The sequence below is a fragment of the Sinorhizobium sp. B11 genome, from assembly GCA_039725955.1.
Lineage (GTDB): Bacteria > Pseudomonadota > Alphaproteobacteria > Rhizobiales > Rhizobiaceae > Rhizobium.
In genome coordinates this window covers 1,073,163-1,526,777 of the sequence record CP091034.1, presented here as the reverse complement: position 1 = coordinate 1,526,777, position 453,615 = coordinate 1,073,163, and the positions used below count along the sequence as shown (strand labels likewise).

General features: G+C 60.4%; 445 protein-coding genes, 8 tRNA genes, 9 pseudogenes and 1 riboswitch (2 of these 463 running past the window's edge). Of the genes and pseudogenes, 215 read left to right on the top strand and 247 right to left on the bottom strand.

Annotated elements, in window-relative coordinates:
• The 6 genes from LVY75_17395 to LVY75_17370 all read left to right on the top strand — a co-directional run.
• Window positions 1-432: the final stretch of a 2-dehydropantoate 2-reductase gene (locus LVY75_17395; GenBank protein XAZ24954.1), read on the top strand. The gene continues 573 nt to the left of window position 1, outside the view; 432 of the gene's 1,005 nt are visible here — the last part of the coding sequence; the start codon falls outside the window, past its left edge; the stop codon is at window positions 430-432.
• 114 nt (window positions 433-546) lie between these two features.
• The gene (locus LVY75_17390; GenBank protein XAZ24953.1) at window positions 547-693 is read left to right on the top strand and encodes a hypothetical protein; all 147 of its coding nucleotides are present in this window, start codon (window positions 547-549) and stop codon (window positions 691-693) included.
• 9 nt (window positions 694-702) lie between these two features.
• On the top strand, window positions 703-1,623 hold the full coding sequence (gene dapA, locus LVY75_17385; GenBank protein XAZ24952.1) for a 4-hydroxy-tetrahydrodipicolinate synthase: 921 nt from the start codon (window positions 703-705) through the stop codon (window positions 1,621-1,623).
• A gap of 122 nt (window positions 1,624-1,745) precedes the next feature.
• Window positions 1,746-1,931 (top strand): hypothetical protein, encoded by a 186-nt coding sequence (locus LVY75_17380; protein ID XAZ24951.1) that lies wholly within the window; start codon window positions 1,746-1,748, stop codon window positions 1,929-1,931.
• 23 nt (window positions 1,932-1,954) lie between these two features.
• On the top strand, window positions 1,955-2,218 hold the full coding sequence (locus LVY75_17375; GenBank protein ID XAZ24950.1) for a hypothetical protein: 264 nt from the start codon (window positions 1,955-1,957) through the stop codon (window positions 2,216-2,218).
• Between the two features lie 124 nt (window positions 2,219-2,342).
• Complete coding sequence (locus tag LVY75_17370) at window positions 2,343-2,645, top strand: DUF1883 domain-containing protein (GenBank protein ID XAZ24949.1); 303 nt, start codon at window positions 2,343-2,345, stop codon at window positions 2,643-2,645.
• Between the two features lie 34 nt (window positions 2,646-2,679).
• Here the strand turns inward: LVY75_17370 and LVY75_17365 are convergent, their stop codons facing one another.
• Complete coding sequence (locus LVY75_17365; GenBank protein XAZ24948.1) at window positions 2,680-3,996, bottom strand: replication-associated recombination protein A; 1,317 nt, start codon at window positions 3,994-3,996, stop codon at window positions 2,680-2,682.
• Window positions 3,993-5,393: a DegQ family serine endoprotease gene (locus LVY75_17360; protein ID XAZ24947.1), complete on the bottom strand. Its 1,401-nt coding sequence runs from the start codon at window positions 5,391-5,393 to the stop codon at window positions 3,993-3,995. Before LVY75_17360 ends, LVY75_17365 begins: the two co-directional genes overlap by 4 nt.
• A gap of 279 nt (window positions 5,394-5,672) precedes the next feature.
• Between LVY75_17360 and LVY75_17355 the strand changes: the two genes are divergently transcribed.
• Window positions 5,673-6,023, top strand: a complete 351-nt coding sequence (locus LVY75_17355) for a hypothetical protein (GenBank protein XAZ24946.1) — start codon at window positions 5,673-5,675, stop codon at window positions 6,021-6,023.
• A gap of 6 nt (window positions 6,024-6,029) precedes the next feature.
• Here the strand turns inward: LVY75_17355 and LVY75_17350 are convergent, their stop codons facing one another.
• Window positions 6,030-6,488, bottom strand: a complete 459-nt coding sequence (locus LVY75_17350) for a MarR family transcriptional regulator (protein XAZ24945.1) — start codon at window positions 6,486-6,488, stop codon at window positions 6,030-6,032.
• A 75-nt stretch (window positions 6,489-6,563) separates the two neighbouring features.
• On the opposite strand from LVY75_17350, the gene LVY75_17345 reads away from it, so the two are divergent.
• Entirely contained in the window at window positions 6,564-6,968 is a 405-nt protein-coding gene (locus LVY75_17345) for a GFA family protein (GenBank protein XAZ24944.1), read from the top strand.
• A 58-nt stretch (window positions 6,969-7,026) separates the two neighbouring features.
• On the opposite strand, the gene ilvD is transcribed toward LVY75_17345, so the two are convergent.
• Window positions 7,027-8,865, bottom strand: a complete 1,839-nt coding sequence (gene ilvD / locus LVY75_17340) for a dihydroxy-acid dehydratase (GenBank protein ID XAZ24943.1) — start codon at window positions 8,863-8,865, stop codon at window positions 7,027-7,029.
• Between the two features lie 318 nt (window positions 8,866-9,183).
• On the opposite strand from ilvD, the gene msrP reads away from it, so the two are divergent.
• Window positions 9,184-10,131 carry a protein-methionine-sulfoxide reductase catalytic subunit MsrP gene (gene msrP / locus LVY75_17335; GenBank protein XAZ24942.1) on the top strand — a complete coding sequence of 316 codons (948 nt, stop codon included), beginning with the start codon at window positions 9,184-9,186 and terminating at the stop codon, window positions 10,129-10,131.
• A complete protein-coding gene (gene msrQ / locus LVY75_17330; GenBank protein XAZ24941.1) occupies window positions 10,131-10,790 on the top strand; it encodes a protein-methionine-sulfoxide reductase heme-binding subunit MsrQ in 660 nt (219 codons plus the stop codon). Before msrP ends, msrQ begins: the two co-directional genes overlap by 1 nt.
• On the opposite strand, the pseudogene LVY75_17325 reads toward msrQ, so the two are convergent.
• Window positions 10,787-11,214 (bottom strand): annotated as a pseudogene (locus tag LVY75_17325) (DUF2809 domain-containing protein). The gene msrQ and the pseudogene LVY75_17325 overlap by 4 nt on opposite strands.
• A gap of 149 nt (window positions 11,215-11,363) precedes the next feature.
• On the opposite strand from LVY75_17325, the gene LVY75_17320 reads away from it, so the two are divergent.
• Window positions 11,364-12,233, top strand: coding sequence for a DUF817 domain-containing protein (locus LVY75_17320; GenBank protein XAZ24940.1), 870 nt, complete (start codon window positions 11,364-11,366; stop codon window positions 12,231-12,233).
• Window positions 12,234-12,261: 28 nt separating this feature from the next.
• Window positions 12,262-12,645 carry a VOC family protein gene (locus LVY75_17315; protein XAZ24939.1) on the top strand — a complete coding sequence of 128 codons (384 nt, stop codon included), beginning with the start codon at window positions 12,262-12,264 and terminating at the stop codon, window positions 12,643-12,645.
• A 76-nt stretch (window positions 12,646-12,721) separates the two neighbouring features.
• On the opposite strand, the gene rplQ is transcribed toward LVY75_17315, so the two are convergent.
• From rplQ to rpsL, 31 genes are all read right to left on the bottom strand, one after another.
• Window positions 12,722-13,144: a 50S ribosomal protein L17 gene (rplQ, locus tag LVY75_17310; GenBank protein XAZ24938.1), complete on the bottom strand. Its 423-nt coding sequence runs from the start codon at window positions 13,142-13,144 to the stop codon at window positions 12,722-12,724.
• A gap of 179 nt (window positions 13,145-13,323) precedes the next feature.
• Window positions 13,324-14,334 (bottom strand): DNA-directed RNA polymerase subunit alpha, encoded by a 1,011-nt coding sequence (locus LVY75_17305; protein XAZ24937.1) that lies wholly within the window; start codon window positions 14,332-14,334, stop codon window positions 13,324-13,326.
• A 97-nt stretch (window positions 14,335-14,431) separates the two neighbouring features.
• Entirely contained in the window at window positions 14,432-14,821 is a 390-nt protein-coding gene (rpsK, locus tag LVY75_17300; GenBank protein XAZ24936.1) for a 30S ribosomal protein S11, read from the bottom strand.
• A gap of 133 nt (window positions 14,822-14,954) precedes the next feature.
• Complete coding sequence (gene rpsM, locus LVY75_17295; GenBank protein ID XAZ24935.1) at window positions 14,955-15,323, bottom strand: 30S ribosomal protein S13; 369 nt, start codon at window positions 15,321-15,323, stop codon at window positions 14,955-14,957.
• 219 nt (window positions 15,324-15,542) lie between these two features.
• Window positions 15,543-16,193: an adenylate kinase gene (locus LVY75_17290; GenBank protein XAZ24934.1), complete on the bottom strand. Its 651-nt coding sequence runs from the start codon at window positions 16,191-16,193 to the stop codon at window positions 15,543-15,545.
• A complete protein-coding gene (secY, locus tag LVY75_17285) occupies window positions 16,190-17,530 on the bottom strand; it encodes a preprotein translocase subunit SecY (GenBank protein ID XAZ24933.1) in 1,341 nt (446 codons plus the stop codon). The genes LVY75_17290 and secY overlap by 4 nt, the downstream gene beginning before the upstream one ends.
• A 235-nt stretch (window positions 17,531-17,765) precedes the next feature.
• Window positions 17,766-18,239 (bottom strand): 50S ribosomal protein L15, encoded by a 474-nt coding sequence (gene rplO, locus LVY75_17280; GenBank protein ID XAZ24932.1) that lies wholly within the window; start codon window positions 18,237-18,239, stop codon window positions 17,766-17,768.
• A gap of 16 nt (window positions 18,240-18,255) precedes the next feature.
• Window positions 18,256-18,465: a 50S ribosomal protein L30 gene (gene rpmD / locus LVY75_17275; protein XAZ24931.1), complete on the bottom strand. Its 210-nt coding sequence runs from the start codon at window positions 18,463-18,465 to the stop codon at window positions 18,256-18,258.
• Between the two features lie 13 nt (window positions 18,466-18,478).
• Window positions 18,479-19,048 (bottom strand): 30S ribosomal protein S5, encoded by a 570-nt coding sequence (rpsE, locus tag LVY75_17270; GenBank protein ID XAZ24930.1) that lies wholly within the window; start codon window positions 19,046-19,048, stop codon window positions 18,479-18,481.
• Window positions 19,049-19,178: 130 nt separating this feature from the next.
• Complete coding sequence (rplR, locus tag LVY75_17265) at window positions 19,179-19,541, bottom strand: 50S ribosomal protein L18 (protein ID XAZ24929.1); 363 nt, start codon at window positions 19,539-19,541, stop codon at window positions 19,179-19,181.
• Window positions 19,542-19,553: 12 nt separating this feature from the next.
• Window positions 19,554-20,087 (bottom strand): 50S ribosomal protein L6, encoded by a 534-nt coding sequence (gene rplF, locus LVY75_17260; protein ID XAZ24928.1) that lies wholly within the window; start codon window positions 20,085-20,087, stop codon window positions 19,554-19,556.
• A gap of 41 nt (window positions 20,088-20,128) precedes the next feature.
• Window positions 20,129-20,527: a 30S ribosomal protein S8 gene (gene rpsH / locus LVY75_17255; GenBank protein XAZ24927.1), complete on the bottom strand. Its 399-nt coding sequence runs from the start codon at window positions 20,525-20,527 to the stop codon at window positions 20,129-20,131.
• Window positions 20,528-20,539: 12 nt separating this feature from the next.
• Window positions 20,540-20,845, bottom strand: coding sequence for a 30S ribosomal protein S14 (gene rpsN, locus LVY75_17250; protein XAZ24926.1), 306 nt, complete (start codon window positions 20,843-20,845; stop codon window positions 20,540-20,542).
• A gap of 32 nt (window positions 20,846-20,877) precedes the next feature.
• Complete coding sequence (gene rplE, locus LVY75_17245; protein XAZ24925.1) at window positions 20,878-21,435, bottom strand: 50S ribosomal protein L5; 558 nt, start codon at window positions 21,433-21,435, stop codon at window positions 20,878-20,880.
• A complete protein-coding gene (gene rplX, locus LVY75_17240) occupies window positions 21,428-21,736 on the bottom strand; it encodes a 50S ribosomal protein L24 (protein ID XAZ24924.1) in 309 nt (102 codons plus the stop codon). Before rplX ends, rplE begins: the two co-directional genes overlap by 8 nt.
• Before the next feature lie 12 nt (window positions 21,737-21,748).
• The gene (rplN, locus tag LVY75_17235; protein ID XAZ24923.1) at window positions 21,749-22,117 is read right to left on the bottom strand and encodes a 50S ribosomal protein L14; all 369 of its coding nucleotides are present in this window, start codon (window positions 22,115-22,117) and stop codon (window positions 21,749-21,751) included.
• Window positions 22,118-22,378: 261 nt separating this feature from the next.
• On the bottom strand, window positions 22,379-22,618 hold the full coding sequence (gene rpsQ, locus LVY75_17230) for a 30S ribosomal protein S17 (GenBank protein ID XAZ24922.1): 240 nt from the start codon (window positions 22,616-22,618) through the stop codon (window positions 22,379-22,381).
• A gap of 12 nt (window positions 22,619-22,630) precedes the next feature.
• On the bottom strand, window positions 22,631-22,831 hold the full coding sequence (rpmC, locus tag LVY75_17225) for a 50S ribosomal protein L29 (GenBank protein XAZ24921.1): 201 nt from the start codon (window positions 22,829-22,831) through the stop codon (window positions 22,631-22,633).
• A gap of 12 nt (window positions 22,832-22,843) precedes the next feature.
• Window positions 22,844-23,257, bottom strand: a complete 414-nt coding sequence (gene rplP, locus LVY75_17220) for a 50S ribosomal protein L16 (GenBank protein ID XAZ24920.1) — start codon at window positions 23,255-23,257, stop codon at window positions 22,844-22,846.
• A gap of 38 nt (window positions 23,258-23,295) precedes the next feature.
• Window positions 23,296-24,030 carry a 30S ribosomal protein S3 gene (rpsC, locus tag LVY75_17215; GenBank protein ID XAZ24919.1) on the bottom strand — a complete coding sequence of 245 codons (735 nt, stop codon included), beginning with the start codon at window positions 24,028-24,030 and terminating at the stop codon, window positions 23,296-23,298.
• A complete protein-coding gene (rplV, locus tag LVY75_17210; protein XAZ24918.1) occupies window positions 24,030-24,419 on the bottom strand; it encodes a 50S ribosomal protein L22 in 390 nt (129 codons plus the stop codon). Before rplV ends, rpsC begins: the two co-directional genes overlap by 1 nt.
• 2 nt (window positions 24,420-24,421) lie before the next feature.
• Window positions 24,422-24,700, bottom strand: coding sequence for a 30S ribosomal protein S19 (gene rpsS, locus LVY75_17205; protein ID XAZ24917.1), 279 nt, complete (start codon window positions 24,698-24,700; stop codon window positions 24,422-24,424).
• Window positions 24,701-24,715: 15 nt separating this feature from the next.
• Entirely contained in the window at window positions 24,716-25,552 is an 837-nt protein-coding gene (gene rplB, locus LVY75_17200; GenBank protein XAZ24916.1) for a 50S ribosomal protein L2, read from the bottom strand.
• An 11-nt stretch (window positions 25,553-25,563) separates the two neighbouring features.
• On the bottom strand, window positions 25,564-25,857 hold the full coding sequence (locus LVY75_17195) for a 50S ribosomal protein L23 (GenBank protein XAZ24915.1): 294 nt from the start codon (window positions 25,855-25,857) through the stop codon (window positions 25,564-25,566).
• Window positions 25,854-26,474, bottom strand: coding sequence for a 50S ribosomal protein L4 (gene rplD / locus LVY75_17190; protein XAZ24914.1), 621 nt, complete (start codon window positions 26,472-26,474; stop codon window positions 25,854-25,856). Before rplD ends, LVY75_17195 begins: the two co-directional genes overlap by 4 nt.
• 13 nt (window positions 26,475-26,487) lie before the next feature.
• Window positions 26,488-27,129: a 50S ribosomal protein L3 gene (rplC, locus tag LVY75_17185; protein ID XAZ24913.1), complete on the bottom strand. Its 642-nt coding sequence runs from the start codon at window positions 27,127-27,129 to the stop codon at window positions 26,488-26,490.
• Window positions 27,130-27,162: 33 nt separating this feature from the next.
• Window positions 27,163-27,471, bottom strand: coding sequence for a 30S ribosomal protein S10 (rpsJ, locus tag LVY75_17180; GenBank protein XAZ24912.1), 309 nt, complete (start codon window positions 27,469-27,471; stop codon window positions 27,163-27,165).
• A gap of 306 nt (window positions 27,472-27,777) precedes the next feature.
• Entirely contained in the window at window positions 27,778-28,953 is a 1,176-nt protein-coding gene (gene tuf, locus LVY75_17175; protein XAZ24911.1) for an elongation factor Tu, read from the bottom strand.
• A 66-nt stretch (window positions 28,954-29,019) separates the two neighbouring features.
• On the bottom strand, window positions 29,020-31,119 hold the full coding sequence (fusA, locus tag LVY75_17170; protein XAZ24910.1) for an elongation factor G: 2,100 nt from the start codon (window positions 31,117-31,119) through the stop codon (window positions 29,020-29,022).
• A gap of 29 nt (window positions 31,120-31,148) precedes the next feature.
• The gene (gene rpsG / locus LVY75_17165) at window positions 31,149-31,619 is read right to left on the bottom strand and encodes a 30S ribosomal protein S7 (GenBank protein ID XAZ24909.1); all 471 of its coding nucleotides are present in this window, start codon (window positions 31,617-31,619) and stop codon (window positions 31,149-31,151) included.
• Window positions 31,620-31,726: 107 nt separating this feature from the next.
• Complete coding sequence (gene rpsL / locus LVY75_17160) at window positions 31,727-32,098, bottom strand: 30S ribosomal protein S12 (protein ID XAZ24908.1); 372 nt, start codon at window positions 32,096-32,098, stop codon at window positions 31,727-31,729.
• 495 nt (window positions 32,099-32,593) lie between these two features.
• On the opposite strand from rpsL, the gene LVY75_17155 reads away from it, so the two are divergent.
• Window positions 32,594-32,887, top strand: a complete 294-nt coding sequence (locus tag LVY75_17155; protein XAZ24907.1) for a transcriptional regulator — start codon at window positions 32,594-32,596, stop codon at window positions 32,885-32,887.
• Between the two features lie 349 nt (window positions 32,888-33,236).
• Window positions 33,237-33,947 (top strand): phosphatase PAP2 family protein, encoded by a 711-nt coding sequence (locus LVY75_17150; GenBank protein XAZ24906.1) that lies wholly within the window; start codon window positions 33,237-33,239, stop codon window positions 33,945-33,947.
• Window positions 33,948-34,123: 176 nt separating this feature from the next.
• Here the strand turns inward: LVY75_17150 and rpoC are convergent, their stop codons facing one another.
• The 11 genes from rpoC to tuf (LVY75_17095) all read right to left on the bottom strand — a co-directional run bounded on the left by rpoC (window position 34,124) and on the right by tuf (LVY75_17095) (window position 49,337).
• Window positions 34,124-38,335, bottom strand: coding sequence for a DNA-directed RNA polymerase subunit beta' (rpoC, locus tag LVY75_17145; GenBank protein ID XAZ24905.1), 4,212 nt, complete (start codon window positions 38,333-38,335; stop codon window positions 34,124-34,126).
• A gap of 188 nt (window positions 38,336-38,523) precedes the next feature.
• Window positions 38,524-42,666 (bottom strand): DNA-directed RNA polymerase subunit beta, encoded by a 4,143-nt coding sequence (gene rpoB / locus LVY75_17140; protein ID XAZ24904.1) that lies wholly within the window; start codon window positions 42,664-42,666, stop codon window positions 38,524-38,526.
• Window positions 42,667-42,925: 259 nt separating this feature from the next.
• Window positions 42,926-43,306 (bottom strand): 50S ribosomal protein L7/L12, encoded by a 381-nt coding sequence (gene rplL, locus LVY75_17135; GenBank protein ID XAZ24903.1) that lies wholly within the window; start codon window positions 43,304-43,306, stop codon window positions 42,926-42,928.
• A 57-nt stretch (window positions 43,307-43,363) separates the two neighbouring features.
• Entirely contained in the window at window positions 43,364-43,882 is a 519-nt protein-coding gene (gene rplJ, locus LVY75_17130; protein XAZ24902.1) for a 50S ribosomal protein L10, read from the bottom strand.
• A 329-nt stretch (window positions 43,883-44,211) separates the two neighbouring features.
• The gene (gene rplA, locus LVY75_17125) at window positions 44,212-44,916 is read right to left on the bottom strand and encodes a 50S ribosomal protein L1 (protein ID XAZ24901.1); all 705 of its coding nucleotides are present in this window, start codon (window positions 44,914-44,916) and stop codon (window positions 44,212-44,214) included.
• 4 nt (window positions 44,917-44,920) lie between these two features.
• Window positions 44,921-45,352: a 50S ribosomal protein L11 gene (gene rplK, locus LVY75_17120; protein XAZ24900.1), complete on the bottom strand. Its 432-nt coding sequence runs from the start codon at window positions 45,350-45,352 to the stop codon at window positions 44,921-44,923.
• A gap of 176 nt (window positions 45,353-45,528) precedes the next feature.
• Window positions 45,529-46,059 (bottom strand): transcription termination/antitermination protein NusG, encoded by a 531-nt coding sequence (nusG, locus tag LVY75_17115; GenBank protein ID XAZ24899.1) that lies wholly within the window; start codon window positions 46,057-46,059, stop codon window positions 45,529-45,531.
• Window positions 46,060-46,076: 17 nt separating this feature from the next.
• The gene (gene secE / locus LVY75_17110) at window positions 46,077-46,277 is read right to left on the bottom strand and encodes a preprotein translocase subunit SecE (GenBank protein XAZ24898.1); all 201 of its coding nucleotides are present in this window, start codon (window positions 46,275-46,277) and stop codon (window positions 46,077-46,079) included.
• A 191-nt stretch (window positions 46,278-46,468) separates the two neighbouring features.
• Window positions 46,469-46,544 (bottom strand) — tRNA-Trp (locus LVY75_17105).
• A 214-nt stretch (window positions 46,545-46,758) separates the two neighbouring features.
• Window positions 46,759-47,652: an NAD(P)-dependent oxidoreductase gene (locus LVY75_17100; protein ID XAZ24897.1), complete on the bottom strand. Its 894-nt coding sequence runs from the start codon at window positions 47,650-47,652 to the stop codon at window positions 46,759-46,761.
• A 509-nt stretch (window positions 47,653-48,161) separates the two neighbouring features.
• Complete coding sequence (gene tuf / locus LVY75_17095; protein XAZ24896.1) at window positions 48,162-49,337, bottom strand: elongation factor Tu; 1,176 nt, start codon at window positions 49,335-49,337, stop codon at window positions 48,162-48,164.
• Between the two features lie 387 nt (window positions 49,338-49,724).
• Between tuf (LVY75_17095) and LVY75_17090 the strand changes: the two genes are divergently transcribed.
• Window positions 49,725-49,934, top strand: coding sequence for a hypothetical protein (locus LVY75_17090; protein ID XAZ24895.1), 210 nt, complete (start codon window positions 49,725-49,727; stop codon window positions 49,932-49,934).
• Window positions 49,935-49,969: 35 nt separating this feature from the next.
• Here the strand turns inward: LVY75_17090 and LVY75_17085 are convergent.
• Window positions 49,970-50,043 (bottom strand) — tRNA-Gly (locus LVY75_17085).
• A gap of 25 nt (window positions 50,044-50,068) precedes the next feature.
• A tRNA-Tyr gene (locus tag LVY75_17080) sits at window positions 50,069-50,153 on the bottom strand.
• A gap of 204 nt (window positions 50,154-50,357) precedes the next feature.
• Here LVY75_17080 and rlmB point away from each other — a divergent pair.
• The 3 genes from rlmB to LVY75_17065 all read left to right on the top strand — a co-directional run bounded on the left by rlmB (window position 50,358) and on the right by LVY75_17065 (window position 51,794).
• Window positions 50,358-51,248: a 23S rRNA (guanosine(2251)-2'-O)-methyltransferase RlmB gene (gene rlmB / locus LVY75_17075; protein ID XAZ24894.1), complete on the top strand. Its 891-nt coding sequence runs from the start codon at window positions 50,358-50,360 to the stop codon at window positions 51,246-51,248.
• 185 nt (window positions 51,249-51,433) lie between these two features.
• Window positions 51,434-51,592, top strand: a complete 159-nt coding sequence (locus LVY75_17070) for a hypothetical protein (GenBank protein ID XAZ24893.1) — start codon at window positions 51,434-51,436, stop codon at window positions 51,590-51,592.
• A gap of 58 nt (window positions 51,593-51,650) precedes the next feature.
• On the top strand, window positions 51,651-51,794 hold the full coding sequence (locus tag LVY75_17065) for a hypothetical protein (protein XAZ25889.1): 144 nt from the start codon (window positions 51,651-51,653) through the stop codon (window positions 51,792-51,794).
• A gap of 121 nt (window positions 51,795-51,915) precedes the next feature.
• On the opposite strand, the gene LVY75_17060 is transcribed toward LVY75_17065, so the two are convergent.
• Window positions 51,916-52,263 carry a hypothetical protein gene (locus LVY75_17060; protein XAZ24892.1) on the bottom strand — a complete coding sequence of 116 codons (348 nt, stop codon included), beginning with the start codon at window positions 52,261-52,263 and terminating at the stop codon, window positions 51,916-51,918.
• A 653-nt stretch (window positions 52,264-52,916) separates the two neighbouring features.
• Window positions 52,917-52,992: transfer RNA gene (locus tag LVY75_17055), tRNA-Thr, on the bottom strand.
• A 263-nt stretch (window positions 52,993-53,255) separates the two neighbouring features.
• On the opposite strand from LVY75_17055, the gene LVY75_17050 reads away from it, so the two are divergent.
• Both LVY75_17050 and LVY75_17045 read left to right on the top strand, forming a co-directional pair.
• Window positions 53,256-54,029 carry an NAD kinase gene (locus LVY75_17050; protein XAZ24891.1) on the top strand — a complete coding sequence of 258 codons (774 nt, stop codon included), beginning with the start codon at window positions 53,256-53,258 and terminating at the stop codon, window positions 54,027-54,029.
• Between the two features lie 4 nt (window positions 54,030-54,033).
• Window positions 54,034-54,564 carry a hypothetical protein gene (locus LVY75_17045; protein XAZ25745.1) on the top strand — a complete coding sequence of 177 codons (531 nt, stop codon included), beginning with the start codon at window positions 54,034-54,036 and terminating at the stop codon, window positions 54,562-54,564.
• Window positions 54,565-54,744: 180 nt separating this feature from the next.
• Here the strand turns inward: LVY75_17045 and prfB are convergent.
• From prfB to LVY75_17030, 3 genes and pseudogenes are all read right to left on the bottom strand, one after another.
• Window positions 54,745-55,877 (bottom strand): annotated as a pseudogene (gene prfB / locus LVY75_17040) (peptide chain release factor 2).
• 120 nt (window positions 55,878-55,997) lie between these two features.
• Complete coding sequence (locus LVY75_17035; GenBank protein XAZ24890.1) at window positions 55,998-58,457, bottom strand: penicillin-binding protein 1A; 2,460 nt, start codon at window positions 58,455-58,457, stop codon at window positions 55,998-56,000.
• A gap of 258 nt (window positions 58,458-58,715) precedes the next feature.
• A complete protein-coding gene (locus LVY75_17030; GenBank protein XAZ24889.1) occupies window positions 58,716-59,966 on the bottom strand; it encodes an N-acetylmuramoyl-L-alanine amidase in 1,251 nt (416 codons plus the stop codon).
• A 631-nt stretch (window positions 59,967-60,597) separates the two neighbouring features.
• On the opposite strand from LVY75_17030, the gene LVY75_17025 reads away from it, so the two are divergent.
• Window positions 60,598-63,450: a ribonuclease E/G gene (locus LVY75_17025; GenBank protein ID XAZ24888.1), complete on the top strand. Its 2,853-nt coding sequence runs from the start codon at window positions 60,598-60,600 to the stop codon at window positions 63,448-63,450.
• A gap of 106 nt (window positions 63,451-63,556) precedes the next feature.
• On the opposite strand, the gene LVY75_17020 is transcribed toward LVY75_17025, so the two are convergent.
• The gene (locus LVY75_17020) at window positions 63,557-64,174 is read right to left on the bottom strand and encodes a GNAT family N-acetyltransferase (GenBank protein ID XAZ25744.1); all 618 of its coding nucleotides are present in this window, start codon (window positions 64,172-64,174) and stop codon (window positions 63,557-63,559) included.
• Entirely contained in the window at window positions 64,174-65,832 is a 1,659-nt protein-coding gene (locus LVY75_17015; protein XAZ24887.1) for an acyl-CoA dehydrogenase family protein, read from the bottom strand. The genes LVY75_17020 and LVY75_17015 overlap by 1 nt, the downstream gene beginning before the upstream one ends.
• Before the next feature lie 283 nt (window positions 65,833-66,115).
• Here LVY75_17015 and LVY75_17010 point away from each other — a divergent pair, with 283 nt between their 5' ends.
• Genes LVY75_17010 through dprA form a run of 4 tightly spaced genes read left to right on the top strand, consistent with a single transcriptional unit; the run spans window position 66,116 to window position 70,175 of the window.
• On the top strand, window positions 66,116-67,072 hold the full coding sequence (locus tag LVY75_17010) for an aspartate carbamoyltransferase catalytic subunit (GenBank protein ID XAZ24886.1): 957 nt from the start codon (window positions 66,116-66,118) through the stop codon (window positions 67,070-67,072).
• The gene (locus tag LVY75_17005; GenBank protein XAZ24885.1) at window positions 67,069-68,361 is read left to right on the top strand and encodes a dihydroorotase; all 1,293 of its coding nucleotides are present in this window, start codon (window positions 67,069-67,071) and stop codon (window positions 68,359-68,361) included. Before LVY75_17010 ends, LVY75_17005 begins: the two co-directional genes overlap by 4 nt.
• 45 nt (window positions 68,362-68,406) lie before the next feature.
• Complete coding sequence (plsY, locus tag LVY75_17000; protein XAZ24884.1) at window positions 68,407-69,027, top strand: glycerol-3-phosphate 1-O-acyltransferase PlsY; 621 nt, start codon at window positions 68,407-68,409, stop codon at window positions 69,025-69,027.
• Window positions 69,027-70,175: a DNA-processing protein DprA gene (gene dprA / locus LVY75_16995; GenBank protein ID XAZ24883.1), complete on the top strand. Its 1,149-nt coding sequence runs from the start codon at window positions 69,027-69,029 to the stop codon at window positions 70,173-70,175. The genes plsY and dprA overlap by 1 nt, the downstream gene beginning before the upstream one ends.
• On the opposite strand, the gene LVY75_16990 is transcribed toward dprA, so the two are convergent.
• Window positions 70,155-70,361, bottom strand: coding sequence for a hypothetical protein (locus LVY75_16990; protein XAZ24882.1), 207 nt, complete (start codon window positions 70,359-70,361; stop codon window positions 70,155-70,157). The two genes, dprA and LVY75_16990, sit on opposite strands and share 21 nt — an antisense overlap.
• Before the next feature lie 257 nt (window positions 70,362-70,618).
• On the opposite strand from LVY75_16990, the gene topA reads away from it, so the two are divergent.
• The 5 genes from topA (at window position 70,619) to rpmG (ending at window position 77,834) form a co-directional block, all read left to right on the top strand.
• Window positions 70,619-73,294, top strand: coding sequence for a type I DNA topoisomerase (gene topA / locus LVY75_16985; protein XAZ24881.1), 2,676 nt, complete (start codon window positions 70,619-70,621; stop codon window positions 73,292-73,294).
• Window positions 73,295-73,296: 2 nt separating this feature from the next.
• Complete coding sequence (gene rnr, locus LVY75_16980; GenBank protein ID XAZ24880.1) at window positions 73,297-75,666, top strand: ribonuclease R; 2,370 nt, start codon at window positions 73,297-73,299, stop codon at window positions 75,664-75,666.
• Between the two features lie 18 nt (window positions 75,667-75,684).
• On the top strand, window positions 75,685-76,137 hold the full coding sequence (locus LVY75_16975; GenBank protein ID XAZ24879.1) for a DUF983 domain-containing protein: 453 nt from the start codon (window positions 75,685-75,687) through the stop codon (window positions 76,135-76,137).
• A 251-nt stretch (window positions 76,138-76,388) separates the two neighbouring features.
• Window positions 76,389-77,573, top strand: a complete 1,185-nt coding sequence (locus tag LVY75_16970) for an MFS transporter (protein XAZ24878.1) — start codon at window positions 76,389-76,391, stop codon at window positions 77,571-77,573.
• Between the two features lie 93 nt (window positions 77,574-77,666).
• Window positions 77,667-77,834, top strand: coding sequence for a 50S ribosomal protein L33 (gene rpmG / locus LVY75_16965; protein XAZ24877.1), 168 nt, complete (start codon window positions 77,667-77,669; stop codon window positions 77,832-77,834).
• 761 nt (window positions 77,835-78,595) lie between these two features.
• On the opposite strand, the gene LVY75_16960 is transcribed toward rpmG, so the two are convergent.
• Both LVY75_16960 and LVY75_16955 read right to left on the bottom strand, forming a co-directional pair.
• On the bottom strand, window positions 78,596-79,969 hold the full coding sequence (locus LVY75_16960) for a PleD family two-component system response regulator (protein ID XAZ24876.1): 1,374 nt from the start codon (window positions 79,967-79,969) through the stop codon (window positions 78,596-78,598).
• 17 nt (window positions 79,970-79,986) lie between these two features.
• Window positions 79,987-80,358: a response regulator gene (locus LVY75_16955; GenBank protein ID XAZ24875.1), complete on the bottom strand. Its 372-nt coding sequence runs from the start codon at window positions 80,356-80,358 to the stop codon at window positions 79,987-79,989.
• 132 nt (window positions 80,359-80,490) lie between these two features.
• Here LVY75_16955 and LVY75_16950 point away from each other — a divergent pair, with 132 nt between their 5' ends.
• Together LVY75_16950 and LVY75_16945 are read left to right on the top strand one after the other, a co-directional pair.
• Window positions 80,491-80,805, top strand: coding sequence for a DUF3572 domain-containing protein (locus tag LVY75_16950; protein ID XAZ24874.1), 315 nt, complete (start codon window positions 80,491-80,493; stop codon window positions 80,803-80,805).
• Complete coding sequence (locus tag LVY75_16945) at window positions 80,805-81,479, top strand: hypothetical protein (protein XAZ25743.1); 675 nt, start codon at window positions 80,805-80,807, stop codon at window positions 81,477-81,479. Before LVY75_16950 ends, LVY75_16945 begins: the two co-directional genes overlap by 1 nt.
• Here LVY75_16945 and LVY75_16940 read toward each other — a convergent pair.
• Entirely contained in the window at window positions 81,454-82,041 is a 588-nt protein-coding gene (locus LVY75_16940; protein XAZ24873.1) for a GNAT family N-acetyltransferase, read from the bottom strand. The genes LVY75_16945 and LVY75_16940 overlap by 26 nt on opposite strands.
• A gap of 76 nt (window positions 82,042-82,117) precedes the next feature.
• On the opposite strand from LVY75_16940, the gene LVY75_16935 reads away from it, so the two are divergent.
• A complete protein-coding gene (locus LVY75_16935; GenBank protein ID XAZ24872.1) occupies window positions 82,118-83,407 on the top strand; it encodes a DNA polymerase IV in 1,290 nt (429 codons plus the stop codon).
• Between the two features lie 57 nt (window positions 83,408-83,464).
• On the opposite strand, the gene LVY75_16930 is transcribed toward LVY75_16935, so the two are convergent.
• Window positions 83,465-85,195 (bottom strand): GNAT family N-acetyltransferase, encoded by a 1,731-nt coding sequence (locus LVY75_16930; protein XAZ24871.1) that lies wholly within the window; start codon window positions 85,193-85,195, stop codon window positions 83,465-83,467.
• A 153-nt stretch (window positions 85,196-85,348) separates the two neighbouring features.
• Here LVY75_16930 and LVY75_16925 point away from each other — a divergent pair, with 153 nt between their 5' ends.
• Window positions 85,349-86,599 (top strand): L,D-transpeptidase family protein, encoded by a 1,251-nt coding sequence (locus LVY75_16925; protein XAZ24870.1) that lies wholly within the window; start codon window positions 85,349-85,351, stop codon window positions 86,597-86,599.
• 3 nt (window positions 86,600-86,602) lie between these two features.
• On the opposite strand, the gene LVY75_16920 is transcribed toward LVY75_16925, so the two are convergent.
• Window positions 86,603-87,034 carry a helix-turn-helix transcriptional regulator gene (locus tag LVY75_16920; protein XAZ24869.1) on the bottom strand — a complete coding sequence of 144 codons (432 nt, stop codon included), beginning with the start codon at window positions 87,032-87,034 and terminating at the stop codon, window positions 86,603-86,605.
• A gap of 143 nt (window positions 87,035-87,177) precedes the next feature.
• Here LVY75_16920 and LVY75_16915 point away from each other — a divergent pair, with 143 nt between their 5' ends.
• Window positions 87,178-88,575 (top strand): MFS transporter, encoded by a 1,398-nt coding sequence (locus LVY75_16915; protein ID XAZ24868.1) that lies wholly within the window; start codon window positions 87,178-87,180, stop codon window positions 88,573-88,575.
• Window positions 88,576-88,614: 39 nt separating this feature from the next.
• On the opposite strand, the gene dnaE is transcribed toward LVY75_16915, so the two are convergent.
• On the bottom strand, window positions 88,615-92,100 hold the full coding sequence (gene dnaE, locus LVY75_16910; protein XAZ24867.1) for a DNA polymerase III subunit alpha: 3,486 nt from the start codon (window positions 92,098-92,100) through the stop codon (window positions 88,615-88,617).
• Window positions 92,101-92,412: 312 nt separating this feature from the next.
• Between dnaE and LVY75_16905 the strand changes: the two genes are divergently transcribed.
• Entirely contained in the window at window positions 92,413-92,874 is a 462-nt protein-coding gene (locus LVY75_16905; GenBank protein ID XAZ24866.1) for a DUF5680 domain-containing protein, read from the top strand.
• A gap of 3 nt (window positions 92,875-92,877) precedes the next feature.
• Here LVY75_16905 and LVY75_16900 read toward each other — a convergent pair whose 3' ends face one another.
• Genes LVY75_16900 through LVY75_16890 form a run of 3 tightly spaced genes read right to left on the bottom strand, consistent with a single transcriptional unit; the run spans window position 92,878 to window position 96,260 of the window.
• On the bottom strand, window positions 92,878-93,561 hold the full coding sequence (locus LVY75_16900) for an ABC transporter ATP-binding protein (protein ID XAZ24865.1): 684 nt from the start codon (window positions 93,559-93,561) through the stop codon (window positions 92,878-92,880).
• A 55-nt stretch (window positions 93,562-93,616) separates the two neighbouring features.
• Window positions 93,617-94,921, bottom strand: a complete 1,305-nt coding sequence (locus LVY75_16895; GenBank protein XAZ24864.1) for a lipoprotein-releasing ABC transporter permease subunit — start codon at window positions 94,919-94,921, stop codon at window positions 93,617-93,619.
• Window positions 94,922-94,937: 16 nt separating this feature from the next.
• Window positions 94,938-96,260, bottom strand: coding sequence for a proline--tRNA ligase (locus LVY75_16890; protein ID XAZ24863.1), 1,323 nt, complete (start codon window positions 96,258-96,260; stop codon window positions 94,938-94,940).
• Here LVY75_16890 and LVY75_16885 point away from each other — a divergent pair.
• Window positions 96,259-96,537, top strand: a complete 279-nt coding sequence (locus LVY75_16885) for a hypothetical protein (GenBank protein XAZ24862.1) — start codon at window positions 96,259-96,261, stop codon at window positions 96,535-96,537. The genes LVY75_16890 and LVY75_16885 overlap by 2 nt on opposite strands.
• A gap of 316 nt (window positions 96,538-96,853) precedes the next feature.
• Here LVY75_16885 and LVY75_16880 read toward each other — a convergent pair whose 3' ends face one another.
• The 23 genes and pseudogenes from LVY75_16880 to LVY75_16770 all read right to left on the bottom strand — a co-directional run bounded on the left by LVY75_16880 (window position 96,854) and on the right by LVY75_16770 (window position 117,530).
• The gene (locus LVY75_16880; protein XAZ24861.1) at window positions 96,854-97,129 is read right to left on the bottom strand and encodes a DUF1467 family protein; all 276 of its coding nucleotides are present in this window, start codon (window positions 97,127-97,129) and stop codon (window positions 96,854-96,856) included.
• Between the two features lie 110 nt (window positions 97,130-97,239).
• Window positions 97,240-97,644 carry a methylmalonyl-CoA epimerase gene (gene mce / locus LVY75_16875; protein XAZ24860.1) on the bottom strand — a complete coding sequence of 135 codons (405 nt, stop codon included), beginning with the start codon at window positions 97,642-97,644 and terminating at the stop codon, window positions 97,240-97,242.
• Between the two features lie 3 nt (window positions 97,645-97,647).
• Window positions 97,648-99,318 carry a ribonuclease J gene (locus tag LVY75_16870; protein XAZ24859.1) on the bottom strand — a complete coding sequence of 557 codons (1,671 nt, stop codon included), beginning with the start codon at window positions 99,316-99,318 and terminating at the stop codon, window positions 97,648-97,650.
• A gap of 18 nt (window positions 99,319-99,336) precedes the next feature.
• The gene (locus LVY75_16865; GenBank protein ID XAZ24858.1) at window positions 99,337-100,101 is read right to left on the bottom strand and encodes a biotin--[acetyl-CoA-carboxylase] ligase; all 765 of its coding nucleotides are present in this window, start codon (window positions 100,099-100,101) and stop codon (window positions 99,337-99,339) included.
• A complete protein-coding gene (gene nuoN, locus LVY75_16860) occupies window positions 100,101-101,546 on the bottom strand; it encodes an NADH-quinone oxidoreductase subunit NuoN (protein XAZ24857.1) in 1,446 nt (481 codons plus the stop codon). The genes LVY75_16865 and nuoN overlap by 1 nt, the downstream gene beginning before the upstream one ends.
• A gap of 14 nt (window positions 101,547-101,560) precedes the next feature.
• Window positions 101,561-103,072: an NADH-quinone oxidoreductase subunit M gene (locus LVY75_16855; GenBank protein ID XAZ24856.1), complete on the bottom strand. Its 1,512-nt coding sequence runs from the start codon at window positions 103,070-103,072 to the stop codon at window positions 101,561-101,563.
• On the bottom strand, window positions 103,072-105,069 hold the full coding sequence (nuoL, locus tag LVY75_16850; GenBank protein ID XAZ24855.1) for an NADH-quinone oxidoreductase subunit L: 1,998 nt from the start codon (window positions 105,067-105,069) through the stop codon (window positions 103,072-103,074). The genes LVY75_16855 and nuoL overlap by 1 nt, the downstream gene beginning before the upstream one ends.
• A 7-nt stretch (window positions 105,070-105,076) precedes the next feature.
• Window positions 105,077-105,385 (bottom strand): NADH-quinone oxidoreductase subunit NuoK, encoded by a 309-nt coding sequence (nuoK, locus tag LVY75_16845; GenBank protein ID XAZ24854.1) that lies wholly within the window; start codon window positions 105,383-105,385, stop codon window positions 105,077-105,079.
• Window positions 105,386-105,410: 25 nt separating this feature from the next.
• Complete coding sequence (locus LVY75_16840) at window positions 105,411-106,028, bottom strand: NADH-quinone oxidoreductase subunit J (protein XAZ25742.1); 618 nt, start codon at window positions 106,026-106,028, stop codon at window positions 105,411-105,413.
• 143 nt (window positions 106,029-106,171) lie between these two features.
• Window positions 106,172-106,663 (bottom strand): NADH-quinone oxidoreductase subunit NuoI, encoded by a 492-nt coding sequence (gene nuoI, locus LVY75_16835; GenBank protein XAZ24853.1) that lies wholly within the window; start codon window positions 106,661-106,663, stop codon window positions 106,172-106,174.
• Window positions 106,664-106,699: 36 nt separating this feature from the next.
• Window positions 106,700-107,746 (bottom strand): NADH-quinone oxidoreductase subunit NuoH, encoded by a 1,047-nt coding sequence (gene nuoH / locus LVY75_16830; GenBank protein XAZ24852.1) that lies wholly within the window; start codon window positions 107,744-107,746, stop codon window positions 106,700-106,702.
• A gap of 12 nt (window positions 107,747-107,758) precedes the next feature.
• Window positions 107,759-109,840 carry an NADH-quinone oxidoreductase subunit NuoG gene (gene nuoG / locus LVY75_16825; GenBank protein ID XAZ24851.1) on the bottom strand — a complete coding sequence of 694 codons (2,082 nt, stop codon included), beginning with the start codon at window positions 109,838-109,840 and terminating at the stop codon, window positions 107,759-107,761.
• A 225-nt stretch (window positions 109,841-110,065) separates the two neighbouring features.
• On the bottom strand, window positions 110,066-110,722 hold the full coding sequence (locus LVY75_16820; GenBank protein XAZ24850.1) for a 5' DNA nuclease: 657 nt from the start codon (window positions 110,720-110,722) through the stop codon (window positions 110,066-110,068).
• A gap of 4 nt (window positions 110,723-110,726) precedes the next feature.
• Window positions 110,727-112,031, bottom strand: coding sequence for an NADH-quinone oxidoreductase subunit NuoF (gene nuoF / locus LVY75_16815; GenBank protein ID XAZ24849.1), 1,305 nt, complete (start codon window positions 112,029-112,031; stop codon window positions 110,727-110,729).
• Between the two features lie 12 nt (window positions 112,032-112,043).
• The gene (locus tag LVY75_16810; GenBank protein XAZ24848.1) at window positions 112,044-113,189 is read right to left on the bottom strand and encodes an NADH-quinone oxidoreductase subunit E; all 1,146 of its coding nucleotides are present in this window, start codon (window positions 113,187-113,189) and stop codon (window positions 112,044-112,046) included.
• A 16-nt stretch (window positions 113,190-113,205) separates the two neighbouring features.
• Window positions 113,206-113,478: a hypothetical protein gene (locus tag LVY75_16805; protein XAZ24847.1), complete on the bottom strand. Its 273-nt coding sequence runs from the start codon at window positions 113,476-113,478 to the stop codon at window positions 113,206-113,208.
• Entirely contained in the window at window positions 113,478-114,668 is a 1,191-nt protein-coding gene (locus tag LVY75_16800; protein ID XAZ24846.1) for an NADH-quinone oxidoreductase subunit D, read from the bottom strand. Before LVY75_16800 ends, LVY75_16805 begins: the two co-directional genes overlap by 1 nt.
• 66 nt (window positions 114,669-114,734) lie before the next feature.
• Window positions 114,735-115,337 carry an NADH-quinone oxidoreductase subunit C gene (locus tag LVY75_16795; GenBank protein ID XAZ24845.1) on the bottom strand — a complete coding sequence of 201 codons (603 nt, stop codon included), beginning with the start codon at window positions 115,335-115,337 and terminating at the stop codon, window positions 114,735-114,737.
• Window positions 115,338-115,355: 18 nt separating this feature from the next.
• Window positions 115,356-115,940: an NADH-quinone oxidoreductase subunit B gene (locus LVY75_16790; protein XAZ24844.1), complete on the bottom strand. Its 585-nt coding sequence runs from the start codon at window positions 115,938-115,940 to the stop codon at window positions 115,356-115,358.
• Window positions 115,931-116,296 carry an NADH-quinone oxidoreductase subunit A gene (locus tag LVY75_16785; protein XAZ25741.1) on the bottom strand — a complete coding sequence of 122 codons (366 nt, stop codon included), beginning with the start codon at window positions 116,294-116,296 and terminating at the stop codon, window positions 115,931-115,933. Before LVY75_16785 ends, LVY75_16790 begins: the two co-directional genes overlap by 10 nt.
• Window positions 116,297-116,544: 248 nt before the next feature.
• Window positions 116,545-116,621, bottom strand: a tRNA-Asp gene (locus tag LVY75_16780).
• A 71-nt stretch (window positions 116,622-116,692) separates the two neighbouring features.
• Window positions 116,693-116,769 (bottom strand) — tRNA-Asp (locus tag LVY75_16775).
• Window positions 116,770-117,127: 358 nt separating this feature from the next.
• Window positions 117,128-117,530, bottom strand: a pseudogene (locus tag LVY75_16770) (cupin domain-containing protein).
• 149 nt (window positions 117,531-117,679) lie between these two features.
• Between LVY75_16770 and LVY75_16765 the strand changes: the two are divergent.
• Entirely contained in the window at window positions 117,680-118,666 is a 987-nt protein-coding gene (locus tag LVY75_16765) for an aldo/keto reductase (protein ID XAZ24843.1), read from the top strand.
• A 72-nt stretch (window positions 118,667-118,738) separates the two neighbouring features.
• Here the strand turns inward: LVY75_16765 and LVY75_16760 are convergent, their stop codons facing one another.
• Window positions 118,739-119,728 (bottom strand): zinc-dependent alcohol dehydrogenase family protein, encoded by a 990-nt coding sequence (locus LVY75_16760; GenBank protein XAZ24842.1) that lies wholly within the window; start codon window positions 119,726-119,728, stop codon window positions 118,739-118,741.
• Window positions 119,729-119,832: 104 nt separating this feature from the next.
• On the opposite strand from LVY75_16760, the gene LVY75_16755 reads away from it, so the two are divergent.
• Window positions 119,833-120,732, top strand: coding sequence for a LysR family transcriptional regulator (locus LVY75_16755; GenBank protein XAZ24841.1), 900 nt, complete (start codon window positions 119,833-119,835; stop codon window positions 120,730-120,732).
• Window positions 120,733-120,812: 80 nt separating this feature from the next.
• On the opposite strand, the gene LVY75_16750 is transcribed toward LVY75_16755, so the two are convergent.
• The 4 genes from LVY75_16750 to lon all read right to left on the bottom strand — a co-directional run bounded on the left by LVY75_16750 (window position 120,813) and on the right by lon (window position 127,274).
• Complete coding sequence (locus LVY75_16750) at window positions 120,813-123,014, bottom strand: esterase-like activity of phytase family protein (GenBank protein XAZ24840.1); 2,202 nt, start codon at window positions 123,012-123,014, stop codon at window positions 120,813-120,815.
• 96 nt (window positions 123,015-123,110) lie between these two features.
• Complete coding sequence (locus tag LVY75_16745) at window positions 123,111-124,019, bottom strand: DMT family transporter (protein ID XAZ24839.1); 909 nt, start codon at window positions 124,017-124,019, stop codon at window positions 123,111-123,113.
• 81 nt (window positions 124,020-124,100) lie between these two features.
• Window positions 124,101-124,253, bottom strand: a riboswitch (FMN riboswitch).
• Between the two features lie 120 nt (window positions 124,254-124,373).
• Window positions 124,374-124,649, bottom strand: a complete 276-nt coding sequence (locus LVY75_16740) for an HU family DNA-binding protein (protein ID XAZ24838.1) — start codon at window positions 124,647-124,649, stop codon at window positions 124,374-124,376.
• Between the two features lie 207 nt (window positions 124,650-124,856).
• Complete coding sequence (lon, locus tag LVY75_16735; protein ID XAZ24837.1) at window positions 124,857-127,274, bottom strand: endopeptidase La; 2,418 nt, start codon at window positions 127,272-127,274, stop codon at window positions 124,857-124,859.
• On the opposite strand from lon, the gene LVY75_16730 reads away from it, so the two are divergent.
• Complete coding sequence (locus tag LVY75_16730) at window positions 127,243-127,611, top strand: hypothetical protein (GenBank protein XAZ24836.1); 369 nt, start codon at window positions 127,243-127,245, stop codon at window positions 127,609-127,611. The two genes, lon and LVY75_16730, sit on opposite strands and share 32 nt — an antisense overlap.
• A 65-nt stretch (window positions 127,612-127,676) precedes the next feature.
• Here LVY75_16730 and clpX read toward each other — a convergent pair whose 3' ends face one another.
• Both clpX and clpP read right to left on the bottom strand, forming a co-directional pair.
• Window positions 127,677-128,954, bottom strand: a complete 1,278-nt coding sequence (clpX, locus tag LVY75_16725) for an ATP-dependent Clp protease ATP-binding subunit ClpX (protein XAZ24835.1) — start codon at window positions 128,952-128,954, stop codon at window positions 127,677-127,679.
• A gap of 305 nt (window positions 128,955-129,259) precedes the next feature.
• Window positions 129,260-129,889: an ATP-dependent Clp endopeptidase proteolytic subunit ClpP gene (gene clpP, locus LVY75_16720; protein ID XAZ24834.1), complete on the bottom strand. Its 630-nt coding sequence runs from the start codon at window positions 129,887-129,889 to the stop codon at window positions 129,260-129,262.
• A gap of 382 nt (window positions 129,890-130,271) precedes the next feature.
• On the opposite strand from clpP, the gene LVY75_16715 reads away from it, so the two are divergent.
• Both LVY75_16715 and LVY75_16710 read left to right on the top strand, forming a co-directional pair.
• On the top strand, window positions 130,272-131,525 hold the full coding sequence (locus LVY75_16715; GenBank protein XAZ24833.1) for a GGDEF domain-containing protein: 1,254 nt from the start codon (window positions 130,272-130,274) through the stop codon (window positions 131,523-131,525).
• Window positions 131,526-131,634: 109 nt separating this feature from the next.
• On the top strand, window positions 131,635-132,879 hold the full coding sequence (locus LVY75_16710) for a cytochrome P450 (protein XAZ24832.1): 1,245 nt from the start codon (window positions 131,635-131,637) through the stop codon (window positions 132,877-132,879).
• An 84-nt stretch (window positions 132,880-132,963) separates the two neighbouring features.
• Here LVY75_16710 and pstB read toward each other — a convergent pair whose 3' ends face one another.
• The 8 genes from pstB to LVY75_16670 all read right to left on the bottom strand — a co-directional run bounded on the left by pstB (window position 132,964) and on the right by LVY75_16670 (window position 142,152).
• Window positions 132,964-133,722 (bottom strand): phosphate ABC transporter ATP-binding protein PstB, encoded by a 759-nt coding sequence (gene pstB / locus LVY75_16705; protein XAZ25740.1) that lies wholly within the window; start codon window positions 133,720-133,722, stop codon window positions 132,964-132,966.
• A 50-nt stretch (window positions 133,723-133,772) separates the two neighbouring features.
• A complete protein-coding gene (gene pstA, locus LVY75_16700) occupies window positions 133,773-134,630 on the bottom strand; it encodes a phosphate ABC transporter permease PstA (GenBank protein XAZ24831.1) in 858 nt (285 codons plus the stop codon).
• 2 nt (window positions 134,631-134,632) lie between these two features.
• The gene (gene pstC / locus LVY75_16695) at window positions 134,633-135,610 is read right to left on the bottom strand and encodes a phosphate ABC transporter permease subunit PstC (GenBank protein XAZ24830.1); all 978 of its coding nucleotides are present in this window, start codon (window positions 135,608-135,610) and stop codon (window positions 134,633-134,635) included.
• Between the two features lie 88 nt (window positions 135,611-135,698).
• Window positions 135,699-136,721, bottom strand: coding sequence for a phosphate ABC transporter substrate-binding protein PstS (gene pstS, locus LVY75_16690; protein XAZ24829.1), 1,023 nt, complete (start codon window positions 136,719-136,721; stop codon window positions 135,699-135,701).
• A gap of 356 nt (window positions 136,722-137,077) precedes the next feature.
• On the bottom strand, window positions 137,078-139,204 hold the full coding sequence (locus LVY75_16685) for an EAL domain-containing protein (protein ID XAZ24828.1): 2,127 nt from the start codon (window positions 139,202-139,204) through the stop codon (window positions 137,078-137,080).
• A gap of 149 nt (window positions 139,205-139,353) precedes the next feature.
• Window positions 139,354-139,698 carry a cupin domain-containing protein gene (locus LVY75_16680; GenBank protein ID XAZ24827.1) on the bottom strand — a complete coding sequence of 115 codons (345 nt, stop codon included), beginning with the start codon at window positions 139,696-139,698 and terminating at the stop codon, window positions 139,354-139,356.
• Between the two features lie 624 nt (window positions 139,699-140,322).
• Entirely contained in the window at window positions 140,323-141,606 is a 1,284-nt protein-coding gene (locus LVY75_16675) for an O-acetylhomoserine aminocarboxypropyltransferase (protein XAZ24826.1), read from the bottom strand.
• Window positions 141,607-141,723: 117 nt separating this feature from the next.
• Entirely contained in the window at window positions 141,724-142,152 is a 429-nt protein-coding gene (locus LVY75_16670) for a CoA-binding protein (protein ID XAZ24825.1), read from the bottom strand.
• A 103-nt stretch (window positions 142,153-142,255) separates the two neighbouring features.
• Here LVY75_16670 and LVY75_16665 point away from each other — a divergent pair, with 103 nt between their 5' ends.
• Window positions 142,256-142,579 carry a hypothetical protein gene (locus LVY75_16665; GenBank protein ID XAZ24824.1) on the top strand — a complete coding sequence of 108 codons (324 nt, stop codon included), beginning with the start codon at window positions 142,256-142,258 and terminating at the stop codon, window positions 142,577-142,579.
• A 481-nt stretch (window positions 142,580-143,060) separates the two neighbouring features.
• Window positions 143,061-143,897, top strand: a complete 837-nt coding sequence (locus tag LVY75_16660; GenBank protein XAZ24823.1) for a DMT family transporter — start codon at window positions 143,061-143,063, stop codon at window positions 143,895-143,897.
• On the opposite strand, the gene LVY75_16655 is transcribed toward LVY75_16660, so the two are convergent.
• Complete coding sequence (locus tag LVY75_16655; GenBank protein ID XAZ24822.1) at window positions 143,898-144,731, bottom strand: enoyl-CoA hydratase; 834 nt, start codon at window positions 144,729-144,731, stop codon at window positions 143,898-143,900.
• A gap of 349 nt (window positions 144,732-145,080) precedes the next feature.
• Here LVY75_16655 and rplM point away from each other — a divergent pair, with 349 nt between their 5' ends.
• Both rplM and rpsI read left to right on the top strand, forming a co-directional pair.
• Window positions 145,081-145,545 carry a 50S ribosomal protein L13 gene (gene rplM / locus LVY75_16650; GenBank protein XAZ24821.1) on the top strand — a complete coding sequence of 155 codons (465 nt, stop codon included), beginning with the start codon at window positions 145,081-145,083 and terminating at the stop codon, window positions 145,543-145,545.
• A 3-nt stretch (window positions 145,546-145,548) separates the two neighbouring features.
• Window positions 145,549-146,022, top strand: coding sequence for a 30S ribosomal protein S9 (gene rpsI / locus LVY75_16645; protein XAZ24820.1), 474 nt, complete (start codon window positions 145,549-145,551; stop codon window positions 146,020-146,022).
• A 53-nt stretch (window positions 146,023-146,075) separates the two neighbouring features.
• Here the strand turns inward: rpsI and LVY75_16640 are convergent, their stop codons facing one another.
• On the bottom strand, window positions 146,076-146,453 hold the full coding sequence (locus LVY75_16640; protein XAZ24819.1) for a VOC family protein: 378 nt from the start codon (window positions 146,451-146,453) through the stop codon (window positions 146,076-146,078).
• A gap of 272 nt (window positions 146,454-146,725) precedes the next feature.
• Here LVY75_16640 and cml point away from each other — a divergent pair, with 272 nt between their 5' ends.
• The 9 genes from cml (at window position 146,726) to ubiA (ending at window position 155,584) form a co-directional block, all read left to right on the top strand.
• Complete coding sequence (gene cml, locus LVY75_16635; protein ID XAZ25739.1) at window positions 146,726-147,919, top strand: CmlA/FloR family chloramphenicol efflux MFS transporter; 1,194 nt, start codon at window positions 146,726-146,728, stop codon at window positions 147,917-147,919.
• A gap of 105 nt (window positions 147,920-148,024) precedes the next feature.
• The gene (locus tag LVY75_16630) at window positions 148,025-148,393 is read left to right on the top strand and encodes an antibiotic biosynthesis monooxygenase (GenBank protein XAZ24818.1); all 369 of its coding nucleotides are present in this window, start codon (window positions 148,025-148,027) and stop codon (window positions 148,391-148,393) included.
• Window positions 148,383-149,336 carry an agmatinase gene (speB, locus tag LVY75_16625; protein ID XAZ24817.1) on the top strand — a complete coding sequence of 318 codons (954 nt, stop codon included), beginning with the start codon at window positions 148,383-148,385 and terminating at the stop codon, window positions 149,334-149,336. The genes LVY75_16630 and speB overlap by 11 nt, the downstream gene beginning before the upstream one ends.
• Before the next feature lie 80 nt (window positions 149,337-149,416).
• On the top strand, window positions 149,417-150,340 hold the full coding sequence (gene argC / locus LVY75_16620; protein ID XAZ24816.1) for an N-acetyl-gamma-glutamyl-phosphate reductase: 924 nt from the start codon (window positions 149,417-149,419) through the stop codon (window positions 150,338-150,340).
• Between the two features lie 86 nt (window positions 150,341-150,426).
• On the top strand, window positions 150,427-151,218 hold the full coding sequence (locus LVY75_16615) for a sulfite exporter TauE/SafE family protein (protein ID XAZ24815.1): 792 nt from the start codon (window positions 150,427-150,429) through the stop codon (window positions 151,216-151,218).
• Window positions 151,219-151,280: 62 nt separating this feature from the next.
• Window positions 151,281-152,045 (top strand): DUF4239 domain-containing protein, encoded by a 765-nt coding sequence (locus LVY75_16610; protein ID XAZ24814.1) that lies wholly within the window; start codon window positions 151,281-151,283, stop codon window positions 152,043-152,045.
• Between the two features lie 223 nt (window positions 152,046-152,268).
• Window positions 152,269-154,089: an ABC transporter ATP-binding protein/permease gene (locus LVY75_16605; GenBank protein ID XAZ24813.1), complete on the top strand. Its 1,821-nt coding sequence runs from the start codon at window positions 152,269-152,271 to the stop codon at window positions 154,087-154,089.
• A gap of 101 nt (window positions 154,090-154,190) precedes the next feature.
• A complete protein-coding gene (locus LVY75_16600; GenBank protein ID XAZ24812.1) occupies window positions 154,191-154,544 on the top strand; it encodes a VOC family protein in 354 nt (117 codons plus the stop codon).
• Window positions 154,545-154,669: 125 nt separating this feature from the next.
• Window positions 154,670-155,584 carry a 4-hydroxybenzoate octaprenyltransferase gene (ubiA, locus tag LVY75_16595; protein ID XAZ24811.1) on the top strand — a complete coding sequence of 305 codons (915 nt, stop codon included), beginning with the start codon at window positions 154,670-154,672 and terminating at the stop codon, window positions 155,582-155,584.
• Window positions 155,585-155,594: 10 nt separating this feature from the next.
• On the opposite strand, the gene LVY75_16590 is transcribed toward ubiA, so the two are convergent.
• Window positions 155,595-155,762: a hypothetical protein gene (locus tag LVY75_16590; GenBank protein XAZ24810.1), complete on the bottom strand. Its 168-nt coding sequence runs from the start codon at window positions 155,760-155,762 to the stop codon at window positions 155,595-155,597.
• Window positions 155,763-155,987: 225 nt separating this feature from the next.
• On the opposite strand from LVY75_16590, the gene LVY75_16585 reads away from it, so the two are divergent.
• Complete coding sequence (locus LVY75_16585; GenBank protein ID XAZ24809.1) at window positions 155,988-157,052, top strand: linear amide C-N hydrolase; 1,065 nt, start codon at window positions 155,988-155,990, stop codon at window positions 157,050-157,052.
• Window positions 157,053-157,328: 276 nt separating this feature from the next.
• Window positions 157,329-157,907 carry a hypothetical protein gene (locus tag LVY75_16580; GenBank protein ID XAZ24808.1) on the top strand — a complete coding sequence of 193 codons (579 nt, stop codon included), beginning with the start codon at window positions 157,329-157,331 and terminating at the stop codon, window positions 157,905-157,907.
• A 15-nt stretch (window positions 157,908-157,922) separates the two neighbouring features.
• Here LVY75_16580 and LVY75_16575 read toward each other — a convergent pair whose 3' ends face one another.
• The gene (locus LVY75_16575; GenBank protein ID XAZ24807.1) at window positions 157,923-159,026 is read right to left on the bottom strand and encodes a COX15/CtaA family protein; all 1,104 of its coding nucleotides are present in this window, start codon (window positions 159,024-159,026) and stop codon (window positions 157,923-157,925) included.
• A gap of 115 nt (window positions 159,027-159,141) precedes the next feature.
• On the opposite strand from LVY75_16575, the gene LVY75_16570 reads away from it, so the two are divergent.
• Both LVY75_16570 and LVY75_16565 read left to right on the top strand, forming a co-directional pair.
• On the top strand, window positions 159,142-159,351 hold the full coding sequence (locus tag LVY75_16570; protein ID XAZ24806.1) for a DUF2842 domain-containing protein: 210 nt from the start codon (window positions 159,142-159,144) through the stop codon (window positions 159,349-159,351).
• 121 nt (window positions 159,352-159,472) lie between these two features.
• Window positions 159,473-160,708: a GNAT family N-acetyltransferase gene (locus LVY75_16565; GenBank protein ID XAZ24805.1), complete on the top strand. Its 1,236-nt coding sequence runs from the start codon at window positions 159,473-159,475 to the stop codon at window positions 160,706-160,708.
• 3 nt (window positions 160,709-160,711) lie between these two features.
• Here the strand turns inward: LVY75_16565 and LVY75_16560 are convergent, their stop codons facing one another.
• A complete protein-coding gene (locus LVY75_16560; protein XAZ24804.1) occupies window positions 160,712-162,892 on the bottom strand; it encodes a Wzz/FepE/Etk N-terminal domain-containing protein in 2,181 nt (726 codons plus the stop codon).
• 187 nt (window positions 162,893-163,079) lie between these two features.
• Between LVY75_16560 and LVY75_16555 the strand changes: the two genes are divergently transcribed.
• From LVY75_16555 to LVY75_16530, 6 genes are all read left to right on the top strand, one after another.
• On the top strand, window positions 163,080-163,655 hold the full coding sequence (locus tag LVY75_16555; protein ID XAZ24803.1) for a polysaccharide export protein: 576 nt from the start codon (window positions 163,080-163,082) through the stop codon (window positions 163,653-163,655).
• 3 nt (window positions 163,656-163,658) lie between these two features.
• A complete protein-coding gene (locus LVY75_16550) occupies window positions 163,659-164,828 on the top strand; it encodes a glycosyltransferase (GenBank protein ID XAZ24802.1) in 1,170 nt (389 codons plus the stop codon).
• A gap of 55 nt (window positions 164,829-164,883) precedes the next feature.
• Window positions 164,884-166,446, top strand: coding sequence for an undecaprenyl-phosphate glucose phosphotransferase (locus tag LVY75_16545; protein ID XAZ24801.1), 1,563 nt, complete (start codon window positions 164,884-164,886; stop codon window positions 166,444-166,446).
• Window positions 166,443-167,717 (top strand): O-antigen ligase family protein, encoded by a 1,275-nt coding sequence (locus LVY75_16540; protein ID XAZ24800.1) that lies wholly within the window; start codon window positions 166,443-166,445, stop codon window positions 167,715-167,717. The genes LVY75_16545 and LVY75_16540 overlap by 4 nt, the downstream gene beginning before the upstream one ends.
• Window positions 167,714-168,007: a helix-turn-helix domain-containing protein gene (locus tag LVY75_16535; protein XAZ24799.1), complete on the top strand. Its 294-nt coding sequence runs from the start codon at window positions 167,714-167,716 to the stop codon at window positions 168,005-168,007. The genes LVY75_16540 and LVY75_16535 overlap by 4 nt, the downstream gene beginning before the upstream one ends.
• Before the next feature lie 62 nt (window positions 168,008-168,069).
• Window positions 168,070-168,219: a hypothetical protein gene (locus LVY75_16530; GenBank protein XAZ24798.1), complete on the top strand. Its 150-nt coding sequence runs from the start codon at window positions 168,070-168,072 to the stop codon at window positions 168,217-168,219.
• A gap of 46 nt (window positions 168,220-168,265) precedes the next feature.
• Here LVY75_16530 and LVY75_16525 read toward each other — a convergent pair whose 3' ends face one another.
• A complete protein-coding gene (locus LVY75_16525; protein XAZ24797.1) occupies window positions 168,266-168,478 on the bottom strand; it encodes a hypothetical protein in 213 nt (70 codons plus the stop codon).
• Between the two features lie 186 nt (window positions 168,479-168,664).
• On the opposite strand from LVY75_16525, the gene LVY75_16520 reads away from it, so the two are divergent.
• Window positions 168,665-168,898, top strand: coding sequence for a DUF982 domain-containing protein (locus LVY75_16520; GenBank protein XAZ25738.1), 234 nt, complete (start codon window positions 168,665-168,667; stop codon window positions 168,896-168,898).
• 23 nt (window positions 168,899-168,921) lie between these two features.
• Here LVY75_16520 and LVY75_16515 read toward each other — a convergent pair whose 3' ends face one another.
• Window positions 168,922-169,149 carry a hypothetical protein gene (locus tag LVY75_16515; protein ID XAZ25737.1) on the bottom strand — a complete coding sequence of 76 codons (228 nt, stop codon included), beginning with the start codon at window positions 169,147-169,149 and terminating at the stop codon, window positions 168,922-168,924.
• Window positions 169,150-169,672: 523 nt separating this feature from the next.
• Here LVY75_16515 and LVY75_16510 point away from each other — a divergent pair.
• Window positions 169,673-169,749: transfer RNA gene (locus LVY75_16510), tRNA-Pro, on the top strand.
• A 197-nt stretch (window positions 169,750-169,946) separates the two neighbouring features.
• Here LVY75_16510 and LVY75_16505 read toward each other — a convergent pair.
• Window positions 169,947-170,264 carry a hypothetical protein gene (locus tag LVY75_16505; protein XAZ24796.1) on the bottom strand — a complete coding sequence of 106 codons (318 nt, stop codon included), beginning with the start codon at window positions 170,262-170,264 and terminating at the stop codon, window positions 169,947-169,949.
• 106 nt (window positions 170,265-170,370) lie between these two features.
• On the bottom strand, window positions 170,371-170,613 hold the full coding sequence (locus tag LVY75_16500; protein XAZ24795.1) for a hypothetical protein: 243 nt from the start codon (window positions 170,611-170,613) through the stop codon (window positions 170,371-170,373).
• Between the two features lie 45 nt (window positions 170,614-170,658).
• On the opposite strand from LVY75_16500, the gene LVY75_16495 reads away from it, so the two are divergent.
• Window positions 170,659-170,970 (top strand): hypothetical protein, encoded by a 312-nt coding sequence (locus tag LVY75_16495; GenBank protein ID XAZ24794.1) that lies wholly within the window; start codon window positions 170,659-170,661, stop codon window positions 170,968-170,970.
• 187 nt (window positions 170,971-171,157) lie between these two features.
• Complete coding sequence (locus tag LVY75_16490; GenBank protein ID XAZ24793.1) at window positions 171,158-171,787, top strand: porin family protein; 630 nt, start codon at window positions 171,158-171,160, stop codon at window positions 171,785-171,787.
• Window positions 171,788-171,819: 32 nt separating this feature from the next.
• Here the strand turns inward: LVY75_16490 and LVY75_16485 are convergent, their stop codons facing one another.
• The 6 genes and pseudogenes from LVY75_16485 to bcsN form a co-directional block, all read right to left on the bottom strand.
• A complete protein-coding gene (locus LVY75_16485) occupies window positions 171,820-172,488 on the bottom strand; it encodes an HAD family hydrolase (protein XAZ24792.1) in 669 nt (222 codons plus the stop codon).
• 156 nt (window positions 172,489-172,644) lie between these two features.
• A pseudogene (locus tag LVY75_16480) lies at window positions 172,645-175,130 on the bottom strand (cellulose synthase).
• Window positions 175,127-176,173 carry a glycosyl hydrolase family 8 gene (locus tag LVY75_16475; GenBank protein ID XAZ24791.1) on the bottom strand — a complete coding sequence of 349 codons (1,047 nt, stop codon included), beginning with the start codon at window positions 176,171-176,173 and terminating at the stop codon, window positions 175,127-175,129. Before LVY75_16475 ends, LVY75_16480 begins: the two are co-directional and overlap by 4 nt.
• Window positions 176,170-178,716 (bottom strand): cellulose biosynthesis cyclic di-GMP-binding regulatory protein BcsB, encoded by a 2,547-nt coding sequence (locus LVY75_16470; GenBank protein ID XAZ24790.1) that lies wholly within the window; start codon window positions 178,714-178,716, stop codon window positions 176,170-176,172. Before LVY75_16470 ends, LVY75_16475 begins: the two co-directional genes overlap by 4 nt.
• Window positions 178,713-180,911: a UDP-forming cellulose synthase catalytic subunit gene (gene bcsA / locus LVY75_16465; GenBank protein XAZ24789.1), complete on the bottom strand. Its 2,199-nt coding sequence runs from the start codon at window positions 180,909-180,911 to the stop codon at window positions 178,713-178,715. The genes LVY75_16470 and bcsA overlap by 4 nt, the downstream gene beginning before the upstream one ends.
• Before the next feature lie 54 nt (window positions 180,912-180,965).
• Entirely contained in the window at window positions 180,966-181,949 is a 984-nt protein-coding gene (bcsN, locus tag LVY75_16460) for a cellulose biosynthesis protein BcsN (protein XAZ24788.1), read from the bottom strand.
• Window positions 181,950-182,253: 304 nt separating this feature from the next.
• Between bcsN and LVY75_16455 the strand changes: the two genes are divergently transcribed.
• Window positions 182,254-182,574 carry a DUF1236 domain-containing protein gene (locus LVY75_16455; GenBank protein XAZ24787.1) on the top strand — a complete coding sequence of 107 codons (321 nt, stop codon included), beginning with the start codon at window positions 182,254-182,256 and terminating at the stop codon, window positions 182,572-182,574.
• Window positions 182,575-182,606: 32 nt separating this feature from the next.
• Here LVY75_16455 and LVY75_16450 read toward each other — a convergent pair whose 3' ends face one another.
• The gene (locus LVY75_16450) at window positions 182,607-184,244 is read right to left on the bottom strand and encodes a response regulator (GenBank protein XAZ24786.1); all 1,638 of its coding nucleotides are present in this window, start codon (window positions 184,242-184,244) and stop codon (window positions 182,607-182,609) included.
• 185 nt (window positions 184,245-184,429) lie between these two features.
• Between LVY75_16450 and LVY75_16445 the strand changes: the two genes are divergently transcribed.
• Window positions 184,430-184,771 (top strand): response regulator, encoded by a 342-nt coding sequence (locus LVY75_16445; protein XAZ24785.1) that lies wholly within the window; start codon window positions 184,430-184,432, stop codon window positions 184,769-184,771.
• Between the two features lie 5 nt (window positions 184,772-184,776).
• Here the strand turns inward: LVY75_16445 and LVY75_16440 are convergent, their stop codons facing one another.
• The 6 genes from LVY75_16440 to LVY75_16415 all read right to left on the bottom strand — a co-directional run bounded on the left by LVY75_16440 (window position 184,777) and on the right by LVY75_16415 (window position 189,153).
• Complete coding sequence (locus tag LVY75_16440; protein XAZ24784.1) at window positions 184,777-185,319, bottom strand: MerR family transcriptional regulator; 543 nt, start codon at window positions 185,317-185,319, stop codon at window positions 184,777-184,779.
• Between the two features lie 149 nt (window positions 185,320-185,468).
• The gene (locus LVY75_16435; GenBank protein XAZ24783.1) at window positions 185,469-185,807 is read right to left on the bottom strand and encodes an integration host factor subunit alpha; all 339 of its coding nucleotides are present in this window, start codon (window positions 185,805-185,807) and stop codon (window positions 185,469-185,471) included.
• A 106-nt stretch (window positions 185,808-185,913) separates the two neighbouring features.
• Window positions 185,914-186,885, bottom strand: a complete 972-nt coding sequence (locus tag LVY75_16430) for a ketoacyl-ACP synthase III (GenBank protein XAZ24782.1) — start codon at window positions 186,883-186,885, stop codon at window positions 185,914-185,916.
• A gap of 19 nt (window positions 186,886-186,904) precedes the next feature.
• Window positions 186,905-187,951 (bottom strand): phosphate acyltransferase PlsX, encoded by a 1,047-nt coding sequence (gene plsX, locus LVY75_16425; protein XAZ24781.1) that lies wholly within the window; start codon window positions 187,949-187,951, stop codon window positions 186,905-186,907.
• 102 nt (window positions 187,952-188,053) lie between these two features.
• A complete protein-coding gene (locus tag LVY75_16420; protein ID XAZ24780.1) occupies window positions 188,054-188,608 on the bottom strand; it encodes a DUF177 domain-containing protein in 555 nt (184 codons plus the stop codon).
• Window positions 188,609-188,619: 11 nt separating this feature from the next.
• Entirely contained in the window at window positions 188,620-189,153 is a 534-nt protein-coding gene (locus tag LVY75_16415) for a ubiquinol-cytochrome C chaperone (protein ID XAZ24779.1), read from the bottom strand.
• 248 nt (window positions 189,154-189,401) lie between these two features.
• Here LVY75_16415 and LVY75_16410 point away from each other — a divergent pair, with 248 nt between their 5' ends.
• On the top strand, window positions 189,402-189,935 hold the full coding sequence (locus LVY75_16410) for an outer membrane protein assembly factor BamE (GenBank protein XAZ24778.1): 534 nt from the start codon (window positions 189,402-189,404) through the stop codon (window positions 189,933-189,935).
• A gap of 73 nt (window positions 189,936-190,008) precedes the next feature.
• Here the strand turns inward: LVY75_16410 and LVY75_16405 are convergent, their stop codons facing one another.
• From LVY75_16405 to LVY75_16395, 3 genes are all read right to left on the bottom strand, one after another.
• Entirely contained in the window at window positions 190,009-192,147 is a 2,139-nt protein-coding gene (locus LVY75_16405) for a sodium-translocating pyrophosphatase (protein XAZ24777.1), read from the bottom strand.
• Between the two features lie 195 nt (window positions 192,148-192,342).
• Entirely contained in the window at window positions 192,343-192,825 is a 483-nt protein-coding gene (nusB, locus tag LVY75_16400; GenBank protein XAZ24776.1) for a transcription antitermination factor NusB, read from the bottom strand.
• 3 nt (window positions 192,826-192,828) lie between these two features.
• Entirely contained in the window at window positions 192,829-193,284 is a 456-nt protein-coding gene (locus tag LVY75_16395) for a 6,7-dimethyl-8-ribityllumazine synthase (GenBank protein XAZ24775.1), read from the bottom strand.
• A gap of 342 nt (window positions 193,285-193,626) precedes the next feature.
• On the opposite strand from LVY75_16395, the gene LVY75_16390 reads away from it, so the two are divergent.
• The 3 genes from LVY75_16390 to LVY75_16380 all read left to right on the top strand — a co-directional run bounded on the left by LVY75_16390 (window position 193,627) and on the right by LVY75_16380 (window position 195,162).
• Complete coding sequence (locus tag LVY75_16390; GenBank protein XAZ24774.1) at window positions 193,627-193,986, top strand: hypothetical protein; 360 nt, start codon at window positions 193,627-193,629, stop codon at window positions 193,984-193,986.
• Between the two features lie 122 nt (window positions 193,987-194,108).
• Entirely contained in the window at window positions 194,109-194,603 is a 495-nt protein-coding gene (locus tag LVY75_16385; protein XAZ24773.1) for a cupin domain-containing protein, read from the top strand.
• A gap of 43 nt (window positions 194,604-194,646) precedes the next feature.
• Window positions 194,647-195,162, top strand: coding sequence for a GNAT family N-acetyltransferase (locus LVY75_16380; protein ID XAZ24772.1), 516 nt, complete (start codon window positions 194,647-194,649; stop codon window positions 195,160-195,162).
• On the opposite strand, the gene LVY75_16375 is transcribed toward LVY75_16380, so the two are convergent.
• From LVY75_16375 to LVY75_16345, 7 genes are all read right to left on the bottom strand, one after another.
• Window positions 195,143-195,763: a riboflavin synthase gene (locus LVY75_16375; GenBank protein ID XAZ24771.1), complete on the bottom strand. Its 621-nt coding sequence runs from the start codon at window positions 195,761-195,763 to the stop codon at window positions 195,143-195,145. The genes LVY75_16380 and LVY75_16375 overlap by 20 nt on opposite strands.
• Window positions 195,763-196,959 carry a bifunctional diaminohydroxyphosphoribosylaminopyrimidine deaminase/5-amino-6-(5-phosphoribosylamino)uracil reductase RibD gene (gene ribD, locus LVY75_16370; protein XAZ24770.1) on the bottom strand — a complete coding sequence of 399 codons (1,197 nt, stop codon included), beginning with the start codon at window positions 196,957-196,959 and terminating at the stop codon, window positions 195,763-195,765. The genes LVY75_16375 and ribD overlap by 1 nt, the downstream gene beginning before the upstream one ends.
• Window positions 196,960-196,961: 2 nt before the next feature.
• Window positions 196,962-197,438 carry a transcriptional regulator NrdR gene (gene nrdR, locus LVY75_16365; protein XAZ24769.1) on the bottom strand — a complete coding sequence of 159 codons (477 nt, stop codon included), beginning with the start codon at window positions 197,436-197,438 and terminating at the stop codon, window positions 196,962-196,964.
• Window positions 197,439-197,549: 111 nt separating this feature from the next.
• Window positions 197,550-198,848, bottom strand: coding sequence for a serine hydroxymethyltransferase (locus LVY75_16360; protein ID XAZ24768.1), 1,299 nt, complete (start codon window positions 198,846-198,848; stop codon window positions 197,550-197,552).
• A gap of 179 nt (window positions 198,849-199,027) precedes the next feature.
• Window positions 199,028-200,329: a L,D-transpeptidase family protein gene (locus tag LVY75_16355; protein ID XAZ24767.1), complete on the bottom strand. Its 1,302-nt coding sequence runs from the start codon at window positions 200,327-200,329 to the stop codon at window positions 199,028-199,030.
• Window positions 200,330-200,969: 640 nt separating this feature from the next.
• The gene (locus tag LVY75_16350) at window positions 200,970-201,482 is read right to left on the bottom strand and encodes a MarR family winged helix-turn-helix transcriptional regulator (protein ID XAZ24766.1); all 513 of its coding nucleotides are present in this window, start codon (window positions 201,480-201,482) and stop codon (window positions 200,970-200,972) included.
• 128 nt (window positions 201,483-201,610) lie between these two features.
• Window positions 201,611-202,048, bottom strand: a complete 438-nt coding sequence (locus LVY75_16345; protein XAZ24765.1) for a DUF6163 family protein — start codon at window positions 202,046-202,048, stop codon at window positions 201,611-201,613.
• A 135-nt stretch (window positions 202,049-202,183) separates the two neighbouring features.
• On the opposite strand from LVY75_16345, the gene hemB reads away from it, so the two are divergent.
• The 6 genes from hemB to LVY75_16315 all read left to right on the top strand — a co-directional run bounded on the left by hemB (window position 202,184) and on the right by LVY75_16315 (window position 206,234).
• Window positions 202,184-203,197: a porphobilinogen synthase gene (gene hemB / locus LVY75_16340; GenBank protein XAZ24764.1), complete on the top strand. Its 1,014-nt coding sequence runs from the start codon at window positions 202,184-202,186 to the stop codon at window positions 203,195-203,197.
• Window positions 203,198-203,270: 73 nt separating this feature from the next.
• Window positions 203,271-203,729 (top strand): RDD family protein, encoded by a 459-nt coding sequence (locus tag LVY75_16335; protein XAZ24763.1) that lies wholly within the window; start codon window positions 203,271-203,273, stop codon window positions 203,727-203,729.
• Window positions 203,730-203,911: 182 nt separating this feature from the next.
• Window positions 203,912-204,688 (top strand): arginyltransferase, encoded by a 777-nt coding sequence (locus tag LVY75_16330; protein ID XAZ24762.1) that lies wholly within the window; start codon window positions 203,912-203,914, stop codon window positions 204,686-204,688.
• Window positions 204,688-205,566 carry a DMT family transporter gene (locus tag LVY75_16325; protein ID XAZ24761.1) on the top strand — a complete coding sequence of 293 codons (879 nt, stop codon included), beginning with the start codon at window positions 204,688-204,690 and terminating at the stop codon, window positions 205,564-205,566. The genes LVY75_16330 and LVY75_16325 overlap by 1 nt, the downstream gene beginning before the upstream one ends.
• Window positions 205,567-205,623: 57 nt before the next feature.
• Window positions 205,624-205,845 (top strand): AbrB/MazE/SpoVT family DNA-binding domain-containing protein, encoded by a 222-nt coding sequence (locus tag LVY75_16320; protein XAZ24760.1) that lies wholly within the window; start codon window positions 205,624-205,626, stop codon window positions 205,843-205,845.
• Window positions 205,842-206,234 (top strand): type II toxin-antitoxin system death-on-curing family toxin, encoded by a 393-nt coding sequence (locus LVY75_16315; protein ID XAZ24759.1) that lies wholly within the window; start codon window positions 205,842-205,844, stop codon window positions 206,232-206,234. Before LVY75_16320 ends, LVY75_16315 begins: the two co-directional genes overlap by 4 nt.
• On the opposite strand, the gene LVY75_16310 is transcribed toward LVY75_16315, so the two are convergent.
• Window positions 206,224-206,727, bottom strand: a complete 504-nt coding sequence (locus LVY75_16310) for an SRPBCC domain-containing protein (protein XAZ24758.1) — start codon at window positions 206,725-206,727, stop codon at window positions 206,224-206,226. The two genes, LVY75_16315 and LVY75_16310, sit on opposite strands and share 11 nt — an antisense overlap.
• 161 nt (window positions 206,728-206,888) lie before the next feature.
• Window positions 206,889-209,144 (bottom strand): DNA topoisomerase IV subunit A, encoded by a 2,256-nt coding sequence (gene parC / locus LVY75_16305; GenBank protein XAZ24757.1) that lies wholly within the window; start codon window positions 209,142-209,144, stop codon window positions 206,889-206,891.
• A gap of 229 nt (window positions 209,145-209,373) precedes the next feature.
• Here parC and LVY75_16300 point away from each other — a divergent pair, with 229 nt between their 5' ends.
• Window positions 209,374-210,561, top strand: a complete 1,188-nt coding sequence (locus tag LVY75_16300) for a hypothetical protein (GenBank protein XAZ24756.1) — start codon at window positions 209,374-209,376, stop codon at window positions 210,559-210,561.
• Between the two features lie 71 nt (window positions 210,562-210,632).
• Here LVY75_16300 and aspS read toward each other — a convergent pair whose 3' ends face one another.
• Window positions 210,633-212,423 carry an aspartate--tRNA ligase gene (gene aspS / locus LVY75_16295; GenBank protein ID XAZ24755.1) on the bottom strand — a complete coding sequence of 597 codons (1,791 nt, stop codon included), beginning with the start codon at window positions 212,421-212,423 and terminating at the stop codon, window positions 210,633-210,635.
• A 252-nt stretch (window positions 212,424-212,675) separates the two neighbouring features.
• Here aspS and LVY75_16290 point away from each other — a divergent pair, with 252 nt between their 5' ends.
• The 4 genes from LVY75_16290 (at window position 212,676) to LVY75_16275 (ending at window position 218,086) form a co-directional block, all read left to right on the top strand.
• The gene (locus LVY75_16290; GenBank protein XAZ24754.1) at window positions 212,676-214,067 is read left to right on the top strand and encodes a multicopper oxidase family protein; all 1,392 of its coding nucleotides are present in this window, start codon (window positions 212,676-212,678) and stop codon (window positions 214,065-214,067) included.
• Window positions 214,068-214,232: 165 nt separating this feature from the next.
• Window positions 214,233-215,384 (top strand): ribonuclease D, encoded by a 1,152-nt coding sequence (rnd, locus tag LVY75_16285; protein ID XAZ24753.1) that lies wholly within the window; start codon window positions 214,233-214,235, stop codon window positions 215,382-215,384.
• Between the two features lie 175 nt (window positions 215,385-215,559).
• The gene (locus tag LVY75_16280; protein ID XAZ24752.1) at window positions 215,560-216,621 is read left to right on the top strand and encodes an adenylate/guanylate cyclase domain-containing protein; all 1,062 of its coding nucleotides are present in this window, start codon (window positions 215,560-215,562) and stop codon (window positions 216,619-216,621) included.
• Between the two features lie 109 nt (window positions 216,622-216,730).
• Entirely contained in the window at window positions 216,731-218,086 is a 1,356-nt protein-coding gene (locus LVY75_16275; protein XAZ24751.1) for an esterase-like activity of phytase family protein, read from the top strand.
• Window positions 218,087-218,218: 132 nt separating this feature from the next.
• Here the strand turns inward: LVY75_16275 and ppx are convergent, their stop codons facing one another.
• The 4 genes from ppx to LVY75_16255 form a co-directional block, all read right to left on the bottom strand.
• Window positions 218,219-219,739, bottom strand: a complete 1,521-nt coding sequence (gene ppx, locus LVY75_16270; GenBank protein XAZ24750.1) for an exopolyphosphatase — start codon at window positions 219,737-219,739, stop codon at window positions 218,219-218,221.
• Window positions 219,740-219,749: 10 nt separating this feature from the next.
• Window positions 219,750-221,954, bottom strand: coding sequence for an RNA degradosome polyphosphate kinase (locus tag LVY75_16265; protein XAZ24749.1), 2,205 nt, complete (start codon window positions 221,952-221,954; stop codon window positions 219,750-219,752).
• A 65-nt stretch (window positions 221,955-222,019) separates the two neighbouring features.
• Complete coding sequence (gene hdaA, locus LVY75_16260) at window positions 222,020-222,733, bottom strand: DnaA regulatory inactivator HdaA (GenBank protein XAZ24748.1); 714 nt, start codon at window positions 222,731-222,733, stop codon at window positions 222,020-222,022.
• The gene (locus LVY75_16255; GenBank protein ID XAZ24747.1) at window positions 222,726-223,850 is read right to left on the bottom strand and encodes an AI-2E family transporter; all 1,125 of its coding nucleotides are present in this window, start codon (window positions 223,848-223,850) and stop codon (window positions 222,726-222,728) included. The genes hdaA and LVY75_16255 overlap by 8 nt, the downstream gene beginning before the upstream one ends.
• A gap of 244 nt (window positions 223,851-224,094) precedes the next feature.
• Between LVY75_16255 and purM the strand changes: the two are divergent.
• From purM to LVY75_16235, 4 genes and pseudogenes are all read left to right on the top strand, one after another.
• Window positions 224,095-225,167, top strand: a pseudogene (purM, locus tag LVY75_16250) (phosphoribosylformylglycinamidine cyclo-ligase).
• On the top strand, window positions 225,164-225,829 hold the full coding sequence (gene purN / locus LVY75_16245; protein ID XAZ24746.1) for a phosphoribosylglycinamide formyltransferase: 666 nt from the start codon (window positions 225,164-225,166) through the stop codon (window positions 225,827-225,829). Before purM ends, purN begins: the two are co-directional and overlap by 4 nt.
• A gap of 391 nt (window positions 225,830-226,220) precedes the next feature.
• Complete coding sequence (locus tag LVY75_16240) at window positions 226,221-226,841, top strand: PadR family transcriptional regulator (GenBank protein ID XAZ25736.1); 621 nt, start codon at window positions 226,221-226,223, stop codon at window positions 226,839-226,841.
• Window positions 226,842-226,845: 4 nt separating this feature from the next.
• Window positions 226,846-228,144, top strand: a complete 1,299-nt coding sequence (locus LVY75_16235; protein XAZ24745.1) for an FAD-dependent monooxygenase — start codon at window positions 226,846-226,848, stop codon at window positions 228,142-228,144.
• Window positions 228,145-228,199: 55 nt separating this feature from the next.
• Here LVY75_16235 and LVY75_16230 read toward each other — a convergent pair whose 3' ends face one another.
• Window positions 228,200-228,802 carry an NUDIX domain-containing protein gene (locus LVY75_16230; protein ID XAZ24744.1) on the bottom strand — a complete coding sequence of 201 codons (603 nt, stop codon included), beginning with the start codon at window positions 228,800-228,802 and terminating at the stop codon, window positions 228,200-228,202.
• The gene (locus LVY75_16225; protein ID XAZ24743.1) at window positions 228,799-230,988 is read right to left on the bottom strand and encodes a molybdopterin oxidoreductase family protein; all 2,190 of its coding nucleotides are present in this window, start codon (window positions 230,986-230,988) and stop codon (window positions 228,799-228,801) included. Before LVY75_16225 ends, LVY75_16230 begins: the two co-directional genes overlap by 4 nt.
• A gap of 17 nt (window positions 230,989-231,005) precedes the next feature.
• Here LVY75_16225 and LVY75_16220 point away from each other — a divergent pair, with 17 nt between their 5' ends.
• Entirely contained in the window at window positions 231,006-231,875 is an 870-nt protein-coding gene (locus tag LVY75_16220) for a 23S rRNA (adenine(2030)-N(6))-methyltransferase RlmJ (protein ID XAZ24742.1), read from the top strand.
• 57 nt (window positions 231,876-231,932) lie between these two features.
• Complete coding sequence (locus LVY75_16215; GenBank protein XAZ24741.1) at window positions 231,933-232,529, top strand: glutathione S-transferase; 597 nt, start codon at window positions 231,933-231,935, stop codon at window positions 232,527-232,529.
• A 106-nt stretch (window positions 232,530-232,635) separates the two neighbouring features.
• On the opposite strand, the gene LVY75_16210 is transcribed toward LVY75_16215, so the two are convergent.
• A complete protein-coding gene (locus LVY75_16210) occupies window positions 232,636-233,268 on the bottom strand; it encodes a porin family protein (protein ID XAZ24740.1) in 633 nt (210 codons plus the stop codon).
• Window positions 233,269-233,631: 363 nt separating this feature from the next.
• On the opposite strand from LVY75_16210, the gene LVY75_16205 reads away from it, so the two are divergent.
• The 5 genes from LVY75_16205 (at window position 233,632) to LVY75_16185 (ending at window position 237,885) form a co-directional block, all read left to right on the top strand.
• The gene (locus LVY75_16205) at window positions 233,632-234,399 is read left to right on the top strand and encodes an SDR family oxidoreductase (GenBank protein XAZ24739.1); all 768 of its coding nucleotides are present in this window, start codon (window positions 233,632-233,634) and stop codon (window positions 234,397-234,399) included.
• Window positions 234,396-236,438 (top strand): excinuclease ABC subunit UvrC, encoded by a 2,043-nt coding sequence (gene uvrC, locus LVY75_16200; GenBank protein ID XAZ24738.1) that lies wholly within the window; start codon window positions 234,396-234,398, stop codon window positions 236,436-236,438. Before LVY75_16205 ends, uvrC begins: the two co-directional genes overlap by 4 nt.
• A gap of 110 nt (window positions 236,439-236,548) precedes the next feature.
• The gene (gene pgsA / locus LVY75_16195) at window positions 236,549-237,139 is read left to right on the top strand and encodes a CDP-diacylglycerol--glycerol-3-phosphate 3-phosphatidyltransferase (GenBank protein ID XAZ24737.1); all 591 of its coding nucleotides are present in this window, start codon (window positions 236,549-236,551) and stop codon (window positions 237,137-237,139) included.
• Window positions 237,136-237,390: a molybdopterin converting factor subunit 1 gene (gene moaD, locus LVY75_16190; GenBank protein XAZ24736.1), complete on the top strand. Its 255-nt coding sequence runs from the start codon at window positions 237,136-237,138 to the stop codon at window positions 237,388-237,390. The genes pgsA and moaD overlap by 4 nt, the downstream gene beginning before the upstream one ends.
• A 33-nt stretch (window positions 237,391-237,423) precedes the next feature.
• Window positions 237,424-237,885, top strand: coding sequence for a molybdenum cofactor biosynthesis protein MoaE (locus LVY75_16185; protein XAZ24735.1), 462 nt, complete (start codon window positions 237,424-237,426; stop codon window positions 237,883-237,885).
• Here LVY75_16185 and LVY75_16180 read toward each other — a convergent pair whose 3' ends face one another.
• Window positions 237,886-238,782: a branched-chain amino acid ABC transporter permease gene (locus LVY75_16180; protein ID XAZ24734.1), complete on the bottom strand. Its 897-nt coding sequence runs from the start codon at window positions 238,780-238,782 to the stop codon at window positions 237,886-237,888.
• A 67-nt stretch (window positions 238,783-238,849) separates the two neighbouring features.
• Between LVY75_16180 and LVY75_16175 the strand changes: the two genes are divergently transcribed.
• On the top strand, window positions 238,850-239,398 hold the full coding sequence (locus LVY75_16175) for a CGNR zinc finger domain-containing protein (GenBank protein XAZ24733.1): 549 nt from the start codon (window positions 238,850-238,852) through the stop codon (window positions 239,396-239,398).
• Window positions 239,395-239,901 carry a hypothetical protein gene (locus LVY75_16170; protein XAZ24732.1) on the top strand — a complete coding sequence of 169 codons (507 nt, stop codon included), beginning with the start codon at window positions 239,395-239,397 and terminating at the stop codon, window positions 239,899-239,901. The genes LVY75_16175 and LVY75_16170 overlap by 4 nt, the downstream gene beginning before the upstream one ends.
• Before the next feature lie 72 nt (window positions 239,902-239,973).
• Here the strand turns inward: LVY75_16170 and ndk are convergent, their stop codons facing one another.
• Together ndk and LVY75_16160 are read right to left on the bottom strand one after the other, a co-directional pair.
• Window positions 239,974-240,396, bottom strand: a complete 423-nt coding sequence (ndk, locus tag LVY75_16165) for a nucleoside-diphosphate kinase (GenBank protein XAZ24731.1) — start codon at window positions 240,394-240,396, stop codon at window positions 239,974-239,976.
• Window positions 240,397-240,478: 82 nt separating this feature from the next.
• On the bottom strand, window positions 240,479-241,168 hold the full coding sequence (locus tag LVY75_16160) for a glutathione S-transferase family protein (protein XAZ24730.1): 690 nt from the start codon (window positions 241,166-241,168) through the stop codon (window positions 240,479-240,481).
• A gap of 264 nt (window positions 241,169-241,432) precedes the next feature.
• Between LVY75_16160 and LVY75_16155 the strand changes: the two genes are divergently transcribed.
• The 4 genes from LVY75_16155 (at window position 241,433) to LVY75_16140 (ending at window position 246,341) form a co-directional block, all read left to right on the top strand.
• Window positions 241,433-242,482: a GGDEF domain-containing protein gene (locus tag LVY75_16155; GenBank protein ID XAZ24729.1), complete on the top strand. Its 1,050-nt coding sequence runs from the start codon at window positions 241,433-241,435 to the stop codon at window positions 242,480-242,482.
• A gap of 93 nt (window positions 242,483-242,575) precedes the next feature.
• Window positions 242,576-244,462: an ATP-binding cassette domain-containing protein gene (locus tag LVY75_16150; GenBank protein ID XAZ24728.1), complete on the top strand. Its 1,887-nt coding sequence runs from the start codon at window positions 242,576-242,578 to the stop codon at window positions 244,460-244,462.
• A gap of 324 nt (window positions 244,463-244,786) precedes the next feature.
• A complete protein-coding gene (locus LVY75_16145) occupies window positions 244,787-245,713 on the top strand; it encodes a Gfo/Idh/MocA family oxidoreductase (protein XAZ24727.1) in 927 nt (308 codons plus the stop codon).
• A 76-nt stretch (window positions 245,714-245,789) separates the two neighbouring features.
• Window positions 245,790-246,341: a GrpB family protein gene (locus tag LVY75_16140; protein XAZ24726.1), complete on the top strand. Its 552-nt coding sequence runs from the start codon at window positions 245,790-245,792 to the stop codon at window positions 246,339-246,341.
• A gap of 9 nt (window positions 246,342-246,350) precedes the next feature.
• On the opposite strand, the gene LVY75_16135 is transcribed toward LVY75_16140, so the two are convergent.
• The gene (locus tag LVY75_16135) at window positions 246,351-246,800 is read right to left on the bottom strand and encodes a DNA polymerase III subunit chi (GenBank protein ID XAZ24725.1); all 450 of its coding nucleotides are present in this window, start codon (window positions 246,798-246,800) and stop codon (window positions 246,351-246,353) included.
• Window positions 246,797-248,290 (bottom strand): leucyl aminopeptidase, encoded by a 1,494-nt coding sequence (locus tag LVY75_16130; GenBank protein XAZ24724.1) that lies wholly within the window; start codon window positions 248,288-248,290, stop codon window positions 246,797-246,799. The genes LVY75_16135 and LVY75_16130 overlap by 4 nt, the downstream gene beginning before the upstream one ends.
• 140 nt (window positions 248,291-248,430) lie before the next feature.
• Between LVY75_16130 and LVY75_16125 the strand changes: the two genes are divergently transcribed.
• The 7 genes from LVY75_16125 to rsmA all read left to right on the top strand — a co-directional run bounded on the left by LVY75_16125 (window position 248,431) and on the right by rsmA (window position 256,917).
• Window positions 248,431-249,204, top strand: a complete 774-nt coding sequence (locus LVY75_16125) for a phosphatase PAP2 family protein (protein XAZ24723.1) — start codon at window positions 248,431-248,433, stop codon at window positions 249,202-249,204.
• 99 nt (window positions 249,205-249,303) lie between these two features.
• Window positions 249,304-250,485, top strand: a complete 1,182-nt coding sequence (locus tag LVY75_16120; protein XAZ24722.1) for an LptF/LptG family permease — start codon at window positions 249,304-249,306, stop codon at window positions 250,483-250,485.
• A complete protein-coding gene (gene lptG, locus LVY75_16115; protein XAZ24721.1) occupies window positions 250,482-251,570 on the top strand; it encodes an LPS export ABC transporter permease LptG in 1,089 nt (362 codons plus the stop codon). The genes LVY75_16120 and lptG overlap by 4 nt, the downstream gene beginning before the upstream one ends.
• The gene (locus tag LVY75_16110) at window positions 251,570-253,924 is read left to right on the top strand and encodes an LPS-assembly protein LptD (protein ID XAZ24720.1); all 2,355 of its coding nucleotides are present in this window, start codon (window positions 251,570-251,572) and stop codon (window positions 253,922-253,924) included. Before lptG ends, LVY75_16110 begins: the two co-directional genes overlap by 1 nt.
• 189 nt (window positions 253,925-254,113) lie before the next feature.
• A complete protein-coding gene (locus LVY75_16105; GenBank protein XAZ24719.1) occupies window positions 254,114-255,055 on the top strand; it encodes a peptidylprolyl isomerase in 942 nt (313 codons plus the stop codon).
• 6 nt (window positions 255,056-255,061) lie between these two features.
• On the top strand, window positions 255,062-256,090 hold the full coding sequence (gene pdxA / locus LVY75_16100; protein ID XAZ24718.1) for a 4-hydroxythreonine-4-phosphate dehydrogenase PdxA: 1,029 nt from the start codon (window positions 255,062-255,064) through the stop codon (window positions 256,088-256,090).
• Window positions 256,090-256,917: a 16S rRNA (adenine(1518)-N(6)/adenine(1519)-N(6))-dimethyltransferase RsmA gene (gene rsmA / locus LVY75_16095; GenBank protein XAZ24717.1), complete on the top strand. Its 828-nt coding sequence runs from the start codon at window positions 256,090-256,092 to the stop codon at window positions 256,915-256,917. Before pdxA ends, rsmA begins: the two co-directional genes overlap by 1 nt.
• Window positions 256,918-257,015: 98 nt before the next feature.
• Here rsmA and gmk read toward each other — a convergent pair whose 3' ends face one another.
• The 7 genes from gmk to fabD form a co-directional block, all read right to left on the bottom strand.
• Window positions 257,016-257,678 carry a guanylate kinase gene (gene gmk / locus LVY75_16090; GenBank protein ID XAZ24716.1) on the bottom strand — a complete coding sequence of 221 codons (663 nt, stop codon included), beginning with the start codon at window positions 257,676-257,678 and terminating at the stop codon, window positions 257,016-257,018.
• A 3-nt stretch (window positions 257,679-257,681) separates the two neighbouring features.
• Window positions 257,682-258,569 carry a YicC family protein gene (locus tag LVY75_16085; protein ID XAZ24715.1) on the bottom strand — a complete coding sequence of 296 codons (888 nt, stop codon included), beginning with the start codon at window positions 258,567-258,569 and terminating at the stop codon, window positions 257,682-257,684.
• A 16-nt stretch (window positions 258,570-258,585) separates the two neighbouring features.
• Window positions 258,586-259,806, bottom strand: coding sequence for an endolytic transglycosylase MltG (mltG, locus tag LVY75_16080; GenBank protein ID XAZ24714.1), 1,221 nt, complete (start codon window positions 259,804-259,806; stop codon window positions 258,586-258,588).
• Window positions 259,807-259,922: 116 nt separating this feature from the next.
• Window positions 259,923-261,185, bottom strand: coding sequence for a beta-ketoacyl-ACP synthase II (gene fabF / locus LVY75_16075; GenBank protein XAZ24713.1), 1,263 nt, complete (start codon window positions 261,183-261,185; stop codon window positions 259,923-259,925).
• 93 nt (window positions 261,186-261,278) lie between these two features.
• A complete protein-coding gene (locus LVY75_16070; GenBank protein XAZ24712.1) occupies window positions 261,279-261,515 on the bottom strand; it encodes an acyl carrier protein in 237 nt (78 codons plus the stop codon).
• Between the two features lie 285 nt (window positions 261,516-261,800).
• Window positions 261,801-262,538 (bottom strand): 3-oxoacyl-[acyl-carrier-protein] reductase, encoded by a 738-nt coding sequence (gene fabG / locus LVY75_16065; protein XAZ24711.1) that lies wholly within the window; start codon window positions 262,536-262,538, stop codon window positions 261,801-261,803.
• Window positions 262,539-262,567: 29 nt separating this feature from the next.
• Window positions 262,568-263,512 (bottom strand): ACP S-malonyltransferase, encoded by a 945-nt coding sequence (gene fabD / locus LVY75_16060; protein ID XAZ24710.1) that lies wholly within the window; start codon window positions 263,510-263,512, stop codon window positions 262,568-262,570.
• A gap of 208 nt (window positions 263,513-263,720) precedes the next feature.
• Here fabD and LVY75_16055 point away from each other — a divergent pair, with 208 nt between their 5' ends.
• The 6 genes from LVY75_16055 to LVY75_16030 all read left to right on the top strand — a co-directional run bounded on the left by LVY75_16055 (window position 263,721) and on the right by LVY75_16030 (window position 269,393).
• Entirely contained in the window at window positions 263,721-264,764 is a 1,044-nt protein-coding gene (locus tag LVY75_16055; GenBank protein ID XAZ24709.1) for an aldo/keto reductase, read from the top strand.
• Between the two features lie 351 nt (window positions 264,765-265,115).
• Window positions 265,116-265,574, top strand: a complete 459-nt coding sequence (gene rpsF / locus LVY75_16050) for a 30S ribosomal protein S6 (protein ID XAZ24708.1) — start codon at window positions 265,116-265,118, stop codon at window positions 265,572-265,574.
• 12 nt (window positions 265,575-265,586) lie between these two features.
• Window positions 265,587-265,835 (top strand): 30S ribosomal protein S18, encoded by a 249-nt coding sequence (gene rpsR, locus LVY75_16045; GenBank protein ID XAZ24707.1) that lies wholly within the window; start codon window positions 265,587-265,589, stop codon window positions 265,833-265,835.
• Window positions 265,836-265,981: 146 nt separating this feature from the next.
• Window positions 265,982-266,962 (top strand): YybS family protein, encoded by a 981-nt coding sequence (locus LVY75_16040; GenBank protein ID XAZ24706.1) that lies wholly within the window; start codon window positions 265,982-265,984, stop codon window positions 266,960-266,962.
• 20 nt (window positions 266,963-266,982) lie between these two features.
• Window positions 266,983-267,561 (top strand): 50S ribosomal protein L9, encoded by a 579-nt coding sequence (gene rplI, locus LVY75_16035; protein ID XAZ24705.1) that lies wholly within the window; start codon window positions 266,983-266,985, stop codon window positions 267,559-267,561.
• Window positions 267,562-267,896: 335 nt separating this feature from the next.
• The gene (locus tag LVY75_16030; GenBank protein ID XAZ25735.1) at window positions 267,897-269,393 is read left to right on the top strand and encodes a replicative DNA helicase; all 1,497 of its coding nucleotides are present in this window, start codon (window positions 267,897-267,899) and stop codon (window positions 269,391-269,393) included.
• 62 nt (window positions 269,394-269,455) lie between these two features.
• On the opposite strand, the gene LVY75_16025 is transcribed toward LVY75_16030, so the two are convergent.
• The 3 genes from LVY75_16025 to LVY75_16015 all read right to left on the bottom strand — a co-directional run bounded on the left by LVY75_16025 (window position 269,456) and on the right by LVY75_16015 (window position 271,365).
• Window positions 269,456-269,758, bottom strand: a complete 303-nt coding sequence (locus LVY75_16025; protein XAZ24704.1) for an AzlD domain-containing protein — start codon at window positions 269,756-269,758, stop codon at window positions 269,456-269,458.
• On the bottom strand, window positions 269,755-270,474 hold the full coding sequence (locus LVY75_16020) for an AzlC family ABC transporter permease (protein ID XAZ24703.1): 720 nt from the start codon (window positions 270,472-270,474) through the stop codon (window positions 269,755-269,757). The genes LVY75_16025 and LVY75_16020 overlap by 4 nt, the downstream gene beginning before the upstream one ends.
• Before the next feature lie 69 nt (window positions 270,475-270,543).
• Window positions 270,544-271,365, bottom strand: coding sequence for an AraC family transcriptional regulator (locus tag LVY75_16015; protein ID XAZ24702.1), 822 nt, complete (start codon window positions 271,363-271,365; stop codon window positions 270,544-270,546).
• A gap of 188 nt (window positions 271,366-271,553) precedes the next feature.
• Between LVY75_16015 and alr the strand changes: the two genes are divergently transcribed.
• Window positions 271,554-272,720 carry an alanine racemase gene (gene alr, locus LVY75_16010; protein XAZ24701.1) on the top strand — a complete coding sequence of 389 codons (1,167 nt, stop codon included), beginning with the start codon at window positions 271,554-271,556 and terminating at the stop codon, window positions 272,718-272,720.
• Between the two features lie 3 nt (window positions 272,721-272,723).
• Here alr and LVY75_16005 read toward each other — a convergent pair whose 3' ends face one another.
• The gene (locus LVY75_16005) at window positions 272,724-273,359 is read right to left on the bottom strand and encodes a LysE family translocator (protein ID XAZ24700.1); all 636 of its coding nucleotides are present in this window, start codon (window positions 273,357-273,359) and stop codon (window positions 272,724-272,726) included.
• A gap of 141 nt (window positions 273,360-273,500) precedes the next feature.
• Between LVY75_16005 and radA the strand changes: the two genes are divergently transcribed.
• The 4 genes from radA (at window position 273,501) to LVY75_15985 (ending at window position 278,152) form a co-directional block, all read left to right on the top strand.
• A complete protein-coding gene (radA, locus tag LVY75_16000) occupies window positions 273,501-274,901 on the top strand; it encodes a DNA repair protein RadA (protein XAZ24699.1) in 1,401 nt (466 codons plus the stop codon).
• An 89-nt stretch (window positions 274,902-274,990) separates the two neighbouring features.
• Complete coding sequence (locus LVY75_15995; protein XAZ24698.1) at window positions 274,991-275,611, top strand: CvpA family protein; 621 nt, start codon at window positions 274,991-274,993, stop codon at window positions 275,609-275,611.
• Window positions 275,612-275,841: 230 nt separating this feature from the next.
• Window positions 275,842-277,332, top strand: a complete 1,491-nt coding sequence (purF, locus tag LVY75_15990) for an amidophosphoribosyltransferase (GenBank protein ID XAZ24697.1) — start codon at window positions 275,842-275,844, stop codon at window positions 277,330-277,332.
• A gap of 79 nt (window positions 277,333-277,411) precedes the next feature.
• Complete coding sequence (locus LVY75_15985; GenBank protein ID XAZ24696.1) at window positions 277,412-278,152, top strand: SDR family NAD(P)-dependent oxidoreductase; 741 nt, start codon at window positions 277,412-277,414, stop codon at window positions 278,150-278,152.
• Window positions 278,153-278,175: 23 nt separating this feature from the next.
• Here the strand turns inward: LVY75_15985 and LVY75_15980 are convergent, their stop codons facing one another.
• Entirely contained in the window at window positions 278,176-278,757 is a 582-nt protein-coding gene (locus LVY75_15980) for a hypothetical protein (protein XAZ24695.1), read from the bottom strand.
• A gap of 306 nt (window positions 278,758-279,063) precedes the next feature.
• On the opposite strand from LVY75_15980, the gene cysS reads away from it, so the two are divergent.
• Genes cysS through cimA form a run of 6 tightly spaced genes read left to right on the top strand, consistent with a single transcriptional unit; the run spans window position 279,064 to window position 284,473 of the window.
• On the top strand, window positions 279,064-280,440 hold the full coding sequence (cysS, locus tag LVY75_15975) for a cysteine--tRNA ligase (GenBank protein ID XAZ24694.1): 1,377 nt from the start codon (window positions 279,064-279,066) through the stop codon (window positions 280,438-280,440).
• Entirely contained in the window at window positions 280,437-280,913 is a 477-nt protein-coding gene (locus LVY75_15970; GenBank protein ID XAZ24693.1) for a GFA family protein, read from the top strand. The genes cysS and LVY75_15970 overlap by 4 nt, the downstream gene beginning before the upstream one ends.
• The gene (locus tag LVY75_15965; protein XAZ24692.1) at window positions 280,910-281,398 is read left to right on the top strand and encodes a GFA family protein; all 489 of its coding nucleotides are present in this window, start codon (window positions 280,910-280,912) and stop codon (window positions 281,396-281,398) included. Before LVY75_15970 ends, LVY75_15965 begins: the two co-directional genes overlap by 4 nt.
• The gene (locus LVY75_15960; protein ID XAZ24691.1) at window positions 281,395-281,871 is read left to right on the top strand and encodes a GFA family protein; all 477 of its coding nucleotides are present in this window, start codon (window positions 281,395-281,397) and stop codon (window positions 281,869-281,871) included. The genes LVY75_15965 and LVY75_15960 overlap by 4 nt, the downstream gene beginning before the upstream one ends.
• Window positions 281,868-282,827 (top strand): prolyl aminopeptidase, encoded by a 960-nt coding sequence (gene pip / locus LVY75_15955; protein ID XAZ24690.1) that lies wholly within the window; start codon window positions 281,868-281,870, stop codon window positions 282,825-282,827. The genes LVY75_15960 and pip overlap by 4 nt, the downstream gene beginning before the upstream one ends.
• A gap of 29 nt (window positions 282,828-282,856) precedes the next feature.
• On the top strand, window positions 282,857-284,473 hold the full coding sequence (gene cimA / locus LVY75_15950; GenBank protein XAZ24689.1) for a citramalate synthase: 1,617 nt from the start codon (window positions 282,857-282,859) through the stop codon (window positions 284,471-284,473).
• A 99-nt stretch (window positions 284,474-284,572) separates the two neighbouring features.
• On the opposite strand, the gene LVY75_15945 is transcribed toward cimA, so the two are convergent.
• Window positions 284,573-285,433: a methyltransferase domain-containing protein gene (locus LVY75_15945; GenBank protein XAZ24688.1), complete on the bottom strand. Its 861-nt coding sequence runs from the start codon at window positions 285,431-285,433 to the stop codon at window positions 284,573-284,575.
• Between the two features lie 114 nt (window positions 285,434-285,547).
• Between LVY75_15945 and rarD the strand changes: the two genes are divergently transcribed.
• Window positions 285,548-286,462 (top strand): EamA family transporter RarD, encoded by a 915-nt coding sequence (rarD, locus tag LVY75_15940; GenBank protein XAZ24687.1) that lies wholly within the window; start codon window positions 285,548-285,550, stop codon window positions 286,460-286,462.
• Between the two features lie 72 nt (window positions 286,463-286,534).
• Here rarD and LVY75_15935 read toward each other — a convergent pair whose 3' ends face one another.
• On the bottom strand, window positions 286,535-287,158 hold the full coding sequence (locus LVY75_15935) for a TIGR00730 family Rossman fold protein (GenBank protein XAZ24686.1): 624 nt from the start codon (window positions 287,156-287,158) through the stop codon (window positions 286,535-286,537).
• 156 nt (window positions 287,159-287,314) lie between these two features.
• On the opposite strand from LVY75_15935, the gene LVY75_15930 reads away from it, so the two are divergent.
• From LVY75_15930 to pssA, 4 genes are all read left to right on the top strand, one after another.
• Complete coding sequence (locus LVY75_15930; GenBank protein XAZ24685.1) at window positions 287,315-289,387, top strand: LysM peptidoglycan-binding domain-containing protein; 2,073 nt, start codon at window positions 287,315-287,317, stop codon at window positions 289,385-289,387.
• A gap of 163 nt (window positions 289,388-289,550) precedes the next feature.
• Window positions 289,551-291,428, top strand: a complete 1,878-nt coding sequence (locus LVY75_15925) for an ABC transporter ATP-binding protein/permease (protein XAZ24684.1) — start codon at window positions 289,551-289,553, stop codon at window positions 291,426-291,428.
• 134 nt (window positions 291,429-291,562) lie between these two features.
• Entirely contained in the window at window positions 291,563-292,261 is a 699-nt protein-coding gene (locus tag LVY75_15920; GenBank protein ID XAZ24683.1) for a phosphatidylserine decarboxylase, read from the top strand.
• An 18-nt stretch (window positions 292,262-292,279) separates the two neighbouring features.
• Entirely contained in the window at window positions 292,280-293,125 is an 846-nt protein-coding gene (gene pssA / locus LVY75_15915; GenBank protein XAZ24682.1) for a CDP-diacylglycerol--serine O-phosphatidyltransferase, read from the top strand.
• Window positions 293,126-293,609: 484 nt separating this feature from the next.
• Here pssA and LVY75_15910 read toward each other — a convergent pair whose 3' ends face one another.
• A complete protein-coding gene (locus LVY75_15910; protein ID XAZ24681.1) occupies window positions 293,610-294,374 on the bottom strand; it encodes an SOS response-associated peptidase in 765 nt (254 codons plus the stop codon).
• Window positions 294,375-294,469: 95 nt separating this feature from the next.
• Complete coding sequence (locus LVY75_15905; GenBank protein ID XAZ24680.1) at window positions 294,470-294,790, bottom strand: YnfA family protein; 321 nt, start codon at window positions 294,788-294,790, stop codon at window positions 294,470-294,472.
• A 106-nt stretch (window positions 294,791-294,896) separates the two neighbouring features.
• Here LVY75_15905 and LVY75_15900 point away from each other — a divergent pair, with 106 nt between their 5' ends.
• From LVY75_15900 to LVY75_15865, 8 genes are all read left to right on the top strand, one after another.
• Entirely contained in the window at window positions 294,897-295,313 is a 417-nt protein-coding gene (locus tag LVY75_15900) for an NUDIX domain-containing protein (protein XAZ24679.1), read from the top strand.
• Between the two features lie 77 nt (window positions 295,314-295,390).
• Complete coding sequence (locus LVY75_15895) at window positions 295,391-295,849, top strand: TIGR02301 family protein (protein XAZ25734.1); 459 nt, start codon at window positions 295,391-295,393, stop codon at window positions 295,847-295,849.
• Window positions 295,850-295,952: 103 nt separating this feature from the next.
• Window positions 295,953-296,210, top strand: coding sequence for a hypothetical protein (locus tag LVY75_15890; GenBank protein XAZ24678.1), 258 nt, complete (start codon window positions 295,953-295,955; stop codon window positions 296,208-296,210).
• 19 nt (window positions 296,211-296,229) lie between these two features.
• Window positions 296,230-296,982: a hypothetical protein gene (locus LVY75_15885; protein XAZ24677.1), complete on the top strand. Its 753-nt coding sequence runs from the start codon at window positions 296,230-296,232 to the stop codon at window positions 296,980-296,982.
• 161 nt (window positions 296,983-297,143) lie between these two features.
• Window positions 297,144-297,983 (top strand): folate-binding protein YgfZ, encoded by an 840-nt coding sequence (locus LVY75_15880; GenBank protein XAZ24676.1) that lies wholly within the window; start codon window positions 297,144-297,146, stop codon window positions 297,981-297,983.
• Window positions 297,980-298,588: an HD family hydrolase gene (locus LVY75_15875; protein XAZ24675.1), complete on the top strand. Its 609-nt coding sequence runs from the start codon at window positions 297,980-297,982 to the stop codon at window positions 298,586-298,588. Before LVY75_15880 ends, LVY75_15875 begins: the two co-directional genes overlap by 4 nt.
• A complete protein-coding gene (locus LVY75_15870) occupies window positions 298,585-299,115 on the top strand; it encodes a tyrosine phosphatase family protein (protein ID XAZ24674.1) in 531 nt (176 codons plus the stop codon). Before LVY75_15875 ends, LVY75_15870 begins: the two co-directional genes overlap by 4 nt.
• Window positions 299,116-299,169: 54 nt before the next feature.
• The gene (locus tag LVY75_15865; protein XAZ24673.1) at window positions 299,170-300,090 is read left to right on the top strand and encodes a mechanosensitive ion channel; all 921 of its coding nucleotides are present in this window, start codon (window positions 299,170-299,172) and stop codon (window positions 300,088-300,090) included.
• Between the two features lies 1 nt (window position 300,091).
• On the opposite strand, the gene LVY75_15860 is transcribed toward LVY75_15865, so the two are convergent.
• Both LVY75_15860 and LVY75_15855 read right to left on the bottom strand, forming a co-directional pair.
• Window positions 300,092-300,607: a superoxide dismutase family protein gene (locus tag LVY75_15860; GenBank protein XAZ24672.1), complete on the bottom strand. Its 516-nt coding sequence runs from the start codon at window positions 300,605-300,607 to the stop codon at window positions 300,092-300,094.
• A gap of 125 nt (window positions 300,608-300,732) precedes the next feature.
• Entirely contained in the window at window positions 300,733-301,062 is a 330-nt protein-coding gene (locus tag LVY75_15855; protein XAZ24671.1) for a hypothetical protein, read from the bottom strand.
• 469 nt (window positions 301,063-301,531) lie between these two features.
• Between LVY75_15855 and LVY75_15850 the strand changes: the two genes are divergently transcribed.
• The 3 genes from LVY75_15850 to LVY75_15840 all read left to right on the top strand — a co-directional run bounded on the left by LVY75_15850 (window position 301,532) and on the right by LVY75_15840 (window position 305,021).
• Entirely contained in the window at window positions 301,532-303,436 is a 1,905-nt protein-coding gene (locus tag LVY75_15850) for an EAL domain-containing protein (GenBank protein ID XAZ24670.1), read from the top strand.
• Between the two features lie 73 nt (window positions 303,437-303,509).
• Window positions 303,510-304,154: an HD domain-containing protein gene (locus tag LVY75_15845; GenBank protein XAZ24669.1), complete on the top strand. Its 645-nt coding sequence runs from the start codon at window positions 303,510-303,512 to the stop codon at window positions 304,152-304,154.
• Window positions 304,155-304,163: 9 nt separating this feature from the next.
• Window positions 304,164-305,021 (top strand): MOSC domain-containing protein, encoded by an 858-nt coding sequence (locus LVY75_15840; protein XAZ25733.1) that lies wholly within the window; start codon window positions 304,164-304,166, stop codon window positions 305,019-305,021.
• 108 nt (window positions 305,022-305,129) lie between these two features.
• Here LVY75_15840 and LVY75_15835 read toward each other — a convergent pair whose 3' ends face one another.
• The 12 genes from LVY75_15835 to rpoZ form a co-directional block, all read right to left on the bottom strand.
• On the bottom strand, window positions 305,130-306,125 hold the full coding sequence (locus LVY75_15835) for an aldo/keto reductase (protein XAZ24668.1): 996 nt from the start codon (window positions 306,123-306,125) through the stop codon (window positions 305,130-305,132).
• A 112-nt stretch (window positions 306,126-306,237) separates the two neighbouring features.
• Entirely contained in the window at window positions 306,238-307,008 is a 771-nt protein-coding gene (recO, locus tag LVY75_15830; GenBank protein ID XAZ24667.1) for a DNA repair protein RecO, read from the bottom strand.
• A gap of 54 nt (window positions 307,009-307,062) precedes the next feature.
• Window positions 307,063-307,431, bottom strand: a complete 369-nt coding sequence (locus tag LVY75_15825) for a chemotaxis protein CheY (GenBank protein ID XAZ24666.1) — start codon at window positions 307,429-307,431, stop codon at window positions 307,063-307,065.
• Window positions 307,432-307,774: 343 nt separating this feature from the next.
• Entirely contained in the window at window positions 307,775-308,527 is a 753-nt protein-coding gene (locus tag LVY75_15820) for a Crp/Fnr family transcriptional regulator (protein XAZ24665.1), read from the bottom strand.
• A 271-nt stretch (window positions 308,528-308,798) separates the two neighbouring features.
• Window positions 308,799-309,737: a GTPase Era gene (gene era / locus LVY75_15815; GenBank protein XAZ24664.1), complete on the bottom strand. Its 939-nt coding sequence runs from the start codon at window positions 309,735-309,737 to the stop codon at window positions 308,799-308,801.
• A gap of 8 nt (window positions 309,738-309,745) precedes the next feature.
• Entirely contained in the window at window positions 309,746-310,462 is a 717-nt protein-coding gene (gene rnc, locus LVY75_15810; GenBank protein ID XAZ24663.1) for a ribonuclease III, read from the bottom strand.
• Window positions 310,459-311,202, bottom strand: a complete 744-nt coding sequence (lepB, locus tag LVY75_15805; protein ID XAZ24662.1) for a signal peptidase I — start codon at window positions 311,200-311,202, stop codon at window positions 310,459-310,461. Before lepB ends, rnc begins: the two co-directional genes overlap by 4 nt.
• Window positions 311,203-311,316: 114 nt before the next feature.
• Window positions 311,317-311,721, bottom strand: a complete 405-nt coding sequence (gene acpS, locus LVY75_15800; GenBank protein XAZ24661.1) for a holo-ACP synthase — start codon at window positions 311,719-311,721, stop codon at window positions 311,317-311,319.
• A 34-nt stretch (window positions 311,722-311,755) separates the two neighbouring features.
• Window positions 311,756-312,346 carry a DUF2062 domain-containing protein gene (locus LVY75_15795; protein ID XAZ24660.1) on the bottom strand — a complete coding sequence of 197 codons (591 nt, stop codon included), beginning with the start codon at window positions 312,344-312,346 and terminating at the stop codon, window positions 311,756-311,758.
• A 144-nt stretch (window positions 312,347-312,490) separates the two neighbouring features.
• Window positions 312,491-312,640 carry a DUF3563 domain-containing protein gene (locus LVY75_15790; protein ID XAZ24659.1) on the bottom strand — a complete coding sequence of 50 codons (150 nt, stop codon included), beginning with the start codon at window positions 312,638-312,640 and terminating at the stop codon, window positions 312,491-312,493.
• Window positions 312,641-312,835: 195 nt separating this feature from the next.
• A complete protein-coding gene (locus LVY75_15785; GenBank protein ID XAZ24658.1) occupies window positions 312,836-315,070 on the bottom strand; it encodes a bifunctional (p)ppGpp synthetase/guanosine-3',5'-bis(diphosphate) 3'-pyrophosphohydrolase in 2,235 nt (744 codons plus the stop codon).
• A 159-nt stretch (window positions 315,071-315,229) separates the two neighbouring features.
• Window positions 315,230-315,634 carry a DNA-directed RNA polymerase subunit omega gene (gene rpoZ / locus LVY75_15780; protein ID XAZ24657.1) on the bottom strand — a complete coding sequence of 135 codons (405 nt, stop codon included), beginning with the start codon at window positions 315,632-315,634 and terminating at the stop codon, window positions 315,230-315,232.
• Window positions 315,635-315,931: 297 nt separating this feature from the next.
• Between rpoZ and LVY75_15775 the strand changes: the two genes are divergently transcribed.
• The gene (locus tag LVY75_15775; GenBank protein XAZ24656.1) at window positions 315,932-316,513 is read left to right on the top strand and encodes an NYN domain-containing protein; all 582 of its coding nucleotides are present in this window, start codon (window positions 315,932-315,934) and stop codon (window positions 316,511-316,513) included.
• A gap of 138 nt (window positions 316,514-316,651) precedes the next feature.
• On the opposite strand, the gene smpB is transcribed toward LVY75_15775, so the two are convergent.
• Window positions 316,652-317,131, bottom strand: a complete 480-nt coding sequence (gene smpB / locus LVY75_15770) for an SsrA-binding protein SmpB (GenBank protein ID XAZ24655.1) — start codon at window positions 317,129-317,131, stop codon at window positions 316,652-316,654.
• Between the two features lie 100 nt (window positions 317,132-317,231).
• A complete protein-coding gene (gene dapA, locus LVY75_15765) occupies window positions 317,232-318,116 on the bottom strand; it encodes a 4-hydroxy-tetrahydrodipicolinate synthase (protein XAZ24654.1) in 885 nt (294 codons plus the stop codon).
• 216 nt (window positions 318,117-318,332) lie between these two features.
• Here dapA (LVY75_15765) and LVY75_15760 point away from each other — a divergent pair, with 216 nt between their 5' ends.
• Window positions 318,333-320,411, top strand: coding sequence for a lytic transglycosylase domain-containing protein (locus LVY75_15760; GenBank protein XAZ24653.1), 2,079 nt, complete (start codon window positions 318,333-318,335; stop codon window positions 320,409-320,411).
• Window positions 320,412-320,474: 63 nt separating this feature from the next.
• On the top strand, window positions 320,475-321,368 hold the full coding sequence (locus LVY75_15755; GenBank protein ID XAZ24652.1) for an alpha/beta hydrolase: 894 nt from the start codon (window positions 320,475-320,477) through the stop codon (window positions 321,366-321,368).
• A gap of 129 nt (window positions 321,369-321,497) precedes the next feature.
• On the opposite strand, the gene LVY75_15750 is transcribed toward LVY75_15755, so the two are convergent.
• The gene (locus LVY75_15750; GenBank protein XAZ24651.1) at window positions 321,498-322,541 is read right to left on the bottom strand and encodes a porin; all 1,044 of its coding nucleotides are present in this window, start codon (window positions 322,539-322,541) and stop codon (window positions 321,498-321,500) included.
• A 718-nt stretch (window positions 322,542-323,259) separates the two neighbouring features.
• On the opposite strand from LVY75_15750, the gene LVY75_15745 reads away from it, so the two are divergent.
• Window positions 323,260-323,595 (top strand): hypothetical protein, encoded by a 336-nt coding sequence (locus LVY75_15745; protein ID XAZ24650.1) that lies wholly within the window; start codon window positions 323,260-323,262, stop codon window positions 323,593-323,595.
• Between the two features lie 149 nt (window positions 323,596-323,744).
• On the opposite strand, the gene LVY75_15740 is transcribed toward LVY75_15745, so the two are convergent.
• The 3 genes from LVY75_15740 to LVY75_15730 form a co-directional block, all read right to left on the bottom strand.
• Window positions 323,745-323,834, bottom strand: a tRNA-Ser gene (locus tag LVY75_15740).
• Window positions 323,835-323,975: 141 nt separating this feature from the next.
• The gene (locus LVY75_15735; GenBank protein XAZ24649.1) at window positions 323,976-325,193 is read right to left on the bottom strand and encodes an FAD-dependent oxidoreductase; all 1,218 of its coding nucleotides are present in this window, start codon (window positions 325,191-325,193) and stop codon (window positions 323,976-323,978) included.
• Between the two features lie 85 nt (window positions 325,194-325,278).
• Window positions 325,279-326,394 (bottom strand): Gfo/Idh/MocA family oxidoreductase, encoded by a 1,116-nt coding sequence (locus LVY75_15730; GenBank protein ID XAZ24648.1) that lies wholly within the window; start codon window positions 326,392-326,394, stop codon window positions 325,279-325,281.
• Between the two features lie 208 nt (window positions 326,395-326,602).
• On the opposite strand from LVY75_15730, the gene LVY75_15725 reads away from it, so the two are divergent.
• The 8 genes from LVY75_15725 to LVY75_15690 all read left to right on the top strand — a co-directional run bounded on the left by LVY75_15725 (window position 326,603) and on the right by LVY75_15690 (window position 334,797).
• Window positions 326,603-327,475, top strand: a complete 873-nt coding sequence (locus LVY75_15725) for a MurR/RpiR family transcriptional regulator (protein ID XAZ24647.1) — start codon at window positions 326,603-326,605, stop codon at window positions 327,473-327,475.
• A 93-nt stretch (window positions 327,476-327,568) separates the two neighbouring features.
• Window positions 327,569-329,500: a 5-dehydro-2-deoxygluconokinase gene (gene iolC / locus LVY75_15720; GenBank protein XAZ24646.1), complete on the top strand. Its 1,932-nt coding sequence runs from the start codon at window positions 327,569-327,571 to the stop codon at window positions 329,498-329,500.
• Between the two features lie 25 nt (window positions 329,501-329,525).
• Window positions 329,526-331,376, top strand: coding sequence for a 3D-(3,5/4)-trihydroxycyclohexane-1,2-dione acylhydrolase (decyclizing) (iolD, locus tag LVY75_15715; GenBank protein ID XAZ24645.1), 1,851 nt, complete (start codon window positions 329,526-329,528; stop codon window positions 331,374-331,376).
• A gap of 66 nt (window positions 331,377-331,442) precedes the next feature.
• Window positions 331,443-332,360 (top strand): myo-inosose-2 dehydratase, encoded by a 918-nt coding sequence (gene iolE / locus LVY75_15710; GenBank protein ID XAZ24644.1) that lies wholly within the window; start codon window positions 331,443-331,445, stop codon window positions 332,358-332,360.
• A 168-nt stretch (window positions 332,361-332,528) separates the two neighbouring features.
• A complete protein-coding gene (iolB, locus tag LVY75_15705) occupies window positions 332,529-333,326 on the top strand; it encodes a 5-deoxy-glucuronate isomerase (protein ID XAZ24643.1) in 798 nt (265 codons plus the stop codon).
• 91 nt (window positions 333,327-333,417) lie between these two features.
• Window positions 333,418-333,663 (top strand): DUF1127 domain-containing protein, encoded by a 246-nt coding sequence (locus LVY75_15700; GenBank protein ID XAZ24642.1) that lies wholly within the window; start codon window positions 333,418-333,420, stop codon window positions 333,661-333,663.
• 50 nt (window positions 333,664-333,713) lie between these two features.
• Window positions 333,714-334,547 (top strand): AraC family transcriptional regulator, encoded by an 834-nt coding sequence (locus tag LVY75_15695; GenBank protein XAZ24641.1) that lies wholly within the window; start codon window positions 333,714-333,716, stop codon window positions 334,545-334,547.
• An 85-nt stretch (window positions 334,548-334,632) separates the two neighbouring features.
• Entirely contained in the window at window positions 334,633-334,797 is a 165-nt protein-coding gene (locus tag LVY75_15690) for a hypothetical protein (protein ID XAZ24640.1), read from the top strand.
• Window positions 334,798-334,851: 54 nt separating this feature from the next.
• On the opposite strand, the gene LVY75_15685 is transcribed toward LVY75_15690, so the two are convergent.
• Together LVY75_15685 and LVY75_15680 are read right to left on the bottom strand one after the other, a co-directional pair.
• Complete coding sequence (locus tag LVY75_15685) at window positions 334,852-336,219, bottom strand: MATE family efflux transporter (GenBank protein ID XAZ24639.1); 1,368 nt, start codon at window positions 336,217-336,219, stop codon at window positions 334,852-334,854.
• A gap of 37 nt (window positions 336,220-336,256) precedes the next feature.
• Window positions 336,257-336,697: a hypothetical protein gene (locus LVY75_15680; protein ID XAZ25732.1), complete on the bottom strand. Its 441-nt coding sequence runs from the start codon at window positions 336,695-336,697 to the stop codon at window positions 336,257-336,259.
• A 369-nt stretch (window positions 336,698-337,066) separates the two neighbouring features.
• Between LVY75_15680 and LVY75_15675 the strand changes: the two genes are divergently transcribed.
• Entirely contained in the window at window positions 337,067-337,405 is a 339-nt protein-coding gene (locus LVY75_15675) for a hypothetical protein (protein ID XAZ25731.1), read from the top strand.
• 69 nt (window positions 337,406-337,474) lie between these two features.
• Here the strand turns inward: LVY75_15675 and LVY75_15670 are convergent, their stop codons facing one another.
• Window positions 337,475-337,921 (bottom strand): host attachment family protein, encoded by a 447-nt coding sequence (locus tag LVY75_15670; protein XAZ24638.1) that lies wholly within the window; start codon window positions 337,919-337,921, stop codon window positions 337,475-337,477.
• Between the two features lie 155 nt (window positions 337,922-338,076).
• On the opposite strand from LVY75_15670, the gene LVY75_15665 reads away from it, so the two are divergent.
• The 3 genes from LVY75_15665 to LVY75_15655 all read left to right on the top strand — a co-directional run bounded on the left by LVY75_15665 (window position 338,077) and on the right by LVY75_15655 (window position 340,265).
• Entirely contained in the window at window positions 338,077-338,478 is a 402-nt protein-coding gene (locus LVY75_15665; protein ID XAZ24637.1) for a DUF2177 family protein, read from the top strand.
• Window positions 338,479-338,659: 181 nt separating this feature from the next.
• Window positions 338,660-339,058, top strand: coding sequence for a PilZ domain-containing protein (locus LVY75_15660; GenBank protein XAZ24636.1), 399 nt, complete (start codon window positions 338,660-338,662; stop codon window positions 339,056-339,058).
• Window positions 339,059-339,152: 94 nt separating this feature from the next.
• The gene (locus LVY75_15655; GenBank protein XAZ24635.1) at window positions 339,153-340,265 is read left to right on the top strand and encodes a pyridoxal phosphate-dependent aminotransferase; all 1,113 of its coding nucleotides are present in this window, start codon (window positions 339,153-339,155) and stop codon (window positions 340,263-340,265) included.
• Window positions 340,266-340,445: 180 nt separating this feature from the next.
• On the opposite strand, the gene LVY75_15650 is transcribed toward LVY75_15655, so the two are convergent.
• Window positions 340,446-340,715, bottom strand: coding sequence for a sel1 repeat family protein (locus LVY75_15650; protein ID XAZ24634.1), 270 nt, complete (start codon window positions 340,713-340,715; stop codon window positions 340,446-340,448).
• A gap of 431 nt (window positions 340,716-341,146) precedes the next feature.
• Here LVY75_15650 and LVY75_15645 point away from each other — a divergent pair, with 431 nt between their 5' ends.
• The 3 genes from LVY75_15645 (at window position 341,147) to amn (ending at window position 343,370) form a co-directional block, all read left to right on the top strand.
• Complete coding sequence (locus LVY75_15645; GenBank protein ID XAZ24633.1) at window positions 341,147-341,485, top strand: DUF2147 domain-containing protein; 339 nt, start codon at window positions 341,147-341,149, stop codon at window positions 341,483-341,485.
• A gap of 127 nt (window positions 341,486-341,612) precedes the next feature.
• A complete protein-coding gene (locus LVY75_15640) occupies window positions 341,613-341,795 on the top strand; it encodes a hypothetical protein (protein ID XAZ24632.1) in 183 nt (60 codons plus the stop codon).
• Between the two features lie 72 nt (window positions 341,796-341,867).
• Window positions 341,868-343,370: an AMP nucleosidase gene (gene amn, locus LVY75_15635; protein ID XAZ24631.1), complete on the top strand. Its 1,503-nt coding sequence runs from the start codon at window positions 341,868-341,870 to the stop codon at window positions 343,368-343,370.
• 44 nt (window positions 343,371-343,414) lie between these two features.
• Here the strand turns inward: amn and LVY75_15630 are convergent, their stop codons facing one another.
• Window positions 343,415-343,582, bottom strand: coding sequence for a hypothetical protein (locus LVY75_15630; protein XAZ24630.1), 168 nt, complete (start codon window positions 343,580-343,582; stop codon window positions 343,415-343,417).
• 259 nt (window positions 343,583-343,841) lie between these two features.
• Here LVY75_15630 and LVY75_15625 point away from each other — a divergent pair, with 259 nt between their 5' ends.
• The 4 genes from LVY75_15625 to LVY75_15610 are packed head-to-tail and all read left to right on the top strand — an operon-like array spanning window position 343,842 to window position 346,181.
• Window positions 343,842-344,192 (top strand): YciI family protein, encoded by a 351-nt coding sequence (locus LVY75_15625; GenBank protein XAZ24629.1) that lies wholly within the window; start codon window positions 343,842-343,844, stop codon window positions 344,190-344,192.
• 12 nt (window positions 344,193-344,204) lie between these two features.
• Window positions 344,205-344,564 carry a YciI family protein gene (locus LVY75_15620; GenBank protein XAZ24628.1) on the top strand — a complete coding sequence of 120 codons (360 nt, stop codon included), beginning with the start codon at window positions 344,205-344,207 and terminating at the stop codon, window positions 344,562-344,564.
• A gap of 2 nt (window positions 344,565-344,566) precedes the next feature.
• On the top strand, window positions 344,567-344,926 hold the full coding sequence (locus LVY75_15615) for a YciI family protein (protein ID XAZ24627.1): 360 nt from the start codon (window positions 344,567-344,569) through the stop codon (window positions 344,924-344,926).
• Window positions 344,927-344,945: 19 nt separating this feature from the next.
• Complete coding sequence (locus tag LVY75_15610; protein XAZ25730.1) at window positions 344,946-346,181, top strand: RNA polymerase sigma factor; 1,236 nt, start codon at window positions 344,946-344,948, stop codon at window positions 346,179-346,181.
• Here the strand turns inward: LVY75_15610 and LVY75_15605 are convergent.
• Window positions 346,171-347,136 (bottom strand): flippase-like domain-containing protein, encoded by a 966-nt coding sequence (locus LVY75_15605; GenBank protein XAZ24626.1) that lies wholly within the window; start codon window positions 347,134-347,136, stop codon window positions 346,171-346,173. The genes LVY75_15610 and LVY75_15605 overlap by 11 nt on opposite strands.
• An 81-nt stretch (window positions 347,137-347,217) precedes the next feature.
• Here LVY75_15605 and LVY75_15600 point away from each other — a divergent pair, with 81 nt between their 5' ends.
• Together LVY75_15600 and LVY75_15595 are read left to right on the top strand one after the other, a co-directional pair.
• Window positions 347,218-348,228: a glycosyltransferase family 2 protein gene (locus LVY75_15600; protein XAZ24625.1), complete on the top strand. Its 1,011-nt coding sequence runs from the start codon at window positions 347,218-347,220 to the stop codon at window positions 348,226-348,228.
• Between the two features lies 1 nt (window position 348,229).
• The gene (locus LVY75_15595) at window positions 348,230-349,720 is read left to right on the top strand and encodes a glycosyltransferase family 39 protein (protein ID XAZ24624.1); all 1,491 of its coding nucleotides are present in this window, start codon (window positions 348,230-348,232) and stop codon (window positions 349,718-349,720) included.
• Window positions 349,721-349,775: 55 nt separating this feature from the next.
• Here the strand turns inward: LVY75_15595 and LVY75_15590 are convergent, their stop codons facing one another.
• Complete coding sequence (locus LVY75_15590) at window positions 349,776-351,143, bottom strand: aspartate aminotransferase family protein (GenBank protein XAZ24623.1); 1,368 nt, start codon at window positions 351,141-351,143, stop codon at window positions 349,776-349,778.
• Between the two features lie 75 nt (window positions 351,144-351,218).
• On the opposite strand from LVY75_15590, the gene LVY75_15585 reads away from it, so the two are divergent.
• Window positions 351,219-352,565, top strand: a complete 1,347-nt coding sequence (locus LVY75_15585) for a glutamine synthetase family protein (protein ID XAZ24622.1) — start codon at window positions 351,219-351,221, stop codon at window positions 352,563-352,565.
• 163 nt (window positions 352,566-352,728) lie between these two features.
• Window positions 352,729-354,507 (top strand): diguanylate cyclase, encoded by a 1,779-nt coding sequence (locus LVY75_15580; protein ID XAZ24621.1) that lies wholly within the window; start codon window positions 352,729-352,731, stop codon window positions 354,505-354,507.
• Window positions 354,508-354,510: 3 nt separating this feature from the next.
• Here the strand turns inward: LVY75_15580 and LVY75_15575 are convergent.
• Window positions 354,511-355,456, bottom strand: a pseudogene (locus tag LVY75_15575) (diacylglycerol kinase family lipid kinase).
• A gap of 295 nt (window positions 355,457-355,751) precedes the next feature.
• Here LVY75_15575 and LVY75_15570 point away from each other — a divergent pair.
• A complete protein-coding gene (locus tag LVY75_15570) occupies window positions 355,752-356,999 on the top strand; it encodes an MFS transporter (GenBank protein XAZ24620.1) in 1,248 nt (415 codons plus the stop codon).
• Here LVY75_15570 and LVY75_15565 read toward each other — a convergent pair.
• Window positions 356,967-357,368: a helix-turn-helix transcriptional regulator gene (locus LVY75_15565; protein XAZ24619.1), complete on the bottom strand. Its 402-nt coding sequence runs from the start codon at window positions 357,366-357,368 to the stop codon at window positions 356,967-356,969. The two genes, LVY75_15570 and LVY75_15565, sit on opposite strands and share 33 nt — an antisense overlap.
• Before the next feature lie 105 nt (window positions 357,369-357,473).
• Between LVY75_15565 and LVY75_15560 the strand changes: the two genes are divergently transcribed.
• Together LVY75_15560 and mgtE are read left to right on the top strand one after the other, a co-directional pair.
• Window positions 357,474-358,487, top strand: a complete 1,014-nt coding sequence (locus LVY75_15560; protein XAZ24618.1) for a zinc-binding alcohol dehydrogenase family protein — start codon at window positions 357,474-357,476, stop codon at window positions 358,485-358,487.
• A 316-nt stretch (window positions 358,488-358,803) separates the two neighbouring features.
• The gene (gene mgtE, locus LVY75_15555; GenBank protein XAZ24617.1) at window positions 358,804-360,177 is read left to right on the top strand and encodes a magnesium transporter; all 1,374 of its coding nucleotides are present in this window, start codon (window positions 358,804-358,806) and stop codon (window positions 360,175-360,177) included.
• On the opposite strand, the gene LVY75_15550 is transcribed toward mgtE, so the two are convergent.
• The 5 genes from LVY75_15550 to LVY75_15530 form a co-directional block, all read right to left on the bottom strand.
• Window positions 360,174-360,986, bottom strand: coding sequence for an ABC transporter ATP-binding protein (locus tag LVY75_15550; protein XAZ24616.1), 813 nt, complete (start codon window positions 360,984-360,986; stop codon window positions 360,174-360,176). The two genes, mgtE and LVY75_15550, sit on opposite strands and share 4 nt — an antisense overlap.
• Complete coding sequence (locus LVY75_15545; protein XAZ24615.1) at window positions 360,979-361,986, bottom strand: iron ABC transporter permease; 1,008 nt, start codon at window positions 361,984-361,986, stop codon at window positions 360,979-360,981. The genes LVY75_15550 and LVY75_15545 overlap by 8 nt, the downstream gene beginning before the upstream one ends.
• Complete coding sequence (locus tag LVY75_15540; protein XAZ24614.1) at window positions 361,983-362,840, bottom strand: iron ABC transporter permease; 858 nt, start codon at window positions 362,838-362,840, stop codon at window positions 361,983-361,985. Before LVY75_15540 ends, LVY75_15545 begins: the two co-directional genes overlap by 4 nt.
• Window positions 362,841-362,962: 122 nt before the next feature.
• On the bottom strand, window positions 362,963-363,937 hold the full coding sequence (locus tag LVY75_15535) for an ABC transporter substrate-binding protein (protein XAZ24613.1): 975 nt from the start codon (window positions 363,935-363,937) through the stop codon (window positions 362,963-362,965).
• 124 nt (window positions 363,938-364,061) lie between these two features.
• Window positions 364,062-364,535: an Lrp/AsnC family transcriptional regulator gene (locus tag LVY75_15530; GenBank protein ID XAZ24612.1), complete on the bottom strand. Its 474-nt coding sequence runs from the start codon at window positions 364,533-364,535 to the stop codon at window positions 364,062-364,064.
• 143 nt (window positions 364,536-364,678) lie between these two features.
• On the opposite strand from LVY75_15530, the gene LVY75_15525 reads away from it, so the two are divergent.
• Window positions 364,679-365,584 carry a DMT family transporter gene (locus LVY75_15525; GenBank protein ID XAZ24611.1) on the top strand — a complete coding sequence of 302 codons (906 nt, stop codon included), beginning with the start codon at window positions 364,679-364,681 and terminating at the stop codon, window positions 365,582-365,584.
• Window positions 365,585-366,039: 455 nt separating this feature from the next.
• Here LVY75_15525 and LVY75_15520 read toward each other — a convergent pair whose 3' ends face one another.
• Both LVY75_15520 and LVY75_15515 read right to left on the bottom strand, forming a co-directional pair.
• Entirely contained in the window at window positions 366,040-366,660 is a 621-nt protein-coding gene (locus LVY75_15520; protein XAZ24610.1) for a L,D-transpeptidase, read from the bottom strand.
• Between the two features lie 226 nt (window positions 366,661-366,886).
• Entirely contained in the window at window positions 366,887-368,551 is a 1,665-nt protein-coding gene (locus LVY75_15515; protein XAZ24609.1) for an electron transfer flavoprotein-ubiquinone oxidoreductase, read from the bottom strand.
• 254 nt (window positions 368,552-368,805) lie between these two features.
• On the opposite strand from LVY75_15515, the gene LVY75_15510 reads away from it, so the two are divergent.
• On the top strand, window positions 368,806-369,594 hold the full coding sequence (locus LVY75_15510; GenBank protein XAZ24608.1) for an SDR family oxidoreductase: 789 nt from the start codon (window positions 368,806-368,808) through the stop codon (window positions 369,592-369,594).
• A 10-nt stretch (window positions 369,595-369,604) separates the two neighbouring features.
• On the opposite strand, the gene LVY75_15505 is transcribed toward LVY75_15510, so the two are convergent.
• Window positions 369,605-370,483 carry an aminoglycoside phosphotransferase family protein gene (locus LVY75_15505; GenBank protein ID XAZ24607.1) on the bottom strand — a complete coding sequence of 293 codons (879 nt, stop codon included), beginning with the start codon at window positions 370,481-370,483 and terminating at the stop codon, window positions 369,605-369,607.
• Window positions 370,484-370,779: 296 nt separating this feature from the next.
• Here LVY75_15505 and LVY75_15500 point away from each other — a divergent pair, with 296 nt between their 5' ends.
• Window positions 370,780-372,093: an efflux RND transporter periplasmic adaptor subunit gene (locus LVY75_15500; protein ID XAZ24606.1), complete on the top strand. Its 1,314-nt coding sequence runs from the start codon at window positions 370,780-370,782 to the stop codon at window positions 372,091-372,093.
• Window positions 372,090-375,206, top strand: a complete 3,117-nt coding sequence (locus LVY75_15495; GenBank protein ID XAZ24605.1) for an efflux RND transporter permease subunit — start codon at window positions 372,090-372,092, stop codon at window positions 375,204-375,206. Before LVY75_15500 ends, LVY75_15495 begins: the two co-directional genes overlap by 4 nt.
• Before the next feature lie 38 nt (window positions 375,207-375,244).
• Here LVY75_15495 and blaOXA read toward each other — a convergent pair whose 3' ends face one another.
• Entirely contained in the window at window positions 375,245-376,069 is an 825-nt protein-coding gene (gene blaOXA / locus LVY75_15490) for a class D beta-lactamase (protein XAZ24604.1), read from the bottom strand.
• Between the two features lie 104 nt (window positions 376,070-376,173).
• Between blaOXA and LVY75_15485 the strand changes: the two genes are divergently transcribed.
• From LVY75_15485 to LVY75_15465, 5 genes are all read left to right on the top strand, one after another.
• A complete protein-coding gene (locus tag LVY75_15485; GenBank protein XAZ24603.1) occupies window positions 376,174-377,064 on the top strand; it encodes a LysR family transcriptional regulator in 891 nt (296 codons plus the stop codon).
• Between the two features lie 145 nt (window positions 377,065-377,209).
• On the top strand, window positions 377,210-378,505 hold the full coding sequence (locus tag LVY75_15480) for an Hsp70 family protein (GenBank protein XAZ24602.1): 1,296 nt from the start codon (window positions 377,210-377,212) through the stop codon (window positions 378,503-378,505).
• A gap of 68 nt (window positions 378,506-378,573) precedes the next feature.
• The gene (locus LVY75_15475; GenBank protein ID XAZ24601.1) at window positions 378,574-379,464 is read left to right on the top strand and encodes a uracil-DNA glycosylase; all 891 of its coding nucleotides are present in this window, start codon (window positions 378,574-378,576) and stop codon (window positions 379,462-379,464) included.
• 134 nt (window positions 379,465-379,598) lie between these two features.
• Window positions 379,599-379,790 (top strand): hypothetical protein, encoded by a 192-nt coding sequence (locus tag LVY75_15470; protein ID XAZ24600.1) that lies wholly within the window; start codon window positions 379,599-379,601, stop codon window positions 379,788-379,790.
• Between the two features lie 66 nt (window positions 379,791-379,856).
• Window positions 379,857-380,003: a hypothetical protein gene (locus LVY75_15465; GenBank protein ID XAZ24599.1), complete on the top strand. Its 147-nt coding sequence runs from the start codon at window positions 379,857-379,859 to the stop codon at window positions 380,001-380,003.
• Window positions 380,004-380,026: 23 nt separating this feature from the next.
• Here the strand turns inward: LVY75_15465 and LVY75_15460 are convergent, their stop codons facing one another.
• Window positions 380,027-380,899, bottom strand: a complete 873-nt coding sequence (locus LVY75_15460; protein ID XAZ24598.1) for a hypothetical protein — start codon at window positions 380,897-380,899, stop codon at window positions 380,027-380,029.
• A 247-nt stretch (window positions 380,900-381,146) separates the two neighbouring features.
• The gene (locus tag LVY75_15455) at window positions 381,147-382,085 is read right to left on the bottom strand and encodes a DMT family transporter (GenBank protein ID XAZ24597.1); all 939 of its coding nucleotides are present in this window, start codon (window positions 382,083-382,085) and stop codon (window positions 381,147-381,149) included.
• 576 nt (window positions 382,086-382,661) lie between these two features.
• Here LVY75_15455 and LVY75_15450 point away from each other — a divergent pair.
• From LVY75_15450 to LVY75_15440, 3 genes and pseudogenes are all read left to right on the top strand, one after another.
• Window positions 382,662-382,757 (top strand): annotated as a pseudogene (locus LVY75_15450) (methyl-accepting chemotaxis protein).
• Window positions 382,758-383,814: 1,057 nt separating this feature from the next.
• The gene (gene pepN, locus LVY75_15445; protein ID XAZ24596.1) at window positions 383,815-386,463 is read left to right on the top strand and encodes an aminopeptidase N; all 2,649 of its coding nucleotides are present in this window, start codon (window positions 383,815-383,817) and stop codon (window positions 386,461-386,463) included.
• A 204-nt stretch (window positions 386,464-386,667) separates the two neighbouring features.
• Window positions 386,668-388,984 (top strand): annotated as a pseudogene (locus LVY75_15440) (ATP-binding protein).
• A 12-nt stretch (window positions 388,985-388,996) separates the two neighbouring features.
• Here the strand turns inward: LVY75_15440 and LVY75_15435 are convergent.
• The 4 genes and pseudogenes from LVY75_15435 to LVY75_15420 all read right to left on the bottom strand — a co-directional run bounded on the left by LVY75_15435 (window position 388,997) and on the right by LVY75_15420 (window position 395,890).
• On the bottom strand, window positions 388,997-391,954 hold the full coding sequence (locus tag LVY75_15435) for a bifunctional [glutamine synthetase] adenylyltransferase/[glutamine synthetase]-adenylyl-L-tyrosine phosphorylase (protein XAZ24595.1): 2,958 nt from the start codon (window positions 391,952-391,954) through the stop codon (window positions 388,997-388,999).
• Between the two features lie 92 nt (window positions 391,955-392,046).
• On the bottom strand, window positions 392,047-393,453 hold the full coding sequence (locus LVY75_15430) for a HAMP domain-containing histidine kinase (protein XAZ24594.1): 1,407 nt from the start codon (window positions 393,451-393,453) through the stop codon (window positions 392,047-392,049).
• Window positions 393,450-394,127 carry a response regulator transcription factor gene (locus LVY75_15425; protein XAZ25729.1) on the bottom strand — a complete coding sequence of 226 codons (678 nt, stop codon included), beginning with the start codon at window positions 394,125-394,127 and terminating at the stop codon, window positions 393,450-393,452. Before LVY75_15425 ends, LVY75_15430 begins: the two co-directional genes overlap by 4 nt.
• Window positions 394,128-394,329: 202 nt before the next feature.
• Window positions 394,330-395,890 (bottom strand): annotated as a pseudogene (locus tag LVY75_15420) (Do family serine endopeptidase).
• Window positions 395,891-396,128: 238 nt separating this feature from the next.
• Here LVY75_15420 and LVY75_15415 point away from each other — a divergent pair.
• From LVY75_15415 to LVY75_15400, 4 genes are read left to right on the top strand one after another with little or no spacing between them, the layout of a single operon-like run.
• Complete coding sequence (locus tag LVY75_15415; protein ID XAZ24593.1) at window positions 396,129-396,476, top strand: metalloregulator ArsR/SmtB family transcription factor; 348 nt, start codon at window positions 396,129-396,131, stop codon at window positions 396,474-396,476.
• Window positions 396,477-396,515: 39 nt separating this feature from the next.
• Entirely contained in the window at window positions 396,516-396,992 is a 477-nt protein-coding gene (locus tag LVY75_15410; GenBank protein ID XAZ24592.1) for an SRPBCC domain-containing protein, read from the top strand.
• A gap of 5 nt (window positions 396,993-396,997) precedes the next feature.
• On the top strand, window positions 396,998-397,414 hold the full coding sequence (locus LVY75_15405; GenBank protein XAZ24591.1) for a VOC family protein: 417 nt from the start codon (window positions 396,998-397,000) through the stop codon (window positions 397,412-397,414).
• Complete coding sequence (locus LVY75_15400) at window positions 397,411-397,800, top strand: DoxX family protein (GenBank protein ID XAZ24590.1); 390 nt, start codon at window positions 397,411-397,413, stop codon at window positions 397,798-397,800. The genes LVY75_15405 and LVY75_15400 overlap by 4 nt, the downstream gene beginning before the upstream one ends.
• A gap of 38 nt (window positions 397,801-397,838) precedes the next feature.
• Here the strand turns inward: LVY75_15400 and LVY75_15395 are convergent, their stop codons facing one another.
• The 8 genes from LVY75_15395 to LVY75_15360 form a co-directional block, all read right to left on the bottom strand.
• Complete coding sequence (locus tag LVY75_15395) at window positions 397,839-398,294, bottom strand: cytochrome c-type biogenesis protein CcmH (GenBank protein XAZ24589.1); 456 nt, start codon at window positions 398,292-398,294, stop codon at window positions 397,839-397,841.
• Window positions 398,291-400,288 carry a heme lyase CcmF/NrfE family subunit gene (locus LVY75_15390; protein ID XAZ24588.1) on the bottom strand — a complete coding sequence of 666 codons (1,998 nt, stop codon included), beginning with the start codon at window positions 400,286-400,288 and terminating at the stop codon, window positions 398,291-398,293. The genes LVY75_15395 and LVY75_15390 overlap by 4 nt, the downstream gene beginning before the upstream one ends.
• Window positions 400,285-400,797, bottom strand: coding sequence for a cytochrome c maturation protein CcmE (gene ccmE / locus LVY75_15385; protein XAZ24587.1), 513 nt, complete (start codon window positions 400,795-400,797; stop codon window positions 400,285-400,287). Before ccmE ends, LVY75_15390 begins: the two co-directional genes overlap by 4 nt.
• Window positions 400,794-401,936 (bottom strand): c-type cytochrome biogenesis protein CcmI, encoded by a 1,143-nt coding sequence (ccmI, locus tag LVY75_15380; GenBank protein ID XAZ24586.1) that lies wholly within the window; start codon window positions 401,934-401,936, stop codon window positions 400,794-400,796. The genes ccmE and ccmI overlap by 4 nt, the downstream gene beginning before the upstream one ends.
• A gap of 99 nt (window positions 401,937-402,035) precedes the next feature.
• On the bottom strand, window positions 402,036-402,461 hold the full coding sequence (locus LVY75_15375) for a hypothetical protein (protein ID XAZ24585.1): 426 nt from the start codon (window positions 402,459-402,461) through the stop codon (window positions 402,036-402,038).
• 120 nt (window positions 402,462-402,581) lie between these two features.
• Complete coding sequence (locus LVY75_15370) at window positions 402,582-403,985, bottom strand: HAMP domain-containing histidine kinase (protein XAZ24584.1); 1,404 nt, start codon at window positions 403,983-403,985, stop codon at window positions 402,582-402,584.
• On the bottom strand, window positions 403,975-404,646 hold the full coding sequence (locus LVY75_15365) for a response regulator transcription factor (protein XAZ24583.1): 672 nt from the start codon (window positions 404,644-404,646) through the stop codon (window positions 403,975-403,977). Before LVY75_15365 ends, LVY75_15370 begins: the two co-directional genes overlap by 11 nt.
• Before the next feature lie 53 nt (window positions 404,647-404,699).
• Window positions 404,700-404,948, bottom strand: a complete 249-nt coding sequence (locus LVY75_15360; protein XAZ24582.1) for a hypothetical protein — start codon at window positions 404,946-404,948, stop codon at window positions 404,700-404,702.
• A 285-nt stretch (window positions 404,949-405,233) separates the two neighbouring features.
• Here LVY75_15360 and LVY75_15355 point away from each other — a divergent pair, with 285 nt between their 5' ends.
• Entirely contained in the window at window positions 405,234-406,448 is a 1,215-nt protein-coding gene (locus LVY75_15355) for an MFS transporter (protein ID XAZ24581.1), read from the top strand.
• A gap of 160 nt (window positions 406,449-406,608) precedes the next feature.
• Here LVY75_15355 and LVY75_15350 read toward each other — a convergent pair whose 3' ends face one another.
• The 4 genes from LVY75_15350 to LVY75_15335 all read right to left on the bottom strand — a co-directional run bounded on the left by LVY75_15350 (window position 406,609) and on the right by LVY75_15335 (window position 409,072).
• A complete protein-coding gene (locus tag LVY75_15350) occupies window positions 406,609-406,797 on the bottom strand; it encodes a hypothetical protein (protein XAZ24580.1) in 189 nt (62 codons plus the stop codon).
• A gap of 209 nt (window positions 406,798-407,006) precedes the next feature.
• Complete coding sequence (locus LVY75_15345) at window positions 407,007-407,318, bottom strand: Dabb family protein (protein ID XAZ24579.1); 312 nt, start codon at window positions 407,316-407,318, stop codon at window positions 407,007-407,009.
• Window positions 407,319-407,462: 144 nt separating this feature from the next.
• Window positions 407,463-408,407 (bottom strand): YeeE/YedE family protein, encoded by a 945-nt coding sequence (locus LVY75_15340; protein XAZ24578.1) that lies wholly within the window; start codon window positions 408,405-408,407, stop codon window positions 407,463-407,465.
• A 137-nt stretch (window positions 408,408-408,544) separates the two neighbouring features.
• Window positions 408,545-409,072, bottom strand: a complete 528-nt coding sequence (locus LVY75_15335; protein XAZ24577.1) for a YkgB family protein — start codon at window positions 409,070-409,072, stop codon at window positions 408,545-408,547.
• Window positions 409,073-409,424: 352 nt separating this feature from the next.
• Here LVY75_15335 and LVY75_15330 point away from each other — a divergent pair, with 352 nt between their 5' ends.
• Window positions 409,425-409,907, top strand: a complete 483-nt coding sequence (locus LVY75_15330) for a TetR/AcrR family transcriptional regulator (GenBank protein XAZ24576.1) — start codon at window positions 409,425-409,427, stop codon at window positions 409,905-409,907.
• A gap of 51 nt (window positions 409,908-409,958) precedes the next feature.
• Here LVY75_15330 and LVY75_15325 read toward each other — a convergent pair whose 3' ends face one another.
• From LVY75_15325 to LVY75_15295, 7 genes are all read right to left on the bottom strand, one after another.
• Window positions 409,959-411,185, bottom strand: a complete 1,227-nt coding sequence (locus LVY75_15325; GenBank protein XAZ25728.1) for an NADH:flavin oxidoreductase/NADH oxidase family protein — start codon at window positions 411,183-411,185, stop codon at window positions 409,959-409,961.
• A gap of 146 nt (window positions 411,186-411,331) precedes the next feature.
• Entirely contained in the window at window positions 411,332-411,970 is a 639-nt protein-coding gene (locus tag LVY75_15320; protein XAZ24575.1) for a hypothetical protein, read from the bottom strand.
• 383 nt (window positions 411,971-412,353) lie between these two features.
• Window positions 412,354-412,920, bottom strand: coding sequence for a TetR/AcrR family transcriptional regulator (locus tag LVY75_15315; GenBank protein ID XAZ24574.1), 567 nt, complete (start codon window positions 412,918-412,920; stop codon window positions 412,354-412,356).
• 16 nt (window positions 412,921-412,936) lie between these two features.
• Window positions 412,937-413,398: a nuclear transport factor 2 family protein gene (locus LVY75_15310; GenBank protein ID XAZ24573.1), complete on the bottom strand. Its 462-nt coding sequence runs from the start codon at window positions 413,396-413,398 to the stop codon at window positions 412,937-412,939.
• 215 nt (window positions 413,399-413,613) lie between these two features.
• Entirely contained in the window at window positions 413,614-413,982 is a 369-nt protein-coding gene (locus tag LVY75_15305; GenBank protein ID XAZ24572.1) for a DUF983 domain-containing protein, read from the bottom strand.
• A gap of 383 nt (window positions 413,983-414,365) precedes the next feature.
• Window positions 414,366-415,769, bottom strand: a complete 1,404-nt coding sequence (locus LVY75_15300; GenBank protein XAZ24571.1) for a PLP-dependent aminotransferase family protein — start codon at window positions 415,767-415,769, stop codon at window positions 414,366-414,368.
• Window positions 415,770-415,875: 106 nt separating this feature from the next.
• Entirely contained in the window at window positions 415,876-417,306 is a 1,431-nt protein-coding gene (locus tag LVY75_15295; protein XAZ24570.1) for a PLP-dependent aminotransferase family protein, read from the bottom strand.
• An 87-nt stretch (window positions 417,307-417,393) separates the two neighbouring features.
• Between LVY75_15295 and LVY75_15290 the strand changes: the two genes are divergently transcribed.
• The 5 genes from LVY75_15290 (at window position 417,394) to LVY75_15270 (ending at window position 420,588) form a co-directional block, all read left to right on the top strand.
• Window positions 417,394-418,257 (top strand): DMT family transporter, encoded by an 864-nt coding sequence (locus LVY75_15290; protein ID XAZ24569.1) that lies wholly within the window; start codon window positions 417,394-417,396, stop codon window positions 418,255-418,257.
• A 45-nt stretch (window positions 418,258-418,302) separates the two neighbouring features.
• Window positions 418,303-419,016, top strand: a complete 714-nt coding sequence (locus LVY75_15285) for a class I SAM-dependent methyltransferase (protein XAZ24568.1) — start codon at window positions 418,303-418,305, stop codon at window positions 419,014-419,016.
• 83 nt (window positions 419,017-419,099) lie between these two features.
• Window positions 419,100-419,783: a glutathione S-transferase family protein gene (locus LVY75_15280; protein ID XAZ24567.1), complete on the top strand. Its 684-nt coding sequence runs from the start codon at window positions 419,100-419,102 to the stop codon at window positions 419,781-419,783.
• Entirely contained in the window at window positions 419,783-420,127 is a 345-nt protein-coding gene (locus LVY75_15275) for a metalloregulator ArsR/SmtB family transcription factor (GenBank protein ID XAZ24566.1), read from the top strand. The genes LVY75_15280 and LVY75_15275 overlap by 1 nt, the downstream gene beginning before the upstream one ends.
• Window positions 420,127-420,588 carry an SRPBCC domain-containing protein gene (locus LVY75_15270; protein XAZ24565.1) on the top strand — a complete coding sequence of 154 codons (462 nt, stop codon included), beginning with the start codon at window positions 420,127-420,129 and terminating at the stop codon, window positions 420,586-420,588. Before LVY75_15275 ends, LVY75_15270 begins: the two co-directional genes overlap by 1 nt.
• Here LVY75_15270 and LVY75_15265 read toward each other — a convergent pair.
• Window positions 420,575-421,195, bottom strand: a complete 621-nt coding sequence (locus tag LVY75_15265) for a CGNR zinc finger domain-containing protein (protein ID XAZ24564.1) — start codon at window positions 421,193-421,195, stop codon at window positions 420,575-420,577. The genes LVY75_15270 and LVY75_15265 overlap by 14 nt on opposite strands.
• Before the next feature lie 159 nt (window positions 421,196-421,354).
• Here LVY75_15265 and LVY75_15260 point away from each other — a divergent pair, with 159 nt between their 5' ends.
• The 4 genes from LVY75_15260 to LVY75_15245 are packed head-to-tail and all read left to right on the top strand — an operon-like array spanning window position 421,355 to window position 423,756.
• Window positions 421,355-421,618, top strand: a complete 264-nt coding sequence (locus LVY75_15260) for an alpha/beta hydrolase (protein XAZ24563.1) — start codon at window positions 421,355-421,357, stop codon at window positions 421,616-421,618.
• A complete protein-coding gene (locus LVY75_15255; GenBank protein XAZ24562.1) occupies window positions 421,600-422,064 on the top strand; it encodes a hypothetical protein in 465 nt (154 codons plus the stop codon). Before LVY75_15260 ends, LVY75_15255 begins: the two co-directional genes overlap by 19 nt.
• Window positions 422,065-422,120: 56 nt before the next feature.
• Window positions 422,121-422,960 carry an alpha/beta hydrolase gene (locus LVY75_15250; GenBank protein XAZ24561.1) on the top strand — a complete coding sequence of 280 codons (840 nt, stop codon included), beginning with the start codon at window positions 422,121-422,123 and terminating at the stop codon, window positions 422,958-422,960.
• A gap of 25 nt (window positions 422,961-422,985) precedes the next feature.
• Window positions 422,986-423,756 carry an SDR family oxidoreductase gene (locus LVY75_15245; GenBank protein XAZ24560.1) on the top strand — a complete coding sequence of 257 codons (771 nt, stop codon included), beginning with the start codon at window positions 422,986-422,988 and terminating at the stop codon, window positions 423,754-423,756.
• 6 nt (window positions 423,757-423,762) lie between these two features.
• On the opposite strand, the gene LVY75_15240 is transcribed toward LVY75_15245, so the two are convergent.
• The 4 genes from LVY75_15240 to LVY75_15225 form a co-directional block, all read right to left on the bottom strand.
• Complete coding sequence (locus tag LVY75_15240; GenBank protein ID XAZ24559.1) at window positions 423,763-424,137, bottom strand: VOC family protein; 375 nt, start codon at window positions 424,135-424,137, stop codon at window positions 423,763-423,765.
• Between the two features lie 7 nt (window positions 424,138-424,144).
• Window positions 424,145-424,321: a hypothetical protein gene (locus tag LVY75_15235; protein XAZ24558.1), complete on the bottom strand. Its 177-nt coding sequence runs from the start codon at window positions 424,319-424,321 to the stop codon at window positions 424,145-424,147.
• Between the two features lie 112 nt (window positions 424,322-424,433).
• The gene (locus tag LVY75_15230) at window positions 424,434-424,868 is read right to left on the bottom strand and encodes a DUF1801 domain-containing protein (protein XAZ24557.1); all 435 of its coding nucleotides are present in this window, start codon (window positions 424,866-424,868) and stop codon (window positions 424,434-424,436) included.
• An 11-nt stretch (window positions 424,869-424,879) separates the two neighbouring features.
• On the bottom strand, window positions 424,880-425,320 hold the full coding sequence (locus tag LVY75_15225; protein XAZ24556.1) for a DUF1801 domain-containing protein: 441 nt from the start codon (window positions 425,318-425,320) through the stop codon (window positions 424,880-424,882).
• A gap of 165 nt (window positions 425,321-425,485) precedes the next feature.
• Between LVY75_15225 and LVY75_15220 the strand changes: the two genes are divergently transcribed.
• Window positions 425,486-427,108, top strand: coding sequence for an ATP-binding cassette domain-containing protein (locus LVY75_15220; protein XAZ24555.1), 1,623 nt, complete (start codon window positions 425,486-425,488; stop codon window positions 427,106-427,108).
• Here LVY75_15220 and LVY75_15215 read toward each other — a convergent pair.
• On the bottom strand, window positions 427,105-428,058 hold the full coding sequence (locus LVY75_15215; protein XAZ24554.1) for an SDR family NAD(P)-dependent oxidoreductase: 954 nt from the start codon (window positions 428,056-428,058) through the stop codon (window positions 427,105-427,107). The two genes, LVY75_15220 and LVY75_15215, sit on opposite strands and share 4 nt — an antisense overlap.
• Window positions 428,059-428,175: 117 nt before the next feature.
• Here LVY75_15215 and LVY75_15210 point away from each other — a divergent pair, with 117 nt between their 5' ends.
• Window positions 428,176-429,087 carry an AraC family transcriptional regulator gene (locus LVY75_15210; protein XAZ25727.1) on the top strand — a complete coding sequence of 304 codons (912 nt, stop codon included), beginning with the start codon at window positions 428,176-428,178 and terminating at the stop codon, window positions 429,085-429,087.
• 131 nt (window positions 429,088-429,218) lie between these two features.
• The gene (locus tag LVY75_15205) at window positions 429,219-430,124 is read left to right on the top strand and encodes a S1C family serine protease (protein XAZ24553.1); all 906 of its coding nucleotides are present in this window, start codon (window positions 429,219-429,221) and stop codon (window positions 430,122-430,124) included.
• Window positions 430,125-430,155: 31 nt separating this feature from the next.
• On the opposite strand, the gene LVY75_15200 is transcribed toward LVY75_15205, so the two are convergent.
• Window positions 430,156-430,884, bottom strand: coding sequence for an esterase (locus LVY75_15200; GenBank protein ID XAZ24552.1), 729 nt, complete (start codon window positions 430,882-430,884; stop codon window positions 430,156-430,158).
• Complete coding sequence (locus LVY75_15195; GenBank protein ID XAZ24551.1) at window positions 430,881-431,846, bottom strand: acetylxylan esterase; 966 nt, start codon at window positions 431,844-431,846, stop codon at window positions 430,881-430,883. Before LVY75_15195 ends, LVY75_15200 begins: the two co-directional genes overlap by 4 nt.
• A 312-nt stretch (window positions 431,847-432,158) precedes the next feature.
• On the opposite strand from LVY75_15195, the gene LVY75_15190 reads away from it, so the two are divergent.
• Together LVY75_15190 and LVY75_15185 are read left to right on the top strand one after the other, a co-directional pair.
• Entirely contained in the window at window positions 432,159-433,421 is a 1,263-nt protein-coding gene (locus LVY75_15190; GenBank protein XAZ24550.1) for a four-carbon acid sugar kinase family protein, read from the top strand.
• A complete protein-coding gene (locus tag LVY75_15185; GenBank protein XAZ24549.1) occupies window positions 433,414-434,049 on the top strand; it encodes an aldolase in 636 nt (211 codons plus the stop codon). The genes LVY75_15190 and LVY75_15185 overlap by 8 nt, the downstream gene beginning before the upstream one ends.
• Window positions 434,050-434,097: 48 nt before the next feature.
• Here the strand turns inward: LVY75_15185 and LVY75_15180 are convergent, their stop codons facing one another.
• Window positions 434,098-434,901, bottom strand: a complete 804-nt coding sequence (locus LVY75_15180) for an endonuclease/exonuclease/phosphatase family protein (protein ID XAZ24548.1) — start codon at window positions 434,899-434,901, stop codon at window positions 434,098-434,100.
• 78 nt (window positions 434,902-434,979) lie between these two features.
• A complete protein-coding gene (locus LVY75_15175) occupies window positions 434,980-435,894 on the bottom strand; it encodes an SDR family oxidoreductase (GenBank protein XAZ24547.1) in 915 nt (304 codons plus the stop codon).
• A gap of 102 nt (window positions 435,895-435,996) precedes the next feature.
• Here LVY75_15175 and LVY75_15170 point away from each other — a divergent pair, with 102 nt between their 5' ends.
• The 3 genes from LVY75_15170 to LVY75_15160 all read left to right on the top strand — a co-directional run bounded on the left by LVY75_15170 (window position 435,997) and on the right by LVY75_15160 (window position 439,463).
• The gene (locus LVY75_15170) at window positions 435,997-436,566 is read left to right on the top strand and encodes a TetR family transcriptional regulator (GenBank protein ID XAZ24546.1); all 570 of its coding nucleotides are present in this window, start codon (window positions 435,997-435,999) and stop codon (window positions 436,564-436,566) included.
• A gap of 98 nt (window positions 436,567-436,664) precedes the next feature.
• Complete coding sequence (locus LVY75_15165; protein XAZ24545.1) at window positions 436,665-437,822, top strand: beta-lactamase; 1,158 nt, start codon at window positions 436,665-436,667, stop codon at window positions 437,820-437,822.
• 132 nt (window positions 437,823-437,954) lie between these two features.
• Window positions 437,955-439,463, top strand: coding sequence for a mechanosensitive ion channel family protein (locus LVY75_15160; GenBank protein ID XAZ24544.1), 1,509 nt, complete (start codon window positions 437,955-437,957; stop codon window positions 439,461-439,463).
• A 3-nt stretch (window positions 439,464-439,466) separates the two neighbouring features.
• Here the strand turns inward: LVY75_15160 and LVY75_15155 are convergent, their stop codons facing one another.
• Window positions 439,467-439,952 carry a YcgN family cysteine cluster protein gene (locus LVY75_15155; GenBank protein XAZ24543.1) on the bottom strand — a complete coding sequence of 162 codons (486 nt, stop codon included), beginning with the start codon at window positions 439,950-439,952 and terminating at the stop codon, window positions 439,467-439,469.
• Between the two features lie 187 nt (window positions 439,953-440,139).
• On the opposite strand from LVY75_15155, the gene LVY75_15150 reads away from it, so the two are divergent.
• The 3 genes from LVY75_15150 to LVY75_15140 all read left to right on the top strand — a co-directional run bounded on the left by LVY75_15150 (window position 440,140) and on the right by LVY75_15140 (window position 443,594).
• Window positions 440,140-442,323, top strand: coding sequence for a penicillin-binding protein (locus LVY75_15150; protein ID XAZ24542.1), 2,184 nt, complete (start codon window positions 440,140-440,142; stop codon window positions 442,321-442,323).
• Window positions 442,324-442,465: 142 nt separating this feature from the next.
• Window positions 442,466-443,053: a DUF1214 domain-containing protein gene (locus LVY75_15145; protein ID XAZ24541.1), complete on the top strand. Its 588-nt coding sequence runs from the start codon at window positions 442,466-442,468 to the stop codon at window positions 443,051-443,053.
• Complete coding sequence (locus LVY75_15140) at window positions 443,046-443,594, top strand: DUF1254 domain-containing protein (protein XAZ24540.1); 549 nt, start codon at window positions 443,046-443,048, stop codon at window positions 443,592-443,594. The genes LVY75_15145 and LVY75_15140 overlap by 8 nt, the downstream gene beginning before the upstream one ends.
• Before the next feature lie 15 nt (window positions 443,595-443,609).
• Here the strand turns inward: LVY75_15140 and LVY75_15135 are convergent, their stop codons facing one another.
• The gene (locus LVY75_15135) at window positions 443,610-443,780 is read right to left on the bottom strand and encodes a hypothetical protein (GenBank protein XAZ24539.1); all 171 of its coding nucleotides are present in this window, start codon (window positions 443,778-443,780) and stop codon (window positions 443,610-443,612) included.
• 541 nt (window positions 443,781-444,321) lie between these two features.
• On the opposite strand from LVY75_15135, the gene LVY75_15130 reads away from it, so the two are divergent.
• Window positions 444,322-444,528, top strand: coding sequence for a hypothetical protein (locus tag LVY75_15130; protein ID XAZ24538.1), 207 nt, complete (start codon window positions 444,322-444,324; stop codon window positions 444,526-444,528).
• A 257-nt stretch (window positions 444,529-444,785) separates the two neighbouring features.
• Window positions 444,786-445,835 (top strand): DUF2336 domain-containing protein, encoded by a 1,050-nt coding sequence (locus LVY75_15125; protein XAZ24537.1) that lies wholly within the window; start codon window positions 444,786-444,788, stop codon window positions 445,833-445,835.
• Window positions 445,836-445,885: 50 nt separating this feature from the next.
• Here LVY75_15125 and LVY75_15120 read toward each other — a convergent pair whose 3' ends face one another.
• Window positions 445,886-446,854: an AraC family transcriptional regulator gene (locus tag LVY75_15120; GenBank protein XAZ24536.1), complete on the bottom strand. Its 969-nt coding sequence runs from the start codon at window positions 446,852-446,854 to the stop codon at window positions 445,886-445,888.
• Between the two features lie 117 nt (window positions 446,855-446,971).
• On the opposite strand from LVY75_15120, the gene LVY75_15115 reads away from it, so the two are divergent.
• Window positions 446,972-447,943 carry an oxidoreductase gene (locus LVY75_15115; protein XAZ24535.1) on the top strand — a complete coding sequence of 324 codons (972 nt, stop codon included), beginning with the start codon at window positions 446,972-446,974 and terminating at the stop codon, window positions 447,941-447,943.
• Here LVY75_15115 and LVY75_15110 read toward each other — a convergent pair.
• The 4 genes from LVY75_15110 to LVY75_15095 form a co-directional block, all read right to left on the bottom strand.
• On the bottom strand, window positions 447,932-449,530 hold the full coding sequence (locus LVY75_15110) for an ATP-binding cassette domain-containing protein (protein XAZ24534.1): 1,599 nt from the start codon (window positions 449,528-449,530) through the stop codon (window positions 447,932-447,934). The genes LVY75_15115 and LVY75_15110 overlap by 12 nt on opposite strands.
• 125 nt (window positions 449,531-449,655) lie before the next feature.
• A complete protein-coding gene (locus LVY75_15105; GenBank protein XAZ24533.1) occupies window positions 449,656-449,994 on the bottom strand; it encodes a DUF1491 family protein in 339 nt (112 codons plus the stop codon).
• A gap of 37 nt (window positions 449,995-450,031) precedes the next feature.
• Entirely contained in the window at window positions 450,032-451,480 is a 1,449-nt protein-coding gene (locus LVY75_15100) for a methyl-accepting chemotaxis protein (GenBank protein ID XAZ24532.1), read from the bottom strand.
• 110 nt (window positions 451,481-451,590) lie between these two features.
• On the bottom strand, window positions 451,591-452,565 hold the full coding sequence (locus tag LVY75_15095; protein XAZ24531.1) for an oxidoreductase: 975 nt from the start codon (window positions 452,563-452,565) through the stop codon (window positions 451,591-451,593).
• A 152-nt stretch (window positions 452,566-452,717) separates the two neighbouring features.
• On the opposite strand from LVY75_15095, the gene LVY75_15090 reads away from it, so the two are divergent.
• On the top strand, window positions 452,718-453,615 hold the 5' portion of the coding sequence (locus LVY75_15090; protein ID XAZ24530.1) for an AraC family transcriptional regulator. The gene runs 170 nt beyond the window's last position; only the first 898 of its 1,068 coding nucleotides appear in the window; it begins with the start codon at window positions 452,718-452,720; its stop codon lies beyond the right edge, outside the window.

Genomic DNA, 453,615 nt, shown 5'->3' with positions numbered 1-453,615 from the left:
CTCCTTGCCGGGGCCGACCTCAATGTCTCGACCACACAGCGCATTCGCGACGAGATCTGGAACAAGCTGACGGGCAATGCGGCGTTCAACCCGATCAGCGCACTGACGCGAGCTTTGATGACCGACATCATGGCCGATCCCGCGCTGTTCGAGATGGTCGGCAAGATCATGAACGAAGTGCGCGCGGTCGGCAGCGCGCTTGGCGCAAAATTCAGCATCAGCATCGAGGAAAGGCTCCAGCAATCGCGTCACATCGGCCCGGTGCGCACCTCGATGCTGCAGGATCTTCTCGCCGGCAAGGCGCTGGAAATCGTGCCGCTCGTCGGTATGGTCGTGGCACTCGGGCGTACAGCCAACGTGCCGACCCCCGTCTCGGAGGTCGTATTGGCGCTGGTGACGCAGCTCGACAAGGAAAACCAGCGCGGCGGCTGACGTCGCATCTTTATGTGATTCCTATATCTTCGATTTCCACTCCGAATGGATTTCCTATCGGAGGCGGCAGTAGCCTTTGCCACAACAGCAAAGGTTACCGCCATGCGAGACGTCATGTCCCCTCAATATCTGCCGCTTCGCCCGCATCGCATCACACGCGGCAATCGGCAAATGCGTGAGAAGCGCACGGCGCAGGCGCTGATGATCTTCGGCATCGTGCTCGCCTGCGTGGAACTCTACGTCATCCTCGGCTCGCTCTGAGGCCTTATCATGAACAATACCGGAAGACTGCGCCCGGGCGGCGCGATCACCGCGCTCGTTACGCCGTTCCACAACGGCGAGGTCGACGGGGCGGCACTGGAAGCTCTCGTTGAATGGCAGGTGCTGAGCGGCGTCGATGGACTCGCTCTTTGCACGGCGGCGGGTGAAGGGCTCAGCCTCTCACCGCAGGAACGCCGCATGGTGCTCGACATCTGCGTCCGGGCCGCGGCGGACCGTATTCCGGTGATCGCCGCGGCCGGTACCAATTGCACCGAAGGCACGATCGCCCTGATACGCGATGCGGAAGAATGCGGCGCGCGCGCCGTGCTTGTCACCGTGCCCTATTATTCCAAGCCGGGGCAAAAGGGCATTCTCCATCATTTCCAGCAAATCGCCGCTGCAAGCAATCTGCCAATTCTGGTCGAGAATGCACCATCACGCACTGCGAGTGATCTGACGGTGGAAACGCTGGGGCGATTGGCCGAGCTCGATGCGATTGTCGCCATCGTCGATGCGACCGGGGATATCGCCCGCTTCGCCAACCTGCCACCGGCACTGCGACATCGGTTCCGCTTCCTGTCCGGTCATGACGGCACGGCGCTTTCATTTCATCTTGCTGGTGGTGACGGCATCGTATCGGCGGCTGCCAATATCCTCCCGCGCCTCGTCACCTCGCTGCAGCAGGCGGCTTATGGGAGCTATATCTCCGCTGCACTTGCGCTCAGCGACAGGCTGCATCCTCTGCTGACGGCGCTTGGGTCGGAGAGTGATCCTGCCCTGCTGAAATACGCGCTGCAGGTGCTGCGCGGCGCGGAGGCCGATCTTCGCCTGCCACTCGTACCGGCCGACGCGGAAAGCCGCTTTGCGATCGTATCGGCGCTTTCTCCCTTTGTCGGTGGCGGCACCCCGCGCATCGCGCTATCCCTATGAGATTTTAATGTTTTTGCTTGCGGCGCCAAATGGAAACCCTATCCGCCCGCATCTATCTTGATGATCGTGACACCGCCGCAGCCATCTTACGGCGGTTGAGTTAGACTTCGAAAGGACAAACGATGTCACGCCTGACCGATACGCCTGCCAAGACTGACCCGCTGCAACGTGGCGAAAGCGCCTGTGCAGTTTCGGCTGATCCCTCTCATCCGCTGTTTGCCGGCCTGGTCGCCGTTGCACCGCGGCTCGGCGCCGTCATGGCTTTCGCCGGGCTCGTGCAGATGAGCTTCCAACTGATTTCCCAGTAAGCGCCGGACAGAGGATCACGACCATGGCAAATGCACAGCAACGCCGGCAGATTCCGGCTCCCGTCACAATCCGCCCCGCCCGCTTCACCGTCGGTCGCGACAAGGGCGGCCGCTGGATCGTCCAGGATCGCGAGGGACTGGTAGGCGGTCTCTTCATCAATGAAGCTGCAGCCCTCCATTTCGCGGCGGAAGAATGCAACCACAATCCGGATGAGATCTGCCGTGCGGCAACGGGCATCGTGCTCGATTTTGCACCTGTTGCGCGCAGCACCGGCAACATCCACTGAATACTGTGCCGTTCCTGCCATTTTGAAACAGCAGGAACGGCAACAGGCCGAGGATTTCCAACTTTTCCTTAACCGCCAGCCTGATAGAGTCCCGCTTGCAGAGACTACATATGCCGCGAGACCGATGCCGAAACCGAACTTCCGCTTCACCCATTACGATATCAAGGAACAGCGCGCCGGAACGATTGTCGAGGTGTCACTGAGCGCCGTGAACAATGTGCGGCTGATGACGGCTCCTAATTTTCAGCGGTTCACCGAAGTGCTCGATTTCAAATATATCGGCGGCGTCGCGCGCAAGTCACCGGTCAGGCTCGCCATCCCCGAAAACGGCCACTGGCATATCGTTGTCGACATGGAAGGCCATCATGGGCTGGCGGATTCTTCCGTCAAGCTGATCGCTGCTCCAGCAGCACAGAAGCGCGCCTGATTTTAGCGCAGCCCAATTTCAGCGCGGCCCGTTTTCAGCGCGGATTGCGCTCCTTGCGAAGTTTTGCCCACCAATCCAGCCGTTTGCGAATCTCGCGTTCGAAACCGCGTTCCGGCGGATCGTAAAAAGTCTGGCGACCCATCTTTTCGGGAAAATAATCCTGACCTGAAAAGGCATCCGGCTCATCGTGATCGTAGCGGTAGCCTTCGCCATATCCCTCACCCTTCATCAGCTTCGTCGGCGCGTTGAGGATATGCTTCGGCGGCAGCAGCGAGCCGTTCTGCTTGGCGGCGATCGTCGCTGCCTTGAAGGCGGTATAGACGGCATTGGATTTCGGGGCGGTCGCAAGATAAACGCAGGCTTGCGCAAACGCCAGCTCGCCTTCCGGCGAACCGAGATAGTCATAGGCATCCTTGGCGGCGTTGCAAATGACCAGGGCCTGCGGATCGGCAAGCCCGATATCCTCCACAGCCATGCGCACCAGCCGCCGTCCGAGATAGAGCGGATCCTCGCCGGCATCGAACATGCGGGCGAGATAATAGAGCGCGGCGTCAGGGTCGGAGCCGCGGACCGACTTGTGAAGCGCCGAGATCAGATTGTAATGACCGTCCTGCGCCTTGTCATAGACCGGGGCTCGGCGCTGGACGATGCGCGTCAACCCCTCGGTATCGAAAATCTCGCCCTCGCGGGCGGCGCGCCAGACTTCCTCAGCCAGCGTCAGAACCGCCCGGCCGTCGCCATCGGCCATGCGGATCAGGCTGGCGCGCGCATCCTCGGTCAGCGGCAACGGCCTGCTCTCGACCGTCTCGGCGCGTTTCAGCAGTTCCTCGAGGCTGTCTTCATCATGCGACTTGAAGGTTAGTACGCGGGCGCGCGACAAGAGAGCGGCGTTGAGTTCGAAGGACGGGTTTTCCGTCGTGGCGCCAACGAGAATGACCGTGCCATCCTCCATGACCGGCAGGAAACTATCCTGCTGGGCGCGGTTGAAGCGATGGATCTCGTCGACGAAAAGCAGCGTCTGGCGGCCGTCCATGCGGCGCATACGGGCTGCTTCAAAAACCTTCTTCAGATCGGCGACACCGGAGAAAATTGCCGATATCTGTTCGAAGGCCAGGCCCGCCTCGCCTGACAGCAGCCTCGCGACTGTCGTCTTGCCCGTACCGGGTGGCCCCCAGAAGATCATGGAGCCGAGAGAGCCGCTCTCGATCATGCGGCGCAGAACGCCATCCTCACCGGTCAGATGTTCCTGACCGGTGACTTCGCCAAGCGTCTTCGGCCGCAGACGATCGGCAAGCGGCCGCCGGCTGGCGACCTCTTCCGGAACACGCGGCGCGAAGAGGTCATCACTCATCGGAAGAACTGCCTGATGCGCTGACCATCGCGTTCGATCTCGACCCGCCAGAGGCTGGGATCGGAATCGGCGATCTCCTGCAGGTCACGGCTGGTTTTGACTTCGGCCCCATTGATGGACACGACGATATCCTTCGGCTCGAAGCCGAGCCGGGAAGCGGGAGAACCGCCCTCGACGTCGGAGATGACCACACCCGTCGAATCGAGCGGCATCCTCAGTTCATCGGCCACGCGCGGCGAAAGGTTTTCCACGACTGCGCCGGTAAAGGGCGTATGTCCGCCGATCGTGCGCTGATCGCGGGGCTGGGTTTCCGGCGCACGGGCAAGTGCAAGCACTATCTGCTGCTCACGCCCGTTTTCCATGACCGTCAGGTTGACCGACTTGCCGAGGCCAGCTGTCGTCAATCGATAAAGAAGTGCATCCGGATGCTCCACCGAGACGCCATCGACTGCAGTGATGACCTCGCCCGCCTTGAGGCCGGACTTGGCTGCCGGGCTATCCGCAGTGACCTTGGCGATCAGCGCGCCGCGTGCCTTGTCGAGGCCGAGCGCGTCTGCGACCTCAGAGGTCACCGGATCGAAGGTAGCGCCGATATAGGGCCGCTCGAAGGACTTGACGCCTGAATCGGCAGAGGTGAGAAAAACCTTGACCAGATTGGCGGGGATGGCAAAGCCGATACCGTTCGATCCGCCGCCGCGGGAAAAGATCGCGGTGTTAATGCCGATCAGTTCGCCTTTCATGTTCATCAGCGCGCCGCCGGAATTGCCGGGATTGATCGACGCATCTGTCTGGATGAAGAAACCGAACTCGTTCTTGACCACCTGGTTGCGGGCAAGTGCCGAAACGATACCGCTGGTGACGGTCTGGCCGACGCCGAAAGGATTGCCGATCGCCAGCACGAGATCGCCGACTTCCACTGCATCGGAATTGCCGATCGGCAGTGTCGGGAAATCCGCCTTGCTATCGATCTTCAAGACCGCGAGATCGAGGCGGTCGTCACGCAGAACGACCTTGCAGGGGAATTCGCGACCGTCCGACAGCGCCACCTTGATGTCGTCGGCACCCTCGACGACATGATTGTTCGTCACGACGGTCCCGTTCGCCTCGACGATGACGCCGGAGCCGAGCGAAGACTGCTTTTCGGAGCGGTTCGGCATCTGCTGACCGAAGAACTGCTCGAAAAAGGGATCGCCGGCAAAGGGCGACTGCCGCTGAACAGTCTTTTCAGCATAGACATTCACGACAGCGCCCGAGGTCTGCTTGACCAGCGGCGCGAAAGAAAGCTGCATCTGCATCTGGCTTTCCGGCACTGTCTTGGTCTGCGCCTGTGCGTAGGCGGGCAGCAGGAGCGTTAGTGCCAGAAGCGAAACGGAGGCGTGCTTGGACAGGCCTTGCATGGGAATCCTTTTGAAATGCTCTTACGAAAAATGTTGTAGCGCCCGACGCTAGAAAGGAAAGGGGGCGGAAGCATGGAAGGTAGAGGCATCGCGGATTTGGGAATTTGAATCAGCAAAATCAAGCAGGTTACTGATATCTAAGCTCAAATGCAGGACGCAGTCACCGATCAGGGACATCAGCTTGGAAGCAGGCCGATGGGTTCGATCCTTGCCGTAAGACGGAGTTGCATCATCTTTGCCGTTAGGCCGAAACAGAGTGCCCTTACAATTGGAGTGACTATGAAGACCACCATCCTATCCGCTGCCATCTGCGCCACCCTCTTCGCCCTGGCACCGAATGGCGCACGGGCGGCAAGCTTCAACTGCGATGCGAAGGAGTTGCTGCCGGATGAGAAGGTGATCTGTGAGGACCGGTCGCTCAACGATGCCGATGTGAAGATGGTGACGACTTTCGAGCTGCTGTCGGGTCTGCTGGCCATGGGTGCGCGCGGTACGCTGCAGGATGAGCAGACCGCATGGCTCAAGAAGCGGCAGGCCTGTGGCGCGGATGCCGCCTGCATTGGCGCGGCCTATCAGGATCGGTTGAAGCAGCTCGGCGAGACCTACAAGAACATCAATCGCCCGCTCTGAGGATGTTCAGCCCTGATCTCTTCCGCTCTGGAACTCGGCGATCATTTCGTTGATGAGACCGGCTGCCTGGTGAAGCCGGTCCTCGCCGTAGTTGAACCCATGTTCGTTCGCCCAGACCGTCTGTCGCGCTGCGATATCAGCAAGAGCGCTCTTGCCCGCCTCCGTCAGTTCCATGAGTTTGGCGCGCTGGTGCACGGGATTGACGCGATAGGCAATCAGCCCCTCGCCTTCCAGGAGATCGGCGATACGCTGCACACCCTGACGTGCGAGGCCAAGCGCACGCGCAGCATCTGCAACCGACATGGGCGCATGGTCGGCCGCGGCGAGCACCTGCCAGCGCGCGCTGGTCTGCCCCGCGGGCCTGGCAAGCGCATCGCCTTCCGTCTGCAAGTGGGCCGAGAGCCGGATCACGGCGATGGAAAGAGCGGCAAAAGCATCGCCTTCAGGCGTTCGTTTCTTGATCATGTTGACAACATATTGTCATTCGTTGATAATGACAATATGTTGTCATATCGCATGGCTATGCGCAAGGAGGAGCACATGAAGAAGACCTATCACGGAAGCTGCCATTGCGGCCGGATCCGCTACGAGGCCGATATCGACATTCAGGCCGGGACGGGAAAGTGCAATTGCTCGATCTGCTGGAAGCTCCGCTACTGGGGCACGAACATCAAGCCAGAGGATTTCCGCCTCTTGTGCGAGGAGACAGGCATCAGCGATTACCAGTTCGGAACCTTCTCGGGCCATCATCGCTTCTGCGCCAATTGCGGGGTGCCTGCATATGGCGACGGTTACATCGAGGCAATGGGCGGCGCCTATGTCTCGATCAATCTTGCCTGCCTTGACGATCTCGATCCCGCCGAGCTTGTGGAGGCGCCGGTGCAATATTTCGACGGCAGGAACAACAGCTGGTGGACCGTTCCGGCCGAGACGAGACATCTCTGAAAAAGAAAGAGCAGCTGACTCTTAATCAGCTGCTCCAACTAATCTGCGAAAAGCCGGATTATCGCGCGTTCAGATCGCGAACGGCGCCGCGGTCGGCGCTGGTTGCGAAGGCCGCATAGGCCTTGAGCGCGGTCGAGACGTTGCGCTTGCGCGGCTCGGCCGGGTGCCAGCCCTTCTGATCCTGCTCGGCGCGGCGGGCGGCAAGTTCCGCCTCGTCGACACGCAGGCTGATCGTACGGTTCGGGATATCGATATCGATCATGTCGCCTTCGCGCACCAGGCCGATCGTGCCGCCGTTTGCCGCTTCCGGCGAAGCATGGCCGATCGAAAGACCTGAGGTGCCGCCGGAGAACCGGCCGTCGGTGATCAGCGCACAAGCCTTGCCGAGGCCCTTCGACTTCAGATAGCTCGTCGGATAGAGCATTTCCTGCATGCCGGGGCCGCCCTTGGGGCCCTCGTAGCGGATCACGACGACATCGCCGGCCTTGACCTCATTGGCGAGGATCGCCTTGACGGAAGCATCCTGGCTTTCGAAAACGCGGGCCGGGCCAGAGAATTTCAGGATCGATTCATCGACACCTGCGGTCTTCACGATGCAGCCGTCCACCGCCAGATTGCCCTTGAGGACAGCAAGGCCGCCATCTTTGGAGAAGGGATGTTCCACGGAACGAATGACTCCGCCTACGCGGTCGGTATCGAGTTCGTCCCAGCGGGCTTCCTGGCTGAAGGCAACCTGTGTCGGTATGCCGCCGGGAGCGGCACGGTAGAAGTTGCGGACGGTATCGCTGTTGGTGCGGGTAATATCCCAACGATCGATCGCATCGCCGAGCGTCTCGGCATGAACCGTCGGGCAGTCGCGATTGAGGAGGCCACCCTTCTCGAGCTCACCGAGGATCGACATGATGCCGCCGGCGCGGTGAACATCTTCCATGTGAACATCAGACTTGGCGGGCGCGACCTTGGAAAGGCAGGGAACGCGGCGCGACAGCGCGTCGATGTCGGCCATGGTAAAATCCACCTCGCCTTCATGCGCGGCTGCGAGGATGTGCAGAACCGTATTGGTGGAGCCGCCCATGGCGATATCGAGCGCCATGGCATTCTCGAAAGCCTGTTTGGAGGCAATCACGCGCGGCAGGGCCTTCTCGTCTTCCTGCTCGTAATAACGACGAGCGAGATCGACGATCAGGTGGCCGGCTTCAACGAAGAGGCGCTTGCGGTCGGCATGCGTTGCAAGCGTCGAGCCGTTGCCGGGCAGCGAAAGGCCGAGCGCTTCCGTCAGGCAGTTCATGGAGTTTGCGGTGAACATGCCGGAGCATGAACCGCAGGTCGGACAGGCCGAACGCTCGATGACCTTGACGTCTTCATCGGAAATCTTGTCATCGGCAGCCGCGACCATGGCGTCAACGAGGTCGAGCGCATGGGTCTTGCCATGCAGGACGACCTTGCCGGCTTCCATCGGGCCGCCGGAGACGAAGACCGTGGGTATGTTGAGGCGCAGCGAAGCCATCAGCATGCCGGGTGTGATCTTATCGCAGTTGGAGATGCAGACCATGGCGTCGGCACAGTGCGCATTGACCATGTATTCGACGCTATCGGCGATCAACTCGCGCGAGGGCAGCGAATAGAGCATCCCGTCATGGCCCATGGCGATGCCGTCATCGACGGCAATTGTGTTAAACTCCTTGGCCACACCGCCGGCCGCTTCGATTTCGCGGGCGACCAGCTGGCCGAGATCCTTGAGGTGCACGTGGCCGGGCACGAACTGCGTGAAGGAGTTGACCACAGCGATAATCGGCTTGCCGAAATCAGAATCCTTCATGCCCGTGGCGCGCCAAAGGCCGCGCGCGCCCGCCATGTTGCGGCCGTGGGTGGTGGTTCTGGAACGATAAGCTGGCATCGGTGTCTTCCTCAATATCCAGGAATTGTCTGGCGATGCTGGGCGGCAAGGGATTTGCGAAGGCCAGGCAGTCGCTGCTTTTTGGAATTGTCCTAATCCAATCGGCCCAAGCTGTCACTACCGCGAATGCCCAAAGCGGTACGGGCTGCACCATCAGGCACATACGGATGCCAAGGCACTTTTGTTACCGTCTATTCCATCACGGACGAACACAAAAAATTGGCTTTTCGTCCCTAAGATTCAAGGCATACACACTGATCCAAAGCGCGCTATCTGCGTCTAAAGATTCACGGGTCGCCCCGCCCAGGAGGAATTCGAATGCCAGCCTATCGTCCGCCCAAAATCCGCTCCTCGGAGATCACACCGCGCGAGGCCTACCTGAAGCGCCGGGAATTTCTCGGCGCTGCGACGTTTGGCGCGATGGCGCTCTACGGCGCCGGCAAGGCGAGTGCGGCAGCGCTTACGACCGTCAAGAGCAAGTACACGGTCGACGACAAGCTGACGCCGATCAAAGACGTGACCACCTACAACAACTTTTACGAATTCGGCCTCGACAAGGGCGATCCTGCGGCACTCTCCGGCAAATTCAAGCCGCTGCCCTGGACGATCAAGGTCGGCGGCATGGTCAACAAGCCCGGCACCTTCGATATCGAGGCGCTGATGAAGGAGTTCCCGATCGAGGAGCGCGTCTATCGCATGCGCTGCGTGGAGGCCTGGTCGATGGTCATTCCGTGGGACGGCTTTCCGCTCGCGTCGCTTCTCGACAAGGTAGAGCCGCAGGGCAGCGCCAAATATGTCGCCTTCGAGACGGTCGTGCGCCCGGAGGAGATGCCCGGCCAGGCCGGCCTCTTCCAGTCGCTGAACTGGCCCTATGTCGAGGGCCTGCGCATGGATGAGGCGCGCCACCCGCTGACGCTGCTCGCCGTCGGGCTCTATGGCGAAACGCTGCCGAACCAGAATGGCGCGCCGGTGCGCCTCGTCGTGCCGTGGAAATACGGCTTCAAGGGCATCAAATCGATCGTGCGCATCACGCTGACCGACCAGCAGCCGAAGAATACCTGGCAGGTCACCAATCCGCAGGAGTACGGCTTCTATGCCAACGTCAATCCTGCTGTCGACCATCCGCGCTGGAGCCAGGCGACCGAGCGGCGCATCGGCGAAAGCGGCTTTTTCGGCGCCAGTCGGCACCCCACCCTGCCCTTCAACGGCTATGCCGACGAAGTTGCCAGCCTCTACGACGGCATGGATCTGAGGGTGAATTTCTGATGACGGCGTTTTCGCTCGCCATTCCGAAGCGCTGGCAGCCTGCCTCCGTCTGGCTGCTCTATGTCGTCGGGCTCGTGCCCGCCGCCTGGTATTTCTACCTCGGCGCGACGGATCAGCTCGGCGCCGATCCGGTGAAGACATTCGAGCTCTTTCTCGGCATCTGGACGATTCGTTTCCTGATCCTGACGCTTGCCGTCACCCCTGCCCGCGACCTTCTCGGCTGGAATTACCTGCGCTATCGCCGCGCGCTCGGTCTTCTGACCTTCTACTACGCGCTGATGCATTTCACCGTCTACATGGTACTCGATCAGGCGCTGGATATCGCTGCTGTCATCGACGACGTTGTGAAGCGTCCCTTCATCATGTTCGGCATGGGTGCATTGGCGATGCTCGTCCCGCTTGCCATCACATCCAACAATTTCTCGATCCGCAGGCTTGGCAAGAACTGGATCTGGCTCCATCGTCTCGTCTACATCATCGGTGCCTCAGCCGCGCTGCACTTTGCGCTATCGACGAAGATCCTCGACCTCGAGCAGTATACTTATATCGGACTGATCATCGCTCTCATTCTCTACCGCTCCTACAAGCCGATCGGGCGGAACCGCAAGAAGGGACAAGTGCGGCCACGCGAGCGTACCGCAGCATCGACAGCGTCTTAAAGGTCTGCGTCGACCTGCAAAGACGATGATGACCTGCGCGCGGGGTCAAGCCCGTAAGCGACTGCGATCCCGATAGTGTATGCGACGATATTCCAGAGCGAGAATACCCGCCCCAACAGCAAGGCACCCGCGGTCGTCAGTCGAAAGGCATCCAGCCAGGGCGCATGATATAGACGGAACAGCTCGACGCAGATGGCGGCAACAAGCGCGTCGCGGTAATTGCCGCGGGTCGAATTCCGCTATGGAGACCCGCAATCACAACGGCCAGCAGGAAATAGACCATCGCCCCCCAGAGCAGTGATCCACCATATTTGACGAAGACGAAGGGCAAATCGACGGAATAGCCGAAGCGCCTGAGCATCAGGCCCGAAATGATGATCAGGAATAGCGCTGCGAGGCGCTGCAACTGCCTGCCTTGAATCATACCGCTCAATTGCAATCGACCACCATGATCTCAACTGATTTGAACGCCTATTTGCGAAGCAGCAAATTATCAAGCTGGTGCTGTCCTGGCTTAACCGAGCCTGATAGCTTCCTACTGCTTCGAAACGAATCCGGATCAGTCGCAAGAAAATGCCTAGAGTTGCCGCGCTTCAAGGATTGCTTCCTCTACTGGACAAGCATCTGATCGACCAACCGGCCGATCTTGCGCGCAGCGGCATTGAACGTTTCGTCGTCGAATTCTTCTATTTCGGCGTCAAGGAAGCCCGGGCCTGCCTCTTCGCGGGTCTGTTTTTTCTGTCGGTTTTTCTGGTGCCGCGTGCAGGCATCATCGGCATCCCGCGCTACGATCTGCTGCTGATCATCGCTCTTGCCATCCAGACATGGATGGTCTGGGCAAAACTCGAAACCATCGACGAATTGAAGGTGATCTCGGTCTTCCATCTGGTCGGTTTTGCGCTGGAGGTCTTCAAGACCTCCGGCAACGCGCCATCATGGAGCTATCCCGATTTCGCCTACACCAAGCTGTTTGGCGTGCCGCTCTTTTCAGGCTTCATGTATGCGGCTGTCGGCAGCTATGTCATTCAGGCCTGGCGCCTTTTTGATCTGCGCGTGAGACATCACCCACCTTACTGGATGGCCGGGCTGATGGCCTTGGCAATCTATGCCAACTTCTTCACACATCACTATATCGGGGACTATCGCTGGTACATTGCCGCCTGCACGCTCGGCCTCTATGCGCGAACGACCGTGGTCTTCAGACCCTATGATCGGGACCGCAATATGCCCCTGCTTCTCGCCTTCGGCCTGATCGGCTTCTTCATCTGGCTTGCAGAGAACATCAGCACCTTCTTCGGCGTGTGGCGCTATCCGAACCAGATCGGCGCCTGGTCGACCGTGCACATCGGCAAATGGAGTTCGTGGTGCCTGCTGGTAATCATGACGTTCACGATCGTCGCCAATCTGAAGCACATCAAACACAAGATCCACGTGCCCGATTGAACCTCTCAGTCCATGAGGAGGACGAGACTTGATTGACCATATCACCGTCGCCGTCAGCGATCTCACGAAGAGCAGGCTCTTTTATGAGAAAGCCTTCGCGCCTTTGGGGTATACGCTGTCTTTTGGAAAAGAGGAGGTATTCTGGGCTTTCGACATCGGCAATGGCTGCCTGTTCGAAATCCAGCAAGCCGACAGCACTGCACCTCTGACACGCATCCACGTGGCCTTCCGCGCCCATAGCAGAGCGGAAGTCGATGCTTTCTATCAAAGCGCGCTGGCAGCCGGCGCGCAGGACAATGGTGCACCTGGCCCGCGCCCGGACTATACGCCTCACTATTACGCCTGCTTCATTCTCGATCCCGACGGCTACAATATCGAAGCCATGATCAATCAGCCGCCTGAGAAAGCTTGAGCGGGAGCGATCTCATATCGCACAACGAAAAAAGCCGGGCAGAGCCCGGCTTTCCTGTTTCCGTAACCGGAAATTCTTATGCAGCGACAGACTGCTCTTCAGCAGCGACGCGAGCCTTGTCGGCTGCGCCCTTTGCGTAGGTGTCGCGGTCAACGAATTCGATGACGGCGAGAGCGGCGTTATCGCCCTGGCGGAAGCCGGCCTTCATGATACGCAGGTAGCCGCCGTTGCGGGTAGCGTAACGCGAAGCGATCGTGTCGAACAGCTTGTTGACGACAACAGCGTCCTTGATCTGCGAGATCGCCTGACGACGAGCGTGCAGGTCGCCGCGCTTGCCGAGGGTGACGAGCTTCTCGACGATCGGACGGATTTCCTTGGCCTTCGGCAGGGTCGTAACGATCTGCTCGTGGGTGATGAGCGAAGCCGCCATGTTGGCGAACATCGCCTTGCGGTGGCTTGCAGTTCTATTCAGCTTGCGGCCGGCTTTACCATGGCGCATTGCTATTCTCCTTTAATGCAGTGCCCTTACTTCGTTACCGGGCCTGCCGTTTCCTGGCACATGCAGGCGATATGCCTGCTGTTTGACTGGAAAAGGCAGCCGTTAAGAACCTGCCTTTTTGTTATGTTCTGCGATCGGCGTGCGGGCGGAAAACCGCTTCACACTTTTCCTCACGCCGCTCAGTACTGGTCTTCGTAGCGCTTGGCGAGATCTTCGATGTTCTCGGGCGGCCATGCCGGCACTTCCATGCCGAGGTGCAGGCCCATGGAAGCGAGAACTTCCTTGATTTCGTTCAGCGACTTGCGACCAAAGTTCGGGGTGCGGAGCATTTCTGCTTCGGTCTTCTGAATGAGGTCGCCGATGTAGACGATGTTGTCGTTCTTCAGGCAGTTTGCCGAACGAACGGACAGTTCGAGCTCGTCCACCTTCTTCAGGAGCGCCGGGTTGAAGGCCAGTTCGGTGACTGCTTCTTCTTCGGCTTCCTTCTGCGGTTCGTCGAAGTTGACGAAGACGCCAAGCTGGTCCTGGAGGATGCGAGCCGCGAAAGCGACGGCATCTTCGCCGGAGACAGAGCCATCGGTTTCGATGGTCATGGTCAGCTTGTCGTAGTCGAGAACCTGTCCTTCGCGGGTATTTTCAACCTTGTAGGACACCTTCTTGACCGGCGAATAGAGGCTGTCGACCGGGATGAGACCGATCGGAGCATCTTCCGCACGATTGCGCTCGGCCGGGACGTAGCCCTTGCCGTTGTTGACGGTGAACTCCATGCGGATTTCGGCACCCTCGTCGAGCGTGCAGATGACATGCTCGGGGTTGAGGATTTCGATATCGCCGACCGTCTGAATGTCGCCAGCCGTTACAACACCCGGACCCTGCTTGCGCACGACCATGCGCTTGGCATCGTCGCCATCCATCTTGATGGCGATTTCCTTGATGTTGAGCACGATGTCCGTAACGTCTTCACGGACGCCCGGGATCGACGAGAATTCATGCAGCACGCCGTCGATCTGCACGGCCGTAACAGCGGCACCGCGCAGAGAGGAGAGCAGAACGCGGCGCAGCGCGTTGCCGAGGGTGAGGCCGAAACCGCGCTCGAGCGGCTCTGCAACGAGAGTCGCCTTGGTGCGCGAGCTCGAAGAGAACTCCACCTTGTTCGGCTTGATCAATTCCTGCCAGTTTTTCTGAATCATGTTTTAGCCTTCCGTTCGTTGCCACCATCCAATCGTGGCAACCGAGCTTGAAAACCACCGGGAGCGCAGAGGCGCTCACCGGTGACGATAGCGATGATCAGACGCGGCGCTTCTTGCGCGGACGGCAGCCATTGTGCGGGATCGGGGTCACGTCGCGGATGGACGTGATCATGAAACCGGCAGCCTGGAGCGCGCGCAGAGCCGATTCACGGCCGGAACCCGGGCCGCAGACTTCGACTTCAAGCGACTTCATGCCATGTTCCTGAGCCTTCTTGGCGCAGTCTTCGGCAGCGATCTGGGCAGCGAACGGGGTCGACTTGCGCGAGCCCTTGAAGCCCTTGGCGCCAGCAGACGACCAGGCAATCGCATTGCCCTGCGCGTCGGTGATGGTGATCATCGTGTTGTTGAAGGTCGAGTTGACGTGAGCGACACCCGACGAGATGTTCTTACGTTCGCGACGGCGAACGCGGACGGCTTCCTTAGCCATGGTATTCCTTTCTTGGATCTCTTCACCGCCGTAATCCCAGCGGCTACACCGGAACAGCGCCTATATGGCCCCGCTCCAAACTCAAAAGAGGCCGGCGCAGACCGCCAGCCTCCCCATCCCGGTTTCCCGGAAATTACTTCTTCTTACCAGCGATCGCCTTTGCCGGGCCCTTGCGGGTACGGGCATTGGTGTGCGTGCGCTGACCGCGGACCGGAAGGCCGCGACGGTGACGCAGGCCGCGGTAGCAGCCAAGGTCCATCAGACGCTTGATGTTCATCGACGTTTCGCGACGAAGATCGCCTTCGACCTGGTAGTCGCGGTCAATGGTTTCGCGGATCTGAAGAACTTCAGCGTCCGTGAGCTGATGAACGCGGCGATCAGCCGGAATACCGACCTTTTCGATGATCTCCTGCGCGAATTTCTGTCCGATCCCGTGAATGTAGGTCAGCGCGATGACGACGCGCTTTGCAGTCGGGATGTTGACGCCAGCGATACGTGCCACGCCTATTCTCCTTGCATTCCAGTTGCCATCCGGCAATAGGGCTTCGTTATGCAGCCAAAGGCCGCTCGTTCAAATTCGGGTTCGTAACATCGCAAAACGACCGAACCCGGATTTCCTTCGGGAAATCCGCGCCGATCGCAGGGAATGTCGCGAGTTGGCGCGGTTTAGCGGAATCAGTGCAAAAAAGCAACCGTTCCCGCCAAGTTTATTTTCAAAGCTTTAAAGCTTGGAAAGAATGCCTTCGATCTCGGCGGTAACCTGATCGATTTCGGCCATGCCATCCACGGACTTCAGTGTGCCCTTGGCGTAGTAATAGCCGATCAGCGGCGAGGTTTCCTTGTAGTAGACCTCGAGACGCTTGGTCATTGTCTCGGCATTGTCGTCAGGACGACGCTTGAAGTGGGTCGAGCCGCACTTGTCGCAGACGCCTTCCTTGACCGGGACCTTGTCGGAGTCGTGATAGACAGTACCGCACTGGGCACAGGAATAACGGCCTGCCACCCGGCGGACCAGCTCCTTGTCGTCGACACGGAATTCGATAACGACAGAGAGATCGAGACCCTTGGCCTTCAGCATCGCCTCTGTGGCATCTGCCTGCACAAGCGTGCGCGGGAAGCCGTCGAGGATGAAGCCGTTAGCGCAATCGGGCTGATCGATTCGCTCGGATACGATGGCGTTGACAATCTCGTCCGAGACCAAGTTTCCGGCGTCCATGACAGCCTTGGCGCGCTTGCCGACTTCAGTACCTGCCTGAACGGCGGCGCGCAGCATGTCACCCGTGGAAAGCTGTGGAATGCCATGCTTTTCCACGATCCGCTGGGCCTGGGTCCCCTTACCCGCGCCCGGCGGCCCCAAAAGTATAAGTCTCATCGCCCCCTCTTTCCTCCACGCAACTTCGATTTCTTGATCAGGCCTTCGTACTGCTGCGCGATCAGATGGCCCTGGATCTGCGCCACCGTATCAAGAGTTACGCTAACCACGATCAAAAGCGAAGTCCCACCAAGGGATAATGGAATGCCGGTTTGCGACACCAGAATCTCAGGAAGGATGCAGACGAAGACGAGATAGATTGCGCCGATCACCGTGATACGGGTCAGCACGTAGTCGATATATTCGGCCGTACGATCACCCGGGCGAATACCGGGGATAAAGCCGCCATGCTTCTTCAGGTTATCGGCCGTGTCCTTCGGATTGAAGACGATGGCCGTGTAGAAGAAGGCGAAGAAAGCAATGAGGCCGGCATAGAGAACCATGTAGAGCGGCTGACCGTGGCCAAGTGCTGCAACGATCGAAGTGGCCCAGGCCGGCATTGCCGTCGAGCTCGCAAAGCCTGCAAGGGTCGCCGGCAGAAGAAGCAGCGAGGATGCAAAGATTGCCGGGATGACGCCCGAGGTGTTGAGCTTCAGCGGCAGATGCGAAGTGTCGCCCTGGAACATGCGGTTGCCGACCTGACGCTTCGGATACTGGATCAGCAGGCGGCGCTGCGCACGTTCGACGAAGACGATGACGGCAATGACCGCGATCGCGACGACGATGACGAGCAGAATGAGGCTTGTCGACAGCGCGCCGGTACGGCCGAGTTCCAGCGTGCCGGCAAGGGCGGTCGGAAGACCGGCTGCGATGCCCGCGAAGATGATCAGCGAAATGCCGTTGCCGATGCCGCGCGAGGTGATCTGCTCACCGAGCCACATCAGGAACATGGTGCCGCCGAGCAGCGTCAGAACGGTCGAAATCTTGAAGAACCAGCCCGGATCGACAACGAGGCCATTACCGCTCTCGAGACCAACGGCAATGCCGTAGGCCTGGAGCGCACCGAGGATGACCGTGCCGTAGCGGGTATACTGGTTGATGATCTTGCGGCCCTGCTCGCCTTCCTTCTTCAGGTTTTCGAGCGCCGGCACGACCGAGGTCATGAGCTGCACGATGATCGAAGCGGAAATGTAGGGCATGATGCCGAGGGCGAAGATCGCCATGCGCTGCACAGCGCCGCCCGAGAACATGTTGAAGAGGCCGAGAATACCGCCTGCCTGGCCCTGGAAAGCCTGAGCATATGCCTGCGGATTGAGGCCTGGAAGCGGAATATGGGTGCCCAGCCGGTACACAAGGAGAGCTGCCAGTGTGAACCACAGGCGCTTCTTAAGATCCTCAGCTTTGGCGAAGGTCGAAAAATTGAGGTTTGAAGCCAGTTGTTCCGCTGCAGAAGCCATGCGTTTCTCCGCGCTACCAATTCCGGGCGCTCTCGAGTCGGCCGGCACCGGAATCAGTATGAATTTCTTTTAAAAGCCGGGCTTCGGACGGATTGCTGGCGCAACCCTATGCCTCACCCTCGTTTCCAGTCTTACCGTCTCGACGCGGACGCGTCCAAGCAGGTTTTTGTGAGGCTCACATATGGGAGCAAAATCGCCCGGTGTGAAGCACCCCGGGCGATATATCATCAGTTTATTATTCTGCCGCTGCGGCAGAAAGAAGCGTTACCTTGCCGCCAGCCTTTTCGATCTTCTCGACGGCAGGCTTGGAAGCGCCTGCAACTTCGAGCGTGATCTTGGCCTTGAGCTCGCCGTCGGCGAGAACGCGAACGCCGTCCTTGGCACGGCGGATGACGCCGGCAGCCTTCAGAGCAGCTGCATCAACGGTTGCCTTCGCGTCGAGCTTGCCGGCATCGACGGCAGCCTGGATGCGTCCCAGCGATACGACGACGTAGTCGGCTGCGAAGATGTTGTTGAAGCCGCGCTTCGGCAGGCGACGGTAGATGGGCATCTGACCGCCTTCGAAGCCGTTGATGGCAACGCCCGAACGGGACTTCTGACCCTTTACACCACGACCACCGGTCTTGCCGGAGCCCGAGCCGATACCGCGGCCGAGGCGCTTGCGGCTGTGGGTAGAGCCTTCGTTGTCTTTAATTTCATTGAGTTTCATGAGCGTTACTCCGGGCTCACTTCTCGTCGACGACGCGAACGAGATGCTGGACTGCACGGATCATGCCACGAACGGCCGGAGTATCTTCCAGCGTGCGGCGACGGTGCATCTTGTTCAGTCCGAGACCGATCAGCGTACGCTGCTGGACGTCCGGACGGCGAATCGGGCTGCCGATCTGTTCGATCGTGACAGTCTTCGCTTCAGCCTTCTTGGTAGCCTTGGCCATTGGTCAGCTCCTCTTATTCTTCAGAGGCGTTGCCAGAAGCGGCACGGCGAGCCTGAAGCGTAGCATACTTGATGCCGCGCTGTGCTGCGATGTCCTTCGGGTGAACCTGGTGCTTCAGAGCGTCGAAGGTGGCGCGAACCATGTTGTAGGGGTTCGACGAACCGGTCGACTTGGCGACGACGTCGTGGACGCCGAGCGTTTCGAAAACGGCGCGCATCGGACCACCGGCGATGATACCGGTACCGACCTTGGCCGAGCGCAGCAGAACCTTGCCGGCGCCATGACGACCATGAACGTCGTGATGCAGCGTACGGCCGTCACGCAGCGGTACGAAGATCAGTTCGCGCTTGGCGGCTTCGGTAGCCTTGCGGATGGCTTCCGGCACTTCGCGTGCCTTGCCATGGCCGAAGCCTACGCGGCCCTTCTGGTCGCCAACGACGACGAGTGCTGCGAAACCAAAACGACGGCCGCCCTTGACGACCTTGGCGACGCGGTTGATCGCGACAAGCTTGTCGACGAATTCGCTATCGCGCTCTTCGCGGCTCTGGCGGTCTTCCCGCTGCGGCCTTCTTTCCTGTGCCATTGTCCTCTTCCTTTTTCTTTTCCGGGTGCAATCGGCAAACAAAACGAGGACCGCATCGGCTTCCGCGAGGGAACGATTTGCGGTCCGGTGAAATCCGGCCGAAGACTATGAACGCTTCGGCCGGAAACTATTAGAAGGTCAGACCGCCTTCGCGGGCTGCATCCGCCAGGGCCTTGATGCGGCCGTGATAGATGAAGGCGCCACGGTCGAATACGACCTCGGTCACGCCTGCCTTCGAAGCGCGGTCTGCAACGAGCTTGCCAACGAGGGCAGCTGCTGCGGTGTCGGCACCGGTCTTCAGAGAACCGCGCAGATCCTTATCGAGCGTCGATGCAGCGGCAAGGGTCTTGCCAGCAACATCGTCGATAACCTGAGCGTAAATGTTCTTCGACGAGCGATGAACCGACAGGCGCGGACGGCCGTTGGCCACCGACTTGAGATGACGGCGCACGCGGTTGGCACGACGTGCAAGTGCTTCTTTCCTGCTAGCCATTTCGCGTGATCCTTACTTCTTCTTGCCTTCTTTGCGGACAATCCGCTCTTCGGCATACTTGACGCCCTTGCCCTTGTAGGGCTCCGGACCGCGGTATTCGCGGATCTCGGCGGCGACCTGACCGACCTGCTGCTTGTTGATGCCGGTGACGACGATTTCCGTCGGCTTCGGCACAGCGATCGTGATGCCCTGCGGCGGTTCATAGACCACGTCGTGGCTGAAACCGAGAGCCAGCTGCAGGTTCTTGCCCTGCAGCGAAGCGCGGTAACCAACGCCGTTGATTTCAAGCTTGCGCTCGAAGCCGTCCTTGACGCCCTTGAAGATGTTTTCGATCATCGTGCGGGACATGCCCCACTTCGAACGAGCTTCCTTCGTCTGGCTGATCGGCGCTACGACGACCGCATTGTTTTCGAGCTTTACGCTGATTTCGTCGTTTGCGACGAAAAACAGCTCGCCCTTCGGGCCCTTAGCGGTAACCTTCTGGCCATCGACCGTAGCCGTGATCCCAGCAGGCACCTGAACGGGCTTCTTACCGATACGAGACATGTTTCAATCCTGTCTGTTCGCTATGGAGACCCTGCGCAGTCTTAGAAGACCGAGCAGAGAACCTCGCCACCAACGTTCTGTTCGCGAGCCTGGTGATCGGCCATCACGCCCTTCGGGGTCGAAAGGATGGTGATGCCGAGGCCGTTCGCGACCTGCGGAATGGACTTGACCGAGACATAAACCCGGCGGCCCGGCTTGGACACACGGCCGATCTCACGGATCACCGATGCGCCTTCATAGTACTTGAGTTCGATGTTCAGTTCGGACTTGCCGTTGCCGAAATCGACGACGGAATAGCCACGGATGTAGCCTTCGGACTGGAGAACATCGAGAACACGTGCACGGAGCTTGGAAGCAGGCGTCGAAACCGACGACTTGCGACGCGAAGCACCGTTGCGGATACGGGTGAGCATATCGCCCAACGGATCAGTCATTGTCATCTAACCTGCTCCTTACCAGCTCGACTTGACGATGCCCGGCACCTTGCCGAGATTGCCCAGTTCGCGCAGCGCGATACGCGACATACGCAGTTTACGGTAGTAAGCGCGCGGACGACCGGACACTTCGCAACGGTTGCGAATGCGGGTCTTCGATCCGTCACGCGGCAGGGATGCCAGCTTGATCGAGGCCTTGAACCGCTCTTCGATAGGAAGAGCCTGGTTCATGATGATCGCCTTCAGGGCAGCGCGCTTGGCGGCCTGGTTTGCGACCGTATTACGGCGGCGCTTGTTCTTTTCAACTGCGCTTGTCTTCGCCATGTCAGGTTCCTTTTCTACGCTCGTCGTTACGGTTACTGACGGAACGGGAAGCTGAACTCCGTGAGGAGCGTGCGAGCTTCGTCGTCGGTCGTGGCCGTCGTGCAAACGATGATGTCCATGCCCCACATCTGATCAACCTTGTCGTAGTTGATTTCTGGGAACACAATGTGCTCCTTGATGCCCATGGCGAAGTTGCCACGGCCGTCAAAGCTCTTCGGGTTCAGGCCGCGGAAGTCGCGAACGCGCGGAAGCGCGATGTTGACCAGGCGATCCAGGAACTCGTACATGCGGGCGCCGCGCAGGGTGACCTTTGCGCCGATCGGCATGTTTTCGCGGACCTTGAAGCCAGCGATAGAGTTGCGTGCACGGGTGATGACCGGCTTCTGACCAGCAATGGCGGCCAGATCGGCGGCAGCAACGGTCGGCTTCTTCGAGTCAGCCGTGGCTTCGCCCACACCCATGTTGATAACGATCTTGTCGAGCTTCGGGATCATCATCTCGTTGGCGTAGGAGTACTTCTCCTGAAGCGCCTTGCGGATCCGCTCGACATATTCCTTCTTGAGCCGCGGCTCGTACTTTGCCTCAGCCATCGATCACTTCTCCCGAACGCTTGGCCACGCGGACCTTCTTGCCGTCAACAACCTTGAAGCCGACACGGGTCGGCTTGCCGTCCTTGTCGATGATCGAGACGTTGGACAGGTGGACCGAAGCTTCCTTGGAAATAATCCCGGCTTCCTGGGTCTGTGTCTGGCGCTGGTGGCGCTTTACGAGGTTTACGCCGCGAATGACGGCGCGATCTTCCTTCGGCAGGACCTGGAGGACTTCGCCGGTACGGCCCTTGTCCTTGCCTGCGAGCATGACGACCTTGTCGCCCTTACGAATCTTCTGCATCGTTCCCGCTCCTTACAGTACTTCGGGAGCCAGCGAGATGATCTTCATGTGGTTCTTCGCACGCAATTCGCGCGGAACCGGTCCGAAGATACGGGTGCCGATCGGCTCTTTCTTGTTGTCGATGAGGACTGCTGCATTGGTGTCGAAGCGGATGACAGAGCCATCCGGACGACGGATGTCCTTGGCGGTGCGAACGACAACCGCCTTCATCACGTCACCCTTCTTCACACGGCCGCGCGGAATAGCTTCCTTGATCGAAACGACGATAACGTCGCCGATCGAGGCATACTTGCGCTTCGAGCCGCCCAGCACCTTGATGCACATGACACGACGGGCGCCGGAATTATCCGCGACGTCGAGGTTTGTTTGCATCTGAATCATATCAGGTCGCCTTCTTGTTCTTACCGGAATGGTTGGGCAAAGCCCCCTCTTCCGGCTTATGAAAATTGTCTACCGGCCGCTCGTCACGAGGACAGCGAAAACGCGGCAATAGCTTGAATAGCGCGGGATAGATCGTTGCCAGGGTGGTTTCCCAAACGGGACCTTCCGTGCGCTTAAAGCAAAAGAACGCCCGGCATTCGAGCGTTCCGACGCTGCTTCATATAGAAATTTCCGCGAGACGCAAGGCCTCGCGCAAAATTCTTACTTGGCCTGGGCGGCAACGACCGTCCAGCGCTTGTCCTTGGAGATCGGCGCGCACTCCTCGATGGAGACGATATCGCCGATCTTGTACTGATTGTTTTCGTCGTGGGCCTTGTACTTCTTGGAGCGACGAACGGTCTTCTGGAGCAGCGGATGAGCGAAACGACGCTCAACGCGAACTACGACAGTCTTCTCGTTCTTGTCACCAACCACGACGCCCTGCAGAATACGCTTCGGCATGTTCTTTTTTCCTTAAGCCTTTGCTTCTGCCGCCTTCTGGCGGGCAATGGTTTTCACGCGGGCGATGTCCTTGCGGACTTCGTTGATGCGCGAGGTCTTCTCAAGCTGGTTCGTCGCCTTCTGGAAGCGCAGGTTGAACTGCTCCTTCTTCAGGTCGGCGAGCTTGTCCTTGAGCTGGTCGGCCGTGAGGCCGCGTACTTCTTCGGCTTTCATCGTGCCTTCTCCTTACTCTGCGATGCGCTGTACAAAGCGCGTCTTGACCGAGAGCTTGGCCGAGCCGAGGCGAAGCGCTTCACGCGCGATTTCCTCGGAGACACCGTCGATCTCGAACATCATACGACCAGGCTTGACCTTGCATGCCCAGTATTCCACGGAACCCTTACCTTTACCCATGCGGACTTCGGTAGGCTTTGCGGTTACCGGAACGTCCGGGAACACGCGGATCCAAACACGACCGGCACGCTTCATGTAACGCGTGATCGCGCGGCGGGCCGCTTCGATCTCACGAGCGTTAACGCGGTTCGGCTCCTGAGCCTTCAGGCCGAATTCGCCGAAGGCAAGGTCGGAACCGCCCTTGGCTACGCCCTTGATGCGGCCCTTGAACTGCTTGCGGTACTTAGTACGCTTTGGCTGCAACATTTTCTTACTTCTCCGAGCTTATCTTTCGCCAGCGCTAATTACGCGTTGTCGCGTTCGCGGCGACGATCGCCACGGTCGCGTTCGCGGCTTGCCGGGCCCTGTGCGTCGCCTTCCAGCGCGCGGCGTTCGGAAGCCATCGGATCGTGCTCAAGGATTTCGCCCTTGAAGATCCAGACCTTGATGCCGCAGATACCGAATGCGGTTTCGGCTTCAGCCGTACCGTAGTCGATGTCAGCGCGCAGGGTGTGCAGCGGAACGCGGCCTTCGCGGTACCATTCCGTACGAGCGATTTCTGCACCGCCGAGACGGCCTGCGCAGGTGATCTTGATGCCTTCGGCGCCAAGACGCATCGCGGACTGAACGGCGCGCTTCATAGCGCGGCGGAAAGCCACGCGGCGCTCGAGCTGCTGGGCGATCGACTGAGCAACGAGCGTTGCGTCGACTTCCGGCTTGCGCACTTCAACGATGTTGAGATGCGTTTCGGAGTTCGTCATGTCCGACAGCTTCTTGCGGAGCTTGTCGATGTCGGCGCCCTTGCGGCCGATGATCAGGCCCGGACGGGCCGAGTGGATCGTGACGCGGCACTTCTTGTGCGGACGCTCGATAACCACCTTGGAGATACCAGCCTGCTTCAGTTCGCTCATCACGAACTTACGCATCTTCAGGTCTTCGTGCAGGAGCTGGCCGTACTCGGCATTGTCCGCAAACCAGCGGCTATCCCAGGTACGGTTGATGCCAAGACGGAAACCAATCGGATTGATTTTCTGACCCATTATGCGGCCTCCTCTTGTGCCTGCACTTCACGAACGACGATCGTCAGGTGAGCGAACGGACGTTCGATGCGCGACGCGCGGCCGCGGCCGCGGGCGTGGAAGCGCTTCATGACGATCGACTTGCCGACATAAGCCTCGGCGACGACGAGAGCGTCGACGTCGAGGTCATGGTTGTTCTCGGCGTTGGCGATCGCAGATTCGAGCGTCTTCTTGACGGCACCTGCGATACGCTTGCGGGAGAATTCCAGCTCAGCGAGTGCACGCTCTACCTTCTTGCCGCGGATGGCCGCAGCAACCAGGTTGAGCTTCTGGGGGCTGACGCGGAGCGTGCGGGCGACTGCCTGCGCTTCGTTGTCCTTGAGCCGGCGTTCTGTTTTTGCCTTGCCCATCGTTACTTCCTCTTTGCCTTCTTGTCCGCGCCGTGACCGTAGTAGGTCCGGGTCGGAGAGAATTCACCGAACTTGTGACCGACCATGTCTTCATTGACGCTGACCGGAACATGCTTGCTGCCGTTGTAGACGCCGAAGGTGAGACCGACGAACTGCGGCAGGATCGTGGAGCGACGGCTCCAGATCTTGATCACTTCTGCACGTCCGCCTTCACGAACCTTCTCAGCCTTCTTGAGAAGATAGCCGTCAACGAACGGACCTTTCCATACTGAACGAGCCATTGGAGACTTCCTCTCTTACTTCTTACGCTGATGACGCGAGCGCATGATCATCTTATCGGTCGACTTGTTCGACCGAGTGCGCTTGCCCTTGGTCGGCTTGCCCCACGGAGAAACCGGGTGACGACCACCAGAGGTGCGGCCTTCACCACCGCCGTGCGGATGGTCGACCGGGTTCATGACGACACCGCGGTTATGCGGACGCTTACCGCGCCAAACGGTACGACCGGCCTTGCCGTCGTTGATGTTGGCGTGGTCCGGGTTGGACACGGCACCAATCGAAGCAAGGCAGACGCCGTGCACGAGGCGCTGTTCGCCAGAGTTCAGGCGAAGGATCGCCATGCCCTGGTCGCGGCCGACGAGCTGCGCGTAGGAACCGGCGGAGCGAGCGATCTGACCGCCCTTGCCCGGCTTCATTTCCACATTGTGAATGATGGAGCCGACCGGGATGTACTGCAGCGGCATCGTGTTGCCGGGCTTGACGTCGACAGCCTTTTCCGAAGCGATGACCTTGTCGCCGGCAGCAAGGCGCTGCGGAGCGATGATGTAGGCCTGTTCGCCGTCGGTGTAGGTTACGAGCGCGATGAACGCCGTACGGTTCGGATCGTATTCGATACGTTCGACGGTGCCTTCAACGTCGAACTTGCGACGCTTGAAGTCCACCAGACGGTAGCTGCGCTTGTGACCGCCGCCGATGAAGCGGGCTGTGATGCGGCCGAGGTTGTTACGACCGCCGCTCTTGGTCAGACCTTCCGTCAGCGCCTTGACCGGCTTGCCCTTGTAGAGGCCAGAACGGTCGACGATGACCAGCTGGCGCTGGCTCGGGGTCGTCGGATTGAATGTTTTCAATGCCATTTTATTAATCCTCAGAGACCGGTGGAGACGTCGATCGTCTGGCCTTCAGCCAACGTCACGACAGCCTTCTTCACGTCCTGCTGCTTGCCGACAAAACCGCGGAAACGGCGGGTCTTGCCCTTGCGCAGCAGAGTGTTGACGGCGGTAACCTTGACGCCGAAGAGCGCCTCGACTGCAGCCTTGATTTCCGGCTTCGTCGCCTTCTTGGCGACATTGAAAACAACCTGGTTGTTTTCCGATACCAGCGTGGACTTTTCGGTGATCGCAGGAGAAACGATCACATCGTAGTGGCGGAGATCGGTCACTTGAATCGCTCCTCTAGCGCTTCAACGGCAGCCTTGGAAAGCACGAGCTTGCCGCGGCGGACGATGTCGTAAACGTTGATGCCCTGGATCGGCAGAACATCGATGTTCGGAATGTTCTGTGCAGCGAGCTTGAAGTTACCGTCGAGCTCGGCGCCGCCGATGAAGAGGGCGTTGGTGAGGCCCAGCGTTGCGAATACGCCGGCCAGAGCCTTCGTCTTTGCTTCGTTGGCGACCAGATCATCGATGATGATCAGTTCATCTGCCTTGATCTTGGCGGACAGCGCATGACGCAGGCCGAGCGCACGAACCTTCTTGGGAAGGTCGTGTTCGTGGCTGCGAGCAACCGGGCCATGAGCCTTACCACCGCCGCGGAACTGCGGAGCACGAGCCGAATGGTGACGAGCGCGGCCCGTACCCTTCTGCTTGTACATCTTGGCGCCGGTGCGCCAGACGTCTGCGCGGCCTTTTGCCTGGTGCGTGCCCTGCTGCTTCTTGGCAAGCTGCCAGCGGATAACGCGGGCGAGAATATCTTCGCGGGGCTCAAGGCCGAAAATCGCTTCCGAAAGGGAAACCTTCCCAGCGTCTTTTCCCTCGAGGGTCTTGACGTTCAATTCCATTGGTCTGGCTCCCTTACTTCGCTGCCGACTTGACGGCGTCGCGCACGATGATCCAGGCACCCTTGGAACCGGGTACTGCACCCTTGATCAGGATCAGACCGCGATCTTCGTCGGTCGAAACGACTTCAAGGTTCTGCGTCGTCACGCGCGTCTGGCCCATGTGACCAGCCATCTTCTTGTTCTTGAAAACCTTGCCCGGATCCTGGCGCGAACCCGTCGAGCCGTGCGAACGGTGCGAAACGGACACACCGTGCGTAGCGCGAAGACCGCCGAAGCCGTGGCGCTTCATGGCGCCGGCAAAGCCCTTACCAATCGTCGTGCCAGTGACATCGACGAGCTGACCAGCAGCAAAGTGACCGGCCTTGAGCTCGGTGCCAATGTCGAGCAGGTTGTCTTCCGAAACACGGAATTCCTGCAGCTTGGCCTTGGGCTCGACATTAGCGACGGCGAAGTTGCCGCGCATAGCCTTGGACGTGTTCTTTACCTTGGCCTGGCCAGCACCGAGCTGAAGCGCGGTATAGCCATTCTTTTCTACGGTCCGCTGGGCCACAACCTGGCAGCCATCCATACGCAGTACCGTTACAGGGACATGCTCGCCGGCGTCGTTGTAGACGCGGGTCATTCCCACCTTCTGTGCAATCACACCTGAACGCATCGGTTCAATCCTTCCAACTCAGCTCGAGCAAGCTCAGAGCTTGATCTCAACATCGACACCGGCGGCGAGATCGAGCTTCATCAGCGCGTCTACCGTCTGCGGGGTCGGGTCTACGATGTCGAGCAGGCGCTTATGCGTGCGCATCTCGAACTGTTCGCGGCTCTTCTTGTCGATGTGCGGGGACCGGTTGACCGTAAACTTCTCGATGCGGGTCGGAAGCGGAACGGGGCCCCGGACGCTAGCACCGGTGCGCTTCGCCGTCGACACGATCTCGCGCGTGGAAGCATCGAGAATCCGGTGATCGAACGCCTTCAGGCGAATGCGGATATTTTGGCCGTTCATTCGACGTTATCCTTGTGTTTGTTTTCCGCATGTCTTTGGACAAGACACGGGTTTTTCTTTCTTCCTAAGGCGGACCACCGGTTTCAAAGATCGAGAGAGACGCCTGTTACGGCACCCCTATCCACTCTTCAGGGCCTTTTGACCCACCTTATTGTTTGTTTAGTCGCCGCTTCGTCATCCAAAGCGTTACGCAAATCGCGCTCGCGCGCCATTTGCAACATTTCTGTGTAATAAGCAAGCGGCTTGCGCCGCCTGCATCATAATAATGTCATCGAATCGGCTGCCCCACCGGAGCAGCCGAATGAATTACTCGATGATGGAAGCCACGATGCCTGCACCGACGGTGCGGCCGCCTTCGCGGATAGCGAAGCGAAGCTTTTCTTCCATCGCGATCGGAACGATCAGCTCGACGTCCACCGTGACGTTGTCGCCAGGCATAACCATTTCCGTGCCTTCCGGAAGCGTCACGATGCCCGTCACGTCCGTCGTGCGGAAGTAGAACTGCGGACGGTAGTTCGTGAAGAACGGCGTATGACGGCCGCCTTCTTCCTTCGTCAGGATGTAGGCTTCTGCCTTGAACTTCTTGTGCGGCTTGACAGAGCCCGGCTTGCACAGGATCTGACCACGCTCGACGCCGTCACGGTTCACACCGCGAACCAGAGCGCCGATGTTGTCGCCAGCCTGGCCCTGGTCGAGCAGCTTGCGGAACATTTCAACGCCGGTAACCGTCGTCTTCGAGGTCGGACGAATGCCGACGATCTCGACTTCTTCACCAACCTTGACGATACCACGCTCGACGCGGCCGGTCACAACCGTACCACGGCCAGAGATCGAGAACACGTCTTCGATCGGCATCAGGAACGGCTGGTCGATCGGACGCTCAGGCGTCGGGATGTAGGCGTCAACCGCAGCCATCAGCTCGCGGATCGCGTCTTCACCGATCTTCTTGTCAGAATCTTCAAGAGCAGCAAGAGCCGAACCCTTGACGACCGGGATGTCGTCGCCCGGGAAGTCGTAGGACGACAGGAGTTCGCGAACTTCAAGCTCGACGAGCTCGAGAAGCTCGGCGTCGTCAACCTGGTCGACCTTGTTCAGGAACACCACGATCGCCGGAACGCCAACCTGGCGGGCGAGCAGGATGTGCTCGCGCGTCTGCGGCATCGGGCCGTCAGCTGCAGAGCAGACCAGGATCGCGCCGTCCATCTGCGCAGCACCCGTGATCATGTTCTTGACATAGTCGGCGTGGCCGGGGCAGTCGACGTGCGCATAGTGACGGTTCGGCGTCTCATACTCGACGTGAGCCGTCGAAATGGTGATGCCGCGGGCCTTTTCTTCCGGCGCAGCGTCGATCTGGTCATACGCCTTGAACTCACCGAAGTACTTCGTGATCGCTGCCGTCAGAGACGTCTTGCCGTGGTCAACGTGGCCGATCGTGCCAATGTTGACGTGCGGCTTGTTGCGCTCAAACTTACTCTTTGCCATTTTCGGCTCTCCATTCTTTGGCCCCGAGGGGCGCTAATTCTTGTTATCGGTCAATTGGTATTCCGGTCACTTCTGACCGGAATACTTTGCCTGGATTTCGGTTGCGACGTTCGACGGGACCGGTGAGTAGTGATCGAAGGTCATCGTGTACTGAGCACGGCCCTGCGACATGGAGCGCAGGTTATCGACGTACTTGAACATGTTGGCCAGCGGGACGTTGGCGTTGATGACAACGGCCACACCGCGGCTTTCCTGACCCTGGATCTGACCACGACGGGAGTTGAGGTCACCGATAACGTCGCCGACGTAATCTTCCGGGGTAACAACTTCGACCTTCATCATCGGCTCGAGGAGCTGAGCGCCGGCCTTCTTTGCTGCTTCACGGAAGCAAGCGCGGGAAGCGATTTCGAACGCCAGGACCGAGGAGTCAACGTCGTGGAAGGCGCCATCGATGAGGGTCGCCTTGACGCCCAGCATCGGGAAGCCAGCCAGCGGGCCGGAAGACAGAACGCTTTCGATACCCTTCTGAACGCCCGGGATGTATTCCTTCGGAACAGCACCGCCGACGATCTTGGATTCGAATTTGAAGTCTTCGCCGTCCGGGTTCGGTTCGAAGACGATCTTGACGCGCGCGAACTGGCCGGTACCACCGGACTGCTTCTTGTGCGTGTAATCTTCTTCGTGCTGGCGCGTGATGGTTTCGCGGTAAGCAACCTGCGGCGCACCGACGTTTGCTTCAACCTTGAACTCACGGCGCATGCGGTCGACGATGATGTCGAGATGCAGTTCGCCCATGCCGGCAATGATCGTCTGACCGGATTCCTGGTCCGTCTTCACGCGGAAGGACGGATCTTCTGCAGCCAGACGGTTGAGCGCGAGGCCCATCTTTTCCTGGTCGCCCTTGGACTTCGGCTCGATAGCGATCTGGATGACAGGCTCCGGGAACTCCATGCGCTCGAGGATAACCGGCTTCAGCGGGTCGCAGAGCGTATCGCCAGTCGTGGTTTCCTTGAGACCTGCGAGAGCAACGATGTCGCCGGCAAAGGCTTCTTCGATGTCTTCACGCGAGTTGGAGTGCATCTGCAGCATGCGCCCGACGCGCTCGCGCTTGTCCTTGACCGTGTTCATGACCGACGAACCCTTTTCGAGCTTGCCGGAATAGATGCGGGCGAAGGTGAGCGAACCGACGAAGGGGTCGTTCATGATCTTGAACGCGAGCATGGAAAGCGGCTCGGCATCGTCTGCATGACGCTCGATTTCGGCTTCCGTCTTGAAGTCGATACCCTTGATCGCCGGAATGTCGAGCGGCGACGGCAGGTAGTCGACAACGGCGTCGAGCAGCGGCTGAACGCCCTTGTTCTTGAAGGCAGTGCCGCAGAACATCGGGTGGAACTTGACGTCGATCGTGCCGCGACGAACGAGTTCGCGGATCTTGTCGTTGTCGGGCATGTTGCCTTCGAGATAGGCTTCCATCGCGGCTTCGTCGATCTCGACAACGGTCTCGATCAGCTTTTCGCGATATTCTTCAGCCTTGGCCTTCATGTCTTCCGGGATCTCAACGACGTCCCACTGGGCGCCGAGCGATTCGTCGCGCCAGATGAGAGCGTTCATCTCGACCAGGTCGATAACGCCCTTGAAGTCGCTTTCAGCGCCGATCGGCAGCTGCATGACGACAGCGATCGCACCCAGACGAGTCTTGATCATCTCGACCGAGCGGTAGAAGTCCGCGCCGGTCTTGTCCATCTTGTTGCAGAAGATCATGCGCGGAACGTTGTACTTCTCGGCCTGACGCCAGACGGTTTCCGTCTGCGGTTCAACACCGGCGTTGGCGTCGAGCAGCGCAATGGCGCCGTCGAGAACGCGCAGCGAACGCTCGACTTCGATGGTGAAGTCGACGTGGCCGGGGGTGTCGATGATGTTGAAGCGGCGCATCTTGCCGTCACGACCCTTCCAGAAGGTCGTGGTCGCGGCGGAGGTGATCGTGATGCCGCGTTCCTGCTCCTGCTCCATCCAGTCCATCGTGGCTGCGCCATCGTGGACTTCACCGATCTTGTGCGACTTGCCGGTGTAATAAAGGATACGCTCGGTGGTCGTGGTCTTGCCGGCGTCGATGTGCGCCATGATACCGAAATTGCGGTAGTCTTCGATCTTATATTCGCGAGCCATTATGGACTGCCTTTCGATATCGTTCGGGATTACCAGCGATAATGCGAGAACGCGCGGTTGGCATCAGCCATCTTGTGCGTGTCTTCGCGCTTCTTGACCGCGGAACCGCGGTTGTTGGATGCGTCGAGAAGTTCGCCCGAAAGACGATCGATCATGGTGGTCTCGTTGCGCTTGCGAGCAGCAGCGATCAGCCAGCGGATAGCAAGAGCCTGGCGGCGCTCCGGACGAACATCGACCGGAACCTGGTAGGTCGCACCACCGACGCGGCGCGAACGGACTTCAACGTGCGGAGCAATGTTGTCAAGCGCGGAATGGAAAACCGTCAGCGGCTCCTGCTTCGACTTGCCCTGTACGGAGTCAAACGCGCCATAGACGATGCTTTCGGCGACGGACTTCTTGCCGTCCAGCATGATGGCATTCATGAACTTCGTAACAACGAGATCACCGAACTTCGGGTCCGGATTGATCTCGCGCTTTTCTGCTTTATGGCGTCTGGACATACTTCTCGTCTCTTTAACTGTTAAGGCGCTCTACCACGCGGAGGACTTCGCGCAGCGCCGGGGATTTCACTTTCAAGCCTTTCCGGGCGGTATCGCCCGGGGCGAAATTACTTCGGACGCTTCGCACCGTACTTGGAACGGCGCTGCTTGCGGTTCTTGACACCCTGGGTATCGAGAACGCCGCGGATGATGTGATAACGGACACCCGGAAGGTCCTTTACGCGGCCGCCACGGATCATGACGACAGAGTGTTCCTGAAGGTTATGACCTTCACCGGGGATGTAACCAATGACTTCGAAGCCGTTGGTGAGGCGGATCTTTGCAACCTTACGCAGAGCCGAGTTCGGCTTCTTCGGCGTCGTGGTGTAGACGCGGGTGCAAACGCCGCGCTTCTGCGGGTTCTCCTGAAGAGCGGGAACCTTGTTACGCTTTACGTTCGCCTGGCGAGGCTTGCGGATCAGCTGGTTTACGGTAGGCATTCAACCATCCCTTACGTTTGTCTCAGTACCCTTGCGGGCTCGAACTTCGCCGTTTCCGGCATTGCCACACATATTTCCCTCAATGCGCAAAATATGGCCCGATCCGCTTCCGCAGATGGACCACATAGAGCAGAGGACGCAAAAAAGATGCGTCATGCGTGCAGCATCATGACTTCAACGTGCGTTTAGAACCTTGTTTGAGGCGATCTTCAGAGCGCGTCGCCCCGAACAGCCAAACCTCACATTGGATCTGATGGCGGGCGTACTACTGGTTTCCACCCAGTTCGTCAAGGCCGGTTAAGAAATAATCTCCGGCTCAATGGCTTGAAAAGCCCGGTAAACGCCCTGTTTCGAGGGTCTTCAGGTCGATTAAGGATGTCACCCAAGATAAACTTGGGCATTGCCGCAAAAACAGATAGGAATCAATATTTGCAGACATCAAGCCCTTATATGGGACCTGCATATTGCGATTCTTAGAGAGCCGAAGGACAAAAGATGATCGGTACACCGGACAACGACAACAATTTCGACGGACCGATGATCTTCATCATCATCGGCAAGGGCTACGAATCCGACACGAGCGAGGGCGTAGACCTGCACGTCATGCTGAAGGCCGCCGATGACGATAGCGCCGTGCGCGAGGCTCTGAACGCGCTCGCCGAGGAAGGCTTCATCGAGGCCGATCTCGACCAGATCGGCATGCTGACCGAAGTCCCCTCCGAAGAGCCGCATGCTTCTGCCTATCAGGGTGCCCTGGACGGCGAAGTTTCGATCATCCGCTTCAGCTAAGCCCATATATAAAGAATAGAGCCTGCGCGCCGGCGCGGGCCTAATCCTCCCGCCCTCGCCTTTCCGCTGGCCGATATCAATGAGCGTGGCGGGCTCCCGCGATACCCTCGCCACCGGCCCAACAAGTTCAACATCCATCCTTCTGCGCACCTCAAAATATACACCGCCGCAGCGCTCTGTCCGCGTTCGGGCATTTTCCGGCAACCGTAGATATCGACTTCCATTTGAGGTGGTCGCTGACAATCCATCTCTCGGCCAGCCGACATCGCAGAGGCCATGCGAAGTGTCACGCGAACAAAACAATCATTGGCTAGAGCCTGATTGTAATCATTGCCCCAAAGGAGTTACCATGCGGAATATCTCGAAATTCGTCGCGCTCGGCCTTGCGTTTGCTGTCACGATCGCATCGCCGGTTTTTGCCGAAGACAAGGCAAAGCCTTTCACCGATGCCAAGGAAGTCAATCTCATTGACCTCCTACCGCCCCCGCCGGCCAATGACTCGCCCAAGACCAAGGAAGAGGTCGGCGAGATCCTGACCATTCAGGTCACACGCACGCCGGCGATGGTCGATCGCGCCGTTGCCGACGCCGAAGAAAATGTCTGGCGCTATTCCGACGTGATCAACAATCCGAAGTTCACCAAGGAAAACCTGCCGAAGTTCTCCGCTTTCTTCGACCGCGTCGTCGAAACTGAAGCCGCTGTCGTCGATCCGGCCAAGGATGTGTGGAAGCGCACGCGTCCGCACCTGCTCTATCCTGAACTCGTCAAGCCGGTCGTTCCGCTTTCCAAGTCCGGCTCCTATCCGTCCGGCCACACCACAGTCGGCACGCTGATGGGTGTCGTGCTCTCCGACATGGTTCCGGAAAAGAAGGATGCGATCATGGCCCGTGCCTGGGAGTATGGCTGGAACCGCGTCGTCGGCGGCATCCATTACCCGACCGATATCGAAGCCGGCCGGATTTCCGGCATCGTGATCGCCCAGACGATCATGCAGCACGACGACTACAAGGCCGAATATGAAGCGGCCAAGACCGAGCTGCGCAGCGCGCTCGGCCTCTAAGCTTTAGCGATAATTTCGGAGAAGCCGCCGGGTCGTTTCCGGCGTCTTTGTCATTTGCTGCCGTGAACCTCCCGGCGTGGAACCGTTCCCGATAACTCATGGACCGAACTCCCGACAAAGAAAAGCCGCCCGGATTTCTCCGGGCGGCTTTTATTCTGGATGTCTCGAACTGACGATTACTCGGCAGCAGGAGCGCTTTCGTTCGCGAGGTCCTGCAGCATCGGCGTTGCCACCCCTGCCCCGGTGCCCTTGCGGCGCTCTTCCAGGATCAGGTCGTCGCGAGCCGTCGCGATGCGGCGGATCTGGGTCATGGTGCCACCGGTACCGGCCGGGATCAGGCGGCCGACGATGACGTTTTCCTTCAGACCCTGGAGGCCGTCGGTCTTGCCGGCGATCGCAGCTTCCGTCAGCACCTTGGTCGTTTCCTGGAAGGACGCGGCCGAGATGAAGGACGGGGTCTGCAGCGATGCCTTGGTGATGCCGAGCAGAACCGGATCGCCGCTGGCAGGCTTCTTGCCTTCCTCGATGAGCTGGTCGTTGACGTCCTCGAGCTCGATACGGTCGACGTTGTCGCCGACGATATAGGTCGAGTCGCCTGCATCGGTGATTTCCACCTTCTGCAGCATCTGACGGACAATCACTTCGATATGCTTGTCGTTGATGACAACGCCCTGCAGACGATAGACTTCCTGGATCTCGTTGACGAGGTAGGAAGCCAAGGCTTCCACGCCCTTGATCGCCAGGATGTCGTGCGGAGCCGGGTTACCGTCGAGGATGTAGTCACCCTTTTCGATATAGTCGCCTTCCTGAAGGTGGAAGGGCTTGCCCTTCGGGATCAGGTACTCGACAGGCTCGACACCGTCTTCTGCCGGCTCGATGATGACGCGACGCTTGTTCTTGTAGTCGCGGCCGAGGCGGATCGTACCATCGATCTCAGCGATGATGGCGTGATCCTTCGGACGACGGGCTTCGAACAGTTCTGCGACACGCGGCAGACCACCGGTGATGTCCTTGGTCTTGGCGCTTTCCAGCGGCGAACGAGCAAGAACGTCACCCTGGGAGACCTTCGTGCCCGGCTCGACCGACAGGATCGCGTCGACCGAAAGCAGGAAGCGGGCTTCGCCACCACGGGAGAGCTTTGCGACATTGCCGCTGGCATCCTTGATGACAATGGCCGGCTTCAGGTCCGAACCACGCGGGGTCGAACGCCAGTCGATAACCTGACGCTTGGTGATACCGGTGGATTCGTCGGTCGCTTCGAGAACAGAGAGACCATCGACGACGTCTTCGAACTGAACGGTACCGGCCACTTCCGTCATCATCGGACGGGTGTAGGGGTCCCACTCTGCCAGACGCTGACCGCGCTTGACCTTGTCGCCTTCGTCGACATGCAGCTTCGAACCGTAGGCAACACGCTGCGAGGAGCGTTCCACGCCACGCTCGTCCAGGATCTGAACGGTCATGTTGCGGCCCATGGCAACCAGATTGCCATCGGAGTTGCGCAGGATGTTGCGGTTCTTGATCTGCACCGTACCTTCGTACGAAGCTTCCAGGAACGACTGGTCGACCACGGTTGCCGTGCCACCAAGGTGGAACGTACGCATGGTGAGCTGCGTGCCCGGTTCACCGATCGACTGAGCGGCGATGACGCCGACGGCTTCGCCCATGTTAACAGGCGTACCGCGAGCAAGGTCGCGGCCGTAGCAAACAGAGCAGACGCCCGTCTGGATTTCGCAGGTCAGGGCCGAACGGATGCGGATCGACTGGATACCAGCCTTCTCGATCTCGACGACATCAGGCTCGAGGATCATCTTGCCGGCATCGACGATGCGCTCGCCGGTGATCGGATGGTCGATGTGATCGAGAGCCGTACGGCCGAGGATGCGGGCGCCGAGCGAAGCAACGACCTGACCGGCATCGACGATGGCGGTCATGGTGAGGCCAGTTTCGGTACCGCAATCGACGTGCGTGACGATGCAATCCTGCGCGACGTCGACGAGACGACGGGTCAGGTAACCGGAGTTTGCAGTCTTCAAGGCGGTGTCTGCCAGACCCTTACGGGCGCCGTGCGTCGAGTTGAAGTACTCGTTGACGGTCAGGCCTTCCTTGAAGTTCGAGATGATCGGCGTCTCGATGATTTCACCCGACGGCTTGGCCATGAGGCCGCGCATGCCGCCCAGCTGACGCATCTGGTTCGGAGAACCGCGGGCGCCCGAGTGTGACATCATGTAGATCGAGTTCATCGGCTTCTGACGACCGGTCGCCGGATCGAACTCGACAGCCTTAATGCGGGCCATCATCTCTTCGGCGACCTTTTCGGTGGCCTTACCCCAGGCGTCGACAACCTTGTTGTACTTTTCGCCCTGGGTAATGAGACCGTCGTTGTACTGCTGCTCGTATTCCTTCACCAGGTTTTCGGTGTCGTTAACAATCTTGGCCTTGGTGTCCGGGATGACCATGTCGTCCTTGCCGAACGAAATGCCGGCGCGGCAGGCGTGGCTGAAGCCGAGCTGCATGATGCGGTCACAGAAAATGACCGTGTCCTTCTGGCCGCAATGACGGTAGACCGCGTCGATCATCCTGGAGATGTTCTTCTTGGTCATTTCCTGGTTGCAGATATCAAAGGTCACCTTGCCGTTCTTCGGCAGGAGTTCACCGATGAGCAGGCGGCCCGGCGTCGTTTCATAGATCTTCGAGTACGGCTTGCCGTCCTCGCCGATCGACTTGAAGCGGCCGCGGATCTTGGTGTGCAGCGTCACGACCTTGGTTTCGAGGGCGTGGTGCAGCTCGCCGAGATCGGAGAAGGCCATGCCTTCGCCCGGCTCGTTCTGGTTCATGATCGACAGGTAGTAGAGGCCGAGAACCATGTCCTGCGACGGAACGATGATCGGTGCACCGTTTGCCGGGTGCAGGATGTTGTTCGTCGACATCATCAGAACGCGGGCTTCGAGCTGGGCTTCGAGCGACAGCGGCACGTGAACGGCCATCTGGTCACCGTCGAAGTCGGCGTTGAAGGCCGTGCAGACGAGCGGGTGCAGCTGGATGGCCTTGCCTTCGACCAGGGTAGGTTCGAAGGCCTGGATACCCAGGCGGTGCAGCGTCGGTGCGCGGTTCAGCAGAACCGGATGCTCGCGGATGACCTCGTCGAGGATATCCCAGACTTCCGGCTTTTCCTTTTCGACCAGCTTCTTGGCCTGCTTGACGGTCGAGGAATAACCCTTGGCGTCGAGGCGGGCGTAGATGAACGGCTTGAAGAGCTCGAGCGCCATCTTCTTCGGAAGACCGCACTGGTGCAGCTTCAGTTCCGGACCGGTCACGATGACCGAACGGCCGGAATAGTCGACGCGCTTGCCGAGCAGGTTCTGACGGAAGCGGCCCTGCTTGCCCTTGAGCATGTCGGACAGCGACTTCAGCGGACGCTTGTTGGCGCCGGTGATGACGCGGCCGCGGCGGCCGTTATCGAAGAGCGCATCGACAGATTCCTGCAGCATGCGCTTTTCGTTGCGGATGATGATGCCCGGAGCGCGCAGTTCGATCAGGCGCTTCAGACGGTTGTTACGGTTGATGACGCGGCGGTACAGATCGTTCAGATCCGACGTCGCGAAACGGCCGCCATCGAGCGGAACCAGCGGGCGCAGGTCCGGCGGGATGACCGGGACGACCTTCATGATCATCCATTCCGGACGGTTGCCGGATTCCATGAAGTTCTCGACGATCTTCAGGCGCTTCATCAGCTTCTTCTGCTTGAGATCCGACGTGGTGTCGGCAAGCTCGGAGCGCAGATCGCCAGCGATCTTTTCGAGGTTCATCGATGCCAGCATCTCATAGATGGCTTCAGCACCGATCATGGCCGTGAACTGGTCTTCACCGTATTCGTCAACCGCGAGCATGTATTCTTCTTCCGAAAGGAGCTGATGCTCCTTCAGGGCAGTAAGACCCGGCTCGGTGACGATGTAGTTTTCGAAGTAGAGAACGCGCTCGACATCCTTCAGCGTCATGTCGAGCAGCGTGGAGATGCGGCTCGGCAGCGACTTCAGGAACCAGATGTGGGCAACAGGAGCGGCGAGCTCGATATGGCCCATGCGCTCACGGCGAACGCGCGACAGCGTGACTTCGACGCCGCACTTTTCGCAGATGATGCCCTTGTACTTCATGCGCTTGTACTTACCGCACAGGCATTCGTAGTCCTTGATCGGCCCGAAGATGCGCGCGCAGAAGAGCCCGTCGCGTTCCGGCTTGAACGTGCGGTAGTTGATGGTTTCCGGCTTCTTGATCTCACCGTAGGACCAGGAAAGAATCTTCTCCGGAGAGGCGATCGAAATCCGGATGGAATCGAAATTCTGTGCAGGCACCTGCGGATTGAAAAGATTCATGACCTCTTGGTTCATGCCTGTCTCCTTCATGGGCGAAAGCGCCCTTAGCTTGCGAGGTTGGCGGCGAATTCCCGGGAGCCGCGCCATCGCTTAAACGACAATAACCGCAAAATGCGGCGAAAGCGTCCCTGCCCGGCCAACACGTTACGGGGCCACGGCGGGAACGGTGTGCGCCCTATTAAGGCGCACACCCTATCAAGTGGTTACTCGGCAGCATCCGGCAGCTGGCTTGCGCCCTGCAGGTCCTCGACCTTGGAATTTTCGAGCTCGACCGAGAGACCCAGCGAGCGCATTTCCTTGACGAGAACGTTGAAGCTTTCCGGAATGCCTGCCTCGAAGGTGTCGTCACCACGGACGATCGCTTCGTAAACCTTGGTGCGGCCGGCAACGTCGTCCGACTTCACCGTCAGCATTTCCTGCAGCGTATAGGCTGCGCCGTAAGCTTCGAGCGCCCAGACTTCCATTTCGCCGAAGCGCTGGCCACCGAACTGCGCCTTACCGCCCAGCGGCTGCTGGGTGACGAGCGAGTACGGACCAATCGAACGAGCATGGATCTTGTCGTCGACCAGGTGGTTGAGCTTCAGCATGTAGATGTAGCCAACCGTAACCTGGCGGTCGAACTGCTCGCCGGTACGACCGTCGTACAGCGTCGACTGACCAGTATCCTTGAGACCTGCCAGACGCAGCATCTCATTGACGTTCTCTTCGTTCGCGCCGTCGAAGACCGGGGTCGCGATGGACACGCCACGCTTCCATTGGTCGGCAAGACGCAGGACCGATTCATCGTCGAAATCCTTGACCTGTTCGGCCTTCGGACCGTCACCGACAACATCGCCGATCGTCTTGCGAAGCGGCTCGATGTTGCCGCCGGCCTTGTAGGCCTCCAGCATCTCGCCGATCTGACGACCCATGCCGGCGCAAGCCCAGCCAAGGTGCGTCTCGAGAATCTGGCCGACGTTCATGCGCGAGGGCACGCCAAGCGGGTTCAGAACGACGTCAACATGCGTGCCGTCTTCGAGGAACGGCATGTCTTCGACAGGCACGATGCGCGAAACGACACCCTTGTTGCCGTGACGGCCGGCCATCTTGTCGCCCGGCTGGATCTTGCGCTTCACAGCGACGAAGACCTTGACCATCTTCATGACACCAGGAGGCATTTCATCGCCGCGCTGGACCTTTTCGACCTTGTCCATGAAGCGCTGTTCAAGGCGCGACTTGGATTCGTCGTACTGGCCGCGGAGTGCTTCGAGTTCGCTCTGGACCTTTTCGTCCTCGACGGCGAACATCCACCACTGCGAGCGGGGATATTCGGAGACGACGGCGTTCGACAGCTCGGTGCCCTTCTTGAAGCCCTTCGGACCTGCAATGGAGGACTGGCCGCGCAGCATGTCGATCAGACGGCCGTAGACGTTACGGTCGAGGATCGCCTGCTCGTCGTCGCGGTCCTTTGCCAGACGCTCGATCTCTTCGCGCTCGATTGCCATCGCGCGCTCGTCCTTCTCAACGCCGTGGCGATTGAAGACGCGCACTTCGACGATCGTGCCGTAGGTGCCGGGCGGCATGCGCATGGACGTGTCGCGCACGTCGGATGCCTTTTCGCCGAAGATGGCGCGCAGGAGCTTCTCTTCCGGCGTCATCGGGCTTTCGCCCTTCGGCGTGATCTTGCCGACGAGGATATCGCCCGGCTGAACTTCGGCACCGATGTAGACGATACCGGCTTCGTCGAGGTTCTTCAGCGCTTCTTCCGAAACGTTCGGGATATCGCGCGTGATTTCTTCCGGACCAAGCTTGGTGTCACGCGCCATCACTTCGAATTCTTCGATGTGGATGGAGGTGAACACGTCGTCGGCAACGATACGCTCGGAGAGCAGGATCGAGTCTTCGTAGTTGTAGCCGTTCCAGGGCATGAACGCGACGAGCGCGTTGCGGCCGAGAGCCAGATCGCCCAGATCCGTCGACGGACCGTCGGCGAGAATGTCGCCGCGGTTGACCTCGTCACCGACGGTGACCAGCGGACGCTGGTTGACGCAGGTGTTCTGGTTCGAACGCTGGAACTTCTGCAGGCGGTAGATATCGACGCCGGACTTGCCGGCCTCGAGGTCTTCGGTGGCGCGGATAACGATACGCGTCGCGTCGACCTGGTCGACCACACCGCCGCGGCGTGCGCCGATGGCAGCACCGGAGTCGCGGGCGACGACCGGTTCCATGCCGGTACCGACGAACGGCGCTTCAGCGCGCAGAAGCGGAACGGCCTGACGCTGCATGTTCGAGCCCATGAGAGCGCGGTTGGCGTCGTCGTTTTCCAGGAACGGAATGAGAGCGGCTGCGACCGAAACGACCTGCTTCGGCGAAACGTCCATCAGGTTCATGCTGTCGCGCGGGGCAAGCATAACTTCGCCAGCGTGACGGCAGACGACGAATTCGTCGACGAATGAGCCGTCCGACGTCAGTTCGGCGTTGGCCTGGGCAACGTAGTACTTCGCCTCTTCCATGGCGGAGAGGTAAAGTACGTCAGTCGTGACCTTGCCATCGACGATACGACGGTACGGGCTTTCGATGAAACCGTACTTGTTGACGCGCGCAAAGGTCGCCAGCGAGTTGATGAGACCGATGTTCGGGCCTTCCGGCGTTTCGATCGGGCAAATGCGGCCGTAGTGCGTCGGATGAACGTCGCGGACTTCGAAGCCGGCGCGTTCGCGGGTCAGACCGCCCGGGCCAAGAGCCGAGAGACGGCGCTTGTGGGTGATTTCCGAAAGCGGGTTGACCTGGTCCATGAACTGCGAGAGCTGCGAGGAACCGAAGAATTCGCGGACGGCTGCAGCAGCCGGCTTGGCGTTGATCAGATCCTGCGGCATGACCGTGTCGATTTCGATCGAGGACATACGTTCCTTGATCGCGCGCTCCATGCGAAGCAGGCCGAGACGGTACTGGTTCTCCATCAGCTCGCCGACCGAGCGGACGCGGCGGTTGCCGAGGTTGTCGATGTCGTCGATCTCGCCCTTGCCGTCGCGCAGTTCGACAAGCATCTTGACCACGGCCAGGATGTCGTCCTTGCGCAGGATGCGAACGGTGTCTTCGACGCTAAGGTCAAGACGCATGTTCATCTTCACGCGGCCGACGGCGGAGAGATCATAACGCTCCGCATCGAAGAACAGCGAGTTGAACATGGCTTCGGCCGAATCCATGGTCGGCGGTTCACCCGGACGCATGACGCGGTAGATGTCGAACAGAGCGTCCTGACGGTTCTCGTTCTTGTCTGCGGTCAGCGTGTTGCGGATGTAGGCGCCGACATTGATGTGGTCGATGCCGAGAACCGGGATCTCGTCGAAGTGGTTGGCGAGGATGATGCCAAGCGTCTTCTCGTCGATTTCGTCGCCGGCTTCGAGATAGATCTCACCCGTCGAGTAGTTGACGATGTCTTCGGCAAGGTAGTTGCCATAGAGGTCGTCGTCAGTCGCCTTCAGAGCCTTCAGGCCCTTGTCGGAGAGCTGGCGGAGCAGACGCGGGGTCAGCTTCTTGCCGGCTTCGACAACGACTTCGCCGGTATCGGCGTCGACCATCTCGGTGATCGCCTTTGCACCCTTCAGCGTTTCCGGCTTGAAGGGAATGCGCCAGCCTTCGCCGTCGCGCTTGTAGAGCGACTTCGTGTAGAAGGTGTCGAGGATTTCCTCGCCGTCCATGCCGAGGGCCATCAGCAGCGACGTCACCGGAATCTTGCGGCGGCGGTCGATACGGGCATAGACGATGTCCTTGGCGTCGAATTCGATATCGAGCCAGGAACCGCGGTACGGAATGACGCGGGCAGCAAAGAGCAGCTTGCCGGAAGAATGGCTCTTGCCCTTGTCGTGGTCGAAGAAGACGCCCGGCGAGCGGTGCATCTGGGACACGATCACGCGTTCGGTGCCGTTCACGATGAACGTACCGTTGTTCGTCATGAGCGGCATGTCGCCCATGTAAACGGACTGTTCCTTGATGTCCTTGATCGACTTCGCGCCCGTATCCTCGTCGATATCGAACACGATGAGACGGAGAGTAACCTTCAGCGGCGCAGCATAGGTCAGGTCGCGCTGGCGGCATTCATCAACGTCGAACTTCGGCGGCTCGAATTCATAGGACACGAACTCCAGCATGGAAGCGCCGGAGAAATCGGTGATCGGGAAAACAGACTTGAAGACAGCCTGGAGGCCTTCGTCGGGACGACCGCCCTTGGGCTCTTCAACCATCAGAAACTGGTCGTAGGACGCCTTCTGAACCTCGATGAGGTTCGGCATTTCTGCGACTTCGGGGATTTTACCAAAAAACTTGCGTACGCGCCTGCGACCATTGAACGAAAGGGTCTGAGCCATCGTCGCTCCTTCAAAAATTGCATCCGGGCCTGCAACGGACGGGAACCGATGGCCAGTCGATCCCGTCAACCAATGAGTAGTTCAACCTCGTCCCACCTCCCGAAACAGCCAGGCCGGATTGCCTTGGTGCCTCGGTTCGAGACCATGCTCTTGAAGAACCCATTACCCAAAAGCCGTTTTCACGCGGCTTTTGGGTAATTCGTTCAAAAAAACAGCAAATGGGAGACGGCAAACACCGCCTCCCAAAAGCAGTTCAAGATTACTTGACGTCAGCCTTTGCGCCAGCGTCTTCAAGCTTCTTCTTAATGTCAGCAGCTTCAGCCTTGGAAACGCCTTCCTTGACAGCCTTCGGAGCGCCTTCGACGAGGTCCTTGGCTTCCTTGAGGCCGAGACCGGTGATGGCGCGGACTTCCTTGATGACGTTGATCTTGTTGGCGCCGGCATCCGTGAGGATGACGTCGAACTCGGTCTTTTCTTCTTCGACCGGAGCAGCAGCACCTGCACCACCAGCAGCGGCAGCAACAGCTACCGGAGCAGCGGCGGAAACGCCCCACTTTTCTTCGAGCAGCTTGGAAAGCTCAGCGGCTTCCAGGACGGTCAGCGAGGAGAGGTCATCAACGATCTTTGCGAGATCAGCCATTTTTCTAGTTCCTTTTGTTCGGTTCGAACTGTTGAGTTTGTACAGCGAAAAACCGCCTTAAGCGGCTTCGTCCTTCTTGGCGTAGGCCGCGAACACGCGGGCAAGCTGGCTTGCCGGTGCTGCAACAACCCCAGCGATGCGGGTAGCCGGTGTCTGGATCATGCCCAGCAGCTTCGCACGCAGCTCATCGAGCGAAGGCAGGGTCGCAAGCGACTTGACAGCTTCAGCATTGAGCGTGGTTGTTCCCATGGCGCCACCGAGAACAACGATCTTGTCGTTGGTCTTGGCGAAATCCATGACGACCTTCGGAGCGGTGATCGGATCATTGCTGTAAGCAATGAGGGTCTGACCTTTGAAGAGATCGGAGATCCCTTCCGCTTCCGTACCCTGAAGGGCAATTTTGGCCAGGCGGTTCTTCGCGACTTTGACGGTGCCGCCAGCAGCGCGCATCTTCGAACGAAAATCGTTCATCTGTGCGACTGTAGCACCAGCATAGTGGGCCACGACAACCGAGCCCGATGCCTTGAAGACATCGTTCAGTTCCGTGACGAATTCGCGCTTTTCCGCTCTTTCCACTGCCTATCTCCAGTTGGCGGGACCGTTGAACGGACCCACCGGGTTGCCTTTGCCTCCTGGGATCAGAATAGATCCCAAGCGACGCTTGAGGATCCTGTCCCCTCGCGCTCCGCGCCACTAAAGGCAAAGGAGGCACAAGGCATCCAAGGCTCGAACCGATTTCCTAGAAGCATAACTTCATGCAATTCGGGTCTTACCCGTCTCATGCAGGCAACAGTGATTAAGGGAAAACCACCTGCAATCTCGGACAGGATTCCGGATTTCTCCGGAATATTCCGGCCCCTTCACGAGGCCGGAATTCTTGTTATCGGGCCGAAGCCCGATGAAACTTAAGCAGCGGTAACCGCTGCGGTGACCGAGCCAACTTCGATCTTGACGCCCGGACCCATGGTCGAGGAGAGCGCTACGCGCTTGACGTAGTTGCCCTTGGCGCCAGCCGGCTTTGCCTTGATGACGGCGTCAGCGAAGGCACGGATGTTTTCTTCCAGAGCCTTGGCATCGAAAGACGCCTTGCCGATGCCGGCGTGAACGATACCAGCCTTCTCGACGCGGAACTCGACAGCGCCGCCCTTGGAAGCCTTGACGGCACCAGCGACATCCATCGTAACCGTGCCAACCTTCGGGTTCGGCATCATGCCACGCGGGCCGAGAACCTTACCGAGGCGGCCGACGAGCGGCATCATGTCCGGGGTTGCGATGCAACGATCGAAATCGATCTTGCCGCCCTGGACGATTTCAACGAGCTCTTCTGCGCCAACGACGTCTGCGCCGGCAGCCTTGGCTTCATCAGCCTTGACGCCACGAGCAAAAACAGCAACGCGAACCGTACGGCCGGTGCCGTTCGGCAGGTTGACGACGCCGCGGACCATCTGGTCTGCGTGACGCGGGTCAACGCCGAGGTTCATCGAAACTTCGATGGTTTCATCGAACTTTGCGACAGCACGTTCCTTGACCATGCCGATGGCGGTCGTCAGAGCGTAGAGCTTGGTCGGATCAACACCTTCATTGATCTTCTGAGTGCGCTTGCCTGCCATGGTCTTAACCCACCACTTCCAGGCCCATGGCGCGGGCAGAGCCCTCGATCATCGCCATTGCACCTTCGATATCTGCTGCGTTCAGGTCCTTCATCTTGGCTTCGGCGATCGTCTTGATCTGAGCCTTGGTGAGGGTACCAGCCTTTGCGCCCTTGCCCGGGGTCTTGGAACCGGACTGGATCTTCGCTTCCTTCTTCAGCCAGTAGCTGACCGGCGGCTGCTTCATGACGAAGGTGAACGACTTGTCCTGGTAATAGGTGATGACGACCGGGATCGGCATACCCTTTTCCATTTCCTGCGTAGCCGCGTTGAACGACTTGCAGAATTCCATGATGTTAATGCCTCGCTGACCAAGTGCCGGGCCGATTGGCGGGGACGGGTTTGCCGATCCTGCCTTGACCTGCAGCTTGAGCTGGCCTGCAACTTTCTTAGCCATATCTCTCTGCCTTTCACTGATGGCCGGTCACCCGGCCCTGATGCCGGATCGCTCCGGCGGCTGCGGTTGCGTGGTTCGGATCCTTGAGGCCCGGCTAAGACCCCTCACCTTCCACGCGATGCGGCATTTGCCGCACGAGGATCAGCCGCAAGCGACTGAGCCTCGATCTCAAAAAATCAGACCTTCTCGACCTGAGCGTATTCCAGTTCGACCGGGGTCGCGCGACCGAAGATCGACACTTCCACCTTCAGGCGCGAACGCTCTTCGTCCACATCCTGAACCGTCCCGTTGAACGAGGCGAACGGACCGTCAGATACACGAACCTGCTCGCCGATCTCGAAGGTAACGGAAGCCTTCGGCCGTTCGACACCTTCCTGAACCTGACCGAGGATGCGATCGGCCTCAGAATCCGGAATCGGAACCGGCTTGTTGTCAGAGCCAAGAAAGCCCGTGACCTTCGGCGTATTCTTGATCAGGTGATAGGCCTCATCCGTCAGGTTGGCGCGAACCATGACATAGCCCGGGAAGAACTTGCGCTCGGAATCGACCTTGCGGCCGCGACGCACTTCCACCACCTTTTCGGTCGGCACGAGAATCTTCTCGAACAGGTGCTCAAGCCCCTTCTGGCGAGCCTTGTTCTCGATGTCCTCAGCCACCTTCTTTTCAAAATTGGAATATGCGTGGACGATGTACCAACGTGCCGCCATTTTCATCTCCACCCGTATCAGTTGCCGGTATTGAGCACGAAGCTCAGCGCCCAGCCAATCAGCTGGTCCGCGGCAAAGAAAAACAGCGCAGCAAAAACAACCATAAACAGCACCATAACCGTCGAGATCATCGTCTCGCGGCGCGACGGCCATGTAACTTTAGACGTCTCCGTGCGAACCTGCTGCAGAAACGCGAATGGATTGGATTTGGATGCCATCGACTGCCCACGCAATTACGGCGCGTAAAGCTGAAACTATCAGCCCCACGCACCGCGTGTCTGTTGAACCCTAAATAAACATCGATTTCCCGATACACAAGAGGGAAACTGATGTTTAACGAAATTTGTCGCCATATGCTCAATCCTCGCCGGAACGCTGCGAGACGTCCGCGCTGTCCGTTCAAGGAAAATGGCAGGGGCAGAGGGGCTCGAACCCCCGACCTGCGGTTTTGGAGACCGCCGCTCTACCAACTGAGCTATACCCCTTTACGCTTTGCATTCAGCCTGTTGACCTTGCGATCATGAGCCGGTGAAAAGCATGGCGCTCCCTTTAAGGCGGCGGCTCGGGATATGCAAGAGCGATTTTCGATTTTCGGAATCATTCTCCGTAGGCAATCGAAAGAAGTCCCCTGCAGCAGCACATTTGACGACCGGACGCGAAATCGAACGCGTCCGGCCGCGGGTCTTTCTGCAGTGAAACTCACACTTTCACGTATTTCCGCCAGTCGTGCTCTTCCTTGAAGCCGAGCACTTCGCGAATCTTCCGGTTGGAAAGCAGGCCCTCATATTCGCCGATCTCACGGGTGAACGGCACATTCGGGTAGAATCGCTTGGCGAGCTCTCGAGATGGCGTATTGGCCGAGACCGTGTCGTTGGCGGCATTGAAGACCTGGAAGCCCAATCCGTCCTTCTCAATGCAGCGGTGGACGATCTGTCCGAGATCGCGCGCATCGATATAGCTCCAGGCGATGCGCTTGCGCATTTCCGGATTGGCGAAATAGGTCGGAAACCTCTCGTATTCATGCGGCTCGATGACGTTGCCGATGCGCAACGCGTAAATATCGAAGCCGGACCGCTCGGCAAAAGCACGCGCGGTCTTCTCATTCAGGACCTTGGAAAGGCCGTAGGAATCCATCGGATTGACATCATAGTCCTCATCCAACGGGAACTGGTGGAAATCGCGATGACCTTCGGCGAAGCAGACGCCGTAGGTCGTCTCACTCGATGCGACGATGATCTTCCGGATACCGAGCTTCACGGCCGCCTCGATGACATTATACGTGCCCATCGTGTTAATGCGGAAGGTCTCGTTATCAGGCTTGATAAGGATGCGCGGCACTGCCGCGAAATGCACAACGGCGTCGAAAGGCTGAACACCCTTGCCCGCGTCCAGATCCGGAAAATCCCGGTGCATGGAAAGCACGTTGAACATCTGGCCACTGTCGGTGATGTCGGCAGTGAGATTGGTGACACCCGGGCTTTCGAGCGGCACGAGATCGACGTTATGAACCTCATATCCGGCATTGACGAGCCACGGCACGGCATGACGTCCCGCCTTGCCCGAACCGCCGGTGAAGAGAATGCGCTTTTTCATGGAATATCCTCCGCGTCATGAAATCGGAGGCATAGATAAACTCTTCCGCGCGAAGAGCAAGCGAGCGTCTCGTCAGCAGGTTCAAACCTACTCTGGCCAGGGGCTTCCAACTGGAAGCGCCTGCCCTGCCATTTCAATCACCGCCGGACGCTCCGGCGGCTCGCTACGCAACTATTTAACGACGCTTATTTCGTCTATCTGCACGCCAGCTGCCTGAACAACTTCCTGCGGAATTGCAGCGATGAAAAACATCGTGAAAACATACATCGCGAAAATCGTCGCAACGAATGTAGCCTTGTGAATCATCCTACTCTCCTCTCTACAATGAGGAGTCTGGACTAAAAATGCCGGAACGCAAAACGCTTTCTGAACGCTAGATGAACAAAATACTGTTATGGGACATCTTAACGATATTTTTACAACATCTCATGAGCGTTTCCGCATGCCGGAAAACGAAAAAACCCCGCCGTTTCCAGCGGGGTTTTTCCTAAAATCGGGGATAATTCCGATTACTCGATGATGGAAGCCACGATGCCTGCACCGACGGTGCGGCCGCCTTCGCGGATAGCGAAGCGAAGCTTTTCTTCCATCGCGATCGGAACGATCAGCTCGACGTCCACCGTGACGTTGTCGCCAGGCATAACCATTTCCGTGCCTTCCGGAAGCGTCACGATGCCCGTCACGTCCGTCGTGCGGAAGTAGAACTGCGGACGGTAGTTCGTGAAGAACGGCGTATGACGGCCGCCTTCTTCCTTCGTCAGGATGTAGGCTTCTGCCTTGAACTTCTTGTGCGGCTTGACAGAGCCCGGCTTGCACAGGATCTGACCACGCTCGACGCCGTCACGGTTCACACCGCGAACCAGAGCGCCGATGTTGTCGCCAGCCTGGCCCTGGTCGAGCAGCTTGCGGAACATTTCAACGCCGGTAACCGTCGTCTTCGAGGTCGGACGAATGCCGACGATCTCGACTTCTTCACCAACCTTGACGATACCACGCTCGACGCGGCCGGTCACAACCGTACCACGGCCAGAGATCGAGAACACGTCTTCGATCGGCATCAGGAACGGCTGGTCGATCGGACGCTCAGGCGTCGGGATGTAGGCGTCAACCGCAGCCATCAGCTCGCGGATCGCGTCTTCACCGATCTTCTTGTCAGAATCTTCAAGAGCAGCAAGAGCCGAACCCTTGACGACCGGGATGTCGTCGCCCGGGAAGTCGTAGGACGACAGGAGTTCGCGAACTTCAAGCTCGACGAGCTCGAGAAGCTCGGCGTCGTCAACCTGGTCGACCTTGTTCAGGAACACCACGATCGCCGGAACGCCAACCTGGCGGGCGAGCAGGATGTGCTCGCGCGTCTGCGGCATCGGGCCGTCAGCTGCAGAGCAGACCAGGATCGCGCCGTCCATCTGCGCAGCACCCGTGATCATGTTCTTGACATAGTCGGCGTGGCCGGGGCAGTCGACGTGCGCATAGTGACGGTTCGGCGTCTCATACTCGACGTGAGCCGTCGAAATGGTGATGCCGCGGGCCTTTTCTTCCGGCGCAGCGTCGATCTGGTCATACGCCTTGAACTCACCGAAGTACTTCGTGATCGCTGCCGTCAGAGACGTCTTGCCGTGGTCAACGTGGCCGATCGTGCCAATGTTGACGTGCGGCTTGTTGCGCTCAAACTTACTCTTTGCCATTTGAATGCTTCCTGTGGACGTAAAATGGGTGACCCCGGCGAACCGGTTTAGTGCCGCCGTTTAAGGCTTTCGGCGAAATTGCGCAAGACTTAATTGCAGACGCCATTCTTGGCGTGCCAGCGCATATGGGAGATAATTCGCAACCCGCAAGGCGATTCGCCCGCACTCTCCCGAAAACGCCTGAAATCCAAGGCAAAATCGAGAGGTATTGCCGCTTCCGGCTTTATTGAGGCAGGTGCCGACCGGTGCTTCCGCGAGCGATGCCCGGATGCCTTTCAATACCGGCGGCGCAATGCCTGCCAACAAGATTAGCTTACATTTTACCAATTGATTTCACGGAACGGGAAAACTTTCATGATATCCCTCTAATATACGGAGGGACACTCAATGCAATCGGAGAGCTATAGCAACCACTATTCGGCATTCACGGAAGACCATCGTGCGTTCGGCTATCCGCGTGACGACGACGATACGGATACGAACACGAGCATCAAAAGGAACACGGGCCAGTCGTCGGTCTTCATCGCCGGCATTGCCATAGGGGTGCTCGGCTACTGGATGATCGGCAATTTCATGAACCTCGTTTTCGAGTTCTGAAAGCCGGCGCGATCCTGCGATGATATCGGAGAAGATGGAGCGGGTAGCGGGAATCGAACCCGCGTATTCAGCTTGGAAGGCTGCTGCTCTACCATTGAGCTATACCCGCGGGGTTGGTCCGATCCAATGACGAATGGTGGAGAGAGTTGGATTTGAACCAACGTAGGCTGAGCCAACGGATTTACAGTCCGTCCCCTTTAACCACTCGGGCATCTCTCCAGTTTTTCGTCCGGATCTTGAAGACCAAGTTTGTCAGACGTTGAAGCGTTGCCGCCCCGTCGTCTGCGCCGCGTATATGACCGGACGATTTCAGTCTGTCAACACGATGACAATGGAAAAGACAGGAAAAATTTCATCGCCTGTTGAAAGCCGGCACATGAAAGAAAGCCTATGCGGCAACAGGCGCCATCGTTATAAAGCCGCATGAGCAAAGATAACAAATCCGGCGACAAGCCCGCCACCGACAAGTCCGCAAAGGACACGCATTACGCAACCTTGCGACGCGCGCATCGCGACGGCAAGCGCGAACGCGGTGAAATCCCGACACCCGCGCCACAGAAACGCAAGCGTGGTGGAGACGACTGGAAACCGCCCGCATTGGCTCCCGACCAGGTCTTCCTCTACGGCCTTCATACCGTTCGCGCCGCGCTCGAAAACCCTGAACGCAAGAACATCAAGCTGTCGGTAACACAGAATGCTCTGGCGCGGCTGGAGATCGATCCGGAGACGATCGGCATTCCGCTCGAAATGGTTTCTCCTCAAGATATCGACAAGGTGCTCGGCCCGGAGGCGATCCATCAGGGAGTAATGCTCGAAACGCGCCCCCTGCCCGTCCGACGGTTGGAAGCACTGAAAAACAGCCCATTGCTTCTCGTGCTCGATCAGGTGACCGATCCGCACAATGTCGGCGCCATCATGCGTTCGGCCGTCGCCTTCAATGCAGGTGCCGTTATCACCACCCAGAGACACAGCCCCACCGAATCGGGCGTGCTCGCCAAATCGGCTTCCGGCGCGCTGGAGCTCATACCTTATATACAGATCACCAATCTCTCGGATGCGCTCGGCGAGTTGCACAAGCTCGGCTTCTTCACGATCGGGCTCGATTCGGAAGGACCGGCAGCGCTAGAAGGCACTTTTTCGGGCGACAGAATCGCGCTGGTTCTCGGCTCGGAAGGTAAGGGCCTGCGGCAGAAGACGCGGGAGACGGTCAACGCGCTCGCACGGCTCGATATGCCCGGCGCCATCAAATCGCTGAACGTATCGAATGCCGCGGCGATTGCCCTTTATGCGGCAAGGCTGCACCTGAAAGCGTAGGCGGCAGCCGACAGGTTTCCGTTGTATCACGCGCAGTCAATTGAGAGCGGAGGCCTGCTTGGCGGGCCATCGCGGTTGAACACCTGCCCTCATGGTCCATATTGGGCCTTGGAAAGAGCGCGCCGGTCGCTAAGATCGGCGACGCATTTTACCCTCGGGGCGTCGGTAAAAAGGAAATCCGCATTATGGCATTTCGACCGCTGATCTTCGGCGTTCTCTTCATCGCGGTCTTCGTCATGGTCATTTTGAGCATCATCTGGGTGGACAAGTCGCACCCTATCCGCCAACCCGATCCCCTGGCACCATCGACGACGCCATCCAATCCTCCTCCATCCGTGCAATAGCAGATCCGGAACCGGTAAAGCGGTCAGACGTTAATCCCCGCAGACAAACAGGGATTCAATGTCCATGCGCCTGATGATTGCCGTCGTTGTCGTCATGATTGCCTCCGTTCTCAGCATCGCAATGATGTCACCGTCCGGTGCGGGGCAGACCGGCAATGGTACGAAGATCGAATCAAGCGTGAACGAACCCGCGCAAAAGTGACTGCGCATCGTCTCATCGGACAAGGCGCAGACAATGCGTCTGAACCGATCAAATAAAAATCCCGCGGCAAGAAATTGCGGCGGGATTTTTCTGGAGCTGGAATTACTTTCTCGGTTAGCGATCAGCTCCGGTAGAGCCAATAGGGTCCACCATGGTGGCGCCGCCACTCGTGACGCTCGCGCCAACGCTCTTCCCGCCATGGGTTCCAGCGGCGTTCATAGCCCCAGGCCGGGCGCCAGTAGCGACGCTCACGCCAGTCACGGCGCTCTCGCCAGTCACGGCGATCGCCCCAATCGCGATCACCCCGATCGCGGTCACCCCAATCCCGATCGCCGCCGCGGACCTGGATAATATCGCCCTGTTGAGCGACTGCCGAACGCTCGAGAGGGATGGCCGCAGCCGGAGCTACAGCGGAAAACAAAGTACCGGCCGAAAGGGCGGCTGCTAGGAGAAGACTGGAGATCCTCATGGCTCACTTCCTCGTTTCTGATGAAGCGAGAATGGCCTGATGTCCCTGAATTGCTGCTGAAGCGAGCCTTCAGTCTCCGTTCATGTAGTGGAATGGCCTTTTAAAGCTGGTGCCCCCGCGCTTGTTTATTGATAGGCCGCCGTTAGAAGCTGTTGAAGCGAAATGGAGCGGTCATTTTGCGCCACGCCCCTTGCCTATGTCCGGTATAGCGACATTTTCCATTCCGGTGCGTTGTCAGGGAAGGTAATCATGAAGAGTAGATTCCGGACACTCATAGTTAGCGCCGCACTGATCGGCGTGAGCATACTCGCTTCGTCCTGCACGACACACCCGGCTACAAATCGCCCCGATTTCCAATATCAGCCCAGGACTTCCGTCAATCCCGCCTGCGCCCACGGGTTCAGGCCCACCAACGCGCTGTCTTGCAGCTACTGAAGTGTTCCGGTCGCATCGCGAAACTTGACGCCAGTACCGTTTCCGTTCGAATCGATAAAGCAGGGCCACCTGCGACGACATCCCTCGTTCCTGAGGAATCACAGCTGCATCGGCGAAAGCCCGGAAAACACGGTAGTTCTCGAAATAATTTGCGCACAAAAAAATCGCCTCAGACGGGCGGGTTTCTGATTAAGCGTTTGATATCGCTTGCGATTGTATGGTGCCCCCGGCAGGGTTCGAACCCGCGACCCCCTGATTACAAATCAGGTGCTCTACCAACTGAGCTACAAGGGCAATGCGTGCGAAGTAGCAGATTCTGATCTTTTGTAAAGAAAATTTGCCCTTTCCGGCTGTCCTTTGACGCTATCCACAGCGGCTGCCGATCAATGCACTGGTTGGGAAAAGCCTGCGAGGCCTGGATATGGACCTGTTGGTCCTTCGAATCGTCCGGCGATTTACGGGAGCCCAAGATCATCCGAACTTCGCCCGCAACGCAAAACGTCTTGTCGTACAAGCCCTTTATCCTTTAGCTAGAGCAGCATAACAAAGGGCATTGCATGGGCCGTTCATTTCAGACGCTTTCTTTTATCGCCTCGCCGACCACGGAAGCACTCGCCGCGCGAGACGAATTGATTCGCCTTTATGGCGACGTGCCTGCGAACGAGGCCGATGTCATCGTTGCGCTCGGCGGCGACGGCTTCATGCTTCAGACGCTGCACAGCACGATGAACAGCGGCAAACTCGTCTACGGCATGAATTGCGGCTCGGTCGGCTTTCTTATGAACGACTACAAGACTTCCGACCTGCATGACCGCATCTGTGCCGCTGTCGAGAATGCCTTTCATCCGCTGAAGATGACGACATCCAATGCCGACGGCAGCAAGTCCTCGGCGCTTGCAATCAACGAGGTCTATCTTTTCCGGCAATCCTATCAGGCAGCGAAGCTCAGGGTGGAAATCGACGGACACGTGCGATTGGAGGAATTGATCTGCGATGGGTTGATGGTGGCAACGCCCGCGGGCTCGACGGCCTACAATCTTTCGGCCCACGGCCCGATCCTGCCGCTTGACGCGCCTCTTCTCGCCATGACGCCCGTGAGCGCCTTCCGGCCGCGGCGCTGGCGCGGAGCGCTGCTTCCCAACCGGGTGACCGTCGACATCCATATTTTGGAAGCCGAGAAGCGGCCGGTGAACGCGGTCGCCGACAATACGGAGATCAAATCCATACTCCAGGTGCGCATCGCCCAGTCCGAAGATATGACGGCACGCATCCTTTCCGATCCTGACCGCTCCTGGTCCGACCGGATTCTGGCAGAACAGTTCGAGGATTGAAATGATGGCGATGCGGCAAGCAGTGATAATGGCGCTCCTCGTTTCGGGATGGTCGGTCGCCGCCGAGGCGCAGACCGTTCATGACGACATTCTCCCGGCCTCGATCATCTTCGCGACCAGTACCGGCTATTGGGAGGATGACGGCAATTCGCTGCCGGTCGAACGTGCCCCGACAACCACGCAAAGCGTCAGCGCACAAAATGTGAGCGGCGAGGCTGCCAAGCCGGAGCAGCGGCACGGCTATTACAAGCTTTTTGCCGTGCGTCAGGCGGACAAGACCTCAAGGGTCTTTCTGCAGCAGATCGCGCAGATAGACGACGGACCTGCCATTCTTTCGACGGTCGAACTGCAGGAAATCAGCGATCTCAAGCCCTATATCACTGACATCCGGCCCGAAAATTCGAGCGGCTTCATCAAGGAACCCGGCCTTTTCGCCACCGTCTATCTGAAGACCGATCCGGCTGCCGAGCCCGACGGCTGGACAGTGCTGATCGACGAGTTTGGGGACATTACCGTGGAGAAGGCGACCAACTGAGGTCGCGGACTATTCATCGGGGCTAAGCCGTTAAACCTGGCTTTCGAGAAGACCCACTCCACGACGAGACGCGACTGGGCTATCGGGAGACGTTCGTTCACGGAATGGACATTTCAGCGGGTATCTGAAAATAGAAAAGCCCCGTTTCCGGGGCTTCCTAGCTCAATATGATTTTGCAGTTTAGTCGACGTCGTCGACGACCGCATCGGCTGCCCCGCTGATGCGGTGAGCGAGTGCTGCTTCCATGAACTCGTTCAGATCGCCATCGAGCACGTCGTCGGGAGCGGTGCTCGCAACGCCGGTGCGCAAGTCCTTGACGAGCTGGTAGGGCTGCAGAACGTAGGAGCGGATCTGGTGGCCCCAGCCGATATCCGTCTTGGAAGCGGCTTCGGCGTTGGCGGCGTCCTCGCGTTTCTTCAGCTCCGCTTCGTACATGCGGGCGCGCAGCATGTCCCAGGCCTTGGCGCGATTTCTTGTGCTGCGAACGCTCCTGCTGACACTGCACGACGATGCCTGTCGGTATATGCGTGATGCGCACGGCCGAGTCTGTCGTGTTGACGTGCTGGCCGCCAGCGCCCGACGAACGGTAGGTGTCGATACGGCAATCACTTTCGTTGATCTCGATCTGGATCGAGTCATCAACGACGGGATAAACCCAAATCGACGAGAAGGACGTGTGGCGGCGTGCATTGCTGTCGTAAGGCGAGATGCGCACCAGACGGTGCACGCCCGATTCGGTCTTCAGCCAGCCATAGGCGTTGTGGCCCTTTACGAGCAGCGTTGCGGACTTGATGCCGGCCTCTTCGCCGTCATGCACTTCCAATAGCTCGACCTTGAAGCGCTGGCGCTCGGCCCAGCGAGTGTACATGCGCAGAAGCATGTTCGCCCAGTCCTGGCTTTCCGTGCCGCCTGCGCCGGAATGGACTTCCAGATAGGTGTCGTTGCCATCGGCCTCGCCTGACAGCATGGCTTCGACCTGTCGGCGGGCCGCCTCGGCCTGCAAGCTTTTCAGCGCGGCCTCAGCTTCCTTGACGATGCTTTCGTCGCCTTCTTCTTCCCCGAGATCGATGAGCTCGACATTGTCGGAAAGCTGCTGTTCCAGCGCCTTGACGCCATTGATGCCGTCATCGAGCTGTTGACGCTCGCGCATCAGCTTCTGGGCTTCCTGCGCATCGTTCCAGAGGTTGGGGTCCTCTGCCTTGTTATTCAACCAGTCCAGTCGTCTTACCGCTTGGTCCCAGTCAAAGATGCCTCCTCAGCAGGGTGATAGCCTGCTTGGTTTCATCGACTACGTTCTGGATTTCCGCTCGCATTTTCCTGCTTCTTTGCTTCGGTATTCTGTGAGTGCCGGGGTATTCTGCAAGGCTGGTGACATAGAGACGCCCGCCGCGGATGTAAAGAGCCGTGGCGGGCGCAAAGGCAATCGGTCTCGATCAGAACAGGCCGGGCGTGTTGGTCTGCACCGCCTGGTTTGCCTGGGGCGACGTACGCAGGATTTCTTCCGGCGCCATCGTGCCGTCCATGCCGATGACAGAGAAGCTGTCAGCCGGGCCGGTGCCCGGCTTGAAGGCTTCGATGATGGTGCCTGGCTCGCCATCGGCAGCAGCCATGCCGGTCTTGCGGTTGATCGCGATCATGTTCATGCCGGCCGGGACCACAAATTTGGATTGCGGCATGTCCTTGACGGCCGCCTGCATGAATTCATTGAAGATCGGTGCCGAGAGAACGCCACCCGTACCGCCGCGTCCGAGCGGTGCCGGCGTATCGAAGCCGAGATAGAGGCCCGCCACCAGATCCGGCGTGAAGCCGACGAACCAGGCGTCCTTTTCATCGTTGGTCGTACCGGTCTTGCCGGCGACGTCACGGTCGGAGAGATCGATCTTGCCAGCAGCCGTACCGCGCTGGATGACGCCCTGCATCATCGAGGTGATCTGGTAGGAGGTCATCGGATCGAGAACTTGCTCGCGGTTGTCGACGATGTTGGGTTCTTCCTGGTTCTGCCAGTCGCCGGCATTGCAGCCTTCGCAGAGACGCTCTTCATGCTTGAAGATCGTCTTGCCATAGCGGTCCTGGATGCGGTCGATCAGGGTCGGCTTGATCTGCTTGCCGCCATTGGCAATGACCGAATAAGCCGAGACCATGCGCAGCACCGTCGTTTCGCCCGAGCCGAGCGACATGGCGAGCAGCGGCGGCATCTTGTCGTAGACGCCGAAACGTTCGGCATATTCGGCAACGATGTTCATGCCGAGGTCATTGGCGAGGCGCACCGTCATCAGGTTGCGCGAATTCTCGATACCGGAGCGCAGCGTCGAGGGGCCGCCGACTTCGCCGCCGTAGTTTTCCGGCTTCCAGACCTGACCGCCCGAAACGATCTCGATCGGCGCGTCCATGATGACCGAGGCCGGCGTGTAGCCGTTGTCCATGGCAGCGGCATAAACGAAGGGCTTGAAGGAGGACCCCGGCTGGCGCATCGCCTGCGTGGCGCGGTTGAATTCCGACTGGGCATAGGAAAAGCCGCCGACCATGGCAAGAACGCGGCCGGTCTTCGGATCCATGGCGACAAGACCACCCTGCACCTTCGGCGGCTGGCGCAGACGATAGGAGGTCGAATTGTCGCCGCCGAGGCGCTCGACGTAGACGACATCTCCGGCCGAGACGACGCCGACCGGCGACTTCGTCGTCTTGCGGTCGCCGGCGGCGGAGCGGAATGCCCACTGCATATCCTTGGCTGCAATCGAACCACGCTCGCGTTGGGCTGCGACCTTGCCGCCGCCATCCTTGGGCGGCTGGAGGCCGATATCGACGCTGTCACTGGAAACAGCGAGCACGACTGCCAGGCGCCATTCCGGCACGTCCGAAAGAGCGGGCACTTCGGCGAGCGCCGGACCCCAATCACCCGACATGCTGATCTGTTTGACCGGTCCATGGAAACCGCGACGCTCGTCGTAATTGGTCAGGCCGTCCTGCAGCGCCTTGCGCGCAAAGAGCTGCATCTGCGGATCGAGCGACGTGCGCACCGAGAGGCCACCCTCGTAGAGCGACTTCTCGCCATACTGGTCGATGAGCTGGCGACGGACAGCCTCGGCGAAATAATCGGAAGCAAAAAGAGACGGTCCGCTGTTGCGGGCGGTGACGCCGAGCGGCTGCTTCTTGGCATCCTCGCCGTCGCTCTGGCTCACATAACCGTTCTCGACCATGCGGTCGATGACCCAGTTGCGGCGCTCAAGTGCTGCATCCGGATGGCGGAAGGGATGATAGTTGGCCGGCCCCTTCGGCAGCGATGCGAGATAGGCAGATTCGGCGATCGTCAGTTCGGTGACCGACTTGTTGAAATAGGTGAGCGAGGCACTGCCGATACCGTAGGAGTTCAGACCGAAAAAGATCTCGTTGAGGTAAAGCTCGAGGATCTTGTCCTTGCTGTAGGCCTGTTCGATGCGGAAGGACAGGATCGCTTCCTTGATCTTGCGGTCGATCGTCTGGTCGGAGGTCAGAAGGAAGTTCTTTGCCACCTGCTGGGTAATCGTCGATGCACCGACCGGGCGGCGGCCGGAGCCGAAATTCTGAAGGTTGACGAGGATGGCACGGCCAAGACCGGTCAGATCGACGCCGGGATGGTTGTAGAAGTTCTTGTCTTCGGCCGAGAGGAAAGCAGCCTTGACGCGGTCCGGGATAGCCTGGATCGGCAGGAAGAGGCGCTTTTCCTTGGCGTATTCGGCCATGAGCGCACCGTTACCCGCGTGGACGCGGGTGGTGACCGGCGGGGCATAGCTGTTGAGCACAGCATAGTCAGGAAGATCCTTCGCGACATTCGCAATGTAGACGGCAACAACCGCCGCAGCGCCCAGGAACAGGACGCATGCTATCCCGAAGAAATATCCAAGAAGTCTAACCATATTTTTCAGCTACCGGTATTTCTAATCATTAGATCGGCGCAGCCGCACAATCGCACAGATCATGTCTCTTTGCACGTTGCGCGGCTTACTCCATGCGCGCTGGCGCTACAAGCCGATTTCGTCTCACTTGCGCGAAACATATAGATCGGAGTAACGGCGCGAATGTGAGCAAAATAGGGCCCGTCCTGCCACTTTCCGCTCCCCTTTCCGCAAGGGCTCCGGTTTAGGCGCGAGTGTCACTTCCGGGCAACGCCCGGTTTACCCGCCATTCGCCATCAGGCCCGTGCGGTAGCGCTTCACCGCATCGGCCAGGAGATCGGCCATCTTCAACCGCCAGGCATCATCGAGCAGGCGTTTTTCGTCTTCGACATTGGAGAGGAAGCCGAGCTCGAGCAGGATCGATGGAACGTCCGGCGCCTGCAGCACCCGGAAGCCCGCGTGACGGTGTGGATTGTTGATCGTGCCAACCTGATCCTTGAAAGAGGCAAGCACGCTTTCGGCGAGCGAAATCGAAAAGGCCTGCGTCTCGCGCCGCGTCAGGTCCAGCAGAATATCGGCGACCTCAGGCGGTTCGGCGGTCGTTTCCTTGCCGGCGATCTGGTCCGACAGGTTTTCGCGTTCGGCAAGATCGGCGGCGAGCTTGTCCGAAGCCTTGTCTGAAATCGTGTAGACCGTCGCGCCGCGAATATCCTTCTGCTTCAGCGTATCTGCGTGCAGCGAAATGAAAAGGCCCGCATGGTTCTGCCGGGCAATCAGCACGCGCTGCGAGAGCGACAGGAATTCGTCGTCGTCGCGCGTCAGGAAAGCCTTGATGCCCGGCTCCTTGTTCAGGCGATCAGCCAGCGCCTTGGCGAAGGCAAGCGTCACCTGCTTTTCCTCTGTCTTCGTATCGACGCCGATGGCGCCGGTGTCGATGCCGCCGTGCCCGGCATCGACGGCGATGACGAAATCACCGGGTGCAGCCATTTCCGGCTGGGGAATGGCACTCGTCGTCTCCGCCGCATCCGCCTTGTCGCTCCAGGACTGGGTCTTAACAAGCTCGGCGAATTTCTGCTTGTCGATCATTTCGGCATCGAGAACGAGCCTGTGACCATTGCCGCTCTCATCCGTCTGCACCTTGGCAAGGGCGAGTTGGACCGGACGTGCCGCCGTCAACACGATGCGGGCGCTGCCTTCATCCATCGCGCCATAACGGATGTCCTTGAAGAGGCCGCGCGCCTCGAGATCTTTGGCCGGAAAGCCGAAAGCGGTTGCCGGCAGGTCGACGACGATGCGCTCAGGATTGGCGATATAATGCACGGAAAAACGGGGCTCGCGGTCGAAATCGATGACGATGCGGGTTCTGGCATCGTCGCCGACGATACGCGCTCCGTAGGCCAGCAAGGGATTCTTCGCGTCGGCGGCACTTCCAGGAACCGCGCAAAGCACTGCGAAGCCGAAAAGCCCCGCTGCAAAACCCAATTTTCGCCCTGCGGACACCTTCGCCGCGATCCGAAACCTCTTAAACAATAGCCCGCCACACCCTATTTATTCTGCGATGGACCCTACACCGTCCCCGCTGACGCCCGCTAGAGGCGAGCGCATACGCACCGACCCACGAATCGGGATCGTTTATCCCCGACAAGTTTATGCGATACGAAATCCATCAATATTATGGCACATTTGGCTTTTCCCTTGCTATTGTGACAGAGAAAACATACAACGGATTTTAGGGTAGAAGTGTTGACGGGATAGAGTCGCCGCAAGGCAGCCAGCCGGCCCCCGGACCTGGCGCCACAACCGGTAATCGTCCGCCGTCGAACGCATTTCCACTCGAGAACTGGATCCTGATTTTCCGGCTTCGTGCTGGGATTTCATCGGTGGATCAGCCACCACGCTCTCAGGGAGCAAACTCATCGGACCCGAAACGGGTCTTTGTCATTGTCGATCACGCTTGGTTGTTGATGGTTTCGCAGCAGGTTTTATCTGAAGTGTACAGGCCCCGGAACGAAATCGTTTCGGCTGCGGTCTGGCTGCTGCCTTCTCCCTCGCACCAATCGCGACTTTCATTATCCGGCGCGGCCACGGCGGACCGCATTCTTCCTGTGTCAACAGCAGTCGGGAATGCGCTCTCGCGGCCTCGCCGAGGAGCTCAGCTTACATGGCAGACAAAATGCTTATCGATGCGTCTCACGAGGAAGAGACGCGCGTCGTTGTCGTTCGCGGGAACCGCATAGAAGAATTTGACTTCGAGTCGCAGCACAAGAAGCAAATCCGCGGCAACATCTATCTTGCAAAGGTAACGAGGGTCGAACCCTCGCTGCAGGCAGCCTTCGTCGATTACGGCGGCAACAGGCACGGCTTCCTGGCCTTCGCCGAAATCCACCCTGATTATTATCAGATACCGCTGGCCGATCGCCAGGCCCTGCTTCGCGCCGAAGCGGAGGAGCATCGCCGCGACGAGGATGTCGAGCATGTCGAGACTGCCCCGCTCGTCGATCTCTCGACGCAGGATCAGCCCGATATCGGCATCGTTCCGGTCGAGCAGCCCGAGGCAGTTGCTGCAGAAGAAGTAGCTGCGCCCGTCGAAGAGGCTGCACCCGTCGCCGAAGAAGCGCCGGCCAAGAAGCCCCGCGCCCGCCGCAGCCGCAAGAAGGCAGCCGAGCCGGTTGCAGAAGAAGCAGCGGCGCCGGAAGCATCGGTCGCCGACAACGATGACGAAGGTTCGACCGGCGGCGAGATGGCCGCGATGGTTGAAACGGACACCATCTCTGAGGATGTCGACGTTTCCAAGCGTCGTCATGACGACGACGATGATGACGACGACCATGGCGAAGAGGAAGTCATCGAATCCGTCGGCGCCGAAGACGCGATGGAAGAGGTTCCGGATCGTGTTCAGCGCAAGCCGCGCAAGCAATACCGCATCCAGGAAGTCATCAAGCGCCGCCAGATCCTGCTGGTGCAGGTCGCCAAGGAAGAGCGCGGCAACAAGGGTGCTGCCCTCACCACCTATCTCTCGCTCGCAGGCCGCTATTCGGTCCTGATGCCGAACACGGCGCGCGGCGGCGGCATTTCCCGAAAGATCACCAACCCGCAGGACCGCAAGCGGCTGAAGGAAATCGCCCGCATGCTGGAAGTGCCGCAGGGCATGGGTGTGATCCTGCGAACGGCCGGTGCCAACCGTACCAAGGTCGAGGTCAAGCGCGACTTCGAATATCTGATGCGCCTGTGGGAGAACGTCCGCACGCTGACGCTCGCCTCCACGGCTCCCTGCCTCGTCTACGAGGAAGGCTCGCTCATCAAGCGCTCGATCCGTGACCTCTACAACAAGGATATCGGTGAAATCATCGTCTCCGGCGAAGAAGGCTATCGCGAAGCGAAAGACTTCATGAAGATGCTGATGCCGAGCCACGCCAAGGTGGTTCAGCCCTATCGCGATCTCCACCCGATCTTCTCGCGCTCCGGCATCGAGGCGCAGCTCGACCGTATGCTGCAGCCGCAGGTGACGCTGAAGTCCGGCGGCTACCTGATCATGAACCAGACGGAAGCGCTGGTTTCGATCGACGTCAACTCCGGCCGTTCGACCCGCGAACACTCGATCGAGGACACCGCCCTCCAGACGAACCTCGAAGCAGCGGACGAAGTCGCCCGCCAGCTTCGTCTGCGCGACCTGGCCGGTCTCATCGTCATCGACTTCATCGACATGGAAGAGAAGCGCAACAACCGCGCTGTCGAGAAGAAGCTGAAGGAATGCCTGAAGAACGACCGCGCCCGCATCCAGGTCGGCCGTATCTCGCATTTCGGGCTTCTGGAAATGTCGCGCCAGCGCATCCGCGCTTCCGTTCTTGAATCCACGACGCAGGTCTGCTCGCATTGCGGCGGCACCGGCCACGTTCGTTCGCAGTCTTCCGTTGCGCTGCATGTGCTGCGCGGCGTCGAGGAATATCTGCTCAAGAACACGACGCACAATATCACCGTTCGCACGACGCCCGATATCGCGCTCTACCTGCTCAACCACAAGCGCCAGACGATCGTCGATTATGAAGCCCGCTTCGGTGTGGCAATCATCATCGATGCGGATGGCTCGGTCGGCGCGCAGCATTTCGCGATCGATCGCGGCGAGCCGGTCGAAAACCCGGTCAAGATCGAAAGCCTCTTCAACTTCGCAGCCATCCCCGATGACGATGATGACGATGTCGTTATCGAGCATGACGAGGAGGAAGACGAAGAGTTGGAAGAAAAGCCTGCCGCCGCCGAACGTCCTGCTGCCCGTGCAGAGGCCGAAGGCGAAGGTGGACGCAAGCGCAAGCGCCGCCGCCGTCGTCGCGGCCGCAACGGCAATGCCGAGCAGCAGGTTGCTGCAGATGCAGTTTCCGGCGAAGCTGACGATGGCGATGAGGGCGAGGACGAAGGCAGCGAGGGCGACAGTGATGCCGCCGAAGGTGCTGCGGAGGACCGCGCCGAAGGTGACGACTCCCAGCGCCGCAAGCGCCGCCGTCGCGGCAAGCGTGGCGGTCGTCGCAACCGCGGCGAGGAAGGCGCGGAGACGAGCGCTGCTTCCGAGGGCGGCGATGCCGACGAAGGCGATGACACCGCAGCCGAGGAAAGCGCGGAGACCGAAGCCGAAGTAATCGAAGTCGCTACGATCGACGTTGTCGATGCTCAGCCGGCCATGGCGGCTATCGAAGGCAGCGAGAGCGTTGCCGAAGAGGTCAAGCCGGCACGCGGACGGGGCCGCGGCCGCCGCAAGGCTGATGCTGCGCCTTCGCCGGTCGAGGAGCCTGTGATCGAAGCGGCGGCTGTGGAAGCAGAAGCCGAGCCGGAAGTGACGGAAGCATCTGCAGATCTTGCCGAACCTGTTCAGGAAGAGGCCAAGCCGGCTCGCGCTAACCGCGGATCCAATATCTCGTCTTCTGAGCCGACGGTCACCTCGAACCGCACCGATAACGGTGAAGCCGAAGGTGAAGGCAAGCCGAAGAAGGCAGGCTGGTGGCAGCGCCGCGGCTTCTTCTGAACGCTGATTTTCGGCGATAAGTGACATGATCCGGCTGCGGCGACGCAGCCGGATTTTTTTGTGCCACAGATGACGAATGCTCAGCCTGTGGTCAAAAGGGAAAGACTTAGAGCGTGCGGCCGAACCAGACAGAGGCTTCCGATGCCGGAACGAGCGGCGGGAGCAGACGCTCGAAGCCGCGGGAGGACCAGAAGCGCAGGCCGCCCTGGTTGTCGGCATTGACGCCGAGGTGAATGCCGCGCACACCTGCCTGACGCGCTTCAGATATCCAATGCTCCAGAAGACGGCTTCCGACACCCTGCCCCTGCAGGCGTGGCATCAGGTTCATGTGAATATGGGCCGGGTAGGCCGTGACGACCTCAGCCCACATGGTGCGTGGATGATGGATCGCAAAGCTGCGGCGCTCGTCCGCCGTCCATCCGGAGGGATCGCCGACCGGATCGGCATGTTGATCGCGCAGCGCCGGCCACCAGTCGCGTTCAAGGCGCGTTTCGAAGGCGGCTGTATCGTAGGTGCCGACGATGTAGCCGGCGATTCCGATCTCATCCTCCGCAACGAGGGTCGCTTGCGGGTTGAGCACGACATAGGGCGCAGAATAGATATGGCCGATCAGGCGGCCGTCGCGGTAGAGGTGGCTCGCATCCTGACCGCCATTGCCGGTCGCAAGCGAAATGCCGTAGATCTGATCGAGATCGTCCCGCCGTGCGTTCCGAAACACCTGTATCAAGCCGCTGGCGGGTAAAGCAGATCGACGATGTAGCTGGCGTCGAAACGGGAATCGAGCATGCCGTAGGTCGAGCGCCAGCCGCCCGCCAGACGGGTCTCGATGAACGCGTCGGCAATGCGCCCTGCTCCGAGCCGATAGAGCTCGGCGGCGCCGGCAACGAGCGCCAGCTGCTCGACGAGCAGGCGGGCAGCGCCCTCATCCTGTTCGCAAAGCGCGATCGCGGCGCGCAGCACATCGATCGTCTTCTTTCCGGCCGGTCCAAGATCGCGCGCAAAACCTGCAAACACCGTCTCGAACAGATCCTTGCCGCGGTTCAGCACACGCAGCACATCGAGCGCCATGACGTTGCCCGAACCTTCCCAGATCGCATTGACCGGCGCTTCGCGGTAGTGGCGGGCGATCGGGCGTTCTTCGATGTAACCGCTGCCGCCGATGCATTCCATCGCCTCGTAGATCAACGACGGGGCAATCTTGCAGCACCAGTATTTGGCGACCGGTGTCATGACGCGGGCATAGGCGGCATCTTCGGCATTGCCGCGCGCCTTGTCGAAGGCATCGGCCAGGCGGAAGGAAAGAGCCGTTGCGGCGGCAACATCGAGCGCCATGTCGGCGAGCACCCGCGTCATGATCGGCTGATTGACCAGCATCTTGCCAAAAACGCTGCGGCCGCGGGTGTGATGCACGGCTTCGGCCAGCGATGCGCGCATGATGCCCGAGGAGGCAAGCGCGCAATCGAGCCGCGTCAGCGTCACCATATCGAGGATGGTACGGATGCCGGCATCAGGACCGCCGAGCAGGAAACCGAACGTATCGGTGAACTCCACTTCGGACGAAGCATTCGAGCGGTTGCCGACCTTGTCCTTCAGGCGCTGGAATTGCAGGCCGTTGGCGGAACCATCTTCCAGCAGCCGCGGCACCAGGAAGCAGCCCATGCCCTCCTTGGTCTGCGCCAGCATGATGAAGGCGTCGCTCATCGGCGCGGACATGAACCATTTATGGCCGGAGAGCCGGTAAATGCCTTCGCTCACTTTTTCCGCGGCGGTCTTGTTGGCGCGAACATCCGTACCGCCCTGTTTCTCCGTCATGCCCATGCCGATCGTCACGGCGGACTTCTGCATGGCCGGACGGTTCGACGAGTCATATTTGCGCGACAGGATCTTGGGCGCCCAGTCCTTCTGCACCGCAGGCGAGGCCGAGAGAGCGGCAACGGATGCGCTCGTCATCGTCAACGGGCAAAGATGGCCGGATTCAAGCTGCGCCGTCAGGTAGAAACGGGCTGCGCGAATATGGTGGGCCTGATCCTTGGCCTCCGTATCGGCCTGCGGATCCCAGACGGAAGAATGCAGGCCGGATGCCATGGAACGGCGCATCAGCGCATGCCAGGCGGGGTGGAATTCGACGATATCAAGACGTTCGCCGCGCGGGCCATGGGTGCGCAGCTGCGGCGTGCCCTGGTTTGCCATGCGCGCCAGCTCCTGCGCTTCCGGCGAGGTCACGAAACGACCCATGTTTTCAAGGTCTTCACGGATGGTGCGCGGCAGCGTGGCAGTCAGATCGACGATCAGCGGATCGGATCTATAGGCATTGATTCCCGACCAGAGGCTTGGCTGGTTGAGTTCGGCGAGTTTGTCTTCAGTCCGGTTTGCGGAGGTCATTGTTCGCTTCTATTTCATGGACCCGGAAAAAGGAAACCGGAAGTTCGTGATTCGCAGATTTCTGCTCTACAGCGCCGCGCCTCTTTTCAGACGCGCAAAGGACGCTGTAGCACCTTAAATTGCTGCATAATTTTATCCATAAATCGATTCCGATTTAAGGAATCATGCAGTAGCGGGATTCGACGGAAAATGCATGGGGAACATGGGATTTGCGCACAGCACGCGCTTGCCCCTTCCCCCCGCACTCTTTATAGACCCCGCGAAGACAAGAAGAGGCAGGGTCATGGTCTTTTTCCCCCACCGCCACCTCATTGGCATCAAGGGCCTCACCGAGCAGGATATTACCTATCTTCTCGACAAGGCTGACGAAGCCGTCAAGATCAGCCGACAGAGAGAGAAAAAGACGTCGACCCTTCGGGGACTGACGCAGATCAACCTCTTCTTCGAGGCATCGACACGAACGCAAGCCTCCTTTGAACTCGCAGGCAAGCGCCTCGGCGCCGACGTGATGAACATGTCGGTCGGCAATTCCTCTGTGAAGAAGGGCGAGACGCTGATCGACACGGCGATGACGCTGAACGCGATGCGGCCGGACGTCCTGATCATCCGCCACTCCAGCGCCGGTGCCGCAGCGCTTCTCGCTCAGAAGGTTTCCTGCTCCGTCGTCAATGCCGGCGATGGCCAGCACGAGCACCCGACACAGGCGCTGCTCGACGCGCTGACGATCCGCCGCGCAAAAGGCCGGCTGTCGCGTATCATCGTGGCAATCTGCGGCGACGTCCTGCATTCACGCGTGGCGCGCTCCAACATCCTGCTTCTGAACGCCATGGGCGCCAGGGTGCGTGTTGTCGCTCCTGCCACCCTTCTGCCGGCCGGCATTGCGGAAATGGGCGTCGAAGTCTTTCATTCGATGAAGGAAGGGCTGAAGGACGCGGATGTGGTGATGATGCTGCGGCTGCAGCGCGAGCGCATGTCCGGCGCCTTCGTGCCGTCGGTGCGCGAATATTATCACTTCTACGGCCTCGACGCGGAAACGCTGAAGGCGGCGAAGGAAGATGCGCTCGTCATGCATCCAGGACCGATGAACCGCGGCGTGGAAATCGCCTCCGAAGTCGCGGACGGCCCGCAGAGCGTGATTGCCGAACAGGTGGAAATGGGGGTCGCGGTACGCATGGCCGTCATGGAGACGCTGCTGGTTTCCCAGAACCAGGGACCCCGCACCGATGGAGTGGGCGCATGAGCAATCTCGTCCTCAAGAATGTCCGCATCGTTGATCCCTCCCGAAATCTCGATGAAGTCGGCACCATCATCGTCAAGGACGGCCTGATCGTCGCAGCCGGCAAGGAGGCGCAGAACCAGGGTGCCCCCGAAGGTGCTACCGTTCGCGATTGCACCGGCCTCGTCGCCACGCCTGGCCTCGTCGACGCACGCGTCCATATCGGCGAACCGGGCGGCGAACACCGCGAGACGATCGCTTCGGCAAGCCGCGCTGCGGCAGCGGGCGGCGTGACATCCATCATCATGATGCCGGATACCCATCCCGTCATCGACGACATCGCGCTCGTCGAGTTCGTCAAGAAGACGGCGCGGGATACGGCCATAATCAACGTCTATCCGGCAGCGGCCATCACCAAGGGTCTTTCCGGCGAGGAGATGACGGAATTCGGTCTGCTGATGCAGGCGGGCGCCGTCGCCTTCACCGATGCGCATTCCAGCATCTCCGATACGCAGGTGCTACGCCGCGTGATGACCTATGCCCGCGAATTCGGCGCCGTCATTTCCTGCGCCACGCGTGACAAGTATCTTGGCGCCAACGGTGTCATGCATGAAGGCCTGCTTGCAAGCTGGCTCGGCCTCTCCGGCATTCCGAAGGAAGCGGAGGTGATCCCGCTCGAACGCGATCTGCGCATCGCCCAGCTGACGCGCGGCAATTACCATGCAGCCATGATCTCCGTCCCGGAGTCGGTCGAGGCGATCGAGCTTGCCCGCTCGCGCGGCGTCAAGGTCACCTGCGGCGTCTCGATCAACAATCTGGCGCTGAACGAGAACGACATCGGCGAGTACCGCACCTTCTTCAAGCTCTATCCGCCGTTGCGCTCCGAGGACGACCGGGTTGCCATGGCAGACGCGCTGGCGAGGGGAGCGATCGATATCATCGTGTCCTCGCACGATCCACAGGATGTCGACACCAAGCGTCTGCCCTTCGGCGAAGCGGAAGATGGCGCTGTCGGGCTCGAAACCATGCTCGCGGCGGCCTTGCGCCTGTATCACAGCGAGCAGGTCAGCCTGATGCGCCTGATCGATGCGATGTCGACGCGCCCGGCGCAGATCTTCGGTCTTGATGCCGGCACCCTGAAACCAGGCGCCAAGGCCGATATCGCTCTCATCGACATCGAGGAGCCTTGGCTTGTCGCCAAGGACATGCTTCTTTCCCGCTCGAAGAACACGCCTTTCGAGGATGCGCGATTCAGCGGGCGGGCGATTGCGACTTACGTCGCGGGCAAGCTGGTTTACGGATTGCAGAACTGAGGGCCGCCTTAAGGGCAGATTCTCGTCAGAAGATTGGGAAACAAAATGATATCTGATCTTGTCACCTGGCAGATTACGCTACCTCTGGCACTTGCCGCCGTCGTGGTCGGCTACCTGCTCGGCTCCATCCCGTTCGGTCTCATCCTCACACGCGCTGCCGGCCTTGGCGACGTGCGCAGCATCGGTTCCGGCAACATCGGCGCCACGAATGTTCTGCGTACCGGCAACAAAAAGCTCGCGGCGGCGACCTTGCTGCTCGACGCGCTGAAGGCTGCCGCTGCGGCCTGGATCATGGCCTATTTCGCGGGAGAGGAAGCGGGCATCATCGCCGGTTTCTTTGCCTTCATCGGCCACCTCTTCCCGGTCTGGATCGGCTTCAAGGGCGGCAAGGGCGTCGCCACCTATATCGGCACATTGCTTGGCGTAGCACCGCTCATGGTTCTTCTCTTTGCCGCCGTCTGGCTGGGGACCGCCTTTATCAGCCGCTATTCCTCACTTTCTGCTCTGCTTGCGATGCTTGTGATTCCGGTTGCATTGTGGATATTGGGCGACGAAAAGGTTGCGGCGATCATGGCGATCATGAGCGTCATCTCCTACTGGAAGCACAAGGCCAATATCTCCCGTCTGATGAGCGGGACGGAAAGCAAGATCGGGGCTAAGGGGTAATGGACGCGCTCAGCGCAAAGCCAAAAGGAATTGCGCTGACGGATAGACAGAGGATCGCCTGGCTGCGGCTGATCCGTTCCGACAATGTCGGACCTGCAACCTTTCGCGATCTCATCAATCATTTCGGTTCGGCGGAAGCAGCACTTTCCATGTTGCCGGAACTGTCGGCACGCGGCGGCGCGACGCGCTCGATCCGTATTGCCACTGAGGCTGAAGCATATCGCGAGCTTGAGGCGGTGCAACGCTTCGGCGCCCGCTTCGTCGGTATCGGCGAACCTGATTATCCGCAGGCATTGCGCCAGATTGACGGCGCACCGCCACTACTTGCGGTCAAGGGTGATCTTTCCGTATTGAACCGGCCTGCGGTCGGCATCGTCGGTTCGCGCAATGCCTCCATCAGCGGCGCAAAGTTCGCGGCGATGATTGCCAGAGACTGCGGCCGGGCCGGCTACACGGTCGTCTCCGGCCTTGCGCGTGGCATCGATACAGCCGCCCACCGGGCGAGCCTCAATACCGGCACCATCGCCGCAATGGCAGGAGGGCTGGACCAGCCCTACCCGCCTGAAAATGTTGGGCTGCTGGACGAGATATGGAATGGCTATGGGCTTGCCGTCAGCGAAATGCCTTTCGGCTGGGAGCCGCGTGCGCGTGATTTCCCCCGCCGCAACCGGCTGATTGCGGGCATTTCGCTCGGCGTCGCGGTCGTGGAGGCAGCAGTTCGTTCAGGTTCGCTTATCACGGCGCGGATGGCCGGCGAATTCGGGCGGCTGGTCTTTGCCGTACCGGGTTCGCCGCTCGATCCGCGATGTCACGGCACGAATGGCCTTCTGAAGGACGGCGCGATGATCGTCACTTCGCCTGACGATGTCGTGGAAGCGCTGGCGCCGCTCGCTCAGCCCGATCTCTTTTCGCTGCCGTCTGCCGAGGAACCGAAACGCGAAAGTGGCAGGATAGTGCTTCCGCCAGACGAAACGGACCGCACGCTCGTCATCGATGCGCTCGGTCCGACGCCGGTGGAGGTCGACGATATCATTCGTCACACCGGTCTTTCGGCTTCCGCCGTCTATCTTGTTCTTCTGGAGCTGGATATGGCCGGTCGGCTGCATCGCCATGCGGGCGGACAGGTTTCAATTTCCATGACCGACTGAGTTGTCATCGATGCGTGAGTGCAGGTCTCCGGCTTCCACATAGGCCATTTCGATGAGATAGCAGAGCATCTCCGCATTTTCGTGTTCGGCCACCTTCTGCAATTCTCGGAGCATCTGGCGGATGAATGCGATGTTTTCGAGCGATTTGGAGCGAGCGGTGTCTTTTCCTGCAACCTTGGGCGCCATAATTGTCTCTCTGAAAACGGAGAGGGCTGCCTTACCAAAGAGCCCGAACCACACTTCAAAAACGATAGCTCAATCATCCTGAATTGCAATAGTCTATAAATCTCGCAATGGTTGCGATGCCCGGCAAAGAGGTAAAATTGAAGCAAACCTCTTGACCGGAGCGAATTCCCTGTCCATGTCGGAGGGCCGGTATTCATGTTGCAGTGCGTGTTGCGCCTGCTTCTTCGCCGGATCGACATCTTTTTTAGAGAATCATCATGAATGTTGTAGTGGTGGAATCGCCTGCCAAGGCCAAGACGATCAATAAGTATCTGGGTCCAGGATACAAAGTGCTCGCCTCTTTCGGCCATGTGCGCGATCTGCCTGCCAAGGATGGCTCCGTTCTTCCGGATCAGGATTTCGAAATGCTGTGGGAGGTGGATGGCGCCTCTTCCAAGCGCATGAAGGATATTGCCGATGCGGTGAAATCCTCCGATGCCCTGTTTCTTGCAACCGACCCTGACCGCGAAGGGGAGGCTATCTCCTGGCATGTGCTGGACCTTCTGAACAAGAAGCGGGTCATCAACGGCAAGCCGGTCAAGCGCGTCGTCTTCAACGCCATTACCAAGAAGGCCGTGCTCGACGCGATGGCCGATCCGCGCGATATCGATGTTCCGCTGGTCGATGCCTATCTGGCACGCCGCGCACTCGACTATCTTGTCGGCTTCAACCTCTCGCCGGTTCTGTGGCGCAAGCTGCCCGGCGCACGTTCGGCTGGCCGCGTGCAGTCGGTCGCGCTGCGCCTCGTCTGCGACCGTGAATCCGAGATCGAACGTTTCATCTCGGAGGAATACTGGAACCTTTCGGCGCTCCTGAAGACGCCGCGCGGAGACGAGTTCGAAGCAAGGCTCGTTGCCGCCAATGGCAAGCGGCTGCAGCCGCGCTCGATCGGCAACGGCGAGGAAGCCGGCAAGCTGAAGACGCTGCTGGAAGGCGCCAGCTATGTCGTCGAAAGCGTCGAGGCAAAGCCCGTCAAGCGTAATCCGGCACCGCCGTTTACGACTTCGACGCTGCAGCAGGCCGCCTCTTCCAAGCTCGGCTTCTCGGCTTCGCGCACCATGCAGATTGCGCAGAAGCTTTACGAGGGCGTGGACATTGGCGGCGAGACCGTCGGTCTGATCACCTATATGCGTACAGACGGCGTGCAGATGGCGCCGGAAGCGATCGATGCGGCGCGAAGCGCCATCGGCGAGCAGTTCGGTGAACGTTACCTGCCGGAAAAGGCACGCTTCTACTCCACCAAGGCGAAAAACGCCCAGGAAGCGCACGAAGCGATCCGCCCGACCGACTTCAACCGTTCGCCGGATCGCGTCCGGAAATTCCTGGATGCCGACCAGATCCGTCTCTACGATCTGATCTGGAAGCGCGGCATTGCCAGCCAGATGGCATCGGCCGAAATCGAGCGTACGACAGCTGAAATCATTGCCGACAACAACGGCCAGAAGGCCGGCCTGCGCGCCGTCGGGTCCGTCATCCGCTTCGATGGCTTCATCGCCGCCTATACCGACCAGAAGGAAGATGGCGAGCAGAGCGACGACGCAGATGACGAGGATGGCCGGCTGCCGGAGATCAATGCACGCGAAAATCTCGCCAAGCAGAAGATCAACTCGACGCAGCACTTTACCGAGCCGCCGCCGCGTTACTCCGAAGCCTCACTCATCAAGAAGATGGAAGAGCTCGGCATCGGTCGCCCATCCACCTATGCCGCAACGCTCGCGACCTTGCGCGACCGCGACTATGTGACGATCGACAAGCGCAAGCTGATCCCGCAGGCGAAGGGACGTCTCGTTACCGCCTTCCTCGAAAGCTTCTTCACCAAGTATGTCGAATATGACTTCACGGCAGATCTTGAGGAGAAGCTCGACCGGATCTCCGCCGGGGAACTGAACTGGAAGCAGGTTCTTCGCGATTTCTGGAAGGATTTCTTCTCGCAGATCGAAGACACCAAGGAACTGCGCGTCACCAATGTTCTGGATTCGCTCAACGAAGCCCTGGCGCCGCTGGTCTTCCCGAAGCGCGAAGACGGCAGTGATCCGCGTATCTGCCAGGTTTGCGGCACCGGCAACCTGTCGCTGAAACTCGGCAAGTACGGCGCGTTCGTCGGCTGCTCAAACTATCCGGAATGCAATTACACCCGCCAGCTTTCCTCCGAAAATGGCGGCGAGGCCGAAGGTGCGGCGCTGAATGAGCCGAAGAACCTCGGCACCGACCCGACCACCGGCGAGGAACTGACGCTGCGTTCGGGCCGTTTCGGCCCCTATATCCAGCGCGGCGATGGCAAGGATGCCAAGCGCTCGTCGCTCCCCAAGGGCTGGAAGCCGGAAGATATCGACTACGAGAAGGCGATGGCGCTGATCTCGCTGCCGCGTGATATCGGTAAACATCCGGAAACCGGCAAGATGATCTCTTCCGGGCTCGGCCGCTACGGACCGTTCCTGCTGCATGACGGCACCTACGCCAATCTGGAAAGCATCGAGGATGTTTTCTCGGTCGGCCTCAACCGCGCCGTGACGCTGATTGCCGAAAAGCAGGCCAAGGCGCCGGGCGGAGGCCGCGGCACGCCGGCGGCGCTGAAGGAACTGGGCGACCATCCTGACGGTGGTGCGATCACCGTTCGCGACGGACGCTACGGCCCCTATGTCAACTGGGGCAAGGTCAATGCGACGCTGCCGAAGGGCAAGGATCCGCAGGCCATTACCGTCGAGGAAGCGCTGGCCCTGATTGCGGAAAAGGCCGGCAAGGCTCCCGCAGGCAAGACCAAGGCCAAAACAGCTGCGAAGGCTAAGCCAGCCGCGAAGCCGAAGGCCGCGGCGGCCGAAGCAAAGACGACAAAGACTGCCGCAAAGCCGAAAGCAACCAAGGCAAAGGCAGCGGCGAAAACGAAAAAGAGCTGAGAGTGGCGAGAGAACCGCGCGAGACTACGAGAGCCATGGGCAAGCGCCCGGGAAAATTCGGACGCGCGAGCAAGGAACCTGCGCCTGAGCCGCTGAACATCGTGCACGGCATCCTGCCGCCGCGAGACGTCATCCTGCGTTTCATCGCCGAGCATCCGCAGAAAGCCTCCAAGCGCGAGCTCGCGAAGGCCTTCGGGCTGAAGGGCGAAAGCCGCGTCGAACTCAAGCGCCTGCTGCAGGAGCTGGAGCAGGAAGGCATGCTGCAGAAGACCCGCAAGTCGCTGATCCGGCCGGGTGCGCTGCCACCCGTCACCGTGCTCGACATCACCACGCGCGACAAGGATGGCGAGCTGATCGGCCGCCCGGCCGAGTGGCCGGAAGACCAGGGCGTGGCGCCAGCCGTTGCCATTCGCCAGCAATCGCCGGCGGGCCGTCAGGGCAAGAGCAAGGCACCGGTTGCCGGCATGGGTGACCGCATCCTTGCCAAGATATTCCCGGCAGTCGATCGTGGCGGCCCGGCCTATACCGCACGCATCATCAAGGTGATCGACAAGCGTCGGGGCGCCAGCATGGGTGTCTTCAAGGACGCGCCGGGTGGTGCCGGACGCCTTCTGCCGATCGACCGGCGCGGCGAGGAAATGGTTATCGACCCCGACTATAAGGGCGATGCCAAGGACGGGGATCTGGTCGAGGTGGAAGTTGCGCGTCTCGGCCGTTTCGGCCTGGCTCGTGCCAAGGTGCTTTCTGTCATCGGCTCCGTCGGTTCGGAAAAGGCGATCTCGATGATCGCAATCCACGCGCACGGCATTCCGCATGTCTTCCCGCCGGCCGCCGTCGCAGAGGCGGATGACGCCAAGCCTGCCACGATGTCGCATCGGGAAGACTGGCGTGACCTGCCGCTGATCACCATCGACCCGGCCGATGCCAAGGACCATGACGACGCCGTCTATGCCGAGAATGATCCATCGGAAGACAATGCGGGCGGCGTCATCGTCACGGTCGCGATTGCCGATGTCTCCTGGTATGTGCGGCCGAATTCGCCGCTCGACAGGGAAGCGTTGAAGCGGGGCAACTCCGTCTATTTTCCGGATCGGGTCGTGCCGATGCTGCCGGAACGAATTTCCAACGATCTCTGCTCGCTGAAGGAAGGCGTGGACCGCCCTGCCCTTGCCGTGCGCATGGTCTTCTCGAAGGACGGTCGCAAGATCGGCCATACCTTCCACCGCATCATGATGAAGAGTGCGGCGAAGCTCTCCTACCAGCAGGCACAGGCGGCAATCGACGGCAAGCCCGACGACAAGACCGGGCCGATGCTTGAGCCGATCCTCAAGCCACTCTGGCACGCCTACGAGACGATGAAGCGCGGCCGCGAACGTCGACAGCCGCTCGAGCTCGACATGCCCGAGCGCAAGATCCTGCTGAAGCCCGATGGTACCGTCGACCGGGTCCACGTGCCGCCTCGTCTCGACGCACACAAGCTGATCGAAGAGATGATGATCCAGGCGAACGTCTCGGCTGCAGAGACGCTGGAGAAAAAGCGCCAGCCGCTGATCTACCGCATCCACGATGGGCCGACGCTTGCCAAGCAGGAAGTGCTGCGCGAATTCCTCGCCACGCTCGGCATATCACTTGCCAAGGGCGGCAACATGCGCGCCAACAACTTCAACGGCATCCTCGCCAAGGCAGATGGCACGCCGCACCAGACCATGGTCAACGAAATGGTGCTGCGCTCGCAGAGCCAGGCCATCTACAGTCCCGAGAATATCGGCCACTTCGGCCTAAACCTGATGAAATACGCGCACTTCACCTCGCCGATCCGGCGCTATGCCGACCTTATCGTGCATCGCGCGCTGGTTGGCTCGCTCGGCTTCGGCGAAGGCGGCATCACGCCGGAAGAGGAAGCGACGCTCGACGACATCGCCGCCGAAATCTCCACTTTCGAGCGCCGCGCCATGGCTGCCGAACGCGAGACCGTCGATCGCCTCATCGCTCATCACCTTGCCGGACGTGTCGGCCAGGAATTTGAGGGGCGCGTTTCAGGCGTTACCAAGTCAGGCCTGTTTATCATGCTGCCGGACTATGGTGCGGACGGCTTCATCCCTATATCTACGCTCGGCACCGACTACTTCATCTATGACGAGGCACATCAGGCGTTATCAGGTGAAAAGACAGGTCTCGGCTATCGTCTCGGCGACGATGTGACCGTGCGCCTGGCCGAGGCGATCCCGCTTGCGGGCGCCCTGCGCTTCGAGATGCTGAGCGAAGGACGCAAGATGCCGACGGCTGTGCGCTCCTTCCACAAGGCAGGGAAACGCGATGCAAATCGCGCCCGCAAGAAGATCGGAACGCGTCCGCCGCGCGGGCGGCGCTAGTTCCGGAAAGGAAAGATCGTGAGCACACCGACAAACGAGGTCGTCCGCTATGGGGATACGCCCGATGTCGAGCGCCCGCTCGGACGCTCCATCATGCGCGGCCTGCTGAACCGCTGTCCGGCCTGCGGCAGCGGCAAACTGTTCCGCGCATTCCTCAAGCCGGTCGACCATTGCGCCGCTTGCGGCGAGGCAATGTATCACCAGCGCGCCGACGACCTGCCGCCCTATCTCGTCATCCTGGTGCTCGGCCACGTCGTCATTGGCGGCTTCATGCTGACTGACATGGTCTTCGTGCTGCCGGTCTGGGTGCATCTTGCCATCTGGGCACCGATCACCGTCATCACGGCGCTTGTCTCGATCCAGCCTATCAAAGGCGGAGTCATAGGCTTGCAGTGGGCGTTGAAGATGCATGGTTTCGGCGGCCATGATGATGAACCCGATGATTACGACACACCCGGCCGCCAAGCTTGAACACCTTCACCTTCCAGACATATTTCGCGTGTAGTGGCAGCGGCCAGAGCGTCAGGGCTTGTAGCCGACTATCTGCAGAGGAAAGATACGCTCATCATTTCTTGTATGGGGAAAGCTTACACTCAAGAAATCGCCGGCGGATGCCAGAACTATTGTGAAACCCTGCCCGTCACTTGGATTTGGCATGCCTATGTCTTTCTATGTGGCACCAGACGGACGATTCGTCCGCATACTTCTCTAAGGATGGATAAATGTCTCAGCCGAGGAACGGCACACCGGGCGATGTCGAGGAAATCCATTGGCCTTCTCTGGTGGCAGCCGTCTCGTCCATCTCCGCCGTGGGCATCGCGATCGGCCTGGGACTTCCTCTGCTCAGCATCATCCTCGAAAAGCGCGGCATTTCCTCCACCCTTATCGGCCTCAACACCGCGATGGCCGGTATCGCGGCGATGGTAGCGGCGCCGATCACCACCAAGCTTGCCCATAAATACGGTGTAGCGCCGACAATGATGTGGGCGGTGCTGATCTCGGCGCTCAGCGCACTCGGCTTTTACTATGCGCAGGACTTCTGGATGTGGTTCCCGCTGCGCTTCGCCTTCCACGGTGCGACGACCACGCTCTTCATCCTCTCGGAATTCTGGATCAACGCCGCTTCACCGCCGTCCAAGCGCGGATTCGTGCTCGGCATCTATGCAACGGTCTTGTCCATCGGTTTTGCGGCAGGGCCGCTGATCTTCTCGTTGCTCGGCAGTGACGGCATCCTTCCCTTCCTGGTCGGTGCCTGCGCGATCCTGCTTGCCGCCATCCCGATCTTCATTGCCCGCTACGAAAGCCCCGTTCTGGACGAAAAGCCGGAACTGCACTTCATGCGCTACGTCTTCCTGGTGCCAACCGCAACGGCAGCCGTCTTCATCTTCGGCGCGGTCGAGGCCGGCGGTCTCTCGCTCTTTCCGATCTTTGCGGTGCGCGCGCATTTCACCGAATCGCAAGCCGCCCTGCTCCTCACCATGATGGGTGTCGGCAATGTCATCTTCCAGATCCCGCTTGGCCTGCTTTCTGACCGCATCAAGGACAAGCGTCCCCTGCTGGCACTGATGGCCCTGACCGGTTTCGTCGGCACGATGATGCTGCCGATCCTCGTCAACAACTGGCTTCTCATGGCCGGCATCCTGCTTTTCTGGGGCGGTTGCGTCTCCGGCCTCTACACTGTCGGACTCAGCCATCTCGGCTCGCGGTTGACAGGTTCGGACCTTGCGGCGGCTAATGCGGCCTTCGTTTTCTGTTATGCAGTCGGTACCGTTGCAGGCCCACAGGTGATCGGCGCTGCCATCGACGTTGCCGGAAACAACGGTTTTGCCTATGCAATTGCCGGTTTCTTCGGGCTTTACGCCCTGCTCGCAGGCATAAGACTGCTTTTCCTCGGAAAGCGGGCTTGACTTTTCGGGCTAGATTCGTAGTTTCGCGCCAGAATTTGCCGTGGAGCCTATCCGGCTTTCCACGGCTTTCATTTTCTTAAAGGCAGGACGACCATGGCCAAGGCTACCACTATCAAGATCAAGCTTCTGTCGACGGCCGACACCGGTTTCTTCTACGTCACGACGAAGAACAGCCGTACGATGACGGACAAGATGACGAAGACCAAGTACGACCCGATCGCTAAGAAGCACGTCGAGTTCAAGGAAACCAAGATCAAGTAATCACTGATCTTACGGGTTTTAGAAAAGCGCGCGCCTTCGGGTGCGCGCTTTTTGTTTGTACCGGGTTCGCCTGACATCGATGTTAGCGCAAACACGAAAAACGCCGCCCTTCCATCTTCGGGAAGTGACGGCGTTTTTTTTCGAAAAGGGGGTCGGCCAGCATGCAAAACGGCACGAGGAACCGTTTAAGATTGCGTACCAGCCGACCGACCCCACGACCCAGGAGATGCGGCGGACCTGAGCATCATGGGGTATCGACAACTCCTCCACGGGAGCGTTTTTTGTTCTGAGCCGATGATTTGCTCAAAAACGAAAGAAAATCAACAAATTCTTAATGGTAAAATTTCCGAGTATGATTCTATGGTTAAAAGTCCAGTTTTGGAACGTGTAAAGAGGCATCCAATTCCGCTTTACCAACAGGACAATATTTTAGCCTATCAAGAATATTAGAAATATATCTCAATAATACCACCACCCCTCCCCTTACGTAAGGCGCCAGCGTTACGTTTTCTGAAATACGATTTACGGGAAGGGGTCATTCTGGAGGCAATTATAGTCCGCTCTTCTTGCCTCGTTCACGGCCTCTAGCTTTTTGGATCAGCCGGCACGTGTTATCGAAAGAAACACGCTTTAAAGTCCATTTTTGGGCTAGCGGGTTGAAAAACCAACCTCTTCATTGCAGCCATCAACATTAAATATCCGTAAGGTCCAGCCACCGCCAGTGGATAACCCAATGCGACGCACCTCGAAAAGCTGTGCCTTCAGGCGGCCGAGGCCACGACGCGGTTACGCCCGGTATTTTTCGCCTGATAGAGAGCAAGGTCCGCCTGCTTCATCAGCTGGTCGGGCGTTATGACCGAGGATATGCGCGAGGATATGCCGAAAGAGGCCGTAATATTCAGCGTTTCGCCTGAGGACTTCAACAGGAACGGGGTGCTTTCGATGGCCGCGCGCAGGCGCTCGGCAACGGCCGCGGCAACTTCCGGCGAGGTGTCGGGCATGACGACGACAAATTCCTCCCCGCCGTAACGGCAGGCGAGATCAGCGCCGCGGACGGTCGAGCGCACCCGGGTTGCGAATTCCTTCAGCACCTGATCGCCACCGTCATGGCCATAGGTATCGTTGACCTGTTTGAAGCGGTCGATATCGGTGATCAGCACCGAGAGGGGCCGGCCGCGCGCCATCGATCGATTGAAGAGCACATTGAGATGGTTGTCGAGATAACGGCGGTTGTTCAGACCGGTCAACGGATCGGTGACGGCAAGTTCGATCGTCTGCTTGACACTGGCGCGCAGGCGATCGTTGTAGCGCTTGCGGCGGAGCTGCGTCAGGCTGCGGGCGACCAGTTCGTTCGGATCGACAGGGCGCACAATATAGTCGTTGACGCCGAGATCGAGCGCCCGGATGACCATGTCGTCGGCGCCCTGTTCCGTGATGATCAGGATCGGCAGAAAACGGGTCCGCTCAAGCGACCGGAACTGCGAGCAGAGCCGCAGCGGGTCGTAATCGTCGAAATTGGCGTTGACGATGACGAGTTCGAAGGCGTTCTCGGCGGCTTCGAAAAGAGCGGCCTGCGGATCGGAAAGGGCAACCACATCGGCAACAGGCTTCAGCGTCTTGATGATACGCTCCTGCGAGTTAGCACGGCCATCGACCAGCAACACCTGTCCCACCTCCTCGGTGCGTCCGTCGCCGATGCGCATCAACTCATCCATGCCCATCGTATGGGCGGTCTCGGCGCGCACGCGCAGTTCGTCGCTCAGCGTCTTCAGGCGCAGCAGGCTTTTTACGCGCGAAATCAGCTGCAGATCGTTGACGGGCTTTGTCAGGAAGTCATCGGCGCCGGCTTTGAGGCCGCGCACCCGGTCTGCCGGCTGGTCGAGCGCGGTGACCATGACGACGGGAATATGGGTGGTCTTCGGATTGGCTTTCAGCCGCTCGCAGACTTCGAACCCGTCAATGCCAGGCATCATGATGTCGAGCAGGATGAGATCGACCTGGTTGCGGTCGCAGATCGCCAGCGCCTCGTAACCGTCGGCAGCTGTCAGCACGTCGAAATATTCGGCGAGCAACCGCGCTTCGAGCAGCTTCACATTTGCCGGAATATCATCAACAACCAGTATTCGCGCAGTCATGAATCTTTTCCGATGCCTCAGGCGTCGCCCAAATAAGTCTTGATCGTCTCAATAAATTTCGGAACGGAGATCGGCTTGGAGACATAGGCTTCGCAACCGCCCTGTCTGATCCGCTCCTCGTCGCCCTTCATGGCAAAGGCAGTGACGGCGATGACCGGGATCACATGCAGGTCGTCGTCTTCCTTCAGCCACTTGGTGACTTCGAGGCCGGAGACTTCCGGAAGCTGAATGTCCATCAGAATAAGATCGGGCCGATGTTTGCGCGCAAGATCAAGCGCTTCCATGCCGTTGCGGGTCTGGATCGTGGTATAGCCCGAGGCCTCGATAAGGTCTCGAAAGAGCTTCATGTTGAGCTCGTTATCTTCTACAATCATCACCTGTTTGGGCATGATCAGTTGTCCCTACGTCCGCTCTTGAAGCCAAATGTCCATGATAAAGACATTAGCTGACAAATGGCTCCATGAAACCGATAGTGCAAGCTACCGGTATTTGGTTGAAGAAAAGGTAACTCGACCACCGCAATGCAAAGCAATTTCAAGACTTCGAAACAACTTGCGGCGACAGCCGATCCGCAAGAAACGGCCATCGCCATCCTTGGCTGGCTTGCGAACGACCCGGATCTCTTCGGTCGCTTCCTGGCATTGACAGGTGTCGAGCCGCAGCAAGTGCGCAACGCGATCAACGATCCCGGCTTCCTTGCCGGCATGCTCGATTTCCTCATGAACCATGAGCCGACGGCGGTCGCCTTCTGCGAGGCGACGAACACGACGCCGGAAGCGTTGACCGCGGCATGGCGCCACTTCTCGCCGCCCGGCCTCGACTCCGGAGAATACTGATCGTGAGCGCCGAACTCGACATTTCGCACATCCGCCTTGGCGACAGGCCGCTCATCGTCTGCGATGTCGATGATGTGGTGCTGCAATTCATCGATCCTTTTCAGCTCTACCTCAAAAGTCTCGGCCACGAATTCCTGCCACGCTCCTTCCGCCTTCACGGCAACATCGTGTCGCTGGCGGATGGGCTCGCGCTTGACGATCAGCATGTCAGCCGGCTGATCCTTGATTTCTTCGAGGCCCAGGAAAGCTGGCAGACGCCTGTCGACCCGGTCGTTTCGACGCTCGAACGCCTGTCTGACGATGCCGACGTCCTGTTCCTCACCGCGATGCCGCCGCAGTTTTCCGCCCATCGCCGCCGCCTCCTCGACAGGACCGGCCTTACCTTCCCGCTGCTTGCCAGCGAACAGCCGAAGGGACCGATCGTGCAGGCGCTGCATGGCGGCCGCGACCTTCCCGTCGTGTTCATCGACGATATGGCGCGCAACCTGCATTCCGTGAAGGAGCACGTGGCAGATTGCCTGCTCATCCATCTCATGCCTGACACACCCGTTCACCGCTTCGCGCCGGCGGCCGCCGCCGATATCGCGCGAGCAAGAGACTGGACGCATGCCACCGAACTCATCAGCCAACATCTTACAGCGCACACGATCAGGCGTGCAAATCCAGCCGCATGAGCGGCCGGCCGTCCTTGCGCCGTGCAATCGTCTCGAAACCGGCTGTGTCGAAAATCGCCGTCGAGCCGATACAGAGCGTGACCGATTTCGACTGTTTCACCTGGTCGATCGGACAGGCTTCCAGCAATCGCGCACCCTGGCTTCGGGCGTAGTCGACGGCGCCGGCGAGAAGTCTGTGGCTCAAGCCTTTGCCGCGCAGTTTCGGCAACAGGAAAAAGCAACTGACCGCCCAGATCGAGGGATCATGTGCATCACCCTCCTCCAACGGCCGCGAGACCGTTCGTGGTGAATTGAACTGCGGCACGTCGTTGCGCGGCCCCACCTGCACCCAGGCTACCGGCTCACCCTCCGCATAACAGAGAATACCCGGCGGCGGTCCGGCCGAAATGCGCTCCTGCATGTGGGCCTTGCGCTCCGAAGGTTCCATCTTCGTGCGGACAGCATGTGGAAGGCGCAGCGCCACACACCAGCAATTGTAGAAGGCGCCCTGCGGGCCGAACAGCGTTTCGAAATCTCCCCAGCGGCCGACCGTGACAGGTTCGAAACGAAGATCGATATCCACGGCCAAGCTTTCCTCCCACTCTTGAGACTCAAGAGCTTAGGGCGTAGTGTTGCAATGTTCAACCTTTGTTCCAGCCATGACGCCTGCATCTGACAAGACACCCGGCTTCTGTCGCGACTGCCTTGCCGAGCAGAAGGCAGACCTGCGCCGCTGCCATGTTTGCGGCAGCCCTCGCCTCGCGCGCCACAAAGAGCTTTATGACCTGACGCTCGCGCATATCGACTGTGACGCCTTTTACGCCGCCGTGGAAAAACGCGACAATCCGGAGCTTGCCGACAAGCCCGTGATCATCGGCGGCGGCAAACGTGGCGTCGTCTCCACCGCCTGTTACATTGCCCGCATCCACGGCGTCCGCTCCGCCATGCCGATGTTCAAGGCGCTGGAAGCCTGCCCGCAGGCGGTCGTCATCCGCCCCGACATGGAAAAATATGTAAAGGTCGGGCGGCAGGTCCGCGCGCTGATGCAGGAACTGACGCCGCTTGTGCAGCCACTCTCCATCGATGAGGCCTTCCTGGAACTCGGCGGCACCGAACGGCTGCACCACGATCCTCCGGCCCGCACGCTGGCGAAGTTCGCCCGCCGCATCGAGAAGGAGATCGGTATCACCGTCTCGGTCGGGCTGTCCTATTGCAAATTCCTCGCCAAAGTCGCGTCCGACCTGCAGAAGCCGCGCGGCTTTTCCGTCATCGGGCGCGAAGAGGCCGTGGAGTTTCTGGCGCCTCGTCCCGTGACGACCATCTGGGGCGTCGGCAAGGCTTTTGCTGCAACACTCGAAGCCGACGGCATCCGAACGATCGGCCAGCTGCAGCAGATGGAAGAGAACGATCTGATGCGCCGCTACGGCAGCATCGGCCAGCGGCTTTCCCGCCTGTCGCGCGGCGTCGACGACCGCCAAGTGCATATCAACGATGCCGCCAAGAGTGTCTCGGCCGAAACCACTTTTTTCGACGATATCTCGCGTTACGACGATCTGGTGCCGATCCTGCGCAATCTCTCGGAAAAGGTCTCGTGGCGGCTGAAGAAGAACGACATTGCGGGCCAGACCGTGGTGTTGAAAATGAAGACCGCCGATTTCAAGTCACGCACCCGCAACCGTCGCCTCGAAGACCCGACTCAGCTGGCCGACAAGATCTTCCGCACCGGACTCGACCTTCTGGAAAAGGAAACGGACGGCACGAAATTCCGTCTGATCGGCATCGGCGTCACCGACCTCGGTGATGCCGGCCGCGCTGACCCGCCCGATCTCATCGACCGGCAATCCGGCCGGCGCGCGGCGGCGGAGGCGGCCATGGACAAATTGCGCGACAAATTCGGCAAGGGCACTGTTGAAACCGGCTATACTTTCGGCGGCAAGGGGAACCGATAGGCCTTGTTTGACGCATGTCGTCATCGCAAATCGCCGCATGCATTGGCGCAACAGGCGTTAAGCCGGTACCGTCTCCATCTCTCGCAGCGCCGCATCGCGGTTCTTCACTGCCTGGGCATAGCCGGGATCGGTCGCGACGGCCTGCTCGTAGCTTTCCAATGCCTCAGCGTGGCGCCCCAGGCGTCGCAGAACGTTGCCGCGATTGTTGAGGGCGATGGCATGGTGTGTATCAAGCGCAATCGCCCGGTCATAGCTTCTGAGAGCCTCTTCGAAATTCGAAAGCTGCACGAGAATATTACCGCGATTGCAATAGGCCGAGGCGGAAGCCGGTCTCACGTCGATCGCCCTGTCGACGCAGACCTTGGCGTCGTTGAAAGCGCCTTTCTGCAACAGCAATAGCGCCAGATGCTGAAGGGCATCGAAGTGATCCGGCACGACGGCAATCACTTCGCGGTAGCCAGCCTCCGCCGTGGCAAGATTACCGGCACGGTGCCGTTCGGCAGCGGCGGCGAAATGGGCGGCAGGGTCGGCGATTGGCTTTGGCGGGTGCGTCGCCTCGATCTTCGCCAGCAAAGCGGTTGCCGGCCCATAGGCGTTGTCGGCGGCAAGAATCTGCCGACAGCAGAGTTCGGCAGCATTCGGGTTGTCGTTTCTGAAGAAATACACTGCCTGATGCATTGCTATATCGAGCGAGTGCGGATCGAGCCGATCGCCGATATTTTGGCCCGAAAGCGTAGAGACCTGCAGCTTCTCGACGATGTGGTGCTCGGAACCGAAGAGATCCTTGTAGCCATAGTTGCCGGTACCGAGATCGTATATCCGGTATCCGTTCTCGATGCCCCAGCGCATATTGTAGCAATGGAGCATGAAGCCGGGGCTGATTGAGTGGCGAAAGCTCAGGTCACGGCTCCCGAGGAAGCACATCATCGACTTGCGATAGGGATCCAGGAACATGATGAAGGTAGCCACCGGCTTGTCCCGGTGCCAGAGGATCGGCATGAAAACCGAACCGTCCTTGATACAGGCCGGCAACATATGCCGGCTGTTGTCGAGGATGAATTTGCCGTAGCGCGGCTGGCGTTCACCCCATTGGACGTTCCACATGTCGTAGAAGATGTCGAGGTCGCGCTCCATCGTTTCCGGGGTGACATGGGTAATGCGCAGCTCGTTTTCCGGTACGACCAGATCGCGCAGCGCCTTTCGCGCGTTGCGCCGCGTCTTGGGGCCGATGCGCTCGTCCAGGAAGGCTACGAAACTCTCGCCAAGCGGCACGTAGACATAGACATCATGATCGATGTTCTCACCGTCAGCCGTGATATGCGGCCTGCGTGGAACCTTCCGCTTTGAGAATTCCGAGGCGGGAAAAGCCGCCAGAAAAGTCTTCAGCCTGTCGCCGGACACATAGACATCGTCGAGATCGAGATGTTTCCAATTGAAGGTCATCAGGCAATCAGCGAAGGCCGCGAGTGCTGCCTCTGCATCGTCGGAAAATGTCAGAAGACCGTTATAGCCGGCATAGGGGGTGCCCCCCAGCCGCACGACATTGCCGAGGCCCTGCCCTTCCTCGAAATCGACATGAAGTTGAATGGGCAGGAAAGCGACATAGCGGTCGTCCTCCTTCTGTCGCTTGGCGGCAAGAACGAACCATCGCGAGCGCTGCTCCAGCCACCGGACAATCCAGTGCCAGGACAGGAAATAATGCCCTTCCGGATCGGCGGCATAGACCTCGTTCCAATTATCCTTCAGGGCATGCAGATCATCGAACGCAGAAACAATATCGACATGCATTTCCAAGTCTCCCCCAAGACTTCCAGTATTTTAGATCTGCATAAAATTGAATATCCCACAATCTTGTGATCAAAGCGCGGCCGCGTATTCAAGCCTTCGTTAAACTTCGCATGCTTAACTCCGGTCGTTTTTGTGCATGTGGTGTATTGCGTCATGTCTGTGCGTGTAGGTGTTCTTATCGGGTTGCTGTCGGCGACCGCTCTCGTCGATCCGGCTTTTGCTGCCGATGCGCGCACGCTGCAGATATTCGTGTCCAAGGATAAGCAGTCGCTGGCGGTCTATGACGGTGCGGAGGTCGTGGCGACTTCAAAGATCTCGAGCGGCAAGGACGGGCACACGACGCCGAGCGGCATCTTCTCCGTCATCGAGAAGCAGAAGTACCACGAATCCAATATCTATTCGAATGCGCCGATGCCCTTCATGCAGCGGCTGACATGGTCCGGCATTGCGCTGCACGAGTCCAACTCCGTGCCGCGCTACCCGGCCTCGCATGGCTGCGTGCGCATGCCCGGCGCCTTTGCGAAATCGCTCTACAAGATGACCGAGATGGGCGTGCCGGTCGTTATCACCGACAGCGAGCTGACACCGGAGCCTATCGACCATCCGACCCTGTTCCGCCCCGACCGGCCCGAACCGGCGCCCCTGCTTACGGACGTGGAACTGCGGCCTGCAATCGGTGATGCGAAGACGCAGGTGCAGGTCGCCATGAACGAGACGACGGCTGCCCTGCCGATACCGCAGTTTCAGCTGCAGGCACCGGCTGGCGAGACCTCGCCGATCAGCATCCTGATGACGCGCCGGACGCTGCGTGAAAATGTCGTCGATATCCAGACCCTGCTGAACCAGCTCGGCTTTGCCGCCGGCGAGCCTGACGGGCTGACCGGTCCCGCGACCGTTCAGGCCATCAATGCTTTCAAAGCGCTGCGGCCAAAGGAATTTGCCCGTGACAAGGGCCTGATCACGGATACTCTCCTTAGGGAAGTTTACGCCGCGGCAGGCCGGGGCGAACCACCGAATGGCGTCGTCATGGTGCGGAAGGATTTCAAGCCGCTCTTCGAGGCACCCATTACCATCGCCGATCCGGCCCTTGCTCTCGGCACGCATTTCTTCTCGCTACATTCAGTCGATGAGGCAGCTGGCACGGCGGATTGGCTGGGCGTGACGCTGGAAAACAATCTTTCCCGCGAAACGGTGAAGCGGCTCGGCATCGCCAACCAGGAAAGCTCCATCATCAGCGGCCGTCCAATCGCCAGAGCACTCAGCCGCATCTCAATGTCTGAAGAGACCCGCCACCGGATCGATGCGCTGATCTCGCCCGGCTCGACGCTGACAATATCAGATACAGGGGTCGGTCCCGAAACCGGTAACGGCACGGAATTCATCACCATCACGCGCGAGAGCTGAGACCTACCAAGGCTTCTCGCTGGCACGCTCGTCGTAGCTTCGGCGGGCCGCGATGATCTTTGTCTGGTTGGTCTCGGTCCAGACGACAAGCGCCTTGATCGTGTCATGCAACGTGCAACCGAGGTCCGTCAGGGCATATTCGACCCTTGGAGGCACCACGGGATAGACCGTTCGCTCGATCAGACCGTCTCGCTCGAGCTGACGCAGTGTCGTCGTCAACATGCGCTGGCTGATGCCGTCGATGCTCCTGCGCAATTCGGTAAAGCGCAAGGTGCGCTTTTCCAGCAGGGCGATAACCAGAAGCGACCACTTGTCGGCGATGCGATCCAGAATCTGGCGCACCTCGCACTCCTGTCGCGCATCCCATTGATGGATGTCGTAATCGCGGTCGGTGCTGCAGCAGTCACTCGGTGAGTTTGAAGTGCCTACTTCCATGGGTTCGAACAATGTCCTACATTTTCCTTGGTTACAATAGGGAACCGAGGATCAATATGTAACCATCTTCGCTCTTCCCTGCCTCTACCGACAAGGAATCCATGATGTCTACAAGTCCTCCCCTGACAGCGGAGCGTGGAAAAATGAGCGCCGGTGCCGCCGGCATGCTCGCGGTACTCTGCGGAGCGATCTTCCTCGAAGGCGTCGATGCGGCCATGCTCAATGTCGCGCTGCCCTCGATCCGGGCCGATCTCGGTCTTTCGACCACGACGCTCAGCGCCGTGGTTTCTGCCTATGTGCTTGCCTATGCCGGGCTGATGCTGCTCGGCGGGCGCGTCGCGGATATGTACGGGAAGCGCAAGGTCTTCCTGACGGCGCTGACCGTCTTCCTGCTCTTCTCCGGCCTCGGAGGCTTTGCGAGCGAAGGATGGATGCTGCTGACGGCCCGCTTCGTGACGGGTGCAGCCGCCGCCTTCATGACACCTGCCGGCCTTGCACTCATCAATGGCAGTTTTCCCGAGGGACCGCAGCGCAACCGGGCGGTGCTGATCTATGCCGGCACGGCATCGGCCGGCTTCTCCCTCGGCCTCGTCATCGGCGGGCTTCTATCCGCAATCGGCTGGCGATGGGTGTTCTTCGCACCGGTGATCTTCTCCGCCATTCTGCTCGCTGCCGGTATGAAGCTGATCGCGGAGGACAAGGAGGTTACAGCCCCGCGCCAGAGGTTCGATGTTGCCGGCGCGGTCACCCTGACCGGCGCCATGCTGCTCGCCGCCTACGCGCTGACCCGGCTCGAGCATGCGACGAGCGACCTCACCTGGACACTTGCGGCAGCAGGGGCGAGCGCTGTGCTCTGGCTCGCCTTCATCCTCATCGAACGCAATTCACGGGCGCCGCTGGTCCGCCTCGGGATCTTCCGGTCATCGGCATTGCTGCAATCCAACCTAGGAGCGATGCTCTTCACCGGCGCCTTCTTCGGCTTCCAGTTCATCGTCTCGCTCTACCTGCAGGAATTGCTCGGCTGGTCCGCCTTCGAAACCAGCCTCGCCCTCATCGTCATCGGCATGGATGCCATCCTGGCACCGTTGCTGACGCCCTTGCTCGTGGAGCGCTTCGGCAATGGACGTGTCGTGCTCGGCGGCTTCGCCCTTGCCGTCGCAGGCTACGCGCTCTTCCTCGACATGGGGCTCGACTGGACCTATGCAGCGATGCTGCCTTCGACAATCCTGCTCGGCCTCGCCTTCTCGCTCGGCTATGGGCCGCTGACGATCATCGCAACCGACGGCATTGCCGAAAACGAACAGGGACTGGCGAGCGGGCTAGTGAATACGTCCTTCCAGTTCGGCGCGGCACTCGGCCTTTCCGCCGTCAGCGCTGTCGGCACTCTGGCGCTCGGCGACGGCGAAAGCCCATCCGAACGGCTGGACGCGCTGCGCACCGCACTTCTGGTGCCGGTCGGAGGCACGCTGATCGGTACGGCAATCATGGGCTTCGGCAGGTGGCGCTGCTCCGGTCTATCCGGCCGGCCGCAAACCGGCTGACAAACAAGGGCGGCCGGCGCATGCCGGTCGCCCTTTTCATTAGACGAGTTCGACGTCGACGATGCCGGGAGCGGCCCGCAATGCAGCGGCGATCTCCGGCGTGATGCGGTATTTGTCCTGCAGTACGACTTCGACCTCGCGCTTGCCCTCCTCCTTGATCACGATGAAGGAGACCAGGCCATCGCCCCTGGCGTTCAGATGCGCAGCAACGGCGCGCAGCGGGCCGGAATCGCGCACATAGACGCGCAGCGCTTTCTGCATCTGCAGCGATTTTTCCTCCAGCGACTGGATGGTCTGCAGACGCAGGCTGACGCCTTCCGGCCGCTCTTCGCCTATAGCGGTAATGACGAAGGATTTTCCGGGCTCAAGCACGTCACGATACTGGTTCAGCATTTCGGAGAAGAGGACGGCTTCGTACTGACCCGAGGAATCCGAAAAGACGATGATGCCCATCTTGTTGCCGGTCCGCGTCTTGCGCTCCTGCTTGGAAATCACCGTCCCTGCCAAGCGCCCGTTCGCAGCACCCTGCTTCACCGCCGTGGAGAAATCCGCGAAAGTCTGTACGCGCATCTTCTGCAGGATGTTGTTGTAGCTGTCGAGCGGATGGGCGGTCAGATAGAAGCCCAGCACCTGGAATTCCTTGAGCAGCCGCTCGGAAGCGAGCCAGGGCGAGAATGGCGGCAAGGCGATCTTCTCCGGGCCTGAGGACAGCGCTCCACCGAAGATATCGGATTGACCGCTCAGCTTGTTTTCCTGGGCGCGCTGCGCATAGCCGAGCACACGGTCGAGGCCTGCCGAAAGCTGGGCGCGATCCAGATTGAAGCAGTCGAAGGCGCCGGCATAGATCAGGCTTTCCAGCACGCGGCGGTTCACCTGGCGCGGATCGATGCGCAGGCAGAAATCCTCGATGCTGGCGAAAGGCTTGTCGCCACGCATTTCAACGATGTGATCCACCGCAGATTCGCCGACGCCCTTGAGGGCCGCAAGCGCGTAATAGATGCGGTTATCGCCGGTCTCGAACTGGCGGAAGGAGGTCTGGACGGAGGGCGCAATGACCTCGATGCCGAGGCGCTTGGCATCCTGGCGGAAGTCGTTGACCTTTTCGGTGTTCGACATATCGAGCGTCATCGACGCGGCCAGGAACTCGACCGGATAATGCGCCTTCATAAAGGCCGTCTGGTAGGAGACGATGGCGTAGGCGGCGGCGTGCGATTTGTTGAAGCCGTAGTTTGCGAACTTCGCCAAGAGTTCAAAGATATTGTCGGCCTGCGGCTTCGACACGCCGTTCTTGACCGCGCCGACGACGAAGCGCTCGCGCTGCTGGTCCATTTCGGCCTTGATCTTCTTACCCATGGCGCGGCGCAGAAGATCGGCTTCGCCGAGCGAATAGCCCGATAGGACCTGGGCGATCTGCATCACCTGTTCCTGGTAGACGATAACGCCCTGCGTTTCCTTGAGCAGATGGTCGATCGTCGGATGGATCGATTCCAGCTCTTCGTCGCCATGCTTGCGGGCATTGTAGGTCGGGATGTTTTCCATCGGACCCGGACGATAGAGCGCGACCAGCGCGATGATATCCTCGATGCAGTCCGGCTTCATGCCGATCAGCGCCTTGCGCATGCCGGCGCTTTCCACCTGGAACACGCCGACGGTCTCGCCGCGCGACAGCATCTCGTAGGTCTTCTTGTCGTCGAGCGGGATCTTGGCGAGATCGACCTCGATGCCTCGCTTCCTGCAGAAATCGACGGCGACCTTGAGCACGGTCAGCGTCTTCAGGCCGAGGAAGTCGAACTTCACGAGGCCGGCCTGCTCCACCCACTTCATATTGAACTGCGTGACCGGCATATCGGAACGCGGATCGCGATACATCGGCACGAGTTTCGACAGCGGGCGATCACCGATCACGATACCGGCGGCGTGGGTCGAGGCGTGGCGGTAGAGGCCTTCGATCTTCTGGGCGATATCGAGCAGGCGGGCGACGACAGGCTCCTTGGCGGCCTCTTCCTGCAGCTTCGGCTCTTCCTCGATCGCCTTGGAAAGCGGCGTGGGGTTTGCCGGATTGTTCGGCACGAGCTTGCAGATCTTGTCGACCTGGCCGTAGGGCATTTCCAAGACGCGGCCGACGTCGCGAAGGGCGGCGCGTGCCTGCAGCGAACCGAAGGTGATGATCTGCGCCACCTGCTCGCGACCATACTTCTGCTGCACGTAGCGGATCACCTCTTCACGGCGATCCTGGCAGAAGTCGATATCGAAGTCCGGCATCGAAACGCGTTCCGGATTGAGGAAGCGTTCGAAGAGTAGTGAGAAGCGTAGCGGATCGACGTCGGTGATCGTCAGCGCATAGGCGACCAGCGAGCCTGCACCCGAGCCGCGGCCCGGGCCGACCGGAATGTCATGCTGCTTGGCCCATTTGATGAAGTCGGCAACGATCAGGAAGTAGCCGGGGAACTTCATGCGCTCGATGACGCTGAGTTCGAATTCCAGCCGCTCGCGGTAATCCTTCTCTTCGTAACCTGCCGACATGCCAAGCTCCGCGAGGCGCATGTCGAGCCCCTCTTCCGCCTGCCGGCGAAGCTCCAGCGCCTCGGCGCGTTCGGCCTCTTCAGGATCGGCGGTGGCGCCGGTGAATCGCGGCAGGATCGGCTTGCGGGTCTTCAGAATGAAGGAGCAGCGTCGGGCGATCTCGACCGTATTCTCCAGCGCTTCCGGCAGATCGGCGAAGAGCTTTTCCATCTCCGCGCGGCTCTTCAGGTAGTGATCCGGGGAGAGACGGAAGCGGCTGTCGTCGGAAACAATGGCATTGTGGGCGACCGCCATCAGCGCGTCGTGGGCGTCATAATCGTCGCGGGTCGGGAAGAAGGCTTCATTGGTCGCGACCAGCGGAAGATCATGCTTGTAGGCAAGGCCGATGATCCTCTGTTCGTGCCGCTTGTCGTAAGTGCCATGGCGCTGCAGCTCGACATAGAGCCGGTCGCCGAAGATGCGCTTCAGCGTCAGCAGCCGCGTCTCCGCCGCGGCGGCGTGGCCGTCTTTGAGCGGCATGTCGATCGGCCCGGTCGAGGCACCCGTCAGCGCTATCAGGCCTTCCGTCCCGATCTCATCCAGCCATGAGGCGCGGATATGTATTGTCGAATTGCCTTCGCCGCCGAGATAGGCACGGCTGACGAGATCGACCAGCCGTTCATAGCCCGCATCCGTCGCAGACAGAAGCACGATGGAAGGCAGCTTGACCAGCGCCTGCTGGCCTCCCCGCTTTTCGGTTTCGAGGCCGTCTTCCATGTCGATCGACACCTGACAGCCGATGATCGGCTGCAACCCGTCATCCATCGCCTTCTGGGAAAACTCCAGGGCGACGAAGAGATTGTTGGTATCTGTGATGGCAATCGCCGGCTGATTGTCGCCGGCCGCCTTGTACAGAATTTTCTTGAGAGGCAATGCGCCTTCGAGAAGCGAATAGGCGGAATGCACCCTCAGATGGACGAAGCCCGGCGTTCCGCCGATCGCACCCTGTTCCGCATCCGCCATGACATGCCCTTCCAACTGCATCAATGAAGAATGCGCATTGTCGGCATTGAAGGCGATTCTGTCCAGAAAAAGTCCCGCTTCAGGACCGCATGGCAGCCATGCGGTCCCCTGAAATCTTACATTGCCATGACAATCAGCGAGAAGCTGGCAACGAACATTGCGATGGAGGTGAATGCTGCGATATCACGGATCATGTCAGTCATTTGGCTCTCCTTTGCTCTTATGTTTTTAATTTGTTCCATGTATGTTCTGTTGTCAACAGGTTTACCCCCCGCTTCTGCGGGACATGGTTAACATCGGAGCAGAGGGACTATGGACGTTCTGGAACTCAATAGCTTCATTGTCGAAGCCAAATCGCAGACATATGTCGCCGGCGCCAAGTCGCAGCCGTCCTATCGGATCGGTGCCCACGATATCGGCTACAAGCGCGGCATCTGGCGTTATCTCGACAGCTATTTTGGCGGTACGGACTTTGCCGGCCAGGAAGTGGTGTGGCTGGAGGAAAAGCCGGTGTGGGCGATGAACTATTTCGGGCGCATCATCGAACCGGGAATCATCGACTCGACCATTGCCGGCACCGTCATCTGCGCCGCGCTGTCACAGCTCTACAGGCAAGGCCGCTTTCTCGGCGGAATGGTTCTCGATCACGCGCTGGGACACTATGTCGATAGTAGCGAAGGCGATTGCACACATTTCCGCGGCCACGAATTTATTCTCGTGGACGGCCTGAAGGCCTATGAGCTCGATTATCGCGGCGGGCTGATTATCCCCTGAGAATCAGAAATCCACGACCTTGCCGTCGGCGATCGTCACGCGTCGGTCCATACGCCGGGCGAGCTCGTGGTTGTGGGTGGCGATCAGCGCGGCAAGGCCGGACTGTCGCACCAGCGCCTCAAGAGCGTCGAAGACATAGCTGGCGGTTTCCGGGTCGAGATTGCCGGTCGGCTCGTCGGCCAGAAGCAGGCTCGGCGCATTGGCAACGGCGCGCGCGATTGCCACGCGCTGCTGTTCACCGCCGGAAAGCTCGCCCGGGCGATGCACGCCGCGATGGCCGATGCGCATGTAATCAAGAAGCATCTTTGCCCGTTCGCTCGCTTCCTTCCATGAGAGGCCGGCGATGAGCTGCGGCATCATGATGTTCTCCTGTGCAGAGAATTCCGGCAGCAGGTGATGGAACTGGTAAACAAAGCCGATCTCGCCGCGGCGGATGGCGGTGCGCTTGTCATCGGAAAGGCCATCACAGGGGCGGCCGTTGACCACTACCTCGCCGCCGTCTGGATGCTCCAGCAGCCCTGCGACATGCAAAAGCGTCGACTTGCCGGTGCCTGACGGCGCCACCAGCGCCACCATCTCACCGCTCGACAGGGTGAAATCCGCACCCTTGAGGATGGTCAGCAGCGTTTCGCCCTGTCCGTAATGGCGCTCAACGCCCGAAAGCTTGAGAACGACGTTGCGTTTCATGAATGCGGCATTCCTTGGATTGGGCCTTGGATCGTGCATGATCTTGACTCGGGCCTTATTCGTAGCGGAGGGCCTGGACGGGGTCGAGGCGGGAGGCGCGCCAGGCCGGGAAGATCGTCGCGATGAAAGAGAGCGTCAGCGCCATGACGACGACGGAGATCGTCTCACTCACATCCATTTCCGCCGGCAGCTGGCTGAGGAAATAGAGCTGCGGATCGAAGAGCACCGTGCCCGAAACCCAGGAGAAAAACTGACGGATGGATTCGATGTTGATGCAGACGAACACGCCGAGCAGCACGCCGGCGATCGTGCCGACAATGCCGATCGCAGCCCCCGTCATGAAGAAGATCCGCATGATGGCGCCTGAACTTGCGCCCATGGTGCGCAGGATCGCGATATCGCTGCCCTTGTCCTTCACCAGCATGATGAGACCGGAGATGATGTTGAGCGCGGCGACGAGCACGATCAGCGTCAGGATCATGAACATCACGTTCCGCTCCACCTGCAAGGCGGAGAAAAAGGTCTGGTTGCGCTGGCGCCAGTCGGTGATGGCGATCTGCCGGCCGGCTGCCTCCTCGACTTTCGGCCTCAGATTGTCGATATCGTCGGGATTGTTGACGAAGAGCTCGATCGACTGCACCAGCCCGTCGGCATTGAAATAAAGCTGCGATTCCTCGAGCGGCATGTAGATGATCGAGGCGTCATATTCCGACATGCCGATCTCGAAGATCCCGGAAATCTTGTAGGATTTGATGCGCGGATTGACGCCCATCGGCGTCACGTCACCTTCCGGTGACGTGAGCGTAATCAGGTCTCCGACACGCAGCCCGAGCTGATCGGCCATACGGCTTCCGACGAGAACGCCATCGCCAGCGGCAAATCCCACCATGTCGCCGGACTTGATGTTGTCGGAAACCGTCTTCAGCTTGGTCAGATCTTCAGCCCGCGTGCCACGCACCAGAGCGCCTGTGCTGCCGCCGGTCTGCGAGGAAGCCAGCACCTGGCCTTCCACCAATGGCAGCGCCATCTTTACGCCGGGTACGGCTTCGAATTTCTTCACGAGATCGGCGTAGTCGGTGAAGGGACCGTCGACCGGCTGGATGATCATGTGGCCGTTGATGCCGAGAATACGGGAGACCAGTTCCGTGCGGAACCCGTTCATGACGGCCATGACGATGATCAGCGTCGCAACGCCCAGCATGATGCCGACGAAGGAGAAGCCGGCAATGACTGAGATGAACGCCTCCTTGCGGCGGGCGCGCAGATAGCGCCACGCCACAAGGCGTTCGAAGGTGGAGAATGGCTTGCCAGCCGGACCCAAGCCGGATTTGGAACTCCGGTCCACTGCTGCCTCTGCCATTTCGCCTCCGTCTTTCCTAGGCCACGAACCTGTTGATCGCCGCTTCGATGGTCATCGTTTCGCGAGCGCCGGTCTTGCGGTCCTTCACTTCCACCTCGCCGTTCGCGACCGCACGCGGACCGGCAATGATCTGGTACGGCACGCCGATTAGGTCGGCGGTCGCGAATTTGGTGCCGGCACGGTCATCCGTGTCGTCATAGAGCACGTCCTTGCCCGCCTTGGTCAGCGCCGCGTAGATCAGCTCGCAGGTGCCGTCGCAGGCCTCGTCACCGGCCTTCATGTTGATGACCACGACATCGAAGGGTGCGACCGACTCCGGCCAGATGATTCCGTTCTCATCATGCGATGCTTCGATGATGGCGGGAACAAGGCGTGTCGGGCCAATACCGTAGGAACCCATGTGGACGAAGTGTTCCTTACCGTCAGGACCCTGCACCTTTGCACCCATCGGCTCGGAATACTTGGTACCGAAGTAGAAAATATGGCCGACCTCGATACCGCGTGCAGAAAGACGCTCGCCTTCAGGAATGGCGTTGAAGGCCGCCTCGTCGTGCATTTCCGAGGTCGCGGCATAAAGCGACGTCCACTTGTCGAAAACTCCCTTCAGGCCTTCGACGCTGTCGAAATCGGTGCTTTCGGCGGGAATGTCGAAATTGACGAAATCCTTGTGGCAGAAAACTTCGGACTCGCCCGTATCAGCCAGAATGATGAATTCATGGCTGAGATTGCCGCCGATCGGGCCGGTATCGGCGCGCATCGGAATGGCACGCAGGCCGAGACGATCAAAGGTGCGCAGATAGGCGGCAAACATCTTGTTGTAGGAATGTTCCGCACCTTCGCGTGTCAGGTCGAAGGAATAGGCATCCTTCATCATGAATTCGCGCGAGCGCATCGTGCCGAAGCGCGGACGGATCTCGTCACGGAACTTCAGCTGGATGTGATAGAGATTGAGGGGCAAGTCCTTGTAGGACTTGACCGAAGACCGGAAAATATCCGTGACCATTTCTTCGTTCGTCGGGCCGTAGAGCATCGGACGGTCCTGGCGGTCCTTGATGCGCAGCATCTCCTTGCCATAGGCGTCGTAACGGCCACTCTCCTGCCAGAGCTCGGCCGACTGCAACGTCGGCATGGAAAGCTCTATGGCGCCCGCGCGGTTCTGCTCTTCGCGGATGATGTTGTTGACCTTGTCCAGCACCTTCTTGCCCAGCGGCAGCCAAGAGTAGATGCCCTGCGATTGCTGGCGGATCATGCCGGCGCGCAGCATCAGCCGATGGGAGACGATTTCCGCCTCCTTGGGATTTTCCTTGAGGATGGGTACGAAGAAGCGGGACAGACGCATGGCGGATTCCGGTACAGTTGAGACGCCGCTTACCCAAGCGGAATCGACGGTCTTTGTTAAAGATGGGAGCGTTCATAGCCGCTTCGCGGCGGGAAAGAAACCCGCGACCGACGTGAGCCGCCTCCCGCTGACGCATGTTAGCGCCTACAAATTCAGTAGACGTGAAAAAGCGCGTATTTATAAGGGCTTGAAGGTAAATCTTGTCAACAGAAAAATTTTGCGTGACTGTAGCAAAAATGCAAAAAAACCTAATGACAAAGCACAATCTTTGAGCTAGTTTTAGCTCACAAAACAGGCAGGAAGGTTAAATTCTTGCCGAACTCGCGGTCAAGTCTTGGGAGGATCAGATCTTAGGCGCGCTTGTCGCTGCCCCGGTAACGGTTAAGGATCACGCGATAATTAAAACAAGGCTTTTAGCCTTGTTTTTTTTTTGCTTTTTCGGCTTCCCACAACTCACAAAACAAGGCCTGACTTTCGTCAGGTAAGCCCGCCTTCCGTTACGCAAGCTCTTTGCCTCACTTGCATGACGTGCGTATGACAGATTTTTCCGCGGTTGCATTTACATCTGCTCAAAGATTGAGCAAAAGCCATTCCTAATAGAAGCTAGGCCCTATTTGTGGAAGCGCATCGAAGCCGAAGCCGAAATAGGTCGAACAGATATACCAGAACCCGTAAATTGCGCCGGAAACGAGCGTCGTCAGCGAAAAGACGAAGGCCGGGCGGAAACGGGTCGGTGCGCTTGGCACGGTGCCCAGCACAACATCATTGTCTTCCGCCTGGGTGCGCAGACCGATCGGCAGCACGGCGAAAAGCGTGATCCACCAGATGATGAAATAAACTGCGAACCCCTGGAGGAAGGCCTGAAACATTTTGGTTCCCGTCGATATGGTGCCTTGGCGGCAGGTTTTGGCTGCTTATAAGCCGGAATGGCGGCCAGTTCAAAGGGAGCAGACTGCTTAGGTCACTCTGACGCAGAGCTTCAGACCTGTTCCAGCTCGATTAACGTACCGAAGAAGTCCTTCGGATGGAGGAAAAGCACCGGCTTGCCGTGAGCACCGATCTTCGGCTCACCGTTGCCAAGCACCCGGGTGCCGGATGCTGTGAGCCGGTCGCGGGCGGCAAGGATATCGTCTACCTCGTAGCAAATATGGTGCATGCCGCCGGAGGGGTTCTTTTCCAGGAAGGCTGCGATCGGCGAGGTCTCGCCCAGTGGTTCCAGCAGTTCCACCTTGGTGTTCGGCAGTTCGACGAAAACCACCGTGACACCATGCTCCGGCAAGGATTGCGGCTCGGAGATCACCGCACCCAGCGTGTCGCGATAGCTTGCAGCCGCGGTAGCCAGGTCGGGCACGGCGATGGCGATATGGTTCACCCGGCCGAGCATCACTCAGACCCTGGTGATGAAGACGGTGACGACAGGCTTCTTGCCCCAGGCATTGTTGGCAGCGGCGCGCACGGCACGGCGCGCGGCCTCCTGCACCATGTCGATATCCTTGCGGCGGGCGCGCGGAATACTCTCGATCGCACTGATTGCCGCATCGAAAAGGGTATCTTCCATATCCTCCCCCTCGTCGTCATAGGCAGGCAGGCCAATCGCCACGAGATCGGGCTCGCCGATAATGTCGTAGCGATTGTCGAGCACGATGCTGACGGCGACATGGCCGACATAGGCGAGCTTCTTGCGCTCGCCGATGCCCATTTCGTCGAAGTCACCGATCAGTGACCCATCCTTGTAGATGCGGCCATGCGGCGCTTCATCGATCACCTCGACCGGTCCTGGCGCAAGCCGCAGCACATCGCCGTTGCGCACGCGCGGCACAGTCGGAATGCCGGACTGTTCTGCCAGTTCCTTGTGTGCCGTCAGATGTGTTGCCTCGCCATGCACGGGCACGACGACCTTCGGACGCGTCCACTCGTACATCTTCTGCAACTCGTTGCGGCGCGGATGGCCTGACACATGCACCAGCGCCTCCGTGTCGGTAATGATATGGACGCCCTGCTCCACGAGACCATTCTTGATGTCCTGGATCGCCTTCTCATTGCCGGGGATGGCGCGCGAGGAGAAGACGACGATATCGCCGGCGGCAAAGGCCACATTGCGCATCTCGTCGCGGGAAAGTTTGGCGAGGGCAGCGCGGGGCTCGCCCTGGCTGCCGGTGAGAATGACCACGACCTTGTCACGCGGGATGAAGCCGTAATCCTCCTCCGAGATGAAGGGTTTTACGCCTTCCAGCAGACCGATATCCTGGGCAACATCGCACACGCGCTTCAGCGAGCTTCCGAGCAGCAGCACTTCACGGCCAGCGGCTTCGGCGGCTTCGGCGACGGTGCGGATACGGCCGACATTCGACGAGAAGGTGGTGATCGCCACGCGTCCCTCGGCATTCTCGATGATCTTGCGCAGGCTTTCGGAGACATCCTTCTCCGAAGGCGAGACGCCGTCGCGCAGTGCATTGGTGGAGTCGCAGAGCAGCGCCAGCACGCCTTCATCACCCAATTGGCGGAAGCGCGTCTCGTCGGTCAGCGGCCCGAGCGAAGGTTCGTGGTCGATCTTCCAGTCGCCCGTGTGGATGACATTGCCGAGTGGCGTGCGGATCATCAGCGACATCGGCTCGGGGATCGAATGATTGACGGCCACACCCTCGATGCTGAAGGGGCCGGCATTGATCTTGTCGCCGGCCTTGAAAATGGTCACCGGCACCTCGCCGATCGCGTCCTTCTCGAAATTGCGCTTGGCTTCCAGCAGGCCCGCCGTGAAGGGCGAGGCATAGACCGGAACATTGAGGCCCGGCCAGAGATCGGCGAGCGCTCCGTAGTGATCCTCATGGGCGTGGGTGATGATGATCGCCTTGAGGTTCTTTCGCTCATTGGCGAGGAAGCGGATATCCGGCAGGACGAGATCGACACCCGGCAGATCCGGGCCCGGAAAGGTGACGCCGCAATCCACCATGATCCACTGGCGATGATCCGCCGGGCCGTAGCCGTACAGCGCGAGATTCATGCCAATCTCTCCGACGCCGCCCAGGGGCAGAAATACCAGTTCGTCCTGTTTCGCCATAATGTTTGTTTTTTTCCACTATCCAAAGAATACATCGCCGGCCGCAATCGGCATCATCCTGCCCGTGCCGGTATCGAGCATCAACAGGCCATTATCATCTATTCCGGCGAAATATCCGGAAATCGACCTGTCCGGCAGATTAACGGTTATCTTTTCGCCAATACCGCAGGCGACAGCGCGCCATCGGGCCGTGACCTCGGCAATGCCTTGCCCTCCATCCCAGATATCCAGCGTCTCGGCCATGGATGCAAACAGATGGGCGAAGAGCTCCTCGGGCGAAGCCGCACTTCCCTGATCGCGCAGGCAGGTGACGGGATAGATGGGATTGTCGGGCATGACCGATACATTGATGCCGATGCCGATCACGACAGCATGGCGGCCGTCCGCCAGCCGTTCGCCTTCCACGAGGATGCCGCAGGTCTTCTTGCGTCCGATCAGGATATCATTCGGCCACTTCACCTCCAGCGGCTCCGCACCTGGCGGCAAGACGCTGCGGATCGCCTGATGCACGGCAACCGCGATTGCCAGCGGCAGGGAGGCAAGGCGCTCCATCGGCGCCGGATCGATAAGGAGAAGCGAGGCATAGAGATTGCCGCGCTCTGAAACCCAGGGACGGCCCCGGCGGCCCCGGCCGCCGGTCTGTCGTTCAGCGGTCACCCAGAGCAGACCGCTGTCCCCTGCCCGAGCCCGGGCAAGGCATTCCGTGTTGGTCGACGCAGTATCCGACAAGGCCTCGTGCCTGATATCGCCGAGCGATATCCGGCGCCGCTTGTCGGAAGCCATCAAAAGAGCGTCGCCGCAGCAAGCTCGGCCGCGCCGCCGATCGGACCACCGATGAGAACATAGGCTGCAACGAAGAGGCCGGAAAGACCGAAGACGAGACGCAGCGATCCGGAGACGCGAGCGAATTCACCGGTCGCCTCATCGAACCACATCAGCTTAATGACGCGCAGGTAGTAGTAAGCGCCGACGACAGACGCAAGAACACCGATGACGGCGAGCGCATAGAGCTTGGCCTCGATGGCGGCAACGAAGACGAAGTACTTCGCGAAGAAGCCGGCAAGCGGCGGGATACCGGCAAGCGAGAACATCAGCGCGGTCAGCACCACCGCCATGAAGGGGTTCGTTGCGGACAAGCCGGCGAGATCGCTGACGTTCTCGACGACGGTGCCATCCTTGCGGCGCATCGACATGATGATCGCGAAGGAGCCGAGGGTCATGACCATGTAGATCGCCATATAGAGCATGACGCCGGTGACGCCCGTCTGGTTTCCGGCTGCAAGGCCGACCAGCGCGTACCCCATGTGACCGATCGAGGAATAGGCCATCAGTCGCTTGATGTTCTTCTGGCCGATGGCAGCAAACGAACCGAGCAGCATGGAGGCAATCGATATGAAGACGACGACCTGCTGCCAGTCGGTCAGCACCGGCTCGAAGGCAGTGATGACAATGCGGGTCATCATCGCCATCGCAGCGACCTTCGGTGCACTCGCCAGGAAGGCGGTGACCGGGGTCGGCGCGCCTTCATAGACGTCCGGCGTCCACATATGGAAGGGAACGGCCGAGATCTTGAAGGCGATGCCGGCGAGGATGAAGACGAGGCCGAAGACGAGGCCGAGCGACCGCGCGCCTTCCACCGTCAGCGCTTGGGCGACGTCAGCAAAATGCGTATGGCCAGTGAAACCGTAAACCAGCGACATGCCGTAGAGCAGCATGCCCGAGGAGAGCGCACCCAGAACGAAGTACTTCAAACCGGCTTCGGTCGACTTCAGGCTATCGCGGTTGATCGCAGCGATGACGTAGATCGCGAGCGACTGCAGTTCGAGGCCGAGGTAGAGCGCGATCAGATCGTTGGCCGAGATCATCAGCATGATGCCGAGCGTGCAGAGCACCAAGAGAACCGGGAACTCGAACTTGTCGAGCTGGTTTTCCCGCGCATGACCCATCGACATGAACAGCGCCACGAGGGAGCCGATCAGTGCCAGAACCTTCATGAAGCGGGCGAAGCCGTCGGCGACATAGACCCCGCCATAGGCAAGGCCGTCACCAGGGATGAAGATCAGCCAAAGGCCAGAGATGGCAATCACGATCATTGCCAGCGTGCTGACAAGCGGACCGGACCGCTCACCCGCAAAGACGCCGATCATGAGCAGGACGAGAGCACCGATCGCGAGGATGATTTCCGGCGCGGACAGGTACAGGCTCAGGGAGATTGTTTCAGCAGTCATGTCCTAAAGTCCCGTCATTTCATGGACAGCGCAACATTCTGCGCTGCCTGCACTGCGGCCGAATAGCTGTTGATCAGATGGTCTACGGAAGCTGCGGTCGCATCGAAGACCGGAGCCGGATAGACACCGAAGAAGATGGTGAGCGCAATCATCGGGTAAAGGATGATCTGTTCACGCGGTGAAAGGTCGAGCAGAGCCTTCAGCTTTTCCTTCTCCAGCGCGCCAAAGATCACCCGGCGATAGAGCCAGAGCGCATAGGCGGCCGAAAGGATGACGCCGGTGGCGGCAAAGAGCGCAACCCAGGTATTGGCGCGGAAGACGCCGATCAGCGTCAGGAATTCGCCGATGAAGCCCGACGTGCCCGGAAGGCCGACGTTTGCCATGGTGAAGACCATGAGGGCGACGGCATATTTCGGCATGTTGTTGACCAGGCCGCCGTAGGCCGCGATCTCACGGGTGTGGGTGCGGTCATAGACGACGCCGACGCAGAGGAAGAGTGCACCGGAGACGATGCCGTGCGACAGCATCTGGAAGATCGAACCCTGCAGGCCCTGCGCGTTGGCAGCGAAGATGCCCATCGTCACGTAGCCCATGTGAGCAACCGAGGAATAGGCGATCAGCTTCTTGATGTCGTCCTGCATCATCGCGACCAGCGAAGTGTAGATGATGGCGATGACGGAGAGCGCGAAGACCAGCGGCGCGAAATGATCTGATGCGACCGGGAACATGCCAATCGAGAACCGGATCAGGCCGTAGCCACCGAGCTTCAGGAGCACGCCTGCCAGGATGACGGAGCCGGCCGTCGGCGCCTGGACGTGTGCGTCGGGGAGCCAGGTGTGGACCGGCCACATCGGCATCTTCACCGCGAAGGAGGCGAAGAAGGCAAGCCACAGCCAGGTCTGCATCGCCGGCGGGAACTTGTAGTCCAGAAGCTGGGCGATATCGGTCGTGCCGGCCTGCCAGTACATGGCCATGATGGCGAGCAGCATCAGCACCGAGCCGAGCAGCGTGTAGAGGAAGAACTTGTAGCTCGCGTAGACGCGGTTCGCACCACCCCAGACGCCGATGATCAGGAACATCGGGATGAGGCCGCCTTCGAAGAAGACGTAGAAGAGAACGATATCAAGCGAGACGAAGACACCGACCATCATCACTTCGAGGATGAGGAAGGCGATCATGTATTCCTTCAATCGCTTCTCGATCGAGAGCCAGCTTGCGAGCACGCAGAAGGGCATCAGGAAGGTCGAGAGGATGATGAACAGCATGGAGATGCCGTCGACGCCGACATGGTAGCCGATGCCGGTGCCGAGCCAGCTATGCTGCTCGATCATCTGGAAGCCCGGATTGGCGTTATCGAAGCCGATCCAGATGAAGAGCGAGACGATGAAGGTGAAGACCGTGGTGATCAAGGAGATCCACAGCACGTTCTTGCGACCGTTCTCGGTTTCGCCGTTCATCAGCAACAGGAGCACCACGCCGACGAGCGGCAGGAAGGTGACCGTTGAAAGAATAGGCCAATCGGTCATCAGAAGGAACTCCCGAGCATCATCCAGGTAACGAGCGCCGCAATGCCGATCAGCATCGCGAAGGCATAGTGATAGAGGTAACCGGTCTGCAGGCGCACGACGCGATCAGTGACGTTGACCACGCGAGCAGCGACGCCGTTCGGACCGTAGGTATCGATGACACCGACGTCACCCTTCTTCCACAGGAAGTTGCCAAGCGCCTTGGCAGTGCGGACGAAGAGGAAGTCGTAGAGCTCGTCGAAGTACCATTTGTTGAGCAGGAACTGGTAAAGCACACGATGCTGCTCGGCGAGCTTGCGCGGCGTCGAGGGCGACTTGATGTACATGTACCAGGCGATCACGAAGCCGAGCAGCATGGCAATGAAGGGGCTGAGACCGACCCAGGCCGGGACGTGATGGAACTCTTCCACCAGTTCGTTCTCGGCGCCTGTGAAAAGCGCACCCTTCCAGAACTCGGCATACTCCTCGCCGTAGAAGCGGCCTTCGAAGAGGAAGCCGGCAACAACCGCGCCGATGGCGAGGATGTAGAGCGGCACCAGCATGACCTGCGGCGATTCGTGGACGTGATGCATGACTTCGTGGGAAGCACGCGGCTTGCCGAAGAAGGTCATGAAGATCAGACGCCAGGAATAGAAGCTCGTGAAGAGAGCAGCGATGACCAGCAGTGTGAAGGCAAAGCCAGCGACCGGCGAGTGCGACGCATAGGCGGCCTCGATGATGACGTCCTTCGAGAAGAAGCCGGCAAAGCCGATCGGGGTGAAGGGAATGCCGACACCGGTAATCGCCAGCGTGCCGATCATCATCATCCAGAACGTCACCTTGATGTGCGGACGCAGGCCACCCATGTAGCGCATGTCCTGCTCACCGTCGACGGCGTGGATAACCGAACCGGCGCAGAGGAAGAGCAGAGCCTTGAAGAAGGCATGCGTGAAGAGGTGGAAGATTGCCGCGCCATAGGCACCGACGCCGAGAGCGACGAACATGTAACCGAGCTGCGAGCAGGTCGAGTAAGCGATGACGCGCTTGATGTCGTTCTGCACGAGGCCGACGGTCGCCGCGAAGAATGCGGTGATCGCGCCGATGATCGTCACGACGACGAGCGCATCATGCGAGAGTTCGAAGATCGGCGACATGCGGGCGACGAGGAAGACGCCGGCGGTCACCATGGTTGCGGCATGGATGAGTGCGGAAACCGGCGTCGGGCCTTCCATGGCGTCCGGCAGCCAGGTGTGCAGCAGGAACTGCGCCGACTTACCCATCGCGCCCATGAAGAGCAGCAGGCAGGCGCCGGTCAGCGCATGAGCCTTGTCGAGATGCATGCCGAAGAGGTTCAGGATCACCTCGCCGGCTTCACCGCCGCCTTCAGCCGGAGCGAAGGTCGAAGCATTGGCGAAGATCGTGTCGAGGTTGATCGAGCCGAACAGCACAAAGACGGTGGCAATACCGAGCACGAAACCGAAGTCGCCGACGCGGTTGACGATGAAGGCCTTCATTGCAGCAGCCGATGCCGAAGGCTTCTTATACCAGAAGCCGATCAGCAGATACGAGGCCAGACCAACGCCTTCCCAGCCGAAGAACATCTGGGCGAGGTTGTCGGACGTCACCAGCATGAGCATGGCGAAGGTGAAGAGCGAGAGATAGGCGAAGAAACGCGGACGGTGCGGATCGGTATGCATGTAACCGATCGAGTAGATGTGCACGAGCGTCGAGACCGTGTTGACGACGATCAGCATGACCGAGGTCAGCGTGTCGACGCGGAGCGACCAGGAGACGTCGATGCCGCCGGATTGGATCCAGCGCAGAACCTCGACCTTGATCACGCCCTCGGGATGGCCGAGCGCAACCGTGAAGAAGACGACCCAGGACAGGATGGCGGCGATGATCATCAGGCCGCTGGTGACATATTCCGACGCCTTGGCGCCGATCGCACGGCCGAAGAGGCCAGCGATGATCGCGCCGATCAGGGGAAGGAAGACGATAGCCTTATAGAGGAACATGAGCCGCTCAGCCCTTCATCATATTGACGTCTTCGACCGCGATCGAACCGCGGTTACGGTAGAAGACAACGAGAATTGCAAGACCGATCGCCGCTTCAGCAGCAGCAACGGTCAGAATGAACAGTGCGAACACCTGGCCGACGATGTCGTTGAGGAACGACGAGAAGGCGACCATGTTGATGTTGACCGCCAGCAGGATCAATTCGACCGACATCAGGATGACGATGATGTTCTTCCGGTTCAGGAAGATGCCGAAGATGCCGATCGTGAAGAGGATGGCGCTGACCGTGAGATAATGGGAAAGTCCGATGACCATGTTCTTTGTTCCTTGACCTCTCGGCTCAGCTTACGCCCTGGCCCGGCTTGACCTTGATCACCTCGACGGCGGTGGCAGGCGTGCGGGCAACCTGGCGGGCGATATTCTGCCGCTTGATATTGGTGCGATGCTTCAGCGTCAGCACGATCGCGCCGATCATGGCGACCAGCAGGACCAGACCGGCGATCTCGAAGAAGTAGACGTAGTTCGTATAGAGCACGTTGCCGAGTGCCGCCGTATTGGTGCGTTCGGTCAGCGCCGGGATCGGCATGGCGACGGTCTTGGCAATCTCGGGCGAGATCGCGCTGCCGCCGACGACGACGATGAGTTCGGCTGCGAGGATGAGACCGATCAGCGCGCCGATCGGCGCATATTCGAGAACACCGGCGCGAAGCTCGGTGAAGTCGATGTCAAGCATCATCACCACGAAGAGGAAGAGAACCGCGACCGCGCCCACATAGACGACGAGCAGGATCATCGCCAGGAATTCTGCACCCAGCAGCAGGAAGAGACCGGCTGCATTGAAGAACACCAGGATCAGGAACAGAACCGAGTGAACCGGGTTCTTCGCCCAGATGACCATGAACGCCGACGCTATCGCGACAAAGGCGAAAAGATAGAAAAATAGAGCCTGCAGACCCATGTTGGTGCCTTTTTCATCTTCCCCCGGGCAGCCGGGAGTTTCCCTGCCCGATAGGACTTCGCACAGCATTCGCCGGCAAAGCCCCGGTGCACGTTGACCGCGGCGGGCGTTGAGCACCCTTCCCGCGGCATTTCAAATTTCAATCAACGATAGGGCGCGTCGATCGCCATATTGCGGGCGATTTCACGCTCCCACCGGTCGCCGTTTTCGAGAAGCCTCTGCTTGTCGAAGTAGAGCTCTTCGCGGGTCTCGGTGGCGAATTCGAAATTCGGGCCTTCGACGATCGCATCGACGGGGCAAGCCTCCTGGCAGAAGCCGCAATAGATGCACTTCACCATGTCGATGTCGTAGCGCACCGTACGGCGTGTGCCGTCATTGCGGCGCGGGCCGGCTTCGATGGTGATCGCCTGAGCGGGACAGATCGCTTCGCACAGCTTGCAGGCGATGCAGCGCTCTTCACCGTTCGGGTAACGGCGCAGAGCATGCTCGCCGCGGAAGCGCGGGCTGACCGGACCCTTTTCGAAGGGATAGTTGATCGTCGCCTTCTGCTTGAAGAAGTAGCGCATCGACAGGAAGAATGCGCCGACGAATTCCTTCAGGAAGAGCGAGTTGATGGAGGCGGACAGGCTTCCCATCTTATTCTCCAATTTTGCCGGAAACGAGGTTGGACATCAGCCTGCCCATCCCGTCAGTTTCAGCACGAATGCAACGATGATGACCATGGCGAGCGACAGCGGCAGGAAGACCTTCCAGCCGAGACGCATGAGCTGGTCGTAGCGGTAACGGGGCACGAAAGCCTTGACCATGGCGAACATGAAGAACACCAGGCACGCCTTCGCCATGAACCAGACGATGCCCGGCACCCAGTTGATGAGCCAGAAATCGACCGGCGGCAGCCAGCCCCCAAGGAAGAGGATGGTCGTCAGCGAGCACATCAGGACGACGGCCGCATATTCGCCGAGCATGAACATCATGTACGGAGCCGAGCCGTATTCGACCATGAAGCCGGCGACGAGTTCGGATTCTGCTTCCGGAAGGTCGAAGGGCGGGCGGTTCGTCTCGGCAAGTGCGGAGATGAAGAAGACGACGAACATCGGGAACAGCGCCAGCCAGTGCCAGTCGAGGAACGAGTTCGGCAGGCCGATCATGGTGCCGAGACCGGTGCGCTGGGCATTGACGATGTCCGTCAGGTTCAGCGAACCGACGCAGAGAAGCACCGTGACGATGACGAAGCCGATCGAGACTTCGTAGGACACCATCTGCGCTGCGGAGCGCAGCGCACCGAGGAACGGGTACTTCGAGTTCGAAGCCCAGCCACCCATGATGATGCCGTACACTTCGAGCGAAGAGATCGCAAAGATATAGAGGATCCCGACATTGATGTTGGCAATGACCCAGCCATCTGCGAGCGGCACGACCGCCCAGGTCGACAGCGCCAGAAGCACGGTCACGAGCGGGGCAAGAAGGAAGACCGCCTTGTTGGCGCCGGCCGGAATAACCGGTTCCTTGAAGACGAACTTCAAGAGGTCGGCGAAGGACTGGAACAGACCGAAAGGACCGACGACGTTCGGGCCGCGGCGCAGCTGGACCGCGGCCCAGATCTTGCGGTCGGCAAGAAGGACGTAAGCGATGAAGACCAGCAGGCAGACGAGCAGCAGCAGTGACTGACCGATCATGATGATCGCCGGCCAGACATAGGTCGAGAAGAAAGAATCCATGAGTTCCTGCCCTTACTCTGCCGCGACTTTGAAATTGTTGCGGGCCAACGCCGAGCACTCGGCCATGACAGCCGAGGCGCGCGCTATCGGGTTCGTCAAATAGAAGTCTTTGACCGGCGACGCAAACCCGGATTTGTTCATCTTACCGGCTTTTTTCGCCAGTGCGGCAATTTGGGCGCTATCGCCTTCAGCGATCTCGTCGATGGCCGCGAAATGCGGGAATGCCGCATAGAGCTTGCTGCGCAATTCGCCGAGAGAATCAAAGGGAAGCTTCTTGCCGAGCACGTCAGAAAGGGCTCGGATGATCGCCCAGTCTTCGCGCGCGTCGCCCGGTGCGAAACCGGCGCGGTTGCCCATCTGGGCGCGGCCTTCGGTGTTGACCCAGGTGCCGGACTTTTCCGTGTAGGCGGCGGCCGGCAGGATGACGTCGGCGCCATGCGCACCGTTGTCGCCATGCGAGCCGATATAGACGGTGAACTTCGCAGCCTTCGCCGAGACATCAAATTCGTCGGCGCCGAGCAGGAAGAGCACGTCCATGGTCTTCAGCATCTCGGCGGCGTTGACGCCCTTGGCACCCGGCACGAAGCCGAGGTCGAGGCCGCCGACGCGCGATGCTGCGGTGTGCAGCACGGCAAAGCCGTTCCAGCCTTCGACGATTGCGCCGACATTGACAGCGAGCTTGGCGGCGGTTGCGAGAACGCCAGCACCATCCGTGCGGGTCAGCGCACCCTGGCCGATGATGATCATCGGCTTGGAAGCCTTGGAGAGGACTTCGGCGAAGGCGTGGCCGCCGTCGAGAATGTCCTTCAGCGTGTCGGGGCCTGCGCCGAGATAATCATACTTGTAACGCATCTCGCCGCCCTCACCGATCACGCCGATCGGGAAACCGCCGCGACGGTAACGCTTGCGGATGCGGGCGTTGAGGATAGCCGCTTCGAAGCGCGGATTGGCGCCGATGATAAGCAGCGCGTCAGCCTGTTCAATGCCCGCGATGGTCGGGTTGAAAAGGTAGCTTGCGCGGCCGAGCGACGGATCAAGTGCCGCCCCATCCTGGCGACAGTCGAGGTTCTCGGAACCCAGCGACTTTACCAGTTCGGAGAGCGCATACATTTCTTCGACCGAGGCGAGATCGCCGGCAATCGCGCCGATCTTATCGCCGGAGGTTGTCGAAACGGCCGACTTGATGGCGCCGAAGGCTTCGCCCCAGCTCGCCGGCTGCAGGCGACCGTCCCTGCGGACGTAGGGCCGGTCGAGGCGCTGCGTCTTCAGGCCGTCCCATACATGACGGGTCTTGTCGGAGATCCACTCTTCATTCACCGCCTCATTGATTCGCGGCAGGATGCGCATGACTTCGCGGCCGCGAGTATCAACGCGGATCGCCGAGCCGACGGCGTCCATGACGTCGATCGATTCAGTCTTGTTCAGTTCCCACGGACGGGCCGTGAAGGCGAAGGGCTTGGAGGTCAGAGCGCCGACCGGGCAAAGATCAACGACGTTGCCCTGCAGCTCGGAGGTCATGGCCTGCTCGAGATAGGTGGTGATCTCGGCGTCCTCGCCGCGGCCGATGAGGCCAAGCTCGGAAATGCCGGCCACTTCCGTCGTGAAGCGGACGCAACGCGTGCAGTGAATGCAGCGGTTCATGACCGTCTTGACGAGCGGGCCAATGTACTTGTCTTCGACGGCGCGCTTGTCTTCCTGATAGCGCGAGGTGTCGATACCGAAGGCCATGGCCTGGTCCTGCAGGTCGCATTCGCCGCCCTGGTCACAGATCGGGCAATCCAGTGGATGATTGATCAGCAGGAATTCCATAACGCCTTCACGGGCCTTCTTGACCATCGGCGTGTTGGTGAAGACTTCAGGCAGTTCGCCGTTCGGGCCGCCGCGGATATCGCGCACGCCCATGGCGCAGGAAGCCTGCGGCTTCGGCGGACCGCCCTTGACCTCGACGAGGCACATGCGGCAATTGCCGGCAACCGACAGACGCTCATGGAAGCAGAAGCGCGGAACTTCAGCGCCGGCTTCTTCGCACGCCTGAATCAGCGTGTAATGATCCGGAACTTCGATCTCGTTGCCGTCAATCTTCAGTTTTGCCATCGTCACTCAGTCCTGTTTCCCATTCGCCGGATACCGGCAAACAAACCTATTTTTGCAACATCCATATTGCCAAGGCAGACATTTCGTCCGTCCTGGCGCTGGTATTGCCCAAATTCTCTTTTCGCCGGTTCCGAGACCCGAAACCCGCCATCGGCATTGCGACCCGAGGCCACTGCCCCGCCGATCGATATGCCATTCCGCCGGCCGTTGCCCAGGGCCGGAAACCTACTTCTTCCTGCGGCCCCGTGTCGCCAGCACCTTGGCCTGGCCGACCCAGTCGTCACGCAGGATTCGGCCGTCGACGCCGAGTTCGGCGTCCAGGCTCGCAACGTCCTGATCGTTCCATGCCGCGACATCGGCAAAGGTGCGGATGCCTCTCTTGTTCAGCACCTGCTCCAGTTTCGGGCCGATCCCGGCGATCAGTTTCAGATCGTCAGCCTTCCTGGACCTTGCGGCGGGCTTCGCCTTGGCAACCGTCGGCTTCGCCGATTCCGTTGCCGGGGCCTTGCTGGAAACCACCGTCAGCTTCGGCTTTGCAGCCTTGCGAACCGGTGCAGCCGTTTCTGCCGGGCGAATATTTTCCGGACGGATATCCATCTCGGGTGTTTCTTCGTCCGGCGGCGTTTCATCGAGCGCTGTGGCCGCCAGGTTCGCCGTTTCAAGCGCGCCCTTCAGCGCACCGAAGAAAACGCCGGCCATCTGCGTGGAAATGCCGAAGCCGATCGCCGTGGCAGCGGCAAATGCGGCAGCCGGATGCGCCATCAACGGATGAACGGGGAAAGCACGCGCATTCTCCAGCATGCCGGCAGCAAGACGGCCGAAGTCAGCCGCAAAATCGGCTGCCCCTTCATTCATCTTGCCGTCGGATGCCTCTGATGTCATGCGCTTACTCAGCCGCCTCCAGAACCGCACCGTGATCGAGAGCATTGGCCGTATACTGGTCGATGCGGGCTTCGATTTCCGGACGGAAGTTACGGATCAGACCCTGCACCGGCCATGCGGCGGCGTCGCCGAGCGCGCAGATGGTGTGGCCTTCGATCTGCTTGGTGACCTGGAACAGCATGTCGATCTCGCGCTTCTGGGCGTTGCCACGCGCCATGCGCTCCATCACGCGCCACATCCAGCCGGTGCCTTCGCGGCACGGCGTGCACTGGCCGCAGCTCTCATGCTTGAAGAAGGCCGAGATACGGGCGATCGCCTTGATGACGTCGGTGGACTTGTCCATGACGATCGAGGCGGCCGTACCGAAGGAGGAACCGACGGCGCGCAGGCCGTCGAAGTCCATCGGGCAGTCGATAATGTCCTTGGCCGGAACGATCGGGCACGATGCGCCGCCCGGGATGACGGCAAGCAGGTTGTCCCAGCCGCCGCGGATGCCGCCGGCATGCTTGTCGACCAGTTCGCGGAAGGTGATGCCCATGCTCTCTTCGACGGTGCACGGCTTGTTGACGTGACCGGAGAGCATGAAGAGCTTGGTGCCGACATTGTTGGGACGGCCGATCGCCGAGAACCAGCCGGCACCACGGCGCAGGATGGTCGGGGCGACGGCGATCGATTCGACGTTGTTGACCGTCGTCGGGCAGCCGTAGAGACCCATGTTTGCCGGGAATGGTGGCTTGAGACGCGGCTGGCCCTTCTTGCCTTCAAGGCTTTCGAGCAGCGCGGTTTCCTCACCGCAGATATAAGCACCAGCGCCATGATGGACGTAGATGTCCATGTCCCAGCCGAGCTTGTTGTTCTTGCCGAGAAGGCCGGCATCGTAGCATTCGTCTATTGCCGCCTGCAGGGCTTCGCGCTCGCGGATATATTCGCCGCGAACATAGATATAGGCGGCATTGGCGCCCATGGCGAAGCTCGCGACCACACAGCCTTCGATCAGCGTATGCGGATCGTTACGCATGATATCGCGGTCCTTGCAGGTGCCGGGCTCCGATTCGTCGGCATTGACGACGAGGTAGTGCGGACGGCCATCGCTCTGCTTCGGCATGAAGGACCACTTGAGGCCGGTCGGGAAGCCTGCGCCACCGCGGCCGCGAAGGCCGGAAGCCTTCATCTCGTCGATGATCCAGTCGCGGCCCTTTTCGAGGATCTGCTTTGTACCATCCCAGTGGCCGCGGCTCATCGCGCCTTTCAGGGATTTGTCCTTGAGGCCGTAGATGTTGGTAAAGATGCGGTCTTTATCTTCTAACATGTCTCACACCTCTTACCGCGGCTTCTTGCCGAAGACCTTGATATATTCCGCTTCACCGCCCTTGGCGAGCGCCTTGGCCTGCTTGACCCAGTCGTCACGCTCGATGCGGCCGCGGAAATTCAGGAAACCATCGACCCATTCACGTTCGGCTTTCTTCCAGCCCGCGATCTGCGCGAAGGTGAAGATGCCGATTTCATGCAATGTCGCCTCGATCTTCGGACCGACGCCCGAGATCATCTTGAGATCGTCCGGCGCTGCCGGCTTTTCTATGCCCGCCGGACGATTCTTGTCGGTCAGCGAAGGCTTTACAACAGCTTCAGCAGCAGGTTTCGGCGCCGGCTCGGAAGCGGCTGTGCCGGAAAGCGGCTGAACTTCGGCAGCCTTGGCATTCTTGGCGGATGCCTTCGGTGCGGTTGCCGGCGTCTTCAGCGCCGCATTGGTCTCGGCATCGGTGCTCTTCGGACGCGCAGCCTCGGAGGGCGGAACGGTGGCGCCGTCTGCCGGTGCGGTCGTTGCGGCCTTGTCAACCCAGGTGCGAGTGACGGTAACATCACCCAGCAGGGTCGTCGGGCCACCTTCGGGCGAGGAGAGGTGGCGGTCGATCTGCGGGCCAACCTTGACGCTCGCGCCATTGCCGGCGGCGAACGTATCAATGATCTCTTCGAGGCGCTCGGGCGTCAGATCCTCATAGGTATCCTTGCCGATCATCACCATCGGTGCGTTGACGCAGGCCCCGAGACATTCGACCTCTTCCCACGAGAGCGTGCCTTCAGCATTGCGCTCGAACGGGTGCTGGTGGATCTTGCTGCGGCAGACGCCCATCAGCTTTTCCGAGCCGCGCAGCATGCAGGGCGTCGTGCCGCAGACCTGCACGTGAGCGCGCGTGCCGACCGGATGAAGCTGGAACTGGGTGTAGAAGGTCGCGACTTCGAGAACACGGATATAGGCCATGTCCAGCATGTCGGCGATCTTTTCGATCGCCGGGCGGGTGACCCAACCATCCTGTTCCTGCGCCCGCATCAACAGCGGAATGACCGCGGACTGCTGACGGCCTGCGGGATATTTCTGAATCGTCTTTTCCGCCCAGACCGCATTTTCATCGCTGAAAGCGAATGCGGACGGCTGGAATTGATCTTCGGCTAATCGACGAACGGACATTCTTCCTCACGCCTTGTCAGTTTAGCGTTCCACACCGCGAAGCAGTCAAAGACTGCATTTCACAGGCGTAGGCCGACTGGTCTTTTTGCATAAATACCACGAACTTGCCGCCGTTCGGCACGGCGGCCTTGATTTGATAGCCCTTGGACAAAAGCTCGCCCATGGACGACTGCTCTGCCGGCGACTGCGCCTCCTCGTGGCCCAGCGGTGTGCCGAGCTTTCCGGCATCCTGCGCAAAGGCAGCGGAGGCCGAAAGAAGAAATGCTGCTGCGAGCGGCAGAGCCTGCATTAGCGGTCTACCTCACCGAACACGATGTCGAGCGAGCCGAGAACAGCCGCTACGTCGGCAAGCTGGTGGCCACGGCACATGAAGTCCATCGCCTGCAGATGCGCATAACCCGGGGCGCGGATCTTGCAGCGATAGGGCTTGTTGGTGCCGTCGGAGACGAGATAGACGCCGAATTCGCCCTTCGGCGCTTCGACGGCAGCGTAAACCTCGCCGGCCGGCACGTGATAGCCTTCGGTATAGAGCTTGAAGTGGTGGATGAGCGCTTCCATCGAACGCTTCATCTCGCCGCGCTTCGGCGGAACGACCTTGCCGTCGATCGAGGAGAAGGGTCCCGCCTTGGCATCACCGAGCAGGCGATTGACGCACTGCTTCATGATCTTCACCGATTCGCGCATCTCGATCATGCGGATCAGGTAACGATCGTAGTTGTCGCCGTTCTTGCCGACCGGGATATCGAATTCGAGATCCGAATAGCATTCGTAGGGCTGCGCACGACGCAGATCCCAGGCAGCGCCCGAACCGCGCACCATGACGCCCGAGAAGCCCCAGGCCCAGCAATCTTCCAGCGAGACGACGCCGATATCGACGTTACGCTGCTTGAAGATGCGGTTGCCGGTGAGAAGATCGTCGATATCGTAGAGCTTGCCCGGGAACTCGTCGCACCACTTGCCGATATCCTGCACGAGCTGTTCCGGCAGGTCCTGGTGAACGCCGCCCGGACGGAAATAAGCGGCATGCATGCGGGAGCCGCTGGCGCGCTCATAGAACACCATCAGCTTTTCGCGCTCTTCGAAACCCCAGAGCGGCGGCGTCAGCGCACCGACGTCCATGGCCTGAGTCGTAACGTTCAGGAGATGCGACAAGATACGGCCGATTTCCGAGTAGAGGACGCGGATGAGCTGGCCGCGAATCGGGATCTCGATGCCGAGCAGCCTTTCGACCGCCAGTGCATAGGCATGTTCCTGGTTCATCGGCGCCACGTAATCGAGGCGATCGAAGTAGGGAACGGCCTGCAGGTAGGTCTTGGTTTCGATCAGCTTTTCGGTGCCGCGATGGAGAAGACCGATATGCGGGTCGACGCGCTCCACAATTTCGCCGTCAAGCTCCAGGACAAGACGAAGCACGCCGTGCGCCGCCGGATGCTGCGGTCCGAAATTGATGTTGAAGTTGCGGACATTATGTTCTGTCATGGCGATCAGGCTCGCGTTCTCAGATAGTTGGTGAATGGCGGGAACAGGCCCACCAGCCGCCTTGAATTATTGCTTCGCTTTTTCATCGCCGGGCAGCACGTATTCGGTGCCTTCCCAGGGCGACAGAAAGTCAAAGTTTCGGAACTCCTGCTTCAGTTCCACCGGCTCGTAAACGACGCGCTTTGCCGCATCGTCGTAGCGAACTTCGACGAAACCTGTCGTCGGGAAGTCCTTGCGCAGCGGATGGCCTTCGAAACCGTAATCGGTCAGGATACGACGCAGGTCCGGATGGCCGGTGAAGAGCACGCCGTACATGTCCCAGGTCTCGCGCTCGAACCAGTCGGCGCCCGGATAGACGGCGCAGGCGGACGGAACCGGCGTATCTTCGTCTGTTGCCACCTTCACGCGGATGCGCAGGTTCTTCTTCGGCGACAGAATATGATAGACGACATCGAAGCGCAGTTCGCGCTGCGGCCAGTCCACACCGCAGATGTCCGTCAGGTTGACGAAGCCGCACTTGCCATCGTCGCGCAGGAAGGTCAGCAGCGGAATCAGATTGTCGCCGGTCGTCGTCAGCGTCAGCTCACCATACTTGAGCTGCGAGGCGGCAATCAGGTTGCCGCGCGCTTCCGAAAGGTACGACGAAAGCTCAGTGAGGGCTTCGCTCATAATGTCCTGTCCTTGCCCTTAGCGTTCGATCGTGCCGGTGCGGCGGATCTTCTTCTGCAGCAGAAGCACGCCGTAAAGCAGCGCTTCGGCTGTGGGGGGACAGCCCGGCACATAGATGTCGATCGGCACGACGCGGTCGCAACCACGAACAACCGAATAGGAATAGTGATAGTAGCCGCCGCCGTTGGCGCAGGAGCCCATCGAGATGACGTAACGCGGCTCAGGCATCTGGTCATAGACCTTGCGAAGCGCAGGCGCCATCTTGTTGGTCAGCGTGCCGGCAACGATCATGACGTCCGACTGGCGCGGCGAAGCACGCGGTGCAAAGCCGAAGCGCTCGACGTCGTAACGCGGCATGGAGAGCTGCATCATCTCGACCGCGCAGCAGGCGAGACCGAAGGTCATCCACATCAGCGAGCCGGTACGAGCCCAGTTGATCAGCTCGTCGGTCGACGTGACGAGGAAACCCTTGTCGGCGAGCTCATTGTTGATCTCGCCAAAAAACGCGTCGTTGCTGCCGATCGGCTTGCCGGTCGAGGGATCGATGATCCCCTTCGGCTGCGGCGCTACGAGCGTCTGATTGCCAGCGGGGGCTACTCCCATTCCAGGGCTCCCTTCTTCCATTCATAGATAAAGCCAATGGTCAGCACGAAGAGGAAGACCATCATGGACCAGAAGCCGAACCAGCCGATGGCACCGAAGGAAACGGCCCACGGGAAGAGGAAGGCGACTTCGAGATCGAAGATGATGAAGAGAATCGACACGAGGTAGAAGCGGATGTCGAACTTCATGCGAGCGTCATCGAATGCGTTGAAGCCGCATTCGTAGGCCGAAAGCTTTTCCGAATCGGGCGCCTTGAATGCAACGGCAAACGGCGCAATGAGCAGCGCCAGGCCGATAACGAGCGCGATACCGATGAAAATAGCGATCGGAATATAGGAACTGAGCAGTTCAGTCATCATGTTCATCCCTGCTTGCGGGCGGCGCCGGGCGGCGCAACTGGGCAAATGCCCGGCAAGCGAACGTGCGTTGCAACAAGCCGTGGTTAGCGCAGCCGGAGCCCCGGCGCAAGACTTTTACAGAAGCTATTCGAACAGCGTGAGACGGACATTATCAAGCAGATGCAACGATGTCGCGACAAATCCGCAAATGTCGCGGAAGGCCGCATGGCTGACCCTCGGAAACTGCATGGCTTTTTGAAGATAAATGGCGCGAGTGACGGGGCTCGAACCCGCGACCTCCGGCGTGACAGGCCGGCACTCTAACCGACTGAGCTACACCCGCGCATTGGACCTTTCGGACCGTGAGGATATCACGAACCGGACAGACAGCGTCAATTTGACGCCTGCTTGAAATGGCGCGAGTGACGGGGCTCGAACCCGCGACCTCCGGCGTGACAGGCCGGCACTCTAACCGACTGAGCTACACCCGCATTCTTTCAAGCAATCCGGTGCCTGAGCACCCTCTCCGAACGGGCTGGCCGTTGGGATGAGCGGCTAACTAAGGGGTTCGCCTTTTAGTGTCAAGCAGGTTTGGAGACAAAACCATGACAGTGCTGAAATTGTTTCGGAACCGCTTCGCCAATCTCCCGCAGAACCGGCAAATTCGCGTTCGTGACGCGGGCGCTCCCTGCCCCGCCTGCAGGCCATTGCATCGCCTTCGCGACCACTTACGCCTGTCGAGGAACTTTTCCACAGGCTGAGAAGCCTAGGCGTGTCGTGAGCTGTTGCCGGTCACAGGCGACGGCACCCGCCCAGTCTCCGAATCATGCTGCACGGCCACCACTACCCTCAGGCCTTGCCAGCATACTGCTCGTCACTGACCTGCTCCAGCCAGTCTGCCACGCTGCCGTTCAACGCTTCCTGGATGGCAATATGGCTCATGCCAGTCTCCGCACTGGCCCCCATGCCAGTGCTTCTCGCCCGGCGCGAACCAGACCACATCGCCGGCACGGATTTCCCTGATGTCTCCACCCCAGGTCTGCGCAAGCCCCCTGCCTGACGTAACGATCAGCGTCTGCCCTAAGGGATGCGTGTGCCAGGTCGTGCGCGCGCCGGGTTCGAAGGTCACGTGCGTTGCCTGCACGCGGGCGGGATCCGGCGCACCGACAAGCGGATCCAGCCGTACGGAACCGGTAAAATAGTCGGCCCGGCCTTTGGTGGAGGGGCGTGCGCCCGCGGTCTTGATATCCATGTTCTTTCCGTTCTTCCGTCGTGCGCAGTTGAAGCCGTCTTGGGCAAGGGTATTTCATCGCAGCAGGCGATCCAAGCGGTATCGGCGATTGCCGCTCTATCCGGCAGCTGCTACTGCGAGGGCCTTTCATCACGAACGGAGGATTTTTCATGAAACATCATGCTTTCGGCCGCCTGCCCTTCACCGTTACCGATGTCGGCTTCGGCGCCTGGCAGATCGGCGGTTCCTGGGGTGATGTCAGCGAAGCGGACGGCCGCGCTGCGCTGAATGCCGCACTCGATGCCGGCATGACATTCATCGATACCGCTGACGTCTACGGTGATGGCCGCTCCGAGAAGATCATCGCCGACGTGCTGAAGGCGCGTGGCGGCGAGCGCCCGATGGTTGCGACCAAGGCCGGCCGCCGTCTCAACCCGCATGTCGCTGAGGGCTACACCAAGGCCAATCTTGAAGGCTTCATCGACCGCAGCCTGAAGAATCTGCAGGTGGACAGCCTCGACCTCGTGCAGCTCCACTGCCCTCCGACGGAAGTGCTCTATCGCTCCGAGGTTTTCGCGGCCCTCGACGACCTGCAGAAGGCAGGCAAGATCAAGGGCTATGGCGTCAGCGTCGAAAAGGTCGAGGAAGCCTTGAAGGCGATCGAATATCCTGGCGTCGTCAGCATCCAGATCATCTACAATATCTTCCGCCAGCGTCCCGACCACCTGTTCTTCGGTGAGGCCCGCCGCAAGAACGTGGCGATCATCGCCCGTGTGCCGCTCGCAAGCGGCCTGCTCTCCGGCAAGATCACCCGCGACACCAAATTCGCCAGCGACGATCACCGCAACTTCAACCGCAACGGCGAGGCCTTCGATGTCGGCGAAACCTTTGCGGGCGTGCCCTTCGAGGTCGGCCTGCAGGCGGTCGATGAAGTGCGCAAGCTCGTTCCAGCAGGCGCCAGCATGGCAGCCTTTGCGCTGCGCTGGATCCTGATGGCAGAAGCTGTCACCGTCGTCATTCCCGGCGCGCGCAATGCCGAGCAGGCCAAGGCGAACGCTGCCGCCGCCGATCTGGCGCCGCTGTCGGCTGATGTCATGACGGCGACCCGGGAGATTTACGGGCGGCTGATCGCTCCGCATGTGCATCAGCGCTGGTAGGCCCTTCAGACCATCAATCCCGGCCAGCAACTTGCAGGCCGGGATTGAGACATGATCCCCAGCAGGACCGCATCAGACGGTCACGACGATCTTGCCGAACTGCTCATTCGTTTCCAGGAACCGATGCGCTTCGGCGATCTGCTCGAAGGGGAACGTCTTTGCTATGAGAGGCTTCAGCGCGCCGGACGCGAGCCCATCGAAAATAAAGGTCTTTGCGGCCTGAAGTCGTATCGGATCGCGAATGATCTCATGGACGAGATAGCCGCGCAGCAGCAGGCATTTGCCGAGCACGGCAGGCAACGGAAACGGTGTTGGCTGCGGGCTTAATCCACCATATTCGATAAGAATGCCGCCCGAGGACATCGCCGCCGTCAACGGCTCGAAGATAGGTCCGGCCACGGCGTCGAGGACGACCCGAACACCTCCTTCTCCGGCGATCTCCCTTAGCCGCGCTTGCAAGTCCTCCTCCTGCGAGGCGATCACATGCGCGGCACCGGCCTCCTGCAATGCCCGACGCTTTGAAGAGGTTCTCGTAATCGCAATCGGCGTGGCGCCGATCACGTTGGCGATCTGGATTGCGGCAAGACCTACGCTGCTCGATGCAGCGGTAATAGCGACGAACTCCCCCCTTGATAGTCGGGCGATATCGATCAGGGCGCCGTAAGCAGTCAGATACGGCATCCAGAGAGCAGCAGCCTCCTCCCAGGAAAGTGTCGGCGGGTGCCTGACAACAGATGCGGCGGGAAATGTGACCAGTTCTCCATAAGCCGGCGAGCGGACCATCGAGATCGGCGGGATGACGCTGACAGCGTCGCCGGGCGCAAAGCCATCCACGCCCTCCCCTACCGCCTCGATGATGCCTGCCGCCTCGAGGCCAAGGCCCGACGGCAGCGGCGCGGTTTCGATATAGGTACCGGATCTCAGCAGAGCCTCAGCCCGATTGATCCCAAGAGCCTTGACGCGGATCTGAACCTGTCCCGGTCCAGGGGCTGGAATATCCATATCCTCAATGCGGAGAACATCAGGACCGCCAAATTCATGAAAGCGGATTATGCGTGCCATTTCCCATCAACTCCAAAACAATCGGACTGAATGATCTATGCCAATTGGATTGGTGGAGATAAATTGGGCTCCAAGAAAGACAGAAGAAACTGTGAGTTTGCAATATGGATCGCCTTACCAGCATGGCCGTCTTCGTAAAGGCCGTTGATCTGGGCTCGTTTGCGGCAGCGGCAGCAGCACTCGGCCTCTCCGGTCCGATGGTCGGCAAGCATATCCGCTTTCTTGAGGAGCGATTGGGAGTCAGCCTTATCACCCGGACAACGCGCCGCCAGAGCCTTACGGATTTTGGACGCGCCTATTACGAGCGCTGCCGCGTGATCCTCGCCGAGACCGAAGCCGCGGACGCGCTCGCGTTCGACCATCTTTCCGAACCGTGCGGAAAGCTGCGCGTCACCATGCCCGCGCATTTCGGCCGGCACTGCGTGCTTCCGGTTCTGCTCGATCTTGCAAGGCGGTATCCGAGCCTCGAACTCGATCTATCGCTCAGCGACCCCATTACCGATCTCGCCGATGACGGCTACGATCTCGCGATCCGTACCGGGGAACTCGCTGACAGGTCAGGGATTATCGCGCGGCGGGTCGCGCGCCAGCGCATGGTGGTCTGCGCCTCGGCAAGCTATCTCGACGCTCATGGCAGACCGGAGACTGTCGAAGATATCGGCAAGCACGATGCAATCATCTACGCGCGCTCCGCGCGCTTCAGCCCATGGCTCTTCCCGGATGGAGACCAGGCTCCAATAGAAGTTCGGCCGAGCGGCCGATTGCGGCTCGATGATCTCGATGCAATTGCAGATGCGGCGACAGCCGGCATGGGGCTTGCCTGGCTACCCTACTGGCTCATCCGCGAGCGCGTGCAGGCCGGGACGCTCGAAGTGCTGCTGCCAGGTCAGCCGGAATTTCTCTACGACTGCCATGCGCTGTGGCTGCAGACGCCGCACCTGCCGCTCAGGATCCGTCTTGCGGTCGACGCATTGGCCGCCGCACTGCCCAAATTCATGGCCTAACCCAGTCACGCCGTCAGCATTGTCGGGCCAAGGAAAAAGGCCGGGCAAAGCCCGGCCTCTCCATTTCGCGGAATGTGAACTCAGTTCGTTGCGGACAGGTTGACCGGGAAGAACAGGGTTTCGCCCGAAGAATCGCTGACACCGTCATTGTCGGTCACTGCAAAGGCCTTGCCCGACGCGTCGAAGGCGAAACCTTCCAGCTTGTCGAGAACGTAGCCGTTGGTGGCCGACTTCAGGTCGCCGATGAAGTCATGGGCTTCCGTCTTCTTGACGACAGGCAGTTCGCCGCCGAGCTTGCCCGGCTTCAGGTCGGAGATTGCGACCTTGTAGAGCTTCTTCAGCTTGGCCGCGTCACCGACGAGATTGTCACGCTCGATAATGTAGACGCTGTCTCCCTGAGCCGTGATTTCGGAAAGACCGACCCAGCCACTCTCGCTCTTGTCGAGCGGGTAGCGTACGCCGCCCCATTCCTTCTTCTTCGGGTTATAGGAAACGAGCTTCACAAAACCCTTCTCGTCATCGTTCCATTCGCGCTGAACGGCCATCCACAGCGTTGCGTCATCGCCGGTGCCGATGATCGTGACACCTTCGAAGCCATAGCGGATTTCGTTGGCGAGCAGTTCCTTCGGAAGGGCGATCTCGGCTTTGATGTCGCCCTTGGCGGTGACGTTATAGAGCGCGTGCGGCACCAGGCGCTCGGTATAACCTTCCGAAGCGAGCCAGAAAGAACCATCGGCGCCAACGGCGATGCCTTCGATGTCGAGTTTCTGGGCCGGAGCGCCGTCACGCTTGACGATGAGGGCATCGGTGATGACGGCCGGCTTCTTGGTGGCGTCGATCGTGTAAATCGTCGGCTGCGAACCGAGGACGCTGTCGCTGACGGCGTAGAGCATGCCCGGCTTGCCCGGAACGGCGGCGAGGCCCGAAAGCGCTGCAAAACCGATCGGATTGCCGTCCTTCTCTGCGGAGACGATATGCGGATAGGCCTTCTCGCCTTCGCCGCGCTCGTAGATCATGACGTGCGAACGCGCACCGCCGTCCTTGCCGAGGTCAAGCTCGTTGGCAGTGGCGAACAGGTTACGCTGGGGAATGGCGATTGCGCCTTCCGGAGAAATGCCCGACGGCAGGATCTGCAGCAGTTCCGGATCGGCACCCGTGTCCTTGTAGACACCGACGACGGAAGCGCGTTCGGCAAGAAGGAAGAACAGGTTGTCATCACCGAACTTGGCCGCTTCGAGACCTTCCGGCTCGACGCCCTTCGACGAAGAGCGGCTTTCCGGATAGTGGCCGAGAGCGGCAACGGCGCGTTCGAAAGAGGCGCCGGATTCGAAGAGAACCTTGCCGGTCTTGTCGAAGATGGTGAAGCCGCGCGAGCCGCCTTCGTAGTCGCCTTCATTGGCAACGACGATGCGGTTGTCGTCCAGCCACTTGACCGCGTCGGGCTCACGCGGGACGCCCTTCTTCTCGCCGGTGAACTTCAGGGCGCCGTCGCGCTTGGTGTCGATGCCGGTGAGGTCGACGCTGCCGGCGGTGAAATGCGTCTTCACCGTGCCGGTCGTGCCGTCGAGAATAATGATCTCGTTATTTTCCTGCAGCGTAAGCGCAATTTCGTTCTGGCTGTTGAAGGAAACGAATTCTGGTTCCGGATCTTCAGGAGCGACACCAGCGAGGCCGGTGAGCGCAACGTGCTTGATCGTGCCGCAATCAACGGTGCCGTCGGTCTTGACCTGGAAGACAACGAGGTCGCCTGCCGGCATCTGCGGGATCTTGCCGTCGTTGACCTCTTCATCGCGTTCGTTTTCGATCGCGATTGTCCCGAGCGTCCTGTCCTTGTTGAGAGCGATCGAATCGGGCTGGCCGCCGAGGTCACAGGTCGCGTCGATCTTCTTCGAAGCGATATCGACAATTGCCAGACGGCCCGACGGCTTCTGCTTGCTTTCGCCGGTGTTGACGGCGACGAGCGCCTTGCCGGCTGCTGTCGTAACCGAGGTCGGCTCACCGTCCATCATCAGCGCGCCACCGGCCTTGGGTGCCTTGGCATCGGTGATGTCGATGAAGCCGATCGCGCCGAGCGGGCTGTCGCTGTAGATCAGCGTGTTGCCATCCTGCGAAGCGGTGATGATTTCGGCCGAGGTGGCCGAAAGCTTGTCCTTGTCGGCCGGCAGATTTGTTGCGACCGGGAAAGAGGCGATGCGGTTGAAAACCGGTTCCGCTGCTGCCGGGACCGCAACGGATGCAAGAAGCACGGCAACGAGCGCTGCCTTGCGCGAAGACGATGTCATTGAAAATCCCCCAATGCCGAAAAAATCGAACAGAGGGTTTTTGCGGGACTGCCATGACAGAGACATGACAGGCTGCGACATTTTGTACAGTTTGCGTCAGGCTGCCTGCCGCTCGCGACGCATCTCGCTGCGCATGATGAAGAGCGAGGCGGCGAGAATGAGCGCGGCGCCCAGCCACAGATAACCAGCCGGCGCATAGCCGAAGAAAAGCCAGCCGGCGAGTACGTTCAGCGGCAGTTTCAGGTCATCGAAGGGCTGCACATAGGCGGCATCTGCGCTGGCGTAGGCGAGCGTCAGCAGATATTGCGCCACGACTGTCAGAAGGCCGGCCAGGAGGAAGAGCGCAAGCATTGCGCCTGTCGGCACGGCGAGGCCCGACGCAAGTGCCAGGCTGCCATTGATCGGCGTGAGCAACACCAGCAGCCAGACGGTGATCGTCTCCGGTTTCTCGATGCCCGTAAGGCTCTTTGTGATGAGCGACGAAGCACCCCATAGAAGCGCCGAGAGGACAGGCAGGAGGGCGGCCCAGGTGAAGCTGTCCGACCATGGCTGGAGGATGATCATCGCGCCGACAAAGCCGACACCCGTTGCCATCCAGCGAGCAGGCCCGACGCGCTCACCGAGGAACAGGCGCGCGCCGAGAATGATGAAGAAGGGCGAGGTCATCACAAGCGCGATCGCCTGCCAGATCGGCACCGAGGCGAGACCGGAGACCCAGGCTTCGACGCCAAGCGCGGCAAAGGCAACGCGCACGATATGCCGCCAGGGATAGTTGGTGCGCATCGCCGATAGGCCGGCCTTGCGCAGGAAGGGCAAGGAAAAGAGAAAGGCGAAGCCATATTGCCAGAAGGCTGCAGAAGCCGCCGGAAAGGCAAGCGTCATGGTCAGCCATTGAGTGACGACATTGAGAAGCGAGAAGGCAACGCCTCCGGCCACCATGAAAGCAGCGCCGGCGAAGGCGCGGGAATGCGAGACGGCTAGGGAATTCTGATTCATGTCTTCCATCCAGTACAGGGACCAAACATAAATCAGGACGCATGAGGCGACGGCACGCAGACGCGGCAGTCTCCTGCCCCGCACGGCCACGCTCATTCTCTTTCATCCGGACTTTAACCGTCGGCTCCGGAATCACACCGGATCTGCTGACCCTTCCTTGACCGAAGCTTCGAAAGGCGCTCGCGGGCTCGGGCCGAAACCCTTACCGCCGGTGGGGACTTTCACCCCGCCCTGAGAACACAGGTGTCGTAAGACAAAGCGCGGCGTGCGGCAAGCGCCGAAAACAAAAAGGGGTCCGGCAATGCCGAACCCCTCAAAATCCTGCGCGGCCGTTCTCGTTTACGGCCGGCGGACTATCTCGTATCAGCCGTTGACGGCGTCCTTCAGGCCCTTGCCGGGCGTGAACTTCGGCACGTTGCGTGCCGGGATGTCGACTTCGGCGCCGGTCGAAGGGTTACGGCCCTTCGTGGCAGCGCGATGGGAAACGGTGAAGCTGCCGAAGCCAGCGAGGCGAACGTCGCCCTTGCTCTTCAGTTCAGCCTGTACAACGTCGAAAACTGCGTCGACGGCAGATGCTGCATCAGACTTCGTCAGTCCAGCCTTTTCGGCTACTGCGGACACGAGTTCATTCTTGTTCATGTTTCCACCCCTTTCTAAATGGTTTGAAACAACTCAATCTGTAAGCTAGGCGCAGAAATCGCTTTCATCAGGCCCGCCGAGAACCCAAAAACCCTGCAAATCAAGGAAAAGCAAGCGTCTACATGACGTTTTCACAAAAAAGGCCGACGTTTCCGCCGGCCTTTTTCACGATTTGCAACAATTGGGCTTTAATGTGGCCGCCAAAGCTCAATGAGCGATGGCTGCACCTGCATCATCGAGCCCTTCGACAGTCGCGATGACGGGCGTTTCAACCGTGCCATCCCATTCGATCGGCTCGGGACGACGGACCAGCGCGTGCTTGATCACCTCGCCCATACGGGAGACCGGAATGATCTCCATGCTGTTCTTCACGTTGTCAGGAATTTCGGCCAAGTCCTTGGCGTTCTCTTCCGGAATCAGCACTTTCTTGATGCCGCCGCGCAGAGCCGCAAGCAGCTTTTCCTTCAGGCCACCGATCGGCAGGACGCGGCCGCGCAGGGTGATCTCACCCGTCATTGCCACATCCTTGTTGACCGGAATGCCGGTCATGATCGAGACGATAGCGGTTGCCATCGCGACGCCGGCAGACGGACCATCCTTCGGTGTTGCACCTTCCGGCACGTGCACGTGGATGTCGCTCTTGTCGAAGCGCGGTGGTTCGATGCCGAAATCGACGGCGCGCGAGCGGACATAAGAAGCCGCTGCCGAAATCGATTCCTTCATGACTTCCTTCAGGTTGCCGGTGACGGTCATGCGGCCCTTACCGGGCATCATGACGCCTTCGATCGTCAGCAACTCACCGCCGACTTCCGTCCAGGCAAGCCCCGTGACGACACCGACCTGATCTTCGCGTTCAGCTTCGCCGTGGCGGAAGCGCGGAACGCCGAGATAATCGTCGATGTTCGCTGCCGTGACGTGAACCGACTTCGTCTTGCCCTTGATGATCTCGGTGACCGCCTTGCGGGCGAGCTTCATCAATTCGCGTTCGAAGTTACGCACGCCGGCTTCGCGGGTGTACTGCTGGCTGATCGCCATCAGGGCATCGTCGCTGACCGAGAATTCGTTCGGCTGCAGCGCATGTTCCTTGATGGCCTTCGGCAGCAGGTGCCGCTTGGCGATCTCGCGCTTTTCGTCTTCGGTATAGCCGGCGATACGGATGATCTCCATGCGGTCCATCAGCGGAGCCGGGATGTTCAGCGTATTCGCCGTCGTGATGAACATCACGTCCGACAGGTCGTATTCGACTTCCAGGTAGTGATCCATGAAGGTCGAGTTCTGCGCCGGGTCGAGCACTTCCAGCAGAGCCGAAGACGGATCACCGCGATAGTCCTGGCCGAGCTTGTCGATTTCGTCGAGCAGGAACAGCGGGTTGGACTTCTTCGCCTTCTTCATCGACTGGATGACCTTGCCGGGCATCGAGCCGATATAGGTGCGGCGGTGACCGCGGATTTCAGCTTCGTCACGAACGCCGCCAAGAGCCATACGGACATATTCACGGCCGGTTGCCTTGGCGATCGACTGGGCGAGCGAGGTCTTGCCGACGCCCGGAGGGCCGACGAGGCACAGGATCGGACCCTTGATCTTGGTGGCGCGGGCCTGAACAGCCAGATACTCGACGATGCGCTCCTTGACCTTCTCAAGACCGAAATGATCGGCTTCGAGGATCTTCTCGGCATTGTTGAGATCGGCCTTGATCTTCGACTTCTTGCCCCAGGGGATACCGAGCAGCCAGTCCAGATAATTGCGCACGACGGTGGCTTCAGCCGACATCGGGCTCATCTGGCGCAGCTTCTTCAGTTCCGCATCGGCCTTTTCACGGGCTTCCTTGGACAGCTTCGTCTTGGCGATGCGCTCTTCCAGTTCGCTCATCTCGTCGCGGCCTTCCTCGCCGTCGCCGAGTTCCTTCTGGATCGCCTTCATCTGCTCATTCAGGTAGTATTCGCGCTGGGTCTTCTCCATCTGGCGCTTGACGCGCGAACGGATGCGCTTTTCGACCTGCAGGACCGAGATCTCGCCTTCCATGAAGCCGAGAGCCTTTTCGAGGCGGGCCTTGACGCTGGTGGTCTCCAGCATCTCCTGCTTCTCGGTGATCTTGATCGAGAGGTGCGAGGCGACCGTATCGGCGAGCTTTGAATAGTCGTCGATCTGGCTTGCCGCACCGACAACCTCGGGCGAAATCTTCTTGTTGAGCTTCACGTAGCTCTCGAATTCCGACACGACCGAACGCGACAGGGCTTCCAGCTCTACCGGATCGTCATGCGGCTCTTCGAGCACATGGCCGAGGGCTTCGTAGAAATCTTCGCGGCTCGTATAGGTATCGATCTCGGCGCGTGCGCGGCCTTCGACCAGAACCTTCACGGTGCCGTCAGGAAGCTTCAGGAGCTGCAGCACGTTGGCTACCGTACCGACGCGGTGGATCGCAGACGGATCCGGATCGTCATCGCTGGCGTTGATCTGGGTGACCAGCATGATCTGCTTGTCGGAACCCATGACCTCTTCGAGCGCGCGGATCGACTTTTCCCGCCCGACGAACAGCGGCACGATCATATGGGGGAAAACCACGATGTCGCGCAGGGGGAGAACAGGATAAGCGGTGCTGCTCGCTACAGACGTTTTCTTCGTCATTTTTATTCCTTTCCATCGTCCCGTTACCGGGCTCTTTGGCGCGGCCGCTTGGGACCGGCCGGCACTCTCACTTGCTGTTACAAGTGGAGGTTCTGACTACGCTTTTCAAGCCACGTTAACGCCCGCGTTCCACGGTTGTGACAGCTTTATTACATGGAACGCCAACACAATGAAGCGCCTATCTGGAGCGACGCTGACCATTTCCGAACGGCCTAAAATAACAACACCAGCAACACGCTACGGAATCACAGCATCATTGCCAAGGGTCATCCTTTGCGCAATATCGGCCAAGGCTGTTTTCAACCTTGCCCGCAACTATTATCAGCGCCTGGCATAGGTTTTCAAATAGAAAGGGGCCTGCACAAGGCAAGCCCCTTAAAATAGCGGTTTTTAACCCAAGCTTCAGGCCGAGACGTTTGCCTTCTCGTCCTGGCGGTCGGCGTAGATATACAGCGGACGGGCCGAGCCGCGGGCGACCTCTTCCGAGATGACGACCTCGCGCACGCCTTCCAGCGCCGGCAGTTCGAACATCGTATCGAGCAGGATCTTTTCCATGATCGAACGCAGGCCGCGGGCGCCGGTCTTGCGGATGATCGCCTTGCGGGCGATTTCACGCAATGCGTCCTCGTGGAAGGTGAGTTCGACGTCTTCCATCTCGAACAGGCGCTGGTACTGCTTGATCAGCGCGTTCTTCGGCTCGGACAGGATCTGGATCAGCGCGTCCTCATCGAGGTCCTCAAGCGTTGCCAGAACCGGCAGACGACCGATGAATTCCGGGATGAGGCCGAACTTGACCAGATCTTCCGGCTCCAGTTCGCGCAGCACTTCGCCGACGCGGCGGTCGTCCGGTGCCTTGACAGTTGCACCAAAGCCGATCGAAGTCTTCTCGCCACGGGCAGAGATGATCTTGTCGAGACCGGCGAAAGCACCGCCGCAGATGAACAGGATGTTCGTCGTGTCGACCTGCAGGAATTCCTGCTGAGGATGCTTGCGGCCGCCCTGCGGCGGTACCGAGGCAACCGTGCCTTCCATGATCTTCAGAAGCGCCTGCTGCACGCCCTCGCCCGATACGTCACGGGTGATGGACGGGTTGTCGGACTTGCGGGAGATCTTGTCGACTTCGTCGATGTAGACGATGCCGCGCTGAGCGCGCTCGACATTATAGTCCGCAGCCTGCAGAAGCTTCAGGATGATGTTTTCGACGTCTTCACCGACATAGCCGGCTTCCGTCAGCGTGGTCGCGTCGGCCATCGTGAAGGGAACGTCAATGATGCGGGCGAGCGTCTGGGCAAGATAGGTCTTGCCGCAGCCGGTCGGGCCGACCAGCATGATGTTCGACTTCGCCAGCTCGACATCGCCATTCTTCGAGGCGTGTGCGAGACGCTTGTAGTGGTTGTGAACGGCGACCGACAGGATTTTCTTCGCCTGACGCTGGCCGATGACATATTCATCGAGGACCTTGATGATGTCCTGGGGCGTGGGAACGCCGTCACGGGACTTGACCATCGAGGACTTGTTCTCCTCGCGGATGATGTCCATGCACAATTCGACGCATTCATCGCAGATAAACACGGTCGGTCCGGCAATAAGCTTCCGGACTTCATGCTGGCTCTTTCCGCAGAAAGAACAATAGAGGGTGTTCTTACTGTCGCCGCCGTTGCTGCCGCTGACCTTGCTCATATCACTTTCCTTCCAGCACGCCGCATTTCGAACGCGAAATCGCGGTCCACTCAATCAGCTCCCTGACGGCGCTCCCTACCCGGAGTTTCTGCCGACAAAGGCTTCAGGGGGTACGAACCGGGCCCAATCAATCATGTCCGGGTACCGGCGGCAACGAATTCCCCTTCGAATGCCGAATGCTATGTCACAAAAATTCAACATAGCATTAATAGTTACTATTAGCGTCTCCGCCGCCAGATGAAACCCCTTGTTCAATCACAAATGGGATAGAACTGTGGCGGCGAAAATACCATCCCTATTAATTACTAGGCCTGATCGCCTTCCATTTCGATGCGCGAGGTCAGAACCTTGTCGATGACGCCCCAGGTCTGGGCCTCGTCAGCATCCATGAAATGGTCGCGATCGAGGGTCTTTTCGACCTCCTCGTACGTACGGCCGGTGTGCTTCACATAGACCTCGTTGAGGCGGCGCTTCATCTTGATGATGTCGCGGGCATGACGCTCGATATCCGATGCCTGACCCTGGAAACCACCCGAGGGCTGGTGAACCATGATGCGGGAATTCGGCGTGGCGAAACGCATGTCCTTGTGACCGGCGGCCAGAAGCAGCGAGCCCATGGAAGCGGCCTGGCCGACGCAGAGCGTCGATACGGCCGGCTTGATGAACTGCATCGTGTCATAGATCGCCATACCGGCAGTGACGACACCACCCGGCGAATTGATGTAGAGCGCGATTTCCTTCTTCGGATTTTCGGCCTCGAGGAAGAGAAGCTGGGCGCAGACGAGTGTCGCCATATGGTCCTCGACAGGGCCCGTCAGGAAGATGATGCGTTCCTTGAGCAGGCGGGAATAGATGTCGTAGGAGCGTTCACCGCGATTGGTCTGTTCCACAACCATCGGCACGAGTGCCATAGCGGTATCGACTGGGTTTCTCATGTGCGTCCTTTTAACGTCTTTCCGGCGAAGGCCGGGAATCAAAGAAAAATGCCTTATCCCTACATAGAGTGTCCCCGCCCCCCTCTTCAAGACACGCATAAGGATAACGTTAAGAAGGGCGCGCGAGATATGGCTTTGACATTTCCCTATCCGGTTTCTCCCAAACGCCTGTTAACGGCGAGGCCAGACCTTTCGCTCTCACAGTTTTTCTCCATGACAGGATGAAGGAAGGCTTACCGCGCTCGAGGAAAGTCGCGGCCATTTACCGGGCGGAAAGCTTACCGGCAGATATCGGCCAGATTGCCGACTCTAGCCTCCCGTCATTAATCAAACAGCGAGCTTCTTCGGCAAGGATGCGGCCACTATTCAAGGGGTTGCTGCCGTGTTCAATGTCACTACAGGTCTGTCCATCTGGTGTTCCGAAGCCCTTACGCTGGCTCTGGTTCTGTTCGTGGCCTGGCGCCACAACCGGAAAAGCGCCGCCTACCTTTTTTGGGGGCTCGGCTTCCTGTTCAGCGGCATCGGTTTTGCACTCGTTGCAGCCCGCGGCGAAATCCCCAACCTGCTTTCCATCGAAATCGGCAATGCCATCGCCTTGCTCGGACAGAGCGCCTGGGTTGCCGGCTTCCTGGCCCTCGACCGCAAGAAAATGGAATGGTGGGCGCTGTTGCCGCCGGCGATCTGGCTCGCGGGCGTCTTCCTGCCCTGGATCAACGAAGATTATTCCAACCGGGTCATTCTTTACAATCTCGCTTCGGCGACCGGCGCCACTGCGCTCGGCATGGCCGTTGCCGCCGGCGATATCCGCCGTGAACGCACGCGCGTGTTCCTGATGGCCGTCTTCGTGCTGCAGGCCTTCCTCTGCTTCGGCGTGGCCATCGCAATGGCGCTGATCCTGCCTTCGGATGCTCAAGCAACGAATTTCAGCGGCGCGGCCGCCATGGCGAGCGCCTTCCTGCTCACCATCGCCTTCGCGCTTACCTGCCGCCTCATCATGGAACGGTCGGAACGCCATCTGCGCGTGCTGACGCTGACGGACGCGCTGACCGGCGTGCTGAACCGCCGCGGTCTGCTCGGCTATTTCGACAAGATCCAGGAAAAGGCACATGACGAGCAGCATCAGGTCGGTGTCATCCTTTTCGACCTCGACCATTTCAAGCGCGTCAACGACCGCTTCGGCCATCAATCCGGCGATGCCGTCCTGACCGCCTTTGCCCGCCTTGCCCGCCAGTATATCCCGAACAATATCTTCGGCCGCATGGGCGGCGAAGAATTCGCAGCCTTCGTAACCGTGCGCGACCAAACCGAGGCGGAAGCGCTGGCGGAATCGATCCGCGCCGAATTCTGCCGCTTACCCGTCAGCACAGGCGAGGCGCTGATCCCCGCCACCGTCAGCGTCGGCATCGCGCTTTCCTCGGCGATCGAGGCCAATATCGACCGGCTGGTCTCGGCTGCCGACCGGGCGCTCTATTCTGCAAAGGCCGCCGGCCGCAACTGCACGGTCGTCTTTGGCGAGGAAGAAACGGCAGCGCCCGCGCCAGGCGAGCCCAACTCCCACGCCGGCGAACTCGTGCCGGCCGTCGACGATCAGGTGGAAGCGCTTCGCCGCATGGGCGTGCTCTCCCGCGCAGGCTAGAGCATTTGTTTTTGCGCAATTCCGGGCGCAAAACCACTGCACTACATTACTGGAATAGCTCCAAGCGCCCATCTTTCCGAGGCACGGCAAATCCGCTAAGCCTCTGCCCATGATGATACCGCCCTTTCTCAAGATCGATCCCGCAACCCGCCATGTCTCGCTCGACGGCAGCGACCCGGCCTTCTACGGCAACCCGAACGCGGTCTATGCCGCGCTCCATGCCCATTGTCCCACCTTCTACTGGGAACAGCAGAAGCAGTGGTTCGTCACCGGCTATGATCATGTAAACGGGCTGCTGCGCGACCGCCGTTTCGGCCGGCAGATCCTGCATATTGCCAGCCGCGAGGAGCTCGGCCTTCCCGAGCCCGAACCGCATATCGCCGCCTTCGATCTCGCGGAGCGCTATTCTCTGCTGGAGCTGGAGCCGCCGGAACACACGCGGCTGCGTACGCTCGTCAACCGCGCCTTCGTCTCGCGCCATGTCGAGAAGATGAAACCGGAGCTGGAAGAACTCGCCAACCGGCTGATCGACGGCTTTGCCGACAAGGGCGAGGTGGAGCTTCTTTCGACCTTTGCCGATATCATCCCGGTGACGATGATCGCCCGCATGATCGGCATTCCCGAAGACATGGGGCCGCAGCTCCTCAAATGGTCGCATGCCTATGTGCGCATGTACATGTTCGGGCGCACCCGCGCGGATGAAGATGCCGCCGAGCAGGCGGCACGGGAATTTTCCGACTATGTGAAGACGGTCATTGCCGAACGCCGGGCCGAACCGCGCGACGACCTGCTGACCCATATGATCCATACCGAGCACAAGGGCCAGTACCTGACGGAAGACGAACTCGTTTCGACGACCATCGTGCTGCTCAACGCCGGCCATGAGGCAACGGTCCATCAGATCGGCAATTCGGTGCGCGTCATTCTGGACAGCGACTACGATCCGGCCGAGCTTTTCCGTGACGAAACCGCCACCGAGCGTACCGTCGAGGAATCGCTGCGCATCTGCGCGCCGGTCCACATCTTCCAGCGATGGGCGCTGGAACCCGCCGAGATTGACGGCATAGAGTTCAGGCGCGGCGACAAGGTGAGCATGATCCTGGCGGCCGCCAATCTCGATCCGGCGAAATTCAGCGATCCCCTCGCCTTCAAGCCCGACCGCAACGAGGCGCCCAATCTTTCTTTCGGCGCCGGCATCCACTTCTGCATCGGCGCGCCGCTGGCGCGGCTGGAACTCAATGTCGTGCTGCCGATCCTGTTCAAGCGCCTGCCGGGGCTCAAGCTTGCGAAGACGCCCGTGGTCAAGGACGTCTATCATTTCCACGGCCTCGACCGCCTGGATCTCGCCTGGTAAGCCATTTTTCCGATATCACGAAAGAAACGGCCGGCATGCTCATCGCATGCCGGCCGTTTTCGTTTCCGCAGAGGGAATGTCGTATCAGCCGTAGCGGCCGGTGATATAATCTTCCGTACGCTTGACCTTCGGCGACTGGAAGATCTGCGTGGTCGGGCCGTATTCGATCAGCTCGCCAAGATACATGAAGGCGGTGTTGTCGGAGATGCGGCTTGCCTGCTGCATGTTGTGGGTAACGATGACGATCGTGAATTCGCCCTTCAGCTGCGCCACCAGCTCTTCCACCTTGGCAGTCGAGATCGGGTCAAGGGCCGAGGTCGGCTCGTCGAGCAGCAGGACTTCCGGACGCAGTGCTACCCCGCGGGCAATGCAAAGACGCTGCTGCTGGCCGCCGGAAAGGCCGAGACCGCTGCCCTTCAGCTTGTCCTTCACCTCATCCCAGAGGGCGGCCTGACGCAACGCCTGTTCGACGCGGACATCCATGTCGGCCTTGTTGAGGCGCTCGTGGTGGCGAATGCCATAGGCGATGTTGTCATAGATCGACATCGGGAACGGCACAGGCTTCTGGAAGACCATGCCGACGCGGGCGCGCAGCTCGTTCATCGAGAAGCTCGGGTCGAGGATGTTCTTGCCATCGAGCTTGATCGAGCCGGTGGCGCGCATCTTCGGATACAGCATGTAGATACGGTTCAGGATGCGCAGCAGCGTGGACTTGCCGCATCCCGACGGACCGATCAGGGCCGAAACCTGACGCTCAGGGAAGCTCAGGCTCACATCCTTGATGGCGTGGGCATCGCCGTAGTAGAAATTGACTTTCTCGAGAGCGATCTTGTCTTTGGCCATCGGCTTTTCCGACTTGCTGGCGGCGTCGAAAGTGTCTTGGGACTGAAGCATCATTTCCCACCTTTTCGGTTCAGGACGGAGCGCGATACGACGCTCAGGATTAGAACGACGGCCGTCATCACGAAGGCACCGGCCCACGCAAGATTCTGCCATTGCTCATAGGGGCTCATGGCGAACTGGAAGATGACCACGGGGATGTTCGCCATCGGCTGCGACATATCGAGGCTCCAGTACTGATTGTTCAGAGCCGTGAACAGCAACGGCGCGGTCTCGCCCGAAATGCGGGCGATCGCTAGAAGGATACCGGTGAGGATGCCGGTCGACGCGGCGCGGTAGAGGACGTTGACCGTGACCTTCCAGCGCGGGATGCCGAGCGACAGGGCTGCCTCGCGCATCACGTCAGGAACCAGCCGCAGCATCTCGTCGGTCGTGCGCACCACGACCGGCAGGAAGATGAAAGCCAGCGCGATGCCGCCAGCAAAGCCGGAGAAACGTGCCGTCGGGCGAACAACCAGCTCATAGACGAACAGACCGATGATGATCGAGGGCGCCGAGAGCAGGATGTCGTTGACGAAGCGAATGACCTCGCCGAGCTTTTTGCCGCGGGCGAATTCCGACAGGTAGGTGCCGGCGAGCACACCGATCGGCGTGCCGATGACAACAGCAAGCACGACCATCAGCAGGCTGCCCATGAAGGCGTTGGCAAGACCGCCGCCATCTTCACCAGGCGGCGGCGTCATTTCGGTCAAAAGCGTGGGGCTCAGGGCGGACAGGCCGTGGATCAGCGTTGTCCAGAGTATCCAGACGAGGAAGACGAGGCCAAGCACGGTGGCGATGCCGCAGAGCGTCAGAGCGATGGCGCTGCTGAGCTGGCGCCGACGGTAGAGCGAACCGGAATAGGTAGCCATGATTACTCTCCCCTCTGCTTTGCCATACGCACCAGCATGAGCTTGGCGGCTGCCAGGACAATGAAGGTGACAACGAAGAGGATCAGGCCGAGTGCGGCGAGCGACGACCGGTAGAGGTCATCCGAAGCCTCTGCAAATTCGTTGGCAAGCGTTGCGGCAATCGAGGTGCCAGGCTCCATCAGCGACACCGCTATATTGTGAGTGTTGCCGAGAACGAAGGTGACCGCCATGGTCTCGCCGAGCGCGCGGCCGAGACCGAGGAATATGCCGCCGACGACGGCTGTGCGGGTATGCGGAATGACGATGTCGCGCACCACTTCCCACTTGGTCGAGCCCAGCGCATAGGCCGATTCCTTCAGCTGTGCGGGGACGACGAGGAAGACGTCGCGCATGACGGAGGAGATGAAGGGGATGATCATGATCGCCAGCACGATGCCCGAGGTCAGCATGCCGATACCGAGCGGAGCCCCCGAAAACAGCGCGCCGATCAGCGGGATCGGGCCGAGCCAGTCGATCAGCACCGGCTGGACGTAATCCGACATGAAGGGCGCGAAGGTGAAGAGACCCCACATGCCGTAGATGATCGAGGGGATGCCGGCGAGAAGCTCGACAGCGCCGCCGATCGGGCCGCGAACGGAGCGTGGCGCAACTTCGGTGATGAACACCGCAATACCGAGGCTGACGGGAACACCAATGATCATGGCGAGTGCCGAGGTCACCAGCGTGCCGTAGATCGGCACGAGACCCGCGAACCGCTCGGCAACCGGGTCCCATTCAGTGCCGGTCAGAAAGCCGAAGCCGAACGTGCGGAAGGCAAGAAGCCCGCCCATGGCCATGGAGACCGCCGCTGCCAGCAGGGCAAAGAGAACAAACAGGCCGCAGCCCAAAACTATCCAAAAGAAAATACGATCGCCTGCGGCGCCGTCGCGGCGCTTCACGCCCGCGATGTCGGCGGGCAGCGATGCCAATGCTTCGCTCATATCCGTACGCTCTGCTGCTTTGAGGGGGTGTCAAAGGCATTTGGGGCGGAAAGCAAAGCTTCCCGCCCCAACCGCAGTTTCGTCAGGATCAGCTCTTGAAAGAGGCCGTCCAGTAGTCTTCGATCTGCTTCACGAGCGTGTCCGGAAGCGGAACGTAGTCGAGCGAGGACGCTTCCTTCTGGCCCTTTTCGAGAGCCCACTTGAAGAAGGAGAAAGCAGCCTTGGAGCGCTCGGCGTCCTTCGGCTCCTTGTACATGATGGCCCAGGTGGTTGCCGTGATCGGCCAGGCCTTTTCGCCCGGAGCGTTGGTCATGATCAGGTAGAAGTCCTGGGCCTTGCCCCATTCTGCGCTTGCAGCGGCGGCCGAGAAGCTCTCGGCATTCGGCTTCGGATACTGACCGGCAGCGTTCTGAACGAGAACGAAGGGCAGCTTGTTCTGCAGGGCGTAGGCGTATTCGACGTAGCCGATGGAGTCCTTGACGCGGGTGACGTATGCGGCAACGCCTTCGTTGCCCTTGCCGCCGATACCGACCGGCCAGTTGACCGCGGTGCCTTCACCAACCTTCGACTTCCAGTCCGGGTTTACCTTTGAGAAGAAGTTCGTCCAGTTGAAGGAGGTGCCCGAGCCGTCCGAACGGTGAACAACAGCGATCTGGCTGTCGGGCAGCTTCAGGCCCGGGTTCAGGTCGGCGATTGCCTTGTCGTTCCACTTGGTGACGTTGCCGAGGTAGATGTCGGCGAGAACCTTGCCCGAAAGCTTCAATTCGCCTGATTTGATGCCCTTGACGTTGATGACGGGAACGATACCGCCGACGACCAGCGGGAACTGGCCGAAGCCGCCAGCGGTCAGGTCTTCCGGCTTGAGCGGAGCATCGGAAGCGCCGAAGTCAACCGTGGCAGCCTTGATCTGGGCAATACCGCCACCCGAACCGATCGACTGGTAGTTCAGCTTGTCGCCGGTTTCCTTGTTGTAGTCCGCGGACCACTTCGAAAGGACCGGGTAGACGAAGGTGGAGCCAGCGCCGGTAATGTCAGCAGCGGAGGCCGAGACTGCCAGAGCGGCAACCAGGCCAGCGCCGAGGCAGGCCGAAAGAAGTTTCTTGGTGAGCATTTGCGACTCTTCCCTGATGGAACTAGAGGACGACGAGGTCCGGCGCCATGGAGGGGGTGTCCATTGTCGAGAGCGCTGAATTTCCTCGTCACGGGAAGGCGGGCTAGGCGTCTATTATTACAGTTTGATGACAGCCGGAGGCAGGCGCCGCGACATGCAAAGCTGTGCATAAGCCGCTGAAGGCACTGACCTTCCGAATGAATCGCGCGTTAACAGGGCCTTACCGAAGGAGGTGCGGCCCTATTGCCGCAGGGCTGCGGTCGATTGCCGCAGCAATGCCTGAAAATGTCGCTTTCAGACGTCGAAATGCTCCCAAGCCGAACGGCAGCCAGAGCGCTAGCGCGATCTGCCTGGCATCACGCTGCATGCTCCCGGAGCTTGCTGGATATGTCGACTGCCGACATCGGTTTTCCGATCAGATAGCCTTGCAGTTGATCGCAGCCCGCCTCCCGCAGGATCTCAGCCTGGTGCGCATTTTCGATGCCTTCCGCGGTGACCGGAATCTGTAGCGCGGTCGCCAGGGAGATGGTTGCCCGAAGTACATCGGCGCCATTCGAGCTTTGGTCGAGGGCGGATACGAGCGAGCGGTCGATCTTCATTCGATCAAAGCCGAACTGCCGCAACGCGCCGATGCTCGCATAGCCGCAGCCAAAGTCATCAAGCGCGAATTTTATGCCAACCTGTTTGAGATGATCTATCGACCGGCGGGCCTGGTCCGGATTTGTCATGAGAACACCTTCGGTGATCTCCAATGTCAGGCGCTTCGGATCAAAATCGAGGCCCTGCAGGAGCGAGATCACTTCGGCGGCGAATTCCGGATTGCAGAGCTGGACCGGTGAAACGTTGACCGACAATGCCAGGCCTGGCCAGTTCTTGGCATGCTCGATCGATGTTTTCAGCATAAGGGTGCCTAGCGCATCGATGAGACCGCACCTTTCGGCGAGCGGAATGAAAATCTCCGGGCTTATGTTTCCTGTCGGAGTTCGCCAACGCGCCAATGCTTCAAGGCCCGTGACAGCGCCTGTCGCAGCAGAGACGAGAGGCTGGAAAAAGGCTTCGATCACACCATCGCTGATGGCGCTCTTCAACAGAGCTTCCATTTCGGCGACCTTCTGGCGCTCCCGATCGAGCTCCGGGTCGTATTCGATCGCTCGGCCCCTGCCATTTTCCTTGGCGCGGTAAAGCGCCATATCCGCCCTGCGGAGAAGCTCCAAGGGCGGCAGGTCTCCGTCAAGCGCGGCAGTGCCGATGCTTGCGCCAACTTCGATCGTCCGCCCATCGATCTTAAAGGGCTCGGCGAACAGCGCCAGAATAGTCGCTGCTATCTCTCCAGGCGCGGCAGACCCAATCTGCACCAGCGCAAACTCGTCGCCTCCCAACCGGGCCGCAGCGACGACTTCAGGGTGGCAGGCGACCAGGGCGTTCGAAACGATCCGGATCAGGTCATCGCCGACCGCATGCCCCCATGCGTCGTTGACAGCCTTGAACCCATCGAGATCGACCAGATAGAGCCGGGGCGGCGCAAGATCAGCGCCCTGCACTTCTTCCAGCAGTGCGAGAAGTCCTTGCCTGTTCAACAGGCCGCTCAGGCTATCGTGGTTCGCTTCGAAAATCGCTGCTTGTGCCAATTGGCGCAGGCGCCGCGCCTCGGAAGCGCCCACCAGGAGAACGCCCCCCAGGAACATCACAAGGATAATGATGGCGGCCGATATGTAAGGATAGACCTGGTGAAACACGGCGCTGCCGGGCGCTTTGCTCGGCCAAACAAGATGACCGATAACACCGCCCTGCATGTCCGTGATGGGTGTGTTCAAGAGGCCCGGCTCCGGCGCGGTCGCAAGGTGCAATCCGTCGAGTTCGTGTTCGTCCGAAAGAATGTCGAGAACTTCCGGCGTGAGATCCTTGTAGAGGCTCAGCACACTCAGCTTCGGAAGTTCGCCTTCTGCGGTGAAAGGTTGGATTGCCTGCGATACGATTAGCGCGATGCCCGTTTCGGTCCGGATGAAATTGACCACCGGCGCCTGTCCGGCATCGGCAGCCTTGTTGATCTGCTGGAAAAAGCCCTCGCCGAAAAAGGCGCTCGGCTGGAAAGGCTTACCTTTGGCATATGCGGAGACGATCGAAGATTGATCGGGGCCGATTACGACCGCGCCGTCATAGAGCGGGTAATCCGCGGTTGTTTTACCCCAGTTTTCATAGGCCCAGTCCGCCGCGCCTGGAGACGAGATCGCCTTATAGGCATCATCCCATACGGCGTTATCCGTGGTTGTCGCGCTCAAGCGATTGACAAGAGCTGCCATCGCCGCGCTGGCGGCGCGCGTGGCCCTGGCATCGTCGATCTCGTTTGCAGATCGTGTCATCGCGACGACGACATGGGCCATGAGGCCTGTCAGCGCGAGAGCGACGACAAGGAAGCATACGGTTGTCGCAATGATGGAAGACGTCTGAGACCGACCGCGTCTACGCGCAAGATTCGACGACATGCAAATCCCAAAAAGATGAATTGCAAGGGCATGTCTTTGGTGACGGCAGGAGACATCATGTCCGCAATGCGCTGCAGATGAGCTTTAGCATTTGATGATGTAGGCACTCTTAATAAGAAGGATCAAAAACCTTCTATCCGGCCCGGCGCTCAAACCTTGATCACATAATCCTTGCGAGTCGTTTCAACGACTTCCCAGGTTCCTTTAAAGCCCGGCCTCAGGACAAGGCGGTCGCCGGCCCTGAGATGGACCGGCTCGCCGCCATCCTCGGTCACGATCGAATAGCCGGAAAGCAGGCTGAAATATTCCCACTCCTCGTAGACGATCCGCCACTTGCCGGGTGTTGCCTCCCAGATGCCGGCGTAGAGGCCGCCCTCGGCCTCCTCGAGATTCCAGGTGCGAAATTGCGGATTACCCGAAATGATGCGTTCGGCCGCGGGAGCGCCGACTTCCGGTTCGACGCCGCCGATATCGAAGGAGATCGCGTTTGCCATGGTCAGCCTTTCCTTCAGTGTCCTTCGCGGCAAAGATTAAGCACAAAAAGAGCGACATCGGCAGAGTCAAAAACTCGCCGACCATCGCCCCGACTCTATTCGAATCGCACGCTGATCCTATGGCTGTATCCCAACAAACGCAGGCTGCAAAATTGCAAACCTTTGCTGCGGAGGACACTCCGTGTTCTTCGCCTGGCGTCTCGCCCAGCTGCAGTATTAGCACAAATTGATATATGTCCGAGAGCGTTGCTCTATGTGAAAATGCGTCCCCTAATCCCACAAGGGAGGCAACCATGAAGCCTTTTTGTGTCGCACTGACGATTTGCCTGTTGTTCGGGACGTCGGCAAGTCACTACGTCTCCCTTCCAGGTTATGCGTTCAGGACAGACCCGACTTGCCACCGCACCGTCTCTAAACTCCAGTTCGACAGGAGATGCGATTGGCCGAAAGTCGGAATAAAAGACTTTTCGCAGCCGAACCAGTTTGGCTTGGGGCTCTAAATGGTCCGCGATTTTCGTCCGATCGGACGAAAGCCGCGTCCGAGTCTATTCCACTCGGACACTGATCCCATGGTTGTATCCCGACAAATGTAGTCTGCAAAAATACAAGCGTTGCGAGGGACGCTCAGATCTTCGACAGCGACTGCTCGAGGTCGGCGATGATGTCCTTCACGTCCTCGATGCCAACGGAGAGGCGCACCACGTCCGGTCCGGCGCCTGCGGCGACCCTCTGCTCGTCGGTCAGCTGCCGGTGCGTGGTGGAGGCCGGATGGATCACGAGGGAGCGTGTATCGCCAATATTGGCGAGATGCGAGAAGAGTTCCAACCCCTCGACCAGCGCCTTGCCAGCCTCGTAGCCGCCCTTGACGCCGAAGGTGAAGACGGAGCCGGCGCCCTTGGGTGAATAGCGCTGCTGCAGGGCGTGGTTCGGATCATCTTCGAGGCCGGAATAATTCACCCAGGCGATCTTGGAATGGGCCTTCAGCCATTTGGCAACATCAATCGCATTGTCGCTATGACGCTGCATGCGTAGCGGCAGCGTCTCGATGCCGGTCAGGATCAGGAAAGCGTTGAAAGGCGAGATGGCCGGGCCGAGGTCGCGCAGGCCGAGCACACGGCAGGCGATCGCGAAGGCAAAATTGCCGAAAGTCTGGTGCAGTACGACGCCGTTATATTCCGGCCGCGGGCTGGAGAGCATCGGGTAATTGCCGGTCTTCGACCAGTCGAAGGTGCCGCCATCGACGATGATGCCGCCCATGGAATTGCCGTGGCCGCCGAGGAACTTGGTCAGGGAATGCACGACGATATCGGCACCGTGCTCGATTGGCCGGATGAGATAGGGTGTTGCCATGGTGTTGTCGACGATCAGCGGCAGGTCGTGACGGTGGGCGATTTCGGCGATCGCGGCAATATCGACGAAGGTGCCGCCCGGATTGGCAAGGCTTTCGATGAAGATCGCCCGCGTCTTGTCGTCGATCCTGCTCTCGAAATCACTGGGGTTCTCAGGGTCGGCCCAGCGTACCTGCCAGCCGAAATTCTCGAAGGCGTGGCCGAACTGATTGATCGATCCACCATAGAGGCGGCGGGCGGCGACGAAATTTTCGCCGGGGCGCATCAGCGTGTGGAAAACGACCATCTGCGCTGCATGACCGGAGGCGACTGCGAGCGCTGCCGTGCCGCCTTCAAGGGCTGCGACGCGCTCTTCCAGGACCGCCTGCGTCGGATTCATGATGCGGGTGTAGATATTGCCGAATTGCTGCAGGCCGAAGAGGGCTGCGGCGTGGTCGGAATCGTTGAAGACGAAGGCCGTGGTCTGGTAGATCGGTGTAATCCGCGCGCCGGTCGCCGGATCGGGCTGCGCGCCCGCATGGATCGCCAGCGTGTTGAATCCCGGATCGTTTTTGGCCATGTCGTCCTCCCGTACAATTGTTGACGGGCGCGATCATAGCCGCTCGAACATGAAAGTTAACCGCGATCTTTTTCAACCGCGGCGCGTTCCGGAGAAAATCCGTTCTGCCTGACAGCGTCAGCCGAAAAGACGCGGATACTCGATTGCCGGGCAGCGGTTCATGACGACCTTGATACCGCCGGCTTCGGCCTTGGCGGCGGCTGCATCGTCGCTCACGCCAAGCTGTGCCCACACGACCTGCGGGCGGGGATCAAGTGCCAATGCCTCGTCCACCACCCCGTCAAGATATTCGGATGCGCGGAAGACCTCGACCATGTCGACCGGTTCGGGGATGTCGGCAAGACGTGCGTAGACGGTCTGCCCGTGGATCTGCTTGCCCGCCTGCCCCGGATTAACGGGAATAACCTTGTAGCCGCGCGACAGGAGATAGCCCATGACACCATTGCTCGGCCGGGCCGGATTGGGCGAAGCCCCCGTCAGCGCGATGGTTTTGACGGATTTCAGAATACCGGAGAGGTAGTCGTCGGCATAGGCATCATGGTTCATATCTGCTGTCTCCTGGAATTGGATCTCACTCGCGATTCATTGAAACCGGCGGCCCGTTTGCGCGTATATATAGGTGCCGGAAATCTAAGGGAGAAATTGTGCCATGAAAAAAATCGCCGCTACCCTCGCGCTTGTGCTCGCCGCCTCGCCGGCGCTTGCGATCTCGCGCTACAATCCGCTCACCATGAGCTGCCAGAGCGTGCGGGCTGCGATCCACAACCAAGGCGCAGTCATCTTTCGCTACACTTCACCGCGCGGCCTTCCTCTCTACGACCGCTATGTCCGAAACAGCAACTACTGTGATGCGACCGACTATGCGGAATGGACGAGCATTCCTTCAAAGGACAACCCCAAGTGCCGGGTGCTGAACTGCCAGAACATAGACAACCTGGACGGGATGTTCTTCATTCCACACTATAGTCTCTAAGCGAGCATTCATTCGGAATTTTGAATATTATCGATCTTTTCGCATCTGCGAAAGGACTCGTCGTTCAATCTGCAGATACAAAATATCTCAAGAAACTCGCTTTGATTGCAAATTTACAACCATTTCAAAGTTATAGAATAATGTCTACATTTCAGCAGCATAGGATTGTCGACATTCTCTCGCCATGGCTGAACTTCACCTTTCATACACAATTTGATCACGATATGTTCATGTGTCCATTAGTAACATCTCATAGTTGTGTGAGGTGAGCGGAATTGAACGTATTTCGAGCGCACGCAGAAATTGCCACATCAATGGGCAATTGTTCGCTTCATCGATCCATGCTATTGAATTTGGACCGTGCGGAGTACACCTTACAGATCAAATCACGCAAACACAGGTTGTTATTTCAAGGCGGACTCAAACGGGAAAGCTGTGATGTTTTCCCATATTTTGCTGCAGTGCTCCCGGATCATTCACTTTGCCCCTCGACGTTATTCTTCTTGTCCTTTTCGGTGCGCTTCTGCACGCGACATGGAATGCCATCATCAAAGCCGGCAAGGACAAGTCACTTGATGCGGCGCTGATCTCTGCAGGCGGCGCTGTTGCCTCGCTGCCATTCCTGCCGTTGCTTCCCCTGCCGCAGCCCCAGGCCTGGCCGTTCATCGGCGCTTCCGCGATCCTGCAATTTGCCTATTTCCAGCTGGTGGCCGCGGCCTACAGGGCGGGCGATATCGGCCTCGTCTATCCGCTGATGCGCGGCGCAGCGCCCCTGCTCATCGTCGCCACCAGCGGCTTCATCCTCGGAGAGCATCTGACGGGTGGGGCGCTTGCCGGGACCCTGACGATCTGCGTCGGCATCCTCACCCTCGCCTTCGAAGCCCGCCACGGCAGCCGTCACGCGATAATGCTGGCGCTGATCAACGCCTGCGTCATCGCCACCTATACCTATGTGGACGGCATCGGCGCCCGGCGTTCCGGCAATGCGATTTCCTACACGCTGTGGATGTCGCTTCTGCCGCCGGTTCTCCTCTTTGCCTGGGCGGTTTCGCAGCGCGGTCTCGTAACTGTCGCCACTCACGTCAGGCGAAACTGGTGGCGCGGGCTGATCGGCGGCGCGGGCTCGATCGCCTCCTACGGCCTGGCACTCTGGGCGATGACGAAGGCCCCGGTCGCGACGGTGGCGGCGCTGCGGGAAACCGCCATCCTGTTCGCGCTTGTCATCTCGGTTCTGGTGCTGAAGGAAAAGGCCAGCGTCTGGCGCTACCTCGCCGGCATCATCATCGCGCTCGGCGGTCTGATCCTGAAGCTCGCCTGATCAGTCGCCCTTCCATTCGGGCGTGCGCTTTGCAAGAAAGGCACCGATGCCTTCCTGCGCATCGCCGGTCAGCATGCTGTCGACCATCACGCTTGCGGTATAGTCGTAGGCTTCCGCGATGGGCATTTCGAGCTGTCTGTAAAAGGCTTCCTTGCCGATCCTCAACGCCTCCGGCGACTTCGAGGCAATGACGGATGCGTATTTGCTGACCACCTGGGTGAGGTACTGCTTCGGTACAATGCGGTTGACCAGACCGAAATCCTTTGCCGTCGAGGCGTCGATCGTCTCGCCCGTCAGCAGCATCTCCATCGCCTGCTTGCGGTGGGCGGCGCGCGAAACGGCGACAGCCGGCGTCGAGCAGAAAAGGCCGATATTGACGCCTGGCGTGCAGAAGGTCGACGTATCCGTGCAGATCGCAAGATCGCAGCTTGCGACGAGCTGGCAGCCTGCTGCCGTCGCGAGCCCATCGATCTCGGCGATGACCGGCTTCGGCAAACGACTGATCTCCAGCATCAGATCCGCAGCCAGCGCAAAGGTTTCTTCGAAGAAGGCGACGCCGTCGTCCTCGTCGGCGCGGTGCGCAGTCAATTCCTTCAGGTCATGACCAGCGGAAAAGACATTTCCTGTCGAGGCGATGACGACGATGCGTACGTCCTGGTCATCTGCCGCACCCTGCAACTCGCCAATCAGCGTTTCCATGACTGATATAGAGAGCGCATTGGCCGGTGGATTGTTGAGCGTCAGGCGCAATATGCCGCCGGAAAGCTGGCGAAGCACGAGGGCGCCCTCGCCCGAATTGTTGTTGTCCTTGCGGAAGGATACGATCTCGGCCATGGCATGTTCCTGTGCTGTCTGTATCCGTCCTTGTGCCACAAGGGTGGGGCGATTTCGAGCCGAATACGAACGTGCGTGACTTTCCGGATGCGAAACTTCCTGTTTTCGAGCGCACTAAAGTGAGGTATCATTATACCTCACACTTAACCTGTTGTTTTTTCTATGCTATTTTTCCGACCGCCAGAATGGCTTGTATTGACCGGCTAATCGATTGCCGCTATAAGCCGCGCCGGAAATGCAGCCTTTCGGGGCTGTTTTCTTTTTTGGTCTGTCTTTCGAGCAGCCAAGCCAAGCAACAAGAAACGCCCCATCGCCTTCGGGCACGGGGATCCAAAAGAGAGTAACAACTATGGCAACCTTCTCCCAGAAGCCTGCAGAGGTGGAGAAGAAGTGGGTCGTCATCGACGCCGAAGGGCTCGTCGTTGGCCGTCTCGCTTCCGTTATCGCTATGCGTCTGCGTGGCAAGCACAAGGCAACTTTCACGCCTCACGTTGACGACGGCGACAATGTTATCGTCATCAACGCTGACAAGGTCGTTTTCACCGGCAAGAAGTATTCCGACAAGGTTTACTACTGGCACACCGGTTATGCCGGCGGCATCAAGGAGCGTACTGCTCGCCAGATCATCGAAGGCCGCTTCCCGGAGCGCGTCCTCGAGAAGGCTGTTGAGCGCATGGTTCCCCGCGGCCCGCTCGGCCGTCGCCAGATGAAGAACCTGCGTGTATACGCCGGCCCGAACCATCCCCACGAAGCACAGCAGCCGTCCGTCCTCGACGTCGCCTCGCTGAACAAGAAGAACGTAAGGAGCGCCTGATAAATGGCTGACCTTTCCTCCCTGAAGGATCTCGGCACGTCGACTGAAGTAGCAGCTGCTGCTCCGGCTCACGTCCGCAAGGTCGACTCGCTTGGCCGTTCCTACGCGACCGGTAAGCGCAAGAACGCCGTTGCCCGCGTATGGGTCAAGCCGGGCTCCGGCAAGATCATCGTCAACGGCAAGGAATTCGCGGAATATTTCGCACGTCCGGTTCTGCAGATGATCCTGCGCCAGCCGATCGTTGCTGCTGCCCGTGACGGCCAGTTCGACATCATTGCAACCGTCGCAGGCGGCGGTCTCTCCGGCCAGGCCGGTGCTGTTCGCCACGGTCTGTCCAAGGCCCTCACCTACTTCGAACCGGGCCTGCGCTCGGTCCTGAAGAAGGGTGGCTTCCTGACCCGCGACAGCCGCGTCGTCGAACGTAAGAAGTACGGTAAGGCCAAGGCCCGCCGTTCGTTCCAGTTCTCGAAGCGCTAATCGCTTTCGGACATGCTTTCATGGAAAGGCCGGGTTTTCGCCCGGCCTTTTCTTTATTCCGGCTTGTTGAAGAAGGCTTCCAGCCGATATCCATCAGGATCGATGATGAAGGCGGCATAATAGAACTGGCTGTAGTCCAGGCGGATGCCCGGTGCGCCATTGTCCTCGCCACCATTGGCAAGTGCTGCAGCATAGAAGGCGTTGACGGCCTCCTCGCTCGTGGCGACGAAACAGAAATGCAGCCCCGAGCCGCGATCGGCCGGCACTGGGCGCTCCACTTCACTCACCCAGAAGGCAGGCCTCTCGGTGCCGTATCCCATCGTTCCGTCGAAATTCGACAGCCGTTCATAGCCGAGCGCCGCCAGTGCCGCATCGTAAAACTGGCGCGATCTATCGAGGCTTTTTACCCCGATTGAAATGTGGTCGAACATTGCTCGTGGCTCCTTCCTGGTTTAGTCGGCGCAGCTTCTTGGAAGCGGTTTGCGAAGTCAACGCGCTACTCGCCTATTGTCGCCGGTACTGCCGGCTGTTAAAGCCACGTCAGATTTCAGACCGGACAAGACAGGACCTGACATGGGAGCCACCCCGTCCGCAGACAGATAGGCCGCAGCAACCTTTTGAAGTTGTTGCGGCATCTGTCCAATCAATCCAGACTGCGATGAGAAGGCAGATCGCCGCCGGATGAACTCATTCGAGCGGATGAATAGCTATGCCTTCCCAAAACAGGAACTGGACTTGCTCCCTGCCGGCAGCGCTGCTGCTTCTGGCGCCCTTCGATATCCTGGCCTCGCTTGCCATGGACATCTACCTCCCCGTCGTTCCGACGATGCCCGAAGCACTCGGCACATCGGCGACAGTCGTTCAACTGACCCTCAGTCTCTACATGCTCATTCTCGGCGCCGGCCAGATGCTCTTCGGACCCCTGTCGGACCGGATCGGCCGGCGTCCGGTGCTGCTTGGCGGCGCGCTGCTGTTTGCGATCTCTTCGCTGTTGCTCGCAGCCACTTCGTCGGCCGCACTGTTCGTCGTGCTGCGCCTGCTTCAGGCGGCCGGCGCGTCGGCGGCACTTGTGGCGACCTTCGCAACGGTGCGCGATGTCTACGCAGCGAGGCCGGAAGGCGCCATCATCTACAGCCTGCTTGGCGCGATCCTCTCCTTCGTGCCGGCGCTCGGACCGATCGCCGGCGCACTGATTGCCGATCATGTCGGGTGGCGCGCCATCTTCCTGTTGCTCGGCGGACTGATGCTTGCGTCGGTCCTCAACGCCCTGAGAGGTTGGCACGAAACAAGGCCTGCGGCATCAGCCGCGGCAACGATCAGCATGCGTTCAATCCTGACGAATGCGCATTTCTGGACCTACACGACAGGCTTCGGTGCGGCGATGGGCGCCTTCTTCGTGTTCTTTTCCACCGCACCTCGTGTGCTGATCGATCATGCCGGCTTTTCGGGTCTCGCCTTCAGCCTTTCCTTTGCCACGGCGGCAGCGGTGATGATCCTATCCGCACGCTTTGCCAGCCGCTTCGTCGCGCTATGGGGAATGGCCGGAAGCCTTGCCCGCGGCATGGGCCTGCTTCTTGTCGGCGCGTTGCTCCTCGGCCTCGGCGAGGTGCTGCTTGCCCCCTCGTTCGCCAGCTTCGTCCTGCCGATGTGGGTGATCGCCGTCGGCATCGTGCTGACGACCTCGGTTACGGCAAACGGGGCGCTGGCGGCCTTTGGCCAAACAGCAGGAACGGCGGTTGCACTCTACTTCTGTGTCGAGAGCCTGATCGTCGGCTGCATCGGCACGCTCTTTGTGCTGCTGTTGGACGGTAATACGGCATGGCCACTCGCCGGCTATTGCACGGTGTTGGGTGTTATCACCCTGTTTGCACTGTGGCGCATCCGCGCTCGCAGCTGATGCCAAAGGGCGGCGGAAAAGATCCGCCGCCCGGCTTGAAATGTGATTCCTTGAAATCTGCAGGAAGCTCGCCTACCCCTTCCTTCAGAGACAAGGAATCCGATCATGCCCTCTGCCAAACCCTCACCCTTCGCCACCACGCCCGAACCGCCCTATTACGTCGTGACCTTCTCGTCCGTTCGCACCGAGGGCGACAATGGCTATGGCGCCATGGCAGACCGGATGGCGGAGCTCGCGCTGCAGCAGCCGGGCTGTCTTGGGGCCGAAAGCGCGCGGGATGCCGATGGCTTCGGCATTACCAATTCCTACTGGGCCGACGGGGAAAGCCTGAAGGCCTGGAAGCAGGTCGCAAACCATCTCGCCGCCCAGCGCCTCGGCCGTGAGCGCTGGTACAAGCAATATAAGGTTCGCATTGCGCGGGTAGAACGCGCATATGACTTTACCGCAGAGGAGCAAGCTTCCCATGGCGAATAAGACCATCGACCATGCCTTCACGGCGCAGAGCCTGACATCGGCCGCCTCCGATCCGACCTTTGCCGGCGCGCTCTCCTTCATGCGCCGCCGCTTCACCAAGGATCTGACAGGAGCCGATGCCGCCGTCTGGGGCATTCCCTTCGATGCCGCGACCTCCAACCGGCCGGGCACGCGTTTCGGGCCGCAGGCGATCCGCCGGGCGTCGGCGATCTTCGACAATGATCCGCAATATCCGTTTCAGCGCGATCTCTTCGCCGAAATGGCCGTCATCGACTACGGCGACTGCCTGCTCGACTACGGCAATCATCAGGATACGCCTGCAGCCATAGAGCGGCAGGCGAGCGCCATTCTCGACAGCGGCGCCTTCCTGCTCACCCTCGGCGGCGATCATTACGTCACCTGGCCGCTGCTGAAGGCGCATGTCGGTCGCCACGGCCCGCTGGCGCTCGTGCAGTTCGACGCGCATCAGGACACGTGGCTGGACGACGAACGCCGTATCGACCACGGCTCCTTCGTGGCTCGTGCAGTCCGCGCCGGTCTCATCGATCCCGACCGCTCGATCCAGATCGGCATCCGTACGCATGCGCCAGAAGATTTCGGCATCCACCTGGTTTATGGCCATCAGGTCGAAGAGATGAGCGCATCGGATATCGCTTCGACGATCATCTCGCATACGAAGGGCTCGCCCGCCTATCTGACCTTCGATATCGACTGCCTGGACCCGGCCTTTGCACCCGGCACCGGCACGCCGGTTGCCGGCGGTCCTTCCAGTGCAAAGATCCTTTCCGTGCTGCAGCGGCTGAAACAGCTCGATATCCGCGGCGCCGACATCGTCGAAGTCTCTCCGCCCTATGACCATGCCGACATCACCGCCATTGCGGGGGCGACGGTCGCAATGTATATGCTGGGCCTCCACGCCGAACGGCGCGCAACGGCAGGATGACTGCTGTTATCAAATTGATTCAACTTCATGGCAAACTGATTCCGGAAACAATCCGAACTCGCTGAAAGTGCAGGATAATCATGGCAGCAAAGATCTTCATCGATGGCGAAGCTGGAACGACGGGTCTGCAGATCCGCGAGCGTCTGGCGGAGCGCCGCGATCTTGAGCTGCTGTCGATCCCGACCGAAAGCCGCAAGGACAAGGCAGTACGTGCCGCCCTGCTCAACGAGGCCGATATCGCCATCCTCTGCCTGCCTGACGATGCCGCCAAGGAAAGCGTCAGCCTGATCGAAAACGACCGTACCAAGGTGATCGACGCCTCGACGGCGCATCGCGTCGCCGAAGGCTGGGCCTATGGCTTTCCGGAAATGAGCAAGGAGCAGGCGGGCGTCATCGCCTCGGCCAAGCGCGTCGCCAATCCAGGCTGCTGGCCGCAGGGACCGATCGCCACGCTGCGCCCGCTGATCGAGGCCGGGCTCATTCCCTCGGACTTCCCGGTCACGGTCAACGGCATCTCCGGTTACACCGGCGGCGGCCGCACCATGATCGAGGATTATGTCGCCAAGGGCGAGGATGCGCCGGAATACATGCCCTACGGCCTGAGCTTCAAGCACAAGCACCTGCCGGAATTGCAGCGCTACGCCAAGCTTTCGGGCGTCCCGTTTTTCCAGCCGGTGGTCGGCAATTTTGCGCAGGGCATGGTCGTGACCGTACCGCTGCAGCTCTCGCATCTGCCCAAGGCGCCTAAGGGTGCCGAGCTGCATGCCGCGATCGCCGACTATTATGCCGGAATCAAGGGCTTCGTCGAAGTCGCCGCCTTCGAGACGACGGAGCGCACCCCAGAGCTCAACCCCGAAATCTACAACGACACTAACCGCATGCGCCTGCACGTCTTTGCCAATGACGATACGGCTCAGGCGCTTCTCGTCGCCGTTTACGACAATCTCGGCAAGGGCGCATCGGGCGCCGCTGTCCAGAACATGGATCTGATGCTGGGCGCGTGACATCAGGCATTTGCCTGTTGTCAGATGAGTGCGCGACGACAGGGCTTGGCGCCCTATTTTCAAATCCAAAATATGGAGCCCGATCGATGACGCTGGAAGCGCTGGTGACCGGCTTGCGGGCCTGGTTTGATGCCGCGCTGCCCGATCACGGCATCTACGCGCTTATCGTCTTTGCCTTCGTCGCCGGCCTTGCCCGCGGCTTTTCCGGTTTCGGCGCAGCGCTCATCTTCATTCCGCTTGCCGGCGCCGTCATCGGGCCGAAGCTCACCTCGCCTGTATTGCTCGTCATCGACGGGCTCGCGACGCTCGGCATGATCCCGGCCGCATGGCGCGGGGCGGACAGGCGCGAGGTCTTCACGATGGCAGCAGGTGCCGCCCTCGGTGTTCCGGCCGGAACGGCGGTTTTGGCGCTCATGAACCCGCTTTTGTTGCGCTGGATCATCTCGGCGATCGCCATCTGCCTTCTCGCGCTGCTTGTCTCCGGCTGGCGCTATCATGGCAAGCCGATCGCTCCGCTCAGCGCAGCGATCGGCCTTGTTGCCGGTCTCTTCAGCGGCGCGGCACAGCTCGGCGGGCCACCCGTCGTCGCCTACTGGCTTGGTGGCAAAAGCAACTTCACGCGTGTGCGCTCAAACGTCATCCTCTACTTTTCGATCTCCACGGTCTTCAGCTTCGTCAGCTATTATTTCGGCGGGCTGTTCGTCTCCACGGTTTTTGCGCTTACGATCGTCACGCTGCCTGCCTATGCCGCCGGCCTCTGGGGCGGTTCGAAGCTGTTCGGGTTCGCCAAGGAGAGCACCTTCCGCGTGACCTGCTACATTCTGATCGCAGCCTCGGCGATCGGCGGCATGCCTGTGTTCGACAGTCTGCTTCGGTAGTCCCCGACATGATTGCCCGTCTGATATGAAAGCCTTACACTCTCCCATATGAGGGGAGCTAAATGGCGTCGGTTCTGATCGGCATTGCCATCATTGGAGGCACGACCGCAACGGTGCTTGCGGCCTATTACATCATGCATCTGGTTATGGGCGGTGACCCAGGCGGACGGGACAGGGAACTGGCCAGTTCGGTCATCACCCGCATTGCCAGCTTGCATGCACTCATCCTCGCCCTCGTTTTTGCGCAAGAAATGATCGAATACCAGGCCCTGCGAACAGAAAGCACTGTGGAAAGCAATGCAGTCGGCGATGTCTTCTATGATGCCGAGCGTTTTGGGCCGGAGGCGCAGGGACCAATCCAGAAGGCACTGAAGGATTATGTCCGCATCGTCATCGAGCAGGAATGGCGCGAGCTCGGGCGCACCGGCGAACTCTCTTCGGCCGCCTGGGATCAATGGAACAACGCTTATCTGAGGATTCTCGAACTGGTACCTGCCAATGCCAAGCAGGAGAGCCTGCGCAGCCACATGCTCGCGGAAATACATATGATCTCGGAATCCCGCGACCGAAGGGAAAACAGCGGCACCGACTCCATCAGCCTGATCTTCTGGTTTGCCGCGGTTTCGGGCGTGATCTTCACCGCGATCGGCTACTACCCCTACGCGCCCGATGGCCGCAACCTGCTGCTACTATCGATCTTCGGCATCTTTACCGGCATCATCCTTTTCTTCATCTATGCCTTCTCCAATCCGTACAGCCCACCCGCGACGCTGTTTCCAACGGCTTTCGAGCGCTTGCAGGAGGAAATCAGCGGGCCTGATCCGTGAGCGGAAATGGCCCGAAGACCCCGCCCAAGTCTGTCGCTGTCACGCGTCAGAACAAAAAGACTGTCGCCTTTCGCAGCGTTTTGCGGTAAAAGCGGCCCGCTGTCAGCAAGGCCGTGCCGCTTGAAATGCGCACAGCCCCTGGTTTCACGCCGATGGGAGGCACTGATGAAAACGATCCTGAGCAACCAGAAAAACAAGATCAACACTCAGGATATCCGTCTTCATGTCCAGTTTGCTTTCACGCGCGAGGAAAAACCCGCGGCGTCCTAACCACGACCTTTCATCAGCATCGCATATCCACAACGGGCGCCAGTTGCGCCTGCGCAAGTTCCTGTCCTATTTCCGGCCGCATCTTCCGCTGCTCATGGCCGATATTGCCTGTGCCGTCGTGGTCGCTGCTGCCGCAGTAGCCTTGCCGCTCTGCGCCAATATCGTGATGAGCCATCTCATCGTGCTCACCGATACCGCTTCGGCCTATTGGCAGATCCTCGGCATGGGCGGCGTCATGCTGGCCATCGTCGCGATCGAGACGGGCGCGATCTTCTTCGTCGACTATCGCGGCCACATGATGGGTGCGCATATCGAGGCGAATATCCGGCAGGAACTATTCGACCACTACCAGAAACTATCCTTCGGCTTCTACGACCGGCACCGCACCGGCCAATTGATGAGCCGCATCGTCGGCGACTCCTTCTGGTTGGGTGAGCTCTTTCATCACGGGCCGGAAGACCTGCTGATCGCCTTCCTGAAATATAGCGGGGCCATGACGGTCCTGTTCTTCATCGATCCGCAGCTTGCCTTTCTGATCCTTCTGCTGACGCCATTTGCAGTGGCCTATGCACTTCACTTCAACAGGCGCATGAACCGCGCTCTCGAGGCGAGCAAGCAGGAGATCGCCGCCGTCAACGAAAGGGTCGAGGATGCACTGGCCGGCATCCGCGTCGTCCAGTCCTTCGCCAATGAGGACCTGGAACGAAGACGCTTTGCTGTCCTGAACCGGCGCTTCCTCGAAAGCCGCGCCGATGGCTACCGCAGCGAAGCATGGTTTTCCGCCGGCGCCGAGACCTTCGCCCAGATCATCACGCTTCTGGTCGTCATCCTCGGCGGATTGCGCATCCTTGCGGCGGAACTCACCATTGCCGATCTTTTGACCTTCCTGCTCTGCGTCGGCGTCCTCGTCGATCCGGTCAAGCGGATGGCCAACCTCGCCCGGCTCTGGCAGGAGGGTTACACCGGCTTCGTGCGGGCGATGGAGATCCTGGAGATCGATCCAGACGTGGTGGATCGTCCTTCGGCGCGCGCGTTGCATACGCCGAAGGGAGAGATCAGGCTGTCGGATGTCGATTTCAGCTATGATGACGGGGCGGAGGTGCTCAGCAACCTGTCGCTGACCATCCGGCCAGGCGAATTCGTAGCGCTCGTCGGCCCCTCGGGTGTGGGGAAGAGTACGCTCTGCGCGCTGCTTCCTCGCTTTTACGACGTCACCGGCGGCTCGATCGAAATCGACGGCACCGATATTCGCGATGTGACGCTCGCCTCGCTGCGCCGCCATCTCGGCGTGGTGCAGCAGGATGTCTATCTCTTCGCCGGCACTGTGGCGGACAACCTCCGCTACGGTCGCCCGGATGCCACAGACGAAGAGGTGGAAGCCGCGGCCCGCGCGGCTCACGCACATGAATTCATCATGGCGTTGCCGCAGGGCTATCAGACCGATATCGGCCAGCGCGGCGTAAAGCTGTCTGGCGGGCAGCGCCAGCGGCTGACGATCGCTCGCGCCTTCCTCAAGAACCCTGCCATCCTCATCTTCGACGAGGCGACGAGCGCGCTCGACAATGAAAGCGAGCGCGCTGTGCAACAAGCGTTCCTGACGCTCGCCAAAGGGCGCACCACACTCGTGATCGCCCATCGGCTTTCGACGATCCGCCATGCCGACCGTATCCTGGTGCTTACCGGCGACGGTATCGCCGAAGAAGGCAATCATGACAGGCTGATGGAGAGCGGCGGCATTTATGCCAATCTCTATGGGCTGCAGGCGAGCATCTGAGGTGTCGTGAATATGACATGCGGAACAGTTCGGCAGACAGGGCCAAACTGTTCCGCAGATCGACCAAGTGCTATTTCTCTTCACGCCGAGGGAGGAGCAACATGACAGTGCTGCGCATCGTTCCGAATATCGCCGCCGCTTCCATCGAAGAAGTGCGCAACTTTTATTCCGAGCTGTTCGGTCTTGAGATCGTCATGGATCATGGCTGGATTGTCACCCTAGCGTCTGACAGGCGCGCAATCACCCAGATCGGCATTGCGACGGAGGGTGGATCGGGAACCGCAGTGCCCGACATTTCGATCGAGGTCGATGACCTGGACGAAGTCCATCGGCGCGCGGTCACAGGCGGGCATCAGATCGTCTACGGGCCGGCCAACGAGCCCTGGGGCGTACGGCGCTTCTATGTTCGCGACCCCAGCGGCAAGCTCTTGAATATCCTTTCTCACGCAGGCTGAATGGGTCGGTCTGACGCAGGGACGATCATTGCAACGCCTTCGAAAACCTCTAGTCTGCAAAGGCCAGTCCAAGGCAGGAAATACCTGCTTTCATTGAGAATTTTCGAAAATAACCGGATCACGCCATGAACACGTCAAACCGCCTGGACTTGAGTGATATTCATCTGGGCGATTGGGTGGACCGGCTGTTGCCCGGCACATGGCGACCTTACACGAGGCTCGCGCGGCTCGATCGCCCGGTTGGAATCTGGCTGACGCTGTTTCCATGCTGGGCGGCTCTGTTTCAGGCCGCTCATGGCCTGCCCGATGTCCGGCAGCTCGCCGTCTTCACGCTCGGCGCCCTGCTGATGCGAAGCGCCGGCTCCACGATCAACGATATCGCCGACCGGAAATTTGACGGCCATGTCGAGCGCACCCGTTTCCGGCCTCTGGCAAGCGGGCAGATCGGCGTTGGTCAGGCAATGACCTTTCTGGCTATCGAACTCGCCCTGGCGGCGTCCCTCCTGTTGTTCCTGACGCCCTATACGCGGCTGGTTGCCCTTTGCGTTCTGCCGTTGGTGTTCGTCTATCCGTTCTGCAAACGCTTTACCCATTGGCCGCAGGCAGTGCTCGGCGCAGCGTTCAACTGGGGCATGCTCATGGCTTGGGCGGAAATTGCCGGCGCGATTCCCGCCGGCGCCGTCCTCATGTGGGCGGGAGCCATCGCCTGGCAGATCGGCTACGACACCGTCTATGCCTATGTCGATGTGAAAGACGATTCACGGCTCGGATTGAAATCGACGGCGATCCTGTTCGGCGAGCGCGGCAAGCGCATTATCGGTCTTTTCTATGTATCGACGATTGCTGCCTGGTCGGTCGGTGGCTGGTTATCCGGCATGTCCCTGCCCTACGCATTTGGAATGCCCGTCATAGCCGCACACCTTGCGTGGCAAGTCCGGCGGATCGACCTCGCCCGCCCGGATGTGAACTACCGCTTGTTCCTTGCGAATATTCTGACCGGGCTATTGCTGGCGGCTTCATCCCTAATCGGAACCTGGTGAACCTGGCGGCTCAATACGAGCAGGGACGATTATCGCTGGGACGGAAACCACCGGCGCAAGCCGGGTTGAAGGATGTATCCTCGCCGTAGCCATATTTCTCCGTCGATGTGCAGCCCGAGGCGACCGCTGAAAGCGTGATCAGCGCGCCTGCCACTATGAATGTGCGAAATCGGTTCATTCGAGCCCCCTACGTAGATCACACTTTGGCCAGTCTTCAGCTTAGCACGTCATGGCCTTGATCTCGTTCACTCTTCCGCGAGGCTGTCTGCCTGAGGGCGCACGTTGTGAACGCCAATTCCCAAGTTGAGATAAGCGCAGGAAGCGTGCATATTCAAAACGCAACGTGCGATAGAGGTGCAAATGGCGCCTGTTGTTTGAATGATCCAGCCGGGGACTTGCGATCATGCAATCGAATATTCTGGGACGTTTTGCAGCAATTGCGCTTATTGGCATTCAGGTGACGACACCCTACCAGGCGAATGCCTGCACCCGCGTCGTCTACCTCGGGGAAGGCGGCAATGTCATTACCGCCCGGTCGATGGACTGGAAATACGATATCGGCACAAACCTCTACATCCTGCCGCGCGGCATATCCCGCAGCGGAGAGGCCGGGCCGAATTCCATCAGCTGGACGGCGAAATACGGGTCGGTGGTGGCGACCGGCTATGACGTCTCGACCACGGACGGGGCGAACGAGGCCGGCCTCGTCGCCAATCTTCTCTGGCTGACGGAATCCGAATATCCGAATTTCGACGCAGGCAGCAAACCGGGCCTGACGATTGCCGCCTGGGCCCAATATGCGCTCGACAATTTCGCGACGGTGAGTGAGGCGGTCGCGGCACTGGAGAAGGAGCCCTTCACGATCGTGACCGATAATGTGCCAGGGCAAAACAGGCTGACAACCCTGCATCTGTCGCTCTCCGATTCCAGCGGTGACAGCGCCATTGTCGAATATGTCCACGGAAAACAGATCATCCATCACGGCCGCCAGTACCAGGTGATGACCAACTCCCCTACCTACGATGAGCAACTGGCGCTCAACACCTACTGGGAGGGTATCGGCGGTACGGTCTTCCTTCCGGGAACCAGCCGCGCGGCGGACCGCTTTGCCCGCGCCTCCTTCCTGATCAAGGCCATTCCCCAGAGCGGCGAACCCGACCGCACGCTGGCGAGCGTTTTCGGTGTCATCAGGAACGTCTCTGTCCCGCTCGGCATATCGGCGCAGGATCAGCCGGAATTGTCGTCGACGCGGTGGCGCACCGTCTTCGACCACAAGAGGGATCTCTATTTCTTCGAGTCCGCGATGACGCCGAACACGTTCTGGGTCGACCTGAAGAAGATCGATTTCTCCAAGGAAACGGGCAAGGTGAAGAGGCTCGATCTCGGTGCCGATCAGGCACATACTTTTGCGGGGGACGCGACTGCCGATTTCAAGGACGCCGAGCCCTTTCCTTTCCAAGGTCTCTGATGGCGCCCGCCCGAGGGCGGATGAATAGCGATCTCCGACTGCGGGAAGGGCTGGTGGATGATCAGACGGATGATAATTGCTGGCGTGCTGGTTTCGGGGGCAGCGGCGGACGCATGTGCGCAGGACGCTTCCGAGCCGCCGGTACCTGTCGAGAGCAATACGCCCGGATGGGCGCTGCAAGTGACACCCTATCTCTAGGCAGCGGGAATTGACGGCGATATCTCTCCCTTCCGGCGTGCGCCGACCCTCTCGGTCGAAAAGTCCTTCTCCGACATCATGGAGGACCTGAACTTCGGAGGCTTTCTCGATGTCTGGGGCCGGTACGACCGCTTCGTGCTATCCGGCGATCTCATGTACGTCGATACGACCGACAGCCACGCGATCGGAGCACTGCCCGTCGTCGGGGCGACACCGGGACTGACCGCCGATGTCGATACGGTAGAATTCCAGGCAACGATCAAGGGCGGCTACCGCGTCTATGACGGGCAGGACGTGACCTTCGACGTGCTTGCCGGGGTGCGGATATGGCACATTTCGAATGACCTGACCGTGAATTACGGCGCCTTCCGGCGCAGCTATGGCGAGGATTTCGGCTGGGTCGATCCGGTCATCGGCTTCCGCACCTTCTTCACCATCACGCCGAAACTTTCCATTCAGGCTCAGGCCGATTTCGGCGGCTTCGGCGCCGGATCAGACAGCACATGGCAGGCGCTCGCCACGCTCAATTACCTGTTCACCGATCGCCTCTCGGTTTCAGCGGGGTACAAGATCCTCGATGTGGACTACGAGTCCGACGGCCACGTGTTCGACACCACGCTGAAAGGCCCGGTGCTCGGCATGACTTACCGATTCTAGCTGGCGATCGTCGGCTCAGTCGCGCTCGGCGATCGCAGTGGCGCGGGGATATTCGCCGTAATAGCCGCGCCAGTTGGCGACGGCAAAACCGAAGACCACGAGGGCGCCCGCCTGATGCAGCAGGCCCCAGTGCAGCGGCACTTCCAGCAGCAGTGTGGTGATACCGATCGCAGCCTGGATCGTGATTAGCGAAAAGAGCACCACGGCACGGCGCGCATGGGTGGTCCAGGATGCCGCGCGCAGGACAATCACCATATTGATGAGAGCGATCGCAAAGAGCGTGTAGGCGCCGAGACGGTGAATGAACTGTACGGTCTTCGGGTTCTCGAAGAGGTTGATCCAGAAAGGCTGCTGGATGAAGAGATCGCCAGGCACCACGGCGCCGTCCATCAGCGGCCAGGTATTGTAGGTAAAGCCGGCATCGAGGCCGGCGACCAGCGCGCCGAGATAGATCTGGAAGAGCGAGAATATGGCGATCGCCGCCGCCCAGCGGTGTGAATTCTTCGTCGGAGCCGGATCGCTGGAATGCGGCGAGAGCCCACGCATAATCCACATGCAGGAGGCGAAGATCAGGCAGGCCATGACCAGGTGAGTGGCCAGCCGGTACTGGCTGACATCCGTGCGCACCGACAGGCCGGACGAGACCATCCACCAGCCGATGAAGCCTTGCAGGCCACCCAACGCCAGGATGCCGGCAAGCGGCCAGCGCAGGCGCTTTTCGATGCGGCCAGTCGCCCAGAAGAAGATCAGAGGCAGCGCGAAGATGACGCCGATGCCGCGCGCGATCAGCCGGTGCGCCCATTCCCACCAGAAGATGCTCTTGAACTGGTCGACCGTCATGTCGCTGTTGAGCTGCTGGAACTCGGGAATGCGCTGGTAGAGCTTGAATTCCTCTTCCCACTCGGCAGCGTTCAGCGGCGGGATGACGCCATGAATCGGCTTCCACTCGGTAATGGACAGGCCGGAATTGGTGAGCCGCGTCGCACCGCCCACGAGCACCAGACAGAAGAGTGCCAAGAGCACGAAGCCCAGCCAGATGCGCACGGCGCGGCGGTTATTGTCCTGCCTTCGCACTTCAGTGCGGATCGCCTGCTCCGGGCTCAGGTTCGCGACGGCCATGATCTCTCCTTTTATCCGGCAGTTGATTTGCCCCACCGGCTGATGCAAAACAAGCCCCGAACCTTTGCGGCATGCCGTCGCGCCGGCTCAATCCCATCCGTTCGAAAGTTATACGATGCCCGTCCGCCTTCGCAAATTCATCGGCACGATCCTGATCATCATCCTCGTGCTTTTCTATGCGATTGTGGCGAATACGATCGCGGTCGCCACACTCGGCAACGCGCCCTGGTGGGGACATCTGCTTTACTTCGCGCTCACCGGCCTGCTCTGGGTGTTGCCGGCCATGGTCATCATCAAGTGGATGGCCGGCCCGAAGCAGCAATAGCCGATTAACGGCAGAATAACCCTGATCTGCGGAAAAGCCCGGGCGCGGGCCTCGGTTAAACCAATTATACGTCTTGGCGCCCTAGCTTGCCCTCCAGCAACTTATTGACTGGAGAAGACCCGTGCAGACCCAGAGGCACGACGTTCCCGAGCAACCGTTCGACGCTGCAGCGCAGGCCGAAGCCGGCATTTCCCGGCTGCGGCAGCTGAGCATGAAACTCGCCATGGCCGAACTCGAGATCGAGCTTTTCGATACGATGGAGCCGCTTGAGGCGGAATGGCGCAGACTGGAACGCGATGATCTTTCCTCGCTGCATCAGAGCTATGACTGGTGCAGCGCCTGGGTGGCAGCCTTCCGCCGGCCGCTCGCCATCCTGCGCGGCAGGTGCGGCACCCATACTGCCTTCATACTTCCGGTAGAGATCGTCAACTCCCGCGGCATGCGGATCGCCAAATTCATCGGCGCCGACCACAGCAACATCAACACCGGCCTCGTCTCCGACGCCTTTGCCGAAGACAGCGGCTTGCTTGACAGTCACAAGTTTGCCGCTCGCCTTCGCACGGCACTCGCCGGCAAGGCCGACCTGCTTCTTTTGCAGAATATCCCGCTGGAATGGCGCAGCCGCCGCAACATGCTCGCCGGCCTGCCCATGGTGCAGAACCAGAATCACGCCTACCAGCTTCCGCTCCTCGATACGTTCGAAAAGACGCTGCAGCAGTTGAACGCGAAAAGCAGGCGCAAGAAATTCCGCGCGCAAAGCCGGCGGCTGGAAGCAATCGGCGGCTTCGACTACATCGCGCCGGAAGCGTCCTCGGAGCAACACGAACTGCTCGACATGTTCTTCCGCCTGAAAAGTGCGCGCTTCGCCTCGCTCGGCCTGCCCGACGTGTTTGCCGATGCGCCGACCAAAGCCTTCCTGCACGGCCTGATCGACAAGCGGAATGGAGACGATTTCGGCCTAGAGATGCGCGCTCTGCGCCTGAAGGGCGACTATGAGGGACGTATTGCCGCCCTGTCAGGGATTTCCCGCAAGGGCGACCACGTCATCTGCCAGTTCGGCGCGATCGACGAGGATCTGATTGCCGATGCAAGCCCCGGCGAATTCCTCTTCTGGCAAATGATTTCAAGCCTGCACGGCAAGGGAGTCGCGCTCTTCGATTTCGGCCTCGGTGATCAGACCTACAAGCGCTCCTGGGCGCCGATCGAAACCGACCATCACGATGTGGTCCTGCCGATCTCCGGCATCGGCGTCGCTGCCGGCATCGCGCATCGGGCGATCACCCGTGGCAAGGCCTTCATCAAGGCCCGCCCCGGTCTCTATAAATTCGCCCAGAACATCCGGGCCAAGTTCGGCTGAAGATCAGGCGGCGTGGCGCGCGGGGCTGCGCATGGCAGCCTCCTCGCCGCCCGACATCAGGACGACGCGCTCGTAACCGGCGCTCTGGAAATCCTGCATGAGGCCGACGAAAGCAGCCTCATCGATTTCGGGCAGCGACAGGATGATCTCGATTTCCTTGCTGCGCGTCAGCCGCGAAACCCCGGCGACATCAGCCGCGCCGCATTCGACAATGACGATATCATAGGCCGATGTCAGCGCATCGAGCAGCAGCGACAGCCTGTCGACGCCCCGCATGGCGCGGCGCACATCGCTCACACCCTGCGGGATCAGATGCGCGTCCGACATACGATCGCCATGGATCGTCTCGCCGAAGGCAGCCTCACCGCAGAGTAGATCGGTAACGCCCAGTGCTTCGGGATTTTCCGCCATCAGTTCGCTCGGATAGCCGCTGCCGGTCATGTCGACCAGGATCACGCGGCGTCCGGTATCGGCGAGCAAACGCGCAAGGGCGACTGTTGCCGCCGAGCCATTGTCACCACTCGGAGATATGGAGACGGCAAGGGGGGCGCGGCAGTCGGTCAGATAGCTCGCGACGGACGAAACGGAGAATTCGTTGTCATCGGCAAGCGCTTCCTCTACGGGCTCCGCTTCCGGCTCCTTCTCATCATCCATGGCCGCCGTCAGCATGCTCGGCCTGACGAGCTTCGGGGCGGGAACAGGCGCTGCCTCGCCCTGCCCTTCCTCCTCGACCCTCTCCTGGATATTCGTGGCCTCGACGTCGGTGGCCCCGACATTGGTGGCCTCGACAGGGCGCAGTGCACGACCGCTGAAGAGTTCGGAGAGCATGATGACGATCGCGCTCATGATGAGCGTCGCGACAGCGGCGACCACGACGATCGGCACCACTTTCGGGAAATAAGGATCGACCTGTTCGATCGCCTTCGAAACAATGCGCGCGTCGGCCGGGCTGGAATTGCGGTCGGCACGGGAAGCAGCCTCGCGGTAACGAACGAGGTAGGTTTCGAGAAGCTGGCGCTGGGCATTCGCCTCCCGCTCCAGCGCGTTGAGGCCCACTGCATCCTCGCCCGCCCTGGCACTGTTGGCCTGCAGCGTATCGGATTGCTGCTCCAGTTCCTTGGCACGCAGATCGGCCACCTTGGTTTCGTTCTCGATGCTGGCGAGGATCTTCTGCGTTTCCTGCCGGATCTGCGTACGTATATCGGCAAGCTGGGCGCGCAGGCTCTTCAGCCGCGGATGGTTGTTGAGCAGGCTCGTCTGCAAATCGGAAATCTGCGACTGCAGCCCGGATTCGGTCGCCTTGAGCCGCTGGATCGACTGCGACGACATGATGTCACTTAGCGTATCGGAGGGCTCGCCTGAAGACAGCGCGTTGCGCACGGCCTGCGCCCTCGCCTCGGCATTCGCCTTGTCGGTGCGCACGCGGGTCAGCTCGATGGAGATATCGTTGAGCTGCTGTGCAGTAAAGGTCGTGGTGCCGTTGGTCTGCAGCAGACCATGGGTGGTGCGGTAATCGGCGACCTTCTTCTCGGCCTCGCCCACCTTCTGGCGCAGGTTGTCGATCTCCGGCTCGAGCCAGCGGGTGGCCTCCGTGTTGGAAGCGAGCTTGGCACCGCTCTGGATTGCCAGGTAGACCTGCGCCATGGCGTTCGGAATGCTGGCGGCGAGCTTCGGATCCTTGGAGGTGAAAGTGATGCCGATGACGCGCGAGCCCGGCACCTGATAGACCTGCAGGCGCTGCGTGAAGGCGTCGATAACACGCTCTTCCGGCGGGTTTTCCAGCGGGTTTTTCTTCAGGTGCAGTGCCACGAGTATATCGGTGAGCGCGGACCCGTTCGCAGCCGCATCGAATTCCGGCAGATTATAGAGCTTCAGATTGTTGATGACCTGTTTGATGAGGTCCGCCGACTGCAGGATCTGCACCTGGCTCGAAATATTCAACTCGTCGAGCAGTGGTCCGGCACTGGCGTCGTTGGTCTGTGTACTCGCGAATGCGGGAGCGCGCGGCTCGATAAGGACGCGCGTCTCGCTGCGATATTGCGGCGAAACTATCTTGGCGCCGGCAAATGCGACAGCCGCACCCAATGCGGTGATCGTCAATATCTTCAGCCGACGGGCCCAGACCGCGCGCACAAGCTGGCCGAGGTCGATGTCCACATCCTGATCACTCGCTACGCGGGACATACTCATTACTCCAATACAAACTGCCGCAAGCGTAAACGACCATGGTAACTCAACGGTTAATGGCATATCCCTCGCAGATGAGACGGATCTGATAAAGGATTTGCGGAAATCGGCGGATTTTTTACCGGGCATTAACCCTAATAGATCGATAACGGCTCGACCGATTTATCTTCCTGTGAGCAAGCGGATGCCCTTCGTCCAGCCCAAGACATTGATGGCTATGAGCCTCGCCGCCATGACGGCTGCATTGGGCGGTTGCACCACCTATCGGCCGGCGCCGAAGGCCTTCAACCAGGCGACGATCCAGCCCTATTCGCTCGATAGCGGCGATCGCCTGCGCATCACCGTCTTCGATCAAGCGACGCTGACCAACACCTATACGGTGGATCAGGCCGGCTATATCGCGTTCCCGCTTATCGGCCAGGTCCCTGCCCGTGGCCGCACCCTGCAGCAGCTTTCCGGCCAGATCGCGCAGAAGCTGCAGCAGGGATATCTTCGCGACCCCGATGTCACCATCGATGTCGACCGCTATCGCTCCGTCTACATCATGGGCGAAGTCGGCCAGCCCGGCCAATATGCCTATGTTCCCGGCATGACCGTGCAGAACGCCATCGCCGTTGCCGGCGGCTTTTCCAGCCGTGCCAACCAGAGCATGGTCGACGTCACGCGCAAGATCAACGGACAGGTACTGACGGGCCGCGTCAATATTTCCGGCCCGATCATCGCCGGCGACACGATCTATGTTCGTGAACGGCTCTTCTAGCCGATGGCAGAACAGAGGCCCCTCCGCATTCTTCACTGCTTCCGGTCGCCGGTCGGCGGAATTTTCCGCCATGTCCGCGACCTGGTCGAAGAACACAGCCGGGCGGGGCACGAAATTGGCATCATCTGCGACAGTTCGACCGGCGGCGAATATGAGGATCGTCTCTTCGACGATATCCGCCCCTATCTCTCGCTCGGCCTGACACGTATTCCGATCAGGCGGTCCATCAGCCCGTCGGACATGATGGTTCTCTGGAACACGTTCAAGGAAATCAGGAGTTTGCGGCCGGATGTGCTGCATGGGCACGGCGCCAAGGGCGGTGTGCTTGCGCGGCTTGCCGGCTCAGCCTTGCGGGTCAACAGGTATCGCGTAGCCCGCCTCTATACTGCGCATGGCGGAAGCCTGCATTATTCCCGCGCCTCCATGCTCGGCCAGTTCGTGCTGCGCATGGAGCGGCTGCAGGAATATTTTACCGATGCACTGGTCTTCATCTGCGACTATGAACGCCAGACCTATGCGACCAAGGTGGGTCGGCCGCGGGTCACCAACCGTCTGATCTATAACGGTATTGGCGCGCGGGATTTTTCCGACATTCCGACCCGTTCGGATGCCGTGCACTTCATTTATGTCGGCATGCTGCGCGACCTCAAGGGCCCGGATCTCTTCATCGATGCCTTCGCCAAGACCGAGCGCCTGCTCGGTCGGCCGCTTTCGGCACTGATGATCGGGGACGGGCCGGAACGCGACCGCTATCGCGAGATGATGGTGGAGCGCGGTCTCGGCAAGCGCATCGGCATGCTGCCCGCCATGCGCGTGAAGGATGCCTTCTCCATGGCGCAGAACCTCGTCGTTCCCTCCCGCGCCGAAGCCATGCCCTATATCGTGCTGGAAGGGCTCGGCGCCGGAAAGACCGTCATCGCCTCGCGCGTTGGCGGCATTCCGGAGGTGCTCGGGGCGAACAGTCCCGCACTGGTGACACCGGGAGATTCCGATGATCTGGCGCGGGTGATGGCGGAAGCACTGACGGTGCCTGGCTGGCACGACAAGGTCATGCCCTCTCCTGATGCGGTCAAATCGATCTTCTCCGCGCCGGTCATGGCCCGCGAGGTGCTGAAACTCTACGGCGAACTCGTCAATCCCGCTGCGGCACAGGCAAGTCCGGCCGCCTCGTAAATGTTTCTTAGGGGCTTTCTGTTATCCCGCTCACATCAACGAGCGATGAAGCCCCATGAACAAGCTGGAAAAGAGCGGACAGTTCGACGTCGAAGCCCTGCGCAAGCAGGTTTCCGACATGGAGACACGCAGCGGCACCTCAGCGCACGCGGCCGGTGAGACACCTGGCATCAATCCCTACGCACGCCAGATTGCCGAGCAGTTCCGTGACGGAACCTATTCGCCGACAATCATTATCGGCCAGTTGCGACTGCTGGAATTCCTCACGCAATTCGTCATCGGCCTCGTCGCCTTCTATTTCGCTCCCGGCGACGGCAGCGACGGTATCCTGATGCGGGCCGCTATGGCGGCGATCGTTTCGGCATTGACCGTGGTAGCGCTTCAGCTTGCCGATACCTATTCCATTCCGGCTCTCAGAGCCCGTGTGCGATATCTGCCGCGTGCATTCGCGGCATTTGCCGTCGTCTTCCTGCTGACGTCAGGCGCTTTCTCGCTCATCCGCGGGCTTAGCGCGGCAACTGCGGAATCCTACGCTATCTGGCTCGCTGCAGGAGCGATTTTCCTGGTTGTCGAACGCTTCCTCGTGGCACAGGGCGTACGCAACTGGGCGCGCAACGGCATCATGGAGCGCCGCGCCGTCATCGTCGGCGGCGGCGAGCCGGCCAAGGAACTGATCCGCATGCTGGAGCAGCAGGCGGATAACGATATCCGTATCTGCGGCATCTTCGACGACCGCGGCGAGAAGCGCTCGCCGATCATGGTCGCCGGCTACCCGAAGCTCGGCACGGTCAGCGAACTCGTTGAGTTCGTGCGGATGACGCGCATCGACATGCTGATCATTGCACTGCCACTGTCTGCCGAAGCACGCATCTTCGAGCTCCTGAAGAAGCTTTGGGTGCTGCCGGTCGATATCCGCCTTGCGGCTCACGCCAATCGCCTGCGTTTCCGTCCGCGCGCCTATTCGCATGTCGGTGACGTGCCGATGCTCGACATCTTCAAGAAGCCGATCCGCGACTGGGATTCCGTTGCGAAGCGCGCTTTCGATATCTTCTTCACTATCGTCGCTCTCTGCCTGCTGTGGCCGATCATGGTGGCAACGGCGATTGCCGTGAAGATGACGTCGGAAGGACCTGTCTTCTTCATGCAGAAGCGTCATGGCTTCAACAATGAAGTCATCAACGTCTTCAAGTTTCGCTCCATGTACACCAGCATGAGCGACCCGAGCGCGAAGGCTGCTGTGACGAAGGGTGATCCACGCGTCACCCGCGTCGGGCGCTTCATTCGCAAAACCTCGATCGACGAATTGCCGCAGCTCTTCAACGTGCTGAAGGGCGAGCTTTCGCTGGTCGGCCCACGCCCGCATGCCGTGCTCGCCCAGGCGCACGACCGTGCCTTTGCCGATATCGTCGACGGCTATTTTGCCCGCCACCGCGTCAAGCCAGGCGTCACCGGCTGGGCGCAGATCAATGGCTGGCGCGGCGAGGTGGACAATGACGACAAGATCAAGTTCCGCACGGCCTACGACCTCTATTACATCGAGAACTGGTCGCTCTGGTTCGACCTCAAGATCCTGTTCCTGACGCCTATCCGGCTGCTCAACACGGAAAACGCCTATTGAGCACGATCGACGCCTCCCTTGTGCGCGTAGCGCAGCCGCAACGGCTGACGCTGCGCCTCATCGGCTCGGCGGCGGTCGCTTTCGGGGTGTTCCTTTCGGGCTTCGTCATCGACGAGCCGGCACCTTATGAACTCTGGATGGCAGGATTGGTCGGTCTGTGGTTCATCCTCGGCCTGAAGATATCCCGCACCACCGCGCCGCTCCTGGCACTGCTACTCACTTTCAACATCGGCGGCATGCTGTCGCTCACCCAGATGCGGGACCTGGCGACCGGCCCGATGTATATTGCCGTCTCCACCTTCCTGGCGCTAACCTCGATCTTTTATGCCGCCATCATCGAGGATAGCCACAAGCGGCTGCCGCTGATCTTCAACGCCTGGAGCTTTGCGGCGGTGATCACCTCCATGCTCGGCATCCTCGGCTATTTCCACGCCTTTCCGGGCTCGGAAGTCTTCACCCTCTACGACCGCGCCAAGGGCGCCTTCCAGGATCCGAACGTTTTCGGTCCGTTTCTCGTGCCACCGGCGCTCTACCTCGTCCATGGCATTCTCGCCGGGAATCTCAGAACCTTGCCGATCAAGGCGGGAGCGCTGCTCATCCTGGCGCTCGGCATCTTCCTCTCCTTCTCGCGTGCGGCCTGGGGTCTTTTCGCCGTCACCGTGTTGATACTGATCTTCATCATGCTGCTGAAGGAGCGCAGCGGCGCTTTCCGGCTCAGGGTGCTAATCCTGTCACTTGGTGCCATCATCCTGATGGCCGCCTCGCTGGTGGTGGCGCTGCAGGTCCCCAAGGTCAGCGAGCTCTTTTCCGCCCGCGCCCAGCTCGTGCAGCAATATGACGGCGAGCATCTCGGCCGTTTCGACCGCCATCGCATCGGTTTCCAGATGATGATGGAGCGGCCGCTCGGTATCGGGCCGCTCGTCTTCGGCACGATGTTTCCGGAAGACGAGCACAATATCTGGCTGAAATCGCTGACCACCTACGGCTGGCTGGGCTTCGTCAGCTATGTCGGCATGCTATGCTGGACGCTCACTCTCGGCTTCCGCAACATGCTGCTCGACCGGCCATGGCAGCCTTTCCTCATGGTCGCGTGGATCTCGGTCCTCGGCCACGCGACAATCGGCAACGTCATCGATATCGACCACTGGCGGCACGTCTACCTGCTGTTCGGAATCGTCTGGGGCTGTGCCGCGCTGGAAGTTCGCCACAAGCGTTCAGCCCGCTCGCAACCACTTGAGAAGTTCGGCAAAGGCGCTAAGTTTCGGGCATGATTACAGGAACACAGATACGCGGCGCTCGCGCCATGATCGGCATGAGCATCGAGGACCTCGCTGCACATGCAGGACTTTCCGTCGAAACGGTGACAGCGCTGGAAAACGGCGAATGGGCAGGAGAGACGCGCGCCATGATCGATGTGCGCAATGCGCTGGAGGCCCGCGGCATCATCTTCATCGCCAGCGGCAATCAGGACGAGGGAGGCCCTGGCATACGCCTGCGCGCCCGGACATCCAACGATGACGGCATCCGACCGGAAAACCTCAACGCAGCCAACGACGACTGACGGAACCAAGCGCTCTCTCGGGCGTTTCGGCTGTCCTGTCAACGTGTTGGGGGTAGCCTGTCTTGAATCGCAACAGCGGTCTTTATCTTGTCATCGGCGCGCTCGTCGTCCTGGTCGTCGGCCTCGGCGCCTACATCTATCACGAGGAGAGCAAGCCTCAGGGCATCGAGATGAACATCGGCAAGGACGGGGTCTCGATCGAGCAGAACTGAGCGTGGAACCCTCCTGCTCAGCTTGAGGCATTCTGACCAGGACGCCTTAGAGATAGGTCTTGGCGAGGATGGTCAGCTTGCCGCTGTCCTTCACGCCTTGCTTGTAGAGCTGGATGAGGGCAGCGCCGATCCTGTCAGCTTCCGGTGTGCGGGGAGTAATGCCGCTGTCATCGCAAACCTGATTCAGAACCTGCGACAACAGGTCTATATCTTCCGAAAAGAGCGGTAAATCCTGGGGATGAACTGACGATTTCAACATCGCGCCGCATTTCCCTCAGAGGGCATGACGCATCATCCTGCGCAGCCGACGCCCTCCCTGCCAGCCTTATTTTTATTATGCGCGCGGCCCAAAATTTTAGCAACTATGCAAATTAAGATCGTCGGGAACAATCTCTTGTCTCGCGCGTTACCGGGCCGTTTGGAATTCAAATGGAATGAGAAAGCCGTGAGCGAAAAACGCTTCCCCTCGCCCGTCAGGGTCATATCTCCAAGCAACGGCTTCATCGTTTCAACCGCCTGGGAAGCCGTCGAATATCTCAAGCGCTGGCCGGCCAAGCGCGGCCGCGAATACCGCATAGCACTCCAGCACTGCCTAGATGCAATGGATGGGCTGAGAAGCCCTCGCGCAGCGCAGGCGTCTTTCATGTCGGCGGCCAGGATAGCCGGCCTGCTGCTGTGAGGTTTTGAAAGGCCGCTCAGGATTCAGCGCGGAATTTTAGCCGTCCGCTCGCGGCATAAAGCCTGCGACTGGTAAAAGCCTTCGACGATCACCTTGGCGCCTACCTCGGCCACATGTGCTTCGGCGAGTTCGGCAAGCGCAAGGGCAACATCCTCTTCCGGCCAGCCCGCTTTCACGGCCTCGTCGGAGAGGGCTTTAAATGCAGCGGCAAGGGTCTGCCGGCAATCGTGTCTATTACTGTCGATCGTCATAAGCCCAGAACTATGCTTTTCCACGATTTCTCTTCTTTACACGCCCAGCAACAAAATTGCGAACAAATTTCATTTTCAAATAATCTAAAATTGGAAATATCACACTGGCCAGCCTCAATCACAGGTAGATTCTCCTGCAGATGAAATAACTCACCTCTGTTAAGTAGGGATATTTGGCAGAAATATTAAGGAAATATTTTACCGCCAATTTAGCGCCTTAAAAACTACAACCGAAAATCTATAATATTTCGGCAGAGTGCTAGCCCGGCTTGGCGCCGCATTGCTCATGAGCCGAAGGATTTCCATGCTGCGCCGGCGCATGCAAGGGTTATTGCCGCATATGCGCAGACTTTTTTCGGCAGTCATCGGCGGATTGCGAGCATGCCGGCCAGCACCGAAGGGCAGGAAAGAAGCTCGCCAGCAGACATTCCCTTGGACAAGTTCCGTTTTATGATCACGGCGGCATTTTTCCCTTGCGTCCAAAAACCGAAAAGTCTAACAGAAGCAAGCCGTTTCGGCAGGTCGGGGCGTAGCGCAGCCCGGTAGCGCACTTGACTGGGGGTCAAGGGGTCGCTGGTTCGAGTCCAGTCGCCCCGACCATTTAATCCCTTGAAATCTCAGTCAAAAAACCAACAGAACTTGAAAGCCGGACGGACGGGGCAAGCTGGCGGTTCTTGCCGCTCGCGCACTAGCGGTGCCCCTCTCAAATCTTTTAGGGCAACAAACCGCTCCACCTCCTGCTTGCGCCCGACAACCAATACATCATCGTCCAAGCAGAATGTGTGAGCGCTAATCTCTCAGTGAATCGTACGGGGTAGCCCGTCCCAGGAAGACGTCAGGTCTTCGAGCAAGGCGAGAAGTTTTTCGAACTCGGAAAGAACGGAGTGAAATTCCTCGTTGCTCAACGAGGCGATCTGTGGGGCCTTGACCGAAAGCGATCCGATAAGTCGCTCGATCCACATGCACCGGTCTGCGGGCACATGCCCGAGAATATCGTCCCGGTATTCCTGCAGGTAGCTGTGGATGCGCGCCACAATCACACGGCGGTCGGTTGCTCCAAGCGTTGCAACATTGCTTCGCGCCGTCTGCAGTTCAGCGATGATCGATGTCTGCATCTCTTTTCCCTTGGTTCTCCAACCACTCCTGCTGCGGCGAATACCATAGTCGCTGAACTCCCGACACGGACCAAGGTCTGAAGTCGCTGACGGGTGCCTTGTGCCCTCAGCGCGATTCATCCGTCCATATGCGGCGCTCGCCGCGGTAGATGTATTGGCCAGAGCCCTGACGGGTGTTGTCGCGGTAATAGTCGCGGCGATTACGGTTGCGGTCGTCGCCGGCGCAGCGCTCGGGAAGGCGTCGGCAATCCTGGGAGTTCTGCCGGCTGACCCGCGGATTTGTCGGATCAACGGCCATTGCATTACCGGCGAGCATTGCTAAAGCTAAGGCAAGAACAACCCTGATCATTTCACTCTCTTCCATTTCCTGTCGACCATGCCCGGAGTTTATCACATGCTGCCAAGCCGCTCACTTCTCATCGGCATGATCATAACATTGGCCTCTTCGCATGTTGCATTGGCAGAAAAAGCCCGGTTTCGAAACGCCAGGGAAAACGAAATCCGTCAGCTTCTGAAGGGTGCCAGCGACTTGCGGAAAGCCTCGAATGGCTATGAATACCGTCGGGGCAACAAGAACGGCTATAAAATTTCAGACGGTCAGATCTGCATACTTTTCCCCAACAAGCAGACCGACTGCGTCTCGATCAAGACGGATGGTCAGGTATTGCAGATGCTCGACAACAAGGGCAATCGCGTCAAGCTCTGAGCCCTGCCGGCTGCTGTCTGTCGTCACGCCCGGCGCCTCCCCGGAACCTTTCCCCAAAGATCGCGTTAGAAACGCATGATTTTGCAGGTCGCTCGCCTGCAGCCGAGATGCGCCATGCGCCGGTTTCATCCGGGCAACCGGATCTTGAACGAGCTTTCAGCCGGGCTCTTCCCGGCAGGGGGAAATCATGAAACTCCGCTTCGTATCCGCCACAGTTGCCGGCTTCCTTGTTACCGGCCTCGCCGGCTCGGCCATGGCGGCTGATGCCATCGACGCTATTCCGGCCGCACCGGCAGCCGAGATCACACCGGTTTTCACATGGTCAGGTTTCTATGCCGGTGTCGGCGGCGGGCCGACCTGGGCCAACGGCGATTTCGACGTCTTTTCCGAAGACATGAACGGTGGGCTGATCACCGGCTTCGTCGGCTATAACTGGCAGTTCGACAATAATTTCGTCGTCGGCATCGAAGGCGACATTTCGTACAACTGGAACAAGTCCGATGTCGGCCCGTTGGAAGTCGGCCTCGAAACTGCCGGCTCCGTCCGCGCCCGGCTCGGTTATGCGATCGATCGCGCGCTGATCTATGGTGCAGCAGGCTGGACGGGTGCGCAGGCCCATATCGATGGTCCTGCCAGCAGCGACAGGGATACGCTGTCCGGCTGGACGATCGGCGCCGGCGTCGACTATGCCTTCACCAACAACGTCTTCGGCCGGCTGGAATATCGCTACAATGACTACGGCAGCGCCGACCTGCTCGGGCTCGACGGCGACTTCGACCAGCATGTCGTGATGATCGGGGTCGGCTACAAATTTTGACGCCCTGCCCTCAGACCATTCTTGCCGCCGGATTACATTGCCGAGAGCGAGAGCTTGCCGTCGGCCGTCACACGCGATTGCCAGCCGGTATAGTTGGCGATCGTGAAATGCGGCGTCTCGAAAGGCGTCGCATGAGTCTCAGTGATGACGGCGACGTCAGCTCCGGCTGCCTCGCCGGCGAGAATACCTGCAACCGCATCCTCGAATACCAGGCAACGGGCGGGATCGACCCCGAGACGGCTCGCGCCCAGCAGATAACATTCCGGGCTCGGCTTGCCTGACGAGACTTCTTCGCCGCTGACGATCATCTTCGGCATGGGAATGCCCGCAGCCGCCATGCGGCGGAGGGCGAGCTCGATCGGCGCCGAAGTGACAATCCCCCAGCGATCCGAGGGCAGTGCATTCAGGAAACGAATGGAGTCCGGGATCTCGATGATGCCCTCGAAATCCTCCATCTCCTCTTTCAAAAGCAGTTTTGCCTCGGCGATCGGATCGACACTGGGAAGACCGAGCTGGCGGATGACGTCGGACGCGCGAACACCATGGATGGTCTTCAAAAGGACCTCAGGTTCGAAACCGTGGCGAAGCGCCCACTCGCCCCAGACGCGCTCGACGACGGCGATGGAGTTCAGCAACGTGCCGTCCATGTCAAAAAGGAAGGCATCGTAAGTCTTGTCGAGAACGCGATGGGAAGCGGACAAAGGGAGGTTCCTTGCGAAGCGGAAAGCGGGCCGGCCCTCCGCGACTAGCCGAGCGCATGAGCGACGTCAACCGAAAGCATGTCGCGCAAAACTCTGCTGCGGTGCATCAGACAAGGACCTGAAGCGTCGCAAGCGATCTGAATGACCGCGTACGCTTTAGTCGTTGACCTCGGGATGGGTGATGCTCCTCACATCCGCGAGGCCGCGTGTAGCATCGCGATTGCCGGTGGCAGCCGCAGCCTCAAAAACTCGCGTGGCGTCACCATACATTTTCAGATTCATGTAGCTGTAGCCACGCAGAACCATGAGATCGACCCGCTCCTGCTGCAGTTGGGCACGCTGGTCGAGAAAAATGAGTGCCTCGCGATAGCGGCCGCCCTGGAAGGCGGCAAGGGCACGATCGGCAAGGATCGCTACCTGCAGTTCGGACGCGCGGTCGCGATTCTGCGGCGCCTTGGTAGCCGCGACTGCGGCACTATTGGAAAGGCCGGCGCGCAGGTAGGCAAGGCTCTGGCCGTAGGCGGCATCCTCACGATCCTTGCGCACTGGACTTGCCAGCGCCGCCTCGAAAGCCTTCACCGCTTCCATCGGCCTGTTGATATCCATCAGGCACCAGCCGCGTGCCAATGCATCGCCGGGCCGGAGGCGGGCGGGATCAATGGTGGTGGAACATCCGCGAAGCTGACGCGGACCGCGCTCGACTGCAACCGTCTGCATGGCCCGCGTGGGCCTCGCGGGCACAACGGGCTGGGGCTGCACTTGCGGCTGCTGGGATTGAAATTGCGCCGGCGGCTGAGGCTCCGGCTGGAAGGCGGCACTGCGTTCGGTCGGCGCAGACTGGATCTGAGGGGCGGCAGGCTGAACAGCTGGCTGCGACCCAGCCGCAGAACCGGGGGCCGGCAACGGAGCGTTGCTGCGGGAAACGGCGGCTGTATCGTTCAACGTGGCAATGCGGGCCGAACGATCCGCCCAGAGACGCTGGATCTCGGCAACTCCGGCCCGGTCGTTCAATTGCTGGCGGGTGACGGCAAGGCCATAGGCGGACGGTTCGTCATCCGGCTTCCAACGCAGTCCCGTCTCGAACCACCGGGCAGCCGTCTGGAACTGGTTTAACGATCGAGCGTACCAGCCGAACTGCTGGGCCGTCGGCACGTATTTCTGTTCGATGATAGCAGCGGCGATACGACCGAGCACGTCCTCGCTCAGATCGGCCGGCGGCTGCAAGGCCATCAGATTGGCGGTCGCGGCAAGATAGGTGGCGGTCGCATCCTTGGAATCGTCACGCCATTTGTACATGACGTCTTCGGCTTCCTGCGGCGACTTGCGGGCAATCAACGCCAATGCCAGCCCCTGGGAGGCCACAGCGGAAATCCTGCTTGTCGTGGGCGATGCGGAACCACTTTTTCGGCAGCCGCATCATTTGTTGCGGCGAAGCTGATACCAGCCAAGCAGCAGCGCGTCCGAAGGCAGCCCCTGCTCTTCGGCAAGCTTCTCAACGCGGGAGATATAATTGGCAGCGACCTCGAGCTTGGGATCGTCATTGCCGTCGGCAACGAAGCGGCGGGCCAGATCGTCGCGCAGGCTGTCGAATTCTCTGACACCATTGGCATCGGCAGGTTTTTTCAAGGGACAGCAGCGACTGCATCGCACCATAGGGCAGAAGAGCGGCTGCCTTCTGGATCGTCGCCACGCGCTCGGCCGGCTCGGTGCAGTTCTTCAGGATATAGGTATATGCATCCTGCCCTCGCTGCTGCCTGTTCGTATCGACGAATGCTTCGGCAACGCGCCAGAGCACATCTATTTCGGCGCAGGTCAGCAGACTCGGGGTTTCGGCTGCAATATCGACGACCGTCGCATATTGCTTGAGATCAGAAGCATTGACCAGCCGGGCACGGGATTCGGCGACATCGAGACGGTCGAGCAGGTCGGCTGGCGGCTGCCAACTTTCGGCGGCCTGACGATCGGCGATCGCCTTGCGCAATTCGGCATAGCGGCCCTCCGAATAAAGCCGCCACATATTTTTCGAGCTGCCGGTCGCCGTTTTGTGGAATGGCGAGCGGATCAGCAGGTGGTACCCAGTTCGGATAAAGCGCCTGAAGGCGCGAGATTTCCGCCTGCAGGCGAAGCTTGTCGCCGCGGCTCGCAAAATAACGAAGGGCGCTTTCGTCGACAACCGGCTGCTGGCTTGCCGCCGTACCTGAGGGCGGCGGATTGGCCGGCGCGGTGGCGGCACCCGAGGGAGCCGAGGGTGGTGCGGTCTGTGGGACGACCGGAACCGGAGCCGGCTGCTGGGCCTGATTTGTCTGTGGCTGATTTGCCGGGGCTTGGGCTGGCTGAGCTTGGCCCGGCTGCAATTGGCTTGTCTGCGCTTGGCTTATCTGGGGCAGGTCCGTCTGAGCCGCGCTCTGGGCCTGACCGACAGAGTTATCCTGCGTCGCGGCCTGGATCCGCTCCGTCACGGTCTGCACATCGATCGGCTCACCAGAGGGGGTATCCGGCCCCTTGATACGACCCATCATCATGAGTTCGGGAGTCTTGCCACCGAAGCCGAAACGTTCCTGCAATGCGTCGCGGTCCTTCAGCCCGGCGATGAGAGTCGCCACAAGGACCGCTGCCGTGACCGCCACGAAAGAAGATTTCACAGACACTCCGGATGCTTCTCCCCGACATAGGCCAGCCCCAGAAGCTGAAGCGTTGAAGGATAATAATAGGCGGGCGCAAATTGCAGCGCTTCGGCAGGTAGTTTGGTTCCGTCCAATACACAGGCCACAACGTGGTTAACAATTTCATAACCAGGGTCGGAAAGCGGCGTCTTCGACCGCCCGGTGGTGAGGTCGATTATAGCCGGCACCCCGTTTTCGGTCATGCCTTCCTTGAGGCGCGTCAGCAACGCCCTGTCGGTCACGCCGCCTCGCGCCAGATAGAGCGGGATACGGATCGCGTTGTAGCCGAACTCTGCCTCGAAACCTTCGGCCGGCTGCGGCTGTCGCTTCAGGCTCACCCATTCGGCGGGCAGCTTGCGCGGGCCAAATTGCATGGCCTTTAGCAGCGACAGACCATCATCGGCCAGTTTCTGCCACTGATCGGACGGTGCAAGTGCGGCCATGACCGGAAGCGCTTCATAGACCCAGTAGGATGGGTTGATAACGGGGCCATCGTCGCGATCCGTGCCGGAGAAGCCTTCCGCGCCAGGCATCAGCAGGGTGCGGCCGGAAAAATCGGCCACCGTCTCCGATAATGTCGACTGCGCCATGCGGGTGGCCGCGGTAATATAATCGGTACGGTTCCAGGCAGAGCCCGCCAGCGCAAGCGCATAGGCAATCAGTATGTCGCCGTCGGACGCATTGTTGGTGTCGGTCACATGCGGACTGGCAGACGGATCCCATTTCCAGACGGCAAGACCGTCATTGCGCAGCAGCAATTCGGTGCGGGTGAAATACCAGATCTGCTCGAAATCGGAGGGGCTCGCGGCAAGATAGGCGAGCAGCAGGCCGTAGCCCTGGCCCTCGCTATGACTGATGTTGCCATTGCCGTTATCGATGATGCGGCCGCTCGGATCGAGAAATTTTGCCTTGTAGGCAGCCCATGCCTCGCCGCTGATTCGCGGCTGCTGCGCCAAGGCCGGCTCGCCGGCGAGTGCCAGCATCATCGTGCCTGCCAGCAATATCGCGATCCAGCCCCTCATTTCGACCTGCCGAGCCTTGAGAGCATTCTGGACGTGACCAGACCGATAAGCAGCGACAGCACGACCAAAAGGAAAGAATAGGAAAGAATATTCGTCGACAGCCAGTTGGCGGCAATCAGGCGATAGTTGGCGATCGACAGGCCTCCAGTAGGTACGAAATCGAAACGGGTCACCGGTACGCTCTCGATCTTGCCGGTGCGGCTGGAATAGGTGGTGACATGGCCAGCAATCTGCGGCCAGTTCATCTGGGCGGTCAGGGAACTCAGCCCCTCGCGCAGGTCCTTGGCCGAGGGCGCGGTCACGACAGTCCACGTACCACCACCATCCGGGCTCTTGCCCTGAGCGACCATTAGAGATGCCACATTCGACGGCGTGAACACCTGCTCTGCAGTGGGAACGAATTGCAGCGAGGCGCCGGTAATATCGAAATTTCGGTGCAGCCATTCGCGGAACGCGGCAATGCGGCCCTGCAGCGCGCCACCGCTGATGCGCGAGCGCCACTCTTCCAGCGCCTTGCCATTGTCGATCTCGGTCGGCTGGGAATCCGACACCGGACGCCAGGAAGCCTGGCTCGCTGTTGAGACATTGACCTGCGTGAGCGCCGTTGCCGGCATCTGCGAAATCGAGCCGATGAAAATCGCGTTGCGGTCACCGATCACGCCCGGCGAGGCGACCGTTTCGATCGCGATCGGGTGGCCCGCCATGATCGCGAGCTGGCCAAGCAGGGTCGCAGTGGCAGACAGCGTGTCGGCATCGGTGCGATCGATGAACAGCGGCGTCGGATCTGGACTGCGCCCATAGGGGTAGGATGTGCCGGCCATGGCCGCGAGGTTCGGTCGCTGCCCGACGCGTGCGAAATCCGGCATATGGAATTCGGACGTATCGAAAAGCGCAAAACGCGGCGTTGACGAGGCTGTCGCCCCGGGCACGCAAGCTGCATCATCATCCGTCATCAGAACTGCTTCGATGGCAATCGAATTCAGCCCTGGCTTGAAATGCCGCATGGTCACGCGGATAGGAAGCTGGCGGAAAATCCCGCCATTGGTCGTTGCAATCGGCACAGTGGAGGCAATGTTGCCGTTCACGTAGACATCGATATGACTGCCGGGAAGCACCTTGCTGGAATAGGCAGCATCGAGCAGGATTTTCGCCTCGCCATAGGCATTGGCGTAAAAGTCAGCCGGCACGGCGATATTGAAGCCGGTGCGAAAGCGACGGCCGGAAAAGTCGATGGTCTTCAAGCCGAGCTGCGAGAGCGGAATACTCGTATCAGAAAAGAGAAGCGGCGCGTCAGGCGCGCTCCAGCGCTGCGTGGTCAGCACGTCGCGACGGACTTCAGGGGCGCGGTCGGTCGGAGACACGATAGTGTCGATCGCCGTGGAAACCGCCTGCCAGGATGGACCGCTGATCAGCAGGACGGGCGAACCACTGCGCGGGTCGATGACAAAGGCCGCAAGCGGCGCGCTTTCAGCGCCTTGGGGAAGATTGGGGAAGAGCGGACGCAGCTCGGTGGCGGTACCGACGAAAACCGCCATCTTGCCGGGACCACCTGCTGGCGGAGTGTCGGCACTAAAGGCAAAGACCTGGTTCGGCATGCCGCTCAGGAGCGACAGGCCCTGCGCCAGACGCAGGAGTGGCTTGGTGGTGCCGGGCTGTTCCATCGCCGGAACGACCAGATCGAATTCCGTCTTGCCTGCGCCATCGACACCGATGGCGCGGATCGCATCCGTGCCGGAAAGCTGACTGGCGTCGCGGCCGGCAAAGCTCAGATAGGTGCCGGCCGGATCGATGTTCGACCAGAGCTCATAGGTGGAGTCGATGCTGCAATCGGTGCGGTGGCGCTGATTGGCCTCGAAAGTGATGAGATTGGCACCGGGCTGGAGCAGACCTGGAGGAACATCGAAGCTGACTGCCGAAGGACTGTCGGGCGAACCGATCTGCTGCTGACCGATAATACGGTTGTTGATGAACACGGTCAGCTGCGATGCTTCGGGAGCGACGACGATGGCATTCTGATAGGCGAAGGTGAACCGCGCCTTCGCTGCTGCCTGCTCCGTCGTCAGATAGATCGACCATGACCTGCGGTCGTATTCACCACCAAGGCCTAGCTCGGAGAAAGGCACGATATAGCGCCTGAAATCGCCGGTCTGTGGAGCGGCCGCGGCAGGACGGACGACAGGGGTGGCCGGCTGCGGCTGAGCCTGAACAGGGGTGGAGGGCGTCGCCGGCGCCGATGGAGGTGCAGGCGCTGGTGCGGGGGTTGCGGGAATGACGCTAACCGGCGGCGCTGCGGGCGTGGGTGCCTGGCTCTGCGCAGGCGCGGAAGGCTGTACCGGCTGCGGAGCAACAGTCTGCGGAACGACGGGAACAGGGGCCGGTGCGGGCTGGGAAGGCTGCGCGGGCTGGGCCGGAAGCGTCAGGCGCGGCTTGACCGGTGGCGCACCCGCCGGGCGCTCACCGGACATGTCGAAGGGAGCGGTCTGCGCATAAGCGAGAACCGATGTGCCGATCAGGAGAAGGGAGGCGGCAAAGAATTTTCTCATCCGGCGTTCGCCTTTGCCGCCTGCTGCTGTCGATGCTCCTCACGTTCCGGGCGCATGCTGCGGAAGAAATAAACCAAGCCACGGCTCGTCTGATACAGCGAGAGGCCGAGGAACCAGATGGTGCCTCTGATGAGGCCGGGATTACGCCGGCGCGAGGCCTGGAACTGCGTCCATTGATCCGAATTGGCGAAGATCAGATCGGCGATGAGGCGATGATCCAACGCGCTCTTCGGTTGATACTGGCAGCCGACATTGGTGATATCGCCAGACGGTTCGATGTTGCGGACGATGAGCGGCAGGGTTTCGAGATCGGCGCCGCTATAGGGGCGGAAGCGGATCTCGCCGAGCGCTCCAACCTGCACCGCATCGAAATGCTTGCTGAAGATGTGCAGGCGCGCGCCGTGGACGGAGACGTCCTCGATCGAGGCGGTATACCACTGATCGCCGACGCCGAATTCGCAGCGCCGGTTGACGCGCACGCGGCGGGAGGACGCCCTCTCCCCGCGCTCCGAGACCACGCCGAGCGCGCAGCCAGCAAGGATGAGATTGATGATGTTCCAGCCGCCGACGACGAGCGTGACATCGGCCTTATAGGGCTCCGCATAAATCTTGTAGATGGTGATCGCAACGGCGATGGTCTGCACCGCGAAGATGACGAAAAAGGGCCTGCTGATTTCCGACAAGCGGCTGACGGCGATGGATTCGTCCTTGGCGGTGACCTTGAAGGTCGGCTTGCGCGGATTGAGCATGACCGAGACGACAGCCGGCAACAGGTGAACCGTCTGCACATATTCATAGAGTTCGGAAATCCACGGCCAACGGAACGACCCGTAGAGGTAGTTCTGCATCATCAGGTTCACGATCATGTAGGCGAGCGTATAGGCCAGGAACTCGCCGCCGGAGGCCGTGAAGATCTCGAGATCGAAAAAGAGATAGAAGAGCGGCGCGAACAGGAAGATCGTGCGCGGGAACGGGAACAGCCAGAACAGCGATGAGGACATGTAGCAGAAGCGCTGCGGCAGCGTGAGGCCGCGCTTGAGCAGCGGAAAGCGGAAGCGCAGGATCTGCATCATGCCTTGCGCCCAGCGGCTGCGCTGACCGATGAAACTTGCGAAGGTGGCGGGCTGCAGCCCGGCGATCAAGGGCTTGTCGAGATAGAGGCTGTTCCAGCCGGAGCCGTGCAGGGCAAGCGCGGTCTCGCAATCCTCGGTGATGCTGATGCCGCTGAAACCGTTGGTGGACTGCAGCGCGCGGCGGCTCAGCACCGCTGCCGAGCCGCAGAAGAAGGCGGCGTTCCATTTGTCGAGGCCGCGCTGGATGATGCCGTAGAACATTTCGTTCTCGCTCGGCATCTTTTCAAAGGTGCGAAGGTTACGCTCCAGCGGATCCGGATTGATGAAGAAGTGTGGAGTCTGGACAAGGAAGAGTTTCGGGTCATCGTCGAAATAACCGACCGTTTCCAGAAGGAAGTCACGCGCCGGCGCATGGTCGGCGTCGAAAACGGCAATCAATTCGCCGCTCGAATGCTGCATGCCGTTGTTGAGATTGCCGGCCTTGGCGTGTTCGTTGCGGTCACGCGTGAGGTAATTGACGTCAAGATCGACGCAGAGCTGCTTGAGCTCGGCGTGGCGGGCCGCGGCTGTCTGCGCTTCGATCAGCTTGCCGGAATTGCGCTTCTGTAGCGTGCCGCCATCATCCAGCAGCCACACATGCAGCTTGTCGGCCGGATAATCCATTGCCTTTGCGGCGGCAAGCGTATTGGCAAGCAGGCCGGCATCTTCGTTGTAGGACGGCACGAAGACATCGACATGGGGGAAACGCTCGAGCTTGCCGGCGCGCGAGGGACGCGGCGGCAGCGGGGTGGCGACAATGAAGAGCGACAGCGCCAACATCATCACGCTATACATTTCAGCGAGATAGAGGAGCAGGCCGGGAATGAAGTTTGCGAGCTGGTTGACCGGCGGCAGCGTATTGGTCGTGCGCCAGTAGACATAGCGCAGCACGATGGCCGTACCGAAGGCGAGCGCCACGAGACGCCATGTGCCCTCTCCCTTCAGCACCTTGATGAGCGCCATGACCGTGACGACGGTAATGCTGGCGATGAGCTGTGTCTGCAGATTGACGGGCAGCGTGATCAGAGCAATCACGCAAAGCGACACCATAGCCCATATGAGAACACTGCCGGCCTTACGCATGAACGTTCCTTCGAAATGGCTCAACCGCTGCGCTCGGCGCATTGGGCGTATTTGCTATTTCCGGCAGGCGGCCGTCATGGCCGCATTGCCAATGCAATCAGGCGAAGGCACGGTCACACCGATCGGCCTTGCCGTTTGTTCGACTGCCGCCGGCGCCTCTGCCGGTGGCTCTATCGCATTCGTCTGCGTGTCGTCGTTCGGCAGCGGCACGCGAGGGCCGACAGGCGGCTGCAGGACCGGTGCAGCAGGTGCCGGCTGCGGCTGCACGCGGCGTACAGCCACGGCCCTTGTCTGGCGCACTGCGGCCGGAGCAGGTTCGTAGCCGATCGGCATCGTAGCCGGACGATAGCCGCCCTCGTCGGGATAGATCGGCGCGCCGGTCTGGCCGAGCGCCGGGTTGGCCGGCGGCGGAGCGCCATAGGGATTCCAGATATCGCCGTCGAAAGTGCCCGTGACGGTGTAACCGTAGACGATGCCGAGGAGCTGGCGCTCGCTAGCCCGGGCATCGCAAAGGCGCAGGCGGATCTGGATCATGCCAAAGTTGCGCGCCTGTGTGTGCGCCGACTGGCTGGAGCGGACCTGCTGCCAGGCGTAAAGACAGGTATCGCCTGCACGGCTGTGGCCAGAGGCATAACCGAAGGGACCGTAGCTGTTCTGCAGGAACGTGGCTGAGGTCGCCATCGGAACGCCGGGAACCGATCGTGCCATCTCGCGCGCGATATCCCCTTCCCGGATCATCCTGTAGGAAGCGTTGCTGGCGCCGGGATTGGCCCCGGACGCGCCAAGAAACTGAACTTTCAGGAAATTCTGGCCTTGAACAGATGAGGACGTGAAGAGCGATATTGTCTGCTCCACACCGTTTCCACGCTTTTGCTCGACGACGCTGACGATCGACGGACCACCAGGGGGCGGCAGGACCAGCGCCTTTTCCGGCTCTACGCTGTCGGGCCCAACGGGCTGACGCACTCCCCCTGTCGACGTACAGCCGGCTATCATGGCCGCGAGAGCCGCCATCGATATCGTCTTCGGAAAATGCATATCCTGGCCGTTGCTATCGTATTTTTAATCTTTGTCTGAAGGGACAAAGCGCGGCGAATTTCCGAATCAACAACCCCCATGTCGTTCTTTAGGAATAAACGATGCTCATGGTTAACAAATGGTCAACACTTTTCTACAGGTGTGCCGGGTAAAATCGGCAGGCGCTCCACTTTCACGGGCGCAGCGAAGCGAGGGGAAATCAACGGCATCCGGCAAGAATGACCCGGAGTAGCAGAGCCACCGGCGGAACCATGAAGGACGGCTGACGTTTTCTCGATGGCTGGGTAGGAAAAGGAGAATATCCATGCGCAAGACCATGCTGGCCGCGGCCGCCCTCATGCTGACCGTAAGCTCCGCCGCCTTCGCGCAGAGCAGCGTCATCGTAACCGATCCGGCTCCGACCGGTTCGACCGTCGTGCTTCCAGGGGAAGTCCGCACCTATGTGATGGAGCAGAGCGTTCCGTCCGTCGTCTATGACGGCGACATTGCCGTCGGCACGACGCTTCCCGACACAGTAGAGATTCATACCGTTCCCAACGTGGACGGCTATGGCTACACCGTCGTCAACGAGCGCCGCGTAATCGTCGAGCCGCAGACACACCGCGTCATCCAGGTTCTGGAATAGGCTCCGGCACGGCGTGAGGCTTTACGCGGGCCTCACGCCTGTTCCGAGGACGGCTTGCCGTTCAGCACTTCGCGGACCTTGTGGGCGAGCTGTTCCAGGCTGAAGGGCTTGGCAAGCAGCGAGACGCCGTGGTCCAGCACACCATTATGAACAATAGCATTGCGGGTGTAGCCGGTCGTGTAGAGGATCCGGATTTCCGGCCACTTCTCCGTGACGGCATCAGCAAGCTGGCGACCGTTCATCTGCGGCATGACGATATCGGTGAAGATGAGATCGACCCGCTCATTCCGCAGCACATCCAGCGCCTCCGGACCGCTCGCGGCCTGCAGGACACTGTAGCCGAGTTCACGCAGGCTTTCCGCCGTCATCTCGCGCACACTCTGGTCATCCTCGACCACAAGGATAGTATCGTCGACGCTCCCGTGCGGGATCGGCATCATCGACGGCGCCGAAAACCCCGTCTCACCGGAACCGACGCGGCGCGGGAGATAGATCTTCACCGTCGTGCCGCGATCGATCTCCGAATAGATCTTGATGTGTCCCCTGCTCTGCTTGACGTAACCATAGACCTGGCTGAGGCCGAGACCGGTGCCCTTGCCGGCACCTTTCGTGGTGTAGAAAGGATCGAAGGCGCGTTCCAGAACCTCGGGCGACATGCCGATGCCGGTATCGGTGATGCTGATCATCACGTACTGGCCGGCCTCCACCTCCTGGTGCATGCGCGCATAACGGTCGTCCAGTTCGGTATTGGCCGTCTCGATGGTCAGATGCCCGCCGTCGGGCATGGCGTCGCGGGCATTGACCGAGAGATTGAGGATGGCATTTTCAAGCTGGCTCAAATCGGCGAAGGTCGGCCACAAGCCACCAGCCAGAACCGTTTCGATCCTGATCTGCTCGCCGAGCGTCCGGCGCAGCAGTTCCGACATGCCGCCGACAAGCTTGTTTAGGTCTATGGTTTCCGGCGCCAGCGGCTGCTGGCGTGAAAAGGCGAGCAGCCGCGCGGTCAATACCGCTGCGCGCTGCGCCCCGTCCCTGGCGCTCTGGATCGAATTCAGGAGGCGTGGATCCTCCTTGCCGTTCAGCCGTCGCTGGGCGAGATCGAGGCTGCCGATAATGATGGCCAGCATATTGTTGAAGTCATGAGCGACGCCGCCGGTCAGCTGGCCGATTGTCTCCATCTTCTGCAACTGGCGCACCTGGGCCTGGGCGCTCGCATGTTCCGCCATCTCGCGCTTGAGCTCACCAGTGCGCTGGGCGACCGTCTCTTCCAGTTTCCTGTTGAAATCGTTCAGCTCTCCGCGCAGGCGCAGCTGCCGGCCGTGGGAGACGACAATCGCCTGCATCAGTCCGACAATGACGAGTGCATTGGCAATGAACGTCGAAAGGCCGAGCCACTGGATGAACGTGACGGGCCAGAAGATATCGTGCGGCTCGACGAAGAACTGCTGGACGAGGAAGCCCGATAGAATGGCGGCGACCACGCCTGGCCCGGCACCGCCGATAAAACTTGCGATCAGCACGGCGGGCAAGAAGCTCAGAAACGGAAAGCCGGAGAGATAGTCGCCAGCAGCAGTGCGCAACAGGAATGTAAATGCAACAGCGGCGACAGCGAGCGGATAGGTCAAACCCGGCCTATGACGCAGCCAGTCCGTGGCGCTCAACAAATCCATTTCCCAGCCTCGTCCTTCCGTTACGAAAACGGCCCTCCAGCTTTTGCATATCGAATCCGGTCGGGCAATATGCCGTTTTTCGCACTACCGCGATCCAACCTTGACGAGCAGCCTGCTCGGGACAGATAAGCCATGTACCCGACAGGCCTGCCACAGGCCCGTGCGGGCAGAGAGTGGACGGAACCATGAAAGACATTTTCATCGTCGAAGACGATGCGCTGATCGCCATGCTGCTTGAAGAGATGCTTGAGGATCTCGGCTACCATATCAGTGCCAGCGCTCCGGATCTGGAGCAGGCCCTCGATGCGGCTCAGAACAAGGAATTCGACGCGGCTATCCTCGACGTATCCTTGGCCGGAAAGAGTTCACTGCCGGTCGCTAAGCTGCTCGAGGCGCGCGGCAAGCCTTATGTCTTTGCAACAGGGTATGGCAGCGCGCCGGAAGGCAGCAATTCAGGCCAGCCTATCCTCAGAAAACCGTTCCAGCTTTCCGATCTCGAGAGAGCGCTGAAAGGCATGGAGGCCTAAACGCGCTAACGCACCTGATCGAGCAGGCGCTTGCATTCCAGAAGATCGTAGAGCGCTTCCTGGAGAAGCGCACGATCCTCCTTGCCGACACTGGACTTGCCGACCGAGATTTCCGGCTGATCATCGTCGCCGCTGACGAAGTTGAAAAAGCGGCGCGTGATCGGTGGCTTGGCTCGGCCAACGATCTGATCCTCTTCCGCCATTGCGACGCGCGGTTCGCCTGCGACCGTATCGTGCACGTTCGCAGAGAGTGCTTCAACGCTTGCGAGATCGCCATGGCCGACCGCGACGACAAACTTGTTGCCGTTGGTTTTCAAGAGCTTCTGCACACCCTTGATCGTATAGCCGTGGTCATAGAGCAGATGGCGGATGCCTTTCAAAAGATCGACATCCTCAGGCCGGTAATAGCGCCGTCCACCGCCTCGCTTCATCGGCTTTATCTGCGGAAAGCGGGTTTCCCAGAAGCGCAGCACATGCTGCGGCAGGTCGAGGTCATCAGCAACTTCGCTGATGGTGCGAAAGGCATCCGGGCTCTTGTCCAACGTCATACTGCTACGCGACCTCGCGGATCGATCCAAACGGCGACTCATCATATTTCAACGGTTTGGAGCCGCGAATTCAAGTCACGTCTTCGCGTTGCGCACAGCCGGAGGCACGACGCAGCAAAAAACCTTTGCGTTCGGCGGGAAAAAGATGATCAGGCAGCCGGATTTTGCGGCTTGGTCTTGCCCTTCCGGGCAACATGGGACTTCAGAATGCGCGTCTTGAGCACATTCGACGCCTTGAAGGTCATGACGCGGCGGGGGGAGATCGGAACTTCCTCGCCGGTCTTCGGATTGCGGCCGATACGCTCGTTCTTGTCGCGCACCTGGAAGGTTGCGAAAGAGGAAAGCTTGACGGTCTCGCCGCGCACGATCGCGTTGCAGATCTCGTCGATGACCGTTTCGACAAGCTCAGCAGATTCTGTCCGGGAGAGACCGACCTTCCGAAAAACGGATTCCGCCAGGTCTGCTCGCGTAACTGTCTTTCCGGTCATGGTTTCCCCGCCCAATAGAAAATATTTTGTGAAAGTGGACGAAGATTATTTGTCTTGTGCCTCACGGTCAAGCTCTTGTTCGCCGCCAGTTTTTTAGGATTTATGCCTACCAGCGCAGCAAAACCGCGCCCCAGGTGAAGCCGCCGCCCATGGCCTCCAGCATCACAAGGTCGCCCTTCTTGATGCGTCCGTCGCCTGCAGCCGTCGCAAGTGCCAGCGGAATGGAGGCCGCAGACGTATTGCCATGCAGATCGACGGTAATGACGACCTTTTCCGGGGCAATGTTCAGCTTCTTGGCCGAGCCATCGATGATGCGGCGATTGGCCTGGTGGGGGACCAGCCAGTCGAGATCCTCGGAGGTTGTTCCGGTTGAATCGAAAGCGGCCTGAATCACGTCAGTAATCATACCCACGGCATATTTGAAGACCTCGCGGCCTTCCATGCGCAGCTTGCCGACCGTACCCGTCGAGGACGGACCGCCGTCGACGTAAAGCTTGTCCTTGTGCGAACCGTCCGAACGCAGATGCGCCGTCAAGACGCCGCGGTCTGCCGTCGTCCCCTCGCCTTCGACTGCTTCCAGCACGATCGCGCCGGCGCCGTCGCCGAAAAGCACGCACGTAGTGCGGTCATTCCAGTCGAGGATGCGGGAGAAGGTCTCGGCACCGATGACAAGCACGCGCTTGGCAAGACCGCCACGAATATAGGCGTCAGCCGTCGTCACCGCATAGACGAAGCCCGTGCAGACGGCCTGAACGTCGAAGGCGAAGCCATGCGTCATTCCGAGACGGTTCTGGATGTTGACGGATGTCGCCGGAAAAGTGTTGTCCGGCGTTGAGGTGGCACAGATGATCATATCGATATCATCAGGCGTCAGCCCGCCATTTGCGAGCGCGGCCCGCGCTGCAGCCTCACCGAGCGACGACGTCGTTTCGTCATCGCCGGCAATGTAACGCTGCCGGATGCCGGTACGCTGGACGATCCACTCGTCCGACGTGTCGACGACACCTTCCATTTCGCGGTTGGTCATCACGCGTTTCGGCAGTGCTGCCCCGAAACCACGAACCACTGATCGGATCATATTGCTTGAACCCCGTCGCTCACGCGGCCTCAGGCCCTATCGGGGGCAGCCGCTTGGCATGATATTTTTTGAGATCGTTTTCTATTTTCTGGGTCAGGCCATTCTTGGCCATGTCATAGCCGACTTCGATGGCCGCGGCTATGCCTTCGGCATTCGCCCCGCCATGGCTTTTGATCACGATGCCGTTCAGGCCGAGGAATACGCCGCCATTGACCTTGCTCGGATCGAGCTTCTCGCGCAGCATGTCGAAAGCGCTCTTGGCGAAGAGATAGCCGATGCGGGCAAGCAGCGTGCGCGACATGGCGGCACGCAGATAGGTGCCGATCTGCCGGGCGGTGCCCTCGGCCGCCTTCAGCGCGATATTGCCGGAAAAGCCTTCCACCACCACGACATCGACGGTACCCTTGCCGAGATCGTCGCCTTCGACGAAGCCGGAATATTCGAGCGAATCAAGATTGGCTTCGCGCAACAGGCGGCCGGCCTCCTTGACCTCTTCCTGGCCCTTGATTTCCTCGACGCCGACATTCAGCAGGCCGACTGTCGGGCGCTCAAGCTCGAAAAGTGCGCGCGCCATGGCGCCGCCCATGAGAGCGAAATCCATAAGTTGCTGCGAATCGGCGCCGATCGTGGCGCCGACATCGAGCACGATGCTTTCGCCCTTCACCGTCGGCCAGATGGCGGCAATCGCCGGGCGTTCGATATTGGCCATCGTGCGCAGGCAAAACTTGGCCATGGCCATAAGTGCGCCGGTGTTGCCGGCGGAAACGGCGACATCGGCCTCGCCCGACTTCACCGCTTCGATGGTGCGCCACATGGTGGAGACATAACGTCCGCGGCGAAGCGCCTGGCTCGGCTTTTCTTCCATGCTGACTGCGAGCTCGCAATCATGAAAGACAGACTTTTCCCTGACCTTGGGAAACTTCGCCAGAACCGGCTCGCACTGTTCCTTGATACCGTAGAAGACGAAGGAAATATCCGGATGCCTGTCCAGCGCCTTGGCAGCGCCGGGGATGACAACCTGGGGACCAAAGTCGCCACCCATGAGGTCGAGAGATATTTTGATCACGTGTCCCTGATCCTTTTTTTCGCCTGAGGGGGGCGAAATTTGGGCCAAAATACCGGTTTTGGCGTCGCTTACAACTGAATTATGTCAAATGCCGGGGAGGCTTCAGTCCTTTTTCCAGTCCTTGAGCGCTGCGAATGCAGAGGGCTTTCGGTCATTTTCGCCCGTGTCTTCGATATGGCCATCGAACTCCACGCCTTGCTTGCGTGGATAGGGATCGATGGCGAGCGCTGCGAATTCCGCGACGATCTCACCGGCATCGATCGTATCACCGGTAAAGGTTTCCGGCAGGTCGGGACCGTCGGGGTCCAGCACCATCTCGCCGGCATCATTGGCGGGATGGCGGGCGAGCCTGGAATTTTCCGGCACGAAGATCTGTTCGAAGCTCTCGTCGATTGCAGATTCGACCGGCTCGAGGGTGACCACGCAGGCCTGTACGATCTTAGCCTGCACGCGTCCCTTGACACGTATGCCGTCACGCTTCCACCTGTTGATCTGCAGGTCGGCGCGGAGACTGTCCACCGACACGACGTTCCAGCTTTCGGCCAGCGCCTTCAACTCGTCCTTGTCGGCAGTCACGCGCACTTCGACGGGATTGGCGGAGATGTGGCCAACCTTGACCGGATAGGAAAATGGAACCTCGCTCAGATCTTTCTTCATGATTCTGCTCCTCAAGCGAACCCAGGAATCGTTGCCGAACCGGTGGCAATCGCCTCCTCGGGAATGGCAGACAGATGGGCTTCCGCCGCCATCATCCAGTGCGCCAGCCCGCTCATGTCGGCAGGTTCGGCGGCTTCGGGATAGATATTGCGCTGAAGTGCTGCGGAAAGAGCGGCGGCATCGCCTACATCCATAGTTTTCGAATAGGCTTCGAGCCGGCCATAGAACATGCCTGCGAGCTTCTTCATGCGCTTTGGAACGCTGTTGTCGCCGATGCCGAGTTCCCGGATCGAATAGTCGATATCCTGAAAGAAGGCATCGACGATTTCCTGGGCAATCTCCTGGCCGCTCGTGTTGGACGTGCGGGTGCGACGGAAGAACAGGATCATGGCAATCGACAGCATCTCGAAGCGGCCCATGACGGTATCGGGGACATTCAGCCGCTCATAGAGCTCGGGCATGCGGGCGGCAGCCGTAAGAGCCGCGTACTGCCGCTCGACGATAGCCTGGTTACTGTTTCTCTTACCGAAGAGCCCGAGGATCATTTGTTTTTTTCCGGAAATGCCGCATTCTTGGCGCCCAGCGGCACCGGGCCTTGTTGCATGATTTCGAAAGCTGGTTTACCGAAGCAGGCGCGAATTGCAATGCTGTTCGTGACCGGTTTCGGGACAGGGGCGCTCCGGTGCACAAAGAGGCGGGATCGAATGAATTCCACCCCGGAATGGCCACAATGGTTTTGCAGGAGGAAGCACGCAGTGTCCGGAATGGCTGCTATCGATACTCAAGGGAGTAGATGTCGTTGAAGAAACGGTATTTCAAGTCAGACATGAAATTCTTCAGTAATGCAGCCATTGCCGTCATAATCGCCTCCACCACCGCCCTATCGGGTTGCCAGACGAGCACAGTGCTTAACGGTGGCTATATCGTCGACCAGCAGTCGCTGGCGCTGGTTCCGGAGGGTTCCAGCCGCGAACAGGTGCTTCTGTCACTTGGCACACCGTCCACGACAGCAACCTTCGACGGGGAAGTCTTCTATTATATCTCCCAGCGCCGCCAGCGCTCGATGGCGTACCAGAAGCTGCGCGTCACCGAGCAGAGTATTCTTGCCATCTATTTCGACAAGGACGGCGTCGTTTCCCGCCGCGCCAATTACACCCTGCAGGACGGCAAGGTGTTCGACACGATTTCGCGCGTTACGCCGACCGGCGGTCGCGAACTCACCTTCCTTCAGCAAATGCTGTCCGGCGGCAGCGCGGCGAATGCGGCCAAGAGCCTGTTCGGTGGCGGCGCCGGCGGTACGCCGCAGAACCCGTCCAGCCTGCGATAAGGCAAGCTGTCTTCCATATGAAAAACCCGCCGGAGCGATCCGGCGGGTTTTTTGTTTTGTTGGCTTACGCGTCCTAGTGCGCAAGAATCGCCAGCAGCAGCAACGCCACGATGTTGGTGATCTTGATCGCAGGGTTGACGGCGGGACCGGCCGTATCCTTGTAGGGGTCGCCGACGGTATCCCCCGTCACCGATGCCTTGTGCGCATCCGAGCCCTTCATGTGACGGACACCATCCTTGTCGACAAAGCCGTCTTCGAAGCTCTTCTTGGCATTGTCCCATGCGCCGCCGCCCGAGGTCATCGAGATTGCGACGAAAAGGCCATTGATGATGACGCCGAGCAGCGATGCGCCAAGTGCTGCAAAGGCAGACGCCTTGGAACCGGAGATGATGAGCACGCCGAAATAGACGACGACGGGCGCCAGCACCGGCAGCAGCGACGGAATGATCATTTCGCGGATCGCGGCCTTGGTCAGAAGATCGACGGCGCGGCCGTAATCCGGCTTTTCCGTGCCTTGCATGATGCCCGGCTTTTCACGGAACTGCTTGCGCACTTCCTCGACGATCGCGCCGGCGGCACGGCCGACAGCGGTCATGGCGATGCCGCCGAAAAGATAGGGAATCAGGCCGCCGAACAGGAGACCGGCGACGACATAGGGGTTCGACAGATCGAAGGAGATCGGACCGATATTCTGGAAATACGGGTACTGATCCGGATGCGCGGCAAAATACTGCAGGTCGTTCGCATAGGCCGCGAAGAGCACCAGCGCACCGAGGCCGGCCGAGCCGATCGCATAACCCTTGGTGACGGCCTTCGTCGTGTTGCCGACGGCATCGAGCGCGTCGGTGGACTTGCGCACTTCCGGCGGCAGATGGGACATTTCGGCGATGCCGCCGGCATTGTCCGTAACCGGGCCGAAGGCATCGAGCGCCACGATCATGCCGGCGAGGCCGAGCATGGCGGTAACCGCGATGCCGGTGCCGAACAGGCCTCCGAGCTGATAGGTGGCAAGAATGCCGCCGACGATGACGATTGCCGGCAGCGCCGTCGATTCCAGGGATACTGCGAGGCCCTGAATGACGTTGGTACCGTGGCCGGTTACCGATGCCTGGGCGATCGAGACGACCGGGCGCTTGCCTGTGCCGGTATAAAATTCGGTGATCACGACGATCAGCGCGGTAACCACGAGACCGACGAGACCGCACACGAAGAGCCTTGTGCCCGTCACGTCAAAGCCGGCGACCTGGCCGAGCGAACCCCAGCCAACGGTCAGCGAAGTCGCGGCACCGAGACCGATGATCGACAGAAGCCCTGTCACGATCAGGCCCTTGTACAGCGCGCCCATGATCGAGCCGTTCGGGCCGAGCTTGACGAAGAAGGTGCCGATGATCGAGGTGATGATGCAAGCGCCGCAGATTGCCAGCGGATAAATCATCGCCGACGGCAGGATGGGCGCACCGGCAAAGAAGATTGCCGCCAGAACCATCGTTGCGACGACGGAGACTGCGTAGGTTTCAAAGAGGTCGGCTGCCATGCCGGCGCAATCGCCGACATTGTCGCCGACGTTGTCGGCAATGGTTGCCGGGTTGCGCGGATCGTCTTCCGGAATGCCGGCCTCTACCTTGCCGACGAGATCGCCGCCGACATCGGCGCCCTTCGTAAAGATGCCGCCGCCGAGACGGGCGAAGATCGAGATCAGCGACGCGCCGAAGCCGAGCGCCACGAGCGAGTCGATGACCTCACGCGAGCCGGGCTCGTGTCCGAGCACGATTGTCAGCACGTAATAATAAATGGAGACGCCGAGCAGCGCGAGGCCGGCGACCAGCATGCCGGTGATCGCACCCGACTTGAAGGCAATGTCCAGGCCTGCCTTGAGGCTTGCGGATGCTGCCTGGGCGGTGCGCACATTGGCGCGGACGGAGACGTGCATACCGATGAAGCCGGCAGCACCCGAGAGGACGGCGCCGATCAGGAACCCGATCGCGGCCGTGGCGGAAAGGAGCAGCCATGCTGCAATGAAAACAACAATGCCTACGATGGCAATGGTTCTATACTGACGCGTCAGATAGGCCTGGGCGCCCTCGCGGATATAGCCCGCGATCTCCTGCATGCGGCTGTTGCCCTGATCGGCAGCAAGCACCGACCGGGTTGCCCAGATGGCATAAACCACCGAGAGCAGGCCACATGCGATTACCAATAAAAGAATGGTCATTCGCTCTTTCCTCCCATAAGCCGGAGCTCACTCCTTCTCCGGCGACGAATGCTGCTGAATCGACTCCTCTCCATAGAAACGCTCAACAGGCGAGCGGAGATTGCGTGGTCGATAACGTCGCGTCAAGACTGCAAAACTTCAAAAGCCTTGCAGTACCGCAGAAAGGATGGGAGGGGTTGTTTGGCGGCTAAGTGCCTACTTCTTCTGGTCGCCGCGCACTTGCTTGGCGATGCGGTCCAGAACGGCATTGACGAGCTTCGGCTCATCGTCGTCGAAGAAGGCACGGGCGATCTCGACATACTCGGTGACGATGACGGCGACCGGCACGTCCTTGCGGTCGACGAGTTCGAAAACGCCGGCGCGCAGGATGGCGCGGACGGTGCTGTCGAGACGCGACAGCGCCCAATCGTCCTGCAGGGCAGACGCGATCAGCGGGTCGAGGCGAAGCTGGTCGCGCACGACGCCTGAGACGATCGAGCGAAACCAGCCGGCATCCGCTTTCAGATAGGTTTCACCGTCAAGTTCCTGGCCGAGACGATGCGCCTCGTATTCGGCCACGATTTCCAGAACGCCGGTGCCGCCGATATCCATCTGATAAAGCGCCTGCACAGCCGCGAGGCGCGCGGCGCCCCGCTGATTGGCTGCCTTGACCGGTCGTTCGGTATTTTCGTCAGTCATTCTTTATGCACCCAGCTTCTTCTTCAGCTCGATCATCGTGAGAGCTGCGCGGGCGGCAAAACCGCCCTTGTCCTTATCCGAACGGCGCGCACGCGCCCATGCTTGTTCATCATTCTCGACGGTCAGGATGCCGTTGCCGATGGCCAGAGACTCGCTCACGGCGAGATCCATCAGGGCACGCGAGGACTCGTTCGAGACGATGTCGAAATGGTAGGTCTCGCCGCGGATGACCATGCCGAGGGCGACGAAACCGTCGTACTGCGTGCCGTCATTATCCGCGCCATCGAGCGCCATGGCAATCGCCGCCGGAATTTCCAGCGCGCCGGGCACGGTGACAACGTTGTAAGTGGCGCCAGCCTCTTCCAACGCGAAAGTCGCGCCTTCCAGAAGAGCATCGGCCATGTCGTCATAGAAGCGTGCTTCGACGATCAAAATATGGGGAGCGGTCTCTTTCGGCATGGGTCACCTTCAGTTGGCGGGGCATTTTCCACTCAGGCAGGCCGCGGTCAAAACATGCCTTCGAGCGAATGGCAAGCAAATTCGGGCGGCGCTCTCGGAGGAAAGACAAAATATCTGCAATGGGATAGCTGGACCCGTCTTTATCAGACGCTACGGCGCCAAATCCACGCTTAGCCAGGCAGCTGAAAAGTGGCAAAACCAAGGCAGGTTTCGTGAACAATTTGTAATTGCTTTTCAGTGGCTTAAGTCATTGAAAGATCAATGCTGCAACGCCAAATCTTAGTCGTAACCAGACGATCCCTGTAGACAGCCGACCGTCGCGGTAGACGAAAGGATACCATCATGAACCGCGTTGCTAAAATCGCCATTGCCGCAACTTTCTCGTCCCTTGCATTCGCCGGCGTTAGCCGGGCTGAAAGCCTAGGGATGAATACTGCAGCGGGTATCGAGCAGACGCTTCGCAGCTTCCACGGCAATGACTTCAACGTCGAGCCCGTCTATAACTGGCACCACCTCGACGACGAAATGACCGGCCCGCGATCTGCCCCTCAGCGCTCGCAAAGCGCTGTCCACGCCATTCAGGCTTCCATCGACGCCAACAAGTCGCTGGCACACCAGCTCAACAATGATGGTGTCAATATCCGCAATGTCGTGAACGCCGAACAGGCAGCCGACGGCAGCATTACGTTCTACGTTCGCTGAGGCTGCCGACTTGGCAGGCGAGTATGGGCGGTTATCTCCTCGCCGCCCATACCGTCATTGACGAAATCACTGTTGCATTTTCCGCCGGATAGGATTGTCTTCTCGCCAAAGCGGAGGACTCTATGGCGACGAATGCGAAACCGGTCATCAACACGGCCGATCTGTCCCTCGAACACTGGACGAGGGGAAGCCTCTTCGAAAGCCGCGATACGTCTTTCGGAAAGGATCTTGGGCTTGCCAATCTCGGCATAAGCTACAGTGAAGTACCATCAGGCAAATCCGGCTGCCCTTTCCACAACCACCATGTGGAAGACGAACTTTTCTACATCATCGAGGGCACAGGCGAATATCGCTTCGGCGACCAGCGCCACCCAATCAAAAAGGGCGATGTACTGGGCGCTCCCTCGGGCGGGCCGGAAACTGCCCATCAGATCATCAATACCGGATCAACGCCGCTCATCTATCTTGGCCTGTCGACCAAGGCGAAGACCGAGATCTGCGAATATCCCGATTCCGGCAAGTTCCTCGCCAAGACCAACCGCGACGGCAGCTCCTTCGACCATATCGGCAGGGGAGAGAACGCTCTGGACTACTGGGATGGAGAGCCCGGATTCTGATATCAGCTCCGTCATCGCAACTTCATTTCAGAGCAGCATTTTCATGACCGATATTCCGACACTTGAAACCGGGCGGCTCATTCTGCGTCCGCATCGGCGCGACGATTTCGACGCGCATTTCGAACTCTGGCGCGACGAGGATGTGGTGCGCTTCATCAGCGGCGTGCCCTCCACCCGCGAGCAGAGCTGGGCGCGGCTGCTGCGGATTGCCGGCATGTGGCACTACATGGGATTCGGTTTCTTCGCGATCGAGGAAAAGGAAAGCGGCCGCTTCATCGGCGAAGCGGGTTTCCTGGAGGCCAAGCGAGATATGCAGCCCTCGATCGAAGGGACGATGGAGGTGGGCTGGGCACTGATGCCCTCAGTCCACGGCAAGGGCTACGCCACCGAGGCACTGAAGGCGATCATCAGCTGGGGCGAAGCACAATTTCCGGCACGGCCGATGACCTGCATTATCAGCCCGGACAATATATCATCGCTGAAGGTCGCCGAAAAACTCGGTTTCAAGGAAATGGCGCGGGCGGACTATAACGGCCCGATCATTCAGTTTTCGCGCTAGGAAACTCGGCAAGCCGGGCCGCATAACGGGCCATCGTATCGACCTCGAAATTGACGAAGTCACCAGCCCTGCGTTCGCCCCAGGTCGTGACCTCCAGGGTATGGCGGATCAGCAGCACATCAAAATCCGTGCCGTCGACGGCATTGACGGTCAGTGATGTGCCGTCGAGTGCAATCGAGCCCTTGGGCGCCACAAATTTCGCGAGATGGACCGGCGCACGCAGGCGGAAGCGGGTCGCATCGCCCTCCTCCGTCACCGACAGGATTTCAGCCTTGCCATCGACATGGCCTGACACGATATGGCCACCAAGCTCGTCGCCGATCTTCAGCGAACGCTCGAGATTGATGTGGCTGCCCGCCTGCCAGCTGGATACGGTGGTCAGGCGCAGTGCCTCTTCCCATGCCTCCACCTCGAACCAGCGGCCGTTGCTGCCCTCCTGCGGCAGACCCGTTACCGTGAGGCAGATGCCCGAATGCGAGATCGATGCGCCCATATCGATGGTCGTCGGATCGTAATTCGTCGCGACACGGAGCTTAATGCCTTCCTTCAACGGCGAAACGGATTCGATCGTGCCGACATCAGTGACAATTCCGGTGAACATCAATTCTCTCTTTCGTATTCGTCCAGGCGGTCCGCGCCGAATATGTAAGTGCCTCTGTGGGCGAAACCGGATGGTATGTCGGTTGCCTGCAGCGGGGATTCAATACCGCCCTCGCCGATGACGACAGGCGCCTGATAGAGCTGAATGCGATCAACGAGACCGGTTTGGAGGAAAAGCTTCGCGGTCTTAGCGCCGCCTTCCACCAGAAGCGAGGAGATGCCGCGGGTGGCGAGGGCCGGCAAGAGGATTTCCGGGTGGTAAGGATTGCAGTAGAGAACCTCGACGCCGGCTGCTTCGAGCGCACTACGGCGAGCATCCATGTCGGCGGCATCAGCGCTGTCGCCCTCTGGCTCGCCGGGCATGAGAAGAGCGGCGATCGCTTGGGGCGCAGGGGGAATTCCTTCCGCATCTGCCTGCAGCGGCGACATGACTTCATTCGCAACCACAATGACCGGCACGTCGCGCGCCGTCTCGACCAGCTTGCTATCCAGCGGCAACGCCAGAGTGGGATCGAGCACGATGCGGATAGGCGAATGTGCCTCAAGGCCCGGTGTGCGCACAGTCAGCAAGGGATCGTCAGCGACCGCCGTGCCAATACCGACGAGGATGGCATCGGTCTCGGCGCGCAGCGCCTGTACCTGGGCGCGCGCCTCCGGCCCGGTGATCGCCACCTGCCCTACCCCCTCACGGCCGATCATGCCATCGGCGGAAACCGCAAGTTTGAGAGTCACATAGGGGCGGTTCTTCGTCTGGCGGGTGAGATATCCAGCGAGCGATTGCCTTCCTTCTGCCTCCAGCACGCCTGTCGTCACCTCGATACCGGCATCGCGCAGCATGGAAATACCGCGGCCGGATACCCTGATATCGGGATCGGTCACGCTGATGACGACGCGCCCGACGCCATAGGCGATCAGCGCGTTGGCGCACGGCGGCGTCTTGCCGTGATGCGAGCAGGGTTCGAGCGTGACATAGGCGGTTGCACCGCGGGCAAGTTCACCGGCTTCGGCGAGCGCCTGGGGCTCGGCATGCGGGCGACCGCCAAGTGCCGTCACGGCGCGGCCGACGATCGCGCCGTCGCGAACGATGACACAGCCGACGGATGGATTGGTGGACGTCTGGCCCGTGTGCCATCGCGACAGCCGGATCGCGGCTGCCATGAAGCGTTCGTCCTCAGGCCGCGCGATCCCCTCGCCCATGGTCATGCGTCCAGCGGATCGCGGGCGATCTTGGCGTTGAGCTCTGCGATCAGCTTTTCGAAATCCTCGGCATGCGAGAAATCCCGATAGACCGAGGCGTAGCGCACGAAGCCGACATCATCGAGGCCCTTTAACGCTTCCAGGACCTGCAGGCCGATCTGTTCGGAAGAGATTTCCGTCTCGCCCGAGCTTTCCAGCCGGCGCACGATACCGGAGACAGCACGCTCGATACGGTCGCGATCGACGGGCCGCTTGCGTAGCGCCACATCGAAGGACCTAACCAGCTTGTCACGATCGAAGGGAACCTTTCGGCCGGTCTTCTTCGTAACCATCAGCTCGCGCAGCTGCACGCGCTCGAAGGTCGTGAAGCGGCCGCCGCAATCAGGACAGATACGGCGCCGGCGGATGGAGGTGTTATCCTCCGCCGGTCGTGAATCCTTGACCTGCGTATCTTCCGAACCGCAATAGGGGCAGCGCATGCCTTCTCCTTCAGCATCGGCCCGAAAATCGGAATCGATTTTCGGAAAGCCTGATGCGTAGATTCAAAGAGTTAGAGCGTCCTTTGTGCGCCCGAACGGGCGCACGGCGCTCTAGCCCATGTAATCATACATGGGGAAGCGATCGGTCAGATTCACCACCTTGCCGCGGACGGCAGCCTCGACGGCAGCATTGCCCTCGTCGGAATTGGCGACCTTCAGGCCATCAAGAACCTCGACGATGAGGTTACCGATCTCGCGGAATTCCGCTTCCTTGAAGCCGCGCGTCGTGCCGGCCGGGGCGCCGAGGCGCACGCCAGAGGTGACGAAGGGCTTTTCAGGGTCAAACGGGATGCCGTTCTTGTTGCAGGTGATGTAGGCGCGTCCGAGTGCGGCTTCCGCACGCTTGCCGGTGGCATTCTTCTTGCGCAAGTCGACCAGCATCAGGTGGTTGTCGGTGCCGCCGGAGACGACGTCGAGGCCGCCTGCGACAAGCGTTTCGGCCAGCGCCTTGGCGTTCTTGACGATCTGCGCCGCATAATCCTTGAATTCCGGCTGCAGGGCTTCGCCGAAGGCAACAGCCTTGGCGGCGATGATGTGCATCAGCGGACCGCCCTGGAGACCCGGGAAGACGGCCGAATTGAACTTCTTGGCCAGATCCTCGTCATTCGTCAGGATGACGCCGCCGCGCGGGCCGCGGAGCGACTTGTGGGTCGTGGTCGTCGCAACATGGCAGTGCGGGAACGGCGACGGATGCACGCCACCGGCAACGAGACCGGCGATGTGGGCCATGTCGACCATCAGGTAGGCGCCAACCGAGTCGGCGATCTCGCGGAAACGCTTCCAGTCCCAGATGCGGGAATAGGCAGTGCCGCCGGCGATAATGAGCTTCGGCTTGTGTTCTTTCGCCTTGCGCTCGACGTCGTCCATATCGAGCAGGTTGTCGCCTTCGCGCACGCCGTAGGACACGACGTTGAACCACTTGCCGGACATGTTGACCGGCGAACCATGTGTCAGGTGACCGCCCGAGTTCAGGTCGAGGCCCATGAACGTATCACCCGGCTGCAGCAGCGCCAGGAATACTGCCTGGTTCATCTGCGAACCGGAATTCGGCTGAACGTTGGCGAAGTTCACGCCGAAAAGCTTCTTGGCGCGCTCAATCGCCAGTTCCTCGGCGATATCGACGAACTGGCAGCCACCGTAGTAGCGCTTGCCCGGATAACCCTCGGCATATTTGTTGGTCATGATGGAGCCCTGGGCTTCCAGAACGGCACGGGAAACGATGTTCTCGGATGCGATCAGTTCGATCTCATGCCGCTGACGACCGAGTTCCTTTCCGATCGCGCCGAAGATTTCCGGATCGACGTCTGCAAGAGAGCGATTGAAGAAGGATTCGGTGGAAGCATTGGTCATTGGCGGGCTCCTTCACTGGAATGCGGAAGGTATTAGCGCCCCGCCGATGCGAGGGCAATACGAAGAACGACATTTGCTGGGCTAAGCGCGCGGGGCGAACACTTTGCGTGGAGTCCGGCCTCGCTGAAATGAAAAAAGCCGCGCAACGGCGCGGCTTTCGTGAATTTAGTGAGCCGGACTTACTGTACCGGCTGCTCCATGCCCGAAGTGGTGTCCAGCGCCAGTTCGGCATTGCCGTCCATCTCGTAGATGTCGTCGCGGAACTGGACGACGCCGTCGGGCATGCCCCAGGCCGAGATATAGACGAAGTAAACAGGCACTTCGGTCGCGAGCTTGATCGGCGTGTTGGTGCCGCTGGCGATGACCTGTTCCATCTGCTGGCGGTTCCAGCCGGGCGTTTCACGCAGCAGCCAGTTCGACAGGTCGCGGACGTTCTGGACGCGCACGCAGCCGGACGATTCAAAGCGCATGAGCTTGTTGAACAGGCCCTGCTGCGGCGTGTCGTGCATATACTCGCCGTTCTTGTTGTAGAAGTTGATCTTCGTGGACGCCATGGCGTTGATCTTGCCCGGGTCCTGACGGAACATCAGGTTCGGCGCCTCACCGTTCCAGTCGACGGTCTCGGGAGCGACTTCGTTGCCCTTGCCGTCGATCAGGCGGATGGCATTCTTTTCGAGATAGGTCGGATCCTTGCGCATCAGCGGCACGATGTCCTTCTCGACGATGGAGCGGGGTGCCGTCCAGTACGGATTGAGAATGACCTCGTAAACCTTCGAGTTGACGAGATGCGTCGGGCGGCTCAGGCGGCCGACAACCGCGGTATGGCGCGTCGCAACGCTGCCGTCTTCAACGGCTTCCACATAGGCGGCCGGAATGTTGACCATCAGGTGGCGACGGCCGAGATCTTCCGGGAAAGTCTGCAGGCGGATGAGGTTGGTGTTCAACTGCTGCAGGCGCACATCAGCCGGAATGTTCATCGCCTTCAGCGTGAATTCGCCGAGCACACCATCGGCTGGCAGGCCGTGACGGGCCTGGAAGCGCTTGACGGCACCATCGACATAAGAATCGAAAGCATTGGAAAGACCAGCCTCACGCGGCAGGTCGCCGGTGATTGCCAGACGCTGGCGCAGGGCCTGGACGGTGGGGGAGCTGACGCCGAGCTGCAGGCGCTGGTCGCCCGGATTGACTTCGGGCCAGCCGCCGGCGGACGCGATCTGCTGATATTGCATGATCGCCTGCTGCGTGCTCGGCACCGACTGCGGGCTGAGGATCGGGGTATTGGAAAGGACGGCCGTCGCCGTGCGCGAGGCAGCCTTGGCGTCGAACTGGTCGTCCCAGTTGCCGCGCTTCGGGGCATTCAGGAGCCCATCAAGCGCCGATTGCGCGAATGCGGGTGCGGCAAGCGCGCTGGCACCAACCGTTGCCGCCGACGCCAGGAAGGCGCGGCGTGAGAGAGCTTCAATTCCGTTCTTTTTAGACATTCGTCCCAACCACTCAATGCCACGGTGGAGGAAGCCGCGGCCCTTTGCGATATCCTGCGCCTTAACGCAGATCCCTATCCGTTCGTTCTTCCGGCGCAGCAGGAAATTCCGCCAGTCCCATCACAAGATTGCGAGCAACCTGGATGGTGCCAATGGTCCGTCGAGGACGCCGGCTATCGAATATTCCGCTGTCACATCAATATGGCCAATTCGTGTTGCCGGGCCGGAAGACAGACTGCCGGTTGCCGGAAACCGACGCAACGCACCAAATGACGGGTAAACCGTGAGGGTTAATAACGACTAAAAAACGGCTTGAATACGGGGCTTTTCGCTTGGCTGGAGTGCGTTGCAAAGATGCCACGCAGGGGCGAGCGGATGTCTTTGAGCGTTATCAAGGTGTCCGGTCGTGCCAAAGGCCGACACGCTTCCGTCTGATCGACAGCAGGCCTTTGACACAACGGCAGAAAAGCGCCTCGCGGAGGGAAACCGCGTGCGCTTAAGTTGCCGATGGAGGTCGGAAATCGCCGGCGTTCAAGTGGCGAGCGATCCACGCCACCTGTGCCATCTCGTGCCCCGTTTAGGCGGCCAACGCCGGCCAGGGCATTCTGGTGTTCATACCTGGGGACAGATCGTAATCTTCTTACAGACGATAAAGGATCTGATCGTTCCAGAAGCGATCCAGCCGCTGCAGGAGCTTGTTCATCTGCGTAAACTCGTCGGTGCCGATGCCGCCGACCTTGTCGATCGAGGCGATGTGGCGTTCGTAGAGCCGGGCCACCGTTTCGGCGATGTCCTGGCCGGTTTCGGTCAGGCTGATGCGGACCGAGCGGCGGTCGATGCGCGAGCGCTGGTGGTTGATGAAGCCGAGGTCGACCAGCTTCTTGACGTTGTAGGAAACGTTCGAGCCGAGATAGTAGCCGCGGGAGCGCAGCTCGCCGGCAGTGAGTTCGGAGTTGCCGATGTTGAAAAGGAGCAGCGCCTGGATGGCGTTGACGTCGCTGCGGCCCTGACGGTCGAACTCGTCCTTGATGACGTCGAGAAGACGGCGATGAAGACGTTCAACAAGATGAAGGGATTCCATGTAAAGATCACGGATGCCCTGCTCGTGTGCATGGAAAGTCGATGCCGCCTGCGGCTTGATTTTCGTGTTCATTTGACTGCCTCACTGTTTTGTTTGGCGGTGTCGTTTTCTTCCCGCCTTGAGTGAGACCCTATCGAATACATATAAAATTCGACTTAAACCGCAGGCTTAACAGAGACTTACGAAAACCCCTTGATGTATCAGGGTAAATCAACGCTTACCTGACGACGCTGCCGGCGCCGCTCCAGCCACAGGGAAAGCCTGAAAATCCAGTAGATGACGGCCACGATCACATGAAGCAGGATGATCAGCCGGTTGGCCCCGAAGATCTGCGGCAGCAGGCCGTACATGAGGATCTGGCCGCCTGCGGCCAGCACCCAGATGACCGGCCCCCAGGAAACGGTGAGCCAGAGGCCGAGCGAGGCAACCGGGAAAAGAACGGCAAGGCTGGTGCTTGCGACCTTCCATGGCAGGCTCAAGAGATCGAAGCGGCCGGCGCCGACCAGCGAGTAACCGACGAGCATCGCCCAATACTGAAGACCGAACCAGAAGCAGGAAACGGCGACGAGCCGCAGGAAGAAGATGAAGAGGATATCCGTCAGCGTCCGTTTCGGCATCGTCGGAGAATCGGTTTCCATGGGCGAGACATCACACTCAATGTTACGGCTTCAGTTTCAGGCTTTCATCCGCCGCGGCCAATCGTCCGGTTTGGATTTTCCAGGGCGCATGATAATGAGCGCTCCAATAAATGGAATGGCCCAGGGACAGATATCATGCAGGACAAGACACATCTCGTCGATGAAATCACCGGTCATCGGCGCATGCGGCGCAACCGCAAGGCCGACTGGACGCGGCGGCTGGTGCAGGAAAACCGCCTGACGGTCGACGATCTGATCTGGCCGATCTTCATCGTCCCCGGAACCGGCATCGTCGATCCGATCGCCGCCATGCCGGGTGTCAACCGCATGAGCGTCGACAAGGCGGTCGAGGCGGCGAAGGAAGCGGCCGATCTTGGTATCCCCGCTATCGCCACCTTCCCCGATATAGAGATGGAATTGCGCGATGAGACAGGGTCGAACAGTCTTGTCGCCAATAACCTCATCAATCAGACGACGGCTGCCATCAAAAAGGCAGTGCCCAATATCGGCATTATTACTGATGTGGCGCTCGACCCCTTCACCAGCCACGGGCATGACGGCATCCTGCGCGACGGCGAGATCGTCAATGACGAGACGGTCGACCAGGTCGTCAAGGCCGCGATCCTGCAGGCCGATGCCGGCGCCGACATCATTGCTCCCTCGGAAATGATGGACGGACGCATCGGCGCGATCCGCCGCGGGCTCGATGCCGCCGGGCATCAGAGCGTCGGCATCATGTCCTATGCAACGAAGTTTTCCTCCGGCTTCTACGGGCCCTATCGCGAGGCGATCAATACCAAAGGCCTGCTGAAGGGCGACAAGAACAGCTATTACATCAATCCGGCGAACGGTACGGAAGCGCTGCGCGATGCCGCCCTCGATGTCGAGGAAGGCGCAGACATGCTGATGGTGAAGCCAGGGCTTGCCTATATCGACATCTGCTGGCGCGTGAAGGAGGCTTTCGGCCTGCCGACTTTCGCCTATCAGGTGTCCGGCGAATATTCGCAAATCAAGGCTGCAGCCATGAACGGCTGGATAGACGGCGAGCGGATCATGATGGAGACGCTGCTTGCCTTCAAGCGCGCCGGTTGCGACGGCATCCTCACCTATTTTGCGCCGGAAGTGGCGAAAATCCTCGCAAAAAGGTGATTTTCGGGCGAATTATTGTATTTCCCCCGGACGATACCATATCAGCCGCATCGTCTTTCGAAGGGAGATATGGATGAGCTACAACCCCAATCCGCTTTATGCCGCACCGGAGGACTGGCGCGCCTATAGTGGTGTGCTCAGCCGTCGCGTCTTCGCATTCATCCTCGACTATGTCATCGTCGCCCTGCTCTGCATTCCGGCGGCGATCGTGGTGTTCTTCCTTGGGATCGTCACGTTGGGGCTCGGCTTCATCCTTTATCCGGCCCTGTTCGTCATCGTCGCAGGCCTGTACTTTGGCTTGACTGTCGGCGGTCCATCGCAGGCTTCGCTTGGCATGCGTGCGATGGGTATCGCGATCGTGCGTGTTGATGGAAGGCCGATGGACTTCATCCTGGCCGTTGCTCACCTGGCACTCTTCTGGATCCTGAACTCGGTGTTGACGCCGCTGATTCTGCTGGTCGGCCTGTTCACGGAACGCTCGCGCCTGCTGCACGATTTCCTCGTCGGCACGGCGACGATCCGCACCAACTGATTCCTTCGCGGCGGGGACGAAATAAAGTCCCCGCCCGCCCTTTGCCGGCCACAAAAAGGCGCCATATCCAAGAAATCGAATATTCGATTGCGCGGCACTGAATGCCGTGCTGTTGACGTTTTTTATTCTTGCGTCATGCTGTCTGGAATGACAGGCGCCCCGAAAGGAAATCTCCGCAAGAGATGAATACCCAGACTACGCCATCCCCGCAGTTTTATCTGACGGCTCCGGCTACGTGTCCGTATCTGCCGCATGAGATGGAGCGCAAGGTCTTCACTCACCTCGTCGGTCCGCGCGCTGCAGAGATGAACGACATTTTGACTCAGGGCGGCTTCCGCCGTTCCCAGAACATCGCCTACCGCCCCGCCTGCGAGGCCTGTCGGGCCTGCGTGTCGGTGCGGATCCTCGCGCAGGAGTTCGAACCCACCAAATCGATGAAGCGGGTGCTGGCGAACAATTCCGATATCATCGCGACGGAATTCCCTGCCCAGCCATCGAGCGAGCAATATTCGCTCTTCCGCCGCTATCTCGATTATCGCCACCAGCAGGGCGGCATGTCCGACATGACCGTGCTCGACTATGCGATCATGGTGGAAGATACGCATGTGAATACGAAGATCATCGAATATCGCCGACGCGAGGAAGGTTCCGGCCTGGAGACGCGCCCCAAGGGCGAGTTGCTTGCCGCCGCGCTGACCGACACGATGAGCGACGGCCTTTCCATGGTCTATTCCTACTTCAACCCAGACCTCGACCGGCGTTCGCTCGGCACTTTCATGATCCTCGACCACGTGCACCGCACCAGGGCGCTCGGCCTGCCGCATGTCTATCTTGGCTACTGGGTTCAAGGTTCGCGGAAGATGGATTACAAGACGCGCTTCCAGCCGCAGGAACATCTGACGCCGCGCGGCTGGGAACGTTTCGATCCCTCTTCTCTCGAGGACGATCCGCAGGACTGATGCCCCTTCCCCACCTTTCCGATCATCGGAAGGGCCTGCTGCTGACGGCGATCGGCGGGCTGGCACTTTCCATGGACATTCCGCTCGTTCGCCTCGCCGATGGCGATATCTGGTCGATCCTCAGCGCGCGAAGCCTGGCGACGGTTCTTGCCACATTCGTCATCCTGGTTGCGATGCGCCTGCTCTCCGGCAGGTGGCCGCCGCTCGTGCCCGGTCGCCCCGGCCTGCTGGCCGGACTGCTCTACGGGCTTTCTTCCGTCACCTTCGTCTTGGCAGTCTTCAATACGTCCACGGCGAACGTCGTCTTCATCGTTGCCTTCAACCCGATGTTCGGAGCACTGCTGTCGTGGCTATTTCTCAAGGAGAAGCCGCAGCCGGTGACCTTATTCGCCATGCTGTTCATGATCTTCGGCGTCGGCCTGATCGTGCGCGAGGGACTTTCGAGCGGCCACGTCTTCGGCGACGCCATGGCGCTTTTGAGCGCGCTGGTGCTTGCCGCCGCCATCACAGTCGGTCGTGCCTCGCGCCGGGAGATGGGCTTCGTGCCGCTGCTTGCCGCAATCCTGCCGGCAGCACTCGGCCTGGCGCAGGTCCTGCCTTCGGGACTGTCAATCGCTCACCCCGGCTGGATCGTCTTCAACGGCGCCATCATGATGCCGGTCGCCTTCTGGTGCCTGGCGACGGGACCGCGATATCTTTCCGCGCCTGAAGTCGGGATGTTCTACCTGTTGGAAACGGTGCTTGCACCGATTTGGGTCTGGCTGATCTTCGCGGAAACGCCAGCCACGATGACGCTTGTCGGCGGTGCGATACTGGTCGCGGCGATCGCCGGCCATTCCGTCTGGATGGCGAGGGGCAGAAGCGTTCAACTCGCTTGATTGACAAGTGATTACGACCTATCCATTGTTATAACTCTGTTATTACGGGAAGCGACTATGAACGTCACCATCCGCAAAATCGGCAATTCGGAAGGGGTCATCATTCCGAAGGAAATACTTCAACGTCTGGGGCTCAGCAGTGGCGATAGCCTTGAGTTGCGTGAAACGGACGGCACAATCCAGCTGGTCCCGGAATCCGCAGATCTCGCAGAGCAGATGCGCGCTGCACGCATCGGCATGGAAAAATATAGGGTTGCCCTTCGTGAACTCGCGAAATGAGTCGTTTGAAGTGGCTCAGCCGGGAAGCGATTGAAAAGATGCATGAAGAGCAGATCACCGAACACGGAGGTCTGCCAGGGCTTCGCTCTTTCGATTCATTGGAAATGGGCTTGGCACGACCGATTAACAAAGCCGCTTATGGCGAGCCGGATATTTTCGTGTTGGCAGCAGCATATCTTCATGGAATCGTTCGAAACCATCCCTTCGCGGACGGCAACAAGCGCACCGGTTACCTCGCAGCTTTTACGTTTCTCTATATCAACGGCTACCTTGTCGACGCTGACAACGCGCAGATCATCACATTCGTGCAGGATGTCGCGGCAGGCGAAATAGACGAAGACGGCGCAACCCGCTTCCTGCGCGATCACACAGTTCCGCTCACGCCGTAGCGCCTGCAGACTGGCCGGCTTCGGGATTCGATCGTTTCGAACATGGCGAAAGCTCCAGTTCCCGATCCAGCCCTTCGACGATATGTGTCCAGCCCTGACGGGTCTTTTCCTCGTATTCCGCCCATTCCGCGCACATTTCGTGCGTGAGGGTCAGGCGGCTGCCGCTGCCGAGTGGCTCGATGTCGATTTCCACGCGATCGCAATTGTGGTCGTGTTCCTCGACCGAGAAGCAGAACACGATGTGTCGGGGGCGCTTCAGCTCCAGGAATACGCCGTGATGAAAGGCGTCGCCGGTCGGGCGGCGGTCGACGATGATGAAGCGGCCGCCGACGCGCGGCTCGATATCGGCCCGCACGACATGGCCGTCATCGGTTGCGAATAAAAAGCGGCGGGCAATTTGGGGATTGAGCCAGGCATCATAGACCGTGGCAGGGGGCGCCCTGTAGCTGTGGGCGACATGCAGTTTGATGGTATTTGCGGCGGCCATCGGCATTCCTCCGTTGTGTTCGCACGCTCTTGCAAGCGCACGGCTTATGGCCATCCCGACCGCCCGCGGAACGACGTTGCCCTTCTTGTTGGCCCTTCTTTTTGGTGACAGGACTGAGATAGAGGAATTGCTCCGCCCGCCAAGGGCGGAGCCTCAAAATTCCCGGATCAGCCGGCGAATTTGCCGCTGCGTGGAAAGCCCTTCGGCACAGTGCGGCCGGCGGTGGCGCGGTCGGCCAGCCACTCGGCAAGCTCGTCCTTGTTCTTGGTGAAGGTGCGGCCGGCACTGTCTTCCCAGCTCAGGCCATCGGTGATGGCAAAGCAGCGAACATCGGAAATGCCGCCATCCTTATAGCGCTGCAGGCGCACGCCCTTGCCGCGCGTCATTTCCGGCACCTGGCTCAGCGGGAAGACCAGCATCTTGCGGTTCTCACCGACGACGGCGATGTGATCGCCGGTCACGGGCACGAGAAGCTTGGTCTCATCCGGCATGGATACGTTCATGATCTGCTTGCCCTTGCGGGTATTGGCGACCATTTCCACTTCCGGGACCACGAAGCCGTTGCCGACCGTCGAGACGATCAGCATCTTGCGTGCCGCATCGTGGACGAAGGCCGTCAGCACGTCCTGATCGTTTTCCATGTCGATCATGATGCGCAGCGGTTCGCCATGGCCGCGGCCGCCGGGCAGCTTGTCGCCACCGAGCGTGAAGACCTTGCCGCCGGTCGTGACGATCAGGATCTTGTCGGTCGTCTGCGCCGGGAAGGCCACCTTCAAGCCGTCGCCTTCCTTGAAGGCCAATGTCGACGTATCGGAAATGTGACCCTTCAAAGCGCGGATCCAGCCCTTTTCGGAGACGACGACAGTGATCGGTTCCTTCTCGATCATCGCGTGCTGGACGGCTTCTTCGTCGGCATCGGGCGCTTCGGCAAACTGCGTGCGGCGGCGGCCGATCTCGGTCGCCTTGGCGAATTTCTTCTTCACCTCGCCGATTTCCCAGGAGACCGTCTGCCACTGCTTCTCGTCGGAAGCAAGCAGCGCCTCGATATCGGCCTTTTCCTTGGTGAGCTCGTCGTGTTCCTTGCGGATCTCAAATTCTTCGAGCTTGCGCAGGGCGCGCAGCCGCATGTTGAGGATCGCTTCGACCTGAACGTCGGTCAGGTCCCAGCGTTTCATCATGACAGGCTTCGGCTCATCCTCTTCGCGGATGATACGGATCACCTCATCGATATTGAGGTAGGCAACGAGCAGGCCGCCGAGGATTTCGAGGCGTCTGTCGATAGCAGCAAGGCGGAAGCGCGAGCGGCGCTGGAGGACCTCGCGGCGGTGCGCCAGCCACTCCTTCAGCACTTCGTTCAGCGCCATCACGCGCGGGATCACGCCCATCGACAAGACGTTCATGTTCAGCGGAAAGCGGCTTTCCAGCTCCGTCAGCTTGAACATGGATTCCATGAGGATTGTCGGATCGACGGTGCGGCTCTTCGGCACCAGCACGACACGAATATCCTCGGCCGATTCGTCCCTGATATCTTCCAGGAGCGGCAGCTTGCGGGCGATCAGGAGTTCGGCGATCTTTTCGATCAGGCGCGACTTCTGCACCTGGAAGGGAATTTCGGTGATAACGATCTGATAGCCGCCGCGGCCGAGATCTTCCGTTTCCCATTTTGCGCGCACGCGAAAACCGCCACGACCGGTGCGGTAGCTCTCGATGATGCTTTCTCTGTTATCGATGATGATGCCCCCGGTCGGGAAATCGGGACCAGGGATGAATTCGACGAGCTTTTCGACCGTGGCATCGGGATGCTTGATCAGATGCAGTGCTGCGTCGCAGACCTCATGCACGTTGTGCGAAGGAATGGACGTCGCCATGCCGACGGCGATACCCGACGAACCGTTCGCGAGAAGGTTCGGGAAAGCGCCGGGAAGAACGATCGGCTCCGAATTGGATTCGTCGTAAGTATCGCGGAAATCGACGGCATCCTGATCGATACCCTCGAGCAGCAGCTCGGAGACCGCGGTCATCTTCGATTCGGTGTATCGCATGGCGGCGGGACTGTCGCCGTCGATATTGCCGAAATTGCCCTGCCCGTTCACCAGCGTGTAGCGCTGCGAGAAATCCTGCGCGAGGCGCGCCAATGCGTCGTAGATCGACTGGTCGCCATGCGGGTGATAGTTACCCATCACTTCGCCGACGATCTTGGCGCATTTTCTGAAGGCCGCGTTGGGGCGCAGACCCATGTCGTTCATCGCGTAGACGATGCGGCGATGGACTGGCTTCAGGCCATCGCGCACATCAGGCAGGGCGCGGTGCATGATGGTCGACAAGGCATAACGAAGGTAGCGCTCTTCGAGCGCCGCCTTCAGGTCGACCGGTTGAATATTATCGTCGTCTCCGCCGGAAGGCGGTAAAATCTCTTGTCCCATGGAACCCTGACTAGCTCAGAAACCCCTGTGGGGCAAGGAATCCGGGCACTCCGGCTGTGGATGACGTCTTCATGCTGACACGAAAGCTGTAAAAGGTGACAGCCGAATTTGGACTCTGTTTGCCGATCCTCTCAATAAAAATTTAGGGGTCTGCAAATATAAAGCCGGACCGTTCCGCAGTAGCTTCATTGTAATAGTCAACGGCACTTGCCACCCAGGGGACTTTCTCATGACCTTTTACCGCACAACGCGGCTGATGCTGTCGAGCGCAGCCATTCTTTCGTTCGCTGGTTCTGCGTTCGCGCTGGACGGCCAGGATCTCCTGAAAAAGATCAATGCCGCCTATAGCCAGCAGGGCGGAACAGTGACCGCCGATTCCGTCGATATCGACGGCACGACTGTCACGCTGAAGAATACCAGCTTCAAGCCGAATGCCGGCGAACCGATCGCCATCGGCGACATCACCCTCTCGGGCGTCGAAGAGCAGGATGACGGCAGCTACTATATCGAAGAGGCAGCCTTCCCCGACATCAGTTCATCCAAGGAGGGCGTGACCGTGAGCGCCCAGGAAATGACGCTCGGCGACATCTCCGTTCCCGCCCAGCCGGGCGATACGATCGACTCCATGTTCTTTGCCGAGAGCGCCCATACCGGTCCGATCAAGGTCGTCAAGGATGGTGCCGAGGTCTTCTCGGTACTCGAAAGCGACATGAACGCAACGCTGCGCGAAGATGAATCCGGTTTCGATTTTGACGGCGCCTTCAAGAGCATGAAGGCCGATCTCAGCCAGGCCGGAGATAGCCCGGACAGCAAGGAAGCGATCGAGAAACTGGCGCTTCAGCACATCCAGGGCGACATCACCATGAAGGGCGCTTGGGATATCGAGCCCGGCACGATCGATCTCTCGGAGATATCTTTCGACATCACCAATGTCGGCAAGCTGAACTTCGGCTTCAAGATCTCCGGCTACACGATGGCCTTCATGAAATCGATGCAGGACGCGGTCAAGCAGTCGGAAGCCAACCCCAACAAGGAAGAAGCACAGCAGGCGCTCGGCCTCGCCATGCTCGGACTTGCCCAGCAGCTGACATTCGATTCCGCGCAGATCCGCTTCGAGGATGCGTCGATCACCAAGCGCGCGCTGGACTATGCCGGTTCGAAGCAGAACGTCTCCGGCCAGCAGATGGCGGATTCGCTGAAGGCGATGACGCCGATCATGCTCGCGCAGCTCAACATTCCGGAGCTGCAGAACGCGATTTCGGCTGCGGTCAGCACCTTCCTCGACAATCCGAAGAGCCTGACCGCCAAGGCCACGCCTGAGAAGCCGGTCGCATTCCCGATGATTGTCGGTGCTGCCATGGGTGCACCGAACACGGTGCCGCAGATGCTTGGGGTAAAGGTTTCGGCGAACGACTGAGTTCGTCTCAACCCAACAAAAAAGCCCGGCGATATCTTCGCCGGGCTTTTTTTTGTTTTGTGATGCCTGCCTCAGTCTTTCTTCTGCGGCGGGATCGGGCGGATCGCCAGTTCGCGCAGCTGGGCGGTCGTTGCCGGTGTCGGCGCGCCCATCAGCAGATCCTGGGCCTGCTGGTTCATCGGGAAGAGCGAGATTTCGCGCAGGTTCTTCGCGCCGACGAGCAGCATGACGATACGGTCGATACCGAAGGCGGCACCACCATGCGGCGGCGCGCCGTACTGGAAGGCGCGGTAGAGGCCGCCGAAACGATCCTCGACATCCTGCTGGCTCAGGCCCACCTTTTCGAAGGCAGCGACCATGGTTTCCGGCGACTGGTTACGGATCGAGCCGGAGGCGATTTCGAAGCCGTTGCAGACCGCGTCGTACTGGAAGGCCTTGATGCCAAGCGGATCCTGATTGGTCAGCGCATCGAGGCCGCCCTGCGGCATCGAGAAGGGGTTGTGGGCGAAGTCGACCTTCTTCTCGTCTTCGTTCCATTCGAAGAACGGGAAATCGACGATCCAGCAGAGTTCGAAGCGGTCGCGGTCGATGAGGTTCAGCTCGTCGGCAGCACGGTTGCGGGCTTCGCCTGCGAACTTGTAGAACTTTTCCGGTTCGCCGGCGACGAAGAAGCAGGCGTCGCCGTCACCGAGGCCGAGCTGGTTGCGGATGGCATCCGTACGCTCTTCGCCGATGTTCTTGGCAAGCGGGCCGGCGCCCTCGAGCTTTTCGCCCTCCTTGCGCCAGAAGATGTAGCCGAGGCCCGGCTGGCCCTGGCTCTGTGCCCAGGCGTTCATGCGGTCGCAGAAGGCGCGCGACCCGCCGGTCTTGGCCGGGATCGCCCAGACCTGAACCTTCGGGTTGGAGGCGATCATGTTGGCGAAGACCTTGAAGCCGGAGCCGGCAAAATGATCGGTCACGGCTTCCATGACGATCGGGTTGCGCAGATCAGGCTTGTCTGAGCCGTATTTGCGGATCGCTTCGTCATAAGGGATACGCGGCCATTCCTTGGTGACCGGCTTGCCTTCGGCGAACTCTTCGAAAATGCCGGTCATCAGCGGACCCATCGTGTTCCAGACGTCTTCCTGGGTCACGAAGCTCATTTCGAGGTCGAGCTGGTAGAACTCGCCCGGCAGGCGGTCGGCACGCGGGTCTTCATCGCGGAAGCAGGGCGCGATCTGGAAGTAGCGGTCGAAACCGGCAACCATCAGCAGCTGCTTGTATTGCTGCGGAGCCTGCGGCAGGGCGTAGAAAGTGCCGGGATGGATACGGCTCGGCACGAGGAAGTCGCGCGCGCCTTCCGGCGAGGAAGCCGTCAGGATCGGCGTCGTATATTCGGTGAAGCCGACATTGCCCATTTCGCGGCGCATGGCCGAAATTACCTGCGTGCGCTTGACGATGTTCTTATGCAGCGTTTCGCGGCGAAGATCGAGGAAGCGGTACTTGAGGCGAACGTCTTCCGGGTAGTCCGGCTCGCCGAAGACGGGCAGCGGCAGTTCCTTGGCCGCAGAGAGAACCTCGATCTCCTGCGCATAGAGCTCGATCTCGCCGGTCGGCATGTTCTTGTTGACGGTGTCTTCGGTACGCGCCTTCACGAGACCGTCAATGCGGATCACCCATTCGCCGCGAACGGTTTCGGCCATCTTGAAGGCCGGGCTGTCCGGGTCAGCAACCACCTGGGTGATGCCGTAGTGATCGCGAAGGTCGATGAACAGCACGCCGCCATGATCTCGGACACGGTGGACCCAGCCGGAAATACGGACATTCGAGCCGACGTCCGACTTGCGGAGAGCGGCGCATGTGTGGCTGCGGTAGCGATGCATGATCTCAAATCCTGGCATTTGGCTTAAGACGGCGGCATGGCCCTCGGGACCTTCACGCCGACAAGAAAATCGGGCGGACAAGCGCATGGACTCTCTGATTTGTCAAGACTTGGCGCGGCCGGCGGGCCGTTTGCTCCCTCGTTTCCGAGTGAGCCAGGACACTTGCGCTGCGGCAGTTTGGCTGAAGGCTGCATATTGATGAAAAGGATAGTCAACTTTAAAAGGAGGCATCATTCAAGACGGAACCTGCCGATGCCCCTCCTCACCCGCCGCAATCTGCTCAAGGCTTCCGCCGTCGCCGGCGCCTATGGCGCGGGCATGGCGATTGCCGGGCGCTTCGGACTGGCGGAGGCAGCACCCGAGCCGCGCATCCTGACGGCACGCAGGACCGAGGCACAGATCATGGATGCCGCACCGACGCGGGATATCATGACATGGGGCGACGAGGGCCTGCCGCCGGTGCTGCGCATGCCGCGCGGCAAAGCCTATGCGGCGCGCCTGACAAACAGCCTGGACGAACCGACGACAATCCACTGGCACGGACTGCGCATCGACAACAAGATGGACGGCGTGCCCTTCATGACGCAGCCCTACGTCTATACGAACGACAGCTTCGACTATCTCTTCACGCCGCCGGATGCCGGAACCTTCTGGTATCACCCCCACTGCAACACACTGACCCAGATGGGCCACGGCATGACCGGCGTGCTCGTCGTGGAAGATCCCGCCGATCCCGTCTTCGATGCCGAAATCGTGCTCAACCTGCGCGACTGGCGGCTTGGTGGCGATGGTCAGTTCATCGCGCCGTTCCGCCCGCGTGATGCAGCAAAGGCCGGCACCTATGGAACGGTGCGGACCGCCAACTGGCACCAGGAGCCGAAATATGATGCACCGGCGGGCGGGCTCGTGCGCCTGCGCATCGCCGTCACCGACGTGACCCGCATCTTCTCGCTCAAGATGGAAGGTGCAGATGCCACGGTTATCGCTATCGACGGCAATCCGGTGCCGAAGCGCTTCCCGCTCGATCTCCTGCAGATCGGACCAGGACAGCGGCTCGACCTTGCCGTTCGCATGCCGGATAGCGAGGGGGCGGTGGCCACGCTGGAAGATATTCGCGGTACGACGCCGAAGGTGATCACGCGCTTCAGCGCCACCGGGCAGTCACTGAAGCGCAATATCGGCGATCTCGGCGCGCTTGCAGAAAACCCGGTGCCGAAGGCCGATCTTTCTTCAGCGGAGACAATTCCACTTGTCTTGTCCGCCACCGCAGAGAATGCCGCCGTCGAAAGCATCTGCGGCACGCTCGGCTACAGCTTCTGGGCCATCAACAAGGTGCCGTGGCCGGGCGATACACCCGATCCGACCGCGCCGCTCGCCGAGCTGAAGCTCGGCAAGAGCTACGTCTTCAACCTGGAAAACGTCACGCCGCATACGCATCCGATCCATCTGCACGGCATGAGCTTCACCGTCATCTCGTCCTCGACGCGGGAGGTGATGCCGCTCGTCTCCGACACCTATCTCATTCAGCCGGACGAAAAGGTGCAGCTCGCCTTCGTCGCCGACAATCCGGGTGACTGGCTATTGCATTGCCATATCATCGAGCATCAGAAGACAGGCATGACGAGCTATCTTCGCGTGGTTTGATATTGTGCCGCGGTTATCGCCTTGGCGCCACAGCAGCCGCAGAAAACATCACCTGCATCATGGCGAATAAGACTTCATAAAGGTGAAGCCCGCTGACCATATTGACATATCTCTTCGAAAGGGGAAGGAAGGTTTAACTGACCTCTTCCTTGCGAATGAATTGATATGATCGAAACCACCGCCGATCTGGCGGCCGCCTGCAAAGAGCTGGCCAAGTCCGATTTCATTACCATCGATACTGAATTCCTGCGTGAGACGACCTTCTGGCCGGAACTGTGCCTGATCCAGATGGCGAGCCCAACGGTGGAGGTGCTGGTCGATCCTCTGGCGAAAGACATCGATCTTTCGCCCTTCTTCGAGCTGATGGCCAATCCTGATGTGCTGAAGGTGTTTCACGCGGCGCGGCAGGATATTGAAATCATTTTCAATCGCGGCAACCTGATCCCTCACCCGATCTTCGATACGCAGGTCGCTGCGATGGTCTGCGGTTTCGGCGACAGTGTTTCCTACGACCAGCTCATCAGCCGAACGAAGAACGTTCATATCGACAAGTCCTCGCGCTTTACGGACTGGAGCCGCCGGCCGCTCTCCGACAAGCAGCTCGAATATGCGCTGGCCGACGTCACCCATCTGCGCGACGCCTATCTCTACCTCAAAGCCGAACTGGAGCGCGAAGGCCGCGCTTCCTGGCTGCGCGAGGAAATGGACATTCTGGAATCGCGCGAGACCTACGATATCCACCCTGACGATGCGTGGCAGCGGCTGAAGCTTCGCCTGCGCAAGCCGCAGGAGCTGGCGATCCTGAAATATGTCGCCGCCTGGCGGGAGCGCGAGGCGCGGTCGCGCAACGTCCCGCGTTCGCGGGTGCTGAAGGACGATGCGATCTACGAGATCGCCCAGCAGCAGCCGAAGGACGCCGAGGCCCTCGGGCGCCTGCGCACAATTCCGAAGGGCTGGGAGCGCTCGGCCACGGGTGCTGCGGTGCTGGAAGCGGTCAATACAGCGCTTGCGCTGCCACGTTCCGAAATGCCGCATGTGCCGCGCCAGGCACAGCCGCCGGAAGGTGCGGCGGCGGCCGTCGAGCTTCTCAAGGTGCTGCTCAAGCTGATTTCCGAAAAGCACGGCGTGGCGCCGAAGGTAATCGCCAACAGCGACGACCTCGACAGGATCGCGGCTGAGGGCGAAACGGCAGATGTCGCGGCCATGCATGGATGGCGGCGCGATCTGTTCGGCGAGCCGGCGCTGCAGCTCATCCGCGGCGAAATTGCTCTGCGCTTCGTTGGCCGCAAGGTCGAAACCGTCACACTCCCGGCTTAGATCGCGGCGCGAGCCTTCGGTTCGGCTGTCGCGTTTCAACTCGTTGCTTGACGCGTGTCGTCAGCGCAAAAATCGCTTCGTACCTTTGTGCGCGCTGCCTTAAATTCGAAATATCTTGACCATAGCACTGCGCCGGAAACAATAGCCGAATGAAGTGCTTCGGCGAAAGGGCGGCATGAGAGAGATATCCCCGACGCAGAACTGGATCCTGATTGCGCTCGTCCTTGGACTCAGCGGCGTGGTCTACGATCTGTACTTCTTTGCCGGTCAGACGCCCATCATCGGAGCGATCTTCGCGCTTTTCATCGGCATGCCGATCCTCGCCTTCGAACGCAAGGCGCTGTTGCGCGGCCTTTATCGGCGCATACAAAGACTGCCGACCCTGCTCTTCATCATCTCCGAGCTCGTCATCTATGAAATCCTGATGAGCATCGGCTTTGCCGCTGCCGGTTTTCTCCTTACTCTGCTTGGCGTTCTGAATCCGCCGAAGATGATCGACGTGCTGATCATGCCGTTCGACATCTTTATCTACGCGCTTGCCGTCTGCGCAACATTGATCTTCCTGCTCCGGGTGCGGGAACTGCTCGGGCGCGAGGTCTTCATCAGCATGCTGATCAGCCGCTATCGCAGACCGATGAAGGAAGAGCGGGTCTTCCTGTTCATCGATCTCGCCGAATCCACGGCCTTTGCCGAAAAGCACGGGGACCTGCGCGCGCAACAGCTTCTGAGCTCGCTATTTGCCGCCTTCGCCGAGCCTGTGCGGCGCAACAAGGGCCTGATCAACGACTATGTTGGCGATGCGGCTATCATCACCTGGCCACTGGCGCGCGGCGTCAAGGATGCGCGTTGCGTGCGCTGCCTTTTCGATATCCTTGCCGATATCGAAGCCAATGCCGCAAGCTGGAAGAAGAGCTACGGCCATGTGCCGAAGCTCAGGGCCGCCCTTCACGGCGGCAGCGTCATTACGGCTGAGGTCGGCGTCGACCATCATAAGATCAGCTTCTTCGGTGATACGGTGAATACCACTTCGCGGCTGGAATCGCTCTGCCGAACATTGAACCGGCCGGTGCTGATCTCCGCCGAGCTCGCCAAGCGCATGACGTTGCCCGAGGAGATTATCGGCGAGAACCTCGGCAATCACGCTGTGCGCGGCCGTGGCCAGGGGCTGGATGTCATCGCCCTTTCCTCGCGCGCCGTGACCGTCCTCAATCAGCCTGCGACCCTGCGGCGCGGTTGAGCCGTAGCTTTCCGCACACGTCACCAAAGCTTCACCCAACCGTCAATGTGCCGACATGAATGCCCTGCTAAGCGGATGGCGCTTTTGCACTCCGTTCTATGGGGACATCATGAAGAACGCTCTTTTCGCTTCCGTATCACTTTTCATGCTCGTCGCAGGCTCCGCCTCCGCCGACCAGCAACTCTTCCCGGCAAAGCTGACCAGCCAGGCGATCCTGCCTGCCAACACGGTCGTTCCGGCTCCGGCCGATGCGCCGGCTTTTCTCAAGACCTCGGGCAAGTTCACGACCCCTGACCGCAAGCGCACCGAGAAACTCGGCACCATCGACGGCAAGGACGGCGCCCGCGTCACCGACGTCAAGCTCCCGCTCGACGGCCAGCCGATCCAGGGTTTTTCCGGCATCAAGACCATGGCCGACGGCACCTTCTGGACGCTCTCCGACAACGGCTTCGGCTCGAAGTTCACCTCGTCCGACTCCATGCTGTTCCTGCATCAGCTGAAGTTCGACTGGAACGCCAACAAGGTTGACGTCGTCAAGAACCTCTTCCTGTCCGACCCGAACAAGATCGCTCCGTTCCCGATCGTTACGGAAGCCTCGGACACGCGTTACCTGACCGGTGCCGATTTCGACATCGAATCCGTACAGCCGGTTGCCGACGGCTTCTGGCTCGGCGACGAATTCGGCCCCTACCTCCTGAAATTCGACACCGAAGGCCGTCTGACAGACGTCATCCCGACGACGCTCGATGGCAAGCCGGTCCTGTCCCCCGACAACCCGCTGATCCAGCTGCCGGCCAACCCGGCCGCCAAGATGCCGGCCTTCAACCTGAAGCGCTCCGGCGGTTTCGAGGGCCTCGCCATGTCGAAGGACGGCTCCAAGCTGTACGGCCTGCTGGAAGGCGCCATCTATGTAGACGGCCAGATGGAAACCGCTGACGGCCACACCGCCATCCGCGTCATCGAGTTCGACGTCGCTTCCAAGAAGTGGACCGGCCGCAGCTGGCTCTACCCGTTCGAAGACAAGGGTGCTTCGATCGGCGACTTCAACATGCTCGATGAGACCACCGCTCTCGTCATCGAGCGCGACAATGGCGCCGGCACGAAGGACAAGGCTTGCGCCGATCCCAAGCAGCCGAAGCCGGATTGCTTCGAAGCTCCGGCCGAGCTGAAGCGCGTCTACAAGATCGAGTTCAACGACGCCAACGTCGGCAAGTCTGTCCGCAAGATCGGCTATATCGATCTCCTGAACATCCAGGATCCTGACAACAAGAAGAAGGCCGGCGATATCCCCGGCGTCTACAACATGCCCTTCGTGACGATCGAAAACGTCGACCGCGTCGACGCGACGCACATCATCATCGGCAACGACAACAACCTGCCCTTCTCGGCCGGCCGCGCTGTCGACAAGGCTGACAATAACGAGTTCAGCATTCTCGAAGTCGGCGAATTCCTGAACGCGAAGTAATCCGCAATTTAGTACGAGATTGAGAGGGCGGCGCGAAAGTGCCGCCCTTTTGCTTGGCCATTGGCGCTGGCGCTGGGGTTGGGGCTGGGGCTGGGGCTGGGGCTGAACGGTCAGGCAGCCTGCCCGGCCTGTCTACTCGAAGCGGAAGGCCAGCCGCTTGTTCGTCAGCCGCGACAATTGCTGCAGGCGGCCGTCCAGTCGTTCTCCGGCGAAATCGCGGTATTCGTGCGGAACCACGAATTCCAGATCGAGATCGGGGGTGGAAGCTTTTCGGAATCTCAGATTGCGCACAATGCCCGGCATGGAAGCCGAGAAGAGATAGACGACGCGCAACATGCCGCCGAGCAGCTTTGCGCGGTCGATGAAGGCAGGACCGGCGATCGTCGCAAGAGGTGCCGTGGAGCCGTCGTCATGCAGACCTTCGAAGCGGTAGTAGTTGGTCAGCGCGATGAAGGCGCGGCCGGGATGGCTGATACCGACGAATGAGGAGTGAGCAATCACGTTCAGCGCCTGCGCGCCGCGATAATCAGGATGCGCGCGCCAGCTGATATCGGCCAGCAGGCAGGCGGCCTGACGATACCGGCTTTCCTCGTCGGTTTCCTGAACGCCGAAATACGGCATCATGCGGCCGGTCCAATCGGCCAGCTCGCGGGCATGTTCTGGCGAACGGGCACGCAGGATCGCAAGCTCGCCGGCGGCAGCCAGCAGCGGATCGGCGCGGCGTTCGGATTCGGACAGCAGCGAAAAGAGATAACCTTCACGCACGCCCTGCGCGGAGAAGGAGATCACCGAAGGCTTCATGGCGTTCAGCACTTCCTTCATGGCGATGGCGCCGAAGGGAAGCAGTGAACGGCGGTGCTTGGAAACCGCCTGCAGAGCCGGTTCCTTGGAATCCTTGGCGGTGACGACCTGATCCAGGAACTGTGTCATGCCTTCGAGAGACACCTCGTAGCCCTGCATCATGTGCAGCGGATAACGAGTAATCTCCATGTGCAGCTTGGCAATGTTTCGCCAGGTGCCGCCAACGGCATAGAAGGTGCGCCCTTCCCCCTTGGAGAGAAGCTTGGCGGTCTTGACCTGCTTGCGGGCAAAGGCTCGCGCCTTGGCGAGCGACCCGCCGGCATATTCGGAGAGGCGCAGACCGCCGAGCGGCAGGGTAATGCCGCCGCTGACATCCTTGCCCCTGATATCGATCAGTTCCAGAGAACCGCCGCCGAGGTCGCCTGCGATGCCATCGGGATTGTAGAAGCCGCTGATGATGCCGAGCGAGGCAAAGCGTGCCTCCTCCTCACCCGACAATATACGGACGTGCCGCTGCAGGATCGTCTCGGCCTGATGGATGAAATCGGGGCCGTTGCTTGCCTCGCGCGCAGCGGCCGTGGCCAGCACATACATGGTGGCCGCGCGTGCCTGATCGGAGAGAGCCTTGAAACGATGAAGAGCCTGAAGCGCGCGTGCGACGCTTTCCTCGTCCATCTTGCCGGTCAGGGCTATGCCCTTGCCGAGGCCACAGAGAACCTTTTCGTTGAACAGGATGGTGGGCGAACGCGACAAGCCTTCGTAGACGACCAGACGGATAGAATTCGATCCGATATCGACAACGGAGACCGGGGCGATACCCGGAAGTCGCCCCTGGGCTTCAGATTCAACCATTAGGTCCAGTTTACTTGTTGTTCCGGCCGGCAAGCAGACCGGCGATCAGCTTCGGCGCACTCGATTTCAGAGCTTCACCGCGGCCCGACAGGCTGGGATTGGTCATGAAATACTGCTGCGCATTGAACGGTTCCTCGCCCTTGCGCACTTCCATGCGCCGTGACGTACCGTCGGGCAATATCTCGTAGCTTTGTTGATTGTCAATCACGTTGCCGAGCATAATCTGTGACAAAACCTGCTCGTGAACGGTCGGATTTGTCAGCGGAACCATCGTTTCGACGCGGCGATCGAGGTTTCTCGGCATCATGTCGGCGGAGCCGATATAGACGAGCGCCTTGTCGGATGGCAGGCCGTAACCATTGCCGAAGCAGAAGATGCGGCTGTGTTCCAGGAAACGTCCGACGATCGATTTGACCCGGATATTGTCGGAAAGGCCTGGCACCTGCGGACGCAGGCAGCAGATGCCGCGCACGACGAGATCGATCTCGACGCCGGCGCGGCTCGCCGTATAGAGCGCGTCGATGATATCGGGGTCGACCAGCGAATTCATCTTCATCCAGATCGCTGCCGGGCGGCCTGCGCGGGCATGCTCGATCTCTTCGTTGATGTGGCGAATGATGCGCGGGCGCAGCGTATAAGGCGAAACGGCGAGCTGCATCCCCTCTTCCGGCTCACCGTATCCGGTGATGAAGTTGAAAATATTCGCCATGTCGTGGGCGATGACGGGGTTGCAGGTGAAGAAGGAGAGGTCGGTGTAGATCTTCGCCGTGATCGGATGGTAGTTGCCGGTGCCGAGATGGCAGTAGGTGCGCAGCTTGCCTTCCTCGCGGCGAACGACGAGCGACATCTTGGCGTGGGTCTTGAGTTCGATGAAACCGAAGACGACCTGCACGCCGGCGCGCTCCAGGTCGCGTGCCCAGCGGATATTCGCCTCTTCGTCAAAGCGAGCCTTGAGTTCGACCAGTGCCGTCACCGACTTGCCGGCTTCGGCGGCGTCGACCAGGGCGCGAACGATCGGGCTGTCATTGGATGTACGGTAGAGCGTCTGCTTTATCGCCAGAACGTCAGGATCATGCGCAGCCTGGATAAGGAATTGGACCACCACGTCGAAAGATTCATATGGGTGGTGAACCACCATGTCCTTTTCTCTGATGGCGGCGAAGCAATCACCGGCGTGTTCACGGACACGTTCGGGAAATCGCGCATTGTAGGGCGGAAAGCGCAGGTCGTCGCGCGGCGCCTTGGTGATTTCGGAGAGCGTGTTGAGCGCCAGCAGGCCCGGCAGAACGGCAACGCGATTCTCGGGAATACTGAGTGCCTGGACGACGAACTGGCGCAGCGAGGCCGGCATCTCGGAATCCGTTTCGATGCGGATGACCTTGCCGCGGCGGCGGCGCTTCAGCGCGGTTTCGAAGAAGCGCACGAGATCTTCAGCTTCTTCCTCGACTTCGATATCACTGTCTCGGATGACGCGGAATGTACCCGAGCCCTGCACCTCATAACCCGGATAAAGCCGGTGAATGAAGATGTTGGCGACGTCTTCCAGGGTGATGTAGCGGATCGTGTTGCGATCGTCGGGCAGGCGGACGAAACGGTCGAGAGCCGGCGGGAGGCGCAGCAACGCCGTCATCGGCTCGCGGCCGCTGCGGCTGACGAGCTGCAGGCCGATCGAGAACCCGAGGTTCGGAATGAACGGGAAAGGATGCGCCGGATCGATCGACAGCGGCGTCAGAACCGGGAAGATCGCCTGCTCGAACTCGTTTGCCAGCCACTGCCGATCGGCGTCGCTCAGCGCACCCGGACGCACGATCAGGATGTCTTCCTTGGCGAGGTACTGCTGCAGGACGGCGAGCGAGGCCTGCTGCTCCATCTGCAGATGATCGATCTCGCTCAGGATCGAATCGAGCTGTTCGGCGGGTGTGCGGCCATCGGGGCTCTTGACGACGATGCTCTGCCGTACCTGGCCTTCGAGGCCGGCGACGCGCACCATGAAGAATTCGTCGAGGTTGGCGGCCGAAATCGACAGGAAGCGCACGCGTTCCAGCAACGGATGCTCGGTGTTCAGCGTCTCCTCGAGGACACGGCGATTGAACTGCAGCCAGGAGAATTCGCGGTTGATGAAGCGCTCGGGGCTCGACAGCAGCTGCTCCAACGCCGGCAGGTCAGTGCTGTTGTTCGGGGTGGATTCCTGATGTTCCTGATATGCACTATCCATGGTCCACTCACCCTGCTCTTATCCGCTTCGGCGAATATATCAGTTTCACGACGGAACTGTGACAGTCAATCGCCCGAGCCGGAATTGCCCAATTCATTCAATACTTCAGCGGCAAGCGAACGGGTAATGCCCGTGCCTCTGGAAAGCGCCAGCCGATCGAGCCTTTCGACAATCGTCTGGGCGGCGTTGAGCGACCGCTCCATGCGATTGACGATATAAAGGACGAGTTTGTCATCTATATAAAGCTGCCGGTCGGCGAAGAGCTTGACGATGACCTGCGACAGAAGTTCCTCATCCGGCTCGCCGATCTCCACGACCGTCGCGGCCTTCAGGCGGGAACGCAGATCAGGCAGCGTGACCGGCCAGGACATGGGCCAGAGGCGGCTGGTCATCAAAAGGCTGGTGCCGTTTTCCCGCACGCTGTTGATGACGTGAAAGAGCTTGACGTCATCAAAGCCCGCGCGGTCGGCATCCTCAAAAAGCACGGGGCCATTGGCGGCCGTGATCGCGGCATCGGAATCAGCGTTGGGGTGGATGATCTTCGCTCCGCTCAGCTCCTTCCAGATGCCGGCGAGATGCGATTTGCCGGAACCGACGGGACCGGCAAGGATGACGACCGGTGACGGCCAGTTCGGCCAGGCATCGACGATCGAAACGGCCGCCGCGAGACGCTCCGAGACAAGGAGGTCGTCGCGCCCGGCGGCGGCGTCGTGCGAAAAGGCCAAGGGAAGCTGCTCTCCGGCCTTGCGCTTCGGATCAGCGTTCTTCACGTCATTCATCGGAAACAGATTTCGTCTTCCGGGCCCGGCCGCCCGGCGACCCGCCATAGTAGAGATCGCTTTGAAGGTAGCGCGAAAGCGCAAAGCGGACAAGGACGCCGACGGCGGCAGCGGCCGGCACCGCGACCAGCAGGCCGACAAAACCGAACAGTGCACCGAAGGCAAAGAGCGCAAACATCAGCCAGACGGGATGCAGGCCGACACTGGAGCCGACGAGCTTCGGCTGCAGGATATTGCCTTCCAGGAACTGGCCGGAGAAGAAGACCGCCAGAACGGCGATAATCCAGATATAATCAGGCCAGAACTGGACGATCGCCACGCCAATGGCAATGACGAGGCCAACCAGCGAGCCGACATAGGGAATGAAGCTGATCATGCCGGCGAAAAGCCCGATGAGCAGGCCGAAGTTCAGGCCGACAATCGAGAGGCCCAGGGCGTAGTAGATGCCCAGGATGAGGCAGAGCGAGCCCTGCCCGCGGATGAAGCCGGCAATCGCCTGATCCACTTCCGTGGCGATCTGGCGCACGTCGCTCACATAGTCGCGCGGCACCCACTGATCGACCTTGGCGACCATGCGATCCCAATCGAGCAGAATGTAGAAGGCGACGACCGGCGTGACGACGAGAAGCGAGATGACATCGACGATCGCCTTGCCGGAATTCCAGATCTGCGCGAAGAGACCCGTCAGAAAGCCCATGCCTTCCGAAAGGATACCGGATAGATTGTCCTTGATGGTCCCGAGCTGGCTTCTGATCCAGCCAGGCAGCACGGAATCCTGATAGTTGGCGATGAATTGCTGCAGCTGGCTGATATAGCCCGGCACGCGCTGGGCAAAATCGTTGAACTGGTTGATGAGGACGGGGATCAGGATCACCAGTGCCAGCGCGAAGACGATGACGAAGGCCACTAGAATGACAATGGTTGCCATCAGACGGCTCAAGCCCAGCCGTTCCAACCTGTCTGCGACAGGATCGAGGAAATAGGCGATCGACATGCCGGCAATGAAGGGCAACAGGATCGAACTGAAAATATAGAGGAAGGCGATGAAGATGAGCAGAACCGCCACCCAGAAGATGATCTGGCGCTTCAGTATCGTTCCGCTGACTTGTTGTGGCATCGCTTCCCCGCTGATTGCACGCCCCGCCCGCACCGCTTTCCAACGGCCCCAGCCGTTTGAGCACATAGGATGGAGGCGCAAAGATGGTCAACCCTGTTGCACCAAATCCGGAAAGCGCACAGGGATTAGCTGGAAAATGGGGGCTTTTCCCTTGCAACGCTTGCATAAAGCGCACTCTCATGCAATTGCGACCGGCATGTGACGCGGTCCCCTGTCCGCAGCTTTAAATCCTCCGGAGATCACCATGAGCCAGTCTGGAAAAAACGGTCTGACCTATAGCGATGCAGGCGTCGACATCGATGCCGGGAACCTGATGGTGGAGAAGATCAAGCCGGCCGTGCGCTCCACGCGCCGTCCGGGTGCCGACGGCGAGATCGGCGGCTTCGGCGGCCTGTTCGACCTCAAGGCCGCAGGTTTCACCGATCCGGTCCTGGTTGCCGCCAATGACGGCGTCGGCACCAAGCTGAAGATCGCGATCGACGCGGACTATCACGAGACCGTCGGCATCGACCTCGTCGCCATGTGCGTTAACGATCTCGTCGTCCAGGGTGCCGAGCCCCTCTTCTTTCTCGACTATTTCGCGACCGGCAAGCTCGACCCGGACCAGGGTGCGGCGATCGTTGGCGGCATTGCTGCCGGCTGCCGCGAGGCGGGCTGCGCGCTGATCGGCGGCGAAACGGCCGAAATGCCGGGCATGTATTCCTCCGGCGATTATGACCTGGCCGGATTTGCCGTTGGCGCCGCCGAACGCGGCAAGCTGCTGCCGTCGGGCGATATTGCCGAAGGCGACGTCATCCTTGGCCTCTCCTCATCGGGCGTCCATTCCAACGGCTTCTCGCTGGTGCGCAAGATCGTTTCGCTTTCCGGGCTCGACTGGGATGCGCCTGCCCCCTTTGCCGAGGGCAAGAAGCTCGGCGAGGCGCTGCTGACGCCGACCCGTATCTATGTGAAGCCGCTCCTGAAGGCGATCCGCGAGACGGGCGCGCTGAAGGCGCTCGCGCACATTACCGGCGGCGGTTTTCCTGAAAATATTCCGCGCGTGCTGCCGAAGCATCTCGCCGCCGAGATCGACCTCGCCGCCGTCAAGGTGCCCCGGTCTTCTCGTGGCTTGCCAAGACGGGTGGCGTCGAAGCAAAGGAAATGCTGCGCACCTTCAATTGCGGCATCGGCATGATCGTCGTCGTTGCGCAGGAGAATGTTGCCGCCGTTTCCAAGGTGCTCGAAGCCGAAGGCGAGAAGGTGATCACGCTCGGCGGTATGGTCGCCAGGGCGGAAGGCGAAGCCGGCACGATCTACAAGGGTACGCTCGCCCTATGAGCTCACCGCGCAAACGCATCGTCGTCTTTATTTCCGGCGGCGGCTCCAACATGATGGCCTTGGTGCAGGCGGCAAAATCGACTGACTATCCGGCAGAGATCGTCGGCGTGATCTCCGACAAGGCCGATGCCGGCGGGCTTGCCAAGGCGGCCGCCGAGGGCATTGCGACCTTTGCCTTCGTGCGCAAGGACTATGCGAGCAAGGACGCGCACGAGGCGGCGATCCTTGCCGCACTTGACGAGCTTTCGCCTGACATCATCTGCCTTGCCGGCTATATGCGGCTGCTTTCGGGCTCGTTCATCCAGCGCCATGAAGGCCGGATCATCAATATCCATCCTTCTCTTCTGCCGCTCTTTCCGGGACTGCATACGCATCAGCGGGCGATTGATGCCGGCATGCGCATTGCCGGCTGCACGGTGCATTTCGTTACCGAAGGCATGGATGAGGGGCCGGTCATCGGCCAGGCCGCCGTGCCTGTGCTTGCGGGCGACACTGCCGAAGCGTTAGCCGGACGCGTGCTGACCATCGAGCACCAGCTTTACCCGCAGGCTCTCCGTCTCTTTGCGGAAGGCAAGGTGAAGATGGAAGGCGGGAAAGCGGTTGGGGCAACAGCTTCCGCCACCGCTCCGAAATCCCAGCTTATTTCGTTGATCGGCGACTGAAGCAATTCCCGCAAAAGTGCCGAGAGGTCTTGCGTCATCGGGCATTCCGAGGTCTGGCGAAAAATGGGAATACCTGCCTTCAGGCGGCAAGAGCCTGAGGCGGGTGCAAGGCGGCTGGCAATCCTGCCGCTATCCATAAAGCCAGCAGGACTGGCGGCGTTCGACGTGGCCATCGCCACGGACGCGAAGACGACCTTCCACCATTTTTGACAGCGTGACCGTTCTCGACCCGCCGACCTTGCCCACCACTTCGTTGGCCAAGACGTTGGAAATGGTCGCATGCCTCGCTCGCTCATCCATGGTCACCAATGCGGCCCGGCATTTGCCGAGGCATCAGCAGGCCCGAATCGTCACGTTGACTAGTCATAATCTTACTAGTAATACTATGACTATGACATCGATCAAACGCTCTCCAATCGCCCTCGCCGTCCTTGCAATGCTCATGGAAGAGCCGCTGCATCCTTATCGAATGCAGCAACTCATCAAGGAGCGCGGTAAGGACGAGGTGATCAATGTCACGCAGAGGGCGAGCCTTTATCAGACGATCCAGCGCCTTGAGCGCGAAGCCTTGATCACCCCACGCAAAACAATCCGGGATGACAAGCGTCCCGAGCGGACTGTGTACGAGATAACCAGGAAAGGCCGTGACGTCGCGCTGGACTGGATGCGGGCGATCTTGTCGACCCCAACGCGGGAATATCCGGAATTCCCCGCAGCCATATCATTTCTTCCGCTGCTTTCGCCTGACGATGTGGCAAGCCAGCTTGAGCTCAGAGCAAAAGCCATTGAGGCGGAGCTTCGCCGGATCGACGAAACTCTGCACGAAGCGCAGGCCGTTCCAAGGCTCTTCCTGCTCGAGATGGAATATCTCCGAGCGCTTCACGCAACCGAATTGTCCTGGGTCACCCGCGTTGTCGCGGACCTGCGCACCCAGCGCATCACCTGGACGGAAGAGTGGCTGAGGCAGATCGCCACCCAATTCACCATCGACCCCAAACTCGACCAGGACTAGGACCATGAAGGTTTTGATTATCGGCGCCGGGACTGGCGGTCTGGCGCTCGCTCATCTGCTCAAGGGGGCCGGCATCAGCGTTGCGGTGTACGAGCGAGACCGCGCACCGAACGCCGACACCGGCGGGTATCGCGTCGGCATCAGCCCGGCTGGAAGCCGCGCGCTGAAAGCCTGTGTCCCCGACGAACTCTACGACCTCTATGTCGCTACCTGCGCCAGGTCGCCGCGCTATTTCAACATGCTGACCGAACAATTCGGCGAAGTGCTGAGCTTCGATATCGAAGATGCGGGCCCGAATGCTCTGGATGGCGAACGGAACGTCATTCGAAAGACGCTGCGACGGGTTCTGCTCAGGGGGCTTGAAGCAGAGGTATACTTCGGGAAGACGTTTGAAGCTTACACAAATAATGCCGACGGATCGATTACCGCTCGTTTTCAGGATGGAAGCCTCGCGACAGGTGAAGTCCTTGTGGGGGCGGACGGCACGAGTTCGACTTTGCGCAAGCAACGTCTGCCGGAAGCGCGCCTCGAAGACACGGGGATCGTCTCGCTCGGGGGCAAAATTCCCATGACAGCCGAAACGAAGGCTCTGCTGTCGGACAAAATGTTCAAGGGCATGTCGCTGATTATGGCGCCGATGGGCTTTGGCGCCATCATTCATTCACTCGAGTTCGCCCACAGCAGAAGCGACCCTGATTTTGCTGCCCGGTGGCCGGATTTCGTCGAGGCGCTCGACGAGGATAGTATCGGCTGGGGCTTATGGGGCGCTCGGCAGAACTTCCCGCAGGATCCGGCCGGGCTGAGCGGCGAACAATTGCGCGAGCTCGGCCTGGAGATCACTCGGGACTGGCATCCGCACCTGCAGGCGCTTATCCGCATGACGGAACCAGCGACGATCCACGATGTCATGATGAGGACTTCCGTACCACCGACGCCCTGGACGAGCTCGAATGTCACTCTGCTCGGCGACGCCGTGCATACGATGACACCGGGACGTGGCGCAGGTGCCAATACGGCGCTTCGCGATGCCGCTCTGCTCGGACGCATGCTGGTCGAAGCGGACCAGGGCCGAAAGCCCCTCCTCGAAGCCATACGAGCCTACGAAATCGAGATGCTTCGCTACAGTAAGGAAGCAGTCCAGGAATCGAAAAAGCAGATGGATGCCCGCGATCTGGCCCATCGGCCGATTGTCGGCAGGCTTCAGCTCGGCGTCACACGCGGCGTCATGCGCACCATAAACGCGATACCTGCACTAAGGCGGCGCGCCTTTCGTCAAATGATGCGCGTTCGCGGGGAGAACTGACCTCGTCGCGGATTATCTCGATCCGTCCCGGGCAAATCGACGGATCGGATATCGATCAGCTTGCCCGCTTCCGAACTTCGCCTTTGTTCAACAATACCCATTGCAGCAGCGTAATCGTCTTGAGATCGATGATCTCTCCCCTTTCGACCATCGCTAGAGCTTCCGGCAGCGGAATTTCCAGTACCTCGATGTCCTCGTGCTCTTCCTCGAGACCACCGCCGTCGGATGTGCGATCGCCGATATCGATCGTCGCGGCAAAGAAATGGACCACTTCGGTAATGGAGCCTGGCGCCGGATAGGACTTGAAGAGGAAGCGGACGTCACGGACCGTATATCCCGTTTCCTCCATCGCTTCGCGGCGGATCGCGGCCTCGGGTTCGTCGCCGTCCAGCAGGCCGGCAGGCACTTCGATCATCCAGGCGGGATCGCCGTTTACATAGGCCGGCAGGCGGAACTGCTTCACCAGCACGACGACATCGCGCTTCGGATCATAAAGCAGGATACAGGCGGCAGGCGTGCGGTGATAAACCTCGCGCGGCAGGCGATGGGTCACGCCATTTCGATCGGTATAATCGATCCGATAACCGGTCAGCTTCGTCCAGCCGTCGGATAGGGTCTCCTTGCCGACGATTTCCACTTTTGCCTTAGATTGCGTCATATGACGTCCTTGCGAAGCCAGACCTTGTTGTCATGGACGGCAGCGCCGCCATAGGGCGCCACGGGATCGGCGCCGGTGAGAACGTTGATGCCTTCGCCATCGACATGCGCCTTGTTGGGCCAGAGGCCCTCGGCGATCAAAACGCCCGGCTTGACCTCGGTCGTTACGCGGGCGTGGATGCGCAGGTCACCGCGCATATTACCAATGCGGACGAGGTCACCATTGCCGACATCGTTCGCCTCGGCATCGACAGGGTTGATCATCACTTCCGGGCGGCCTTCCTTCTGGCGCGAGGTCTTGGTTTCCGAGAAGCTCGAATTCAGGAAATTGCGCGCCGGCGATGTCGCCAGGCGGAAGGGATGCTCGGCGTCAGCAAGCTCGATGACGTCGACCTGATCCGGGAACGGCGGCAGTTCGGCATAGGGGCCGAGCGCACCGACGGAAGCGGGCGGCTTGTTCGGTGAGGCGCCGTTCACCCAGTCCGGGCGGAAGTGGAACTTGCCGTCGGCATGGGCGAAACCATTGAGATAGTGTGCGTCCTCGAAAGCCGGCTGGCGGTCGAACCATTTGTGCTCGAGGAAATGGTCATAGTCCGGCAGGTTGCTAGCGGCCAGAACGCGATCGACCATTTCGCGGGCGGTGAAGCCGAAGCCGGGGCGATCGGCGACGCCAAGGCGTTTTGCCAGTTCCTCGATGACGAAGAGATTGGTGCGCACGGTCGATGGCGGCTCGACGAGCTTGGGCCCAAGCAGAATGTGGTTCTGGCCGCCGGCGCGATAGATATCGTCGTGCTCGACGAACATGGTGGCGGGAATGACGATATCGGCCATTTCGGCCGTCTCGGTCATGAACTGCTCATGCACGGCAACGAAGAGATCGTCGCGCGCAAAGCCTTGTTTCACCAGCCGCTGTTCCGGGGCGATATTCACCGGATTGGTGTTCTGAATCAGCATGGCCGTAACAGGGCCGCGATCGCGCAACGCCACGGCATCGCCGGTCAGCGCCCGGCCGATCTGTGACTGGTCGATCATGCGGATGTCGGCATCCTTCATCGACTTGCCGGTCAGTTCCGCATTGTTCATGCGAAAGATATCGCTGTTGGAATGGAAGGCGCCGCCGCCCTCATATTGCCAGGAGCCGAGCACGGTGGCGATCGAGGCTGCCGCGTGCATGGCGACCGCACCATTGCGCTGGCGCGTGAAGCCATAGCCGAGGCGGAAGAAGGTCTTCCTCGTGGTGCCGACGAGCTTGGCGAAGGCTTCGATCTCATCGACCGAAAGACCGGTTATTGCGGCCGCCCATCCCGGCGTCTTTGTCTTCAGATGCGCTTCGAGACCCGAGGGATCGTCGGCATATCCAGCCATGTAGTCGCGGTCGGCATAACCGTCGCGGAAGGCGATGTGCATGACGGCGCAGGCAAGGGCCGCATCGGTACCCGGCTTGACGATGAGCGCCATGTCAGCCTGCTTCATCGTCGGATTGTCGTAGATGTCGATGACGACGATCTTCGCGCCGCGCTCCTTGCGCGACTTGATCGCGTGGGTCATCACATTGACCTGGGTGGCAACAGCATTGGTGCCCCAGATGACGACGCAATCGGTGCGGGCCATCTCGCGCGGATCGGGGCCGCGCAGCATGCCGGTCGCCATGGTAAAACCGGTCCAGGCGGGATTGGTGCAGATCGAGGAGAAGAAGCCGGAATAACGCTTGGCATGGCGCAGGCGCTCGATCGAGTCGCGCTGTACCCAGCCCATGGTGCCGGCGTAGAAATAAGGCCAGATGGCCTCACTGCCATCCTTGGCCTCGGCCTTCACGAAGGCTTCGGCAATCTCATCCAGCGCATCGTCCCAGGAAATCTGCTGCCACTGCCCTGCCCCCTTGGCGCCGGCGCGGCGCAGCGGGTGCATGAGACGGTCCGGATGATAGAGCCGCTCGGCATAACGGGCGACCTTGGCGCAGATGACGCCCGACGTGTAGGAATGATCGTTGGCGCCCCGGACACGACCGATACGGCCGTCTTCCGTCAGATCCACTTCCAGTGCGCAGGTGGAGGGACAGTCATGCGGACAGGCCGTATGGCCGATCCGGGATTTGGCATGGATGGGGGTCGCAATGTTCATGCGATTTCTATATGCCAAGGCTCGACCGCCCAAAAGGCACAAAAACTCCCAATGATCCGAATTCATAACAGGCATCAGCGAAAATGAACTATCGCCACATCTATCATGCAGGCAATTTCGCCGATGTCCTGAAGCATGCGGTGCTGGCTCGGCTCGTCCGCTACATGCAGAAGAAGGATGCGGGTTTCCGCGTACTCGACACGCATGCCGGCATCGGCCTCTACGATCTTTCTTCCGAGGAAGCGCAGAAGACCGGGGAATGGCAAGATGGTATCGGCAAACTGCTCGAGACCGATCTCGGACCACAGGTCTCCGAATTGCTGGAGCCCTATCTCACCGCCATCCGCGAGCTGAACCCGCAGGGCGGCCTGCGCTTCTATCCCGGCTCGCCCAAACTGGCCCGCATGCTCTTCCGCCCGCAGGACCGGCTTTCGGCAATGGAACTGCACCCTGAGGATTTTGTTCGCCTGCATCGCGTCTTCGAAGGCGACCATCATGCGCGCATCACCGAGCTCGACGGCTGGCTGGCGCTCGGCGCGCATCTGCCGCCCAAGGAAAAGCGCGGCATCGTGCTCGTCGATCCGCCCTTCGAGGAAGACGGCGAATATGAGCGCCTGGTGGATGGTCTTGCCAAGGCCTACCGGCGTTTTCCTGGTGGCACCTATTGCCTCTGGTATCCACTGAAGAAGGGCGCACCGATCAAGGAATTTCACGAAGCGCTGCAGGCGACCGAAATCCCGAAGATGCTCTGCGCCGAGCTTGCAGTGCGCAGCGACCGCGAGACGACGGGGCTGACGGGCTCCGGCCTCGTCATCGTCAATCCGCCCTTCACGCTGAAGGACGAGCTGCACCAATTGCTACCGGCGCTGAAGGACCATCTGGCGCAGGACCGTTTCGCCTCGCAAAGAGCTTTCTGGCTGCGCGGCGAAACCAAGCTCGCCAAGGCCGATTGACCGACTCTCGTCGCTCGGGAATAGTCCGGCGCCATCAGCATATCCAAAAGGTGCCCCATGAAGCTTCTCTGCTCCCCGACCTCCCCTTTCTCCAGCAAGGTGCGCATGGCTTCGCGCCATCTCGGCCTGGAGACTACGGAAATCCGGGTCGATACGAATGCGGGACCGGCGATCCTCGTGGACAACAACCCGCTCGGCAAGATCCCGACGCTGCTGACGGATGACGGTGTTTCCATCTTCGACAGCATCGCCATCATGCATTATTTCGACCGGCTCAAGAAGGGGGCGCTCTATCCTTCCAAAAAGGGCAAGCGCACGGATGCCGAAGTGCTGGAAGCGCTCTGCGACGGCGTCTGCGACTGCCTGCTGGCGATCGTCTACGAACGCCGCTTCCGCGACGAAGAAAAGATGCATCAGCCCTGGATCGACCGGCAGTGGAAGAAGGTCGAGACCGCACTGAACTATCTGGCCGCCAATACGCCGAAGCTCGGCAAGAAGATGCATGGCGGGCATTTCGCGCTCGCCGCCACGATCGGCTACCTCGACCTGCGCTTCAAGGGCCAGTGGGAGGAAGACCATGCCGAACTGATCGGCTGGCTGCGGGAATTCGAAAAGAAGTTCGACGGCTACGAGCAATTGAAGCCGCAGACCTGAGATTTGTAAGGCCTATGGGGCAAGGCACTAGAATCCGAGGTCGACGCAGACAACAAAAAAAAGCCGGGCACGAAGCCCGGCTTTTTCATATTCGATGCAATCGGGATCAGAACTTGACGCCGATACCGACCTTGACGCTGTTTTCGTCGAAGCCGCGCGAAACGCTGCCGGAGTCGAGATTGTAGTCCTTGTCCTGGTAGTCGGTGTAGCGGTATTCCAGACGCGTCGTGATGTTGTTGGTCACGAAGGCTTCGACACCGGCGCCGACCGTATAGCCGTAGGCGGTCTTGCTGTCGGAAGACGTGCCGTCGGAAACCTTAGTGTTGGCGAGCGCCAGACCTGCCGTACCATAAAGCAGGAAGGGGTTCAGGTCGTAACCGACGCGGCCGCGGACGGAGCCATTCCAGCCGGTCTTGTTCTTGATGCCGTCCTGAGTCACGTCCGCATCGCCGTAACCGAGATCGGCTTCAGCACCGTAAACGATCTGGCCCTGCTGGAAGTTGTAACCGGTGAAGAGCTGGCCGCCCCAATCGTAGGTGTCACGGTCGTGACCGAAGCTGCCCATGTTGTAGGTCGCTGCGCCACCGAGGTAGAAGCCCTGCCAGTTGTTGACCGGAGCCGGGGTCTCCTCAGCAACCGGGGCCTGCGGAACCTGATCCACGGCATCAGCTGCGTGGGCTACCGAGAAACCGCCAACGGCGAGAGCGGAAGCCATGAGGCCAGCAAAGAGTATACGCATACTTGTCTCCTTTCAGTCCCGCGCGCCCGTCAACTCAAAATCGGCGAAGCATTCACGGGGGATTACTAAATGTCCCTTCCGGTTCGAGAGTGAAATTGGAGTGCAAATGCGGATTTGAAAGAGCCAAATTGTGATATCATTGTGGCCCCGCGGCGGCAGAAATTCGATGTTGCTTGGCTGCAACATACCGTTTATTAAGGATAATAATGAGTTAAACTTACAATACTCATTTTAATAACTCGATTCCGCAAATAATACATAGAATATCCGGCCAGCAGAGGCAATGCTTTCGGCCTATTTATATAATCTAGGCCTGCCCTTATATAGTCAGCAAACGGACTCGCAGGATCAGAAGGCAGCATCTTGACCCAGAAAAGACTTCGCGCGGCGCTTGTGACGGGTGCCGCCAAAAGAATAGGCCGGGCGATTGCCGAAGACCTTGTTGCTGATGGATTTTCGGTCGCAATCCATGCCAACGGCTCGCTCGCCGAAGCCGAGAGCTTTGCGGCGGAATTGCGGCAGAAGGGCCATCAGGCGGTTGCGATCAAGGCAGATCTCGCCAATGTTGACGAGACCGAGGAGCTTGTCGGAAAGGCGTGCGAGGCGCTCGGACCGCTCGATCTTCTCGTTAATAACGCATCGATTTTCCTCGAGGATTCGCTCCGCAAATTCGACGCACGAGTATGGGACGAGCACTTTGCCGTCCATGTTCGCGCGCCTTCGATACTCGCCGCTAAATTCGCCGAACAGCTACCGGAAACGGCCGAGGGGCTGATCGTCAACATTATCGACCAGCGCGTCTGGGCACTGCGGCCGAGCTTCTACTCCTATACTCTGTCGAAATCGGCGCTGTGGACGGCGACCCAGACGATGGCGCAGGCGTTGGCCCCACGCATCCGCGTCAACGCGATCGGTCCCGGCCCATCGATGCCGAGCGAGCGGCAATTGCAGGAAGACTTCCAAGCACAGGTTTCAGCCCTTATCTTGAAGCGGGGACCTGAGCTCAAGGAATTCGGCCGAACGATTCGTTTTCTGTTCGAGACCCCTTCGATCACGGGTCAGATGATTGCACTCGACGGCGGCCAGCATCTCGCTTGGCAAACGCCTGATGTGCTGGAGATCAAGGAATGAATGCCAAGAAGCTGCCGGATGGCGGTGTTCTTTACGACGAGACCGATGATAACGACGACGATATCATCGAGGTAGAAGGCGATGCCTCTGCCTCGCCGATTTCGGCGTCGGTCGACTGGAATGCCGGCAGCATCAACGAAACCGGCCTGCTCGGCGCCGATTTGATCGCCGAATTCGTCAAGCGCCTGCCGAACAGCCCCGGCGTCTACCGCATGTTCAACGAGGCGGGCGATGTGCTCTATGTGGGCAAGGCCCGCAGCCTGAAGAAGCGCGTCGGCAACTATGCGATGGGTCGCGTGCACTCCAACCGCATCGCCCAGATGGTGCGCCAGACCGCCAACATGGAATTCGTCACGACGCGGACGGAGACCGAGGCGCTGCTGCTCGAAGCGAATCTGATCAAGCGCTTGCGGCCGCGCTTTAACGTGCTTTTGCGCGACGACAAGTCGTTTCCCTATATCCTGATAACAGGCGATCACCGCGCCCCTGCCATCTTCAAGCATCGCGGTGCGCGTGCCCGGAAGGGGGACTATTTCGGTCCCTTCGCCTCGGCCGGTGCCGTTGGCCGCACGATCAATTCGCTGCAGCGCGCCTTCCTGATCCGCACCTGTACCGACAGCGTCTTCGAGACACGCACCCGGCCCTGCCTGCTCTACCAGATCAAGCGCTGTTCCGGGCCGTGTACGCATGAGGTCAGCGACGAGGGCTATGCGGAGCTGGTGCAGGAGGCCAAGGACTTCCTCTCCGGCAAGAGCCAGAAGGTGAAGGAGCACATGGCGGAGGCGATGAACGCCGCCGCCGAAGATCTCGATTTCGAACGCGCTGCGATCTACCGCGACCGCCTCGCGGCGCTCTCGCATGTCCAGAGCCACCAGGGCATCAATCCGGCCGGCGTCGAAGAGGCTGATGTTTTCGCCATCCATCACGAAGGCGGGATTTCCTGCATCCAGGTGTTCTTCTTCCGCACGGGACAGAACTGGGGCAACCGCGCCTATTTCCCGAAGGCCGATCCGCAACTGTCTGGCGCCGAGGTGCTGAACGCCTTCCTCGCGCAGTTCTACGACGACAAGCCGGTGCCGCGGCAGATCATGCTGTCGGAAACGGTGGAAGAACTGGAACTGCTGGCGGCCGCACTCGGTGAAAAAGCCGGACACAAGGTTTCGATCCTCGTCCCGCAGCGCGGCGAGAAGCGCGATCTCGTCGAGCATGTTATCGCCAATGCCCGCGAGGCGCATGGGCGCAAGCTTGCTGAAACCGCCTCGCAATCCCGGCTGCTGGAAGGATTCAAGGACACGTTCGGCCTGCCCTATGTGCCGCAGCGCGTCGAGATCTACGACAACTCGCATATCATGGGCACGAATGCGGTCGGGGGCATGGTGGTCGCCGGGCCGGAAGGCTTCGTGAAGAACCAGTATCGCAAGTTCAACATCAAATCGACCGAGATCACCCCCGGCGACGACTTCGGCATGATGCGCGAAGTGATGACGCGGCGCTTCTCGCGCCTGCTGAAGGAAGAGGGCATTCCGGACAGGAGCGCGCAGGTCTCCGTCGCAGATGCGGCCGACATGCCCTTCCCCGCCTGGCCGGACGTGATCCTCATCGACGGCGGCCAGGGACAGATGACCGCGGTACGTGCCATCCTGGAAGAGCTCGGGATAACCGACAGCGTGATTGCCATCGGCGTCGCCAAGGGCGTGGACCGCGAGGCCGGCCGTGAGCGTTTCTTTGCACCCGGCAAGGGAAGTTTCACGCTGCCGCCGCGCGATCCTGTTCTCTATTTCATCCAGCGCATGCGCGACGAGGCGCACCGTTTCGCGATCGGCTCGCATCGGGCCCGGCGCAAGAAGGAGATGGTCAAGAATCCGCTCGACGAGATCGGCGGCATCGGGCCTTCGCGCAAGCGGGCCCTGTTGCAGCACTTCGGCACGGCGAAAGCCGTGTCGCGAGCCGCGCTCTCCGATCTCATGGCGGTGGAAGGGATTTCGGAGACCGTCGCAAAGCAGGTCTATAATCATTTTCACGACGACGCCGCGAAATAAGCGGCGCCGGTCGCAAATTCCACGCAAAGGCAGCGAAAAAACAGAAAGAATGTTGACGGTCGAAGGGCAAAGCCGTCATCTACCGCCGCAATATCAAAGAGAACCGCTTCATGGCATCGCGTGCGTATAATATCCCCAATCTCCTGACCTACGGCCGCATCCTGGCGGTGCCGCTGATCGTCGTCTGCTTCTTCATCGAGGGACGGCTCAGCAGCAGCGATACCGCGCGCTGGGTGGCGCTCTGGATTTTCGTCATCGCCTCGATCACCGATTTCCTCGACGGCTATCTCGCGCGAATCTGGAACCAGACCTCGAATATCGGCCGCATGCTGGACCCGATTGCCGACAAACTGCTGGTTTCCGCCATCCTGCTTCTGGTTGCCGCCGACGGCACGATCGCCGGCTGGTCGCTCTGGGCGGCGATCATCATTCTCTGCCGCGAGATCCTGGTTTCGGGCCTGCGCGAATATCTGGCCGCGCTGAAGGTCAGCGTCCCGGTAACGCGCATTGCCAAGTGGAAGACGACGCTGCAGCTCGTCGCCATCGCCTTCCTGCTCGCGGGCCCGGCGGGCGATACCATTTTCCCCTACACGACCTGGACGGGGATCGCGCTCCTCTGGATCGCAGCACTTCTGACGATCTATACCGGCTATGATTATTTCCGCGCCGGCCTGAAACATGTGGTGGATGACGAAGAATGACGCGGCTTGTCTATTTCGCCTGGGTACGCGAACGCATCGGCAAGGGTGAGGAGGAGATCGACCTCCCCTCCTCCGTCGTCAGCGTTGCCGATCTTCTGAATCATTTGAAGGGCCTGGGCGAGGAATATGAGATGGCCCTTCAATATCCTGACGTCATCCGGGTCGCGATCGACCAGGAACATGTGGAGCATGACGAGCCGATCGGCGGAGCGCGGGAGATCGGTATTTTCCCGCCGATGACGGGCGGCTGAGGGACGACGGTTCTCTGGGCTGAGGAGTCTCCTGTGAGCATTACGCCTACCATTCGCGTCCAGCGCGAGGATTTTGATCTGCAGGCGGAAATCGACCGGCTTTCCAAAGGCAAGCCCGGCATCGGCGCGGTCGTAACCTTCTCCGGTCTTTGCCGCGATGAAGGCGGCACGCTCTCGGCGCTGGAACTCGAACATTATCCCGGCATGGCCGAAGCGGAGATGAGCCGTATCGGCGAGCTCGCCATCGAGCGTTTCGGGCTCAACGGCCTGACCGCCATCCATCGCTTCGGAAAGATTGCGGCCGGCGAGAATATTGTGCTGGTCGTCGCAGCGGCGCCGCATCGGCAGGCCGCCTTCGACGGCGCGAACTTCGTCATGGATTTCCTGAAGACCTCCGCCCCTTTCTGGAAGAAAGAACACGGCAAGGACGGCGACACGGGCGACTGGATCGCGGCGAAAGATGCCGACAACACCGCGCGCGATCGCTGGAAATAGTCAAAGCACGACGCGCTCGCGGCGGCTCAATACCAGCAGGAATACCAAGAGCGAGAATATGGCGAGATCGCGCCAGATGAAGGAACCGTAGGCGCCCCAGAGCGTCTCGACGAGTGCGAGGCCGGCCGCGCCGCCCGCCGAGCGCAGCGGATCGGAATAGCCACCGACAGCAGCGATCAGCAACACCTTGAGGCCGAACATCAGCCCGGCGCCGAAATCCATCGATCCGTAATAGAAGGTCGCAAGGATGCCGCAGCAGGTGGCGACGAGCGCTGCGGCCCCATAGGACACAAGGAAGACACGGCTGGCGCTGGTACCGCAGAGTTCGGCGGCAAGCGGATCATCTATGACGGCGCGCCACAGGCGGCCCCAGGCGGTGCGCTTCAGGATTACCGCCCCGATCGCAATGATTGCGCACATCAAGGCCGTATCCAGAAGCTGGATATAGGTGAGCGTCACCTTGAAGGTGCCGTCGCTCCAGAAGGTCACGTTGTCGTTCAGGAGCGGCGGAAGCCAGATGGCGCGGGTATTGGCGGCAAGGCGCGCCGTCTCCATCAGCACGATCATCATTCCGAGCGCTGCGACGATGACCGTGTTCGGCGATTTGCTGACGAGCGGCTGCATGACGAAACGGCCGATCCACACCCCAGCCCCCACTGAATAGACCAGCGAGGCACAGACGCCGACCGCGATCGCCGCCGGCAGCACCAGCCAGAGGCGATTATAGGCCATGTCCGTGAAGAGCAGCAGCATCTGACCGGCAAAGGCGATTATCGCACCATAGGTGATGTCGGCGCGTTTGGTGACCCCAAAGGCGATCGAATAGCCGAAGGCAAGCGTGGCGTAGAGCGCTGCGAGCGGCACCGCATTTGCCAGTTGCTGCAGAAGATAGGCCATTCCGACACTCCAGATCGCCTTAAAATAATAACTAGCAAAATGCGTTTTTACCAGTTATATTTTTCTCATGACCTTCTCCTGGACCCCTCACCGTTTTTCCGGCGGCGCATTGGCGCTCGATGTCGCCAACAGCGTCATCCTACGTCACGATACGGCGCGCAGCATCGACCGCTTCGAGGCCGAAGGGCAGATGGAGCGCTTCCCAGCGGCAGCGCGAGCGTTCTGCGCCGAACGGGTACTTTTCGGCGACATAGCGCCCATTCAAGCGCAGAATAGAGCGAACTTCATCGAACTGCGCGAAGCGACGGACCGGTACTTCCGACAGCGCGTGCTCGCGGGGAACGACGACCGGCTGCTCGCCGAATTGCTGGAGACTTTGGCGCGCACCCTGCGCGGGGCATCGGAAAAGGGGCTTGATACGGCAATGGCCCATTCGGTCTTGCGGCTGATCGCCATGCCAGATCCGGAGCGAATGAAGATCTGCGGCAATTGCGGCTGGCTGTTCATCGACCGCAGCAAGAATAAAAGCCGGGCCTGGTGCGATATGGCCGTCTGCGGCAACCGCGCCAAGGCGATCAGGCATTACCGGAGGAAAAAGAAGGAGGAGACGCCATGAAGCGGCGTTTAGTCATTACCACACTTGCAGCAGCAGGGATCATGCTTGCCGCCTGCCAGCGCCAGGCCGAAACCATGCTGGAAGTGACGGGGCATCTGTTCGTGTTCAACTATCGAAACGCCAGCGCCACCTATCTGCTGACAATGAAGAAGACGGCGCCCATTCCCAACGGCTCGACCATCGTTGCCGAGTTCGAGAACCCTCAAGGCGGCACACCGCTTGTGTTGAACCAGAAGGTCTTCCCAATGGACGACAAGATTTCGGTCCAGAGCGAAAACCTGCACTGCGTGGTCAAGGACCGGCCCTATTCGGTGACAGTCAAGCTGGTCGACAAGGATGGCAAGCTTCTGCAGGAGTTGAAGGCGCAGTTCAAATCCGATCTCGACCAGACGGTGCTGCCGAGCAAGCCGCTGGTGGTCGGGGCCGGCTACGAGAAGAACCCGGAGGTCTTCAAACCGGACGGGACGACGGATTTTTCAAATACGGACAAGTGTCCGGCTTAACAAAAAAGCCGGGACGAGCCCGGCTTTTCTCAGTCAATTCAATGCATTCCCGAGGAATGCTCCGTAACTGAATCAGCCGACGATCTCGGTGTCGGAGAACCAGTACTTGATTTCCTGGGCTGCGGTTTCCGGAGCGTCCGAACCGTGGACGGAGTTTTCGCCGATCGAGAGAGCGTGAACCTTACGGATCGTGCCTTCGGCGGCGTTTGCCGGGTTGGTTGCGCCCATGATTTCGCGGTTCTTCAGGATGGCGCCTTCGCCTTCCAGAACCTGAACGATGGTCGGGCCGGAGGTCATGCCGTCGACGAGTTCGCCGAAGAACGGACGTTCCTTGTGAACAGCGTAGAAGCCTTCAGCTTCGCGCTTGCTCATCCAGACGCGCTTGGAGGCGACGACGCGCAGGCCGGCATCTTCGAGCATCTTGGTGATAGCGCCCGTCAGGTTGCGCTTCGTTGCGTCCGGCTTGATCATCGAGAAGGTGCGTTCAATCGCCATTATCAGGTCCTCATACTCGTAAGGGAAAAGTGGGCGGTCTTTACCCGCCTCACTGCCTGAAAACAAGGGGTCTATGGCAATTTCACGCCGCTGTCACAGTCCGGCCCCGGCTTTCGTGAAGATCGAGGCAGCGCTCGAACCATGCCATGACGGGGTCATCCGGAGCCAGCATGGCAAGGCCGGCGGCGATGCGCAGCCATTGCAGCGCGCCGAAGACGATATAGTCGGCAAAGAGCGGGCTCTCGCCGCCGATGAACGGCTGGAAGCGCAGCATATGTCGCATCGGCTCCAGCTTGGCGGCAAAGGCCTCCCTCTCCGCCTCGCGTCCGGCGGCGAAATCCTCCAGCGGCTTGCCGAGACGGCTTTCGCGGCTGGCGCGGAAATAGGCCTTGTCGCCCTCATCGAGAATGGAATGAATATCGAGGAGCGCGATCCGCATGATCGCCGGATGGATGATCATCTGCGAATAACCCTCGACCAAACGCGACAAGGCCTTGCCGCCCTCGCTACCAAATAGCGACGGAAGGTCCGGATAGGCCTCTTCCAGGTAAAGGGCGATATCGAAACTGTCTGATATCAGCCGACCGTTATCGTCCAGAACCGGCACGGTCTTGGAAAAGCCGCCGCCGATACCAGCAATGCGGCTGTAGGTCGTCGGCACTTCCTCGAAATCGAGGCCCTTGTGGGCAAGCGCCATCACCGCCTTCCAGCAATGCGGCGAGAAGAAATGACGCTCGTCGGCGCCGCACAGGGAATAAAGAACTCTGGTCATATCAGTCCTTTCGATATCGCAGCGGGTTCATTCCACGCCAGAAAGCCGGCGCGATCAAATCAGGAATTTTCATGGCGCCATCACGGCCGCTGCTGATACGGACAGGGCCATTCCCGATCGGGACGCAGCAAGGGTGCATTAACCGGTTTTGCGGCTTCCCTCCCGACGAAGCTTGAAAATTCAATGTCTCTTAAAAGCTTGCCCTCATAGCGGAAGCAGATGAGCCGGTGGCCCAAGCGAACCGATGGCAATGAGGGGATCGTCATGCCGACTGCCGCTAATGCATTGAATGCGCGCGAGGCTGCCCGGCCGACGCCGCCTGCCGATATACAGAAGGTCGCTCAGCACATGATGCGGCTCAACGTGGCGGGCCTGCCGCGCAATTACGAATTGTTCCACGAAGCGCTTGTCGGCCTGAATGCCGGGCTGGCGCAGGATATCGCAGCCCTCGGTTCACACCCACAGCAGGAAGCACTGGACGAACTCGGCCTGCGCTACCGGCTCGTCGGCCATTACGGGCTGGCGGGCGACCGCTCGCGCAACGAAGCGAGCCGCATGCTGAAGGAAACGGCCGAGCGGCTGGCCGAGGGACGCCTGCATCACCAGGCCTTCGCACGCGCCTGCGAGACCATCCTCAAATCCGTCTCGGGCCAGCAGGAGCACCAGAGCCTTGCCGACTTCATGGCCGAGGTCGAGTATCTCGCCGCCTCCCTTTCAGCCGTGCTTGCCGCGGAGCGCGCGATCGGCACGAAGCTGGAAGAGGACATTGAACGGCTGACGGCGCTGGAGCGCGGCATTTCGGCCGTGCAGGCGGCAAGTGTCACCGACAAGATCACCGGCCTTCCGAACCGTATCGGCCTCAATCGTGCACTCGACGACCTCTATGGTCAGGAAGAGGGTGCGGCCGGCAGCGCGCTGATCATGATCGACATCGACGACTTCAAGGAGCTTACCGCCCGTTACGGCATGCAGACCGGCAACAAGCTTCTGAAAAAGCTTGCCGGCCTCTTCCGCAAGACGGTGAAAAAGAACGATTTCATTGCGCGCCTGGAGGCTGACGAATTCGCCTTCCTCTTTGCCAATGTCGGCATGCAGGATGCGCTGGCGATCGCCGAACGGCTGCGCAGTTCGGTCGAAGACAATCTTGTCTTCGCGGCGTCGGACATTTCAGATGCGAGCGGCTTGACGATTTCGGTCGGCGTGGCGCTCAGCGGCGATGCCGCAACGCCCGGCCAGCTTCAAGCCAACGCCCGCGTGGCGCTGCTCGCCGCCCAGTCCAATCCGCGTCAGCCGGTGCAGGCCTTCGGCCGGTAAGGCGTTCGACCAGAGGCCATTCATGGCAGACAGTGGCGAACACGCCGCTGATCCATCTTGCCTTGGCGGCAGCTTTCGGCCAAAACCGCGCGCATGATCACGATTTCAGACATTTCCGCCCGCATCGCCGGCCGTTTGCTCCTCGACCATGCCAGCGTCTCGCTGCCATCAGGCACGAAGGCAGGGCTCGTGGGGCGTAACGGCGCCGGCAAATCCACCCTCTTCCGCGTCATAACCGGTGATCTGGGAGCCGAGAGCGGGACAATATCGATCCCCAAGAATGCGCGCATGGGTCAGGTAAAGCAGGAAGCACCGGGCACCGAGGATTCGCTGATCACGATCGTGCTTTCCGCCGACAAGGAGCGCGCTGCGCTGCTGGCCGAGGCGGAAACCGCAACCGATCCGCATCGCATCGCCGAAATCCAGATGCGCCTCGTCGATATCGACGCCCATTCGGCAGAAGCGCGCGCCGCCAGCATCCTCTCGGGCCTCGGCTTCGATCAGGAAGCGCAGGCCCGGCCCGCATCCTCCTTCTCGGGCGGCTGGCGCATGCGCGTGGCGCTCGCCTCCGTGCTCTTTACCGAGCCGGACCTGCTGCTGCTCGACGAGCCGACCAACTACCTCGACCTCGAAGGCACGATGTGGCTGGAGGATTATATCCGCCGCTATCCGCACACGGTCATCATCATCAGCCACGATCGCGATCTGCTCAACAACGCGGTCAATTCGATCGTTCATCTCGATCAGAAGAAGCTCACCTTCTATCGCGGCAATTACGACCAGTTCGAGCGGCAGAAAGCGGAAGCCGACGAACTGCAGATGAAGGCCAAGGCGAAGAACGATGCGGCGCGCAAGCATCTGCAGAGCTTCATCGACCGCTTCAAGGCCAAGGCCTCCAAAGCCAAGCAGGCCCAATCGCGGGTCAAGGCGCTGGAGCGCATGGGCACGGTCGCGTCGGTGATCGAGGATCACGTTCAGCCGATCACCTTCCCGGAGCCGGAAAAACAGCCGGCCTCGCCGATCGTCGCAATCAGCGGCGGCGCCGTCGGCTACGAGCCAGGCAAGCCGATCCTCAAGGGGCTCAATCTGCGCATCGACAATGACGACCGCATCGCGCTGCTCGGCTCGAACGGCAACGGCAAATCGACCTTCGCGAAATTCATTTCGGGGCGGCTGGCTCCCGAAAGCGGCGATCTGCGCCTGGCGCCCAGCCTGAAGATCGGCTTCTTCGCGCAGCATCAGCTCGACGACCTCGTGCCGAATGAGACGCCCGTCGAGCATGTGCGCCGGCTGATGCCGACCGAGCCGGAAGCCAAGGTGCGTTCCCGCGTGGCACAGATGGGGCTTGCGACCGAAAAGATGGCGACCGCCGCCAAGGACCTCTCGGGTGGCGAAAAGGCACGCCTGCTGATGGGGCTTGCCGCCTTTCATGCACCGAACCTCTTGATCCTTGACGAGCCGACCAACCATCTCGACATCGACAGCCGCCGCGCGCTGATCGAGGCGCTGAACGATTATGACGGTGCCGTCATCCTGATTTCGCACGACCGGCACCTGATCGAAGCGACGGTCGATCGCCTGTGGCTGGTCAACAATGGTACGGTGACGAGCTTCGAAGGCGATATGGATGAATATCGCGACCTGATCGTTGCTTCCGGCAAAAAAAAAGACGACGAAAAGCAGAAGCAGTCTGAAGACCAGGCATCGAAGGCCGATCAGCGCAAGCTGAATGCCGACAAGCGCGCCTCGCTCGCCCCTCTCAAGAAAAAGATCAACGAAATCGAATCCTTGACGGGCAAGCTGGAGAAACTGATTCAGGCACTTGATGCGGAACTTGCGGATCCAGCGCTCTATGAAAAGGCGCCCGCCAAGGCCGCCGACAAGGCCAAGCAGCGGGGCGAAGCAGCCGCCAAGCTTGCTGCTGCCGAAGAGCAATGGCTGGAGCTCTCCGCTGAATATGAAGGAGCCATGGCGAGCTGAAGCGCTGCCGGGGATTTCACTGGCCGCCAGCGCTCATTCCTGGCGGCCTTCCAGATTGGGCCTAGCTGCGAAGTCTGCGTCACGGCCGTCCTTTTAAGGGAGGGACCAGGCGCGCTCGGATGAGATTTTGAACCTCGAAAGTCCATAAATATCTTGAGATACCCGGCTGCGACACAAGAACCGTCGCGCCCGTCAAGGGCTGGACAATTCCCCAAAAATCGCGTCGTCTGTTGTCAAAGACCAGGCTTGCCCGCGAACCGCTTTCTGATAAAACGGCGCGCAATAAGTCATACTTTTAGCGAAACACCGAACGCGAGCTTTACAATGTCAGCCATCAACCTCGCCATCGTCGGCGTCGGCAAGATCGTCCGCGACCAGCACCTCCCCTCCATCGCCGCCAATGCCGACTTCAAGCTGGTGGCGACGGCGAGCCGCCATGGCACGGTCGACGGCGTCACCGCCTATACCTCGATCGACGACATGCTGGCGGCCGAACCGTCGATCGATGCCGTTTCGCTCTGCATGCCACCGCAGTATCGCTATGAAGCCGCTTACAAGGCGCTCGCCGCCGGCAAACACGTTTTTCTGGAAAAGCCGCCGGGCGCGACACTGAGCGAAGTGGAAGACCTGGAAGACCTCGCGAACCAGCAGGGTGCGACACTGTTTGCGAGCTGGCATTCGCGCTATGCAGCCGCCGTCGAAGCCGCCAAATCGTTCCTCGCCTCGACCGAGATGAAGAGCATGCACGTCATCTGGAAGGAAGACGTGCGCCATTGGCACCCGAACCAGGAATGGATCTGGCAGGCCGGCGGCCTCGGCGTTTTCGATCCCGGCATCAATGCACTGTCGATCGTCACGCATATCCTGCCGAAGGCGATGTTCCTCAGCGGAGGCACGCTGGAATTCCCTGAGAATCGCGACTCGCCGATCGCGGCCGATCTGCATTTCCGCAATGTCGACTATGTTCCGGTCCACGCCGAATTCGACTGGCGCCAGACCGGCAAGCAGAGCTGGGACATCATCGCCGAAACGGCTGCAGGCCAGATGGTTCTTTCGGAAGGCGGCTCGAAGCTCTCAGTTGGCGGCGAGCTGAAGTTCTCGGCCCCGGAGGCCGAATATCCGTCGCTTTATCGCCGCTTTGCCGAACTCATCAAGGCCGGCAAGTCGGATGTCGATCTGGCGCCCCTGCGCCATGTCGCCGACGCCTTCATGCTCGGCAAGCGCAAATTCGTCGAGGCGTTCCACGACTGACCGTCCCTCTACGGGCAGATGCTATTGCGCCGGCAGAATGGTACAATAGCGGCAGCGAGGCGTGAGGGGCCGTTCCATGCAGCAGGAGCAGGATGAATCGTTTGGTTTGGGCGTCCGGCATCTGACGGTCAGGCTTGCCGACGCCAATGCGAGGTGGCGGGAAGCCTATCTGCTGGAAGAACTCAGAATCCGCGAGGCGTTGGGTCCCCTGGCGCTCGACATCCAGCATTTCGGCAGCACCGCCATCCCCGGCATCAAGGCGAAGCCGATCATCGACATCCTGATCGGCGTCCGCCGTCTCGACGATGGACTTGACTGCATCAAGCCAATGGAAGCGATCGGCTATGACTATGCCGGTGCAGACATCGTGGCCGACGACCATCTCTTCGGCCGCGGCATTACGGGCGAGACGCGCACGCATCTCGCCCATGTCGTGGAATATCAGGGCTTCAACTGGCGGCGGGACATCTTCTTCCGCGACAGGCTGCGAAACGATCCCGCTCTCGCGCTTGCCTATGAAGAACTGAAGATCGGCTTGGCGCAGAAATTTGCCGAAAGCCGCGCTGCCTACACCGGTGCCAAGAAGGATTTCATCGACAAGATCCTGGCGGAAGCGGGACTCGCCTGACGACCGGCGTCAGGCCTTCTTCTCCCACCGTCCCTCTGGCGTCTGCTGCCAATAGGTCAGGTTGTGCCCCTCGCCTTTCAGCTTCTTCCATTGGGCGCGCGCGCCCTCGAGCTGCTCCTGATCGTAACCGTCGAACATGAAGACGATCCGCTCATAATCCGCAGCGGGCGGCGGTTCTGCACCGTCGACGATGAAGCGGACGGTGGCGGCATTCGGATTGTCAGCCGAGACGGTCAGGAGAACGGGCTGATCTGCGGCGAAATCTCCTCCGTCGGTGCCATGCGGCAGGAAACTGTCCTCCCGATAGGTCCACAGATGCTGATCCAGCGCATCACGCCGCGCAGTCTCTTTCATCTGAACGGCGACCCGCCAGCCGCGCTCGACACTCTTGTCGAGCAGCGGCGGAAGCGCGTCTTCCAACTTCGATTCGGTGAGGTGATAGAAGAGGATTTCCGTCATCGTGTTTCGTAGTTCGAGCGGACCAGTTCATCAAGCAGGCGGACGCCGAAACCCGAACCCCAGGACTGGTTGATCTCGTCCTGTACCGATCCCATCGCCGTGCCGGCGATATCAAGATGCGCCCAGGGCGTATCCTGTACGAAGCGCTTGAGGAAATGCGCGGCGGTGATGGAGCCGGCAAGGCGGCCGCCGGTATTCTTCATGTCGGCGAACTTGCTGTCGATCATCTTGTCATATTCCTTGCCGAGCGGCATGCGCCACAGCTTCTCGTTCGTCACGAGGCCGGCGGTCGTCAGTTGCGCCGACAGGGGATCGTCGTTCGAGAAGAGACCGGCATGGTTATTGCCGAGCGCGACCATGATCGCGCCTGTCAGCGTTGCAAGATTGATCATGAACTGTGGCTTGAAGCGGTCGTTGCAATACCAGAGCGCATCGCAGAGCACGAGGCGGCCTTCCGCATCGGTGTTGATGATCTCGATCGTCTGGCCCGACATAGAAGTGACGATATCGCCCGGACGCTGGGCGTTGCCATCGGGCATGTTTTCCACAAGACCGATAATGCCGACGGCATTGACCGGCGCCTTGCGGGCGGCGAGCGTGTGCATGAGGCCGGTGACCGCGGCCGCACCACCCATATCGCCCTTCATATCTTCCATGTTGGCCGCCGGCTTGATCGAGATGCCACCGGTATCGAAGACGACGCCCTTGCCGATGAAGGCGATCGGCCGATCCTTGCCCTTACTGCCCTTCCACTGCATGACCGCGAGGCGCGGCGGACGGACGGAACCCTGGGCAACGCCCAGCAGCGCCCCCATGCCGAGACGACGCATTTCGCGCTCGGTGAGAATTTCCACCTCAACGCCCAGCTTCTCAAGCTCCTTGGCCTTGGCGGCAAACTCCACCGGACCGAGCACATTCGGCGGTTCGTTGACCAGGTCGCGGGCGAGGTTCACGCCATCCGCGACCGATTCGGCATCGGCGAAGGCTTTCTTGGCGGCAGCCGCATCGGCCGTGACGATCGTCACTTTGACCGACTTCGCCTGCTTCTCTTCGTCGTCATTCTTCTTCGTCTTGTAGATATCGAAACTGTAGGCGCGCAGCAGCATGCCGAGAGCGAAATCGGCCGCGGCCTTGGCGCTGACCTCTGCACCCGGCGCATCGATGAAGATCGTCACCTTCTCGGTATTCTTGATCCTCGATGCAGCGCTGCCACCGGCTTTCAGCCAGTCGTGGACGGTGAGGTCTGCAGGCTTGCCGAGGCCCAGTACGACGATACGGTCGACCGGCGCGCCTTCCGGCGCCACAAGATCGAGGGCAGCCAGCAACTTTGCCGAGAAGCGTGCAATCTTCGACGCCTTGGCGATCACTCCCGCCGGATCGGCAATATCGGCCCCAGCCGCCGTGTCTGCCTCTGATGTCTTCAGAAGAATCGCGAGGCCGCCGCCGAGTTTTGCCGATTTTGAGAATGAAATTTCGAATTTTGCAGACATGTCTTCTCCGATGGGATTCATGAAATCCGTGCCAGGGGATAATTTCGCGTTTGACGGGTCTGTCAATGGCCGGCGACAGTTGTTATGTTCCGCGCGGCCGCCAGGCCAAAAGGTTTTCGTCATTTTCGTAGATGTTTGCGTTGACAGTTTTTTCGAAAAATCGATGGCGGGGTCCGGCAATCCGCCTGCCGAAAACGGCATTCGGGGTCTTTATCCTGCTTTTCTGGGTCTGGTGGCTGCTATTGGCCCTGTTCCGCGCCTTTCCCGGGATCGATATTTATTTTTCCCAGCTTTTTTTCGTGCAGGTGGCGTGTAGCGCGTCAGCCCCGGCCACCGAGATCTGCGGCTCCTTCCCCTATCGGAGCGAAGCGATCCTCGGCCTGCTGCGCACGCTGTTCTTCTATGTTCCCTATGTCGTGACCGCGGTGATGCTGTGGAAACTGGCGGAGTGTTATCAACAGCATGGCGCGACGTTCAATGCGCCGCGCGCCCGCGATCTGAAGGTGGCTCTCGGCACGCTGCTGATCGGTCCCGTTCTTCTCGTTAATGTGATCCTCAAGGAACACTGGGGTCGGCCGCGGCCGGTGCAGACCGATTTTTTCGGCGGTACGCTGCATTTCGCCGAAGCCGGTTCATTGGCCGGCAAATGCGTTTCGAACTGCTCGTTCATATCCGGAGAGGCCGCGAGCGCGGGCTGGCTGTTCTGCCTGCTCATCTTCGTTCCGAAGTCGGTGCGCTATGCGCTTGTGGCCCCTGTTGCTGCGGTTTCCATCCTGACCCCCGCGATGCGGCTCTCCTTCGGCGCACATTATCTATCCGACGTCGTGCTGGGATGGCTGTCTTCGGTCGTCATATTCGCGGCGCTGATGGCAATTGCTGAGTCGCCACGGCAACAAAAAAATTCTGAAATTTGAATGAATTTTTGACACTGACTTGTCGCAAAACCGAGACAAACAGCGTAGAGGGAATCTCCTGCTGATCATATCGACCTGCAGGCGCGTTCAAGGGCGAGCATGAAACTACTCGAGACATATATATTACGGCGTGTCGGCCAGATGTTTCTCGTGGCTCTTCTCCCGGTGCTCGCGATCATCTGGACCACCCAGGTCCTGCAGCGCATAAACCTCGTGACCGACAGCGGCCAGTCGATCGGCTCCTTCGCCACGCTTGCGACGTTGATCCTGCCGTCCATCATTCCCGTCGTGCTGCCCTTCGCGCTCGTCATCGGCATTACCCAGACGCTGACGACGATGAACAACGATTCCGAACTGACCGTGATCGATGCCGCCGGCGCCCGGCGCAGCATCCTGGCGCGGCCGATCCTGCTGCTCGCGCTCCTCATCAGCGTTTTCTCGTTCTTCGTCGACAATGTCGTCGAGCCGCGTGCGAAGACGGTCGTGCGGCAGATGATCGCCGCCACCTATGCCGATCTTCTGTCGTCCGTGATTGAGGAGAAGACCTTCCGCAAGATCGACGAAGGCCTTTACGTGCAGATCTCGCAGCGGCTTGCCGGCCGTACGCTCAAGGGCCTTTTCGTCGCAGACGAGCGCGACCCGAATTATGAGCTCATCTACTATGCGCGCGAAGGCGCCGTGGATGATGTCGGCACGTCGCTGATCATGCATGATGGCGAAGTCCATCGCAAAACGGCCGATGGAAACGTCTCCGTCATCAAGTTCGATTCCTACTCCTTCGATCTTTCGGACATGACGGAAAATAACGGACAGGCGACGCTTCGCGCGAGCGACCGCGACCTCGGCTTCCTGCTCAATCCCGATCCGAAGGACCCCGATTACATCGCCAAGCCCGGCAGCTATGCCGCCGAACTGCATCGGCGCCTGACCGACTGGATGCTTCCCTTCGTTTTCGCGCTTTTCTCGCTTGTCATAGCTGGGGATGCACGATCACATCGCGAAGCGCGGATGCATCCGATGATCGGCGCACTGGGACTCGCATTTGCATTGCGCTGGGCTGCATTTTACGTTGCCAACCAGATCGACAAGAGCGCGATCTATATCCCGATCCTCTATGCGATCCCGATCGTGACGAGCCTGGTTTCGATTATTTTCCTGAACATGCACAAGCGGCTCGCGATGCCGCTTGCCGTCAGAAATCGTACCTCGACACTCTGGAAGCGCGCGCAGAAGCAGATGCTTACCGCGACAAGCCGGACCGGCGGAGGCGCTTCGCAATGATATTCGGGACATTGTCGCGGTATTTCTTCCGCCGGTACGTGGTGACCACGATGTGGTTCCTGATCGGTATGAGCGCCATCACCTTTCTGCTCGACTTCAGCGAGACGGCGAGCCGCATCTCCAATTTCCCCGGCTACACGCTGGGCGGCGCTGTGCTGCTCACCGCGGTCCGCCTGCCATTGATCCTGCAACAGACCATTCCCTTCGTGGCGCTGTTCGTCGGCATCACCGTGCTGATCGGCCTAAACCGGAAATATGAACTCGTCGTCACACGTGCGGCCGGCATTTCGGTCTGGCAGTTCATGCTGCCTTTTATCGCCGGATCCCTGATTCTCGGCGTGCTGACGGTGGTGGCGCTCAATCCGCTCGCCGCCTGGGGCCAGAGGCAGGCGACACAATTCGAAACGGCATGGCGCGGTCAGGACAATGCCATGATCAGGGCGCTCCAGGTTCCCTGGCTGCGCCAGATCAGCGGCCGGGACGATGTCATCATCGGCGCCAAGACCGTGCTGGAGAACGGCACGCTGCTTATGGACGCCGTGCTTGTCCACTTCGATTCCACCGGTCAGGTCATTCTGAGGCAGGACGCCGCATCCGCCAAATTGGAAGATGGTTACTGGCAGCTTAACAACGTTGTCGAACGCAAGCCTGGGGAAATCCCGGTGCGTAAGGCTTCGGAACAGCTTCGTACCAATCTGAAGCAAGACTTCATCAAGGAGCGGCTGACTGCGCCGGAAACAATTGGTTTTTTTGACCTTTCCAACCGTATCGCTGCTGCAAAATCCTTCGGAATCTCTACGAAGGCGCTCGAGACTCAATTCAACTCGTTGCTGTCGCAGCCACTGCTCTTGGTGGCCATGACTCTCATTGCTGCAACAGTGTCCCTGAAATTTAGCCGGTTCAACCAGTCACGCTCTGTGATTCTGGGTGGAATCCTTTCAGGCTTCATGCTTTATGTCGTCACCGTGCTTGTAAAGGCATTTGGAAGCAGCGGTGTCGTGCCGCCGTTTGTGGCGACTTGGATACCAGTGATCGTAGCGCTCGCTTTAGGCGCAACGATCCTGCTTCATCAGGAGGATGGCTAGTGGCGGTAGGCGACCGCAAGAATTTTAGTAAACAGTTGGTTGCCCTGCTCTTAGGTGCGACTCTGTGTTCCTATTTCGAAAATGCTCCACTGGCCTACGGCCAGGAGAACAATACCGGCATGCCTGCCATCGGCCAGAATATCTCGCCGGACGCGAAGCTGATGCTGTCTGCAAACGAGCTGGTCTATAATAAGGACCAGGAACTCGTCTCTGTAATCGGCGGCGTGCAGATCAATTACGGCGGCTACAAGCTGGTCGCCCAGAAGGTCGACTATAACCAGAAGACCGGCCGCATGATGGCCACCGGCAACATCGAGATGGTGACGCCGGACGGCAACCGAATCTATGCCGACCACCTCGATGTGACCGACAATTTCGCAGACGGCTTCATGAATGCGCTGCGAATCGAGACAAGCGACAATACCCGCCTCGTTGCCGAAACCGGCCAGCGCGTCGGCGGCACGCAGATGATTCTCAACAAAGGCGTCTATACGGCGTGCTTGCCCTGCGCCGAAAAGCCCGAGCGTGCCCCTTTCTGGCAGGTCAAGGCCGAACGCGTTATCCAGAACAGTGAGAAGCACACGATCCGGCTTGAGCACGCGCGCTTCCAGCTGCTTGGTCGTTCGCTCGCCTATCTGCCGTGGATCGAAGTCCCCGATAATACGGTGAAGCGCAAATCGGGTTTCCTGTTCCCGTCGATGAGCGTTTCGCAGAATCTCGGCTACGGTCTTTCTGTTCCCTATTACTACGTCATCTCGCCGAGTTCGGATTTCACCGTCACGGGCACCGGGTACACCTCCCAGGGCTTGATGCTCGAGGGCGAATATCGCCGCCGCTTTGAAAATGGCACGGTGACGATGCACGTTGCCGGCATCGATCAGATGAACCCAAGCAATTTCAGCGAAGGTACAAGCGATGCCGAAGCCAAACAGCGCGGCATGGTCGCATCGGCGGGACGTTTCAGGATCAATCCCCGCTGGAGCTTCGGCTGGGATGTTATGGTGCAGAGCGACAACAACTTCTCGCGCACCTACAAGATTGACGGCTATGATGACACGCCGCATGCCAACACCGTCTTTCTGACGGGTCTCGGCAAGCGGAATTACTTCGACCTGCGCGCCTTCTATTTCGACGTCCAGGACGCCGATCGCAACAACACCGCGGAAAAGCAGCAGGCGATCGTCTATCCGACGCTCGATTATCACTATGTGGCACCACAGCCGCTTGCAGGCGGTGAGCTTTCCGCCGATGTCAATCTGACCAATATTTCGCGCACTCACGACGACTTTTACAATGTCGCAGGTTTCGACCGCTTCCGCGGCCTCGAGGGTCAGACGACCCGCCTGAGCACGGAACTGCAGTGGAAGCGCACCTTCGTGACCTCGACAGGCCTGGTGATCACACCGCTGCTTGCAGCGCGTGGCGATGCTTTTGCGCTCAACATGGAAAGCCCCGTCGACGCCAACGGCATTCCGTATGCTGGCAATTATCTCAACGATAGTGCAGCGACGCGCGGAATGATCACCGCCGGGCTGGAAATGCGCTATCCGATCCTGTTCACGACCAGCAACAGCACGCATGTTCTTGAGCCGATCGCCCAGATCTATGCGCGACCCGATGAGCCGCTCGCGGGCCGGCTGCCGAACGAAGACGCGCAGAGCTTCGTCTTCGACGCAACGAACCTTTTTGATCGCGACAGGTTCTCCGGCTATGACCGGATCGAGGGCGGAACCCGAGCAAATCTGGGTTTCCAGTACACCGGTACCTTCGACAGCGGATACAAGCTACGTGGCATCTTCGGCCAATCCTACCAGCTCGCCGGTCAGAACTCGTTTGCGACCGATGACCTCGTGAATGTCGGCGCCGATTCTGGCCTTGAGACCGACCGTTCCGACTATGTGGGACTTGGCGGCATTGAAATGCCTTTCGGCCTGTCGATGGCAGCATCCTACCGTTTGGACGAAAAGGATTTCTCCTTCAATCGCGGCGATCTGATCACGGCCTATCAGAACGATACCTTCTCAGGCCAGGTCACCTATACGCACGTGAGCGCCCAGCCAGCATACGGCTTTGCTGACGACCAAGACGAGATTCAGGCGAGCAGCAGGATCAAGTTCAAGGATTACTGGTCGATCTTCGGCGGCATCGCCTGGGATCTGAATAACGACGTCGTTACGAGACGTACGCTCGGCATCTCCTATGAGGACGAGTGCACGATCTTCACCATCGCCTATACGGATGCCCGCGATACCGCGGATCAGACAGCAAGCGACTGGACGATCGCCGCACGCCTGACGTTCCGCACGCTCGGCGATATCCGCCTGGGCACGGGTGACGCTGCGAATAACCTCTGACGACACGTGGACGGCCGGAAATCTCCGGCCGGGCCATTCTTTCGCCGTAAGCCTGTGCAGGACATTGCGACCAATCGTTATGTGAGGCATAGGGTGTCGCGGAGCAAGAGAAGCGATTTCCGGTCGTCTCAGTGTATATGGTAAGAACGCCGCGCGCTGGATCGTGCGGCGCTATCGGGAGGTCAACAGATGATTGACGCAAAGAAAACCGTAACCATGCTTATTGCAGGCGCAGCCTTCATGCTTGCTGCCTTCAGCGGCCCTGTCTTCGCCGCCAGCGAAGTCAAGGCGGTGGTAAACGGTACCGCCATTACCAGCGGCGATGTCGCAAAGCGACAGGCCTTCATGCGCCTGCAGCGCTTGAAACCCGATGCCAAGGCTGCGGAAGAGCAGCTTGTCGACGAGGCGCTGAAGCGGCAGGAAATCTCTCGCGTGCGCATGTCCGTCTCGCAGGACGACGTCAACGCCTCATTCGCTCGTTTCGCTGCCAGCAACAAGCTTTCCGTCGAGCAGATGGGCCAGATCCTCGACCGTGCCGGCGTCGGGGTAGATCACTTCAAGAACTTCATTGCCGTACAGATGAGCTGGCCGCGTATCGTCAATGCCCGCTACGGCTCCAGCGCACGTATCTCGAATTACGATCTCGTCAACCGCCTGATGCAGAACAATAAGCAGAAACCGGTGACGACGGAATACATGCTGCAGCAGGTCATCTTCGTGGTCCCGCCAGCCAAGCGAAATGCGATTACGGCCAAGCGCAAGGGCGAGGCTGAGGCATCGCGTTCCAAATATCCGGGCTGCGATCAGGCCAAGACTTTCGCTGCGACCATGCGGGACGTTTCGGTCCGCGATCTCGGCCGCATGCTGGCTCCGGAAATTCCCGCGGAGTGGAAGGACCTCGTCGCACAGACCAAGGGCAACACGACGGCAACGCGCGTGACCGAAAAGGGCGTGGAATATCTGGCAATCTGCAGCCAGCGCCAGGTTTCGGACGACCAGGCCGCAGAAATGGTGTTCCGTCAGGAAGACCTCGACAAGGCCAAGTCGGACAAGTCTGCCGCGCCGGAAAATGAAAACAGCACCAAATATCTGGATGAACTGCGCAAGCACGCGCAGATCATCTATCGCTGATTTTCCATGGCGACACCATTTTCGCGACCGCTTGCGTTGACGCAGGGCGACCCGGCTGGCGTGGGGCCTGATGTCACCCTCATGGCCTGGCTTCGCAGACGCGAGCTCGGGTTGCCGCCGTTCTTTCTGATCGGCGATTCCGACGTGCTTGCCGTGCGGGCACGACAACTCGGCCTTGATATTCCCCTGCGCAGCATCGGCAACGCCGCGGAAAGTCTTGCTCTATTTGCGGAAGCGCTACCGGTCCTGCCTATGCCGGCCGGCGTCGATGTTGCGGCAGGAGAGCCGCATGTCGCGACGGCGAAAGGTACGATCGCCTCGATCGAGACGGCAGTGGCACTCGTCATGCAGGGCGAGGCGCTTGCGGTCGTCACCAATCCGATCGCCAAGTCGGTGCTCTACGAAGCAGGATTCAAATTTCCGGGCCATACGGAATTCCTTGCCGACCTTGCCATGCGTGCAACCGGTCAGTCGATCACGCCTGTCATGATGCTTGCGGGGCCGAAACTGCGCGCCATTCCTGTCACCATCCACATTCCGCTCAAGGATGTGCCACAGGCGTTGACCCTCGGCCTGATCGTCGAAACCTGCCGGATCGCAGATAGGGATCTGAAGCAGCGGTTCGGGATCACCTCTCCGCGCCTCGCCATCGCTGGACTCAACCCGCATGCGGGCGAAGGCGGCGCCATCGGCAAGGAGGATGAGACGATCATTCATCCGGCAGTGCAGATCCTGCGCGATGAGGGCATCGATGCTATCGGCCCTCTCCCCGCTGATACGATGTTCCATGACGAAGCACGCGCACGTTATGACGTTGCTGTCTGCATGTACCACGATCAGGCGCTGATTCCCGCCAAGGCGCTCGGCTTCGACGATTCCGTCAATGTGACGCTCGGCCTTCCTTTCGTACGCACCTCCCCCGACCACGGCACCGCCTTCGGGATTGCCGGCAAGGGGCTGGCGCGCGAGGCGAGCCTTGTTGCCGCGCTCAAGCTCGGCGCGCAGCTCGGCCGCACGGCGGAAAGCCATCGTTAATGGCTGCACTCGACGGTCTGCCGCCGCTTCGCGAGGTTATCCAGCGCCACGGCCTCGACGCGCGCAAGGCGCTCGGGCAGAACTTCCTGCTCGATCTCAACCTGACGCAGAAGGTCGCCCGAACGGCCGGCACGCTTGAAGATGCGACCGTCTTTGAAGTCGGGCCTGGACCTGGCGGGTTGACTCGGGCGATCCTCGCGCTTGGCGCGAAGAAGGTCATCGCGGTCGAGCGGGATGCGCGCTGCCTGCCGGCGCTGGCCGAGATCGCCGACCATTATCCCGGCCGGCTGGAGGTTATCGAAGGCGATGCGCTGAAGACAGATTTCGAGGCACTGGCGTCGGAAGGTCCCGTCAAGATCATCGCCAACCTGCCCTATAATGTCGGCACCCAGCTGCTGGTGAACTGGCTGCTGCCGAAGGCATGGCCGCCCTTCTGGCAATCGCTGACACTGATGTTCCAGAAAGAAGTCGGCGAGCGGATCGTCGCCTCCGAGGACGACGATCACTATGGCCGCCTCGGCGTGCTCGCGGGATGGCGAACAAACTCCCGGATGGCATTCGATATTCCGCCACAGGCTTTCACGCCGCCGCCGAAGGTCACCTCGACAGTCGTGCACCTGACACCCAACGAGAACCCGATCCCCTGCTCCGTTACCAATCTGGAAAAGGTAACGCAGGCAGCCTTCGGCCAGCGCCGCAAGATGCTGCGCCAGAGCCTGAAGCCCATCGGCGGCGAAAGCCTGCTTGTCAAAGCCGGTATCGATCCGGCTAGGCGGGCGGAGACGCTATCAGTGGAAGAATTCTGCCGGCTGGCGAACAGCCTTTAGAGCGTTTCTGTTTTTCTTCGAATCACGGAGATGCTCTATCGCCTTGTTTTCACGCGATTCCCGACGCAAGACCGCTGCGCAGTTTTACTGGAATTGCTTTAGAGAACCGGCGTTTCCTCTAGCAACTCGCGGACGAAGTCGAACATGCCATGACGGCGGTCGCGGCGCAGGCGCTCGGCCTTGACGATTGACTGCACGGCATCGAATGCAGCGTTCAGGTCATCATTGATGATGACGTAATCGTATTCACGCCAGTGGGCGATCTCGGCACGGGAATTTGCCAGGCGCGTCTGAATGACCTCCTCGGAATCCTCGGCGCGGCGATGCAGGCGCGACTGCAGCTCGGTCATGGTCGGCGGCAGCACGAAGATCGAGACCACGTCGGCCTGCATCTTCTGCTGCAGCTGTTGAGCGCCCTGCCAGTCGATATCGAACAGCATGTCGCGGCCTTCGGACATGGCCTGTTCCACCGGCTCGCGAGGCGTGCCGTAGAAATTGCCGTGAACCTCGGCCCATTCGAGCAGAGAATCGGAATCGCGCAGCCGCTCGAATTCCCGCACGGTCTTGAAATGATAGTGGATGCCTTCCACTTCGCTGGGCCGGCGCTGACGTGTCGTGACGCTGACGGAAAGGCCGATCTGCTTGTCCGTTTCCAAAAGCGTCCGCGCGATGGTGGATTTACCGGCACCCGAGGGCGACGAGATAACCAGCATCAGACCGCGACGGGCGATCTGGATGGACGAGATTTTCGCCGGGCTCATGTCCTACTCCAAATTCTGGACCTGCTCGCGGAACTGATCGATCACCACCTTCAGCTCGATCCCGGCTGCGGTGACGGCCGATGCGTTCGACTTCGAGCATATCGTATTCGATTCTCGGTTAAATTCCTGTGCAAGGAAATCGAGCTTTCGGCCAACCGGGCCACCTTTTGTCACGAGATCGCGGGCGGCGGCGACATGGGCCTTCAGTCGGTCGATCTCTTCGCGCAGATCCGCCTTCGTCGCGAGCAGTGCCGCTTCGGCGTGCAGGCGGTCACGGTCGAGAGCGCCGGTTCCTTCCATGAGGAGTGCCACCTGCGCGGAGAGCCTTGCCGCGATCTCCTGCGGCGAGCGCGAAGGATCGGCTTCGATCGTGCTTGTCAGCGCCTCGACCGTCGCGACGTGGCCAAGAAGCACGCGCGCCAGTGCCGCTCCCTCCTGCTCACGCATGCTCCTGAGATCGGAAAGCGCAGCCTTCAGTCCCGACATGATATCGGCATCGCGGACAGCGACCGTCTCTTCGCTGTCCTGCGTCTCGCGGAAATCGACGAGGCCTCGGATGGAAAGCAGCGTATCAAGCCTCAATGGCGCCGGATCGATAAGACCTTCGAGCTTGTCGCGCATCGCGAGAACGGCAGCGAAGGCATCCTGATTGAGCACGGCTTCAAGCTGGCTTTCACCCGAGGTCAGCGCCAGCGTAGCCTGCAGATTGCCGCGGCTGAAATTCTCGCCGGCAATGCGGCGAACATCGGTTTCCAGGCGCTCCAGACCGGGCGGAAGCCGCAGTCTGACGTCGAGGCCCTTGCCGTTGACCGAGCGCAATTCCCATGCCCAGCGCCAGCGGCCAGTCGTTCCCTCGCGCCGCGCGAAACCGGTCATGGACTGCAATGCCATCAAAGGCCTCCCGACATCAGTTGATCTTCTTTTTCTTCGGCGGAACTGCGGATGTATTGTCCGCCGGCTGGTCTTCCGGTTGTCCGTCGACGGCAATTTCAGGATCGGCGCCCTTGTCTGCTTCGAGCTTGCGCCAGCGCTTGACGTTGGCATTGTGCTCTTCGAGCGTTGCCGCAAAGACGTGGCCGCCGGAGCCATCGGCGACGAAATAGAGGTCCTGCGTCTTCCAGGGATTGGCGACAGCTTCCAGCGCATCCTTGCCGGGATTGGCAATCGGGGTCGGCGGCAGGCCCTTGATGACGTAGGTGTTGAAGGGGGTCTCTTTCTTGAGGTCCGACTGATAGATCGGCCGGTCGGAGGGTTTGCCCCCGCCACCGAAGAGACCATAGATGATGGTCGGATCGGACTGCAGCCGCATCCCCTTGCCAAGACGGTTGAGGAAGACGGAGGCGACATGCGCGCGCTCATCCGGCACTCCCGTCTCCTTCTCGACGATGGAGGCGAGCGTGACGAACTCTTCCTTGCTCTTCAGGAGCAACGAAGGATCGCGCCGTTCCCAGATCTGATCGACAAGCTTCTGCTGGGCTGCAGCCATCTGGTCGATGATTTCGGAGCGCTTGGTGCCGCGCGAGAACTTGTAAGTGTCGGGCCGCAGGCTGCCTTCCGCCGGCAGGGCAGCCGGCAGGTCGCCTTCGAGGACCGCATCATCAAGCATGCGGTCGAACATTTGTCGCACCGTCAGGCCTTCCGGGAAGGAGACGGAATAGAGGATGGACTTACCGGATTTCAGCAGTTCCATGATCTCGTTCATGGACGCGTGCGCCTTGATCTCGTATTCACCGGCCTTGAGGCTCTCGCCATCCGTAAGATGCGTGGCCGTCAGATAGCGGAAGACCCGGGCATCCGAGATGATCAGATTGCGCTCGAGGTTTGTAGCAATTTCCGCGAGGCCCGCCCCATTGCGGACGATGAAGTTGGTGTTCGTCTGCAGCGGACCGGGGTTCTGATACGCGGTGATGGCGTAGTAGAAGCCGATGAGACCGGCAATGCAGACGACAACGGCCATGGTCATTACGAAATTCAGGAAGAGGATGACCTGACTGCGAGCATTCCTGGAGCGCTTCGGCGGCTCGGGGACACGTTCCGGGCGCAGGGCTTCGCTCGGCGATTTCGGGATGATCGGTCCCTTCTGCGCCGGCTGGCCGTTGTCGCTGCTCTGGTTGGTCGTGTCGCTCACCGGCAATCCTCTAAAACTTGGCCCCGCTTCGCTATTTCGCGAAGTAATGCGGCAAAAACAGGTTCTGCCGCGCTTCCTGACGCCGTTTGACGTTCGCCCGTGTCGTGAACCGTCTGTTACGCGACGTAGCGGCGCAGCACGAGCGATGCATTCGTGCCGCCGAATCCGAATGAGTTGGATAGCGCCACGTTAATTTCTCGCTCACGAGCCTTGTGCGGAACGAGGTCGATTGCGGTTTCCCGCTCAGGATTGTCGAGGTTGAGCGTCGGAGGGGCGACATTATCCCGAATTGCGAGGGTCGTGAAGATCGCCTCGATGGCGCCGGCGGCACCGAGCAGGTGGCCGGTCGCGGATTTGGTCGACGACATCGAGATCTTCGAGGCCGCATTGCCGACGAGGCGCTCAACGGCGCCTAGCTCGATCGTATCGGCCATGGTCGAAGTGCCGTGGGCGTTGATGTAGTCGACATCGGCAGGCGTCAGGCCGGCGCGCTTCAGCGCCATGGTCATGCAGCGGAACGCGCCATCGCCGTCTTCAGACGGAGCGGTGATGTGGAAGGCATCGCCGGAAAGGCCGTAACCAACCACTTCTGCATAGATCTTGGCGCCGCGTGCCAACGCATGGTCCAGCTCTTCGAGAACGACAATGCCGGCGCCCTCGCCCATGACGAAACCGTCACGATCCCTGTCATAGGGGCGCGACGCTTTCTGCGGGTCGTCATTGTGCTGCGTCGACAGCGCCTTGCAGGCAGCAAAGCCGGCAAGCGAAATGCGGCTGACCGGGGATTCCGTGCCACCGGCGACCATGACATCGGCATCGCCGAGCGCAATGAGACGGGCAGCATCGCCAATGGCGTGCGCACCGGTGGAGCAGGCGGTAACAACCGAATGGTTCGGGCCGCGCAGCTTATGGCGAATGGAGACCTGGCCCGAAACAAGGTTGATCAGCCGACCGGGAATGAAGAAAGGAGAGATGCGGCGCGGGCCTTTGTCGCGCAGCGTATAGCCGGCTTCGACAATACCCTCGATGCCGCCGATGCCGGAGCCGATCAGCACGCCGGTGGCGATCTGGTCCTCATCGGTTTCCGGATGCCAGTCGGCATCCTTGAGCGCCATGTCGGCAGCAGCCATGCCGTAGATGATGAAAGGGTCTACCTTGCGCTGTTCCTTCGGCTCCATCCAATCGTCGGCATTGAACGTACCGTCAGAACCATCGCCGACGGGAATGCGGCAAGCAATCTTGGCAGGGAGATCCTCGACTTCGAATTCGGACACGAGACGGGCGCCGTTTGCTCCCGCAAGCAGGCGGGACCAGGTAACTTCCGTTCCGCATCCCAAGGGCGATACCATGCCGGTACCAGTAATGACGACCCTTCTCATCGACTGCTTTCCCCCGTCTGTTATGTTTTATGGAGAAACATGCTCAAAAGAAAAGGGCGGACTCTTGGCCCGCCCTTTCTCGAATGCACAGTATCAGGCCTGAGCCTTTTCAATAAACTTCACGGCATCGCCAACGGTCAGGATCGAGTCAGCGGCATCATCGGGGATTTCAACGCCGAATTCTTCTTCGAAAGCCATGACCAGTTCGACCGTGTCGAGCGAGTCGGCGCCCAGATCGTCGATAAAGCTGGCGCTCTCGACGACCTTGTCGGCATCGACGCCAAGATGATCAATAACAATTTTCTTTACGCGTTCTGCGATATCGCTCATGTCGGTTTCCTCGACCTTATGTCCTGATCGGAATGTCCTTCTGACACCCCTACCCTGTTTCAGCCTGCGATGCGTTCAGACATCCTCGGCAAACTCGTTTACCCGGCTTTAGAGAAGTCCCAGGCTTGCGAAAAGCCCGCCGGTCCGTCTGCTTTTTCGGGACGACTGTTGACAGTCATGGCCCGCTTAACATGCTTTAAGTCTGCCGCAAAGCCAGAAAATCAACCGTTCGTGATTGCTCAACACGCTATTGGCTTAAATCGGCGACTGCGGCAGCTAATCGTTTCAGATCATGGCCATGCCGCCGTTCACATGCAGCGTCTGACCCGTCATATAGGCGGCCTCAGCGGACGCGAGATAGGCGACGGCCGAGGCCACTTCGGCGCCGGTTCCCATGCGCTTCATGGGGATCGCACCCATGATCGCTTCCTTCTGCTTGTCGTTCAGCTTGCCTGTCATGGCGCTTTCGATGAAGCCCGGGGCAACACAGTTGACCGTCACGTTGCGCGTGGCGATCTCCTGCGCCAGAGATTTCGTGAAGCCGATCATACCGGCCTTGGAGGCGCAGTAGTTCGCCTGTCCCGGATTGCCGGTGACGCCGACGACGGAGGTGATGTTGATGATGCGGCCATAACGGCGGCGCATCATCGGATGGGTGAGCTCGCGCGTCAGGCGGAAGGTCGCCGTCAGGTTCACTTCGAGAACAGCATCCCAGTCCTCATCGCTCATGCGAACGAAGAGACCGTCCTTGGTGATGCCGGCATTGTTGACGAGGATATCGACGCCTTCGAGATCGGCTTCCGCCTTCTGGCCGAGAGCCTTGACTTCGTCGCGATCCGAAAGGTTCGCCGGGAAGATCTTCACGCGATCGCCGAGTTCGTTTGCGAGAGCCTCGAGCTTTTCGACGCGAGTTCCGTGCAGGCCGACAATGGCGCCCTGCTTGTGAAGAAGGCGGGCGATTTCTTCGCCAATGCCGCCCGATGCGCCGGTGACGAGAGCCTTGCGGCCGGAAAGATCGAACATGGGAACGTTCCTTATATAAAGTGGGGCAATCAGGCCGTGAGTGCGGCAATGGCAGCGTCGATATCGGCTGGGCCGTTGACCGAGACGCCATTGATAGTCTTGTCTATGCGGCGCGCAAGACCAGTCAGGACCTTGCCGGCACCGAGTTCATAGAGCGTGGTGACGCCATTTGCGGCAAACCATTCCACCGTTTCGCGCCAGCGAACCTGTCCGGTGACTTGCTCGACGAGAAGGGCTGCGATCTCCTCGGCATCCGTGACAGGTGCTGCGCGAACATTTGCGATAAGGGGCACGACCGGATTGGCCTTCTTCACGCCGGCGAGCGCCTCGCGCATGGCATCTGCGGCAGGTGCCATCAGCTTCGAATGGAAGGGAGCGGAGACCGGCAACAGAATGGCTCGCTTGGCGCCCTTGTCGGTCGCCAAGCCAGCGGCCTTTTCGACGGCCGACTTCTCGCCCGATATGACGAGCTGGCCGCCGCCGTTGTCGTTGGCAATCTGACAGGAGCCGATCGCTGCAGCCTCCTCACAGACGGCCTGCACGTCGGCATGTTCGAGGCCGATGATGGCGGCCATGGCGCCGACGCCGACAGGCACGGCAGCCTGCATGGCATTGCCGCGGATGCGCAGAAGACGGGCCGTGTCTGCTATCGAGAAGGTGCCGGCGGCACAGAGGGCGGAATATTCGCCAAGAGAATGGCCGGCGACATAGGCGACCTTGGCCTTCAGATCGAGCCCCCTCGCTTCGAGAACGCGGATAACGGCCAGGGAGACGGCCATCAGCGCCGGCTGGGCGTTTGCCGTAAGCGTCAGCTTGTCCTCGGGACCGTTGAACATGGTGTCGGAAAGCTTTTCACCGAGCGCTTCATCGACCTCTTCGAAAACGGCGCGGGCTTCTGCAAAATTCTCGGCGAGATCCTTGCCCATGCCAACGGCCTGGCTGCCCTGGCCGGGAAAAGTGAAAGCAATGGTCATTTTTCAATCCCTCGATAGTGCCCGTCGGGCCATTTCGCCTCCAATTGACATTCTTTCTTTGAGAGTCAAGTGGCGGCAGATTCTCTCCAAAGCCTTTCGCCCCAGCGGAAACGCTCGGTTTTTTCTCTTGCGCTTCGGCAAATCCGTCCTAGATTTGCGCGGCTCTTCCCACGCCTTTCCCTTTTTCAGACCATGCCCAAGGTTTCCGATGAAATATAATAAATTAGGCCGCACCGATATTTCCGTTTCCGAGATTTGCCTTGGCACCATGACCTGGGGCACGCAGAACAGCGAGGCGGAAGCCCACGAGCAGATGGACTACGCTGTCCAGGAAGGCATCAATTTCTTCGATACTGCCGAGCTTTATCCGACCACGCCTGTTTCGGCCGAAACACAGGGCCGCACGGAGGAGTATATCGGCAGCTGGTTCGAAAGGACCGGCAAGCGCAAGGATATCGTTCTTGCCACCAAGGTTGCCGGTACCGGCCGCTCCTACCTGCGCAACGGCGAAGGCGCCGACTGCAAGAATATCCGCCTCGCGCTCGAGGCCAGCCTGAAGCGGCTGAAGACGGAATATGTCGATCTCTATCAGATCCACTGGCCGAACCGCGGCCATTTCCATTTCCGCCAGAGCTGGCACTACGATCCGTTCGGGCAGGATCGTGCCAAGGCCGTCGCCAACATGACCGATATTTTGCAGACGGTGGGCGAACTGGTGAAGGAGGGCAAGATCCGCGCCTTCGGCCTATCCAACGAGACGACCTGGGGCATCCAGAAATATGTGAGCCTCTCCGAGCAGATGAACCTGCCGCGCGTCGCCAGCACCCAGAACGAATATAATCTTCTCTACCGCCATTTCGATCTCGACCTCGCGGAACTCTCCCATCACGAGGAAGTCGGCCTCCTCGCCTATTCGCCGCTTGCCGCCGGCATTCTGAGTGGGAAATACATCAATGGCGAGAAGCCTGCGGGCACGCGCGCCGCGATCAACGGTGATCTCGGCGGCCGCCTGCAGCCGCTGCAGGAAGCGCCGACGAAGGCCTATCTCGATATCGCGGCTCGGCATGGGCTCGATCCGTCGCAGATGGCACTCGCCTTCTGCCTGACCCGTCGCTTCATGACCTCGGTCATCATCGGTGCAACCACGATGGCACAGCTGAAGACGGATATTGGATCCGTCGGCGTGAAGCTCAGCGGCGAAGTGTTGGCGGAGATCGAGAAGGTTCACCGGCAGTATCCGATGCCGCTCTGAGGGGGTCGGTATCCCCGACGTTTTGAGGGCGCGAGCAATCGCGCTCTTTTCTCATTCCGGCTGGCGGTGGCCGCTTTTCGTAGTTTGTTGCCCGCTTCCCTTGCCTTTCGCGCAAAAATCCGTATAAGCGCCCCTGTTCGTTAACCCGGTCTTCTGGCTGGTGGCTGAACGGAGGGCCGGTTTGCTTCTTGCGAGCCGTTCGGAACGGAAGCGTTCCAGCCTCCCGTGTCTCCGCTCTCGACCGTCTCGGAAACGCTTTTCTTGCTTGGCGCTATCGCCTCTCAGGAGCAGTCGTTGAGGCTTAGCCGCCGAATGCCGGGTTCTGATCAACGCAAGAAAGGCAAAGCTGTCATGGCTCTTTATGAACATGTATTCCTTGCCCGACAGGATATTTCCACGCAGCAGGTTGATGCCCTCGTAGAACAGTACAAGGGTGTTATCGAAGCTAACGGTGGTAAGGTCGGGCGTATCGAAAACTGGGGCCTCAAGTCCCTCACCTACCGCATCAAGAAGAACCGCAAGGCTCACTACGCCCTGATGGACATTGATGCACCGGCAGCTGCGATCCAGGAAATGGAACGCCAGATGCGCATCAGCGAAGACGTTCTTCGCTACATGACCATCGCTGTTGAAAAGCACGAAGACGGCCCGTCTGCCATGATGCAGAAGCGCGACCGCGACGACCGTGGTCCGCGTGAAGGCGGCGACCGTGGCCCGCGCCGCGAATTCGGCGATCGTCCGCCGCGCCGTGACGGCGACTTCCAGCGTGGCCCGCGTCCCGATCGCGCTCCCCGCGAAGACCGTGCATAAGGAGAAATAAGAATGTCTGAATCTTCCTCCGCTCCGGTCCGTCGTCCGTTCCATCGTCGTCGCAAGACCTGCCCGTTCTCCGGTGCAAACGCTCCGCGCATCGACTACAAGGACGTCCGCCTCCTGCAGCGCTACATTTCCGAGCGCGGCAAGATCGTTCCGTCCCGCATCACGGCCGTTTCCCAGAAGAAGCAGCGCGAACTCGCCCAGGCGATCAAGCGTGCACGCTTCCTCGGCCTGCTGCCGTACGTCGTCGCCTAATTGACTTTCGAAGCCCCGGATCTTCGGATCCGGGGCTTCCTCCCTTCCGCGATGGGCGCGGATCGGAACCTTAAAACCCATGTTGAGGCATCTCCCGGATCGATTCAGGGAAATCCTCTAACTGCTTGATGAAGCAGGACAGCGAAGTGACGAAACTGAACCCGAAAACGCTTGCGATCGGCGCACTCGCCGGATTAACCGCCGCCTTGCTGGTGCTTGGCGCGAGCATGCAGCCGTCGTTCAGTGCCGTGCTCTATGCCGCTTCCGCACTTCCCATCCTGCTCGTTGGTCTCGGCTGGGGCAACCTCGCTGCCATTTCCGCCGTTGTCACCGCAGCCGTGCTCGGTGCAATTGCCATTTCGCCGTCCTTCGCGCTCGTCATGACGATGGTGACGCTGCTGCCGGCCGGCTGGTTGAGCCATCTTGCCAATCTTGCGCGCCCGGCATCCGAACTCGGCGGCCCCGACCATCTGCTTGCCTGGTATCCGCTGTCCGATATCCTTCTGCATCTCTGTGGCCTGGTCACGATCGCCGTTATCGTTACCGGCATCATGATAGGTTACGGGCCTGAGATTACCGACCAGATGGTCGACATGCTGATGGCCTCGCTGCAGGAGCAGCAGCCGACTTTCGTTCCGGACCCGGTCGCGACCGCGCAGACCAAGTCGCTCGTCGTGCTGATGCTGCCTGCGCTGCAGGGCGCCATCTGGGTCGTGATGCTGTTTGCCGCCTATTACATCGCGACGCGCATCGTCACCGCTTCCGGCAAGGGCCTGCGCCCGCGCGAGGATATCCCCTCGTCACTGCGCATGAACCGGAATTCGATCTTCATCTTCCTCGCCGGTCTTGCCGCCACCTTCATGGGCGGAATTCCGGCGATGATCGGCGCCACGGTCGTCGGAGCCTTCGGCGCCGGCTTCCTGATGTCCGGCTTCGCCGCGCTGCACTTCCGCACGCGCGGCAAGGACTGGCGCTTGCCGGCCCTCATTCTCTGCTACCTGGCATCCACCATGATGCTGCCAGCTCTTTTCATCCTCGTGCTCGGTCTTGCCGATACCCGCAAGGCGATCGCCCTGACCCCGACCAAGGATGCTGATGCCCCCAAACAAACCGATACCGAAATCTGAGAACAAGAAAGGAAAACACCATGGACGTCATTCTTCTCGAACGCATCTCCAAGCTCGGCCAGATGGGCGAAACCGTAAAGGTTCGTGACGGCTTTGCACGCAACTACCTCCTGCCGCTCGGCAAGGCACTGCGCGCCAACGCTGCCAACAAGGCCCGCTTCGAATCCGAGCGTGCAACGCTCGAAGCCCGTAACCTCGAGCGCAAGTCCGAAGCCCAGAAAGTTGCCGACGTTCTCGACGGCAAGTCCTTCATCGTCGTACGCTCTGCCGGCGAAACCGGCCAGCTCTACGGCTCCGTCGCTGCCCGCGACGTCGTCGACATTCTGGCTGCCGAAGGCTTCAACATCGCCCGCAACCAGGTTCACCTCAACACGCCGATCAAGGCCATCGGCCTGCACAAGGTCGAGCTGCAGCTCCATGCTGAAGTTGAGATCAACGTCGAGCTGAACGTTGCCCGTTCCGCTGAAGAAGCCGAACGCCAGTCCAAGGGTGAAGAACTCACCTCTGTCGACGCCATCTACGGCGTTGACGAAGACGCACTGCGTCCGGAAGACTTCTTCGATCCGGAAGCCGACGGCCTCGACGAAGACGAAGCATAATTTCTGTCTTCAGGCAGAACGAAAAGCCCGGCTCGCGCCGGGCTTTTTTGTTGTTGGAGCTTTTCCAGCCGGCAGGCTTTTTTGCTGCGTCCTCCAATCGAGGGCGCTAAAATAACAGAATGCTGGAATGACGAAGTGAGTCGCTGCGGGCACCGTGTCCCGCAAGTGACAGTCAGGATATTTCTCCTCAAGCGTTCCGCCGACTGTGGAGAAATCGAACAACGTGCACAGCGCCGCCGATTTGACGGCGAGCTGAAAGTAGTTGCCGCGCGGCACTTGATTTTATTCGGTCCGCCCTGCAAATCCGGGTTTTGGAAAAGACAGTACGGATGACGATGAACGAAGCTGCACGAAAGATTGCCGCCGTTGCTCCCGCAGAGCAGCACTATCGCGAAGCGCCGAACAACATCGAGGCCGAACAGGCGCTGCTCGGCGCCATCCTGATGAACAACGACGCCTATTACCGGGTGTCCGACTTCCTGAAGCCCACGCACCTCTATGAGCCGCTGCACCGGAAGATCTTCGAGGTCGCCGGCGACATCATCCGCATGGGCAAGATCGCCAACCCGGTGACGGTCAAGACCTTCCTGCCGGCCGACGAAAAGGTCGGCGACATCACCGTCTCGCAATATCTCGCCAGCCTCGTCACGGGTGCTGTGACGATCATCAATGCCGAGGACTACGGAAGAGCAATCTACGATCTGGCGATCCGCCGTGCGCTGATCACCATCGGCGAGGATGTCGTCAACATCGCCTATGACGCGCCGCTCGACATGCCGCCGCAGGCGCAGATCGAAGATACCGAGCGCCGCCTGTTCGAGCTTGCCGAAAACGGTCGTTATGACGGCGGCTTCCAGGCCTTCAACGATGCCGTGGCGCTCGCGATCGATATGGCGGCTGTCGCCAAGGAACGTGACGGCGGCCTCTCCGGCATTTCCACCGGCATCCACTCGCTCGATTCCAAGATGGGCGGGTTGCAGCGCTCGGACTTGATCGTGCTCGCCGGTCGTCCGGGTATGGGCAAGACCTCGCTTGCGACCAACATCGCCTATAACATCGCGGCCGCCTACGAAGGCGAAGTGCAGTCCGACGGCAGCATGAAGGCGAAGAATGGTGGCGTCGTCGGCTTCTATTCGCTCGAAATGTCGTCCGAACAGCTCGCCACCCGTATCATCTCCGAGCAGACGGAAGTCTCCTCCTCGAAGATCCGCCGCGGCGACATCAACGATGCCGATTTCGAAAAGCTCGTCGCCTGCTCGATGATGATGCAGAAAGTGCCGCTGTTCATCGACCAGACCGGTGGTATCTCGATCGCCCAGCTTTCGGCGCGTGCCCGCCGTCTCAAGCGCCAGCGCGGTCTCGACGTGCTCGTCGTCGACTACGTGCAGCTGATGACCGGCTCCGGCAAGTCGAACGAGAACCGCGTGCAGGAAATCACCCAGATCACGACCGGTCTCAAGGCGCTCGGCAAGGAACTGAACGTGCCGATCATCGCGCTGTCGCAGCTCTCGCGTGCCGTCGAAAGCCGCGAAGACAAGCGCCCGCAGCTTTCCGACCTTCGTGAATCCGGCTCGATCGAGCAGGACGCCGACGTCGTGCTCTTCGTGTTCCGCGAGGAATATTACGTCAAGAACATGGAACCGCGCGATATCCACGACCCGAAATATCCGGAATGGGAAGCGCTGTTCGACAAGGTGAAGGGCACGGCCGATGTCATCATCGCCAAGCAACGTCACGGACCGACCGGCACGGTGAAGCTCGCCTTCCAGTCGGAATTCACGCGCTTCGCCGATCTCGCCGATCCGTCCTTTACCCAATACGAGGAACATTGACGCGGGTTTCGCGCGTCAATTCCTCAGGGCGCAAAACCGCCGCGCAATTTTGCTGATTTGCTTCAGAGCCCTGCAGCACGAAGAAGCGCTGCCGTTGCCACACCGACAACGACGCTTGCCAGCATTGGCAGGCGGCTCGCGGCGACTGCGGTCGCCACACAGGCCAGCGTCTCCGCCCAACCGGTCGCAAATGCGGTTGGGGCAATGACGGCCATCAGCACTGCCGGCGGAATGGCTTCGATTGCCGCTCTCCTGTTCTCGTTGATCTCGACGTAGCGGATCAATACGAGACCACTGATGCGGGTGAAGATCGTGGCGGCAGCCATGGCAAGGATGGCAAGCAGAGTGTTGGGATCGAGCGTCATGCCGCCTGCTCCCGCGCCCTGCCTCTCCAGAGAGCCATGGCCAGCCCCGCCAGCGCGCCGGCTGCGATGTACCAGACGCCTGGCACGAAATGATGGACGGCGACGGCCGCAATCCCGCTTGCCGCGAGAACGGCACCGGTTTCCCGCCCCTTCCAGAAGCCCATGACCAGCACGATGAAGACGGCCGGAAAGGCGAAGTCGAGACCGATGACGGCGGGATCGCCGAGAAAGGCGCCGAGCAGTGCACCTGCAAGCGACGAGCCGACCCAGGTCAGGTAGAAGGGCGTAACGATGCCGGCATACCAGGCGGGTGTGAGCCGTGTCGTCCCGGCGCGGAATTCCGCCATGGCCCAGAGCTCATCGGCGAGGAACAGCATGGCGATATAGCGTTTGATACCGGAGAAGCACTGCATCTTCGTGCCGATCGAGGCGCCCATCAGCACGTGGCGGATATTGACGAGCAGGGCCGCAAAGCCGACGCCGATCCAGCTCGCCGGATGCGCCCAGATATCCATCGCCACGAACTGCGAGCCGCCGGCAAAGACAAGCGCGCTCATCAGCGTCGTTTCCAGGGCCGAAAGCCCCTTGGTAGCCGAGACCGCGCCGAAGACGAGGCCGATCGGCAGTACAGCGACGATCAACGGGAAAATGGCACGCATTCCGCCCAGGAATTCGCGGACAGGATTTTTGCCGGCTGGCCCGGTCTGTTGCAACATTGGCAACCTCCACATCAAGATGGCGGAGAGCTAGCCGAGACAGTCGCGTGCTGTATTGAACGAAAGTGATCAACCGACTCGAAACTGGCCGGGGGTCACCCCGGTGCGGGATTTGAAATGGCGCGTGAAATGCGCCTGATCGGCAAAGCCGCATTGGACCGCGACATCGGCCGGCATGCGGCCTTCCCTCAGCAGGCGCCGGGCGACAAGGACACGCCGGTCGGTCAGGAAGGCGTGCGGGGTAATGTGATATTCCCTTCGGAAGGCGCGGATCAGATGGGCGCGGCTGAGGCCCGCCACCGTCGCCAGCTCCTCGAGGCCGACATCGCTGTCGAAATTCTCGATCAGGTAATCGCGAGCGCGGGCGACAGCGCTCCGCTCCTTGGTATCGACCGGCAAGACGATCGTGCTGCCATAACGCGCGAAGATCGCCGCCAGCACCGAGAACATGCTTTCATCGGATTCCAGCGCACCGGCGCCGCTTTCAAGCGTGCGGTGCGCGGTGTGGAAGGCTCTGGCAAACTGCGGATCGCGCGGCAGTGCCCTGGCAAAGGACGGCGTCGCGTTGAACGCCTTGCCGGAGACATCCTCCAGAATATCGATGAACAGTTTCGTATCCGGGTAGATCATACGGTAGCGATATCCCTCACCGCCCGGAGCGCCGTCGTGCACGACACCGGGATCGATCAGATAGAGGTCTCCTGGTCCGGTTTCTTCCCGCCTTCCGCTCAGTGTCGCGATCTGGCTGCCGCTTTCAATCGCGCCGATGCTGAATGTATCGTGGGCGTGCGGCGCGTATTCATGCGTGAGAAAACTGGCGCTCAGGCACTCCATGTCGCGAAAACGGCTATCCCGCCAGAAGCGGGCCGATTCCACCTTGGCAAGCGGCATGGCATCTGCCGCCTCTTTTTGCGATACGTTCTGCATCCGGCCAGACTAGCGCGCGCCGGGCCGTCCGTCTTGAACAAAAGTGATCGCATGTGGGAAAGGCTGCTATGTGACTGCGCGTGCTTTCTCTTTGCCACAATGGTCTCTAGAGTATTGGCAGCATTTTCCTTTTCCTTTCAGTGCGGCGATTCATGACAGATTTTTCCATCCCCTTCGAAGACGAGGACCTTTTCGCCTCCGCCGGCCTGCGGCTGACCGTCGATCTGACGGCGCTGGCCGACAATTGGCGGGATATGGCGCGCCGCTCCGGAAAGGCGCGCACGGCCGCCGTCGTCAAGGCGGATGCCTATGGAATGGGGATCGAGGATGCCGGCGAAGCGCTCTATCTTGCCGGCGCGCGGGATTTCTTCGTGGCGACCGTCGATGAAGGTGTGACGCTGCGCATGTTTGCGCCTGAGGCACGCATCTTCGTGCTGGCAGGCATATGGCCAGGCACCGAGCGGCGCTTCTTCGAAAACGATCTGGTGCCGATCATCTCCTCGGAAGAGCAGCTTGCATTCTGGATGGCGGTGCTTGCAGATTACGGCGACTATCCTTGCGCCCTGCATGTCGATACCGGGTTCAACCGTCTCGGACTGACGCTGGATGAAGCGCTCGCTCTTGCCGACGATGTATCGCGGCCGGCGAGTTTTGCGCCCGTTCTCGTCATGAGCCATCTTGCCTGCGGCGACGATCATTCCTCGGCAATGAACAGGCAGCAGCTTGAATCATTCCGCAAGGTTAGCGCCGCCTATGAAGGTATCGATTCAAGTCTTGCGGCGTCCGGCGGCATCCTGCTCGGCAGCGACTATCACTTCGATCTCACCCGGCCGGGCATTGCGCTCTATGGCGGGCAGGCCGTCAACGGCATGGCGAACACGATGCGTCCGGTGGCGACCGCCGAGGCGCGCATCATCCAGGTCCGTACCGTCAAGGCCGGTGAATCCGTCAGCTACGGGCAGACGCTGCAGCTGACGCGCGACAGCCGGCTCGCCGTTGCTGCGGCGGGTTATGCCGACGGCTACATGCGCAGCCAGTCGAGCGGCGGCGTGCCGTTGCGCCAGGCAGTGCCGCAGGGCGGACAGGGCTTCATTGCCGGTCACAAGGTACCTGTCGCCGGCCGCATCACCATGGATCAGACGATCTTCGACGTGACCGACCTCCCGGAAAATGCGGTTCGCGCCGGCGACTATATCGAGCTCTTCGGCAAGAACATGCTCGTGGACGACGCGGCCAAGGCTGCCGGTACGATCGGTTACGAGATGCTGACCAGCATCGGCCTGCGCCACGAGCGCAAGTACGAGATGGACGAGGAATAGTCCTTAGCGTGTTGTGAGCGCGAGGCGCACGCCGAGCGCCACGAACAGCGCACCAAGGCCGCGATCCAGCCACAGGCCTATCCTGGCATTGCGCTTGAAGAGATCAGCAAGCCGCCCTCCCGCAAGGATCAGCGGCGGCTCGATGAAAAAGGCGACCACAATGATCAGGCCGCCGTGAACGGCAAGTTGCAGCCATGCCGGGCCTGCGCCCTCCACGACGAATTGGGGCAGGAAAGCGAGGAAGAAGATCGCCACTTTCGGATTGAGCAGCGAGACCAGTACGCCCTGGCGATAGATGCGCCGCCAGCCGAGCGTCTCGCCCGCTGCACGCACGAAGCCGCCCCCACCTTTCGAGCGCAGCGCCTGGATACCGAGCCAGACGAGATAGACCGCGCCCACCCATTTGACGGTGGAGAAGGCGATTGCCGAGGCGGCAAGGATCGCCGACAGGCCGAAAGCGGCAAGAAGCACGTGGATGCAGGCGCCTGTCCAGATGCCGAAGACGGCAGAGAAGCCGGCGCGCGTGCCGCTCTTCATCGTATGGCCGAGGATGAAGGCCATGTCCGGACCGGGCGAGATGTTCAGAAGGACCGCCGCAGTCAAAAAACCGATCCAGTGAGCGAGCGAATAATCGAGCATGGCCTATCCCTTGAGAGCCTGCCCATGCTGCCAGCCCGGCCGCTGATAGGAAAATCATTAGTTTTGATCGGTGCAGGAAGCCATTATCTAGGGCGAAACCGATTCGGCCGCCCAGGCGGCTCTACGTGAAAGCAGTCATTGATGGCCAAGGCCAGAACACAATTCATATGCCAGAGCTGCGGTGCGGTGCATAACCGCTGGGCCGGCAAATGCGACAATTGCGGCGAGTGGAACACCATCGTCGAGGAAGACCCGATGGGCGGCATCGGCGGCGGACCGGCCAAGACGCCGAAGAAGGGCCGACCGGTCGCGCTGACCGCCCTGTCCGGCGAGATCGAGGAAGCGCCGCGCATCCATACAGGCATCTCCGAGCTCGACCGCGTCACGGGCGGCGGCTTCGTGCGCGGTTCGGCCGTGCTCGTCGGCGGCGATCCCGGCATTGGCAAGTCGACGCTGCTCATGCAAGGGGCGGCCGCCCTTTCCCGGCGCGGGCACAAGATCATCTACGTTTCGGGCGAAGAGGCGGTGGCGCAGGTGCGCCTGCGAGCCCAGCGGCTGAATGCGGCCGACACGGATGTGATGCTGGCGGCAGAGACCAATGTCGAGGATATTCTGGCAACACTTGCCGAGGGCAAACGCGCCGATCTCGTCATCATCGACTCCATCCAGACGCTCTGGAGCGAACTCGCCGAATCCGCGCCGGGTACGGTGACGCAGGTGCGCACCGGCGTGCAGTCGATGATCCGTTTTGCCAAGCAGACGGGCGCGGCCATGGTGCTCGTCGGCCATGTGACCAAGGACGGCCAGATCGCCGGCCCGCGCGTGGTCGAGCACATGGTCGATGCCGTGCTCTATTTCGAGGGTGACCGCGGCCATCACTATCGCATCCTGCGCACGGTCAAGAACCGCTTCGGGCCGACCGATGAAATCGGCGTCTTCGAAATGTCGGACAAGGGACTGCGCGAAGTCGCCAACCCCTCCGAACTCTTCCTCGGCGAGCGCAACGAGAAATCGCCGGGTGCCGCCGTCTTTGCCGGCATGGAAGGCACGCGGCCTGTTCTCGTCGAAGTGCAGGCGCTGGTGGCGCCGACATCGCTAGGCACGCCGCGGCGCGCGGTCGTCGGCTGGGACTCGGCTCGCCTGTCGATGATCCTTGCGGTTCTGGAGGCCCATTGCGGCGTTCGCCTCGGCCAGCATGACGTCTACCTCAACATCGCCGGCGGATTCCGCATCTCCGAGCCTGCCGCCGATCTTGCCGTCGCATCGGCACTTGTTTCCTCGCTGGCCGGTATTGCCCTTCCGGCCGATTGCGTCTATTTCGGCGAAGTCAGTCTGTCGGGCGCCGTCCGGCCGGTTGCGCAAACAGCCCAGCGCCTTAAAGAAGCCGAAAAGCTGGGTTTTTCGGCTGCTCTGCTGCCATCCGGTTCCGCCGAACTGCCCAAGAGCGGCGGCCGCTGGAGCGAGATCGAGAGCCTGCCGGATCTGGTCGCGCGCATAGCCGGCTCGAAAGGGGCGTTGCAGCGTGTGGAAGAAGACGTTTGATCCTTCATCACTGATAGCGGGGATGCTATAGGATCAGCCAAACAAGGCGCGACGCGGCCCGCAAGGCGGCAGTCTGGAGTGGAATTTACATGCCCATTACGATTTTCGACGGTATTGTCATCGGCGTCGTGCTTTTCTCCGCCGTATTGGCAATGGTCCGCGGCTTCTCGCGTGAGATCCTCTCGATCGCGAGCTGGGGCGGCTCTGCAGCCGCCGCCTACTATCTCTATCCGCATCTCGTGCCTTATGCGAAGAAATATACCGACGATGACCGTATCGCCATCGTCGGCTCGGCCGCCGTCGTCTTCCTGATCGCGCTGATCATCATCTCCTTCATCACCATGAAGATCGCCGATTTCATCATCGACAGCCGCATCGGCGCGCTTGACCGCACTTTGGGCTTCCTCTTCGGTGCTGCGCGCGGCATACTTCTGCTCGTCGTCGCCGTCGCCTTCTGGAACTGGCTGGTCGATGCCGATCACCGCCCAGCCTGGGTCAACAATGCCAAATCGAAGCCATTCCTTGATTCTCTCGTCGTTCGCCTGCAGGCGGTCCTGCCGGATGAATTCGCCCAGATGATCCAGAAGAGCATTACCGAGAAGCTTGGTGGCGCGCGCACGACGGAAGAAAATGCGCCGGCCAACGATCAGGCTCCGGCGGAAGACGCAGCACCCGCGCCTAACAATGGCGCACAGCAGCCATCTAATTGACGCAGTGTTCACGCGCTTGACCCGCGGCCTGGCAATTGCCATTTGAGCGGGATGTAAGACAAAAGGTCCGGCCGGGCATTCCGCTCCGCCGGGCCTCAACCGTTTCAGAGCCGGCGAGCGGGCTTTGAGGAAGTGTCGTTCAGCATGAACTTATCGGAAAGCTGCAAGATTTCCGGTATCATGCTACTGGACAAGCCGATCCATTCTTGTGAGAGCAGAGGCCCGCAGAAATGAACCAGTCCCATTCCTTCCCGATTGACGATCCGCTCGACGGAGACACGCTGCATGAGGAATGCGGCGTTTTCGGAATTCTGGGACATCCCGATGCGGCGGCGCTGACCGCGCTCGGCCTGCATGCGCTTCAGCATCGCGGGCAGGAGGCGGCCGGTATCGTCTCCTTCGACGGCAAGCGCTTCCATCAGGAACGCCATATGGGCCTCGTCGGCGACCACTATACCAATCCGATGACACTGGCCCGCCTGCCCGGCAGCATGTCGATCGGCCATACGCGCTACTCCACGACAGGCGAAGTGGCGATGCGCAATGTGCAGCCGCTCTTTGCCGAACTGGAAGAAGGCGGTATCGCCATTGCCCATAACGGCAATTTTACCAACGGCCTGACGCTGCGCCGGCAGATCATCGCCACCGGCGCCATCTGTCAGTCAACGTCGGATACCGAGGTCGTTCTCCACCTCATCGCCCGCTCCCGCCACACGTCCACGGCCGATCGCTTCATCGACGCCATCCGTCAGATGGAAGGCGGTTATTCGATGCTCGCAATGACGCGCACGAAGCTGATCGCCGCGCGCGACCCTACCGGCATCCGCCCGCTTGTGATGGGCGAACTCGATGGCAAGCCGATCTTCTGCTCGGAGACCTGCGCACTTGACATTATCGGTGCCAAGTTCATCCGCGACGTGGAGAATGGCGAAGTCGTCATCTGCGAAATCCAGCCCGACGGCTCGATAAGCATCGATGCCCGCAAGCCGAGCAAGCAGCAGCCGGAACGCCTCTGCCTGTTCGAATATGTCTATTTCGCACGTCCGGATTCGGTCGTCGGCGGGCGCAACGTCTATACGACGCGCAAGAACATGGGCATGAACCTTGCCAAGGAAGCCCATGTCGATGCCGACGTCATCGTGCCGGTTCCCGATGGCGGCACACCCGCGGCTCTCGGCTACGCACAGGCCAGCGGCATTCCCTTCGAATACGGTATCATCCGCAACCACTATGTGGGCCGCACCTTCATCGAGCCGACGCAGCAGATCCGCGCCTTCGGCGTGAAGCTGAAGCACTCCGCCAACCGGGCGATGATCGAAGGCAAGCGCGTGGTGCTGGTCGACGATTCCATCGTACGCGGCACGACTTCGCTGAAGATCGTGCAGATGATCCGCGAGGCGGGCGCCAAGGAAGTGCACATCCGCGTCGCCAGCCCGATGATCTTCTTCCCGGATTTTTACGGCATCGACACGCCCGACGCCGACAAGTTGCTCGCAAACCAGTATGCCGATGTCGAAGCCATGGCGAAATATATCGGTGCGGATTCGCTCGCCTTCCTGTCGATCAACGGCCTCTATCGCGCCGTCGGCGGCGAGGATCGCAACCCGGCCCGCCCGCAGTTCACCGACCATTATTTCACCGGTGACTATCCGACCCGGCTGCTCGACAAGAATGGCGAGTCCATGGGCAACAAGATTTCCGTGCTTGCCAGCAACGGCTGAGCCGCTTCCGCTTTGACTTTCCTATCAGGGGCGCTTATTGCGCCCCTTACCTTTTCAAGCACATCCGGGACCGAGGCAGATGAACATCAATCTCGAAGGCAAGATCGCGCTGGTCACAGGCGCATCGCGCGGCATCGGCTATTTCACCGCCCTCGAACTCGCCAAGGCCGGCGCGCATGTGATTGCCTGCGCCCGCACCGTCGGCGGCCTGGAAGAGCTTGATGATGCCATCAAGGCGGTGGGCGGCTCAGCGACGCTCGTTCCCTTCGATCTCGCCGATATGGAAGCAATCGATCGTCTCGGCGGCTCGATCTTCGAGCGCTGGGGCAAACTCGACATTCTCGTTGCCAATGCCGGCGTGCTCGGCGTCATCTCGCCGATCGGCCATATCGAGGCGAAGGTCTTCGAGAGGGTCATGAACATCAATGTGAATGCCACCTGGCGGCTGATCCGCTCGGTCGATCCGCTGCTGACGCGCTCGGATGCCGGCCGCGCCGTCATCATGTCGTCGGGCGCAGCTCACAAGTGTCGCCCTTTCTGGAGCGCCTATTCCGCCTCCAAGGCCGCCGTCGAGGCGCTTGCCCGCACCTGGGCCGGCGAGACGCAATCGACGCCGTTGCGCATCACCAGCGTCGATCCGGGCGCCACGCGCACCGCCATGCGCGCGCAGGCAGTACCGGGCGAAGACCCGATGAGCCTGCCGCACCCGTCCGAAGTGGCGAAGGCAATACTTCCGCTAGTTGGTCCGGGTGTAACGGAGACCGGCAAGCTGTTCATCGTGCGCGAGAACAAGCTGGTCGATTACCAGCTGCCGGGATGACCTTGCCGCAAGGACCCATCGTTTCAGGCGATCCTCTCGATCCGGCAGCGTTCTAGCAGTGGGTAGCTTTCGATAAAGGGCTTAAGGTGCGATAACATCGTCTCGAAATCCCTGCCGTAAATGTAGAGCGCTGTATCCCGTGGTCCCTGCCAATTGCTGGCAACGACTCCGGCGCCGTCCAGAAGCCGTGAGAACTCGGCCACCACGTGATTGATATCGCATTCTTCATAGACAGAAGCCGGCAATTCCGCGCCGTTCACGTAAACCGCGAGGCCATGTTGCCGTCCAAAATCGATGCTCCGTCGCTGATCTGGAATCTGTAGGATCGATCCAGCCGGAGCCAACATCGATTCCAAAACTTCGGTCAAAAGCGTCAGTCTGGCATCCGTGGGATTATCGACCTCGATCTCGATGTCGCATTTCGCAACCTCACCACTTGCCGCCTGCAGCGTGCCACCGCCAACAACCCGCATACCGTGCTTTTTCTCTGACATAAAAGCATCAAAAGCATCCTCAAGCTCGCCCCGATCCATTGGTTGAAGGCGGGCATTGAGCGTGGCGACAACAATCGTGCTCTTGGAAACCTTCCTAAACAAGCCGAACATTCATAGCCTCTGAACAAGATCTTCGGTCCGAGGCACAACTGCCTGGTCGCGCCCTATGCACTCCCTCTTCTCTCAGAATTTTTGGGTCCCTGGCAATGGCATCTCAGGAAGTTCCGACCCTTGACCTTTTTCATCGCCCAAGCCATAACCTTCCGCATGAAAACGGTTACCTGCATTATTTGCCGGAAGATTATTCGCTAGCCCAAAGCTGGCCTGGCCGTTTTCGTCTCCCAAATGTCCAAGATGCGAAACGCCCCGGCCTGCCGGTGGTGGTGTTTTTCTGCATATGCATTTTAGGAGAGTGGAATGGGCGGCACGCCGGAACTGAAGCTGTACAATACGCTGACGCGGGAAAAATCGGTCTTTGCCCCGATCGATGCCGAAAACGTCCGCATGTATGTGTGCGGCCCGACGGTCTATGATTTCGCCCATATCGGTAATGCCCGGCCGGTCATCGTCTTCGACGTGCTGTTCCGCCTGCTGCGCCATGTCTATGGCGAAAGCCATGTCACCTATGCGCGCAACATCACCGATGTCGATGACAAGATCAACGCGAGGGCGCTGCGCGATTATCCGGGCCTGCCGCTCAATGCGGCGATCCGGGCGGTGACGGAGAAGACCGAGAAGCAGTTTCTCGACGATGCCTTGGCACTCGGCTCGCTCGAGCCGACTGTACAGCCGCGCGCGACCGACAATATCACCCAGATGATCGAGATCATCGAGCGGCTGATTGGGCGGGGTCATGCCTACCAAGCCTCAGGCGAAGTGCTGTTCGATACGAAGTCGATGGCCGATTACGGCCAGCTTTCGAAGCGCAATCTCGATGAGCAGCAGGCGGGCGCCCGCGTCGCCGTTGACGCGCACAAGAAGAGCCCCGGCGACTTCGTGCTCTGGAAACTGTCTGACGAAAACGAGCCCGGCTGGGAGAGCCCCTGGGGCCGCGGCCGACCGGGCTGGCACATCGAGTGCTCGGCCATGAGCGGACGCTATCTCGGCGATGTCTTCGATATCCATGGCGGCGGGCTCGACCTGATCTTCCCGCACCATGAGAACGAGATCGCCCAGTCGCGTTGCGCCCATGGCACCAACGTGATGGCGAATGTCTGGATGCATAACGGCTTCCTGCAGGTCGAAGGCCGCAAGATGTCGAAATCCGAAGGCAATTTCGTCACCATCTACGAACTTCTGCACACAGAGACATTCGCCGGCCGGCAATGGCCGGGCGAAGTGCTGCGCCTTGCGATGCTGATGACGCATTACCGCGAACCGATCGATTTCTCCGTCAAGCGACTGGAGGAAGCCGAGCGGCTGCTCGCCAAATGGCCGGCCGCAGAACCCGGCAATGCCAAGCCGGACGAAACGGTGCTGAATGCGCTCGCCGACGACCTCAACACGGTCGCCGCCGTCCAGGCGCTGCATGCGCTTGCCCAATCCGGCGATCCCGCCGTCTTTGCAGCCAGTGCCGCCCTGCTCGGCGTGCTGCCGAAGAAGACGGAGATCGACGAGGCCGTGGCGGCGGAAATCGATACGCGCGTCAAGGCGCGGCTCGAGCTCTTGAAGGCGAAGAATTTCGCCGAGGCCGACAAGATCCGCGACACGCTTGCTGCCGAAGGCATCCAGCTCAAGGACGGCAAGGATCCGGAAACGGGTGAGCGGGTAACGACGTGGGAGGTGAAGAAATGAACACCTATACCGGCGGATGCCAATGTGGCGCGATCCGTTTCCGGGCGCGGGGCACGCCGCCGGATTCGTCGATCTGTCACTGCCGCATGTGCCAGAAGGCGTTCGGCGCCTACTACGCACCGCTGGTCTCCGTACGCGGAATGGAATTCGAATGGACCAGAGGCCAGCGCAAGACCTTCCGGTCCTCGAATTTCGTCAACCGCGGCTTCTGCGGCGATTGCGGCACGCCGCTGACCTATGAGGCGCCCGACGGCATGGCGGTTGCGGCCGGCGCGTTCGATGATCCGTCGTTGCTGCCGCCGACCATTCAGTGGGGAGTGGAAGGCAAGATCGGTTTCGTCGATCACCTGCACGAACTGCCGGCGGAACGAACCGAGGCAGATCTCGCTGCCGGTTCCTTCCTCCATCAGATCGTGTCCTATCAGCACCCCGACCGTGATACGCCGGTCTGGCCGCCGGAGGATCACGCGTGACGGCAAAGGCTGAACAGAGCGGTGGATGCCAATGCGGCGCGGTTCGTTACAGGGCAAACGGCGAGCTCGGCTATCCGCATGTCTGCCATTGCCGCATGTGCCAGAAGGCGGCCGGCAATTATTTCCTGCCGCTTGCAGGGGTGATGCGGGTCGATTTCGAGCTCACGCGTGGCGAGCCGAAATGGTTCCACTCCTCCGACCTCGTGCGGCGCGGCTTCTGCGGCGATTGCGGTACGCCGCTTTTCTACGACATTCCCGATGCCGACTTCATCAACATCACGCTCGGCTCGCTCGATGATCCGCAAGCTGTAAAGCCGGTCATGCAATCCAATCTCGACAGCAAAATGGTCTGGTTTCATGCGCTCGACGGCTTGCCCGTCGAACCGGAACCGGAAACAACCGATCGCGAGGACGGGATTGCGGCCAGCAATCATCAGCATCCCGACCACGATACATCCCAATGGCCTTCAGGAGCTCATCCATGACCGAGACGACGAGAACAGGCGGCTGCCAGTGCGGCGCCGTACGCTTCCGCATAACAGGCAAGCTCGGACGTCCGTCCATCTGCCATTGCCGCATGTGCCAGAAGCAGTTCGGCGGCTTCTTTTCCGCTCTGGTGACAGCGCCGGAAGAGGGCATGGAGTGGTCGCGCGGTGAACCGACCTATTTCCAGTCCTCGGTCAATATCGAGCGCGGCTTCTGCAGCGATTGCGGCACGCCGATGACCTATCGTCATCCGGGCGGGCTGGAGCTTGCGATCGGCACATTCGACGACCGCAGCGATCTCGCCCCGCAGATCCAGGTCAATTACGATGCCCGCCTGCCCTGGGTCGAGACGATCTTCGACGCGCCCGTACACAAGGATCCGGATTTTTACGCCCGGCAGGAGGCGATCATCTCCTTCCAGCATCCCGACCACGATACCGCTGTCTGGCCCGCAAAAGGCGTGAAGATATGACTGGAGCGATGCGCACACTCTATCCGGAAATCGAACCCTATGCTTCCGGCCATCTCGATGTCGGCGACGGCCATGTGATCTATTGGGAGCGCTGCGGCAAGCCGGGCGCCAAGCCGGCGGTCTTCCTGCATGGCGGTCCGGGCGGAGGCATTTCACCCGCCCATCGCCGTCTGTTCGATCCTGATCTTTATGACGTGCTGTTGTTCGACCAGCGCGGCTGCGGCAAGTCGACCCCACATGCAAGCCTCGAGGCCAACACGACCTGGCATCTCGTTGCCGATATCGAGCGGCTGCGCGAGATGGCGGGCATCGACAAATGGCAGGTCTTCGGCGGCTCCTGGGGCTCGACACTGGCGCTCGCCTATGCCGAGAAACATCCGGATCGCGTTTCCGAACTCGTCGTGCGCGGCATCTACACGCTGACGCGGGCCGAACTCGACTGGTACTATCAGTTCGGTGTCTCCGAGATGTTCCCGGACAAGTGGGAGCGCTTTATCGCTCCTATCCCGCCTGAAGAACGCCATGAGATGATGCTCGCCTATAACCGGCGCCTCACCGGTGCGGACCGGGCGGTGGCTCTGAAGGCGGCCCAGGCCTGGAGCATCTGGGAGGGCGAGACGATCACGCTGCTGCCGGAGAAATCGACCAGCGGCAAATTCGAGGAAGCCGAGTTCGCCTATGCCTTTGCGCGCATCGAAAACCATTTCTTCGTCCATGCCGGGTGGATGGATGAGGGCCAGCTGCTGCGCGATGCCTACAAGCTGAAGGATATCCCCGGCGTCATCGTCCACGGGCGTTACGACATGCCCTGCCCGGCCAAATATGCCTGGCTGCTGCACAAGGCATGGCCAAAGGCCGAGTTCCACCTGATCGAAGGGGCCGGGCATGCCTTTTCGGAACCCGGCATTCTCGACCAGCTGATCCGGGCAACGGACCGGTTCGCAGGCAAACAATAAGGCCGCAAGCGGCGACAGGAAACACCACTATGGCACGCGAAAGAATCTACCTCTTCGACACGACGCTTCGGGACGGGCAGCAGACGCCCGGCATCGACTTTTCGGTCGAGGACAAGATTGCGATTGCAAGCATGCTGGACGAGTTCGGGCTCGACTATGTCGAGGGCGGTTATCCCGGAGCCAACCCGACCGATACCGCCTTCTTCGCCGAAAAGCGTACGAGCCAGGCCTCCTTCGTCGCCTTCGGCATGACGAAGCGGCCGGGTGTTTCCGTCTCCAACGATCCGGGTATCGCCGGGCTCCTGCAGGCGCGTAGCGACGCGGTCTGTTTTGTCGCCAAGAGCTGGGATTATCACGTGCAGGTGGCGCTTGGCTGCACCAACGAGGAAAATCTCGAATCCATTGCCGAAAGCGTCAAGGCCGTCGTTGCCGCCGGCAAGGAGGCGATGGTCGACTGCGAGCATTTCTTCGATGGCTACAAGGCCAATCCGGAATATGCGCTCGCCTGTGCGAAGACCGCCTATGAGAACGGCGCGCGTTGGGTGGTGCTCTGCGACACCAATGGCGGCACGCAGCCGCCGGAAGTGCGCGCCATCGTCGAGGCGGTGATCGCCTTCGGCGTGCCGGGGCACTGTCTCGGTATCCATGCGCATAACGATACCGGCCAGGCCGTTGCCAATTCGCTTGCTGCCGTCGAGGCCGGTGTACGCCAGATCCAGGGCACGCTGAACGGCATTGGCGAACGCTGCGGCAATGCCAACCTGGTGACGCTGATCCCGACGCTGGCGCTGAAGAGCGCTTACAATACGCGTTTCGAAACCGCGATCGACGCCGAGCGGCTGACCAACCTCACCCGCCTGTCGCATGCCTTCGACGAGCTGCTCAACCGCTCGCCGGATCATCAGATGCCCTATGTCGGCGCGTCCGCCTTCGCGACGAAGGCCGGCATCCATGCCTCGGCGCTGCTGAAGGACCCGCGCACATACGAACACGTGCCGCCGGAAAGTGTCGGCAATTTCCGCAAGGTCATGGTCTCTGATCAGGGCGGCAAGGCGAATTTCATCAATGCGCTGAGGCGGCGCGGCATCGACGTCGCAAAGGACGATCCGAAGCTCGATCTCCTGATTTCGATCGTCAAGGAGCGCGAGGCTTCCGGCTATGCCTACGAGGGCGCCGATGCGAGCTTCGAGCTTCTGGCACGGCGCACCATGGGTACAATCCCGGATTTCTTCACGATCGAAGGCTTCCGGGTGATGATCGAACGGCGCTTCGATTCCCACGGGCGCATAAAGATCGTCTCCGAAGCCGTCGTGAAGATCGCCATCGATGGCCAGACGCTGATGTCGGTGGCGGAAGCAGAGGGCCCGGTCAACGCACTCGACCTCGCGCTGCGCAAGGATTTCGGCAAGTATCAGCATGAGATCGACGATCTGGTGCTCGCCGATTTCAAGGTGCGTATCCTCAATGGCGGCACCGAGGCCATTACCCGCGTTCTGATTGAATCGACCGATTCCAGCGGTGTGCGCTGGTGGACGGTCGGCGTTTCCGAAAACATCATCGACGCCTCGTTCCAGGCATTGATGGACTCGGTCATCTACAAGCTGATGAAGAACCGGCAACTTGCCGGCAAGATCGCTGCCGAGTGAGCTGGAGCATTCCAGCAAACTGGGCAGAGGTTGCGTCCGGAATAAAATGAAAACAAGGAGATAGAGCATTTCCGTCATTCGAACGAAAACGGCGATGCTCTACAGGAGGCCCCAGTCCTCCTCCGAATACCATTCGTCCTCCTGCTTCGGCATCTTCCAGCGCAGCCGTGTGACCTTCTCCATACCGCCATGCCGGAAGGTGGATTCCAGCGCCTTATAGGTCTCGATCGTCCCTGATGCGGCATGGCCCCAGACGAAGACGGTAGGGCTGAGGTAGCGGGCGCTGTATTCCGTGGCCGTGCGCCTGATCAGGAAGAAGCCGCCGCGGGCACTGCGCGGCCGCAGATTGTCGTTGCCGTCGCGGGAGGGAGCAGAGAGCGGAAAGATCAGCCGGCCGCCGACAGAGAGATTGCCGATCCAGGGATCGGCAGGCCGGTGGGTCGCGAAATTGACGTAGATCGCATCGGCAGACGATTTCGGCCATTCCAGGCCGTTGCCGCAGACAAGCTCGACATTGCCATAGGAGGCCAGATTGGCGCTCGCGCGAGCGGCAAGCTCCCTGTCGTACTCGATCGCCGTGACATGGCCGTCGCTGCCGACCAGATGCGACAGCATGGCGGTATAGTAACCGCCGCCGGCACCGATATGGCAGGCCGTTTCCCCCGGCTGCGGCGCAAGCCAGTGGAGACCGAGCGCATGCAGCGAGGGGCTGCCATTGTTGACCTGCCGTTCTTCCTGCAGCGCAATGAGGACATCCTGATAGAGGATGACGGGATCGGTTGACGGCATGTCCTGATAGCCAATTCCATTCGCCATGCGCCACGGCGGCGGGTCCAGGAAATCTTCTCTCGGCACTGTGGCAAAGATCTGCCTCAGCCGCTCGTCGTCAGCGACCCCCATCTTTGCCAGCATCTGGGCGGCATAGGCTTGCCGGCAGACCGCCAGGTCAGTTTCGTCCATGCTTGCCTCTCTTCGCGGCCCTGCAGGTGCTGTTCCATTCAATGAAATGAATTGGCCTATTCACGCCGCTTAAGCTAATGCGGATCAGAAACAGAACAAAGATGGAAACACCCGATGTCTGCCGATGCAACCGCCCCCTTGATCAAGAACGAAGACAGTCCACGCGGCTTTGCCTTCGCGCTGACGGCCTATCTTCTTTGGGGCTTTCTGCCGATCTACATGAAGGCGGTCGCGCATATTTCGCCTGCCGAAGTCATTGCCCATCGTATCGTGTGGTCGCTGCCGCTTGCCGGTATCGTGCTTCTGGTGCTCGGACGCACGCAGGATATCAAGGTCGCGCTGCGCTCTCCACGCATGCTCGCCATGGCCATGATGACTGCGGCACTGATCACCGTGAACTGGGGCACCTATGTCTGGGCGATCGGCGCCGGCCATTCGCTCGATGCGGCCATGGGCTATTTCATCAATCCGCTCTTCAGCATCTTCCTCGGCGCCGTGCTCCTGAAAGAAAAACTGCAGCCGTTGCAGATTGCTGCGATCTGCCTTGCCGGCCTTGCGGTCGTCGTGCTCGCCTTCGACAGCGGCGGCATTCCCTGGGTGGCGCTGACGCTGGCGTTCAGCTGGGGCTTCTATGCCCTGTTTCGCAAGACGCTGCCGCTTGGGCCGAACCAGGGCTTCTTCCTGGAAGTGCTGATCCTCAGCCTGCCCGCCCTGCTCTACATCCTCTACCTGGAATTCGTCAGCGGCGAAGGGCACTTCTACCGCACCGGCTTTAGCGATACCGCCTTGCTGCTTGGCTGCGGACTGATCACCGCCGTACCGCTGATGATCTACGCCAATGGCGCCAAGCTGCTCCGGCTCTCGACCATCGGCATCATGCAGTATATCGCGCCGACGATGATCTTCCTCATCGCCGTCTTCGTCTTCCACGAAGAGATGGATACGGCGCGGATGATTGCCTTCCCGCTGATCTGGGCCGGCCTGTTCTTGTACAGCTGGTCGATGTTGACGACGACGCGCGGACGTTAGAGCCGCGCCCGTTTTCAGGCAATTCCGGCCACCGAAGCGTTGCGCAACGTGCGGCTGGAATTGCTTGAGAGACTACATTTTCGAAATCACGTCGTCCTCGCCGTCACGGTCGGCGGCAAGCTCTGCCGCCTGCGCCATGATGGCCGGGATGATGCCCGAGATCTCGTCGATGACCAGCGGCTGCACGCGATGGGCGGTGTGCAGGAAGCCCTCGCCCGTCATGTGGCGCAGAAGCTCCATCATCGGATCCCAGAAGCCGTTGATGTTGGCAAAGACCATCGGCTTTTCGTGACGGCCGAGCTGCGCCCAGGTCATGATCTCGACGATCTCTTCCAGCGTGCCGATCCCTCCCGGCAGCGCCACGAAGGCATCCGAGCGCTCGAACATCGTGTGTTTGCGCGCATGCATGTCAGGGGTTACAATAAGCTCGTTGAGCTGGCCCAGGGAATGGCGAGTCGCCTCCATGTCGATCAGGAACTCGGGAATGATGCCCGTCACCTGACCACCGTTGGATAGGGTCCCGCTGGCCACAGCACCCATGATGCCCTTTGTGCCGCCGCCGTAGATCAGGCGAAGGCCATATTCCGCGATCTCTTTTCCGAGCGCGCGGCCGGCAGCCATATGGGAAGGATCGCGTCCCGGCCGAGAGCCGCAGTAAACGCAAATGGATCGAATCGATACAGATTGTTCGGTCATAAGGGAAAAACAACTATTCCATTTCAATGCAGTCAAGAAAATTGACTGAAAAGCGACGTCCGGAGCTTGCGTATTTGCTTTGAATGCTTGTGCAAAGCAACGGGAATCGCTAGCAATTTCTGAATACTACGGCAATTTGCCGCCTTTGGAGACGCAATGATGAAAAACCGTGCCGGCTTGCTGGCCCTCGCAGTGCTCGTAATCGCAATCATACTGATGGTGTTTTTCGTCATGCCCCGGCTCGGCTCTGATGTGGCGAAGGTCGGCGACGCGATCAACCAGGCCGGCACCGAGGTCAACAACACGGTTAACGAAGCGTCTAAGACTTCCCGCTCCACTGCCGCTGACGCCGCAGAGGCGGCCCAGAAGATCGGCAGTCTCACCGCCGATGCCGTGCGGTCTCTTTCCGGCCTGAAGGCGCTGTTTGCCGATGGCAAGGTGCCCGCTGCGGATGCGCTTGCAGGCGCAAAGACCGCGACCGTGAGCGCGCTGACCGCGATCGCAGATTTCGTGGCACCGGATGGCCTCGACACCACCACTGCGGGCCTCGTTTCCAGGGCGAAGGACGGTGCCGGCAAGGCGCGCGATATCATCCGAAATCTGCCCGAAAACGCCGCCGACGTGCTGGCTGCCCTTGCCCGGGCCGAAGCGGCGCTCACCGGTGCGCCAGAGCCAGCCGACCAGCCGGCTGCAGCCAATAGCCAGAGTGCTCCGGCAGCGGATGCTGCTTCCAATACCGGCCCGAAAATCCCGGCTTTTGACGTGCTGCGGGTGGAGCCGGACGGTTCGACCGTCATTGCAGGCTCGGCCGAGCCGAATGGCAAGCTGGAGGTGCTCGATGGCGACAAGGTGGTCGTGACGACCGATGTCGACGGCACCGGCGATTTTGCCGCCGTTCTCGACAACCCGCTTCCGGCGGGCGACCACCAGCTGGTGCTGAAGGTAACCGGCAAGGACGGCAAGATCACGCTGTCCGAAGAAGTTGCGACCGTTTCCGTGCCGAAGGACGGCAGCGGCAGCGAGCTTCTCGCCATGGTTTCCAAGCCCGGCACGGCAAGCCGCATCATCACCGCGCCGAAGGCTGAGGTCGCCAGCGCCGCGCCGCCGGCTGTCAGTGATGCGTCTACGGGCAATCCGCCCACGGCCGACAACGCGCAGCCTGCCGCCAATGGCGCTCCGAGCAACCAGGTTGCGATGCAGACGCCGAATATGCCCGCAACATCCGGTGATGCGGGCAATACGGCACTTCCTGTTCCCGGTACTCAGCAGGGTACCGCTGCTGCCGATGTGATGATCACTGCCGTCGAGATCGAAGGCAACAAGATCTTCGTGGCCGGCACGGCGCGCGCCAATGCCAAGGTTATCGGTTACGCCGATGACGCGCTGATCGGGCAGGATACGGCGGAGCCGGATGGTCACTTCGTTATCAGCGGCGCGATGGACCTCCCGGTCGGCGATCACAAGATCCGTGTCGATGTCGTCGATGGCGCGGGCAAGGTCCTCATCCGCGCGACCGTCAATTTCAACCGTCCGGAGGGCGATCAGGTCACCGTTGCCGCGCAGTCCGGCAACAATGCCAATGTCAATCAGGCGACGGTGCCGCTCGACGAGGGCCAGCTCGGCAAGCTCAAGGGCGATGCGACCAAAGCCTTCGGCCTGCTGAAGGGCCTGTTCGCAGATGGCAAGGTGCCGGGAGTCGAGCAGCTTGCGGCAGCCCGCTCGGCCACCGAGTTCGCACTGCGCTCTCTCGTCGACTTCCATCCGGGCATCGATGCGACCGACGCCATCAAGCAGGCATCTTCCTCCGCCTCAAATGTTGCGGCGAATGCGCTGACAATGCTGCAGAGCTTGCCGAAGGATGCCAAGTCGGTCGGCGCGGCACTCGACAAGCTCGGCGCGATCATCGCCGAACTGACGGCTCCCGGTGCCAATGTCGCGCCGATGCCCTCAAACGAGGTATCGGACGCCAGCCAACCGAAGACGATCGAGCAGGCGCCGCTGACGGCAAACAACAACGCGGTCATCATCCGCCGTGGCGATACGCTCTGGCAGATCTCCCGGCGTACCTACGGCCTTGGCGTGCGCTATACGACGATCTACATCGCCAATGAGGACAAGATCCTCAATCCGGACCGCATCCGCCCTGGCCAGGTCTTCGGCCTCCCGAAGGATGCGCTTCCGAATGCCGAGGAGCTGCATCGCAAGCGGCTCTCGGGCGGACATCTCTAAATCAAAAAAACGGCGGCCCATCGGCCGCCGTTTCCGTTAGGGCCGACGCGCAACACCTCCCCTATAAAATCCCTATCAATGTTGTAATCCGCCATCCGGTGGCATATCTCGCGGGGGCGGCGACAGGCCGCGGCGACAGCGGCCCGCCGGGCTGGAGACACGCATGGCAAACGGCAAGACAGTTTCAGACTCCAACCTGTTGGGAACGCTCTACAATCTTTGGCCCTACATGTGGCCGAAGGACAGGCCGGATCTGAGGATGCGGGTCGTCTGGGCTTCGGTCTACCTGCTCATCTCGAAATTCGTGCTGCTGCTGGTGCCCTATTTCTTCAAGTGGTCGACCGACGCGCTGAACGGCAGGATGGACCTTCAGGGCACGTTGCCGCCGCTTCTGATCGGCGCGACAGCCCTCGTCATCGCCTATAACCTGACGCGTCTCATCCAGCTCGGCCTCAACCAGCTCAGGGATTCGCTCTTTGCCAGCGTCGGTCAATATGCGGTGCGCCAGCTTGCCTACCGTACCTTCGTGCACATGCACGAGCTTTCCCTGCGCTTCCATCTGGAGCGCAAGACGGGCGGGCTTTCGCGCATCATCGAGCGCGGCACCAAGGGCATCGAAACGATCGTGCGTTTCACGATCCTGAATTCGATCCCGACGGTCATCGAATTCGTGCTGACAGCGGCAATCTTCTGGTGGGGCTACGGTTTCTCCTATCTCGCCGTTACCGCCTTTACCGTCTGGGCCTATATCTGGTTCACGATCCGCGCCTCCGACTGGCGTATCTCCATCCGCCGGACGATGAACGAGAGCGACACAGACGCCAATACCAAGGCGATCGACTCCCTCCTTAACTTCGAAACGGTCAAATATTTCGGCAACGAGGAGATGGAGGCCAAGCGCTTCGACAAGTCGATGGAGCGCTACGAAAAGGCTGCAACTGACGTGTGGACCTCGCTCGGCTGGCTGAACTTCGGCCAGGGCGTGATCTTCGGCATCGGCACGACGATCATGCTCGTCCTCTCGGCCTGGTCGGTCCAGCGTGGCGAGCACACGGTCGGCGATTTCGTCTTCATCAATTCCATGCTGCTGCAGCTTTCGGTGCCGCTGAACTTCATCGGCTTCGTCTACCGTGAAATCCGCCAGGGCTTGATCGATATCGAGCAGATGTTCGATCTTCTGGAGGTGAAGGCCGAGGTTCTGGACGCGCCCGGTGCGAAGGCGCTCGCCATCGGCCAGGGTGCCATCTCCTTCAAGGATGTGCATTTCTCCTATGATCCGGCCCGGCCGATCCTGAAAGGCATTTCCTTCGACGTGCCCGCCGGCAAGACGGTTGCCGTCGTCGGCCCTTCGGGCGCCGGCAAATCGACGCTGTCGCGCCTGCTCTATCGTTTCTACGATATCCAGAGCGGTTCCATTACCGTCGACGGGCAGGACATCCGCACCATCACGCAGAAGAGCCTGCGCTCCGTGATCGGCATGGTGCCGCAGGATACGGTTCTGTTCAACGACACCGTTGCCTACAACATCCGATACGGCCGCCCTTCGGCTGATGAAGCCGAGGTGAAGCAGGCGGCCGAAATCGCACAGATCGGTCATTTCATCGAGATGCTGCCCGAAGGGTTCGAAACCAAGGTCGGTGAGCGCGGGCTGAAACTTTCCGGTGGCGAGAAACAGCGCGTGGCAATTGCCCGCACCATCCTGAAGGCTCCGCCGATCCTCATCCTCGACGAGGCGACCTCGGCGCTCGACACGACGACGGAGCGGGAAATCCAGACGGCACTCGATGTCGTTTCCAAGAACCGCACGACGCTGGTCATCGCCCACCGCCTCTCCACCGTGATCGGCGCGGACGAGATCATCGTGCTGAAGAGCGGCGAGATCGCCGAGCGCGGCACGCATGCCGCCCTTCTCGAACAGAACGGCCTCTACGCGTCGATGTGGAACCGCCAGCGCGAGGCGACACAGGCCGAGGAGCATCTCAAGCAGGTTCGCGAGAGCGACGAGCTCGGCATCGTCAACCGGCTGGCGCCGGCAAGCTAGCTGCAGACAGGCGGAACTGTCTGTTTTATTGTTTAGAACCGATGCATCGAAGGCGGCCTGAGATCCGCGCCATTGCTCATCAGGTCGTTTTTCTGTAACCAGCGGATACGAAAAACGACAGGAGACCGGCATTCATGAGCTTGTTCGATACGGTTCGCAACACGATCGTACCGGTGCACAAGGAAGGGTATCCCTTCGTTGCCGCCTTTTTCGTCGCGTCGCTCGTATTGGGCTGGATCTTCAAGCCGCTCTTCTGGATCGGTCTGATCCTGACGCTCTGGTGCGCCTATTTCTTCCGTGACCCGGAGCGCGTCACGCCACAGGACGATGATCTCGTCATTTCGCCTGCCGACGGCAAGGTCTCCTCGATCCAGATGGTCACACCGCCCGCCGAGCTCAATCTCGGCAGTGAGCCGATGCTGCGGATCTCTGTCTTCATGAATGTTTTCAACTGCCATGTGAATCGCGCACCGATGCGCGGCCGCATCGTCAGCATCAATTATCGCCCCGGCACCTTCGTGAATGCCGAACTCGACAAGGCGAGCGAGGAGAACGAACGCAACGGCCTCGTCGTCGAGACCCGCCACGGCCAGATCGGTGTGGTGCAGATCGCCGGTCTCGTTGCGCGGCGCATCCTCTGCTTCTCGCATGTCAACGAACCGGTCGATGCCGGCGAACGTATCGGCCTCATTCGCTTCGGCTCGCGTCTCGACGTATTCCTGCCGGCGGGCGCCGCGCCGCGAGTCTCGCTTGGCCAAACGGCGGTCGCCGGTGAGACGGTCATTGCCGAATTCGCCTCGGCAAAGGGTCCGGTCATCAGCCGCCGCAGCTAATTTTCAGGAGAGCGCGATATGGAGCCACCCTTTCCGCCCTTCGAACCGAATGGCCCGAACGATGATTCGGCCCGCGGGCCGCGTCTGCGTGAGATTCCGATCCGGCTTGTCGTTCCGAACCTCATCACCATCCTTGCCATCTGCGCCGGCCTGACGGGCATCCGGCTTGCCTTTGAAGCTCGTTATGAGCTCGCTGTCGCCATGGTGCTGCTCGCAGCCTTCCTCGACGGCATAGACGGTCGTGTGGCGCGGCTGATGAAGGCCACGTCGAAATTCGGCGCGCAGATGGATTCGCTTGCCGACATCGTCAATTTCGGCGTCGCCCCTGCCCTCGTGGTCTATGTCTATGCGCTCGACCAGGCGCGCTCGCTCGGCTGGATCGCCGCGCTCATCTACACGATCGCCGCCGGCCTCAGGCTCGCGCGCTTCAACGTGATGTCGGAACGCGAGAATCGCGCGGCCTGGCAATCGGAATATTTCGTCGGCGTGCCGGCCCCTGCCGGCGCGATGCTGGTGCTTCTGCCCGTCTATCTCGGTTTTCTCGGCCTCACCGCCGACCGGACCTTCGCCTTCCTCTCCTCGGGCTACACGGTCCTCATCGCCTTCCTGCTCATCAGCCGCCTGCCGGTCTGGTCCGGCAAATCCGAGAGCCGGATGCGGCGCGATCTCGTGCTGCCAGCCATGCTCGGTGTCGTGATCTACGTCGCGATGCTGATGAGCTTCACCTGGGAAGTCATGGTCGTCACCGTCTGTGCCTACCTTGTTTCGCTGCCCTTCGGCGCGCGAAAATGGAAGCGCAAATATGGCACGCTGACCATCGAAGAGCCCGGTATCGGCGAGGACGACATCGGTCGCCATATCTGAGCATTCACTTTATTAAGTAAGTATTAACGAACGTAGGTTTCAGTTAAGCCTCGCGAATTATGGTCCGTGGTTACATTTCCTGATAAGCCGCGCCTCTCTTTTGTCGCTATTTCAGACAAAAGAGCATGATACATAAAATTCTAGGGAAACACGTAAGGAGAGTATCGTGACCTCGAAGAAGTCGGAACAGCAGCAGGCAGCCAAGCCGGATCTCGCCACCAACTACCGCCCGCTCGGCCTCAAGGCCGTGGCCGCGGCCTCGATGATGGCAAAGCCGGCACCGGTCAAGAAGCTCGCCTAAGCGGGCGCGAAGAAACGCACGGGCAGGCGGATACCAGCCGGCCCATAGCGATGCGGAGATGACGTCCGGAGCCCGCCATGCGGCGGGTTTGGCAATAGTGGGTAGCAAGCGACGCGCCGCTGGCCGCAACCGGACCAACAGAGATCACCGGATTTTCCACTCAGCGGATAGCGGGTTCAGGTTTCAGAAGAAACTGAGCTGGCCGCTGTCGGGTGCCTTCTTCTGCGGAGGCTTCGGCGCCTTTTCGAGCGGTATCGGATCTTGAAGGTCCGGCCCCATATTTGCGACCTTGTTGACCCTGTCGGAAACCGGGATCGCCTCGAAGAAATCCTCCTGAACCGGCCGCATCAGGTCAACGACCGCGCGCGGTTCCTGTGTCTTGCAATCCAGCCAGCGGGCAAAATCCTCCGGTTGGATGACGACCGGCATGCGGTCATGGATCGAGGAGATTGCGCCGTTGGCCCTGGTCGTCAAAATGGCGCCGGTATCGACCTCCGAACCGTCGGCCGAGGACCAGGTTTCCATGAGACCGGCAAAGGCGATGACACCACCTCTGCGTGGCCGGATCCAATAGGCCTGCGCCTTCTCGCCACTCTCCTTCGAAGGGCGATGCCATTCGTAGAAGCCGGAAGTCGGGATCAGGATGCGGCGATGGCGCATGGCGGCACGGAAGGAGGCTTTTCCGATTGCCGTTTCCGAGCGCGCGTTGATCAGCAGCGGAAATTCCTTGGGATTCTTGACCCAGCCCGGCGTGAAGCCCCAGCGCACCAGAAGCGCACGGCGGTCCGGCAGGTTGCTGCCCGGCTCCTGCCCCTCACCCGAGATGACGACGAGGATCGGCTGCGTCGGCGCGATATTGTATCGCGCCGGAAAGCCTTCCAGCTCGGCAAGGCTGAAAGCTTCGGCGATATCCTTGACCACTTCTGTCAGGGCAAAACGTCCACACATACGGGTTTCTTTCATCGTGCCCGACATCGGTCAAGGCGGTTTGCCCTCAAGCAATTGCGAATGGGACGGCGCTGCACATCTTTCGTGGAAAAGCTTCAGCTGCGCGGTGCAAAAAGAATGATCGCCGTGCCGGCAAGGCAGACCAGCGCGCCGCCGATATCCCAGCGGTCGGGAATGCGGCTTTCGACCAGCCAGAGCCACAGAAGCGAGGCGACGATATAAATGCCGCCGTAGGCAGCAAAAGTGCGCCCGGCCGCCTCGCTCGGCACGAGCGTCAGCAGCCAAGCGAACAAGGCCAGCGACACCATGCCCGGCGCCAGCCACCAGACAGGCCTTGCCAGGCGCAGCCAGGCCCAGAAAGCGAAGCAGCCGGCAATTTCAAAGAGGGCGGCAAGGGCATAGATGAGGTAGGTCAACGGCGTCTCGCAGGAATCGTGACGCCATATTCCACGCAATGCCGACGGTTGCGCAAGGTGCGCCGGCCATGGGATAAGGCGACATCACAGCAAAGCGTGCAAAGCAATGACCTCCCAGGCCAAACCCGCCTCCTCCGCCATCCTTGAACGTGATGGCCGGTTCCTTCTCGTGCTCAGGCGAAACCCGCCTTCGGCCGATATGTATGCCTTTCCCGGTGGACGAGGCGAACCTGGCGAGACGCCCGAGGAAACGGCATTGCGCGAATTTCTCGAAGAGACGGGAATTCAGGCACGAAATCCGCGCCTGTTTTCGACCTATGACCTGAAGACGCATGCGCCCGATGGCAGCATCAACAGCCATTTCTTCCTTTCCGTCTTCCGCGTCGAGGCGGACCGCCACCTGGTGGCCGAAGCCGCTGACGATGCTGCAGCGATCGGCTGGTACAGCGTGGAGGAGATCCGGCGCATGCCGGTGCCGCAGAGCGTGCTCGAATGCGCCGAGCGGCTGGCGGCCGATGAATGAGGCGCACTCGCTAGAATAGAAGTGGAAACTGCCGTATCTGCCTTGTTCCTGTCACGCTCCCTGTATCAACTATGAGCATGATTCCCGTTCGACGCGTTGTCTTGTCATCCCTTGTCTTCGGTGGCCTCGTCTGGGCCGGTTCCACAATGGCGCAAGGCGGGGCACAAGGAGGGGCGCAGGGCGGCAAAAACGCGGCTCCGCCGCCAGAGGAGGTCGTGCCGCAGGTTGCGGTCGTACCCTATGACGACAAGCTGGCGCGGCTGGCCGAGGTCCTGGGTTCGGTGCATTATCTGCGCACGCTCTGCAAGGCGCCGGGTGCGGACGAGTGGCGGGCCAACATGCAGCAACTGCTTGATTCTGAAACGAATGGAGAGCCGCAGCGCAAGGAAAAACTGACCGCAGCCTTCAATCGCGGATACCGAGCATTCGCCTCGGTTTACACGGATTGCACGCAAGCGGCCATCGTGGCAGAGGAACGCTACCGTAACGAAGGTGCAACACTCGCCACAGAAATTACTTCGCGCTTTGGAAATTAACGTTTAATTAACCTGTTTTCGCATGCGCACGTGTCGTTTTGGGAAAAGGCTGTTAGTGTTGTTAACGTAGCGGTAAGACATGAGAAGTTCTGAGGAAAAGACAATGGAACCAAGCCTCAACGACATCGACGACATGATCGTCCACGAAAAGATGCAGGCGGCTCTGGAATACCAGAACGAGGCTTGGGCCGACGGCATGGCCGACGGCATCGAGCCTGAAATCATTGCCGATGCTGCAATTGCACATGCACTGCGCGAGACGATCAGATTGCATGGAGAAGGTAGCGCCGAGGCCTTGCTGGACTCGCTGCGTGACCGCATGCTGGCAGGTGAGTTTTCCACCAACAGGACCCTGCAATAAGGGCAATACAGAGAGTTTCATGCGTACCGGTAAAGATATTTCCTCGCGAATTCCGCTCGCGCCGGTCCTGCTCGCCGTCGGCATTGCCGCAGGCAGCATGCTGTCCGCCTCTTCCGCCTACGCACTTTCCGAACTTCAGAAGATCCCGGGCCAACCCGATGCGCCCGCTACGGCGCAGCAGAGCCCTCAGCAGCCGACTGCACCACAGACCGGTTCGCCCGGCATTCCCCAGCCCGATCCGCTCGTCAACAAAGACAGCGGCCAGAGCGTCGACAAGACGCCGGGCGCGTCCGACGCTTCCAAGCCCGTCGAAGTGATCTACGACATCAACAAGGCACCGGAACCGGTGCGCAGGATGCGCGAACAGATCGTCGAGGCAGCCGCATCAGGCGATCTGGAACGCCTGCGTCCGCTGATGGGGACCGGTGCCGACCAGACACAGGTAACGGTCGGCGAACCCACTGACGATCCGATCGGCACACTGAAGGATCTCTCCGGCGACCCCGATGGCGACGAAATTCTGGCCATCATGCTCGACGTCATCTCGACCGGCTTCGTACATGTCGGCCAGGGCACGCCCGAGGAGATGTACGTCTGGCCCTATTTTGCCGAGAAAGACCTGAAAACGCTGACGCCGCCGGAACGCGTGGAATTGCTGCGCATCGTCACCGCAGGCGATCTCTCTGACATGCAGGAATTCGGCGGCTATAACTTCTATCGCGTCGGCATCGCGCCGGACGGCAAATGGAAGTTCTTCACGGCCGGCGACTGAGGCCAGAGATCTGGGCGTCGATTCCGACGCACCAAGCCCATGAATCTACGCATCAGGCCTCTCGAAAATCAGTTCCGATTTTCAGGCCGATGCGTCGAGCGCTTGCACCCTCCGCTTCAAAGACTTACCTCTGGTCGATCACCAACGCGACAGGTTCCGCCATGCCAGCCGTATTCCTGAAAGACCGCTCGCTCATCGCCATCGGCGGGGCGGAGGCAGAGTCCTTCCTGCAGAATCTGATCACCACCGACATCGTTTCGCTCGGCACGGACGAGGCGCGGCCCGGCGCATTGCTGACGCCGCAGGGCAAGATCCTGTTCGACTTCATGATCTGGCGCGACGGCGACGGTTTCATCATCGAAACGGATGCGACCCAGCGAGAAGCCCTGCTGAAGCGGCTGACCATGTATCGTCTTCGTGCGCCGGTGACACTGACGCCAGTTGCCGAAGACGGCGTGACCGTTTCCTGGGGCGAGGATGCCAAAGATGGCGTTGGGGATAGCCGCTTTGCCAAGGCCAACGTCATCGTTCTGCGTCGTGCCGGTCATCATGGCAACGATGACGCGGCGCTCTACGACGCGCTGCGAATAGAGAACGGCATCGTCACGTCAGGTCCGGATTACGCTCTGCAGGACGCCTTCCCGCATGACGTACTGATGGATTTCAACGGCGGCCTCTCCTTCAAGAAGGGCTGCTATGTCGGGCAGGAAGTGGTGTCGCGCATGCACCATCGCGGTACGGCGCGGCGCCGTGTCGTGACCGTTTCGGCAGGTGCCGCACTGCCTGCCAGCGGCACCGAAATCACCGCGAATGGCAAGCCGGTCGGCACACTCGGTTCCGTCGAGGGAACGAGCGGACTGGCGATCGTGCGGATCGACCGCGCCGGCGAAGCCATGGCATCCGGCACGCCGCTGCTTGCCGGCGATGTCTCCGTGACACTCAGCCTGCCTACCTGGTCCGGGCTCAGCTTTCCGACCTCCTCCGACGAGGCCAGCGCGTGACGACTGCGAAGGCTCCGCGTGCCTGGCAACGCATGCTCTCCGGCCGGCGGCTCGATCTGCTCGATCCCTCGCCGCTCGATGTCGAGTTGAGCGATATCGCCCACGGACTTGCCCGTGTCGCCCGCTGGAACGGCCAGACGTCGGGCGACCATGCTTTTTCTGTTGCCCAGCACTGCCTGGTCGTCGAGTTCATCTTCCGGCATTTCAACGAGGCAACACCCGGCGATTGCCTGATGGCGCTGCTGCATGATGCACCCGAATATGTGATCGGCGATATGATCTCTCCCTTCAAGGCTGTCGTCGGCGGCGGATACAAGACCGTCGAGAAGCGGCTCGAGGCGGCTGTACACTTGCGCTTCGGTCTGCCGCCGCACGCCTCCCGTGAGCTCAAGGACAAGATCAAGAAGGCCGATACGATTGCCGCCTATTTCGAGGCGACTGTCCTTGCCGGCTTCACGCCGGCCGAAGCGCAGAAATTCTTCGGCCAGCCGCGCGGCATCACGCGAGACATGCTCTTGATCGATCCCGTCCCGGCGCTCGAAGCGCAGCGGCTCTTCTGCGAGCGTTTCGCCGAGATCGAGGCGAAGCGGAGTGTCGGCGCGTGACCGTGATCGTGGTTTCTCCCCTGGCACGTATCGGCGAAATGGCCGTACGGCACAAGGCGCGCGAGATGATCAGCCTGATGGCGAAGGAACAGGCCTTTCACCGGCCGGGCGTCATCCAGGCCGACCGACATCTGCTGCTCAATATGAACGATATTGCCTTCAAGGGCACGGGCGATCTCGTGGCGCCCGACGAAAAGCACGTGCGTGCGATCATCGATTTTGCTGCCGGCTGGCAGCAGGAAGCACCGTTGCTTGTTCATTGCTGGATGGGTGTATCGCGCTCGCCAGCCGCAGCACTGATAGCGGCTCTCTCGCTCACGCCGGAGCAGGAGGATATGGCGCTTGCGCGGCGGCTGCGAACCGTCTCGCCCCAAGCGACGCCGAATGCTCGAATCGTCGAAATCGGCGATGCGCTGCTTGGCCGGCGCGGCCGGCTCGTCGATGCCGTGAAGGCCATTGGCCGTGGTGCCGAGGCCGACGGCAACGCACCCTTCGTATTGCCCGTCAGGGACAATTCGAACGGTTGACGCACATCGCCCCTGCTCCATCTAGCCCTCGACGAAGCATTCGAGGAGCACCCGATGGAACAACAGGCCACCGACCTTATCATCGCAACCCGCTCGGCACTCGATCAGGCGAGCGCGCTTGCCGTACAATATTCCTTCTCCATCCTCGGGGCGATCATCCTGCTCATCGTCGGGTGGGTGGCGGCGAGCCTCATCAGCCGCTGGGCATACGAGGGCATCTCGCGCGTGCGCGGCATCGACGAGACGCTCGCCCGTTTCTTCACCAATGTCGTGCGCTACGCGTTGCTGGTGCTGGTCTTTGTCACCGTCCTCGCGCAGTTCGGCGTGCAGACGGCATCGATTATCGCCACTCTCGGCGCCGCCGGCCTTGCCGTCGGCCTGGCGCTGCAGGGCACGCTGCAGAATATCGCGGCTGGCATCATGCTGCTGGTGCTTCGTCCGCTGCGCGTCGGGGAATATATTGAGACAAGCAGTGTCTCGGGAACGGTTCTCGAGATCGGCCTGTTTGCCACGGAACTGAGGACGGGAGACGGTCTCTACCGGCTGGCGCCGAATTCAACGCTCTGGAATACGCCGATCACCAATTACAGCCGCCAGCCGACGCGGCAGAACGAGGTGAAGATCAACGTTACCCATCAGGAGGATCTCGATCTCGTCATGGAGACGCTGATGAAGCTTGCAATCGCAGACAAGCGCGTCCTCAAGACGCCGGCGCCGAGCGTCTTCATCGATAGTCTCAGCGACAGTGCGGTCAGCGTGACGTTGCGCTACTGGGCATCGACTGGGGACTGGTGGGACCTCAGTCGCGACATGATCAAGCGCGTCAAGCTTGCCTTCGACAAGAAGAGCGAGGCTAGCGACACTCCGGTAGAGGCTTCGAGCGCTCCCCTTCCCGAACCGGCACCAGAGGAAACGCAGGTCAGGGTTTCGGCCCGCAAGAGGTTGCCGAAGGCATCCCCCCAGACGCAGCCATAACTTATTTGATCACCCCGCAGGCGATCCTGTCGCCGGCGCCGCCCGTAGGCTGGGTTCTATAATCATCGGAATCGGCATGCACCATCAGCGCGCGGCCACGCACCCCATCTTCCTTGCCGTCGAGCGTGATCATCGTGTCGAAGACCTGTGCGCGCAATATGCCGTCCTGACTGACATACTGGTTCGGCATGTCTCCGGCATGCGGTCCCTTGGCGGCCAGGAAACCGTGCTCCGCCTTGGTCGGATTGAAATGCCCCCCGGCTGATTGATGATGCGTTGCGGCATCGCAGCGGCCTGTCTCATGGATGTGGAAACCGACCCACTTGTTGGCTGGCAAGCCGGAGATTTCCGCCTCGATGAAAACGCCGCCATTGGCCGCAGCAGTCAACGTGGCGCGGCCGGACTCCTTGCCATCAGGGCCGATAAAATTTGCCGTCGCCGTCTGTTTGTCCTGGGCAAGGCCCTGCGACGCCGCTGCAAGTAGACCGAGGCCAGCGATGATGCCTATGATTTTCATCGGGTTTCCTTCCGTTTTGGGCACTATGCCCCAACGCTCACAAAGGGAAGGTGTTCCTGCCCGCCTAAAAGGCAAGAAAAAGCCGGCGCGCGGCCGGCTCAACTGCGAGCGCCATTGATCAAGGCTCAGGCGGCGATACCGAAATCGAACTCACCATAGGTATTGCGATAGATCTGCGTCGCCCGGTCGTCGGCATCGGGGACAACCTGCTGCAGCGCATAGGGGACGCCCGAGCCGTTGTCGCCATAGTCCATCATGAGCGCGGCGAGGCTGCTCGGATATTTCGGCTGCGAATTGCCGGAATCATCCTCTTCGAGGAATTCCCTGATGATGCCAGGCTTCTGATCTGCCGCGCGTTCAGTGCGGCTCAAGACGCCGTCGCCATTGGCATCAAGCCGCGAGAGCGTTGCCAAATATGCATAAGAGATGTCTGAAACTGATGAAAGAGTAGTCATACAAACCTCCGTTCACCGCTTCTTCCGGTGAGAGTCTGTACGCAGTACACGGGTGGAAAATATCAAAGGCTGATCTGGTGACTAAACTGATTTGCGGCTTCGGTCAATAAGCTGTTAACTCCCGATTAACCATAGTTGACAAAGTGTGACCACCCATTCCCACGGCACTTTCCAATTACCCTTGGAAACCAGGTTTCCTCAGTATTTCAGTAGTTTGCGAGATACAAACAAATTGCCGGCTAGCGATAAAGCGTCGCCTGGTTGCAACCGATTATTAATCGGAGCGGTAGAAGATGCCGCGTGCGAGTTGCTGGAAGCGGCTACTTGCTACTTAAAAAAGTGATTCTTGCATTCATTTTAGGAAGGTCTTTTTTATGCTCGGCGCGATCTGGCACCTTTTGCCAATCGAAGACGCCTTCGCCTTTTGCCATGCTTCCATCGCAACCGTCCCGCAAGGGGGTTTATGCGCATGAAAGCCGAGACGCTTTTCTGGCAACAGTGCACGCAGGCCGTCGATGAGGACGGATCGATCGATGCAGAGCATCTGATGGATCTCGTGATCGCGACCTATCGTGGCCATGAGAGCGACTATAGCGAAATCGAGCGCAGCGCCGAGACGCTGCTCGCCGAAAACCGCGAATTGCGGACCACGGTCGGTTTCACCAGGCAGGCACTTGCAGAACAGCGCGAGCTCTTCGAAATCGTCCTGAACAACCTGCCGCTCGGCCTGAGTGTGTTCGGTGCGGACCAGCTGCTGACCCTTTCCAACCTGCGTTTTCGCCAGCTCTTCGGCTTTACCGAAGACGATGTCATGCCCGGTACGGCGATTGCCGACCTGATGCGCAAGACACGCGGTACGGAGCAGGCCCATGCCAGGACCCGCGGCAGGAGGGAAGGTCAGGAGGCCTCTTCGAAGGCGGGGCGCATCCGCAGGCGCGAATGGCGGATGGATGACGGCCGCATCATCCAGAGCGTCGTCACCATCCTTGCTGATGGCAGTAATATCGCCATTCATGCCGACATTACGGAAGACCGCAAGGCGGCAGAACGCATTACCTACCTCGCCCATCACGATCCGCTGACCGGCCTGCCGAACCGCATTCGCTTCCGCGAGCAGATCGATGCAGCCCTTTCAGATCGCAGGCCGGACGAGCAGATCGCGCTCGTGCATCTCAATCTCGACCGGTTCAAGTCGATCAACAACACGCTTGGTGTTTCAGCCGGCGACAAGATCCTGCAGCAGGTGGCAGAGCGCATCCGCGCCTCGGCAGGCTCGGAGAATATCCTTGCCCGTCTCGGCTCGGACGAATTCGCGATCCTGCAGACTGGCCGCCAACAGCCCTGGAACGTCACCGCGCTTGCCGACCAGATCCGTCGCGAGCTCAGCGAACCATTCTTTCGCGGCGAGAAGCAGGTGGAACTCAGCGTTTCCATGGGCATTTCGATAGCCCCTGACGATGCTGTCGAGACCGACAAGCTGCTGCGCAACGCGGCGGTCGCTCTTTCCCACGCCAAGGCCGACGGACGCCGGCACGAACGTTTCTTCACCGGCGAGATGGACGAGAAGATACAGGCCCGCCATGCGCTGGAGGCCGATTTGCGTGCCGCCGTGCAGAACGAGCAATTCGAGCTTCACTACCAGCCTCTCTACGACCTGGCGCAGCATCGCATTAGCGGCTTCGAGGCGCTGATCCGCTGGAATCATCCGGTGCGCGGCCGCGTCTCGCCGATGGAATTCATTCCGCTTGCCGAAGAGGTCGGCCTCGTCGTCGATATCGGCCGCTGGGTTTTGCGCCAGGCCTGCAACGATGCAGCGCAATGGCCCGAGGATATCAAGATTGCCGTCAATGTCTCGGCCATCCAGTTCAGCAGCAGCGATCTGCCGAAAGATGTCGGCGAGGCGCTGGCGACGGCAGGACTTTCGCCTTCGCGCCTTGAACTGGAGATCACCGAGAGCGTGCTGATGGAAAATCGCGATGAGGTGTTGCCGGTCCTGCATGCGCTCAAGGAGCGCGGCATCCGCATTTCCATGGACGATTTTGGAACCGGCTATTCGTCGCTTAGCTACCTCTCAAGCTTCCCCTTCGACAAGATCAAGATCGACAAGTCCTTCGTGAACGACATCGTCGATCATAGGGAAGCGCATGCGATCATGCGTGCGATCATCCTGCTCGGCGATGCGCTCGGCATGCGCGTCACCGTAGAGGGCGTGGAAACGGCAGAGCAGATGGCACTCCTCGAACGCGAGGCATGCGACGAGATCCAGGGCTATTACATCAGCCCCCCAAAACCCTTCAGCGACGTCGCCTTCATGCTTTGCATGCCGCCGAAAAAGACGGACAGCGTTACGCCGCTCGTCAAACTCCGGCGTTGATTTCGGCACGTTGCGACTCGCCGGCCAAGCCGTTATCGGTGGGATACAAATCCTTTGAAAACCGGTGACGACGATGTTCCAGGCTGAAGCCTTTTCTTCCCATGAGTCCCTGGCTGCGGAGCTCATTCCACATGCGACCGAGGGTGACGACGGATCCCACGACCTCGCTCATATCCTGCGTGTCTTCCGCAATGCCATGCGCATCCATGCCGCGGAAGGCGGCAAGGGTCACGTGCTGGCCGCTGCAGTGCTGCTGCATGATTGCGTCGCCGTCGAGAAGAATTCACCTCTGCGCGCCCAGGCATCAGCCCTCGCTGCAGAAAAAGCGTCGCTTATCTTGAGAGAGCTTGGCTGGAGCGACGACGATATCGCCGATGTCGCTCATGCAGTCACTGCGCACAGTTTCTCGGCGAACGTGCCGCCGGAAACGCTGGAGGCAAAAATCCTGCAGGACGCGGACAGGCTCGATGCGATCGGCATGGTGGGCGCGGCGCGCTGCTTCTATATAGCAGGGCGGCTTGGATCTGGCCTCTACGATCCCTTCGACCCCGCCGCCGGCGACCGCCCGCTTGATGACAAGCGTTATGCGATTGACCATTTCCAGACGAAGCTGTTCAAACTGGCGGATGGTTTCCAGACCCGGACCGGCCGCGAACTGGCAGCCGCCCGCGACAGGAGCCTGCGCGACTTTCTCGCGGCATTTATGGATGAAATCTAGGAGCCTATGATGCGTGTCAGCGATCTCTTCATCTACCCGCTCAAGAGCGCCCGGGGCATTGCCCTGCCCTCCACGAAGATCGATGCTTATGGCCTGCCCGGCGATCGGCGCGCCATGGTGACGGACGCGGACGGACAATTCATCACGCAGCGCGAGCTTCCGGCCCTTGCCCGGATCGACGTACGACCGGAGGCTGGCGCCTTTCGCCTGCTGATGCAGGGCAAAGCTGATATCGCAGTACCGCCGCCGCATCCGGAGCGGCGGCTCGATGTCACGGTCTGGAAATCGGCCGTCAGCGCTGCCGTTGCCGACGACGACAGCAACGGCAGGCTTTCGGAATGGCTCGGTCGTGAGGTGAAGCTCGTCTTCTTCGACAGTGCCGCCAGACGAACGGCAAATGCCGAGTGGGCAGGCGAGGGTACGCCGGTGACCTTTTCGGACGGCTACCAAATCCTGGTGACGACAACGGGATCGCTGAAGGCACTCAACAGAGATCTCGCGGCCCACGCCGAAGGCGACGTCGGGATGGAGCGTTTCCGGCCGAATATCGTCATCGACACGGATGAGGCCTGGGCGGAGGACCGCTGGGCTGCGATAGAGATCGCCGGCATCCGCTTCGATCTCGTCAAGCCCTGCGCCCGCTGCATCATGACCACGCAGGACCAGTTGACGGGTTCGCGCGAGGTGGCGAACCCCATGCCAGCCATGGGCCGGATCCGCATGTCGGGTGACCGGCGGGTCCCCGGCCCGCTTTTCGGCTGGAACGTGACACCGCGCGGCACCGGCAGGGTCGCGATCGGCGATGAGGTGAACATCATCGAGGCACGGCCGGAAGGCTGGACCTTCAAGGTGCGCGCCCGAGCCTAAAGCGCGCCGCGATCCCCGGGAGTCGCGTGCCACGCTTCAGGTCTCTGTTTTTACGAATGTCGTCCTCGCAAAACCGCTCCACACCTTTGCGCGACATGCTTTGCAGCCTCAGACGCGGGCCAGCGCCGCGTCGATCTCCGCCATCACATCGGCCGGCAACGGACCCTTTTCCAGCGCGCCGGCATTTTCCTCGACCTGAGCTACGGTCCGGAAACCGGGAATGGGCAAGGTGCGCGGCGAGCGCGCCCAGAGCCAGGCGAGTGCGCCCTGCGTCAGCGTGCGTCCATCGGATGTGAGCAGGCTGCGTACGGCATCGAGCCTTGCTGCAAATTCCGGCGCGATGCGGCCATCCTTGAAATAGACCATCCATTCGAGTGCTGCACCGCGCACGTCCTTGGCGCCGACGGCCTTGTCCGGCGTGAATTTGCCTGTCAGCAGGCCCATGGCAAGCGGCCCGCGATTGATGGAGATGAGACCGTTCTTTTCGATCACATCAATCATCTGAGGCACCGGCTCGAAGACGTTCATCGTATGCTGGATCGAAACGAAGCCGGGGCGGTGAACATGACGGGCGGCGCGATCGGGAAAATCCGTGCTCCAGCCGAAGGCATCAATCTTGCCTTCTGCCCGCAGGGCCTGCAGCGTATCGAAGACCGCGTCGGACTGGTCCAGTGCAAAGTCGTTGAGATGGAACTGCAGGAGATCGAGACGCTCCCGCTTCAGCCGGCGAAGCGACGTCTCGACGGACTGACGAATGAAGGCAGGATCGGCAAAGGCGCCGGTCGCCTGTTTCGTTTCCGGATTGGTGGCAAAACCGAACTTGGTGGCGATGACGATATCGGCGCGATTGCCGATCGCCTGTCCCAGAACCTCTTCCGAGTGGCCGGCGCCGTAATTCGAGGCGGTATCGAAGAAGCGAATGCCAAGGTCGATCGCGCGGTTGATCGCAGCGATGGATTCATTGTCATCCACCTCGCCCCAGCCGAGCGGCGTATCGCCCGCGAAGAACGGACCGCCGATCGCCCAGCAGCCCATGCCGAGGCGAGGAATCTCCTGCCCGTTCCAGAGCGTGATGGTGGTCGATATATCGGGCTTGGTCAGCATGGCTTCCTCCTTGAGCGCTTAGAAGCTTTCCCTATCGAACCAGAGATAGGGGTGCGGCATACGGGGGTAAACCGCCAAAACTGAAGACTGTTTTGCAGGTATGAAAAACCGTTCAGGCAGAAAGCTCATCCGGCCGCGAAAGCGTTCGGGAAGCCGGATTCAGCGCCTTGAGTGCCGCCTGAACGAAGCCTTCACGGGCTGCCGAAGCCTCCAAACCACGCGGTTCATAGACGTGGCGATGCAGAAAGAATCCGGTCAGACGGAATGCCGCTACAAGGCTGTCGAAATCGGCCGCGTGGTTTTCCTGCACACTCAGGAAAGCCGGTAAAAGCAGCATCTTGTCGGCCCATGGCTCGCCGGCATCGCGGCTGACGGCACGGCCGGATTTCGGCGAAACATAGGCAAGATCAGTGCGATTGCCAGTTGCGGCGCATTCCGTCAGGTCGAGCCCGAAGCCGAGATCGTTCAGCACTGCAAGCTCGAAGCGCACGAAAAGCTCCCCCGCATCGGCCGGATTGTGGAGATGGTCGAGGATGACTTCGAGCGCCTCGAAGAGATGCGGATGCGGGTCGCGTTCGGGGAGCAGGCGCAGCAAAGCGCCCATGGCCTGCACGCCATAGACGGCGGTCGCCGTCTCCATCAGCCGCGCGGCGCGCAGCTTCACCGGCTCAAGGCGGAATTCACCGAGATGTTCATCCAGCCTCGCACGCCAGGTGACTTCCACCTCATTGCCGGGCTGCAGCACCGGCTGCATGGTGCGCGAACGTCCGGAGCGGACGAGACCGAGATGGCGGCCACGCTCGCGCGTCATCACCTCGGCGATAACGCTCGTCTCGCCGTGGCGCTTGACGCCAAGAATGATCGCCTGGTCCTGCCATTGCATCGGAAAACTGTCCTTCAGCCTGCCGATTCATTTTAGAGCAAGGCTAGGGCTGTGTCATTCGGCCGGTGTCGGGAAAAGCTTCTGGAGGAAATCGCGCATCGCGTTCTCGTCGAATGGCTTGACGAGAAGGGGCACGTCCTGAAGATCAGTCGGGAAATCCTGCGTATCGGAATAGCCGCTGACAAAACCGAACGGAATATTGGCGAGCGACAGATCACGCGCGAAATCGAAACTCATCGCCTCTCCGAGATTCACGTCGAGAAGTGCGAAATCGTAATCTGCGACCTGGATTGCGTCCCTGGCCTGATCGAGGCTATTGGCAATATCGATCGTATCGGCACCAACGAGACGCAGGATATCCTCCGCCTCCATGGCGATGATCAGACTGTCTTCCAGGACCAGAACGCGGGTTCTTTCGCTCATGATCTCCATGCCTCTCGTGAAGCACAAACATCGCAGCGCTTCTGCCTTTTTGCAAACATCATTCCGTCGGTTTCTCGCCTGGACCGTTGACGATGGTTGCCCACCTCAACTGAATAGCCACATTTTTGCCTCCGGTCGATAAAAACGAAAATCGGAGGAAAGATGACACAACTCTATTTTTCCCGGCACGAATTTGCATTTAAAAAAGACATTAAGGCTGACCAATCCGGCCCGGAAAGATTCTAGCACGCGTCTTAATCTTTCAGATCCGATTGCGACGCTTCACGTACTTGCTGACGCGTATCGTCATCGAAAACGACGGCACAGTCTTGCGCGACATGCCTCAGATAAAGGGACGCTTTCCTTCACGCAGACCTTCCCAGCCGGCAACCCGCATCAATCCCTCTCCGTCCAGCACGTCGCAGCCGCGCTCCTGCCAGCGGATCAGGTTGCGCCCAGCAAGTTTCTTCAACGTCTTGTTGGTGTGAACGATCGAAAGACCAAGTGTATCGGCAATATGCTGCTGGGTGATCGGGATGACGTTGCGGCCATTGAAAAGGCTGAGCTTCCTTGCGCGCTCAAACAGGAAGGCGATGAGATAGGCAGCTCTTTCAAGCGCGGTACGACGACCGATGCTGAGCAGGTGCTCATCGAGAATGCGCTCCTCCTGCGCCGCGATCCAGGTAATATCGAAGGCAAGCGAAGCGTGCTTGTTATAAAGCGTCATCAGCTTGTCGCGCTCGAAGACACAGAGCGTTACCGGCGACAGGGCCTCCACGGAATGCTGCATCTCGCCCATGATTGTCCCCTGCAGGCCGATCAGGTCGCCCGGCACGATGTAGTTCAGGATCTGCCGACGGCCGTCCTCCAGCATCTTGTAGCGGAAGCCCCAGCCTGAGAGCACCGTGAAGAGATGGGCGCTATGGGCACCTTCGACGAGAATGGTCGCACCGGCATCGACGGCCAGTTCGCCCCTTTTGAATCTCGACACGAAGTCGAGCTCGTCCCGGCTGAATTCCCGGAAATGCGGCAGTGGCCGCAGCGGACACTGCTCGCAGGGCGTCTTGAAGGAATGGGTAGGTTTTGCCGTCGCCATCGTGCCCCTGCTGTCGAGAAAACCGGCGCTGCAGGGTGCAGCGCCGTTCGCACATCAATGCGCAGACAGGCCGATTTGTTCCCGGGAACAGGCAGAGATTTTCATGCGGAAACAAGAGGCTGGAGCCCAGCAGCCGGTTTTCTTGTCACCCTTCAGCTATTTGTTTTCCAAATTCCTTTATCGCAAAACCGCGACACACTTTTGCGCGACATGCGTTTGCCTCCCGCATGTCGTTGCCGCAAAACCGCGACGCACTTTTGCGCGACATGCGTTAGCGCGGGAATTCGAGACCCATCTCGCGGAAGCGTTCGGGATCGTCACCCCAGTTTTCGCGCACCTTGACGAACAGGAAGAGATGGACAGGCTGCTCAAGGATTTCAGATAGCTCGCGGCGCGAGGCCGAAGAGATTGCCTTGATTGTCTCGCCGCCCTTGCCGAGCGCGATCTTCTTCTGGCTGTCACGCTCGACATAGATGACCTGCTCGATGCGCACGGAGCCATCCTTGCGCTCTTCCCATTTCTCCGTCTCGACATGCGAGGAATAGGGAAGCTCCTGATGCAGGCGCAGGAACAGCTTCTCGCGGGTGATTTCGGCGGCCAGCTGGCGCATGGGCAGATCGGAAATCTGATCTTCCGGATAGTACCACGGACCTTCCGGCAGGGTTTTCGCCAGATAATCCATCACGTCGTCGCAACCGGAACCGTTCTCTGCCGAGATCATGAAGGTCTGCTCGAACTCGACCATCTGGTTTGCTGTGGCGGCAAGTGCGAGAAGCAACTCGCGATTGACGCGGTCGATCTTGTTGAGGACCAGGATCTTCTTCTGCGGAACATCCTTCAGGCCTTCGAGGATGGCTTCGGCATCGCCGCGCAGACCGCGTTCGCTGTCGATCAGCAGCATGATGAGATCCGCATCCTTGGCGCCGCCCCAGGCGGATGTCACCATCGCGCGATCGAGGCGACGGCGCGGCTTGAAGATGCCGGGCGTGTCCATGAAGACGATCTGCGCATTGTCATGAATGGCAATGCCGCGCACGATGGCGCGCGTCGTCTGCACTTTGTGGCTGACGATCGACACCTTGGCACCGACGAGGCGGTTGACCAGCGTCGATTTCCCGGCATTGGTCGGGCCGATCAAGGCGACGAAGCCGGAATGCGTCGGATTGCTTTCAGCAGCGACTTCGGCTGCCATTTCGTTTTCTTCTGTCATTGATCCCGTCAATTTCCGGCAGCGGTCGACTGCCAAATGCCTTCACGCTCGAGCATTTTCGTAGCGGCGACCTGTTCTGCGGCGCGCTTGGAGCGCTCTACCCCGGTCTCCGGTGCAACACCAGTGACTTCTACAGTCACCTTGAAACGCGGATCATGATCCGGTCCGCTGCGTTCTTCAACCCGGTAGACGGGTGTAACGCCATATTTGGCGTGCGACCATTCCTGTAATTCGGTCTTGGCATCGCGGCGGGCGCCATCGGCGCGCACCGCCCTGCCCTCCCAATAGCGCAGGATGAAGCGTCGGGCGACCTCCAGGCCACCATCCAGATAGAGGGCTGCGATCAGGCTTTCGACGACATCGGCGCGCACGTTCATCATGCGCTTGCCGGTGAGTTTCTTCACGTCGGCGCCGGTGCGGATATAGAGGTGGAGATTGAGCTCGTCGGCAACGGCAGCACAGGTTTCGGCGCTGACAAGCTGGTTCAGGCGCACTGAAAGCTCGCCTTCGGCCGCAGTCCCGAAGGTCCGGAACAGCAACTCGGCGATACAGAGCCCGAGAACCCTGTCGCCGAGAAATTCAAGCCGCTCGTAATTGCCTTTGTCGGTGCGCGCGCTGGCATGGGTCAGCGCGCGGTCCAGACGTTCCTTCTCGACAAATTCATGTCCGATCAGGGTTTCAAGCTTTGCGCGGTCCGCCGCTGAGAGCGTCTGCGCCTTGCTCATTCAACAACCTTGAAGAGGCGGTCCCAGCGCATGTTGGTCGGCCATTTCCAGATTTCGCGGAAGGACGTGTCGTTGCCGAGCGAGAAGAAGATGACGCTGGCACGACCGACAAGGTTTTCCGCCGGCACGTAACCGACATCGAAGCGGCTGTCGAGCGAGTTGTCACGGTTGTCGCCCATCATGAAATAATGGCCTTCCGGAACAATGAACTCGCGAGTGTTGTCGGCGCGCGAAACCGGCGACTGGTCGAGCGTGTCGTAGGTCTTGCCATCGTCAAGCGTCTCGCGGAACACCGGCACGTCCTGGCCCGGATCAAGCTTGTAGTCGGAATTGAAGGTCCCGTCGGGCACCTTCGGAACCGGCTTGCCGTTGATGTAGAGAACACCGTCGGTGACCTGGATATGATCGCCCGGCAGGCCGACGACACGCTTGATGTAATCGACGTCAGGATTCGGCGGGAAACGGAAAACGACGATATCGCCGCGCTTGGGATCGGAACCGAAGATACGGCCGCTGAAAATGTCAGGCGAGAAAGGCAGCGAATATTTCGAATAGCCGTAAGCAAACTTGTTGACGAAGATATAGTCGCCGACCAGCAAGGTCGGCATCATCGAGCCAGAGGGAATGGTGAAGGGCTGAAACAGGACAGTCCTGATAACCATCGCCAGGACGAGAGCCTGGATGATGACCTTGATATTTTCCCAGAGGGCGTTCGGCTTGGCTTCGACTTTTTCGGACACGCAGTCTTATTCCTTCAAGACGCCGGCAAGGCGCATTTCTTTCTGATGTTCTCTCTAGCGGCTTCGGCCGGTGGCGGCAATAACGACGGCACTAAAAGCGACGAGAGGTCGCTATCATACGGCATCCGGCAGCGCTTCGATGATCACAAAAGCCTGAGCCAAGGGATAATCATCGGTTATTGTCAAATGAATGGCGGCCTTGTGGCCTGCCGGCATCATGGCCTTGAGAACGTCGGCGGCGCCGCCCGTCAACTGCATCGTCGGCTTTCCGCTTGGCAGGTTGACGACACCCATGTCCTTCCAGAAAACGCCCTGCGAGAGGCCGGTGCCAAGCGCCTTGGAGCAGGCTTCCTTGGCGGCGAAGCGCTTCGCATAGGATTCTGCGCGGTTGGCGCGGCGATCCGAGCGGGCGCGCTCGATCTCGGTGAAACAGCGATGCGTGAAGCGATCACCGAAGCGTTCGATCGATTTCTCCACGCGTCTGATATCGATGAGGTCGCTGCCAATTCCGATGATCATGCGAATAGGCCTTTCAGGATGACACTGCTTCGGCTCAGACGGTCGGCATCTCGACAGCGGGATTGGCGAGCCTGAAACGCGCACGCTCCATCAGCCGGGCGCGGCGACGCGCCTGAAAGCCTCTCACGGTGTAGAATGTCAGGATATAAAGAGCAACCGAGGTGATCGCAGCCGGCGGGATCGCACCGATCAGCATCGGCTCCAGCACCGGCTTCCACAGTTCCGTGAAATGCAGCTTGTGGAAGAGCTCGGCCAGATTGATCGTCTGCCCGGCCAGCTGATCCTGCCGGCTGAGCAGCAGGTGACCAACTTCCCAGGTGATGCCCCAGATGAAGGGGTAGGTCAGCGGATTGCCGAAGGCCGCGCAGCCAAGCGCTGCCGCCACCATATTGCCTGACAGCAGATAGGTGATGACGAAGGCCATGACGAAATGCACGCCGATGAAGGGTGTCCACGACACGAAGACACCCGCAGCGACGCCCACTGCAACCGCATGCGGCGAGGCAGTCAGGCGCAGGACGCGCATAATGAGATATTTCGGCGGGCGCAGAAAACCCTTGCGAGGCCATACGAGCTCTCGCAGCTTTTCCTTAAATCCCGCGGGTTTGCGACGGCGAAACAACATGGCGCGTATTTAGTGCAGCGCACAGGGCCATGACAAGAGCGGCAAATGGAACCGCTTGAGAAACAGGCCGTCTATTCTTCTTTTCTTCCAAGGGGCGTGGGTCATGCATAACGCCCCTTTCTTACTTCAAGTATATTTCAGGGATTAACGATTGCGGAAGATACCGCGATCGACCTGACGCTGACGATATTCAAGATCAATACGGTCATGCGAGCCATTGAGATATGCCATTTCACGTTCCTGAGCGGTCGGAGCGCGAAGGGCGCGGGCGAATTTCCTGATCGGTTCAAACATTGCTTTGCCTCATCTTCGTTTCATTTTCTGATGACCTGAAGATAGTCGCGGCAACGGTTAATTACCACCGCTGTAACCTGAGCACAGCCATGCTCCAATTGCATGGCTTGCCTTTTCAATATGCCAAATCGACCATTAAATGATCACAAAATATGCAAAGCGCAATTTTGCGATCGGCAAGACTTTAAGAAAATCCTACTCGTAGAGACGCCTGACCGTCGCGATGCATTCCAGGTCCTTGAGCTGAGCGAGAAGCTGGTTGAGCTGACGCAGATCCCAGACCTCCACTTCCAGCACCATTTCGGTGAAGTCGGCTGCCACACGCACCGTGTTCAGCATGCGAATATTGACATCCAGGCTTGCCACCGTCTGCGCCACCTTGGCGAGCGTGCCGGGCTCATTCAGCGCGTTGACCATGATGCGGGCCATGAAGCGGGATTTATTGGCCTCGTCGAGATCCCAGCGCACGTCGATCCAGCGGTCCGGCTGATCATCGAAACGCTGCAGCGATGGCGACTGGATGGGATAGATGGTGATGCCCTTGCCCTTTTCCATGATGCCGACAATGCGATCGCCGGGCACAGCGCCCGTCGGCGAGAACTTGACGTCGACATTGCCGGAGAGACCGCGGATCGGCACGATATCGGGATCGCTCTCGGTGGAGGCGCGCTCGCCGTCGAGATCCGCCTTGCTCTTGCCGGGGATCTTGAAAATCATGCCCGAGGCGCTTCTGACGTTGAACCAGCCTTCGTCACCGGCAGGCTTGACCGTGACGCGCTCGTCCTGGTGATCGGGGTAGACGGCGCGCAGGACATCGAGCGAGGACATTTCGCCGCGACCGACAGCTGCGATCGCATCCTCCACATCCTTCTGGCCGAGGCGGTGCAGCGCAGGCTTCATGGCTTCGCGCGAGAAGATCTTGCCGGCACGGTCGAAGGTACGCTCCAGGATGCGGTGACCGAGACCGGCATATTGCTTGCGGATCGCCATGCGTGTCGCGCGGCGGATGGCGGCGCGCGCCTTGCCAGTGACGACGATCTCTTCCCAGGCGGCCGGCGGCACCTGCACGCCGGAACGGATGATCTCCACTTCGTCGCCATTGTTGAGGCGGGTTACAAGCGGCATGATACGGCCGTTGATCTTGGCGCCGACGGTCGTATCGCCGATATTGGTATGGACGGCATAAGCGAAATCGATCGGCGTCGCGCCGCGCGGCAGGGCAATCAGCTTGCCCTTCGGCGTGAAACAGAAGACCTGATCCTGAAACAGCTCGAGCTTGGTGTGCTCGAGGAACTCCTCCGGGCTGTCGCCTTCGGCAAGCGCCTCGATCGTGTGCCGCAACCAGGAGTAGGCATTGCTTTCGCGCGACAGGATGTCGCCATCCGCATTCGTGGCGCCGTCCTTATAGAGCGTATGGGCGGCAATGCCGAATTCGGCGATCTCATGCATACGCTTGGTGCGGATCTGCAGCTCGATGCGCTGCATCGACGGGCCGACGATGGTGGTGTGCAGCGAGCGGTAGTCGTTCTGCTTCGGTGTCGAGATATAATCCTTGAAGCGGCCGGGCACGACGCGCCAGCGCGTATGCACGATGCCGAGCGCGCGATAGCAGGAGGGGATATCCTCGACGATGATGCGAAAACCATAGACATCGGAAAGCTGCTCGAAGGAGAGCGATTTCGACTGCATCTTGCGGAAGACGGAGTAAGGCTTCTTCTGCCGGCCCTTGACATAGGCACTCGTCAAGCCGCTGGCGATCAGCAGGTCGCGCAGTTCGGCCTCGATCTTCTTGACCAGGCCCTCGTTGCGCTTCGACAGTTCTTCGAGGCGCTTGGTGACGGTCTCGTAGGCTTCCGGGTTCATGTGCCGGAAGGAGAGTTCCTCCAGCTCCTCGCGCATGTCCTGCATGCCCATGCGGCCGGCAAGCGGCGCATAGATTTCCATCGTCTCTTCGGAAATGCGAGCGCGCTTTTCCTGCGACATGTGGTCGAGGGTGCGCATATTGTGGAGACGATCGGCGAGCTTGACCAGCAGCACGCGCACGTCATCGGAAATGGCAAGCAGCAGCTTACGCAGATTCTCCGCCTGCTTGGCCTTCTTGGTGACGAGATCAAGCTTCTTGATCTTCGTCAGGCCCTCGACCAGGCGACCGATATCCTCGCCGAAGAGTTCGTCGATCTCGGCGCGGGTGGCAGTCGTATCCTCGATCGTGTCATGCAGGAGGGCGACTGCAATCGTCGATTCGTCGAGATGCATATCGGTCAGGATGGCGGCCACTTCGAGCGGGTGCGAGATGTAAGGGTCGCCGCTCGCCCGCTTCTGCTGCCCATGCTTCTGCATGGCGTAGACATAGGCTTTGTTCAGCAGAGCTTCGTTGGCATCGGGCTTGTATTTCTGAACCCGCTCCACGAGCTCGTACTGCCGCATCATTCCAAAGCCACTCCAATAAAATAAAAGGGCGCCAATCGCAGACTGGCGCACACAAGGGCAATATTATGCCTAAGCCTTACAGGCGCAAGATTGATGATTGGTAATCGTCGATCTTTTGCCGCGCGGGAAGCCCCGGCCCTTCAAAAGCCGGAGATGCGCTTAGTAATCGTCGCTCTTTTCCGGCGGGACAAGGCCTTCGATACCGGCCAGAAGCTCTTCTTCCGACATCTGGTTGAAGGTGATCGTTTCCGGCAGATCGTCCTGCTCTTCGCTGTCGGCAGTAGCAGTAGCGCCGGCCGCGATCAGGCTTGCCGGATCGGGCTCGGGCTCGTCCACTTCCACATGCTTCTGCAGCGAGTGGATCAGGTCTTCCTTCAGATCGTCCGGCGACAGGGTCTCATCAGCGATTTCGCGCAGAGCCACAACCGGGTTCTTGTCGTTGTCACGATCGATGGTGATCGACGCACCCTGGGAAATCAGCCGGGCGCGGTGGCTGGCGAGCAGAACCAGCTCGAAGCGGTTCTCCACCTTGTCAATGCAATCTTCTACTGTGACACGGGCCATTGCCTGTCCTTTGCGGTCGTCTTTTCAGGATTAAAACGCCCGATACAATTAAAACCGGACAAATTCAAGTTTTTCGTTAGGGTCCCCTCGCCTTTATCCGCGGCGGGTCTAAATTTCCATGCACAATGTGACATTTCCACCGAGGGTTGCTTGGAATATCGCGAATCGTGCCCTAAATCTTTCATATATGAATAATTCATAAAGTACGGAACAGCTCGACGCCACATCCACAAGCCACTGTTTTTATTGGGCTAAGTGGCTTATGGATTTCGATTACTCTCTTTGGATCGGTAAGCGATGTTTGACCCACGCGAAAAAATTGCACTATTCATTGACGGCGCCAACCTCTACGCTGCATCCAAGAGTCTCGGCTTTGACATCGACTACCGCAAGCTCTTGAAAGCATTTCAGAAACGCGGATATCTGCTGCGCGCCTACTACTATACCGCGCTTATCGAAGACCAGGAATATTCCTCGATCCGTCCACTCATCGACTGGCTTGATTACAATGGCTACAAGGTCGTAACGAAGCCCGCCAAGGAGTTTACCGACTCCATGGGGCGTCGCAAGATCAAGGGCAATATGGATATCGAGCTCGCAATCGATGCCATGGAACAGTCCGAAACGGTCGACCATCTCGTCATCTTTTCCGGCGACGGCGATTTCACCAATCTGGTCGAAGCGCTGCAACGCAAGGGACGCAAGGTTTCGGTCATTTCGACCATGTCCACCCAACCGCCGATGATCGCCGACGACCTGCGCCGCCAGGCCGATCACTTCATCGATCTCCTGTCGCTGAAAGCAGAGATCGGGCGGGATCCTTCCGAACGTCCTCCGCGTCCTGCCGAAGTGGCGCCAGCCAGCGATTTCGAAGACTAAGGCGCGTCGCGACTCCAGGTTTCACTTGTCACGCTTTAGTCTTGCGTTCTTGCATGTCGTCAGCTCAAAACCGCTGCACGCTTTGCGCGACTGCTTCAAGCCTTCATTCGCGAATAGCCTGACGCTGTAGGCAAATGGTCAGGCGTTGCCTTTCAACAGACGGCTCTTCTGCCTGTTCCAATCGCGCTCCTTCTCGGATTCGCGCTTGTCGTGCAGCTTCTTGCCCTTCGCGAGCGCCAGCTCGAGCTTGGCGCGGCCCTGATCGTTGAAATAGATCTTCATCGGGATCAGCGTCATGCCTTCGCGGTTGATGCCAGCGCGCAAACGGTTGATCTCACGCCCGGACAAGAGCAGCTTGCGGCGGCGACGCGGCTCGTGGTTGAAGCGGTTCGCCTGCAGATATTCCGGCAGATAGGAATTGATCAGCCAGATCTCGCCATCCTCATCCGAAGCGTAGGATTCGGCGATATTGGCCTTGCCTTCGCGCAATGACTTGACCTCGGTGCCCATCAGCACCAAGCCCGCCTCATAGGTATCGATGATTTCGTAGTTGAAGCGGGCCTTGCGGTTTTCCGCGACGACCTTCTTCACGATACGCTGGCTGCCTTTGGGGGCCATGACGATAATTCCATCCGAGGGGCGCGAATGCCGCGCCCTCATTTCCTGTCATCTATGTAAGGGGACGGCCCGGCTTTGTGAAGACGCGGGCCGTGCAGCCTCAGTTGAGCAAGCCAGCGTGACGCATCGCGGCGTCGATTGCCGCTTCCGTCGAAGGCTCAAGCGAGGACATCAGCGGCGAGCGGACCGTACGGCTCATGCGACCGAGCTTCGACAGGCCGTATTTCGCGCCACAGACGCCAGGCTCCATGAAGACCGCCTTGTGCAGCGGCATCAGCCGGTCCTGCAGTTCCAGAGCCTTGGCGTAATTGCCTTCGGCCGTGGCAGCCTGGAATTCCGCACAGAGGCGCGGCGCAATGTTGGCCGTGACCGAGATGCAGCCGACGCCGCCATGGGCGTTGAAGCCGAGCGCCGTCGCATCTTCACCCGAAAGCTGCTGGAACTCCTTGCCGCAGGTGATGCGCTGTTCGGAGACCCGCTCGATCTTGCCGGTCGCATCCTTGACGCCGACGATATTCTTGTGGGCCTTCGCAAGCGCGCCCATCGTCTCCGGCGTCATGTCGATGACCGAACGGCCGGGAATGTTGTAGATATAGATCGGCAGATCGACGGCTTCGGCGATCGCGGAATAATGGGCGATCAGGCCCTTTTGCGTCGGCTTGTTGTAATAGGGCGTGACGACCAGAACGGCGTCGGCGCCGACCTTTTGCGCATGCTGCGCAAGTTCGATCGCTTCCCGTGTATTGTTCGAGCCAGCGCCAGCCATGACAGGCACGCGCTTGGCCGCAACTTCGATGCAGAGCTCCACCACCCGTTTGTGCTCGGCATGCGACAGCGTCGGCGACTCGCCGGTCGTACCGACCGGAACGAGACCTTTGCTGCCTTCCCCGATCTGCCAGGCAACGTGAGCGGCGAAGCTGTCTTCGTCGATCAGGCCGGCATCGGTGAAGGGGGTTACGAGCGCGGGGATGGACCCATTGAACATGCAAAGCTCCTCACGGCCGATATCCTTGCTTCAGCCGCATTCCATGAATAAGAGTTGCGCACCATAGAGCGGCATAAAGGCCGCGACAAGCGCGCATAGGTCGGTTTAGGGCAAATTCCGATAGCAAATGTGAATGAATTTTACCCGATGCGGTAAGGTTTCGTTAAGATGCCTCCAGCCAAATTGAGGGGCATGTTTTCGTTGCGAGTCATCCGGATGAAGAGAGCCGTTCTGATCCTGTCCGCCTTCGGCCTGGTGGCTGCGGCCTGGGGCAGCGCTGCATCGCAGCTCCCCGGCGAAAGCGCCCCCGTGCCTGCCGTCAAGCCGCTTGGATTCGTGCCGGAGACGGCGTCTTTCCCCGAGGCAATCACCACCGGCTCCATTCCGCGCACTGGAGCCATCGCGCCAGTCAACAGCGATCTGAAGGCCGGCCTGGATGCGCTCTCCAACAAGGATCCGCAACGGGCACTCGCCATCCGCAACACCATGGCGGCAGGAACTCTCGATCGCCACATCCTCACCTGGGCAATCGCCACATCCGGCCTGAAGGGCGTCCCCTCCTATGAGATCGCCAGCGCTTCCGACGAGCTGAAGGGCTGGCCAGGCCTCGAGCGTCTGCGCGGCAATTCCGAGCGCGCGCTATATGACGAAAACCCGGCTCCTGCTGCCGTGCTGAACGCCTTCGGCGATACCACGCCGGAGACGCCGCAGGGCGCGATGATCATGTCGCGTGCACTGGTGGCGACCGGCAAATCTGCGCAAGCGACGAAATATATCGGCAAGATCTGGCGCAGTCAGGTGCTCGACAAGGCAACCGAAGACAAGATCCTCGCGGAATTTGCCGGCCTGCTGACCGCCGCCGATCACAAGACGCGCATGGACTACCTTATGTATCGCGGCCGCGTGGCACAGGCCAAGCGCTTCGGCGACATGGGCCAGGCGCAGTCGCTCTACAAGGCCTGGGCCGCCGTCGACGCCAATGCGGGCAACGCCGGCGCACTGCTGAACGCGGTCGATGCCAAGTGGCGCAGCGATCCCGGCTATCTCTTCGCGCGCATCGAATATCTGCGCAAGCAGGACAAGTATCTCGACGCCGCCAAGCTCCTGCAGCAGATACCGCGCGACCGCAGCGAACTGATGAACTCCGGTGAATGGTGGAACGAGCAGCGGATCATCAGCCGTGGCCTCGTCGACCAGGGACAGTTCAAGGCCGCCTACCAGATCGTTTCCGCCTCCGTCGCGACGGTACCGACGGATATCGTCGAAGCTCAATTCCATGCCGGCTGGTATGCGCTGCGCGGACTGCAGGACCCGACAACGGCCGAGACGCATTTCCGCCAGATCCTGCAGGTTTCGAACGGCCCGCTTTCCGTTTCCCGCGCCTGGTATTGGCTCGGACGCTCCGCGGAAGCCGGCGGGCCGGGCAAGGCCAGCGATTTTTTTGCCAAGGCCGCGAATTTTCCGGGCACTTTCTACGGACAGCTGGCCGCCGAGCGGCTCGGGCGCAAAACCCTCAACGTCACCTATCCCTCGCCGACAACGGCAGACCGGCAGAACCTGCAGCAGCGAGAGGCGGTGCAGGCGATCGGGCGGCTTGAATCGGCCGGTCACGGCTGGCGTGCGGCAGCCCTCTACCTGGCACTTGCCGACCAGATTCAAAGCCCTGGTGAACTGGCAATCCTGACAGCCAAGGCCGAGCAGGCGGGCGACCATCATCTCTCGCTGCAGATCGGCAAGATCGCCTATGGACGCGGCATCGATGTCGCAGCGCTTGCCTTCCCGGTCGGTGTCATTCCGGCGAACGCCAATATATCCGGTTCGGGAAAGGCGCTTGCCTATGCAATCGCCCGCCAGGAAAGCGCCTTCAATCCGGCCGCCGTCTCCGCCGCCAATGCGCGCGGCCTGCTGCAGCTGCTGCCGGGCACGGCCCAGGCGGTCGCCAAGCGGCACAATATCACCTATTCCAAGGACAAGCTGACGGCTGATGCCGGCTACAATGCAACGCTTGGCGCGCATTACCTCGGCGAGCAGATCGATGCCTTCGGCGGCTCCTACATCCTGACATTCATCGCCTATAATGCCGGACCCAAGCGCGTGCCGGAATGGATCAGCCGCTATGGCGATCCGCGCGGCAAGCCGGTCGACGAGATCGTCGACTGGATCGAGCGCATCCCCTTCCCCGAGACGCGCAACTACGTGCAGCGGGTGATGGAGAATTATGAAGTCTACAAGGCGCGCCTTGGGCAGACGCCTGACATCGAGCGCGATCTCATCGGGGGCCGCAGCGCGACTTGAGGCGCATTGGCAGACCTGCCGAAAGCAAGCTACATCTCGTTCAGACAGATGGATGGAGATGTCATGAGCGACGCCGTCACAAGCGGGTTTGAGGAAAAATTCTATAGATCGACCGATGGGCTGAGGCTTTATGCTCGCAGCTACCAAGTGGCGGACAAAGAGCCTGACCGTCTGCCGATCGTCTGCCTGCCAGGTCTTACCCGCAACAGCCGCGATTTCCATGAACTCGCACTGATCCTGTCGCGGGATACGGTCTCCCCGCGACGTGTCGTTGCCCTCGACTATCGCGGACGCGGCCGGTCCGATCGGGACGGCAACAAGGCGAACTACAATCTCGCCGTCGAATGTGGCGATGTGATTGCCGGCTGCGCTGCGCTCGGCGTCGACCGCGCCATCTTCATCGGCACGTCGCGCGGCGGACTGATCCTGCATCTGCTGGCGGCAACAAAGCCGGAACTGCTCGCAGGCGTCATTTTCAACGATATCGGCCCCGTCATCCAGCCGGCCGGACTGATGGCGATCCGGGATTATCTCAACCGTGATCGCAAAGCTCAAAGCTGGAGTGAGGCGGCAGATATCCTCAGGGAGCATCACGCAGGCGCTTTTCCGGCACTCGGTCTCACCGACTGGGAGGGCATGGCGCATGCCATCTATCGGGAGCAGAATGGTATCCCCGTCGCCGACTACGACCCGGCCATTGCCGAGCAGCTGAAAACAATCGATTTCGACAATCCCCTGCCCGATCTCTGGCCGCAATTCGAAAACCTGGGCGCGGTACCGCTGCTGGTCATCAGGGGAGAGAATTCAAGCCTGCTATCGCGGGGGACAGTGGATGAAATGGCGAAGCGGCATCCTGATATGCTGCAGATCACCGCAAAGGGCCAAGGTCATGCGCCGCTTCTGCATCTAGGAGACATTCCGCACACGATCAGGATGTTTGTCAGCAAATTCGGCTGATCTGGCTTACCTCGTTTCCCTCGGGGTTCATCTATTTCCAGGCTGCACCACAGATCGGTCTTCCGGCATGAAATGCAAAAAGCCCGGCTCAAGAGCCGGGCTTCCCTGAATGACCGAAGTCAGATCAGATTAGAATGCACGCTGCAGGCGGAAGTAGCCCGAGGTTACGTCGTCAGCACCATCCGGATCGAGGTACTGAACCGAAACCTTAGCGGAGAAGTTGTCTACGATCTGGTAGTCAACCGTCAGACCAACCTTCCAGGCATCGTTGTCGTCGTTGAATTCGTCACCGACGATACCGTAGTGGCCGTAGTACTGTACGCCCGGGGTCAGCTTCAGCTTGTCGGTAGCCTTGAGGGCGTACTCGGCAGCAACTGCCCATTCGGACTTGTTGTAGTAGGCGTTCGGGTTGGTCGAGTAGACTGCTGCGAGGCCGAGCGTGCCCGGGCCGATTGCAACGGTACCCATAGCGCGAACAGCGCCTTCTTCGTTGTCGGTGTCGTAACCAGCAGTGACCTGGTAGGTGAAGGCACCAGCCTTGCCACCGAGGCCAACTGCTACACCCCAGTTGTTCGGGGTTTCACCGTCGTAGAACGGGCTGTCTTCCAGTTCGTCAACGCTGATACCAGCGTAGAAGTCGCCGGTTTCATACTGGTAACGGATGGAGTTGTGCAGGGTGACCGGGGAGCCGATGTCGTCCGTTTCGCCGGAGAGACCATCGTCCCACCAGGAGTAGAACAGACCAGCGCGGAAGCCGGCGATGTCGAGGTAAGCAGAGTCAAGCTGCGTCTTCTGAGCCGAAGCGTTGTCAGCATTGGCCTGGATAACGATTACGCCGGTGAGCGGGCCGTATTCGGTATCGCTCTTAGCCGTGAACTGAACCTGACCACGCGTACGAGCATCCCAATCCGAGTCGTTCGGAACAGAACCGCCGCCGCCAGCGCCGATCGAGCTTGCGTTCGGAGCGACGTCAACCTGGAAACGGATGTAACCGTTGATCTTCAGGCAGGTTTCCGTGCCCGGGATGTAGAAGTAGCCGGTGCCGTAAGCGTCGCAGACGCGAACGTATTCAACCGGTTCCGGCTCGGCTGCAACGATAGCGTCAGCAGCCTGAGCGCCGGAAACTACTGCCATAGCGGCAGCAGAGCCAAGAAGAAGGCTCTTGATGTTCATAATGACCTCCAATTCAAGTTTCGTTCGGAGGTAAGATCACGCCTTACAGCGTTTCCCTGCCCTACCCCCGGGTGTTTGAAGAAGTCGGGCGGTCAGGCCCTTGCTTCCGAGGGTGAAAATACAAGACGGCGGCTGTCACGCAATCACCAACTTGTGTTCAAGAGGGGTTTACGAAAGCCTTACCGGAACCCTGTTGCTGAAAGGCCACAAGTTGGGCAACGGGCCAGCCGTTTGTTTAGGCTTTATTAAGAAACCGCTTATTTTCCCGATGTTTATTGGGGTTTCATAAGGTACGGCGGCGCCCAATCGTGCCAAATTGACACCATTTTCCCGCCAGATTCAGCTTTTTGCGATGATTGACTGACGACCGGCGCAAAGCTCGCGGATGCGAGAAACGAAACCGATTTCAGTTTTAGCCGACGAGAGGCGATTGATTCTCATGCGCGATTCGGCCGGTCGACCGTCGCGATTCTGGAACGAGGCAGACGACAGGGAGAATTCAGAACAGAGAAAGTTGACACAGACACGGGGAGACGCTCGCGAAAGACCGCGACGTCCGCAACGGAGGAAACGGCGGAAGGGACGAAGGTGGACTGGATCGCCACTCGATCCAACACGGGGCTGACCGGGCGGTGAATCCAGGCCATTCGATCGATGAAGCTGTTCATCGGAGGTTCACGCCCGGAGGCCCAAGCTGAAAACTTGGAAGGATACGTCGATGAGGAAGCTATCATCAGCACTCGCAGCCGTCGTCCTGGCTGCATCTTTCGCCCCACCGCTAAACGCGGCTCCGATGTTCGTGCCGAGAGCAGAGCAAGTGCAGATCGGCAATGTCGAGCAAGTCAGATATCGAGGCCATCGGCATTGGCGCGCGGATCGCTACTGGAACCACCGGTACGCCTACCGTTCCTGCGGATATTATGACAGATGCTACAGATATCCACGCTACGGCTACAGGTACCCGCGGTACTACGATCGGGGTTATTACGGCGGCTACCGCGACTATTACGGCTACCGTCCGCGGTCAGGAGTGAGTTTGTATTTTCATTTCTAGCCGGCGACACCTGTCGGCCATATCGCCGGGCGCGGCCTTCAACGGCCGTGGCCCTGCCCGATGAGCCTACAACAATCGTGTCTTGGTAAATGTTATGGCTGGCCTGATACCGGCTGCCGTCCATCTGACTTCATCGATAAGAAGATAGATGGCGGAGAAGATGGGATTCGAACCCACGATACCATTCCTGGTATACTCCCTTAGCAGGGGAGCGCCTTCGACCACTCGGCCACCTCTCCGGTGGGAGCCCTGATATGGGTATTCCCCGGTACGATCAAGCTTTTTTTGAAGTTTTTCACACGCCCTTTGCGCAGATCGCAAACGCGACTACGACAGTTCAAAACTGAATCGACCGCAGAGGCCATCAAACCCTTATCCGCTCATGCCAGGAGTTGCTTCAGGTCGGCCGCAGGATCGGCCAGGATTGCGCGGTCAGGATTGATGCCGGATTCAAGCATCTTCTTGCCCGTCACATAGGCCTTGGCATCATTGATGGCATCAACGGCGATCAGCTTGCCCTCGCGGAAATACCAGACGGAGCTTGCTCCTTCACGGGAACCTGGACGCAGCAGCGTGTCGTCGTAGCCCATATTGAAGCCGGCGATCTGCAGCTTCACATCATACTGGTCCGACCAGAACCAGGGCTTGGGGTCGTAGGGTTCGTTGCCGCCGGCGATGACGACGGCCGCGGCATCGGCCTGGTCTACGGCGTTCTGCACGGATTCAAGCCGGATACGGCCGCCCTGCCAGGGCAGGCTGGCGCAATCGCCCGCCGCATAGATCGAAGGGTCGGAAGTGCGGGCAAATTCGTCGACGATGATTCCATTGCCGACTTCGAGCCCGGCCTCCTTCGCCAGAAGGTCGTTCGGCACGACGCCGATGCCGACGATCACGAAGTCCACTTCGATGATGGCGCCGTCGGAAAGCTCGGCGCCCGTCACCCGGCCATCCCGGCCGATCAGATGTTTCAGGCCGGTCTTTTCGCGAATCGTCACATCATGGCTCTTATGGATCGCGCGCATGATATCGGCGGTTTCCTTGGCAGCGACACGCTGCAGGATCCGGTCGGCCATTTCAATGACGGTCACTTCGAGGCCGAGATGGCGAGCGACGGCCGCCGCCTCGAGACCGATATAGCCGCCGCCAATGATGAGCACACGGCGGCCGGGCCGCATTTCGCCGGCAAGCAGGTCGGCGTCGCGCTTGTCGCGAGCGACGTAGACGCCTTCCAGATCGCCGCCGATCGCGGCAGGCAGGCGGCGGGGTGTGGAGCCGGTCACAAGCGCCAGGGTGCCATAATCGAGAATGGAGCCGTCCTGCAGAAGGACTTGTTTGGTCTCGCGCTTGATCTGCTCGGCCCAGGTCGAAAGGCGGATCTCGACATTATTATCGGGATACCAATGCTCGGGACGGAACAGCAGGCGGTCGAAGGCCATCTCGCCGAGCAGATACTTCTTCGACAGCGGCGGGCGCTGGTAAGGAAGCACGTCTTCGGCGCCAATCAGCGTAATCGGACGCTCGTCCTTCAGCGCACGCAGCTTGGCTGCCAATGCGAAGCCTGCCTGCCCCGCGCCGATGATCACCAGTCTGTCCGTCACGATACCACTCCCGAATATCAGCCATTCAACAGGGACAAGGCCTATCCCCTGCCCCAAACGCCGTCAACGGAAGCGAAGGCTTGCTTCAGCCGATCTCGATCCAGCGGCGCTCATGGAAGGACTGTGCCATGGCATGAACCGACTTCTCTATCCTGAGACCGTCTTCGAATGTCACGATAGACGCCGGCTCCCCGGAAATCGCCCGGATCAGTTCGCGGCATTCGATGATCTTCAGGTCATTGAAGCCGAGACCGTGACCGGGGGCCGGGATGAAGCGATCATACGGCTGATGGGCGGGTGCCGCCAGTATCTTGCGGAAGCCCTGCTCCGAGCCGCGTCCTTCGGCCTGATAGAGCTCGAATTCGTTCATGCGCTCCTGATCATAGAGAATGGAACCCTTCGAGCCATAGATCTGCAGCGCTATCCGGCCCTTGCGGCCCCAGGCGGCACGATTTGCCATCAGCACGGCCGAGATGCCGCCGCCGAGACGCATCAGCACATTGGCCGCATCATGATTCTCGACCGCGCGGCGAGCGCCGCCCGATACCGGGCGATCGGCATAGGGTTTGACCATATCCGTGGTGACAGCTTCGACATGGCCGAAGAGATACCAGAGCAGCGACAACGGATGGACGGCGAAATCGTCGAGTGCGCCGTAACCGGCAGAAAGCTCGCTCTTCCAATAGAATAGGACATCAGGATCGGCCATGAAATCCTCGTCCATTTCGACGCGGATGTGATTGACGGAGCCAATCGCGCCTTCGCCGATCAGCGCCTTTATATGCCGCATGATCGGGTTCTGGATATAATTGTAGCCGAGCGCTGCGACCTTGCCGGATTGTCTGGCTACCTGAAGCATGCGCTCGGCATCGGCATAGGCGGGCGCCATCGGCTTTTCACACCAGACGTGCTTGCCGGCCTCGAGGGCGGCGATCGCCATTTCGGCATGGAACTGATTGGGTGTGGTGACGGAGACGACGTCCACATCAGGATCCGCAATCAGCGCCCGCCAGTCGGCCGTCGCCTTCTCGAAGCCGAACTCCCCGGCGCGGGTGCTTGCCAGCTCGGCATTGGCTTCGGCAAGATGCACGAGACGCGGGCGCTCGACATCGCCGAAGACCGTTTTCACCGCATTCCATGCGAGTGCGTGGCACTTGCCCATATAACCGGTGCCGATCAAACCTATGCCGAGTGGCTTCATGTCAGGGTCTCCTCCTCAAGTCCGCGGGAATTTTTGGAATATTTGGATCATTTTGACAAGCAGGTCCTGATCCATCTTTTCATGCCGGTCTTCTCAAAATTGTCCAAAACCCTTGATTTTCAGACGATTAAAAACAATTAGGCGCCTTCTTCGAAATCGTTTATGCTCCGAAATATGGAATATTTGTTTCATCTTCTGAGCCGTCAGCATGGATAGTGACCCCCAAAGAGCGCGCGTGCCGCGCGATTTTGAAAGCCTGCGCAGTACGATCATCGAGCGGAAGGCGAACATGCCGAAGCGGCTGGCGCAGGTGGCCGCCTTTGCGCTCGGCAACCCTGATGAAATCGCCTTCGGCACGACGGCCAGCATTGCCGCAGCCTCGGAAGTCCAGCCCTCGACGCTGGTACGCCTCGCCCATCACCTCGGCTATGAGGGCTTTTCCGATCTCCAGAGCATTTTTCGCGAGCGGCTGCGCGACCGGACGCTGAGCTATGAGGAGCGCCTCGTCACGCTGGAACAGTCCGGCGGGGATGACGAGGATGCGACGCTGCTGACAGGCTTCATTTCGGCCGCCAGCCAGTCGGTGAACCGGCTTGCGGCGACCGTGCAGACGGACACGTTTGCGAAGGCCGTCGATATCCTAGCGGCGGCGGAGACCATCTATCTCATCGCCAAGCGGCGCTCCTATCCGCTGACGGCGCACATGACGTACGCCTTTTCCAAGCTGAACATCCGCCATCAGATCGTCGCCTCGCCAAACGGCGTCGACCCGGAGATGGTGCAATTCGCCACGCCGCGCGATGCGGCGATTGCGGCGAGCTTTTCGCCCTATGCGGCCGACAGCCTCATCCAGAGCCAGGAGCTTGCCGATCGCGGCGTGCCGGTGATTGCGATCACCGATTCGGCCTTCTCGCCGCTGGCCGCCTGCGCGACGCACTGGTTCGAAATAGCCGAGGCCGATTTCGCCGGCTTCCGTTCATTGTCGGCCTCCATGGCGCTCACCATGGCGCTGCCGGTTGCCATTGCCGAGCGGCGACGCAAATTACAGCACGCAAAACCCGTGAAGACAAAAATGGAATAAACATTCCGAATTGACAAACAGACGGAACCGATGTTTCATTATTCAAAATTCGCGGGCATTCCAGGCCGTGTAAGAATCTAGCGGGAGGACATCATGGTACAATCGAATCCGGGCTCGCCGGAGCCGACGCTTGACGTGATCACCATTGGCCGCTCTTCCGTCGATCTCTACGGTCAGCAAATCGGTTCGCGGCTTGAAGATATAGGTTCCTTTGCGAAATCCGTCGGCGGCTGCCCGGCCAATATCGCGATCGGCACGGCGCGGCTCGGGCTGAAATCGGCATTGATCACCCGCGTCGGCGACGAGCAGATGGGGCGCTTCATCATCGAGCAGTCGGCGCGCGAGGGCGTCGAGACGAAAGGCATCAAGACCGACAAGGATCGGCTGACGGCACTTGTGCTGCTGGCGGTAGAGGCCGAGGGCGTCTCGCCGATGATTTTCTATCGTTCCGATTGCGCCGATATGGCACTCGACGAAGGCGATATTGACGAGGATTTCATCAAGTCCTCGCGCGCGGTGCTCGTCTCGGGCACGCATTTCTCCCGGCCGAATACGGAGGCCGCGCAACGCAAGGCGATCCGGCTTGCCAAGGCGAATGGCCGAAAGGTGATTTTCGATATCGATTACCGACCGAATCTCTGGGGCCTTGCCGGCCATGCCGAGGGCTTCGAGCGTTATGTGAAGTCGGACCGCGTCTCCTCGAAGATGAAGGAGACATTGCCGGATTGCGACTTGATCGTCGGAACGGAAGAAGAGATCCTGATTGCATCGGGTGCGGATGACGTTCTCGGTGCATTGAAGGAGATCAGACGCCTTTCGCCTGCGACCATCGTCCTGAAGCGCGGGGCCATGGGCTGCATCGTTTATGACGGCCCGATCAGCGACAATCTGGAAGACGGCGTTGTCGGCGATGGCTTCCCGATCGAGGTGTTCAACGTGCTCGGCGCGGGCGACGCCTTCATGTCCGGCCTGCTGCGCGGCTGGCTGAAGGACGAGCCGCTGAAGACCTGCGCCACCTGGGCGAATGCCTGCGGCGCCTTTGCCGTTTCACGCCTGCTCTGCTCGCCGGAATATCCGACCTGGGCGGAGCTCGACTTCTTCCTGAAGAACGGCAGCAAACACCGCGCGCTGCGCAAGGACGAGGCGATCAACCACATCCATTGGGCCTCGACCCGCAAGGGCGACATCCCGCTTCTGATGGCACTCGCCATCGACCATCGTTCGCAGCTAACGGCTGTCTGCGACGAGCTCAGCATCGATTATAAGCAGATCGTCGCCTTCAAGCGGCTGGCGGTAGAAGCTGCTTCCCGCGTTGCCGACGGTCGGACCGGCTACGGCATGCTGATCGACGAGCGCTTCGGCCGTGACGCCTTCTTCGACGCGGCCAAGAAGGATTTCACCTGGATCGGCCGGCCGGTCGAGCTTCCGGGCTCCAAGCCGCTGCGTTTCGAATTCAGCCAGGATATCGGCTCGCAGCTGGTAGAATGGCCGCTCGACCATTGCATCAAGTGCCTGTGTTTCTACCATCCCGACGATCCGGCGGAATTGAAGAAGGAACAGCAGGAAAAACTGCGCACGCTCTTTGAAGCCGCACGCAAGGTCGGTCGCGAACTGCTGGTGGAGATCATCTCCAGCAAGAACGGGGCGCTGACCGACGATACGGTGTCGACGGCGCTGGAAGAGCTCTACGCGCTCGGCATCAAGCCGGACTGGTGGAAGCTTGAGCCGCAGGCCTCAACCGGCGCCTGGAAAAAGATCGATGCCGTCATTGCCAAAAATGATCCATGGTGCCGCGGTATCGTGCTTCTGGGGCTCGAAGCTCCCGCCGACGAACTGGTGAAGGGTTTCGAGGCGACGCTGGCTGCACCCTCGGTCAAGGGCTTTGCGGTTGGCCGCACGATCTTTGCCGATGCGGCGCGCGGCTGGCTTTCGGGCAAGATCAACGACGAGGAAGCGATTGCCGACATGGCCGGTCGCTTCAAGCAATTGACAGAGGCCTGGCTGAAAACGCGCGGTCTCAACTAAGTAGAGTGAATTTGGGAGGCGCCCGATGGGCAAGACGGTAAGATTGACGATGGCGCAGGCCGTCGCGCATTTCCTTAAAGTGCAGATGACCATCCTCGACGGCAAGAAGGTGCCGATCTTCGGTGGTGTCTGGGCAATCTTCGGCCACGGCAATGTCGCCGGCATGGGCGAGGCGCTCTATCAGGTGCGCCAGGAACTGCCGACCTATCGTGCGCATAACGAACAGGGCATGGCCCACGCGGCTATCGCCTATGCCAAGGCGAGCTTCCGCCAGCGTTTCATGGCCTGCACGACCTCGATCGGCCCCGGTGCTCTGAACATGGTGACGGCTGCCGGCGTGGCGCATGTCAACCGCATCCCGGTGCTCTTCCTGCCCGGCGATATCTTCGCCAATCGCGCGCCCGATCCGGTGCTGCAGCAGATCGAGGATTTCGGCGACGGCACGGTCTCGGCCAATGATGCCTTCCGCCCGGTCTCGCGCTATTTCGACCGTATCACCCGGCCGGAACAGATCATCACGGCGCTGAAGCGCGCCATGCAGGTGCTGACCGATCCGCTCGATTGCGGCCCTGTGACGCTGTCGCTCTGCCAGGACGTTCAGGCGGAAGCCTTCGATTATCCGGAAAGCCTGTTCGAAGAGAAGGTCTGGACGGTGCGCCGTCCGCAGCCGGATGCCGATGAGCTTGCCAATGCCATTTCTCTGATCAAGGCTTCGCAGAAGCCCGTCATCGTTGCCGGCGGCGGCGTTCTCTATTCGCAGGCAACCAGGGAGCTTGCCACTTTCGCGGAAGCGCATGGCGTTCCCGTCGTCGTCACCCAGGCCGGCAAGTCGGCAATCGACGAGCGTCATGCGTTGGCGCTTGGCTCCGTCGGCGTGACCGGCACATCGGCTGCCAACGCGATTGCCGAGGAAACCGACCTGGTGATTGCCGTCGGCACGCGCTGCCAGGATTTCACGACCGGTTCCTGGGCGCTCTTCAAGAATGAAGGCTTGAAGCTGCTCAGCCTCAATATCGCAGCCTATGACGCGCTGAAGCATGACAGCCATCCGCTCGTTGCCGATGCGCGCGAGGGACTGAAGGCGCTTTCTTCAGGCCTTTCCGGCTGGAAAGCGCCAGCGGCGCTTGCCGAGAAGGCAACGAAGGAAAAGAACGTCTGGATGGAGGCTGCCGCCAAGGCCATGGCCGCCACCAATGCCGCCCTGCCCTCCGACGCGCAGGTCATCGGTGCCGTGGTTCGTTCCATCGGCGGCGAGAAGACGACGCTGCTATGTGCGGCGGGCGGCCTGCCGGGCGAGTTGCACAAGCTGTGGCCGGCCACCGTCCCCGGCAGCTACCACATGGAATACGGCTTCTCCTGCATGGGCTATGAGATTGCCGGCGGCCTCGGCGCCAAGATGGCTCATCCGGAAAAGGACGTCGTCGTCATGGTCGGCGACGGCTCCTACATGATGTTGAATTCCGAGCTTGCGACCTCGGTCATGCTCGGCCTCAAGCTGAATATCGTACTGCTCGACAATAGAGGCTATGGCTGCATCAACCGCCTGCAGATGGCAACCGGTGGCGCCAACTTCAACAACCTGTTGAAGGACTCCTATCATGAGGTCATGCCCGAGATCGATTTCCGCGCGCATGCGGAAGCGATGGGCGCGATTGCAGTGAAGGTTTCCTCCATCGCCGAACTGGAACAGGCGATCGCCGATTCGAAGAAGAACGATCGCACCTCGGTCTTCGTCATCGATACCGACCCGTTGATCACGACGGATGCCGGTGGTCACTGGTGGGATGTGGCGGTGCCGGAAGTCAGCCCGCGCGGCGAGGTCAACAAGGCCCATGAGGCCTATGTCAAGGCACGCGCCGCCCAGCGCGTCGGCTGATCCAATTGCTATCATTTTCCGGAGGAGCGGCAGCGCTCCTCCGCACTCTATTTAAGGAGACTATCGATGAAGGCCAAACTCGGCATGTCGCCCATCGCATGGTGGAACGACGACCTTCCTGAACTCAGCGACGACGTGTCCCTTGAAGAATGCCTGCGCCAGTCACGCACTGCCGGCTTTACCGGCATGGAGCAGGGCCGCCGTTTCCCGAGCAATCCTCAGGAGATGCTGCCCATTCTGCGCGCCGCCGACGTGACGCTCTGCGGCGGTTGGTTCTCCGGCACGCTTGTCAACGAGGAGCTTGCGGCCAACAAGGACCGCATCGCGCCGATGATCGAACTTTTCAAGGCGGTCAATGCGCCCTGCATCGTCTACGGCGAAGTCGGCCGCTCGATCCAGGGCGACCGCTCCAAGCCACTCGCCACCAAGCCGCGTCTTGGAGATGACGAGATGAAGGCCTATGCGCGCCGCGTCACCGAATTCGGCGAATGGTGCGCAGATCAGGGAATGCCGCTTTCCTATCATCATCACATGGCAGCTGTCGTCGAGACCGAGCCGGAGCTCGATGCCTTCATGAAGAATTCGGGCGCCGGCATTCCGCTGCTGCTCGATGCCGGGCATCTGGCCTTTGCCGGCGGCGACGTGCTGCGCGCGATCGACAATCACCATGCCCGCATCAACCATGTGCACGTCAAGGATATCCGCAAGTCCGTCGTCGATGGCCTGGATCGCAGCAAGCAATCCTTCCTTGACGCAGTAGCGCTCGGCGCTTTCACCGTGCCGGGCGACGGCTCGCTCGATTTCGGCGCCATCGTCAAGCGGTTCGCCGATTATGGTTATGAAGGCTGGTTCGTGGTCGAGGCGGAGCAAGATCCGCGCAAGGCGCCGCCGCAGAAGATGGCGGAGATCGGTCATGCCGAATTGATGCGTGTCATGACGGCGGCTGGTTATACGGTGGAGACGGAAGGTTTCCCGAAAGGGTAACTACAAAACTGCTGGAGCCCGAAGCCCCCTCATCCGCCCTTCGGGCAACTTCTCCCCCGGGGGAGAAGGGAAAAGAGGCGGGCGCGGCATATCCCTTTTCCCCTCGGGGAGAAGGTGGCGGCAGCCGGATGAGGGGCCGCACCCACCAATTCAGGAGGAGAAACACCAATGCCAAACCTCAAGGTAAAACCGTCAGGCAAGACCGGCCGCGTCACGCATGTGACGCCCGAAAGCGCCGGCTGGACCTATGTCGGCTTCGACATGTATCGCTTAAAGCCGGGCGAGACGGCATCGGGAGAGACAGGCGAACGCGAGGTCTGCCTCGTCTGGGTGAGCGGCAAGGGCAAGGCTTCGGCCGGCACCAGGGATTTCGGTACGCTCGGCGAGCGCATGAGCCCTTTCGATGGCGCGCCGCATGCTCTCTATATTCCGATGGAATCGACATGGTCGGTGACGGCCGAGACGGATCTGGAGCTTGCCGTCTGCTCCGCCCCCGGCGGCGGCACCTATGAGGCGAAGGCCATTCCGCCCGGCACGCACCCGCCGCTGACCCGCGGCAAGGGCACGAATGTGCGCCATGTCAACAATATCATGCCCGAAGACGATAGCTCGGCGCACTCGCTGCTCGTCGTCGAGGTCATCACGCCTGGCGGGCACACCTCCTCCTATCCGCCGCACAAGCATGACCAGGACAATCTTCCGCATGAAAGCATGCTGGAAGAGACCTATTACCACCGCCTCAACCCGCCCCAGGGCTTCGGCTTCCAGCGCGTCTATACGGACGACCGCTCGCTCGATGAGGCGATAGCCATCGAGGACGGCGACGTGACGCTGGTGCCGAAGGGCTATCATCCCTGCGCGGCAACGCATGGCTACGATCTCTATTATCTCAATGTCATGGCGGGGCCGAAGCGTGTCTGGAAGTTCTACAATGCGCCGGAACACGAATGGCTGCTGAAAGCCTGATCCGGCCGCAGATCGCTAAATAATCTGACAGCGGGCGAGCCGCGCAGATGGTTCAATCCTCCCATTCAAACGCAATGGATGGAGGAACACCATGCGCGGCTCTAGCCTTACAATTTATGCCGAGACCACCCGCCGGACGGAAACCAGACAGTCCCGTCTTCTTGCAAGTCTCGTCACGGGCTTTCGGTTGATAGCACGCAAGCTCGCCGAACGGCGCAGTCGCAGCGCCGTCATGGAGCTGTCCGACGATCAGCTCAAGGATATCGGCCTTTCCCGCGGCCAGATCGAAAGCGACGTGCATATCTCAAGCCACTACTGGCGCAACAAGGGATTGTGATAGGGTGCAGCGGCGGGCAGCACTCGCCGCGCAAAAATCCGGAAAGACCGATGTCGCAATTTTCGACCGCATTGCTCTTGAAGACGAAGACTGTCGCGATCCGCGACATTGTCTGCAACGGGGAATGCCGTCACAAGAGCGACGAGGAATGCGCCCATAAGACGAGCCTCGTCTATCCCTATCGCGGCGTCTTCATGCGTCATGTCGGGCGCACCGACACGGTGGCGGAAGCCAACCAGATGCTGTTCTTCAATGCCGGCCAAGGTTATCGCATCAGCCATCCCGTCGAGGGCGGCGATGCCTGCATTGATCTTTCAATCGACGAATCCCTTTTGGCCGAACTCGCGCCCAGGGATCAGGTGCAGGCCGGAGAGCTGTTCGGTTTCAAGCGCCAGCGCCGGCGCATCGATCCGCGGGCGCAGGCGCTTGTCGCGCTTCTTCGCCATGGGCTGCGCCGGGGTGTTGCCGAGACGCTGGAAGCGGAAACGCTGGCACTCACTCTCGTGCGCCGTTCGCTCGGCGAACGCACCTCGCATGCAGCGGGTGCGAGTGCCGGTCGGCAGAAGCTTGTCGACCGGGCAAAGCTCGTTCTCTCCTCCGATCTCGCGCGGCGCTGGACGCTTGCCGAAATCGCAACGGAAGTGGGCGTTTCGCCTGTCTATCTCACCCAGGTCTTCCAGCAGGTGGAGGCGACCCCGCTATATCGCTACCAGCTTCGGCTCCGCCTTGCCCGCGCGCTCGATCTTCTTGGCGAGTATGAGGATCTGACGGCGCTCGGCCTCGATCTCGGCTTTTCCAGCCACAGCCATTTCACCGCATCCTTCCGCCAGGCCTATGGCCAGACGCCGGCAGAGTTCCAGCGTGCCACGCGGCTGCGGGCCTGAAATCGCTAAAGAATTCGACAGCGATGAAGGGCCACCAGTGGTCTTATGATCCCGCCCCTGACGGGGAACCAACGGAGGATGACAGATGAAGAAGACCACATGCGCTGCCTGCGACTGCGAACTTGGAGCTGATGCCATCAGCGTCAAGCTTGGTGGAAAGACCGTCGAGGTCTGCTGCGAGGAATGCGCCCAGGCGCTCGGGGAAGCGGAGGCTGCCACCGCATCCGCACCTGCAGCCGCGAAGGATTGAAACAGGGCCGCGCCCAAAAAGGCGCGGCCTTCTTCGTTTTTCCATGCTCTGCCCTCAAGCAGGCAGCAACCCGTACCGCCAGCCGAGCCGCCTTGCATTGCGCGAAAGGACGGCAAAGGCCAGCAGGAACATGCAGGCTTCGGCAAAGACCGGCACCATCCAGATACCCATCTCCCCAAAGGCATGCGGCAGCAGGAAAGTCAGCGGCAGGGTGAAGAGATAGGCGCGCGACAGGCCGAAGATCGCCGCGCGCTTGGCATCGCCGATCGCCTGGAAATAGCCTGACAGGACGATCATCTGGCCGAACAGGAAATAGGCGCCGACCGTCCAGGGCAGGATGCGCGAGACCTCGGCAATGACCACTGGGTCGGCCACGAAGACATGGCCAAGGCGGCTTGCCAATAGTTCGACCGTTATCTCGACGCCGGCGCAGTAGACGAGAGCGGCGACCAGCGCGATCTGCAGGCTGCGGCCGACGCGCTCGGACAGGCCTGCCCCATAATTATTGCCGCAGATCGTCTGGAAGGCGATGTTGAGGCCGAGTAGCGGCAGGTAAGCCACCGTCATGACACGGGTGATGATGCCGTAGGCGCCAACAGTCGCGACATAATCGCCCTCGCCCCAGATCGATAGATTGAAGATGACGGCTGCCGAGCAGAGCGAGATGCCGATGAAGCCGAGGCTCATCGGCGCGCCAAGTGCCAGGATCGGCCGCCAGTCCGCAAGCGGAAAGCGGGATGCCGGACGAAGTGCGCGCTCATCGCGCCAGCGATAGATCAGCACGGCAACAAGGCAGATCGCCTGCGCCAGCACCGAGCCCAGCGCCGAGCCGGCCACCCCCCATTGCAGGATCGCCATGAAGAACCAGTTGGCGACGATGTTGAGTGCCGTGGCGGCAAGCATCACCATGGTCATGAATCCGATCCGGCCTTCGCTGCGCAGGGCATCGATATTCAGCGACAGGAAGAAGGCGACGGGTGCCGCACCGACCATGATGCCGATGAAGGCACGGGCATTTTCGGCAACGGCGAGATCGCCTGCGGCGGCATTGTCGACGATGCGCCAGCCGACGGTCCAGTAGATCGCGTTGATGACAAGCACGACGGCGATTGCCAGCACATGGGCCGCCGCAAAGGTGCGGCGGGCGGCATCGCGATTGCCGGAGCCGAGTTCACGGGCAAGGATGCTCGCCATACCGTTCGAGACGAGCGACTGCAGGGCCACCAGCATCATCAGGCCGGGAAAGATAAGGGTGACGGCGGAAAGCGCACCGGCCCCGACATAAGCGCCAAGGAAATAGGCGTCCACCACGGCAAAGAGGCCGTTGATGGTGGTGATCAGGATGATTGGCAGCGCCGTGCGGGCAAAGACCGAAGGCAGCGTGCCGGTCAGGAATGCATTCGTTTGCGAATTTGAAGTCATGGACGGAATCCGGGTGTTGCGGGCAACGATCAGGCTGTCAGATATCGAGAATGAGATGCGGCAGACCGTTCGAGGTCTTGCGCGGCGAGACGCCATTCTCGTCTATCTGGGCATGGACGCGCTGGCGGAAGGCCGAGAAACTCTCGAAGGTCACGACATCGACAGGCTCATCGAAATGGATGGTGATCCTGTAGAACTCGCTGCCCGGGACAGCCGACAATGCGAGAACTTTGCCGGTGAAAGGCTGGTTCAGGTAACGCCCGCGAATATGCGCGCCGACGAAGATCGGCGACGCAGGCTTGTCATTGGGCTTGGCAGCAAGGGCCGACAGCGTGTTCCAGTCGCGGACGCCATATTGGCGGGCGATCAGTTCCAGGGCGGCGGCATGAGTGATCTCGCTGCCGCGCTCGGTCATGGCCTGGCGCAGGCGCTTTGCCTGGGCCTTCAGTTCATCAACCGGCGGATAGGCCATAGTCATGGTGGTACGAGTCATGGAGTCAGCCTTTCAAAGGCATGCCATTCGACTGTCAGGGGGGCTCGCATTGCCGTCAGTCAGCATGCACAGGGGCTGTGACCATGATCGCGAGGGCTTCACCATGGATCTTCATCCGCGAGCGGCCGGTGCCTCGAACCGGCTTCTCTATGCGCGACGACGGATGCCAAGTCAAGATCGGCACAGGCTTGGTGAAAAAATGGGCAGATTCTGAACAATATTGCCGACGATAAAAGCGTTATGCCGTTAGATTTTGCACAAGCTTTCAATTTTAAAGATATTGTTCAGCAGATGTGAGCAATCCTGCGTTAAAGTCAGATCGTACAACAAGCGGAGGCTGACATGGCCTTTCAGATGCACCTCGACACAGAACATCCCAAGCCCGAACAGGCTTACAGAGAATTCAACCTCGATCGGCCCGGCAATATCATCTTCGTCGGCCATCACCTCAGCACCGGCACGCAAGTGCGCTGCCTGATCCGCACCATCACGCTAGCCGGCGCGCTGCTGGAAGTCAGCCCCAGCCTGGAAATGCCGCAGAATTTCTTCCTGGAAATCCTCGGCATCCACGACGAGATCGGGGCGACCGTGGTCAAGCGCGAAGACGAATTCGTGACCATCAGCTTCAACATGCTGCTGAACCCCGAATTCCTGCATCACGTGCTGCGGTTGAGCTTCGAAACCAGCCTCTGATTCCCAATCTGGCCGCATAAAAACGCGGGCCGTGTGACCCGCGTTTCAAAGAGCGATGGCTTGTGGCGATCAGGCGGCGAGATGCCGCTCGATCTGGTCGACGGGGAGATTGGTGTAATCCTTCGCCACTTCGGCCGAGATTGCGGCCTGTGCGTCGGCACTGAGATTGGGACGCAACGTGCCGAGCGCACGCGGAGGCGCTACCAGAACGATGCGGCTTGCCTCCTTTTCATGTACGAGCTCGTCGAGCTTCACGGCAACTTCCTTCAGAAAGTCGGCTTCGGCCTGGTCCTGCCAGTTGGTCTCTTCCATGGCGCTGCCGCTGAGCCCATCGGGGGCGTAGGCGCGACCCGGCTTGTCGGTGCCGAGCTCGCGCGTCGGCTGATTGGGCTGCGTAAGAGTTTCACGGACCTGGAGGTTCATCAGTTCGGCATCGCCGGCATTCTGCATTATCAGGGCTTTTGCCCCATCGCACACGACGACCCAGGATTCCCAGGGAACTTTGACATCAGTCATTTCAGTTTCCTCACTTCATTATTGAAAGCAGCACATCGCAAAGAGAAAACGCCCGGCAAATGAAAGAGTTCGGGAAAAATCCGCGCAAAGAGAATCAACGGCGATCCGCAAGGCGGGCCATGGCGTAGAACGGACAAAGCAGGAGATGAAAGACGATGAAAACTGCATTTATTGCCTATGCCGGTTGCCTTCTCACCCTTGCCGTTGTTGACGCCTTATGGCTCGGCATCGTCGCTCGCACCTTCTATCGCGACCAGTTGGGCGAGTTGATGCTTCCCGTGCCGAACCTCGGTATCGCGGCGCTTTTCTATCTGCTCTTCACTGCTGCGATCGTCGTGCTTGCGGTTTTGCCGGGGCTTTCCGGCGGCTCGATCGGCACGACGCTTCTCTATGGTGCCATTTTGGGGCTGGCGGCTTACGGCACCTATGACATCACGAATTTGTCGACACTGAAGAACTGGCCCCTCGCCATGAGCCTTGTGGACATGGCCTGGGGAACCTTTCTGACGGCACTTAGCGCTGCCGGGGGCTATTGCGCGGCAAGATTGCTGGCCTGAGCGACGACAGTTTATTCCCAAGAGGGCACAATAGATGTGCCGCTAATGCACAAATTTTGATCTCGTTAAAATTGTAGTTTTATATTTGACGAATGTGAAAAACATTCGTGTGAGCCTCTCTGTCGAACAGCCTGAAATTCGAACTGCTCCACATTTTGAACTGCCTGACGGAGAATGCGAAATGGAAATGCTCCGCGCAACGCACCTCGCCACGGTGAAGTCGGCTGTCTACGATATTCGCTGGGAGGAGTTCAACGTCAAACGACCGGCCCGTATCGTGGCCGTTCGCCCCTGCCTTACCGGGATTTCGATGCGCAGCGCCGAAATTCTCGACATTTCCCAGGGTGGCGCGACCTTTGTCGTGTCGACTACGGCCGGTCTGCCCAAACATTATTACCTGAATATTCTTGGGCTCGCCTACCGCATCGGCTGTGCCGAGGTCTACCGCCATCACGAGCGCATCGGCGTTCGCTTCATCAACCTCATGGAGCCGGAGGTTCTACGCAAGGTAGTGCGCGCAGACTTCATGATCGGCAATATGGAAGCGATCAACGCACGCCGCAACAGCCCCCGCGTCTAGGCCGCAGCGGGCGTGAAATAATCTTGCTTGCCATGGCAAAGCGAGAGCCTATTCTTGCGCGGCTTTTTCAATAATCCCGGGAAATTGCCCTCGCATGTCTGCCTTCTCGCGCTTCACGCCGCTCGCCAGCGCCCTGCCCTCCACCGTCCCTTTCGTCGGCCCAGAGGCCATCGAGCGTCAGCGCGGTCTGAAGGTCGAAGCGCGCATCGGCGCCAATGAAAACGGCTTCGGCCCGGCTCCCTCGGTTATTGCCGCCATGCGCGAGCAGGCCGGCGACATCTGGAAGTACAACGATCCGGAAAATTACGCGCTGCGCGAGGCGCTTGCCAGCCATCTAGGCGTGACACCGGCCAATATCGCAATCGGCGGCGGCATCGATGAACTGCTCGGGCAGATCGTGCGGCTGGTGATCGAGCCCGGCGGCACCGTCGTGACCTCCTTCGGAGCCTATCCGACCTTCAATTTCCATGTGAACGGCTTCGGCGGCCGACTGGTCACCGTTCCTTATGCCGGCGACCGGGAAGATCTCGACGCGTTGCTCGATGCGGTCAAGCGCGAGAACGCACTGCTTGTCTATTTCGCCAACCCTGACAATCCGATGGGAAGCTGGTGGGATGCCCAAGAGATCGTCGCCTTTGCGCGCGCGCTGCCGGAAACCTGTCTGATGATCCTCGACGAAGCCTATAGCGAGACCGGCCCGGCTTCTGCCCTGCCGTCGATCGGGTCGCTCATCGATCTGCCGAACATCGTGCGCACCCGCACCTTCTCCAAGGCCTACGGTCTTGCCGGCGCCCGCGTCGGCTACGCGATCTCGACGCCCGGCACGGCGCTGGCCTTCGACAAGATCCGCAATCATTTCGGCATGAACCGGCTTGCGACGGTCGCTGCGCTCGCAGCCCTCAAGGATCAGGCCTACCTTTCGGAGGTGATCGGGAAGATCCATGCCGCGCGCGACAGGATCGCCGGTATTGCCAGGGCAAACGGCCTGCAGCCGCTGGCGTCGGCAACGAATTTCGTGGCAATCGATGCCGGCCGCGATGGCACTCATGCTCGGGCGATCGTCGACGGGCTGATGGAACATGGCGTCTTCATCCGCATGCCGGGTGTGGCACCGCTGAACCGCTGCATCCGCGTGAGTGTCGGGCCGGAAGCCGAAATGGCGCGGTTCGAAGAGGCTCTGCCGCAGGTCCTGAAGAAACTCGCCTGAGAACGGGAAACCAAAAACGGGTAAACCGCGGCCGGCGGGAGGGCGCCGGTCGCGGTTTCCTTCTCCCGGCGTCGGCCCCGTCCAAAGCGCCCCGCCAGCTCCCCTCTTTTGAGGTTGTTATTTCGAATTGTCTTGTTGGAGACGGTCCTTGGAGCGCGTCGCGCCAAGCGACGACAGTCTTTAGTGGATCGTCATCCATTCGCGTGCGGCGCGGAGCGCTTCGGCAAGCTGCATCTTGCTCATCGCAGCGGCCACATCGGCACGCAGCTCGGCGGCGCGGTCGTTGCCCTTGATTGCGGCGATGTTCAGCCACTTGTGAGCGGAGACGAGATCGATCTCGCAACCACGGCCGGTCGCATACATCAGACCCATTTCGCAGAAGACATCGGCGCTGTTGTTTTCGCCACCCATGGTGGCCATTTCAGCATTGTGCATTTCAAAGCGTGCCATCGGTTCTATCCCTGTTTAGCCTGTTAAGACGTACCCTGTTTTACCTTTGGGCCTTGCCATCTTCTGCGGCTTCCGGCCTCTCCGGTCCGGCGGGTTTGCCCCGCTCGTTTGATGGGTTCACTATGCCAAACGGCTTTCAAAAAACGCCTAAAATGCATGATTAATTTGACGCAAACAAAGTGCAAATGCTTGGTAAACTTGGGTTTTTGTTAAACATCGGAATCCCTGCGAATTAAGGATTTTCCAGCGCCTTTTACGAAAAATTCAGATTTGGAAATTGAGGATTTGTTCACTATGAAATCAGCATCGATCTGGCCATCAGCAGAAAAAACCTCGCGCGGAGGCCGGATTTTTGGCCCGTCCCGCATCATATTTACCTTTACGTTCGCGTCAGTTATTTTCGCGCCATTTCATATCTCAAGGAGGAAGAGATGATCCGTACCCTCGTTCTTGCCGGCGCACTGGTACTCGCGGCAGGCCTTGCCCAGGCAGATGAACCGATCGTCGGCAACTGGAAGACCCGCGCCGGCGATACGGCAGTGATTGCGCCCTGCGGCGGGGCATACTGCATCACGCTGAAGACGGGCAAATATGCCGGCAAGAAGATCGGCAGACTGTCCGGTGCCGGCGGCAGCTATAGTGGTGAGATCACCGATCCTGCCGACGACAAGACCTATAGCGGCTCGGGCACGATCTCCGGCGGCTCGCTCAAGATGCAGGGCTGCATGATGCAGGTCTTCTGCAAAACGCAGACCTGGACCCGTCTCTGAAACGCTCGGCCTCTGAGAACCTTAGCCGGCCTCAGAAACTGAACGCAAAATGAACCACCGTCTCAGCACCCGTTCAGCCACATCATGGCAAAACAGCACCATGAAGGGCGCATATCGGGGTAAGGACGTGGACGTGTTCATTCTAGCGAGACGCTTTACAATCATAACGCTGTTTGCGGCGATCTTCGCGATTTCGTTTTCGGCAGTCGTCGTGCGCAACGGCGGTGGCGGCGGCGCACAGCAATCGCATTTCGGCGCGAACTATACATGCCTGGCAAGCAGCGGCGGTTACTGCACCGTCATCCGTTGAGACCCGGGAAAAATCTGGGTCTCAGCCTTTGAGCGTCGTTTGCTTGTTAAAAACGACTCTCTATAATGCCTCATGAGCAAACGAATCTATCCCCTGTCCGCGTTCGACATTTCGTCGCCTCCCCCTTTCGAGCCGCAAACCTTCGATGATCCGGCAAAAGCCGTCGAGGCGCTGACGGCACTTTACGAGCGCAACACGTCCTTCCTGATCGACAGCTTCACGAGGCTTGCGCAGGGTGCACCGGTCACCTCCCGCTACCGTGCCTTCTACCCGCAGGTGAGCATCGAGACGACGAGCTTCGGCCATGTCGACTCCCGTCTCTCCTACGGCCACGTGACGGCACCCGGCGTCTATACGACGACGGTCACCCGGCCAAAGCTCTTCAAGCACTATCTGAAGGAACAGCTTTCGCTGCTGGTGAAGAGCCATAACGTGCCTGTCGTCGTTTCCGAATCCTCGACGCCGATCCCGCTGCACTTCGCTTTCGGCGAAGGCGCGCATGTGGAAGCGTCGGCAGCGGCTTTTGTCGATATTCCGCTGCGCGATCTCTTCGATACGCCCGACCTCAACACGACGGACGACGAAATTGCCAACGGCGAGTATCTGCCGCCTCCCGGCGAGCCCTCGCCGCTGGCCCCCTTTACCGCACAGCGCATCGACTATTCGCTGGCCCGCCTGTCGCACTATACGGCAACGGGTGCCGAGCACTTCCAGAACTTCGTGCTGTTTACGAACTACCAGTTCTATATCGACGAATTCTGCTCGTGGGCACGCAAGCTGATGGCAGAAGGCGGCGATGGCTATACGGCCTTCGTTGAGCCCGGCAATATCGTCACGCTTGCAGGATCGAGCGTTCCGGAAACGGATGCCGTGCTTACCCGCCTGCCCCAAATGCCGGCCTATCACCTCAAGAAGAAGGGCCATGCCGGGATCACCATGATCAATATCGGCGTCGGTCCGTCCAACGCTAAGACGATCACCGACCACGTGGCCGTGCTGCGCCCGCACGCCTGGCTGATGCTCGGCCACTGCGCCGGCCTGCGCAACAGCCAGCGCCTCGGCGACTACGTTCTGGCGCATGCCTATATGCGCGAAGATCATGTGCTCGACGACGACCTGCCGGTCTGGGTGCCGATCCCGGCACTTGCCGAAGTGCAGGTGGCGCTCGAGGCCGCCGTTGCCGAGATCACCGGTTACGAGGGCTTTGAGCTGAAACGCATCATGCGCACTGGCACGGTCGGCACGATCGACAACAGAAACTGGGAACTGCGCGACCAGGCCGGCCCGGTGAAACGACTGTCCCAGGCTCGCGCCATCGCGCTCGACATGGAATCGGCGACGATTGCCGCCAATGGCTTCCGATTCCGCGTTCCCTATGGGACGCTGCTCTGCGTTTCCGACAAGCCGCTGCATGGCGAGCTCAAGCTGCCGGGCATGGCGACCGCTTTCTACCGTACGCAGGTGAACCAGCATCTGCAGATCGGCATACGAGCAATCCAGAAGCTTGCCGCCATGCCGCCGGAAGCCCTGCATTCGCGCAAGCTGCGCAGCTTCTTCGAAACGGCGTTTCAGTAAGTATCAGCTTTGGCCCGACCTTATCGGTCGGGCCAAAGCTGTTCTCAGGCGCTTGCGGCAAGCTGCAGCGCTTCGATCAGGCCGGCAAATGCCGCCAGCGCAATCCCGGTCCTGACCAGCATCTTCATCACCTCGGCATTCTCAAGCGGCGGCATCTTGCGCACGCCGCGTGTGACGATCAGATGTGCTATTCCGAATTCAAGCATGCTCATTGCTCCATCTCCTCGATGTTGTCAGATGAAGCTTTGTCGAGCGCTGCCTTCGTCTTTCGACACGCAAACCGCTTGAAAGATATTTTTCTTCCCTGTCGAAAAGTACCTAGGCTGTTCGTCTCTAAGCATCGGCCCGAAAATCGCGATAGATTTTAGGAGAGCCCGATGCATAGATTCAAAGATTTAGAGTGTCCTTTGTGCGTCCGAATGGACGCACGGCGCTCCAAGGGCTGTGAAAGTACAGCGTGGAGGATAAGCAATGAAATATCTTTGCCAGGTCTGGTTCGACGGCACGGTGCTGTCGGCCATGTCGCAGGAAGAGAAGAACAAGCTCGGCCGGGATTCGCTCGCCTATGACCGCGACCTAGCCGACAGCGGCCACATGATCGTCGCGCAGGCGCTGCAGTCGCCGCAGTCGGCCGTCACCGTCAGGGTGCGCGGCGGCGAGATGTCGGTCACCGATGGCCCCTTCATCGAGACGAAGGAAGCGCTCGGGGGCTTCATCCTAATTGAAGCCAAGGACCTCAACGACGCGATCCGTGTTGCAGCCGGCATCCCGCTGGCAAAGCTCGGCGCGATCGAGGTTCGCCCCATCCACGAATTCGGCTGAGGAGGTCATGCCATGAAATTTCTGGGTCAAGTCTGGTTCAATACTGAAAAGAGCAGCCAGGTCAGTCAGGAGGAATGGGCAGCGGTCACGCAGGAGTGCATCATCAGCGATGACCACTGGCGCGACAGCGGCCATATGTTGAGCGCACTGGCGCTCTATGAGCCCGAGCAGGCCGTAACGCTCAGGGTTCGCAACGGCACCGTCGCCGCTACGGATGGTCCATTCGCCGAAATCAAGGAACATCTCGGCGGCTTCGTGGTGATCGAGGCTGGGGATATGGAGGAAGCCAAGGCGATCATTGCCACCTTCCCGATCCTCAAATATGCGTCGATCGAGATCAGGCCCGCCTATTCGATCAAGGATGGGAGATAGCGATGCGCTTCGTCTGCCTCATCTATAATCCTGCCGATATGGATGGCACGCTCAGCAAGGCCGAGGGCGACGAGCTCGTGAGGGACCATTTCCAGTATGACGAGGAGCTTGAGCGCAAGGGCATCATGATCCATTCCGATGCATTGGAAGGTCCCGAGAGCGCCTCGGTCCTGAGAGTGCGCCATGGCATTCTGTCTTCGACCGACGGCCCTTATGTCGAGACCAAGGAACATCTGGCCGGCATCTACATCATCGAGGCGGCCGATCTCGAAGAGGCGCGCAACGTCGTTGCGGGCATTCCGAGCGCCCGGGTCGGGTCGATCGAATTGCGTCCGGTGAGGCTTCTCACCCTGCCGCAGTGAGGGCCGGCCCTTGAAACAGGTGATTGGAGAACGGGTGATCGAGGATATCTACCGGCAGCATTCGCGCCGGGTTCTGGCGACGCTAATCCGCCTGCTCGGCGATTTCGACCGGGCGGAAGAGGCGCTGCACGACGCCTTTGCGGCAGCGGCGCGGACGTGGCCGATCGACGGCATGCCCAACAATCCGGTCGCCTGGCTCGTCTCGACAGGGCGCTTCAAGGCGATCGATCACCTCCGGCGGCGAGCCCGCTTCAACGCCTCGCTGCAGCACATCGAGGACGGCCTCTATCCTGATGGCACAGAAACGGAGATTGGCGACATGGAACCGATCGAGGACGACATGCTGCGGCTGATCTTCATCTGCTGCCATCCGGCGCTTGCCGCCGATGCACAGACCGCGATGGCGCTACGTGAGGTCTGCGGATTGACGACGGAAGAAATTGCGCACGCCTTCCTCGTGCCGGCGCCGACCGTCGCGCAGCGTATCGTGCGCGCCAAGAACCGGATCAGGACGGAGAAAATTCCCTATGAAGTGCCCGTGGGGGCCGAGCTACCTGAAAGGCTCGACCGGGTCTTGCACGTCATCTACCTCGTTTTCAACGAGGGCTATTCGGCATCCTCGGGCAACACGATCGTCCGAGCGGATCTGACGGCCGAGGCGATCCGGCTGGCACGGTTGCTGGCGACCCTGCTGCCGCATCCGGATGTCTCCGGCCTGCTGTCGCTGCTGCTCCTGCAGGAGTCGCGCCGTGCTGCCCGGCAGGATGGCGACGGCGCGCTTGTGCTGCTTGCCGATCAGGATCGGTCACGATGGGACCGGACCAAGATCGCCGAGGGGCTTTCGCTGCTTTCGATCGCCATGCGCACGCCCGAAGTTGGGATCTACACGGTTCAGGCAGCGATCGCGGCGGAACATGCCAAGACCGGCAACATCGAAGAGACGGACTGGCGGCGCATCGCCTCCTACTACGACCTGCTGCTTGCCGCCCATCCGTCGGCTGTTGCCGAACTCAACCGCGCGGTGGCAATCGCCATGGCTGACGGACCCGAGACAGGCCTCGCACTTGTCGATGTCATTCTCGGCAAGGGAGAGCTTTCGACCTATCACCTCGCTCACTCGGCGCGCGCGGATTTCCTGCGCCGGCTTGGACGCCGGGCCGAAGCGATCGAAGCTTACGAGACGGCGCTGACATTCTGCCGCCAGGAACCGGAACAGGTCTTTCTGCGCAAGCGCATTGCGGAGCTTAGGATCTAGCCTTGCGGCGGCCGAGCGGGAGCGAGATGGCGGTGCCGGTCAGGGCCGAAACGATGATGAGGAGATGCGCGCTCACGCTCGCCTGCGCCAGGGCATCCAGTGCTGAGCGTTCGCTTGACGCACCGAAGGCGACCGCACCGGCAGTGATGCCGGCCGGATAAGTGCCGACACCGCCCGGCGCATGTACCGGCAATACTGAGGAAAGCTCGCCACCCAGCGCGCCGCCGAAGCTTGCGGCCATCGGCAGCACGCCCATCAGGCCGAGCGCCCAGGCGAGCACCAACACCTTCACCAGCCAATTGACGATGGTCATCGCCCAGGCGCGGCCGAAGGCTACGGCATCGAAAGGCAGTCCATTCTCGATCTCATGGAGCAGTGCCTGCGCCTTGCGCGGCAACAGCTTTGCACCGAGACGCAGCAGCGGCTTGCGGGCAGCGAAGGCAAAGACCGGCAGGAACAGAAATATGACCCAGACGAGCCAGGCAAGCGCAGCATTGGAGGCGGCCACAGCAAAACCGAGGCCGGCGGCAGCGAGCAGCGCATGCAGGTCCAGAAGCCGCATGACCAGCAGGGCGGAGGTGCCGCGGGTCAGCGGAATGCCGAATTCCGTGCGCATCAGCACCGGAAAACTCGTCTCGCCGGCGCGGAAGGGCAGCATGATGTTCAGGAGGTTATGGATCTGCGTGACGCGGAAGAGTGCCACGAAACGGCCTGCCGTCTCCCGTGGAAAATAATCGTAGATGCGCCATGTACGCAGGAAATAGGTGCTGGTCAGGAGTATCAGTGCGCCGATGACCGGACGTGCTCCGACGGCGGCCCATTGTTCCAATATGACCGACCAGCCCCAGAACCATTCGATGAAAAGTGCATAGGCTGCGACGATTGCGACCGTCAGCAGGCTCATGCGATTGCGCAGAAACCAGGATTGCCCGCTTTCAACACTCGGGGTCTTCATGTATCAGGCTTCCTAAGTTTGGCTGCGGCGGCTGGTATTCCATTGGTCCTTCATTGCCGCGCCTTTTAGGAGAAATGAAACTTGCAGACAACGGTAGAGTCCATTCGCGATGCGAATGATCAGATGCAACCGCTCGAATTGTCGCTGGTCGTCCCTGTTTTCAACGAGGAAGAAAGCATCGGCCCGCTCATCGAGCGCATCGTCGCGGCCATGGCCGACTATCCGCATCGCTGGGAACTGATCCTCGTCGACGACGGCAGCACGGACGCAACACTCGTCAACGCCCGTAAATTCGTCAACCGCGACGGGCTGACGCTGCGCATCGTCGAACTGCAGCGCAATTTCGGCCAGACCGCCGCCATGCAGGCTGGTATCGACACGGCCCAGGGCCGGCTGATCGCCACCATGGACGGCGACCTGCAAAACGACCCGAAGGATATCCCTTCGATGGTCTCGGAGCTGGAACGGCGCGAACTCGACCTGCTCGTCGGCTGGCGCAAGAACCGCCAGGACGGCCTGCTGCTGCGCAAGATCCCTTCCTGGTGCGCGAATTACCTGATCGGCCGCATCACCGGCGTGAAGCTGCATGACTATGGCTGCAGCCTGAAGATCTACCGCGCCTCGATCATCAAGCAGGTGAAGCTGATGGGCGAGATGCACCGCTTCATCCCAGCCTGGGTTGCCGGCGTCGTGCCAAGCTCGCGCATCGGCGAAATGGCCGTCACCCATCACGCACGCCAGCACGGCACCTCGAAATACGGCATCTCGCGCACCTTCCGCGTGATCCTCGACCTGCTGTCGGTGATGTTCTTCATGCGCTACAAGGCCCGCCCGGGCCATTTCTTCGGCTCGCTCGGCCTCGGCCTCGGCGGCCTTGCTGCGCTGATCCTCCTCTATCTTGGCGTCGACAAGTTCATCATGGGCAATGATATCGGCACGCGACCGATGCTTATGGTCGGCGTCGTGCTGCTGCTGTCGTCGGTGCAGATGATCACGACCGGCATCCTGGCGGAGATGATCGCCCGAACCTATTACCGCGACGACGCCTCGCCGAACTATATCGTACGCCAGATCTTCTCTCGAGAAAGCTGACGTGCAGGGCCTTTTCAGCCGCCGGCCACATCTGATCCTGGCGGTGCTCGGAACCTATTTTCTGCTCCACCTGATCGTGCGGCTCAGCATCCCCAATGCGCTGGAGCTGGACGAGGCGGAGCAGATGCTGCTCTCGCAGTGGTTCGCCTTCGGCTATAATTCGCAGCCGCCCTTCTACAACTGGGTGCAGTATGGCGTGACATCGCTGATCGGCGTGTCGCTGTTTTCGCTGTCATTCCTCAAATGCACCATGCTGTTCCTGTCCTACGTCTTCTATTGGCTGGCGGCGCGTCTGACGTTGAGGAACAGCAGCCTGGTGGTGATGGCAACGCTTGGCTTGCTCACCGTGCCGCAGATCGTCTTCGAGGCACAGCGGGACCTGACGCATTCGGTCGCAACCATCTTTGCCGGATCGCTGTTCCTCTACGGTTTTTTCCGCACGCTGAAGGCGCCTTCGGCGATCTCCTACACCATTGTCGGCATTGCGACCGGCATCGGGATGATATCGAAGTATAATTTCGCGCTCCTCCCGGCCGCCGCTCTGATCGCGGCCCTCATCGACGCGGATTTTCGCAAGCGGATTCTAGACTGGCGGCTGGCGCTGACGATCGTCGTGTCGATCGCTATCGTGTTGCCACACGCACTCTGGTTCCTGCAGCACTTCGACGTTGCCGTCGACCGCACGCTGCACAAGATGACCGGTGACGGGGAAAGCTTTCTGGCGCAGGTGTCGACCGGCGTTTTCCGCTTCATCTCCGCGATGGTCGGCATAGCCGGCGTATCGGTCGCCATCTTCCTGGCGCTCTTTGCCAGATCGTTGCCGGCCATGTGGCGCGCTTCCAGCCGCTGGACAAGAATTGCCGGTCGCATCCTGCTGATCGAGATCGGCGCCATTGCACTGATGATCCTGCTCGCCGGGGTCGACAACGTCGCCGACCGGTGGCTGACGCCACTCTTTCTCATCCTGCCGCTTTATATCTGCATGAAGGCAGACAGTGCCGAAGTCGATGCAGGCGTGCCCTTGCGGGCATCGCTTGCTGTCGGCGGCGTCATCATGGTTGCGGTGCTGGCCGTGCTTGCCATGCGAGCCTATTGGGGTCCGCTTTTCGGCAAATATCAGCGGCTGAACATTCCCTATTCCGGCTTTGCCGAGATTATCCGCAAGGATATCGGCGGCGAACCGGGGCTGATCGTCGGCTACGATCCGCATCTCGACGGTAACATGCGGCTGCTGATGCCCGACACACCGGTGCAGACCTATTTCTATCCGGACTTCAAGCCGACGTTTCGACTGGATGCAAAACATCCCGTCGTTTTCGTCTGGCGCGATGACAAGGGCGGACCGCCGCCCGCCTGGCCGAACGACTATTTCGGGGATGTGCTGGCGCAGAACGGTTTGAAGCAGCCGGAGACGCATGTCGTCACCTTGCCCTACATCTACGGCCGGCCGGGTGACACCTATCAATTCGCCTATGCGGTCGCCTATCCCTAGAGTATTTCCCTCTTTCTTCGACGCAAAACCGCAATGCACTCTTGCCGGAATTGCTTTAAGCGCGCAGTTCCTTCCAGGCCGCATCGAGCGCCAGTTTGGCGATCCGCGCCATCTCGTCGACCTCCTCATGGCTGATGACGAGCGGTGGCGAGGCCAGCATGCGGTCGCCGGTGGCGCGCAGCACGAGGCCATTTGCCAGCGCGTGATTGCGCACCAGCGCCCCGATCGGATCGGGCTTTTCGAAACGGCTGCGGGTCTTCTTGTCGGCGGCAAGCTGCAAGCCGCCCATCAGGCCGACACTTTGCGCCTCACCGACGAAATCATGCTCGGCAAGGGCGCCCCACTTCTTTGCGAAATAGGGGCCGATGTCGTCGCGCACGCGCTCGACGAGCTTCTCCTCCTCGATGATGCGCAGGTTTTCGAGCGCTGCGGCGGCGCAGACCGGATGACCGGAATAGGTAAAGCCGTGATTGAAATCGCCGACGTCGTTGATCAGCACTTCGGCAATGCGATCGCTGACGAGCACTCCGCCGATCGGCAGATAGCCTGAAGACAGGCCCTTGGCGATCGGCGCGAAATCCGGCTCGACGCCGAAATATTGATGGCCGAACCATTCGCCCAGCCGCCCGAAACCACAGATGACCTCGTCGCTCACAAGCAGGATATTGCGTGCCCTGCAGATGCGGTCAATCTCCGGCCAGTAGGTCTCCGGCGGGACGATGACGCCGGCCGCGCCCTGGATCGGCTCGGCGACGAAGGCGGCGACGTTCTCCTCGCCGAGCTCATCGATCTTGGCTTCGAGCTCGCGGGCGACCTTCAGCCCGAATTCGGCGGGCGAGAGATCTTCGCCCTCCCCGTACCAGTAGGGCTGGCCGATATGGACGATGCCCGGAATGGGCAGATCGCCCTGCTCGTGCATGTATTTCATGCCGCCGAGGCTGGCGCCTGCAACCGTCGAGCCGTGATAGCCGTTGCGGCGTGCAATGACCGTCTTCTTCGAGGGCCTGCCAACGGCTGCCCAATAGACGCGGGCCATGCGAAACCAGGTGTCGTTCGCTTCCGAGCCTGAACCGGTGAAGAAGATATGGTTGAAGCGCGGGCCAGCCTTGGACGTCACCTTCTCCGCCAGCAGGGTCGTCGGCGGCGAGGTCGTGCCGAAGAAGGTGTTGTAATAGGGAAGTTCGTTCATCTGACGCGCGACAGCGTCGGCGATTTCCTTGCGGCCATAGCCGATATTGACGCACCAGAGACCGGCGAAGCCATCGAGGTACTTTTTGCCGTGACTGTCGAAAATATGCACACCCTCGCCGCGCTGGATGATGCGGGTGCCATCGGCGTTCAGCTTCTTCATGTCGGAGAAGGGATGCAGATGATGTGCGGCATCGATCGCGGCAAGGTTTGACAGCGGGTAAGTATCGGACATGATTAGACCTTCGGATTGAAAGGCTTTGACTGATGGTTTACGATCTTGGCCTTCTGCGAGAGGATTTTCAAGGTCATGGCGAGCAAGGGTAAAGAGACTGAAGCGGGTGATCCGCGTTCCGAGATCCTGATCGTCGGCATGAATGGCGATCTGCGCGGCAAGCAGCTGCCGCTATCGGCCGAAAAGAAGGTCTGGGCCGGCGACATCCGCCTGCCGACCTCCACGCAATCGCTCGATATCTGGGGCGACGACAATGACGATATTACGGGCCTGTCGCTGACGATCGGCGACCCCGACGGCAATGTCATTCCCGATAGGCGCAGCCTGACGCCAATGCCTTGGGCGCCCGAGGGATCGATGCAGGTGCTTGCCACGATGCACGAATTCGACGGCAGCCGGAGCTTCATGGATCCGCGCGGTATTCTCGCCTCCGTGCTTGAACGTTATGCCGAGCGCGGGCTGACTCCTGTGGTGGCGACCGAGCTGGAATTCTATGTGGTCGAGGAGAACTGGCGCGAGACGGGCATTCCCTCTCCGCCCGCAAGCCTTACCTATCGCGGCGATCCGAACGGTTTCCAGCTTTATGACATGAGTGCGGTCGATGCGCTCGACGGCTATCTCCAGACGCTGCGCGCCTACGCCAAGGCGATGAGCCTGCCGGCGGAGGCGACGACGGCGGAATTCGGGCCTGGCCAGTTCGAAGTAAACCTGCTGCACCGGCCCGATGCGCTGGCTGCGGCCGACGACTGCCTTTATCTGAAGCGCGTTGCCGAACAGGCCGCACGCAGGCACGGGCTAAAAGCGACCTGCATGGCCAAGCCCTATTCCGAGCATGCAGGCTCGGGGCTGCATGTGCATGCGAGCATCATCGACCGGGATGGCAACAATATTCTCGATGCCAAGGGCGGCGAACCGAGGCTTTTGAAATCGGTGACGGCGGGCCTGCTGCAGACCATGCAGGAGGCCCAGCTGGTCTTCGCGCCCTTTGCCAATTCCTATCGCCGCTTCCAGCCAGGTTCCTTCGCGCCGACCGATCTGACCTGGGGCAGCGGACATCGCGGCACGGCAATCCGGATTCCCGATACCGATGGACCGGCGGCGCGCATTGAGCACCGGGTGGCGGGTGCGGATGCCAATCCCTATCTTCTGCTGGCGGCGATCCTCGGCGGCATGTTGCTCGGCCTCGACGGAGATCTCGATCCGGGCGAGGAAACGACGCCCGCTTACACACCAACGGACGCAAAACGGCTCACGCATGATTTCCTTACGGCGGTCGAAGCCTTCCGGCAGTCAGCCTTTATCGCCAATATCTTCGGCGATAGGTATCGAAAGTTGTATGGCGACACAAAGTACAAGGAAGCAATAGCCTACCTTCGCACCGTATCGGATTTCGATTATCGCACATATCTTGCGCGCCTCTAGTTAATAGAGCGGTCACATAACTTTCACCTGCACGCTTTTCTTAACCCTGTTGGGCATTATCGATTATCTATACTCGAAATCGGTAATATATGCCTGATATCAGCATATTCAGCAAACCGGCAACGGAGCCGGATCGGATGACAGGTTGAAAGGGTTCGGTTTGATGAACCGCATCACTCTTGAGGGAAAGCTGCTTTTTGCAACTGTCATCGTGGCATTTCTTACCCTCGTTCTGACAGCCAGCGCTCTCATTCCGACCTACGAAAGCTATCGTTCGACCAATGACAATCTGCGGGCGGTGGAGCGTTTCCGCCAGGTCCTGGAAGCGGCGAGCCGCATGTCGGCGGAACGCGGACCAGCCAACGACATCATGGCGATCGAGCCGAACAGCAGCGCGCCTGCAACAGAGCGTTTGAAGGTCTTCCGGCGCATCAGCGATATCTCGCTCGAGGCGCTCGATGAGCCGCCTGAAGTCGACGTATCCTCCTCCCTTCCCGATCTCAGGGCCGCGCTTGCCGAGACACGAACGCAGCTTAGCAGGGCTCGCGAAGCCGTCGACCGCGTTGCCGCAACACCGCTTGCCGACCGCCAGCCGGACGATGTGCAGAACGCGATCGGCGAGATGATCGAGGTGATCGAAACTTTCCAGCATGTTGTCGACTGGCACATAGCCGCCTTCACCGCCCGCCGGTCGGAACTGACCGCACCATTCCTGACGGGGCGGATGATCAGTGACATGCGCGAATATGGCGGCCGGGCTGCCTCACAGATCATGGGTCCGATTGCCACGCGCCAGCCGCTGCGTGACAGCCATATCACCGATGCAAGCCGCACAATTGGCCGGCTCCTGGAGTTGCGCAAGCTGATGCAGGGCCAGAAAATCGTCAGCGATCGCGATGCGCTGTCCCAGCAGCTCATGAAGGATATCGATACGATCTTTTTCGGATCCGGCGTCGAGCTCGTTAAGATATTGATCGAGCAGGGCAAGATCTCCGGCGATTATTCGGTTTCCGCAGTCGATCTGACGCGCGACTACGTTCCGACGCTGCAGCCACTCGAAAGGCTGCGCACGGTATTTCTCGACGACGTGGTGAAGCGCTACCGAACCCAACACTATGCCGCGTCCTATCGCCTGGCGGTCATCGCTGTGATCACCGCCTCCGCTCTCGCGGTGCTGTTCATGCTATTCCGCTCCATCCGCCTTCACATGCTCGATCCGTTACTGACGGCCCGCCGACAGATCATCGCGCTTGCCGAGGGCGGCGCCATGACGAACCTTGGGACCGGATCAAAGGCGCCGGAAATGCGCAGCCTGTTCGACGCGCTGGAATTGCTGCGCGGCAAGCTTGACGAGCGGGCCGAGTACGAGGCTCGGCTGAAGATGCAGGCCGAAAAGGACGGGCTGACCGGCGTATGGAACCGCCGGGCGCTGGAAGGCTTCGGCAACGCGCCTTCGGAACGCGAGGAAGATGTCTGCCTGATGCTGATCGATATCGATCACTTCAAGACGGTCAACGACACCTATGGCCACCTCACCGGCGATGCCGTGCTGATCGAAATGGCCACCCTTTTGCAAGGTGCGATGCGTCCCACCGACGTCGTCGCACGTTATGGCGGCGAGGAATTCGCCGTTCTCGTTTCGACACCGGATCTTGCGAATACCATCGATTTTGCAGAGGAACTTCGCAGCCGCATTCAGGCGCATGTGATCCGTGACGGGGAAACCGGCATCGATCTTTCCATTACCGTCAGCATCGGCGTCGCCTCCGGTCTATGCGGTGCAAGCGGCTGGCGCCAGCTCATCGCATCGGCCGACGAGGCGCTTTACTGCGCCAAGAAGAAGGGACGCAATCGCACCTGTGTGTTCGGCGACGAGGCGAACCGGGATATCGTCGAAAGCGCCCTCATTCCTTTCAGGGCCAGGCGCGCCGCTTCTTTCTGAGCATCAGGCCGCCGGCTCGCGCCGGTCACCCTCTCCCTCCTGGGCAGCCAATCCCTGCCTGACCAGTACCTTCAGTTCGCCCGGATGAAGCTTCACCGTGATATCGCGCGCCAGCGGCAGAAGTTCGCCGTCCATGACGCAATTCGCCTTGGCGCGCAGCTTCGGGAAATGCAGATACACCTCGGCCGGATGCATGACCATGACAGCGTCGTTTTCGCGGAACTTGCCCCGCAGCATGTCGATCGCCAATCGTGCGACGCCGAGCGGCCTCAGCGGCTTTGCCGTATAGAAGCCGAGTTCGCCGCTGCGCAGATTGTCTGCATAGAGCAGCGCGTTTTCGCCGAAGGGATTGTTTGAGACCGATATCGCCGAGACGCGCCGGGTCTCCTTCATGCCCGCCGCCTCGAACGCGACCTCGAATTCCGGCGGGTTGAAGACGACGCCGAAGGCAGCACGCGTGCTGGCGCGCATCTTGCCGAGGCGGGAGCGGTAGCTGTAGGAATTGCGGTATCGCACCATGCGTGCGTGCAGTCCGGCGGAGAACTGGTGAATGAAGGGCCTGCCGTTGGCACTGGCGATATCGACATTGTCGAGCTCGCCGAAAGCGAGCACATCGAGCGCCTGCCAGATATCGAGCGGCACTTTCAGCGAGCGGGCAAAGAGATTCATGGTACCGGCCGGCACGACGCCAAGCGCGACCCCGTTCTTCCAGGCGATGGAAGCGGCTGCCGAGATCGTGCCGTCGCCACCACCGGCGACGATGCCGTCTATATCGTCGCGCCGTGCGGCGCGCTCCATGGCGGGAACGATCTCGCCGCCGGAAAAGACGATCGCTTCGAAATCATGCCCGGCATCGCGGAAGACCTCCTCCGCGCGCTTCTCATAAGCCTGCATGTCTGTCGTTCTGAAAGTACCGCCGTCGCGATTGAAAAAAACCGACGAGCTTCATGAGGTGCCTATTCCCTGTCCTCGCTGTGATGCCTGACCTCAAGAAATGGTCGATACACCTGTGATTTCAAGCCGGACGATTTTTCCGGACACATCACTGAAGCGCAAATATTGCAATGGACGTATGCAGATAGCAGGACGCTGCACTGCAAAAAAAGCACTCGACGCCTTCGGCTTGCCATTTGATAGATAGAAGAATGGAGATCCCATCTCCGCCTCCCGCCATTTCTGAATGACCGGTCCTGCGTGTCCCGCCAGCGGCCGTTATCCAAGCACAGATCCTCCGAGGACCGCCCGTGAGCCAGGTTGCCGTCAACGATTCCATCAATGATTCCATCGATGATGATTCTACCGATTCCGGGCCGGAGGCAGCTCTTCCCTCGGCCATGACGGTCGCGCTCGTGCAACTGGCGCTCGCCGCAGGCGGCTTCGGCATCGGTACGGGTGAGTTCGCCATCATGGGTCTCCTGCCCAATGTGGCGGACACTTTTTCGGTCACGACCCCACAGGCTGGTTATGTTATCAGCGCCTATGCGCTCGGCGTCGTCATCGGCGCACCCGTCATCGCCGTGCTTGCCGCCAAGATGGCGCGGCGCACGCTGCTGCTCTGCCTGATGCTGCTCTTTGCCGTCGGCAATATTCTGAGCGCCATCGCGCCGACCTTCGAAAGCTTTGCGGTGCTGCGCTTCATTACCGGCCTGCCGCATGGCGCCTATTTCGGCGTGGCAGCCCTCGTTGCCGCCTCCATGGTGCCGGCGCATCGCCGCGCGCGAGCCGTCGGCCGCGTCATGCTCGGCCTCACGGTCGCAACCCTGCTCGGCACGCCGCTAACGACCTTTTTCGGCCAGGCGCTCGACTGGCAGGTGGCCTTCCTCACCGTCGGCATTATCGGTCTCGTGACTGTTGCGCTCATCTGGTTCTACGTGCCGCATGACAAGGTTGCTGAAGGGGCAAGCGCATTGCGTGAACTCGGCGCCTTCCGCCGTCCGCAGATCCTGCTGACGCTCGGCATTGCCGCAGTCGGCTACGGCGGCATGTTCGCGATGTTCAGCTACATCGCCTCGACGACGACGCAGGTGGCGATGCTGCCGGAAACGGCCGTTGCGCTGATGCTCGTGCTCTTCGGCGTCGGCATGAATGCCGGCAATGTCATCGGTTCATGGCTTGCGGACAAATCGCTGCTCGGCACGATCGGCGGCTCGCTGGTCTACAATATCGTCGTGCTGACGATGTTCTCGCTGACCGCCGCCAACCCCTACATGCTCGGGCTCTGCGTCTTCCTCGTCGGCTGCGGCTTTGCGGCAGGCCCGGCGCTGCAGACGCGCCTGATGGATGTCGCAGCCGATGCGCAGACGCTGGCTGCCGCCTCCAATCACTCGGCCTTCAACATTGCCAACGCGCTCGGCGCATGGCTCGGCGGCCTCGTCATTGCCTGGGGTTACGGTTTTGCAGCGACCGGCTATGTCGGCGCCGTCCTGTCGTTCCTCGGCCTCTTCGTCTTTGCCGCGTCGCTACGCCTGGAGCTCCGCAGCCGAACTGCCTAAGGCCTTTGCGATACGCAGCTCCCGTCCCTCGGGGCTGCAGAAGACGAATTCATCGCCCCAGGCGGCAAGCGCCCGGATGACCGGCTTCAGCGTGGAGCCGAGCGGTGTCAGCGCATATTCAACACGCGGCGGCACGACCGGGTAAACAGTTCGTGAGATCACGCCGGATTCCTCCAGCTCGCGCAGCTGCTTCGTCAGCATGCGCTGGGTGATGGCAGGCAGATGGCGCCTCAGCTCGTTGAAGCGCAAAGTCCTGTCCATCAGGTGGAAAAGGATCACTCCTTTCCACTTTCCATCGAGATAGCTCAGCGTCGCCTCGACCGGGCAACCGGGAAAATTCGTGACCAATTTGGCGCGCGGCAGTGACATCTACAGTATCCTTTTTGGTACTACGTACAGAATTTGTGCATTCTTGCGTTGCCGGAACATAGGTCGCATCTAGCTCTCGTGCAATGAACACAGGAGTTTCCCAAGATGCGCGCCGTCGCCTACAAGACCCCACAGCCAATCGCCGCCGAAACCTCGCTGATCGATGTCGAGCTGCCAACACCCGAGGCCAACGGCCACGACCTGCTCGTCGAGATCAAGGCAGTCTCGGTCAACCCCGTCGATGTGAAAGTCCGTGCCAGCATGGCGCCGCCTGCCGATGAACTGAAGGTGCTCGGCTATGATGCGGCCGGCATCGTCAAGGCTGTCGGTTCGGATGTCACGCTGTTCAAGCCGGGCGACGAGGTCTTCTATTCGGGCGTGATCAATCGCCCCGGCTCCAATGCCGAATTCCAGCTCGTCGACGAGCGCATTGTCGGGCGCAAACCCAAGAGCCTCGATTTTGCCGCTGCGGCCGCCCTGCCGCTCACCTCGATCACCGCCTATGAAGCACTGTTCGACCGTCTGCGTGTCACCGATCCGGTGCCGGGCGCCGCGCCTGCGGTGCTCATCATCGGTGGCGCCGGCGGCGTCGGCTCGATTGCCGTACAGATCGCCCGAATGTTGACCGACCTCACCGTGATCGCCACCGCCTCTAGACCGGAAACCCAGGAATGGGTCAAGGCACATGGAGCGCATCATGTGATCGACCATTCCAAGCCGATCGCACCGCAAGTCGCAGCACTCGGTATCGGCGCACCGGGCTTCATCTTCTCGACGACGAATACCGACAAGCATGTTGCCGATATTGTCGAGGCGCTCGCACCGCAGGGCCGCTTCGCACTGATCGACGATCCCAAGACCTTCGATATCGTTCCCTTCAAGCGCAAGGCCGCTTCGGTTCACTGGGAACTGATGTTCACCCGTCCGCTCTTTGGCACGCCTGACATGATCGAGCAGCACAAGATCCTCAACAGGATTTCCGAGCTCGTCGATGCCGGCAAAATCCGCACGACGCTGTCGGAAACCGTGGGTGCGATCAATGCCGCGAACCTGAAAAAGGCGCATGCCATGGTCGAGAGCGGCAAGATGAAGGGCAAGGTTGTTCTCGCCGGATTCTGAGGTTTTCAGGACCGAAAATCCGCCTTTTTCGACGCCCGAAATATTGCGTAAAGGATGCTGACCTATAATGCCGCGCCGAGGGTGCGGCATTCTGGCGTTAAGCATCTAGGCAGCTTGACTTTTTCCGCATTCGAGACCACCTAGTGTGACACGTGGATGACGCATGTCTTGCACGGATATCAACGGAGCCATCATCACGATGCCAAGCGACAGTAGCAGTCGATTGCCTTTGCCGTACGCGGCCGTCGTGCGCTGACCTGGACGCTCCAGGCTCGCCCGTTCGGACGCTACGGCGGATCGACGGAAAGGCGAGCCAATGAATATCAATCGCTTCCCCCTGCGGGCCGGCTATGCTGCCCGTGCCTTCATGAATAACAGCCGTGTCGCGACCATTGCCGAGCGCGTGGAGTCGTTGAACGGACTTGCCCCGGCTGAAGCCGGCCGCATCCTCTCTCGGATGCCGCAGGACTATGCCGTCAACATTCTCGACCGTCCGGAACTGCGCAACGCACCGGCCATTCTGGCGCTGATGGACAGCGCAGATTCGGCCCGGCTGCTGCATGGCATGTCGAACGACCGCGTCGCCGACGTTCTGCTGGAACTCGATGTCGATGATCGCGTACGCCTATTCTCCAGCCTGGAAGAACCCGTCCGCATCGCCATCCAGCATCTGATGGGCTATCCGCCGCGCACGGCCGGCAGCATCATGACGACGGAATTCGTCAGCGTGCCCGACGACTGGACCATCGCCCAGACACTGGACCATGTGCGGCAGGTCGAACGCTCCCGCGAAACCGTCTATGCCATCTATGTGCTGGATCACAATTCCGGCGCGCTCATGCATGTCGTCACACTGCGCCGCCTCATCACCGGCGAGCCTGACGCCTCGATCCTGTCCGTCGCGCAGAAGGGTACGCCGGTTTCGGCCAATGCGCTGATGAAGCAGGAAGACGTCGCACGGCTGATCCGCAAGCACGACCTCCTGGCCATGCCCATCGTCGACGACCACGGCATGGTGCTCGGCATCGTCACGGTCGATGACGTCATCGACACGATGATATCAGACACGACCGAGGCCGCCCAGAAATTCGGCGGTATGGAAGCGCTCGGCAAACCCTACATGAAGATCAGCTTCGGCGGCATGATCCGCAAGCGTGCAGGCTGGCTCTGTGCCCTCTTTCTGGGCGAAATGCTGACGGCAAGCGCCATGCAGCATTTCGAAGGCGAGCTGGAAAAGGCGGTCGTTCTGACGCTCTTCATTCCGCTGATCATGAGCTCCGGCGGTAACTCCGGTTCGCAGGCAACCTCGCTCATCATCCGGGCGCTGGCTGTCGGCGAGTTGAAGCTGACCGACTGGTGGCGGGTGCTGCTGCGTGAACTGCCGACGGGCGTCGTGCTCGGCGCCATTCTCGGGCTGGTCGGCATGCTGCGCGTGATCTTCTGGCAGACGGCCGGGCTCTATGATTACGGCCCGCACTGGCAGCTGGTCGGCCTGACGGTCTTTGCCGCATTGGTCGGTATCGTCACCTTCGGCTCCATGTCGGGTTCGATGCTGCCCTTCCTGCTGCAGAAACTTCGGCTCGATCCGGCAACAGCATCGGCTCCCTTCGTTGCCACGCTGGTCGACGTGACCGGGCTCGTCATCTACTTCTCGGTGGCGCTGCTGATCCTCAGCGGAACGCTGCTTTAGCGCCCAACGAACGGCAGGCAGAGTGGTGTCCCATCAACCGGATGGGATATCACCACGGCATCGATGCCGAAGACGCTGCGGATCAGCTCCGGCTTCAGCAAGTCTCCGGGGCTGCCTGCAGCATGGATGCCGCCATCGGCGACCGCGATGATGTGGTCGGCATATTGGGCGGCGTGATTGAGATCGTGGACGACCATGACGATGGTGCGTCCACTCTTCTCGTTCAATTCCTTCAACAGTTCCAGAACTTCCAGCTGATGGGCGATATCGAGATAGGTCGTCGGCTCGTCGAGCAGCAGGATCGGCGTTTCCTGCGCCAGCGCCATGGCAATCCAGGCACGCTGGCGCTGGCCGCCGGATAGGCGGTCGAGCGGGCGTTCGGCAAGATCCGCCAGCCCGGTGGCAGCGAGCGACGCCTCTATGATCGCCTCGTCGTGACGGCTCGTGCGCGACAGCATGCCTTTGTGCGGGTGACGGCCGAAGCGGCAGAGCTGGCGCACGGTCAGGCCATCGGGCGAAACCGGGCTTTGCGGCAGGAGTGCCAGGGTCTGGGCGATCGCCTTGCCAGGCATGGAAGCGATCGCCTTGCCGTCCAGCGTCACGGTGCCGCCGAGCGGCTGGATGATACGGCCGAGAGCACGCAGCAGCGTCGATTTGCCGGAGCCGTTAGCGCCGATCAGGGCAGTGATCCTGCCGTCGGGGATCGTGACATCGACATGATCGAGCACTTTGATTGCAGCATAGCCGAGCGTCAGATCCTCGGCGGAGAGGCGTGAATGGCCGGCGTCAGTCTTGCCTGCATCAGTCATGGCGACCCGCCTCCTTGATCAGCAGGAAAATGAGATAGGGACCGCCGATCACGGCAGCCACGATGCCCGCGGGGATCTCGTTCGGCAGGGCCACGAGCCGACCGATCAGATCGGCAGCGGAAAGCGTCAGGGCGCCGATCAGCGCGCTTGCCGGAACCATATGCCGGGCACGTGGACCGACGAGCAGGCGGGCGGCATGAGGCGACAGCAGGCCGAGGAAGCCCATGCTGCCGACGGCGGCGACGCTGCCGGCGCAGAGCAGCACCGAGACGACGATGAGGCCGCCGCGCAAGAGGCCAGGCGAAATGCCGAGGCTCGTCAACGTATCGTCGCCAAAACCGCCGGCATCGAGCCTGATAGTGGCGATCAACACGAAAGGCAGGCAGGCGATGAGCCAGAGTGAGAGAGCGACCACATCGGTCATCGTCGAGCCATAGACGCTGCCGGCAAGCCAGACCATCGACTGGTCGGCGCGCGTCGGGAAGAGCACCATGACATATTGCATCAGCGCTTGGGCCAACATGCCAAGGGCGACGCCCACAAGCGCCAGGGCCGCGATGCCGCCGCCGAAGCTGCGGCCGATGGCAAGCAGCACCAGCGCGCCCGCAACCGCACCGGCGATGACACCAGCGGGAATGGCCCAGACGGCCCAGGCCGGCGGCGCGAAGAGACCGGCAAGGAAGGCGCCGAGGCCGGCCCATTTGGTGATGCCGACGACATCGGGCGAGGCCAGCGGGTTTCGCAGCGCGCCTTGCAGAAAGGCGCCGGCAATGCCGAGCGAGGCGCCGGCGAGGATGGACACGATGACGCGCGGGGCGCGGTACTGCATGACGATGAAGGCGCTCTTGCCGCCGGCAATGCCTTCCAGCACTTGGCCGACCGAGAGCGTGACGGCGCCGATCGTCATGCCGAGCACGGCAATGACGAGGATGAGGACCGCGATGGCAAGGCAGACGCTTGCAGCACGCAGGCTCTTCGATGGCAGGGCCGCACTCGTCATTTTGCCCTCTGCCGCCAGAGGATGGCGACGAAAGCCGGTGCTCCGATCAGAGCCGTCACGATGCCGACAGGGGTTTCGGCCGGAAAGGCGGCGACGCGGCCCAAGAGATCGGCGGCAGTCAACAGCAAGGGGCCGGTGATAGCGCTCAGCGCGATCACTGTCAGCTGGTCGTTGCCGGCAAGACGCCGCACGATATGCGGCACGAGCAAGCCGATGAAGCCGATCGGTCCGCTGACGGCGACGGCCGACCCGGCAAGGACGACGATGAGCGTGGCTGCAAGGCCGCCGACACGTCTGGCATTCTGGCCAAGCGAAATACCGGTGGTCTCATCAAGCGCGAGCACGCCGAAATGACGACCGGCGATCAAAGCGATTCCGCCGCCGAGAAGCGTGAAAGGCAGTATGATCCAGACCTTGCTCCATTGCGCGCCATTGATGGAACCGGCGAGCCAGTAGACGATATCCTGGCCGGCATTGTTGGCAATCAGGATCGCCTGCACGAGGGCGGCGAGCACGAGCTGGATGGAGATGCCGGCAAGCGCCAGCTTCATCTCGTTCATCGCGCCCGATACCGACAGCGCCCACATGGCGAGACCTACGGCAGCCGCACCGATGAAAGCCGGCCAGACGGTGCCTCCGGCGCTCAGGCCCGGCATGGCGATCAGTGAAATCACGATGACCAGCGAGGCCCCGGCATTGATGCCGAAGGTCTGCGGTGAAGCGAGCGAATTGCGGGTCAGCGTCTGGATCAACACGCCGGCAACGGCGAGGTTGGCGCCGACCAGCGTGGCGAGCATTGCCCGCGGCAGGCGCACGTCCCAGACCAGGGCGCTGTCAGGCGAGCCATCGGGCACAAAAAGGAGATGAAGCGCACGGGCGACCGGTTAGCGCGGAAACGCCGAAGGAAATGCCGGCCAGGACAGTCGCAGCGAGCGCCAGCAACAGGCAGAATGCCAGCAGCGCGGCGCTGCCGGTTTCATGCCGCGTGGCTGCGCCGCCTCTTGTCGTCATCGACGCTTATCCCGCCTGATAGACCTTGGCGAGGATTTCGCGGGCGATCATCTCTGCTGTCGTCAATCCGCGGAAACGGGGAAAACTGGTTGCGGTCGACCTGAAAGACCATGCCGGCCTTCACCGCCGCAATATTGTTGAAGGCGGCATTGCTTTTCCACTGGTCGAATACGGTGGCGCCGGTGTCGGTCGCAACCAGGAATACGTCCGGATTGACGGCGACAAGGCGCTCGATCCCTGCCCCGCTTTCCACGGCATCGCTGGAATCGATCGCCGGCGTCAGGCCCATGGCCTTGAAGACGGAACCGGTGAAGGAGGAGGAGCTATGCAGGCTCATCGAATCCGGATTGGCGACGGCGAGCAGGAAGCGGCGCTTTTCGCCAGCCGGGATCTTTGCGACCAGTCCGGCGATGACGGCTTCATGGGCGGCCAGCGCTTGTTCACCCTTCGCCTTTTCGCCCAAGGCATCGGCGATGGTGACGACCGAAGATTTGATGGTCTCGTAGTTGCCCTCCCAGCTGTTCAGCACGATGGTCGGCGCAATGGCACTCAATTGCTCGTAAATCGCCGAATGGCGGAGTTCATCGGCAATGATGAGATCGGGCGTCAGCGCAGCGACGAGCTCGAGATTGGGCTCCAGCCGTGTGCCGACCGAGCTGTAGTCGATTTTCTTGCCGAGCAGCTGTTCGATACGCTTCGGCTGGTTGTCGTCGGTAATACCAACCGGCACGACGTCGACGGCATTCAGCGCCTGCACGAAGGAGAATTCAAGGGCGACGACACGCTGCGGCTTGCCGGAAATTTCGGTGGTGCCGAGCTCGTGCTTGATGGTTCGCTTGTCGTTGTCGGCAAGGACAATGCCCGGTACGGCAGCTGCCACGCCAGCCGAGAGCAACAGGCCGAACTGGCGGCGCGACAGCGGAGTATCAAAAACGCTCACGGCAAAATCCTTCATGCTGAAATGATGGGCCGGCCCTCTCGCCGGCCGAGACACCGGCTACAGAAGTGAAGCGCTTTTTTCAAGTAAAGTTTACAATTGCAGTCATATTAATGGAGATGGTGCGTCAGTTGCGCTCTGGCAGCTTCAGCGGTCCATGTGTCTTGATACTGCGGATCGCGAAATTCGACCTGATATCGGTGACGTTCGGCAGGGTCAGCAGCGTCTCCGTCAGCAACCGCTCATAGGCCGAAAGGTCTTCGACGACGACCTCCGCCAGGAAATCGGCCGTACCCGAAATCAGGAAGCAGGAGACGATCTCGGGAATAGCGAGCAAGGCCGCCTGCTGCGCTTCGGAATTTTCCCGGCTGTGATGGGCAACCTTGAATTCCACGAAGACGGTGAGACCAAGGCCAACCTCCTTGCGGTCGATATCGGCGGTATAGCGGCGGATGACGCCGAGCTTTTCGAGATTGCGGATGCGGCGCAGACAGGGTGATGGCGAAAGATTCACCTTCTCGGCGATCTCGACATTGGTGGCGCGCGCATCCTCCTGCAGGCATTTCAGGATGGCAATATCGAATTTATCGAGATTTGGCATAATTGCGAAATCCATCAGTATAAATTGGCAGATCATTGCGCATATCACGTTCTCTGAGCCAGAGATAGCAAGGACATGCCTCGGCGCTTGGCGCTAATGTTCTTTCAACCGGATGAGATCCGGACGGAGGAAAGGACGGGACGATGAGCACGATCGCATTTTCAAACGAGAAGTCGCCTTCGCAAGGACTGGGTTATGCCGCCGGCACCGTGACGGTGCTGATCTGGTCGACATGGTTTCTGGCGACGCGCCACAGTGCTGCAACGCCGCTCGGTTCGATCGATATCGGCCTCATCCGCTTCGGCATTCCGGCCCTCGTTCTCTCACCGATCTGGCTGCGCATCGGGCTCATGCCAAAAGGCCTGCCGCTGCATCTGCTGGCGATCATGGTCGCCGGCTGCGGTGCGATCTTCTTTCTGGTGACAACGCTTGCCATTCATTCCACACCGGCGGCCTCGTCGGGCATCCTGCTCGGCGGTTCCATGCCGCTCGCCACCGCACTGATCGGGATCCTGCTTTTTCGCGAACGACCGGATGCGACGCGCATTGCCGGGCTGGCGGCGATCGTCGCCGGTGTGCTGATCCTGCTCGTGCGCAGCCTTGCCGATGCCTCCCTGCCCTGGACGAGTTTCGTGCTGCTGCCGGCTGGCGCCGTTCTCTGGGCAAGCTATACGCATGCCTTCCGCCGCTCCGGTCTTTCGGCCATCCAGGCGAGCGCGCTGATTGCCATCTGGTCCTTCCTGATCATGGCCGCCCTCGCGCTGGTGTTCGGCATCTCGCTGCCGCAGGCCCCTCTTCCGGAAATCGGCCTGCAGGTGCTGAGCCAGGGCATTCTTTCCGGTCTTGTCGCCATGGTCGCCTATGGCACGGCGGTGCGCACCCTCGGCGGAACACAGGCGGCGGCCTTCACGGCGCTGACACCGGTGCTGGCCACGCTCGGCGGCGGCTTCCTGCTCGGCGAGCAGATGGGCCTTGCCGAAATCAGCGCCGCCGTGATCACCGGCATCGGCGTGGCGCTCTCGACCGGCATTGCCGCCAAGCGCCGCTGAACATTCGCCCAAAACAAAAGCCGCCGACAGCGATCCGCTGCGGCGGCTTTCGGGCGCCTCAATCACCTTATACCGGCTTGATCGACTGATGTTCTTCAGTTCGAATGAACGCAGGATTTTTTAAGTTGACCCGACTTTTCTTTGTGGACGAATTTGGCAATCTGCCCTGAAGGACACTGACCATTATTAAAGAGCACGGCATGCCCAGCCGGCAATGACTGAATTGTCGGCCTCTGTGTAACAGTCTTGATCGCCGCCAACGCAGGCAGAGTACTGGCAAATGCAGAAATAACCACAATAGAAGTTACTAGACTTATACTGCGCATTTCGCTCTCCCCTCCTGAATAGACAGCAGGAGATTGAGCGCACTTGCCTCGTCCGTCAATTCACTTCTATCGATGACGCTCGCCTTGATCTCCAATAGCACCGCGTTGCTTTCCCGGGGCAACCAATGCTCAAGCCGTCGCCTGGATGACAACGACCCTGGCGCCGACTTCGACGCGATTGTAAAGATCGATGACGTCGTGGTTCATCATGCGGATGCAGCCGCTCGACATGGCAAGACCGATCGATTGCGGCTGGTTGGTGCCGTGGATGCGGAAATGCGTGTCACCACCGCCGCGATAGAGATACATGGCGCGCGCACCGAGCGGATTGTTCGGGCCGCCCGGCATGCCGCCGGCGAGCTTGCGGTATCGCTCCTCACGGCGCTGCATGTTCTCCGTCGGCGTCCAGCTCGGCCATTCCGCCTTGCGGCCGACATAGGCGTTGCCGGCAAGGGCCAGACCCTCGCGACCGACACCGACGCCATAACGCATCGCCCTGCCGTCGCCGAGGATATAATAGGCGCGCCGCGCCGGTGTATCGACGACGACGGTTCCCGGCGCATAGCTGCCCTCATAGGCGACTTCGGTGCGGCGAAGCTCCGGTTTGATCTGATCGATCGGCACCTGCCTCAGCGGAAATTTCTCATCGGGAAGTGCGGCATAATTCGTCTGGCTGTTCAGAGTGGTCGAGGAGCAACCGGCGACAAAGAGGGGAAGAGCGATCAGGAAGCCCCGGCGCGAGATCGTCATGAACATGTCCTTAGTGCGTCAAGAAGATGTCGCAAGCTAAGGAGATTATGGTTAATGAAATGCTAAATAGGCCCGGCGCAAAGTGATAACGAATGTGTTATCAGGTATAGGGCGCGCGTTACTCGGCTGAGGCGTCAATACTATTCACCCGCGATATTGATCAGCGGCACGCTTTTTCCAGGAGCACTTCGGCGCCGCATTTACGGCGCCGAACAACCGACCGGCATCACATGTTTGGATAGACGGGCCCCTCGCCGCCCTGCGGCGGCACCCAGTTGATGTTCTGGTTGGGATCCTTGATATCGCAGGTCTTGCAGTGCACGCAGTTCTGGGCGTTGATGACGAAAGTCTCTTCGCCGTCCTTCTCCACCCATTCGTAGACGCCGGCCGGACAGTAGCGTGTCGACGGACCGCCGTAGATGCCGAATTCGGACGATTTCTGCAGCGCCATGTCCTTGACCTGAAGATGGACCGGCTGATCTTCCTCGTGATTGGTGTTCGACAGGAAGACGGAGGAGAGACGGTCGAAGGTGAGCACACCGTCGGGCTTCGGATAGTCGATCTTCTTGTGCTGTGACGCCGGTTCCAGCGAGGCTGCATCGGTCTTGCCGTGACCGAGCGTGCCGAAGAAGGAGAAGCCGAAGAGCTGGTTGGTCCACATGTCGAGACCACCGAGTGCGACACCGAGGGCCGTGCCGAACTTCGACCAGAGCGGCTTGACGTTGCGCACGCGCTTCAGGTCCTTGCCGATATCGCTCTTGCGCCAGTCGTTTTCGATCTCGACCACTTCGTCATTGGCTCGGCCGGCGGCAATCGCCGCGGCGATGCGGTCGGCGGCTATCATGCCCGAGAGCACCGCATTGTGGCTGCCCTTGATGCGCGGCACGTTGACGAAGCCTGCCGAACAGCCGATCAGAGCACCGCCCGGGAAGGAGAGCTTCGGCACCGACTGGTATCCGCCTTCGGTGATGGCGCGCGCGCCATAGGAGAGGCGCTTGCCGCCCTCGAACGTGCCGCGGATCGCCGGATGCGTCTTGAAGCGCTGGAATTCCTCGAAGGGGTAGAGCCAGGGGTTCTTGTAGTTGAGATGGATGACGAAGCCGACGGCGACGAGATTGTCTTCGAGGTGATAGAGGAAGGAGCCGCCACCGGTCGACATGCCGAGCGGCCAGCCAAAGGAATGCTGGACAAGGCCGCGGCGATGGTTCTCCGGCTTGACCTCCCAGAGTTCCTTGATGCCGATGCCGAATTTCTGGGGCTCGCGATCCTTCTGCAGGTCGAACTTGGCGATCAGCTGCTTGGCGAGCGAACCGCGCACACCTTCGCCGATCAGCACATATTTGCCCATGAGCGCCATGCCGCGCGCGTAGCTCGGGCCGGGCTCGCCATTCTTCTCGATGCCCATGTCGCCGGTCGCGACGCCGATGACGGCGCCCTCGTCGTTGTAGAGCACCTCGGTGGCGGCAAAGCCCGGATAGATCTCGACGCCGAGTTCTTCCGCCTTAGTCGCCAGCCAACGACAGACAAGCCCAAGCGATACGATGTAATTGCCGTGATTGCTCATCAGCGGCGGCATCATGATGTTCGGCAGGCGGATGGAGCCGGCGGGGCCGAGCAGCAGGAAGTGGTCGTCCTTGACTTCGGTCTTGAAAGGATGGTCGCTTTCGCTGCGCCAGCCGGGCAGCAGGCGGTCGATGCCGACAGGGTCGACGACGGCGCCGGAGAGGATATGGGCGCCGACTTCAGCGCCCTTCTCCAGCACGACGACCGAGAGTTCCGGATCGATCTGCTTCAAGCGAATGGCGGCCGAAAGGCCGGCCGGACCGGCGCCGACGATCACCACGTCGAATTCCATGCTTTCGCGTTCCGGCAGCTCGGTCATTTCGGTCATCCATCCGTCTCCACTCGGCCGTCTCGCGACCGTTCATCCCCATTATGGGGTATTCTCTTGTCAAAACCGGAAAACATTGTCGAGCCGGGAAGCGACAGCCAATCCTCCAATTCGCACAATGACGTTCATCCGCACAGAAGATTATATAACGCTTACGTTAACGTCAATTATTGGAGTACCCGTAAAGCGCTCTTCGTCCTTTTCTTTCACGGGACTTGCGCCCTATAGATGGGCCACCGGAAATGGAGGAAATCATGGATCTCGGCATCAAGGGCAAACGCGCACTCGTACTCGCCTCCTCACGCGGTCTCGGGCTCGGCATCGCCAAGGCGCTGGCGCAGGAAGGGGCAAATGTTCTTCTCTGCGGGCGCAGCGGCGAGCAGCTGGAAGCCAATTGCAAGGCGATCAACGGGCAGCGCAATGGCAAGGCCGACTGGATCTGGGCCGACCTTGCGGATGACAATTTCGTCCAGACCGTTACGGGTGCCTTGCAGGAGAAATTCGGCGGGCTCGATATCCTCGTCAACAATACCGGCGGCCCGACGCCCGGCACGACCGAGGACATGACGCCGGAGAAGCTCGAAACCTATTTCCTCTCCATGGTCGCGCGCGTCATCACGCTCACCAATGCGCTGCTGCCCGGCATGAAGGCGCAGGGCTGGGGCCGCATCCTGACGGTTGCCTCGTCGGGAGTGATCGAGCCGATCGCCAACCTCGCCCTGTCGAACACGCTGCGCCCGGCCCTTGCCGGCTGGAGCAAGACGCTGGCATCGGAAGTCGCCGGCCATGGCATCACCACGAACATGCTTCTGCCCGGCAGCATCCTCACAGCACGGCTCGACGATCTCGACGGAGCTGCGGCCAAACGGACCGGCAAGAGCGTCGAGCAGATTCGCGTGGAGAAGGAGGCGCGTATCCCGGTCGGGCGGTACGGCAAGGTCGAAGAATTTGCCGCAACGGCGGCCTTCCTCTGCAGCCAGCCGGCGAGCTACATCACCGGTTCGCTGATCCGCTGTGACGGAGGTGCTGCGCGCTCCCTCTGACCCCTGCCCCTCATCCGGCACGGTCCGCAGCGGCCCATGCCGCTACGCTGTCGATTTTCGTGCCGACATAGGTGGGATCGTCTGCAAGTTCGGCCAACTCGGACAGGCGGTGGAAACCGGTGAGAATGGCAATGCGCCGGTGGTCCAGCCGGCGGCCCGTCAACGTCTCGTAGCCAGAGACGATGCGTGATGTCAGATCGGGCGAGATGAAGTTCGAATAGATGAATTCCTGATGCAGCGGGCCGAAGCCTGAATCGGCGAAATCATAGAGGCCGTTCAACCTGCCCTCGGCATGGTCGAAGGCCATATTCCAGCCATGGCCATCGAAGAAGCCGTAAGTGACCCCGCAAGGATCCGGCGGCAAAGCCTGGAAATCCCAGATGACTTTCTCTGCATAGCTGGCGAGTTCGGTCGACAACAACGGCAGCGCCATTTCCTGCACCTTATCAGGCGATTGCCAGCGCAGGATCGGACCGGCGCCGAGCGCGCGCATGCGGTCGTCATCGAGATCATGCAGTTCGGCATAGAAGCGGGCGAGATCGTCGCCGAGGCGCTGGCGGGCCACATCCGGCAGAAGCTCGTAATCGTCGGTGATGAGGTGTTCGCCCTGGATCTTGGCATGGCTGGAGAAAATCGGAGGGCCGTCATGAATGCGCATATCGGGAACCGCCATCGACAGCGACGGCCTGATGATGCCGAGAAGAGCGGCTTCCCTGATCAGCGCCCTCTCGGCGGCCGGATTGCGCGGAAACTTGAAGATCAGACGGTCATCGACATCGATGGCCGTCGAATCCCAGCCCTTCGTCGCGAGCTTGAAAACGGAGCCCGTCAACTCCGGAAAGATGTTGGTGATAAGCTCGCGAAAATCACCGGCGTTCAACTCGGCCATGACAGTCTGCCTCCGCATTTCCCAGGTTCCATCCCGCGCAAAAACCTGCAATGCGGACCAAATAGTGTTTCGCCGGTACAGCCTGCGCTGGCAGCTCGCCAAGGCGGAGAACGCTGCCTAAACGACTATATATTAGTATAGTTTGAATATTACGGAATGTTCATTACGAAAATTTAAGCCGTTATAACTGCTTAGTGATCATTGCCGGGGTGATTATGTCTTTTTTGCGCCGCAATATAGGCGGCTCAATCACCGTAGAAAATCACGCAATCTGCCCAACAAAACCGGTTTCGCTTATGAAGAAATTTTGGATCACCGTCAGCATTGTAGCCGTGGCCGCTGTTGGCTTCTGGCAGTTCGGGAACAAGATCCCCTACGCTTCTGATATTCCTTATCTGTCACAGTTCATCAAGAAGCCCGACGGGAGCCAGAACGGCAATCATCAGCAGGCTCAGGCCGACCAGGCCCAGAGCGGCGGCGGACAGCAGGGTGGTCAACAACAGGGCGGTGGGCGCCGGCGCGGCGCAAACGGTCCCACAATGGTCAAGACCGTAGCAGCCGTGAAGGCCGCTTTGCCCACCGACGTCACGGCAACCGGCTGGGCAGATGCCGACGACAATACGACGATTGCCGCCCAGGAACAGGGCCTCATCGTCAGCATCGAGGCCAATGACGGCGCCACGGTCAAGGAGGGCGACCTGATCGCCAAACTGGACGACCGGACGGCCAAGGCTGCCGTCGACAAGGACAATGCGATGATCGTGCGTGATGCAGCGACGCTCGCAGAATCCGAGACGGCGCTGACAAGGGCGCAGGACCTCTTCAACCAGAAGGCCGGCACGCAACAGAGCCTCGACCAGGCGAGAGCCGCCCGCGATACCGCTGCCGCAACCGTCGAAGCCGACAAGGCCACGCTCGCTTCGGACCAGGTTATCCTCGAGCATACCGATATTCGCGCGCCTTTCGATGGCAGGCTCGGCGATATTGCTCCCAGCAAGGGTGCCTTCGTCAATGCCGGTGCGGCCATCGTCACCATCGCCAAATACGATCCGATCTATGTGAAGTTCCACCTGCAGGAGCGTTACCTGCGTGAACTGAAGAAAGCGCTGGCCGTCGGTCCGGTCGAAGTCAGCACGGCGCCCAATTCCACCAAGGGAAGAGTGCGCAAGGGCGAGATCAGCTTTTACGACAACACGGTAGACACGGCATCGGGCACGATCCTTGCCAAGGCGAAGTTCGAAAACGCCTCGGGTGCGCTGTGGCCCGGCCAGTCGATCAATATCATCGTGCATTTCAACAATGACGAGCAGCAGGTGGTCGTGCCGACGGTTGCCGTCAGCCCCGGCCCCGACGGCTTCTTTGCCTTCGTGGCCAAGGACGGCAAATCGCATCTGACGCCCGTTACCGTCGCCCGTGCCAACGGCGGCTTCACGGCCATCGCATCCGGCCTTTCGGAGGGCGACCACGTGGTCGTCGAAGGCCAGGGCCAGCTCAACGACCAGCAGGCGGTCAGCGAGCAATTCGACGACAAGACCCTGAACGTCGCTTCCGCCGACGCGCCTCGGCAACAGCAGCAGGCCGAAACGATCGCGGTGGGGACTGAGCAATGATCCCGAATTTCTGTATTCAGCGACCGGTCGCGACGACCCTGCTTGCGATCGGCGTCATTCTCGCGGGTCTTGCGGGCTACCAGCGCGTGCCGGTCGCGGCTCTGCCGCAGGTCGACTTTCCGACCATCAACGTCTCGGCGCAGCTGAGCGGCGCCTCGCCGCAGACGATGGCGACTTCGGTCGCGACCCCTCTGATCAAGCAGTTCGAGACGATCCCCGGCATCAGCGAGATCAGCGCGTCGAGTTCGCTCGGCAGCACCAGTATCGTGCTGCAATTCGACCTGAACCGCGATATCGATGCGGCCGCCGCCGACGTGCAGGCGGCCATTTCGCATGCGACGCGGCAGCTGCCCGACAACATGACGACGCCGCCGAGCTACCGCAAGACGAACCCGGCCGATGCGCCAATCATGCTGCTTTCGGTGCAAAGCAATACCATGCCGCGCAGCAAGCTTGACGAGATCGCCGAAGACATCATCTCGCCGTCGCTGTCGACGCTTCCGGGTGTTGCCCAGGTCAGTGTCTTCGGTGCGCAGACCTATGCCGTGCGCGTCGAGGTCGATCCCAACAAGCTACTTACTCGCGGCATCGGCATCGACACCGTCAACAAGGCGCTTGCGGCTGCCAACAGCCAACAGCCGGTGGGCACGCTGCAGAACAATTCGCAGGCCATGACGATCACGGCCAATACGCAGCGTACCAATGCCGAGCAGTTCCGCTCGCTCGTCATCGCCAATCCGAACGGCGCGCCGATCCATCTCGGCGATATCGCCGATGTCCAGGACAGCGTCGAGAACCAGTATACAGGCAGCTGGTATGACGGCCAGCGCGGCATTATCCTGGCCATCCAGCGCCAGCCGGATGCCAACACCGTCGACGTCGTCGATGCGATCAACGCCAAGCTGCCGCAGCTTCACGCCGAAATCCCGCCATCGGTCAACACGGTCATCATGAACGATGCCGCAAAGCCGATCCGCGATGCCATCGCCGACGTGAAGTTCACGCTGCTCCTGACGATCGGCCTCGTCGTTCTCGTCATCTATCTCTTCACGGGCCATGCGACGGCAACGATCATTCCGGGCCTTGCCGTTCCGCTGTCGCTGATCTCGACCTTCGGCATGATGTATGTGCTCGGCTACAGTATCGACAACATCTCGCTGCTCGGGCTGACGCTCGCGGTGGGTCTCGTCGTCGACGACGCGATCGTCATGCTCGAAAACATCCTGCGCCATGTCGAGGAAGGCATGCCGGTGCGCGAGGCGGCGATCAAGGGTGCCGGCGAAGTCAGCTACACCATCATCTCCATGTCGGTGTCGCTGATCGCGGTCTTCATCCCGATCCTGTTGATGGGCGGTGTCGTCGGCCGCGTGTTCAACGAATTCGGCATGGTTGTTGCGATCGCCATCATCGCTTCGGCGATCGTCTCGCTGACGGTCACGCCGATGCTCGGTTCGCGCCTTTCCAACAATCACAGCCGTCCGCCACTGCTCATCCGCATCTTCGATGCCGGTTTCGAGCGGACGCTGCGCGGTTACGACAATGCGGTCGGCTGGTGCCTTCGCCACCGGCCCTTCATCCTTGGAGTCTTCCTCGCTTCCGTCGCGCTGACCGTCTATTTCTTCATGACGCTGCCGACGAGCTTCTTCCCGCAGGAGGATATCGGGCGCCTGACGATCAGTACCCAGGCCCGGCAGGATATTTCCTATTCGGCGATGGAAGCCCTGCAGCAACAGGCCGCGGCCGTCGTCAAGGCGAACCCGGCGGTCAATCACGTCATGTCGACCGTCGGCGGCAACCCCAACAAGCCCCAGAACAACGGCTCGATGTTCGTCGAACTGAAGGACAAGGATCAGCGTGAACCGCTTGAGCAGACGCTGCGCGAACTGCGAACGGCGATCAACAAGATCCCCGGCCTGCAGGCCTTCGTGACGCCCAACCAGAGCCTGCGCTTCGGGGGGCGCCAGACCGCCAGCCAATATCAGCTGGTCATCCAGGCGCTGAACGCCGACCAGACCAATCTGTGGGCCGGCAAGATCCAGCAGGCCATGCGCGGCGACCGCCTGTTCACGGACGTGACCTCGGATGCGCAGAACAATGCCCTGCAGGCCAATATCGTTATCGACACCGAGCGGGCAGCCGCCTACGGGATCGACAATGACGCGCTGCGCACGACGCTGCAGGAATCCTTCAGCGGCTTTGCGGCTGCGGAAATCCAGTCGACCGGCGACAGCTACGACGTCATCGTCGAATATGACACGAGCAAACCCTGGGACGACCAGAAGCTCTCTGAAATCCGCGTCGCCTCTTCCAATGGCAGCCTGGTGCCGCTGTCGAACTTCGCGCATGTCGAGCGCACGCTCGGGCCGGTCACCATCAACCAGACGGGCCAGCTCGTCTCGACCACCGTTTCCTTCAACCTGCCGGAGGGCGTATCGCTCAGCGACGCGACGGCCCGGATCGACCAGATTAAGAAGGATCTCAACATGCCGGCCGACGTCTTTACGTCCTATGGCGGAACGGCAGAGATCTTCCAGCAATCGCAGGGCAATACGCCCTATCTGATCCTGGCAGCGGTGCTGACCATCTATGTCGTGCTCGGGGTGCTCTATGAAAGCTTCATCCACCCGCTGACCATCCTGTCGGGCCTGCCGGCGGCGGCCTTCGGCGCGCTGCTGGCGCTGAAGATCATGGGCTTCGATCTTTCGATCATTGCCCTGATCGGCCTGCTGATGCTGATCGGCATCGTCAAGAAGAACGCGATCATGATGATCGACGTGGCTGTCGAGACCATGCGAACGACGGGCGAGAAGGCGACGGCGGCGATCCACGAGGCCTGCGTGCGACGCTTCCGCCCGATCATGATGACGACCTTCTGCGCCCTGCTCGGCGCCCTGCCGATCGCGCTCGGCACGGGTGCGAGCTCGGAATTGCGCCAGCCGCTCGGCATTGCCGTCGTCGGCGGTCTCATCGTTTCGCAGATGCTGACGCTGTTCATCACCCCGGTCATCTTCGTCGAGATGGATCGCTTCGGGAATTTCCTCCACCGCTTGCTCAGCCGCGGGAAGACGGAGGAGCACGTCGCAGAGGAACCACAGGCGATGGCCGCCGAATAGAGAGACAGAAAGGGCGCCCTTCCGGCGCCCTCTTCCTTTCAGCGGTCTTCGACCAATCCGGGGAAGTCCGCAACCAGCGTATCGCGCGTCTCGAAGCTGATCGGATTGTCGGCGTAGCGATGATTGGCGATGTAGAGCCTCGCGAAAATCAGCCGTCTGTCGCCCTTTGTCGCCCAGCCGACGAACCAGCCGAGCGGCCGTTCATAATTGGTCTTGCCGGCCGCGTTGCGCAACCAGCCGGCGCCGGTCTTGCCCTGGATATCCCAACCGTCGGCCGCTTCAAAATGCGGGATGATCGCCTCCGTCATCTGCCGCGCGCGCTGCGATATCGGCAGGCGGCCGGTTCGGAACCGGCGGAGGAACTGCACCTGGTCCTCGGCGGAGATCCTGAGCGATGACATCAGCCAGGATTCGGTTAGCCCATCCGTATTGCCAGGACCGCCCGAGACATCCTCATTGCCGTAGCCGAAGCGCCTGACGTAATCGGCAAAGGCACGTTTGCCGAGCTTGCGGGTCAGCGCCTGTGAGTACCAGACGATGGAATCCCGCTCCCAGATGGTCGGGTCGGTATCCTTCTGCTCGCGCTGCGGTCGCTTGAGCTTCGGATCATATGTCCAGAGCGGATTGTGCTCATCGACCAGAATGCCGGAATCATAGCCCATCATGGCCAAAGGCAATTTGAAGGTCGACTGCGGATAGAAGCCCTGATCACAATTGCCCTTACGGTAAATCGTCTCGCCGCTCTTCTCATCAATGATGACGGTGCAGCGGATGGGATCGGCGGCATATGCCGGCGCCGGTTTCATGGAAATCACTGCAATACTTATGGAAAATGCCAGAAGAACAAGTCTTTCGAAAGCCACTTTCTCTCTCCATATGGTTCGACCTGGGCTTTCTAGGCTGGCTTGCGAGGCCCAATCAAACGACGATATTTCCGGTCAGGTATAAATCAGATTAGGCCATTGCCATGGTTCGACCATATTTGCCGCTGAATTCGCTGCGCGCCTTCGAGGCAGCGGCGCGCCATCTTTCCTTCACCCGGGCGGCGATCGAACTCTGCGTTACGCAGGCGGCCGTCAGTCATCAGGTGAAACTCCTGGAGCAACGGCTCGGCGTCAGCCTGTTTCGCCGCCTGCCGCGCGGGCTGATGATCACGGAGGAAGGGCTTGCGCTGCTTCCTGCCCTGCAGGATTCCTTCGACCGCATGGCCGACATGCTGGAGCGTTTCGAAGGCGGTCATATGCGTGAAGTGCTGAAGCTCGGCGCGGTCGGCACGCTTGCCGTCGGCTGGCTCCTGCCGCGGCTTGCCGATTTCCGCGAGCAATATCCCTTTATCGATCTCAGGCTTTCGACCAACAACAACCGCGTCGATATTGCTGCCGAAGGGCTCGACTATACGATCAAGTTCGGCAACGGCGCCTGGCACGACATAGAGGCCGAAGCCCTGTTCGAAGCGCCACTCTCGGTGCTCTGCATTCCCTCGATCGCCCGCCAGCTCTCCTCCCCCGAAGACGTCGCCCATCAGACGCTGCTGCGCTCCTACCGCGCCGACGAATGGCCGGGCTGGTTCGAGAAGGCTAACGTCACCTCCCCACCGATCCGCGGCATGGTCTTCGATTCCTCCGTGCTGATGATCGAGGCGGCACTGCAGGGCGCGGGCGTAGCGCTCGCACCGCCCTTGATGTTCTCCCGCCAGCTAGCTGCCGGCGAGCTGGAACAGCCCTTTCCGGTCTGGATCTCGAAGGGCAGCTACTGGCTGACGCGGCTCAAATCCCGCTCTGTTACGCCCGCCATGGAGATGTTTCGCAAGTGGATCGGCAAGATGGCAGAAGGGACACGCGTGCAACTCGGAAACTAAGCGGCATGGGTTGCTTTCCGCCTGCTCCTATGCGATCACGCGCCTCTCACAAGATATCAGGGGCGCACAACAAGGCGCCCTTTCGCATTTCGGGGTATCCGCCCCGGCTCATAGATTTTCGACATATTTGACAGGGAGCACGGCCATGGCACGGGCGCTCGGGCTTGACTTCGGCACGACCAATACTGTTCTGGCGCTGGCAGACGGCGGCGCCGACACGCATTCCATATCACTGACCAGCAGCGCCGGCACGGCCGACAGCATGCGCACTGCGCTGTCCTTCATGAAGGACGCGCAGCTTGGCGCTTCGGCGTTGAAGGTGGAGGCCGGACATGCGGCAATCCAGCAGTTCATCGACAATCCCGGCGATTGCCGCTTCCTGCAGTCGATCAAGACCTTTGCGGCAAGCGCGCTTTTCCAGGGCACGATCATTTTCGGCAAGCGGCAGAGCTTCGAAGACCTGATGGAAATCTTCATCCGGCGTCTGCGCCACTATGCCGGCGAGAACTGGCCAGGCGACGTGAACCGCATCATAGCCGGCCGTCCCGTTCATTTTGCCGGCGCCAATCCGGACCCGGTGCTGGCGGTGCAGCGATACAACGAGGCGCTGACGCGCTTCGGCTTTCCGGAAATCCATTATGTCTACGAACCGGTCGCGGCCGCTTTCTACTTCGCGCAGAACCTGAAAGCCGATGCGACCGTGCTCGTCGCCGACTTTGGCGGCGGTACGACGGACTATTCGCTGATCCGCTTCGAGACCAGAGCCGGCAAACTGACGGCAACGCCGATCGGCCATTCCGGTGTCGGTGTCGCCGGCGACCATTTCGATGCGCGCATGATCGACAACATCGTTGCGCCGCAGATCGGCAAAGGCAGCCATTTCAAGAGTTTCGACAAGATCCTCGAGGTACCGTCAAACTACTATGCGAGCTTCAGCCGGTGGAACCAGCTGTCGATCTTCAAGAGTTCGAGGGAATTCGAAGACCTCAAGAAGCTGGTGCGCACAGCGCTGGAGCCCGAGAAGCTGGAAATCTTCGTCGACCTTATCGATCACGACGAGGGCTATCCGCTCTATCAGGCCGTCTCGGCAACGAAAATGGCGCTTTCGGCCGCCGAAGAGGCGCCCTTCGATTTTGCCCCGCTCGGCCGTGGCGGTCACCGCACGATCAAGCGCAGCGATTTCGAAAGCTGGATCGTCGATGACCTCGCCCGGATCGAGGGGGCGCTGGACGAGGTGCTGGAAAAGACCAACACCGATGCATCCGGCATCGACAAGGTGTTTCTGACCGGCGGCACATCCTTCGTACCGGCCGTGCGGCGCATCTTCACCGAGCGCTTCGACAGCGACAAGATCGAAACCGGCGGCGAGTTGCTTTCGATCGCGCACGGTCTGGCGCTGATCGGCGAACGCGACGATATCAACCAGTGGACTGTGCAATAGTGGCCGAAAGGGCGCGGGCAAGGATGCCCGCCCTTTCATTGCCGTTTTCGCTCCGCTAAAGTCTGCTCATGATCTCCGCAAACGACCTGAGTCCGGCCGAACTTGCAGCACTTCTGCATTTCCATGCGGAGGCGGGCGTGGACTGGTTGCTGGAAGAAGAGCCGGTCGACCGTTTCGCCGAGTTCGAGGCGATGAAGGCCGCGCGCCGTTCGGCCGCACCGGCCGCGCAACCGCAGCCAGACAGACAGGCGCCACCGGAGAGACCGGCGTCCCCTCGCCCTGCGCCGCAGCAGACGGCAGCGTCAATTCCGTCCTCGCGGCCACAGCCGGCAATTCCTGACGGCGAAGCCGTGCAGCAGGCGCGGTTTGCAGCCGAGAGCGCTCGCTCGCTTGCAGAACTGAAAACGGCGCTCGAAGCCTTCAATGGCTGCAATCTGAAAAACAGCGCCCGCTCGACCATTTTTGCGAGCGGCGATCCGGCAAGCGGCATCATGGTGATCGGCCCCGCGCCAGGCGCCGATGACGAGCGCGAGGGAGCGGCCTTTGCCGGCAGGCAAGGTCAATTGCTGGACCGAATGCTGGCTTCGATCGGGCTCGAGCGGTCAGCCATTCTCCTGACGCAGATCATTCCCTGGCGTCCGCCGGGCAACCGCATGCCGTCGGCGGCCGAGACGGAGATCTGCCGTCCCTTCATCGAGCGGCAGATCGAGCTTGCCGAGCCGCGTGCCATTCTGCTGCTCGGCAACTACACGGCGCGCTTCTTCTTCGGCGAAAATGACACGATCCACGGGCTTCGTGGCCGCTGGAAGGAGATCGCCGTCGCAGATCAGGTCATTCCGGCCATAGCCAGCCTGCATCCCCAGGACCTGTTAACCGCGCCCGTCAACAAGCGGCTTGCCTGGAGCGACCTGCTGGCCTTCCAAGCTCGACTTAAAGAACTGTCTCTGCTTACAAATTAGCCAAGTTTGAAAATATTGTGAATATTCCCATGCAATGTACGCATGGCTGCATCCTGCAAGGGGGCATTGAAGAATCGATGCTGCACTGCAATATAGAGGGCGTGTCTTGGGAGGAATGAACAGGAACCAAGGCCATGAGCAAAAGTTTTCGTCCTATACATTGCGGGTTTGAAACCCTGCGCCAAGCAAGCGATCAGGTTCGCAGCACCCAGGGCTACAGCCGTTTCGGCTTTGCCACGAACGAACAGATGATCGCCCGCGGTACCGGAATCAGCAGCCGCACCTCGCGTCCGGCAATGATCTTCGCGGACTTCCAGGAATATTGAAAATTCCGGAATGATGATCCGGCAGGCGGTTCGCCTGCCTTTTCGTGTTTCCGAAAGTAGCGACCGATGTCCACAATTCTGATTTCACTGCTGAGCAATATCGACTCTTTCGAACATATCCGTGCTGCGGTCTGCGCTGCGCACGAATATCGCCGCGAGCTTTGCGACACGCCGTCAGAGGCCCGGACCCCGGCTTCCGCCATCGCGCTCTGAGAGCATGGTTTGCTGGAATTGCTTCAGCAGTTTTCGGATTCGAACCTCGCCTTTGCCCATTCGAAGGCTTCGTCCACATAGGCGAATTTGATCGCCTGCCAGCCGACATATTCCCTCAGAAAATCGCGCGACAGCCACAGTTGCGACTTCTTCGGCTCGTCGTACCAGCCGAGACAACCGCGCTGGGCGCCCTTGGCGAGCAGCCGCTGGAGATGCGTGCGCGACATCATGAAATCACCGGCGAGCGGGCGGGTTTCCACCCTGCCGATCGCGAGCCGTTCCGGATCGCCTCCCTCGAGATCGAGCCGGGACATGAAATGATCGATGACCATGCCGCCCGCTTCCGTCCAGAGGAACAGCGCCACCTGTTCAGGCGGTTCGCGCCATCTGCTATCCTCGAGGCAGTTATAGGCAATACGCGGCTGGATCTGGCGGAAAAGCACGGGATTTTCATGCAGAAACGCCGCCCGGTTTCCACCATCGATGAGATCAAGCGCGCCGAGGTTGGAGTGCAACCAGCCGAACATTGCCTGATGGCTGACTTCGGCGGGCTCGAAATGGCGCGGACGGCGGCGTTCGTCACCCGGCGTATGGGCGATGAAGCGGTAGGTGAAGAGTTCTTCGATGAAGGCAAGCACGGTATTGCGGCTGGCGATCTTGTGCGCGGTGATCTTGCCGGTCAGCCGGACGGCGGTGAAACCCGAGGTCACATCCCGCGGGTCATATTCCAGATGCAGTGCATAGGCCGTCTGCGTCAGGAGCCAGCGTTGATGCGAGGCCAGCAGGCGCGCCAGCCGCGGCCCCGCATCAAACATGCCGCGCATTTGCCCGGCCAGAAAGCGAATGCTCACTACGAAAGAGGGGGTCTGCGCCAGTTCTTCCGCTGTGAACGCCATAATGCTTTTCCTCAACCCTCGCTCGAAAGCCAGCGTTCGGAGCAGCGATACCGAAACTCCCCCGGCATCTATGGCCTATCGATTATGCACGGCTTTGAATAAATGAAAGTAATTCACTTTCATAACCATATTTCTGACAAAAGCGATATCCCAAGATTTCACCACCCCCTTCTCTTTTGAGGGAGTGGCGGAATAGATTTTCAATTATTGCGATAGTAAATTCCACCTGTGATACAGGCACTGCCACTCAGGATTGCGGTGCGCCAGCTTTTCGCGCTTCGCGACTCTCGAGGCCAAGCTGGTGCTCGCGGTAGATAATGAAGACGCCGGCGGCGATAACGATGAGGGTGCCGAAGAGCATCGTACTGCTCGGAACGTCACCGAAGACATAATAAGCGACAATGCCGCCGAGCAGGATCGAGCTGTATTCGAACGGAGCGATGGTGGAGACATCGGCGTGCCGGTAGCTCTCGGTCAGGAGGATCTGCGCCACACCGCCGCAGAAACCGGCAGCGATCAGGAAGAGCGCCGAGGTCCAGTCGAGCAGAAGCCAGCCGAAGGGGACAGTGACCAGGGAAAAGACCGAAGCGGTGATCGAGAAGTAGAGCACGATCGTCGCCGTCTTCTCTTCCTCGACAAGGCGACGTACCTGGATCATAGCCATGCCGCCGAGAACCGCCGACAGCAGCACGCAGAGTGCGCCGACGGCCTGTTCAGCCGCCATGCCGCCTTCCCTGAATAGCGTGAGCTTCGGCCAGGAGATGATGGCGACACCGACGATGCCGAAACAGACCGCGCTCCAGCGGTATACGCGCACCGTCTCGCCCAGGAAAACCGCTGCGAAGATGACGGCGATTAGCGGCATGGCATAACCAAGCGCGATCGCCTCCGGCAGCGGCAGGTGCAGCAGCCCGTAAAAGCCGAAGCCCATCGAGATGATGCCGAGCGTCCCGCGCTTCAGATGACCGATCGGATTGGCAGTATAGAAGGCAGAGCGCAACTGATGCCGGTAGCCGAGATACGCCATGATCGGAAACAGCGCGAAGAAGGAACGACAGAAAGTCACCTGGCCTGGCGGGATATCCGAGCCTGCCAGCTTGATGAATGTCTGCATGGCCAGGAAGACCACGACCGACGAGACTTTCAGCGCAATGCCTCTCATCGGGTTTCTGAGAACCGATTCCATGATCCTGGCTCTTATGCGGGCATGCCGAGCGGGGAGACGCGTTCGACTCGAACGCAGCGGATGATTTTTTCATCGTAACCGAAGAAATGCGCCGGCGGGAAAAAATCTGCGCGTACCAAACGCCGTGCGTGCATTCGCACGCTCTAACTTTTGGAATTTACGCATCGGGCTTTTCGAAAATCGATTCTGATTTTCGGGCAGATGCTGCAGCGAGCAAGTATTTACCTGCTTTTGATCTGCCGCTTTTCTGTGCAAATTCGTCTTTTGATGAAAAAACTTCTCGTTTTACGCTTATTCGCCCGAAAATGTTCGCATCCGGACCCTTTGCGTTAACCTGTTGCAAACCATGCCCCCGCATCGTTCGCAGTTAATTAATCATACAAAAGAATCGCATTCGTACGCAGCCAGTCGCGTCAGCTTATTTTCAGGATCTTTTTGATGAAGCCGCTCAGCGCAGAGATCATATCCCAGTCACAGAATGCAACGCCCCGCTCGATGCGTGTCGTCACCGACGGCATCAGCACGGACCTGGAGCGTTTCAGCACCGACAACACCAGCATCGTCAAACAGATCAAGCTGCTTGCCATCAACGCACTGATCGAGGCGGCGCGCGCCGGTGAAACCGGCAAGGGCTTTGCGGTGGTTGCCAATGAAGTGCAGCGGCTGGCACAGATCGCCACCGAGATCACCAGCAAGTTCGAGAGCAATGTGCTTGGACGCATCGGTCTCAGCCGCGCGATGGCGGATTCGCTCGTGACCGAAATGGAAGGCGTGCGGCTGACCGATCTCGCGCAGACGCTGGTCCAGCTCATCGTGCGCAATCTCTTCGAGCGCACTGCCGACGTGCGCTGGTGGGCGACGGATACGGCGCTGTGGCAGGCGTTGCAGGAGCCGGACAAGGACCGTATCGCCTTCGCGGGCGAACGGCTCGGCGTCATCAACCGCTTCTATACCGTCTATCTCGACCTCGTCATGACCGATCTCTCCGGCCGGGTGATCGCGTCCGCCAACCCGACCTTCCAGCGCAAGATATCAGGCTCATCGCTTGCCGGTGATCCTTGGTTCCGGGCAGCGGCCAGCTGCGCGTCCGGCGACAGCTATGTCGTCGATGAAGTCAAGCCGAGCGTTCTGCACGACCAGCGGCATGCGCTGGTCTATGCGACCGGCATCCGCGAAGGCGGCAAGCTCGACGGCAAGCTGATCGGCACGCTCGGCGTTTATTTCGACTGGCAGAACCAGGGCCAGGCGATCGTCGAGAAGGAGGCGAACCTGCCGCCGCAGCTTGCGGAAAAGACCACCGTCATGCTGCTCGACGGCGCAAGCCGGGTGATCGCCTGCACCAATCAGGCTCTGCTCTTCACCCATTTCGCTCTCGCCAACCCCACCGGCCAGGCAAAGGGCAGCTATTACGACAACAATGGCTCGATCGTCGCTTTCGCGCGCACGCTCGGCTACGAGGATTATGACGGGCTTGGCTGGTACGGCGTCGTCGTGCAGCAGACGGAAAGCGATGTTGCGATCAAGAACGCCCTCAATCTCAAATAGCAGCTTTCTCCTTTCTGCTGCATGCACGATAATTCGACCATAATAAATTGGCTGTGAACTTGGCGCTCACGGCCAATTTGCTTTAACTTTAGTTCAGACTTTAATGTAATCATGGCGGCCAAATTTCAGCAGAGTGCGCCCGCCTCTGTATTCGGCCATTGTCTAATAAAGGTCTTCAGGCAACATGCGAACAGATACCGGCCAGGTCATCAATCTGGCAGATTACCGCCCAACAGATTTCGTGCTGGAACGCGTCGACCTGACCTTTGAACTGGATCCGACGGAAACAAAGGTAGAAGCCCGGCTGATCTTCCATCGCCGCGAAGGTGCCGATCTCTCCGCTCCCCTTGTTCTCGACGGCGACGAACTCAATCTTTCCAGCCTTCTCTTCGATCAGAACGAGCTGGCGCCGGAACGCTACACGGTAACGCCCGAAAGCCTCACGATCCGCGACCTGCCGGAAACGGCGCCGTTCGAAGTCACCGTTACCACGCTCATCAATCCCGAAGCCAATACGCAGCTGATGGGCCTTTACCGCACCAGCGGCATCTATTGCACGCAATGCGAGGCCGAGGGCTTCCGCCGCATCACCTATTTCCCCGACCGGCCGGATGTGCTGGCGCCCTATACGGTCAACATCATCGCCGACAAGGATGCCAATCCGCTGCTGCTGTCGAACGGCAATTTCCTCGGCGGTGCCGGCTACGGCCCGGGCAAGCATTTTGCCGCATGGTTCGATCCTCATCCGAAGCCGAGCTATCTCTTCGCGCTGGTCGCCGGTGATCTCGGCGTCGTCGAAGACACGTTCACCACGACGTCCGGTCGCGAGGTCGTGCTGAAGATTTATGTCGAACATGGCAAGGAGCCGCGCGCGGCCTACGCCATGGACGCGCTGAAGCGCTCGATGAAGTGGGACGAGGAAGTGTTCGGGCGCGAATACGATCTCGACATCTTCATGATCGTTGCCGTCTCCGACTTCAACATGGGGGCCATGGAGAACAAGGGTCTCAACATCTTCAACGACAAATACGTGCTCGCCGACCCTGAAACGGCGACGGATGCCGACTACGCCAATATCGAGGCGATCATCGCGCATGAATATTTTCACAACTGGACGGGCAACCGCATCACCTGCCGCGACTGGTTCCAGCTCTGCCTCAAGGAGGGCCTGACCGTCTATCGCGACCACGAATTCTCGTCGGACCAGCGTTCGCGTCCGGTCAAGCGCATCGCCGAGGTGCGCCACCTGAAATCCGAGCAGTTTCCGGAAGATGGCGGCCCGCTCGCCCATCCGGTGCGCCCGACCAAATATCGCGAGATCAACAACTTCTATACGACGACGGTCTACGAGAAGGGCAGCGAAGTCACGCGCATGATCGCGACCCTGCTCGGCCGCGAGACCTTCAAGAAGGGCATGGACCTCTATTTCGATCGCCATGACGGCCAGGCCGTCACGATCGAGGATTTCGTCAAATGCTTCGAAGACGCCAGCGGCCGCGACCTCGCGCAGTTCTCGCTCTGGTACCATCAGGCCGGGACCCCGCTGGTGACCGCATCCGGCACCTATGATGCCGGCGCCAATACGTTCAGCCTGTCGCTGGAACAGATGATCCCCGCGACACCCGGCCAGCCGACCAAGGAGCCGATGCACATTCCGCTGAGCCTCGCGCTGTTTGCCGAGGACGGGGCCAAGATTGAGCCATCCTCCGTCGAGGGCGCCGAATATGCCGGCGAGGTGCTGCACCTGACGGCGCGGACGCAAACCGCCGTCTTCCACGGTATCGGTTCGCGGCCGGTGGTTTCGATCAACCGCAGTTTCTCTGCGCCGATCAATCTGCATTTCGACCAGAGCCCGGCCGATCTGGCGCTGCTTGCCCGCTATGAAACGGATCACTTCGCCCGCTGGCAGGCGCTGACGGATCTGGCGCTTCCGAACCTCCTGAAGGCGGCCCGCGATGCCCGCGAGGGTGCCGCCATCGTTTGCGAACAGACCTTCATCGATACGCTGGTCGCAGCAGCAGCCGATGAAAGCCTCGAGCCCGCCTTCCGCGCCCAGGCGCTCGCCTTGCCGAGCGAATCCGATATTGCCCGCGAACTCGGCAGCAATATCGATCCCGACGCCGTGCATGCAGGTCGCCAGGCGATCATGAAACAGATCGCCGAAGCCGGCAAAGCCACCTTCGCGGCCCTCTACGACGCAATGACCACGCCCGGCGAATTCAGCCCGGATGCCAAGAGTGCCGGCCGCCGTGCGTTGCGCAACGCCGCCCTCACCTACCTTTCCTATGCCGAGGGTACTCCTGTTCGCGCCAAGGCTGCCTTTGACGGCGCCAACAACATGACCGATCTCAGCCATGCGCTGACGATCCTCGCTCATCGCTTCCCCGACAGCGCGGAGGCAAAGGCGGCGCTCGAAGCCTTCCGCAGCCGTTTCCAGGAAAACGCGCTCGTCGTGGACAAATGGTTTGCGATCCAGGCCGGCATTCCCGGACAGGGCGCGGTCGATCGCGTCAAGGCGCTGATGGAAAACCCGCTCTTCAAGCGGACTAACCCGAACCGCATGCGCTCGCTGGTCGGCACGTTCGCCTTCGGCAACCCTACCGGCTTCGGTCGTGCAGATGGCGAAGGCTACCGTTTCCTCGCCAGCCAGATCCTAGACATCGACCAGCGCAACCCGCAGCTTGCCGCACGGTTGCTGACCTCAATGCGCTCCTGGCGCTCGCTGGAATCGATCCGTGCCGATCATGCACGCTCGGCATTGCTCGAGATCGAAGGAGCGGCGAACCTTTCGACCGATGTCCGCGACATCGTCGAGCGCACCCTCAAGGGGTGATTTACCACAAATGATTTGCCGCCTAGCTGTCTTGTGTTCTCCGGACAGCTAGGCCGGCCATCGGCGAATCCCTCCGAAATACCAGCAATCGCAAATGGTTAATAAATTTTTACCAGCAGCTCTGGACAAGGCGAATCACGCATGATTCTCTGTGTGTAGTTCGAGCGAGCGGCGCGCGAATCACACGAGGGATTAGGTTCAGAGATGATGGACGTGCGGCGGGCAACCGCGGCCGAAGGACGGCTGCGTGTCGATTTTGGCGGGCTCAAAGCCTGGCGCGACAGCCTGTCCGGAAACGCTGCGAAAGCTCCTGAACCATTGCTGCGCCACCTGCCGAAGGCAGAGCTTCTCCTGAAGCGCACGATCCCCGTTCTGATCGTCGCCTTCCTTGCCGTCGTGGCGGCCTCGCATTTCTTCGGCATGGTCAGCGAATATAGCCGCATGGAAGCTTCCGCGCGCCACGCGACGGCGCTCTCGGCTGCAACCGCGGCCGCCGTCTTTGCCGATGCGACCGATCTCTTCGACGGCGGCAGCGCCGCAGAGGCGCAGGCGCGCCTTGTGAAATTCCTGCCGCAGGACCGGCTGGAAAAACGGCGCCTTCGTGCTGCTGGTGGAGGCGAGCGGCAAGGTGTTTGCGGCAACGGCGGCGGGTGCCGCCTATGTCGGCGCCGATGTCTCGGCCCTGTTCCCCGAGATCTCCGCGATCCGCCGCTTCGGCGACCGCACCGACGTCATCGAAACGAGCATCGGCGGCGAGCTGCATTATGCCGAGATCTCCCTGATGGGCACGGCGGGCGGCTATATCGTTTCCGCCACCTCGCTCAACGAGATAAACCGTCTCTGGCGCGAAGAGCTGACGCTCAACGTCACGCTGTTTGCCGGCATTTCCTCCATCCTGCTCGTCATCCTCTATGCCTATTACATGCAGGTGAAGCGGGCGCGCGATGCCGACGACATCTTCCTGGAATCCAATCTCCGGGTGGAGACGGCGCTATCGCGCGGCCGCTGCGGCCTCTGGGATTTCGATTTCCACAATCGTGAATTCTTCTGGTCGCGCTCGATGTACGACATGCTCGGGCTTGCTGGTTCGGACAAGACGATGAGCTTTGCCGATGCAGCCCGCCTCATGCATCCCGAGGACAACGGGTTGCATGAGATCGCCCGCGCCATCGCCAAGGGCGATTCCGGCCAGGTCGACCAGATTTTCCGCATGCGCCACGCGAGCGGTCATTATGTCTGGATGCGCGCCCGCGCCCAGGTGATCCGCAGCCATTCCGGCCGCGTGCACATGATCGGCATCGCCATGGACGTGACCGAGCAGCATCGCCTGGCCCAGCGTTATGCCGAGGCCGACCAGCGTCTGGCCGATGCCATCGAGTGCACCTCGGAAGCCTTCGTGCTGTGGGACAAGAACGACCGGCTCGTCATGTGCAACGCGCATTTCCAGCAGGCCTACGGTCTTCCCGACAGCGTGCTCGTGCCCGGTACCGAGCGTACGGTCGTCCATGCGGCCGCGGCACGCCCGGTGATCGAGCGGCGTATCGCCGATGCCGACGGCTCCGGCTATTCGCGCACGACGGAAGTGCAGCTTGCCGACGAGCGCTGGCTGCAGATCAACGAGCGCCGCACCCGAGACGGCGGGCGCGTATCCGTCGGCACCGACATCACGCCCCTGAAGCGTCACCAGGAGCGCCTGCGCGATTCCGAGCGCCGGCTGATGGCGACGATCAACGATCTCTCTGCCTCGCGCCAGACGCTGGAAACACAGAAGGCCGAGCTTTCGACCGCCAACTCCAACTATCTGGTGGAGAAAGAGCGTGCGGAAGCGGCCAACAAGGCGAAGTCGGAATTCCTCGCCAACATGTCACATGAGCTGCGCACGCCGCTCAACGCCATTCTCGGCTTCTCGGAAATCCTGCAGAACCAGATGTTCGGGCCGCTCGGCTCGGCCAAGTACAATGAATATGCCCGCGATATCCATGACAGCGGCAAGCATCTGCTCAACGTGATCAACGACATTCTCGACATGTCGAAGATCGAGGCAGGCCATATGCTGCTGTCGCGCGAGCGGATCGATCTCGTGCCGCTGATCGAGGAAAGCCTGCGTTTCACCGCCATTCCGGCAGCCGAGAAGAACATCGTCATCCAGCAGCGCATCTCCTCGGGCATGACGCTGATGGCCGATCGCCGCGCCATGAAGCAGGTGCTGCTCAACCTGCTCTCCAATGCGGTGAAATTCACCAACGAGGGCGGGCGCATCGCCGTGCGCACCCGCCGCGTCGCCGATGGCGTCATGGTCACCATCGCCGATACCGGCATCGGTATCCCGCGTGCAGCACTTATCAAGATCGGCCAGCCCTTCGAGCAGGTGCAGAGCCAGTATGCCAAGAGCAAGGGCGGCTCAGGCCTTGGCCTTGCCATCTCCCGTTCGCTGACAAGCCTGCACGGCGGCAGCATGAAGATCCGCTCGCGCGAATCTATTGGCACGGTGATTTCGCTGCGCATTCCCGATCACGGCTGACGCGGAAAAGGCTCAAGCCTTTACCACCGTCTGGAAGACCTTGCGGACGGCCTTGGACAGCCGCTTCACCTCACCCTCCAACGTCTTGATGTCAGGGCAGTCTCCGGCGCGGCAGACGAGTTCGGTCAGGCCGGCGGGCGCCTCCTTCGGATCGAACATTCCATCGATGCAGAGACGGATCAACTGTGACAGCTCCGTATAGAGGGTAAAGGCTTCAAGGCAGGTATCGAGGTCTGCAGAACCCATCAACTTCTCGCCCAGCACCTTCAGGGCCGCACCCGTCGTCAGGCCGTTGATCCTGATATCGACACCCTTGGCTGGCGCGATCAGGGCGAGATACTGGGCGATGAATTCGACATCGATCACGCCGCCCGGAATGAGCTTCAGATCCCAGCCATTCTCCGGCGCCTTTTCCTTTTCGATCAGCTCGCGCATCTCGGCCACATCATGGGTCACCTTGGCGACATCGCGCTTCACCGAGAGCACGTCGGCAATGATGCTTTCGGCTTCACTGACAAGGCTTTCATCGCCGCAGATCAGCCGGGCGCGCGACAGCGCCATATGCTCCCAGGTCCAGGCCTCTTCGCGCTGGTATTTGCCGAAAGCATTGATGCGGGTTGCGACCGGGCCCTTGTTGCCGGAGGGGCGAAGCCGCATGTCGACTTCATAAAGCACGCCTTCGGCCGTGGGGGCCGAGAGGGCAGCAATCAGCCGCTGGGTGATGCGGGTGAAGTATCGCGTCGCATCGAGCGGTTTTGCACCGTCGGATTCACCGGCGGCATCGTCGTAGTCGTAGAGCAGGATGAGGTCGATATCGGAGCCTCCCGTCAGTTCGAAGCTGCCGAGCTTACCCATGCCGGCAATCGCAATCCTTCCGCCGGGATAATCGCCATGCGTCACGCGTATCTCGTTCATGACGGCGTCGAGGGCGGCTTCAATGATGAGATCGGCTAGATGGGTGAAGGCGCGCGCGGCCATGTCGCCGTTGATTGCGCCGGTCAGCAGGCGGATACCGATCAGGAAGCTCTGTTCCGACGCGAAGATGCGCAGACGGTCAAGCACCTCCTCATAATGCCGGGCCTGTACCAGCGAGGCCTTCAGCCGCTCGCCGAGATAGTCACGCGTCGGCAGCTCGGCCATCAGGCCGGGATCGAGCATGCCGTCGAAGACATGCGGGCGGGCGGCGATGACTTCCGCAAGCTTCGGCGCCGAGGACATGATGTTGACGATGAGGGAGAGCAGCGCCGGATTGCTGCCGAGCAGCGAGAAGAGCTGGATGCCCGACGGCAGGCCGGAAATGAAGCTGTCGAAGCGCAGCAGCGCCTCGTCCGCCCGCTTGCTTTCGCCGAAGACGCGCAGAAGTTCGGGCGTCAGCTCCGTCAGCCGCTCGCGCGCCTCGACCGATTGCGTCGCGCGGTAGCGGCCGTAATGCCAGGTGCGGATGATGCGGGAGATATCCGAGGGACGCTCGAAGCCGAGTTTTCTCAGCGTCTCCAGCGTGTCGGGATCGTCGCCCTGGCCGGTGAAGACGAGATTGCCGGTGCCCACCGATAGTTTGGTTTCCTGTTCGAACAGGTCGGCATAACGCCGCTCGACCGTCTTCAACACCTCCACCAGCCGCTCGGAAAAACTGGGCGTATCGGTAAAGCCCATCATGAAGGCGATGCGTTTCAGTTCTGCGTCCGTCTCCGGCAGGAGATGGGTCTGCTCGTCGCGCACCATCTGGATGCGGTGCTCGACATCGCGCAGGAACCAGTAGGCCTCGATCAGCTCGTCGCGGGTTTCCGCGTCGATCCATTTTGCCCTGGTGAGTTCGGCCAGCGTCTCCTCGGTCACGCGCGAACGCAGTGCCGGCATGCGTCCGCCGGCGATCAGCTGCTGGGTCTGCACGAAGAATTCGATTTCGCGGATACCGCCGCGGCCGAGCTTGACGTTGTGGCCTTTCACGGCGATTGCGCCATGGCCCTTATGGGCGTGGATCTGCCGCTTGATGGAGTGGATATCCGATATCGCCGCATAATCGAGATATTTGCGAAAGACGAAGGGAACGAGACCGCGCAGGAACTGTTCGCCGGCAGCCAGATCGCCGGCCACCGCGCGGGCCTTGATGAAGGCGGCCCGCTCCCAGTTCTGCCCCCTGCCCTCGTAGTAGATCATGGCGGCATCGACGGGGATTGCGAGCGGCGTGGAGCCGGGATCCGGCCGCAGCCTGAGATCGGTGCGGAAGACATAACCATCCGCGGTGCGTTCCTGCAGGATGCGCACCAGCCGCCGCATCATGCGCGGAAAGATCTCGATCGCGTCATCGGGGTCGGGCACAATGCCGGCTTCTTCGTCAAAGAAGACGACGAGGTCGATATCGGAGGAATAGTTGAGTTCGGAAGCGCCGAGCTTGCCCATGCCGAGAACGATCACGCCGGAGCCTTCGCTCGGGGCCGCAACATTCTTCAGCTTCAGCTTGCCGCTTTCATGCGTTGAGAGCAGCAGGTGATCGATGGCGGCGGTGACTGACGCTTCTGCCAGTTCGCTGAGCCAGCCGGTTGTCGCCCGGCCGTCGAAGATGCGGGCGAGATCGGCAAGGGCTACGAGGAAGGCCACCCTGCGCTTGACGATGCGCAGCCTGCTCATCACCTGGCTTTCGCCAAGCGTACTTCCTTCGCCGTCCGGTTTCCAGCAATCGCGCGCTTCTACAATCAAAGCCCCGATCTGCGGCTCCAGCGGATCGCTGATGGCAGAGGCAAGGATTGCCGGATCGAGATTGGCGATTTCGCGCAGATAGGGAGAGAGCGTCAGGACGGCGGCGATAAAGTCGCGCAGCGCCCCCTCGGCCTTCAGCATCTCAGCCACGACGGGCTCGCTCTTGCCGATATCCTGCAGGTCGGCAAGCGCCGATTTCAGTTCCGTCTGGTTCAACGGCCGCAAGAGGCCTTCGGTGACATCCTTGAGGCCGTGCTTCGATTTCGTCAGCATTCGCTCTCCCTGCATCGCTGCAATGCGACTAAACTAGGGTGTCGAAGCTAGGGCCTCAAGGCGAAAGCGCCAATATGAAAATGATAAGAAAATCAGGCAGGCCTTGCGGGGAAAACCATGCTGACGGTGAGGCCGGGACGTTCCGCATTGCCGGGCTCGGTATCGGAAAGCTCCAGTGTGCCGCCATGCAGCTCCATGATTGCTTCGACCAGCGAGAGGCCAAGTCCGGTGCCGGGTTTCGAGCGGCTTTCGTCCAGGCGCACAAAGCGCTTCAGCACGTCCTCGCGCCGATCGGGCGGGACACCCGGCCCGTGGTCGGCGACGGACAGGCAGATGCCATCAGGACGGCGGCGAAGCTTCACCGAGACGGAACCCGCACATTCGGTATCGGCGGAATATTTGATCGCATTGTCGAGCAGATTGAAGATCGCCTGGCCGATCAGTTCGCGATTGCCCTGGATCTCGATACCGGGCTCGATCTCGGAGTTCAGTGCCATGCCCGCCTCGTCGGCCACCGGCTCATAGAGTTCGGCGCTGTCGGCGACGATGGCTGAGAGTTCGATCGGCGACATTTCGGCGGCAACGGAACCGGCTTCCACGCGCGAGATCATCAGCAGCGCGTTGAAGGTGCGGATGAGCTGGTCGGATTCGGAGATGATGCCTTCCAGCGCGCTGCGGCGGACTTCGCCATCCTCGATATCGAGCGCATCTGCGGCCTTGTTGCGCAGGCGCGTCAGCGGCGTCTTCAGGTCATGGGCGATATTGTCGGAAACCTGCCGCAAGCCCTCGTTCAGTTTTTCGATCCGCTCCAGCATGTTGTTCAGCGAGACGGAAAGGCGGTCGAACTCATCGCCGGAACCGCCGACCGGCAGGCGCTGCGAGAGATCGCCGGCCATGATCTTCTTGCCGGCATCCGACATGCGGTCGATGCGCTTCAAGGCATTCCGGCCGATGCCGAACCAGATGATGATGGCGCCGAGGCCCATGATGGCGAGCGCGATCATCAGCGCCTGACGCACCAGCACGCGGAAACGTTCCGGCTCGCCAAGGTCGCGACCGATCAGCACCCGTAGGCCATTGTCGAGGACGAAGATGTTGGCAATCGCCGTATGCCCGACCACTCCGCTATCGGTGTAGCGCTGATAGGAGAAGGGCACCGACGTCCAGCCCTGTTCCTCGAACACACCCGGCTGCACAGAGGCGACATTGCCGGCAAGGATATCGCCCGAGGGACCAGCGATCAGATAGAGATTGGCGCCAGGCTGACGAGCGCGTCGTTCCATCGTGCGAAGGAGAAGGTTCATGCCCCCGGCATCATAGGCGCGCTGTACCTGCGTCACTTCCTGGGCGACCGCGTCGCGGATCTGACCGGACAGCAGCCGCTCGGACATCGCCGTCACGTAGAAGACGAGCGTTGCGGCGCAGATTGCAAAGAGCAGAATATATAGGGCCGAAAGACGGACTGCAGTGGACTTGAAGAGAACCCAGAAACGGCTCATCCCTCATCCTTGATCATATAACCCGCGCCGCGGATCGTCTTCAGCAGCGGCTGGCTGAAGTCCTTCTCGATCTTGGAGCGCAGGCGCGAGACATGCACGTCGATAACATTGGTCTGCGGGTCGAAATGGTAATCCCAGACATTTTCGAGCAGCATGGTGCGGGTCACCACCTGGCCGGCATTCTTCATGAGATATTCCAGCAGGCGGAATTCGCGCGGCTGCAGCGGGATTTCCTTGCCGCCGCGGCGGACTTCATGGGACAGGCGGTCGAGCTCAAGATCGCCGACGCGATAGACAACATCCTGATCCGGCGTGCCCTTGCGGCGGCCGAGCACTTCGACGCGGGCCAGCAACTCACTGAAGGCATAGGGCTTCGGAAGGTAGTCGTCGCCGCCGGCGCGCAGACCGGTCACGCGGTCGTCCACCTGGCCAAGCGCCGAGAGGATGAGAACGGGCGTATGGATGCCCTTGCGGCGCAGCTCGCTGATGACGGAGAGACCATCGCGGCGCGGCAGCATGCGGTCGATGACGATGACGTCGTAGGTATTTTCCGACCCCATGAAGAGACCGCTTTCGCCGTCGCTAGCATGGTCGGCAACGATCCCCGCCTCGCGAAAGGCTTTTGTAAGATAGACCGCCGCTTCCAGATCGTCTTCGATAATGAGAATCTTCATGCGGCCGACATTACCCGCCGGTTGCTTTTCGGCAAGGCTCAAAGCGTCTTCCTGTTGTGGGGAGGTCATTGCGGGCGTCCTTCATAATTGAAGAATTTGGCATAATCGAAGAATTAGGCGGCCGTGAAGAATTCGCGGGCTCGTGAAACGGAGCCGCGCAGCATTTGCTCCTGCGCGGCTTCAGCTTTCCGGGGCTGGAAGATCAGCCCTGACCGTTGATCGGAAGGGCGACGAAACGGCTGCCGTCCTTCGACTGGATCTGGAACAGCGCGCGGGTGCGGCCGTCCTTCTTGGCCTGGTTTATGACGCGGACGACATCGTCGGCGCTGGAGACCTCCTGGTTGTTGACCGAGGTGATCGTTTCGCCTTCCTTGATGCCCTTGTCGGCAGCATCCGAATTCGGATCGATGCCGGTGATGGCTAGGCCCTTGCCGTCATCCGACGGGCCGACCGTCAGGCCGAGATCGGCAAGCGCCTTCTCGGAAGCCGGCGGCTGGGCCTGCTCCTGCTGGTCGTTGTCGTCACCAGCGGAAGCCTGCTGATCGGCCGGCAGCGTGCCGAGTTCGACGGTTACGGACTGGGCCTTGCCGGAACGCCATACCGAAAGCTCGACCTTGCTGCCCGGCGTCATCGCACCGATGCGGCGGCTGAGATCGCGGGCATCCTTGACCGGCTCACCATTGACGGCGGTGACGACGTCACCGGTCTTCATGCCCGCCTTCTGGCCGGGCGTGCCCTCCTGAGCGGAGACGACAAGAGCGCCGTTTGCTTCGGAGAGGCCGAGGGAAGTCAGCAATATCCTTGGTGACCGGCTGGATCTGCACGCCGAGGTAACCGCGCGAAACCGTGCCGTCCTTCATCAGGTCGGCGACGACATCCTTGGCGGTAGAAGCCGGGATCGCGAAGGCGATGCCGACGCTGCCGCCCGACGGCGAGAAGATCGCGGTGTTGATGCCTACGACCTGGCCATTGAGGTTGAAGGTCGGGCCACCCGAGTTACCGCGGTTCACGGCCGCATCGACCTGCAGGTAATCGTCATAGGGGCCGGAGCCGATATCGCGGCCGCGGGCCGAAACGATGCCGGCCGTGACCGTGCCGCCGAGACCGAAGGGATTACCGACGGCGACGACCCAGTCACCGACACGGACCTTGTTGTCATCGGCCCAGTTCACGTAGGTGAATTTGCGGCCCTTGCCATCGACCTTCAGCACGGCGAGGTCGGTGCGCGGGTCCTTGCCGATCAGCTTGGCATCGAGCTCGGTGCCATCGTTCATGACAGCGACGAAGGCGGTGCCATCGGAAACGACATGGTTGTTGGTGACGATATAGCCGTCTTCGCTAATGAAGAAGCCGGAGCCTTGAGCGACCGGACGCAGACGGCCCGGGCCGCCCGGCTGGCCGAAGCGGCGCTGCTGGTTCTGGCCCTGGTGGCCCTGCTCGCCGAACTGGCGGAAGAACGGCTTCAGGGCGTCGGGCAGATCGTCAAAGCCGCGGCCGTTGAAATCGAAAGAGAAACCATCACCATCGTCGGAGGCCGGCTTGACGCGGCTTTCGACGCGAACGGAAACTACGGCCGGGGAAACGGCGTCAACGACATTGGCGAAGCTCGGAACCGAGGGAGACTGGACATTGACAGCCTCGGCATAGGAACGGGAAATCTCGACAGGGATACCGGTTGCAAGAACGGCGGCTGCCAGACCTGCAACGGTGGATGCCTGAAGCACCGTTTTAAGGGACGGACGTCCGCGGAAATTTTTCAGCATAAGAGCTCCTTCTCTTTTTTCAGACCCTCTTTCCGGCGATGCCGGATCAGTGATGGACCGAGATATAGGACGCCGCACCTTACTACGAACTGTCCAGCCCATGAAAAATTCGTAATGTACCAACATTCTTTTGGTTGCATGTCGGACAAGGTCAACTCGCGGCTCTCTATTTAACCGATCGGTTGACAATCAAGGTTGGACCCTATATTTAACCATAGAGTTACATACGAGGCCCTTCATGCAAACCGACACTCTAAGCGCCACTTTCGCGGCCCTTGCGGACCCCACGCGGCGGGCCATCATCGCACGGCTGGCCGAAGGCGAGGCTTCGGTCAACGAACTCGCCGCTCCCTTCGACATGAGCCTTCCGGCCGTCTCCAAGCATCTAAAGGTGCTGGAAAAGGCTGGCCTCATCAGCCGGGGCAAGGAGGCCCAATGGCGACCGGCCAGGCTCGAACCGCACATGATGAAAAGCATCGCCGACTGGCTGGAGCAATACCGGCGCTTCTGGGAATCGAGTTTCGACCGCTTGGATGGCTACCTGCAAAATATCCAGAAGGCGGACGACAGCGGCCCCAGCAACTGATCGCCGACCCGCATTTTCAATCATCACAAGGGGAATACCATGGCCGATCAGCTGTCGCGCCCCACATTGCATATGCAGCGGATATTCAATGCACCCCGCGCCCTCTTATGGGCCGCCTGGACCCGGCCGGAAATGGTCGTCGCCTGGCTTGGTCCGGTGGAGTGGCCGGCGGTCAGCGTCGTGCAGGATCTACGTGTGGGCGGCTCCTATCGGGCTTGCCTGAAAAACGCCGAGGATGGCCGGCTGCTGTGGCAGAGCGGCGTCTACAGGGAAATCGAGGAACCCTCGCGCCTGTCCTTCACCTTCCAATGGGAGGATTCGCACGAGGACGGCGAGCCGGTCATAACCCTGGTGACCGTTATCTTCGAGGAACTGGCCGAGGGCCGCACGCGCATGGATTTCACCCATGCGGAGCTGAAATCCGAAGAGAGCCTTGCCGGACACAGACATGGCTGGGAAAGCACCTTCGGCAGGCTGGAAAGCTGGATTGGAAATCAGGGAAATCAAAGGGAGTGATGACCATGAAACTCGTGACGAATCTCGTTTTCAAAGGCGAATGCCGTCAGGCCTTCGAATTCTATGCCAAAGTGCTCGGCGGCAAGCTGAACGGCATGTTCACATTCGCAGAAGCGCCCGGCGACATGCCGATCGATCCGTCCTTCAAGGACAAGATCATGCATGCCTGGCTCGATGTCGGCGACCAGTCGCTAATGGGCTGTGACGCCCCTCCCGGATATCAAGAGGACATGGGCGGCTTCAGCGCCACCTATCACAGCCAGGATGCGGCGGAAACGAAGCGTGTCTACGACGCACTCTCTGAAGGCGGCAAGATAACCATGCCCTTCAACGCGACCTTCTGGTCGCCGGGCTTCGGGATGTTCACCGATCGCTTCGGCACGCCCTGGATGGTCAATACGATCCCGACGGACCGGCAATGAGCAAGAAGGCCATGATCTGGACCGGGCGCGTGCTGACCGGGCTTTTTGCACTCTTCATGTTCGGCGCATCGATCGCACCCAAGCTTCTGGGCCTGCCGGTCGCGGAGGAAACCATGACCGCGCTCGGCTGGCCTAATGGCTATGTACTCATGATCGGCCTGATCGAGCTTACCTGCCTCGTGCTCTACCTCCTCCCGCAGACCAGCGTGTTCGGCGCGGTGCTGATGATGGGGCTGCTCGGCGGCGCGATGGCCACGCAGATCCGGGCCGGAAGCCCGCTCTTCAGCCATATATTGTTCAGCATCTATCTCGGGCTGTTCATGTGGGGCGGGTCGTGGCTGCGTGATCCCGTGGTCAGGGCGCTGTTTCCATACCGGAAAGCGTGAGGATCGCCATTCCGCTGCCGCTGCGGCGGGATGGTTCGCTATTTTTCAAGCAATTCGGCAAGCCTTGCCTGCTCTTCTGCCGTCAGCTTGCTGCCAGTTGGCTTTCCAGCCCGCTTGCGGGCAAAGACGATGAGCGAAACCCCGCCGGCAAGGATCAGCAGCACCGGGGCGCCCCAGAGCAACAGCGTGCGCAGACTGAAGCGCGGCTTCAGCAGGACGAATTCCCCGTAGCGCGAGACGATGTAGTTCAGCACCTGCTCGTCGCTGTCGCCATCGGTAATGCGCTCGCGCACCAGCAGGCGCAGATCCTTGGCGAGGTCGGCATTGGAATCGTCGATCGACTGGTTCTGGCAGACCATGCAGCGCAGTTCGGCCGACAATGTTCGCGCCCGCGCTTCGAGGGCCGGATCGGAGAGCATCTCGTCCGGGTTGACGGCGAAGGCCGGTGCGGCCGCCAGGATCAACGTCAGGACGAGGAGGAAACGCCTGATCATTCCGCCGGCTCCATGGCAGGTGCCACTGGTTTTGCTGGCTTTGCCTTCCTGCTCGGAGCCCCGACGCGCAGGCGCCGGTCGGTCAGCGAGACGAAGCCGCCGAAGGCCATGATGAGCGCCCCGCCCCAGATGCAGAGGATGAACGGTTTCCACCAGATGCGCACGACGATGCCGCCGTCCTTCGTCGCGTCACCCAGCGAGACATAGAGCTGGCTGAGGCCGAACGTGAGAATACCGGCCTCCGTCGTCGGCATCTGCCGGGCAGTGTAGAGCCGCTTGGCAGACCAGACATCGGCCACCTCGGCGCCACCACGACGGATCGAGAAATGGCCGCGATCCTCGGTGTAGTTCGGGCCGGTTGCCGGCCGCATGCCGTCAAAGAGAATGCTGTAGCCGCCGGCCTCCGTCGACTGGCCCTGCTTCATCTCGACCACATGTTCGGTCTGGAAGGTGGTCACGGCGACGATGCCGAGCACGGTGACGCCAAGACCGGCATGGGCAAGCGCGGCGCCGAAGGCCGAGCGCGGCAGGCCGGTCAGACGGCGCCAGGCGATATCAGCCTTCACCTTGCCGATGCCGGCGCGATACCAGAGGTCGGCCGCCGCGCCAAGGATCAGGAACAGGCCGGCGGCAAGGCCGATCACTGCCATGACCGGGCCGCCATGTTCGATATAGAAGAAGACGAGGGCTGCGACGAAAGCGAGACCGGCCACGACATAGAGGCGCTGCAACGCGCCGAGCAGATCGCCGCGTTTCCAGGCGAGCAGCGGGCCGAAGGGCACGATGATCAAAAGCGGCGCCATCAGCAGGCCGAATGTCAGGTTGAAGAAGGGCGGGCCGACGGAGATCTTGTCGCCAGTCAGCGTCTCCAGCACCAGCGGATAGAGCGTACCCGTCAGCACCGTGCCGCAGGCAACCGTCAGGATCAGGTTGTTGACGACGAGCGCGCCCTCACGCGAGATCGGCGCAAACAGACCGCCGGCCGACAGAAGCGGAGCACGGAAGGCAAAAAGCGATAGCGCCCCGCCGATGAAGATCAGCAGAATGCAGAGGATGAAGACGCCGCGGCTCGGGTCGCTCGCGAAAGCATGGACCGAGGTCAGGACGCCGGAGCGCACCAGGAAAGTGCCCATCAGCGACAGCGAGAAGGTCAGGATGGCAAGCAGCACCGTCCAGATCTTCAGCGCTTCCCGCTTTTCCATGACGAGGGCCGAGTGGAGGAGTGCGGTGCCGGCAAGCCAGGGCATGAAGGAGGCGTTCTCCACCGGATCCCAGAACCACCAGCCGCCCCAGCCGAGTTCGTAATAGGCCCAGTAGGAGCCCATGGCGATGCCGAGCGTCAGGAAGGTCCAGGCAGCGAGCGTCCAGGGCCGCACCCAGCGCGCCCAGGCGGCATCGATGCGGCCATCGAGAAGGGCAGCAACCGCAAAGGAGAAGCAGACGGAAAAGCCGACATAACCGAGATAGAGGAGCGGCGGATGGATGGCGAGGCCGATATCCTGCAGCACCGGGTTCAGATCCTTGCCCTCGGCCGGCGCCGGATCGAGGCGGGTGAAGGGATTGGAGGTCAACAGGATGAAGAGGATGAAGGCGACCGAGATCCAGGCCTGGACCGAAAGCACATTGGCCTTCAACGTATCGGGCAGATTGCGGCCGAAGATCGCGACCAGCGCGCTGAACAGCGCCAGAATCAGAAGCCAGAGCATCATCGATCCCTCGTGATTGCCCCAGACGCCGGAGTACTTGTAGATCAGCGGCACCAGCGAATGCGAATTCTCCCAGACATTCTGGACGGAGAAGTCGGAAACCACATGGGCATAGGTCAGCACGCCGAAGGAGAAGGCAACGAGGGCAAAGAGCAGGACCGAGCCGAGCGGCGCCACATCCATCATCGCCTGATCGCCGCGCCTTGCACCGATGACGGGCACGAGCGACAGGATGATTGCCGTTGCGAGCGCCAGAACCAGCGCATAGTGGCCGATCTCGATGATCATGGCGTTGCCCTTGTCTGTTGTCCCTGGGCTTCCTGGCCCTTTGCCGCCTCGCCTTGCGGTGCGGCCCCCTTGCCCTCTTCCCAGAGGCCCTGGGCCTTCAGCCTGTCGGCGACTTCCTTGGGCATATAGGTCTCGTCATGCTTGGCAAGCACGGTATCGGCGGTGAAGACATTGCTGCCTGTCTCGAACGCGCCCTCGGTCACCACCCCCTGCCCTTCGCGGAAGAGATCGGGAAGGATGCCCTGGTAGCGGACATTGACGATCTGACCGCTCGGATCCGTCACGGCAAAACGCACGACCGAGCCCTCGCCGCGCATGACGCTGCCCTCGCCCACGAGGCCGCCGAGGCGGATGCGGGTGCCTGGTGCGATCGGGTTGCTGGCGAGATCGCCGGGCATGTAAAAATAGGCGACCGACTGGCTGAAGGCGAACATGACGAGCAGCACGGCGGCGGCAATGAAGCCCATGCCGCCGGCAATCACCGCCATGCGTTTCTGCTTGCGCGTCATTCGCTCAATCCCTCCGTCGCGATGCCGAGCTCCTTGCCGAGCGCCAGCAGCTGCCTGCCCTCATCGCCTGATGCCGGGAAGGCTGCAAGCCCGCGCTTCAGGGCGCCTGCAGCGCGATCCTTGTCGTTCAATACGGCGTAAGAGCGGACGAGACGCATCCAGCCCTCGAAATTGTTGGGATCAGCTGACAGCTTCGCATCGAGGCTTTCCACCATGCCGCGGATCATCTGCTGCCGGTCGCCGCTACTCATCGTCTCAGCCGCGGCCACATCCTCGGAAGTCGGGCCGCCCGGCGCCGCGGGCTGGGCCTCGGGTGCTGCCGCCTGACCGCCATTCTTGGCGATGTGCTCGTTGACCAGCGGCAGCCAGGGGGCATCGGCAGGCGATTGCTTCGCCAATGTCTCGAAAGCGCTCCGCGCCTCTTCCGGCTGACCCGCCTGCTCCATGCTCAGGGCAATGTAGAAACGTGCACGCGGATTGTTCGGCTCGAGGGAGAGCGACTGTTCGAGCAGCTTGCGCGCATCTTCCGTCACCACGCCTTCTGAGACCGCCATCAGCGTTTCGGCAAGACCGTCGAGACGCGCGGGGCTCGGGCCGAGCAGGCGGATAGCGTTGCGATAGGCGGTCTCGGCATCGGAAACGCGCATGGTGCTGAAATAGATCGGCGCCAGCACATCCCAGCCCTTGCCGTCGTCAGGGTTCTGCGCCAGATGCCGTTCCGCCTTGGCGACGAGGACGGCCATATCATTGCCGGGATTGGCAAGCCGCGCCTCCAGCGGCTGCGACGGCAGGTCGGGCCTGCCGGTATTCATGTAAAGACAGAGCCCGATGACGGGCAGGAGCAGCACGATGAAGGCTTCGGTCAAGCGGTGATGCCGCGCGGGCTTGCGCAGTTCGGCTGGAGCAGCACCGGAAACGGCGATCAGCCGCCGGCCGATTTCGGCGCGCGCATATTCGGCCTCATCGGCGCTGATCAGACCGCCCGAGAGATCCCTGTCGAGTTCGCGAAGCTGATCGCGATAGACAGCCACTTCACCGGCGTGCGTATCCTCCACCGTCTTTGCTCCACGCAAAAGAGGGTAAAGCAGAATGGCGGCAACGGCCGCCGTCAGGACGGCCACGAGAATCCAGAACAGCATATTGGCCCAAATACTTGAAGCGCGCCCTCATTCCAACTGCCAATGCCGTGTTGACGAAGATTTGAGGCTTTTGGCCGCAAGGATAGCGGGAAAAAGAGATCAACCGAGCGGCGACCAGGTGCCGTTTTCGTTGCGACAGGCGACACCGCGCGCCAGCGTATCCTTGCCGTCGGCAGTGACCGTATGGGTGTACTGGCGGCAGTTCTGCGAACCGACCTGATAGGGCGCTGCGGCCACGACGCTGCCATTGGCGTCTCGGCCGGTCCAGGTGACCGGCTGGCCGACGGCGGCTCCTTCCAGGGCGCGATATTCGGCTTCCAGCGCCCGCTGCTTGTCGCTGTCGCTGAGTTCCACACCGGTGCGGCCGACGATGCCACCCTGCAAAGCGGAAATGAAAGCAGCGGAAGCCGGGGGCTTGCCGCCGAAGAGACCGCGCGTTGTGGCGCCCTTCGTCGTCGTGCAGCCAGAGAGCGCAACGGCGACGAGAAGGGAAGAAACGATCATGCCTTGCGAACGTAGAGTCATTGCAATCGAACCACGATCAGGGGTGAAATAACAGCCGATCGAAGTGCAGAGTCCCCGTGTCAGCATTAAGGCAAAGCATGCTATACATTTGCCACTATCTTTGTGACATCAAGCAGTTGCTCATGCAACATCCTTTGTCACACCCGGCAGGATAAGCTTGGCCTTGAGCCCGCCCCACTCTCCGCGGGAGAGTTCCAGCCGACCCTGGTATTCATTGGAAATTTCCGTGACGATGGAGAGACCAAGGCCTGTTCCGGGCTTGCTCTCATCCAAGCGCCGGCCGCGTTTCAGTGCCTCGCGGATCTGGTCAGGCTCCAACCCCGGACCGTCATCCTCGACGGCAAGCTCCACCCAATGTTTGCGGGCGCTGGCTTCCGTTCCCTTCACGTCGTCACCGGCTTCGACTGCCGAGAGGCGCACCTTGCTCTTGGCGAAACGGGCGGCGTTTTCGAGGAGGTTGCCAACCGTCTCCTCGAGGTCCTGCTGTTCCATGGCGACGGCGAGATGCGGCGGCTGGACGATCAGCTCGAACTCGGTCTCGACATTCAGGCGACGCATGACACGCACCAGCCGTTCGAGCGCCGGTTCGGCATCGGTGCGCGCAAGCACGGATTCGCGTTGGGCGGCGATGCGCGCGCGGTTGAGATAGGTTTGCACCTGTCCCTGCATGGCCTCGGCCTGATTGCGCACGAGGTCGCCATGCGAGCGCTCCAGCACGCGCGCTTCATTGAGCAGCACGGCAATCGGCGTCTTCAGAGAATGGGCGAGATTGCCGACCTGCATGCGGGCCCGCTCGACAATGCGGCGGTTGCTGTCGATCAGCGCATTGACCTCATTGGCAAGCGGCAGGATTTCGCGCGGGAAATCACCCTTCAACTGCTCGCTTTCACCGGCGCGGATGCGCTCGAGAGCGGCGCGCGCCTTATCCAGCGGCTTGAGGCCGTAGAGAATGGCGAGAGCGTTGACGATGAGACTGCCGACGCCGAAGCCTGCCAGCGCAAGATAGAGACGATGGGAGAAATTGCGGACATCGTCTTCCACGACATCGACATTGCCTGTCACGCGGAAGCGTGCGGCGCGGCCATCGGTGTCGAGCACCACTTCGGTTTCGGCCACCTGTACCCTGTTCCCGGAAGCGTCCGTCACCTGGTAGTAGCGTTCATAGTTCTTGTCGAAGGGTGCTTCGACGACAGAGAGTACCGGGATCGTCGCAGACCCCAGCGAGGGCGAGACGAGTGGCGCGGTCGTATAGGTGCCGAGCGGCTCGACCACCCAGTACCAGCCTGTCTTCGGCTGGGCGAAACGCAGGTCGCCGAGCTGCGGACTGCCTGACAGCGCGCCCTGATCGCCGATCGTGACGGAATTGATGACGTTGTAGAGCTGCGCGCGCAGCAGGTCCTGAAAGCCGCGCTCCGCGCTGCGCCTGTAGAGCGTCGAGATCAACAGGCCGATCACCACCAGCGCCACTGTCGACCAGACCGTGGTCAGAAGCAGCACGCGTGCGGTGAGAGACTTAATTCGCATTGGTCGGCGCTTGGATGCGGTAACCGAGACCGCGCACCGTTTCGATCAGATCGACGCCCATCTTCTTGCGCAGGCGGCCGACGAAGACTTCGATCGTGTTGGAATCTCGGTCGAAATCCTGATCGTACATATGTTCGACCAGTTCCGTACGGGAGACCACCTCGCCCATGTGATGCATGAGATAGGCAAGCAGGCGATACTCATGCGAGGTAAGTTTCAGGGTGACGCCGTTGACGATCGCCTTGGAAGTCTTGGTGTCGAGGCGCACCGGGCCGCAGACGATTTCGGAGGAGGCATGGCCGGCCGCCCGGCGGATCAGCGCCCGGATGCGGGCCAGCACTTCCTCGACATGGAAGGGCTTGGTCACATAGTCGTCGGCGCCCGCGTCGATGCCGGCCACCTTGTCGCTCCAGCGGTCGCGGGCGGTCAGGATCAGCACCGGCGTCGTGCGGCCGGCGCCACGCCATTTTTCAAGGACAGTCACGCCATCCATCTCGGGCAATCCGATATCGAGGATGATCGCGTCATAAGGCTCGGTGTCGCCGAGAAAGTGGCCCTCCTCGCCGTCGAACGCCTGATCGACGACATATCCCGCCTCTTTGAGCGTGTCGCTCAGCTGCCGGTTCAGATTGACGTCGTCTTCGACTACCAGAATGCGCATCGCTTCGCCTTCTTCCGCTGCAAATCACTGGAACCTTGATAAGCCGATTCCGCTTACATCGGAACCTTTACCGTCACCTTGCGCGGACGCTGGCCGTTACCCTGAACGAGAACAGTTATGATGCAGCTATTGCCCACCGGCTGCACGGAGAGAAGCTGGCCGCCCGTCTCGTCCACGACCTGCTGGGCTGCGGCGCTGCAATCGCCCGCCACACGCAGGACAAGCGTGTGTGTATCGTCCGGTGAGGGCGCCGAAACCGCCAGGCCGGCGGCCAATGCTGCGACGCTCAGAGGAGAGGCCATGTGCTGTGCTTTCAATGTAATGCCAACTTGCCCAGACTATGTACTCAAGCGACCTGAATGGCAAATGAATGCACGGCTATGCAGGTTTTTTAGAACAATTCTCGACTATTGCGCGAAATATACCTGATTTCCGAATGATGGACGGAAACTGTCGTAATGTGCTCATACGCAACGAAAATTCCGGCATCGGTCGGACCGGTAGTGGATCTGCTCGATCGAGCCTTTCACCAGCAGGTTGAAGCTGCTATCGCTTGACGCGTCTTCATTCATTTCATTTCAAAATCGATGCAAAAATCATTTTCGCTCCGTACGGCGCAGACGGTTGGCGTGCTCGCCGTCACCCAGCTTATCAGCTGGGGAACCACCTTCGATATGCTCGGCGTCATGGGACGCGTCATCGCGCCGTCGCTGGGCCTTCCAAATGAGGCAATCTTCGCCGGCTTGACGATCATGATGATCATCAGCGCCTTCGCCGGTCCTGCCACCGGGCGCTGGCTCGGCCGCTATGGCGCGGCAAAGGTCCTGGCCGCCTCGTCGATCACCTTTGCGATCGGGTTGCTGCTGCTGGCCGCCACCACGAATGTCATCCTTTATGCCATTGCCTGGGTGGTGATCGGGTTCGGCGGCGCGCTCGGTCTCTCGGCGCCCTGCTACACCGCCGTCGTGGAGCGCGAGGGCGTGAACGGCAAGCGCGTCATCGCCATCCTCATGCTGTTCACCGGTCTTTCGGCCACCATTTTCTGGCCTATCCTGACATTGCTCAACGAAAACTTCGGCTGGCGCATCACCTTCGTCGTCAGCGCCGGCCTGCAATTCTTCATCTGCCTGCCGCTGCACCTCTTCGCCCTGCCGAAACCGGTCGCAAGCCATACACAGGGAGCCGCCGCCGAAATGCCACCGGTGGCGCTTTCGCCGGCCGACCGGCGCAAAGCCTTCCTGCTGATTGCCATCTCCACCACGCTCTGCACCTTCATCACCTTCGGCGTCTCGCCGTCTCTGCTCGAAATCTTCCGCCAGTCCGGCGCATCGCCGGCCCTTGCCCTGCAGCTTGGCTCGGCCCGCGGCGTGATCGGTATTTCGGCGCGTGCGCTCGACATGCTGCTCGGCAAGCGCGGCAATCCGATCCTGACATCGGTCATGGGCGTCAGCCTGATGCTGTTCAGCTTCCTGATGCTCTTCGTCGTGCCGCCGTCGGCGCCTCTGCTCATCACCTTCGTGCTGCTCTACGGTTTCGGCTCCGGCGTGCTGGCTGTGGCGCGTGCGCTGCTTCCGCTCGCCCTTTTTTCGGCCAGGGAATACGGGCTGCAGGCAGCCCGCCTGTCGATGCCGCAGAACCTCGCCAATGCGATCGCGCCCGTCATCTTCACCGCAGTTCTCGACCGCGCCGGCGCCGGTCCGACCTTGATCATCTGCGCAGTGCTTGCGGCCATCGCCCTGGTTTTCGTTTTGATGCTGATGGCACTGGTGCGTGGCGCAAGACCGAGCGTCCAGCCAGCCTGACCGACAGGAGAAGCCCATCCCATTTGCCGGCGGCCGGCTCGTCTTCCAAGGCCGGCCGTTTAAATCCGTTGATTATGATGTCCCCACAACCAGCGGAGAACCAGCGCCCTGCCCTCGGCGCAGGAAGCCCGGTCAGTCGGCGCCAAAGACTGCAAATCCGTTAAGCTTCTGAATCCTTTGCAGCTTTTTCCTCAATGGTTGATTCCGGCTCTTTACAGATTGATTCATCGGCAACCGGCGCGGCATCCAATTTCTCCCTATCCATTTGAATATGAATAAGAATTTTCAAAATGAGCCTTAAATGCGGTGTTTTGGGCGCTAAGTCATTGATCCTGTTTAAGTGATCCACTTGACCTCAAAACTTCGCGTAAAGAATTTCAAAATCAGAGGCAGCCTTTGCTGAAATCGAATTTAAAAAGAAGTTTTGGCCTTGGATGCATCACTTAAACAGAATCAATGACTTAGCCGATAAATCACGGCAAATATGCCGGAAGTTGAAAAATACTTATTCATTTTCAAGAGGATAGGCCTTTCGCCGAAGCGGCGCGGTCGCGATCGTCAATGCTGCAGGGGCGTAGTGACTGCCTTGCCACTATCGAAATCGGCCGCAGTCCTGGTATCGCGGAGCGGCTTTACCGTGCGTGTCGAGAGATCATAATCGGGATGCGACTTGTAGGCGGCGAGCGCTTCCTCACTCTCGAATTCGCCGTAGACGACAAAATCGACAGCATTGCCCCACTGGTCGGTCTTGACGTTTTCGCCAATCTCCAGCTTCAGCGCGTGCGGGATGCCCGTCAATATCGAGAGCCCCCTGCGTACTGCCTCGCGGTTTTCCTCCGGCACGGTGAAGAAGACGATATGGCGGATCACGCGAAACACTCCTGGGGCAATTCTCTGAGCCTGGGCTCTCTGGGCCGGCAACCGGGCGATAACACGCGCCGCCCGGGCCTTCAACCGGGCTACAATGTCGCGTCACTGACCAACAAAGCTTGAGCCGCACGGGCGAGCCTGATGTTACGACCAAGATCGCGCTGCCGAACCAAACCTAACGATCAGCGCGGCAAGCGCCGCTACCATAAGAAGGTAGGCGAGAAGGGCCTGCCACGCTCCCATCGGGAGGCCGACGAGTAGCAGGGTGTCGTTTCCACCAGGGATAAGGAGCGCCCCAAAGCCCATAAGCATCCCGCCCGTTATCCTTCGCGACACACTTCCCCTTGTCGGCCAGGTTAGCGAAAATCGATGTCCGCGAATTCTCGCCGAAACGAGACTGCCTCCGAACATGCAGACAAAAATGAGCGAACTCGTCACTGGGATCGAAAGCATCGATCCAATCGAGGTGGTGATCGAGAAGCGGGGGGCAAACTCTGACAAGGTGGCCGAAGTTATGCCGATCGTACCCATTGCTAGCGTCAGCCGCCGAAAGTTCGTCTCGGATTTGAAAGAGACACCCAGTCTTAGAAAGAGAAATACGGACAGAACCACGAGCAACGCTCCGAGCGCAAGCGGCGGTGCGGCGCTGATCGGCATCGGTGCCGGGTGGAACTCGAGCGCAAAGTCGAGGGAGAGGATGACCAGAATACCGAGGAACGTGAAGCCGAACTCCAGGTCCCCGTTGCCAAAGTGCCCGACCGATCCAAAGATGCAGGCACCGTTCACGTACACGCCGACGCCAAAGAGGATGGCTGCGCTGACCATATGAAGCAAAGGAGACCATCCAGCATGCATGGTCGGCAACGTATCGAGGGCAATATATCCGACGGCAGCCCACACCGCGCATTCGGCCAAAGCAAGAAGTCGTGCGGGTCGGCGCTCGGAAACCAACTCGGTCGTAGCGATGAAGGTGCAGATCGAACCGTAGTTCATCGCGAAGCCGAGTACGAAGCTCAGCGTACCGATAACGCTGAAACCCGCCCATGTCTCGAAACCTGCTGGCTCCGCACCGCCGGGCAATCCGTCCACAGCACCAATCCTCCGTTCAGAAAAGAAGATCGCGCTTCGCAGAATGGCACGAGTTTCGATTTCAGTGAACGGCGAAGGCCCCGATCCGAACTGGATCGGGGCGTTCGCACCAAAGGCTAACTGCCGGGCTCTCGGATCTAGGCTCTGGCGGACCGGACCGCGAGAAGGGAATCCATTGCAATCCAAAGGGATAGCGCTAGCAGCCCGACGTCCTTGAGCAGGAATTGTCCAGGAGCGACCGAAATGGCCGGGAACCCGAGCTCGGGAACAATCACGCCAGGGGTCGTCACCATGAAGCTGATGGTGGTGGCGAACAGTCCGGAAGACAGGACGCCTCCCAGTAGCGAGTAGACCGGGCTAATGAACCTTGCTGCTATCAGTGCGCCGATACTCAGTTCCAGGACGCCAAGAAAGCTCGAAAAACCTCGAACACTGAAGATCGCATACATCCAGCTTACAAGGGCGCTGTTACTGACCAGATCGACGAGTCCCTGCGCTTCGTAGGCTGTAAATTTCATGCCACCGAACCAGGCATAAATCACGGTGATCGAGACATAGAGGCCGGCGGTTGTCGCCGAACGGCCATAGGTATCCGCCAGATGCAAGATGCCGAAGGTGCTCCTGGACGCCGGCTGCTTGCCGAGACGATTGATAGCTTGGGTCATTTCCTTCTCCCATTGAATTGATCTCCAGAGGCTCCTCGCCTCCATAGAAATCGATACAAATCTGTATCGATAATAACGAAATACTACAGAACTGTATCGTTTAAAAATCACGAAAGCGCGATCGTCAACCGCCTTCGATAGTGAAGGCATGCGGGCTGCCTTGGCAGAAGTGGCGTCTAAAGGAATCTTCCTGCGCTTGCGCGTTGCCTTTGGTTGCTGGAATACCTAATTGTCGCTACAGATCAGTTCTGTTTGAGGAGTGACAATGCGGCGATCAGAGATCAGGGACCATCTTCTTGAAACGGCCCTCCGCCTGTTCAACCAGAAGGGCTATCAGGCAACGGGGGTCGATTTGATCATTGCGGAAAGCGGCGTCGCGAAAACAACCTTGTATCGGCACTTCGAGACGAAGGAGGATCTGATCGTTGCCGCGCTCGAGCGGCGCGACGAGGAGGACCGCCGTGAGATGCGGGAGTTTGTGGAAAAGCGTGCAAGTGATCCGGCAGAGCGGATTTTATTGACGTTCGACTTTCTGCAGCTCTGGTTCAAGGACAAGGACTTCAGGGGCTGCAGCTTCATGGCCGCTACCGGAGAACACAAGGACATCGTCGATCCCGTGTTTCGTGCCGCCAGCATGCACAAGCGCCTGACGCTCGCCTATTTCGAAGAACTTGCTCATGCCGCACGGTACCGTGATCCGAGACGTGTGGCGGACGAAATCAATATTCTTCATGAGGGAGCAACGGCCGTAGCCCAAGTGGTTCGCACAGCGGAGCCCGGCCGCCAGGCGAAACGGATGGCGGCGGCTATCCTCGCGACGATGGAACGCGATTAGTCAGAAACCAGTAATCGCTCCATCCGCCAGATAGGGCTGGCGTCGTCGGCTTCAGCTGCTTCCGGCTGCCTCGTTGGCAAAGTGAGTCAGCCAGACTTTTGTTCGTTGCTTGTCCCGTTCCGCATAGTCGCGGACGGCCTGTTCGAGGCCGCTGGAATCGGGTGGATCGTTGTCAGCACCGATCTCGGCAAGCCGCATCGTGTACCATGCGGTGATCCCACCCTCCGGAGCGTCTGAGAACCTGGGAAAGGACGGCTCCGATTTCTGGTCTTCTTTCCAAAGATTGGGAAGAGAAGGCTCAAGGACGAGCGCGCGCGCAAGACCGACAATGTCAATGGCACCGCATGTCACGGCGTCTTCAGCCTGCCCGCGGGTCTTGAAACCGCCTGTCAGCATAAGAGGCTTGGTTGTGACAGCGCGTGCGCGTTTCGCGAACTCGAGGAAGTAGGGTCCCCGGCCCGCCCTATCGGAGGCTGATTTTGCGCCAGGAAAGTAAGTCCCGCCGCTGATATCGATCAGGTCGATCGAAGATCGGTCCAGCGCCGCCACCACGTCGAGCGCGTCATCTTCGTCGAACCCTCCTTCCAGTTCGTCCGAAGAATTCAGTTTCACGGCGATCGGGAAAGCCGGCCCGACAGCGACCCGGGTGGCTTCGATAACTTCCAGCAGAATCCGCATACGATGGGCGATCTCCCCTCCGTATGCATCGCGCCGCCTGTTGAACAGCGGTGAAAGAAACTGGCTCAGTAGAAATCCATGTGCCGCGTGAATCTGCACACCGCCAAACCCGACCTGCTGCGCTAGCCGGGCTGTCGTTGCATATTGCGAGGGCAATCGGCCTAGTTCCTTCAATGTGATTTCCGCACAACGCAGGCCTTGGAGGTCGAAAGCACTCGGACCCCTCGGGCTGCTTGTCGGTGCATAGGCAAGGGCTCCAGCGTGGCCGAGTTGCAGCCAAAGCCCAGTGCCGTTTTTGCTGCCGTGCAGAGCAAGTTTCCGGAACGGTTCGAGGTCCGATGCTTCGTTGAGCACCAGGTTACCGGGGTTCTCGGCATAGCCGGAGGTAAGCTGGACCTCTCCGATTATGGATAGGGCCAATCCACCTTCGGCCCAGCGTTGATAGAGCCTCATCTGCGCAGCGGTCGGATGCCCAGTTCCGTCGCCCAGTGAATCCGACATCGCTGATTTTGCAATTCGATTACCAAGGGTCAAACCGCAAGGCAGCTGAAGCGGTTCAAACAGTGGCCCACGACCTTGCTCTAGAGCTCTCACGACCATTACCCTCGACATTCAATTTATCGCTGAAAACGGGCGGCAGGACAATGTCAGTTGCATCGTCGCGATAGTGTGTTGGCTAGCAGGTGCAAGTCGTCAGCCTACCAGCAGTTTCGACTCGCGAGGCTCGCCGACCTGAGGCGTTGAGATCAAGTCGATGAACCGCATTGCTCCATGCTGATCGCCGCGAGGAAGGTTTGCGCATAGTCGGCGAGCTTCTCGGCCCTGTCGGTGCCGTTGACGATGCGGCGCGCGTTGACCCAGTCTTCCCTTTCCTCGCTGAGGTGATCGCAAAGCCGGTGGCTGGTGAAGCTGCCGCGCAGCATGCCCTCGATCAGGATCGTCACAGCCGGCGCCATTTCCATGGCGCGATCGGGATGAGCGACGAGATCGATGCCGGTTACCTCGCTCATCGCCTCATAGTTTCTCTTGTGGGTGAGTTGCACCAGCCCGCGGCCGAGCCAGTACTTGCCGTCCTCATCCGCCCGCCAATAGGGCGACTTCACCCAGGAGAGCCGACCCGAAGCGAAGGCGGTCTCGAGAATTTCCACGGCGCGCGAATCGCTCGTCGCCAGCGTCTCGCGTACAGGCTGCATGGTGTAAGCAGTCTCATGAAATGCGGTCGCTAATATATAGGCCAGCCAGCGCCGATCAGCGGTAGCCAAATTCGCGTTCCAGTAGTCGAGTATCGCGTTCATGCCTTCGATCTGGGCCGGCGTGAGGCTGCCCTTGAACAGGCTGTGCTGCACAGTGTCGAAGAAGGATTGCCGATCGAGTGTGACGGTCATGATGCTTTTCTCCGAGGCCTGCTGTGGTTAATGTCCGCTTAATCGATTGAAATTTTTTTAATCGTTTCAAGTGTGACCGGGGTAGATTTACACGCTGTTTTTCTTGTGCGATGCCTCCATCCGCAAGCACACTCTTGCTGAGGAAGAGAGGGACACGATGCCGACCACCGCAGAAACTCCGACCAAGATCCCCCAGCACGTCGTCGACCAGATGGAAAACGAATGGCGCCAGGTACGCACGCAGCGCGAGAATCCGCGCCCGGTCCGTCTGCCCTCCCAGAACGACTCTTAAACACAATCCTGACGAGTGAGGATGTCCTGAACCCCTCACTCGCAGCCTTCTGCATTGGCGTCATCCGCGCTCCAGCCGCGGCGGCCACGGACTATTCCCCAAGTCTCGTCGCAGCCAGCCTGACGGCCAATCGACCAAGGGTCCTGCGGAACATATCCTTGTCATCCAGCGCCCGCGAGAGCACCAGCGCGCCCTGGATGCCCGAAACGGCTTCTTCGGACGCGGCAAGCGCGACATCCTCGGCGTAGCCGGCGCGGATCAGTGCCTGGCGCAGTGCCTCGATCCAGCGAACGAAATAATCTTTGATGACGGGCGAGAAGCGCTGCCGCGTTTCGTCCAGCGCAAAGGCACCGACGAGGCAAATGCGGCTGCCGGAGCGGAAATAGTCCATCACGTTGGCCCACATCGCATCGATCGCCGCCCCGGAATCGTCACCGCGCAACGGCTCGTAGATGGCGCGTTCGAACCAGCCGTCGACATCGGCAAGGACGGCCGCCGCCATCTCTTCTTTCCCGCCAGGAAAGAAGTGATAGAGGCTGCCCTTGCCGATGCCGGTGCGCTCGGTAATGCGGCTCAACGTCGTGCCCTCGTAGCCGAGCTCGCGGAAGATCTCTGCGAGCAGCGGCACGACATCGGCACGTTCATAAACGGTCTTCACAGTTCACCTCGAGGCCTCAAAGGCCGAGGTCGGAGAGGCCCGGATGGTCATCGGGCCGCCGGCCGAGCGGCCAGTGGAACTTGCGATCCGATTCCTTGATCGGCAGATCGTTGATGCAGGCGAAACGGCGCTGCATCAAGCCCTCCGCATCGAATTCCCAATTCTCATTGCCATAGGAGCGGAACCAGTTGCCGCTGTCATCATGCCATTCATAGGCAAAGCGCACGGCAATGCGATTATCGGTGAAAGCCCAGAGCTCCTTGATCAGCCGGTAATCCAGCTCCTTTGCCCACTTGCGTGTCAGGAAAGCAACGATCTCGGCACGGCCGGTCACGAATTCGGCGCGGTTCCGCCACTGGCTGTCTGGCGCGTAGACGAGCGAGACGCGCTGCGGATCGCGGCTGTTCCAGCCGTCTTCGGCAAGGCGAACCTTCTGGATTGCAGTTTCACGGGTGAAGGGAGGAAGCGGTGCAGGCATATCTGGTCTCCTTGATTAATCTGTACCTCTTGTTACTCATTGTACTGATCGGTACAGGAAATGCAACAGACTTGAATACCAGGCTCCTGCGGCATTTTGGCTTCGGAGAAATCCGGTGACGGCTGGGCAGCAAAAAAGGCCGCTCGCTTTCCGAACGGCCTTTCATTGTGAAGGGTCAGCATGCCTGACAGTAGCAAAATCTTGGCTGCCTGAGATCAGGCGAGCTTGCCCTCTTCGGCCTTATAGAAATACTGGCTTGCGACCAGCCATCCTTTCAGCGGTCTCAGCGGCGGAATACATGTAGCGAACATGAAGGGGCCGGTGACCAGCAACTGCACCCAAAGCGGTGCAGAGAAGGCAACTTCCAGCCACACACCGAGCAGCACGCTCGGCACGCAGGCAAAGCAGATGACGAAGAAGGCAGGCCCGTCAGCCGGATCGGCGAAGGAATAATCCAATCCGCAGACTTCGCACTCCTTCTGCAGCGTGAGGAAACCCTTGAACATATGCCCCTGTCCGCAGCGCGGGCAGCGGCCCCGGATGCCAGTCTGCATCGGAGGGAGAGGAGGATATTCGGCGTCCATGGCGATCTCGCTTTTCGACTTTGCGAGGCATCAGGAAATCCATTCAATGCCCCATAATGAATGCATACAATATAATTACATTGAAAGGGAATTGCCAGTCCATTAGTCAGAATGACGCAGAGATCTTTTGGGTTAGGCTCATGAGGCGCGAGGGCGTGGCGGGAAGATCCAATCATGAGCCGGACGAGATTGCGCGCTCGCCAAAAGCCCCTCCCCAACCCCTCCCCGCAAGGGGGAGGGCTAACTTGTGGCGCCCCTTCACTCCTTCCGAAACACCGAATAAGTGACAGCCGAGCGCGGCAGATTAAGCCCCTCCCCCTTGCGGGGAGGTTTGGGGCAGGGTCTTTATTGATTGAATTGAAGGCGTTAGACGGAGCAACGGCTCAGAAGAAAGACGCCGACATTTCCGGCGGGCCTTCCAGCGCATGGGCCATGAAGTCAAGCGCGCCCTTAAGCCTCTCGCGGCCGATCGGACCACCAAGGCAAACACGGACGGCTTCGGGTGCTGCACCTTCCACCGTGAAGGCGTCGCTCGCGACTACACCGATGTCTGAAGAGCGCATGTGGCTGCTGAAAGTGGATCGGGTCCAGCCATTGGTGAGCGGCAGCCAGATGTTGAAGCTGATCGGATCGGCTTTGTAGCTGCCCCCGGGGAGGATATTCGCCACCATCTGCTGGCGAGCACCTGCCTCGGCGCGAATGAAGCGCAGGATCGTGTCTGCCGTACCATCCTCGATCCAGCGCGTCGCGAGCGCAACTGATATCGGCGAGGCCATGACATTATTGGCGCGCATGGCGCTGACGAAGGGCCAGATCGCCTTGGTGTCCGGCGCCACCACATAGGCCAGCCGCAGGCCGGCGCCGATACATTTGGCGAGGCCGCCGATATGCCAGGTGAGATCAGGCGCGATTGCGGCCAGCGGCGGCGGGCCGTGCAGCGGGATGAAGCCATAGGCGTCATCCTCGACAACGGGCACGTGATATTTGCGGGCGACGGCAGCGATTTCCTCGCGACGCTTTTCCGGAATGGTCAGCGTCAGAGGGTTCTGCAAGGTTGGATTGAGATAAAGCGCCTTCGGCTTCAAGCGCTCGCAGGCTTCTGCAAAGGCATCGGGCAGGATGCCCTCTTCATCCATCGGCAGACCGGAAAGATTGAGGCGCAGCTGGGCGGCGATCGAGCGCATGCCGGGATAGGTGATGTTTTCCGACAGCACGGTTTCGCCGGGCTTTGCCAGAAGACCGAAGATCGCCAGCAGCGCCGGATGCGCGCCGGGTGTGACGAAGATGCGCTCCTGCGAAGGCAGTAGGCCGCGGCGTGCAAGCCAGGTGGCAGCCGCCTCCTTGTCCATGCCGGAACCACCAAATCCCTGATAGCGCAGCAGCGGAATAAGATTGGCGGCCACCGCCGACATGCCTTCGCGCATGCGTGTCAGCAGTTCCGGATCGTCAGGCTCGGGCGGCAGGTTCATCGAAAAATCGACCACGGATGTCCGGCGCGGATCCGGCGCAGCATCCGCAAAAAGGTCGCGCCGTTCCCTACCCTGCCCGCCCGTCACGAAGGTGCCGCGGCCGACATGCGAGTCCACCAGCCCACGCTTCTGCGCCTCCACGTAGCCGCGCGCAACAGTCGTGAAATCGATGTTGAGGCGCTTTGCGAGTTCGCGCTGCGGAGGGAGCCTGTCGCCCGCTGCCAGTGCGCCGCTTCGCAAATCCATCTCGATCAGATCGGCGACTGCCATGTAACGGGGGCTCGAAGAGCGGCTGAGGTCTGGATGCCAGTCTTTCATGTCGTAATCCGCAATGCGCATCCGGACTGATACGGCCGGCCGAAATTGACTGTATATTGTTGGGCGGCGATCCTGTCATCCTAAAACATCGGCATGCGACAGCGTATCACTCAGCGGACCGTTCCGCCTGCCTAAGCGCATCCCTAAGCACATCAAACACCCTGCTTTCCAGCGTCTGCGAGACATTGAACCGCATGAAGCCGGTGGCGGATTGCGACAGGCTGAAGGCGTTGCCCGGCGCGAGCACGACATTCCGGGCAAGTGCTGCGCGCGCGACTGCCGCAGCATCCAGACCATCCGGCAAATGGCACCAGAGGAACATGCCGGCCTGCGGCTCCAGCCAGGGGCGAATGCCCAAAGCTTTAAGCCGGGAGGACACCTCGAACATCGTCCTGGACAATCGGCTGCGCAGTCCGTCGGCATGTTTGCGATAGCTGCCGTCGCTGAGCACACCAAGCACCAGTTCGGCATTCAGCCGGGCGCCGCCGAAGGAGGTGGCGATCTTGAGGTCGATCAGGCCCTCGATCCATTCCGGCCGTGCGGCGATGAAGCCACAGCGGGCGGCGGCCGAGAGCGTCTTGGAGAAGCTGCCGATATGGATGACACGATCGAGGCCGTCGAAGGCGGCAAGGCGGGGTGCCGGCATCAGTTCGAAATCGGCGAAAATATCGTCCTCGATGATGGTGAGGCCGTGTTGTTCGGCAAGCTTCAGGAGCCGGTGCGCCGTAACCGGCGAGAGCGTGGCGCCTGTTGGATTGTGGATTGCAGAATTGGTGATGTAGAGGCGCGGCCGATGCTCGGTAAGCGCTGCGGCGAAGAGCTCGATATCGGGGCCGGAGGGCGTATAGGGAACGCTGACGACCTTGGCGCGGTGGGCTCTGAGCAGGGCATGGAAATTGAAATAGCAGGGATCGTCCACCAGCACGGTATCGCCGGGCTCGATCAGGAAACGGCAGAGAAAGTCGATCGCCTGCGTGCCGGATTCGGTGAGCATGACCTGGTCCGGCGATGCCTCGATGCCGCGCTCGGCCGCGCGGCGTGCGATCAGCTGCCGCAGCGGCTTGAGGCCAAGGGGCGCGCCGTAATCGGAGAGGCTTGCGGCATCGGCGCGCGACAGGGATCGAAGGGTTCGGCGGATCGCCTCTTCCGGGAGCCATGCGGGCGGCAGCCAGCCGCAGCCGGGTTTGAGGTCGCTTTCCTGCGCCTCCAGCGATTGCCGCGATACCCAGAAGGGATCGACGGCGCGGTCGAGCTTCGGGCCAATATCGGCGAGCGAGAGCGGAGCCGTCTGGCTCGCGACATAGAAGCCGGAGCCCGGGCGCGAGAGGATCGCGCCTTCGGCGACCAGCCGCTCATAGGCATCGACCACGGTCGAGGCCGAGACTTTCAAAGATCCCGAGAGACTGCGGATCGAGGGCAGCTTGGCGCCGGGTGTGAGGCTGCGGCCGGCGATGCGCTGGCGGATGGTCGCCATGACCATGCCGACCCGGCTGCCTGCCTGTATCTGCTCGTCCATCCGTACTGGTTCCTTCACCATAACAGTTTCAGAAAACTGTATCGAACTGTGGCTGGCAGCGCCAGTGCGGAAAGCGGATAAGCATGGGGCAAACAAAGGAGTGCCTACATGGATCGCACAGCGACCGGATGGATCAATGGTTTTATCGGCGTGCTCATCTTCAGCGGATCGCTGCCTGCCACACGCGTGGCCGTCATGCAGCTCGATCCGGTTTTTCTGACGGTGGCGCGAGCGGCGATTGCCGGCATCCTGGCGCTCTGCCTGCTGATCGTCTTTAGGGAAAAGCGTCCTTCGCGGCAGGATCTCATCTCGCTCGTCGTCATAGCGCTCGGCGTCGTCGTCGGCTTCCCGCTGCTGACGGCGCTGGCGCTGCAGCATGTGACCTCGGCGCATTCCATCGTCTTCATCGGCCTATTGCCGCTCGCAACCGCGATCTTCGGCGTCATCAGGGGCGGCGAGCGGCCGAAGCCGGCTTTCTGGCTCTTCTCGCTGCTCGGTAGCGCGCTTGTGGCCGGTTTTGCGCTGATGCAGGGGCTGACCGCCTCGCCTGTTGGCGATGCGCTGATGCTCGGCGCGATCATCGTTTGCGGGCTCGGTTATGCCGAGGGTGCGCGGCTGTCGCGCCGGCTTGGCGGCTGGCAGGTGATTTCCTGGGCTCTGGTGGTTTCGTTGCCTGTCATGATCATCGCGGCCATCGCCTACCGGCCGCCGAGCTTTGCCGAGATCCAGACGCCGGCCATGCTGGGCCTCGCCTATGTCTCGCTCTTCAGCATGCTGATCGGCTTCATCTTCTGGTACCGTGGCCTTGCGCAGGGCGGCATTGCCGCCGTTGGCCAATTGCAGCTGCTGCAGCCCTTCTTCGGCCTGGCGCTTGCCGCAACATTGCTGCGGGAAACGGTGAGCTGGTCCATGCTTGCGGTAACGGTCGCCGTCATTCTCTGCGTCGCCGGGGCGCGCAAGTTTGCGAAATAGGCCCACGAATTGACAGGCCAGAAATCATGTAATAATAAAAGTTACATGAAGAACGGCGATCATCCTGGCCACTCCACGTCTCACACGGCGGCATCTGCCTTCAGCGGCGATGCCGCCAAATCCTATCTCGAAGGTCCACCACGACAGGTTCCCGGCTTTTCAAGCCTGCACCGGATGGCGGCGATGCTGATGGCAGAGCGCATGCCTGACGATGGTCGCGTTCTTGTCCTCGGCGCCGGTGGCGGGCTGGAGCTTAAAGCCCTTGCCGAGGCACAGGCGGGCTGGACTTTCGACGGCGTCGACCCCTCCGCCGACATGCTGCAACTGGCGCAGCAGGTCGCCGGAGAACACGGCAACCGCATCGGTTTTCATCAGGGCAGCATCGATGTCGCGCCCGAGGGACCGTTCGATGCCGCTGTTTGCCTCCTGACGTTCCACCATATCCCGATCGAGCAACGGCTTGAAACACTTGTGCAGATTCGCCGTCGCCTGAAGTCCGGCGCGCCCTTTGTCATTGCGCATATGAGCTTTCTTCAGAGCGAGCCGGAGCGATCGATATGGATCGATCGGCATCTCGCCTTCGGCGCCATCGATGGAACGGACCCCGCCCGTGTCGAGAATGCGCGGAAGGCAATGCGTGAAAGGCTGCATATCCTCGCACCCGAGGAGGAGGAGACCATGTTGCGCGAGGCGGGCTTTTCGGGTGTCACGCTTTTCTACACCGCCTTCAGCTTCAGGGGATGGGTGGCTTACGCATAAAAACTTTCCGTTATTGGAAAGTATCTTGCCGTATCATCACGGCGACGCTATAGTTTCCTCAGTTGGAAACTATAGGTGGATTAATGACACTGACGCTTTATCTTCATCCCCTCGCCTCATTCTGCCACAAGGTGCTGATTGCCCTTTATGAAAATGGGACTGCGTTTGACGCGGAGATCGTCGACTTCGGCAATCCGGAGTCGGCCGCAGCGTTGCTCGACAAGTGGCCGGTCGGCAAGATTCCGATTCTGCATGATCGGGCAGCGGGGCGCACGATACCGGAAACGAGCATCATCATAGAATATCTGCAGGCCCATTATCCGGGGCCGGTGCGGCTTCTGCCCGATGATCCGGACGCGCAGATGCAGGTGCGGCTCTGGGACCGGTTCTACGATCTCTATGTCAGCGTGCCGATGCAGAAGGTCGTCACCGACAGGATCCGGCCGGCAGATGCTCATGATCCGCATGGCGTGGTGGAAGCGAGGGCCATGCTTGATCAGGCCTACAAGATGATTGACGTCCACATGCAGGAAAAGCTCTGGGCAACGGGAGATGATTTCACCATGGCCGACTGCGCGGCCTTGCCCGGATTGTTCTTCGCGTCCATCGTGCATCCGTTCACCGGGGAGCAGCAGGCGCTTTCCTCCTACCTGGAGCGTCTGTTACAACGTCCTTCCGTCAAACGCGTGCTGTCGGAAGCGCAACCCTATTTTTCGATGTTTCCCTATCGGGAGGCGATGCCCGCGCGGTATCTTGAGGCAATGTAATGGCAGAGCCGGCGCCAGCCGAATTCGACCGGATGTTTCAGGCGCTTGCCGATCCCTATCGGCGCAGCTTCATCGAGCAGCTTGCCAGGGGGCCGGCCTCCGTCACGGAACTGGCGGAGCCCGCCGATGTCGGTCTGCCGGCCGTGCTGAAACACCTGCGCATTCTCGAGGAAAGCGGCATCGTCATTTCGGAAAAGATCGGCCGCGTGCGCACCTATCGCATGCAGCAACAGGCCTTTGGCGCCATCAACAGGTGGCTCGAGCAGCGACAGGCCGAAATGCATGCCGCCTTCGACCGCCTTGCCCTGCTGATGGCGGAAACCCCTGAGGAAAAGGATCACTGATGGGTGTCACCGTCAATCATCGGACGTTCGTCATCGAGCGCGACCTGCCTGGTAGTGTCGGGCATGCCTTCCGCTTCTGGTCGGACCACCAGCTGAAGCGGCGCTGGACGGCGTGTCATCCCGACTGGCAGGTGATGGAGGATCATTTCGCCTTCGAGATCGGCGGGACCGAGCGCATGACATGGCGCATGCCAGATGGAACCGAGCAGGCGATGCGCGCCCACTATCTCGAAATTCACCCGCGCGAACGCATCGTCTATGCCTATACGATGCTGACGGCAGGCAGGAGCATCTCCTCGTCACTGGTCACGGTGGAATTTACCGGACGCGGCCCCACCACACTGATGACCTTTACCGAGCAGGCCGTCTTCGGAGACTCCCAAGACGGCGACATCAGAGAAAGCGGCACGGGTATCGGCTTCGATCGGCTTATCGAAGAAATGAAGGCTAGGCCTGCCTGATCCGGTCGCGGTGTGCGGCCTGCTTGGCGCGGTTGCCGCACATTGCCATGCTGCACCAGCGCCGGCGATGACCGCGTGTATGGTCGGCAAACAAGAGAGTGCAGACCGGCCCCTCGCAGGCTTTCACATTGGAAAAATCCTCGGAGCAGACAAAGCGCCCGAGCGCCTCGCCGACCGGTAACAGCAATGCATCTGGCGAGCGCCATTTGCGCATCGGCTGGAACTCGAAAACCTCGCCTTCGTCCGTCTGGCGCGCCACGACGCGGCTGAAACCCTCGTCACGTTCGAGCAGGCGGTTCAGCGGTTCCAGCTCGGCCAAAGCCTGGGGCTTCAACGGCTTTCCCTTGTGCTCGCGGACAAAAGTCCGGAACCATTCGCGCAGATTGCGCGCCTGATCGGCGACCTTGTCGAGTTCCCCCGGCAATGCCTGGGCGCGCAGGCTTTCAAGCGTCTCGTGCGGGGCGAGCTTTGCCTGCTCCAGCCAGCGCAGCAGGCCCTCGCCGTCTTCCATCCAATCAACAGGCGTGTCGACAGGCGTCGCCACCGAATTCAGGAAATCCAGTGCCAGCGCGTCACCCAGAAACAGGGCGGGAGAGTGGTTATCCATGACAAGTCCTATTTCGGCTGCAGACCGCAACTGTACGGCAGCCCGTTTGAAAACGTGACCCTTATGTAACCTGTCAAAAGCCTGTTGACAAGTTACGCCTCCACAAGATAACCGTTCTATGTCGCTTTAAACGGTTACTCTGAAAAAGGGAGAAAGCAGATGCCGTCGCAATCGACTGATCAGCAGGCTATGCATATCGTGCTCGTCCATGGCGCCTGGGCTGACGGCTCCGGCTGGGCCAAGATCATCGCGCCGCTTGCCGCCGACGGTTTTGCGGTGACGGCCGCACCGCTGCCGCTGACCTCCTATGCCGATGACGTCAAAGCCCTTGCGCAGGCGCTGGACCGTTTGGACGGGCCGGTGGTTCCGCCGGCCATGCCTATGCCGGAGCGGTTATCGCCGGCGTGCAGAACGAGAATGTGAAGGCACTGGTCTATGTTGCTGCTCTCGCCCCTGATGAGGGAGAAACGGTTGCCGATGTCTTCTATCGCACTGAGCTCGATCCGCGAGCGCCGCAGCTTGCGCCCGATGAAAACGGCCTGATCTATTATCCGCGTGAAGCCTTTGCCGCGGCCTATGCGCCGAATGCCACGGATGAAGAACTGGCAGTACTTGCTGCCGTGCAACGGCCGATTTCACCTGCCTGCATTACGGTGCCGGTCGGGCGACCGCTCTGGAAGGATCGCCCCTCCTGGTTCCTGGTCGCCGAAGACGACCGGATGATCGCGGTCGCCAACCAGCGCTTCATGGCCGAGCGCATGCAGGCGATGCAGCGGCCTTTCGCTGTCGATCATACGCCGATGGTCACGGCACCGGACACGGTGCTGCAGGTCATCCGCGAGGCGGCGGCAACAGTGGCCGAAGCCTGAACGGCCGACATATCTGCGAACATATCACCATTCATCTCACTGAAGGAAACATGACGATGACCAAGATCAGCTATCGCAACACCACCGTCGACGGCATCAAGATTGCCTATCGTGAGGCCGGTCCCAAAGGTGCGCCGAAGCTCCTGCTGCTGCATGGCTTCCCGACCTCGGGCCACATGTTCCGCGATCTGATCCCGCTGCTTGCCGATCGCTATCACATCATCGCGCCCGACCTTCCGGGCTTCGGCCAGTCGGACGATCCCGCGGTCAACAGCTTCGACAGCATTGCAGACACGATCGACCGCTTCACCGAGATTGTCGGCTTCGATCGGTACGCCGTCTATGTCTTCGACTATGGCGCGCCAACCGGTTTCCGCCTGGCGGTGAAGCATCCGGAGCGGATCGCGGGCATCATTTCGCAGAATGGCAACGCCTATGTCGATGGCCTCAGCGATGCGTGGAACCCGGTGCAGGCCTATTGGCAGGATGCAAGTGCAGAAAACCGGGCCGTGCTGAAGGCGTTTCTGGGTCCGGAGACGACGATCTGGCAGTATACGCATGGCGTTGCCGATCCGACCACGGTTTCGCCCGACGGTTATTCGCTCGACAATTTCTATCTCTCGCGTCCGGGTGCTGAAGATGTGCAGCTCGATCTCATGGGCGACTACAAGAGTAACGTGGCACTCTACCCAACCTTCCAGAACTACTTCCGCACCCACAAGCCGCGCTTTCTCGCGGTCTGGGGCAAGAACGACCCCTTCTTCCTTCCGCCGGGCGCAGAAGCCTTCGCCCGCGATATTCCTGATGCCGTGATCAAATTCTTCGACACTGGCCACTTCGCGCTCGAAACGCATTCGGACGAGATTGCCGCTGCGATCCGCGACTTCCTCGGTTGATAGGCCTGCAAAAAGGAGGGATATCATGTCCGACAGAGTAGCCATCATTACCGGCGCCAGCCAGGGCATCGGCCAGGCAACGGCCATCCGGCTTGCAAAGGATTTTTCCGCGCTGGTGCTCGTTGCCCGCAACAAGGCCAATCTCGCCGAGACCGCCAAGGCTGTCGAGGCGGCGGGCGCAAAAACGCTGGTCATCGATGCCGACCTTGCGGAACCGGCGGCGGCACAGGCTATCGTCGACAAGACGCTTGCCGCTTTCGGGCGGATCGATGCGCTGCTCAGCATTGCAGGCGCCGTGCCGCAGATCGACGTGTTCGAGATGACGGACCGGCAATGGGATGACGGCATGGCGCTGAAGCTGCATGGCGCTCGGCGGCTGACCATCGCCGCCTGGCCGGCGCTGAAGGAAACCAAAGGTTCCGTCGTGCTGATGTCCGGCAATTCGGCGGTCTTTCCGAAGGCGGCCTATGCCGCCGTCGGCACGATCAATGCGGCGATATCTGCGCTCGCCAAGGCTTTCTCCGATCGTGGCATCGAGGATGGCGTGCAAGTCAACAGCGTGCTGCCCGGGCCGGTCATGACCGGGCGCCGCCGCAGCTATCTGGAGCACTGGGCGCCGTTGCACAACATGACGGCGGAAGAGGCGACGGCCAGGTTTCCGAAGGAAGCCGGCATTGCCCGCTACGGCGAGCCGGAAGAGATCGCCGAACTCATGGCCTTCCTCGTCTCGCCGGCTGCGCACTGGATGACCGGCACGACGCTGCGCATGGATGGCGGCGAGGTGAAGTCGGTCTGACGTGAACTAGTCGGGGGTGACACAGAAATTGTTGCCTTCGGGATCGTTCAGCACGGTGTAATCGGCCGTTTCGCGCACGAAAGTCGCGCCCAGGGATAGCAGGCGCGCGACTTCCTTTTTCCGGTCGTCGACAGCGATATCGAGATGAACGCGGTTGCGAGCCGGACGCTCTCCCTTGCGAAGATGGAAGCAAAGGCGCGTACCAGGCCCTTCGACCATCACCACCGGATCGGTCTCGGGTGTCAGGCCGAGTGCTGCCAGACGCGCGATTTCATCGTCGTCGTAGGGCAGCACCGCATAACCATCGAGCGCTTCGGCCCAGAAGCGGGCGACGCGGGAGGGCACATCGCAATCGATGACGATTTCCTTCAGCCGTCCCATGGGTCTCTCAGGAATTGCCGGAGCGGCGACGGACGGCACGCTCGGCGACCGCACCGCCCGCGACGGGCAGCAGTGCGAAAAGAGCCAGTTGTGGCGTTCCTGTCAGCGTCAAAAGGCTGGACAGGAAAATCGCGATGAGCATTCCGGCCAGTGCGCCCAGCAGATAGGGAAGGTAACCCTTCAAGAGAGCCTCCGTCTTATCGGGTTTTAACGAAACCAGCTCGCAAGGTTCCACATAGACCACTCCGCGGTATCGGCAATGACCAGTCAGGCCGGACTGCCTTTCGCCTGCAAAACTAGGCGCTCGTTTTCTTCGACGCTGGTTTGCGCGCGGTGTTCAGCGCCACCGCGGCCTGCACCAGCGCCGTCAGGGCTGCCTCGTCGATTTTCTCGCCTTCGTGAATATCGATCGCGCGGCGCGTATTGCCTTCAAGGCTGGAATTGAAGAGCTTGGACGGATCCTCCACCGAAGCCCCCTTGGCAAAAGTCAGCTTGACGACGGTCTTGTAGGTTTCGCCGGTGCAGATGATGCCGGCATGTTCCCAGACCGGAACGCCGCGCCATTTCCAGGTCTCCTCGACCTCGGGATCGGCCGTGCGGATGATCGCCCGGACGCGAGCGAGCGTTTCGCCCCGCCAGTCGCTCAACTCCTCGATCTTGGCATCGATACGTTCGGAGGGAGACACTTCTTTCAGGTCCGTTTCTTTTTTCGTGGTCGCCGCTTTCTTCATGGTCTCTCTCCTTACATTTTCTCGCCGGGCAGCAGACTTGCCTGCCTCACCCAATCGGCAAGCTGTGCCTCATCGATCGGGTCCTTCTCATGGATGTGGAAGTAGCGCGTTTCCGCAGTCCTGGACTCCTCGGGCGGCATGGGCTGCAGGGCGGCGCCGCGGAAGAAGGCCAGCTTGATGTATCTGTTGAAACAGTGAACGCTGAGGAACCAGCCGTCACCCTTCATGCCATAGAGCGGCGAGTTCCATTTGACGGCCTTGTGGGCATCGGGAACGGTTTGCATGATCAGCGCGTCGAGCCGGCGGCCGACATCGCTTTTCCAGCCGGGCATGGCGGCGATATAGGCCTGCACCGGGCCATCGCCCTCGCCTTTGGCGATCTGCGGATTGCCGCCGGACAGCAGCTTCGGTTCCGCTGGTTTTGCCGGCTTGGCGGATATCTTGTCGGTCATGGGCTCCTCCCCGTGGGGATAATAAGGAAGGATGTCTCGATTTCCAGTCGTGCGGAATGGACACAGGCTGCAAAGATCACAGCTTCATGACGCGGAAAACCTGCGACACGGCGGCAAACCCGTGGCATAAGGGCGCCAAAATTCTCCCTAGCTCCCGCGTAAGACATGATCCGTATAGAAAATATCAGCAAGCAAAACAGCCACCGCATCCTCTTCATCGAAGCTACCGCAGCCCTCAACAAGGGCGAGAAGATCGGTCTCGTCGGCCCGAACGGCGCCGGCAAGACCACGCTTTTCCGCATGATCAACGGCGAAGAGCTGCCGGATGAAGGCCAGGTCTCGGTCGAGAAACACGTTTCGATCGGCTACTTCAACCAGGATGTCGGCGAAATGGCCGGCCGCAGCGCGGTTGCCGAAGTCATGGAGGGCGCCGGCCCCGTCAGCATCGTTGCCGCCGAGTTGCGCGAGCTGGAAGCGGCCATGTCCGATCCTGATCGCATGGACGAGATGGAAGAGATCATCGAGCGCTATGGCGAAGTGCAGGCACGCTACGAGGAACTGGACGGCTATGCGCTGGAAGGCCGTGCCCGCGAAGTTCTGGACGGCCTCAGCTTCAGCCAGGAGATGATGGACGGCGATGTCGGCGCGCTCTCGGGCGGCTGGAAGATGCGCGTGGCGCTCGGCCGCATCCTGCTGATGCGCCCCGACGTGATGCTGCTCGACGAACCGAGCAACCATCTGGATCTCGAAAGCCTGATCTGGCTGGAAGAATTCCTGAAGACCTACGAGGGCGCACTCTTGATGACCTCGCACGACCGCGAGTTCATGAACCGCATCGTCACCAAGATCATCGAGATCGATGCCGGCTCACTCAACAGCTATTCCGGCGACTACGGCTTCTACGAGCAGCAGCGGGCGCAGAACGAAAAGCAGCAGCAGGCGCAATTCGAGCGCCAGCAGGCGATGCTTGCCAAGGAAATCAAGTTCATCGAGCGCTTCAAGGCGCGCGCCAGCCACGCTTCGCAGGTGCAGAGCCGCGTCAAGAAGCTGGAAAAGATCGAACGCGTCGAGCCGCCGAAGCGCCGCCAGACGGTGGCCTTCGAATTCCAGCCGGCCCCGCGCTCGGGCGAAGATGTCGTCAACCTCAAGAACGTGCACAAGAAATACGGCAGCCGCACCATCTATGAAGGGCTGGACTTCATGGTCCGCCGCAAGGAGCGCTGGTGCATCATGGGCGTCAATGGCGCCGGCAAATCGACGCTTCTGAAGCTGGTGACGGGTACGGCCGAACCGGATACCGGCAGCGTGGCGCTGGGTGCCAGTGTCAAGCTCGGCTATTTCGCGCAGCACGCCATGGACCTGCTCGACGGCGAACGCACCGTGCTCGAATGGCTTGAAGATTCCTTCCCGCTTGCCGGCCAGGCGCCGCTACGAGCGCTTGCCGGCTGCTTCGGCTTTTCGGGTGATGACGTCGACAAGCGCTGCCGCGTGCTGTCCGGCGGCGAGAAGGCCCGCCTCGTCATGGCCCATATGCTGTTCGACCCGCCGAACTTCCTCGTGCTCGACGAGCCGACCAACCACCTCGATCTCGATACCAAGGAAATGCTGATCAAGGCGCTCGCCGATTTCGAGGGCACGATGCTCTTCGTTTCGCACGATCGCCACTTCCTGGCAGCCCTTTCCAACCGCGTGCTGGAGCTGACGCCTGATGGCATCCACCAGTATGGCGGTGGCTATACCGAGTATGTCGAGCGCACCGGTTACGAAGCGCCCGGCATCCACGCTTAACGGCTGAACGCGTTTACACCGGTCAATTCCGCCGAGAGCGCCCAGAGACGGGCAGCCTCGTCGGGATCGACGGCGTAGGCGCGCACACTGGTCTCCGCCCCGTCGTCGGAGATGGATGCGATATCGCAGTTGGCGCAGTAGAGGCCGCCGAGGCCTGCAAGCTTTGGCGAGGTCGCGGCCCAGACCTGTGTTGCGGCACCCTGCTCGGGTGTCTTGAAGGTCGGGTCGATGGCATTGCCGTCAGCGTCGATCCAGCCGGCGGCGACCATATCCTCTTTCTCCAGATGCCGCTGCAGCGGCGTCAGGATCTTGCCGGGATGCAGCGAGAAGGCACGCACGCCGGCATCCTTGCCCAGCCTGTCCAGATGTACGGCGAAGAGCGCATTTGCGGTCTTCGCCTGCCCGTAGGCCTGCCATCTGTCGTAGCCACTATTGAACTGGATATCGTCCCAGCGGATCGGCGTGATGCCGTGAGCGGCCGAGGAGACGGAGACGACACGGCCTCCTTTTGATATTGCCGGCCAGACGCGATTGACGAGTGCGAAATGACCGAGATGGTTGGTGGCGAACTGCGCCTCCCAGCCCGGCCCTACCCGCGTTTCCGGGCATGCCATGATGCCGGCGCAGTTGATGACGATATCGGCCTTGCGGCCGGAGGCCACGAAGCGCTCCGCAAGCTGCCGCACGCTTTCGAGATCGGAAAGATCGAGCCTGTCGACCTCGATATTGGTGGTGCCCGAGAGCGCCTTGGCCACCACTTCCGGCTGACGTGCGCCGACAAGCACATGTGCGCCGGCCCGCGACAGCGCCTTCGTCGTCTCCAATCCGAGGCCGGAATGTCCGCCGGTGACGATTGCCAGTTTGCCCGTGAGATCGATGCCGGCGAGAACATCGTCAGCCGTCGAGCGAGGGCCGAAACCGGAACCGATGGGGTGTTGTGCGTTTTCCATGGATGTCTCCTTCTCTACTTTCGCCCGGAGACTAATGCGGTGGCGGCCATACGATCTATGCGTTAAAGTCCGTGATATGTTTGCGATCGTCCGGATTTCCGCATGAGTTCCGTTTCCATGGATCCACTTTCCGATGTGCTGGCGCTCTTGAAGCCGAAAAGCTACGTCTCGCTCGGGCTCGATGCCGGCCGCGACTGGGCGATCGATTTTCCGCCGCCGCAGGGTATCAAGTTCAACGCCGTCCTCTCAGGCGGCTGCTGGCTGGAGGTGCATGGTGTCGCCGAGCCTGTCCGACTGGAAGAAGGCGATTGTTTTCTGCTGACGCAGAGCCGGTCCTTCCGGATGACGAGCGATCGCAGCCTTAAGCCGATCCCGGCTGACGACATCTACGCGCATGCGAAGGATGGTGTCGCGGTCTGCAATGGCGGCGGGGTCTTCTTTCTCGTCGGCAGCCGGTTCGGCTTTTCCGGCGCCGGCGCCGACCTGCTCGTCGGCATATTGCCGCCGGTCGTGCATGTCCGCGAGCATTCGGACCAGGCGTCGGTCTTGCGCTTTGCGATCGACCAGATGGCGCGGGAGCTGCGCGGTCGGCACCCTGGCGGCTTCCTGATGACCGAGCATCTGGCGCATATCATGCTGATGCAGATCCTGCGGCTCTATCTCGCGGCACCCGATACGGAGGGCACGGGCTGGCTCTTCGCGCTCGCCGACCGGCAGATCGGCATGGCGATCGGCGCCATGCATGCCGAGCCGGCGCGGCGCTGGACGCTACAGCAGCTTGCAGCCATGGCCGGCATGTCGCGTTCCTCCTTTGCAGAGCGTTTCAAGCAGAAAGTCGGTGCTGCTCCGATGGATTACCTGACGCGCTGGCGCATGATGTTGGCGGGCGAGCGGCTGGCCAACAGCCGCGAACCGGTCGGAACGATTGCACTTTCCCTCGGCTACGAGTCCGAAAGCGCATTCAGCACCGCCTTCAAGCGGGTGATGGCGCGCTCGCCACGGCAATACGGCCGGGACGCGGCGGAGTAAAAGACCGCAGGCCGCGGGTCTTGCAGAAACGGCTGTCGTTTCATACCTATACAAGGAATGGTATGCGTCCGGCCCTTGCCGGCCCTCGCTGCATTCTGGGCCTTTGTGCCGCGCCTTACGAGGATGAAACCATGAATATCGACAGGATCCTGCGGTCAGTTGTGGCCGTTCGCGCCTCCATCCCCGAAGATGCCTTTACCGCGAATACGCTGGGCACCCGCCGGGAAGGTAGCGGCGTCGTCATCAGGGAAAACGGGTTGGTGCTCACCATCGGCTACCTGATCACCGAAGCAGACGAAATCTGGCTGACCCGCCATGACGGCAAGGTGGTTCCGGGTCATGCGCTCGCCTACGACCAGGAAACCGGCTTCGGCCTCATCCAGTCGCTTGCGCCTCTCGACCTGCCGGCCATCGACATCGGCGACAAGGTCAAGACGACGGTCGGCGACGCCGTGATCTTTGCCGACGGCCTTGGTGAATTCGTGCAGGCCAATATCGTCGCCAAGCAGGAATTTGCGGGCTATTGGGAATATCTGCTCGACGAGGCGATCTTCATCGCACCCGCCCACCCCTCCTGGGGCGGTGCGGCGCTCGTCAGCGACGACGGCAAGCTGCTCGGCATTGGCTCGCTGCGTTTGCAGATGGTACAGGGCGACGAGGTGGCCGACATCAACATGGTCGTACCGATCAACCTTCTGCCGCCGATCCTCGACGACCTGCTCAATCGCGGCCAGATCGACCGCCCGCCGCGCCCCTGGCTCGGCGCCTTTTCGGCCGAAAGCAATGGCGAAGTGGTTGTCATGAGCGTTGCCAAGGGTAGTCCTGCGGCACAGGCGGGTCTGCAGCAGGGCGACGTCATCTCGGAAATCCGCGACGGCGAAGTGGACGGGCTTGCCGATTTCTACCGCAAGGTCTGGGGGAGCGGCCCGGCAGGGGCGGAAATTCCCATGCGCGTGCTGCGAAACGGCCGCGAGGCCTGGCTGCGCATCAAATCCGCCGACCGCAACAGCTTCCTCAAGAAGCCGCTGATGCAGTAGTCGGAAATGGAGTGGCGCCATCCGGCAGCGTTTAAATATAGAGTGGCGCCATCCGGCGCCAGGCTCCTGCGCGATGCGCCCTGCCATCCCAGAAATGCAGCTGATGGCCGACGCCCTTTTCGGCGAGCATGCGGCTGAGATAGCGGTTGTTGTCGAGGAAGGGATCCTCGTTGCCGATCGTCAGGACGATTTCGACCTGCCGCAGTTTTTCCAGGCGCCAGTCGGAAGTGAGACCCGGCAGGAAATGCGTCGGCGTGTGGAAATAGACCGTCTCGTCGTAATAGCCGTCGAAAAGATCACCAAAGGACTCGACCTTCATCGTCAGGTCGTAGCGGCCGGAAAAGGCCACCAGCTTTCGAAAGAGATGCGGGTGGCGGAAGACGAGACTAGCGGCCTGGAAGGCGCCGAGGCTGCAGCCGTGCACGATGGTGCATTCGTGGCCGTTGCGGCTCTCCATCAACGGCAGAACCTCGTTCAGTACATATTCCTCGAACGCGATATGGCGACGGATACGATCGGCCGGGTGACGGCCGAAATCGTAGAAGGTCTCGCCCGCCAGGCCTTCGATGCAGAACAATTGCAGATGGCCGGCCTCGAGCTTTTCAGCGAGGCTGGCGACGATGCCGAGATGTTCATATTCCCAAAAGCGCCCTTCCCGCGTTGGGAACATCAAAACTTTGGCGCCGGCATGCCCGAACACCAGAAGCTCCATGTCACGATGGAGCCGATCGCTGTACCAGCGCAGATATTCTCGGTTCATAGACCCCTGAAAAACCGCCCGACTCGCTCGCGCAGCGCAGTTTGCTGCACTGCACTATCAGCATAGTCGAAATGCCCGGCATCCAGGATGAAGATTTCGTTAAATTTTGATCTCGGCAAAGCGTTTGCGACCGCGAACTGACATGGCGGCGCGACGGCTGGATCGAAGAGAGCCACGGCGGCCAGCATCGGTATGCAGATGCGGGTCGCAGCCGTTGCGGCATCGAAAAGGCGCAGCTTTTCCAAAACACACGAGTGGGTCTTTGCGTATTCCTGCACCGAGTGGGCGCTGCCTACCGTCGGCAATGTCAGCCAGAGCTTGCGGTTTCCGAAGGTCGGCACCGTCAGATGGCCGCGCTCGATCCTGCTGTCGAAGGGAATGGCGAGCGCGCCGATACCGCCGCCGAAGCTGATCCCGCTATAGCCGATGTGACCGTCGAGTGAGGGATAAAGGGAGAGCAGTGCCGATACCGCTACCCACAGATCCTCGACGCAGCCGCCGATCACGTAATGGTCGGGATCATCGATGTCATGCAGCACATGCCCGGGGGCGTCGGGCGAAATCGGCGGATGGGCGCTGCGCGACATGCCGCGAAAACAGGGAAAGAGGATTGCGGTTTCCTCAACCGGAATATCGAATTCCGGCTGGTCGCGCCCGCCATAGCCGTGGCCGACGACGAGGGCGCGCCTGACTTCGCCCTTGCGGGGCGTGAGCAGCCAGCCGCCGATGCTGATATCATCAGTGGAGGTGTAGACGATATCGCGCACTTGCCAATCCGGATGGGTATCCTTGCTCGGGCTCAGGCGTGGCCCGGGCTTGACCGCCAGCGCCTTCGCATAACGCTTCTGCCAGAAGGCATCGAACCCCTCAGGCGCCTCCGGCGGGCGGATGGCCTGCAGATCGGCAAGCGTCATCCCGTAGGTGGGGTCGAAGTCGAACGGATAGTCTGTCGGAATGCTCATGCCCTGCTTGTTGCCGCGAAACCGCTCTCGAAGCAAGGTGCGCCCTCTGCCCGAAATTGCGTGACAGCCGTGCCCGGCTGGTCTTAACTGGAAACGCACTATGTCTGCCGACTCAGGCGACAACGCGTTCTGGTTTGCGTTCACTTCATCGGTCGGAGGACCGTTTCAAATGAAAATCCTTGTGATCGGCGCAGAGTTTCGATGCCAGCCGCACCCTTTTGCCCGGTTTCACAGCCGGGACATCCCTTGATGACACCATCCGCGTCCATATCGAGGACGAATTGAACAATAGTCTACCGGAGCGCACCTGACATGCTGCTTGGAGCCATTGCCGACGATTTTACCGGCGCCAGCGATCTAGCCAACACCCTTGCCCGCGGCGGCATGTCGACGATGCAGTTCGTCGGCCCCGGCCGCGGCAAGGTCAATTGCGAAGCAGGTGTAGTGGCGCTGAAGACGCGCTCGATACCGGCCGAGGAAGCGGTGTGGCAATCGATGGATGCGGCACGCTGGTTGCTGGATCAGGGCTGTGAGCAGATTTTCTTCAAATATTGCTCGACCTTCGATTCCACGCCTGAAGGCAATATCGGCCCGGTGGCCGAAGCTTTGCAGCGACTGACCGGCGCCAATGTCACCGTCGTCTGCCCGGCCTTTCCGGCAACCGGCCGACGGGTCTTCATGGGTCACCTCTTCGTCAAGGACAAGCTGCTCAGCGAATCCGGCATGGAGAACCATCCGCTGACGCCGATGACCGATCCGGATATTCGCCGCTGGCTGCGGCTGCAGACGCGCGGCGGTGTCGGCGGCATCACGCTCGATACGGTGCGCCAGGGTTCGGAAGCCATCCGCCGCCGGCTGCGCGATGAGCTGACCGATGGCAATCGTCTCGTCGTCGTCGATGCGATCGAGGATGCCGATCTGCTGACTATCGGCGAAGCCGTCGCCGATCATGAACTCGTAACCGGCGGGTCGGCACTGGCCCAGGGGCTGGCGCGCAATTTCGCCAGGCGCGGCAAGCTCTCCGGTGCCCCGGCCGAAGTGCCTGTCGTCAGCGGGCCTGGTGTCATCCTTTGCGGCTCCTGTTCGCTCGCCTCTCAGAACCAGGTCGCCTGCCATCTCCAGAACCATCCAGGCCTTTCGATCGATCCGGCAGCGATCGTGCGCGGCACCATGTCGGTGGAGCATGCCGCCCACTGGGTTGCCTCCAATGCGGCCGACAATCCGATCGTTTATTCCACCTCCTCGCCTGAAGTCGTGAGTTTCGTGCAGCAGCGCTTCGGCCGCGAGGAATCGGCGAAGATTCTTGAGGATTTCTTCGGCGGCCTTGCCAAACGGCTTGCCGATTCCGGCACGCAGCTGATCGTCGTCGGCGGCGGCGAAACCTCAGGCGCGGTGGTCGAGGCGCTCGGCCTCAGGCATATGATCATCGGCGCCGAGATCGATCCCGGCGTGCCGGTGCTGGTGTCGGAACGCGGCCACCCGATGCAGCCGATCGGACTGGCGCTGAAGAGCGGCAATTTCGGCGCGCCCGACTTTTTCGCCAAGGCATTGGACAGGATTGCAGGCCATGAGTGAGACCCTACTGCGTGAAGCCATCGTACGCTGGGGAAAATCGCTTTTCGACCGGGGGCTTACGGCCGGCTCTTCCGGCAATATTTCCGTGCGCACCGCAGAAGGCTATATCGCGACGCCGACCAATTCCTGCCTCGGCTTCCTCGATCCCGAGCGGCTGTCGAAGCTTGATAGCGACGGCAGGCATCTGTCGGGCGATGCGCCGACCAAGGAACTGCCGCTGCATTTCTCCTTCTATGAAAAGCGGCCGCAAACAGGCGCCGTGGTGCACCTGCACTCCACCTATGCGACTGCCCTTTCCTGCCTTGCGGATACCGATGCAAAGGACGCCATCCCGCCGCTGACGCCCTATGTGGTCATGCGCGTCGGCAAAGTGCCGGTCGTGCCCTATACGCGGCCGGGCTCAACAGACGTGAAGCCGCTGATTGCCGAGATTGCGGGCGAACACAGCGCCGTGCTCCTGGAAAATCACGGGCCCATTGTTTCGGCCGCCACGCTCGACTCTGCCGTCTTCGCCATCGAAGAGCTGGAAGAGGCGGCGAAGCTTTCGATCATCACGCGCGGCATGAAGGTGCGGCAGCTGAACGAGGAGCAGATCGCCGACCTCAACCGGCATTTCAAGCTGCGCTAATTCCTGCGCCATTCCGGACGCAAAACCGCTTCTCGCCTTCGGAATTGCTCAGGCAAGCTCGATCAAAAGCGCCCGGTGATCGGAAACTTCGGGCTGTTCGACGACCTCGAAGCGCTCCACCACGACCTCTGGCGTCACCAGCATATAATCGGCAAAGCGCCCTTCCTTCGGATAGAGCGAGGTGCGGGTATCGGTAAAACCCCTGCTGGTGACGAGATCGTTGAGGCCGAGGCGGCCGAGCTTTTCGAAACTTATGCTGTCAGGCAGCACATTGAAATCGCCGCAAACGACGAGGCGTTCGTCACCCGGCCAGACGCGTTCGATCAGCTCGACGAGTGCATCCGCCTGGGCATGACGTGCCGGGATGTCGCCCTTGCCGGCGGGATCGCGCAGGCCGTGAAGCTGGGCGATGGTGACGGAAAAGCCGCCGGCATAATCGAACAGGCGGATGCAATGGGCATTGCGCGAGCGCGGATGCTCGCCCCAGCCATCCGGCGAGAAACGGCCATGGATGAAATCCGCCGCCTGCGCGATGACAGGATAGGATCTGCGGACAAAGGTGGCGATCCCGAATTCGGACGGGAACAGGGTCTCGCCGTGAAAGAGGTCGCCGCGCGCAAACGGGATGAAATAACCGTCGTGATCGGGAAGAACGGCAGCGATTTCGTCATAGAGACGGGCGCGCTGGGCCAACCGAGTGCCGCCGTCGCGATATTCCAGCCATTCCGGCGTATCGGGCGCCGAGCGGACCACCTCCTGCAGGCAAAAGACATCGGCCTCCGCATGCGCGAGATAGTCGATCAGCGACGCGTGGATGCTGCCGCCCCAGGCATTCAGTGAAATGATACGCAAAGTCGTGCGAGCTCCCTTTCAGGGAGCAGACTAGCAGATTCGCCGGCCGATCAATGCCCAGGGCCGCAGTCCATCGGATCAGCGATAGCCAGCGTCATCTGCCGGCTTGCCAGGCTCCTGCACTTCGGCGAGATACCGCCAGCAATCCGGCCGGGTGCCGTCGAGATCGGTGAAACCATAGGCATCGGCCAGCTGGAAGCTCGAGAGCGACTGGCCGTTCCATCTGTTGCGATCGGGATCGGCAGCGAGTGCGGCGACGGCTCGGCCGGTGAAACGCGGCGTTTCCGATATGACGAAATGCGGCTGGACTTTCGTACCGTCACGCCAATTTTCTTCCTTAACCCCATAAATTTCCAGCATCATTTCCGAACGCATCCAACCGGGCGAAAGTGAGACGGCAGTGGCGCCATGGGCTGCCAGATCCTTGGCATGCGCCCAGGCCATGCGGTTCGTGCCTGTTTTCACCAGGTCGTAATAGGGACAGAGGCGATAATGGGTGGCGTTGTAATCCGCCGTGCCATCCGTGACCTCTACCAGCACGCCGCCCGGCTGCTCGATCATCAGCGCCAGCGCATAGTGGGCGGTGATGAAATGGGTGTCGATTGCAAGCCGCAGCATGCGCAGGCCCTTGTCGAGAGAATGTTCCCAGACCGGTTTGTTCCATTCCGTCAGATGTTCGCCACCCCAGATATCGTTGACGAGAATATCGAGCCTGCCCTGCTCCGCTCGGATGCGGGCAACCAGCGCTTCGACCTGCTCGGGCACCAGATGGTCCACCTGCACCGGGATGCCGCGCCCACCCTCCGCACTCACCAATTCGGCTGTTTCCTCGATGGTCTCGGGCCGGCCATATTCGGATTGCTGCGCGCGTGTCGTGCGGCCGGTCACATAGACGGTCGCGCCTGCCGCGCCCAGTTCCACCGCAATACCACGACCGGCACCACGCGTTCCGCCGGCAACGAGCGCTACCTTTCCATTCAAGTTCACTGTCACTTCGCTGTCCTCCCCGCTAGAAAGAATTGGCCATATCGATCGGCTCGCTTGTATATAAACGAATGTTCGTTCATAAATAAGGCGAGCGCAAGAGGGAACTTCATGCCGCGTCCGCGCACGCTTTCCGACGAACAGCTGCTTTCGATCGTTCTCGATGTGATCCAGTCGGAGGGACCGGATGCGGTGACCTTTGCGGCGGTCTCGAAGGCGAGCGGCCTTTCCGGTTCGACGCTGGTGCAGCGCTTCGCCACCAAGGCCGGCATGTTGCGCGCCGCCCTGCTCCACGCCTGGGACCGGCTGGATGCTGAAACCGCCCGGCTTGCCGACACGTTGCCGAAGACCTCGGATGGAGCGATCGCGCTTCTCGCCGCCCTTTCCCAGGACTATGGAGATACCCCCGCCTCCTATGCGGAAGGCCTGCTTCTGCTGCGCGAAGACTTCCGCGACCCGGTGTTGCGTGCCCGCGGCGGGGCGTGGGGGACCGCGCTGATCTCGGCACTTGCCGAGCGTTTCGAAGGGCACAGTCAAGCACAGGCCATTGCCAGGCTGATGCTCTCGCAATGGCAGGGATCGCTGCTCTGGTGGGGCTTCTCGTCCGATGGCGCGGTTGCCGATTACGTGGAGCGGGAACTGCGGCTCTTTCTTGCGGCTCTCAAGCCCAAATTAAACTAGGGCCTCCTGCGAGTTCTTATCGTTTGTGGAGGGGCAAAAGGCCACGCTATCGACGGCGTGTCGGCCGTATCGCCGGCTGCGCAAAGAGGAACCGTCCGATGAACACAAGACATTGCCTTATCGCCCTCGCCTTGTCGGCGAGCCCGCTTCACGCGGCAGACATGACGGACAAGGCATTCCAGGAGATAGCAGATCGCGTTTTTCAGCCGGTGATCAGGGAATACGACATTCCGGGACTAGCCGTCGGCGTGACGATCAATGGATCGGAATTCTATTATATCCGCGGGGAAGCCTCGCGCGAGACGAAAGCGCCGGTCACCAGTGACACGATCTTCGAACTCGGCTCCGTCAGCAAGATTTTGAATGTCATGCTTGCCGCCGTTGCCGAACAGCGCGGCCTGCTATCGCTGGATCAGCCGGTTTCGACCTACCTGCCGGAGCTCAAGGGCAGCGCCTTCGACAAGATCTCCCTCGTCAATCTCGCCACCCATACATCAGGCGGCCTGCCGCTGCAGGTTCCAGACAGCGTGACGGATGATAGCGAGCTGATGACCTACCTGAAGAGCTGGAAGCCGGCCTACAAGGCTGGCACCATGCGCTCCTATTCCAATGTCAGCATCGGCCTGCTCGGGCGTATTGCCGGACAGCGTCTCGGCGGCACCTACCGGCAAGCCGCCGAAGGGCAGCTGTTTCCCGCCCTCGGTCTGAAAAGCACCTTCATCGCGGTTCCGCCTGATGCCATGGATCGCTACGCCTTCGGTTATGGCAAGGCGAACAAGCCGATCCGCGTCGGACCTGGCGTCCTCGACGACGAGGCCTACGGCATCAAGACCACGGCCCGCGACATGGTGCATCTGCTGGACGCCAATTTGAAGCCGGACGCTCTTGCACCTGAATTCAGGGCTGCGATCGAGAAAACGCATAAGGGATATTTCGATACGGCCTATTACACGCAGGACATGGTCTGGGAGCAATATGCTTGGCCCGTCGCGCTAAAGCAGCTTCTCGACGGCAATTCCGCAAAGATGAGCCTGGAAAGCCAGCCTGTGAAAAAACGGACAAAGCCGCTTGCGCCGCAGACGGCGGTGCTGATGAACAAGACGGGATCGACGAACGGTTTCGGCGCCTATGTCGTGCTGGTGCCGAAGTTGCATATCGGCCTGACGGTGCTGGCGAACCGGAACTATCCGAACACGGTCCGCGCCGAAGCGGGGCTGAAGCTCGTCCAGGCGCTGGAAGCCTACGCGGCGCAATAGCCATCAAATGGCCGGCCGGGCAAAAATCCCGGCCGGCGTTGTCAGCGGTCACGACACCCTATCCATTCGTGTCAGAGGACAGGACTTCTTCTTCCGTGATATAGGGTCCAACCCCCAATCAGGATGTCCTGCATGTCATGGCAGACGCTCGAAGATCCGCTGTACCAGTTTATTGTTCTCGTTCTGGCCAGCGCCGCGGCGCGGTTCATTTTCGGACGGGAACCCGCCTTCCGCCTGATCGCCAACTTCATCTTCTTCGCGCTGCTGACCGTGCTGCTCGTGAAACACGAGATTGCCCCCTATACGTCCGACATGGGCAAGGCCGAAGATCTTTTCCGGCGCATTTTCGTCGGGGTCGCCAAGGCCGTCTGGTGGATCGGTGGCGCAATGGTACTGGCGAGTTCGGTGCGGCTCTTCCTGATCTTCGAGCGCAAGCCGCGCGAGGCACGGCTGCTGCAGGATCTCGTCGTCGGCATCATCTATCTCGGCGCCGGGCTGTCGGTCGTGGCTTACGTCTTCGGCGCGCCGATCGGCACACTGATTGCGACATCGGGTGTCTTCGCCATCGTGCTTGGCCTTGCGCTTCAGAGTACGCTGAATGACGTATTCTCGGGCGTCGCGCTCAATCTCGGCAGGCACTACAGCGTCGGCGACTGGATCGTTCTCGAAGACGGCGTGCAGGGCCGCGTGGTGGAGACGAACTGGCGCTCCACTCATCTCCTGAACGGCACAAACGACCTTGTCATCGTACCCAATAGCGCACTCGCCAAGGCGCGGCTGACGAACCTGACCAGCCCTGAAGAAGCCCATGGCGTCTCGCTGAAAATCCGGGTCGTGCCTTCAAGCCCGCCGGCGACCATCGAGGAGACGATGCGCACGGTACTCTTGAGCAGCAACGCCATCCTGAAGTCCCCCGTCCCGACTGTCAGCGTCACCGGGCTGGACAGCAGTGCCATCGAATTCGAGCTCTCCTTCCGTGTCTCCGGACTGGGCGAGGCGACCGCTGCCCGGAACGAAGTCTACGATCTCGTCTATCGTCACATCAAGGCGTCAGGCCTGCAGCTTGCGTCACCTGCAGGGTCGTCGCTTCCCCCGGCTGCGGATCCGCCGGAGGACGCCGGGAAACATCCGAACTCGGCCTGGCGCCTGCTCAACGCCATTCCGCTCTTCTCGACGCTGACGGAAGACGAAAAGGAATCGCTTGCGGCCGACATGAAGCGGCTGACCTTCAGGAAGGATGCGTTGATCGCCACGCAGGATACGTCGCTGACATCATTGATGGTCGTGCGGCGCGGCGTTGCCGTCGTCGAGCGGAAGGAAGGCAACGAGACGATCGAACTCGCCAGAATCGCGCCCGGTGATCTCTTCGGCGAACGCGGCGTGCTGATGGGTGCGCTGGAGCCGGCCAATATCCGTGCGCTGACATCCGTCGTGGTCTACGAAATCGCCAAGGATCACCTCGCGGCGATCATGCAGGAGCGGCCGGCACTTGCCGAAGAGCTTGGTCTGCTGCTGTCTCGCCGGATCGAATCCGAGAAGCATCACTTCAGTGCAGGCGTGTCGGCCGAAGCCAGCCATCCCACGACGCTGACGACGCGCATAAGGCATCTGTTCCAGATCCCTCACAGCACCTGGTCATGACGGTCAGCCGGCCTTTTCCTCGGGCTCTTTGGCATCATCTCCGACCGTCAGCGGCCAGTCGACGACGTAATCCTCGAAATCGTCGACAGCGACCTCGTTTTCGCTGATGGTGCGGCCGCGGGCGGAAATGCCGGCGGCATGGACCGTCTCGGGATCGCCTGAGACCAGCGGATGCCACCAATAGAGATCACGGCCCTCATTGACGAGCCGATAGCCGCAGGTCGGCGGCAGCCATGCGATTTCGGGAACGTTTTCCCTGGTCAGTTGAACGCAGTCGGGCACGAAATCCCAGCGGTTCGGGTAGCTGGAACAGCGGCAGCTTTCACTGTCGAGCAGCTTGCAACGGATCGAGGTGAAATAGACATCGCCGCTATCCCATTCCTCGATCTTGTTCAGACAACAGAGGCCGCAGCCGTCGCAGAGGCTTTCCCATTCCTCGGCATTCATTTCGGCAAGTGTCTTACGCTTCCAGAAGGGCAGATCGTTCATCGTTCGTTTCTTGCAACAGCCGCCCGCAAATTCGCGTGACGACCGTTCAACTCTCTTGTTCTTGTGCGCAAAATCAACCAATTATTCAACTTGCTCCGGCTATCCGGAGAGTTGCGGCCCCTTTCAGGCCCCGCTCCGGCGTCCGGATTTTACGGTCGCCGAGCGTGCTCAGGCGGGAATATAGGACGTGCAGGATCCGGACAACCCAAATAATGGGTCAGATGTTGGTTCAGAAGGCCCGGAAAACGGGCATGGCAAGCAGCAGTCGAAAAACCGTCACCTGCTGCTGCGCATCGATTCGTGGATCGACTCGACCGTCTGGAATGCCGGTTTTCGCGCCGCAGAAATCTGGGAAGACACGACTATCTTCTTCCGCCGCTTCCGCGTTCGCGGCTGGAAACGTGCGGTGTTCGAACTCGCCGGCGAAGGGCTGACGCTCGGCGCCGTCGGCATGGTGCTGATGCTGGCGCTCGCCCAGCCGGCTTTCGAGGCCACCAAGGAAGACTGGCGCAACCGCGGCGATTTTGCCGTCACCTTCCTCGACCGCTACGGCAACATGATCGGCCATCGCGGCGTCATCCACCAGAATTCCGTGCCGATCGACGAGTTGCCGGATTCCCTGATCAAGTCCGTGATCGCCACAGAAGACCGGCGCTTCTTCGACCATTTCGGCATCGACGTGATCGGCCTCTTCCGCGCCATGGTGACCAACGCTCAGGCCGGCGAAGTCGTGCAGGGCGGCTCGACGCTGACGCAGCAGCTCGCCAAGAACCTGTTCCTTTCCAACGAGCGCTCGATCGACCGCAAGATCACGGAAGCTTTCCTGGCGTTCTGGCTGGAAGCCAATCTCTCCAAGAAAGAGATCCTCGCGACCTATCTCGACCGGGCCTATATGGGCGGCGGCACATTCGGCGCGGCGGCCGCGGCGCAATTCTATTTCGGCAAGAGCATCACCGATGTGAATCTGGCCGAATCCGCCATGCTCGCCGGCCTGTTCAAGGCGCCTGCCAAATATGCGCCGCATGTGAACCTGCCGGCCGCCCGCGGCCGCGCCAACGAGGTGCTGACCAATCTCGTGCAGAGCGGGCTGATGACCGAGGGTCAGGTGATTGCGGCACGGCGCAATCCGGCCAATGTCGTCGACCGCAACGAGGTGGAATCGCCCGACTTCTTCCTCGACTGGGCCTTCGACGAGGTACAGCGCCTGTCGCCGCGCTTCCACCAGCGCTCGCTGATCGTGCGCACCACGATCGACATGGGCATCCAGCAGGCGGCCGACGATTCCATCGAGACGTCGCTGCGCGAATATGGCGAGGCCTATCACGCCAAGCAGGGCGCGATGGTGATGATCGAAAACGGCGGGGCCGTGCGCGCCATGGTCGGCGGACGCGACTATGGCGAGAGCCAGTTCAACCGCGCCACAAAGGCGCTGCGCCAGCCGGGCTCCTCCTTCAAGGTCTATACCTATTCGGTGGCCATGGAGAGCGGGATGACGCCGAAAACGACGATCATCGACGCGCCGATTTCCTGGGGCAACTGGAGCCCGCACAATTACGAAAACCGTTATGCCGGCCGCATCACGCTGGAGACTGCGATCGCCCAGTCGATCAACACCATCCCGGTGCGCCTTGCCAAGGAGAAGCTCGGCATCCAGCCGATCCGCGCCATGGCCAAGGCCATGGGCGTCGAAACGCCGATCCGCGACGACGTGACGATCCCGATCGGCACGTCCGAGGTGACGGTGCTGGACCAGGCGACCGCCTATGCCGTGTTCCCGACCGGCGGCTATCAGTCCCGTCGCCATGGCATTACGCAGGTTCTCGATTATGACGGCGACGTTCTCTACGACTTCGATCGTGACGAGCCGCCCGCCCGGCGGGTGCTGTCCGAACAGGCCGACAGCTACATGAACCAGATGCTGTCGCGGGTGCCCTATGTGGGCACGGCGCGCAAGGCAGCCCTCGACAACGGCGTCGTCACCGCCGGCAAGACGGGCACGACGCAGGCCTATCGCGATGCCTGGTTCGTGGGCTTCACCGGCAACTATACCTGTGCCGTCTGGTTCGGGAACGATGACTACACGTCGACCAACAACATGACCGGCGGCTCGCTGCCGGCCATGACCTTCAAGCGCGCCATGGATTATGCCCATCAGGGCGTCACGCTGCGCCCGATCCCCGGCATCGAAAACCCGCTGCCATCCGAAAAGGATGTCGCCAAGGCACAGGCCAACAAGCCGAAGGACGGCGTGCCGACCCTTGTCCGCCCGCGCATGCTGTCGGTGCAATCGACAAACATTCTCAAGGGTATCGGCGAGAAGCTGAAGGATGCTGCGCCGCTCGAGGTGCAGAAGGTGGCGAGCGCGGAATGATGCTTCCGCTGTTTTAGTCGGACCGCCCTTCGACTTGCCAAGAGTTGGGGGACACATCGCCCCATGGCATTCCACCCTGCCAGAATCAGTGGTAACCCTTTCAACTGATTTGATCTTCAAGTTTGATCTTCAAGGGCGCAAGGTGTTTCGGTTTCCCCTTTTCATCCTGATCACGCTGATCGTCGCCTTCGGCGGCGGCATCATGATCTCGCTTTACGCGCTGGATGCGACGCAGGGATTCGGAGCGATCAAGCTCGGCGCCTGGGAGGCCTTTCCGGAACTCCAGACCGTCGACGCCGACCCTTATGCGAAGTCGCATCGCGCGCGCGCCGGAAAGCTGCTCTATGGCAGTGCCGAAGGCCTGACCTTTACAGCAAGCGTGGACGACAGCGGCGAGCGGCTGAACGCTGCCTGCCATTACCGCATCAGCGGCCAGACGCCGCCGGCACGGCTGTGGACCCTGTTTACCGCAGACAATGCCGGCAATCCCGCCTCCCTGCAGCAGGCCCTGCCGGCGGCGCTGAATTCATGGACGGTCCTTCGCCAGCCGGACAGCAGCTTCACCATCGACATTGCGACGCGGGCCGAGCCCGGCAACTGGCTGGCACTGCCGCAAGCCGGTACGTTCCGGCTCGTGCTGACGCTGTTCGACACGCCAACGGCCGGCAGCTCCGGCGTCATCGACCTGTCGATGCCGAAACTGACCAAGATCGGATGCGGCAATGCTTAGGGTCTTCTTTGCCCTTCTCGCCGGGCTTTTCGGCGCAGCGCTTCTGCATCTCGTGATCATTCTGGCGCTGCCGCACTTCACCGGCCGCGATGCCGCGACGCGCGTGGAGGCGGAGGGCGATCCGAACAATTTCTATCTGCTGACCGGCCGATATGATGAAGCAGGGCTCGCCAATGGCGATCCCTTCGTGCGCACGGCCGTCTGCTCCTTCGATGTGGGCGAGGATCCGGTGCACTTCACCGCCAAGGGAAATGTGCCCTTCTGGTCGATCGCGATCTATGACAGCGCTTCGAACGAGGTCTTCAGCATGAACGACCGCACCTCTGTCGGCGGCGCTCTCGATGTTCTCGCAGCAGGCCCGATCCAGTTGACGGACCTTCGCAAGAACCTGCCGCAAGAGCTGGAGCAGACGATCATGGTCGAGATGGCGCATCCCGAGGGCTATGCGGTGCTGCGCACGCTGGCGCCGCAGGCAAGCTTCGACGAGGCTGCGCGCGCCTTCCTGACGGAAGCGGGCTGCGAGGAACTCGACGCCCGCTAGGGTTGTTTTCGTGAATTACTTATTCTTGACGCGCGGCGCAGAATGCGCCGGATTTTTCTTCGGGGTTTCGACGATCCGTTCGTAACGGACGCCGGTGAACCAGAGTATTTTTGCCTCACCGGGCTCCTTGCCCGAGCGACGCGGCGCCTGCGGCAGCCGGTCCGCCAATGCGACTACAATTGCCATTCTCGTCTCCATGCACTGCCCGAGACGGATGAACTTGCGTTGGATTTCACCCTGCCCGCCTTGCTGCGGGCCAGCGCGTCCTCAAGCGCCGGATGAACCGGACCGAGGGCATTCGCGCCTTTCTCACGGCACCTACCGAAATACCGTGATGTTGCGGAGCTTCCACGATCCATATTCCCAAATCGCGTCGTTCCTGTCCGAATTGAGACACACGACCGTTAACAGATTACTAATATTCAGCCGCTGCTTTGGGCAGCCTGCTCGGCACTCAGATAACGCGCAGAACGGTTGTTTGGTTTCAGCCGCGGAAAAGAAAAGACAGGCTGAAAGCCGTCCGATAAAATTAGAGATAATTCATATAGTTAATGGCTCCCCACCATTGAAACGTCGCCCAAGCCCCCACTGTTGCAAATATGCATCATTAAAATATGAATTGCGGCTAGGATGGATGGGTGTATCGTAACTCCATCGGCCCAAAGCTTTTAAGGCGATGGCCGCTTGGAAGTCATACGTGCTCTTGCTGTCATACGGAGAGCAGCCCATGCCCTTTTTATATGGTTGCGCATTCACGTCAGAGGATTTGGACGTGTTAAGTGGCGTGCTAAATGCGTGGTGCGCTGAAAGACATATCGACATCAGAAGTGTCGAGGCGCAGTTCGCTGCTTCGACCGCACTCGACCTCTACCAGTCGGGCCACCACGAGTACGACAAGCTTCTGTCGGCACTCAACGGCCGCACCGGCCTATAGATTATTTGCCGGCTATTTATCCGCATGTCTGGAAACTGCGAATCCCCGTGTTCCGGGGGCACGTGATTTTATTTTGCCGGCTTATTATTATGCGACACGCGAAACGTGTATATTTCTGTTGCATTTTAATAGAATCTTCAGCATGCATTAACCGTGCCGGTGTAGGATTTGTTCATAACCGTATGGTCTGACGCGCGCCCCGCCAGCGCTTGTCGGCCCACGGTGTCCCGCTTGTTCTGCGTTTTCAGGGTGTGCTTGTGCGTGACCGGTTTCGAGACCTAGAGGGCCCGTTGGCCATCAGGAAGAAGGACGTGGTGTTAATGGCGACTGTCAGCAGTTTCGAGAACCTGTCACATCCGACACGCTCCGAACTGCGCCAGTTTGCCGAACTCTTCATGCCGCTTTTCCAGGCATCCTCCGAGGAAGCACGGCGCCAGGCCGTCGCCGCACTTTCCCAGTGCGAGAACATGCCGGCAGCAGTCGCCCTCTTTATCGGCAACCAGCCGATCGAAATCGCCGCTCCTTTCCTCACCTCCTCCAAGGCAATCGGCGACGATACGTTGATCACGATTGCCCGCACCCACGGTGCATCGCATGTGAAGGCGATCGTCAGCCGGGACTCTCTCTCGCCCAAGGTCATCGATGCGCTGGTGGCCTTGCGACAGGCCGAGCCGCGTCCTTCCGCCGCCACACCTGCCGAACAGCCGCCCATGCCTCTTTCGCCGATGCCCGCTCCGCCGGAAATGGACCAGGAAGAAGCCCAGCGTCTCGCCAATGAAGAGGCGCTGCGCGAGCGCATCCGCGGCCTTGCCGGCCATCTTGGCCGCGATGACGACGACCGGCTTGGCCTTCGTTCGCTAACCGACATCCAAGAGGCATTGCTGGTGCGCTTTGCCCGCTCTCGGGAAGCCACGCATTTCGCCACCGCACTTGCCGATGCGCTGTCAGCCAGCCGCTGGCTTGCAGAACGTATCATGCTCGACCTCTCCGGCCAGCAGCTCGCGACGACGTTGACAAGCCTTGGCATGGGCTTTCTTGACTCCGTCTTCGTGCTGGAAAAGCTCTATCCGCATCTTGCCGAGGTGCAGCACAATGTCAGCCGCGCCTTCCTCGTCCTCGATGCGCTGGACCCGGAAGAGTGCCATGCCCGTGTCGAGGCCTGGCGGCGGGCCGACAGCTACACCTACAATCCGGACAGTCCGGCCGCAGCCAAACCAGCTCCTGCAGCCCAGGCGCAGGCTCCAGCCTATCGCTTCATCCGGCAGGCGCCGTTGCGCGACCTCAAGAGCGTCAACCGGGCGCGCTAGAGCGCTGTGCGTCCGTTCGGACGCACAAAGGACGCTCTAACTCTTTGATTCTACGCATCAGGCTTTCCGAAAATCGATTCCGATTTTCGGGCCGATGCTGTAGCCATCTGGTGATCGCGCCTGTACTGCTGCGGCGCAACGCCGGTGATACGCTTGAACGCATTGCTGAAAGCGCTTTCCGATTGATAGCCCAGCGAATAGGAAATCGCCGAGATCGGCTCCGCGCCTGACCGTAGCGCCTTCGCGCCAAGCCGCATGCGCCAGCGCAGCAGATAATCGAGCGGTGAGATACCGGCTAGCTCCCGGAACCGCAGTGCGAAATTGGAGCGCGACATGCCGGCCGCATCCGCCAGATCCTGCAGCCGCCAGTTTCGCGCGGGATCGCCGTGCAGCAATCGGATCGCCGCGCCAACACGCCGGTCGTTCAAGGCCTGCATCCAGCCCGGCGCTGCCGTCTCGGCCTGAGCTAGCCAGACACGGATGAGCTCCACAAAGAGAAGCTGGGCCAAATGATCCGCCGCAACCGACCCACCGGCGCGCTTCTCATCCCATTCCTCTCCCAGACGCGACAGCAGCCAGCGGATGGCGGCTGCCTCCCGCGACTTGCCACTGACGAAGAGGATAGGAGGCAGCGCATCGAGCAACAGGCCGGCATCGGCATCATCGAAGGTCACGCGCCCGCCGACGGCAAACAGGCATTCCCCCGGCAGGTCAGCATGGACGGAACCGACATGGTCGGGTCCGAATACCTCGGACGGCGAAAGCGGCGTCAGCGAGGGGTCACTGCACAGGATATGGGTGCCGCAATTGACCAGGAGGAAGCAATCGCCGGCCTCCAGCCAGCGTGGTTCACTTCCCTCGGAGACCAGATAACAGCCGCCTTCGAGCACTGCATTGAATTTCACGCCATCGGAGGCAAAGCGGATGGACCAGTCACCCTTGGCTCTGAGACTGGCGGAAAGCAGGCTCCTGGCCGAGAGCAGCGACAGGACATCGGAGAGAGGGTCGACAGGAAACATTTAGGACGATCACGCAAGCAGATTGGATTTCAGCGCATGGATAATCCTACATCGGATGGCCTAGGTCTAGTCCAGTAGGAGCGGACAAGCCGCCCACAAGACAAATGCGAGGACTTCATGCCGACTTCCCAATATCCCCTTCCCTCCGGATTCAGCCGCTCGACGACATCAGAAGAAGCGCTCGGCAATGCCGATCTCACCGGCAAGCTTGCCGTCGTTACCGGCGGCTATGCCGGCCTTGGCCTGGAGACGGTGCGTGTGCTTTCGGGGGCCGGAGCTTCGATCATTGTGCCGGCGCGTGATACCGAGAAGGCCAAAGCGGCGCTCAAAGACCTGCCGCGTATCGAGATCCATTCATTCGATCTTTCCAACCCGGCCTCGATCAATGCCTTCGGCCGGGAATTTGCCGCGAGCCACCGGCCGCTCGATCTCTTCATCGGCAATGCCGGTATCATGGCAACGCCGCTTGCCCATGACGACAGAGGGTTCGAGCGGCAGTTTGCGACCAACCATCTCGGTCATTTCCAGCTTGCAGCATGGCTCTGGCCGGCGCTGAAGCGCTCCGGCAATGCCCGCGTCGTGGCACTGTCATCGGGCGCGCATCGCTTCTCCGCCATCAATTTCGACGATCCGAATTATCAGCGCCGACCTTACGATGCCTGGAAATCCTACGGCCAGTCGAAGACCGCCAACGCACTCTTCGCACTCGAGCTCGACCGGCGCGGGGTAGAACATGGCGTACGCGCATTCTCGGTCCACCCCGGCTCGATCCGGACGGAGCTGACCCGCTATGTCTCGGACGCGGATATGGAAGCGATCGGCTTCCGCGATGCCGACGGCAATATACCCTCGCATATCGCGGCCCTCTTCAAGACGATCGAACAGGGTGCGGCAACCACCGTCTGGTGTGCGACGAGCCGCCAGCTCGACGGCATGGGCGGCGTCTATTGCGAGGACTGCGATATTGCCGAGGCGCTGCCTGCCGATACGACGGAGCTGCGCGGCGTCATGCCCTGGGCAATGGACGAGGAGGCCGCCGCGAGACTCTGGACGCTGAGCGAAAAGCTGCTCGGTATCTCATTCGAGTAACTTTCTCCCAGGCAATTCCAGCCGACGCGTGATGCCGACCATCTCCAGAAACACCTCGTCATGGCTGACAATCAGCAGCGCGCCGTCATAGGCTCTGAGGCCTGCTTCGACGGCCGCGATGGAATCGATGTCGAGGTGATTGGTCGGCTCGTCGAGGATCAGTAGCGACGGCGGTGTCGCACCGCCGAGAACGCAGGCAAGGCCGGCGCGCAGAAGCTGGCCTCCTGACAGGGTAGAGACGATCTGCAGCGCAGCATCCGCCCGGAACATGAAACGGGCAAGGGCTGCGCGGCAGGCATTCTCATCCGATTGCGGGTTCAGCCGACGGAAATTGTCGCGGATCGAGGTTTCGGGGTCGAGCAGGCTGACGCGCTGGTCGAGCATCGAGAAAGAGGTCAAAACACGCACCGCTCCCTCCCATGGCTGGAGATCGCCCGCGATCAACGCCAGCAGGGTTGTCTTGCCCGAGCCGTTCGGGCCGGTGACTGCGATGCGTTCGGGTCCGGTCATATCGACGGACAGTTTACGGATGATCGGCTCGTCGATTTCGTAGCCGACGGTCACCGCGTCGATCTTCAATACCGATCTGCCCGGCGGCAGGCCGGTCGAGGGCAGCTTGACAGAGAGCGGCTGCAGGACCTCGATGCGTTTGCGGGCCTCCTCGGCATCCTCAAGCGCCTGGCTATGGCGGCGTTCGGCAAGGCGGGCATTCTCGCCGTTGGTATTTTCGGCCTGCCGCTTGAGACCACCGGCAACGATTCGCGGCATGTCGCCCTTGGCCGCTTTCTTCTTGCCGGCACTGTCCCTGCGGGCCTTGCGCTCGGCCGTTTCCTGGGCACTGCGGGCGACCTCCGCCACGCGCTTTTTGGCGTACGCCAGATCGTGCTCGGCGGCGGCCAATTCCAGCGCCTTGCGGGCGCGGTAATCGCTCCAGTTTCCGCCATAGCGGGTGGCGCCCAAAGTCGTCAGCTCGACGATCGCATCCATCGTATCCAGCAGTTCGCGGTCATGGCTGACGACCAGGGCGCCGTGGCGCCAGCCTCCAAGAAGCGAGATCACCGCTTCGCGCCCCTCCCGGTCCAGATTGTTGGTCGGCTCGTCGAGGATGAGGAAATCCGGCTCTTCGAAGATCAGGGCGGCGAATGCCCCGCGCGTGCGCTGGCCGCCGGAGAGTGTTGCGAGCAAAGTCTGCGGCCCGGCGGCAAGACCGGCACGTTCCAGTGCGCCTTCGATGCGGGCTTCGAGCGTCCAGTCGGCAACAGCAAGCTCATCGGCAGTGGCTTCGCCGCTTTCGGCACGGCTGAGAATGGCAAGCGCCTGCGTTGCGCCGAAAAGATCGGCGACCGTTTCATCCGGCCCAACCTGCACACTCTGGCGCAGGATGCCGATAGTGCCGGATACGGCAACGGAGCCCGTCTGCGGCTGCAGTTCGCCGGCGACGAGCTTCAGGAGCGTTGTCTTGCCGACGCCATTGCGACCGACAAGGCCGGCGCGCTCCGCGTTGAAGCTCAGATCGATATTGGAGAAAAGCGGCCGGTCGTCAGGCGTGGACCACGAAAGATTGGAAACTGTAATGGATGCAGGCATGGAAATCCCCGATGGCAAGGCAAATTGGCGTTGCGATCAGGTTCATATCCATTGAGCACACATCCTGTTGGTATTGCGGATGGCGGTAAACTAGGCGGGAATTGGCGTAAATTCAAGGCAAGCCGTCAGCTGGCCATCGGGATGAGTTCCGAGACCTCGTCCGCCTCCAGCTCGACGATCCAGAGATCCGGGTCGAACTTGCGCTCGCGCTCCAGCATTTCCTGCACCTTCTCGGGCTCGGCGCGTTCCAGCCTGATTTCGAACAGCCGGTCGCCGCTGCTCTCCTCGTCGAAGAAGCTTTGCGGGGCCGGCGCATAGAGGGTTTCGAGCCCGTCACGGAAGCGCTGGCGAATGAAGATCGCGCCAGCTTCTTCCGCGCCCTTCTTCTCCACGGCAGCAAAATCGCCGGCGGAGAAAACCCTGCGGACGAGAGCGGAAACGTAGATATCGGCGCGCAATCTCATGGGCGGGACATAGACCGGATGGCAGATGGCGGCAACGCTATACTTTTACCGCCAACCGCAAACCACCCCAATGCCTACCGCGGACTGTGATCGGGGCGGAAATATCTTTCATCATGACGAAGTTACCGCCGCCCATGTCCCGCCGGTAAGTCTGGACAAGGAAGGGCGCAGTGCTTCTGCCGGCAGCAAGTCCGACGCGATCGTTGAAGATGCGGCGATTGCGGCAATTGGCAGTATTCCAGACGACATCGCCCGGCCGCTGCGGCTCGGAGAACTTGCGATTGTGGGTCGGCAGGTAGCCGTTTTCATCAATGGCGGCACAGAAGGCGATGCGCTGGTCGGAACCCGCCACCGGCTCCTGGATCGGCGGCAGCAGCCGGTCGGCGAGTTCAGTGAAGGGTGCCATCATCTGTACCGGATCGGTGCCCGATATCGGCTGGTAGTGGCGGTTGAACAGGCTCTCCATGCCGATTGCGCCTTCGGCGACGGCACGCTCCAGGGCATGCGATATCTGGCCGGCGACGGATTGGGCCTGTTCGATCCAGTGGCGGTCGGCGGTTTCCACGCCGGCGCTCGCGGTCAGCTGGATCAGCGTTTCCGACAGGCCGACGACGCTGTCGACGCGTTTTGCCGCCTGTTGCAGCCGGCCGTTGGAATCCAGCACCTCGGCCGACATTTCGCCGAGCTTGGCGACGAAGCCGGCGCAATCGCGATCCACGGCCTCGGTCGTGTTGGCCATGACCGCGGATGAATCGAGGATGCGGGTAATCACATGTTCCATGCTTTCGAAGGCGCCGCGCATCGCTTCGGACTTTTCGCTGACGCTGGCAGCACTCTTGCGGGCGCCGCCGCCGACAGTCGAGAGACGATCGATCTTGAGCCGAAGCTGCTCCAGCGTTTCCTGGATGGAGCCCGTGGCCTTGGAGGTCTGCAGCGACAAGGCGCGGATCTCGGAGGCGACGACGGCAAAACCTTTGCCAGCCTCGCCTGCACGAGCGGCCTCGATTGCCGCATTGAGCGCCAGAAGATTGGTCTGGCGGGCGATGGTGCTAATTTCGGCGGCCACCTTGTCGACATCGGTCAGCGAGCGGGAGAAGCCGGAGATTTCCGTGCTGATCTCTTCCGAGGACTGGACCATGTGACGGATTTCCGAGACCGAGCCGGACAGGCGATCGGCCGATTCCTTCAGCATGTGGCGCGCTTGCGTCGCGGTACTGTCGGTCTCACGCAACGAAACGGCAACGGAGCGATTGGTCTCGGCGATGGAAAGGGCCGTGCGGGTGACCTCATCGAAGGCGGCGGCATGGCGGGCGGACATTGCCGCCATGTCCTGGATGGCGCCGGCTATATCAACAAGGTCGACGCCGAGCGTGGAGGCCTCTTCGGCAAGACGCGAGAGGATATGGCGCAGCGCGTCGCGATCCGGTCCATCCGGCTCGTAAGCCGGGCTTACGGCATTCTCCTCCACCGCCTTCAACGCCTGCATGATCGAGCTCCCCCAAGCTACATTAGGGAAGCTTCAAGCAACATGGTTAACAACTGGCTAAGAATAGCGGCGCTTATACTTAGGTCTTAGACCCCTGCCCCGTTAAGCCTTCAGCTCTGCGTCAGGCCCGTCAGTCTCTCACTCATCTGCCAGAGGCGCTCGGCAAGCTCGGGATCGGTCGCCCAGGGGCGCACGCCGAGCAGTTCCTCGGAGTCGGCAGGCACGGCCTTGGCGATATCGCAGTTCTCGCAATAGACGCCGCCCATGCCATCCAGCTCATCGCTGACAGCGCACCAGACAGTGGTTGCCGCACCCTGGGCAATGGTCTTCTTGTTGTTTTCAGGGTCGATGACGGGGTTGCCGTCGGCATCCACATAACCGCTCGCCAGCAGATATTCGCGCGACTGGTGGCGGACGAGATCGGTCGTGACGATACCGCCCGGATGAAGAGAGAAGGCCCTCACGCCCTCTCTTGCGCCCAAAGCGTCCAGCGCAACGGCAAATAGCGCATTGGCTGTCTTCGACTGGCCATAGGCGACATAGGGCAGGTATTCGCGGTTCTCGAACATCGGATCGTCGAAATCGACGCCAGAGCGGACGTGGCCGCGCGAGGAGACGGCAACCACACGCGCGCCTTCCGCCTTCACCAGCGCCGGCCAGAGCCGCGCGGTGAGCTGGAAGTGGCCGAGATGGTTCGTGGAGAATTGCGATTCATAACCGCGGCTGTCGCGCGTCAGCGGGTTGGCCATGACGGCGGCATTGTCGATGAGGAAATGCAGTGGCTTGTCGTCTTCGAGGAAACAATCGGCGAACTCGTCGATCGAATTGGGATCCCTCAGGTCCATATAGGCGAATACCAGGCCGGGCACGTTTTCGCCCGCCGCCCTCGCCTTCTCGATATTGCGGGCGGGCACGATCACCTTGGCGCCGGCGGCCGCCATCACGCGGGCGGTTTCGAGGCCGAGACCGGCATAACCGCCGGTGACGATCGCCACCTTGCCGGTGAGGTCATGGCCGGCAATCACCTCTTGCGCCGTGGACGCTGCACCGAAACGTGAACCAATGGGAGCCTGGGGAGTGGACATGAAATGTCTCCTTTCAAGAGGATTCCGTCCCGTGGGTGACGGAAATGCTCTATCTCTTTGTTTTTATGCAGTTCGAGACTCAAAACCGCTGCACATGTCTGCCGGAATTGCTCTGGTCGGGAAATATCTATGTCCGGCAGGTGGGATTCTGAATGCTTGTAAATCCCGATTTCTTGCGCCATCGTACAAAGATGACAAGCGATCCCCTCTCCGAAATGCTCAGCCTGCTCGATGCCCGCTGCCTGATGGCGGGCGGTCTGATTGCCGGCGGCCCCTGGGCGCTTGCCTTTCCGCAGCCGAACCGCATCAAGATCAGCGCGGTGGCCAAAGGCCGCTGCTGGCTGGTGCTCGACAATGGCAGCGAGCCTATCCTGCTCGAAGCCGGCGACGTCGTCCTGCTCAACGGCAAGCATTCCTTCATGCTGGCGACCGATCTTGCGATGAAGCCCGCCGATGCCGTCACGACCTTCAAGGAGAAGAAGGTCAATGGCATGGCGCGGCATGGCGTGGGCGAGGATTTCCTCTATATCGGCGGGCATATCGCGCTTGGGCCGACCGGCACGGCGCTGCTGCTCGACGTATTGCCTCCGGTCATCCATGTGCGGGCGACCCTTGCCGAGGCCGGCGTGCTGCGCTGGCTGCTGGACCAGCTGGTGCGGGAAATGGCGGCCGGCAAACCGGGCGCGCTGCTTGCCTCGGCCCAGCTTTCTCAGCTCATCTTCGTGCAGGTGCTGCGCGCCCATATCATGACGTCGGAGCCGCTGACGGTCGGCTGGCTGCGCGCCTTTGGCGACGAGAAGATCGCGCCGGCGCTGCGACTGATGCATTCAGACCCAGCGCATGACTGGCAGCTCGGAGAGCTCGCGAAATCCGCCGGCATGTCGCGCACCAGCTTCGCCCTGCGCTTCAAGACGGTCGCGGGCGTTGCCCCACTCACCTATCTCACCGCCTGGCGCATGCGCCTTGCCGAGCGGGCGCTGCGCGAGGGATCGATGCCGGTCTCCTCGCTGGCGCTTTCACTCGGCTATACCTCGGAGAGCGCCTTCAGCA

Coding starts and splice junctions, on each gene's coding strand:
- LVY75_17390 (XAZ24953.1), top strand. CDS start 547: ATGTCCCCTCAATATCTGCCGCTTCGCCCGCATCGCATCACACGCGGC.
- dapA (XAZ24952.1), top strand. CDS start 703: ATGAACAATACCGGAAGACTGCGCCCGGGCGGCGCGATCACCGCGCTC.
- LVY75_17380 (XAZ24951.1), top strand. CDS start 1,746: ATGTCACGCCTGACCGATACGCCTGCCAAGACTGACCCGCTGCAACGT.
- LVY75_17375 (XAZ24950.1), top strand. CDS start 1,955: ATGGCAAATGCACAGCAACGCCGGCAGATTCCGGCTCCCGTCACAATC.
- LVY75_17370 (XAZ24949.1), top strand. CDS start 2,343: ATGCCGAAACCGAACTTCCGCTTCACCCATTACGATATCAAGGAACAG.
- LVY75_17365 (XAZ24948.1), bottom strand. CDS start 3,996: ATGAGTGATGACCTCTTCGCGCCGCGTGTTCCGGAAGAGGTCGCCAGC.
- LVY75_17360 (XAZ24947.1), bottom strand. CDS start 5,393: ATGCAAGGCCTGTCCAAGCACGCCTCCGTTTCGCTTCTGGCACTAACG.
- LVY75_17355 (XAZ24946.1), top strand. CDS start 5,673: ATGAAGACCACCATCCTATCCGCTGCCATCTGCGCCACCCTCTTCGCC.
- LVY75_17350 (XAZ24945.1), bottom strand. CDS start 6,488: ATGATCAAGAAACGAACGCCTGAAGGCGATGCTTTTGCCGCTCTTTCC.
- LVY75_17345 (XAZ24944.1), top strand. CDS start 6,564: ATGAAGAAGACCTATCACGGAAGCTGCCATTGCGGCCGGATCCGCTAC.
- ilvD (XAZ24943.1), bottom strand. CDS start 8,865: ATGCCAGCTTATCGTTCCAGAACCACCACCCACGGCCGCAACATGGCG.
- msrP (XAZ24942.1), top strand. CDS start 9,184: ATGCCAGCCTATCGTCCGCCCAAAATCCGCTCCTCGGAGATCACACCG.
- msrQ (XAZ24941.1), top strand. CDS start 10,131: ATGACGGCGTTTTCGCTCGCCATTCCGAAGCGCTGGCAGCCTGCCTCC.
- LVY75_17320 (XAZ24940.1), top strand. CDS start 11,364: ATGCCTAGAGTTGCCGCGCTTCAAGGATTGCTTCCTCTACTGGACAAG.
- rplQ (XAZ24938.1), bottom strand. CDS start 13,144: ATGCGCCATGGTAAAGCCGGCCGCAAGCTGAATAGAACTGCAAGCCAC.
- LVY75_17305 (XAZ24937.1), bottom strand. CDS start 14,334: ATGATTCAGAAAAACTGGCAGGAATTGATCAAGCCGAACAAGGTGGAG.
- rpsK (XAZ24936.1), bottom strand. CDS start 14,821: ATGGCTAAGGAAGCCGTCCGCGTTCGCCGTCGCGAACGTAAGAACATC.
- LVY75_17290 (XAZ24934.1), bottom strand. CDS start 16,193: ATGAGACTTATACTTTTGGGGCCGCCGGGCGCGGGTAAGGGGACCCAG.
- secY (XAZ24933.1), bottom strand. CDS start 17,530: ATGGCTTCTGCAGCGGAACAACTGGCTTCAAACCTCAATTTTTCGACC.
- rplO (XAZ24932.1), bottom strand. CDS start 18,239: ATGAAACTCAATGAAATTAAAGACAACGAAGGCTCTACCCACAGCCGC.
- rpmD (XAZ24931.1), bottom strand. CDS start 18,465: ATGGCCAAGGCTACCAAGAAGGCTGAAGCGAAGACTGTCACGATCGAA.
- rpsE (XAZ24930.1), bottom strand. CDS start 19,048: ATGGCACAGGAAAGAAGGCCGCAGCGGGAAGACCGCCAGAGCCGCGAA.
- rplR (XAZ24929.1), bottom strand. CDS start 19,541: ATGGCTAGCAGGAAAGAAGCACTTGCACGTCGTGCCAACCGCGTGCGC.
- rplF (XAZ24928.1), bottom strand. CDS start 20,087: ATGTCTCGTATCGGTAAGAAGCCCGTTCAGGTGCCTGCTGGGATCACG.
- rpsH (XAZ24927.1), bottom strand. CDS start 20,527: ATGACAATGACTGATCCGTTGGGCGATATGCTCACCCGTATCCGCAAC.
- rpsN (XAZ24926.1), bottom strand. CDS start 20,845: ATGGCGAAGACAAGCGCAGTTGAAAAGAACAAGCGCCGCCGTAATACG.
- rplE (XAZ24925.1), bottom strand. CDS start 21,435: ATGGCTGAGGCAAAGTACGAGCCGCGGCTCAAGAAGGAATATGTCGAG.
- rplX (XAZ24924.1), bottom strand. CDS start 21,736: ATGCAGAAGATTCGTAAGGGCGACAAGGTCGTCATGCTCGCAGGCAAG.
- rplN (XAZ24923.1), bottom strand. CDS start 22,117: ATGATTCAGATGCAAACAAACCTCGACGTCGCGGATAATTCCGGCGCC.
- rpsQ (XAZ24922.1), bottom strand. CDS start 22,618: ATGCCGAAGCGTATTCTGCAGGGCGTCGTGGTTGGTGACAAGAACGAG.
- rpmC (XAZ24921.1), bottom strand. CDS start 22,831: ATGAAAGCCGAAGAAGTACGCGGCCTCACGGCCGACCAGCTCAAGGAC.
- rplP (XAZ24920.1), bottom strand. CDS start 23,257: ATGTTGCAGCCAAAGCGTACTAAGTACCGCAAGCAGTTCAAGGGCCGC.
- rpsC (XAZ24919.1), bottom strand. CDS start 24,030: ATGGGTCAGAAAATCAATCCGATTGGTTTCCGTCTTGGCATCAACCGT.
- rplV (XAZ24918.1), bottom strand. CDS start 24,419: ATGGGCAAGGCAAAAACAGAACGCCGGCTCAAGGACAACGAAGCGCAG.
- rpsS (XAZ24917.1), bottom strand. CDS start 24,700: ATGGCTCGTTCAGTATGGAAAGGTCCGTTCGTTGACGGCTATCTTCTC.
- rplB (XAZ24916.1), bottom strand. CDS start 25,552: ATGGCATTGAAAACATTCAATCCGACGACCCCGAGCCAGCGCCAGCTG.
- rplD (XAZ24914.1), bottom strand. CDS start 26,474: ATGGAATTGAACGTCAAGACCCTCGAGGGAAAAGACGCTGGGAAGGTT.
- rplC (XAZ24913.1), bottom strand. CDS start 27,129: ATGCGTTCAGGTGTGATTGCACAGAAGGTGGGAATGACCCGCGTCTAC.
- rpsJ (XAZ24912.1), bottom strand. CDS start 27,471: ATGAACGGCCAAAATATCCGCATTCGCCTGAAGGCGTTCGATCACCGG.
- tuf (XAZ24911.1), bottom strand. CDS start 28,953: ATGGCAAAGAGTAAGTTTGAGCGCAACAAGCCGCACGTCAACATTGGC.
- fusA (XAZ24910.1), bottom strand. CDS start 31,119: ATGGCTCGCGAATATAAGATCGAAGACTACCGCAATTTCGGTATCATG.
- rpsG (XAZ24909.1), bottom strand. CDS start 31,619: ATGTCCAGACGCCATAAAGCAGAAAAGCGCGAGATCAATCCGGACCCG.
- rpsL (XAZ24908.1), bottom strand. CDS start 32,098: ATGCCTACCGTAAACCAGCTGATCCGCAAGCCTCGCCAGGCGAACGTA.
- LVY75_17155 (XAZ24907.1), top strand. CDS start 32,594: ATGATCGGTACACCGGACAACGACAACAATTTCGACGGACCGATGATC.
- LVY75_17150 (XAZ24906.1), top strand. CDS start 33,237: ATGCGGAATATCTCGAAATTCGTCGCGCTCGGCCTTGCGTTTGCTGTC.
- rpoC (XAZ24905.1), bottom strand. CDS start 38,335: ATGAACCAAGAGGTCATGAATCTTTTCAATCCGCAGGTGCCTGCACAG.
- rpoB (XAZ24904.1), bottom strand. CDS start 42,666: ATGGCTCAGACCCTTTCGTTCAATGGTCGCAGGCGCGTACGCAAGTTT.
- rplL (XAZ24903.1), bottom strand. CDS start 43,306: ATGGCTGATCTCGCAAAGATCGTTGATGACCTCTCCTCGCTGACCGTC.
- rplA (XAZ24901.1), bottom strand. CDS start 44,916: ATGGCAGGCAAGCGCACTCAGAAGATCAATGAAGGTGTTGATCCGACC.
- rplK (XAZ24900.1), bottom strand. CDS start 45,352: ATGGCTAAGAAAGTTGCAGGCCAGCTCAAGCTGCAGGTCAAGGCAGGA.
- nusG (XAZ24899.1), bottom strand. CDS start 46,059: ATGGCGGCACGTTGGTACATCGTCCACGCATATTCCAATTTTGAAAAG.
- secE (XAZ24898.1), bottom strand. CDS start 46,277: ATGGCATCCAAATCCAATCCATTCGCGTTTCTGCAGCAGGTTCGCACG.
- LVY75_17100 (XAZ24897.1), bottom strand. CDS start 47,652: ATGAAAAAGCGCATTCTCTTCACCGGCGGTTCGGGCAAGGCGGGACGT.
- tuf (XAZ24896.1), bottom strand. CDS start 49,337: ATGGCAAAGAGTAAGTTTGAGCGCAACAAGCCGCACGTCAACATTGGC.
- LVY75_17090 (XAZ24895.1), top strand. CDS start 49,725: ATGCAATCGGAGAGCTATAGCAACCACTATTCGGCATTCACGGAAGAC.
- rlmB (XAZ24894.1), top strand. CDS start 50,358: ATGAGCAAAGATAACAAATCCGGCGACAAGCCCGCCACCGACAAGTCC.
- LVY75_17070 (XAZ24893.1), top strand. CDS start 51,434: ATGGCATTTCGACCGCTGATCTTCGGCGTTCTCTTCATCGCGGTCTTC.
- LVY75_17065 (XAZ25889.1), top strand. CDS start 51,651: ATGTCCATGCGCCTGATGATTGCCGTCGTTGTCGTCATGATTGCCTCC.
- LVY75_17060 (XAZ24892.1), bottom strand. CDS start 52,263: ATGAGGATCTCCAGTCTTCTCCTAGCAGCCGCCCTTTCGGCCGGTACT.
- LVY75_17050 (XAZ24891.1), top strand. CDS start 53,256: ATGGGCCGTTCATTTCAGACGCTTTCTTTTATCGCCTCGCCGACCACG.
- LVY75_17045 (XAZ25745.1), top strand. CDS start 54,034: ATGGCGATGCGGCAAGCAGTGATAATGGCGCTCCTCGTTTCGGGATGG.
- LVY75_17035 (XAZ24890.1), bottom strand. CDS start 58,457: ATGGTTAGACTTCTTGGATATTTCTTCGGGATAGCATGCGTCCTGTTC.
- LVY75_17025 (XAZ24888.1), top strand. CDS start 60,598: ATGGCAGACAAAATGCTTATCGATGCGTCTCACGAGGAAGAGACGCGC.
- LVY75_17015 (XAZ24887.1), bottom strand. CDS start 65,832: ATGACCTCCGCAAACCGGACTGAAGACAAACTCGCCGAACTCAACCAG.
- LVY75_17010 (XAZ24886.1), top strand. CDS start 66,116: ATGGTCTTTTTCCCCCACCGCCACCTCATTGGCATCAAGGGCCTCACC.
- LVY75_17005 (XAZ24885.1), top strand. CDS start 67,069: ATGAGCAATCTCGTCCTCAAGAATGTCCGCATCGTTGATCCCTCCCGA.
- plsY (XAZ24884.1), top strand. CDS start 68,407: ATGATATCTGATCTTGTCACCTGGCAGATTACGCTACCTCTGGCACTT.
- dprA (XAZ24883.1), top strand. CDS start 69,027: ATGGACGCGCTCAGCGCAAAGCCAAAAGGAATTGCGCTGACGGATAGA.
- LVY75_16990 (XAZ24882.1), bottom strand. CDS start 70,361: ATGGCGCCCAAGGTTGCAGGAAAAGACACCGCTCGCTCCAAATCGCTC.
- topA (XAZ24881.1), top strand. CDS start 70,619: ATGAATGTTGTAGTGGTGGAATCGCCTGCCAAGGCCAAGACGATCAAT.
- LVY75_16970 (XAZ24878.1), top strand. CDS start 76,389: ATGTCTCAGCCGAGGAACGGCACACCGGGCGATGTCGAGGAAATCCAT.
- rpmG (XAZ24877.1), top strand. CDS start 77,667: ATGGCCAAGGCTACCACTATCAAGATCAAGCTTCTGTCGACGGCCGAC.
- LVY75_16960 (XAZ24876.1), bottom strand. CDS start 79,969: ATGACTGCGCGAATACTGGTTGTTGATGATATTCCGGCAAATGTGAAG.
- LVY75_16955 (XAZ24875.1), bottom strand. CDS start 80,358: ATGCCCAAACAGGTGATGATTGTAGAAGATAACGAGCTCAACATGAAG.
- LVY75_16950 (XAZ24874.1), top strand. CDS start 80,491: ATGCAAAGCAATTTCAAGACTTCGAAACAACTTGCGGCGACAGCCGAT.
- LVY75_16935 (XAZ24872.1), top strand. CDS start 82,118: ATGACGCCTGCATCTGACAAGACACCCGGCTTCTGTCGCGACTGCCTT.
- LVY75_16930 (XAZ24871.1), bottom strand. CDS start 85,195: ATGCATGTCGATATTGTTTCTGCGTTCGATGATCTGCATGCCCTGAAG.
- LVY75_16925 (XAZ24870.1), top strand. CDS start 85,349: ATGTCTGTGCGTGTAGGTGTTCTTATCGGGTTGCTGTCGGCGACCGCT.
- LVY75_16920 (XAZ24869.1), bottom strand. CDS start 87,034: ATGGAAGTAGGCACTTCAAACTCACCGAGTGACTGCTGCAGCACCGAC.
- LVY75_16915 (XAZ24868.1), top strand. CDS start 87,178: ATGAGCGCCGGTGCCGCCGGCATGCTCGCGGTACTCTGCGGAGCGATC.
- dnaE (XAZ24867.1), bottom strand. CDS start 92,100: ATGGCGGATGCGGAACAGGGTGCGATCGGCGGAACGCCGGGCTTCGTC.
- LVY75_16905 (XAZ24866.1), top strand. CDS start 92,413: ATGGACGTTCTGGAACTCAATAGCTTCATTGTCGAAGCCAAATCGCAG.
- LVY75_16900 (XAZ24865.1), bottom strand. CDS start 93,561: ATGAAACGCAACGTCGTTCTCAAGCTTTCGGGCGTTGAGCGCCATTAC.
- LVY75_16895 (XAZ24864.1), bottom strand. CDS start 94,921: ATGGCAGAGGCAGCAGTGGACCGGAGTTCCAAATCCGGCTTGGGTCCG.
- LVY75_16885 (XAZ24862.1), top strand. CDS start 96,259: ATGGCGGATTCCGGTACAGTTGAGACGCCGCTTACCCAAGCGGAATCG.
- LVY75_16890 (XAZ24863.1), bottom strand. CDS start 96,260: ATGCGTCTGTCCCGCTTCTTCGTACCCATCCTCAAGGAAAATCCCAAG.
- LVY75_16880 (XAZ24861.1), bottom strand. CDS start 97,129: ATGTTTCAGGCCTTCCTCCAGGGGTTCGCAGTTTATTTCATCATCTGG.
- mce (XAZ24860.1), bottom strand. CDS start 97,644: ATGCTCGGCCGGGTGAACCATATCGCCATCGCCGTGCCCGACCTGGCT.
- LVY75_16870 (XAZ24859.1), bottom strand. CDS start 99,318: ATGGCGAAACAGGACGAACTGGTATTTCTGCCCCTGGGCGGCGTCGGA.
- LVY75_16865 (XAZ24858.1), bottom strand. CDS start 100,101: ATGGCTTCCGACAAGCGGCGCCGGATATCGCTCGGCGATATCAGGCAC.
- nuoN (XAZ24857.1), bottom strand. CDS start 101,546: ATGACTGCTGAAACAATCTCCCTGAGCCTGTACCTGTCCGCGCCGGAA.
- LVY75_16855 (XAZ24856.1), bottom strand. CDS start 103,072: ATGACCGATTGGCCTATTCTTTCAACGGTCACCTTCCTGCCGCTCGTC.
- nuoL (XAZ24855.1), bottom strand. CDS start 105,069: ATGTTCCTCTATAAGGCTATCGTCTTCCTTCCCCTGATCGGCGCGATC.
- nuoK (XAZ24854.1), bottom strand. CDS start 105,385: ATGGTCATCGGACTTTCCCATTATCTCACGGTCAGCGCCATCCTCTTC.
- LVY75_16840 (XAZ25742.1), bottom strand. CDS start 106,028: ATGGGTCTGCAGGCTCTATTTTTCTATCTTTTCGCCTTTGTCGCGATA.
- nuoI (XAZ24853.1), bottom strand. CDS start 106,663: ATGGGAAGCCTGTCCGCCTCCATCAACTCGCTCTTCCTGAAGGAATTC.
- nuoH (XAZ24852.1), bottom strand. CDS start 107,746: ATGGATTCTTTCTTCTCGACCTATGTCTGGCCGGCGATCATCATGATC.
- nuoG (XAZ24851.1), bottom strand. CDS start 109,840: ATGGCAAAACTGAAGATTGACGGCAACGAGATCGAAGTTCCGGATCAT.
- LVY75_16820 (XAZ24850.1), bottom strand. CDS start 110,722: ATGACATCAGAGGCATCCGACGGCAAGATGAATGAAGGGGCAGCCGAT.
- nuoF (XAZ24849.1), bottom strand. CDS start 112,031: ATGTTAGAAGATAAAGACCGCATCTTTACCAACATCTACGGCCTCAAG.
- LVY75_16810 (XAZ24848.1), bottom strand. CDS start 113,189: ATGTCCGTTCGTCGATTAGCCGAAGATCAATTCCAGCCGTCCGCATTC.
- LVY75_16805 (XAZ24847.1), bottom strand. CDS start 113,478: ATGCAGGCTCTGCCGCTCGCAGCAGCATTTCTTCTTTCGGCCTCCGCT.
- LVY75_16800 (XAZ24846.1), bottom strand. CDS start 114,668: ATGACAGAACATAATGTCCGCAACTTCAACATCAATTTCGGACCGCAG.
- LVY75_16795 (XAZ24845.1), bottom strand. CDS start 115,337: ATGAGCGAAGCCCTCACTGAGCTTTCGTCGTACCTTTCGGAAGCGCGC.
- LVY75_16790 (XAZ24844.1), bottom strand. CDS start 115,940: ATGGGAGTAGCCCCCGCTGGCAATCAGACGCTCGTAGCGCCGCAGCCG.
- LVY75_16785 (XAZ25741.1), bottom strand. CDS start 116,296: ATGACTGAACTGCTCAGTTCCTATATTCCGATCGCTATTTTCATCGGT.
- LVY75_16765 (XAZ24843.1), top strand. CDS start 117,680: ATGAAACATCATGCTTTCGGCCGCCTGCCCTTCACCGTTACCGATGTC.
- LVY75_16760 (XAZ24842.1), bottom strand. CDS start 119,728: ATGGCACGCATAATCCGCTTTCATGAATTTGGCGGTCCTGATGTTCTC.
- LVY75_16755 (XAZ24841.1), top strand. CDS start 119,833: ATGGATCGCCTTACCAGCATGGCCGTCTTCGTAAAGGCCGTTGATCTG.
- LVY75_16750 (XAZ24840.1), bottom strand. CDS start 123,014: ATGACATCGTCTTCGCGCAAGGCAGCGCTCGTTGCCGTGCTTCTTGCA.
- LVY75_16745 (XAZ24839.1), bottom strand. CDS start 124,019: ATGGAAGACATGAATCAGAATTCCCTAGCCGTCTCGCATTCCCGCGCC.
- LVY75_16740 (XAZ24838.1), bottom strand. CDS start 124,649: ATGAACAAGAATGAACTCGTGTCCGCAGTAGCCGAAAAGGCTGGACTG.
- lon (XAZ24837.1), bottom strand. CDS start 127,274: ATGACGAAGAAAACGTCTGTAGCGAGCAGCACCGCTTATCCTGTTCTC.
- clpX (XAZ24835.1), bottom strand. CDS start 128,954: ATGAGCAAGGTCAGCGGCAGCAACGGCGGCGACAGTAAGAACACCCTC.
- clpP (XAZ24834.1), bottom strand. CDS start 129,889: ATGAGAAACCCAGTCGATACCGCTATGGCACTCGTGCCGATGGTTGTG.
- LVY75_16710 (XAZ24832.1), top strand. CDS start 131,635: ATGATGATACCGCCCTTTCTCAAGATCGATCCCGCAACCCGCCATGTC.
- pstB (XAZ25740.1), bottom strand. CDS start 133,722: ATGGCCAAAGACAAGATCGCTCTCGAGAAAGTCAATTTCTACTACGGC.
- pstA (XAZ24831.1), bottom strand. CDS start 134,630: ATGGCTACCTATTCCGGTTCGCTCTACCGTCGGCGCCAGCTCAGCAGC.
- pstC (XAZ24830.1), bottom strand. CDS start 135,610: ATGAGCGAAGCATTGGCATCGCTGCCCGCCGACATCGCGGGCGTGAAG.
- pstS (XAZ24829.1), bottom strand. CDS start 136,721: ATGCTCACCAAGAAACTTCTTTCGGCCTGCCTCGGCGCTGGCCTGGTT.
- LVY75_16685 (XAZ24828.1), bottom strand. CDS start 139,204: ATGTCGTCGAATCTTGCGCGTAGACGCGGTCGGTCTCAGACGTCTTCC.
- LVY75_16680 (XAZ24827.1), bottom strand. CDS start 139,698: ATGGCAAACGCGATCTCCTTCGATATCGGCGGCGTCGAACCGGAAGTC.
- LVY75_16675 (XAZ24826.1), bottom strand. CDS start 141,606: ATGGCCAAAAACGATCCGGGATTCAACACGCTGGCGATCCATGCGGGC.
- LVY75_16670 (XAZ24825.1), bottom strand. CDS start 142,152: ATGAACCATGATGCCTATGCCGACGACTACCTCTCCGGTATTCTGAAA.
- LVY75_16665 (XAZ24824.1), top strand. CDS start 142,256: ATGAAAAAAATCGCCGCTACCCTCGCGCTTGTGCTCGCCGCCTCGCCG.
- LVY75_16655 (XAZ24822.1), bottom strand. CDS start 144,731: ATGGCCGAGATCGTATCCTTCCGCAAGGACAACAACAATTCGGGCGAG.
- rplM (XAZ24821.1), top strand. CDS start 145,081: ATGGCAACCTTCTCCCAGAAGCCTGCAGAGGTGGAGAAGAAGTGGGTC.
- rpsI (XAZ24820.1), top strand. CDS start 145,549: ATGGCTGACCTTTCCTCCCTGAAGGATCTCGGCACGTCGACTGAAGTA.
- LVY75_16640 (XAZ24819.1), bottom strand. CDS start 146,453: ATGTTCGACCACATTTCAATCGGGGTAAAAAGCCTCGATAGATCGCGC.
- LVY75_16630 (XAZ24818.1), top strand. CDS start 148,025: ATGCCCTCTGCCAAACCCTCACCCTTCGCCACCACGCCCGAACCGCCC.
- speB (XAZ24817.1), top strand. CDS start 148,383: ATGGCGAATAAGACCATCGACCATGCCTTCACGGCGCAGAGCCTGACA.
- argC (XAZ24816.1), top strand. CDS start 149,417: ATGGCAGCAAAGATCTTCATCGATGGCGAAGCTGGAACGACGGGTCTG.
- LVY75_16615 (XAZ24815.1), top strand. CDS start 150,427: ATGACGCTGGAAGCGCTGGTGACCGGCTTGCGGGCCTGGTTTGATGCC.
- LVY75_16610 (XAZ24814.1), top strand. CDS start 151,281: ATGGCGTCGGTTCTGATCGGCATTGCCATCATTGGAGGCACGACCGCA.
- LVY75_16605 (XAZ24813.1), top strand. CDS start 152,269: ATGTCCAGTTTGCTTTCACGCGCGAGGAAAAACCCGCGGCGTCCTAAC.
- LVY75_16600 (XAZ24812.1), top strand. CDS start 154,191: ATGACAGTGCTGCGCATCGTTCCGAATATCGCCGCCGCTTCCATCGAA.
- ubiA (XAZ24811.1), top strand. CDS start 154,670: ATGAACACGTCAAACCGCCTGGACTTGAGTGATATTCATCTGGGCGAT.
- LVY75_16590 (XAZ24810.1), bottom strand. CDS start 155,762: ATGAACCGATTTCGCACATTCATAGTGGCAGGCGCGCTGATCACGCTT.
- LVY75_16585 (XAZ24809.1), top strand. CDS start 155,988: ATGCAATCGAATATTCTGGGACGTTTTGCAGCAATTGCGCTTATTGGC.
- LVY75_16580 (XAZ24808.1), top strand. CDS start 157,329: ATGGAGGACCTGAACTTCGGAGGCTTTCTCGATGTCTGGGGCCGGTAC.
- LVY75_16575 (XAZ24807.1), bottom strand. CDS start 159,026: ATGGCCGTCGCGAACCTGAGCCCGGAGCAGGCGATCCGCACTGAAGTG.
- LVY75_16570 (XAZ24806.1), top strand. CDS start 159,142: ATGCCCGTCCGCCTTCGCAAATTCATCGGCACGATCCTGATCATCATC.
- LVY75_16560 (XAZ24804.1), bottom strand. CDS start 162,892: ATGTCCCGCGTAGCGAGTGATCAGGATGTGGACATCGACCTCGGCCAG.
- LVY75_16555 (XAZ24803.1), top strand. CDS start 163,080: ATGCCCTTCGTCCAGCCCAAGACATTGATGGCTATGAGCCTCGCCGCC.
- LVY75_16550 (XAZ24802.1), top strand. CDS start 163,659: ATGGCAGAACAGAGGCCCCTCCGCATTCTTCACTGCTTCCGGTCGCCG.
- LVY75_16545 (XAZ24801.1), top strand. CDS start 164,884: ATGAACAAGCTGGAAAAGAGCGGACAGTTCGACGTCGAAGCCCTGCGC.
- LVY75_16535 (XAZ24799.1), top strand. CDS start 167,714: ATGATTACAGGAACACAGATACGCGGCGCTCGCGCCATGATCGGCATG.
- LVY75_16525 (XAZ24797.1), bottom strand. CDS start 168,478: ATGTTGAAATCGTCAGTTCATCCCCAGGATTTACCGCTCTTTTCGGAA.
- LVY75_16515 (XAZ25737.1), bottom strand. CDS start 169,149: ATGACGATCGACAGTAATAGACACGATTGCCGGCAGACCCTTGCCGCT.
- LVY75_16505 (XAZ24796.1), bottom strand. CDS start 170,264: ATGCAGACATCGATCATCGCTGAACTGCAGACGGCGCGAAGCAATGTT.
- LVY75_16500 (XAZ24795.1), bottom strand. CDS start 170,613: ATGATCAGGGTTGTTCTTGCCTTAGCTTTAGCAATGCTCGCCGGTAAT.
- LVY75_16495 (XAZ24794.1), top strand. CDS start 170,659: ATGCTGCCAAGCCGCTCACTTCTCATCGGCATGATCATAACATTGGCC.
- LVY75_16490 (XAZ24793.1), top strand. CDS start 171,158: ATGAAACTCCGCTTCGTATCCGCCACAGTTGCCGGCTTCCTTGTTACC.
- LVY75_16475 (XAZ24791.1), bottom strand. CDS start 176,173: ATGAGGGGCTGGATCGCGATATTGCTGGCAGGCACGATGATGCTGGCA.
- LVY75_16470 (XAZ24790.1), bottom strand. CDS start 178,716: ATGAGAAAATTCTTTGCCGCCTCCCTTCTCCTGATCGGCACATCGGTT.
- bcsA (XAZ24789.1), bottom strand. CDS start 180,911: ATGCGTAAGGCCGGCAGTGTTCTCATATGGGCTATGGTGTCGCTTTGC.
- bcsN (XAZ24788.1), bottom strand. CDS start 181,949: ATGCATTTTCCGAAGACGATATCGATGGCGGCTCTCGCGGCCATGATA.
- LVY75_16455 (XAZ24787.1), top strand. CDS start 182,254: ATGCGCAAGACCATGCTGGCCGCGGCCGCCCTCATGCTGACCGTAAGC.
- LVY75_16450 (XAZ24786.1), bottom strand. CDS start 184,244: ATGGATTTGTTGAGCGCCACGGACTGGCTGCGTCATAGGCCGGGTTTG.
- LVY75_16445 (XAZ24785.1), top strand. CDS start 184,430: ATGAAAGACATTTTCATCGTCGAAGACGATGCGCTGATCGCCATGCTG.
- LVY75_16440 (XAZ24784.1), bottom strand. CDS start 185,319: ATGACGTTGGACAAGAGCCCGGATGCCTTTCGCACCATCAGCGAAGTT.
- LVY75_16435 (XAZ24783.1), bottom strand. CDS start 185,807: ATGACCGGAAAGACAGTTACGCGAGCAGACCTGGCGGAATCCGTTTTT.
- LVY75_16430 (XAZ24782.1), bottom strand. CDS start 186,885: ATGATCCGATCAGTGGTTCGTGGTTTCGGGGCAGCACTGCCGAAACGC.
- LVY75_16420 (XAZ24780.1), bottom strand. CDS start 188,608: ATGAAGAAAGATCTGAGCGAGGTTCCATTTTCCTATCCGGTCAAGGTT.
- LVY75_16415 (XAZ24779.1), bottom strand. CDS start 189,153: ATGATCCTCGGGCTCTTCGGTAAGAGAAACAGTAACCAGGCTATCGTC.
- LVY75_16410 (XAZ24778.1), top strand. CDS start 189,402: ATGTCGTTGAAGAAACGGTATTTCAAGTCAGACATGAAATTCTTCAGT.
- LVY75_16405 (XAZ24777.1), bottom strand. CDS start 192,147: ATGACCATTCTTTTATTGGTAATCGCATGTGGCCTGCTCTCGGTGGTT.
- nusB (XAZ24776.1), bottom strand. CDS start 192,825: ATGACTGACGAAAATACCGAACGACCGGTCAAGGCAGCCAATCAGCGG.
- LVY75_16395 (XAZ24775.1), bottom strand. CDS start 193,284: ATGCCGAAAGAGACCGCTCCCCATATTTTGATCGTCGAAGCACGCTTC.
- LVY75_16390 (XAZ24774.1), top strand. CDS start 193,627: ATGAACCGCGTTGCTAAAATCGCCATTGCCGCAACTTTCTCGTCCCTT.
- LVY75_16385 (XAZ24773.1), top strand. CDS start 194,109: ATGGCGACGAATGCGAAACCGGTCATCAACACGGCCGATCTGTCCCTC.
- LVY75_16380 (XAZ24772.1), top strand. CDS start 194,647: ATGACCGATATTCCGACACTTGAAACCGGGCGGCTCATTCTGCGTCCG.
- LVY75_16375 (XAZ24771.1), bottom strand. CDS start 195,763: ATGTTCACCGGAATTGTCACTGATGTCGGCACGATCGAATCCGTTTCG.
- ribD (XAZ24770.1), bottom strand. CDS start 196,959: ATGGGCGAGGGGATCGCGCGGCCTGAGGACGAACGCTTCATGGCAGCC.
- nrdR (XAZ24769.1), bottom strand. CDS start 197,438: ATGCGCTGCCCCTATTGCGGTTCGGAAGATACGCAGGTCAAGGATTCA.
- LVY75_16360 (XAZ24768.1), bottom strand. CDS start 198,848: ATGACCAATGCTTCCACCGAATCCTTCTTCAATCGCTCTCTTGCAGAC.
- LVY75_16355 (XAZ24767.1), bottom strand. CDS start 200,329: ATGTCTAAAAAGAACGGAATTGAAGCTCTCTCACGCCGCGCCTTCCTG.
- LVY75_16350 (XAZ24766.1), bottom strand. CDS start 201,482: ATGAACACGAAAATCAAGCCGCAGGCGGCATCGACTTTCCATGCACAC.
- LVY75_16345 (XAZ24765.1), bottom strand. CDS start 202,048: ATGGAAACCGATTCTCCGACGATGCCGAAACGGACGCTGACGGATATC.
- hemB (XAZ24764.1), top strand. CDS start 202,184: ATGCAGGACAAGACACATCTCGTCGATGAAATCACCGGTCATCGGCGC.
- LVY75_16335 (XAZ24763.1), top strand. CDS start 203,271: ATGAGCTACAACCCCAATCCGCTTTATGCCGCACCGGAGGACTGGCGC.
- LVY75_16330 (XAZ24762.1), top strand. CDS start 203,912: ATGAATACCCAGACTACGCCATCCCCGCAGTTTTATCTGACGGCTCCG.
- LVY75_16325 (XAZ24761.1), top strand. CDS start 204,688: ATGCCCCTTCCCCACCTTTCCGATCATCGGAAGGGCCTGCTGCTGACG.
- LVY75_16320 (XAZ24760.1), top strand. CDS start 205,624: ATGAACGTCACCATCCGCAAAATCGGCAATTCGGAAGGGGTCATCATT.
- LVY75_16315 (XAZ24759.1), top strand. CDS start 205,842: ATGAGTCGTTTGAAGTGGCTCAGCCGGGAAGCGATTGAAAAGATGCAT.
- LVY75_16310 (XAZ24758.1), bottom strand. CDS start 206,727: ATGCCGATGGCCGCCGCAAATACCATCAAACTGCATGTCGCCCACAGC.
- parC (XAZ24757.1), bottom strand. CDS start 209,144: ATGGGACAAGAGATTTTACCGCCTTCCGGCGGAGACGACGATAATATT.
- LVY75_16300 (XAZ24756.1), top strand. CDS start 209,374: ATGACCTTTTACCGCACAACGCGGCTGATGCTGTCGAGCGCAGCCATT.
- aspS (XAZ24755.1), bottom strand. CDS start 212,423: ATGCATCGCTACCGCAGCCACACATGCGCCGCTCTCCGCAAGTCGGAC.
- LVY75_16290 (XAZ24754.1), top strand. CDS start 212,676: ATGCCCCTCCTCACCCGCCGCAATCTGCTCAAGGCTTCCGCCGTCGCC.
- rnd (XAZ24753.1), top strand. CDS start 214,233: ATGATCGAAACCACCGCCGATCTGGCGGCCGCCTGCAAAGAGCTGGCC.
- LVY75_16280 (XAZ24752.1), top strand. CDS start 215,560: ATGAGAGAGATATCCCCGACGCAGAACTGGATCCTGATTGCGCTCGTC.
- LVY75_16275 (XAZ24751.1), top strand. CDS start 216,731: ATGAAGAACGCTCTTTTCGCTTCCGTATCACTTTTCATGCTCGTCGCA.
- ppx (XAZ24750.1), bottom strand. CDS start 219,739: ATGGTTGAATCTGAAGCCCAGGGGCGACTTCCGGGTATCGCCCCGGTC.
- LVY75_16265 (XAZ24749.1), bottom strand. CDS start 221,954: ATGGATAGTGCATATCAGGAACATCAGGAATCCACCCCGAACAACAGC.
- hdaA (XAZ24748.1), bottom strand. CDS start 222,733: ATGAATGACGTGAAGAACGCTGATCCGAAGCGCAAGGCCGGAGAGCAG.
- LVY75_16255 (XAZ24747.1), bottom strand. CDS start 223,850: ATGCCACAACAAGTCAGCGGAACGATACTGAAGCGCCAGATCATCTTC.
- purN (XAZ24746.1), top strand. CDS start 225,164: ATGAGCTCACCGCGCAAACGCATCGTCGTCTTTATTTCCGGCGGCGGC.
- LVY75_16240 (XAZ25736.1), top strand. CDS start 226,221: ATGACATCGATCAAACGCTCTCCAATCGCCCTCGCCGTCCTTGCAATG.
- LVY75_16235 (XAZ24745.1), top strand. CDS start 226,846: ATGAAGGTTTTGATTATCGGCGCCGGGACTGGCGGTCTGGCGCTCGCT.
- LVY75_16230 (XAZ24744.1), bottom strand. CDS start 228,802: ATGACGCAATCTAAGGCAAAAGTGGAAATCGTCGGCAAGGAGACCCTA.
- LVY75_16225 (XAZ24743.1), bottom strand. CDS start 230,988: ATGAATTCGGATCATTGGGAGTTTTTGTGCCTTTTGGGCGGTCGAGCC.
- LVY75_16220 (XAZ24742.1), top strand. CDS start 231,006: ATGAACTATCGCCACATCTATCATGCAGGCAATTTCGCCGATGTCCTG.
- LVY75_16215 (XAZ24741.1), top strand. CDS start 231,933: ATGAAGCTTCTCTGCTCCCCGACCTCCCCTTTCTCCAGCAAGGTGCGC.
- LVY75_16210 (XAZ24740.1), bottom strand. CDS start 233,268: ATGCGTATACTCTTTGCTGGCCTCATGGCTTCCGCTCTCGCCGTTGGC.
- uvrC (XAZ24738.1), top strand. CDS start 234,396: ATGAATGCCAAGAAGCTGCCGGATGGCGGTGTTCTTTACGACGAGACC.
- pgsA (XAZ24737.1), top strand. CDS start 236,549: ATGGCATCGCGTGCGTATAATATCCCCAATCTCCTGACCTACGGCCGC.
- moaD (XAZ24736.1), top strand. CDS start 237,136: ATGACGCGGCTTGTCTATTTCGCCTGGGTACGCGAACGCATCGGCAAG.
- LVY75_16180 (XAZ24734.1), bottom strand. CDS start 238,782: ATGGCCTATCTTCTGCAGCAACTGGCAAATGCGGTGCCGCTCGCAGCG.
- LVY75_16175 (XAZ24733.1), top strand. CDS start 238,850: ATGACCTTCTCCTGGACCCCTCACCGTTTTTCCGGCGGCGCATTGGCG.
- LVY75_16170 (XAZ24732.1), top strand. CDS start 239,395: ATGAAGCGGCGTTTAGTCATTACCACACTTGCAGCAGCAGGGATCATG.
- ndk (XAZ24731.1), bottom strand. CDS start 240,396: ATGGCGATTGAACGCACCTTCTCGATGATCAAGCCGGACGCAACGAAG.
- LVY75_16160 (XAZ24730.1), bottom strand. CDS start 241,168: ATGACCAGAGTTCTTTATTCCCTGTGCGGCGCCGACGAGCGTCATTTC.
- LVY75_16155 (XAZ24729.1), top strand. CDS start 241,433: ATGCCGACTGCCGCTAATGCATTGAATGCGCGCGAGGCTGCCCGGCCG.
- LVY75_16150 (XAZ24728.1), top strand. CDS start 242,576: ATGATCACGATTTCAGACATTTCCGCCCGCATCGCCGGCCGTTTGCTC.
- LVY75_16145 (XAZ24727.1), top strand. CDS start 244,787: ATGTCAGCCATCAACCTCGCCATCGTCGGCGTCGGCAAGATCGTCCGC.
- LVY75_16140 (XAZ24726.1), top strand. CDS start 245,790: ATGCAGCAGGAGCAGGATGAATCGTTTGGTTTGGGCGTCCGGCATCTG.
- LVY75_16135 (XAZ24725.1), bottom strand. CDS start 246,800: ATGACGGAAATCCTCTTCTATCACCTCACCGAATCGAAGTTGGAAGAC.
- LVY75_16130 (XAZ24724.1), bottom strand. CDS start 248,290: ATGTCTGCAAAATTCGAAATTTCATTCTCAAAATCGGCAAAACTCGGC.
- LVY75_16120 (XAZ24722.1), top strand. CDS start 249,304: ATGAAACTACTCGAGACATATATATTACGGCGTGTCGGCCAGATGTTT.
- lptG (XAZ24721.1), top strand. CDS start 250,482: ATGATATTCGGGACATTGTCGCGGTATTTCTTCCGCCGGTACGTGGTG.
- LVY75_16105 (XAZ24719.1), top strand. CDS start 254,114: ATGATTGACGCAAAGAAAACCGTAACCATGCTTATTGCAGGCGCAGCC.
- pdxA (XAZ24718.1), top strand. CDS start 255,062: ATGGCGACACCATTTTCGCGACCGCTTGCGTTGACGCAGGGCGACCCG.
- rsmA (XAZ24717.1), top strand. CDS start 256,090: ATGGCTGCACTCGACGGTCTGCCGCCGCTTCGCGAGGTTATCCAGCGC.
- gmk (XAZ24716.1), bottom strand. CDS start 257,678: ATGAGCCCGGCGAAAATCTCGTCCATCCAGATCGCCCGTCGCGGTCTG.
- LVY75_16085 (XAZ24715.1), bottom strand. CDS start 258,569: ATGGCATTGCAGTCCATGACCGGTTTCGCGCGGCGCGAGGGAACGACT.
- fabF (XAZ24713.1), bottom strand. CDS start 261,185: ATGAGAAGGGTCGTCATTACTGGTACCGGCATGGTATCGCCCTTGGGA.
- LVY75_16070 (XAZ24712.1), bottom strand. CDS start 261,515: ATGAGCGATATCGCAGAACGCGTAAAGAAAATTGTTATTGATCATCTT.
- fabG (XAZ24711.1), bottom strand. CDS start 262,538: ATGTTCGATCTTTCCGGCCGCAAGGCTCTCGTCACCGGCGCATCGGGC.
- fabD (XAZ24710.1), bottom strand. CDS start 263,512: ATGACCATTGCTTTCACTTTTCCCGGCCAGGGCAGCCAGGCCGTTGGC.
- LVY75_16055 (XAZ24709.1), top strand. CDS start 263,721: ATGAAATATAATAAATTAGGCCGCACCGATATTTCCGTTTCCGAGATT.
- rpsF (XAZ24708.1), top strand. CDS start 265,116: ATGGCTCTTTATGAACATGTATTCCTTGCCCGACAGGATATTTCCACG.
- rpsR (XAZ24707.1), top strand. CDS start 265,587: ATGTCTGAATCTTCCTCCGCTCCGGTCCGTCGTCCGTTCCATCGTCGT.
- rplI (XAZ24705.1), top strand. CDS start 266,983: ATGGACGTCATTCTTCTCGAACGCATCTCCAAGCTCGGCCAGATGGGC.
- LVY75_16030 (XAZ25735.1), top strand. CDS start 267,897: ATGAACGAAGCTGCACGAAAGATTGCCGCCGTTGCTCCCGCAGAGCAG.
- LVY75_16025 (XAZ24704.1), bottom strand. CDS start 269,758: ATGACGCTCGATCCCAACACTCTGCTTGCCATCCTTGCCATGGCTGCC.
- LVY75_16020 (XAZ24703.1), bottom strand. CDS start 270,474: ATGTTGCAACAGACCGGGCCAGCCGGCAAAAATCCTGTCCGCGAATTC.
- LVY75_16015 (XAZ24702.1), bottom strand. CDS start 271,365: ATGCCGCTTGCCAAGGTGGAATCGGCCCGCTTCTGGCGGGATAGCCGT.
- alr (XAZ24701.1), top strand. CDS start 271,554: ATGACAGATTTTTCCATCCCCTTCGAAGACGAGGACCTTTTCGCCTCC.
- LVY75_16005 (XAZ24700.1), bottom strand. CDS start 273,359: ATGCTCGATTATTCGCTCGCTCACTGGATCGGTTTTTTGACTGCGGCG.
- radA (XAZ24699.1), top strand. CDS start 273,501: ATGGCCAAGGCCAGAACACAATTCATATGCCAGAGCTGCGGTGCGGTG.
- LVY75_15995 (XAZ24698.1), top strand. CDS start 274,991: ATGCCCATTACGATTTTCGACGGTATTGTCATCGGCGTCGTGCTTTTC.
- purF (XAZ24697.1), top strand. CDS start 275,842: ATGAACCAGTCCCATTCCTTCCCGATTGACGATCCGCTCGACGGAGAC.
- LVY75_15985 (XAZ24696.1), top strand. CDS start 277,412: ATGAACATCAATCTCGAAGGCAAGATCGCGCTGGTCACAGGCGCATCG.
- LVY75_15980 (XAZ24695.1), bottom strand. CDS start 278,757: ATGTTCGGCTTGTTTAGGAAGGTTTCCAAGAGCACGATTGTTGTCGCC.
- cysS (XAZ24694.1), top strand. CDS start 279,064: ATGGGCGGCACGCCGGAACTGAAGCTGTACAATACGCTGACGCGGGAA.
- LVY75_15970 (XAZ24693.1), top strand. CDS start 280,437: ATGAACACCTATACCGGCGGATGCCAATGTGGCGCGATCCGTTTCCGG.
- LVY75_15960 (XAZ24691.1), top strand. CDS start 281,395: ATGACCGAGACGACGAGAACAGGCGGCTGCCAGTGCGGCGCCGTACGC.
- pip (XAZ24690.1), top strand. CDS start 281,868: ATGACTGGAGCGATGCGCACACTCTATCCGGAAATCGAACCCTATGCT.
- cimA (XAZ24689.1), top strand. CDS start 282,857: ATGGCACGCGAAAGAATCTACCTCTTCGACACGACGCTTCGGGACGGG.
- LVY75_15945 (XAZ24688.1), bottom strand. CDS start 285,433: ATGGACGAAACTGACCTGGCGGTCTGCCGGCAAGCCTATGCCGCCCAG.
- rarD (XAZ24687.1), top strand. CDS start 285,548: ATGTCTGCCGATGCAACCGCCCCCTTGATCAAGAACGAAGACAGTCCA.
- LVY75_15935 (XAZ24686.1), bottom strand. CDS start 287,158: ATGACCGAACAATCTGTATCGATTCGATCCATTTGCGTTTACTGCGGC.
- LVY75_15930 (XAZ24685.1), top strand. CDS start 287,315: ATGATGAAAAACCGTGCCGGCTTGCTGGCCCTCGCAGTGCTCGTAATC.
- LVY75_15925 (XAZ24684.1), top strand. CDS start 289,551: ATGGCAAACGGCAAGACAGTTTCAGACTCCAACCTGTTGGGAACGCTC.
- LVY75_15920 (XAZ24683.1), top strand. CDS start 291,563: ATGAGCTTGTTCGATACGGTTCGCAACACGATCGTACCGGTGCACAAG.
- pssA (XAZ24682.1), top strand. CDS start 292,280: ATGGAGCCACCCTTTCCGCCCTTCGAACCGAATGGCCCGAACGATGAT.
- LVY75_15910 (XAZ24681.1), bottom strand. CDS start 294,374: ATGTGTGGACGTTTTGCCCTGACAGAAGTGGTCAAGGATATCGCCGAA.
- LVY75_15900 (XAZ24679.1), top strand. CDS start 294,897: ATGACCTCCCAGGCCAAACCCGCCTCCTCCGCCATCCTTGAACGTGAT.
- LVY75_15895 (XAZ25734.1), top strand. CDS start 295,391: ATGATTCCCGTTCGACGCGTTGTCTTGTCATCCCTTGTCTTCGGTGGC.
- LVY75_15890 (XAZ24678.1), top strand. CDS start 295,953: ATGGAACCAAGCCTCAACGACATCGACGACATGATCGTCCACGAAAAG.
- LVY75_15885 (XAZ24677.1), top strand. CDS start 296,230: ATGCGTACCGGTAAAGATATTTCCTCGCGAATTCCGCTCGCGCCGGTC.
- LVY75_15880 (XAZ24676.1), top strand. CDS start 297,144: ATGCCAGCCGTATTCCTGAAAGACCGCTCGCTCATCGCCATCGGCGGG.
- LVY75_15865 (XAZ24673.1), top strand. CDS start 299,170: ATGGAACAACAGGCCACCGACCTTATCATCGCAACCCGCTCGGCACTC.
- LVY75_15860 (XAZ24672.1), bottom strand. CDS start 300,607: ATGAAAATCATAGGCATCATCGCTGGCCTCGGTCTACTTGCAGCGGCG.
- LVY75_15855 (XAZ24671.1), bottom strand. CDS start 301,062: ATGACTACTCTTTCATCAGTTTCAGACATCTCTTATGCATATTTGGCA.
- LVY75_15850 (XAZ24670.1), top strand. CDS start 301,532: ATGAAAGCCGAGACGCTTTTCTGGCAACAGTGCACGCAGGCCGTCGAT.
- LVY75_15845 (XAZ24669.1), top strand. CDS start 303,510: ATGTTCCAGGCTGAAGCCTTTTCTTCCCATGAGTCCCTGGCTGCGGAG.
- LVY75_15840 (XAZ25733.1), top strand. CDS start 304,164: ATGCGTGTCAGCGATCTCTTCATCTACCCGCTCAAGAGCGCCCGGGGC.
- LVY75_15835 (XAZ24668.1), bottom strand. CDS start 306,125: ATGCTGACCAAGCCCGATATATCGACCACCATCACGCTCTGGAACGGG.
- recO (XAZ24667.1), bottom strand. CDS start 307,008: ATGCAATGGCAGGACCAGGCGATCATTCTTGGCGTCAAGCGCCACGGC.
- LVY75_15825 (XAZ24666.1), bottom strand. CDS start 307,431: ATGAGCGAAAGAACCCGCGTTCTGGTCCTGGAAGACAGTCTGATCATC.
- LVY75_15820 (XAZ24665.1), bottom strand. CDS start 308,527: ATGGCGACGGCAAAACCTACCCATTCCTTCAAGACGCCCTGCGAGCAG.
- era (XAZ24664.1), bottom strand. CDS start 309,737: ATGACAGAAGAAAACGAAATGGCAGCCGAAGTCGCTGCTGAAAGCAAT.
- rnc (XAZ24663.1), bottom strand. CDS start 310,462: ATGAGCAAGGCGCAGACGCTCTCAGCGGCGGACCGCGCAAAGCTTGAA.
- acpS (XAZ24661.1), bottom strand. CDS start 311,721: ATGATCATCGGAATTGGCAGCGACCTCATCGATATCAGACGCGTGGAG.
- LVY75_15795 (XAZ24660.1), bottom strand. CDS start 312,346: ATGTTGTTTCGCCGTCGCAAACCCGCGGGATTTAAGGAAAAGCTGCGA.
- LVY75_15790 (XAZ24659.1), bottom strand. CDS start 312,640: ATGTTTGAACCGATCAGGAAATTCGCCCGCGCCCTTCGCGCTCCGACC.
- LVY75_15785 (XAZ24658.1), bottom strand. CDS start 315,070: ATGATGCGGCAGTACGAGCTCGTGGAGCGGGTTCAGAAATACAAGCCC.
- rpoZ (XAZ24657.1), bottom strand. CDS start 315,634: ATGGCCCGTGTCACAGTAGAAGATTGCATTGACAAGGTGGAGAACCGC.
- LVY75_15775 (XAZ24656.1), top strand. CDS start 315,932: ATGTTTGACCCACGCGAAAAAATTGCACTATTCATTGACGGCGCCAAC.
- smpB (XAZ24655.1), bottom strand. CDS start 317,131: ATGGCCCCCAAAGGCAGCCAGCGTATCGTGAAGAAGGTCGTCGCGGAA.
- dapA (XAZ24654.1), bottom strand. CDS start 318,116: ATGTTCAATGGGTCCATCCCCGCGCTCGTAACCCCCTTCACCGATGCC.
- LVY75_15760 (XAZ24653.1), top strand. CDS start 318,333: ATGAAGAGAGCCGTTCTGATCCTGTCCGCCTTCGGCCTGGTGGCTGCG.
- LVY75_15755 (XAZ24652.1), top strand. CDS start 320,475: ATGAGCGACGCCGTCACAAGCGGGTTTGAGGAAAAATTCTATAGATCG.
- LVY75_15750 (XAZ24651.1), bottom strand. CDS start 322,541: ATGAACATCAAGAGCCTTCTTCTTGGCTCTGCTGCCGCTATGGCAGTA.
- LVY75_15745 (XAZ24650.1), top strand. CDS start 323,260: ATGAGGAAGCTATCATCAGCACTCGCAGCCGTCGTCCTGGCTGCATCT.
- LVY75_15730 (XAZ24648.1), bottom strand. CDS start 326,394: ATGAAGCCACTCGGCATAGGTTTGATCGGCACCGGTTATATGGGCAAG.
- LVY75_15725 (XAZ24647.1), top strand. CDS start 326,603: ATGGATAGTGACCCCCAAAGAGCGCGCGTGCCGCGCGATTTTGAAAGC.
- iolC (XAZ24646.1), top strand. CDS start 327,569: ATGGTACAATCGAATCCGGGCTCGCCGGAGCCGACGCTTGACGTGATC.
- iolD (XAZ24645.1), top strand. CDS start 329,526: ATGGGCAAGACGGTAAGATTGACGATGGCGCAGGCCGTCGCGCATTTC.
- iolE (XAZ24644.1), top strand. CDS start 331,443: ATGAAGGCCAAACTCGGCATGTCGCCCATCGCATGGTGGAACGACGAC.
- iolB (XAZ24643.1), top strand. CDS start 332,529: ATGCCAAACCTCAAGGTAAAACCGTCAGGCAAGACCGGCCGCGTCACG.
- LVY75_15700 (XAZ24642.1), top strand. CDS start 333,418: ATGCGCGGCTCTAGCCTTACAATTTATGCCGAGACCACCCGCCGGACG.
- LVY75_15695 (XAZ24641.1), top strand. CDS start 333,714: ATGTCGCAATTTTCGACCGCATTGCTCTTGAAGACGAAGACTGTCGCG.
- LVY75_15690 (XAZ24640.1), top strand. CDS start 334,633: ATGAAGAAGACCACATGCGCTGCCTGCGACTGCGAACTTGGAGCTGAT.
- LVY75_15685 (XAZ24639.1), bottom strand. CDS start 336,219: ATGACTTCAAATTCGCAAACGAATGCATTCCTGACCGGCACGCTGCCT.
- LVY75_15680 (XAZ25732.1), bottom strand. CDS start 336,697: ATGACTATGGCCTATCCGCCGGTTGATGAACTGAAGGCCCAGGCAAAG.
- LVY75_15675 (XAZ25731.1), top strand. CDS start 337,067: ATGCACCTCGACACAGAACATCCCAAGCCCGAACAGGCTTACAGAGAA.
- LVY75_15670 (XAZ24638.1), bottom strand. CDS start 337,921: ATGACTGATGTCAAAGTTCCCTGGGAATCCTGGGTCGTCGTGTGCGAT.
- LVY75_15665 (XAZ24637.1), top strand. CDS start 338,077: ATGAAAACTGCATTTATTGCCTATGCCGGTTGCCTTCTCACCCTTGCC.
- LVY75_15660 (XAZ24636.1), top strand. CDS start 338,660: ATGGAAATGCTCCGCGCAACGCACCTCGCCACGGTGAAGTCGGCTGTC.
- LVY75_15655 (XAZ24635.1), top strand. CDS start 339,153: ATGTCTGCCTTCTCGCGCTTCACGCCGCTCGCCAGCGCCCTGCCCTCC.
- LVY75_15650 (XAZ24634.1), bottom strand. CDS start 340,715: ATGGCACGCTTTGAAATGCACAATGCTGAAATGGCCACCATGGGTGGC.
- LVY75_15645 (XAZ24633.1), top strand. CDS start 341,147: ATGATCCGTACCCTCGTTCTTGCCGGCGCACTGGTACTCGCGGCAGGC.
- amn (XAZ24631.1), top strand. CDS start 341,868: ATGAGCAAACGAATCTATCCCCTGTCCGCGTTCGACATTTCGTCGCCT.
- LVY75_15630 (XAZ24630.1), bottom strand. CDS start 343,582: ATGAGCATGCTTGAATTCGGAATAGCACATCTGATCGTCACACGCGGC.
- LVY75_15625 (XAZ24629.1), top strand. CDS start 343,842: ATGAAATATCTTTGCCAGGTCTGGTTCGACGGCACGGTGCTGTCGGCC.
- LVY75_15620 (XAZ24628.1), top strand. CDS start 344,205: ATGAAATTTCTGGGTCAAGTCTGGTTCAATACTGAAAAGAGCAGCCAG.
- LVY75_15615 (XAZ24627.1), top strand. CDS start 344,567: ATGCGCTTCGTCTGCCTCATCTATAATCCTGCCGATATGGATGGCACG.
- LVY75_15605 (XAZ24626.1), bottom strand. CDS start 347,136: ATGAAGACCCCGAGTGTTGAAAGCGGGCAATCCTGGTTTCTGCGCAAT.
- LVY75_15590 (XAZ24623.1), bottom strand. CDS start 351,143: ATGTCCGATACTTACCCGCTGTCAAACCTTGCCGCGATCGATGCCGCA.
- LVY75_15585 (XAZ24622.1), top strand. CDS start 351,219: ATGGCGAGCAAGGGTAAAGAGACTGAAGCGGGTGATCCGCGTTCCGAG.
- LVY75_15580 (XAZ24621.1), top strand. CDS start 352,729: ATGAACCGCATCACTCTTGAGGGAAAGCTGCTTTTTGCAACTGTCATC.
- LVY75_15565 (XAZ24619.1), bottom strand. CDS start 357,368: ATGTCACTGCCGCGCGCCAAATTGGTCACGAATTTTCCCGGTTGCCCG.
- LVY75_15560 (XAZ24618.1), top strand. CDS start 357,474: ATGCGCGCCGTCGCCTACAAGACCCCACAGCCAATCGCCGCCGAAACC.
- mgtE (XAZ24617.1), top strand. CDS start 358,804: ATGAATATCAATCGCTTCCCCCTGCGGGCCGGCTATGCTGCCCGTGCC.
- LVY75_15550 (XAZ24616.1), bottom strand. CDS start 360,986: ATGACTGATGCAGGCAAGACTGACGCCGGCCATTCACGCCTCTCCGCC.
- LVY75_15545 (XAZ24615.1), bottom strand. CDS start 361,986: ATGACGAGTGCGGCCCTGCCATCGAAGAGCCTGCGTGCTGCAAGCGTC.
- LVY75_15530 (XAZ24612.1), bottom strand. CDS start 364,535: ATGCCAAATCTCGATAAATTCGATATTGCCATCCTGAAATGCCTGCAG.
- LVY75_15525 (XAZ24611.1), top strand. CDS start 364,679: ATGAGCACGATCGCATTTTCAAACGAGAAGTCGCCTTCGCAAGGACTG.
- LVY75_15520 (XAZ24610.1), bottom strand. CDS start 366,660: ATGACGATCTCGCGCCGGGGCTTCCTGATCGCTCTTCCCCTCTTTGTC.
- LVY75_15515 (XAZ24609.1), bottom strand. CDS start 368,551: ATGACCGAAATGACCGAGCTGCCGGAACGCGAAAGCATGGAATTCGAC.
- LVY75_15510 (XAZ24608.1), top strand. CDS start 368,806: ATGGATCTCGGCATCAAGGGCAAACGCGCACTCGTACTCGCCTCCTCA.
- LVY75_15505 (XAZ24607.1), bottom strand. CDS start 370,483: ATGGCCGAGTTGAACGCCGGTGATTTTCGCGAGCTTATCACCAACATC.
- LVY75_15500 (XAZ24606.1), top strand. CDS start 370,780: ATGAAGAAATTTTGGATCACCGTCAGCATTGTAGCCGTGGCCGCTGTT.
- LVY75_15495 (XAZ24605.1), top strand. CDS start 372,090: ATGATCCCGAATTTCTGTATTCAGCGACCGGTCGCGACGACCCTGCTT.
- LVY75_15485 (XAZ24603.1), top strand. CDS start 376,174: ATGGTTCGACCATATTTGCCGCTGAATTCGCTGCGCGCCTTCGAGGCA.
- LVY75_15480 (XAZ24602.1), top strand. CDS start 377,210: ATGGCACGGGCGCTCGGGCTTGACTTCGGCACGACCAATACTGTTCTG.
- LVY75_15475 (XAZ24601.1), top strand. CDS start 378,574: ATGATCTCCGCAAACGACCTGAGTCCGGCCGAACTTGCAGCACTTCTG.
- LVY75_15470 (XAZ24600.1), top strand. CDS start 379,599: ATGAGCAAAAGTTTTCGTCCTATACATTGCGGGTTTGAAACCCTGCGC.
- LVY75_15465 (XAZ24599.1), top strand. CDS start 379,857: ATGTCCACAATTCTGATTTCACTGCTGAGCAATATCGACTCTTTCGAA.
- LVY75_15460 (XAZ24598.1), bottom strand. CDS start 380,899: ATGGCGTTCACAGCGGAAGAACTGGCGCAGACCCCCTCTTTCGTAGTG.
- LVY75_15455 (XAZ24597.1), bottom strand. CDS start 382,085: ATGGAATCGGTTCTCAGAAACCCGATGAGAGGCATTGCGCTGAAAGTC.
- pepN (XAZ24596.1), top strand. CDS start 383,815: ATGCGAACAGATACCGGCCAGGTCATCAATCTGGCAGATTACCGCCCA.
- LVY75_15435 (XAZ24595.1), bottom strand. CDS start 391,954: ATGCTGACGAAATCGAAGCACGGCCTCAAGGATGTCACCGAAGGCCTC.
- LVY75_15430 (XAZ24594.1), bottom strand. CDS start 393,453: ATGAGCCGTTTCTGGGTTCTCTTCAAGTCCACTGCAGTCCGTCTTTCG.
- LVY75_15425 (XAZ25729.1), bottom strand. CDS start 394,127: ATGAAGATTCTCATTATCGAAGACGATCTGGAAGCGGCGGTCTATCTT.
- LVY75_15415 (XAZ24593.1), top strand. CDS start 396,129: ATGCAAACCGACACTCTAAGCGCCACTTTCGCGGCCCTTGCGGACCCC.
- LVY75_15410 (XAZ24592.1), top strand. CDS start 396,516: ATGGCCGATCAGCTGTCGCGCCCCACATTGCATATGCAGCGGATATTC.
- LVY75_15405 (XAZ24591.1), top strand. CDS start 396,998: ATGAAACTCGTGACGAATCTCGTTTTCAAAGGCGAATGCCGTCAGGCC.
- LVY75_15400 (XAZ24590.1), top strand. CDS start 397,411: ATGAGCAAGAAGGCCATGATCTGGACCGGGCGCGTGCTGACCGGGCTT.
- LVY75_15395 (XAZ24589.1), bottom strand. CDS start 398,294: ATGATCAGGCGTTTCCTCCTCGTCCTGACGTTGATCCTGGCGGCCGCA.
- LVY75_15390 (XAZ24588.1), bottom strand. CDS start 400,288: ATGATCATCGAGATCGGCCACTATGCGCTGGTTCTGGCGCTCGCAACG.
- ccmE (XAZ24587.1), bottom strand. CDS start 400,797: ATGACGCGCAAGCAGAAACGCATGGCGGTGATTGCCGGCGGCATGGGC.
- ccmI (XAZ24586.1), bottom strand. CDS start 401,936: ATGCTGTTCTGGATTCTCGTGGCCGTCCTGACGGCGGCCGTTGCCGCC.
- LVY75_15375 (XAZ24585.1), bottom strand. CDS start 402,461: ATGACTCTACGTTCGCAAGGCATGATCGTTTCTTCCCTTCTCGTCGCC.
- LVY75_15370 (XAZ24584.1), bottom strand. CDS start 403,985: ATGCGAATTAAGTCTCTCACCGCACGCGTGCTGCTTCTGACCACGGTC.
- LVY75_15365 (XAZ24583.1), bottom strand. CDS start 404,646: ATGCGCATTCTGGTAGTCGAAGACGACGTCAATCTGAACCGGCAGCTG.
- LVY75_15360 (XAZ24582.1), bottom strand. CDS start 404,948: ATGGCCTCTCCTCTGAGCGTCGCAGCATTGGCCGCCGGCCTGGCGGTT.
- LVY75_15355 (XAZ24581.1), top strand. CDS start 405,234: ATGCAAAAATCATTTTCGCTCCGTACGGCGCAGACGGTTGGCGTGCTC.
- LVY75_15335 (XAZ24577.1), bottom strand. CDS start 409,072: ATGACCCAAGCTATCAATCGTCTCGGCAAGCAGCCGGCGTCCAGGAGC.
- LVY75_15325 (XAZ25728.1), bottom strand. CDS start 411,185: ATGGTCGTGAGAGCTCTAGAGCAAGGTCGTGGGCCACTGTTTGAACCG.
- LVY75_15320 (XAZ24575.1), bottom strand. CDS start 411,970: ATGACCGTCACACTCGATCGGCAATCCTTCTTCGACACTGTGCAGCAC.
- LVY75_15310 (XAZ24573.1), bottom strand. CDS start 413,398: ATGCCTGCACCGCTTCCTCCCTTCACCCGTGAAACTGCAATCCAGAAG.
- LVY75_15305 (XAZ24572.1), bottom strand. CDS start 413,982: ATGGACGCCGAATATCCTCCTCTCCCTCCGATGCAGACTGGCATCCGG.
- LVY75_15300 (XAZ24571.1), bottom strand. CDS start 415,769: ATGAAAGACTGGCATCCAGACCTCAGCCGCTCTTCGAGCCCCCGTTAC.
- LVY75_15295 (XAZ24570.1), bottom strand. CDS start 417,306: ATGGTGAAGGAACCAGTACGGATGGACGAGCAGATACAGGCAGGCAGC.
- LVY75_15290 (XAZ24569.1), top strand. CDS start 417,394: ATGGATCGCACAGCGACCGGATGGATCAATGGTTTTATCGGCGTGCTC.
- LVY75_15285 (XAZ24568.1), top strand. CDS start 418,303: ATGAAGAACGGCGATCATCCTGGCCACTCCACGTCTCACACGGCGGCA.
- LVY75_15280 (XAZ24567.1), top strand. CDS start 419,100: ATGACACTGACGCTTTATCTTCATCCCCTCGCCTCATTCTGCCACAAG.
- LVY75_15275 (XAZ24566.1), top strand. CDS start 419,783: ATGGCAGAGCCGGCGCCAGCCGAATTCGACCGGATGTTTCAGGCGCTT.
- LVY75_15270 (XAZ24565.1), top strand. CDS start 420,127: ATGGGTGTCACCGTCAATCATCGGACGTTCGTCATCGAGCGCGACCTG.
- LVY75_15265 (XAZ24564.1), bottom strand. CDS start 421,195: ATGGATAACCACTCTCCCGCCCTGTTTCTGGGTGACGCGCTGGCACTG.
- LVY75_15260 (XAZ24563.1), top strand. CDS start 421,355: ATGCCGTCGCAATCGACTGATCAGCAGGCTATGCATATCGTGCTCGTC.
- LVY75_15250 (XAZ24561.1), top strand. CDS start 422,121: ATGACCAAGATCAGCTATCGCAACACCACCGTCGACGGCATCAAGATT.
- LVY75_15245 (XAZ24560.1), top strand. CDS start 422,986: ATGTCCGACAGAGTAGCCATCATTACCGGCGCCAGCCAGGGCATCGGC.
- LVY75_15240 (XAZ24559.1), bottom strand. CDS start 424,137: ATGGGACGGCTGAAGGAAATCGTCATCGATTGCGATGTGCCCTCCCGC.
- LVY75_15230 (XAZ24557.1), bottom strand. CDS start 424,868: ATGAAGAAAGCGGCGACCACGAAAAAAGAAACGGACCTGAAAGAAGTG.
- LVY75_15225 (XAZ24556.1), bottom strand. CDS start 425,320: ATGACCGACAAGATATCCGCCAAGCCGGCAAAACCAGCGGAACCGAAG.
- LVY75_15220 (XAZ24555.1), top strand. CDS start 425,486: ATGATCCGTATAGAAAATATCAGCAAGCAAAACAGCCACCGCATCCTC.
- LVY75_15215 (XAZ24554.1), bottom strand. CDS start 428,058: ATGGAAAACGCACAACACCCCATCGGTTCCGGTTTCGGCCCTCGCTCG.
- LVY75_15210 (XAZ25727.1), top strand. CDS start 428,176: ATGGATCCACTTTCCGATGTGCTGGCGCTCTTGAAGCCGAAAAGCTAC.
- LVY75_15205 (XAZ24553.1), top strand. CDS start 429,219: ATGAATATCGACAGGATCCTGCGGTCAGTTGTGGCCGTTCGCGCCTCC.
- LVY75_15200 (XAZ24552.1), bottom strand. CDS start 430,884: ATGAACCGAGAATATCTGCGCTGGTACAGCGATCGGCTCCATCGTGAC.
- LVY75_15195 (XAZ24551.1), bottom strand. CDS start 431,846: ATGAGCATTCCGACAGACTATCCGTTCGACTTCGACCCCACCTACGGG.
- LVY75_15190 (XAZ24550.1), top strand. CDS start 432,159: ATGCTGCTTGGAGCCATTGCCGACGATTTTACCGGCGCCAGCGATCTA.
- LVY75_15185 (XAZ24549.1), top strand. CDS start 433,414: ATGAGTGAGACCCTACTGCGTGAAGCCATCGTACGCTGGGGAAAATCG.
- LVY75_15170 (XAZ24546.1), top strand. CDS start 435,997: ATGCCGCGTCCGCGCACGCTTTCCGACGAACAGCTGCTTTCGATCGTT.
- LVY75_15165 (XAZ24545.1), top strand. CDS start 436,665: ATGAACACAAGACATTGCCTTATCGCCCTCGCCTTGTCGGCGAGCCCG.
- LVY75_15160 (XAZ24544.1), top strand. CDS start 437,955: ATGTCATGGCAGACGCTCGAAGATCCGCTGTACCAGTTTATTGTTCTC.
- LVY75_15155 (XAZ24543.1), bottom strand. CDS start 439,952: ATGAACGATCTGCCCTTCTGGAAGCGTAAGACACTTGCCGAAATGAAT.
- LVY75_15140 (XAZ24540.1), top strand. CDS start 443,046: ATGCTTAGGGTCTTCTTTGCCCTTCTCGCCGGGCTTTTCGGCGCAGCG.
- LVY75_15135 (XAZ24539.1), bottom strand. CDS start 443,780: ATGGCAATTGTAGTCGCATTGGCGGACCGGCTGCCGCAGGCGCCGCGT.
- LVY75_15130 (XAZ24538.1), top strand. CDS start 444,322: ATGCCCTTTTTATATGGTTGCGCATTCACGTCAGAGGATTTGGACGTG.
- LVY75_15120 (XAZ24536.1), bottom strand. CDS start 446,854: ATGTTTCCTGTCGACCCTCTCTCCGATGTCCTGTCGCTGCTCTCGGCC.
- LVY75_15115 (XAZ24535.1), top strand. CDS start 446,972: ATGCCGACTTCCCAATATCCCCTTCCCTCCGGATTCAGCCGCTCGACG.
- LVY75_15110 (XAZ24534.1), bottom strand. CDS start 449,530: ATGCCTGCATCCATTACAGTTTCCAATCTTTCGTGGTCCACGCCTGAC.
- LVY75_15105 (XAZ24533.1), bottom strand. CDS start 449,994: ATGAGATTGCGCGCCGATATCTACGTTTCCGCTCTCGTCCGCAGGGTT.
- LVY75_15100 (XAZ24532.1), bottom strand. CDS start 451,480: ATGCAGGCGTTGAAGGCGGTGGAGGAGAATGCCGTAAGCCCGGCTTAC.
- LVY75_15095 (XAZ24531.1), bottom strand. CDS start 452,565: ATGTCCACTCCCCAGGCTCCCATTGGTTCACGTTTCGGTGCAGCGTCC.